This is a genomic window from Nitrosopumilus sp. b3 (genome assembly GCF_014078525.1).
In the GTDB taxonomy this organism is placed as follows: Archaea; Thermoproteota; Nitrososphaeria; order Nitrososphaerales; family Nitrosopumilaceae; genus Nitrosopumilus.
In genome coordinates this window covers 112,433-519,177 of sequence record NZ_MU078694.1, presented here as the reverse complement: position 1 = coordinate 519,177, position 406,745 = coordinate 112,433, and the positions used below count along the sequence as shown (strand labels likewise).

The 406,745-nt window shown below is 33.1% G+C and carries 531 protein-coding genes, 4 tRNA genes and 1 other RNA gene (1 of these 536 cut by a window edge); 245 read left to right on the top strand and 291 right to left on the bottom strand.

What is annotated here, in order from left to right:
• From C6990_RS05180 to C6990_RS05155, 6 genes are all read left to right on the top strand, one after another.
• Positions 1-1,656, top strand: a 1,656-nt coding sequence (locus C6990_RS05180; RefSeq protein ID WP_182129031.1) for a S8 family serine peptidase, incomplete at its 5' end; no start/stop codon positions are given.
• A 138-nt stretch (positions 1,657-1,794) separates the two neighbouring features.
• Positions 1,795-2,706 (top strand): DNRLRE domain-containing protein, encoded by a 912-nt coding sequence (locus tag C6990_RS05175; RefSeq protein ID WP_182129029.1) that lies wholly within the window; start codon positions 1,795-1,797, stop codon positions 2,704-2,706.
• Positions 2,707-2,835: 129 nt separating this feature from the next.
• Positions 2,836-2,912: transfer RNA gene (locus tag C6990_RS05170), tRNA-Pro, on the top strand.
• Between the two features lie 143 nt (positions 2,913-3,055).
• A complete protein-coding gene (locus C6990_RS05165) occupies positions 3,056-3,301 on the top strand; it encodes a hypothetical protein (RefSeq protein ID WP_255465225.1) in 246 nt (81 codons plus the stop codon).
• 137 nt (positions 3,302-3,438) lie between these two features.
• Positions 3,439-6,732: a lamin tail domain-containing protein gene (locus C6990_RS05160; RefSeq protein ID WP_182129027.1), complete on the top strand. Its 3,294-nt coding sequence runs from the start codon at positions 3,439-3,441 to the stop codon at positions 6,730-6,732.
• 34 nt (positions 6,733-6,766) lie between these two features.
• On the top strand, positions 6,767-7,258 hold the full coding sequence (locus tag C6990_RS05155) for a DUF367 family protein (protein ID WP_182129025.1): 492 nt from the start codon (positions 6,767-6,769) through the stop codon (positions 7,256-7,258).
• Here the strand turns inward: C6990_RS05155 and C6990_RS05150 are convergent.
• Positions 7,243-9,702, bottom strand: coding sequence for an ABC transporter substrate-binding protein (locus tag C6990_RS05150; RefSeq protein WP_182129023.1), 2,460 nt, complete (start codon positions 9,700-9,702; stop codon positions 7,243-7,245). The genes C6990_RS05155 and C6990_RS05150 overlap by 16 nt on opposite strands.
• Before the next feature lie 80 nt (positions 9,703-9,782).
• On the opposite strand from C6990_RS05150, the gene C6990_RS05145 reads away from it, so the two are divergent.
• Complete coding sequence (locus tag C6990_RS05145; RefSeq protein WP_182129021.1) at positions 9,783-10,436, top strand: hypothetical protein; 654 nt, start codon at positions 9,783-9,785, stop codon at positions 10,434-10,436.
• Here the strand turns inward: C6990_RS05145 and C6990_RS05140 are convergent.
• The 3 genes from C6990_RS05140 to C6990_RS05130 are packed head-to-tail and all read right to left on the bottom strand — an operon-like array spanning position 10,420 to position 12,710.
• Positions 10,420-12,168, bottom strand: coding sequence for a DUF2070 family protein (locus C6990_RS05140; protein ID WP_182129019.1), 1,749 nt, complete (start codon positions 12,166-12,168; stop codon positions 10,420-10,422). The two genes, C6990_RS05145 and C6990_RS05140, sit on opposite strands and share 17 nt — an antisense overlap.
• A 7-nt stretch (positions 12,169-12,175) precedes the next feature.
• A complete protein-coding gene (locus tag C6990_RS05135) occupies positions 12,176-12,343 on the bottom strand; it encodes a preprotein translocase subunit Sec61beta (RefSeq protein WP_082051996.1) in 168 nt (55 codons plus the stop codon).
• A 34-nt stretch (positions 12,344-12,377) separates the two neighbouring features.
• A complete protein-coding gene (locus C6990_RS05130) occupies positions 12,378-12,710 on the bottom strand; it encodes an Sjogren's syndrome/scleroderma autoantigen 1 family protein (protein WP_182129017.1) in 333 nt (110 codons plus the stop codon).
• A gap of 104 nt (positions 12,711-12,814) precedes the next feature.
• On the opposite strand from C6990_RS05130, the gene yciH reads away from it, so the two are divergent.
• Positions 12,815-13,123, top strand: a complete 309-nt coding sequence (gene yciH, locus C6990_RS05125) for a stress response translation initiation inhibitor YciH (protein WP_048116686.1) — start codon at positions 12,815-12,817, stop codon at positions 13,121-13,123.
• A 6-nt stretch (positions 13,124-13,129) separates the two neighbouring features.
• The gene (locus C6990_RS05120) at positions 13,130-14,119 is read left to right on the top strand and encodes a CPBP family intramembrane glutamic endopeptidase (RefSeq protein ID WP_182129015.1); all 990 of its coding nucleotides are present in this window, start codon (positions 13,130-13,132) and stop codon (positions 14,117-14,119) included.
• Here C6990_RS05120 and C6990_RS05115 read toward each other — a convergent pair.
• From C6990_RS05115 to cofD, 3 genes are all read right to left on the bottom strand, one after another.
• Positions 14,108-15,016: a transcription initiation factor IIB gene (locus tag C6990_RS05115; protein WP_182129013.1), complete on the bottom strand. Its 909-nt coding sequence runs from the start codon at positions 15,014-15,016 to the stop codon at positions 14,108-14,110. The genes C6990_RS05120 and C6990_RS05115 overlap by 12 nt on opposite strands.
• 112 nt (positions 15,017-15,128) lie before the next feature.
• On the bottom strand, positions 15,129-15,767 hold the full coding sequence (gene cofC, locus C6990_RS05110) for a 2-phospho-L-lactate guanylyltransferase (protein ID WP_182129011.1): 639 nt from the start codon (positions 15,765-15,767) through the stop codon (positions 15,129-15,131).
• A 1-nt stretch (position 15,768) separates the two neighbouring features.
• On the bottom strand, positions 15,769-16,689 hold the full coding sequence (gene cofD, locus C6990_RS05105; protein WP_182129009.1) for a 2-phospho-L-lactate transferase: 921 nt from the start codon (positions 16,687-16,689) through the stop codon (positions 15,769-15,771).
• A 116-nt stretch (positions 16,690-16,805) separates the two neighbouring features.
• Between cofD and C6990_RS05100 the strand changes: the two genes are divergently transcribed.
• Entirely contained in the window at positions 16,806-18,173 is a 1,368-nt protein-coding gene (locus C6990_RS05100; protein WP_182129007.1) for a hypothetical protein, read from the top strand.
• A 20-nt stretch (positions 18,174-18,193) separates the two neighbouring features.
• Here the strand turns inward: C6990_RS05100 and rnpB are convergent.
• An RNA gene (gene rnpB / locus C6990_RS05095) (RNase P RNA component) lies at positions 18,194-18,473 on the bottom strand.
• 33 nt (positions 18,474-18,506) lie between these two features.
• A complete protein-coding gene (locus C6990_RS05090) occupies positions 18,507-19,136 on the bottom strand; it encodes a class I SAM-dependent methyltransferase (protein ID WP_182129005.1) in 630 nt (209 codons plus the stop codon).
• Between the two features lie 402 nt (positions 19,137-19,538).
• Here C6990_RS05090 and C6990_RS05085 point away from each other — a divergent pair, with 402 nt between their 5' ends.
• The gene (locus tag C6990_RS05085; RefSeq protein ID WP_255465221.1) at positions 19,539-22,496 is read left to right on the top strand and encodes a hypothetical protein; all 2,958 of its coding nucleotides are present in this window, start codon (positions 19,539-19,541) and stop codon (positions 22,494-22,496) included.
• On the opposite strand, the gene C6990_RS05080 is transcribed toward C6990_RS05085, so the two are convergent.
• Positions 22,497-23,711, bottom strand: coding sequence for an NAD(P)/FAD-dependent oxidoreductase (locus C6990_RS05080; protein ID WP_182129003.1), 1,215 nt, complete (start codon positions 23,709-23,711; stop codon positions 22,497-22,499).
• A 52-nt stretch (positions 23,712-23,763) separates the two neighbouring features.
• The gene (locus C6990_RS05075; RefSeq protein ID WP_182129001.1) at positions 23,764-23,973 is read right to left on the bottom strand and encodes a hypothetical protein; all 210 of its coding nucleotides are present in this window, start codon (positions 23,971-23,973) and stop codon (positions 23,764-23,766) included.
• Positions 23,974-24,182: 209 nt separating this feature from the next.
• Between C6990_RS05075 and C6990_RS05070 the strand changes: the two genes are divergently transcribed.
• Positions 24,183-24,764 carry an endonuclease dU gene (locus C6990_RS05070; RefSeq protein ID WP_182128999.1) on the top strand — a complete coding sequence of 194 codons (582 nt, stop codon included), beginning with the start codon at positions 24,183-24,185 and terminating at the stop codon, positions 24,762-24,764.
• Here the strand turns inward: C6990_RS05070 and C6990_RS05065 are convergent.
• The 3 genes from C6990_RS05065 to C6990_RS05055 form a co-directional block, all read right to left on the bottom strand.
• Positions 24,753-25,514 (bottom strand): SDR family NAD(P)-dependent oxidoreductase, encoded by a 762-nt coding sequence (locus C6990_RS05065; RefSeq protein ID WP_182128997.1) that lies wholly within the window; start codon positions 25,512-25,514, stop codon positions 24,753-24,755. The two genes, C6990_RS05070 and C6990_RS05065, sit on opposite strands and share 12 nt — an antisense overlap.
• A 61-nt stretch (positions 25,515-25,575) precedes the next feature.
• Positions 25,576-26,454 (bottom strand): NAD(P)-dependent oxidoreductase, encoded by an 879-nt coding sequence (locus tag C6990_RS05060; RefSeq protein WP_182128995.1) that lies wholly within the window; start codon positions 26,452-26,454, stop codon positions 25,576-25,578.
• A 27-nt stretch (positions 26,455-26,481) separates the two neighbouring features.
• The gene (locus C6990_RS05055) at positions 26,482-26,868 is read right to left on the bottom strand and encodes a hypothetical protein (protein WP_182129116.1); all 387 of its coding nucleotides are present in this window, start codon (positions 26,866-26,868) and stop codon (positions 26,482-26,484) included.
• Between the two features lie 81 nt (positions 26,869-26,949).
• Here C6990_RS05055 and C6990_RS05050 point away from each other — a divergent pair, with 81 nt between their 5' ends.
• On the top strand, positions 26,950-27,318 hold the full coding sequence (locus C6990_RS05050) for a C2H2-type zinc finger protein (protein ID WP_182128993.1): 369 nt from the start codon (positions 26,950-26,952) through the stop codon (positions 27,316-27,318).
• On the opposite strand, the gene C6990_RS05045 is transcribed toward C6990_RS05050, so the two are convergent.
• Positions 27,309-27,608 carry a hypothetical protein gene (locus tag C6990_RS05045; protein ID WP_182128991.1) on the bottom strand — a complete coding sequence of 100 codons (300 nt, stop codon included), beginning with the start codon at positions 27,606-27,608 and terminating at the stop codon, positions 27,309-27,311. The genes C6990_RS05050 and C6990_RS05045 overlap by 10 nt on opposite strands.
• A gap of 50 nt (positions 27,609-27,658) precedes the next feature.
• Between C6990_RS05045 and C6990_RS05040 the strand changes: the two genes are divergently transcribed.
• From C6990_RS05040 to artG, 4 genes are all read left to right on the top strand, one after another.
• Complete coding sequence (locus C6990_RS05040) at positions 27,659-27,856, top strand: hypothetical protein (protein WP_182128989.1); 198 nt, start codon at positions 27,659-27,661, stop codon at positions 27,854-27,856.
• A gap of 32 nt (positions 27,857-27,888) precedes the next feature.
• Positions 27,889-28,551, top strand: coding sequence for a DsbA family protein (locus tag C6990_RS05035; RefSeq protein WP_182128987.1), 663 nt, complete (start codon positions 27,889-27,891; stop codon positions 28,549-28,551).
• Positions 28,552-29,037, top strand: coding sequence for a hypothetical protein (locus tag C6990_RS05030; protein WP_182128985.1), 486 nt, complete (start codon positions 28,552-28,554; stop codon positions 29,035-29,037). It abuts the gene before it with no gap.
• A 238-nt stretch (positions 29,038-29,275) separates the two neighbouring features.
• Positions 29,276-30,193, top strand: coding sequence for a thaumarchaeosortase (gene artG, locus C6990_RS05025; protein ID WP_182128983.1), 918 nt, complete (start codon positions 29,276-29,278; stop codon positions 30,191-30,193).
• Between the two features lie 9 nt (positions 30,194-30,202).
• On the opposite strand, the gene dinB is transcribed toward artG, so the two are convergent.
• Positions 30,203-31,297, bottom strand: a complete 1,095-nt coding sequence (dinB, locus tag C6990_RS05020; RefSeq protein WP_182128981.1) for a DNA polymerase IV — start codon at positions 31,295-31,297, stop codon at positions 30,203-30,205.
• 72 nt (positions 31,298-31,369) lie between these two features.
• Between dinB and C6990_RS05015 the strand changes: the two genes are divergently transcribed.
• The 4 genes from C6990_RS05015 (at position 31,370) to C6990_RS11000 (ending at position 32,392) form a co-directional block, all read left to right on the top strand.
• Complete coding sequence (locus C6990_RS05015; RefSeq protein ID WP_182128979.1) at positions 31,370-31,618, top strand: hypothetical protein; 249 nt, start codon at positions 31,370-31,372, stop codon at positions 31,616-31,618.
• Positions 31,619-31,658: 40 nt separating this feature from the next.
• Positions 31,659-31,805: a hypothetical protein gene (locus C6990_RS05010; RefSeq protein ID WP_182128977.1), complete on the top strand. Its 147-nt coding sequence runs from the start codon at positions 31,659-31,661 to the stop codon at positions 31,803-31,805.
• 133 nt (positions 31,806-31,938) lie between these two features.
• Entirely contained in the window at positions 31,939-32,172 is a 234-nt protein-coding gene (locus C6990_RS05005) for an AlbA family DNA/RNA-binding protein (RefSeq protein WP_182129112.1), read from the top strand.
• 88 nt (positions 32,173-32,260) lie between these two features.
• Entirely contained in the window at positions 32,261-32,392 is a 132-nt protein-coding gene (locus C6990_RS11000; protein WP_255465217.1) for a hypothetical protein, read from the top strand.
• On the opposite strand, the gene C6990_RS04995 is transcribed toward C6990_RS11000, so the two are convergent.
• The 3 genes from C6990_RS04995 to C6990_RS04985 are packed head-to-tail and all read right to left on the bottom strand — an operon-like array spanning position 32,389 to position 34,768.
• Positions 32,389-33,009 (bottom strand): LysE family transporter, encoded by a 621-nt coding sequence (locus C6990_RS04995; protein ID WP_182128975.1) that lies wholly within the window; start codon positions 33,007-33,009, stop codon positions 32,389-32,391. The two genes, C6990_RS11000 and C6990_RS04995, sit on opposite strands and share 4 nt — an antisense overlap.
• A 54-nt stretch (positions 33,010-33,063) precedes the next feature.
• Positions 33,064-33,777: a proteasome assembly chaperone family protein gene (locus C6990_RS04990; protein WP_182128973.1), complete on the bottom strand. Its 714-nt coding sequence runs from the start codon at positions 33,775-33,777 to the stop codon at positions 33,064-33,066.
• Positions 33,778-33,826: 49 nt separating this feature from the next.
• Positions 33,827-34,768: a deoxyhypusine synthase gene (locus tag C6990_RS04985; protein ID WP_182128971.1), complete on the bottom strand. Its 942-nt coding sequence runs from the start codon at positions 34,766-34,768 to the stop codon at positions 33,827-33,829.
• A 101-nt stretch (positions 34,769-34,869) separates the two neighbouring features.
• Here C6990_RS04985 and C6990_RS04980 point away from each other — a divergent pair, with 101 nt between their 5' ends.
• A complete protein-coding gene (locus C6990_RS04980) occupies positions 34,870-35,964 on the top strand; it encodes an inositol-3-phosphate synthase (RefSeq protein WP_182128969.1) in 1,095 nt (364 codons plus the stop codon).
• Here C6990_RS04980 and C6990_RS04975 read toward each other — a convergent pair whose 3' ends face one another.
• Positions 35,965-36,540: a carbon-nitrogen hydrolase family protein gene (locus C6990_RS04975; protein ID WP_255465216.1), complete on the bottom strand. Its 576-nt coding sequence runs from the start codon at positions 36,538-36,540 to the stop codon at positions 35,965-35,967.
• 30 nt (positions 36,541-36,570) lie between these two features.
• Complete coding sequence (locus tag C6990_RS10995; protein WP_255465214.1) at positions 36,571-36,699, bottom strand: hypothetical protein; 129 nt, start codon at positions 36,697-36,699, stop codon at positions 36,571-36,573.
• Positions 36,700-37,308: 609 nt separating this feature from the next.
• Between C6990_RS10995 and C6990_RS04970 the strand changes: the two genes are divergently transcribed.
• Positions 37,309-40,833, top strand: a complete 3,525-nt coding sequence (locus tag C6990_RS04970; protein ID WP_182128967.1) for a chromosome segregation SMC family protein — start codon at positions 37,309-37,311, stop codon at positions 40,831-40,833.
• Here C6990_RS04970 and C6990_RS04965 read toward each other — a convergent pair.
• Complete coding sequence (locus C6990_RS04965) at positions 40,830-41,795, bottom strand: ABC transporter ATP-binding protein (protein WP_182128965.1); 966 nt, start codon at positions 41,793-41,795, stop codon at positions 40,830-40,832. The two genes, C6990_RS04970 and C6990_RS04965, sit on opposite strands and share 4 nt — an antisense overlap.
• 95 nt (positions 41,796-41,890) lie before the next feature.
• On the opposite strand from C6990_RS04965, the gene egtD reads away from it, so the two are divergent.
• Positions 41,891-42,913 (top strand): L-histidine N(alpha)-methyltransferase, encoded by a 1,023-nt coding sequence (egtD, locus tag C6990_RS04960; protein WP_182128963.1) that lies wholly within the window; start codon positions 41,891-41,893, stop codon positions 42,911-42,913.
• Here egtD and egtB read toward each other — a convergent pair.
• From egtB to C6990_RS04945, 3 genes are all read right to left on the bottom strand, one after another.
• Complete coding sequence (egtB, locus tag C6990_RS04955) at positions 42,910-44,220, bottom strand: ergothioneine biosynthesis protein EgtB (RefSeq protein ID WP_182128961.1); 1,311 nt, start codon at positions 44,218-44,220, stop codon at positions 42,910-42,912. The two genes, egtD and egtB, sit on opposite strands and share 4 nt — an antisense overlap.
• Positions 44,221-44,270: 50 nt before the next feature.
• On the bottom strand, positions 44,271-45,713 hold the full coding sequence (proS, locus tag C6990_RS04950) for a proline--tRNA ligase (protein WP_182128959.1): 1,443 nt from the start codon (positions 45,711-45,713) through the stop codon (positions 44,271-44,273).
• A 75-nt stretch (positions 45,714-45,788) separates the two neighbouring features.
• Positions 45,789-46,073 (bottom strand): hypothetical protein, encoded by a 285-nt coding sequence (locus C6990_RS04945; RefSeq protein ID WP_182128957.1) that lies wholly within the window; start codon positions 46,071-46,073, stop codon positions 45,789-45,791.
• Positions 46,074-46,176: 103 nt separating this feature from the next.
• On the opposite strand from C6990_RS04945, the gene serB reads away from it, so the two are divergent.
• From serB to C6990_RS04920, 5 genes are all read left to right on the top strand, one after another.
• On the top strand, positions 46,177-46,827 hold the full coding sequence (serB, locus tag C6990_RS04940; protein ID WP_182128955.1) for a phosphoserine phosphatase SerB: 651 nt from the start codon (positions 46,177-46,179) through the stop codon (positions 46,825-46,827).
• 34 nt (positions 46,828-46,861) lie between these two features.
• Positions 46,862-47,587: a coenzyme F420-0:L-glutamate ligase gene (gene cofE, locus C6990_RS04935; RefSeq protein WP_182128953.1), complete on the top strand. Its 726-nt coding sequence runs from the start codon at positions 46,862-46,864 to the stop codon at positions 47,585-47,587.
• 51 nt (positions 47,588-47,638) lie between these two features.
• Positions 47,639-48,553, top strand: a complete 915-nt coding sequence (locus C6990_RS04930; protein WP_182128951.1) for a PHP-associated domain-containing protein — start codon at positions 47,639-47,641, stop codon at positions 48,551-48,553.
• Between the two features lie 70 nt (positions 48,554-48,623).
• A complete protein-coding gene (locus C6990_RS04925) occupies positions 48,624-48,860 on the top strand; it encodes a sulfurtransferase TusA family protein (RefSeq protein ID WP_182128949.1) in 237 nt (78 codons plus the stop codon).
• An 8-nt stretch (positions 48,861-48,868) separates the two neighbouring features.
• Positions 48,869-49,861, top strand: a complete 993-nt coding sequence (locus tag C6990_RS04920) for a cysteine synthase family protein (protein ID WP_182128947.1) — start codon at positions 48,869-48,871, stop codon at positions 49,859-49,861.
• Here C6990_RS04920 and C6990_RS04915 read toward each other — a convergent pair.
• The 4 genes from C6990_RS04915 to C6990_RS04900 are packed head-to-tail and all read right to left on the bottom strand — an operon-like array spanning position 49,858 to position 52,061.
• Positions 49,858-50,331: a hypothetical protein gene (locus C6990_RS04915; protein WP_182128945.1), complete on the bottom strand. Its 474-nt coding sequence runs from the start codon at positions 50,329-50,331 to the stop codon at positions 49,858-49,860. The two genes, C6990_RS04920 and C6990_RS04915, sit on opposite strands and share 4 nt — an antisense overlap.
• 27 nt (positions 50,332-50,358) lie before the next feature.
• A complete protein-coding gene (locus tag C6990_RS04910; RefSeq protein ID WP_182128943.1) occupies positions 50,359-50,574 on the bottom strand; it encodes a hypothetical protein in 216 nt (71 codons plus the stop codon).
• Positions 50,571-51,575, bottom strand: a complete 1,005-nt coding sequence (gene trxB, locus C6990_RS04905; RefSeq protein WP_182128941.1) for a thioredoxin-disulfide reductase — start codon at positions 51,573-51,575, stop codon at positions 50,571-50,573. The genes C6990_RS04910 and trxB overlap by 4 nt, the downstream gene beginning before the upstream one ends.
• 45 nt (positions 51,576-51,620) lie before the next feature.
• Complete coding sequence (locus tag C6990_RS04900; protein WP_182128939.1) at positions 51,621-52,061, bottom strand: CBS domain-containing protein; 441 nt, start codon at positions 52,059-52,061, stop codon at positions 51,621-51,623.
• A gap of 111 nt (positions 52,062-52,172) precedes the next feature.
• On the opposite strand from C6990_RS04900, the gene C6990_RS04895 reads away from it, so the two are divergent.
• Both C6990_RS04895 and C6990_RS04890 read left to right on the top strand, forming a co-directional pair.
• Positions 52,173-52,604 carry a universal stress protein gene (locus tag C6990_RS04895; RefSeq protein ID WP_182128937.1) on the top strand — a complete coding sequence of 144 codons (432 nt, stop codon included), beginning with the start codon at positions 52,173-52,175 and terminating at the stop codon, positions 52,602-52,604.
• Positions 52,601-53,023, top strand: a complete 423-nt coding sequence (locus tag C6990_RS04890; RefSeq protein WP_182128935.1) for a universal stress protein — start codon at positions 52,601-52,603, stop codon at positions 53,021-53,023. The genes C6990_RS04895 and C6990_RS04890 overlap by 4 nt, the downstream gene beginning before the upstream one ends.
• A gap of 15 nt (positions 53,024-53,038) precedes the next feature.
• Here the strand turns inward: C6990_RS04890 and C6990_RS04885 are convergent, their stop codons facing one another.
• Positions 53,039-53,893, bottom strand: coding sequence for a CBS domain-containing protein (locus C6990_RS04885; RefSeq protein WP_182128933.1), 855 nt, complete (start codon positions 53,891-53,893; stop codon positions 53,039-53,041).
• A gap of 109 nt (positions 53,894-54,002) precedes the next feature.
• Between C6990_RS04885 and C6990_RS04880 the strand changes: the two genes are divergently transcribed.
• From C6990_RS04880 to C6990_RS04870, 3 genes are read left to right on the top strand one after another with little or no spacing between them, the layout of a single operon-like run.
• Entirely contained in the window at positions 54,003-54,347 is a 345-nt protein-coding gene (locus C6990_RS04880) for a hypothetical protein (protein ID WP_182128925.1), read from the top strand.
• A gap of 1 nt (position 54,348) precedes the next feature.
• Positions 54,349-54,780, top strand: coding sequence for a universal stress protein (locus C6990_RS04875; RefSeq protein WP_182128923.1), 432 nt, complete (start codon positions 54,349-54,351; stop codon positions 54,778-54,780).
• 16 nt (positions 54,781-54,796) lie between these two features.
• The gene (locus tag C6990_RS04870; protein WP_182128921.1) at positions 54,797-55,699 is read left to right on the top strand and encodes a malate dehydrogenase; all 903 of its coding nucleotides are present in this window, start codon (positions 54,797-54,799) and stop codon (positions 55,697-55,699) included.
• Here the strand turns inward: C6990_RS04870 and C6990_RS04865 are convergent.
• Together C6990_RS04865 and C6990_RS04860 are read right to left on the bottom strand one after the other, a co-directional pair.
• On the bottom strand, positions 55,686-56,456 hold the full coding sequence (locus C6990_RS04865) for a DUF6775 family putative metallopeptidase (RefSeq protein WP_182128919.1): 771 nt from the start codon (positions 56,454-56,456) through the stop codon (positions 55,686-55,688). The two genes, C6990_RS04870 and C6990_RS04865, sit on opposite strands and share 14 nt — an antisense overlap.
• Before the next feature lie 23 nt (positions 56,457-56,479).
• Positions 56,480-57,298, bottom strand: a complete 819-nt coding sequence (locus C6990_RS04860) for a sulfide-dependent adenosine diphosphate thiazole synthase (protein WP_182128917.1) — start codon at positions 57,296-57,298, stop codon at positions 56,480-56,482.
• 176 nt (positions 57,299-57,474) lie between these two features.
• Here C6990_RS04860 and C6990_RS04855 point away from each other — a divergent pair, with 176 nt between their 5' ends.
• Together C6990_RS04855 and C6990_RS04850 are read left to right on the top strand one after the other, a co-directional pair.
• Positions 57,475-59,283, top strand: a complete 1,809-nt coding sequence (locus C6990_RS04855) for a nitrite/sulfite reductase (protein WP_182128915.1) — start codon at positions 57,475-57,477, stop codon at positions 59,281-59,283.
• Positions 59,280-60,077 (top strand): sulfurtransferase, encoded by a 798-nt coding sequence (locus C6990_RS04850; protein WP_182128913.1) that lies wholly within the window; start codon positions 59,280-59,282, stop codon positions 60,075-60,077. The genes C6990_RS04855 and C6990_RS04850 overlap by 4 nt, the downstream gene beginning before the upstream one ends.
• Here C6990_RS04850 and C6990_RS04845 read toward each other — a convergent pair.
• Entirely contained in the window at positions 60,053-61,195 is a 1,143-nt protein-coding gene (locus tag C6990_RS04845) for a tetratricopeptide repeat protein (protein WP_182128911.1), read from the bottom strand. The two genes, C6990_RS04850 and C6990_RS04845, sit on opposite strands and share 25 nt — an antisense overlap.
• Before the next feature lie 103 nt (positions 61,196-61,298).
• On the opposite strand from C6990_RS04845, the gene C6990_RS04840 reads away from it, so the two are divergent.
• The gene (locus C6990_RS04840) at positions 61,299-62,957 is read left to right on the top strand and encodes a collagen-like protein (protein ID WP_255465210.1); all 1,659 of its coding nucleotides are present in this window, start codon (positions 61,299-61,301) and stop codon (positions 62,955-62,957) included.
• A gap of 295 nt (positions 62,958-63,252) precedes the next feature.
• On the opposite strand, the gene C6990_RS04835 is transcribed toward C6990_RS04840, so the two are convergent.
• Together C6990_RS04835 and C6990_RS04830 are read right to left on the bottom strand one after the other, a co-directional pair.
• Positions 63,253-63,585 carry a hypothetical protein gene (locus C6990_RS04835; protein ID WP_182128909.1) on the bottom strand — a complete coding sequence of 111 codons (333 nt, stop codon included), beginning with the start codon at positions 63,583-63,585 and terminating at the stop codon, positions 63,253-63,255.
• A gap of 122 nt (positions 63,586-63,707) precedes the next feature.
• Positions 63,708-64,811, bottom strand: a complete 1,104-nt coding sequence (locus C6990_RS04830; RefSeq protein ID WP_182128907.1) for an OBG GTPase family GTP-binding protein — start codon at positions 64,809-64,811, stop codon at positions 63,708-63,710.
• A gap of 305 nt (positions 64,812-65,116) precedes the next feature.
• Here C6990_RS04830 and C6990_RS04825 point away from each other — a divergent pair, with 305 nt between their 5' ends.
• From C6990_RS04825 to argS, 4 genes are read left to right on the top strand one after another with little or no spacing between them, the layout of a single operon-like run.
• On the top strand, positions 65,117-65,698 hold the full coding sequence (locus tag C6990_RS04825) for a hypothetical protein (protein ID WP_182128905.1): 582 nt from the start codon (positions 65,117-65,119) through the stop codon (positions 65,696-65,698).
• Positions 65,699-65,723: 25 nt separating this feature from the next.
• Positions 65,724-66,809, top strand: a complete 1,086-nt coding sequence (locus C6990_RS04820) for a hypothetical protein (RefSeq protein ID WP_182128903.1) — start codon at positions 65,724-65,726, stop codon at positions 66,807-66,809.
• A 46-nt stretch (positions 66,810-66,855) separates the two neighbouring features.
• Positions 66,856-67,551: a phosphoglycolate phosphatase gene (locus tag C6990_RS04815; RefSeq protein WP_182128901.1), complete on the top strand. Its 696-nt coding sequence runs from the start codon at positions 66,856-66,858 to the stop codon at positions 67,549-67,551.
• A gap of 1 nt (position 67,552) precedes the next feature.
• Positions 67,553-69,442 carry an arginine--tRNA ligase gene (gene argS / locus C6990_RS04810; protein ID WP_182128899.1) on the top strand — a complete coding sequence of 630 codons (1,890 nt, stop codon included), beginning with the start codon at positions 67,553-67,555 and terminating at the stop codon, positions 69,440-69,442.
• Positions 69,443-69,591: 149 nt separating this feature from the next.
• Here the strand turns inward: argS and C6990_RS04805 are convergent, their stop codons facing one another.
• A complete protein-coding gene (locus tag C6990_RS04805; RefSeq protein ID WP_182128897.1) occupies positions 69,592-70,746 on the bottom strand; it encodes an NAD(P)-dependent malic enzyme in 1,155 nt (384 codons plus the stop codon).
• Positions 70,747-70,936: 190 nt separating this feature from the next.
• On the opposite strand from C6990_RS04805, the gene C6990_RS04800 reads away from it, so the two are divergent.
• Complete coding sequence (locus C6990_RS04800; protein WP_255465208.1) at positions 70,937-71,752, top strand: CBS domain-containing protein; 816 nt, start codon at positions 70,937-70,939, stop codon at positions 71,750-71,752.
• 38 nt (positions 71,753-71,790) lie between these two features.
• On the opposite strand, the gene C6990_RS04795 is transcribed toward C6990_RS04800, so the two are convergent.
• Entirely contained in the window at positions 71,791-72,504 is a 714-nt protein-coding gene (locus C6990_RS04795) for a proteasome assembly chaperone family protein (RefSeq protein WP_182128895.1), read from the bottom strand.
• 337 nt (positions 72,505-72,841) lie between these two features.
• On the opposite strand from C6990_RS04795, the gene C6990_RS04790 reads away from it, so the two are divergent.
• A complete protein-coding gene (locus C6990_RS04790; RefSeq protein WP_182128892.1) occupies positions 72,842-73,309 on the top strand; it encodes a pyridoxamine 5'-phosphate oxidase family protein in 468 nt (155 codons plus the stop codon).
• Positions 73,310-73,462: 153 nt separating this feature from the next.
• Positions 73,463-75,604, top strand: a complete 2,142-nt coding sequence (locus C6990_RS04785; RefSeq protein ID WP_182128890.1) for a methyl-accepting chemotaxis protein — start codon at positions 73,463-73,465, stop codon at positions 75,602-75,604.
• 315 nt (positions 75,605-75,919) lie between these two features.
• On the opposite strand, the gene C6990_RS04780 is transcribed toward C6990_RS04785, so the two are convergent.
• The 4 genes from C6990_RS04780 to C6990_RS04765 form a co-directional block, all read right to left on the bottom strand.
• The gene (locus C6990_RS04780; RefSeq protein ID WP_182128888.1) at positions 75,920-76,531 is read right to left on the bottom strand and encodes a hypothetical protein; all 612 of its coding nucleotides are present in this window, start codon (positions 76,529-76,531) and stop codon (positions 75,920-75,922) included.
• Between the two features lie 360 nt (positions 76,532-76,891).
• Positions 76,892-77,401, bottom strand: a complete 510-nt coding sequence (locus tag C6990_RS04775; RefSeq protein WP_182128886.1) for a hypothetical protein — start codon at positions 77,399-77,401, stop codon at positions 76,892-76,894.
• Positions 77,402-77,450: 49 nt separating this feature from the next.
• Positions 77,451-77,588, bottom strand: a complete 138-nt coding sequence (locus C6990_RS04770) for a hypothetical protein (protein WP_182128883.1) — start codon at positions 77,586-77,588, stop codon at positions 77,451-77,453.
• Between the two features lie 82 nt (positions 77,589-77,670).
• Positions 77,671-77,994 (bottom strand): hypothetical protein, encoded by a 324-nt coding sequence (locus tag C6990_RS04765; protein ID WP_182128881.1) that lies wholly within the window; start codon positions 77,992-77,994, stop codon positions 77,671-77,673.
• 455 nt (positions 77,995-78,449) lie between these two features.
• Here C6990_RS04765 and C6990_RS04760 point away from each other — a divergent pair, with 455 nt between their 5' ends.
• From C6990_RS04760 to C6990_RS04750, 3 genes are read left to right on the top strand one after another with little or no spacing between them, the layout of a single operon-like run.
• Positions 78,450-79,343 carry a tRNA (adenine-N1)-methyltransferase gene (locus tag C6990_RS04760; protein ID WP_182128879.1) on the top strand — a complete coding sequence of 298 codons (894 nt, stop codon included), beginning with the start codon at positions 78,450-78,452 and terminating at the stop codon, positions 79,341-79,343.
• Between the two features lie 54 nt (positions 79,344-79,397).
• The gene (locus tag C6990_RS04755) at positions 79,398-80,261 is read left to right on the top strand and encodes an NAD(P)H-hydrate dehydratase (RefSeq protein ID WP_182128877.1); all 864 of its coding nucleotides are present in this window, start codon (positions 79,398-79,400) and stop codon (positions 80,259-80,261) included.
• 5 nt (positions 80,262-80,266) lie between these two features.
• Positions 80,267-81,619 (top strand): M20/M25/M40 family metallo-hydrolase, encoded by a 1,353-nt coding sequence (locus C6990_RS04750; protein ID WP_182128875.1) that lies wholly within the window; start codon positions 80,267-80,269, stop codon positions 81,617-81,619.
• Here C6990_RS04750 and C6990_RS04745 read toward each other — a convergent pair.
• A complete protein-coding gene (locus tag C6990_RS04745) occupies positions 81,616-82,032 on the bottom strand; it encodes a DoxX family protein (protein ID WP_182128873.1) in 417 nt (138 codons plus the stop codon). The two genes, C6990_RS04750 and C6990_RS04745, sit on opposite strands and share 4 nt — an antisense overlap.
• A 95-nt stretch (positions 82,033-82,127) precedes the next feature.
• On the opposite strand from C6990_RS04745, the gene C6990_RS04740 reads away from it, so the two are divergent.
• Entirely contained in the window at positions 82,128-82,724 is a 597-nt protein-coding gene (locus C6990_RS04740; protein WP_237089225.1) for an Ntn hydrolase family protein, read from the top strand.
• Between the two features lie 26 nt (positions 82,725-82,750).
• Positions 82,751-83,212, top strand: coding sequence for a Mut7-C RNAse domain-containing protein (locus C6990_RS04735; protein ID WP_182128871.1), 462 nt, complete (start codon positions 82,751-82,753; stop codon positions 83,210-83,212).
• Positions 83,213-83,217: 5 nt separating this feature from the next.
• Here C6990_RS04735 and C6990_RS04730 read toward each other — a convergent pair whose 3' ends face one another.
• The 5 genes from C6990_RS04730 to C6990_RS04710 all read right to left on the bottom strand — a co-directional run bounded on the left by C6990_RS04730 (position 83,218) and on the right by C6990_RS04710 (position 87,467).
• The gene (locus tag C6990_RS04730) at positions 83,218-83,694 is read right to left on the bottom strand and encodes a PUA domain-containing protein (RefSeq protein WP_182128869.1); all 477 of its coding nucleotides are present in this window, start codon (positions 83,692-83,694) and stop codon (positions 83,218-83,220) included.
• Entirely contained in the window at positions 83,691-84,701 is a 1,011-nt protein-coding gene (locus C6990_RS04725) for a homoserine dehydrogenase (RefSeq protein WP_182128867.1), read from the bottom strand. The genes C6990_RS04730 and C6990_RS04725 overlap by 4 nt, the downstream gene beginning before the upstream one ends.
• Positions 84,702-85,083: 382 nt before the next feature.
• Positions 85,084-85,485: a peptide-methionine (R)-S-oxide reductase MsrB gene (gene msrB, locus C6990_RS04720; protein ID WP_182128865.1), complete on the bottom strand. Its 402-nt coding sequence runs from the start codon at positions 85,483-85,485 to the stop codon at positions 85,084-85,086.
• Positions 85,486-85,521: 36 nt separating this feature from the next.
• Positions 85,522-87,141, bottom strand: coding sequence for an FAD-dependent thymidylate synthase (locus C6990_RS04715; RefSeq protein ID WP_182128863.1), 1,620 nt, complete (start codon positions 87,139-87,141; stop codon positions 85,522-85,524).
• Positions 87,142-87,173: 32 nt separating this feature from the next.
• Positions 87,174-87,467, bottom strand: a complete 294-nt coding sequence (locus C6990_RS04710; protein ID WP_182128860.1) for a hypothetical protein — start codon at positions 87,465-87,467, stop codon at positions 87,174-87,176.
• A gap of 132 nt (positions 87,468-87,599) precedes the next feature.
• Here C6990_RS04710 and C6990_RS04705 point away from each other — a divergent pair, with 132 nt between their 5' ends.
• Both C6990_RS04705 and acs read left to right on the top strand, forming a co-directional pair.
• Positions 87,600-88,478, top strand: coding sequence for a CdvA-like protein (locus C6990_RS04705; protein ID WP_182128858.1), 879 nt, complete (start codon positions 87,600-87,602; stop codon positions 88,476-88,478).
• A 54-nt stretch (positions 88,479-88,532) separates the two neighbouring features.
• Positions 88,533-90,449 (top strand): acetate--CoA ligase, encoded by a 1,917-nt coding sequence (gene acs, locus C6990_RS04700; RefSeq protein WP_182128856.1) that lies wholly within the window; start codon positions 88,533-88,535, stop codon positions 90,447-90,449.
• Position 90,450: 1 nt separating this feature from the next.
• Here acs and C6990_RS04695 read toward each other — a convergent pair whose 3' ends face one another.
• Positions 90,451-90,978 (bottom strand): PAS domain-containing protein, encoded by a 528-nt coding sequence (locus C6990_RS04695; RefSeq protein WP_182128854.1) that lies wholly within the window; start codon positions 90,976-90,978, stop codon positions 90,451-90,453.
• A gap of 104 nt (positions 90,979-91,082) precedes the next feature.
• On the opposite strand from C6990_RS04695, the gene C6990_RS04690 reads away from it, so the two are divergent.
• Complete coding sequence (locus C6990_RS04690) at positions 91,083-92,132, top strand: ATP-binding protein (RefSeq protein WP_182128852.1); 1,050 nt, start codon at positions 91,083-91,085, stop codon at positions 92,130-92,132.
• A gap of 1 nt (position 92,133) precedes the next feature.
• Here C6990_RS04690 and fen read toward each other — a convergent pair whose 3' ends face one another.
• Positions 92,134-93,156 (bottom strand): flap endonuclease-1, encoded by a 1,023-nt coding sequence (gene fen / locus C6990_RS04685; RefSeq protein WP_182128850.1) that lies wholly within the window; start codon positions 93,154-93,156, stop codon positions 92,134-92,136.
• Between the two features lie 100 nt (positions 93,157-93,256).
• Here fen and C6990_RS04680 point away from each other — a divergent pair, with 100 nt between their 5' ends.
• The 4 genes from C6990_RS04680 (at position 93,257) to C6990_RS04665 (ending at position 94,824) form a co-directional block, all read left to right on the top strand.
• Positions 93,257-93,523, top strand: a complete 267-nt coding sequence (locus tag C6990_RS04680) for a hypothetical protein (RefSeq protein ID WP_182128848.1) — start codon at positions 93,257-93,259, stop codon at positions 93,521-93,523.
• 46 nt (positions 93,524-93,569) lie between these two features.
• Positions 93,570-93,651 (top strand) — tRNA-Ser (locus tag C6990_RS04675).
• A gap of 74 nt (positions 93,652-93,725) precedes the next feature.
• Positions 93,726-94,223, top strand: a complete 498-nt coding sequence (locus C6990_RS04670) for a winged helix-turn-helix transcriptional regulator (RefSeq protein ID WP_182128846.1) — start codon at positions 93,726-93,728, stop codon at positions 94,221-94,223.
• A 61-nt stretch (positions 94,224-94,284) separates the two neighbouring features.
• A complete protein-coding gene (locus C6990_RS04665; RefSeq protein ID WP_182128844.1) occupies positions 94,285-94,824 on the top strand; it encodes a DsrE family protein in 540 nt (179 codons plus the stop codon).
• Positions 94,825-95,061: 237 nt separating this feature from the next.
• Here C6990_RS04665 and C6990_RS04660 read toward each other — a convergent pair whose 3' ends face one another.
• Positions 95,062-95,526, bottom strand: a complete 465-nt coding sequence (locus tag C6990_RS04660) for a universal stress protein (RefSeq protein ID WP_182128842.1) — start codon at positions 95,524-95,526, stop codon at positions 95,062-95,064.
• 132 nt (positions 95,527-95,658) lie between these two features.
• On the opposite strand from C6990_RS04660, the gene C6990_RS04655 reads away from it, so the two are divergent.
• From C6990_RS04655 to C6990_RS04625, 7 genes are all read left to right on the top strand, one after another.
• Entirely contained in the window at positions 95,659-96,117 is a 459-nt protein-coding gene (locus C6990_RS04655) for a hypothetical protein (protein WP_182128840.1), read from the top strand.
• A gap of 228 nt (positions 96,118-96,345) precedes the next feature.
• Positions 96,346-96,855 (top strand): Dps family protein, encoded by a 510-nt coding sequence (locus C6990_RS04650; protein ID WP_182128838.1) that lies wholly within the window; start codon positions 96,346-96,348, stop codon positions 96,853-96,855.
• A gap of 77 nt (positions 96,856-96,932) precedes the next feature.
• Positions 96,933-97,118, top strand: a complete 186-nt coding sequence (locus tag C6990_RS04645; protein ID WP_182128836.1) for a hypothetical protein — start codon at positions 96,933-96,935, stop codon at positions 97,116-97,118.
• A gap of 62 nt (positions 97,119-97,180) precedes the next feature.
• Positions 97,181-97,828, top strand: coding sequence for a nitroreductase family protein (locus C6990_RS04640; RefSeq protein ID WP_182128834.1), 648 nt, complete (start codon positions 97,181-97,183; stop codon positions 97,826-97,828).
• A 51-nt stretch (positions 97,829-97,879) separates the two neighbouring features.
• Complete coding sequence (locus C6990_RS04635) at positions 97,880-98,113, top strand: Lrp/AsnC ligand binding domain-containing protein (protein ID WP_182128832.1); 234 nt, start codon at positions 97,880-97,882, stop codon at positions 98,111-98,113.
• Positions 98,114-98,168: 55 nt separating this feature from the next.
• A complete protein-coding gene (locus C6990_RS04630; protein ID WP_182128830.1) occupies positions 98,169-98,345 on the top strand; it encodes a hypothetical protein in 177 nt (58 codons plus the stop codon).
• A 65-nt stretch (positions 98,346-98,410) separates the two neighbouring features.
• Positions 98,411-98,788, top strand: coding sequence for a hypothetical protein (locus C6990_RS04625; RefSeq protein ID WP_182128828.1), 378 nt, complete (start codon positions 98,411-98,413; stop codon positions 98,786-98,788).
• A 195-nt stretch (positions 98,789-98,983) separates the two neighbouring features.
• Here C6990_RS04625 and C6990_RS04620 read toward each other — a convergent pair whose 3' ends face one another.
• Positions 98,984-99,310: a hypothetical protein gene (locus C6990_RS04620; protein WP_182129106.1), complete on the bottom strand. Its 327-nt coding sequence runs from the start codon at positions 99,308-99,310 to the stop codon at positions 98,984-98,986.
• 63 nt (positions 99,311-99,373) lie between these two features.
• A complete protein-coding gene (locus C6990_RS04615) occupies positions 99,374-99,835 on the bottom strand; it encodes an SRPBCC family protein (protein ID WP_182128826.1) in 462 nt (153 codons plus the stop codon).
• Between the two features lie 77 nt (positions 99,836-99,912).
• Here C6990_RS04615 and C6990_RS04610 point away from each other — a divergent pair, with 77 nt between their 5' ends.
• From C6990_RS04610 to C6990_RS04595, 4 genes are all read left to right on the top strand, one after another.
• Positions 99,913-101,193: an exonuclease SbcC gene (locus C6990_RS04610; protein WP_182128824.1), complete on the top strand. Its 1,281-nt coding sequence runs from the start codon at positions 99,913-99,915 to the stop codon at positions 101,191-101,193.
• 30 nt (positions 101,194-101,223) lie between these two features.
• Entirely contained in the window at positions 101,224-101,628 is a 405-nt protein-coding gene (locus tag C6990_RS04605; protein WP_182128822.1) for a Mov34/MPN/PAD-1 family protein, read from the top strand.
• A gap of 71 nt (positions 101,629-101,699) precedes the next feature.
• Positions 101,700-102,026, top strand: coding sequence for a hypothetical protein (locus C6990_RS04600; RefSeq protein ID WP_182128820.1), 327 nt, complete (start codon positions 101,700-101,702; stop codon positions 102,024-102,026).
• 13 nt (positions 102,027-102,039) lie between these two features.
• On the top strand, positions 102,040-102,357 hold the full coding sequence (locus C6990_RS04595) for a hypothetical protein (RefSeq protein WP_182128818.1): 318 nt from the start codon (positions 102,040-102,042) through the stop codon (positions 102,355-102,357).
• A 4-nt stretch (positions 102,358-102,361) separates the two neighbouring features.
• Here the strand turns inward: C6990_RS04595 and C6990_RS04590 are convergent, their stop codons facing one another.
• Both C6990_RS04590 and C6990_RS04585 read right to left on the bottom strand, forming a co-directional pair.
• Positions 102,362-103,729 (bottom strand): ABC transporter permease, encoded by a 1,368-nt coding sequence (locus C6990_RS04590; RefSeq protein ID WP_182128816.1) that lies wholly within the window; start codon positions 103,727-103,729, stop codon positions 102,362-102,364.
• Positions 103,726-104,775, bottom strand: a complete 1,050-nt coding sequence (locus C6990_RS04585; protein WP_220463372.1) for an ABC transporter permease — start codon at positions 104,773-104,775, stop codon at positions 103,726-103,728. Before C6990_RS04585 ends, C6990_RS04590 begins: the two co-directional genes overlap by 4 nt.
• A 93-nt stretch (positions 104,776-104,868) precedes the next feature.
• On the opposite strand from C6990_RS04585, the gene C6990_RS04580 reads away from it, so the two are divergent.
• From C6990_RS04580 to C6990_RS04565, 4 genes are all read left to right on the top strand, one after another.
• Positions 104,869-105,210: a CxxC-x17-CxxC domain-containing protein gene (locus C6990_RS04580; RefSeq protein ID WP_182128814.1), complete on the top strand. Its 342-nt coding sequence runs from the start codon at positions 104,869-104,871 to the stop codon at positions 105,208-105,210.
• An 82-nt stretch (positions 105,211-105,292) separates the two neighbouring features.
• A complete protein-coding gene (locus tag C6990_RS04575) occupies positions 105,293-105,469 on the top strand; it encodes a YwbE family protein (protein WP_182128812.1) in 177 nt (58 codons plus the stop codon).
• A gap of 180 nt (positions 105,470-105,649) precedes the next feature.
• Positions 105,650-105,943, top strand: coding sequence for a hypothetical protein (locus C6990_RS04570; RefSeq protein ID WP_182128810.1), 294 nt, complete (start codon positions 105,650-105,652; stop codon positions 105,941-105,943).
• A 19-nt stretch (positions 105,944-105,962) separates the two neighbouring features.
• Complete coding sequence (locus C6990_RS04565; protein WP_182128808.1) at positions 105,963-106,202, top strand: hypothetical protein; 240 nt, start codon at positions 105,963-105,965, stop codon at positions 106,200-106,202.
• A 1-nt stretch (position 106,203) separates the two neighbouring features.
• Here the strand turns inward: C6990_RS04565 and C6990_RS04560 are convergent, their stop codons facing one another.
• The 3 genes from C6990_RS04560 to C6990_RS04550 are packed head-to-tail and all read right to left on the bottom strand — an operon-like array spanning position 106,204 to position 107,737.
• Positions 106,204-106,539, bottom strand: a complete 336-nt coding sequence (locus C6990_RS04560) for an arsenate reductase family protein (RefSeq protein WP_182128806.1) — start codon at positions 106,537-106,539, stop codon at positions 106,204-106,206.
• A gap of 55 nt (positions 106,540-106,594) precedes the next feature.
• Positions 106,595-106,762, bottom strand: coding sequence for a hypothetical protein (locus C6990_RS04555; RefSeq protein WP_182128804.1), 168 nt, complete (start codon positions 106,760-106,762; stop codon positions 106,595-106,597).
• Between the two features lie 54 nt (positions 106,763-106,816).
• Positions 106,817-107,737 carry a carboxypeptidase regulatory-like domain-containing protein gene (locus tag C6990_RS04550; RefSeq protein WP_182128802.1) on the bottom strand — a complete coding sequence of 307 codons (921 nt, stop codon included), beginning with the start codon at positions 107,735-107,737 and terminating at the stop codon, positions 106,817-106,819.
• A gap of 150 nt (positions 107,738-107,887) precedes the next feature.
• Between C6990_RS04550 and C6990_RS04545 the strand changes: the two genes are divergently transcribed.
• Positions 107,888-108,547, top strand: coding sequence for a hypothetical protein (locus tag C6990_RS04545; RefSeq protein WP_182128800.1), 660 nt, complete (start codon positions 107,888-107,890; stop codon positions 108,545-108,547).
• Between the two features lie 182 nt (positions 108,548-108,729).
• On the opposite strand, the gene C6990_RS04540 is transcribed toward C6990_RS04545, so the two are convergent.
• Complete coding sequence (locus C6990_RS04540) at positions 108,730-109,410, bottom strand: PAC2 family protein (protein WP_182128798.1); 681 nt, start codon at positions 109,408-109,410, stop codon at positions 108,730-108,732.
• 342 nt (positions 109,411-109,752) lie between these two features.
• Between C6990_RS04540 and C6990_RS04535 the strand changes: the two genes are divergently transcribed.
• Positions 109,753-111,477 (top strand): DEAD/DEAH box helicase, encoded by a 1,725-nt coding sequence (locus C6990_RS04535; RefSeq protein WP_182128795.1) that lies wholly within the window; start codon positions 109,753-109,755, stop codon positions 111,475-111,477.
• On the opposite strand, the gene C6990_RS04530 is transcribed toward C6990_RS04535, so the two are convergent.
• Positions 111,478-112,089 (bottom strand): hypothetical protein, encoded by a 612-nt coding sequence (locus C6990_RS04530; protein ID WP_182128793.1) that lies wholly within the window; start codon positions 112,087-112,089, stop codon positions 111,478-111,480.
• Between the two features lie 81 nt (positions 112,090-112,170).
• Between C6990_RS04530 and C6990_RS04525 the strand changes: the two genes are divergently transcribed.
• The 6 genes from C6990_RS04525 (at position 112,171) to C6990_RS04500 (ending at position 116,409) form a co-directional block, all read left to right on the top strand.
• Positions 112,171-112,794: a superoxide dismutase gene (locus C6990_RS04525; protein ID WP_182129102.1), complete on the top strand. Its 624-nt coding sequence runs from the start codon at positions 112,171-112,173 to the stop codon at positions 112,792-112,794.
• 42 nt (positions 112,795-112,836) lie between these two features.
• Positions 112,837-114,147 carry a DUF7482 domain-containing protein gene (locus C6990_RS04520; RefSeq protein WP_182128791.1) on the top strand — a complete coding sequence of 437 codons (1,311 nt, stop codon included), beginning with the start codon at positions 112,837-112,839 and terminating at the stop codon, positions 114,145-114,147.
• Between the two features lie 115 nt (positions 114,148-114,262).
• Positions 114,263-114,637, top strand: a complete 375-nt coding sequence (locus tag C6990_RS04515; protein ID WP_182128789.1) for a hypothetical protein — start codon at positions 114,263-114,265, stop codon at positions 114,635-114,637.
• A gap of 243 nt (positions 114,638-114,880) precedes the next feature.
• On the top strand, positions 114,881-115,276 hold the full coding sequence (locus C6990_RS04510; protein ID WP_255465201.1) for a DUF6659 family protein: 396 nt from the start codon (positions 114,881-114,883) through the stop codon (positions 115,274-115,276).
• A gap of 55 nt (positions 115,277-115,331) precedes the next feature.
• Complete coding sequence (locus C6990_RS04505) at positions 115,332-115,697, top strand: response regulator (protein WP_182128785.1); 366 nt, start codon at positions 115,332-115,334, stop codon at positions 115,695-115,697.
• Between the two features lie 331 nt (positions 115,698-116,028).
• Positions 116,029-116,409, top strand: a complete 381-nt coding sequence (locus C6990_RS04500; RefSeq protein ID WP_182128783.1) for a response regulator — start codon at positions 116,029-116,031, stop codon at positions 116,407-116,409.
• A gap of 29 nt (positions 116,410-116,438) precedes the next feature.
• Here the strand turns inward: C6990_RS04500 and C6990_RS04495 are convergent, their stop codons facing one another.
• Positions 116,439-117,134, bottom strand: a complete 696-nt coding sequence (locus C6990_RS04495) for a zinc-ribbon domain-containing protein (RefSeq protein ID WP_182128781.1) — start codon at positions 117,132-117,134, stop codon at positions 116,439-116,441.
• A gap of 102 nt (positions 117,135-117,236) precedes the next feature.
• Between C6990_RS04495 and C6990_RS04490 the strand changes: the two genes are divergently transcribed.
• The gene (locus tag C6990_RS04490) at positions 117,237-117,488 is read left to right on the top strand and encodes a hypothetical protein (protein ID WP_182128779.1); all 252 of its coding nucleotides are present in this window, start codon (positions 117,237-117,239) and stop codon (positions 117,486-117,488) included.
• An 18-nt stretch (positions 117,489-117,506) separates the two neighbouring features.
• On the opposite strand, the gene C6990_RS04485 is transcribed toward C6990_RS04490, so the two are convergent.
• The 4 genes from C6990_RS04485 to C6990_RS04470 all read right to left on the bottom strand — a co-directional run bounded on the left by C6990_RS04485 (position 117,507) and on the right by C6990_RS04470 (position 121,112).
• Positions 117,507-117,650 (bottom strand): DUF5679 domain-containing protein, encoded by a 144-nt coding sequence (locus C6990_RS04485; RefSeq protein ID WP_179372675.1) that lies wholly within the window; start codon positions 117,648-117,650, stop codon positions 117,507-117,509.
• A 192-nt stretch (positions 117,651-117,842) separates the two neighbouring features.
• Positions 117,843-118,268 carry a hypothetical protein gene (locus C6990_RS04480; protein WP_255465198.1) on the bottom strand — a complete coding sequence of 142 codons (426 nt, stop codon included), beginning with the start codon at positions 118,266-118,268 and terminating at the stop codon, positions 117,843-117,845.
• A gap of 66 nt (positions 118,269-118,334) precedes the next feature.
• Entirely contained in the window at positions 118,335-119,786 is a 1,452-nt protein-coding gene (locus tag C6990_RS04475) for an FAD-binding oxidoreductase (protein WP_182128777.1), read from the bottom strand.
• A gap of 9 nt (positions 119,787-119,795) precedes the next feature.
• Entirely contained in the window at positions 119,796-121,112 is a 1,317-nt protein-coding gene (locus C6990_RS04470) for an HD domain-containing protein (protein WP_255465197.1), read from the bottom strand.
• Between the two features lie 159 nt (positions 121,113-121,271).
• On the opposite strand from C6990_RS04470, the gene C6990_RS04465 reads away from it, so the two are divergent.
• A complete protein-coding gene (locus tag C6990_RS04465) occupies positions 121,272-121,676 on the top strand; it encodes a hypothetical protein (protein WP_182128775.1) in 405 nt (134 codons plus the stop codon).
• Here C6990_RS04465 and C6990_RS04460 read toward each other — a convergent pair.
• Both C6990_RS04460 and C6990_RS04455 read right to left on the bottom strand, forming a co-directional pair.
• Positions 121,673-122,227 carry a DnaJ domain-containing protein gene (locus C6990_RS04460; protein WP_182128773.1) on the bottom strand — a complete coding sequence of 185 codons (555 nt, stop codon included), beginning with the start codon at positions 122,225-122,227 and terminating at the stop codon, positions 121,673-121,675. The two genes, C6990_RS04465 and C6990_RS04460, sit on opposite strands and share 4 nt — an antisense overlap.
• A gap of 4 nt (positions 122,228-122,231) precedes the next feature.
• Positions 122,232-122,675 (bottom strand): Lrp/AsnC family transcriptional regulator, encoded by a 444-nt coding sequence (locus C6990_RS04455; protein ID WP_182128771.1) that lies wholly within the window; start codon positions 122,673-122,675, stop codon positions 122,232-122,234.
• 124 nt (positions 122,676-122,799) lie between these two features.
• Here C6990_RS04455 and C6990_RS04450 point away from each other — a divergent pair, with 124 nt between their 5' ends.
• The gene (locus C6990_RS04450; RefSeq protein ID WP_182128769.1) at positions 122,800-123,027 is read left to right on the top strand and encodes a tetratricopeptide repeat protein; all 228 of its coding nucleotides are present in this window, start codon (positions 122,800-122,802) and stop codon (positions 123,025-123,027) included.
• 216 nt (positions 123,028-123,243) lie between these two features.
• Positions 123,244-123,738 (top strand): tetratricopeptide repeat protein, encoded by a 495-nt coding sequence (locus C6990_RS04445; protein ID WP_182128767.1) that lies wholly within the window; start codon positions 123,244-123,246, stop codon positions 123,736-123,738.
• On the opposite strand, the gene C6990_RS04440 is transcribed toward C6990_RS04445, so the two are convergent.
• Positions 123,725-123,895 (bottom strand): hypothetical protein, encoded by a 171-nt coding sequence (locus tag C6990_RS04440; RefSeq protein ID WP_182128765.1) that lies wholly within the window; start codon positions 123,893-123,895, stop codon positions 123,725-123,727. The two genes, C6990_RS04445 and C6990_RS04440, sit on opposite strands and share 14 nt — an antisense overlap.
• A 74-nt stretch (positions 123,896-123,969) precedes the next feature.
• Here C6990_RS04440 and C6990_RS04435 point away from each other — a divergent pair, with 74 nt between their 5' ends.
• Positions 123,970-125,067, top strand: coding sequence for a radical SAM protein (locus C6990_RS04435; RefSeq protein WP_182128763.1), 1,098 nt, complete (start codon positions 123,970-123,972; stop codon positions 125,065-125,067).
• Here C6990_RS04435 and C6990_RS04430 read toward each other — a convergent pair.
• From C6990_RS04430 to C6990_RS04420, 3 genes are all read right to left on the bottom strand, one after another.
• Positions 125,064-125,369 (bottom strand): MTH1187 family thiamine-binding protein, encoded by a 306-nt coding sequence (locus C6990_RS04430; RefSeq protein WP_182128761.1) that lies wholly within the window; start codon positions 125,367-125,369, stop codon positions 125,064-125,066. The two genes, C6990_RS04435 and C6990_RS04430, sit on opposite strands and share 4 nt — an antisense overlap.
• A 296-nt stretch (positions 125,370-125,665) precedes the next feature.
• The gene (locus C6990_RS04425) at positions 125,666-125,944 is read right to left on the bottom strand and encodes a hypothetical protein (RefSeq protein ID WP_182129096.1); all 279 of its coding nucleotides are present in this window, start codon (positions 125,942-125,944) and stop codon (positions 125,666-125,668) included.
• A gap of 232 nt (positions 125,945-126,176) precedes the next feature.
• Complete coding sequence (locus C6990_RS04420) at positions 126,177-126,395, bottom strand: hypothetical protein (RefSeq protein WP_182128759.1); 219 nt, start codon at positions 126,393-126,395, stop codon at positions 126,177-126,179.
• Between the two features lie 86 nt (positions 126,396-126,481).
• On the opposite strand from C6990_RS04420, the gene C6990_RS04415 reads away from it, so the two are divergent.
• A complete protein-coding gene (locus C6990_RS04415; RefSeq protein ID WP_182128757.1) occupies positions 126,482-126,664 on the top strand; it encodes a hypothetical protein in 183 nt (60 codons plus the stop codon).
• 254 nt (positions 126,665-126,918) lie between these two features.
• Here C6990_RS04415 and C6990_RS04410 read toward each other — a convergent pair whose 3' ends face one another.
• On the bottom strand, positions 126,919-127,209 hold the full coding sequence (locus tag C6990_RS04410) for a hypothetical protein (protein WP_182128755.1): 291 nt from the start codon (positions 127,207-127,209) through the stop codon (positions 126,919-126,921).
• Between the two features lie 26 nt (positions 127,210-127,235).
• The gene (locus tag C6990_RS04405) at positions 127,236-128,063 is read right to left on the bottom strand and encodes an MqnA/MqnD/SBP family protein (RefSeq protein WP_182128753.1); all 828 of its coding nucleotides are present in this window, start codon (positions 128,061-128,063) and stop codon (positions 127,236-127,238) included.
• A gap of 83 nt (positions 128,064-128,146) precedes the next feature.
• Between C6990_RS04405 and C6990_RS04400 the strand changes: the two genes are divergently transcribed.
• From C6990_RS04400 to C6990_RS04390, 3 genes are all read left to right on the top strand, one after another.
• A complete protein-coding gene (locus C6990_RS04400; protein WP_182128751.1) occupies positions 128,147-129,052 on the top strand; it encodes a sugar isomerase in 906 nt (301 codons plus the stop codon).
• 48 nt (positions 129,053-129,100) lie between these two features.
• The gene (locus C6990_RS04395; protein WP_182128749.1) at positions 129,101-131,293 is read left to right on the top strand and encodes an elongation factor EF-2; all 2,193 of its coding nucleotides are present in this window, start codon (positions 129,101-129,103) and stop codon (positions 131,291-131,293) included.
• A gap of 105 nt (positions 131,294-131,398) precedes the next feature.
• On the top strand, positions 131,399-131,896 hold the full coding sequence (locus C6990_RS04390) for a hydrolase (protein WP_182128747.1): 498 nt from the start codon (positions 131,399-131,401) through the stop codon (positions 131,894-131,896).
• Between the two features lie 246 nt (positions 131,897-132,142).
• Here C6990_RS04390 and C6990_RS04385 read toward each other — a convergent pair whose 3' ends face one another.
• Positions 132,143-132,538: a hypothetical protein gene (locus tag C6990_RS04385; protein WP_182128745.1), complete on the bottom strand. Its 396-nt coding sequence runs from the start codon at positions 132,536-132,538 to the stop codon at positions 132,143-132,145.
• Between the two features lie 87 nt (positions 132,539-132,625).
• Between C6990_RS04385 and C6990_RS04380 the strand changes: the two genes are divergently transcribed.
• Complete coding sequence (locus tag C6990_RS04380; protein ID WP_182128743.1) at positions 132,626-132,814, top strand: hypothetical protein; 189 nt, start codon at positions 132,626-132,628, stop codon at positions 132,812-132,814.
• Between the two features lie 204 nt (positions 132,815-133,018).
• Here the strand turns inward: C6990_RS04380 and C6990_RS04375 are convergent, their stop codons facing one another.
• The 5 genes from C6990_RS04375 to C6990_RS04355 are packed head-to-tail and all read right to left on the bottom strand — an operon-like array spanning position 133,019 to position 135,228.
• Positions 133,019-133,747, bottom strand: coding sequence for a 3D domain-containing protein (locus C6990_RS04375; RefSeq protein WP_182128741.1), 729 nt, complete (start codon positions 133,745-133,747; stop codon positions 133,019-133,021).
• Positions 133,744-133,914 carry a hypothetical protein gene (locus C6990_RS04370; protein WP_182128739.1) on the bottom strand — a complete coding sequence of 57 codons (171 nt, stop codon included), beginning with the start codon at positions 133,912-133,914 and terminating at the stop codon, positions 133,744-133,746. The genes C6990_RS04375 and C6990_RS04370 overlap by 4 nt, the downstream gene beginning before the upstream one ends.
• Positions 133,911-134,051, bottom strand: a complete 141-nt coding sequence (locus C6990_RS04365; RefSeq protein ID WP_182128737.1) for a hypothetical protein — start codon at positions 134,049-134,051, stop codon at positions 133,911-133,913. The genes C6990_RS04370 and C6990_RS04365 overlap by 4 nt, the downstream gene beginning before the upstream one ends.
• A complete protein-coding gene (locus C6990_RS04360; RefSeq protein ID WP_182129132.1) occupies positions 134,048-134,200 on the bottom strand; it encodes a hypothetical protein in 153 nt (50 codons plus the stop codon). Before C6990_RS04360 ends, C6990_RS04365 begins: the two co-directional genes overlap by 4 nt.
• A 32-nt stretch (positions 134,201-134,232) precedes the next feature.
• Positions 134,233-135,228, bottom strand: coding sequence for a TackOD1 domain-containing metal-binding protein (locus tag C6990_RS04355; protein WP_182128734.1), 996 nt, complete (start codon positions 135,226-135,228; stop codon positions 134,233-134,235).
• 228 nt (positions 135,229-135,456) lie between these two features.
• Here C6990_RS04355 and C6990_RS04350 point away from each other — a divergent pair, with 228 nt between their 5' ends.
• Genes C6990_RS04350 through C6990_RS04340 form a run of 3 tightly spaced genes read left to right on the top strand, consistent with a single transcriptional unit; the run spans position 135,457 to position 136,573 of the window.
• Positions 135,457-136,035: a hypothetical protein gene (locus C6990_RS04350; protein ID WP_182128732.1), complete on the top strand. Its 579-nt coding sequence runs from the start codon at positions 135,457-135,459 to the stop codon at positions 136,033-136,035.
• A 42-nt stretch (positions 136,036-136,077) separates the two neighbouring features.
• Positions 136,078-136,305 (top strand): hypothetical protein, encoded by a 228-nt coding sequence (locus C6990_RS04345; RefSeq protein WP_182128730.1) that lies wholly within the window; start codon positions 136,078-136,080, stop codon positions 136,303-136,305.
• A 37-nt stretch (positions 136,306-136,342) separates the two neighbouring features.
• Positions 136,343-136,573, top strand: coding sequence for a hypothetical protein (locus C6990_RS04340; protein ID WP_182128728.1), 231 nt, complete (start codon positions 136,343-136,345; stop codon positions 136,571-136,573).
• 2 nt (positions 136,574-136,575) lie between these two features.
• Here the strand turns inward: C6990_RS04340 and C6990_RS04335 are convergent, their stop codons facing one another.
• Together C6990_RS04335 and C6990_RS04330 are read right to left on the bottom strand one after the other, a co-directional pair.
• Entirely contained in the window at positions 136,576-137,001 is a 426-nt protein-coding gene (locus C6990_RS04335; protein WP_182128726.1) for a hypothetical protein, read from the bottom strand.
• Positions 137,002-137,092: 91 nt separating this feature from the next.
• Positions 137,093-137,317 (bottom strand): hypothetical protein, encoded by a 225-nt coding sequence (locus C6990_RS04330; RefSeq protein ID WP_182128724.1) that lies wholly within the window; start codon positions 137,315-137,317, stop codon positions 137,093-137,095.
• Between the two features lie 192 nt (positions 137,318-137,509).
• On the opposite strand from C6990_RS04330, the gene C6990_RS04325 reads away from it, so the two are divergent.
• On the top strand, positions 137,510-138,949 hold the full coding sequence (locus C6990_RS04325; RefSeq protein WP_182128722.1) for a coiled-coil domain-containing protein: 1,440 nt from the start codon (positions 137,510-137,512) through the stop codon (positions 138,947-138,949).
• Here C6990_RS04325 and C6990_RS04320 read toward each other — a convergent pair whose 3' ends face one another.
• Positions 138,950-139,567: an O-methyltransferase gene (locus tag C6990_RS04320; RefSeq protein WP_182128720.1), complete on the bottom strand. Its 618-nt coding sequence runs from the start codon at positions 139,565-139,567 to the stop codon at positions 138,950-138,952.
• A 99-nt stretch (positions 139,568-139,666) separates the two neighbouring features.
• Between C6990_RS04320 and C6990_RS04315 the strand changes: the two genes are divergently transcribed.
• Both C6990_RS04315 and C6990_RS04310 read left to right on the top strand, forming a co-directional pair.
• Positions 139,667-140,047, top strand: a complete 381-nt coding sequence (locus C6990_RS04315) for a DUF6659 family protein (protein ID WP_182128718.1) — start codon at positions 139,667-139,669, stop codon at positions 140,045-140,047.
• Between the two features lie 62 nt (positions 140,048-140,109).
• On the top strand, positions 140,110-140,424 hold the full coding sequence (locus C6990_RS04310) for a hypothetical protein (protein WP_255465193.1): 315 nt from the start codon (positions 140,110-140,112) through the stop codon (positions 140,422-140,424).
• Here C6990_RS04310 and C6990_RS04305 read toward each other — a convergent pair.
• Together C6990_RS04305 and C6990_RS04300 are read right to left on the bottom strand one after the other, a co-directional pair.
• Positions 140,421-140,627, bottom strand: coding sequence for a hypothetical protein (locus C6990_RS04305; RefSeq protein WP_182128714.1), 207 nt, complete (start codon positions 140,625-140,627; stop codon positions 140,421-140,423). The two genes, C6990_RS04310 and C6990_RS04305, sit on opposite strands and share 4 nt — an antisense overlap.
• On the bottom strand, positions 140,611-140,844 hold the full coding sequence (locus tag C6990_RS04300; RefSeq protein ID WP_182128712.1) for a hypothetical protein: 234 nt from the start codon (positions 140,842-140,844) through the stop codon (positions 140,611-140,613). The genes C6990_RS04305 and C6990_RS04300 overlap by 17 nt, the downstream gene beginning before the upstream one ends.
• A gap of 85 nt (positions 140,845-140,929) precedes the next feature.
• On the opposite strand from C6990_RS04300, the gene C6990_RS04295 reads away from it, so the two are divergent.
• Positions 140,930-141,205 carry a DUF5615 family PIN-like protein gene (locus C6990_RS04295; protein WP_182128710.1) on the top strand — a complete coding sequence of 92 codons (276 nt, stop codon included), beginning with the start codon at positions 140,930-140,932 and terminating at the stop codon, positions 141,203-141,205.
• On the opposite strand, the gene C6990_RS04290 is transcribed toward C6990_RS04295, so the two are convergent.
• A complete protein-coding gene (locus tag C6990_RS04290; protein WP_182128708.1) occupies positions 141,198-141,764 on the bottom strand; it encodes a hypothetical protein in 567 nt (188 codons plus the stop codon). The two genes, C6990_RS04295 and C6990_RS04290, sit on opposite strands and share 8 nt — an antisense overlap.
• A 14-nt stretch (positions 141,765-141,778) precedes the next feature.
• Entirely contained in the window at positions 141,779-142,087 is a 309-nt protein-coding gene (locus C6990_RS04285) for a hypothetical protein (protein ID WP_255465192.1), read from the bottom strand.
• A gap of 2 nt (positions 142,088-142,089) precedes the next feature.
• Between C6990_RS04285 and C6990_RS04280 the strand changes: the two genes are divergently transcribed.
• Positions 142,090-142,341: a hypothetical protein gene (locus C6990_RS04280; protein ID WP_182128706.1), complete on the top strand. Its 252-nt coding sequence runs from the start codon at positions 142,090-142,092 to the stop codon at positions 142,339-142,341.
• Here the strand turns inward: C6990_RS04280 and C6990_RS04275 are convergent.
• Positions 142,334-143,161 carry a hypothetical protein gene (locus C6990_RS04275; protein ID WP_182128704.1) on the bottom strand — a complete coding sequence of 276 codons (828 nt, stop codon included), beginning with the start codon at positions 143,159-143,161 and terminating at the stop codon, positions 142,334-142,336. The genes C6990_RS04280 and C6990_RS04275 overlap by 8 nt on opposite strands.
• 116 nt (positions 143,162-143,277) lie before the next feature.
• Entirely contained in the window at positions 143,278-145,092 is a 1,815-nt protein-coding gene (locus tag C6990_RS04270; RefSeq protein ID WP_182128702.1) for a CBS domain-containing protein, read from the bottom strand.
• Positions 145,093-145,243: 151 nt separating this feature from the next.
• Between C6990_RS04270 and C6990_RS04265 the strand changes: the two genes are divergently transcribed.
• Both C6990_RS04265 and C6990_RS04260 read left to right on the top strand, forming a co-directional pair.
• Complete coding sequence (locus C6990_RS04265; protein ID WP_182128700.1) at positions 145,244-145,669, top strand: bifunctional nuclease family protein; 426 nt, start codon at positions 145,244-145,246, stop codon at positions 145,667-145,669.
• Between the two features lie 57 nt (positions 145,670-145,726).
• On the top strand, positions 145,727-145,945 hold the full coding sequence (locus C6990_RS04260) for a hypothetical protein (RefSeq protein WP_182128698.1): 219 nt from the start codon (positions 145,727-145,729) through the stop codon (positions 145,943-145,945).
• Here the strand turns inward: C6990_RS04260 and C6990_RS04255 are convergent, their stop codons facing one another.
• Entirely contained in the window at positions 145,946-146,146 is a 201-nt protein-coding gene (locus C6990_RS04255) for a hypothetical protein (RefSeq protein ID WP_182128696.1), read from the bottom strand.
• 36 nt (positions 146,147-146,182) lie between these two features.
• On the opposite strand from C6990_RS04255, the gene C6990_RS04250 reads away from it, so the two are divergent.
• Both C6990_RS04250 and C6990_RS04245 read left to right on the top strand, forming a co-directional pair.
• A complete protein-coding gene (locus C6990_RS04250; RefSeq protein ID WP_182128694.1) occupies positions 146,183-146,575 on the top strand; it encodes a hypothetical protein in 393 nt (130 codons plus the stop codon).
• A 161-nt stretch (positions 146,576-146,736) separates the two neighbouring features.
• Complete coding sequence (locus tag C6990_RS04245) at positions 146,737-146,985, top strand: hypothetical protein (protein WP_182128692.1); 249 nt, start codon at positions 146,737-146,739, stop codon at positions 146,983-146,985.
• On the opposite strand, the gene C6990_RS04240 is transcribed toward C6990_RS04245, so the two are convergent.
• The 3 genes from C6990_RS04240 to C6990_RS04230 all read right to left on the bottom strand — a co-directional run bounded on the left by C6990_RS04240 (position 146,982) and on the right by C6990_RS04230 (position 149,039).
• Positions 146,982-147,242 carry a hypothetical protein gene (locus tag C6990_RS04240; RefSeq protein WP_182128690.1) on the bottom strand — a complete coding sequence of 87 codons (261 nt, stop codon included), beginning with the start codon at positions 147,240-147,242 and terminating at the stop codon, positions 146,982-146,984. The two genes, C6990_RS04245 and C6990_RS04240, sit on opposite strands and share 4 nt — an antisense overlap.
• Before the next feature lie 181 nt (positions 147,243-147,423).
• Positions 147,424-147,564: a hypothetical protein gene (locus C6990_RS04235; RefSeq protein ID WP_182128688.1), complete on the bottom strand. Its 141-nt coding sequence runs from the start codon at positions 147,562-147,564 to the stop codon at positions 147,424-147,426.
• A 383-nt stretch (positions 147,565-147,947) separates the two neighbouring features.
• Positions 147,948-149,039 (bottom strand): formate--phosphoribosylaminoimidazolecarboxamide ligase family protein, encoded by a 1,092-nt coding sequence (locus tag C6990_RS04230; RefSeq protein WP_182128686.1) that lies wholly within the window; start codon positions 149,037-149,039, stop codon positions 147,948-147,950.
• 291 nt (positions 149,040-149,330) lie between these two features.
• Here C6990_RS04230 and C6990_RS04225 point away from each other — a divergent pair, with 291 nt between their 5' ends.
• The gene (locus C6990_RS04225; RefSeq protein WP_182128684.1) at positions 149,331-149,888 is read left to right on the top strand and encodes a UbiX family flavin prenyltransferase; all 558 of its coding nucleotides are present in this window, start codon (positions 149,331-149,333) and stop codon (positions 149,886-149,888) included.
• Positions 149,889-149,895: 7 nt separating this feature from the next.
• Complete coding sequence (locus tag C6990_RS04220; protein WP_182128682.1) at positions 149,896-150,324, top strand: SRPBCC family protein; 429 nt, start codon at positions 149,896-149,898, stop codon at positions 150,322-150,324.
• Here the strand turns inward: C6990_RS04220 and C6990_RS04215 are convergent.
• The 3 genes from C6990_RS04215 to C6990_RS04205 are packed head-to-tail and all read right to left on the bottom strand — an operon-like array spanning position 150,321 to position 151,868.
• Positions 150,321-150,551: a Sec-independent protein translocase subunit TatA/TatB gene (locus C6990_RS04215; RefSeq protein ID WP_182128680.1), complete on the bottom strand. Its 231-nt coding sequence runs from the start codon at positions 150,549-150,551 to the stop codon at positions 150,321-150,323. The genes C6990_RS04220 and C6990_RS04215 overlap by 4 nt on opposite strands.
• A gap of 27 nt (positions 150,552-150,578) precedes the next feature.
• Positions 150,579-151,370: a twin-arginine translocase subunit TatC gene (gene tatC, locus C6990_RS04210; RefSeq protein ID WP_182128678.1), complete on the bottom strand. Its 792-nt coding sequence runs from the start codon at positions 151,368-151,370 to the stop codon at positions 150,579-150,581.
• A 30-nt stretch (positions 151,371-151,400) separates the two neighbouring features.
• A complete protein-coding gene (locus C6990_RS04205) occupies positions 151,401-151,868 on the bottom strand; it encodes a hypothetical protein (protein ID WP_182128676.1) in 468 nt (155 codons plus the stop codon).
• Positions 151,869-151,961: 93 nt separating this feature from the next.
• On the opposite strand from C6990_RS04205, the gene C6990_RS04200 reads away from it, so the two are divergent.
• From C6990_RS04200 to C6990_RS04145, 12 genes are all read left to right on the top strand, one after another.
• On the top strand, positions 151,962-152,117 hold the full coding sequence (locus tag C6990_RS04200; RefSeq protein ID WP_182128674.1) for a hypothetical protein: 156 nt from the start codon (positions 151,962-151,964) through the stop codon (positions 152,115-152,117).
• 44 nt (positions 152,118-152,161) lie between these two features.
• On the top strand, positions 152,162-152,551 hold the full coding sequence (locus C6990_RS04195) for a hypothetical protein (protein ID WP_182128672.1): 390 nt from the start codon (positions 152,162-152,164) through the stop codon (positions 152,549-152,551).
• A 136-nt stretch (positions 152,552-152,687) separates the two neighbouring features.
• Entirely contained in the window at positions 152,688-152,948 is a 261-nt protein-coding gene (purS, locus tag C6990_RS04190; RefSeq protein WP_182128669.1) for a phosphoribosylformylglycinamidine synthase subunit PurS, read from the top strand.
• Between the two features lie 267 nt (positions 152,949-153,215).
• Positions 153,216-153,896, top strand: a complete 681-nt coding sequence (purQ, locus tag C6990_RS04185; RefSeq protein WP_182128667.1) for a phosphoribosylformylglycinamidine synthase subunit PurQ — start codon at positions 153,216-153,218, stop codon at positions 153,894-153,896.
• Positions 153,893-156,058 carry a phosphoribosylformylglycinamidine synthase subunit PurL gene (purL, locus tag C6990_RS04180; protein ID WP_182128665.1) on the top strand — a complete coding sequence of 722 codons (2,166 nt, stop codon included), beginning with the start codon at positions 153,893-153,895 and terminating at the stop codon, positions 156,056-156,058. Before purQ ends, purL begins: the two co-directional genes overlap by 4 nt.
• On the top strand, positions 156,051-157,484 hold the full coding sequence (locus C6990_RS04175) for an amidophosphoribosyltransferase (protein ID WP_182128663.1): 1,434 nt from the start codon (positions 156,051-156,053) through the stop codon (positions 157,482-157,484). Before purL ends, C6990_RS04175 begins: the two co-directional genes overlap by 8 nt.
• Positions 157,485-157,521: 37 nt before the next feature.
• The gene (locus tag C6990_RS04170; RefSeq protein ID WP_182128661.1) at positions 157,522-157,800 is read left to right on the top strand and encodes a DUF427 domain-containing protein; all 279 of its coding nucleotides are present in this window, start codon (positions 157,522-157,524) and stop codon (positions 157,798-157,800) included.
• A gap of 389 nt (positions 157,801-158,189) precedes the next feature.
• Entirely contained in the window at positions 158,190-158,576 is a 387-nt protein-coding gene (locus C6990_RS04165; RefSeq protein ID WP_182128659.1) for a hypothetical protein, read from the top strand.
• A gap of 43 nt (positions 158,577-158,619) precedes the next feature.
• Entirely contained in the window at positions 158,620-159,444 is an 825-nt protein-coding gene (gene purC, locus C6990_RS04160) for a phosphoribosylaminoimidazolesuccinocarboxamide synthase (protein WP_182128657.1), read from the top strand.
• A 21-nt stretch (positions 159,445-159,465) separates the two neighbouring features.
• Positions 159,466-159,771 (top strand): hypothetical protein, encoded by a 306-nt coding sequence (locus tag C6990_RS04155; RefSeq protein ID WP_182128655.1) that lies wholly within the window; start codon positions 159,466-159,468, stop codon positions 159,769-159,771.
• 329 nt (positions 159,772-160,100) lie between these two features.
• Positions 160,101-160,601, top strand: a complete 501-nt coding sequence (locus C6990_RS04150; protein ID WP_182128653.1) for a winged helix-turn-helix domain-containing protein — start codon at positions 160,101-160,103, stop codon at positions 160,599-160,601.
• A gap of 152 nt (positions 160,602-160,753) precedes the next feature.
• Entirely contained in the window at positions 160,754-161,158 is a 405-nt protein-coding gene (locus C6990_RS04145; protein WP_182129092.1) for a PPOX class F420-dependent oxidoreductase, read from the top strand.
• A gap of 82 nt (positions 161,159-161,240) precedes the next feature.
• On the opposite strand, the gene C6990_RS04140 is transcribed toward C6990_RS04145, so the two are convergent.
• Complete coding sequence (locus C6990_RS04140; RefSeq protein WP_048116233.1) at positions 161,241-161,633, bottom strand: hypothetical protein; 393 nt, start codon at positions 161,631-161,633, stop codon at positions 161,241-161,243.
• Positions 161,634-161,725: 92 nt separating this feature from the next.
• Complete coding sequence (locus tag C6990_RS04135) at positions 161,726-162,211, bottom strand: DUF4352 domain-containing protein (RefSeq protein ID WP_182128651.1); 486 nt, start codon at positions 162,209-162,211, stop codon at positions 161,726-161,728.
• 180 nt (positions 162,212-162,391) lie between these two features.
• Here C6990_RS04135 and C6990_RS04130 point away from each other — a divergent pair, with 180 nt between their 5' ends.
• Positions 162,392-163,057 (top strand): hypothetical protein, encoded by a 666-nt coding sequence (locus C6990_RS04130; RefSeq protein ID WP_182128649.1) that lies wholly within the window; start codon positions 162,392-162,394, stop codon positions 163,055-163,057.
• Positions 163,058-163,295: 238 nt separating this feature from the next.
• Here C6990_RS04130 and C6990_RS04125 read toward each other — a convergent pair whose 3' ends face one another.
• From C6990_RS04125 to C6990_RS04005, 25 genes are all read right to left on the bottom strand, one after another.
• Positions 163,296-163,451, bottom strand: a complete 156-nt coding sequence (locus C6990_RS04125) for a hypothetical protein (protein ID WP_182128646.1) — start codon at positions 163,449-163,451, stop codon at positions 163,296-163,298.
• A 111-nt stretch (positions 163,452-163,562) separates the two neighbouring features.
• Positions 163,563-163,715 (bottom strand): hypothetical protein, encoded by a 153-nt coding sequence (locus C6990_RS04120; RefSeq protein WP_182128643.1) that lies wholly within the window; start codon positions 163,713-163,715, stop codon positions 163,563-163,565.
• 59 nt (positions 163,716-163,774) lie between these two features.
• Positions 163,775-164,224 (bottom strand): DUF2299 family protein, encoded by a 450-nt coding sequence (locus tag C6990_RS04115; RefSeq protein ID WP_182128641.1) that lies wholly within the window; start codon positions 164,222-164,224, stop codon positions 163,775-163,777.
• A 129-nt stretch (positions 164,225-164,353) separates the two neighbouring features.
• The gene (locus C6990_RS04110; protein ID WP_182128639.1) at positions 164,354-164,581 is read right to left on the bottom strand and encodes a hypothetical protein; all 228 of its coding nucleotides are present in this window, start codon (positions 164,579-164,581) and stop codon (positions 164,354-164,356) included.
• Between the two features lie 11 nt (positions 164,582-164,592).
• A complete protein-coding gene (locus C6990_RS04105) occupies positions 164,593-164,841 on the bottom strand; it encodes a hypothetical protein (RefSeq protein WP_182128637.1) in 249 nt (82 codons plus the stop codon).
• A 181-nt stretch (positions 164,842-165,022) separates the two neighbouring features.
• A tRNA-Asn gene (locus C6990_RS04100) sits at positions 165,023-165,096 on the bottom strand.
• 73 nt (positions 165,097-165,169) lie between these two features.
• On the bottom strand, positions 165,170-165,457 hold the full coding sequence (locus C6990_RS04095; protein ID WP_182128635.1) for a hypothetical protein: 288 nt from the start codon (positions 165,455-165,457) through the stop codon (positions 165,170-165,172).
• 17 nt (positions 165,458-165,474) lie between these two features.
• On the bottom strand, positions 165,475-166,032 hold the full coding sequence (rplF, locus tag C6990_RS04090) for a 50S ribosomal protein L6 (protein WP_182128633.1): 558 nt from the start codon (positions 166,030-166,032) through the stop codon (positions 165,475-165,477).
• Entirely contained in the window at positions 166,022-166,414 is a 393-nt protein-coding gene (locus C6990_RS04085) for a 30S ribosomal protein S8 (RefSeq protein WP_182128630.1), read from the bottom strand. Before C6990_RS04085 ends, rplF begins: the two co-directional genes overlap by 11 nt.
• Positions 166,415-166,420: 6 nt before the next feature.
• Positions 166,421-166,600, bottom strand: coding sequence for a 30S ribosomal protein S14 (locus tag C6990_RS04080; protein WP_008300270.1), 180 nt, complete (start codon positions 166,598-166,600; stop codon positions 166,421-166,423).
• On the bottom strand, positions 166,600-167,121 hold the full coding sequence (locus tag C6990_RS04075) for a 50S ribosomal protein L5 (protein WP_182128628.1): 522 nt from the start codon (positions 167,119-167,121) through the stop codon (positions 166,600-166,602). Before C6990_RS04075 ends, C6990_RS04080 begins: the two co-directional genes overlap by 1 nt.
• 4 nt (positions 167,122-167,125) lie before the next feature.
• Entirely contained in the window at positions 167,126-167,842 is a 717-nt protein-coding gene (locus tag C6990_RS04070; RefSeq protein WP_182128626.1) for a 30S ribosomal protein S4e, read from the bottom strand.
• On the bottom strand, positions 167,842-168,282 hold the full coding sequence (gene rplX, locus C6990_RS04065) for a 50S ribosomal protein L24 (protein ID WP_182128624.1): 441 nt from the start codon (positions 168,280-168,282) through the stop codon (positions 167,842-167,844). The genes C6990_RS04070 and rplX overlap by 1 nt, the downstream gene beginning before the upstream one ends.
• Positions 168,283-168,286: 4 nt before the next feature.
• Positions 168,287-168,709, bottom strand: a complete 423-nt coding sequence (locus C6990_RS04060) for a 50S ribosomal protein L14 (protein WP_182128622.1) — start codon at positions 168,707-168,709, stop codon at positions 168,287-168,289.
• A complete protein-coding gene (locus C6990_RS04055; RefSeq protein WP_182128620.1) occupies positions 168,709-169,032 on the bottom strand; it encodes a 30S ribosomal protein S17 in 324 nt (107 codons plus the stop codon). The genes C6990_RS04060 and C6990_RS04055 overlap by 1 nt, the downstream gene beginning before the upstream one ends.
• Entirely contained in the window at positions 169,029-169,295 is a 267-nt protein-coding gene (locus tag C6990_RS04050; protein WP_182128618.1) for a ribonuclease P protein component 1, read from the bottom strand. Before C6990_RS04050 ends, C6990_RS04055 begins: the two co-directional genes overlap by 4 nt.
• Positions 169,292-169,498 carry a 50S ribosomal protein L29 gene (gene rpmC / locus C6990_RS04045; RefSeq protein WP_048116219.1) on the bottom strand — a complete coding sequence of 69 codons (207 nt, stop codon included), beginning with the start codon at positions 169,496-169,498 and terminating at the stop codon, positions 169,292-169,294. Before rpmC ends, C6990_RS04050 begins: the two co-directional genes overlap by 4 nt.
• Entirely contained in the window at positions 169,495-170,250 is a 756-nt protein-coding gene (locus C6990_RS04040) for a 30S ribosomal protein S3 (protein ID WP_182128616.1), read from the bottom strand. Before C6990_RS04040 ends, rpmC begins: the two co-directional genes overlap by 4 nt.
• A gap of 2 nt (positions 170,251-170,252) precedes the next feature.
• Entirely contained in the window at positions 170,253-170,711 is a 459-nt protein-coding gene (locus tag C6990_RS04035) for a 50S ribosomal protein L22 (RefSeq protein WP_182128614.1), read from the bottom strand.
• A gap of 5 nt (positions 170,712-170,716) precedes the next feature.
• Positions 170,717-171,112, bottom strand: coding sequence for a 30S ribosomal protein S19 (locus C6990_RS04030; protein WP_182128612.1), 396 nt, complete (start codon positions 171,110-171,112; stop codon positions 170,717-170,719).
• A gap of 44 nt (positions 171,113-171,156) precedes the next feature.
• Entirely contained in the window at positions 171,157-171,423 is a 267-nt protein-coding gene (locus tag C6990_RS04025) for a 50S ribosomal protein L23 (protein ID WP_182128610.1), read from the bottom strand.
• Positions 171,420-172,232 carry a 50S ribosomal protein L4 gene (gene rplD, locus C6990_RS04020; RefSeq protein ID WP_182128608.1) on the bottom strand — a complete coding sequence of 271 codons (813 nt, stop codon included), beginning with the start codon at positions 172,230-172,232 and terminating at the stop codon, positions 171,420-171,422. The genes C6990_RS04025 and rplD overlap by 4 nt, the downstream gene beginning before the upstream one ends.
• The gene (locus C6990_RS04015; RefSeq protein WP_182128606.1) at positions 172,232-173,224 is read right to left on the bottom strand and encodes a 50S ribosomal protein L3; all 993 of its coding nucleotides are present in this window, start codon (positions 173,222-173,224) and stop codon (positions 172,232-172,234) included. Before C6990_RS04015 ends, rplD begins: the two co-directional genes overlap by 1 nt.
• Positions 173,225-173,428: 204 nt before the next feature.
• A complete protein-coding gene (locus tag C6990_RS04010) occupies positions 173,429-174,241 on the bottom strand; it encodes a putative RNA uridine N3 methyltransferase (protein WP_182128604.1) in 813 nt (270 codons plus the stop codon).
• A 31-nt stretch (positions 174,242-174,272) separates the two neighbouring features.
• Complete coding sequence (locus tag C6990_RS04005; protein ID WP_182128602.1) at positions 174,273-175,010, bottom strand: archaeal proteasome endopeptidase complex subunit alpha; 738 nt, start codon at positions 175,008-175,010, stop codon at positions 174,273-174,275.
• A gap of 196 nt (positions 175,011-175,206) precedes the next feature.
• Here C6990_RS04005 and C6990_RS04000 point away from each other — a divergent pair, with 196 nt between their 5' ends.
• The 3 genes from C6990_RS04000 to C6990_RS03990 all read left to right on the top strand — a co-directional run bounded on the left by C6990_RS04000 (position 175,207) and on the right by C6990_RS03990 (position 176,640).
• Positions 175,207-175,578 (top strand): hypothetical protein, encoded by a 372-nt coding sequence (locus C6990_RS04000; RefSeq protein WP_182128600.1) that lies wholly within the window; start codon positions 175,207-175,209, stop codon positions 175,576-175,578.
• 56 nt (positions 175,579-175,634) lie between these two features.
• Positions 175,635-176,051 carry a DUF371 domain-containing protein gene (locus C6990_RS03995; protein ID WP_182128598.1) on the top strand — a complete coding sequence of 139 codons (417 nt, stop codon included), beginning with the start codon at positions 175,635-175,637 and terminating at the stop codon, positions 176,049-176,051.
• 247 nt (positions 176,052-176,298) lie between these two features.
• Positions 176,299-176,640: a hypothetical protein gene (locus C6990_RS03990; protein WP_182128596.1), complete on the top strand. Its 342-nt coding sequence runs from the start codon at positions 176,299-176,301 to the stop codon at positions 176,638-176,640.
• 5 nt (positions 176,641-176,645) lie between these two features.
• Here C6990_RS03990 and C6990_RS03985 read toward each other — a convergent pair whose 3' ends face one another.
• From C6990_RS03985 to bioA, 6 genes are all read right to left on the bottom strand, one after another.
• Positions 176,646-177,296, bottom strand: a complete 651-nt coding sequence (locus tag C6990_RS03985) for a Snf7 family protein (RefSeq protein ID WP_182128594.1) — start codon at positions 177,294-177,296, stop codon at positions 176,646-176,648.
• 93 nt (positions 177,297-177,389) lie between these two features.
• On the bottom strand, positions 177,390-178,496 hold the full coding sequence (locus tag C6990_RS03980) for a redoxin family protein (protein ID WP_182128592.1): 1,107 nt from the start codon (positions 178,494-178,496) through the stop codon (positions 177,390-177,392).
• A gap of 4 nt (positions 178,497-178,500) precedes the next feature.
• Entirely contained in the window at positions 178,501-179,235 is a 735-nt protein-coding gene (locus C6990_RS03975) for a cytochrome c biogenesis CcdA family protein (protein ID WP_182128590.1), read from the bottom strand.
• Between the two features lie 199 nt (positions 179,236-179,434).
• Complete coding sequence (locus C6990_RS03970) at positions 179,435-180,565, bottom strand: aminotransferase class I/II-fold pyridoxal phosphate-dependent enzyme (protein WP_182128588.1); 1,131 nt, start codon at positions 180,563-180,565, stop codon at positions 179,435-179,437.
• Positions 180,549-181,526, bottom strand: a complete 978-nt coding sequence (gene bioB, locus C6990_RS03965; RefSeq protein WP_182128586.1) for a biotin synthase BioB — start codon at positions 181,524-181,526, stop codon at positions 180,549-180,551. The genes C6990_RS03970 and bioB overlap by 17 nt, the downstream gene beginning before the upstream one ends.
• Before the next feature lie 73 nt (positions 181,527-181,599).
• Entirely contained in the window at positions 181,600-182,919 is a 1,320-nt protein-coding gene (gene bioA / locus C6990_RS03960; RefSeq protein ID WP_255465184.1) for an adenosylmethionine--8-amino-7-oxononanoate transaminase, read from the bottom strand.
• 74 nt (positions 182,920-182,993) lie between these two features.
• On the opposite strand from bioA, the gene bioD reads away from it, so the two are divergent.
• Complete coding sequence (gene bioD, locus C6990_RS03955) at positions 182,994-183,680, top strand: dethiobiotin synthase (protein ID WP_182128584.1); 687 nt, start codon at positions 182,994-182,996, stop codon at positions 183,678-183,680.
• A gap of 4 nt (positions 183,681-183,684) precedes the next feature.
• Positions 183,685-184,968: a dicarboxylate/amino acid:cation symporter gene (locus C6990_RS03950; RefSeq protein WP_182128582.1), complete on the top strand. Its 1,284-nt coding sequence runs from the start codon at positions 183,685-183,687 to the stop codon at positions 184,966-184,968.
• 8 nt (positions 184,969-184,976) lie between these two features.
• Here C6990_RS03950 and C6990_RS03945 read toward each other — a convergent pair whose 3' ends face one another.
• Complete coding sequence (locus tag C6990_RS03945) at positions 184,977-185,525, bottom strand: hypothetical protein (RefSeq protein ID WP_182128580.1); 549 nt, start codon at positions 185,523-185,525, stop codon at positions 184,977-184,979.
• Between the two features lie 280 nt (positions 185,526-185,805).
• Between C6990_RS03945 and C6990_RS03940 the strand changes: the two genes are divergently transcribed.
• A complete protein-coding gene (locus C6990_RS03940) occupies positions 185,806-185,952 on the top strand; it encodes a hypothetical protein (RefSeq protein WP_182128578.1) in 147 nt (48 codons plus the stop codon).
• A gap of 103 nt (positions 185,953-186,055) precedes the next feature.
• Here C6990_RS03940 and C6990_RS03935 read toward each other — a convergent pair whose 3' ends face one another.
• From C6990_RS03935 to C6990_RS03925, 3 genes are all read right to left on the bottom strand, one after another.
• Positions 186,056-187,450: a hydroxymethylglutaryl-CoA synthase family protein gene (locus C6990_RS03935; protein ID WP_182128576.1), complete on the bottom strand. Its 1,395-nt coding sequence runs from the start codon at positions 187,448-187,450 to the stop codon at positions 186,056-186,058.
• Positions 187,451-187,554: 104 nt separating this feature from the next.
• The gene (locus C6990_RS03930; protein WP_182128574.1) at positions 187,555-188,265 is read right to left on the bottom strand and encodes a DsbA family protein; all 711 of its coding nucleotides are present in this window, start codon (positions 188,263-188,265) and stop codon (positions 187,555-187,557) included.
• Between the two features lie 47 nt (positions 188,266-188,312).
• A complete protein-coding gene (locus C6990_RS03925) occupies positions 188,313-189,035 on the bottom strand; it encodes a hypothetical protein (protein ID WP_255465183.1) in 723 nt (240 codons plus the stop codon).
• A gap of 67 nt (positions 189,036-189,102) precedes the next feature.
• Between C6990_RS03925 and C6990_RS03920 the strand changes: the two genes are divergently transcribed.
• A complete protein-coding gene (locus tag C6990_RS03920) occupies positions 189,103-190,059 on the top strand; it encodes a TackOD1 domain-containing metal-binding protein (protein ID WP_182128572.1) in 957 nt (318 codons plus the stop codon).
• Here C6990_RS03920 and C6990_RS10990 read toward each other — a convergent pair.
• Positions 190,049-192,811, bottom strand: a complete 2,763-nt coding sequence (locus C6990_RS10990) for a DUF2334 domain-containing protein (RefSeq protein ID WP_255465182.1) — start codon at positions 192,809-192,811, stop codon at positions 190,049-190,051. The genes C6990_RS03920 and C6990_RS10990 overlap by 11 nt on opposite strands.
• Positions 192,789-194,627, bottom strand: coding sequence for a glycosyltransferase family 2 protein (locus C6990_RS03910; RefSeq protein WP_182128570.1), 1,839 nt, complete (start codon positions 194,625-194,627; stop codon positions 192,789-192,791). The genes C6990_RS10990 and C6990_RS03910 overlap by 23 nt, the downstream gene beginning before the upstream one ends.
• 186 nt (positions 194,628-194,813) lie before the next feature.
• On the opposite strand from C6990_RS03910, the gene C6990_RS03905 reads away from it, so the two are divergent.
• Both C6990_RS03905 and C6990_RS03900 read left to right on the top strand, forming a co-directional pair.
• On the top strand, positions 194,814-195,113 hold the full coding sequence (locus tag C6990_RS03905; protein WP_182128568.1) for a hypothetical protein: 300 nt from the start codon (positions 194,814-194,816) through the stop codon (positions 195,111-195,113).
• A 53-nt stretch (positions 195,114-195,166) separates the two neighbouring features.
• Positions 195,167-196,216, top strand: a complete 1,050-nt coding sequence (locus C6990_RS03900) for a type II glyceraldehyde-3-phosphate dehydrogenase (protein WP_182128566.1) — start codon at positions 195,167-195,169, stop codon at positions 196,214-196,216.
• 1 nt (position 196,217) lies between these two features.
• Here C6990_RS03900 and C6990_RS03895 read toward each other — a convergent pair whose 3' ends face one another.
• Together C6990_RS03895 and C6990_RS03890 are read right to left on the bottom strand one after the other, a co-directional pair.
• Complete coding sequence (locus C6990_RS03895; protein ID WP_182128564.1) at positions 196,218-197,471, bottom strand: hemolysin family protein; 1,254 nt, start codon at positions 197,469-197,471, stop codon at positions 196,218-196,220.
• A 147-nt stretch (positions 197,472-197,618) separates the two neighbouring features.
• Entirely contained in the window at positions 197,619-198,956 is a 1,338-nt protein-coding gene (locus C6990_RS03890) for a threonine synthase (protein ID WP_182128561.1), read from the bottom strand.
• A gap of 105 nt (positions 198,957-199,061) precedes the next feature.
• Between C6990_RS03890 and C6990_RS03885 the strand changes: the two genes are divergently transcribed.
• Positions 199,062-199,436, top strand: coding sequence for a hypothetical protein (locus C6990_RS03885; protein WP_182128559.1), 375 nt, complete (start codon positions 199,062-199,064; stop codon positions 199,434-199,436).
• Positions 199,437-199,737: 301 nt separating this feature from the next.
• Here the strand turns inward: C6990_RS03885 and C6990_RS03880 are convergent, their stop codons facing one another.
• Complete coding sequence (locus C6990_RS03880) at positions 199,738-200,055, bottom strand: hypothetical protein (protein WP_182128558.1); 318 nt, start codon at positions 200,053-200,055, stop codon at positions 199,738-199,740.
• A 100-nt stretch (positions 200,056-200,155) separates the two neighbouring features.
• Here C6990_RS03880 and C6990_RS03875 point away from each other — a divergent pair, with 100 nt between their 5' ends.
• Complete coding sequence (locus C6990_RS03875; protein ID WP_182128556.1) at positions 200,156-200,899, top strand: hypothetical protein; 744 nt, start codon at positions 200,156-200,158, stop codon at positions 200,897-200,899.
• Positions 200,900-200,913: 14 nt separating this feature from the next.
• On the opposite strand, the gene C6990_RS03870 is transcribed toward C6990_RS03875, so the two are convergent.
• The 3 genes from C6990_RS03870 to C6990_RS03860 form a co-directional block, all read right to left on the bottom strand.
• Entirely contained in the window at positions 200,914-201,411 is a 498-nt protein-coding gene (locus C6990_RS03870) for a pentapeptide repeat-containing protein (RefSeq protein ID WP_182128554.1), read from the bottom strand.
• A gap of 61 nt (positions 201,412-201,472) precedes the next feature.
• Positions 201,473-201,922, bottom strand: a complete 450-nt coding sequence (locus C6990_RS03865; RefSeq protein ID WP_182128552.1) for a hypothetical protein — start codon at positions 201,920-201,922, stop codon at positions 201,473-201,475.
• A 50-nt stretch (positions 201,923-201,972) separates the two neighbouring features.
• Positions 201,973-202,539: a resolvase gene (locus tag C6990_RS03860; protein WP_182128550.1), complete on the bottom strand. Its 567-nt coding sequence runs from the start codon at positions 202,537-202,539 to the stop codon at positions 201,973-201,975.
• Positions 202,540-202,754: 215 nt separating this feature from the next.
• On the opposite strand from C6990_RS03860, the gene C6990_RS03855 reads away from it, so the two are divergent.
• Together C6990_RS03855 and C6990_RS03850 are read left to right on the top strand one after the other, a co-directional pair.
• On the top strand, positions 202,755-202,964 hold the full coding sequence (locus C6990_RS03855; protein ID WP_182128548.1) for a hypothetical protein: 210 nt from the start codon (positions 202,755-202,757) through the stop codon (positions 202,962-202,964).
• A gap of 30 nt (positions 202,965-202,994) precedes the next feature.
• Positions 202,995-203,822: a hypothetical protein gene (locus C6990_RS03850; RefSeq protein WP_182128546.1), complete on the top strand. Its 828-nt coding sequence runs from the start codon at positions 202,995-202,997 to the stop codon at positions 203,820-203,822.
• 297 nt (positions 203,823-204,119) lie between these two features.
• Here C6990_RS03850 and C6990_RS03845 read toward each other — a convergent pair whose 3' ends face one another.
• Both C6990_RS03845 and C6990_RS03840 read right to left on the bottom strand, forming a co-directional pair.
• On the bottom strand, positions 204,120-205,229 hold the full coding sequence (locus C6990_RS03845; protein ID WP_182129084.1) for a thiolase family protein: 1,110 nt from the start codon (positions 205,227-205,229) through the stop codon (positions 204,120-204,122).
• Between the two features lies 1 nt (position 205,230).
• Positions 205,231-206,196 (bottom strand): LLM class flavin-dependent oxidoreductase, encoded by a 966-nt coding sequence (locus tag C6990_RS03840; protein ID WP_182128544.1) that lies wholly within the window; start codon positions 206,194-206,196, stop codon positions 205,231-205,233.
• A gap of 13 nt (positions 206,197-206,209) precedes the next feature.
• Here C6990_RS03840 and C6990_RS03835 point away from each other — a divergent pair, with 13 nt between their 5' ends.
• Positions 206,210-206,443 (top strand): hypothetical protein, encoded by a 234-nt coding sequence (locus C6990_RS03835; protein ID WP_182129130.1) that lies wholly within the window; start codon positions 206,210-206,212, stop codon positions 206,441-206,443.
• Positions 206,444-206,453: 10 nt separating this feature from the next.
• On the opposite strand, the gene C6990_RS03830 is transcribed toward C6990_RS03835, so the two are convergent.
• The 4 genes from C6990_RS03830 to C6990_RS03815 form a co-directional block, all read right to left on the bottom strand.
• Positions 206,454-207,122, bottom strand: a complete 669-nt coding sequence (locus C6990_RS03830) for a nucleotidyltransferase family protein (RefSeq protein WP_182128542.1) — start codon at positions 207,120-207,122, stop codon at positions 206,454-206,456.
• A 36-nt stretch (positions 207,123-207,158) separates the two neighbouring features.
• A complete protein-coding gene (locus C6990_RS03825) occupies positions 207,159-207,407 on the bottom strand; it encodes a hypothetical protein (RefSeq protein WP_255465181.1) in 249 nt (82 codons plus the stop codon).
• A 129-nt stretch (positions 207,408-207,536) separates the two neighbouring features.
• Positions 207,537-207,926, bottom strand: coding sequence for a hypothetical protein (locus C6990_RS03820; protein ID WP_182128540.1), 390 nt, complete (start codon positions 207,924-207,926; stop codon positions 207,537-207,539).
• A 34-nt stretch (positions 207,927-207,960) separates the two neighbouring features.
• A complete protein-coding gene (locus C6990_RS03815; RefSeq protein WP_182128538.1) occupies positions 207,961-209,103 on the bottom strand; it encodes a 5-(carboxyamino)imidazole ribonucleotide synthase in 1,143 nt (380 codons plus the stop codon).
• Positions 209,104-209,211: 108 nt separating this feature from the next.
• Here C6990_RS03815 and purE point away from each other — a divergent pair, with 108 nt between their 5' ends.
• Positions 209,212-209,787, top strand: coding sequence for a 5-(carboxyamino)imidazole ribonucleotide mutase (purE, locus tag C6990_RS03810; RefSeq protein WP_182128536.1), 576 nt, complete (start codon positions 209,212-209,214; stop codon positions 209,785-209,787).
• Between the two features lie 2 nt (positions 209,788-209,789).
• Here purE and ilvA read toward each other — a convergent pair whose 3' ends face one another.
• Entirely contained in the window at positions 209,790-210,998 is a 1,209-nt protein-coding gene (gene ilvA, locus C6990_RS03805; protein WP_182128534.1) for a threonine ammonia-lyase, read from the bottom strand.
• A 178-nt stretch (positions 210,999-211,176) separates the two neighbouring features.
• Positions 211,177-212,013 carry a hypothetical protein gene (locus tag C6990_RS03800; protein WP_182128532.1) on the bottom strand — a complete coding sequence of 279 codons (837 nt, stop codon included), beginning with the start codon at positions 212,011-212,013 and terminating at the stop codon, positions 211,177-211,179.
• A gap of 71 nt (positions 212,014-212,084) precedes the next feature.
• On the opposite strand from C6990_RS03800, the gene C6990_RS10985 reads away from it, so the two are divergent.
• Positions 212,085-212,207 carry a hypothetical protein gene (locus C6990_RS10985; protein WP_255465179.1) on the top strand — a complete coding sequence of 41 codons (123 nt, stop codon included), beginning with the start codon at positions 212,085-212,087 and terminating at the stop codon, positions 212,205-212,207.
• An 8-nt stretch (positions 212,208-212,215) separates the two neighbouring features.
• Positions 212,216-213,016 (top strand): adenylate/guanylate cyclase domain-containing protein, encoded by an 801-nt coding sequence (locus C6990_RS03795; RefSeq protein WP_182128530.1) that lies wholly within the window; start codon positions 212,216-212,218, stop codon positions 213,014-213,016.
• Positions 213,017-213,030: 14 nt separating this feature from the next.
• Here the strand turns inward: C6990_RS03795 and C6990_RS03790 are convergent, their stop codons facing one another.
• Positions 213,031-213,177, bottom strand: a complete 147-nt coding sequence (locus C6990_RS03790) for a hypothetical protein (protein ID WP_182128528.1) — start codon at positions 213,175-213,177, stop codon at positions 213,031-213,033.
• 137 nt (positions 213,178-213,314) lie between these two features.
• On the opposite strand from C6990_RS03790, the gene C6990_RS03785 reads away from it, so the two are divergent.
• The 3 genes from C6990_RS03785 to C6990_RS03775 all read left to right on the top strand — a co-directional run bounded on the left by C6990_RS03785 (position 213,315) and on the right by C6990_RS03775 (position 214,496).
• Complete coding sequence (locus tag C6990_RS03785; RefSeq protein ID WP_182128526.1) at positions 213,315-213,692, top strand: hypothetical protein; 378 nt, start codon at positions 213,315-213,317, stop codon at positions 213,690-213,692.
• A gap of 62 nt (positions 213,693-213,754) precedes the next feature.
• The gene (locus tag C6990_RS03780) at positions 213,755-214,141 is read left to right on the top strand and encodes a hypothetical protein (RefSeq protein ID WP_182128524.1); all 387 of its coding nucleotides are present in this window, start codon (positions 213,755-213,757) and stop codon (positions 214,139-214,141) included.
• Positions 214,142-214,178: 37 nt separating this feature from the next.
• On the top strand, positions 214,179-214,496 hold the full coding sequence (locus C6990_RS03775) for a hypothetical protein (protein ID WP_182128522.1): 318 nt from the start codon (positions 214,179-214,181) through the stop codon (positions 214,494-214,496).
• A 76-nt stretch (positions 214,497-214,572) separates the two neighbouring features.
• Here C6990_RS03775 and C6990_RS03770 read toward each other — a convergent pair whose 3' ends face one another.
• The 6 genes from C6990_RS03770 to C6990_RS03745 form a co-directional block, all read right to left on the bottom strand.
• Positions 214,573-214,986 carry a VOC family protein gene (locus tag C6990_RS03770; protein WP_182128520.1) on the bottom strand — a complete coding sequence of 138 codons (414 nt, stop codon included), beginning with the start codon at positions 214,984-214,986 and terminating at the stop codon, positions 214,573-214,575.
• 34 nt (positions 214,987-215,020) lie between these two features.
• A complete protein-coding gene (locus C6990_RS03765) occupies positions 215,021-215,236 on the bottom strand; it encodes an Lrp/AsnC ligand binding domain-containing protein (protein WP_255465178.1) in 216 nt (71 codons plus the stop codon).
• Positions 215,233-215,472, bottom strand: a complete 240-nt coding sequence (locus C6990_RS03760; protein WP_182128516.1) for a hypothetical protein — start codon at positions 215,470-215,472, stop codon at positions 215,233-215,235. Before C6990_RS03760 ends, C6990_RS03765 begins: the two co-directional genes overlap by 4 nt.
• A gap of 34 nt (positions 215,473-215,506) precedes the next feature.
• The gene (locus C6990_RS03755) at positions 215,507-215,794 is read right to left on the bottom strand and encodes a hypothetical protein (RefSeq protein ID WP_182128514.1); all 288 of its coding nucleotides are present in this window, start codon (positions 215,792-215,794) and stop codon (positions 215,507-215,509) included.
• A gap of 145 nt (positions 215,795-215,939) precedes the next feature.
• Positions 215,940-216,013: transfer RNA gene (locus C6990_RS03750), tRNA-Phe, on the bottom strand.
• 43 nt (positions 216,014-216,056) lie between these two features.
• Positions 216,057-216,593, bottom strand: a complete 537-nt coding sequence (locus C6990_RS03745; protein WP_182128512.1) for a cob(I)yrinic acid a,c-diamide adenosyltransferase — start codon at positions 216,591-216,593, stop codon at positions 216,057-216,059.
• A gap of 27 nt (positions 216,594-216,620) precedes the next feature.
• Here C6990_RS03745 and C6990_RS03740 point away from each other — a divergent pair, with 27 nt between their 5' ends.
• Both C6990_RS03740 and C6990_RS03735 read left to right on the top strand, forming a co-directional pair.
• Entirely contained in the window at positions 216,621-217,208 is a 588-nt protein-coding gene (locus C6990_RS03740) for an HD domain-containing protein (RefSeq protein ID WP_342752460.1), read from the top strand.
• A 6-nt stretch (positions 217,209-217,214) separates the two neighbouring features.
• Positions 217,215-217,439, top strand: coding sequence for a hydrolase (locus tag C6990_RS03735; RefSeq protein ID WP_182128510.1), 225 nt, complete (start codon positions 217,215-217,217; stop codon positions 217,437-217,439).
• On the opposite strand, the gene C6990_RS03730 is transcribed toward C6990_RS03735, so the two are convergent.
• Positions 217,436-217,687 carry a hypothetical protein gene (locus tag C6990_RS03730; protein WP_255465177.1) on the bottom strand — a complete coding sequence of 84 codons (252 nt, stop codon included), beginning with the start codon at positions 217,685-217,687 and terminating at the stop codon, positions 217,436-217,438. The genes C6990_RS03735 and C6990_RS03730 overlap by 4 nt on opposite strands.
• Positions 217,688-217,812: 125 nt before the next feature.
• On the opposite strand from C6990_RS03730, the gene C6990_RS03725 reads away from it, so the two are divergent.
• Both C6990_RS03725 and C6990_RS03720 read left to right on the top strand, forming a co-directional pair.
• The gene (locus C6990_RS03725) at positions 217,813-218,160 is read left to right on the top strand and encodes a hypothetical protein (RefSeq protein WP_182128506.1); all 348 of its coding nucleotides are present in this window, start codon (positions 217,813-217,815) and stop codon (positions 218,158-218,160) included.
• Between the two features lie 56 nt (positions 218,161-218,216).
• Positions 218,217-219,449, top strand: a complete 1,233-nt coding sequence (locus C6990_RS03720) for an ornithine cyclodeaminase, nickel-pincer nucleotide-dependent (RefSeq protein WP_182128504.1) — start codon at positions 218,217-218,219, stop codon at positions 219,447-219,449.
• Here the strand turns inward: C6990_RS03720 and C6990_RS03715 are convergent.
• Positions 219,441-220,178: an RAD55 family ATPase gene (locus C6990_RS03715; protein ID WP_182128502.1), complete on the bottom strand. Its 738-nt coding sequence runs from the start codon at positions 220,176-220,178 to the stop codon at positions 219,441-219,443. The genes C6990_RS03720 and C6990_RS03715 overlap by 9 nt on opposite strands.
• A gap of 78 nt (positions 220,179-220,256) precedes the next feature.
• Positions 220,257-221,108, bottom strand: a complete 852-nt coding sequence (locus C6990_RS03710) for a TrmB family transcriptional regulator (protein WP_182128500.1) — start codon at positions 221,106-221,108, stop codon at positions 220,257-220,259.
• Between the two features lie 352 nt (positions 221,109-221,460).
• Here C6990_RS03710 and C6990_RS03705 point away from each other — a divergent pair, with 352 nt between their 5' ends.
• From C6990_RS03705 to C6990_RS10980, 3 genes are all read left to right on the top strand, one after another.
• Positions 221,461-222,153 carry an A24 family peptidase C-terminal domain-containing protein gene (locus C6990_RS03705; protein ID WP_182128498.1) on the top strand — a complete coding sequence of 231 codons (693 nt, stop codon included), beginning with the start codon at positions 221,461-221,463 and terminating at the stop codon, positions 222,151-222,153.
• 79 nt (positions 222,154-222,232) lie between these two features.
• Entirely contained in the window at positions 222,233-222,610 is a 378-nt protein-coding gene (locus C6990_RS03700; RefSeq protein ID WP_182128496.1) for a TrmB family transcriptional regulator, read from the top strand.
• Positions 222,611-222,703: 93 nt separating this feature from the next.
• Positions 222,704-223,846, top strand: coding sequence for an SHOCT domain-containing protein (locus C6990_RS10980; RefSeq protein WP_255465176.1), 1,143 nt, complete (start codon positions 222,704-222,706; stop codon positions 223,844-223,846).
• Here C6990_RS10980 and C6990_RS03690 read toward each other — a convergent pair.
• The 7 genes from C6990_RS03690 to aspS form a co-directional block, all read right to left on the bottom strand.
• Positions 223,843-225,201: a pyridoxal phosphate-dependent aminotransferase gene (locus tag C6990_RS03690; RefSeq protein ID WP_182128494.1), complete on the bottom strand. Its 1,359-nt coding sequence runs from the start codon at positions 225,199-225,201 to the stop codon at positions 223,843-223,845. The genes C6990_RS10980 and C6990_RS03690 overlap by 4 nt on opposite strands.
• 70 nt (positions 225,202-225,271) lie before the next feature.
• The gene (locus C6990_RS03685; protein ID WP_182128492.1) at positions 225,272-227,197 is read right to left on the bottom strand and encodes an AMP-binding protein; all 1,926 of its coding nucleotides are present in this window, start codon (positions 227,195-227,197) and stop codon (positions 225,272-225,274) included.
• 45 nt (positions 227,198-227,242) lie between these two features.
• Positions 227,243-227,506, bottom strand: a complete 264-nt coding sequence (locus C6990_RS03680; RefSeq protein ID WP_182128490.1) for a hypothetical protein — start codon at positions 227,504-227,506, stop codon at positions 227,243-227,245.
• A complete protein-coding gene (gene gatB / locus C6990_RS03675; RefSeq protein WP_182128489.1) occupies positions 227,503-228,912 on the bottom strand; it encodes an Asp-tRNA(Asn)/Glu-tRNA(Gln) amidotransferase subunit GatB in 1,410 nt (469 codons plus the stop codon). Before gatB ends, C6990_RS03680 begins: the two co-directional genes overlap by 4 nt.
• Entirely contained in the window at positions 228,909-230,354 is a 1,446-nt protein-coding gene (gene gatA / locus C6990_RS03670; RefSeq protein WP_182128487.1) for an Asp-tRNA(Asn)/Glu-tRNA(Gln) amidotransferase subunit GatA, read from the bottom strand. Before gatA ends, gatB begins: the two co-directional genes overlap by 4 nt.
• A complete protein-coding gene (locus C6990_RS03665; protein WP_182128485.1) occupies positions 230,351-230,620 on the bottom strand; it encodes an Asp-tRNA(Asn)/Glu-tRNA(Gln) amidotransferase subunit GatC in 270 nt (89 codons plus the stop codon). Before C6990_RS03665 ends, gatA begins: the two co-directional genes overlap by 4 nt.
• Positions 230,621-230,629: 9 nt before the next feature.
• Positions 230,630-231,940 carry an aspartate--tRNA(Asn) ligase gene (gene aspS / locus C6990_RS03660; RefSeq protein ID WP_182128483.1) on the bottom strand — a complete coding sequence of 437 codons (1,311 nt, stop codon included), beginning with the start codon at positions 231,938-231,940 and terminating at the stop codon, positions 230,630-230,632.
• Positions 231,941-232,054: 114 nt separating this feature from the next.
• Here aspS and C6990_RS03655 point away from each other — a divergent pair, with 114 nt between their 5' ends.
• From C6990_RS03655 to C6990_RS03645, 3 genes are read left to right on the top strand one after another with little or no spacing between them, the layout of a single operon-like run.
• On the top strand, positions 232,055-232,228 hold the full coding sequence (locus tag C6990_RS03655; RefSeq protein ID WP_255465173.1) for a hypothetical protein: 174 nt from the start codon (positions 232,055-232,057) through the stop codon (positions 232,226-232,228).
• A gap of 50 nt (positions 232,229-232,278) precedes the next feature.
• Entirely contained in the window at positions 232,279-232,488 is a 210-nt protein-coding gene (locus C6990_RS03650; RefSeq protein ID WP_182128479.1) for a hypothetical protein, read from the top strand.
• Between the two features lie 28 nt (positions 232,489-232,516).
• Positions 232,517-233,542 carry a formate--phosphoribosylaminoimidazolecarboxamide ligase gene (locus tag C6990_RS03645; RefSeq protein WP_182128477.1) on the top strand — a complete coding sequence of 342 codons (1,026 nt, stop codon included), beginning with the start codon at positions 232,517-232,519 and terminating at the stop codon, positions 233,540-233,542.
• Between the two features lie 19 nt (positions 233,543-233,561).
• Here C6990_RS03645 and phnE read toward each other — a convergent pair whose 3' ends face one another.
• From phnE to C6990_RS03610, 7 genes are all read right to left on the bottom strand, one after another.
• Positions 233,562-234,347 (bottom strand): phosphonate ABC transporter, permease protein PhnE, encoded by a 786-nt coding sequence (phnE, locus tag C6990_RS03640; RefSeq protein ID WP_182128475.1) that lies wholly within the window; start codon positions 234,345-234,347, stop codon positions 233,562-233,564.
• On the bottom strand, positions 234,331-235,161 hold the full coding sequence (locus C6990_RS03635) for a phosphonate ABC transporter ATP-binding protein (RefSeq protein WP_182128473.1): 831 nt from the start codon (positions 235,159-235,161) through the stop codon (positions 234,331-234,333). Before C6990_RS03635 ends, phnE begins: the two co-directional genes overlap by 17 nt.
• A gap of 17 nt (positions 235,162-235,178) precedes the next feature.
• On the bottom strand, positions 235,179-236,273 hold the full coding sequence (locus C6990_RS03630; RefSeq protein WP_182128471.1) for a phosphate/phosphite/phosphonate ABC transporter substrate-binding protein: 1,095 nt from the start codon (positions 236,271-236,273) through the stop codon (positions 235,179-235,181).
• Positions 236,274-236,369: 96 nt separating this feature from the next.
• Positions 236,370-236,720, bottom strand: coding sequence for a winged helix-turn-helix domain-containing protein (locus C6990_RS03625; protein ID WP_182128469.1), 351 nt, complete (start codon positions 236,718-236,720; stop codon positions 236,370-236,372).
• 9 nt (positions 236,721-236,729) lie between these two features.
• Positions 236,730-237,059, bottom strand: a complete 330-nt coding sequence (locus C6990_RS03620) for a helix-turn-helix domain-containing protein (RefSeq protein WP_182128467.1) — start codon at positions 237,057-237,059, stop codon at positions 236,730-236,732.
• Positions 237,060-237,130: 71 nt separating this feature from the next.
• On the bottom strand, positions 237,131-237,862 hold the full coding sequence (locus C6990_RS03615; protein WP_182128465.1) for a CbtA family protein: 732 nt from the start codon (positions 237,860-237,862) through the stop codon (positions 237,131-237,133).
• A gap of 12 nt (positions 237,863-237,874) precedes the next feature.
• Positions 237,875-238,090: a CbtB domain-containing protein gene (locus tag C6990_RS03610; protein WP_048119174.1), complete on the bottom strand. Its 216-nt coding sequence runs from the start codon at positions 238,088-238,090 to the stop codon at positions 237,875-237,877.
• Between the two features lie 90 nt (positions 238,091-238,180).
• On the opposite strand from C6990_RS03610, the gene C6990_RS03605 reads away from it, so the two are divergent.
• The 3 genes from C6990_RS03605 to prf1 all read left to right on the top strand — a co-directional run bounded on the left by C6990_RS03605 (position 238,181) and on the right by prf1 (position 240,833).
• Complete coding sequence (locus tag C6990_RS03605; protein WP_182129076.1) at positions 238,181-238,810, top strand: DUF4443 domain-containing protein; 630 nt, start codon at positions 238,181-238,183, stop codon at positions 238,808-238,810.
• 35 nt (positions 238,811-238,845) lie between these two features.
• Positions 238,846-239,490, top strand: coding sequence for a DsbA family protein (locus C6990_RS03600; protein WP_182128463.1), 645 nt, complete (start codon positions 238,846-238,848; stop codon positions 239,488-239,490).
• A gap of 65 nt (positions 239,491-239,555) precedes the next feature.
• Positions 239,556-240,833: a peptide chain release factor aRF-1 gene (prf1, locus tag C6990_RS03595; protein ID WP_182128461.1), complete on the top strand. Its 1,278-nt coding sequence runs from the start codon at positions 239,556-239,558 to the stop codon at positions 240,831-240,833.
• Here the strand turns inward: prf1 and C6990_RS03590 are convergent.
• On the bottom strand, positions 240,830-241,237 hold the full coding sequence (locus tag C6990_RS03590; RefSeq protein WP_182128459.1) for an HIT domain-containing protein: 408 nt from the start codon (positions 241,235-241,237) through the stop codon (positions 240,830-240,832). The two genes, prf1 and C6990_RS03590, sit on opposite strands and share 4 nt — an antisense overlap.
• 79 nt (positions 241,238-241,316) lie before the next feature.
• Between C6990_RS03590 and C6990_RS03585 the strand changes: the two genes are divergently transcribed.
• The gene (locus C6990_RS03585; protein WP_182128457.1) at positions 241,317-241,913 is read left to right on the top strand and encodes a protein-disulfide isomerase; all 597 of its coding nucleotides are present in this window, start codon (positions 241,317-241,319) and stop codon (positions 241,911-241,913) included.
• Here C6990_RS03585 and C6990_RS03580 read toward each other — a convergent pair.
• The gene (locus C6990_RS03580; RefSeq protein WP_182128455.1) at positions 241,906-242,115 is read right to left on the bottom strand and encodes a hypothetical protein; all 210 of its coding nucleotides are present in this window, start codon (positions 242,113-242,115) and stop codon (positions 241,906-241,908) included. The two genes, C6990_RS03585 and C6990_RS03580, sit on opposite strands and share 8 nt — an antisense overlap.
• A 98-nt stretch (positions 242,116-242,213) precedes the next feature.
• Here C6990_RS03580 and ilvD point away from each other — a divergent pair, with 98 nt between their 5' ends.
• Complete coding sequence (ilvD, locus tag C6990_RS03575) at positions 242,214-243,887, top strand: dihydroxy-acid dehydratase (RefSeq protein ID WP_182128453.1); 1,674 nt, start codon at positions 242,214-242,216, stop codon at positions 243,885-243,887.
• Positions 243,888-244,145: 258 nt separating this feature from the next.
• Here the strand turns inward: ilvD and C6990_RS03570 are convergent, their stop codons facing one another.
• From C6990_RS03570 to C6990_RS03560, 3 genes are all read right to left on the bottom strand, one after another.
• Positions 244,146-244,322: a hypothetical protein gene (locus C6990_RS03570; protein WP_182128451.1), complete on the bottom strand. Its 177-nt coding sequence runs from the start codon at positions 244,320-244,322 to the stop codon at positions 244,146-244,148.
• A 355-nt stretch (positions 244,323-244,677) separates the two neighbouring features.
• Positions 244,678-244,875, bottom strand: a complete 198-nt coding sequence (locus C6990_RS03565) for a hypothetical protein (protein ID WP_182128448.1) — start codon at positions 244,873-244,875, stop codon at positions 244,678-244,680.
• Between the two features lie 308 nt (positions 244,876-245,183).
• On the bottom strand, positions 245,184-246,869 hold the full coding sequence (locus C6990_RS03560) for a helicase C-terminal domain-containing protein (RefSeq protein WP_255465167.1): 1,686 nt from the start codon (positions 246,867-246,869) through the stop codon (positions 245,184-245,186).
• Positions 246,870-246,958: 89 nt separating this feature from the next.
• On the opposite strand from C6990_RS03560, the gene C6990_RS03555 reads away from it, so the two are divergent.
• The 3 genes from C6990_RS03555 (at position 246,959) to C6990_RS03545 (ending at position 247,860) form a co-directional block, all read left to right on the top strand.
• Positions 246,959-247,276 carry a GIY-YIG nuclease family protein gene (locus C6990_RS03555; RefSeq protein WP_182128445.1) on the top strand — a complete coding sequence of 106 codons (318 nt, stop codon included), beginning with the start codon at positions 246,959-246,961 and terminating at the stop codon, positions 247,274-247,276.
• A gap of 100 nt (positions 247,277-247,376) precedes the next feature.
• The gene (locus C6990_RS03550) at positions 247,377-247,541 is read left to right on the top strand and encodes a hypothetical protein (RefSeq protein WP_182128443.1); all 165 of its coding nucleotides are present in this window, start codon (positions 247,377-247,379) and stop codon (positions 247,539-247,541) included.
• A 55-nt stretch (positions 247,542-247,596) separates the two neighbouring features.
• Complete coding sequence (locus tag C6990_RS03545) at positions 247,597-247,860, top strand: hypothetical protein (RefSeq protein ID WP_182128441.1); 264 nt, start codon at positions 247,597-247,599, stop codon at positions 247,858-247,860.
• A 39-nt stretch (positions 247,861-247,899) separates the two neighbouring features.
• Here C6990_RS03545 and C6990_RS03540 read toward each other — a convergent pair whose 3' ends face one another.
• The 3 genes from C6990_RS03540 to C6990_RS03530 form a co-directional block, all read right to left on the bottom strand.
• Positions 247,900-248,433: a hypothetical protein gene (locus C6990_RS03540; RefSeq protein WP_182128439.1), complete on the bottom strand. Its 534-nt coding sequence runs from the start codon at positions 248,431-248,433 to the stop codon at positions 247,900-247,902.
• A gap of 84 nt (positions 248,434-248,517) precedes the next feature.
• Complete coding sequence (locus C6990_RS03535; protein WP_255465162.1) at positions 248,518-248,721, bottom strand: hypothetical protein; 204 nt, start codon at positions 248,719-248,721, stop codon at positions 248,518-248,520.
• Between the two features lie 562 nt (positions 248,722-249,283).
• Positions 249,284-249,424, bottom strand: a complete 141-nt coding sequence (locus C6990_RS03530; protein ID WP_182128437.1) for a hypothetical protein — start codon at positions 249,422-249,424, stop codon at positions 249,284-249,286.
• A 115-nt stretch (positions 249,425-249,539) separates the two neighbouring features.
• Here C6990_RS03530 and C6990_RS10975 point away from each other — a divergent pair, with 115 nt between their 5' ends.
• Entirely contained in the window at positions 249,540-249,668 is a 129-nt protein-coding gene (locus C6990_RS10975) for a hypothetical protein (RefSeq protein ID WP_255465160.1), read from the top strand.
• A gap of 135 nt (positions 249,669-249,803) precedes the next feature.
• The gene (locus C6990_RS03525; RefSeq protein WP_182128435.1) at positions 249,804-251,324 is read left to right on the top strand and encodes a 5'-nucleotidase C-terminal domain-containing protein; all 1,521 of its coding nucleotides are present in this window, start codon (positions 249,804-249,806) and stop codon (positions 251,322-251,324) included.
• Positions 251,325-251,449: 125 nt separating this feature from the next.
• Here the strand turns inward: C6990_RS03525 and C6990_RS03520 are convergent, their stop codons facing one another.
• On the bottom strand, positions 251,450-252,352 hold the full coding sequence (locus C6990_RS03520; RefSeq protein WP_182128433.1) for a matrixin family metalloprotease: 903 nt from the start codon (positions 252,350-252,352) through the stop codon (positions 251,450-251,452).
• Between the two features lie 209 nt (positions 252,353-252,561).
• Positions 252,562-252,816 (bottom strand): hypothetical protein, encoded by a 255-nt coding sequence (locus tag C6990_RS03515; protein WP_182128431.1) that lies wholly within the window; start codon positions 252,814-252,816, stop codon positions 252,562-252,564.
• 63 nt (positions 252,817-252,879) lie between these two features.
• Here C6990_RS03515 and C6990_RS03510 point away from each other — a divergent pair, with 63 nt between their 5' ends.
• The 7 genes from C6990_RS03510 (at position 252,880) to C6990_RS03485 (ending at position 256,322) form a co-directional block, all read left to right on the top strand.
• Entirely contained in the window at positions 252,880-253,083 is a 204-nt protein-coding gene (locus C6990_RS03510; protein WP_182128429.1) for a hypothetical protein, read from the top strand.
• 41 nt (positions 253,084-253,124) lie between these two features.
• Positions 253,125-253,715 (top strand): hypothetical protein, encoded by a 591-nt coding sequence (locus C6990_RS03505; protein ID WP_182128427.1) that lies wholly within the window; start codon positions 253,125-253,127, stop codon positions 253,713-253,715.
• Between the two features lie 33 nt (positions 253,716-253,748).
• Complete coding sequence (locus tag C6990_RS03500) at positions 253,749-254,087, top strand: hypothetical protein (RefSeq protein ID WP_182128425.1); 339 nt, start codon at positions 253,749-253,751, stop codon at positions 254,085-254,087.
• A gap of 132 nt (positions 254,088-254,219) precedes the next feature.
• Positions 254,220-254,366, top strand: a complete 147-nt coding sequence (locus C6990_RS03495; protein WP_182129128.1) for a hypothetical protein — start codon at positions 254,220-254,222, stop codon at positions 254,364-254,366.
• A gap of 213 nt (positions 254,367-254,579) precedes the next feature.
• Positions 254,580-254,705, top strand: a complete 126-nt coding sequence (locus tag C6990_RS10970; protein WP_255465159.1) for a hypothetical protein — start codon at positions 254,580-254,582, stop codon at positions 254,703-254,705.
• 125 nt (positions 254,706-254,830) lie between these two features.
• On the top strand, positions 254,831-255,064 hold the full coding sequence (locus tag C6990_RS03490; protein ID WP_182128423.1) for a hypothetical protein: 234 nt from the start codon (positions 254,831-254,833) through the stop codon (positions 255,062-255,064).
• Between the two features lie 142 nt (positions 255,065-255,206).
• Complete coding sequence (locus C6990_RS03485) at positions 255,207-256,322, top strand: tyrosine-type recombinase/integrase (protein WP_182128421.1); 1,116 nt, start codon at positions 255,207-255,209, stop codon at positions 256,320-256,322.
• Positions 256,323-256,439: 117 nt separating this feature from the next.
• Here the strand turns inward: C6990_RS03485 and C6990_RS03480 are convergent, their stop codons facing one another.
• Complete coding sequence (locus C6990_RS03480; protein ID WP_182128420.1) at positions 256,440-257,276, bottom strand: DUF5131 family protein; 837 nt, start codon at positions 257,274-257,276, stop codon at positions 256,440-256,442.
• A gap of 113 nt (positions 257,277-257,389) precedes the next feature.
• On the opposite strand from C6990_RS03480, the gene tcmP reads away from it, so the two are divergent.
• A complete protein-coding gene (gene tcmP, locus C6990_RS03475; protein ID WP_182128418.1) occupies positions 257,390-258,322 on the top strand; it encodes a three-Cys-motif partner protein TcmP in 933 nt (310 codons plus the stop codon).
• Positions 258,323-258,391: 69 nt separating this feature from the next.
• Here tcmP and C6990_RS03470 read toward each other — a convergent pair whose 3' ends face one another.
• On the bottom strand, positions 258,392-259,312 hold the full coding sequence (locus tag C6990_RS03470) for a hypothetical protein (RefSeq protein WP_182128415.1): 921 nt from the start codon (positions 259,310-259,312) through the stop codon (positions 258,392-258,394).
• A gap of 202 nt (positions 259,313-259,514) precedes the next feature.
• Between C6990_RS03470 and C6990_RS03465 the strand changes: the two genes are divergently transcribed.
• From C6990_RS03465 to C6990_RS03390, 16 genes are all read left to right on the top strand, one after another.
• Positions 259,515-259,712: a hypothetical protein gene (locus tag C6990_RS03465; RefSeq protein WP_182128413.1), complete on the top strand. Its 198-nt coding sequence runs from the start codon at positions 259,515-259,517 to the stop codon at positions 259,710-259,712.
• Positions 259,705-259,917: a hypothetical protein gene (locus C6990_RS03460; protein WP_182128411.1), complete on the top strand. Its 213-nt coding sequence runs from the start codon at positions 259,705-259,707 to the stop codon at positions 259,915-259,917. The genes C6990_RS03465 and C6990_RS03460 overlap by 8 nt, the downstream gene beginning before the upstream one ends.
• Positions 259,917-260,078 (top strand): hypothetical protein, encoded by a 162-nt coding sequence (locus tag C6990_RS03455; RefSeq protein WP_182128409.1) that lies wholly within the window; start codon positions 259,917-259,919, stop codon positions 260,076-260,078. Before C6990_RS03460 ends, C6990_RS03455 begins: the two co-directional genes overlap by 1 nt.
• 1 nt (position 260,079) lies before the next feature.
• On the top strand, positions 260,080-260,331 hold the full coding sequence (locus C6990_RS03450) for a hypothetical protein (RefSeq protein ID WP_182128406.1): 252 nt from the start codon (positions 260,080-260,082) through the stop codon (positions 260,329-260,331).
• The gene (locus C6990_RS03445; protein ID WP_182128404.1) at positions 260,328-260,672 is read left to right on the top strand and encodes a hypothetical protein; all 345 of its coding nucleotides are present in this window, start codon (positions 260,328-260,330) and stop codon (positions 260,670-260,672) included. Before C6990_RS03450 ends, C6990_RS03445 begins: the two co-directional genes overlap by 4 nt.
• Positions 260,673-260,674: 2 nt before the next feature.
• Positions 260,675-262,606, top strand: a complete 1,932-nt coding sequence (locus tag C6990_RS03440; RefSeq protein WP_182128402.1) for a hypothetical protein — start codon at positions 260,675-260,677, stop codon at positions 262,604-262,606.
• Complete coding sequence (locus C6990_RS03435) at positions 262,593-262,859, top strand: YozE family protein (RefSeq protein WP_182128400.1); 267 nt, start codon at positions 262,593-262,595, stop codon at positions 262,857-262,859. The genes C6990_RS03440 and C6990_RS03435 overlap by 14 nt, the downstream gene beginning before the upstream one ends.
• Before the next feature lie 435 nt (positions 262,860-263,294).
• The gene (locus C6990_RS03430; RefSeq protein WP_182128398.1) at positions 263,295-263,555 is read left to right on the top strand and encodes a hypothetical protein; all 261 of its coding nucleotides are present in this window, start codon (positions 263,295-263,297) and stop codon (positions 263,553-263,555) included.
• Between the two features lie 261 nt (positions 263,556-263,816).
• Entirely contained in the window at positions 263,817-264,404 is a 588-nt protein-coding gene (locus C6990_RS03425; RefSeq protein ID WP_182128396.1) for a hypothetical protein, read from the top strand.
• 3 nt (positions 264,405-264,407) lie between these two features.
• Positions 264,408-265,490 carry a hypothetical protein gene (locus C6990_RS03420; RefSeq protein WP_182128394.1) on the top strand — a complete coding sequence of 361 codons (1,083 nt, stop codon included), beginning with the start codon at positions 264,408-264,410 and terminating at the stop codon, positions 265,488-265,490.
• A 109-nt stretch (positions 265,491-265,599) separates the two neighbouring features.
• Positions 265,600-265,986: a hypothetical protein gene (locus C6990_RS03415; RefSeq protein ID WP_182128392.1), complete on the top strand. Its 387-nt coding sequence runs from the start codon at positions 265,600-265,602 to the stop codon at positions 265,984-265,986.
• Between the two features lie 39 nt (positions 265,987-266,025).
• A complete protein-coding gene (locus tag C6990_RS03410) occupies positions 266,026-266,430 on the top strand; it encodes an HNH endonuclease (protein WP_182128390.1) in 405 nt (134 codons plus the stop codon).
• A 116-nt stretch (positions 266,431-266,546) separates the two neighbouring features.
• Positions 266,547-267,014 (top strand): hypothetical protein, encoded by a 468-nt coding sequence (locus C6990_RS03405; protein WP_182128388.1) that lies wholly within the window; start codon positions 266,547-266,549, stop codon positions 267,012-267,014.
• 380 nt (positions 267,015-267,394) lie between these two features.
• Positions 267,395-268,435, top strand: coding sequence for a hypothetical protein (locus tag C6990_RS03400; RefSeq protein WP_182128386.1), 1,041 nt, complete (start codon positions 267,395-267,397; stop codon positions 268,433-268,435).
• Between the two features lie 36 nt (positions 268,436-268,471).
• Positions 268,472-268,627 carry a hypothetical protein gene (locus C6990_RS03395; RefSeq protein WP_182128384.1) on the top strand — a complete coding sequence of 52 codons (156 nt, stop codon included), beginning with the start codon at positions 268,472-268,474 and terminating at the stop codon, positions 268,625-268,627.
• Positions 268,628-268,670: 43 nt separating this feature from the next.
• Positions 268,671-269,063, top strand: a complete 393-nt coding sequence (locus C6990_RS03390) for a hypothetical protein (RefSeq protein ID WP_255465157.1) — start codon at positions 268,671-268,673, stop codon at positions 269,061-269,063.
• A gap of 135 nt (positions 269,064-269,198) precedes the next feature.
• Here C6990_RS03390 and C6990_RS03385 read toward each other — a convergent pair whose 3' ends face one another.
• Complete coding sequence (locus C6990_RS03385; RefSeq protein WP_182128382.1) at positions 269,199-269,435, bottom strand: hypothetical protein; 237 nt, start codon at positions 269,433-269,435, stop codon at positions 269,199-269,201.
• 69 nt (positions 269,436-269,504) lie between these two features.
• Here C6990_RS03385 and C6990_RS03380 point away from each other — a divergent pair, with 69 nt between their 5' ends.
• Both C6990_RS03380 and C6990_RS03375 read left to right on the top strand, forming a co-directional pair.
• On the top strand, positions 269,505-269,855 hold the full coding sequence (locus tag C6990_RS03380) for a hypothetical protein (RefSeq protein ID WP_182128380.1): 351 nt from the start codon (positions 269,505-269,507) through the stop codon (positions 269,853-269,855).
• Between the two features lie 54 nt (positions 269,856-269,909).
• A complete protein-coding gene (locus tag C6990_RS03375) occupies positions 269,910-270,047 on the top strand; it encodes a hypothetical protein (RefSeq protein WP_182128378.1) in 138 nt (45 codons plus the stop codon).
• A 10-nt stretch (positions 270,048-270,057) separates the two neighbouring features.
• Here the strand turns inward: C6990_RS03375 and C6990_RS03370 are convergent, their stop codons facing one another.
• The 4 genes from C6990_RS03370 to C6990_RS03355 all read right to left on the bottom strand — a co-directional run bounded on the left by C6990_RS03370 (position 270,058) and on the right by C6990_RS03355 (position 273,656).
• Positions 270,058-272,226 carry a M20/M25/M40 family metallo-hydrolase gene (locus C6990_RS03370; RefSeq protein WP_182128376.1) on the bottom strand — a complete coding sequence of 723 codons (2,169 nt, stop codon included), beginning with the start codon at positions 272,224-272,226 and terminating at the stop codon, positions 270,058-270,060.
• Positions 272,227-272,305: 79 nt separating this feature from the next.
• Positions 272,306-272,455, bottom strand: a complete 150-nt coding sequence (locus C6990_RS03365) for a hypothetical protein (protein ID WP_182128374.1) — start codon at positions 272,453-272,455, stop codon at positions 272,306-272,308.
• Positions 272,456-272,516: 61 nt separating this feature from the next.
• Positions 272,517-273,182, bottom strand: a complete 666-nt coding sequence (locus C6990_RS03360; protein WP_182128372.1) for a PD-(D/E)XK nuclease family protein — start codon at positions 273,180-273,182, stop codon at positions 272,517-272,519.
• Positions 273,183-273,221: 39 nt separating this feature from the next.
• Complete coding sequence (locus tag C6990_RS03355; RefSeq protein ID WP_182128370.1) at positions 273,222-273,656, bottom strand: hypothetical protein; 435 nt, start codon at positions 273,654-273,656, stop codon at positions 273,222-273,224.
• Between the two features lie 89 nt (positions 273,657-273,745).
• On the opposite strand from C6990_RS03355, the gene C6990_RS03350 reads away from it, so the two are divergent.
• Both C6990_RS03350 and C6990_RS03345 read left to right on the top strand, forming a co-directional pair.
• The gene (locus C6990_RS03350) at positions 273,746-274,171 is read left to right on the top strand and encodes a hypothetical protein (protein WP_182128368.1); all 426 of its coding nucleotides are present in this window, start codon (positions 273,746-273,748) and stop codon (positions 274,169-274,171) included.
• A gap of 46 nt (positions 274,172-274,217) precedes the next feature.
• Complete coding sequence (locus C6990_RS03345; RefSeq protein WP_182128366.1) at positions 274,218-274,418, top strand: hypothetical protein; 201 nt, start codon at positions 274,218-274,220, stop codon at positions 274,416-274,418.
• Positions 274,419-274,691: 273 nt separating this feature from the next.
• On the opposite strand, the gene C6990_RS03340 is transcribed toward C6990_RS03345, so the two are convergent.
• The 4 genes from C6990_RS03340 to C6990_RS03325 form a co-directional block, all read right to left on the bottom strand.
• Positions 274,692-275,123, bottom strand: coding sequence for a hypothetical protein (locus C6990_RS03340; protein WP_182128364.1), 432 nt, complete (start codon positions 275,121-275,123; stop codon positions 274,692-274,694).
• 66 nt (positions 275,124-275,189) lie between these two features.
• Positions 275,190-276,188 carry a hemolysin family protein gene (locus C6990_RS03335; protein ID WP_182128362.1) on the bottom strand — a complete coding sequence of 333 codons (999 nt, stop codon included), beginning with the start codon at positions 276,186-276,188 and terminating at the stop codon, positions 275,190-275,192.
• 99 nt (positions 276,189-276,287) lie between these two features.
• Complete coding sequence (locus tag C6990_RS03330) at positions 276,288-276,734, bottom strand: universal stress protein (RefSeq protein WP_182128360.1); 447 nt, start codon at positions 276,732-276,734, stop codon at positions 276,288-276,290.
• Between the two features lie 93 nt (positions 276,735-276,827).
• Entirely contained in the window at positions 276,828-277,262 is a 435-nt protein-coding gene (locus C6990_RS03325; RefSeq protein ID WP_182128358.1) for a potassium channel family protein, read from the bottom strand.
• A 98-nt stretch (positions 277,263-277,360) separates the two neighbouring features.
• Here C6990_RS03325 and C6990_RS03320 point away from each other — a divergent pair, with 98 nt between their 5' ends.
• Positions 277,361-278,677: a dicarboxylate/amino acid:cation symporter gene (locus C6990_RS03320; RefSeq protein ID WP_182128356.1), complete on the top strand. Its 1,317-nt coding sequence runs from the start codon at positions 277,361-277,363 to the stop codon at positions 278,675-278,677.
• A gap of 14 nt (positions 278,678-278,691) precedes the next feature.
• Here the strand turns inward: C6990_RS03320 and C6990_RS03315 are convergent, their stop codons facing one another.
• The 9 genes from C6990_RS03315 to ggt form a co-directional block, all read right to left on the bottom strand.
• A complete protein-coding gene (locus tag C6990_RS03315; protein WP_182128354.1) occupies positions 278,692-280,299 on the bottom strand; it encodes a cation:proton antiporter domain-containing protein in 1,608 nt (535 codons plus the stop codon).
• A gap of 114 nt (positions 280,300-280,413) precedes the next feature.
• A complete protein-coding gene (locus C6990_RS03310) occupies positions 280,414-280,629 on the bottom strand; it encodes a hypothetical protein (protein WP_182128351.1) in 216 nt (71 codons plus the stop codon).
• Positions 280,622-280,873, bottom strand: a complete 252-nt coding sequence (locus tag C6990_RS03305; protein WP_182128349.1) for an Lrp/AsnC ligand binding domain-containing protein — start codon at positions 280,871-280,873, stop codon at positions 280,622-280,624. Before C6990_RS03305 ends, C6990_RS03310 begins: the two co-directional genes overlap by 8 nt.
• Before the next feature lie 87 nt (positions 280,874-280,960).
• Positions 280,961-281,395 (bottom strand): PRC-barrel domain-containing protein, encoded by a 435-nt coding sequence (locus C6990_RS03300; protein ID WP_182128347.1) that lies wholly within the window; start codon positions 281,393-281,395, stop codon positions 280,961-280,963.
• A gap of 71 nt (positions 281,396-281,466) precedes the next feature.
• Complete coding sequence (locus tag C6990_RS03295) at positions 281,467-281,640, bottom strand: hypothetical protein (protein WP_182128345.1); 174 nt, start codon at positions 281,638-281,640, stop codon at positions 281,467-281,469.
• A gap of 2 nt (positions 281,641-281,642) precedes the next feature.
• Positions 281,643-282,107, bottom strand: coding sequence for an SHOCT domain-containing protein (locus C6990_RS03290; RefSeq protein WP_182128343.1), 465 nt, complete (start codon positions 282,105-282,107; stop codon positions 281,643-281,645).
• 90 nt (positions 282,108-282,197) lie between these two features.
• A complete protein-coding gene (locus C6990_RS03285; RefSeq protein ID WP_182128341.1) occupies positions 282,198-283,982 on the bottom strand; it encodes a cation:proton antiporter in 1,785 nt (594 codons plus the stop codon).
• A complete protein-coding gene (locus tag C6990_RS03280; protein ID WP_255465232.1) occupies positions 283,973-284,749 on the bottom strand; it encodes an N-formylglutamate amidohydrolase in 777 nt (258 codons plus the stop codon). Before C6990_RS03280 ends, C6990_RS03285 begins: the two co-directional genes overlap by 10 nt.
• 11 nt (positions 284,750-284,760) lie before the next feature.
• Entirely contained in the window at positions 284,761-286,392 is a 1,632-nt protein-coding gene (ggt, locus tag C6990_RS03275) for a gamma-glutamyltransferase (protein ID WP_182128339.1), read from the bottom strand.
• A gap of 219 nt (positions 286,393-286,611) precedes the next feature.
• Here ggt and C6990_RS03270 point away from each other — a divergent pair, with 219 nt between their 5' ends.
• Positions 286,612-286,893, top strand: coding sequence for a histone (locus C6990_RS03270; RefSeq protein WP_182128337.1), 282 nt, complete (start codon positions 286,612-286,614; stop codon positions 286,891-286,893).
• A 121-nt stretch (positions 286,894-287,014) separates the two neighbouring features.
• Here C6990_RS03270 and C6990_RS03265 read toward each other — a convergent pair whose 3' ends face one another.
• The 8 genes from C6990_RS03265 to C6990_RS03230 form a co-directional block, all read right to left on the bottom strand.
• Positions 287,015-287,194 (bottom strand): hypothetical protein, encoded by a 180-nt coding sequence (locus tag C6990_RS03265; RefSeq protein ID WP_182129126.1) that lies wholly within the window; start codon positions 287,192-287,194, stop codon positions 287,015-287,017.
• A gap of 124 nt (positions 287,195-287,318) precedes the next feature.
• Positions 287,319-288,119, bottom strand: coding sequence for an amidohydrolase family protein (locus C6990_RS03260; RefSeq protein ID WP_182128335.1), 801 nt, complete (start codon positions 288,117-288,119; stop codon positions 287,319-287,321).
• On the bottom strand, positions 288,116-288,769 hold the full coding sequence (locus C6990_RS03255; protein ID WP_255465155.1) for a GNAT family N-acetyltransferase: 654 nt from the start codon (positions 288,767-288,769) through the stop codon (positions 288,116-288,118). Before C6990_RS03255 ends, C6990_RS03260 begins: the two co-directional genes overlap by 4 nt.
• 96 nt (positions 288,770-288,865) lie before the next feature.
• The gene (locus C6990_RS03250; protein WP_182128333.1) at positions 288,866-289,015 is read right to left on the bottom strand and encodes a hypothetical protein; all 150 of its coding nucleotides are present in this window, start codon (positions 289,013-289,015) and stop codon (positions 288,866-288,868) included.
• Between the two features lie 8 nt (positions 289,016-289,023).
• Entirely contained in the window at positions 289,024-289,182 is a 159-nt protein-coding gene (locus tag C6990_RS03245) for a hypothetical protein (RefSeq protein ID WP_182128331.1), read from the bottom strand.
• 102 nt (positions 289,183-289,284) lie between these two features.
• Positions 289,285-290,010 (bottom strand): plastocyanin, encoded by a 726-nt coding sequence (locus C6990_RS03240; RefSeq protein ID WP_182128329.1) that lies wholly within the window; start codon positions 290,008-290,010, stop codon positions 289,285-289,287.
• A 43-nt stretch (positions 290,011-290,053) separates the two neighbouring features.
• Positions 290,054-291,190 (bottom strand): hypothetical protein, encoded by a 1,137-nt coding sequence (locus C6990_RS03235; RefSeq protein WP_255465154.1) that lies wholly within the window; start codon positions 291,188-291,190, stop codon positions 290,054-290,056.
• Between the two features lie 99 nt (positions 291,191-291,289).
• The gene (locus C6990_RS03230; protein WP_182128325.1) at positions 291,290-292,315 is read right to left on the bottom strand and encodes a hypothetical protein; all 1,026 of its coding nucleotides are present in this window, start codon (positions 292,313-292,315) and stop codon (positions 291,290-291,292) included.
• A gap of 256 nt (positions 292,316-292,571) precedes the next feature.
• Between C6990_RS03230 and C6990_RS03225 the strand changes: the two genes are divergently transcribed.
• Positions 292,572-293,423, top strand: a complete 852-nt coding sequence (locus C6990_RS03225) for a hypothetical protein (RefSeq protein WP_182128323.1) — start codon at positions 292,572-292,574, stop codon at positions 293,421-293,423.
• Positions 293,424-293,517: 94 nt separating this feature from the next.
• Here C6990_RS03225 and C6990_RS03220 read toward each other — a convergent pair whose 3' ends face one another.
• From C6990_RS03220 to C6990_RS03205, 4 genes are all read right to left on the bottom strand, one after another.
• The gene (locus C6990_RS03220; RefSeq protein WP_182128321.1) at positions 293,518-294,321 is read right to left on the bottom strand and encodes an ion transporter; all 804 of its coding nucleotides are present in this window, start codon (positions 294,319-294,321) and stop codon (positions 293,518-293,520) included.
• A 126-nt stretch (positions 294,322-294,447) separates the two neighbouring features.
• Positions 294,448-296,094: a magnesium/cobalt transporter CorA gene (gene corA / locus C6990_RS03215; protein WP_182128319.1), complete on the bottom strand. Its 1,647-nt coding sequence runs from the start codon at positions 296,092-296,094 to the stop codon at positions 294,448-294,450.
• Positions 296,095-296,178: 84 nt separating this feature from the next.
• Positions 296,179-297,489 carry a hypothetical protein gene (locus tag C6990_RS03210; protein ID WP_182128317.1) on the bottom strand — a complete coding sequence of 437 codons (1,311 nt, stop codon included), beginning with the start codon at positions 297,487-297,489 and terminating at the stop codon, positions 296,179-296,181.
• 61 nt (positions 297,490-297,550) lie between these two features.
• The gene (locus tag C6990_RS03205) at positions 297,551-298,858 is read right to left on the bottom strand and encodes a sigma-70 family RNA polymerase sigma factor (protein ID WP_182128315.1); all 1,308 of its coding nucleotides are present in this window, start codon (positions 298,856-298,858) and stop codon (positions 297,551-297,553) included.
• A 323-nt stretch (positions 298,859-299,181) separates the two neighbouring features.
• Between C6990_RS03205 and C6990_RS03200 the strand changes: the two genes are divergently transcribed.
• Positions 299,182-299,574, top strand: coding sequence for a DUF6659 family protein (locus C6990_RS03200; protein ID WP_182128314.1), 393 nt, complete (start codon positions 299,182-299,184; stop codon positions 299,572-299,574).
• A 175-nt stretch (positions 299,575-299,749) separates the two neighbouring features.
• Here C6990_RS03200 and C6990_RS03195 read toward each other — a convergent pair whose 3' ends face one another.
• Positions 299,750-299,974: a hypothetical protein gene (locus C6990_RS03195; protein ID WP_182129124.1), complete on the bottom strand. Its 225-nt coding sequence runs from the start codon at positions 299,972-299,974 to the stop codon at positions 299,750-299,752.
• Between C6990_RS03195 and C6990_RS03190 the strand changes: the two genes are divergently transcribed.
• Positions 299,973-300,836, top strand: coding sequence for a hypothetical protein (locus C6990_RS03190; protein ID WP_182128312.1), 864 nt, complete (start codon positions 299,973-299,975; stop codon positions 300,834-300,836). The two genes, C6990_RS03195 and C6990_RS03190, sit on opposite strands and share 2 nt — an antisense overlap.
• A 22-nt stretch (positions 300,837-300,858) precedes the next feature.
• On the opposite strand, the gene C6990_RS03185 is transcribed toward C6990_RS03190, so the two are convergent.
• A complete protein-coding gene (locus tag C6990_RS03185) occupies positions 300,859-301,224 on the bottom strand; it encodes a response regulator (RefSeq protein WP_182128310.1) in 366 nt (121 codons plus the stop codon).
• Positions 301,225-301,277: 53 nt separating this feature from the next.
• Positions 301,278-303,134, bottom strand: a complete 1,857-nt coding sequence (locus tag C6990_RS03180; RefSeq protein WP_255465153.1) for a sensor histidine kinase — start codon at positions 303,132-303,134, stop codon at positions 301,278-301,280.
• 249 nt (positions 303,135-303,383) lie between these two features.
• On the opposite strand from C6990_RS03180, the gene C6990_RS03175 reads away from it, so the two are divergent.
• Positions 303,384-303,932: a hypothetical protein gene (locus C6990_RS03175; RefSeq protein ID WP_182128308.1), complete on the top strand. Its 549-nt coding sequence runs from the start codon at positions 303,384-303,386 to the stop codon at positions 303,930-303,932.
• 205 nt (positions 303,933-304,137) lie between these two features.
• Here C6990_RS03175 and C6990_RS10965 read toward each other — a convergent pair whose 3' ends face one another.
• Entirely contained in the window at positions 304,138-304,269 is a 132-nt protein-coding gene (locus tag C6990_RS10965) for a hypothetical protein (RefSeq protein ID WP_255465152.1), read from the bottom strand.
• A gap of 99 nt (positions 304,270-304,368) precedes the next feature.
• Positions 304,369-304,551, bottom strand: a complete 183-nt coding sequence (locus C6990_RS03170; RefSeq protein WP_182128306.1) for a hypothetical protein — start codon at positions 304,549-304,551, stop codon at positions 304,369-304,371.
• 151 nt (positions 304,552-304,702) lie between these two features.
• Here C6990_RS03170 and C6990_RS03165 point away from each other — a divergent pair, with 151 nt between their 5' ends.
• The 7 genes from C6990_RS03165 to trpA are packed head-to-tail and all read left to right on the top strand — an operon-like array spanning position 304,703 to position 310,990.
• Complete coding sequence (locus C6990_RS03165; RefSeq protein ID WP_182128304.1) at positions 304,703-306,052, top strand: anthranilate synthase component I family protein; 1,350 nt, start codon at positions 304,703-304,705, stop codon at positions 306,050-306,052.
• The gene (locus C6990_RS03160) at positions 306,049-306,654 is read left to right on the top strand and encodes an anthranilate synthase component II (protein WP_182128302.1); all 606 of its coding nucleotides are present in this window, start codon (positions 306,049-306,051) and stop codon (positions 306,652-306,654) included. The genes C6990_RS03165 and C6990_RS03160 overlap by 4 nt, the downstream gene beginning before the upstream one ends.
• A gap of 15 nt (positions 306,655-306,669) precedes the next feature.
• Positions 306,670-307,197: a hypothetical protein gene (locus C6990_RS03155; protein ID WP_182128300.1), complete on the top strand. Its 528-nt coding sequence runs from the start codon at positions 306,670-306,672 to the stop codon at positions 307,195-307,197.
• Complete coding sequence (trpD, locus tag C6990_RS03150) at positions 307,194-308,234, top strand: anthranilate phosphoribosyltransferase (RefSeq protein WP_182128298.1); 1,041 nt, start codon at positions 307,194-307,196, stop codon at positions 308,232-308,234. Before C6990_RS03155 ends, trpD begins: the two co-directional genes overlap by 4 nt.
• The gene (locus tag C6990_RS03145) at positions 308,234-309,010 is read left to right on the top strand and encodes an indole-3-glycerol phosphate synthase TrpC (RefSeq protein WP_182128296.1); all 777 of its coding nucleotides are present in this window, start codon (positions 308,234-308,236) and stop codon (positions 309,008-309,010) included. Before trpD ends, C6990_RS03145 begins: the two co-directional genes overlap by 1 nt.
• Positions 309,007-310,197: a tryptophan synthase subunit beta gene (gene trpB, locus C6990_RS03140; protein ID WP_182128294.1), complete on the top strand. Its 1,191-nt coding sequence runs from the start codon at positions 309,007-309,009 to the stop codon at positions 310,195-310,197. The genes C6990_RS03145 and trpB overlap by 4 nt, the downstream gene beginning before the upstream one ends.
• Positions 310,184-310,990, top strand: coding sequence for a tryptophan synthase subunit alpha (trpA, locus tag C6990_RS03135; protein WP_182128293.1), 807 nt, complete (start codon positions 310,184-310,186; stop codon positions 310,988-310,990). Before trpB ends, trpA begins: the two co-directional genes overlap by 14 nt.
• Before the next feature lie 181 nt (positions 310,991-311,171).
• Here trpA and C6990_RS03130 read toward each other — a convergent pair whose 3' ends face one another.
• Positions 311,172-311,987, bottom strand: coding sequence for a cupredoxin domain-containing protein (locus C6990_RS03130; protein ID WP_182128292.1), 816 nt, complete (start codon positions 311,985-311,987; stop codon positions 311,172-311,174).
• Positions 311,988-312,065: 78 nt separating this feature from the next.
• On the opposite strand from C6990_RS03130, the gene pyrG reads away from it, so the two are divergent.
• A complete protein-coding gene (pyrG, locus tag C6990_RS03125) occupies positions 312,066-313,664 on the top strand; it encodes a glutamine hydrolyzing CTP synthase (protein ID WP_182128291.1) in 1,599 nt (532 codons plus the stop codon).
• Between the two features lie 78 nt (positions 313,665-313,742).
• Positions 313,743-313,898: a hypothetical protein gene (locus C6990_RS03120; RefSeq protein ID WP_182128290.1), complete on the top strand. Its 156-nt coding sequence runs from the start codon at positions 313,743-313,745 to the stop codon at positions 313,896-313,898.
• On the opposite strand, the gene C6990_RS03115 is transcribed toward C6990_RS03120, so the two are convergent.
• From C6990_RS03115 to C6990_RS03105, 3 genes are all read right to left on the bottom strand, one after another.
• Complete coding sequence (locus tag C6990_RS03115) at positions 313,899-314,897, bottom strand: NAD(+)/NADH kinase (RefSeq protein ID WP_182128289.1); 999 nt, start codon at positions 314,895-314,897, stop codon at positions 313,899-313,901.
• A 70-nt stretch (positions 314,898-314,967) separates the two neighbouring features.
• On the bottom strand, positions 314,968-315,156 hold the full coding sequence (locus C6990_RS03110; RefSeq protein WP_182128288.1) for a hypothetical protein: 189 nt from the start codon (positions 315,154-315,156) through the stop codon (positions 314,968-314,970).
• Positions 315,157-315,277: 121 nt separating this feature from the next.
• On the bottom strand, positions 315,278-315,478 hold the full coding sequence (locus C6990_RS03105; protein WP_182128286.1) for a hypothetical protein: 201 nt from the start codon (positions 315,476-315,478) through the stop codon (positions 315,278-315,280).
• Positions 315,479-315,604: 126 nt separating this feature from the next.
• Between C6990_RS03105 and C6990_RS03100 the strand changes: the two genes are divergently transcribed.
• Positions 315,605-315,814: a hypothetical protein gene (locus tag C6990_RS03100; protein WP_182128284.1), complete on the top strand. Its 210-nt coding sequence runs from the start codon at positions 315,605-315,607 to the stop codon at positions 315,812-315,814.
• Between the two features lie 38 nt (positions 315,815-315,852).
• Here C6990_RS03100 and C6990_RS03095 read toward each other — a convergent pair whose 3' ends face one another.
• Positions 315,853-316,722, bottom strand: a complete 870-nt coding sequence (locus tag C6990_RS03095; RefSeq protein ID WP_182129064.1) for a PfkB family carbohydrate kinase — start codon at positions 316,720-316,722, stop codon at positions 315,853-315,855.
• Between the two features lie 337 nt (positions 316,723-317,059).
• On the opposite strand from C6990_RS03095, the gene C6990_RS03090 reads away from it, so the two are divergent.
• The gene (locus C6990_RS03090; protein WP_182128282.1) at positions 317,060-317,503 is read left to right on the top strand and encodes a hypothetical protein; all 444 of its coding nucleotides are present in this window, start codon (positions 317,060-317,062) and stop codon (positions 317,501-317,503) included.
• A gap of 37 nt (positions 317,504-317,540) precedes the next feature.
• Here C6990_RS03090 and C6990_RS03085 read toward each other — a convergent pair whose 3' ends face one another.
• Positions 317,541-318,398, bottom strand: a complete 858-nt coding sequence (locus tag C6990_RS03085) for a TrmB family transcriptional regulator (protein WP_182128280.1) — start codon at positions 318,396-318,398, stop codon at positions 317,541-317,543.
• Positions 318,399-318,563: 165 nt separating this feature from the next.
• Between C6990_RS03085 and C6990_RS03080 the strand changes: the two genes are divergently transcribed.
• Positions 318,564-318,851: a 30S ribosomal protein S26e gene (locus C6990_RS03080; RefSeq protein ID WP_182128279.1), complete on the top strand. Its 288-nt coding sequence runs from the start codon at positions 318,564-318,566 to the stop codon at positions 318,849-318,851.
• A gap of 2 nt (positions 318,852-318,853) precedes the next feature.
• On the opposite strand, the gene C6990_RS03075 is transcribed toward C6990_RS03080, so the two are convergent.
• From C6990_RS03075 to C6990_RS10960, 6 genes are all read right to left on the bottom strand, one after another.
• Entirely contained in the window at positions 318,854-319,426 is a 573-nt protein-coding gene (locus C6990_RS03075) for a CDP-alcohol phosphatidyltransferase family protein (protein ID WP_182128278.1), read from the bottom strand.
• Between the two features lie 147 nt (positions 319,427-319,573).
• Positions 319,574-319,732, bottom strand: a complete 159-nt coding sequence (locus tag C6990_RS03070) for a hypothetical protein (protein ID WP_182128277.1) — start codon at positions 319,730-319,732, stop codon at positions 319,574-319,576.
• Between the two features lie 290 nt (positions 319,733-320,022).
• Entirely contained in the window at positions 320,023-320,898 is an 876-nt protein-coding gene (gene speB, locus C6990_RS03065; RefSeq protein WP_182128276.1) for an agmatinase, read from the bottom strand.
• 3 nt (positions 320,899-320,901) lie between these two features.
• Positions 320,902-322,764, bottom strand: a complete 1,863-nt coding sequence (locus C6990_RS03060) for a threonine--tRNA ligase (protein ID WP_182128275.1) — start codon at positions 322,762-322,764, stop codon at positions 320,902-320,904.
• Between the two features lie 113 nt (positions 322,765-322,877).
• Positions 322,878-323,393 carry a dihydrofolate reductase family protein gene (locus C6990_RS03055; protein WP_182128274.1) on the bottom strand — a complete coding sequence of 172 codons (516 nt, stop codon included), beginning with the start codon at positions 323,391-323,393 and terminating at the stop codon, positions 322,878-322,880.
• 78 nt (positions 323,394-323,471) lie between these two features.
• Positions 323,472-323,606: a hypothetical protein gene (locus C6990_RS10960; RefSeq protein ID WP_255465149.1), complete on the bottom strand. Its 135-nt coding sequence runs from the start codon at positions 323,604-323,606 to the stop codon at positions 323,472-323,474.
• 210 nt (positions 323,607-323,816) lie between these two features.
• On the opposite strand from C6990_RS10960, the gene C6990_RS03050 reads away from it, so the two are divergent.
• Together C6990_RS03050 and C6990_RS03045 are read left to right on the top strand one after the other, a co-directional pair.
• Positions 323,817-324,227 carry a hypothetical protein gene (locus C6990_RS03050; RefSeq protein WP_182128273.1) on the top strand — a complete coding sequence of 137 codons (411 nt, stop codon included), beginning with the start codon at positions 323,817-323,819 and terminating at the stop codon, positions 324,225-324,227.
• A 279-nt stretch (positions 324,228-324,506) separates the two neighbouring features.
• On the top strand, positions 324,507-324,683 hold the full coding sequence (locus C6990_RS03045) for a hypothetical protein (protein WP_182128272.1): 177 nt from the start codon (positions 324,507-324,509) through the stop codon (positions 324,681-324,683).
• Between the two features lie 33 nt (positions 324,684-324,716).
• On the opposite strand, the gene C6990_RS03040 is transcribed toward C6990_RS03045, so the two are convergent.
• Positions 324,717-325,346, bottom strand: coding sequence for a hypothetical protein (locus C6990_RS03040; protein WP_182128271.1), 630 nt, complete (start codon positions 325,344-325,346; stop codon positions 324,717-324,719).
• A gap of 76 nt (positions 325,347-325,422) precedes the next feature.
• On the bottom strand, positions 325,423-325,758 hold the full coding sequence (locus C6990_RS03035) for a hypothetical protein (protein WP_182128270.1): 336 nt from the start codon (positions 325,756-325,758) through the stop codon (positions 325,423-325,425).
• Between the two features lie 107 nt (positions 325,759-325,865).
• Here C6990_RS03035 and speY point away from each other — a divergent pair, with 107 nt between their 5' ends.
• The gene (gene speY, locus C6990_RS03030) at positions 325,866-326,933 is read left to right on the top strand and encodes a homospermidine biosynthesis protein (protein ID WP_182128269.1); all 1,068 of its coding nucleotides are present in this window, start codon (positions 325,866-325,868) and stop codon (positions 326,931-326,933) included.
• 5 nt (positions 326,934-326,938) lie between these two features.
• On the opposite strand, the gene C6990_RS03025 is transcribed toward speY, so the two are convergent.
• A complete protein-coding gene (locus C6990_RS03025) occupies positions 326,939-327,151 on the bottom strand; it encodes a hypothetical protein (RefSeq protein ID WP_182128268.1) in 213 nt (70 codons plus the stop codon).
• Positions 327,152-327,272: 121 nt separating this feature from the next.
• Here C6990_RS03025 and C6990_RS03020 point away from each other — a divergent pair, with 121 nt between their 5' ends.
• On the top strand, positions 327,273-327,584 hold the full coding sequence (locus C6990_RS03020; protein WP_182128267.1) for a MarR family transcriptional regulator: 312 nt from the start codon (positions 327,273-327,275) through the stop codon (positions 327,582-327,584).
• Here the strand turns inward: C6990_RS03020 and C6990_RS03015 are convergent.
• Complete coding sequence (locus C6990_RS03015; RefSeq protein WP_182128266.1) at positions 327,566-327,952, bottom strand: cyclophilin-like fold protein; 387 nt, start codon at positions 327,950-327,952, stop codon at positions 327,566-327,568. The genes C6990_RS03020 and C6990_RS03015 overlap by 19 nt on opposite strands.
• Before the next feature lie 13 nt (positions 327,953-327,965).
• Between C6990_RS03015 and C6990_RS03010 the strand changes: the two genes are divergently transcribed.
• Complete coding sequence (locus C6990_RS03010) at positions 327,966-328,508, top strand: DNA-directed RNA polymerase subunit K (RefSeq protein ID WP_182128265.1); 543 nt, start codon at positions 327,966-327,968, stop codon at positions 328,506-328,508.
• Between the two features lie 51 nt (positions 328,509-328,559).
• Complete coding sequence (locus C6990_RS03005; protein WP_182128264.1) at positions 328,560-328,874, top strand: DNA-binding protein; 315 nt, start codon at positions 328,560-328,562, stop codon at positions 328,872-328,874.
• On the opposite strand, the gene C6990_RS03000 is transcribed toward C6990_RS03005, so the two are convergent.
• Positions 328,871-329,287, bottom strand: a complete 417-nt coding sequence (locus C6990_RS03000) for a transcriptional regulator (protein ID WP_182128263.1) — start codon at positions 329,285-329,287, stop codon at positions 328,871-328,873. The genes C6990_RS03005 and C6990_RS03000 overlap by 4 nt on opposite strands.
• A gap of 105 nt (positions 329,288-329,392) precedes the next feature.
• On the opposite strand from C6990_RS03000, the gene C6990_RS02995 reads away from it, so the two are divergent.
• Complete coding sequence (locus C6990_RS02995; protein WP_255465147.1) at positions 329,393-330,337, top strand: asparagine synthase C-terminal domain-containing protein; 945 nt, start codon at positions 329,393-329,395, stop codon at positions 330,335-330,337.
• Here the strand turns inward: C6990_RS02995 and C6990_RS02990 are convergent.
• The 5 genes from C6990_RS02990 to C6990_RS02970 all read right to left on the bottom strand — a co-directional run bounded on the left by C6990_RS02990 (position 330,334) and on the right by C6990_RS02970 (position 333,289).
• A complete protein-coding gene (locus C6990_RS02990; RefSeq protein WP_182128262.1) occupies positions 330,334-330,480 on the bottom strand; it encodes a YHS domain-containing protein in 147 nt (48 codons plus the stop codon). The two genes, C6990_RS02995 and C6990_RS02990, sit on opposite strands and share 4 nt — an antisense overlap.
• 85 nt (positions 330,481-330,565) lie before the next feature.
• A complete protein-coding gene (locus tag C6990_RS02985; protein ID WP_182128261.1) occupies positions 330,566-330,766 on the bottom strand; it encodes a hypothetical protein in 201 nt (66 codons plus the stop codon).
• A 66-nt stretch (positions 330,767-330,832) separates the two neighbouring features.
• Entirely contained in the window at positions 330,833-331,198 is a 366-nt protein-coding gene (locus C6990_RS02980; RefSeq protein ID WP_182128260.1) for a DUF6659 family protein, read from the bottom strand.
• A gap of 67 nt (positions 331,199-331,265) precedes the next feature.
• The gene (locus C6990_RS02975; protein WP_182128259.1) at positions 331,266-332,366 is read right to left on the bottom strand and encodes an aldo/keto reductase; all 1,101 of its coding nucleotides are present in this window, start codon (positions 332,364-332,366) and stop codon (positions 331,266-331,268) included.
• Between the two features lie 38 nt (positions 332,367-332,404).
• A complete protein-coding gene (locus C6990_RS02970; protein WP_182128258.1) occupies positions 332,405-333,289 on the bottom strand; it encodes a prenyltransferase in 885 nt (294 codons plus the stop codon).
• An 86-nt stretch (positions 333,290-333,375) separates the two neighbouring features.
• On the opposite strand from C6990_RS02970, the gene C6990_RS02965 reads away from it, so the two are divergent.
• Positions 333,376-333,582 (top strand): hypothetical protein, encoded by a 207-nt coding sequence (locus C6990_RS02965; RefSeq protein WP_182128257.1) that lies wholly within the window; start codon positions 333,376-333,378, stop codon positions 333,580-333,582.
• 1 nt (position 333,583) lies between these two features.
• Here the strand turns inward: C6990_RS02965 and C6990_RS02960 are convergent, their stop codons facing one another.
• Complete coding sequence (locus C6990_RS02960) at positions 333,584-336,295, bottom strand: hypothetical protein (protein WP_182128256.1); 2,712 nt, start codon at positions 336,293-336,295, stop codon at positions 333,584-333,586.
• A gap of 63 nt (positions 336,296-336,358) precedes the next feature.
• The gene (locus C6990_RS02955) at positions 336,359-337,021 is read right to left on the bottom strand and encodes an archaellin/type IV pilin N-terminal domain-containing protein (protein ID WP_182128255.1); all 663 of its coding nucleotides are present in this window, start codon (positions 337,019-337,021) and stop codon (positions 336,359-336,361) included.
• A gap of 123 nt (positions 337,022-337,144) precedes the next feature.
• Here C6990_RS02955 and C6990_RS02950 point away from each other — a divergent pair, with 123 nt between their 5' ends.
• A complete protein-coding gene (locus C6990_RS02950; protein WP_182128254.1) occupies positions 337,145-338,536 on the top strand; it encodes a hypothetical protein in 1,392 nt (463 codons plus the stop codon).
• A gap of 63 nt (positions 338,537-338,599) precedes the next feature.
• On the opposite strand, the gene C6990_RS10955 is transcribed toward C6990_RS02950, so the two are convergent.
• The 4 genes from C6990_RS10955 to C6990_RS02930 form a co-directional block, all read right to left on the bottom strand.
• Positions 338,600-340,282 (bottom strand): hypothetical protein, encoded by a 1,683-nt coding sequence (locus tag C6990_RS10955; protein ID WP_255465145.1) that lies wholly within the window; start codon positions 340,280-340,282, stop codon positions 338,600-338,602.
• Between the two features lie 98 nt (positions 340,283-340,380).
• Positions 340,381-341,082, bottom strand: coding sequence for a hypothetical protein (locus C6990_RS02940; protein WP_182128253.1), 702 nt, complete (start codon positions 341,080-341,082; stop codon positions 340,381-340,383).
• Between the two features lie 3 nt (positions 341,083-341,085).
• Complete coding sequence (locus C6990_RS02935) at positions 341,086-341,616, bottom strand: hypothetical protein (RefSeq protein ID WP_255465143.1); 531 nt, start codon at positions 341,614-341,616, stop codon at positions 341,086-341,088.
• Positions 341,613-342,767: a TackOD1 domain-containing metal-binding protein gene (locus C6990_RS02930; RefSeq protein ID WP_182128252.1), complete on the bottom strand. Its 1,155-nt coding sequence runs from the start codon at positions 342,765-342,767 to the stop codon at positions 341,613-341,615. The genes C6990_RS02935 and C6990_RS02930 overlap by 4 nt, the downstream gene beginning before the upstream one ends.
• 135 nt (positions 342,768-342,902) lie before the next feature.
• Here C6990_RS02930 and C6990_RS02925 point away from each other — a divergent pair, with 135 nt between their 5' ends.
• The 4 genes from C6990_RS02925 to C6990_RS02910 all read left to right on the top strand — a co-directional run bounded on the left by C6990_RS02925 (position 342,903) and on the right by C6990_RS02910 (position 347,512).
• Positions 342,903-344,522, top strand: coding sequence for a type II/IV secretion system ATPase subunit (locus C6990_RS02925; protein WP_182128251.1), 1,620 nt, complete (start codon positions 342,903-342,905; stop codon positions 344,520-344,522).
• Positions 344,519-345,439, top strand: a complete 921-nt coding sequence (locus tag C6990_RS02920) for a type II secretion system F family protein (RefSeq protein WP_182128250.1) — start codon at positions 344,519-344,521, stop codon at positions 345,437-345,439. The genes C6990_RS02925 and C6990_RS02920 overlap by 4 nt, the downstream gene beginning before the upstream one ends.
• Positions 345,440-345,443: 4 nt before the next feature.
• Positions 345,444-346,367, top strand: coding sequence for a type II secretion system F family protein (locus C6990_RS02915; protein WP_182128249.1), 924 nt, complete (start codon positions 345,444-345,446; stop codon positions 346,365-346,367).
• A gap of 296 nt (positions 346,368-346,663) precedes the next feature.
• Positions 346,664-347,512, top strand: a complete 849-nt coding sequence (locus tag C6990_RS02910) for a TrmB family transcriptional regulator (RefSeq protein ID WP_182128248.1) — start codon at positions 346,664-346,666, stop codon at positions 347,510-347,512.
• Here C6990_RS02910 and C6990_RS02905 read toward each other — a convergent pair whose 3' ends face one another.
• A complete protein-coding gene (locus C6990_RS02905; protein ID WP_182128247.1) occupies positions 347,513-347,914 on the bottom strand; it encodes a DUF2203 domain-containing protein in 402 nt (133 codons plus the stop codon). It lies immediately after the preceding gene.
• Between the two features lie 72 nt (positions 347,915-347,986).
• Between C6990_RS02905 and C6990_RS02900 the strand changes: the two genes are divergently transcribed.
• Positions 347,987-348,265 carry a hypothetical protein gene (locus C6990_RS02900; RefSeq protein ID WP_182128246.1) on the top strand — a complete coding sequence of 93 codons (279 nt, stop codon included), beginning with the start codon at positions 347,987-347,989 and terminating at the stop codon, positions 348,263-348,265.
• Positions 348,262-348,660, top strand: coding sequence for a pyridoxamine 5'-phosphate oxidase family protein (locus C6990_RS02895; RefSeq protein ID WP_182128245.1), 399 nt, complete (start codon positions 348,262-348,264; stop codon positions 348,658-348,660). Before C6990_RS02900 ends, C6990_RS02895 begins: the two co-directional genes overlap by 4 nt.
• Positions 348,661-348,673: 13 nt before the next feature.
• On the opposite strand, the gene C6990_RS02890 is transcribed toward C6990_RS02895, so the two are convergent.
• The 3 genes from C6990_RS02890 to C6990_RS02880 all read right to left on the bottom strand — a co-directional run bounded on the left by C6990_RS02890 (position 348,674) and on the right by C6990_RS02880 (position 350,815).
• The gene (locus C6990_RS02890) at positions 348,674-349,063 is read right to left on the bottom strand and encodes a response regulator (protein ID WP_182128244.1); all 390 of its coding nucleotides are present in this window, start codon (positions 349,061-349,063) and stop codon (positions 348,674-348,676) included.
• A 108-nt stretch (positions 349,064-349,171) separates the two neighbouring features.
• Positions 349,172-350,149, bottom strand: a complete 978-nt coding sequence (locus C6990_RS02885; RefSeq protein WP_182128243.1) for a DMT family transporter — start codon at positions 350,147-350,149, stop codon at positions 349,172-349,174.
• 60 nt (positions 350,150-350,209) lie between these two features.
• Positions 350,210-350,815 carry a hypothetical protein gene (locus C6990_RS02880; protein WP_182128242.1) on the bottom strand — a complete coding sequence of 202 codons (606 nt, stop codon included), beginning with the start codon at positions 350,813-350,815 and terminating at the stop codon, positions 350,210-350,212.
• An 87-nt stretch (positions 350,816-350,902) separates the two neighbouring features.
• On the opposite strand from C6990_RS02880, the gene C6990_RS02875 reads away from it, so the two are divergent.
• Positions 350,903-351,400 (top strand): HEAT repeat domain-containing protein, encoded by a 498-nt coding sequence (locus C6990_RS02875; RefSeq protein WP_182128241.1) that lies wholly within the window; start codon positions 350,903-350,905, stop codon positions 351,398-351,400.
• An 87-nt stretch (positions 351,401-351,487) separates the two neighbouring features.
• The gene (locus C6990_RS02870; protein ID WP_255465141.1) at positions 351,488-352,264 is read left to right on the top strand and encodes a histidine kinase; all 777 of its coding nucleotides are present in this window, start codon (positions 351,488-351,490) and stop codon (positions 352,262-352,264) included.
• An 8-nt stretch (positions 352,265-352,272) separates the two neighbouring features.
• Here the strand turns inward: C6990_RS02870 and C6990_RS02865 are convergent, their stop codons facing one another.
• Together C6990_RS02865 and C6990_RS02860 are read right to left on the bottom strand one after the other, a co-directional pair.
• Positions 352,273-352,779 (bottom strand): YkgJ family cysteine cluster protein, encoded by a 507-nt coding sequence (locus C6990_RS02865; protein WP_182128240.1) that lies wholly within the window; start codon positions 352,777-352,779, stop codon positions 352,273-352,275.
• A gap of 51 nt (positions 352,780-352,830) precedes the next feature.
• Complete coding sequence (locus C6990_RS02860; RefSeq protein WP_182128239.1) at positions 352,831-353,070, bottom strand: hypothetical protein; 240 nt, start codon at positions 353,068-353,070, stop codon at positions 352,831-352,833.
• A gap of 126 nt (positions 353,071-353,196) precedes the next feature.
• Between C6990_RS02860 and C6990_RS02855 the strand changes: the two genes are divergently transcribed.
• Both C6990_RS02855 and C6990_RS02850 read left to right on the top strand, forming a co-directional pair.
• The gene (locus tag C6990_RS02855; RefSeq protein ID WP_182128238.1) at positions 353,197-353,475 is read left to right on the top strand and encodes a peptidylprolyl isomerase; all 279 of its coding nucleotides are present in this window, start codon (positions 353,197-353,199) and stop codon (positions 353,473-353,475) included.
• Between the two features lie 66 nt (positions 353,476-353,541).
• Complete coding sequence (locus C6990_RS02850) at positions 353,542-353,817, top strand: hypothetical protein (protein ID WP_182128237.1); 276 nt, start codon at positions 353,542-353,544, stop codon at positions 353,815-353,817.
• Here the strand turns inward: C6990_RS02850 and C6990_RS02845 are convergent.
• Together C6990_RS02845 and C6990_RS02840 are read right to left on the bottom strand one after the other, a co-directional pair.
• Positions 353,814-355,322, bottom strand: coding sequence for a DEAD/DEAH box helicase (locus C6990_RS02845; RefSeq protein ID WP_182128236.1), 1,509 nt, complete (start codon positions 355,320-355,322; stop codon positions 353,814-353,816). The two genes, C6990_RS02850 and C6990_RS02845, sit on opposite strands and share 4 nt — an antisense overlap.
• Before the next feature lie 264 nt (positions 355,323-355,586).
• Positions 355,587-355,775, bottom strand: a complete 189-nt coding sequence (locus C6990_RS02840; RefSeq protein ID WP_182128235.1) for a hypothetical protein — start codon at positions 355,773-355,775, stop codon at positions 355,587-355,589.
• A 173-nt stretch (positions 355,776-355,948) separates the two neighbouring features.
• On the opposite strand from C6990_RS02840, the gene C6990_RS02835 reads away from it, so the two are divergent.
• From C6990_RS02835 to C6990_RS02805, 7 genes are all read left to right on the top strand, one after another.
• Positions 355,949-356,434, top strand: a complete 486-nt coding sequence (locus tag C6990_RS02835) for a deoxycytidylate deaminase (RefSeq protein ID WP_342752459.1) — start codon at positions 355,949-355,951, stop codon at positions 356,432-356,434.
• Between the two features lie 4 nt (positions 356,435-356,438).
• Positions 356,439-358,997: a DNA-directed DNA polymerase I gene (locus C6990_RS02830; RefSeq protein ID WP_182128233.1), complete on the top strand. Its 2,559-nt coding sequence runs from the start codon at positions 356,439-356,441 to the stop codon at positions 358,995-358,997.
• An 8-nt stretch (positions 358,998-359,005) separates the two neighbouring features.
• Positions 359,006-359,290, top strand: a complete 285-nt coding sequence (locus C6990_RS02825) for a SemiSWEET family sugar transporter (protein ID WP_182128232.1) — start codon at positions 359,006-359,008, stop codon at positions 359,288-359,290.
• Positions 359,291-359,334: 44 nt separating this feature from the next.
• Positions 359,335-359,991, top strand: coding sequence for a triose-phosphate isomerase (gene tpiA, locus C6990_RS02820; protein WP_182128231.1), 657 nt, complete (start codon positions 359,335-359,337; stop codon positions 359,989-359,991).
• Positions 359,992-360,018: 27 nt separating this feature from the next.
• Positions 360,019-362,706 (top strand): pyruvate, phosphate dikinase, encoded by a 2,688-nt coding sequence (gene ppdK, locus C6990_RS02815; protein ID WP_182128230.1) that lies wholly within the window; start codon positions 360,019-360,021, stop codon positions 362,704-362,706.
• Between the two features lie 30 nt (positions 362,707-362,736).
• Complete coding sequence (locus C6990_RS02810) at positions 362,737-362,913, top strand: DUF1059 domain-containing protein (RefSeq protein WP_182128229.1); 177 nt, start codon at positions 362,737-362,739, stop codon at positions 362,911-362,913.
• 71 nt (positions 362,914-362,984) lie between these two features.
• Positions 362,985-363,542, top strand: coding sequence for a CBS domain-containing protein (locus C6990_RS02805; RefSeq protein ID WP_182128228.1), 558 nt, complete (start codon positions 362,985-362,987; stop codon positions 363,540-363,542).
• Positions 363,543-363,611: 69 nt separating this feature from the next.
• On the opposite strand, the gene mce is transcribed toward C6990_RS02805, so the two are convergent.
• From mce to C6990_RS02775, 6 genes are read right to left on the bottom strand one after another with little or no spacing between them, the layout of a single operon-like run.
• Complete coding sequence (gene mce, locus C6990_RS02800) at positions 363,612-364,010, bottom strand: methylmalonyl-CoA epimerase (RefSeq protein WP_182128227.1); 399 nt, start codon at positions 364,008-364,010, stop codon at positions 363,612-363,614.
• The gene (locus tag C6990_RS02795; RefSeq protein ID WP_182128226.1) at positions 364,011-365,612 is read right to left on the bottom strand and encodes an acyl-CoA mutase large subunit family protein; all 1,602 of its coding nucleotides are present in this window, start codon (positions 365,610-365,612) and stop codon (positions 364,011-364,013) included. It lies immediately after the preceding gene.
• 5 nt (positions 365,613-365,617) lie between these two features.
• Positions 365,618-366,535: a methylmalonyl Co-A mutase-associated GTPase MeaB gene (meaB, locus tag C6990_RS02790; protein WP_182128225.1), complete on the bottom strand. Its 918-nt coding sequence runs from the start codon at positions 366,533-366,535 to the stop codon at positions 365,618-365,620.
• 44 nt (positions 366,536-366,579) lie between these two features.
• On the bottom strand, positions 366,580-366,987 hold the full coding sequence (locus C6990_RS02785) for a hypothetical protein (RefSeq protein WP_182128224.1): 408 nt from the start codon (positions 366,985-366,987) through the stop codon (positions 366,580-366,582).
• Positions 366,980-369,481, bottom strand: coding sequence for a M1 family metallopeptidase (locus C6990_RS02780; protein ID WP_182128223.1), 2,502 nt, complete (start codon positions 369,479-369,481; stop codon positions 366,980-366,982). The genes C6990_RS02785 and C6990_RS02780 overlap by 8 nt, the downstream gene beginning before the upstream one ends.
• Positions 369,482-369,530: 49 nt before the next feature.
• Positions 369,531-369,692 carry a hypothetical protein gene (locus tag C6990_RS02775; protein WP_182129122.1) on the bottom strand — a complete coding sequence of 54 codons (162 nt, stop codon included), beginning with the start codon at positions 369,690-369,692 and terminating at the stop codon, positions 369,531-369,533.
• A 156-nt stretch (positions 369,693-369,848) separates the two neighbouring features.
• Here C6990_RS02775 and C6990_RS02770 point away from each other — a divergent pair, with 156 nt between their 5' ends.
• The gene (locus tag C6990_RS02770) at positions 369,849-370,433 is read left to right on the top strand and encodes a hypothetical protein (protein ID WP_182128222.1); all 585 of its coding nucleotides are present in this window, start codon (positions 369,849-369,851) and stop codon (positions 370,431-370,433) included.
• Positions 370,434-370,446: 13 nt separating this feature from the next.
• On the opposite strand, the gene C6990_RS02765 is transcribed toward C6990_RS02770, so the two are convergent.
• The 5 genes from C6990_RS02765 to C6990_RS02745 all read right to left on the bottom strand — a co-directional run bounded on the left by C6990_RS02765 (position 370,447) and on the right by C6990_RS02745 (position 372,684).
• Positions 370,447-370,776, bottom strand: a complete 330-nt coding sequence (locus tag C6990_RS02765; protein ID WP_182128221.1) for a helix-turn-helix domain-containing protein — start codon at positions 370,774-370,776, stop codon at positions 370,447-370,449.
• Between the two features lie 79 nt (positions 370,777-370,855).
• The gene (locus C6990_RS02760; protein ID WP_182128220.1) at positions 370,856-371,776 is read right to left on the bottom strand and encodes a transcription initiation factor IIB; all 921 of its coding nucleotides are present in this window, start codon (positions 371,774-371,776) and stop codon (positions 370,856-370,858) included.
• A gap of 11 nt (positions 371,777-371,787) precedes the next feature.
• On the bottom strand, positions 371,788-372,072 hold the full coding sequence (locus C6990_RS02755; protein ID WP_182128219.1) for an AlbA family DNA/RNA-binding protein: 285 nt from the start codon (positions 372,070-372,072) through the stop codon (positions 371,788-371,790).
• 142 nt (positions 372,073-372,214) lie between these two features.
• Positions 372,215-372,325 (bottom strand): CxxC-x17-CxxC domain-containing protein, encoded by a 111-nt coding sequence (locus C6990_RS02750; protein WP_255465231.1) that lies wholly within the window; start codon positions 372,323-372,325, stop codon positions 372,215-372,217.
• 95 nt (positions 372,326-372,420) lie between these two features.
• Complete coding sequence (locus tag C6990_RS02745) at positions 372,421-372,684, bottom strand: hypothetical protein (RefSeq protein WP_048116023.1); 264 nt, start codon at positions 372,682-372,684, stop codon at positions 372,421-372,423.
• 129 nt (positions 372,685-372,813) lie between these two features.
• Here C6990_RS02745 and C6990_RS02740 point away from each other — a divergent pair, with 129 nt between their 5' ends.
• On the top strand, positions 372,814-373,236 hold the full coding sequence (locus C6990_RS02740) for a cobalamin B12-binding domain-containing protein (RefSeq protein WP_182128217.1): 423 nt from the start codon (positions 372,814-372,816) through the stop codon (positions 373,234-373,236).
• Between the two features lie 10 nt (positions 373,237-373,246).
• Here the strand turns inward: C6990_RS02740 and ilvC are convergent, their stop codons facing one another.
• The 4 genes from ilvC to C6990_RS02720 form a co-directional block, all read right to left on the bottom strand.
• Complete coding sequence (gene ilvC / locus C6990_RS02735) at positions 373,247-374,269, bottom strand: ketol-acid reductoisomerase (protein ID WP_255465230.1); 1,023 nt, start codon at positions 374,267-374,269, stop codon at positions 373,247-373,249.
• Between the two features lie 133 nt (positions 374,270-374,402).
• Positions 374,403-374,933, bottom strand: coding sequence for a nicotinamide-nucleotide adenylyltransferase (locus C6990_RS02730; protein ID WP_182128215.1), 531 nt, complete (start codon positions 374,931-374,933; stop codon positions 374,403-374,405).
• A 120-nt stretch (positions 374,934-375,053) separates the two neighbouring features.
• Positions 375,054-376,394 (bottom strand): hypothetical protein, encoded by a 1,341-nt coding sequence (locus tag C6990_RS02725; protein WP_182128214.1) that lies wholly within the window; start codon positions 376,392-376,394, stop codon positions 375,054-375,056.
• The gene (locus tag C6990_RS02720) at positions 376,384-377,046 is read right to left on the bottom strand and encodes a hypothetical protein (RefSeq protein ID WP_182128213.1); all 663 of its coding nucleotides are present in this window, start codon (positions 377,044-377,046) and stop codon (positions 376,384-376,386) included. The genes C6990_RS02725 and C6990_RS02720 overlap by 11 nt, the downstream gene beginning before the upstream one ends.
• A gap of 404 nt (positions 377,047-377,450) precedes the next feature.
• Here C6990_RS02720 and C6990_RS02715 point away from each other — a divergent pair, with 404 nt between their 5' ends.
• On the top strand, positions 377,451-378,161 hold the full coding sequence (locus C6990_RS02715; protein WP_182128212.1) for an adenylate/guanylate cyclase domain-containing protein: 711 nt from the start codon (positions 377,451-377,453) through the stop codon (positions 378,159-378,161).
• 10 nt (positions 378,162-378,171) lie between these two features.
• Here C6990_RS02715 and C6990_RS02710 read toward each other — a convergent pair whose 3' ends face one another.
• Together C6990_RS02710 and C6990_RS10950 are read right to left on the bottom strand one after the other, a co-directional pair.
• The gene (locus tag C6990_RS02710) at positions 378,172-378,972 is read right to left on the bottom strand and encodes a helix-turn-helix transcriptional regulator (protein ID WP_182128211.1); all 801 of its coding nucleotides are present in this window, start codon (positions 378,970-378,972) and stop codon (positions 378,172-378,174) included.
• A 47-nt stretch (positions 378,973-379,019) separates the two neighbouring features.
• Positions 379,020-379,145 carry a hypothetical protein gene (locus C6990_RS10950; protein ID WP_255465135.1) on the bottom strand — a complete coding sequence of 42 codons (126 nt, stop codon included), beginning with the start codon at positions 379,143-379,145 and terminating at the stop codon, positions 379,020-379,022.
• Positions 379,146-379,276: 131 nt separating this feature from the next.
• Between C6990_RS10950 and C6990_RS02705 the strand changes: the two genes are divergently transcribed.
• Positions 379,277-380,458 carry an adenylate/guanylate cyclase domain-containing protein gene (locus C6990_RS02705; RefSeq protein ID WP_182128210.1) on the top strand — a complete coding sequence of 394 codons (1,182 nt, stop codon included), beginning with the start codon at positions 379,277-379,279 and terminating at the stop codon, positions 380,456-380,458.
• A 5-nt stretch (positions 380,459-380,463) separates the two neighbouring features.
• Here the strand turns inward: C6990_RS02705 and C6990_RS02700 are convergent, their stop codons facing one another.
• A complete protein-coding gene (locus C6990_RS02700; RefSeq protein WP_182128209.1) occupies positions 380,464-381,180 on the bottom strand; it encodes a tetratricopeptide repeat protein in 717 nt (238 codons plus the stop codon).
• Positions 381,181-381,252: 72 nt separating this feature from the next.
• On the opposite strand from C6990_RS02700, the gene C6990_RS02695 reads away from it, so the two are divergent.
• Complete coding sequence (locus C6990_RS02695; protein WP_182128208.1) at positions 381,253-382,023, top strand: hypothetical protein; 771 nt, start codon at positions 381,253-381,255, stop codon at positions 382,021-382,023.
• A 72-nt stretch (positions 382,024-382,095) separates the two neighbouring features.
• On the opposite strand, the gene C6990_RS02690 is transcribed toward C6990_RS02695, so the two are convergent.
• Both C6990_RS02690 and C6990_RS02685 read right to left on the bottom strand, forming a co-directional pair.
• On the bottom strand, positions 382,096-382,590 hold the full coding sequence (locus C6990_RS02690) for a HEAT repeat domain-containing protein (protein ID WP_182128207.1): 495 nt from the start codon (positions 382,588-382,590) through the stop codon (positions 382,096-382,098).
• 146 nt (positions 382,591-382,736) lie between these two features.
• Positions 382,737-383,657, bottom strand: a complete 921-nt coding sequence (locus C6990_RS02685) for an EF-Tu/IF-2/RF-3 family GTPase (protein WP_182128206.1) — start codon at positions 383,655-383,657, stop codon at positions 382,737-382,739.
• A gap of 272 nt (positions 383,658-383,929) precedes the next feature.
• Between C6990_RS02685 and C6990_RS02680 the strand changes: the two genes are divergently transcribed.
• Entirely contained in the window at positions 383,930-384,850 is a 921-nt protein-coding gene (locus C6990_RS02680) for a transcription initiation factor IIB (protein WP_082051987.1), read from the top strand.
• Between the two features lie 22 nt (positions 384,851-384,872).
• Entirely contained in the window at positions 384,873-385,433 is a 561-nt protein-coding gene (locus tag C6990_RS02675; protein ID WP_048116017.1) for a TATA-box-binding protein, read from the top strand.
• Between the two features lie 675 nt (positions 385,434-386,108).
• Here C6990_RS02675 and C6990_RS02670 read toward each other — a convergent pair.
• From C6990_RS02670 to C6990_RS02660, 3 genes are read right to left on the bottom strand one after another with little or no spacing between them, the layout of a single operon-like run.
• Positions 386,109-386,861: a DUF726 domain-containing protein gene (locus C6990_RS02670; RefSeq protein WP_182128205.1), complete on the bottom strand. Its 753-nt coding sequence runs from the start codon at positions 386,859-386,861 to the stop codon at positions 386,109-386,111.
• A complete protein-coding gene (gene metG, locus C6990_RS02665; RefSeq protein WP_182128204.1) occupies positions 386,858-388,516 on the bottom strand; it encodes a methionine--tRNA ligase in 1,659 nt (552 codons plus the stop codon). The genes C6990_RS02670 and metG overlap by 4 nt, the downstream gene beginning before the upstream one ends.
• Positions 388,517-388,553: 37 nt before the next feature.
• Positions 388,554-389,795 (bottom strand): adenosylhomocysteinase, encoded by a 1,242-nt coding sequence (locus tag C6990_RS02660; RefSeq protein ID WP_182128203.1) that lies wholly within the window; start codon positions 389,793-389,795, stop codon positions 388,554-388,556.
• A 75-nt stretch (positions 389,796-389,870) separates the two neighbouring features.
• Here C6990_RS02660 and C6990_RS02655 point away from each other — a divergent pair, with 75 nt between their 5' ends.
• The 4 genes from C6990_RS02655 to cysS all read left to right on the top strand — a co-directional run bounded on the left by C6990_RS02655 (position 389,871) and on the right by cysS (position 393,056).
• Positions 389,871-390,173 carry a Rieske (2Fe-2S) protein gene (locus tag C6990_RS02655; RefSeq protein WP_182128202.1) on the top strand — a complete coding sequence of 101 codons (303 nt, stop codon included), beginning with the start codon at positions 389,871-389,873 and terminating at the stop codon, positions 390,171-390,173.
• A gap of 132 nt (positions 390,174-390,305) precedes the next feature.
• A complete protein-coding gene (locus C6990_RS02650; RefSeq protein WP_182128201.1) occupies positions 390,306-390,692 on the top strand; it encodes a hypothetical protein in 387 nt (128 codons plus the stop codon).
• A 174-nt stretch (positions 390,693-390,866) separates the two neighbouring features.
• The gene (locus C6990_RS02645; protein WP_182128200.1) at positions 390,867-391,658 is read left to right on the top strand and encodes an NAD+ synthase; all 792 of its coding nucleotides are present in this window, start codon (positions 390,867-390,869) and stop codon (positions 391,656-391,658) included.
• Positions 391,659-391,661: 3 nt separating this feature from the next.
• Positions 391,662-393,056 (top strand): cysteine--tRNA ligase, encoded by a 1,395-nt coding sequence (cysS, locus tag C6990_RS02640; RefSeq protein WP_182128199.1) that lies wholly within the window; start codon positions 391,662-391,664, stop codon positions 393,054-393,056.
• Between the two features lie 5 nt (positions 393,057-393,061).
• Here cysS and C6990_RS02635 read toward each other — a convergent pair whose 3' ends face one another.
• Positions 393,062-393,376 carry a hypothetical protein gene (locus C6990_RS02635; protein WP_182128198.1) on the bottom strand — a complete coding sequence of 105 codons (315 nt, stop codon included), beginning with the start codon at positions 393,374-393,376 and terminating at the stop codon, positions 393,062-393,064.
• A 212-nt stretch (positions 393,377-393,588) separates the two neighbouring features.
• Complete coding sequence (locus tag C6990_RS02630; protein ID WP_182128197.1) at positions 393,589-394,023, bottom strand: pyridoxamine 5'-phosphate oxidase family protein; 435 nt, start codon at positions 394,021-394,023, stop codon at positions 393,589-393,591.
• Between the two features lie 220 nt (positions 394,024-394,243).
• Between C6990_RS02630 and C6990_RS02625 the strand changes: the two genes are divergently transcribed.
• Together C6990_RS02625 and C6990_RS02620 are read left to right on the top strand one after the other, a co-directional pair.
• Positions 394,244-394,936, top strand: coding sequence for a hypothetical protein (locus tag C6990_RS02625; protein WP_182128196.1), 693 nt, complete (start codon positions 394,244-394,246; stop codon positions 394,934-394,936).
• An 87-nt stretch (positions 394,937-395,023) separates the two neighbouring features.
• A complete protein-coding gene (locus C6990_RS02620; protein WP_182128195.1) occupies positions 395,024-395,308 on the top strand; it encodes a hypothetical protein in 285 nt (94 codons plus the stop codon).
• Between the two features lie 5 nt (positions 395,309-395,313).
• Here the strand turns inward: C6990_RS02620 and C6990_RS02615 are convergent, their stop codons facing one another.
• The 3 genes from C6990_RS02615 to C6990_RS02605 form a co-directional block, all read right to left on the bottom strand.
• A complete protein-coding gene (locus C6990_RS02615; RefSeq protein WP_182128194.1) occupies positions 395,314-396,138 on the bottom strand; it encodes a mechanosensitive ion channel family protein in 825 nt (274 codons plus the stop codon).
• The gene (locus C6990_RS02610) at positions 396,138-396,887 is read right to left on the bottom strand and encodes a DUF432 domain-containing protein (RefSeq protein WP_182128193.1); all 750 of its coding nucleotides are present in this window, start codon (positions 396,885-396,887) and stop codon (positions 396,138-396,140) included. The genes C6990_RS02615 and C6990_RS02610 overlap by 1 nt, the downstream gene beginning before the upstream one ends.
• A gap of 81 nt (positions 396,888-396,968) precedes the next feature.
• Positions 396,969-397,874 carry a peptidase gene (locus C6990_RS02605; RefSeq protein ID WP_182128192.1) on the bottom strand — a complete coding sequence of 302 codons (906 nt, stop codon included), beginning with the start codon at positions 397,872-397,874 and terminating at the stop codon, positions 396,969-396,971.
• A gap of 142 nt (positions 397,875-398,016) precedes the next feature.
• On the opposite strand from C6990_RS02605, the gene C6990_RS02600 reads away from it, so the two are divergent.
• A complete protein-coding gene (locus tag C6990_RS02600; protein ID WP_182128191.1) occupies positions 398,017-398,559 on the top strand; it encodes a DUF1722 domain-containing protein in 543 nt (180 codons plus the stop codon).
• 3 nt (positions 398,560-398,562) lie between these two features.
• Here the strand turns inward: C6990_RS02600 and C6990_RS02595 are convergent, their stop codons facing one another.
• On the bottom strand, positions 398,563-399,720 hold the full coding sequence (locus tag C6990_RS02595; RefSeq protein WP_182128190.1) for a hypothetical protein: 1,158 nt from the start codon (positions 399,718-399,720) through the stop codon (positions 398,563-398,565).
• A 68-nt stretch (positions 399,721-399,788) separates the two neighbouring features.
• Positions 399,789-399,890 carry a zinc-ribbon domain-containing protein gene (locus tag C6990_RS02590; RefSeq protein WP_182128189.1) on the bottom strand — a complete coding sequence of 34 codons (102 nt, stop codon included), beginning with the start codon at positions 399,888-399,890 and terminating at the stop codon, positions 399,789-399,791.
• A gap of 53 nt (positions 399,891-399,943) precedes the next feature.
• Between C6990_RS02590 and C6990_RS02585 the strand changes: the two genes are divergently transcribed.
• A complete protein-coding gene (locus C6990_RS02585; protein WP_255465133.1) occupies positions 399,944-400,870 on the top strand; it encodes a cobalamin-binding protein in 927 nt (308 codons plus the stop codon).
• Positions 400,871-400,950: 80 nt separating this feature from the next.
• Positions 400,951-401,286, top strand: coding sequence for an NADPH-dependent FMN reductase family protein (locus C6990_RS02580; RefSeq protein ID WP_182128188.1), 336 nt, complete (start codon positions 400,951-400,953; stop codon positions 401,284-401,286).
• Positions 401,287-401,349: 63 nt separating this feature from the next.
• Here C6990_RS02580 and C6990_RS02575 read toward each other — a convergent pair whose 3' ends face one another.
• The 6 genes from C6990_RS02575 to C6990_RS02550 form a co-directional block, all read right to left on the bottom strand.
• Complete coding sequence (locus C6990_RS02575) at positions 401,350-402,126, bottom strand: 2OG-Fe(II)-dependent halogenase WelO5 family protein (RefSeq protein WP_182128187.1); 777 nt, start codon at positions 402,124-402,126, stop codon at positions 401,350-401,352.
• Positions 402,126-402,437 carry a hypothetical protein gene (locus tag C6990_RS02570; protein ID WP_182128186.1) on the bottom strand — a complete coding sequence of 104 codons (312 nt, stop codon included), beginning with the start codon at positions 402,435-402,437 and terminating at the stop codon, positions 402,126-402,128. Before C6990_RS02570 ends, C6990_RS02575 begins: the two co-directional genes overlap by 1 nt.
• A 121-nt stretch (positions 402,438-402,558) precedes the next feature.
• Positions 402,559-403,113, bottom strand: coding sequence for a hypothetical protein (locus C6990_RS02565; RefSeq protein ID WP_182128185.1), 555 nt, complete (start codon positions 403,111-403,113; stop codon positions 402,559-402,561).
• Positions 403,114-403,229: 116 nt separating this feature from the next.
• Positions 403,230-404,609, bottom strand: coding sequence for an NAD(P)H-binding protein (locus tag C6990_RS02560; RefSeq protein ID WP_182128184.1), 1,380 nt, complete (start codon positions 404,607-404,609; stop codon positions 403,230-403,232).
• A 47-nt stretch (positions 404,610-404,656) separates the two neighbouring features.
• Positions 404,657-405,022: a hypothetical protein gene (locus C6990_RS02555; protein ID WP_182128183.1), complete on the bottom strand. Its 366-nt coding sequence runs from the start codon at positions 405,020-405,022 to the stop codon at positions 404,657-404,659.
• Positions 405,023-405,032: 10 nt separating this feature from the next.
• Positions 405,033-405,218 (bottom strand): hypothetical protein, encoded by a 186-nt coding sequence (locus C6990_RS02550; protein WP_048115994.1) that lies wholly within the window; start codon positions 405,216-405,218, stop codon positions 405,033-405,035.
• Between the two features lie 182 nt (positions 405,219-405,400).
• Here C6990_RS02550 and C6990_RS02545 point away from each other — a divergent pair, with 182 nt between their 5' ends.
• Positions 405,401-406,309, top strand: coding sequence for a transcription initiation factor IIB (locus C6990_RS02545; protein ID WP_182128182.1), 909 nt, complete (start codon positions 405,401-405,403; stop codon positions 406,307-406,309).
• Between the two features lie 77 nt (positions 406,310-406,386).
• Here C6990_RS02545 and C6990_RS02540 read toward each other — a convergent pair whose 3' ends face one another.
• Positions 406,387-406,745, bottom strand: the end of a protein-coding gene (locus C6990_RS02540; protein WP_182128181.1) for a cryptochrome/photolyase family protein. The gene runs 988 nt beyond the window's last position; only the last 359 of its 1,347 coding nucleotides appear in the window; its start codon lies beyond the right edge, outside the window; its stop codon occupies positions 406,387-406,389.

Genomic DNA, 406,745 nt, shown 5'->3' with positions numbered 1-406,745 from the left:
TCTGCCACTTCAGACTCTGCCACTTCAGACTCTGCCACTTCAGACTCTGCCACTTCAGACTCTACCACTTCAGACTCTACCACTTCAGACTCTACCACTTCAGACTCTACCACTTCAGACTCTACCACTTCAGACTCAAAGACTACATACACACGTACATCTGACTCAAAGACTACATACACACGTACTTCAGACTCTACCACTTCAAATACAAACTCATTTTCAGAAGACTCTGATTATACCCAAGTTACAAAAACAGAACGAGATGAAAAAAATTCTGACATTGTTCAACTAAGTAATGCAAGATCAAACGATTCATCAAATGACAAATCAGTAGTAAAAAGTTCATCAAACTCTGATTCTGCCAACGCAAACGATTCCCCTAATGACAAATCAATTATTCGCACATCCAACTCTGATAAATACCCCGTTTCAGAAGGAGTATTCTCAACTAATGTGGACATTGTTCACGGTTCTGGAATTACAGGTGAAGATGTAAAAGTTGCAGTACTTGATATTGTATTTGATACTGAAAATCCAAAAATCTCTGATAACATTGTAGATTTTAAATCATTTAGAAATTCCTTTGAAAACTCTATGGTTCTCCAATCTATTGAACAAGGCGAAAGTCAAAGTCACGGAACAGCAGTTGCTGAAATCATATCTGATGTTGCTCCAAACTCTGGACTTTATCTATATGAGATGAACACGGATGTTGAATTTGGACGTGCAATTGATGAGGCAATTGCAAATAATGTAGATGTAATTGCAATGGCAGCAGGATGGCCAAACTTGCCAACTGATGGTTCCAGTCATATAACTAAAAAAGTTGAAGAAGCAATTAATCATGGAATCTCTGTAATTGTACCATCAGGAAACTTTGCAGAAAAACACTGGGAAGGTTCTTTCTCTGATAGTGATCTAAATTCATGGCATGAGTTTGCAGAAAGTGATGAAGGGCTATCTCTATCAGTTTCTGAATCTCAAATTAACAATAAAGTCCCAATCATGATTTATCTAAACTGGAATGATGGAATGGGTGACTCATCTGACTTTGATTTGGTACTTGTAGATCCATTGGGTCAAATTGTAGATTATTCTGCAAACACTCAGACCTCAGACTCTGAAAAAACTGAAAGCGTATTCTTTATGCCACAAATGGCCGGATTGTATGCTTTGGGAATATCTTATGTGGGTGAACTAAAATCCCCATCAGACGTACCAAAACACTCCACTATGGAGTTATTTTCAGTTAACAACAGTATAGAATATCCTGTATCCTCAGGTAGTGTCGTAGTCCCAGCTGACGCTAAAGGTGTCATTGTAGTTGGAGCAGTAAACAGCATGGATGGAAAATTGGAATCATTTAGTTCCCATGGCCCTACAAATAATGGTAAATCAGTTCCAAGTGTTGTAGGTCCAAACGGTGTCACTACAATTGCATATGGTGGCAACTTGTTTTATGGAACATCGGCTACTACTCCACATGTTGCAGGAATTGTTGCACTTATGATTGACTCAAACTCTGAATTGTCTCCTGAGCAATTATTGAATGAAATTGAACAAAATGCAAGACCCAATTCATCACAAGGTAACAATCTAAATGAATATGGATATGGAATTGTTGATGCATCATTCATTGCATCTCAAAATTAATCTTTAATATTTTCATCAATTATTTTTGTATGTTCTCAAAACACATTCTGAATATCTTGGTTTTACAATACATTTGAAAAATGTGTGTAATCAGATTACAAACAAGTCTATACTAATACGATAGTATATCATAAAGTAATGAAAACGCTGACGACAACTGAGCATTCTGGAATTAAACTTCTAAGTGTGATGGTAATAGCTGGCGTGGTCTTTTCTGGCATGACTTTTTTTATGCTAGGTAATGGATTCACGTCGTCTTTGCTTTCTGATAAAAACTACGAAATGCTTTGCAACACTGGATTGTGTTTTGATCCTTCATCTGCATCATTCCCTACTGGAATATTTATTCAACAAAGCCAAGGTTTTGATTCACAAATGATGGGAACAAACACTGATAGCTTCTCGGCATTCCGAGCAGTAAAGACTTCTGTATCTGACATTCAATTCACTGAAAATTCTGCCATTCTCTTTTCATCAAAAGACAGCTTTGTTAGAGAAGGATTACAGCAATCAAATGAAGGAGCAAGCGAAGTCTTGCGTGTCATGGGTTCTGGTCCAACAAATAACAGAGTCCTAGTTGGTTTTGATGAAGCACAATTGGGAACTGCCCTAGGTGATAAAACACTGGACTCTGCAAAACTGAAAATTTTTGTAGTTGACAATGATGGACGATGGCAAGAAGGTCAATCAGTTACGGTTCGTAGTTTAACTGAACCATGGCAAGAAGGAGTCGGTTCTAATGCACCATTTGCAAATTTTGTTGGAACACAAAAGGGTGTAACATGGGATTGCTCTGATGAGAATGCATGTGAAAATTGGGATGGTGGTAGCTTTATGGCAACTGTTACTGATACGGTAGTTATCTCAAATGACATATCTGGAAAATGGATAGAGTTTGATGTTACTAAAGACATCATGGCTTATCTTGATGGTACTCCAAACTATGGTTGGGTAATCATGAAAAGTGATGAGGACTCTTCAGGTAGAATCAACATTGCAGCACGAGAAACTCAGGCAAACATTCCGCAATTGGAACTAACGTTCACATAAAACAAACCTCTTTTTTCTTATTTTTCTTTATTTCAAATCTGTTCCTGCATGATTTTTAGTTTGGGAATAATTTTTACCCTGAAACCTCATATCTGTGAAGCTTAAATTGGGCTACTTTGGAAATTCGCTGGGATCGTGGTCTAGCTTGGTATGATTCTGCGTTTGGGACGCAGAGGTCGCGAATTCAAATTTCGCCGATCCCACCAGAATCATTATCTTATTATCAAATCATTACCTTTACTCTTTGCCGAGCGATGAAGAAGAGTTAGAGAATTGACTTTGAAATGAAGTAAACTAATTGGCTCTGAGCTCCGGCATGTTTTTATGAATTCTTTGAGGTGTTTTTTTATTGAAATTTGAGCGCCGTGATATCCTGCTAATTGTAGGGCTTTTGCTATTTATGATAGGGCTTATTCCGTTTATGGCTCCAGTATATGCTGCAATTATTGTGATTCTCATGTATTTTGGAATCAAGGTGTATGTTGGGAAACGAAAGCAATCAATCCAAAAAGATGTGGGTGAGGGAATTTGTATGGAGTGTGGTTCTCAAGTTTTTAATAAAAAATGCCCTAATTGTGACTATTCCAAAGAATAATTCCTACGTTTGCCTTAATAGAGATAAATCCCAAAAAAATTCATGTTTTTAAGATATATGACTTTAACAACAAGCTCAACTTTTCCTCAATTTCATTCTAAAAAGAGTCCTATATTCAATCAAATTAGGAAACAACAATGATTCGTAATCTATCTCTAGTTTTATCATTGGTCTTACTTGCAGGAATTATTGTTCCGGTATATGCTCAAACAAATTCAGAGCATGTTGTGATTAATGAAGTGGATATCAATCCGCCTGGAAATGATGCAACATCAATCTCTGAATGGGTGGAAATTTACAATCCAACAAACTCTGATGTTGATTTGGGTGGTTGGAAAATTGCATCAACTACAGTTCTCAAAAAAACAATGACAATACCTGATGGAACCATAATTAAACCTGGCCAATTTTTAACATATTCTTATCAAAGTGTCTGGTTTACTGATTCAAATGAAATGGTGGAATTAAGAGACAAGAATGGAGTTGTAGTTGATAAGACTCCGCTAATTGCCGATATTCAAAATGACTTTAAATCTTGGCAGCGACTCTTTGATGGATATGATTTTGATAGTTCTGATGATTGGAAGTTTGCAACTTCCACTGCCGGTTCATCAAATGGAAAGATTTTAGAAACTAAAGCATCTGATGAAGTCACTGTAACTGCGTCCACTGACAAGTCATCATATTTGTTTGGCCAAACTGCTACAATAACTGGTAGTGTATCAAAAGAAGTTTTTATCGTAAAACCATTTTTCCAATCAGAACCAATTAAAGTAGAAATTTCAGGCCCAAATTATTTTCAATCTCTAAAACTATACCCTGATTTGAATCTCAAATACAAAACAACACTCAACTTACATCAAGTTCTGGGAATCAAAGAAGGTGAATACACTGTATCTGTTTTCTATGCTGGTGCAAGTGCCAAAACAAATTTTTCTGTGGGATATGAGTTATTGGAGCAAAAAACTAAAGATGATTCTTCTCTAAGTATTATTACTGATAAATCACAATACATTCCAGGACAACTTGTTTCAATAACTGGAGTTACTTCAGAAACAATTCCATTTGAAGGAATGAAATTAACTGTAAAAGATCCTCAGGGGAAAGTTGTTTCAAGTGGTAATCTATACCCTACAAAAGATAAATTTTCAACCAGTTTGTTTTTGACTACTGTAAACCCTGTCTATGGGACATATGAGGTGTATGCTGAATATTTTGATAAATCTGCCTTGATTTATTTTGATGTAAATAAGGATGTCAAAGAAAATGTGCCAATTTCACTATGGACTGACAAAGAAGTCTATGGACTTGGTGAAACTGTAAACATTACTGGAAGATTAAATGACAAATGGGTTGATTCATTTGATTTAGAAATTGTTCAGACCAAGAATCTTTCTTTGGGTGGATCTACTGGTGGGGGGTCTACACTGAAAATCCTCGATGTTGTAAGATTAGACGGTGATAGTAAATTCAAATATTCATTTAAAATTCCACAAAGCGACACACGATTGGGCGGCTACTCTATAAAGGTCAGTAAAGATATTGGCTCTGCAACAAAATTCATTCAGGTTGTAAAAGATCCATCCACATATGTAAAATCAAATGTCCCTCTTACAGTATTCACTGATAAAACTCTCTATGAATTTGGTTTAGATAAAAAAATCATAATCACAGGACAAATAGCAAATACTGTTTCTCGTGCAAGTTTTGAAACTGCACCTGTTAAAGTTACGATCTTGACAGAAGATGGCAAACCATTACAAATTATCGGTTCTTCTGACGCAGGAAAACTATCTACAAGTGGTGTTTCAATAGGGTATGATTTTACTGCAATTCCTGAATCCTCTGGAATTTTTACTGTTACAACTGAGTTGAGCAAACTCATTTTCTCTGAAGGAAAATATACTGTTCAAGCAAAGTATGAAGGTCTATCAGCTTCTACTAGTTTTGAAACTGCAAATTCCCTTGATTTGAAAGATGGTGCAATTCTCTCACTTGACAAAGAAGTCTATGGTTTGGGTGAAACAGTTCGTCTTACTGGAATTTTTCCTCCTCTTGCTGACAAGTTTCCAGTAATTTCAATTACAAAACCTGATGGTTCTAGAAGTGATTTTGGTGCAGTAATTGATGATCAAAGATTTTCATTTGACTGGAAAACTCCGATTGCAGAAAAAACTCAAAATCTAAAGATTGATGACAAGGAAAGAGATGTTAAAAAATCTAATTTTGGAATCTATAAAATTAAAGTATCCACAGCTTCTGAAAGTAAAGTTCTTTTCTTCAAAGTATCTCCTGATCCTGAAAATGACACACTGTCAAAAACCCCTATCTTTGTAACAACTGAAAAATCATTATACAAGGCTGGTGAAAAACTAAAAGTTGTTGGTAATATCATTAAACGTACTCAAGGTGATAGTGGACAAGGGCTTGTGGTTCCTGAGCGAGTCTCAATCAAGGTTGTTGATGGAAAATTCCCATATAAACAAATTCATGAATCATCTGTTTATCCATCCCAAGGTGGTGACTTTACAAGTCTTTTCGAACTCCCTGCAACAATATTTGCTGAAGGAAGTTATACTGTAAAAGCAACATATGCAAATACTAGAACTGAAACAACATTTTCAGTTGTAAATGATTTCACTTTTGGAGTTGATGCTCCATTATCCCTTTTACTATTCACTGGCAAATCTGAATATTATCCAGGCGATGTTGTAGAAATTTCTGGAAAACCAAACAAGCTAATTTATCTTGAGAAGTTTGAAGTGAGTGTTGCTAAGAAAACAGGAAGTGAAATAACATGTGGCTCTTTTATTTGTGGTAAAAGTCATGGCCCTGTAACTACAATACGCCCTAGTTCTTCTGGTACCTTTACATACCAATTCACTATTCCTTCATCTCCATCAGCAATTGGCTCATACGAAGCATTAGTTGATGCTGATTTTGAAGCAAAATCCATTAAATTCAATGTAGTTGAAAAACCAAAAACTCCAACATTAGATACGCTAATTGAGAAAGAAAATAGACTTTCTGAAGACGCAATTTCTATTTTCACTGCTGAAAAAACTGTAAATGACCAAACAGTTGCACCACGTGTTATTTCCGGTTCTTTGATTACCCCTACTAGAGGAGATGAATCAAATGTCAATCTCAAAGTTTCAAGTGAATCTGGAGTTTGCATAATTGGGACTGATGCTGATTGTCTTGTGAGTGAATCTACACGCAAACCTGGCCAAATCTATGATGTTGTTGAAGTTGATGGGATGTCTTTGAATGTAAGGTACAGCGGTCCTGATGTACGATTGGAAAAATTTAGCATCCTGCCTGAGTCTTCAGATGCATTTTTGTCTGATGCAAATTGGAATGTTGAGATTATCAAAGATGATCAAGCCTCTCGTTTCTATTACAAAATCACATACAAAACTCTAGAGTAAATTCAAAATACTCTCTACTGTATAACTGATTAAAGTGAAATTACAGGTGTTAATGTTTTATCAGGATGATCCAAAAAAATGCACAGCTGCTAAAATGGTCAAATTCGGTCTTGCTCAAAACATCAAAAAAATTGGTACTAAAGGGCTAGTCTTAGATCCGTTCTCAGAAAAGACACTTCTTCCCAAAGATAAATTCCTGATAAATTCTATAATTGGTATTGATTGTTCATGGAATCTTGCAGATCAAGCTTTTTCAAAAAAATTTAATGGAATAAAGAGAAAACTCCCTCCTTTGCTTGCAGGTAATCCAGTAAATTATTCAAAACTCAACAAGCTTACTACTGCTGAAGCATTATCTGCATCGTTAATAATTCTGGGAGAAAAAGAACAAGGTTTGGAACTACTTAACAAATTCAAATGGGGCCATACATTTTATGAATTAAATAAAAATCTCTTTGATGAGTACTCTAAACTTGAAAACGAATCTCAGATAGACTTGATCCTAAAGGATTATGGTTTGGCTTGATACCTCTTTTTTAAGAAAATTATACTTAGAAAAATAACTACTGGAATTATCCAAAACCAAACATTTGATTCATTTTCTACAAAAACTTTGTCACTAGGAATACTTGAAGGTAATCTCTCCCCTTTTTCTGTTACAATAAAACTTGATTCATAAAAATCAGGTTTTAACACCGAGTTTGAAATCGCAAATATTTTGATGTTGTTTGCACCCATTCCAAAATCTTTTGTAGTCTCTGAGGGAATTGTGATTGTGATGCTTTCATCATCTAGTTCAATTGTTTTTGATGATATCATTTCTCCATTACTATTTGTTAAAAAGTAAAGAATGCTGTCTGAATTTTCTGCTTTTATATCCACGTTAAGTTCTGCACTTTTTTGTAATGTGTTTTTAATATCTACTTTTTTGATTTTAGGAAACTTTGCATTTTCAAACTGCTCCCACTTTCCAATTTTAAATGGATATGATTCATCCTTGAATTCCCTCACTGTTATTGTTCTTGATTCTGGTGAATACGATTCAAGATAAAATGGACCGTTGCTAATCACTGCATGATTGTTGTTTTCAATCCATTTGATTGAATAATCATATCTGTTTTCAAAATATACTGTATCTCTATAATCTTTTAAAGCATTTGGAATGTGGTTCGTATTTTTGAATTCCTGCAAATAACTTTTGATAGTATTTGCATCGTTTGGAATAATTAATGATAGCCAGTTTACATTTTTACTTGTAGCGCCTGATCTTGAAAATGACGCTTTCCCATCCATTACTGCTTCTTCCATTGCAGCGTAAATCTCCCATGGCATTGAGCTCCATAATAATGCCCATTCTGCAATCTCTCCTTCATCAAAATGCCAATAATCTACGTAAATCTCAATTGTATCTTCATCAATCACATTTACTCCTTTGATAGTCTGAATACTCTGAGCAGCTCTTGGTGTAAACTCTGTATCAAATGTTCTGTCATTTTCATCTGTTTGTGTGCCCCATTCTATGGTAAAATATAATGAATGAAGAATATCATTCATGTCCATTTTTTGCCCATTGTGCCAATTGCTAAATTCAAAATCAAATATTATTTTGCTTATTGCCTGAGAATCTACTTTTACATTAGCCCATTGTTGCAAAACTGGATTCCATATTTTTGATTCAAATGGGATGTCTAATTTGTCATTAGGCCCTGCAGTTTCAACTCTCCACTCTGCTCTGACTGGAATTGTCTCGCCAGTAAATGGATGCTTGAATGTTCCAGGATCTGATATGATGCCCCAAATGTGTCTGCTATAGCTATCAGTTAAACCCATAACTGGATTCCACGCACCTTGATAGATTTGCTTGACTCCAATTACAAATTCATCACTGCTACTTTTAGCATTAATTGGTGTGAATCTACTTGGTACCCCTGCACCAAAGTCATTTACAATCCCTGAAACTTTCTCATTTGCAACGTATTGATCAACTTTGCTTGCCAAAAAAACTCTAACCGATTCATTAACCCCTTCGATAACTGCTTCTTGAATTAACTCTGATCTTTTCTCTGATGATTCAAAATCTCCCGTGTAAATTTTCTGAGTTAAAGAATCTAACTTGTCATTTTCATAATTCCAATATGATAAATCATTGAATCCTGGCATGTTTGAAAACCAAGGAGAGTACATCTGTCCTAATCCTACTGAATCATACCTTACAAATGCAGAGCGTGCCCATCCTTCAGTATACAAACTCCATTTCAAATCTGAAGGATTTGAGCCATACACTACAACAAATGCTTTATTCAAATCTCCAAAATCTTTTTTGACTGTAAATCCGATTTTTTCAAGTTCAACTGATAAAATTTCTCCGATTGATTTTCTAACTGGATCATCACTTCTAATAAAAATTGTAATTTCTATTGGCATGCTTGAAATTTGCCACTTTCCATCAATCTTTTCAGCCCCATTCTCTTCTAGAACATTGGTGATGATTTCATTTGCAAGAGTAGGATTGTATTTAAAATTAAATGACTCTAACTGCTTGATTATGGTAAGATATTCTGGATCTGATGGACTGTAATATGAAATAATTGGTGATCCGTACCCTCCCATCAATTCATTAACAATTAATTTCCTATCCATCAAATAATTCAATGCAAATCTAATGTCTCTATTTGAAAATGGATTAAATTTTTCAGATTCTGCAGGATTTACTAATATGCTATATGATCCGCCTGTGGAATCAAAAACCTGTAATCCTTCTCTTGATTGAAGATTTTCTAATCTGTCTGATGAAATTCTATAATAGTAAACATCAAGATTTCCGTTCCTTACTTCTTCTAATGCTGTATTTTCATCTAAATATTGAATGAATTTTACTGAATCAAAAAATGTATTTTTTTCTGCAAATACTTCATTATACATTAAAGTTGCAATTGAAAGAGCTAGCAGTATAACTAGCAATTTTTTCATGCTCTTATTTTCAAAGGCTTGTAATAAAATCTATATCATAATAACTTCCAGTTAATAGTTCTTAAAACCTATATCACTCCATGAATCAAAAAATAAAGTTGAAAATTTATCCTAAAATGGTACATGGATTAAGTGGAATTATTCAAGGTGGTGTATCTGTTGAAGATTTCTCAGCTGTTACAAAAATGAATCTTGCTGATTCTAAAACAATCCTTGAAGAATTTAGAAAAAATTACATTGGTACAAAAAAAGATGAAAATTATTATTTTGAAGATGGTGATAAATTAAAAATTGCAGTCAAGTTACTTGAAAAGGGATACCCTATAGATGAAATTTCTGCTGCGGTTGACTGGAAGGATTTTGAAGGTTTAACAGGGGAAATTCTATCGTCTAAAAATTTTGCAGTCATAAAAAATATGATTCTTACAAAACCACGTATGGAAATTGATGTAATTGGAATTAGATTGGGTATTGCAATTTTAATTGATTGCAAACATTGGAAGCGATATAGTTCTTCTGCATTACAAACTGCAGTCAAAAAACAAATTGAGAGAACAAAACACTATGTAGAAAAAACCCCTGGGTCGATGGCCGTTCCTGTAATTGTCACCTTATATCAGGATAAAATAAATTTCATTGAGAACGTTCCAATAGTTCCAATCTTTCAATTTTCTTCATTCATTGATGAATTTTATGGAAACATTGATCAGATGAAGACTATAGAAACAGACTAGTTATGAAAAACACTACTCCTCCAATGACAAATGCTTTGGTAATTTTCAATGAATTGTCTAGTGCTTTAGAATAATCTTCGTATATTCCCTGCCCCATAACTTTGACATTTGCCTCATTTTCTAAAATTTCAAATTTTGCAGTCGTTGTTTCTGATTCAGCACTCTTGGCAATCTGTAAAAACCACTTTGAAAGTTTGTCTGCACTCGTGATTAACCCTAGCTGATAGTACCCATTTCTGTTTCTAGCTTTTACTGGGGCATAGTGAGTGTCTGATGTACAAATTTCTAACAGGTTGTAGCCTCTTTTTGAAAAATTATCTATGACCTTCTCTCTGATGCCGTTTTCCATGTTATTTGCATCTGCCCATCCAAGAAAGAATTTTTTTTCATTTATTACCAGACATACAATTCCTAACCCTCCCATCCCTAAATCTTCTGTCCACACATCCATGTCATCAGAATTGGCATATCCGAATTCAATTGGGTGACTCTCTTTTGTAATAAGGGAATCCAAACAAGACTTTGCAGCTTTTAGCATGTCTTCACCATCTTCTTTTGAAATCTCTTGACCCATTGCATTATGGCAATCCACTATCATAGTTCTTGCATAATTTCTATTCTTTGCATATTGCTCAATTTCTGTTTTCATGTAGCTTGGGATGTCTTCCATACCGTGTGGTGATAAAGACAAAAACAATAACGGGTTGTTGCCAAAAAGTAATCCTATTACTCTTGCTTTGTTTATTTGTACTGTTACAGGCTCAGTGCAATGTAGTCCCTCTTCTTTGACTTTGCTGTCTTCTATTTTTTTTAAATAATTTTCCACTTCATTTCTTGATGGTAAATTCAATGAATGATCAGAAATGCTGTGCATGACCATTGCAGTTGATGATAAATTTTTGTAAATTAGATATGGGATGTTACTTCCTCCTACTGGATGATATGGTCCAGGATGAATTTCTGGCAACACCATTCTGAAATCTGTTTTTCCGTTAGGTGATGATAATCTTAATTGTGATGTGGTGACTTTGGCTTGACTTGAGCGCTGCTCCATTAATTTCTCGGCATCTTCAAAATCATTTCCCTGTGATGCAAGATATGCTTGAATTGTTTTATGTGTGCTCTCCATTCCTGGTCTTCCAGCTCTATCTGTAAGAACTGACCATACACTGGCAATTATCATAAATGATATTCCATAAGCTAATCCAATAGGTTCGTAAAGTATTGAGAACCACATGTCTTGTGGGATTAACACAAAATACATTGCTAATGGCTGTATGAAGCAAATTGCCCAAGCTTTTTTGAGACTTGCTCCAAGTGTTGTAGTGTAAATCCCTATTCTGAAACTTGCAAAAAGCAATACTCCGAAAACAATGAAGAATAATTCTATCTCTTTTGCTAAAACAACACTTGATAGTAGGCCCATCAGTATTGTTACTGTCCATAACATGTTTCCAAAAAGCGATGAATGCAGTGACTTTGAAAATTCTTTTTTCTTTGAGAATCTAGTGTCTAGTAACTGAGTTACAACTAAAACTCCTAGAACAATTGGTAGTCTGTACCAATTTTGTTCAAAACCTAACTCACTCAAGTAACCAAAATATGTTGCAAGAACCATTACTGAGGCTACTACTAATGAAACAACTAATGAAAAATAATGTGATGATGGATTAACTAGAGTAAGGGAAAACCTATTGTGTATATTTGAAACATCGTCTGATTCTTGTTCCATTGTTTTTTCACGGAGCTAGGAAAAGATCGATTACCCATGAAACTACAATTAAGCTAATTGGAATGGATACTACGATTCTTGGATCTATTTTGAAACCTTTTGTTTCATCTTCAAAGAATCTCATTAATCCGCCACTTGATGCTGGCAGTGGTGCTGATTTCTTGTTACTACTCATTATACCTCGACATCCGGATTTTTACATAAAAACTTTATTGTTTTCCTTTAATTTTTTCTAATGTTTCTAGCACTGAATTGAGTGATTTTAGAATTTCCTGCTCTTTTTCATGGTTTGTTTCTGCCTCGAGTTCTTTTGAGAGTATTTGCAACTTCCTTTCAAGAGTTTCTTCTAGTCCTGATTTTTCTTTCTGAGATGTTTTATCTGACATGATCTCTTTTTTTTCTGGCTCGCGTCCGCAATTGATGCATAATGCGTGTCCTTCTTTCATCACTCTGACTCCTTTACAATATGGACAAGGATCTCCAAGTAATGTCGCCCCATTTAACAGCATTTCAGCAGCTTTTTTTGTAAGATCTTTGGACATTACTATTCATTGATTTTCTATCTAAAAAATCCGTTTATTTTTAATTTGTATGATTAATTCAAACAAGGCTTAATAGTGCGTAATATTGAATTTATTTCGAACGAATGGCAGTAATTTGTAATACTTGTGGTCTACCAGAAGACTTGTGTGCATGCGGTGAACTTGCCAAAGATAGCACTAAAATCATTATCCGATTAGAAACTAGAAGATTTAAGAAAAAAGGTACTATGATTGAAGGACTAGATCCAAAACTAAATAATTTAGAAACTGTTGCCAAAGAACTCAAAAACAAATATGCTTGTGGGGGAACTGCCAAAGAGGGTTACATCTTTTTACAGGGTGATCATAGAGACAGTATCAAAGACACTTTGATTAATTTGGGATTTGCTGCAGATACTATAGAATTACATTAGAATACATTGGAACATCCCAATAGAATTCTTCAATTCCTTGGAATCCCGTTTACTGCATTACAATCAATCATTCTTGGTTTGTTACTTGTTTCATTCCCAATGGGAATCTATATTGTATTTGAAAGTAACATTGGTGATGATATTAATTTTGAATACCCTCTAACATATTTGGCTATTTTTGAAGGTACAGAATTTTATCAAGCACCCCTTGATGTAACCCTTGGAGATGCATTTGTTGTTTTATGGATTTTTTATGCTACGTTATTTACAATTGCAATTTTAGGTCCAAAACATGGATTTTTAAAATCACTTTCACCCATCATCTCTTTTGGAAAATTCAATACGACAACAAACTATATGATTGGAATTACAAAATGGTTCTCAATCTTAATCCTGATTTCTGCAGTAATTAATTACGTTCAGGAGGCATTCGGCATAGTAACTGTGCCTCCTCTAGATGACAATTATCTAATTCAGTTTTTTTATGTCTCACTTGCGCCTTTGATTGAAGAATTTGGGTTTCGCCTAATCTTGATTGGCATCCCGCTGTTTGCCTTATATTCTCACAAATCATCTCTCAGATATTTTATCAAATGTCTATGGAATCCAAACACACTTCGAATATACGATTACAAAAAAGCATTTTTGCTAATTGCATTTGTAGGCGTCTTTTTTGGATTTGCACATATTGCATTTGCAGAATCTTGGACTGAAGGAAAATTTGCACAAGCTGCTGCCAGTGGCGTTATACTAGGTTGGGTTTATCTAAGATATGGGTTTGTGGCATCTCTATTGATTCATTGGGCTATGAATTATTTTGTCTTCTCTTATGCAAATTTTATTTCACAATTAAACTTCATCACTATTGAGGATGCCTTTTCTTACCCACTAATGTCTTCATTAGAAATATTGTTACTGATATCTGGGATTATCTCAATTTCAATTTTATTTGTAAATCGTTTTTATTCTAAAAACGAATCTGCATTAAAGATTTAGTGCTACTTTCAAACCTTTGTATCTATTTCTGATTGTGACTTCGGTCACTCCTGCAGCTTCTGCAACATCTCTTTGTGTTTTGTTTTCCCCATTTGTGACACATGCTACATAAAGTGCAGCAGCAGCTAATCCCATTGGATCCTTTCCTGCAGAAATTTTGTTTTCTTCTGCTGTTTGCAAAATTTTAGTTGCCTTTCTTTTTGTTTTCTCTGACAGTCCTGCCTTACTTGCAATTCTTGAAATACATTTTATCGGATCTACTACTGGCATTTTTAAATTCAATTCTCTCAGTAATAGCCTATAACATCTTGCAATGTCTTTTCTTTTGATGTTACTTGCTTGACCGATGTCTTTTAGAGTTCGTGGGGTTTCTGTATCTCTGCATGCAGCATAAAGTGCTGATGCGATTAGCGCTGAAATTGAACGTCCTCTGACCAAGCCTTTCTCTAGAGCTTTTCTGTAAATGTATGCTGCTTTTTCAATTACTGCGTCTCCTACTGCAAGTTTGTCTTTTAATCTGTCTAATTCACTAAATGCCTGTCTGAAATTTCTATCAACTGGCTCGTGAACTTGACTTCTGCTATCCCAAGTTCTTAGTCTCTCGATAGTACTCTTCATCGAAGCAGTCAATGGCTTTCCTGTTGCATCACGGTTTTGTGGGTTGATTACAGTGGCTAATCCCATATCGTGCATTGCAAGTGATGTTGGAACTCCTGCCCTACTCTTGTTTTCACCTTCATTTGAAAATGATCTCCATTCTGGCCCTGACTCTTCAACTTTATCAGTAATTACAAATCCACATTTACCACAAAAATTCTCTCCTGTATTGGCATCAGTGACAACTGTTCCTTGCCCACATCTTGGGCATTTGTCTTTTGGATTTACATTTTTAACCATCTTTATATCTCACAAAACCTTTTATGATACTATTTAAGATTTTCTAAATTATAGTTTATAAGTTTGTTGGTGATCCCAATCTTGATTTTTTTGATCTTACTAAAACTGCAATTCAGTTGATTTCTAAAATTTTTTTAATTTTTTCAGTAATATGTGGCTTGTCTTTTTGTTCTAGTAAAAATCTCAAATCTTCCATATTGTCTACATCCCACATTATTCTTTTAACAAAAACCATTGCAACATTTAGGGTGTGCTCTTTTGCAGTATTCATATGAATTTTATAACTGTCCTCATCATAATGGGTTTCCATTAAATCGATAGGCATTCTTGCAAGGGCATTTGTCCCATCAAATCTTCTTGAGGGAATAATTATTGCAAAATTTGGAGGTGACTTGTAGTTTAGCATAAAATCAATGTCCTGTGTTTTGATGTATGGAATGTCTTGAGGAAAAACAATGGATGCATCAAAATTGTTTTCTAAAAGATATTTGTCTGCAATTGCTACTGCGTTATTTACACTCTCTTCTTTTTCATCAATCAAGACAACTGCCTTGAATTTTTTTCCAATCTCTATTGCTTTTTCTTCTTTTGTTACGATTACTGTTTTATCAATATGAGGTGAGATTGAAATTGTGTGCAGAATTTCTTCTAGCATAACCTCACACAAATTTTCAATTTTTTCTGGAGATAAATCTAAACGTGTCTTTGCTTTAGAGAAAGTTTTTACAGGAATTATTGCAGCTATTTTCAAATTAAACGTGGACTTGTTTTAAAATGAAATTTGCTAATGCGTCTTCAGCTAATTTATTTTTCATAGTTATTTTAGTTTCAAAAACTCTCATATCCAAACTTTGAATTTTCTTTGTAAGTAATCTGTCTTTCGTATCTAATATTATGTTGGAACATACATCTGAATACATTTTTGCTAATCCATAAGCATTTGATTCAATTCCTGCTGCTTGCATGTATTTTGCTGCAGGCCCACTAATTGCATTCTCCCCAATCAGAGGACTCACTGCAACAACTTTTTTCTTGATTTTTGATAATTCTTTTCTAATTCCTTTAATCTGTAGCATTGGACCAATCGATGTTAGTGGATTTCCTGGAGCCAAAATTACCATATCTGCATCATGGATGGCATTCACTGCTTCAGGGTTTGGACGTGCCTTATCGGCTCCGATATATTGAATTCCTAAAACTGGATCTTTACCTCTGTGCTTTACCCAATATTCTTGTAAGTGTAATTCTCCTTTGTCCGTTGTAATTCTTGTTTCAATACTGTTATCTGTAACTGGGATGATGTTGGCACTTACTGCAAATTTCTCACACATCCATTTTGTGATGTCGCTAAGATTTTTTCCATTTTTTAACATATTTGTTCTAATCAAATGTGTTGCAGCATCTCTGTCTCCCACTCTGAACCATGTCTCTTCTCCAAAAACTTCCATTTGACGCAAAAAGTTGAAAGTATCTTTCTTCATTCCCCAACCTCTTTCTTGATCAAGTAAATCTGCTAAACCGTAAACGATAGTGTCGATATCTGGGCAAACATAGAGACCATAAAGCCAATAATTATCTCCAACATTGCTAATCACATTGACTTTGGATTCTTGAGCAACTAGCCCTCTAACTAATTTGACTGAACCTGTTCCTCCTGCTAATACTGTGATCATTCCATTTTCCCCTAAAACTATCAAGATTTGTTATATTACCTCATATTACTTTTTCAAAAAAATGCGATCAGAAAATTTAGGATAGGTTTATTACTGTTATTTTGTGAATTTTACTCGTGTCTAGGGCTGTAATTTTAACAGTTTTACTTGTGGGTCTTGTTGTATTTGGAACTTCTAGTCCTGCATGGGCTGCACAATTAGATGCACGAATAAATCCAAATGCTGATGAATCTCCATTTTCAATGCATTATCTAAAAACTGTCTTTATTGAATATCCTAACGGTGGACAACTCTTTGATGAACTCCAAGGAAAAGAATGGACTGTTTCTGGAGTTGCAGATTCTTCAAACCCTGGAGTTCGAGAATTAATGAATAAATTAAATCAAAAATTATCTGATGATGGAAGTCATGCAAAAATTTCCGACTTGAATGTGGCCTATGAATTCTTTCTTAAAGGAAGAAATATCAACACATCAATAGATTACAAAGTCCTTCTTGAAGGAACTCTTTCTGGTTATGTGATTACCCAAGATTCTCAAAGATCATTGGTAGATTTAGGATGGAGAGGTATGACTGTAAATGACGAAATTAACATTGATGGTGTTGAAATCAATATCCCAATTAACATGCTAAGAGACCAAGAACCTGAAGTTTTTAATGTGATCTCTGGAACTGAAGCCGAAGAAGTTCTTCATAGACCTGTAATCAATGCTGACTTTATTTTAGAACAGCCAATTACTAATTGGCACTTTTTGTTTGATCCTACTGGTATCAATGTAGATGCTGGAACATTTGGATTGGATGAATCTATTTCGGGATTTGTCGTCTCTACTTGGACTATGGGTGAAAGTAGTATTAGAGAAGGAAGACAAGTAGAAAGAGTATTTACAGCAGAAATTAATGCTGATGAAAGATATGTTATTAGAAGTGTACAATCTTCAGACACAGCTAACTTATCTTTAATTGGATTTGGTGCTTTGGATGTTTTGGATGGTCTTGAAATTGCAGGTGTCACTCCAACAACCCCTGAAGGTTATGGTACAACATCTACTGGTGATTTTCCAATTTTCATAGTATATGGAATGGCAGGACTAGCTGCAGTTGCAGGAATTGCATTTTTCTTTGTAAGTAGTAGATCTCTTAAAAACGAAAAAGTTGGTCAACAAGGAATTGATCCTAGTAGATTAGTTGGTTATCAAACCAGTGCATCATCTGGAGGTTATCAAACCAATAGAGGTGAGGCCCAATTAAAAGATGAAACTGATTATCAACAAACTAGAAGTGTTTATGAAGACACAGCACCTCAAGAAACAACAACCCCTCCTCCAACATTGGCTAGTCGTGAAGAGGCAGCATGTGGCTGTGCTGCATCTGCTGAAATGGGCTCTGAATGTGATTGTGAGATGCAAGGCTCTTGTCTATGTGATGCATCATGTGGTTGTGCCGCAGAAATTTGTAAAGAGAATGCTCAATCTATGAGTTAGAATTTTAAAAATTAAAAAATGTGTGCTGGGAGTAACCCTCCTTCTGTTTTCACGATATTTCGCTTTGCAGCCTACCTGAACCTAGTACAGGAACTTTAAGTTCTGTTTGGCCTTGCTCCATGTGGGGCGGCTTGTTTCATTCCGTTTATGGAAACCTCAGGTTTTGCCATCATAGTGCGCCATATTGGATTTTTTTCTGCTCCGTTGCCAATCATCTCTGATTATCCATCTCCGGATCACATTTCCTGTATGGAGGGAGGAGTTTCCTCTGCCGTAGCAGCGTCTCGTGCTCCAGCTCACATGATATTATAACATCTTGATCGAATTTGAGTATTACCTTTGTGGCTTTGTCCCTATGATGAACAATGTGCCAAATTCACGTTTCCATTTTTTCCTACTTTTCAAATCTTTGATTTGCTTTGTTTTTGTTATGAATCCTGTATTTTTAAAAAACTCTTTCCATTCTTTTTTTGAATGCAAATGCATTTGTATTTTCATAATTTTTGCCCATTTTGCAGTAGCCTTGTTTTCAGAGTAAAAATCCGTCCCACAGAAAAAACTTCCTCCTGGTTTTAACATGCTAAATATTTTCTTAAGAGCAACATCAATTGAATCTGCATAGTAAATCGATTCCATTGAGAAAATAAAATCAAATTTTCCTTTGTATTTCATTGACTCAACATCTGTATGAATAAATTCTTCTTTATCACTATCCTTTTTTTGATTTGCCTGAATGATCATTTTCTTACTTTTGTCAATCCCTACTGCCTTTCTACAATTTTTCTCTTTTGAAATTTTTTTTACTACCCAACCATTTCCACAACCTACATCAAGAAATGTAAATGGTTTCTCAAAAGATATGGATTGTAAAAATTTTGAAACATTCTTTCCGTGCTCTGCCTCCATTAATTCTGCCCTCCCATTTTGAGCCCATTCATCAAAAGTCTTTCTTACTCCATCCATAACTGATGCTGATTTTTTATTTCATTTTAATTTTCGTTTCACTGATGATTGATATGAACGACTTATACGTGCTTCTTATATTTTATTTATAATTATTTTAGTTTGAAAAGAATTGCCTGATGAATCATGCAGAAACTGTGGTGGAAAATTATATGAGCATACTAAATGTTCACACTGCTTGAAGACCAATAGCATGATTTGTAAAAATTGTGCACTTTGCACAAGAGAGCAATTTCATTCAATTTGTATGTTGAAAAATACCAGCCATACCAACACTGTACCAAAAATCAAGTCTGGCAACTACAGTAATGTAGTTGTCATGGCTTGATTATATAGAATAGGATTTTCTACATATCATAGCTACTCAAGTTTTAAGTATGATTAATCTCGGTTTGTAACTTTATGGGGAAATTTCCAGTAGTTTTGAGCCTAATGGCCTTACTATTGATGCCTGTCTATGCGTCTGCTCAAAGCCCTGATAGGATTACTATTCTTGATGATTTTGGAAATTATGATGGCGGCGAACCTCTTTTCATTTATGGAAATATAGCAAGCATAACTGATGATTCTTTTTTGATAATGCAAATTTTTAATCCTGAAGGTGATTTGTGTCAAATCCAACAACTCATGCCTTTATCAAATGGAGTTTTCATTACTGATGTAATTCCACTGAAAGGTAGAATTTGTGGACTTCCAGGCGAATATGAAATCAAATTATTTTATGGTGATTACTCAAAATCAACAACATTTACTGTTTCATCATCAACTTTCTCTGAACCAAACAATGATGAAAAAATTTCTTTGGCACAAAAATTGGTAAATGATCAAGCGTTATCAATTAGTGGCTTGTTTGAAATTGCATCACCCATATCTAATCAAACATCAAATAATCTATCTGATCTAGAATCTACTTATGTTAATTTATGGACTGAATATTTTGTTGATGATTTAATTCTAGATGTTGATCCTTTAATTAGACCTGCAATATCTTCTTCACTAGATTCTGTTCAAAAATTATTAGATGATGATGAAATATCTTTTGAAATCGCAAAGTCCATTGATAAAGCAATCTACGCTGCAATATTTTACTATCAAATTGGTGATAAAACCACAGCCATAAATTTGTTAAGTGATGTCTTTGTGGATATTAGAAATGTAAATCCTGAAAAGATAAGCAATCAAAGAACGCCCACATTTGATGAGTTAGAAGAGACATTGCTCAACTTGATGAAAAAATCTGACACTGTAATGAGCAAACCTGTGAAAAATGAGGTGGGATTTATTTTTGCACGAGGAACTGCCCCTGTCTATTCTGATGAATTAGGGGAACTAATTGACATCCTTTCAAAATCAAGATACCTTGATGTTGTATCCAGAAAACAAAGTGATCTCTATAGACTGGTTCAAAACGATTGGGAGTCTCTTAAACCATCTTTGATGAGTAAAGAATCAATTGCTGAATTAATTGAATCAAAAACCCGTGTTTCAGAATTACACCAAGCTGCAATTTTACTACGAGAGCTAGATAGTGTTGAGAGATTCATTTCAAATGATTCTGAGGAAAACAGTGATCTGGCCAATCTGATCATGCCTGATTGGGATGATTTGGAAACTGATTTGGCTCTGGCAACTTCAGTTCAAAGCATTTTGGATTCAGAATCTGAAATCATGCAAATGGCTCAGATAATAGATATCTCCTCAAGGATTAACAAGAGTGTTGAGATTTCACAATCAAGTGGAATTGATTCTGCACTTGTAGCTGATTGGAAATTGCTCCTGGAAAGAGTAGAAAATGCTGAATCTGCAGATGAGATCTTAGAAATTGTATCTGAGTTTGATCAATCGATGACTGAATTAAGGGAAAAACGAAATCCGCTAGTCCTTTTAGAATTTCAATATAAAACCATGAAACAAAAGGCTGAGCTTCAAGCAGATTATGAAAATCTATTTTTGATTGACAATGCTCTGAGAATTTTAGAAACTGCCAAACAAATGGAATCTGGCAATCCTTCAATTATGCGAATTGACAGAATTGAAGTTTTATTGACTTGGGTAAGTGAGAAAGCTCCTCAAATAAAATCTGATTTGGATTCATATGATAAGGATGCATTCAAAGTGCGTGCAAGTGATATTCTACAGCGTGCAAAATCACTTGAAAATTTGGTCGAACTTAGTTTAACAAAGAATCGCTTCTTGCCAAATTATATTGAATTTACAGAAAAGTTTAATGAGAAAATAGATGATGTAAGAGATCTTGTAATAAAAAATGACCTTGATCAAGCTGATGCTTTGGTGAGGGAATTATTCGGGGAATGGACTGATGTATCACAGGCATATGCAAATGACCCCCTTGGTTCTGATGTTGGATATACTGCAGATGAAATAAAGCGTATTGAATTCCGTAAAAAACTTGATGCCTTCTCAAACATGGTGTCTACCTTTTACAACAGTGAATTTTCTGCATACATTGATGAATATAGCAAAATGATGGATGATGCTAATGAATTGATCAGTATTGCAAACTTTGTTGATGCAGAATCAAAAATCTCTGAGATTGGGGATTATCTTAGTGAGTACTTGGTTTTAGAAAACCCACGAATCATCTATGATATTTCATTTGATCCTGAAAAAGATATCTGGATTCTAAATGGTGCAACTGAAAAATCTGTTTTTGATAGACGTGAAAATCTATACGTGACTATTTTCAATATGGATGGAAGTACTCACAGCAGTTTGAAATTCACTGATACAAAACAAGGTAATTTTTACACTCAATGGATTGCTCCTACGGATCCTGGCCTCTATGTGGTAATGCTGCAGTATCAGGATTCAAAGGCAACTCAGATTGTTCATGTCGAAGAAGAATTTGACTTCCAATACAGTAACTCTGATTTGAACTTGGTTGAATTAGCTCGAGAATTTGAAGAACTAGAATCCTTTGCAGAAAAATTTGGTGGTGATGATTTTGCTAGTAATTCACGATTTTCGTCTATAATCACTGAAATAAAGGCTGGTTTTCTTGACAAAGATACTAAAAGTGTGGATGAAAATATTGACGAATTAAAGTTGATAATTGAGCGATATCTTCCAATTCGCTCCCGAACTGCAGTAATTGAAGCATCCTACGAAGATGATAAATTGATAGTGTCTGGAGCAGTTCAGAAAACAATTGCCTTTAGAGAGGATCTGTTTGTTGATATTTTTGATCAGAGAGGTAATCTGGTAGAGGAGATTTCACTAAAAGACAATTCTTCAGGATTGTTCTCTAAAGTAATATCTGAACCATTTGATCCTGGGCTTTATGTTATACAATTAGAATATCATGATGTTCGTGTAACTGACTTTTTTAATGTAAAGTGATTATTTTTTGCCTTTTACTAAATTGAAGAGCTGTCTTACTGCAAGTTTTGGATGATGTGTTGCCAACTTTACCATGTTTGATAATCCAAATTCTGCTTTAATAAAATCAATAAACTCTTCTGAATTCAATTCTTTGATAATGTCTAACTCTTTATCCCATTCTTTATCTGATAGTCCAATCCATCTATTTTGTACTTTACCTGCTGAATTGATTTTTGATTCAATTGCCTTTCTCCAATTTTCTTCATACGAATACAATGCATCTTTGTCTGTTTTTCCTGATTTGATTGCATCTGATGCTACTTTTCCGGCAACTCTTCCAAATTTTATGGCATATCTGATTCCTTCTAAAACTAATGGATTTGCTTGACCTGCCGAATCTCCTACTAAAATTAAATTATTGAAAACAGTATCTCTTGATAAACCATCATTAGGAATTAATCCGTAATGAAATTCAATTGGTGTTATCTTTCCTAGTTTTTGTATTGGGCCTATCTTTGAATCAATTAACTCTTTGAGTCTTTGAGTTGGGTCAACATTTGATTCTGGTTTTCCAACTCCTACACCAATTCTAACAATATTGTCTCCTAATGGAAAAATCCATGCATATCCTGCAGGTGAGTATTTCTGCCCTACCATTAACCACCATGTGTCTGATTCAACATTTTCTGCTTTTGCCTCGTACTCTGCTCCCGCACCGAATCTCTTCCATTGAGTAACAAATCCCATTGCCTTGGAAACTGTAGATGGAAATCCACTAGCATCAATTACTACTTTAGAATGAAATGTAACTTTCCCATTGGGACCAACTCCGCTTACTCCTACAATATCTCCTGCATTGTTTTTGATTACCTCGTTGACATTAATTTTCAAAAAGATGTCTGCCCCTGATTCTTTTGCTTGCCCAGCTAGCCATCTATACGATTTTCTAACATCTAAAACAGCAGCTCGTGGGACTGAATCGCTAATTGTTACTTCGTTGTTTGATGAACAAAATGAGAAATTTTTAATTGGATTAAAACAATCATCTGGAATACCGAACTCTTTGATATTTTTAATCCATGTGACTCCACTTGTTCTCACTGTTTCTGCAATAGAGTCTTCTTTTTCCAATAATGCAACTTTGACTCCATTTTTTGCAGCTGTAAATGCTGCTGATGAACCTGCTGGTCCTCCTCCGACAACAACTAAATCATAATGATATTCTTCTTTCAACTAAACTAAATCTAAAACAGCTAGGATATATTTTTGAGTAATCTCTTCAAGATTATTTCTTTAACACTGGAGTACCTGTTGAATCGTTTTCTCTTTCAGAATCAAAAGTTTCCATGTGTGCTGGGTCTCTATGCATGTAACTGTGTGTTTCCCCTTCACTTTTTCTGCAGAATTTTGAGTGTATTGTTTCCTGAACCTTTAGGGTTGTTTCATTTTCATGAAAAAGACGCTTTCCACAGTCAGCACATATGAATTCCGGCATATTTTTCGTCTACATCAAATCTATTTAGATGTTTCATGCCATATCGGAATACAATTTTTTCCTTGAACAGAAACTTTAGAAGGTTACAAATTTTTAATTATTTGTGGATGAATCTCAAATCTCATCTTTTGTAATGTGGTCTGTAATTACAGGAGTTGTAATGGTGATTACGGGATTGAGTTACCGTGCTTATTTGAGGGCAAAAAACAATGAGATCCCTCCATCTTGAAAAAAAAGGATTAAGGGGCCTTGCAATTGCTGAAAGCTTTTTACCTAATTCTTCAAACTCTATTTTTTCTGGAATCGTAATGAGACGTGATTTTGTTATTGATGATTTTGTCTTTGGAAATGCAACGTTGGGTGGTGATGATGCTACCAATAATATTCTAAAAATGTATGAGAAACTTGATAGGCCTGATGTAAGTTATGTTCTGATCTCTGGCTTGATAGTTTCAATGTATAATATTATTGACATCAAAAAATTATTTGATGTTCTAAAAATCCCCATCATTGGAGTTTCATATCATGACTCTCTTGGAATTGAAGATGCACTTAAACACCATTTCCCAAATTCATATGAATCCAAAATTCTTGAATATAAAAAATTAAGTAAAAGAGAAAAAATTACACTGCACACATCTCATGATATTTTTGTTAGAAGAGAAGGTTGCACATTAAATGATGTTAAACATCTTCTAAATGATTTAACAATACATGGCTCTGTTCCAGAACCTCTTCGAGTATCACAGCTACTTGCAAAAAAATTACTTGAAAAAGGATTATCCTTCTGAGGCTGTCTTGCCACCATCCACATTTAGAATGGTTCCAGTTACCCAATTTGCTTCATCTGATGCTAAATAGAGTGCTGCATTTGCTACATCTACTGGCTCTCCAACTCTTGCAAGAGGTAATCTTTCTTCAAGAACTTTCCTTGCCTGAGGGTCATCTAAGTATGGCTTGATCATTCCTGAATTGATTATTCCTGGATTCACACAATTGCATCTGATGTTTCTTCTTGCATATTCCACTGCAATTGATTTTGTAAACATGGAAATTGCTGCTTTGGTAGCTGAATAAACTGCCAAATGTACTCTTGGTATTGCTCTTTCACTTGATATGGAGCCAATGTTTACTATGGCGCCATTCTTCACATCTGACATTTTTGAAAGAACAGCCTTTGTCATGTGGAATACTCCTAGCAAATTCACATCAATGAGTTTTTTAATTTCCAAGTCTTTCATTTCATGAAAGTGCACTGGGTCATTAATTGCCCCCGCATTATTTACTAAAATGTCTATTTTACCATAGGTGTCCATTATTTGATTTACTGCTTGAAGGGTCTGTGACTCATCAGTCAAATCACATGTGACTGAAGCTGTCAAGTCTTCATTTCCAATCTCTTTTCTTGCTTTTTCCAATCCTTCTAGATTTCTTGCAACTAGAACGACTTTAGCTCCTTCTTCAGAAAACCTCTTTGCAATACCTTTGCCTATGTCACTAGATGCACCAGTAACTATGGCAACCTTATCACTTAATCTCATAATAACACCAAGAACTCGTAACTTATAGAATTTTTGTTTAATTTTATTCGTGATTTTGGTTTTATTTCGAATCGTTAATTTTTTTAATGTATTCGATTATTCCCGTGTAGTCTATGTTTCCTAGTCCTTCATTTAGGGCATCCCCATAAACTTCTTCAGCTTTTTCAATCATTGGCAACTTTATTCCTAAGGATTTGGCAGTTTCAGTGATTGTACTGATATCTTTTTTTAGATTTGCAAGAGTAAATGTGGCGTCATATTCACCATTTGTCATTTTGTATGCCTTTTTTTCACTCATTCCTGTTTTAAAATAAGTCGAGTTTAAAATCTCAAGAAATTTTTTGGGATCTACATTTGATTTTTTTACAAGTGTGATTCCTTCTGATAGGGCAAGTGCTAGCATAGTTATTTGAAGATTCATAGCCAATTTGACTGAATGGGCTACTCCGCTTTCACCTAAGAAAAATACTTTATTTGCAATGCTATCAAAAACATTTTTACAACTTTCAAACGCATTCTTATCTCCTGATGCCATCATAACTAAATCGCCTGTAATTGCAACATTTGGTCCTCCCATAACTGGAATGTCTAATTTTTTTATATTATACTCTAGAAATTTTTCTGAAATATTTTTTGATTCTGATGGGTTGATTGTACTCATATCTGCAACAATGATGTTTTCATTTTTACCTTCAACTATTCCGTCTTTTTGAAAAGATACCTGTTTTACTGCATCTGCATCTTTTACTACGATTATTACTATCTCTGCCTGCTCAGCAACTTCTTTAGGCGATGATGCAACTTTTGCCCCTTTCTCTTTGATTGGCAATGTTTTTTCTTTTGTTCTATTGTACACTGTTAAATCAAAACCTGAATCTAACAAATGTTGTGCTACTGCATTCCCTAACATTCCTAATCCGATAACCCCTATCTTTTTCATTCGTTACGCATCCTGTGTATTGTTCTCTTAATGACGTTCTTCATTTTGTATCTCCCATTGATTATTTCCAAACCTTGGTGCTACAAATTCTAATTGACCAATCGTCTTATCTCCTTTTTTGACTTTGGCAAAATCAAATTTTTTCAATCTAAGTAATTTCTCTTTTGGTTTGTATCCTCCTTCGATTACCCTTACCTTGAATCTTTTACTAGCTTTGATAATCATCTTTCTTGCAATTTGAACATCTCCCATCCATGAAAACATTTCAAAATCCCCAAAATTTTTTGTAGAGATCTCATATCCGTATAATCTTGCTTCAAGTTTTACTTCTTGCTTTTTGGCCTGACTATTCAGCCATGACACGATCTCTTCCCCATGACCTTTCTCAACTCCGAATGTCTCTGAATCTCCCATTCTATTCAAACTCACTATCAAACCATAATAATCATTTTCAATTATTGTTAGACTAAAATATTGATAAAATCTTCAAATTTTATGCTCACAATTGATTGCAAGGATATAGCATCAATAAAAAATGAATTACTGGTATATGTTGCAGATAAGGTCGAAGCAATTCCTACCCTAAAACAACATCAATTCACATTGTCTACTTTTGACGATGATGTTCCCATTGACACTGAATTAGTTATTTCATCCATCAAAGAATACTTGGACTCTATTGATGAAGGAAAAAATTTTGCAGTGATTTCAAACAATGAACGAATTAGTATTACATCAATTTCAGGTAGAGTAATAGAACGAGAGACTGTACAGCAATCTGACATGTTTTCTTGCACTCATTGTGGATTTGTTACAAAATATGAAGTTGAACTGAATGTTCACATGAGAATTCATTATCTTTGAATTTTCTTAAAAATTTTAAAAGCTGGATTTTTAATTATTGGAAAATCCTGACCAATTGAAAAACCATACCCTTCAAAATGTTCATGATATTCTGAAATGTAACTTTGAGTAACTTCTAAAGTTCTAAAACTGGTTCTTATGCCATTAATCTTAGTTTGCTTCCCAAAAACATCATGGACTACGATTGTGTAGTGACTCGGTTTAACTTGATACCTTGAACTACAATACCATAAAATACCAAATATCACAACAAAAAATCCTGTAACAAATTTATCTAGACTTTTTACCATACTTTGATTTTCAACAGGATCTTTATAAGCACTAGATACACAAAAAAATAGTGAACAAATCGTCAAGGAATAATATTAAAAAAGTCTACTGTGAAAAATGTGATCTAGTTTTAGAATCTAGAGAAAAGTTTGAAAAACATCTTGATGAGCATTCATCAAATATTGCATGTGAGATGTGTCCAATTGATGTGGCAATTGCAAAATTTGTAAATTTGTTTAAACGAAAATCATCTCGTAATTTGGAATAAGTTTTTTTAACCAATTAACTTTGTTTTAAACTATGAATAAAAAAGCTGTAATTCTAGGCGTGATTGTTATTGGAATTATAGCAGGAATTGCAGCATCTGTGTCAACATCCCCCTCAAAAACTGTTAATCTTGATATGGGTAGAACTCATGGAACAATTTCTACAGCTATGGGTTCTTCAATTTTAGGTGATCCTTCTGCTCCGATAACTATTGTTGAATTTGGTGATTATCAGTGTCATCAATGTTATAATTGGTTTCATAATACAAAACCTGCAATAACACGTGATTATATTGAAACTGGAAAAGCAAATCTTGTTTTTGTTGATATGGCATTTTTAGGAAAAGATTCTCCAAAAGCAGCTCAAGCATCATATTGTGCAGAAGATCAAGGAATGTATTGGGATTACCATGATTTGCTTTACATTTCACAAGAATCAAAAATTGATGGCGGATGGGCAAATCCTGAACGACTAAAAGCATTTGCATTTAGTCTGGGTCTTGACATGGAACTTTTTGAAAGCTGTCTTGATTCAGGAAAATATTCTAAACGTGTGCAGTATAATACACAGCAAGCAAGAGAAAATGGCGTACGTGGGACCCCTGGATTCTTTATAGTAGGATCAGATGGACAACAGCAACTTGGTGGCGCACAACCATTTTCAGTGTTCAAACAAATATTGGACACAATGGTCTAGATGGCATCTGTAACTAGTCTGGTGTTTTCAAATTTCAAATATCTTCTTCTAGCAATTATTATTTTTTCATCAATGACGGTTGGTTTGTTAATTTTATCTGAATACATCTTCTTGGAGCCTTATGTGGTTAGCCACATTCCTTCAGGTACTGAATTTGGATTTATTCTAATTTTGACAATCTCTTTTTTATCTGCTGTAGTGTTACCTATGAACATATTTAGAATAAATATTCTTAAAAAATCTAAACAAAAAATTAGTGGTGGGATATTTGGATCTGTCATTGGTGCCGCAGCAGGTGCATGTAGTTGTGGACCGATTGGATTTGCTGTCATCTCCACATTTGGTTCAGTGGGTGCCACTGCAACTGCATTTTTAACAAATTATGAAATTCCAATTAGAATAATTGCAATTGGCGTTTTGTCTATCACGTATTTTACAACCATAAAATCACTAAAAACTGAATGTAAGATTGATCCTTCATCTTAATGCATTAGAAATTACCAATTAGGCAAATAATTACAACCTTTGAATGTATGTTATAGTCATCAAAATAGATTTTATGACATTCATTTATGTTCCAATCCGCCCAAGTAGGAGAGATCCCGAGGCAGATGAAATAGAAGATGCCGAAGATTAGACGATCTTTTTCTTATTTCAATCTATGAATGAATTTTAAAAATTTACCAAGTTCAGCTATTTATTTGCCCTTTTTTAGGTTTAATTGATGCAGAATTGGAATCTTATTTTTGGAATTGCAATAATTGCTAGTCCAATTCTTTTTTCAATGATTGCTTATCCTGATTCTATAGCATGGAGCTGGAATGAAGGTAGGGGAGGATATTTCTTTGCACTTGTTTTCATAGTTGCTGAATTAATTGGTCTTAAAATTGTCATATCAAAAAAACGATTATTCACAGTAATTCCTATGGCTCTAGTAACTATTGGATACCTAATTTCGTTAGAATATGGTTTGAGGGAATACATAATTGAATCCGCTGAGCAGTTTGATGTACAATTAATTTACTCTTGGACATGGATGTGGGATTTTGTTGTCATGGCAATTTTTGTTGTAGCTGCACTAACAATTTTCTTTGGAAAGCGATGGATTAGAATTGCGCCAGCTGGACCAATTTTTCTAACGGGTACTGCAATAATTCTCTCCCTTGATGCCTTTTTCCCATATGATACTTTGGGTCCTTTACAGTACATTGTTCCCTATTTTGTTCAAGCAAATGTGTGGATTATCACAGTTCTTGATCTTGGAACCGCTGTAGCAAAAGACAATGTCATGTTCCTACGTGGAGATCATGGTTCTATGGCTCTTCAAGTATTTTGGCCTTCTGCAGGTGTTCACAGCATTATCATTTTTTCATTAGTAATTGGTGCATTTATGCTAAAACTGAATATTCCAAGACATCGAAAAATAATGTATTTTGTTTTGGGGATTATTGGCACAATCACCGTTAATCTGATTCGAATTTTTTCATTATCTTGGTATGCCCTTAAAGTAACAACAGATCCTGTAGCGTGGGAAGAATATCACAAAATTGCTGGTGAAATTATGTTTTTGCCATGGCTATTTGCATTTATTTTGGTCGTGATATTGATAGAATCAAGACGTATGAAAAAACTTGAGCAATAATTTTGTTGTTTAAAAATAATTTGTAATGCTACTTTGACCTTGAACTTCTGACAGCTCTGAAACTTTGACCCCTAATCTTCTTATTGTATCTGTTTGGTTTTCTAAAGCTTCTTTTAGTAATTGAACCGCATTTTTTTGTAATTCGTCTAGATTTGTTGTTGGGTTTTTGAGCATTCGTGATTTTGATTTTATTGATAAATCTGACTGTACAATATGAATTCCAACTGATTTGAACATTTTATTATTTTTAATTAATACCGAATGCACTTCTTTACATAATTCCACAATATTTTCATACAAAAATGGATAATCTTTTGAGTCTTTTTTTAACGTAGAAATTTTACTATATTGTATGCTTGCTTCTCTCTCTTTTACAGGATCATTATCAATTCCTCTTACTGCGTTATAGATGTGAGTTCCACTCTTTCTACCGAACTCTTTATTCAAAGTAAAAACATCTAATTTTTTTAAATCTTGTATGGTTTCTAATTTCATTTCAGAAAACCTCTCTTCAGTTTTTTTTCCAATGCCTGGAATTGATCTGATTTTTAATGGCTCTAAAAATTCATTCATTTTATCTGGAGTTACAACTGTAAGACCATCAGGCTTTCGATAATCTGATGCAATTTTAGAAATTAATTTGTTTGGGGAAATCCCAATTGAACATGTGAGTTTGATTTTTTCTCTAATCAAATTTTTAATTTGCTGTGCAAGATGACTTGCTTTTTTATAATCACCTTCCACCTTTTTTGTTACATCTAAATATGCTTCATCTCTTCCAACATATTCAAAAACATCTGCGTTAGATTTCATAATATCCATTGCTTTTTCAGATATCTCTGAATAGAAATCAAAATCTACTGGCAAAAATACTGCATCTTCTCTATCTTGTAATCTTTTTTTTGCAAAAGATATTGGAATTCCTGATTTAACGCCATATTTTCTTGCAGTATAGTTTGCAGTAGCAATTGCACCACTATCTCCTCCTCTATCTGAGAAAACACAAACACATACTGGCTTTGTTTTTAATTCGGGAGATCTTGTTTCCTCACACTGAGCATAAAAATAATCAAAATCTATGTGGAAAACTACTCTTGTTTCCAATATTTTTTCATATTGTTTTGATTATTACTATATTGTGTATTCATCTAAATACTGATACTACTTCATAATTTTATGGATTACCCAGTTTCTGCTGATGACAACGGAGTAAATATAAAACCAGAGAAAATGGAAAAAGAAAAACTCTATCATTGTATTTTTAAAAATAAAGCAATGCTTGTTTTCAAAGATTCCCAAGATGTCTTAAATTGTTATGAGATTGAACAAGAAGATTTGGTTGAGAAAATAAGAAAAGCCAGTAATGAGGATGATCTTGAAAAATTACTTGAAGACTACCTTGATGCTCAAAACCTGAAAAATTAATAAACGCCGGAGAAAGTTTTGTAATTACAGGAATTCAAAATTGAGCGACCCTAAAAAATCAAAAGATGCTGAAGATATTTTATCTGAATTTGACTCTAGAACTAAATCTACACCTGAACCAACACCAGAACCTGAACCAACACCAGAACCTGAACCAACACCAGAACCTGAACCCACCAGAACCTGAACCAACACCAGAACCTGAACCAACACCAGAACCTGAACCACAATCATCAACACCTGAATCAAAAAGTGATTCTACTGAAACTCATTCTTCTCCTGAAGAACGTGATGTGATCTTCGTTGGTACTAAACCTATTATGACATATGTTTCAGCAACTTTAACACAGCTTTCTACTAGGCCTACTGTTACGATAAAAGCTAGAGGTAAAAGAATTACACAAGCAGTTGATGTGTCTCAAATGATTGTAAAAAGAATGGATTCAGTGGGTTATGTGATTAGCGATGTAAGAATTTCATCTGATTCTCTTACTTCACAAGATGGGAAACAACGAAATGTTTCTACAATGGAAATTGATATTTCAAAAAATTAGTTTAAAAAATTTAATTCTACTTGCAGTACTGACTTCGATAATTCTCACACTTCTTAGTTTTACTGGAAATTCATGTGGTATTCAACATATGTTGATACTAAATGATATTTCCTCCTATGAAGAATCACTTGATCCTGAATTTTGTGAAATAATTGTTGAAAAAATTGATTCATTTAATGATTCATGTGAGCCTCAAATTGAAATTTTGGATTGTAGTTAGTATGTTACATCAGTTAAGAATACTATTCCAAAATATACTAATACTAAACTCAGAGAAACCATCAAAACTTTGTAGTTTTTGTTCGATAGTATCTTTGAACTTTTTGAAGCAAGAAACGAAATTATTCCCAACCAAGTAAAATCCATCCAAATATGTAACCCAAATAAAATAATAATTCCTGCAAATGCCCAAATTAACATTGCATCTGAAATTAATTTGAACCCAATTGTAAGCCACCATATTATGAAAAATGGATTTAATGCACTAAGCAAAATCCCTGTAATTAGCGGACCTTGTTTTGGTTTAATCTCTGAAATTTCTTTTCTTGAAAATACTGTTTTAATCTGAATGATTGCAAATATGAAAAGTGTGATTGCACCTAAAATAGAAATTATTGTTCTAAATTCCGGAAATATTTCTAAAGAAAAAACTCCTATTCCTAATAATATTATTAATGGAAATTCTACAATTGAATGGCCAAATGCCATCTTAATTCCTGATCTTGCACCATCTCTTAATCCATATGAAATGTTAGCTGCAAAAAGTGGACCTGGTGCCATTACTCCTGATGCTGAAATAGCTATTACTAATACTGCAAATTCTAAAAACTGTTCCATTATCTATTGATTACAAGAAATTGAATACTGAATTAAACATTAATTGAAAAAATTCTATGTATACATTGAATCTTTGATCTGGTTTGACTCTACTTGTGCTTCTTTTATCACTTCTTCAGCTTTTTCTGCCTCATTTTGTAATAATGATATGTTACATGAAGCTCCTGGAATTAATTTTGACATTGCCATACAAAGATTTGCACTTGATTTAAAATCCGGACCTTCACCCTTTGTATGAAAAACGATCACCACCACATCTTGTTTTATTATACTTCCTTCATTTAACAAAACTCCAGGTATGCCTGGAACTGTACCATGTTCTAATCCTTTTAATCCTGCATCTCTAATTTTTTCTCTAGCTGATTGGGTACTTCCAATCCCAATCATCTCTTCATCTCCATTAGGATCTTTTACTGCAACACTGCTGAGAATCAATTCAATTTTGTGTTTTTTAGCCCATTCTAACATTGTTCTAGCTGCAACTCTGTGCAAAGATTGTTCCAGAGTTAGATATGATAAAAAAATTCCTATCTTTAGATCTTCATTTACAAAAATCCTAATTGGAAAATTTGGTTTCCCATTTTTTACAACGCTTATTGGTGGAAAACCTTCTGAATCAATAATTCCTGCTATTTCAAAATTTGATGTGTGTACCATTGATTCTGTTGCAATCGCACTACTAAATCCCACTGATGGGAATCCATCAATAAGATATCCACCTTCCAAATTAATGGGTTTTAGTTCTTTAATTTTAATTTCAGAAGTCAATAGACTATCTTGGTAGTGATTAGATAATAGGCTTTTTCTAATTTTAAAACTATTTTTGTAATTTTCTGATTAATGCTGCATAAATAAATGGCAAGATAGTGGTTACTTCTGCATGTAGTGTTGACTGTTTAGCTTTTTGTGTGACTTTTCCCCATGAAATTGCTTCTCTAACTAATGCTCCACTAAGACTCCCATCAAATTCTTGTGCAGTTGTAATGTAAAATGCATAATCTAGTCCTTCTCTGTACTGATTCCACCATAATGTGTGATGCTTTGAAATTCCTCCACCAATCATAAATGCTCCAGATTTTTCAGCCTTGAAAATATATCCTGAAAGTAAATCTGCATCTCCCGTCAAGTTTAGTTTGAAATCGCTGTGTTTTTGTGCAAAAAGCCAAATTTGACTCCCTACAGCACCATCCATTATTCCTGGAACCACTACACTTACATTATTTTTTTGTGCCCAATAAAGAAATGAATCTTCCCCTAAATGTTTGCCAATCATTTTACAAATCTCTGCAGTAGTCATTTCTTTTACTCCTTTTTGATACTCTTCTTCTAAAAATGACTGCATCTTTTCTTCAATGAGTGGACCGTAACTATCCATTGGAACCAATACATTTCCTAATCTGTGAATATTTTGATTTGCTAATTCCATATCATCCATTGTAAATGAGCCTTCTTTGTAATGTGAAAAATGTCTTGCAATATCATGATCAAGTGCACCGCAAGTAGTAATTGCAACATCAAACCAATTATTTTTGATCATATTTTTAATAATCCCTCTTAGTCCCGTAGAAACAACAGCTCCTACAAATGATACAAATCTAAGACACTGTTTATCTGAAATCATCTCAGTCAAGATTTCTAAGCCATCAGAAAGATTTACTGATTCGAATCCTCCTGATTTTGATAATTCTTCAAAAATATTTTCAATCGTTGTATCAGAATCAATTTCAATATCCTTTACTGAATTGCCTGCTACTACCATATTTTATTCCTCGATGGCAAGTATAAAATTCTGCCTTTATCGTTTCAGTTTTTGTTTCTACTAAGAAAACTTTAAACCCGTCTAATATCACCAATTTTCAAATGGCTGATAGAATTAAAGTTGGATTGGTAGGGATTGGTAACTGTTTTGCTGGATTAATACAAGGAATAGAATATTATCGTAAAAACCCTTCTCAAGAAGTTACAGGAATTATTCATGATAAATTGGCCGGTTATGGTATTCATGATATTGATTTTGTTTGTGGATTTGATGTTGGTGAAAACAAAGTTGGGAAATTACTCAACGAAGCCATTTATGAATTTCCAAACATGGTAGATTGGATTCCTAAAGATGAAATGCCAAAAACTGATGCCAAAGTCTATGAAAGTCCAATTTTAGATGGTGTTGGAGTTTGGGTAGAAAATAGAATTAAGCCTATTGAAAGCAATAAAACCTCTGAACAAATTGCTGATGAGGTTAAAAAAGTCATAAAAGAATTAGGTGTTGAAATTATCGTCTCTTACTTGCCTGTAGGCTCAGACAAAGTTACTGAATTTTGGGCTCAAATTTGTCTTGACACTAACACTGCTTTTGTTAACTGTATCCCATCATTCATAGCATCTGATGAAAAATGGGCAAAAAAGTTTGAAGAAAAGAATATTCCATGTATTGGCGATGACATCAAGGGACAAGTTGGTGCAACTATTGTACATAGAACACTGGCAAAATTATGCAGTGACAGAGGAACTAAAATTGAAAAAACCTACCAAATCAATGTTGGTGGAAATACTGACTTTCTAAATATGAAAGAACAAGATAGACTAGCTTCCAAAAGAATTTCTAAAACAGAAAGTGTTCAAAGCCAACTTAGAGATAGATTAGATGATGATCAAATCTATGTTGGTCCGTCTGACTTTATCCCATTCTTAGGAAATACCAAGTTAATGTTTATGAGAATTGAAGGTCGTCAATGGGCAAATATTCCGTACAACATGGAAGTTCGTTTAGAAGTAGATGATAAAGCAAACTCTGCTGGAATTGTAATTGATGCAATTAGATTAGCTAGAATTGCACTTGATAGGGGTGTTGGTGGTCCAATAAAGCCTGCAAGTGCTTATTTGATGAAACATCCGATTGAACAAACCTCCGATGTTAAAGCAAAAGCTGAATGTGAAAAGTTTGTTGCAGGCAACTAACTATTGAAATGTTTTTGAATCTGAAAATCTAATTTTTCTACTTGATTCGTATTTATCTAGTGAAAATTCTTTAAATTTTTGACTTTCCCCTTTCAGCTTTGTCATTTTTGTTGTTATGACTTTGTTGTTCTCTGATAAATCCACAATTACACTACTTCCACCATATTTTCTATTCTCTACATTTGCAGCAAGAATAGGTATTCTATTCTCCAATGCCCTAACCTGAACATACATCTGCCAAGGAATGATTCCCCGTCGTACAATTCTGCTGGGTGAAAATAATACTTGAGCCCCTTTCTTTGTAAGTAGATTGGCAACATTAGGAAAAACCATGTCATAGCAGATAATTACTCCAAATTTGCATGAAGTATTGAATATTTTAGCCTCCTTTCCTGGCTTTACATAATCTCTTTCATAATCAAATGGATGAATCTTTTCCTGCCTGCCAATAAATTCCCCCTCAGGACCGATAATTGGCGAAATTATTGATGTATTTTTTTTGATTTCATAAAATGCCCCAGGTATAATTGTCATTGAAAAATCTCTGGCAATTCTCTTAAATTCTAAAAATTCCAAATCAAAATCTATGATTTCATTGTTCTTTAATCATTGTTCTGGAAGGCATACAATTTCTATCTCTTTTCTGCCTAGTTTTTTTAAGATCTCCGATATTTTTGAAATTCCTTTTTCGTTTGAATCATAAGACTTTGTTTGAATTAGCCCTAGTTTGACCATAAAATTAGGATTCATTATCGGTAATTATAGGTGGCTGTAAAATCAATAAATTAGAAGACTTGACGTCTATCTGCTTATTACATATGATGATCGTTTAATCCAAACAATCGATATTATTTATGATATTTTTATAAACTATTTTCGAATCCGATGAACTTCTCAAAAAATTTATTCCTATTTATGGCCGGATCTATTGTGGGATTTATCACAACTCCTTTGATATAATTTATTTCAAATAATATGTTTTAAGAGATCATATTCAACCTCAAAAATTTTCTGTCTGTCTTTAATACACACACAAGATGTTAAGACATTTTTTGTTATAGTTATTTTATCACCGTCCTATCGTTTGTGTGCTTCAGGTGTTCAAGGGAAAGCCCGATAAAGCCTGAAACCACTTTTTAATTTATTAAAAATAGGCTACGTCATGCCTAATTCTAATTTTAAATTCCCTGTGATAAAAGGCAAAAAACTATGCCATTGCGAATCAACTTGTTTTGGTGCCTAGCCGCTACGAAAAATATGATAACAAAACAAGAAAAATTACTCAATTATGTCAACTAAACTTGTTAACCATCGATTATCCTATCTAATGCAAAATTGTTGTCATTGGTTCATGTTAAAAAAGTAGAGATCTTTGGTTTCAAATCCTTTGGTTTTAAGAATACTACAGTTCAATTCGAACCCGGACTTGTTTCAATCTCTGGTCCAAATGGATCTGGTAAAAGTAACATTTTGGATGCCATAATTTTTGCAATGGGTGAAAATAAACCCAAAGTGATGAGAGTCGATAAACTTCGTTCATTAATTCATGATATTGAGGGTAATCGCCGTGGACCTAAAATGGCAAGATCTAGTGTTCATTTTGATAACTCTGATAGAAAAATTCCCGTGGATTCAGATCTTGTTGAAATTACAAGAGAAATGGATGAAAATGGTGAAAACTCTTACTATCTAAACAAAAAGAAAACCAACCGAAGTCATATTCTTGATTTGCTAGATATGGCTAATGCGGGACTTGGGCAGCTTAATGCAGTTCAACAAGGAACGGTGACTAGAATCTCTGAATTTACATCAGAGGAAAAAAGAAAGACCATTGAAGATTTAATCGGCTTATCTTATTTTGATGAGAAAAAGACAGAGTCAGTAAAACAACTTGACGAGGCAGATAGACGATTAGAAATAGCACTTGCAAAAATGGGTGAAATTAAAAAAAGAATTGATGAACTTGAAGAAGAACGAAACCAAAAATTACGACATGATATTTTAGAACGTGAATTAAATCGTTACAAAGCAATAGCTGCTGCAAATAAAATGAAAGTTATTTCAGAGCAAAAATCCTCAAAAGAATCTTCTTTACACACTCTAACTGCAGAGATTACAAAATATGACGAAGAAAGAACTTCACTACGGACTGAAATTGAATCTCTTGAAAAAGAAAAATCTCAATTAATGGCAGAAGCTAATGATTATAGTCAAGCAAAAGCTTCCCTTGATGCTGAAATAAGTTCTGCAATGGAACAATATGAAATTGATAATAGTGCAATTTCTGCATCAAAGAAAAGAATTCAACAGATTGAACTTCGAATCCCTGAAATTAAAAACGAACTTGAAGAAATTAACAATGTAAGAAGTGATATCAATTCCCAGATAAATAAAATCAACGAGTCAATTGAGGAAACAAATTCAAAGAAGACTAAAATCAATGCAGATTTGGAAATTATTGATTCACAACGAAATGATGTTCTTGATGCACAATCCAAAGCCGCAGCTAAAAAATCTGAAATTGATAACAAAATAAAGTCATTAACAAATGAGTTAAATCAATCCGAACTAAAATTATCTAAAATACAAAATGAAAAAGAAGAATCAACAATTAAAATAAAAACTAATTCTATAAAATTAACAGAATTAGAAGAAGACATAACAAAACTATCTCAATACAAATCCCAATTGGAATCGATGATTAATAATCACACCGCGACAATTTTTGAATTAAAATCTAGAATTTCAAAACTACGTGAAAGAAAATCTAAAATTAATACTGACATGGATGAATTGGGATTAATTTTAGAAAAATCTAGCAAGGCTGCAACTCAATACGAATCAAAAATTAAAACAGTAAAAGGATTCATGCATGAAGATTATACGGTTGCCAAATTAAAAGAAGATGCTGACAAACTTGGAATAGAAGGATTAGTGTATGAAATGATTTCTTGGGATAAGAAATACGAACGTTCTGTAATGGCTGTAAGCTCTGACTGGATTAAGGCAATTGTCGTAAAGGACTTTGCAACATTACTTGGAATTGCCGAAGTAGCTAGAAGTAAAAATTTGCCAAAACTGAAAATTATTCCACTTGAAGCAATTCCTAAATTTAATCTAAAATTACCTAAAAAATCTGGTGTGATTGGGGTTCTTGCAGATTATGTAACATGTGATACTGCATACTCTGCACTCAAAACATTCTTGTTTGGAAATATCGTCCTTACCGAATCCCGTGAATCAGGCTATAATGTGTCACAAATGGGTTACAAAGCAGTCACTTTGGATGGTGAATTCTTTGAGGCAAAAGGAGGCACTGTTGTGATTGATATTAATTCCAAAATTTCCAAACTCACAAAATTAATCTCAATGAGTAGCGATATTGATGGATTATTCCAATCTATTGGGTTGATCAAAAAATACATGCTAAAGAAAAAGCATTCTTTAAAGAAATTAGATGACTCAATTCAATCTTATTCTGACAGACTTTCGATATCTGAAAATTCACTAACATCTACAAATGAGAATTTTTCAAATCTAAAATCACGAATAACTTCTGCAATTACCATGAAAGAACAATTAACAAAAAGAATCTCTGAACTAACCTCAAGAAATGCAACTATTGAATCTGAAGTATCTACATCTGAATCACACGTGGAATCATTACGTCAGCGTATTGCCATTGTAGAGGAAAACTATGCCAGTGGGGAGCAAACTAGAATCGCTAATGAATTATCTAAAATCAACCTAAAGAAAGCAGAAATTGAAAAACTTTACACAACAATAATGAATGAATATCGTGATAAATCTTCTCAACAAACTACTTTACAAACTCAAGATAACCGTGAAAAATCCCAATCAGATCGTTTGTCTAATGAGGAGAGTTCTCTGAATTTAGAATACCAAGAATTAGAACAAAAAATCCTAGATTTGGAAAAACAAAAAGAATCAAAGAGCGAGGTTCTTATAAGATTAAGGGAAAAAGAACAAGAACTAATCTCTACCTCTGGCTCATCAATTGAGAATTTAAAAGAATATGATGACAAACTCAAAATTTTATCTGAAAAAGATAGAGAAATCACTAAACAAATGAACTCATTGGAACGTCAGACAGATTCGTTAAATAGGGATTTGCATGATTTAGTTGAAAATGAAGTAAAATTACAACAACTTCTGTCTGCATTTGGGTTTAACAAAGACATGGAAACCTTTGATGTGGAATCAATTGTTCAGGGACTTACTGCAGAACTAAATACTCTCAATGCACTAAATGCAAAGGCTCCTGAAACCTACCTTGAAGTCTCGTATGGATACCGTTCCATGTCTACAAGAAAGAATTCTCTAGAAGAGGAAAGAAATTCTATTGTTAAATTTATTGAGGATATTGAGAAAGATAAACGTCAAACATTCCTAGACGCATTTGATAAAGTCGATAAAGAAATTCGTTTAATTTTCAATAAAATGACTGAAGGTAATGCTTGGTTAGAATTACAAAATGAAGATGATATATTCAATTCTGGAATTTCTTATCTGATTCAATTCCCTAACAAACCAAAAAGAGAATCAACATCAATTAGTGGTGGTGAAAAAACATTGGCTGCTATTGTATTCGTTCTTGCATTGCAAAAACTAAAACCATCTCCGTTTTACTTATTTGATGAGGTTGATGCTCACCTTGATGCTCCAAACTCCGAAAGACTGGCAAAAATTTTAGAGGAAAGATCCAAAGAAAGTCAATTCATTATGGTTTCACTAAAAGATTCTGTAATACAGAAAGCAAAATTGATCTATGGTGTATTTCCTAAGAATGGTGTTTCAAATGTTGTTACATACAAAGATAAACGAATGCCCTCTGTACAAACTTCCTAGTCTAGTTTAATATGACATGCAGCAAATTGCCCATCACTAATCTCTAATAACTCTGGCTCTTCAATGCATTTTTCTATTACATATGGACATCTTGCTCTAAACCTACACCCGTGAAACGGATCTTCATTAGTTGCATCTTTAATTCTAATTTTTCTCTCTCTCTTTAGATTATCTGGATCTGGTTCTGATATTGCGTCAATTAATGCTTGAGTGTATGGGTGCTTTGGTTTCAGCAAAACTTGATTGATTGGACCTGTTTCTACAATTTTCCCACTGTACAAAATCGCAATTTTTTGTCCAAAATATCTGGCAGTTGCCAAATCATGCGTGATATAGATAAATGAAATACTATATTTTTTCTGTAATTCATGCATCAATTCAAGCATTTCAGCTCTAATTGAAACATCCAACATTGAAACTGGTTCATCAGCAATAATGATCTTTGGTTTTAATGATAATGCTCTTGCTAGAACTATTCTCTGCCTTTGCCCTCCTGATAACATATGAGGGTATTTCTTCATTATTTCCTCAGCAGGTTCTAGCTTTACTTCTTGTAAAACTTCGATTACTCTTTTTATTCTGTCTTTTTTATTTCCGATATTATGTATCTCCAAAGGCTCTGCAACAATGTCTGCAATTTTCATTCTAGGATTGATAGAATCGTATGGATCCTGATGAATCATTTGACAATTCATTCTGATTTTTTCTAAATTCTTTTTTTCATCATCTATCTCATATCCTTCAAAAAAGATTTTTCCTGAATCAGGCTCAATTGTTCTCAGAATTAGTTTAGCTATAGTTGACTTTCCAGAGCCAGACTCTCCTGCCAATACTAGAACTTCTCCTATTCCAAGTGAAAAAGAAACATCATCTGTAGCCCTTACTGTTGCTATTTTTCCGCCAAACATTCCTTTTTTAGTAAAATATTTTTTTAAATGCTCAACTTTTAGAATTTCTGTCAATGACTACTGTTTAATTTAGAAGTATATCAAGAAATATGATTTACGCGTAAAACATGGGATAACGCATTTATGTTAAATAATGTCTGAATTAATACTTGAGTAACACTTTACAAAAAAATCTAAATTATAAAAAATTCATAATTGATGAACGCCTGCAATATTTCAAACCTCATGCCAGTAAAATAGAAAAAACTTTTGCTGAAGAGATTTCATTTAGTTTGAATAGGAAGGGTAAATTTATCTCTCCAAAATTCTTTTATGATAAAAAAGGATCAGATCTATTTGAAAAAATTTGTACATTGCCTGAGTATTATCCTACTCGGACTGAAATTATGATTTTAAACAAACTCAAAGATGAACTCCCTTCATTTCTAGATAAAACATTCAGGGTCGTTGAATTAGGAAGTGGTGCATCTGTAAAGACAAGAATAATCCTTGATATTTTCTCAAAATTATGTGGGGATGTTGAATATTTCCCTATTGATATATCTGAGATTCTTGCAGAAAGTTCTGAGGAATTGTTGAAGGATTATGAAAATTTACACATTACTGGAATAATTGACACATATGAGGGTGGTTTAGAATTTCTAAAAAACTATGATGAAAAGAAAAATTTAATCCTATTTTTGGGTTCTAGCTTTGGAAATTTCCCGCCAAAGGACGGTCATGAGTTTCTGCAAAAAATAAACTCTACAATGAAAAAAGGAGATCTCTTTCTTATTGGACTTGATTTGGTTAAGGATAAGAATATTTTAGAATCTGCATATGATGATTCTCAAGGCATTACTTCAGAATTTAACTTGAATGTTCTTTCGAGAATAAATGATGAACTAGATGCCGATTTTAATTTAAATAATTTTTCACATCATTCTCTTTACAACGAAACTGATCAGCGAATTGAAATGTATCTGAAATCCCTAGTTGATCAATCTGTGGTGATCTCAAAATCCAATCTTTTATTGAACTTAGAAAAAGATGAATTGATTCACACTGAATATTCTCACAAGTTTAGGTTATCTCAAATTCAAAAACTTCTTGATGATGTAGGGTTTGAAATTAAACATACATGGTTAGATGATAAGTCTCATTTTTCACTAACACTGGTATCTAAAATTTAGATATCTTCTGCACATCTAAAACCTGAAAATAACCACCGTTCATCCAATCTGAAAAAATTTCTATATGACCCTCTAATTGACATTTCTGGTGTGGCAAAAGATCCTCCTCGTAAAACTTTTTGATTTGTAAACCATTTGTCATTGTATTCATCAAATCCTGATTTGAATCCTGGATATCCTGTAAATTCTGACGAGGTCCATTCCCAAACATCTCCAATCATTTGCTGACAACCATGTTGACTTGAACTATTTGGATACGTGCCAATTTCTGAACATCCCCAAAAATATGATTCAAGTAGATTGCATTTTTCATTTGTTGGTTTGTCATTTCCCCAAGGGTAGATTGTTTTTTCGTTTTTTTCCTCATTCCAACATGCAGCTTTTTCCCATTCTGCCTCAGTAGGAAGTCTCTTTCCCGCCCATTTACAATAAGCATCTGCTTCATAATAACTGACATGACATACAGGTTCATTGGGGTTGATTTTTCTAATTCCTAAAAAGTCTCGAACATTCCACTCGTCATTAATTTTTTCCCAGTACATTGGTGCTTTCCAATCATTCTCTTTTACTTTTTCCCATCCATCTGATAGCCAAAACTTGTATGTCTCATATCCTCCATCTTCTACAAATTTTAGATATTCTTGATTAGTGATTGGAAAAACATCCATCTTGAAATCATTTAGGTATGATTTGTGCTCTGGAAGTTCAATGTCATAGCAGAAATCATTTCCATTATATCCCATTGTGTAAAGACCCCCCTTGATTCTAACTGATTTTTTCTCTGGATTGATTTGTTTAGATATTTTGTTTTTCTTTACTGGATGATACTGTTCTGCTAAAAGATGTTGAAGGTCATATACTAGAAGTTCTTGATGTTGACACTCATGATGAAACCCCATAACTATTAGTCTTATTTCATCAGAACTGAGATTTTTTGATTCAATAAAACGCTCTACTCTTTGATTAATTGTATTAAAATATTGAAATATCTGATCAACTGTGGGTCTTGAGACTACACCTCTTAATCCCTTGTCATGTGGAACTCCAAATTGTTGATAGTATGAATTAAGATATTCTGAAAATTCTTTTGAGTAAAACTCGTAATTCTTTTCTAATTTACTCATTATTGCTTCGTAAATCCAACTTACGTGTCCTATATGCCACTTTGGTGGACTCATAAATGATGCAGTCTGAACTACAAAATCATCTTTTTCCAAAGTTTTTACAAGTTCTAGTGTTCTACTTCGTGTCTCCCTAAATTGCTCTAACAATGCATTTTTTTGATCTAATTCTTGATTTGAGGGCATTATTGGGAAATTATTTTTTTTCTATTATAATATTTGTGGCATTAGTTGGTCTAGTACCCTCTGGCAAAAACAGATGTTGATACACTTTGTTCTTTACAGTATATGCATCTCAAATTTTCATTTTCACTGCCAAATGGAATTACTCGAATATCTGCTCCTGTTTCTTCTTTAATTTTTTCTTCACATTCTAATTTTCCACACCAAGGAGCCTTGAAGAATCCACCTTTCTCAATTTTTGATTTAAACTCCGTATAGTCTGAAATCTCCATTGTGTTTTCTTTTGCCTGTTCTTTGGCTTTTTTTAGCATCTCGTTTTGAATTTCATTCAATATTGTGAATATTTTTTCAATTTCATCAAAATTCAAGGTTGATTTTTCTTTATTGTATCTTTTTGCAATTACAATGCTTCGCTTTTCAATATCTTTAGGACCTATCTCGATTCTTAATGGAATTCCTTTTAATTCCCAATCATTAAATTTGTAACCTGGAGATAATCCACTTCTATCATCTACATGTACTCTGATTTCTTTTGTTTCTAACGTGTTTTTAATTTCTTCAACCTTTGATAGAACTTTTTCTTTCCCCTCTTCATTTTTATAAATTGGAACAATTACAACTTGTGTTGGTGCTACATTGGGTGGTAGTACTAGACCTTTATCATCTCCGTGTGCCATGATCATAGCTCCGATCAATCTCCATGAAACACCCCAAGATGTCTGCCATGCAAAATGTTCTACATTATCTTTGTCTGCAAATTTAACTTCAAATGGTTTTGAAAAATTCTGCCCTAGAAAATGAGATGTCCCCATCTGTAACGCCTTTCCATCAGGCATAATTGATTCCATTGTAGTTGTATATACTGCACCTACAAACTTCTCTTTTTCACTTTTTTTTCCTATTGTTACTGGAATTGCCAATTCTTCTTCAACTGTATTTTTGTAAATCTCTAAAATCTTCATTACTTCTTTTTCAGCCTCTTCTTGAGTTGTGTGGACTGTGTGGCCTTCTTGCCACAAAAATTCTGAGGTTCTTAGAAATGGTTTTGTTGCTTTAATCTCTGCCCTTAATGCAGTATTCCAAAAATTGATTTTTAATGGCAAATCCCTCCAACTTTGAATCCATTTGGCATACATTGTATATGCCAATGTCTCTGATGTTGGTCTTAGAGCAAGTTTATCTCCAATTTCATTTGTACCTGAATGAGTTACCCAAAACACTTCTGGATTAAATCCTGCAAAATGCTTTTGTTCTTTTCCTAACAAAGATTCAGGAATTAATATTGGTAGAAATCCATTTCTTATTCCATTTTTTGCAAATTTTTTATCAAATGTACTTCTCAATGATTCCCAAATGGAATAACCATCTGGTCTTAGAACAATTAACCCTTTGACAGGTGCATAATCTGCTAATTTTGCTTTTAGAACAACCTGAGTATACCATTCACTAAAATCATCATTTTTTGAAACAGTGATTCCTACGTCTTCTTTACTCAAACTAAAAATCCAAGAATTAATTTAACTAATGAGCCTTTCGTGAGAATTTTGCTATCGTAAATTAATTTCAGTATTTTAAAGCGGGTCGCCTTTACAGAGAACTTTGCCCATTACTCTGCTTTGGAAATTTGGACACACAAAACACTGAATAAATTGAATTTCTTCTTTCAAAACTGGACAGTCTACATACTCTTGCTTCATTTTTTTGAGCATTTTTGGACTGACGCCTTTTAACTTTAATTTCCCTTTTTCATCCATCATACCTGATGCTTTTAATTCATCTTTAACTTCCTGAGGCAGTTTTTGTCTTCCTTCTCTCTCATTGATCTCTACTTCGTATTTACGTTCTAATTCTGCCATGTTTAACCATAAAACAAACGGTGATTTATTACTAGCGTTTTTTTGATCTCAAAAAAGTTTAAACTTTAATATAATTAGCATTTTTTTCCAATTCAGAAATCAATTGCTTGTAATTTTTGACGTTGAAGGTGTTTTATATGATGAAGAATATCTTCCAATTCTTGCAGAAAAATTAAACAAAGAAGATGAGATTTGGGAAATTACCAAACAAGGAATTCAAGGGAAAATTAACTGGGAAGAAGGTTTGAAAACAAGAGTTGCAGCACTTAGAGGTCTTGATGAAAAAACATGTCAGGAAGTTGCTGATGCATTGCCTATAATGACTGGTGCAAAAGAACTTTGTAGAGTACTAAAATCAGCTGGTTGGAAACTCATGGCAGTTTCTGGAGGGTTTACTTTAATGATGGCTAGATTACAAAAAGAACTAGATCTTGACTATGTTTATTCAAATGAGTTAAAATTTAAAGATGGAAAATTAGATGACGTAGTAATCCATGTTGATTCTGATAAATCAAAGTCTGCCAAAATAAAAATTGCTGAATGGGGTGAGAAAAAAGAAGATATTGTTTGTGTTGTTGATGGGGCAAACGATGTGAAATTATTTGACATTTGTGGATTGGGTATTGCATATAGAGCTCAGGACTTGGTAAAAGACTTGGCTACTGCTACTTTGGAAGAAAAGGACCTCTCAAAAGTTTTAGATATTATCAACAAACATTACAAAATGGAACTGGAAACAATCACTCCTGCCTAAACAATTTTTTAGTCCATATCTTTAGTACTTTTACTTGGAAATTATTCCTGTTCTTATTGAAAAAGAAATTGAACCCTCAGATGATATATCTGATTTGGTATTGAGCTCTTGCGACTTACATGATGGTGACATTTTAGTAATTGCACAAAAAATTATCTCAAAACAAGAAGGAAGAATTGTCAAATTATCTACTGTTGAACCTTCTTTACTATCTCAGGGAATTGGCTCTCAGTATCAAAAAGATCCTCGTCTAGTAGAATTAATTTTATCTGAAACAAAACGAATTATCCGAATGAAAAATGGCATATTAATTGTTGAAACAAAAAATGGATTTATCTGTGCAAATGCCGGCATTGATGAAAGTAATGTGCAAGAAGGGTATGCGACTTTATTACCAATTAATTCAGATGTTTCTGCTGAATCAATCCGCTACAATATTTTAAAACAAACTAACAAAAATGTGGCAGTAATAATTTCTGATACATTTGGACGTCCTTTTCGTATGGGCCAAACTAACTGTGCCATAGGCATTTCCGGATTAAATCCAATAATTGATTATGCTGGAATGCATGATTCATTTCAAAAGATTTTGCGTGTAACTGCAATTGCTGTAGCTGATGAACTGTCCTCTGCAGCGGAACTGGTAATGGGCAAATCATTAAAAATCCCAATTACTATAATTAGGAATTACTCATTCAAAATTGAAGACCATGTTATAGATGAATTAATTCGACCTGAGCATGAAGACCTTTTTAGATAACTCATTTTTTCAATAGGGTTAATAATTAAAAGCACTCTATATTATGTGAAAATGTCAATCACTACTGAACTTCACTGTCATAATTCATTTTCAAATTTTCATGTAGGTGAAGGTGAACCATCACATGATTGTAATGTTTCAATACGTGACCAACTTGAGCGTTCACTTAATTTAGGATTGGATGCAATTTTTGTAACAAATCACAATACACTTGATGGGTATCGTCAATTACTTGAATACAAAAATGATCATGAGAAATTCAAAAAAATCAATGTTTATCCTGCTGAAGAGATAACAATCGATAATGGGGCTCATGTCTTGGCCTATGGTATTCACGATGAAATTCCTGCTGGGATTTCTCTGGAAGAATTAATTGATAAAGTACGAGATCAGGGGGGCGTCTCATCTGCACCCCATCCATTTGGTCTAATTAACGCATTGCGTGAGGATGCAAAAAAATGTGATATGGTTGAAGTTTTCAATAGTAATAATGTAGATATTTTATCAAACGCTCGAGCCACTCAATTTGCACTGGATAATAACATTACACAAGTGGCTGGTAGTGATTCCCATGTTTTGTCAACTCTTGGGAGATGTGTTAATCAAATTGATTCAGAAAATACTCTTGATGATATTTTACATGCAATGAAATGTGGACACATTCATGTTTCTCAAACAGGTTATGTGTCACAATCAGAAACATTGGACCATCTAAAATACAAAATTAATAATTCTAAAGAATACATTGTTGATTATATTTCTGAACATTACCCAAACACAAAATGGCTTTTTACATTATTACTCAGACTATATGATTCAAATCAAAACAGTCCTATGTGGCCATTATTCTACAGAATTGCACTTTATTCGATGAGAAGGATATCACAAAAAATCAATTTTCAAAATCATGATCCTAGTTTTATGAAAGATAGAAATCTTACCACTATCTTGAAAATGACATTGTAAGATAAAGTAGGACAAGCTAAACTCAAATAGATTTTAATATGACAAAACGCTTTTGTTGAATTAGATACCTATGTCTGATTCTGCTGAAAAAAAATTAGATGCAACTGGATTATTTTGTCCCGAACCTGTATTTCGAACAAAAATTGAAATTGAAAGAATGCAAGTTGGTGAAACTCTAACTGTGTCTGCAGATGATCCTGCTGCTGAAGATGATATTTCAAGATGGGTTACAAGAAATGGTCATGAGCTATTAGATTTATCAAAAGATGGGAATGTAATTACATTTCAAATTAAAAAGGTGAAATAACCAGAATAATGACTACTGTTACTGATACAGATGTCTTGAGCAGAGTGGGAAACACTCCTCTCGTAAAATTAAATTCACTTTCTCATGATAATGTAGAATATTTTGCAAAATTAGAAGGTCATAACCCATTTGGTTCTGTAAAAGACAGAGCTGCATATTGGATGATTAAAGATGGTGAAGAGCGAGGAATTCTAACCAAAGGCAAAAGCATAATCATCGAACCTACTTCTGGTAATACTGGAATTGCGTTAACTGGTATTGCGAATGTATTGGGCTATAAAGTAGAAATTGTAATTCCTGAAAAAGCTAGTAATGAGACCAAAGATATCATTAGGAATCTTGGTGCTAAAGTATTTGAGACAAGTGATGATTTATGTCCTAAAGTTGGGGCAGGTACAGATCAAAGTATTGCATTAGCAACTTCTATTGCATCCTCAAGACCTGACACATATTACTCTCCAAATCAATACGCAAATGAGGCAAATTTCAAGGGTCATTATGTTGGAACTGGTCCTGAAATTTGGAAACAAACTGAAGGGAAAGTAACTCATTTCTTTACAGGTGTTGGCACTGGTGGAACAATTACTGGGATTGGTACTTTTCTTAAAGAAAAAAACCCTAATGTTAAGATAATTGGTTGCCAACCGCAACAAAACCATTTAATTCAAGGATGGCGAAACTTTGAAGAATCTGCAAAACCTGATTTATTTTTAAAACGTGAAAGTGTTGTTGATGATTGGGTTTCTGTAGACAATAAAGAAGCATTTGATGTTGTAAAAGACGTTTTTGAAAAAGATCAACTTTTAATCAGTCCTTCATCTGCAGCAGTTTACGCATGTATGAAAAAATACCATATTGATGGGGATGCTTGTGTAGTAGGCATTTTTGCTGATGATGGACGTAAGTTCAAGAGTGTTTATGCATCACAAAACGTTATGACAGAAGAAGAATTTGAAAATTCTTTGAAAAATGCAAGACACATGTCGGATTTGGCATACTAGGAATCTAAAATCTGCTTTAATTGATTTTGATAAAAATCTCGGAATGTTTTATTCATCTCTTTTTCATGATTTAGGCATTTGTTGCTTTGTTCGTTAAGATTATTTTTAATTTCTTTACTCCATTGACTTTGTTGCTTATCTTTGGGATCTGAGATTGATGGATTATCTTTGATTTTTTGCATGATTTCTAATAACTCCATTCCTATCTGTCGAAATTTACTTATGCGTAAAAGAAACATTTGTGACTCTTCTTTGTTAATTAAATTCATCATGGTATGAACTTGATTATAATATTCTAAAGATTTATCACTATAATTTCTGAATTCATTCAATCTTTTCTCCCAATAATCTTTGGATGGTTTCTCTTCCACCTTGTAACTGAACTTGATATCTGCTAATTCTGTTCCTAATTTTGCAAGTTTTCCACTAGTCTCCTTAATTGAATTCTTTAGATTTTCTGTATTGCTCATTCCATTTCCTATTTATTTGCAGAATTGTTAAACTTTTAATTTATCCCATTCGTCTTTGGATTTTTTAGAATGTTCTCTCATACAATTTTCACAGAAGGAATCCCATTCATTAATTCCTAACTTTTTAAAATATCCCAAAGACCAGCTGTATGTGGGAATTTTTCGATATTGAAATTGTTGAATTGTAAAGATTTCTTTATGCTCAAATTTTTTTAGACACTTTTTGCATTGTGCATTTTTCATTCTTTTTTATCTGCGCTTTCTGTTAAATATTTATCAACATCAATTGCTGCCATACACCCAAACCCTGCAGCAGTTATTGCTTGTCTGTAAGTTCTATCATGAACATCACCAGCTGCAAAAATACCTTCAATGTTAGTGTGGGTTTTATTTTTTAATACAACGTATCCTTTATCATCCAAATCTATTTGTCCTTTGAATAATTTTGTATTTGGTTCATGACCTATTGCAACAAAAAGACCTCCTGCATTAATTGTTGACTCTTCATTTGTTTTTAGATTTTTTATAATTACTTTTTGCATTTTTTGCTCCCCTTTGATTTCTGTTACAGCAGAGTCCCAATGAAACTTTATTTTTTCATTACTAAATGCACGTTCTTGCATTACTTTACTTGCACGCAATTCATCTCTACGATGAATAATGTGAACTATTGTGCCAAATTTTGTGAGGAATGTTGCTTCTTCAATGGCTGAATCCCCTCCTCCTACAACAACTATTTCCTGATTCCTAAAAAATGGTCCATCGCATGTTGCACAATATGAAACACCTTTTCCTGCAAATTCTTGCTCTCCAGGCAATCCCATCTTTCTTGGATTTGCACCAGTCGCAATAATTACTGCACGCCCTTCATACTCTTCTGAGGCTGTTAAAACTTTGAATGGGCTTCGTCTAAAATCTACATCAACTGCTTCATCATCAATAATTGTAGTTCCCATTCTTTGAGATTGCTTTCTCATATCTATCATTAAATCAGGACCCATTATCCCGTTTTCAAATCCTGGATAATTCTCTACTTCTGTTGTATTCACTAATTGACCTCCTGGAAGAATTCCTGACAAAATCAATGTGTCATACCCAGCTCTAGAACAATAAATCCCTGCAGTGTACCCTGATGGTCCCGCACCAATAATAATTACATCAAATTTTGTTTTTACCTTATCTGGTTTCATAGGATCGCTATCATTTGTTTCAAGTACTGTTGCACCATCGTCAGCTGCCATCATGATGTTTGATAACTTTGTAGCAATAATTTAAGTGTCTTTTTTTGATTATTCGTCTTTCATTCTCAAAATTATCTGATCACATATTCTACGCATTTCAGAGTCTGATCCAACACTAGAGATTTTTACAATATCTGTAGTGGTAACAATTCCTATTATCTGCTCATTTTCTTTGACAGGTAGTTTGTGGATTGATTTCTCTTTCATCATTTCTGAAGCTTCCCAAATTGTCTCTTCTGGATCTATCGTTATTAGTGGAGATGACATGACTTCTGAGATCTCTGTAAATAAGGGCCTTCCTTCAGCAGCAACTTTAGTAACGAAATCCCTTTCAGTGACAATGCCTATGGGTTTGGAATCCTCAGTTATGACCACACATCCTATTTTCAATTCTTTCATTTTTTGAGCGGCATCTTGAATTGATACGGATTTATCTGCAGTTAAAACGGTTTTAGACATTACCTGATTTACAAAAGTACTTCCTTCCATGAAAAATCTATGATCTTCAATTATATGATATGATTTCTAAATTATCATACTTGAAAATCATTGCGGGAAATCATTGAATGCTTTTAAGTTCGTAATTGAGATAAACCCTATATGGTAATTAAAACAAAAAAAATCCTAGTTCCTCTGGATGGTTCAAAAAACTCTTTTCGTGGATTGGATATGGCTATTCATATTGCAAGACAGTCTAATGGAACAATAACTGCCTTGGCAGTAAAATCAGTGCCTGGATTGTATGCACTTCATCCACTTGGTTTCTTAGATTTTAACTCGATGAAAGAAGTAAAAAAATTCCTTGAACAGGCAAAAGTTAGAGCCGCAAAAAAAGGAATACAATTAACTGGTAAAGCACTCGCAGGTGATCCTGGATATGATATTGCAAGGTTTGCAAATAATAGTAAAAATAGAATTGACTTGGTTGTAATTGGTGCAAGAGGAAGAGGTAGTGTAAAAGAAATGTTTTTGGGCAGTGTTTCAAATTATGTATTACACAAATCCAAAAAACCCGTTTTGGTTGTAAAATGAATAATTTCAAAAAAATCCTAGTTCCTCTGGATGGTTCAAAATATTCTAAAAAAGCTCTACAAAGGGCATGTGAAATGGTAAATGCATTTGATTCACAAATTATTTTAATTTATGTTGTTGAAAAATCAGTACCTGTAAATTTTTTAGATCGTAAAGAATATTTGCAACTTTTACGAAAATATGGCAAAAAAACTCTGAACGATGCAAATGAGATTCTTTCTAAAAATGGAATTACTGGAAAATCTTTGATAAGAGAAGGTAACATTGTAAATGAAATTGATAAAGTAATCAAGGAAGAAAAATGCAATCTGGTTGTTGTGGGTAACAAAGGTCTTGGAACTGTAGCCAGATTTTTACTTGGAAGTACTTCAAATAAGCTTGCTCAATCATCACCTTGCTCATTGATGATTGTGAAATAATTTAATTCGCTAAAATTATTTTGTTAGGGAATTTACAATATCTGATTTTGTAATTATGCCTACTAATTTTGATTTTTTGACTACTGGCAGTCCACTAATGTCATGCTTTATCATCAAAGTTACTGCATCCTTGACATCATCATTAATTCCTACGGTGATTGGCTTGGAGGACATGATATCTGTTGCATGAAATGGAAACAAGTAACTCATTTGATTGGAATGAATTTCTTCTAATCCTTTTTTGAATTTATATTCTTGAACTTCTTTTGGATCTGCTGACTCTGCAATCCATTGAGGAATTTTTGCAGGCACAAAGTCTCTGAATGTAACAACTCCTACAGGTGTTTGATTCCTTTTGATAATGACTCTTGATATCCTGTATTTTAACAGCAGACTTTCTATGTGTAATATTGGGTCACTTGGAAGTGCGGTAATAACATCTTTTTTCATAATCTCTGAAACTTTGAAAGGTGTTGACTCTTTTGTAAGAATTGCTTTTACAAGATCTGTCTCAGTTACGATTCCTTGTAATGTTTTGTCTTTATTTGTAATGATCACTAGACTGATCCGGTGTTTTTTCATCATCATTGCACATTCAGTTACAGTGTTGTCTTGAGTTAATGTGAATAATTTCTTAGGGATAAACTCCTTTGCTACTACTGCACTAATTGGTCTTGATCCTAACTCGTAGATTTTTTTTGCAATATCTTTTTCAGTAATTACTCCTAACGGTTTTTTCTTGTCTACGATAACTACCCGTTTGACTCTATTTTTCAATAGACTCTCTCTGGTTTTTAGCAGTGTTGTATTTGGCTTGACTGTAATTGGTTTTGAAATTAATTCTAATAATTTGATTTTTTTAACATCCAATGTCTATCTGTTTTTTATTTCTTAATTAAGGATTAATACATTCACCATTGAATTTCATGTTTGGTAATTACTGAGAAAGATATTTAGTTCTAGTTGACATTAATACTATATGGCAAATTCTGTTCCTTTGTATGTGGTTGGGTTATCTAAAGATGAACCTGCAAATGAGGTACTTTCATCCAAGTTTGGTTCTGCTTTAGAGAAAGTTCAAAAAGTATTATCAAATATAATTGAGGCAAAAATTACAGTAGAATCTCAAAATCCTGAAGGTTCAAGAACTCATTATGATGCAACTGCATCTGTTAAGACTTCGAAAAATACATTGGTTTACACTGCATCTGGTTGGGATATTCTTAAAATTGCTGATGAATTAAGCCGAAAATTGGAAGGAGAATACTCTGATCGTGAGAATAAGCGTCAAAGAGAAAGTATTCGTAAAAAGGAGGAATTCTGAAATGTTTCAAAACATTCTTGTTCCATTTGATTTATCTGACCAATCCACTAGGGCCTTTAAGGTTGCATTAGATGTTGCAAAAAAATATCAATCAAAAGTAACTCTTCTTACGTGTCTTGAGGGGGATGCTTGGCATCACAAATATTATGATGCAAGAGCCGATAAAGAATTAATTAAAAAACAGAGTAAGGTGACAAAAAAGCATGTTGAAAAACTAGAATCTTATGCTGAAAAAAATAACATTACTGTCAAAACTCAAATAATTACTTCAAAATCTGTTGTAAATGACATTGTAACTTTTGCAAAATCTAGAAAACATGATCTAATTGTAATTGGGTCTCATGGGAGAACTGGTTTTGATAAAGTTCTCTTAGGTAGTGTCGCAAATGGTGTGTCACAAAAAACTCGCTGTCCTGTTTTAATTGTAAAATAAACCGGTTGTGTTTTAATTGATTTCAATAATTGGAAGCGGCCGAGTTGGCGCGTCAATTGCATTTCTCTGTGTTGCAAATGCACTAGATGATGTCTTATTGATCAATCGTAGTAGAGATAAAGCAATTGGTGAATCATTGGATATTTCAAATGCAATCCCGGCAACTTCAAAATTTTCGATACATGGAACAGATGACTATGCTGAATTATCTGGTTCAGATATTGTAATAATTGCTGCAAGTACTGTTTCATACACGAAATCTAGGACCGAAAATAAAAATCCGCAAATAGATATGATAAAAGAGATTGCAAAAAAAATTAAACAGTACTGCCCTTCTGCAATAATTTTAATGGTTTCAAATCCTCCTGATGTTTTGACATATTTTTTTCAAAAAGAATCTGGTTTTTCTAGATTCAAAGTAATTGGCATTGCATCAAGCCTTGATTCAAGCAGATTTCGCTATTTTGTATCAGAAAAATTATCTGTGCCTCAATCCTCAATAAATGGTGCATTAGTTCTTGGGGAGCATGGTGATTCAATGGTTCCTATTTTTTCAAACGTAACTGTTGAAGGAAAATCTCTATCTTCTATGATAAATGATGTTGAAAAAAAATACATTACTTTTGATATTCGAAACTATTGGAAGACTCTGAGAAATTATAAGAGTCGATCTCAGTTTGGCATCGCAAAAAATGTCTACGATGTAATTAATACCATCATCAATGCCCAAGAACTATTTCTCACAGCATCTGTAGTTCTTGAGGGTGAATACGGTGAAAATGACGTGGCAATGGGCGTTCCTGTAAAAATTAATCAAAACGGCGTTTCTGAAATACAGACAATTCAACTTGACGAATCCGAATCATCACTGTTAACAGAATCCTCTAAAAAAATCCGTGATGACATTAATTCTGTCTAAATTGATTTAGAATTTCTTGGTGTTTTTCACACAATTTTTTGTTGTCTATCTGGGAATGGAGGAGATCTTTTTGCCAGTGGGAATTAAACAATCTGCAGTCTAAATTATCGCAAAACGCCTCTCCTGTTTCATAATACATGATGGCTTGTAATAGGTAGCCTTCTGCGATTTCTGATAAACGTGAATCATGATATTCTAAAAATTGGCCTTTGTATCTTTTTTTGATTTCGTCTACTGCATCTTTTGAAAAGTTTGTCATTAAATCCAGATAGTATTGTTTTGGTTTTGCGGGGGCCTCTATCATGCCTGTAGTTGAAATTATTACAGGATTAGAACTAATCAAAGATCTTGCATGATATCTATAATCACTTTCATCAAATGTGCATGTAATCTTATTTGTAAAAATCACATTTAGTATATCCATTCTATTTTCATTATCTGGAATTAATTCTGAAATAATTTTTTGTAATTCCACTCCATCATATAATGGGGGTTCTTTTTCTTGAGACATGTCTATGCTCTCTTTTTCTACTAAAACATCTTCATCTGAAGTAGAATATTTCTGAAATGGTTTCTTAATGTCTAAAATTCTAATACTTGCAATTTTTTTATATGTCCTATCATCTAAATTATTGAACAAATTCTTTCTTGTTTCAATTGTAATTTGAAATGTGTTTTCGAGGAACTTTCTTAATCTATCTAATTGAATTTCAGGAACTGTTGGTTCATTATATAGAATAATTTTAGAAATTTTCAATAAAAAAGATATTTCTTGATGACTTATCTTTCTAACTCTTTGATTTTTGCTGCAGTTATTTCAGCTGCCTTTTTTCCAGAGTATAACATGGAACCAAATGTTGGACCCATTCTTGCCAAGCCATGTGTTTCAGTTACTGACATGCCTGCAGCCACCAATCCTGGATAAACTTCTCCTGTTTTATGGACAACATGTTCTTCTCCATCATTGACATGCATTGGTTCCATTCCTTTCCATTTAGCTAATCCTCTATCTACTAATCTCTTTACTGCAACAGAATCATGGCCTGATGCATCGATTATTATTTTTGCTTCTAGTGCAACTGGATCTACACAAGTTATGTTTCGTGGTAAAGCTGAAACTGGCATCCAATTTACAACAATTCCTGCAACTCTTCCGTTTTTCAATACTAAATCATCAAATTTTGTTAACTGTAGGAATTTGACTCCTGCATCACATGCTGCTGCAATTAATTTTGATACTGCATGTGGGCCTGGAGTAAGATACAGTCCATCTGCAACTTTTTTGTATGGGACTCCCAACTCATCCCAAATTTTCTGTGCTGGTTCTCTAACTGTTACTGGATTCATCATGTATCCTCCTAACCAATAACCTCCGCCTAGGTAGTTATTTTGTTCAATTACGAGAACTTTGAAACCCATATTAGATAACTCTCTACTAGCTGTTAATCCTGCTGGACCAGCTCCAATAATTATGACATCTGAATCTGCTCTGTCAATCAATACGTCATGAAATTCATTTGCGATTGCACGTGTAATTTCGACTTCTTTTACATCTGTAAAAATTTTATTTGATTGCTCTGCTACTGTGGCCTCTTGCATGAGATGAATTCATTCTCTGAACAATTAATACTTTCCCACATTTCTTTAAAATTAGGTATGACTAATTCTATTAGGTTTTAAAAAAGTAGGAAAATTATGTATGACCTCAAAATTTTCTTTACTAAAACATCCCTATATCAAAAATTTATAACCAAACTAGATGGAATTTCTTTGTATTGACAATATCTGATCTTAAACAATCTTCTCCAGATTCTGCAAAGCCTAAAATTAATTGGGCTAGGATTGAGGAGGCAGATAATTTTGCTAAAACAGTAAAGATGTTCCGTCAAGGAAAATACGATGAGGATAGTTTTAGACGATTTAGACTTCAGCATGGTGCGTATGGCACCAGAATGACTGGTGATTATGCAATGGTTAGAATAAAACTTCCTGCCGGGGAAATTTACCCTCATCAATTTGAAAAAATATCTCAATTAAGTGAACAGTATTCTATTGGCAGTGCACATTTTTCTACTAGAGAAAATATTCAATTGCATTGGGTAATTCTTGAAGATGTATCTGAAATTTTTAGAGGTCTTGCTGAAGTTGGTCTGACATCTCGGGAAGCATGTGGTAACTCTGTTCGTAATGTTATGTGTAGCCCATTGTCTGGTGTATGTCCTGATGAAAAATTTGATTCAACTCCATATGCCCTGGCAACTGCTAGATTTTTTTTAAGAAATCCGATGGCACAAAATCTTCCACGCAAATTTAAATTCAATTTCACGTGTTGTGAGAAACATGGAATGGTAAGGATGGTTGATGTTGGATTAATTCCACAAATAAGGGAAATTGACGGTTCTTCTCAAAGAGGATTTAAAATATTCCTTGGCGGTGGATTGGGTAACAAATCATATGTTGGACATCAATTAGAAGAATTTACTCCTGAAGAAGATTTACTTTACACATCTATTGCTGTGATGAGGATATTTGATAGATTGGGTGATAGAAAAAATCTTGCAAGAAATAGAATGCGTTACCTAGTAAATGATATGGGTTGGGATAAATTTCAAAATCTTGTGTTCAAAGAAAGAGCAATTGTTAGAGCTACTCAATCTGTTGTGACTCAACTTGATGTTGATATAACACCTGATCAAATAAAGCGACCTATTAGAATTACCGATGAAAGTGGCAATTCTGTTCCTGATGGTTATGCTAGATGGCTAAAAACAAATACAGTAAAACAAAAACAATCTGATTATCGTTCTGTGTTTATTACTCTAGAAGCTGGTGATATAACCTCAAATCAGTTAAATGCACTAGGTGATATCATCCGTAACTTCTCCTCTGAAGGTAAGGCACGATGTGGATTTGTGCAAAATGTTGCATTACGATATGTACTAGAAGATGATTTGCCTCAATTGTATTCTAAATTGCTTGAGGTAGGACTTGCAAAGTCCGGTGCATTGACTATGACTGCACCTATTGGATGCTCTGGCACTACTTCATGTAATCTTGCTTTGACAAACTCACATAGATTGGCAAAAGAAATACAACGAAAATTCTTGGATCTAAAGTTGGATGAGGATGATGATCTAAGTGATTCCTCGATAAAGATAAGTGGATGTCCTAATTCTTGTGGGCAACATGGTATTGCAACAATTGGTTTCTTTGGAGGAGGTGGACGTGTTGGAAAAGACATGTATCCAAATTATCAAATGTCTTTGGGAGGCCGGTCAGATGGCGATACAATGCTAGGAGAAACTTGTGTTAGAGTTCCTGCAAAACGAGTGATACCTGTTATTCTAAAAATCATTGAACTGTTCAAAGAAAAAAAGAAATCTGATGATACTCTCAAATCATGGATTCATAGGGTTGTAAATGGTAATGAGGATTCAGATATCAAATCCATCAGCGATATTAAAAAAATTATTGAACCGATGATTGTTCCACCAACAATTCAGGAAGATCCTGATTTCTATCTTGATTATGGTAGCGATACAAGTTATCACACAAAAACTGGAAAGGGTGAGTGTGCTGCTTGACCGAATCTGGTAAAATAACAACCGATGTTGATTCTCTACGCTCTGAGATACGAGACAAAAGTGTTCGAGTAATTGATGTTAGACGTGAAGGTGACTACAAACAAGATCATATTCCTTCTGCCGTAAATTTACCTTTGGCAAATCTTTTGTCTGATGATAGCCCTGAACGTGTTTTAAAACTCATAAACTCTATGGGGATTGATGATGAAACCAATGTTGTAGTTTATGATGATACCTTTGGTGCCCTAGCATCAAGGGTTGCATGGACATTGGAATATCTTGGACATTCTAGTGTATCATTGCTTGAAACAACCTATAGCCATTGGAAATCACTTGGGCTAGAAAATGATTCTCAAACACCTGAAATACAAATCAAAGATCATTCGATGCATTTGCGACCTGAGATCTTAGCCACTTCTGATTATCTAGAGAGTGCAAAAAGTCGTGATGATGTTATACTTATTGATAATCGAGAACGATTAAATTTTCTAGAACAGCATATCCCTGGAGCGATTAGCCTTCCATATAGGACTCTTGCAAGCAATGATCATATTTTGCGTTCAAAAGAGGATATGAAACGATTGCTTGACAATAGAGGAATCACTGGTAATTCCGAAATTATCACTTATTGTGGGAGTGTGGGTACTCTTTCTGGTTTGGCATACTATGCCCTAAAATCTGCAGGTTTACCAAATGCAAAATTGTATGTGCGCTCATTTAAGGAATGGAAAAGTCTTCAAAAACCTACACAAAAACAAGAAGACGCAAATTATTGGGATTTGTCTGCTGAATAATTAATTTCGTTTCGAAGTTTTTTTGTAATTGTTACTTCGATGTTGTCAAAAAGAATTAGCATTTTTTCTTTATTTTCGATTAGATAGTCTTGCCCTCTGTCTTTTAGTCTAATTTTCCATAATCTTATTTCTCTATGTTCGTCAAAGAAATTCTCTATCATCTGTTCGCCTGATTTTGCTGGATTAATGAAAATATCAAATATCTCAATTGTCTTTTCAACATCTTCTTCTTCTATTGCTTCTCTAACTGATTGAATTGCATGACTTAGTTCTTTCAAATTCTTTACTGGTTTTGGTAAAGTTTTTCTTGTAATTCCGAACAATCCTTTCTTTTCTTTTCCCATTTTCTCTGCAATGTTTGGTGCAAGATCATAAATTGGAATTTTACTTAGACCATCACGTTTTTCATTTTGTACAATTAATCCTTTTTCTAATAATTTTCTTAAAGAAGACTCTGCATCAGCTTTGTCTAGAAATGTTGTCCATACAATAGAACCTAATGTATGATATCCTTGTCTTACTGATTCTAAAACTACTACTTCTTGAATTCTTTTAAACCCCTCTTCAATTCTAACATTTGCAAAATCTTTGTCTCGAATTGATCTTCTTGCATTTTTAACATCGATTTCAATTGAACGTTTCAGTGCTTCTAATGCTTCTGGCACTTGATTAAGTAATGATAAGAAACAAGCTTTGTTATACCATGCCATTGCATATGTTGGATCTGATTCGATTGCTTTATCTACCGAATCAAGGGCTTTTGAAAAATTCTTTTGTTCATAATGCACCAGCCCTTTAAGATTCCAGGCTTCTGGATTTGTAACATCTATTTCTAAAATCTTATCATATACTTTTAGTGCTTCTCCATGATCATCAATGTGAAATCTGGCATATCCTAATTTCATCAAAGTTTCAATGTTGTCTGGCTCAATTCGTAATGCTTGCTCAAATACTACTATGGCCTCTTCTAATTTTTCATCTGCCATCAAATTGATTCCTTTTTTGAATAATTTCTTACGATTATAGTCTGAATCCACTAGGCTAGTTTCTTCAACTTTGTCCTTCTTTGACGAGGATTCGTCAACCTCCTTTGATTTTTTTCCGAAAGGTTTCTTCACTAGCTCAAATTGGCATTTTATCTAGATAAATACCATCCTTAATTGGAAATGCTCTCATTTTTAATCAGTTTATTCTGATTCAAGCATCTAAATACAGAAATACTTGAAAAATACAGAAACGAATGTGTCATCTCAACCTAGATTAGAAGTTCAAGGCAAGTCCCCTTTTAAACAATCGGGTGTATATGAAGTTCAAATTTCAATTTCTGATAGTAGACCTTCTGATGAGGCTCTATTTACTAAAAAATTCCCTTCTTTGTGGAGGGGAAACTTTCATCTAAGAGTCAAGGATGGGATGTTTTCTGAAAAACTCGGCTCTCCTGAAAATCCACTTCCATCATCAATTGAAACCCTTGACACTGTTTGGATAATCGTTGTAGATCTATTCTCATCATTACATTCTGTATTTGATATTAAATTAAAACAAACTTCGACACCGCCATCTGAATCAAATGAACCTGAATCTGAACCCGAACCTAAACCTGTGGCATCTGAAAATAAAAAAGAACCATCAGAATCAAAATCCAATGTTCGTTCTGCAAGAACTTCTGGTTTAGCTGGAAATAAAGGACCTGACGGTCCACCTGGCCCAGTTGGTGATAAAGGTCCACCTGGTCCTCCAGGTCCACAAGGACCTGTTGGAAATAAAGGACCTGACGGTCCACCTGGCCCAGTTGGTGACAAAGGCGCAACTGGTGACAAAGGATCAACTGGGGAGAAGGGATTGTCTGGTGACAAAGGTGTTACTGGTGATAAGGGTTCTACTGGCGACAAAGGAGACAAAGGAGACAAAGGAATTGTTGGTCCTCCAGGTGATAAGGGGGATAAGGGTGCAACAGGACCTATTGGTGACAAAGGACCAACTGGATTAAAAGGTCCTACTGGTGACAAGGGTGAAACAGGACCAACTGGTTCTGCTGGTGATAAAGGACTTTCTGGATTACGAGGTGCTCCTGGAGAAAAAGGAGATAAGGGTCAACAAGGACCAACTGGCGATAAAGGATTAACTGGACCTACTGGACCTCCAGGTGAGAAAGGACCAACTGGATTATCTGGGGTTCAAGGAGAAAAAGGACTTCAAGGTCCTTCAGGTCCTATTGGAGAAAAAGGTCCGTCAGGACCACTTGGTGATAAAGGCCCCAATGGTCCACCCGGACCACTTGGCGATAAAGGATTAACTGGACCTACTGGCCCTGCTGGTGATAAAGGACCCATTGGTCCACCCGGCCCTATTGGAGAAAAAGGTAACAAAGGTGTTGAAGGTCCTATTGGAGAAAAAGGACCACAAGGACCACAAGGCCCTGCTGGTTCAAAAGGACTAACAGGAGTTCCAGGTCCACAAGGTGAAAAAGGAGAAAAAGGACCTACAGGACTAATTGGAGAAAAAGGACCTACAGGCCCAATTGGTGCAACTGGAGAAAAAGGACCACAAGGACCACAAGGTTCTCAAGGTGAACGAGGAACAACAGGTCCATCTGGAGAAAAAGGACCACAAGGACCACAAGGCATTCAAGGACCACAAGGTGAACGAGGCCCTACAGGCCCAATAGGTTCCATTGGCGAACAAGGTCCAGTAGGAGGTCAAGGCCCAGTAGGACCTCCAGGACCAAGAGGCCCACCAGGACCACCTGGAGAAAAAGGACCATCAGGGGGAATGTCTTCTGAACAAAAAGCATTGTTTAAAGATTTGTTAGAAATTTTAACAAACAAAAATGTAATTTCTACTGAAGAACAAATCAAATTGATGAGCTATCTTTATTGATTATTTTTAAAATAATTTTATTTGAGTACAAAAAAAGATAATTTCATAAACATCAAATTTGTTTTAGATCTTTTTCTCTATTTTTAATTTACACTGTATCTTGATTTAGATTGGAACTGCAAAATTATGTGATCACATAGATTCTTTGATTTTGTGGCATGTGTTTTTGATGTATGAATATTTTTTAAAATTATTCATCAAATTAATTCTGAAAAATTTAATTAAAGTTTCCACTAATAAATTCAGAAAAATGAAAACAATTCGTCTCTAAATGACGATTGTTAGTTTGACGATACTATCGTCTTTTTGCTGCTTTTCTCTTTGGAGCGGCTTTGCGTTTAGTTGCTGCCTTTCTCTTTGGAGCTGCTTTTTTAGCTGCAGTTCTTTTTGCTGCCTTTCTCTTTGGAGCGGCTTTGCGTTTAGTTGCTGCCTTTCTCTTTGGAGCTGCTTTTTTAGCTGCAGTTCTTTTTGCTGCTTTTCTCTTTGGAGCGGCTTTGCGTTTAGTTGCTGCCTTTCTCTTTGGAGCTGCTTTTTTAGCTGCAGTTCTTTTTGCTGCTTTTCTCTTTGGAGCGGCTTTGCGTTTAGTTGCTGCCTTTCTCTTTGGAGCTGCTTTTCGTTTAGCTGCCATACTGAATCGCCATTTTCATTGTTTTTCAGTGGTTAAACTAAAGAAATTTACACAATTTGATTACAATTTCTCAAGTAATTATATTGCATTTTTTATTGATCGTTTAATTTTCAAAAATTATTTTATCGTCTTTTGATAATTGTTAATACGTCTTCGTCAATCAAAATATGGTTTAATCCCACTCTTTGTCCTCCAAATTTTACACTCTTTCCCCATACAAGACCGTATCTGAATTCTCGTTTCAATCTACGATGTAATTTATTACAAATATCTTCTACCGTGTCTCCCTCTCTTGCAATTAATGGCTCTTTAAAATCCGTCTCCCCTCCTTTTGGCCTCATGTATATTCTGATGAATTTTAATTTCTCATAGATCTTTTCTTTTAGCAAATCGATATTGATATCGGCATTTGCTGACACTTCTATTACATCTGATTTTATTTTTGTCTTCAAATCTGACAGAAAGTCTTTATCAACCAAATCAATTTTGTTTAAAATCGTAAGTGCTTTTGAATAACTAATGTTTCCTGCAATATGATCTGCTAGTTGTTCTGAAGTTAGATCTTCTCGTACTACAACACGTGCACTAACTATTCCATAAAGATGCAGAATATCTTTAAGATGTTTTTCTGTAATTTTTGTTAATTTTACTTGCTGTGCAATCGCAATGCCTCCCATTGATGCTTTCTCAATTGTTATGTTTGGCGGTAATTGATTGAGCCTTATTCCTATGTTTCCCAATTCATTGGTAAGCACATCCTCGTGAAATGGTTGAAAAACATCTAACACCAATAAAACAAGATCTGCTGTTCGTGCTACAGATAAAATCCTCTTTCCTAATCCTTTTCCTGTGGATGCTCCTTTGATAATTCCTGGAAGATCTAATACTTGGATTTTTGCTCCTCTATATTCCATCATTCCTGGGACTACTGTTAGTGTTGTAAATTGAAAAGCTCCTACTGTTGATTTTGCCCCCGTCATTTTGTTGAGTAGTGTTGATTTCCCAACACTGGGTAATCCAATAAAGACCACCGTTGCATCTCCGCTTCTCCTAACGTCAAACCCATCTTGCTTCATTCCTGATTTTTTAGCGGTGTCTGCTTCTTGCTCTCTTTTCAGCTTTGCAATCTTTGCTTTTAGTAGACCTATATGATGTTCTGTAGCTTTGTTAATCTGGGTTTTTGCCATCTCATCTTGGATGGCTTTAATTTTTTCAGGTATTCCCAATACTACTCAACTCGTACTACAATCTTTTCAAATAAAATCCTATTACTCTTATGTGTGTTAATTTTATGAATAGATTGAAAATTATTTACTTGATTTAAAAAATTTGTAAATGACTCTTTTACACTATTGAAATTTCTAGAGTCTATATCTGATTCAGATTCATTTGTATGTGGATATTTATTGAATATTTTGCCAATTACTCTTTTAGTCATTATGTTATGATTTGATATCTTTTCTAATAAGATGTCTTTGATTTTTGATAATTTTTCTTATCATTTTTTAACAGTAATTGGTTTTCAGTTCATGTGAGAAAAAGTCTGATTTATCCGATAATTGGAATTTTCATAATTGCTTATTTTAGTTTGACAGTTTTCATCTTGCCTGAACAATATCTCTCCAATGAACAACTTGTTCCTCAACCCTATTTTGAAGCGGTTTTATCTGATTCAGATGTTTCCTTGGGTGATTCTTTTAGATTGAGTATAACTTCAGAAAATCGAGGTGACTATGGTGATATCCACATACTATCTACATCGTTTCCCACTATTTCTAAAACTGATGGTATAGTTGAGATTGCAACATATGATTTTACACAATCTTCAGTTCATGTTGAAGTTGGTGATGAAATAGGTGCAAACTATAGCGGTGGTTTGGAATCTACAACTGCAAAATACCCTTCAATTGAAGCGATGAATAGGCCAATTTTCCCTGGAGCGAAAAATCATCTGGACTTGATTATCACTCCTGAAAAAACAGGAATCTTTACCATTTATGTAAAATCTATTGATATCCCACATACCAGTAACGTGTCTCATTATCCCTATTCGGGGATTTTAGATCATCAGAATGAATATGTCTTAGATTATTCAGTAAATGTAAATCCCTAATATTTTATGGAATGATACGCTAGTCATGCCTCTCTCACAATCTGATCTTCCAAAGAAATTTTTACAAATTTATTCTGAAAAGATTTTTCTTTTTGGAAGTCTTTTTACGAGTTTTGGAATCTTGTTAGTGACAGTTGGTGGAAGCTGGGATATTACAAATCATCTGTTAAATCGACCTGAATCTTTTTTCTCTCCACCACATGCTTTGATGTATACTGGAGTTGCAATATCTTTGATTGGAGTTGTCCTTTCTTTTTTTGGTTGGCATAACTTACAGAATTCTAAAGACTACTATTTTTTATCCTTAAAAATTAAATTAATTGGAATAGGATTACTTGTTGGAGCTGGTCCTTTTGATTTTGTTTGGCATTCAAATTTTGGTTTGGATGGATTACTTAGTCCTCCCCACTTGACCTTGATACTTGGAATGTTTCTATGTAGTATTGGTGGGATGGTTGGTATTTCAAGATACTTGAAAATTAACAATTTAAAATCTGTATTTACTTTTCTACTAATCTTAGCTGTATTGCCTATCTGGCTATCTGGCTCTGGGATAATATCTTCATTGTCACTGCCTTTTTCTAACACTGATTATTTTCAATTAAATCCTGAACCCACATTTGCTTTTTTTGTTGCAAGTCTGGCATTCCCATTTCTTATTTCATTTTCAATGCTGTTGATTTTTCGATTATCAGATCATAGATTTGGAATGATGAGCCTGCTTGGAGGCCTATTTTTGTTAATTTACAGTTCTACTGCAATAGTTCCAAATTTTGCTTTGTATGATTCAATACAGTTTTACTCGCTAAACTTAATTCCTTTTGTAATCTCTGATATTATTTTAAAAGTCAATAAATCTAGAAAATCCTTGATATTTGTTGGTGGATTATTAGGCTCTGTGTTTTACATGATTTACTATCCTTATGTCATGTATACCTTCAATGAGAGCCTGCTGGGAAAATTGGTTTCACCAAGCTTGATCTATTTTGTATATTTTGAATTAATTGAACTTGTTTTAGCTTATACAATTTTACCTGCAATAATTATGGGCATAATTGCCATGTTTGCATCAGAGAAGTTCACAAAAAAGATTTTGATGATAAAACCCTAGATTCTACTTACGTAGCAAATATTATTCGGTTTAAAAAATGGATTTTGTGAAAAAGAAGACATTTGCAGTGGATATTGATGGAACAATCACTGAAAATGGTGGTGGTAGAATCCATTTGGATGCTCTTGATGCACTTAGACGATTGACCAACATGGGACACAATGTAATTTTTGTTACTGGCCGATCATCTGTTGAGGGATATTTGCTTTCAGTATTCGGCGGAACTACAAAAATTACTGTTGGTGAAAATGGTGGATGCCTTACTTTTGATTCAAATGATCATGTTCTTCTGGGAAATATTGAAGACTGCAAAACTGCATTAAAAGTAATACAAAATAATATCGATGGAGTTAAGGAAAAACTGGTTTTTCCTAGAATGACCGAAGTTGTTTTGGAGAGAACATTTGATCTCGATGCTGCAAAAAAACTACTTACTGAAAATAAAATTAACGTCGAGTTATCTGATAGTCAATATGCTTTTCACATAAATTCCCCCGGTATTGACAAGGGATTTGGATTTTCAAACATCATGGAAAAGTACTCTATCTTACGCGATGATGTAATTGCAATTGGTGATAGTGCAACAGACATTCCTTTATTCAGAGTGGCCAAAACTAGCATCGCACTTGGAAATGCTTCTGATCTTGTAAAATCTGAGGCTACTATAACTGTAAATTCTAATGCGGGAGATGGCGTTATTGAGGCATTAGATAAATTAGCACCTAAATTATCTGAGATATAACATGACTTTCAAATCAATTATTGATGAAATTGAAAATAATCTCAACAAAATACTTGATGACCTTTCAATATCTGATGTAAAATTTTCCGTGGAACCTGCAAAACCAGGATTTGGTGATGTGAGCTCAAATATTTCGTTTTTACTGGCAAAACCACTCAAAAAAAGCCCAAAAGACATTGCTCAAATGCTGTCTGAAAAGTTTCAGAATTGTATTAGCACACTAGTGTTGAAATCTGAGGCACATCCGTCTGGTTATTTGAATTTCTTTGCAGACTGGGAGAAATTAAACCAATTAATTTTGTCCGAATCACATCTTGAGGAATTTGGTGATGTAGATATTGGAAAAAACTCCCCAATTGTAGTTGAGCACACTAGTGTAAATCCTAACAAAGCTCTTCACATAGGACATATCAGAAATATTATAATTGGAGATACCGTGTCTAGAATTTTAAAAAAATCCAATTACAAAGTTAATGTGCTAAACTATATTGATGATTCTGGTCTGCAAGTAGCTGATATCATAGTTGGTTTCAAACATTTTGGATTTGATGAGAATTCTCCCAATGGAAAGAAATTTGATCATTATTGTGGTGATGATGTTTATGTTAAAACCACTGAAAGATATGAGGAAGATCCAAGTCTTGAAGAAATAAGAAAAAATGTTCTAAAAGAACTTGAGGATGGTGATTCTGAAACTGCAAAATTTGCAGATAAAATTACAAGAAAAGTTTTAGCAGGCCAGCTTGAAACCTGTTGGAATCTAGGTGTCTATTATGATTGCCTAAATTTTGAGTCTCAAATCATTCGTTCCGGATTGTGGAGTGAAATATTTGAAAAACTCAAAGAAATGTCTCTAATAGAATTTGAAAAAGAGGGTAAGAATGCTGGATGCTGGGTAATCAGAGGTGAAAATAAAGAAGAAGATGATAAGGTAATTGTTAGAAGTAATGGCACTGCTACATACATTGCCAAAGATATCCCATATGCTGCATGGAAACTCGGATTACTTGATGATCCATTTAATTATGAAAAGTATGAAAAGGTGCAGCCCGATTCTAAAGACCTTTGGCAAACTACTCTGAACAAAAATCAACCCATTTCCCAAAATTTTTCTGGAGACAAAGTAGTTACTGTAATTGATTCTCGCCAGGCAAGACTGCAAAAAATCATTACGTCTCTTATGGGCAAATTCAAGTCTGTTCCTGACGCATATGTTCATCTTGGATATGAGTCAGTAACTTTAAGCTCAGAAACTGCCAAGACGCTTGGATTGAACACTGAAGGAAAACAAGCTCAAATGTCTGGACGAAAGGGATTGTATGTAAATGCAGATTCTGTATATCACTTACTCCAAGAGAAGACAAAAGAAGAAACAAAAAAGCGACATCCTGAAATGAGTTCCTCAGAAATTGAAAAAATTGCTCACAGTGTATCTGTTGCAACTTTACGCTATGAGATGATAAAACAAGATTTGGATAAAATTATCACATTTGATTTGACAAAATCTCTTAGTTTGGAAGGTGATACTGCACCATACATCCAATATACTCATGCTCGTGCATCTAGAATTTTGGAGAAATCAAATCGTACCCCGACAATTGATGTTGATTTTTCTTTACTCAAAGAGAAATCTGAACTTGATTTGATTAAAAATATTGGTCTTTTTAATTTACAAGTACGTGATGCTGCAAAAAATTTGTCCCCTAAAGTAATCGCAAGATATTGTCATGACTTGGCAGTTTCATTCAATTCCTTTTATGAACATTGTAAGGTTTTGGAACTGGGAGATACAAATCTCGAAAATTCCCGTTTATGTTTAGTTAATTCATTTAAAATTACGCTTGAAAAAGCATTGAATCTTTTAGGAATTACTGCTCCTGATAGAATGTAATGTCCTAGAATGACAACAATGTTGCCACCCTAGGTTTTGTTGGCGTGCAAACCAATTGTTCATTAATTATTATCTTAAACCAATAAACCTTACTTTACAAAAATACGGTGCTATTTTTTTGAAATTTTGGTTGGAATTCATCTAATTACTTATTGTTTAATTTTTTCTAAAGTCTTGGTGATGCATTTTTGAAGTGTTTTTTCATCTATTGATGGGATGATAAATTTTTCTGAGAGTTTTCTCTCTGGAATTGTTCCTGCGATGGCAAAAGCGGTGGCATGCAATATCTTTAGAGTAATTTTCTTTATTTTCAAATCTAGAATGGCTCTCATCAAATACGGAAATACAATGGCGTTGTTTATTTTGTTTTCATATCTGAAACTTCCCGTTGCAATAATTCTTGCACCTGACTTTTTTGCGACAACCGGATCAATCTCTGGGTGAGGATTAGTAAGAGCAAACACTATGGCATTTTGATTCATCTCTTTGATCATTTCAGGTTTTAGAAGGTTTTTAATTCCTGATACTCCGATGAACACATCTGCATTTTTTATTGTCTCTGATAATTGTCCTTTTTCGTTTTTATTTGTAAATTTGGTTAATTCTTTCTTGTATTCATCCATGTTTATTTTTCTGTTCTTGTAGATTGCACCTTTAGAGTCAAGTATTATGATATTTTGGCATCCAGAATAATGAAGCAATTTTGCAATGCAGTATCCTGCTGAACCTGCTCCTGCAATTACTACTTTGATCTTTGATATTTTTTTCTCAACAATCTTTAATGAATTTAAAAGCCCTGCTAATGTTACAACTGCAGTTCCATGTCTATCATCGTGAAAAACTGGTATGGCTAATTTTTTTGCTATCTCTTTTGATATGTCTAATACTTTGGGCGATTCAATATCTTCAAGATTAATTGCTCCGAATACTGGCTCTATTGCCAATATTGTTTCAATAATTTTTTCTTTTTCTTTTGTTGCAAGACATATTGGAAATGCGTTAATTTTTCCATATTTTCTATATAGTACTGATTTTCCTTCCATTACAGGCAATGCCGCATCAGGGCCAATGTCTCCAAGCCCTAAAATTCTTGTACCATCAGTAATTATGGCAACATTGTTTGCTTTGCTTGTTAACTCGTATTTTGATTTTGGATGTTTGAAAATTTCAGTGCATACTTCTGCAACACCTGGAGTATAGATTAACTGGAGATTTTCATTTGTTATCTTTGGGATTTTACTTTCGATGAATATCTTTCCGTTTAGTTTTTTATGAAATGAAATTGCATCCTTCTTTGATACCATTCTGCTGGTTTGAACTCTGAATTTCACTGTATAATATGATATGTCTATGCTGAATTATGTTTGTTCTCTGGTTTGCTCTGTTTTCACATTACTCTCTAGATTGCTGAGTGAATTTGAATAAACTCAATTCCATTTTTGAGAATCATATGTTTGTCTAAATATTTAACTCGCTTTAAAATAATGATTATACTTGAGTATCACTAGTAAAACCCTGCAAGAACTTCTTCCTTTAACATTTACATCTACTCCTGCTGTTAGCATTAGAAAAGAAAATAAAATGTGGGTGGCAACAGGCATGCTTATCCATTATTTGGAATCCTTTACTGACTCTCTCGTAGTTACCGAAGGCGATGAAGTACCAATTGGAGTAATAGGGGGAAAAGAAATAATTGAAAATATCTATAAAAATCCAACTTCGAATTTCTTTGATAATACTACTGTTGAAGAAATTTTTGATAAGGATTTGGTAATTTTATCTGAGGCATCTACACTTGGTGAACTTCTCACTACTTGGAAGAGTACTCGACGCGCATTCTCTATAATTCCAAATCATTTGGGGGGCTATTCTGCAATATCTGGAAGGAAACTCTTAGAAATTGGTGCAAACTGTGTTTCAGATTTTACTATATCTGAATTTCCAACAAAAAACGTAGTTTCCTTTGAAAAAGACAACTCAATTAAAGAAATCATTGAATTAATGCTAAAAAATAACACTCGAAAATTATTGTTAAAAGATACGAATTACTTCATTAGTGATCGTCTATTAATTGAAAGCATTGCAAAGGATTTTGATTTTTTTAGAGATGTAAAATTTTTAGAAAGAAAATTTGAAGAATCATTCAAACTCGAAGAAACTGTAAAAGTTTCAAAAGATTTGAATTTGACAGAAATATCAAAGATGATGTATGTTATGCCTCATCCCTATGTAATTTTTCGAGACCAAGTAATCACCCCTTGGGACATTTGCATGATTTTGGAATCCGATAGAATAGAGTTTATGGGCTAGGTTGGAAAATTTGTTGGAAATTTGTTTTTTTCTAATGCTTAACCAATTCCTGGTGTTGGCATAGCAGCAGATCTTCCAGGCATGTTCTCATAATATTTTTTAGTATCTTCTATCATTTTCTGATTCGCCTTGTTGATTTTCTCCAGGCGTTCCTCGAACTTTTCAGTATCAACCTTGACTTTGATGATGTCTGATAACGTCTTAATTGATTTTATGATTGCATCATCATCGGGCATCATCATTCGGCAGGTAGTGTACAAAATAATTCCCGGCACATCTGATTTTTTTAACGCAGAAATTACACTTGCGTCAGGGCCAAATACTGTAGCTCCTGAAACAGGTGACAAACCAAATTCCTCTAGCAGTGATTTTGAATTCTTGTTGACTGCAAGTCCATATGTGACAGGACTTCCTATAAAATTTTTATCCACTTCTAGTCCTCTTGGAATGATTATTTTGGTAATGTTGTTGCTTTTTGCAAAATCTAATGATTTTTTAATTAACTCATATGTGGAGAGAAGATTTATGGGAATTCCTGCTAAAATTGCATAAATATTATCCTTATTATATATCCTGACAGGTCCATAGGCTTCTCCCTTCTCAATTACATACGATGGCGATATCTCTGAAATTTCTAATTCGCCAATGTCTTTCATTTCTAATTGAGCTGTAAGGTATGATATAGCAAACGCTCCTACCAACCCCACACTAGGAAAAGCTATGATTAGAAATTTCTCATCCTTTGAACTCATGTAAATCATAACTTGATGTCATAAATTAAAGTATGTTAGTTTGAATCTCATTTTTGACATTCATGAAATATTCTAAATTAAGATTAATTTATTTTCGTGAATAAAATCTCTAATTACTTTTCCAAAAATTTAACAAAGTTTTATCCTGAACGTATGTGGAAGTTTGTACAGCACTGACATCCTTTGGTTATACATTCTTTTTCTGCACCATGTCCACAAATACCGCATTCACAATGTATGCTCATGTAATGATTACTCCTTTTACAAATATAACGGATCTGTTTTTATTCATTGGAATTGCCGCTGTCTTTAATACAATAAAGATTTAAATTTTATCATGGTAAAAATCCCTGATTCTATCAGAGAATTTATTGATAATCAAGGTATTTTTGTAGTCGGGACTATTGGAGGAACTAAATTTGTAAATATGTCTCCGAGAATTTTCTTCAAAGTAGAAGAAGATGCAATATATTGGCTAGATTTTTTTGAACACAAATCATTCAAGAATATTCAAGTAAATCCATATGTGACAATCTCCGTTTTTAACAAAAGCGATTTGGAAGGATATCAGTTCAAAGGAACAGCTTCTTACATCACTGATGAACCTACAAAATCAGAAATCAAAAACTCAATAATTCAGAAAATCACAAAAGAAAACTCCTCTCCAAAGGCTAAATCATTGTCCGAAAAAAAATCCCATGTTGTTCAATTTGAACCCCAAGTCTGCTATTCTCTGAATCCTGAGAAATATTCTGACCTCTCAATTGGCTCTGATGTTGACTCTACATCATTATTTAGCAGCTAGCCTCTCAAAAAATCATATGTTTCTAATTTTTTTGTAATTTCATATATTTTCTTAATTTTTGTCCTAACTATTGGAATTTTTTTGAATCTTATGCAATGTTTGTTCATATTGGTTAAACTTGTAATTATGTTCATTCGATAATATCATCTCATTATGAGCACATCTCAAACAATCCCCACAGATGAAATTAAAGAGAAAAAAGATAATTTTTTCAAGCAAGTGGTGGATCAGACATCTGATATTGGAAATGAGATAAACCGAGCCCTGAAATCTACTAAAGAAATCACTAGGCAAACTAGTATGCTATCTACCACTGCAAAAATCGAGGCAAATCGTGCTGGTGATGCTGGAAGAAATTTTTTGGTAGTCTCCGAATCAATTGATGATTTGAGTAGAAAAACTGATGATGTAATTAACAAAATGGAACAAGAAACAATTCAAGAAATTGAAAATATTTCACAAGTAATAAAAACAAAGTCTATCAGCATACAGGGAAACAGACTGGCAAATTTTGCTTTAACTAATATCCGACTAGTTGACAGAAACTTGTTTGAACGTGCAGCAGATATTCGTTGGTGGGCGACTGATGATATTTTGATAAAATCTTTAATTGAAAGGAATGATTCTACTATTGCTGATGCAAAACATAGACTTGGCGTAATTTTAAAATCATACACAGTTTACCATGATCTAATTTTGTGTGATGTAAACGGGTTTTGCATTGTATCAGGAGATGATCAATTTCGTCTTACTGGTAGAAATTTCTCTGATAAACCATGGTTTACATCTGCAATGAATACTAAAAATGGGGAAGAGTATGGCTCTGATACAGTTCACAAGTCACCTGCAATTAATGATGATTTTACAATGGTTTTTTCTTGTAAACTTCATGAATCCGGAGATCCTGAGAAACGGGTAATTGGCGTACTCGGAGCCATTTTCAAATGGAAGGATTTTGCTCAACGAATAATGAACGACACCCCATTACTTCCTGATGAGATTGACAAAACAAGAGTTCTGATCTGTGATGATGACGGGAATGTGATATCTGATACTAAAGAACGTATTCTTGAACAAAACATGCAGTTTTCTGGAAGAGATGAACTATTCAAAAAAGAGAAAAGATTTGCAATTATTGAGAAAAACTTTCATAAAAAATTAGTATGCCATGCATTATCCCCTGGTTTTGAAGGATACAAATCTGAAAAATGGCATTCACTAATCATTCAGGACATGGATGATGATTCTCAAATTCATGATTTCTCTAATAGTAATAATGAATCACTCGAATCTGTAGTTGAATTAATTTCAAATCTCTCAGATGAAACAAAAAAGGCAATATTTGAAATTGAAAAAATTAACGATGATACTCACATATTGTCCCTTAATGCTGCTATTGAATCTGCTAAGGTTGGAGATGCCGGGAGAGGTTTTAGTGTGATATCGAAATTTATGGCTGATCTTTCTAAAACAACATCTGATATTACTTCTAATATGGATTCAAATACACAGAAAAAACTCTCCGAACTTTATTCATTTATCACTTCAAATTCTAAAGAAATCAGAGGTGCAAGATTAACTAATCTGTCATTTACAAATATTGATTTAGTTGATAGGGCATTATATGAAAGGACAGCAGATGTTCAGTGGTGGTCAACTGAATGCAGTATTGTAAAAGCATTAACTGAGAAAACAGACGAGAACATTGATTTCTTAAATTTGAGACTAGGTACAATATTGAAATTTTATACTGTCTATCAAGATATCGTTGTGTGTGATATGAATGGAAATATAATCTCAAATGGATCTTCTGAAAATACAGAAAAAACTGTCAAGGATTCACCCTGGTTTAAAAATATGTTAAAAAATTCTGAGCAGGAATATGGTTTTGACATCATTCACAAAACTTCAGAATCTGACACCGCGACTAAACTAATGTTTTCTTCAAAAATTCATAGGGATGGAAAAAAATCAAATGAGGTAATAGGAATTCTTGGAATTGTATTTGATTGGGAGCGATTCATAAAAACTATTTTTGATCAGACCCCTCTTCGTGAAAATGAATTAAATTCAACTAAATTACTAATACTGGATTCTGATAGAAAAAAATTATCTGAAAATACTATTCAGAAAAACTTTGCTTTTGAGAATTACTTAGAATCCTCATTTGATAAGAAAAAATGCTTTAAAATAATCCCAATTGATGATTCTGAAGCAATACTGGCTCATTCTAAATCTGCTGGATATGAGGGCTTCTCTACTGGATGGCATTCAATCATTTTGCAACCATTATAGAAAGAAATTCATCATATTTTATTCCTAGAAAAACACATTCAGGTTTGGCCTTCTATTTTTGATACCATTTTTTTTGAAAATTAATAATGATAAAAAAGAATTCTTTAGCATCCTAAAATGCATGGAACTCAGTTTTTTGGTTTAATTGAATCTGGATTTTTTACAGAATAGTGAAACATACACAATGAATCATTGGTGCATTGACATTTCATAATGCTGCAAAATAAAACTAGTATAAAAATTTTGTATATTGCCCATCAAGATTTTTCTCAATAATCCTGCTTTTGAGATCTAAACCCCTACTGATCCCAAACTTCAAAGTTTGAGAAACCCTGACTTTGGGACTCTTCCTGCAAAGCGTCTCTGAAGAACAATCATCTCGTTTGATTTTCGCTCTTTGATGATCTGCTCCTTTGTTTGATCAAGTGTTTCCATAATTTCTGAATGGCATTTTTTCAAGTTTCTTTTTAGACTCTCATCTTTACTTGTTTTGGAAACTAATTGTACTGCTGATCCAAGCTCTGCTAAATTTGAGAATGCACCCAGTAATTTGTCAAAATTTTCTTTGCTTTGTGGTGCAACCTTGAAGGAATTTAGATCCTTTGAGATGTCTACAAATATTTTTTTATATTCTAATTTTTTTAAAACCTCTTTAATTTTGGATTCATTGGTAAACATAAAATCATTAACAAATCCCACAAAATCATCAGAATTTGAATATGACAATTTATTATAATGAATGTCTGTGGATGAAATTTTGGTTCTTTTAATGAATCCTAGTCTTTCTAATTTTCTTAATGAGCTTGTAATTTCTTTTCTTCTGTACCTTTTTCCTTTCTCATCAAGACATGTTTTCCATAAATCATCTTCATAATTGTTCTCTTGATTCATACTTTTTAGTAGTGATTCTATCGAAATTTCTTTCATGATAATCTGCTTATTACTAACTATTTTATCGTTGGTAAGATAATACTCTGTTTTCTCAATAAAGCAAAAAAATTCTTTTTTACACTTTATGTTGAAAAGAACTTTTTAATTTTCTCAAAATTTGTTTGTCCATTCTGAAAACATTCTGACTTAATTCAAATTACTTGACATTATCTCTGATGGTTTTATTATGGATTGGTATCGCACTTGGGATTGTTTTATTCATAGTACTGTCGAGAAAATATACTGAAACATCAAAGTATGATTATGTCAAAATAAACCTCCATTGTGAATCCTGTGGTGATAAGACAAATGGATTCAAATGTCCTAAATGTGAGATTTTAAAAAAACAGTAGGGTTTTAGCCATACATTGATTTGTCTATTGTGTCATCAGTAGTGTTTGGTGTTGGAAAACCACTAAAATTTGCACGTAGTATTTTTTGTGCATGTCCTGAGACTCTGGCAACATTGTCCCAGGTACTGTGAAACGAAATTCTATCTAAAACCTGTTCATCTACATGTGAAAAAATTGCTAATCCTATGATGTCCTCTTTGTCTTTCATCCATTGATGTCCTACGCCACATGTTGTGCAAATTTCACTAATCTCCATTATTGCTTTTGAAAATGATGGGTTTTTCAAAACTAACAGCTTTGCATCTTCTGGAGGAAACCTCATGTTTACATTTACTTGAATTCTATCATCTCTGTTGGTGTTTTTGCTGACAATCACATTTGCTCCTATGTGGAATTGCCATTCTACAACCTTGCTTTTCTCTCTAACTTTTTCTGTTTGATCTTCGTATTTGATATTGGTAATTTTGATATAATCTTCTACTAGTCTTTTCATTTCTTCAGAAGTTTTTACCATGAATGAAATTCACTAATGTGCAATATATGCGTGTAATAGAAAAAAGGAATTAATGGCTGTGTCCACAACCACAGGAATCATGACCTTCATGTCCTTGGGATTCTTTACCTGAGCATCTGGAACATTTGTCTGAACCCGTTGGAGAAAAGAAGCCTATTCCACATGATACGCATTTTTGATTTGCCATGATGTTTCTAAAAAACTGCTTTATTTAATGAATACGCATTATTTAGGCTGTAAAAAATACGAAAAAATTTAGAATGATGTGGTTATTCTTCTTTTTTCTGAAATACTCTGTATTCGCCAATGATTGAATTGCATTTGTGACATGTGTATTGCCCTCTTTCAATCAATGTTAGTCCGTCTGCTACTGCCTCATTTGGTTTCTCTTCAATTTGAATCTGAGTTGGACCATCAAATTCAGAGTTGCATTGTTTACAAAAATATTTTAACATTTTTGTTGTGTCAAGTTTTTCAAGTGATGCCAAAAAATGCTTGTCTATGTTTGGAACGAGTTTTGATTTGGTAATTTGTTCATCTGTCAGATCTGCATTTACCCATCCACCTGAACCTGCTAATTGAACCTTAGTCATCTTCTCTGATGTCTTTGTTGGCATTAAAATACTGATTGATTTTTGATATTTCCTACGGAAAAAAAGTCAGTCTCCTTTACTTTGGAGACTCTGAAATGTATTAACTAGTTTATGTGAGCATTGGGCTCTTCCAGCTAACACCGCGAGATGTCTCTGACTCAATGATGATATTAGAATCCTGTTTTTGTTAAAAAATCGGGGCCAAAAATTATTACTTTTAGGTTAATTTTCTAAACGTAGGATCTAGATTGCATATTGGATCAAAACTGATTTTTTTGAAATGATGCTGTTGTATTAGTAAGAAATAGCTTCATAATTCGGCAATATTCATCAAATTTGAGGAAAATCAGAGAGAACCCGTTGAAATAATCATCAGCACAATTATTTGGTTTGTCAAGTAGATAAAACTTTGAAATAACCAGTAGATTCTTATCTAAAATTTTGAGGGAAAATTCATGGCAAAAATAAAGCAAAACTCGCCAGTTCTGTTTTACTATAATCATTCTAAAAAATGGCTTGCAAAAATTTCAAAAAAAGAATCATTTCACACTCACATTGGTGTAATAAAACATTCTGATGCAATTGGAAAAGAATATGGCTCCAGATTAATCACAAACAAAGACAAGTACGTCTACCTTCTGGAACCTACAATGTTTGATTACGTGATGAAAATTCAACATGGTACACAAATAGTATATCCAAAAGATTTGGGATACATAGTAGCAAGAGCTGGAATTGGTGATGGTCAAAAGATTTTAGAGATTGGGACTGGTAGTGGCTCACTTACTTCTTTTGTTGCAAACATTGTAAAGCCACGCGGACATGTTTACACCTTTGATGTTGATGAAAACTTTATGAAGATTGCAGAAAAAAATATCAAAAAAGCTGGAGTCTCAAAGTATGTAACACAACATAATCTAGATCTAAAAACTGCAAAAAAACTGCCACTAGAAGATATGGATGTTGCTTTAATTGATTTAGGTGATCCTTGGATTGTCATCCCTCAAGTCAGAAAGATGCTAAAAGGCAGTGGAAGTATTTTTGCAATTTGTCCTACAATGAACCAATTAGAGAAATTAACTATGGCACTTGTAGATAATGAATTTACTGATATAGAATCAACTGAACATATTTTACGTACTATTGAAGCAAGAGAGGGAAAAACTCGTCATTCTTTTCAGGGTATTGGACATACCACATACCTATGTTTTGCTAGAAAAGCATTTTTTGATAGGGAGTCAAGACAAATTCCTAAAAAAACTAGCTCTGTAAAAGTCGTCAAAAAAACTCAATCTGTAAAGAAATCTACAAAAAAACCTTCCAAGAAAACAAGTAAAAAATCATTCTAGCCGTTAATTTATTCAAAACAAGTTTTATTCATCTGTTTTTTATGGTATGTTGTAATGGTTACAAAAGCTCTCACATTATCAATAGTAAAAAAATTCATTCCAGCTAGAAAAGCAAAATCTCGTAAAGGTGACAATGGGATAGTTCTGGTAATTGGGGGTAGCTACATCTATCATGGTGCTCCAATACTTTCCTCAATTGCAGCACTCAGGTGTGGCACTGATTTAGTTTACACCTCTGTTCCAAACATCAATGTATCTCCAACTAGGTCTGTATCCCCAAATCTTATTGTAATTCCCTTAGTTGATCAAAAGTTAACTCGTGGTGCAGTTAACAAGCTGTTGGGGGCATTGCCTCGGAATCTTGATTCTGCTACAATTGGGATGGGTCTTGCAATACAAGAAAGAAACTCTTTACTGCATCTTGTAAAATCTCTTTTAGATCGTGATGTAAGGTTGTCTCTTGATGCCAGTGCTTTAATTCCTGAAGTATTGCCTTTACTTGCAAACAAAAATGTAGTAGTAACACCACATGCTGGTGAATTTAAGAGATTGTTTGGAGAAGCACCATCAAACTCAAAAAATGAGCGAATAAAACTTGTAGAGAAAAAAGCTAAAGAACATGGAATCGTTGTTTTACTAAAAGGTGCAACTGATGTCATATCAAATGGAACTACCACCTTTCTTTATACGAAAAAAATTCCTGCAATGACTGTGGGAGGAACAGGTGACGTTCTTTCGGGATTGGTTGCAGGTTTGCTCTCAAAGAATAGAAATCCTTTGGAATCTGCAGCAGCAGCTACTTTCATCAATGGCTTGGCAGGAAAGGCAGTTCAAAAGAAATTAGGATTGCATATGACTTCTATGGATCTACTAGATGAAATTCCTACTGCAATGAAGCCATTTGATAAAATTGTGTGACTAGTATGAATGCTCTAAAACATGTAGACTCCAATATGGAAAATTTGATATCTGATCTACAAATGATGATTAGACAGCCCAGTGTTTCTGCAAAAAATGAGGGTATTGAAGAATGTGCAATTCTTGTTTCAAAAATACTGAAAAAATCTGGAATAAATTCTGAAATCTTGAGATTGAAAAAAGGCGTTGCGCCACTAGTCTACGGAGAAATAAAGTCAAAACAAAACCCCTCGAAAACTTTGATGTTTTACAATCACTATGACGTTCAACCTGCTGAACCATTTGATTTATGGGATGATCCACCGTTCAGTGGAAAAAGAAAAGGAAACAAAATTTTTGGAAGGGGCGCAACTGATGACAAGGGTGAATTAATCACTAGAATCAAAGCAGTAGATGCCTGCTTGAAAACAACAGGGGATGTACCATGTAACATTAAATTTCTAATTGAAGGAGAAGAAGAGACAGGAAGTGCTCATATAGAAGAGTACTTGAAAAAATACAAAAAGAAATTTTCTTGCGATGGTGTGATTTGGGAATTTGGGTATGTGGATTCAAAAAATAGGCCAATCATTGGTCTTGGAATGAAAGGACTGCTATTTGTAGAATTATCTGTAACTGAATCAAACATAGATGCCCACTCTAGTTTAGCTGTTTTAATAAAAAATCCTGCATGGCAATTGATTGAAGCTGTCAAATCACTGCGTGATTCTGATGGGAAAATTCTCATTAAAGACTGGTACAAAGAAGTTGCAGCATTTTCAAAAAAAGACCTGGAAATTATTCGAAATGAACCATTTGATGAAAAAGTATTCAAAAATGAATTTGGAATAAAATCTTTCTTGGGAAATAAGACTGGTATGAATGCAAAAAAGGCTTTAGTTGGTGGCGCAACATGCAATATCGCAGGGTTTCTATCTGGCTATACTGGTGATGGTGCAAAAACAGTCCTTCCAGGAAATGCGTTAGTGAAAATTGATTTTAGATTGGTGCCTAAAATGGACCCTAAAAAACAGATTATGCGATTAAAAAATCATTTAAAATCAAAAGGTTTCTCTGATGTCAAAATGAAAATTTATCATGGTGAGGCAGCAGCTAGAACTGACTCGTCAAACCCTTTTGTATCTCAAGTAAAGGAAGCTGCAGACAAAGTCTTTGGCAAATCAATCCTCAATGTGTCAAATGCTGGAACCGGTCCGATGTTTCCATTTGTTGATATTTTAAAAGCTCCATGCATTTCCATTGGAAGCACATACATGTTTTCAAAGATTCATTCTCCAAATGAATTTGCTCGAGTAGATCTGCTAAAGAAGACTACAAAATGCATTTGTTTGATTATGCAAAATTTTGGAAAAACCTAGTGTATACATCTGGGTATTTTTTTAATTATATGTGCAATTGAAATTCTTCCAGGTCCTGCAATCATAATTACTAATGCTGATGCTAATAGAATGAGATCAATTTCTACTCCTTTATCTCCTGTAAGACTCTGAGCTCCCTTGACTAAGAATATTGCACCTAACATGATGATTGAAATCAGTGCTGAAGAAAATCTACTGAGAACTCCAAAAATTAGCAAGATTCCTGGAACCAATTCTGCAAGTGCTATTGGAATCTGCATCTCTACTGGAATTCCCAAACTTGTCAAAAAATTTGAAAATCCTGGATTGAATTTTCCTACTCCGTGAACAATAAAGATCACACCCAAGGCTGATCTTAGCCCCATGAAGACTACGTCATTTAGAAATTTATCATTAATTTCTGCTGTAGTCATAATGGCTATCTGTAATTTTTAGTATAATTACATTACTTATCTCTCACGCGTAAAATGTAGAAAGCCCTTTATTATGCGGCAAAATTATTTGAAATATGTCAATGTATATGCCCGGAGCAACTGCTGTTGGGATTACTTTTGATGGTGGCGTAGTTTTTGCAAGCGAAAAAAGGATTGCATTTGGTAATTTCCTAGTAAGCAAGTCAACCAAGAAAACTTTTCCTATAACAAATAAAGTTGGTGCAACATGTGCTGGACTTGTGGCAGATATGCAGATTCTGACACTGCAAATCGCAGCTCTTGCTAAAATAAGAAAAATGGAGCTAAAACGAGACATTCCACCAAACACAGTAGCAAAAATGATGTCAAATATGATGTATGAACGAAGATACTTCCCATTACTTACTCAGGTAATTGTTGGGGGTGTTGTGGATAAACCAATAATGTATACACTAGATCCACTCGGCTCTGTTCTTCCTGATGAATATGCAGCAGTTGGAACAGGTGCAGAAATGGCATTGGGTGTGTTAGATCCTCAATTCAAACCAAACATGACAAAAGATGAGGCAATAGATTTGGCAAAACGCGCAGTTCGTTCTGCAGCATTAAGAGATTCAGCAAGTGGTGACGGTCTAGATATTCTAGTAATCACAAAAGATGGTACTGAAGAATTCACAGAATCTATAAAATAAAATTAACTTTCTCATAATGTTTCTAAATGTTATTTTTTGTTGATGCGATGCTTGGCAATATTGCCAAAAAACTACGTATTTTAGGATTTGATTGTAAATATTACTCCGATATTGATGATGTCAAATTATTAGAAAAATCTAAAAATGAAAACAGAGTAATTATTTCAAAAGATCAGAATTTAATTAAGCGCGCAGACAAAATGGGACTTTTGTCTGTCTATATCTCAAAAGAAGATGAGATTGAACAATTTAAAGAGATTTTACAAAAAACAAATTTGGAATTTGGTGAAATTTCAGGGGATGGTGCAAGATGCCCTAAATGCAATTCCACAACATCCAAAATTAAAAAATCTGAAATCATAAATCAAGTTAAAGAAAAAACTCTGGAAGAACATGATGAATTTTGGAGATGTGATGGATGCGACCAAATCTATTGGGAGGGTATACACATTAAAAATTTGCAAGAGTTTGTTAGGAAAATAAAATGATAAATCTAATCGTAAATTGTTTTTCCTGTTTCCCAAAATTTATCTGAGATGTAGTGAATATTTTTTATGACTTCGCCTTTTTCCATTTTTTCCAATTCAGAACTGGGCACCATTGCCTTACCGACTGCTAAAAACTTGTGCTGTGATTCCTCGATAATGCAAACAAGCTGATCTTTTTCAAATTCTGTGAACTTTTTAATTCCTGGGCGCATCACATTGGCACCCTTACACATGAATTTTACAGCACCCATGTCAACCATTACACTTGGAAATCTTTCTAGCATTTTAGTTTCTGATAAAAATGGCAGATAATCTTCATTCACTTTGAGAATCTTTATTCCGTCACCTGTAATTATTTGGGCATCGTCTAAAATTTGATGCACTTTGAGATTTTTAATTTTGGGAAACTCCATATTCCATTTTTCAGATACTGTTTTTAGCAGTGATGCAGTTTCACTCTTTGAAATTAGGTTGGATTTCAATTCCTAGATATCTCTTGTCTGATGTCTAGTAAATCTCTTAGAATGGAACTGGCAGTCTCCATGCCACCTGCACCTCTGCCGATAATTGTTTGAGTACCTGAATGCTCTGATGTAAAAGCAATTGCGTTTAGCGTTCCGTTAACACATAGAGGATCCTCATTTGATATTTCCTTTGGTCCTACGACAAGCTTTTTGTTGCAAGATGCAATTAATTTAACTGAACAATTATTTTTTTCCGCCTTTTTAATATCGTCTGTTGTAACTTTACGTATTCCCGTACAATCAATGTCTGGAAGTGTTACTTTCATTCCCATTATCCAATTTGCAAGAATTACTAATTTTGCAGCAGCGTCTAATCCGTCCAAATCTAGTGATTCATCAGCTTCGACATACCCTTTATTTTTGGCATCCTTTAGGGCATCATCAAATGATAGACCTGTTGACATGTTTGATAAAATGTAATTTGTAGTTCCATTGAGAATTCCTGCAAATGATGTTATTCTTTCTCCACTCAAACTGTTTTTTGCATAATCTAAAATTGGAGTTCCGCCACCAACAGTACCGCTAAATTTGAACATCACTTGATTGTATGTTGCAAGCTCCATTAGGGATGGAAATGCCAATGCCAGCGGACCTTTATTTACCGAAATCACATGCATCCGTTTTTTCATTGCAGTAGTAATGTGAGTCATTCCTGGTTCTGCATCTTTGTAATTACTGGCAGTAGTCTCTATTAGAACATCGGCATCGATATTTTTTAGCATTTCAACTCCTGTCATTGAATTTTTTTTATCTGAATAGTTTTTCACTGTGCCAAATTTTTTCTTAACTTCGATGAGTTTGTTGAAATCTAATCCTGATGAATCAACTGTACTTCCTTTACTATCAAAAACCCCTACTACTCTTGGCTTTAACCCGTATTTTGAATAGAGATCATCTGATCTTGACTCAAATAATTTTACAAGACTTTGACCTACAACGCCAAATCCGCATAGGATTATTCTCAAATCAATTCATCCCTGAATGCCAAACTCATGTGGCCATTCGTATTTGAAATTATTTTTCTAACATTATGTGGTAAATCATTATTTTGAAAATGTCTATTTGTTAACATTTGTATCATAGACTGGATTGCTTTAGTGCTTTCATAAATATTCTTAGTCAAATCCTTTTTGTTTTTAATGAATTTTGAGGCTAGATGGATTTTTAATAAATTATACTCAAGAATGTTGATTTGTTATTTTATTGATGTCTGTGCCACAATGAATACAAAAATACGATCCATTCTGAGACCAATAATGATCACATTTTGTATTGCTCATATTTTTTCATGAGAAAATCCATTCATAATTTCTTGTTTGTTCAAAAAACACACTTTCTTAGTGTGGGTTATTCTTGGTCTTTTTCATGCTGCAATGAAATTGAGTTAATGCAGTATCTCTGATTAGTAGGCTTGGGACCATCATCGAAGACATGTCCTAGATGAGCACCGCACTTTTTACAATTTACTTCAGTTCTTATCATTCCATATGCAGTATCAGAAACATATTCTATTTTTTCTTCAGAAACTGGCTCCCAAAAACTTGGCCAACCAGAGCCTGAGTCAAACTTTGCATCTGACGAAAATAACTCCTCTCCACAGCAAACACACTTGAAATAACCTTCAAGTTTTGTGTTGTTGTATTTTCCAGAAAATGGAGGTTCCGTTCCATGATTGACACAAATTTCAAATTGATCTGGAGTCAATTTCTCTTTCCACTCTTGAGGATTTTCAGAAATCTTCTCTGTCATGATTTAATTAGAACTTTTCAATATTTGTAGATTGTCTTATTTTTTCATCTTCTTTCTTTTTTCCTCAGTCCTTTTTTCTGATTCAAATCTCTCCAAATCATACTCCTTTAAATCTACAAAATTCATAATTTTACTTAAAACTGGATGAACTCTGTTAATCTCATGAAACATTTGTTGTGCAACACGTCGGTAATCAATATGCCCTTGTGGTACCGTTCGTAATTCAATTAAATGACAAGCTTCACGAAGATTGAATTTCATATAATATTGATAGTTGTATGCAAAGTTTACAACATATTGTGCTTGTTCAGGATACGTTGTTCGAATTTTATCAAAAGTATTTTTTGTATTTTGCATGCAATCCTTGAAATCTTTTTCAATTCCAAGAATTTTAATTTCATTAGGAATGCTGTATCCGTGATCTGTGGTAAGAAGCTGCCTCTCAAGTGTTAAAGCTCTATGTCTGTGAAAATCTCGAAACATTCCAAAATTATTACACAAATCAAATGTGTAATATACCGATTCAAAGGCCCTCGATGGTCTGTGTCGCCTGTTTTTTCTTAATTTTGAAAAATCACTGATTATTTTATTTTTTTCTTGAATTGAAATTTTCTTTACTTGTGATAGTATGCTCTGATAGGACGTGCTTGGGGATTGCTCATAAATAATACTGGTGATAATTTTATCAATTGCATTTTTTTCTGGTTCATTATCAACAAGTTTTGTAAATGTTCCAACAGTGGGCTTTGATTTTATCTGTTTTTTCGTAATTACTTTTGATTTTATTTTGATGTCTTTGAGATATTTTTGAAATGCTTTTCCATATTTGTCATCTGCTCTTCTAACAAACGATTTGATTGTAGTGTCGAGTTCTTTTTTGATTTTTGAGGCTAAATCTTGCTCTTCTTTTAGTTCAGATGCACCTAATACTGTTAGCAGATATTCAAATGCACGTCCGTTTCCTGTGATACCAACATTTGTTAAAGTCGATGCAGGGAGCAGACCTCTTAGTATGTCTAGTGCTTTAGCTTTTGTAGAACCTTTGTAAATCATGTTGGCTGATTTTATGTCTGATTCGTTTTTTAATTTAGAAAATGTTTTTTCTTTTCCATCTGTTGAATCTTTAAAACTATATTTTTCTATTGGGTATTTTTCTCTTACATAATTTATCATCGGTTCTATGTTTTTTGAATACACGTCAAATGAAAAATTACATGTATCCTCATACATGTCTGCAAATTTTGATTTTGTAATTTCTGAATCTCTGTAAAATCTATACTTTCCTTTTTCTTTTTTGTTCCATGCAACATATCTTGAAGATTTTTCCAAGTATGACAATCCAATCCTTCTGTCTTCAATTTTTTTTACTGCGATGTTAGACAATCCTTCAATTGCAATTTGAGCTTCGCCTAATTCTGCAACAGAGTCATCACCATATTCTAAAAGTACTCTATTGTAGAATTCCTCACCTCTGTTTTTATTTTTTAAAAACTCATCAAGAAATATTCTTCTCATGCTTTTGTCAGTTCTACTGTATCGTGACATCAATGCTCCACGATCTACTTGTCTTGGAGTAATTATTGCAAAAACATTTCCTTCTGTGTTAGAAAAGTGATTCGATAAAATTTTTTTTTCACTATCTGAGAATTCTGACAATACCGACCTGTATGATTTCAATTATTAATAGTCTATTTCTTTTTACCAATTTGAATTAGATCGGGACCTTTGTCTCTGTTTTTATCTTGACCTTTTGCTTGCCATCTCAACAACACTTCTTTGAAAGATGCTGCATCAGCTTCGTTTTCAGTGTACATCAATGTTGTAACCCAGAATCCTTTTTTTGCTGTTTTTCCGCCAATTGAATTCATCCAGAAATCATTTGGGAGATTTTGCATTGCTTTACTGTTTGGATCTTTTGATGTTTCGATCCATCTGCTGGCAACAAAATTCAAAATTTGGTCAAGTTCCTCTTTTTGAATCATAAGACTATTTTTTGGCATCTAAATTTTAAAATTACTAAATTCTGCCCGAAAGAAGTTTGTGAATTTAATCTTACCAAAACCAAAAACATTACTTACACTTTGTCGGTTATACAAATCTCTAAACTATCTCACATGACCCACGACGATATCGAAATAATCGGTAAAAACGTCAAAGACATGTACGGAACATTCATGGGTAAAGTCGTAGGAACAATAACTGACATTGACGGAAGTATTCAATCCGTCGGCATTGACTGCGGTTCTCAAGGATTACAGCAAATCCAATATGAGCAACTTGTAGTGCAAGGCGATGTTGTTATTTTTATTCCAAAGTGGAGACTCGATTCTCAAAGACTCATTCGTGAAAAGCAACTAACAATACGTCGTCTAAAGGCATTGATAGATATCGTTTCTGAAAATGATGACATGAAAGTGGATGCAGAAATCATTCATGAAAAATACAAATCAAAACTTGCATCATTAGATGAAATGGAAAAAGAAATCAAAGCCAAACTTGAGGCAAGACTGACAGAGTTAGATGAACAAATGAAGTCTGCAAAAATGTTATCCTTTGATGCAAAAGTGCAATTCAAGAGTAATGAAATCTCTGATGCAACATTTGAGACAGTGAAAGCATGTACAACTGAAATAATTGAACATGTTACACACGAAACAGCTGAAATCTCAAATGTAAAGAGTAGAATTGCTGATCTTGAATTGGAAGTAACAGAGATATCTGCACCACCTACACCAGACATCCAAGAATCCGCCGTTTCATATCTGGAGACACCTGAACCACAACAAGTAGTTCAGACAATTCTTCCAGAAGCACCAACCGAATCAATAATCACGCATTCAGAACCTATTGAAGCAGGAGAAAGTAAAATCCCTGAACCTCCTACTGATTCTGAAACAACATTTGCATTTCCAGAACCACCCCAACAGGTGACAGCAGATACATCAAAAGACGATAATGATAACGATTGGCTTGCTAGAATGGAAGCACAATAATTTTTTTAATTATTTTTTTAACACTTAGAAAGATCCAAGTTCATAGACTTTTTGATGGAGAAAACATATGATATCGGTCTTGGAAATAATAATACTGATTTAAGAAAAAAGGCTGAATCTGATTTTGTATCTTTTTGGGATGATCAGGCAAAAAGCCTCTCGTGGTTCTCTCCTTGGGAGAAAACTCTGGATTGGCAACCCCCCTTTGCAAAATGGTTTGTTGGAGGCACAATTAATGCCTCATTTAACGCCCTAGATGTACACCAAAAAACCAAATCTGAAAAACCGGCTATTTTGTGGGAAGGAGAGAATGGTGATTCTCGAGAAATTACTTATGGTCAAATTCTCATACAAGTCAAAAAATTTGCAAATGTGCTAAAATCACTTGGTGTGAAAAAAGGCGATAGAGTTACTATCTACCTTCCCATGGTTCCTGAACTGCCAATAACAATGCTGGCATGTTCTAGGATTGGTGCAACTCATACTGTGATTTTTTCAGGATTTAGTGCAGCATCCATTAAAGACAGAGTAAATGACTCTCATTCCAAAGTCATAGTAACTGCGGACGGTGGGTATCGCCGAGGAAAAATTGTCAAACTAAAAGAAGTGATTGATGAGGCAATCAAAGATTCAGAGTTTGTAGAACATGTTGTAGTTTTGGAAAGGACCAAAAATGAAATTTCTCTATCATCTAAAGATAAACTCTGGAATGATCTCATGAATAATGTTACAGATGAGTGTGATGCAGAAAAACTAGACAGTGATCACCCTCTTTACATCCTGTATACTTCAGGCACTACTGGAAAACCAAAAGGAGTTTTGCATGGAACAGGTGGATACTTGACACATTTGTATTCTACATTCAAGTGGGCTTTTGACATCAAAGACTCTGATGTATTTTTTTGTACAGCTGATATTGGATGGGTTACCGGGCACAGCTATGTTGTATATGCTCCATTTTTACATGGTGCAACTCAGGTGATGTATGAGGGTGCACCTGACTTTCCTGATGCATCAAGAATGTGGGATATTTTACAAAAATACCGGGTAACAATTTTTTACACAACCCCCACTGCGTTGAGAATGTTTATGAAATTTGGTGATGACATTCCAAATTCATTTGATCTTTCATCATTGAGATTGCTTGGAACTGTGGGTGAACCGATAAACCCTGAAGTGTGGAAGTGGTATTTTAAAACAATTGGGAAGGAAAAATGTCCAATTATTGATACCTGGTGGCAGACGGAAACTGGAGGAATGCTGATTTCTCCACTTCCTGGATTGGAGACAATCCCCTTGAAACCGGGATCCGGTACACGAGCAATTCCTGGTGTGGATATTTCTGTGGTAGATGAAAATGGAGAAGAGGTTTCAGCAAACACCAAAGGTTATCTTGTAATTAAAAATCCGTGGCCCGGGATGCTTTTGACATTGTGGGGAGATGATCAAAAATACAAAACTGTTTACTGGTCAAAATATGAAAATTGCTATTATCCTGGCGACTATGCACTAAGAGATGATGATGGGTATCTTTGGTTGCTTGGACGTGCAGACGATGTTTTAAAAGTTGCAGGACATCGAATAGGCACTGCAGAACTTGAAAGCTGTATTGTATCTCATCATGATGTGGCAGAATCTGCAGTATGTGGAATCCCTGATGATGTTAAAGGTGAGGTAATTATTGCATTTGTTGTTTTAAAACAAGGCGTTTTTGATTCTAAAATTTTGGAAAAAGAGATTTCAGAAAAAATTAGAAATGATATTGGTGCAATTGCAACGCCAAAACAAATCTATTTTGTTTCCAAACTCCCAAAAACAAGAAGTGGGAAAATAATGCGGAGATTGCTAAAGGCAATTGCAAACAATGAAAAAATTGGTGATGTTAGTACACTGGAAGACGGTGCTGCTGTAACTGAAGTTCAAAGTGCGTTTGATGAAATTCAAAAATCAATCAAGAAATATTCTGGATAGATTATTTTAATTCAGAAAGATTGACTTGCAAAAGCATGTCAAACATTTTCTTTAATCCATCATACTCTGATTTTGAATTCTCATCTAGCTTATCATACTCTCTTTCCTTAATTTCATCAAGTTTGTTTTGAGCCTCTTTGAAAAATCTTTCATACTCTTTTATGTTATCATCATTCATTTGTGTAAGATCAAATATCACAGTATTACTGCCTAGGAGATTCTTGTTTTCATCATAAATGCTTGTGGCCTGAAGTAATCCTGGAAATGTGCTTCCATCTTGCCTTTTGAATGTAATTTTTCTATCTGTGACTTTGCCCGTCTCAAACCATGCCTTTAGAGACTCATTCATGGCCTCCCAGGAATCCTTGGATATATGCTCAAAGATAGGCTTGCCTAGAATCTCAGATTTAGCATATCCTAAATTTGATGCATATGTGGAATTACAATCCAAAATAATTCCTATTGAATTGATTCTTCTCCACATTACAGGGGCGTCTTTGAGTGTTTTTCTTGTTTCTGTCTGGGACATTTTTTTGATTAGATAAGACTACTAATTAAACTAAAAATCCTCTAATCTAATTTGTTCAATTTAGACACATAAGACATCATAATCTAATTTTTAATTTTACAAATATGAGAAAATATCTTCATCGTGAAAATTCAAATAATTCTGATGTCGATCCAATGAATGCCCCAACTAGAACAGTGTTTTTTACAAAAAATAAACCAACTCCTCAAGAATCTAAAGCATCTGCATCATCCTCAAAAAATAATTTAAAATCCTTACAAGAAATTGACAAACGCTTATCTGATATCTTTCCTGATTCTCTATCTGAATTTGCAGATCCTGAAAAGTTTAACAAAAAATTAAGAGAGCTAAAAAAAGACATTGATAAAGAAATAAAGATGTATGACGCTATTCATAAAAAATTAGTATCAAAATCTGAATCTGTAAAAAAATCCCGAGATTCTTTATTCAAAAGACAGCAGGAATTAACTACATACATTGAAAAAAAGTCAAACGATTTTGAAACTAAAAACCTGGAAATTATTGGAGAAATGTCTTCGAAAATGGCTCATGATATTCGAAATCCATTAACCGTATTGAAAAGTCAAGTTGATCTTATGAAAATTCGACACAAAAAACATGAGGATGAGTTAATGTCAACATCCCTAGTAAGAATGGAAAGTGCGATATTACACATTACTGATCAAATTAATGATGTCCTAGATTTTGTAAGAGATCCAAAACTTGATTTAAAATTATACAGTTTGAAAACACTTGTGGATGATTCTGTAAACGAAGTATCGTTTCCAGAAGATGTTGAACTTAATGTCTCATCAAAAAATTGCAAAGTAAGATGTGATGCCACAAAAATGAGGGTGATTCTAACTAATATCATTCATAATGCCGTGCAATCAATAGGCACAAAAGGAACAGTTACTTTGGCTGTAACTGATTCTAATTCTGATGCAACAATTTCAATAGAAGATTCTGGCCCTGGAATTCCTGAAGAAAATTTGGAAAAGATTTTCAGCCCACTTTTCACAACAAAAAAGGAAGGAACAGGTCTGGGACTTGCCTCTTGTAAACAAATCATTGAAATGCATGGTGGCACAATTGATGTGAAAAATAATCCTACAACATTTACAATTACGCTTCCAAAGAACCCATCTTCTTAAATTAAAACCACTGATCTAGATTCTGACTTTTCTTCTCTAATGCTTTTTTTAGTCTGTTAAGTGTTGATTGAACTCTATCTTCTGAAAAACTTCTTTCTTTTACCAGATAATTTGTCATTCCTTCATAATCTACTTCATTAAAAATTATCTCGTCTACGTCTGCAACTTCTGGATTTAAGAAAATCTTTCTTATCTGTTCAAAATCAATTTCTTGTAATTGCTCTTGGATTTGAGGAATATCTTCTAATCTTAAATGCTGTCTAATCATTTTTAGTGCAGTTTTTGGACCAATTCTCTCAAAACCATTTGGGTTAAAATCAGTACCTATTAAAATTCCTACATCAATTAACTGCTCTCTTGTCAACTCTAACGCTTTGAGTGTTTTTTCAGTTTCAATAATTTCTGGAACAATGTCGATGTAGGTGTTTCTATTGGGTATTTTTCTTCTTCCGCTGTTTGTAAAATTTCTAACTAATCTTTTTGCTCCACATAAAATAGAATCAAAGTCTTGACTTGCTGATGCAAAAGCTTGTCCTGTGTTTGTAAGATGTGCAGCAGTTGCTTCCCCCTCAGATGGTGCATCAATATATGGTATGCCAAAATATGTGAGGATTTGTTTTGATTCTTTTACCATTCCGTCTTTCATACTGGTTGTCTGCTGAGCATATTTTCTTGCATCTTCCATATTTCCAGCAGCTACTGCTTTTTCGTATTTTACTGTAGCATCTTTTTTAATCTGTTTTCTGCGCTCAATTTCCGCTGTTTTCAATGATGGTGGCTTTCCATCAAAAACATAGACTGGCTTTATTCCTAATGATAGAAAATTCACATTCCTGTATAACAATCCACTCAAATGGCTGGTTATCCTTCCTTCAGAATCTGATAATTGCAAACCATCTGGTCCTCTTATACTTGCTAGAAATTGGTAGATTGCATTGTATGCATCAATAGCAATTACTTTGGTTGAAAATGCATCTAGAGTTGTTTTCTCCCTGACTACTAAATCTTTAAGATTTAACCCCATTGAGAAACATTGGATTTTTGTTCTATTTTGTGTTTATCCTTTTGATTTGATCGTTTTTTTAAAATCATTTTTAATATGTCAGGGTTTTTAGCAAATTATTATGTCAAAGATGAATATTTCATCTGGATTAGAGGAAAAAATTTTTGATTTTAAAACAGACCATCATGGCGTTATCACAAAGATTGTTTCATACTTTCCGCTTTCTGAGAATCAAAGACAAGAAATTGTCTCTGCGATAGGATTTGATTTTAGTAATTTTACATCGATTTTTTCAGATACTGTATCTGAGGAAGAATGGAATAAAACTAAAGAGCAGATCAAAAAGAAATTTCATGATGAATTGTTTGATATTGATAAAATCAAGTAAGAAATTTTCTAATTTGCTTTATTATGGAGAAAATCCCAGACTAGATGCCGGGATAGCCAAGTGGTAAGGCGGCCGTCTCGAAAACGGCTACGCGCAAGCGTGCAGGGGTTCGAATCCCTTTCCCGGCGGCTTAACATCATATCGATTCTCAAAAGAAGAAATCGTTCACATAATTAAATTGCGCAATGATATTTTCATAACTATGGGTAGGAGAGAAGAAATTCTCAAAATGATTCAAAACTCTCCTGGAATACATGTTAGAGGCTTGATAAAGGAGACGGGATTTGAGAATGGTGTACTAGTCCATTATTTACAACAATTAGAAAAACAAGGCAAGATAAAGTCACAAAAGCGTCCAAAATATCTGAGATATTACCCAATGGATGTTTCAGATGATGAGTTTCCAATAATAAGAAATATGAGAAAACCTACCAAAAAACAGGTTCTTTTTGAAATTTTAGTTGAGGGTACGCCGAGCTTTCAAGACTTGACAATCAAAATAAACAAAGCGCCAGGGACTATCTCTTGGAATCTTTCTGCGTTAATTGATGAGGGTATAATTGAAAAATGTAAAATAAATGGAAAACAATGCTATAAAATAAAAGATAAAGCATTATTTAAAAAAACATTTCAGAAGGAATTTTCAAAACTCTTTGAAAAAAATGATGAACATGATGAAGATATTTTTTTGGCATTATAATTTTGGTACATTCGATGAAGTAACCAATTTTGTTTTTTAACATAATGTTGTACTTTAACCAATGAAATCAATTCTAAAATATTCCATAACCGGAACTGCACTTGCAACTCTTTTGGTTGTTGCAGCAATATCAGTTCAAGGTGTGGATTATGAAGCAGAAGCCTTGATTGGTGCTCAAAGCTCTTCTGAGTTAGGATTAGAGGGTGAAAGGGCTAAAATGGGATTGGGTACAGGCTATGATGACCGTCTATATGTAATTCATATAACTAGTGGAGATCCTAATAGCCAGCATCAAGTACATGCTTCGATGATGGGAATACAACATGCCAAAGCTTTTCAAAGTGCTGGAAAGGATGTCATAGTTTTCCTTGATGTTGATGGTGTCCGCATTGCAGATGAAGACAGACCTACGGCTCTTACGGTTCAGCATGAGGCCTTAAAGGAATTTCTGAATAATGGTGGTAGAGTTATTGCATGTGAGCATTGTATTGGTAGTTTTGATGTAGATAATCTTCTACGTGGTGTAGAGGTAGATCCTCATCCATACATGCCTAAAATTCAAAAAATCCTATCTGAAGTTGATGTTGTATTGGATTACTGACATCGATTTTTTTCTTTATTTTTTTTAATTTCACTCACCATAAATCTAATTTGAAATTATCTACTCTAAAAAATAAATATTCTATATCCCAACTAAAAGTGATTTTACAACTGAATGCTCATGATTTGGTTATACGTTTGCAAAATATAGAATAGCAACAATTGTTACAAATAATGCACCAAATGTCGCAATTACAAACGAATCAATTTTTTTCACATTTTTTAAAATTTTATACATCTATTTTCCACCCTCTATGAGTAAAACCGGACACGCAACTCTCTCTAAAACTTTTCGAGATACACTACCTAGCTTCAAAATTGATTTAATCCCTCGTAGTTTTCTTCGTTTTGCCATTACTACCAAATCAAATTCTTGGTCATTAGTAATGTGTGCAATTTCTTCTTCAGGATGCCCCTCTACTACTTTAACTGACGCGGCAACATTGTCTCTTTTTAACTCATCAACAAGTTTTTGCATGCTCACCTCCATCTCTTTTTTCATTTCCATTTTTGCTTTCTTGAGTTCATCTTTCCATTTACTCCTTCCATGATCAAACGTAAATGAAGAGGGTTCAGGAATTCTTTCAACAATGTGAAGAATTGTTAATTCTGCATTGTGAATTTTTGCTAGTTTCTTTGCATGAGATAATGCTTTGTTGCCTGCTTTTGTACCTGCATGAGGGACAAGAATTTTTTCATACATAATACTAATCCAATTTTTTGACATATAAGTAAAAACCTAAAAAAATTCTAGTGCTAAAATAGATCCTTTTATTAGGCACTAGTAGTTAAAAAATAATTTCTATAAATATTAAATTTTCATTTTTATTTCTAATTGACTCGTTTTGTAATAACTGATTCACTCAAAAAAAGACTCAGCTTTATAATATTCACATTAATCCTTGTTTTTCTATTTGGATTAGTTAACATTGAGCATACTTCACTAGGTATTCCGGAACCCCTTTTCCCAATTTCTGAAGAAACTGAGATTGTATTTGACATTGTATTTTGGATAGCTGTTGGACTTTTTGTAATTGAATTAACAATTGCCTACCTTGAAATAAGAAATCTCCAAATTTTTTTAAGAAAAAATTGGCTTGAAATAATTTTACTTTCACTGATGTTTGTATTTGGTGGATTTGAATTATTGAGAATTTCTTTACCTACTCTAGACCAGATCAAAATTTCTAAGACTTCATTTAAACTGTTGAAGATATCTGTTGCATTAATAGACCAGATCAAAATTTCTAAGATTGGCTTTAGGAATGTTCAAAAACCTAATTCTTATTCATAGTTGATGAAAACTATCGTAATCGCCACTAGTAAAACTCCTAGTCTGATGATCTGTCAATACTAGATAATTTGCATAATAACACCATTTTTGATGTCAGTGCGTCAAACTTTTTGTACCATTCACTTCCCCAGTGCGTTTAGCATCATAAAATAATATCATAAAAAAGTGCTTTTGGCACTAGAATGAAATCCCAGAAATACTAAATAGTAAAACAGCCTAAAGACTGCAATGGCACAAATAAACGACACAGCACTAGAGAAAAACATTGACATTGGAATTGCCCAACATGACAGAGAAGGAGTAGTCAGCTTACTGACTTCTTTACTTGCAGATGAATATGTACTGTATACGAAGACTAGGAATTATCATTGGAATGTAGTCAGTCCACATTTCAATGATTATCATAAATTCTTTGAAGGTCAATATGGTGAGCTTGAAGTAATCATTGATGATGTTGCAGAAAGAATCAGGCAACTAGGTGGCAAAGCAATTTCTACTCTTGAAGAGTTGAAATCACACACTAGACTCAAAGAGCATCCTGGTCAATACCCTGATGACAAAACAATGTTTTCAAATCTAGCAGAAGATCATGAATCAATTATTCGTGATTTAAGGGCTGATCTTGTAAAATCTGATCAGAGTTTTCATGATATGGGAACTAGTGATTTTCTGACAGGACTTATGGAACAACATGAAAAGATGTTGTGGATGATTCGAGCAACTGCTCCTACATCCTGATATTTTTTCAATAACTTCTTTTTTCCAAATGTTATTCTCTTCAAAATGTTTAAAGTTACATGAATTAACTGACAATCATGACTAGTGAGACTGAAACAAAAATCCGTGAATCAGGGATTTCTACTGCTGAACTGATTTCCCATTTTAGAGAAAAATGCAAAGTATGTGGACACCACAGAATTATGCACAATGACTTGGGTGCTTGTGAGGGAGTGATGAATAAACCATGCACTTCAGGGTGTGATGGTTTTGATCCTGAATGATCCTAGACTCAAAGTTTTTGCCCATTCTAATTCTTTAATAAGATATTTTCTGTAACCTAAACATGGATTCAGAAAAAAAAGAGGAGAAGATTTTTCCTTTAGGGTATGAACCATCAGACATCCCTGTTTCTGACAATCCAAACGTGAGAAATCAATTACTTGATTTTATTTTGCAATCTGGGCCTACAGAAGTTGTAGATACTGATTTGTTTGCTGTGATGGCAAAGAGACGCTCAACAAGAAAGTTCTCAGATAAACCCGTGGAAACTACAAAGATTGACAAAATCATTGCAGCAGCTGATACTGCCCCAACTGCTGGAAACTTTCAGGGATTTGAAATATTTTATGTAAAAAGTCCAGAAAAGAAAAAACTACTAGTTGAGGCATGCAATAAGCAACCATACGTTGATGCCCCTGTAGTTTTGGTTTTTTGCAAAAACCCTTCAAGAGTAAAATTCGACTTTCCTGATGAGATTCTTGCAAAATTTGCTATTCAGGATGCCACATTAGCTGCAGGCTACTCTCAGCTTGCCGCTCAAGCATTAGGATTAAGCTCGATTTGGATTGGAATGTTTGATGAGAAAAAAGTCATGGACGTAATTGGGACGGATCATATTCCATCATCTGTTTTGTGTATCGGATACCCAAAACAAACAAAGTTCCCAAAACCTAGAAGGAATCTAAAAGATCTGGTCCATGTTGTATGGTAGGACCGCCTAAAATTATTCATCTTTAAATAATCATAGTTATTTGTTAGATTCATGACTGATGCATATGTTATGCTAAATTGTGAATTGGGTTCTGAAGAACAAATCATTGAAGAACTAAAGCAGATTGAACAAGTTGTTGATGTCTTTGAAACTATTGGGACTCATGACATGTTAGTCAAACTGCAAGCTGAAAATTTCGAAAAAGTTCGTGAGATTGTTTCTTGGAATATTCAAAAGATGAAAAATGTTCGCTCCACTGCAACATTGATAAAAAAAGATAACTGACGATTATCTGTAATCCTTGAAAATTTAATTATGATAATCTCCATATCCAATTCATATGGTTGATGATAAAAATGAGATTGAAAAACTCATTGATAATATGATTACAAGTGGGGATGAGTTAGTTGATAATCTAAAGAGTGTTCTTCCTGACTCCTTGGCAGAGTCTATGGTGATGTTTCACGAGTCAAATGTCTCAAATTTAAAAAAAATACGTGAATTTCTAAACAAATAGACACTGCAAAACGATTCCTATGATTTCTACTATATCCTTTTTAACAATAAAGTAGTATTCTGGCTATGACTAGATCCAGAACTATCACCATCACTGTAAAAAAGAAGACCGGGGATGCCTTTGATGCAATTTTACAGGCTCCTCCCAAAATGATCCCTGATGCCAAAATTAACGATGATGGATGGTGGTCATTTACAGGCCCTCACGGAAAGGCTAAACTCAAATTTAATGAAAACAAGTCATTAGGAATTTTGGACCATCAATATGTTGATGAGGAATCAAAATGGGATGTTCCAATGAGAGTTGTTTCTAATGGTGATTTTTCAGACGTAGTTATTACTTTAAACAAGCCGGATGAATTAACCGACTCTCAATTTGATCAAAGAATGACTGAAATTGGTGATATGGTACTCTCTATGAAAAATATTATAGAATTAACATAATTCTAATTTTTCCAATTTTTAAAAAAATTACTCATGATTGGTCAAGTAGAAATCATTCCTTAAGGTTAAATGCAAATTTGGTTATACTATTCTGAGAGAAAAATGCCATATGAAGAAGTTTATTTTCAAAGAATGGAAGAAGACAATCCCGAGTATAATCAAAAACTAAAATCTAAAAAAAATAATTGATTGTTTTCAATCATCTTTAGACGAATCATCATTTTGAGTTCCCGGACCTACCATGTCTTCCGGATTCACTTTATTGTCCCAATCCCCCTTTAGACCTTTAACTAAGGAAATGATGCCAGCACCAATGAGAGCAAGAACTACTGAAAAGAATATTGTCTGATCAAGTATCTTAAATGAACAGTTAATTTCAACAGGTGGCCTGTCCTCAAAATATTCATAACATGTGCCAAATTCGTTTGATTCCAATGTCGCTGCCTGATAATTGTCCCCGAAGATACCTAAAACAAGAAATCCTGCAAAAACAAGTCCTATCCCAATTAAAATAAATCTCATATCACTCATAATGATTTTTCCTGATTTATCGTATTTACAGTTTGACCTAAAAATTATCTAGTATCATTTTTCAAGCAATGCTTTTAGATTTTCTAATGATGCCTCATAAAATGATCCCATAAATGCCAGGAATTGAAGGAATTGACCTTGAGACATTTTTTTACTGTTCAGATAAGACTGCCATGTCAATTCCACACTCTTGCTTGATTTAGCTTTGATGGATATTGTTGCAACATATGCCCGTAATGGTAATCCCTCAGTTGCAACATATGTGAAAGACTCTTTATCCTTCCAAGCCACAACATGCTCTTCAATCTTGTTTCCATCTGCAAATGTAATTAGCCTAACTGCTCCTACACCCTTCTTCTTTTTAGAAAGAATAACGGTCTTTTTTACATCAACGAGCCAAGATGGCAATCCGACAATGTTGCTAATTTTTCTCCAAACCTTCTCTTTTGATGCCTTTATGGTGATTGTTTTTTTGACTGAACCTGAATTATATGATTTTTTTACCGATTTTCTCATATGATTCTGTCAACTTTGTTGGATTTTAAATTTTAGTTGTACAACAATTTTTAATCCCCAGTGTACAATATTATCAAATGGTCTTTGGATGGGGTAAAAAAAAACAGGATCAAATACCTGTAGAAGATATTCCAAAAGATAAAAAAATCAGCCTTTCTAATGTACCACAAATTGTCACTGAACTCACTCAATTAAGAGAGTCGCAAGCTATTTCTGAAATTAAAATTCTAAGAAAAAACACTTCGCCCCTAATTGATGAGCTGACAAACATTGGACAAATGTTAGAAAAGGACAATCTAAGTGTTGATGATATTGATAAACATCTTGCAATAATTGTTGTTAGGGGTAAAAAACAAGTAATTGATATAATCAAAAAAGGAGTAACTAAAATCCCTGAGATATCCTCAATTGACGATGCTCAAAAATTAGATTCTACACTCAACCAAATTCTAAAAAAAGTGGGTGATGTCTTGGGACGACAAACCAGAGTTATCCATATTTTTGCAAAAAAATATGCTGCCCAATTAAAAAATAACCTGGAGGTGATGAACAAGAATCATTCTGAGATTCACCAGATTCTAAATAATTTTGAAAAAACACAATCTTCTTCTAATCAAATTCATTCTCTTTTAGAGCAAATTAAAACCCTGCAGGAGACTCGAATTAAAAATGAAAAAAAGATTCGTGAAACTAAGGATAACACAAATTCCCTTGAAGAAAAAATTTCATCAATTGAGAATTCAATTAAAGAAATCAAATCTTCTGAGAACTACAAGAAATATCTTGAATTAAAAAAATCGTTAAATGATTTTAGTAAACAGAGATTGAAAATTAAAAACGAAATAGATGCTCAATTTACAAAAATATCTCGTCCATTAAGTAGATATGAATATGCTTCATCATTGGATAAAGATCAACAGAGTATTCTATCTCAACTAAATGCTGATCCGTTCAAAATTCTTCTACCAAAAAATAAAGATTCTATTATTGTGATTTTAGAAAATGTTCGAAAAGCCGTATCTTCTGAATCAATATCTGTCAAAGATGTTGGAAAGACTTTGTCTCTGATTACTGAGACAGAAGAGGCACTTGATGTATTCCTAAAACAGGTTGATGAATATCATAAAAAATATGAATCCCTGGAAGGTGATTTGAAATCTCTAAAACCAAAAGATCTAGTTTCTTTTGAACAAGATTTGGAAAAAAACATCTCCTCCAAAGAAGATGCCTTGCACAGATTGAAAACTGCTGAAATTGATATCAAGGAAATTGATGCCAAGATTCCTCAGATAATTCGCCAAATTGAAGAAAAGCTGAAACAATTTTCTAGTGCTAGGTACATTATAGATCCGTCTTAAATTAAATTAGTTTGAAACTGGAGTGTTTTTGTGTTCTTTAAAAAGAAAAAATTTCAACGTCAAGTCTTGATTCAAAAAGATGTCCTTGACAGTATACTTTCTTTTTGCCAAATGAAACATCCTAATGAAGGGATTTTGATTCTCAAAGGAAAATCAAAAAATGGTGAAATCACAATTGATGGATTGGTGATTCCTCCCTTTAGTGAAACAGGTCCTACTTTTGCAGGATTTCCACATTCATTTTTGCCTTTTGATATGAGCTATATTGGAATCGTTCATTCACATCCTAGCGGTTCAGCTGAGCCATCGGTAACTGATCTGCACAATTTTTTTGGCTTGATTTCATTAATTGTAAAATCGCCTTACGATGATGATTCTATTTTTGCATGGGATAGTAATGGAAATAGTGTTCCTTTGGAAATTCTATCAAAATGAAAAATTCCTGTGGTGAAAACTGAAAATAACTGACAAAACTTTATAACCTTTTTCCAGGTACTTTTACTCATATGTTTAATTACAAAACTTACTTGCTTTTTCTAGGTGCATCTCTTGCCATTAGTATTGGCTTGCAAATGATTCTTCCATTCCCATATGGTTTAGCCGCAGCTCTTGGAATATTCATTGTATTTCCATTATTTTTAAGAAAACGATACATGAGCCGTATGCGCGGTTATGGTGGAAGTGATTCTGGAACAGGAGGCGGTGGATTCTTTGGAATGGGTTCCCAAGGCGGTTCAGGTGGAGTAAAGTACGTGTGTCTTGTTTGCAACAACAAACACAAAGGCGGAAGTTGTCCACGATGTGGCTCCAAGATGCAACGCGCCGATTTTTGATGGTAATAGAATTATGGCATTAGAGGAATTAAGACAAAAGGTTCTATATCAAAACTCTATTGAGATATGGATTGGAGCAAGTAAGGAAAAAAACATTGATTGGGTTGATACTGATAATTACCAAAAGTTCATTGCGTTTCTTTTAAAAAATAACCTAAATATGAAAAAAATGCCTATCTGCTTTGATGAGTCAGACAAAGCATCCGAAGGCGGTCACAGCAAAAAAGTCTTTGCAAACAAATTAGCAGCAATCAATGATGACAATTCTTCATGCTATTCAATAAAACTGAATGATGCTAATATCGAATTGATTCGAAAATTTGAACTCTGATTTACTATCTTTTTAACTTTGGATTAACTATTGCATCCAACGCATTTCCAATAAATACAAAAGCTAGTCCTGTTATTGCAATCATTACTCCTGGAGGCATTATCCACCACCACAGTCCTCTTGCAGCAGCACCAAATGTATTGGCATCATGTAAAATTTGACCCCATGTTGGAAATGAAGGATCCCCTAATCCTAGAAAACTCAACCCTGCTTCTGTGGTAATGGCAGCTGGAACTGAAATTGCAATGCTTGCAAATGCATATGGGAGTAATTGTGGCAAAATATGTTTTAAAATTATTTTAGAGTCTTTTTGACCCATCATATTTGCTGCATCTACATACCCTCTGGTCTTAATCTGAAGTGACATACTCCTTGCTACCTTTGCAATACCTACCCATCCAAAAATCATCAAAAACCCTATCATCAAAAATATGCTGTTGCTTATTGTCACTGATAGGATGATTAGGAATGGGAGAGCTGGGAGTGCATAGATTACATCGTTGAATCGCATCATAGTTTCATCAGTCTTTTTGCCTTTGAACCCTGCATAGACACCATATAGCAAACCAGCCACTACGGAAGCAATTGAAACAACTATTCCAATGAATAGCGCAAGTGGGGTTCCCCACAGTAGTCCTACTGCCAAATCTCGTCTCAATTCATCCGTTCCCATTATTCCAAAAGCTTTTCCTCCGATGATTAATTTTGATTCGTGAATTTGATTTTCAGCGTTAACTCCGTACAAATCTATAGAAAAAACATAGCTTCCCTTTAAGGGTTCATTTGATTGTATTTTTGAAAAAACAATATCTTCAGATGATAATCTTTCAAGAGGGAATTGAAATTTTTCTGATTGCAGAAACAGATTCTTCTTTATTACTACATCTGTTGAAAAAATTCTTTCACTGTGAATTGTATTTGAACTAGAATGAGGAAGTGAAGTTGATAATAATTCAAGTTTTACTCCATCTGGTCTAATCACTGACATTTTCAATAGTGGTGACCCTGAATATTCTGATGAGAATACATAGATGAAATCATTGGGGAAATGATCATAATCAAAATTTAATCCGAATTGATGTGATGTAAGAGATATCTCGTCTTGGAAAATATTTTGAATATTTGGTTCTTCTAAAATTTTATGCTCTGGAATTTTCTCAATCATAAATAAATTGACCCAAATTGGAATTGCTACCTTTGGATACAGTATCCAACTTCCGGGATTGTTCCATTCCTGAAACGTCTCAATTGGAATTACAATCATCGCAATAATTGATGTACATATCAAAATCGAGAGAATCGTAATTCCTGCAATGCCCATCTTGCTACTGAAAAATTCTCGTTTTATTTCCTGAGGTGTTATTCCGCTCATTGGCCTGTTCTCACTCTGGGATCAAAATAACCATATAACAAATCCGCAATGAATATGCTGATTAAAAAGAATACTGTAAGTAAATATGTCGCACCGATAATTACTGGAAGATCCATTACTGTAATTGCTTCAAAATACAATCTCCCCATTCCTGGCCAATCAAATACTGCTTCTGTGATAATTGCCCCGCCAAGAGATCCTGACAAACTAAGGGCCAAAATTGTAACAATTGGTGGTGCTGCATTTTTTAGTGCATGAGTGTAAATGATTTTTTTCTGTGAAATCCCAATTGTTTTTTTTGCCATGATGAAATCTTCTTGCATAATCCCAACCATGAAATTTCTCACCAAATAAGCCCAAGATCCAAAACCAATCATTACAATAGTGATCAATGGCAGTGCCATATGGTATAGCAAAGAGCCAATGTATCCAGGATCTGTGGATGGGATGTCTGGAGTTGCCCTTGCAGGAAATATTTGGTATGTGAATGCAAACAAGAATATCATCAACATTCCTATCCACCAAACAGGAAAGCTAGAACTGATTATTGCAAAACTAGATGTTATTCTGTCAATGATAGAACCGACTTTGCTACTTGATAAGGCTCCTAGGAAGATTCCGATAATTGAGATGATTATCGTTGCAGTAGTAAAAAGTAAAACTGTTCTTGGAAGCTTCTCAAAGAGTATGTCTTTTACATTCGATGATCCCTCATCACTTGTTAGAAATGTGGCATGCCCAAAATCAAGTAGTAATATTTTGTACATTGTTATTCCTATACGTTGAGGCGAATACCAAGGCTCATCTAACCCCAAAATCTTGGTTCTTTGATCAATTTGGGCTTGAACAAATGCCTCAAACTCATCTACGGATGAAAAACTCTCTGCAATGGCAGGGTTTTCAGTAATCTCGGACCTGACTTGAAAAACTATTCCCTGCTTTAGAATAGTATCCATATTGGAGCCTACTAGAGAAATTGTAATCAACAAAGTAATCATCAAAACCCCGAACATTGTAGCCATTCTCGTGGCAACATATCTTTTCAAACTCACTATTTTCAAGTTAGAGAATTAGTTTATAACATTAGATGTTTTTCCTACAGTTTAATTACGGTAGAATCTCATACCCATTAGAAAGACATGTCCTTTGATAGAGAAAGAGAAATGTTCACCGCGACATGCGGTGACTGTGGAAATGAATGTCAAGTTCCATTCAAGCCAAAAGACGACAGACCTGTTTATTGCAGAGAATGTTTCCAAAATCACAAACCAGCACCAAGACCTGGTGGAAGATTTGGTGGTAGATCCGGCGGCTATGGTGGTGACAGAGGTTCTAGATTTGGTAGAAGAGACAATAGACCACGAGAAATGTTTGACGCAAAATGCGGTGACTGTGGAAATGATTGTCAAGTTCCATTCAAGCCAAAAGACGACAGACCTGTTTATTGCAGAGAATGTTTCCAAAATCACAAACAAAGTTAAAAAAATCGTTTTGAGTAATTTTCAAAACTCCTTTATTTTCTAATACAAAGATTTAGAGTCTTCATATTCTGTAATTTTTTTATTGGTTGACGTCCCTCTTCGAGATAAAATATCCATTGGTGCTGCAGTTCAAATAATTCTTAAAAAAGATCAGAGTACCGGGAATTTGACTGATGGAACAGTAAAGAGGATTTTGACTTCGAGCAATTATCATCCACATGGGATTAAAGTTGAATTAAGTGACGGGAAGATAGGATGAGTCCAGAAAATCCACAAATGAAAATTGACGAGAGTGAAACGAATTCTAGGCGCTAATCAAGGCAGAAAAGCAGTCTCCCGTCTTTTATGGTTACGGCAACATTTGATATAAACATTTTATGAAAATATGAGAAAATTATGGTTTTTAAAATATTATAATTTAGTTTATCTTATTTTATTTATGACTAAAAAAAAGACATTTGATCCTGATACACTTGTTTTAACAAAACCTGAGATTTTGGAATTCTGTGACAGAGTTTTAAAAAAATGGGATAAGAATCCTGCCAAGAATGCAAATAATATTCTTGCAATGAATGCTGTGAAAACTAGCGTTATTTGGACAGATGATGAATCCCTCAAAGCAATTTGGAGCGAGATTTTGGCATGGACATTTGAACTTCTTTATGAGAACGCAATGTCTCACGATGATTTAGAATGGGCAAATGTGATGAAAAAATTAAAGAATAAAAAATGATGATGTATTTAGAAATATTATGAGTGCAAATACTATCAAAAAAGCAAAAAAACTTGTTGAAAGTGGCGGTGTTGTTCAAATTGAGGATGATCTGTTTCAGATAAAATCTTCGTCTGATCCTGAGAAATCATATTTTGTCACATCTGACACATGTGAATGCCCTGGATTCAAAAATTTCTATAAATTTCACCATGGAAAAGGGCTGAAGGCAAATTGCTCTCATTTGGAAGCTATTAGAATTTTCAAAAATGAATCATAGATTATTTTAGGTTCTTTGAATCAATTTTTCCTACAAATGCTTTATTTCCAGAAATAACTATTGGGCGCATAATCAGTCCCGGGTATTTCACCATTAATTTAATAATTTGAGAATCTGTTTTTTGAGCATTCCCCAAATCTAACTCTTTGAACATTTTGTCTCTTTTTCTGAGAAATTCTGCGGGTGTTTTACCTGACATTTTGATGATTTTTTTTAATTCTGTCTCTGAGAGCGGATCTTTGAAAAAGTCTCTTTTCTCAATATCTATCTTCATCCTTTGAATCTCAGTAATTGCTTTTTTACAGGTAATGCAAGTGGGCTTGTGTAGTATTTTCAAATTAATTTTTATATTAAATTTGGATTAAAAATTGTTTAGAAAAAGAAAAATGCTGTCATGCACAGCAGATGGATTTTTTGAACTCTTCTGAATTTCTCTCAAAGTTGCATTCTTTGCATACTTGCCAACTTCTTTTCTTGAGAATGGTAAATGATGATTCATAACTAACTGAATACATTTTTCCGCCACATGTTGGACAAGATAATGGGATATCTATTTTCATCAACTTTTATTTTGTAATTTTGAATATAAGGCCCGCGTAGAAGTTATCAATCGTTCATTGACTTTCAGAATTCTCTTCTGCAGTTAGATCCTCGTTTGAATCATTTTCTTGTTCAATTTTCTCTTGATTGAACTCTTCTAGGGTTTCTTTTGGAATTGATATTTTGTCTAAAAATGCTTGTCTTGCCTCTTCATATGTCCCCCCATTGGCTAGAATTTCATCTCTTAATTTCTGAGCTTCCTCAAAATTATTCTTTGTAAAGTTGAGTTGGCTAATTACCAAATCCTTTATTTCTGGATTTAGACTGTTAATGTAATCATCATATTGGAGTCCACCATATGTTCCTGCACCTGGTTTGTACTCTTCAATTGCTTGATTCCTTAGATTTTCTGCAATCAATCTTTGCTGCTCTATGAAAATTTTATCTTCTGAAGGCTTTTGGGCAATTTTTTGCTCTGAGATTAATTCGTCTAACAATTTATGGTAATACTTGAACAATGTCTGTCCAATCGGATTTTTTACAAAATCGCTTTCATTTGAGCTAAGATACTTTCTTGCTTCGTCTGTGGATAATTTTTGTTGCAGAGCTGACACTTGAGACACTTCTCCTTTAACTTGAAATTCTGTACTGGATAATCCTGTCATTCCATACCATGAACCAATGACGTTTACAATGTAGGTGCCTGGGATTCTTTCAAAGTCTTTAATTTCTCCTTTAAACACTCCCCATGGGTCAGTAAACGCTTTTGTGTTGTAAGAGCCTGCCTTGATGAAAACTTCTGCACCTCTGATTGGTTTGTATGCGTGGTCTACAACTTTGCCTGTAACAATTACTGAATCTCCTGAATAAATTGCAGCTTTTTCTACATTGACATCAATTACTAATTCCCACAACTCTGCATGGGAAGTAGAAACAACTGAAAATAACATTAAAAATGAAAATAAACCAATTACTCCAAGCCTACTTTTGTACACGTCTCATTCTTTGGATTTTCCTTGTTAAGACAAAGTATGAATAAAAATTAGCCATTTTTTAATTTTATTTGAGTAATTTTGACTCTTTTTTGGGCTAAACTTTTGATTCCCAACTACTCTTAAACTAGCAGATTTATCGTATCTTCAATCATGGACTTGGTAAAATTCCGAAACGATGTAAATCAAATGACTGAAAAATTATCCTTTGGTCTCAAAGAAAAGGATGTTTACAAACTCAAAAATGTCTCAAAACAATTAACTGAGATGTATCAAAAAAATCTAGTAAAAATCAATCATTCTATTTTGGAATTAATTTGTGCAAGTAATCTGATTTCTAGAGGATATTTAGTTAAAGTTGAAAAAGATGTTTCAGAGATCTTGGTATGTGATATTTATGCAAAAAAAGGAGATGGTGATACCATCATTGAAATTGAAACAGGATTCACCCCTCCTGATCATGCTATGGATACAGTAGATTATTTTGCTGCAAGAATAATTAGTAAAATTGCAAGATACAGCCAATATTGTTCAAAATTTTCATTGGCTACTCCTGCAGTTGGCATATTGCCTATTTCAAAGATATTTCTCTTGCCCCCAAATGCACGAAAAGAGCAAGACGTAAAAAAAGTTCAAGAATTATGTGATCGGTATTACAAAAACCCCCCAATCAAATATGATGAGATTCTTAATGCTCACCTCCATTCCATTTATCTGATAAATATAGACAAAGGTTTTGCAAAAGAAGTTGATCCGCAAGGATATGTAGAATTAACTGAGAATCTTCTTAGACGAAGTGAAGTAGAGTACTAATCTATAGAAAAAATTCAAATTCATCTATGTTTTATGATTTGTAAGATGATTTGCGCTGCATGTGAGACGAGGAAACATTTTGAGTGTATTGATTGTATGAATAATCATAAAACTCATCTATGCAGCTGTGATTGCCATGATGAAAATACTGAACCCCATCCTGTGGGAAGCTCGCACTGATCTCAATTTTTAAATTTTCTTTCAATCTCTTGAGCCATTATTTCTAATTGACTAGTATTCCCCAATTTTCTGTAAGTCAATTTTTCAATAGTTTTGATAATGCTTATTGCTGCTCTATATTGTGGAATTTCAGGCTCATTTAATTCCCCATACATCCCAATACCGTGAATTTGATTTTTTTTTGCAAATCCCAAAATCAACCCATTAAAGCCCGTAATTATTGATTTTTGGGGAGTTGTACTTACATCCAGCGTTTCCATCTGTTTTGTTAACTCTATTGATGTCGTAGTGATGTATGTTTTTGGGGTATTGTTTAGTGGCCTATTAGTGTGGAATCCTCCTAATGTGTAAATGAATTTTGCAGAATATTTTTTTGCAATATCCATTACGTCTTGACACAATGCATTCAATTCACTATTGCTTTGCGGCTGACCTTTTCCGCCTCCAAATACAATTAAATCCTCAGTGTATTTGTATTCCCAACTCTCATCTGGAAGATCAATGTATCCTCCATTATCAACTACATATGTTGGATATGGTGTTTTTGCAGTTCTGAATGTTTTTGTTTTTAATGAATCATTGATGAAATTTACTACTATACTTCCAACATTACCCATGTCTTGCATTGCAGCTATTATGATTGGTTTCTCAATATCTGGTTCTTCCTTTTGAATAAAATCCACAATGTCTCTGAAATCTAATGAATTTTAAAGATATGTTATAATCTATTTTTAAAAATCATGTTTTGATATTTTTTGTAAAATTAAGTATTCTGTATCTAACTTATTTTTTTCTGGTATATGTTGATAAATTTCCAAACATTGTGAAATTTAAAATCTGATTTAATCTGATAATCCTCATTTTGATTATGATCTTTTGTTTTTTTGAGCCTGAGCATCTAATGATTTATTCCATATATGTAAACATGTATCATATTTTAACTCTTTTAGTTCAGAGCCACTTTTTTCGATGATCGAGAAAAATATCAAGATTCATAAGGCAAAAAAACTTTCTATCGACAAATTATGGAAACATCCATGGAAAACATTGGTACCTTAGAGTACGTTCTTGACAAATATTCTAAAATCTGGTGTTGGAAAATTACTGGTGATCGTGCTGTAAACATGATTTCAAGGCTAGTTCCTGAAGCATGGTATGGTGAAAATGTTAATGAGGTAATAATTACTGATAACACCGAAAATGTAAAACAACTAAAACTCATTATGGATAGATATCCACTAGAAATTCTATCAAAAACTATCTGGCAACGAAAAATTGTAAAAACGTATGCTCCAAAGCCTGCACTGCCTCCAATTAAACACAAACTCAAGAAAGCAAAAGCTGGGGAACAATTTCGTGGAAAACTTTTGAATTTTCAAAAAGAAGGTTTGGATTTCTTACTAAAATCATCTGGTAATGCGTTATTAGCTGATGAAATGGGGTTGGGTAAAACTGTTCAAACTTTATCTTATGTCTCAACTGAAAAACAAACTTTTCCGGTACTCGTTGTTGCTCCATTAGTTACATTGAACAACTGGGAAAGAGAAATTGGAAAATTCTTAAAGAAAAAAAGCAGAAATGGTAGAATTTTAGAATCTGAATCACCTAGTGTTACAATTATACGAACTGGCAAGTCCAAGGAATTACCGCTAACAGATATCTACATTATCAATTATGAATTACTTTTAAAAAGATCCGAGGATCTGATGAAAGTTGGTTTACGTACCATAGTTTGTGATGAAGTTCATAATCTAAGATCAAAGACTACTCAAAAATACAAAGCAGTAAAAAAACTGGCAGCACTTCCATCAATATTGTATAGAATTGGTTTATCGGGTACTCCAATTTACAATAGGGGTTCTGAAATATGGCCCATTATTGATATTATCAAACCAGGGCTTCTTGGAAGCTTTAAAGAATTCTGTGAATACTTTTGTTATGTTAATGAAAAAGGGAAAGCGATTGTTTTGGAAAATAAACGTGCATCACTTAGAAATGAATTGCAAAAACACGTGATGCTTAGACGAAAGAAATCTGATGTGTTAAAAGAGCTAAAAGACAAAGTACGCTACAAGGAGGTAATTGCAGCTGATACTGATTATTATCTTGAAGAGCTTGACAAAATTTGGAAAAAACTTGAAGAAGAGCAGAAAGTTGCGGAAAATGAGTTTTCTAAATCTGCTTCATATCATAGGGCAATTCAAAGTGAAAGACAGATTGCGGGTCTTGCAAAACTCCCACACGTAATTAATTTCGTTAAAAATATCATGGAGATAGAAGAAAGCGTCGTTGTATTTTGTCATCACAAAGTAATCCATAAACTTCTAAATGAGAGTCTGGAGGAATTTTCCCCTGTTTCAATAATTGGTGGACAATCAGATTCGTTAAGACAGGATCAAATTGACAAATTCCAAAAAGGAGAATCAAAACTTATGATTGCAGGTATTCGTGCAGGTAATGTGGGAATTAATTTGACTAGAGCAAAATATGTAATTTTTGCCGAACTTGATTGGAGCCCTGCAATTCATAGACAAGCAGAAGATAGACTACATCGAATTGGTCAAAAAAATACTGTCTTTGCATATTATTTGATAGGTGCAGGAACACTTGATGATCATGTGGCAAATATCTTGGTCGATAAAAGTTATGAAATTGATGAAATAATGGATGATTCTACTGATAATTATGAAAATAAAGATAAAGCAGAATTAATCTTGGCGCAAATTCAGGATAAAATCAATTCAAAATAATTATACTTTTAATCTGTTTTTTAATTTTGATAATTTTTCATTAATATTGTTTTTTTCAGATTGTTCTAATTTAGAACTCTGTGTAATTGCTTGAATCTCATCAATTAAACTAGTTATCTCTATTTCTGGAGTTGGACCTGAAAATTTTGTCTTATCGAAACCATTTTCTTCTGTTTTATCAATCTCTTCTATTCCGTCAGGAAGTATTTCGTAAATTTTCACTACTTTTTCTTCTTGCCTTTGAGGAGACATCAGTACAAATTGACTTTTTCTTAATCTTTCCAAATTCTCTAAGATTTCTTCTTCATCTATTCTGAGAATGTCTATGATCTGTTTTAGACTACATGATTTTATTTGAAGAAGACGTAAAATTTTTGCCCATATTGGAATATTACTCCAAAGAATATCTTTTGCTAGTTCAGTAATTGAAAAGGAGCCATCATTATTTAGAGAAATAAATTTTCTATCTTTGAGTGATGCTAGAGAATCTAAAATTTTTCCAACACCTAATCTCTTTAATTCTGAATTCTCAAGATTGTTCTCATTAAAAGTCCCATTTACAGTCATTGCCAAATCTAAAATTTCCAAATCAATGGTGCCAAGTTTCCTCATGATATTTTATCTCCATCAAAATTTATCATCACTCCCTATTTTTGTCTTGAAGAATATATGTGGATAACAAAAATTTATTCTGTGGTAAGATATGAACTTCCAAGACTACCCTATGACTATGATGAACTAGAACCTTTCATTGATAAAGAAACAATGAAAATACATCATCTCAAACATCATCAGGCATATGTTGATGGGTTAAACAAATCTCTTGCAGAAATTGGTGGGGCTTCTCATCCAAAATATATCTCATCAATTTTATCTGAGATTTCATCTATTCCTGAATCTGGGAGAAACTCAATCAATTTTTTTGGTGGTGGATTTGAAAACCATAGATTGTTTTGGGAAACAATGACTCCTGATAGTGAAGGAAAGCCTAGTGGGAAAATTGAAGGGGCAATTGATGTATATTTTGATAGTTTTGAGAATTTCAAAAAAATATTTTCAGAAAAAGCAAATTCAATCCAGGGAAGTGGCTGGTGTTGGTTAGTCTTTAATCAAACTTATAATAAAATTGAAATCATCACAACTGAAAATCAAGATAGTCCTTGGACTGTTCAAAAAACACCCTTGTTGGGATTGGATGTGTGGGAGCATGCATACTATTTGAAGTATCAAAACAAAAGAGCGGATTATGTAAATGCATGGTGGAATGTTGTAAACTGGGATTATGTTGGAAATAGATTTTCTGAACTTCCTGTATGATTTGGATAAATTCTTTTAAGGAAAATACCTTGTTTTCTACTCATGAACAAGAGTCTAAGATACATTGCATTGCTTGCAATTTTACCCTTGTTTACAACAGGTTTGGGAACTGACTATTTTACAAATGCCGATGCCCTAAAAAGCAAAGGAACTGCAACCTCTCAATATGGTTCTAGTACCGGTATTTGTGGATTAGACCTATGTTCTAACTATCCAGGCGGAAGATCTGCTTGGGAATCTGATCAAGGTAGTAAAACCACTCCTGTAGCTCCAGTTGAAGAAAAACACATGGAAAAAGAAACCATGGAAGAAAAACACATGGAAAAAGAAACCATGGAAGAAAAACACATGGAAAAAGAAACCATGGAAGAAACTGAAGCTGACATGGGTTCTGTACTTAGATTATCTAGAACTAACGTTCCAGCAACAATACCTCTGCATCATGGATATTATAACGGTGAAAATGTTTACTTTATCATCACTGATTCAAGTGATCCAACTCATGCAGAAATCATTACAAAAAATCAAGGTTGGAAAGTCGAACTTGCTCCACTATTGAAAAACACTCCTGAAGAAGCTCTTTCAAAAACCTACATGTTTACAAACGGAATAGAAGGTAAGGGTGTGCATGGTTTTCAAAGTGAAGTTTTCACTAGTACCCCTGCACAAACAGATGTGTACAGTGCTCTAACTTCACATGTCCATGTTACATGGAATGATGGTGCAACTCCGAGAGTACTTGATTCAGATGCAATGATTATGAAAGCAGCTGATAACGATGAAATCACATTAACTCCGCTTAATGTGGTTTTGAATATGCCACAAATTGTTTGGCCGGAAGGTCAAATGATGGTTAAAGAGGATAAAACTTTGACTGATGAAACTCCCTATGGGGGTGGCCAAGTTCTTGATATCGATACAGAAGATATGACTGTGACTTTCATATCTCATCGTGGATGGGGCCCTGATGGTAGAACAATCTATTACATTGTAACTGATGCTACTCCTAGCGGCCCAGCTAAAATGATGGGTGTTGTAAGTACACCAACATCTGCAAGCTTGATTGCAAATTCAGCAGCAGTAGACTTGTATCAATTTAAAAATGGTTTAACTGGTACTGGCCCATTGGGATTCCAACCTGGAATTGCAGCTGGTGCCCCTGGTGATGCAAATTATTCTCCAATGTGGCGAATCTTTATGATTGGTTGGGAGGATGATAAAAATGCACAAATACTGGAAACTATTGATGATATAAACGCCTACAAAGAATTTGGATTGATCAACATTGGTATTGCACGTCCAATGGATAGTGACCACATTGTTAACTGTCCATTTATCGACCCATTCCAATAAGATCCCTTTTTTATTTTTTAAATTATTTACATTTGTTAAAATTTAGTGATTTTTTTTAACAAATTTTCAGAGAATCAACTATTGGATTTATCTCTTATGATGACAATAATGAATTATGAGTATTTCTGGAATGTACATGTTAAACACTTCACAATTTGAAGAAAAAAAGATAGAGGCAGCACTTGAAATGCTGTATGTTGATAGAAAAAATGAATTCCGTGAACTGTCTCATGTATTGCTGAGTGAAAAGGCGCTGAAATCCATGCTTAATTGGAAAGAATTTGTATTGAATTTTTCTTTGGATGTGGAAAGTGCTTTTAAATCGTGGTCTGGGCAAAGCCCTTTAACTGTGAGTTCTCCACAAAAAGCTCTGACTATACTAAGACAGTTGGGTCATGATAAAACATCCATGAATCAACTCACACATCTGTTAAACATATCATACAATCTGTCACTTGAATTCAAAGAAATATATCGTCGTTTAAAATAATTTTATTTCTTAAATGATTGTTAGATTTCAAAGTTTTTTTAAAAATAAATTTATTTTGTAAGTGCAGTTTGAACAAACTAGATCTGATATATGTTTCTGCACTATTTCGTTTATGGTATTCACTGTGCTAATTGCAAGCAAAATAAGAGAAGAACCAAATTCTGATTTAGATAATTTGACTAATAATGTCAAAGACTAAAAACGGTTTAAAAAAATATGGTTAATACTCGAATTCTCGGTATTGTGTCTGAAAAAAAATTAGATATTTCTGAGTATGAACAAAAATGTCAGGACATATTAGATGATGATGAAATTCGATATGCTGGTCTTCTAGATGAATTTGGAACATTGTTGGCAGGAGGTCATAAACCTGGAATGACTATAAGACTCAGCGAAGCACAATTGGAATCTGTTTCAAAAGAACTTGCTTCTAGAGTATCAAAAAGAAAAAAATTTGATGAGGAATTGGGACATGTGAAATATTCTGCATCCAGAAGAGAACATGTTGTAATAATGAGTTTTCCAATTTATGATAATGTAATAATGCTAGTTGCAGAATCCAATGTCAATATTGACCGATTGGCTTTCCGAGTAATTTCAAAACTTGGAAGACAGTGGGGAGAATTCGTTGGAGAATAATATCTCATTTTATTAAGACATTATCTTATATAGTGTGATGTTATGAATATACAAAATGGTTAGTTGTATAGTAGTAGATGACGATCCTGAAACAGTAAGCAGTTTCTGTGAGTTGTTAGATATGATAGGTCTTGATGTCTTGATTACTGGTAGTAATGGTCAGGATGCAGTTGATATGTATGAAAAACATCGCCCTGATTTGATTTTTATTAATTTGATCATGCCTGAATTTGATGGATTTTATGGAATCAAAAATATTTTAAAAAATTATCCTGATGCAAAAATTGTAGTCGTCACCGGTGATTTACTGGCAGGTGAATCATATCTAATGAACACTCTAAAGGTTACAGCAGTAATCTACAAACCATTTGATATGACAATAATTAAACGAATGTTAACTAGTCTATTTTTTACAAATTAAAATTTCACACCAATTTGTTTTACGTCTCAAAAAATAGATTTACCTTAGACTATTATGTGATCATTAAATCACTTGCTAATTTTCCAAGGTGTTTCGTATGTAATCATTCCTTCTACATTTTCAATTGTTTTTTCCCAGACTTGAGGCTCTGGATTTGATTCGAAGAAATAGACTTTTCTCATATTTTGTATAGTGATATAATTCATAAAACAAATTGTTTGTAATGTTTCACAAACAAACAGCATATAGAAAAAATCTAAAAAACTCTGCTCAAATTGAGCAGACCAAATCTTTAATTTAGTTAAACTTGATAATTATCAGATGTGCTGATATGATGGTAAATGAAGTAAAGAATACTTGTATTATAATTGATGATATGAAAAGTCACCAATTTCTATTATCACAAATGGTTGAAATATGTGGTCTTGAAGTGATTGGAGTTGGAGAAAATGGTAAAGAAGGAACTGAAATTTTTCAAAAATTAAAACCGGACATTGTTTTTCTGGATATGAGGATGCCAAAATATGATGGATTTTTTGCGATTGACGGAATTACAAAAATAGATAATTCCGCAAAAATTATTGCCGTAACTGCTGATACAACTTCTGAGACTTTTGGAAAATTGAACAGTCTTCACATTCCTATTCTTTCAAAACCCTACACCATGGAAACACTTCAAAAAATTATTGATAAAGAATTACTAAAAAACTGATAATCTGAAATCTTTTCCCTTTTTGGTTTCTACCCCTCTAATACACAAGAGTTTGATTCTGAATCAAAAATTGTACCTGGACCACATTTTGAATTAATTTTTTCAGAATCTACTCCGTCATCTAATACACAAGAGTTTGATTCTGAATCAAAAATTGTACCTGGACCACATTTCGAATCACTTGATGTGGGTGAATGACTTGTCTCTTTAGATTGCTCTACCTTTGAAGGAATTACTTTGGGCTCTGCTAAATTATCTTTTTCAACTACATTATCAAAATAACCTAAACCATATGTCCCTCCAATAATAACTAAAATTAATACTGGAATGCCTACGATCATTGGAATTTTCAATCCTATTCTTAATTGATTAATTGAACCAGATGTTTTTTCGTGCTGGGTATTATTTGTCCCAACTTCAAATAATGAGGAACCGCAAAGCATACAAAAGTTTGCTCCTAGTGGTGTTTTTTTCCCACATTTCCAGCAATGAATAGTTTCTTTGTTTTCAAATTCCTCTTCACCTTTTTCTTTACTTTCTGCTTGGTCTTCTGGTTTTTGTTTATTGAGATATTTCTCTTTCATTCTTTGCAAATAATTTTGATCAGTTACCCAGATAGTTTTGTTTTCAATATATGCCTGTTTGATATGTTCTAGTCTGTATGCATCTCCTACGCCAAGTTTTAGCAGGGCATTTACCTCATCAACTATGTCTGCTGGTTCCATAAGGTATGTGTATTGGAGCTATTCAAAATTGTTTCTTTCATTATTATGATGTCATAAAATATCACATAAAATGTAAATTGAACTGATAAATCTCTCTTAATTATGGATTTCATGCTTGAAGAGGAATTAATAGATTTGATGACTTTTTGTCTTCAAAATCCAGATTCTTCTGAAATTCCTGAAAAGCATAAAAGAATTACCGAAATTGGCCATGAACTTTATGCTGATGGTGGAATTGATGCTTTGGAGAATTTCTTTTTTGTATTAAAAAATAGAATTACTGAAGAAATAGAAAAAGATCCATCCCCAATGCGTTCCTTATGGAATGGTCTTACTGATGAATGGCAGTATTGAATTTCTCTATTGAGAAATTTATCCTCTACCGATTCTGAAAATGGTTGTACTGCATGTTGGGCATGTACCCTTTATTGCAGGTTTTCCATTTTTCATGGTGTATGGTTTGGCGCCATCGATATCTCGTTTATCTCGGCACTTTACACAATATCCTATTGTCATATCTGCATTAGGCTCAAGGTTATATTAGCAAGAACTAGTTGAACTTTTTTTACTAAGAGGCAAACCTCAGATCTTAATTATTCAGTTGCAAAACTATTTTTTTCGTAACAGGATATTTTTTGCCAAAATAGGAATAATTTATTCGCATTTTTTAAATACGTAGAACTTTGGCGAGATATTTCTGTTAAAATTTTAACTCACACTGATGTTTAATTTTGAATAATTAGACAATGCACTATGATTGACTAATCCCTCCCAAACAAAAATTTCTGCAATAAATTCCCCTGAATCTTTTGGAGTCCATGATAGTGATGGATTGAGTTTCTGATCTGGTGTTAACTGTCCACTAATCCATCCTACTGACACTACAAATCCTTGCTCATTTATTATTTGAACAAGATAGACAAAATTTTGAGATTTTTGCTGATTATTTGTAATGTCTGCTGAGATCTGAATTTGTTGATTTACATTTACATTATCTGTGATGGGTTGACCAAAAGCATTTTCCAATCTTGGAATCTCCATAGTTGCTCTTTCCAATTCACTTATTGCAAATGCCCAAGTGAAACCGACAATAAAAGATGCCATGATAAACACACTCAATATTTTTATTATCACGCGTTTTTGCACAATTTTAAGTTAATAAAGCGTTTCTACATCAATTTGATCGATTAATGTAAAATTCTAGAATTTTTCAAAATTCTTGATAATTGTACTTTTCTCTGTAATTATTTTTCCTGGATTCAGTATTCTTTTTGGGTCAAAATACAGTTTGATTTCTTTGAATATCTTGTAATTTTCATTTCCATATTGCTTTTTGACAAATTCTGAGCGTGCAAGCCCATCTCCGTGCTCAGCAGTAATTGTTCCTCCCAGTTGAATAATTTCATCAAAATACTCTTGTGCGATTTTTTTGATAATGGCTGTTTCTTTATTATTTGAAATTAGCCTAACGTGAATATTTCCATTACCAGCATGTCCATAAGCAATTGATTTTGTTTTGTATTTTTTATTTAATTTTTCTAGAATTCTAAAAATTTCTGATAGATTCTCTAAGGGAACTGCTGCATCTTCAATGATGTGTGGAATTCGCTCCTTCTTTTTTATGGATTTTAAACTATAATGTAATGATGAATCTCTATACCTCCACCAAGTATTAATTTCAAAGTCTTTTTTTAATCTCTTGACAATTTTACCTGTAACTATTGATGACAGTTTTTTTTCATTTGATTTGATATTTTCATCATACTCTACAAAAAGTAGGCATTTGGTTTTTGGAGAAAATTTATAATTAATTTGTTTTAATGTTGTTTTATCTACAAATTCAATAGCTGATGGTTTAGTTTCGTTTATTATCACACAATTCATAGATGCGTCTATTATTGATTTGTATTCAATTATGAACAGAACTCGTTTTTTTGGATTATCTTTAATTTTTAATTTAATTGACAGAACAATTCCTAATGTTCCCTCAGAACCAACAATTATTTTATGAGAATCGCCGATTGATTTAATTTTATCAATTCTGAATCCTGATGAATTTTTTGATACATTGGGAAATTTTTTAACATCAATTTTTTTTGAGAGTTCTAGGATTTTCTTTGAAACTTTGATGTTTTTTGGAAGTGTTATTTTGTTTCCATTTCCATCAATGAAGGTAATCTCTGCTACATTATCAATCACACTTCCATATTTTAAACTCCTACTTCCACTAGAATTATTTCCGATCATCCCTCCAACTGAACAAAAAGATCCAATAGATGGATTTGGTGGAAAAAATTTGTTATGCTCTTCTAATTTTTTATCTAGATTCCCTTTGACAACCCCTGGACCTACTATTACACAATTTTTTGTAATTTTTAATGAATCAAACTTTTTCAAGTCTAGTATGATTCCATTGTTTAGAGCACTTCCAACAAGTCCTGTGCCTGCACCCCTTACAGTAACAGATGAATTAAAATCTCTTGCAATCTGAATTGTTCTAATAATATCTTTTTCATCTTTTGGAACTACGATTACCTTTGGAATAATTTGATATGAACTAGAATCTACAGAATAAAAATCCCTTAATTCTTTTTGAGAATACACATCTCCTGATATTGATGATTCTAATGATTTTACTATTGATTTTTTCATAGATTGAATCTAAATTATGATTCTATAGTAATCCCATCTTTCGGGATCAAATAACGTTACAAATTCTGCTTGCTCTTTGTCCACCCTTGCTCTTATGACATCTCTTAATGCAAAACTTGATAGAAATTTGTATTTCATAGAGTGTGCTTGCATTATGAAGAGGTGCCTCATCTCGCTTCCTCCTTTAAGACCCCAATACCCCATCTTCAATGCAAGAGGTTCTAAAAATATCGTATTTCCTAAACCATAATTCTCATCTCTAATCTCTTCACGTAATTGATATTTTTCAAGTGGCCCTCCTTTTGAAAAACCTATGATCTCTCCATTTTTGTCATTTAATCTGAGAGTGTTGAGAACAATTTCTGGATCTTTAATTGTTTTTTCAAAATTTTCTTTTTGAAATTGAAGTGGTTTTGGTAACTGTAAAAATATACCATATAATGTCTCGATAAATTTTGGATCGTTTCTTGTAGACATTGATTCTATTGTTGGAATCAATTTGACATTTTCATAAGAGCAATCTGCTTGAATTGTAATTTCTTGTTGTCTTAATTTCATAAAAGCAAGTACTGTGTCAAAAAAATTCTTTCTCATATCTTTTGGGAGGATCTTCAGAATTGCTTTTGCCATCTCTGTTTCCTTATTCAGTAATTCCTCAAAATATGCTACTGAACTTCTTACTATTAATGATGGTCTCCAAGCAAGCGCATGAGCATTCATCTTTGCCATTTCCATCGCTTTTGAAAAGTCTCCTAATGCATAGCCACTAATTCTATCCACTACTGAGAGATACCTTCCCATTTCCATTATGTGTTCTTGATATGGGAGATTGTTTCTTGTCAAATCTGACTTTTCAAAACATTGTGTAATTTGCTCTTCTGCATTTTTTTTCAATTGTCCACTCCAGGGATATGTTGTTCTTAAAATTAAGACCTTGATTATTTCTAAATCTATTTTTGCAGTGTCTATTAATTGCTGAAGTTTTTTGTCCATGGAAATGAATTTTAAAACACTTTCTTCGTGAGGTTTATCCACACTTTTTTGAGGATCAAAATCATGAAACAATGCTGCAACATATAGATATTTTAAATCATCATCTGAGAATTTCACTTTATTTTGAATGGATGCTAAAAGCGAAAAATAGGTTACCTCTAATTCGTGGTTAATATTGTGATATCCATAATAATCCGTTCCAAGCCCCTGGCTTTCAAAGAGGTCAATGGTATAATCTAGCATCTCAACATAACAGTCATCCTGTATTCCTTTTTGCACCATTAGATTGAGAATTTCATTTCTCATTGAATGCGTATTTGCAAATTGCTGCAATACCAAAAGAAAACAATTCCTGTTTTTAAAGATGATCTATGTTGGTAAATAATACCCTATTTTTCATCATTTGGCAATTCTATCTGAAGATTTCTACATTCCAATAGAGTACAAAATTCCACGAAACACTCAATAGAATTATGAATTAATTGTTTTTAAATGTCTGTAAATCCTGATTTACTTGGAACACTAATGTCTCAAAATGAGAACAATTCGCTAAACTTTACTTTGACATTAAATGATCTTTCATTTCCACTAATTGATGTCTCTATAACCAATTCTCCTATTCCTGTAAATGAACCTACTACACGTGGTGGAGTATATTTTTCTGATACATTTGCCTACAAAATGAAAGGTACTGTGAAAGATCTATCTATTGTACCCTTGTTGACAAAAAAGATGCTTGGACCAAATACGGAATTTGGTGAATTAAAAATAACTACACAGATAGATTGTGAAGGAAAACCTATGACTATCGAATTATTTACAAATCTAACAAACAGTGTTCAAACTCCAAATTTGATTGAACTTAGTATGATAATTGTAAAACTAAATTCTAACTAGCCTACGTTTAGATATTTATCATACCTCTCTCTCCTGTCTTTATCTGAGAGCACTTCGTATGCTTTGTTTAATTTAATCATCTCTTCTTCTGAATCTTCTTTGGTCTTGTCTGGGTGTGTTTTTTTTGCAAGCTCTCTGAACTTTTGTTTAATTTCTTCTTTTGTTGCATCATTTGAAATTCCTAGAATTTCATAATAATTTGGGAGCTCATTATTTAATGCCGCATCTCGAAATTCTTTATCTTCTTTTGTATTCTTTCTTGTACCCAACTCTTCATAATCATCTCCCCAATCTGAATGATATTTTTCATAAGTTTTTTCACTTTTTGACTCATGTTCCTCTTTATCGTAAGATGTTTTTCTACGAAGTATGATGTCTCTTGCTAAAAAAAGAAAGATTCCAATTACTGCAATGGCAAACCCTGAAAAAAGAATTATTTTCTCTTCATCTGTCACTTCAAGTTCCATATCTAGATTGTTTGATTGAGCATCAGCTATCTGTGATGCTCCAAGAATAACAAATGAAATAAGAAAAATACTAAATCGCTTCATTTTACTAAGTCAATCTAAAATCTTCTTTTGCAGTATTTAGAACTACATGTGTGATTGTATTTTCCACATTTGTAATGGATGCAAGTCCCTTTACAAATTTGCTTAATTCATTTCTTTCCTTGAATTTTGCCACTACTATGGTGTCAGTTGAACCTGTAATATCATATACTCCGCACACATTTTCGAATTTTGATATTTCCTCTTCAATACCAACAATTTTGTCATTTTTGGCAACTATCTCTATTATTGCAGTAAGTGAATACCCTATTTTTTCATGATCAATAATTGCAGTATACCCTTTGATGATCTTCTCTTTTTCCAATTTTTTTATTCTTGATAATACAGTAACCGTGGACATTCCAAGTTTGAGTGCTAACTGTCTTGCTGATTGCCTCGCATCCATCATTAAATTTTTGAGAATCTTTTCATCTGTATCGTCTAGATTCATAACTTACTATGGTGAAAAATTTATTTAAATTTTGATTCAATGTTTGAAAATTTGTTTAGTTTTATTCATATAGTATAGATAAAAATTGTCTCAAATTTAATAGAATTAATGTTTCATGTAATTTGTGAGCCAAATTCAGGAACTTGTAAAAAAAGGAAAAATCCTATTGAATGATGGAAAATTCTATGACGCATTGGGTTGCTTTGAGCAAGCCCTTCTTTTGAATCAAAACGATCCTGATCTTTGGAATTACAAGGGAGTTGCACTCCGTAGCTTAGGGCGGTATGAGGAATCAATGGAATGTTTTAACAAATCCCTTGAAATTGATCCCCGAGATAAGCATGCATCATAATATTGTGTAGTTGAATAATTCATCTACTTTATATTCATGAATTTTAACCGAATCTTGCCGTTACAAGGTTTGTAGGCATAACCTAGTTGTTCAATCACATACGGAAAGAAAAACCTTCATTCAAATCACAAACAAAATTTGTTAATTGATAAAGTCTGAGGAATTTTTATTAACTTTTACTTAATCTATATTATAAACAAAATATTATCAGACATCATGAGTGATGAAATAGATAAGATGTTACAGCAGGCATTTGATTTTGCAGATGAAGAAAATTATGATGCTGCCATCAATCTATATAATTTAGCTTTGAAAAAAGACCCTGAAAACATAAACGCTCTGATAGACAAGGGTGTTACCCTACAAAATATGGGTAGGATTAAACAAGCCATTAGAGCATACGACAAGGCTCTTCTAATTTCCCCCAATTCCCTTGATGCTCTACTAAACAAAGGTGCAGCATTACATACTAATCAAAAATATTCAGATGCAATAGAGTGCTATGATGCCGCACTAAAGATTGATAAAAAATGTGCCATGGCACTTGCTTACAAAGGATTATCGTTAGGTGAGATGGGCAAATTATCAGATGCCTTGAAACTTTTCAAAAAAGCACTCTCAATCGACAAACATTTTGACTTGGCACATATCTCAAAACAGATTGCGCAAGATCTACTAAAATCCATCAAAGAAAAGTCTAAAACACAGTAACGTCGCCGGGAGCAGGTTCTCTTTTGAGGTCTTCGTGGGATTCAAGGGATTCTTTATGTTCTAATTTTTGATGATCCCTCAATTTCTCAATATTTTCAAATCCTTCGTGACACAAGTAGCATTTTGGTTTATTTTCATCTACTAATGGCAATACCATGCTTATGATTGTATTTTGGATTACTTATCTCTTGAGACTATAAGGAATATATCATGATGAACTCATGCTATAATATGTTAGAGCAACTAGTTAGAGATTCACAATCTTTAGATCGTGCAATTGCAGGGGAAGAACTCTCATACAAAGACGGTCTTGAATTAATGAATTATGAAAATCAACACATACTGGGAGCAGTAGCAGATAATGCTAGAAAGAAACTAGTTGGAGATACAGTCACTTTTGCAGCATCCTATTACATGAATTACACAAATGTTTGTGCTGCAAGTTGTCAAATGTGTGCTTTTTATCGAAAAGATGGTGCAGATGACGCATACACTCTGACACCTCAAGAAATTGAACAAAGAGTAGGAATAGCTGAACAGATGGGTGCCACTGAAGTTCATATCGTAGGAGGTTTTCATCCGACATTACCTTTAGAATATTATGAGGACATGATGAAAGTAATCAAACAAAAACATCCTCAACTAAACATCAAAGCACTTACAGCAGCTGAAATTTACTTTTTATCAAAACTAACAAAAAATTCTACCAAAGAAATCCTTTCTCGTCTAAAAACTGCAGGACTTGATTCGATGCCAGGTGGCGGAGCTGAATTATTTCATCCGGACATTCGCGATAAGATTGTAAGAGGAAAATGTACAGGTCAGCAGTGGCTTGATGTTATTGAGGAAGCCCATAATATGGGAATTCAGAGTAATGTCACAATGTTGTATGGCCATATAGAAAAACCTGAACATATAGTTGATCATCTAATAAAAATCCGTGAATTGCAAAAAAAGACAAACGGATTTCTTACATTAATTCCCTTAAAGTTTAGCTTGGATAATACTGAATTGGAGCAAGAGCATCTGGTGAACAATGAATGTTCATCATTATATGATTTGAGAATAATTGCACTTTCGAGATTGATGCTTGCAAATGTTGTAAACAATATTTCTGTTTACTGGGTTGCATATGGAAAGAAATTAGCACAAGTTGCACTATCTAATGGCGGAAGTGATTTGGTTGGAACTGCATTTTCTGAGGAAATTTATCGGGCAGCAGGAAAACCTACAGCATCATCTGTTGAGGAATTAGCCACTATGGTAAAAGAAATTGGGCGCTCCCCAGCTCAGAGAAATACACACTTTGGAATTTTAAAACATTTCTAACCCATCTGCTTTTTAATTGAATCTAGTTTTTCTTCCATCTTTACATGCTTGTCTCTTCTTGAATCAATTTTGATTACAACTTCGACTCTTTCAACTCCGAGATTGTGAACTACTTCCATCATGGTTTTTGTAGCATCATTGATTACATCGATACTATCTGATTCTAAAATTGTCCCCATAGGATTGATTTGATATCTTAAATTTTCCTTTTTTTGAATTGACTCAATTGCCTTTGCAATGTAAAAACTAGCACTGGTTGTCTTTGTAGCCATTGGATATATGGAAATTTCAGCATGAATCAAGATTACACTAGTAAAATCTATGGAATAATTATTCTTTTTTTGTTTGGCCTGATGTGTTTTACTCTATTATGGTCTTTTTGTAAGTAATTTTAAAATGATTAGTTACTTATACTCCTGCCATCTTTTATTGAAAAGATGAGTAAATCCTGCTGGGAACTAAAAACTGAAAATGATTAAAGAAAAATGTGATAGGTGTGGTTCCCCATTGGGAACTGAAAGCAGGAAAACCAAACAAAGATTTTGTGGTAACTGCAAAAAGAAATTTGAATTATATCGAAAATAAAATTTATCTCAAATTATTCAGCAGGCTTTTTTTCTTTTCTTTTAGCAGTGTCTCTTTTCCTTCTAGCTCCAAAACTGATCAAAACCAACAAAAACCCAATACCAATCAGCATTCCAGCCAATGTGTTGTAATCTTCATTTTCTTGTTGAGCAATCATTAAATCTATTACTTCCTCTTCAGTCATTCCTGATTGACCTGCAGGCATTGTTGCACTAATATTTACTACAAGTATAATTCCTACAATAATCATTGCAATGCCTCCTGCTAGAATTCTTTTATCGACTAGTACCATTTGCAACACTAATTACTGATTCACCATATATTAGGTATTTTCTTATTTTTTCTTCCTACTGTAATTTGAAATACATTTACTACAAAGATAAGCTGGATCGGTGAGAATATTGATGCTAGCTTGTAAGTCATCTTTTGATTTGCAACTCATACATAATTTTTCATTTATTACTTTCTTTTCTTTCATCATACACTCATAATATTTGTAAACTTGAGCATTTGAAGTTTATAATCTATGATTCCTTATCTTCTATCTTTTTGATTTCTTTTTCTATTTTTTGAATATTTTTATTCCAAATTCCAATATATTTTTCTATTTTTTCAATCTCCTTTGAATCTGAATTTGATTTTATCAAAGAATCTCTTTTTTCTAAATGTTGCTTCAATCTCTTTTTAGAATCATCTAACTTTTTGTATTGAAATTCCAGGACTTTTTTTGTGATAAAATTCATAGATATTCAACTATTGCTCTTTAAATTTGAATGTGAAACTTAAAGATTAGGTTAGAATTTTTAATGAGGGATGAATTCTAATAATTATGGAAAAGTCAGATCAAGACACTGGTAGATTTGAAACAATATCTATTGAATCAAAAATTAGAGAAGGGGTTTTTCATAAAGTTGTTAAAGACTTGGAAACCGGAAAAGCTGTTTCTTGTTCTTGTAAATGTTGGAGCAAGGGAAATAAGCCTTGTTTTGGCATGAAAAGTATTGGAATTTAGAATCCAGATTTTTTCACGTATGATTCCTTAGTCGAGGTTAAATACAAATTTTGTAATAATGAGTTATGTTTGAATTAAAAAATAAAAAAATCTTCAAAGCAATTCAGAACAAATGGAATCAATTAGAGAATCCTGATGACGAATGGTAATTCAGAATTATGTTAAAATACAATATTTTAAAATCCTTGAAAAAGAGATAACTTGCATTCTTTGAAAATCTCTCTCTGAATTAACTAGCGTGGGATAGGAAATATCTAAAAGCCTTCAGGGGGTCTTTGAACAAAAACATTACACACCAATACATCTGTTTTTGAATCCCTGTATTGCACATTACAAGATACAAATTTTCCTTTCAACGCACGTTCAAGATCCTCTTTTGTTGTTTCCCCGTATTGAGGTTGGTCAGGATCATCTACTTTCCCAATCATTACTTTTTCAACTTTACCATACTCTTCTTGATTGTCTTTTCGTGTGTGGCTAACGAGTAATTCAAAGACGTTGTTAGTTAGGATTCCAATCACAGCTCCACCAATTCCGTCGCCCATGTTTTCAAAATTTTTTTGTTCTATAATTACTTGGTGGCTATACTAAGTTCAAAGTCTGGAACTAACTTCTTCTCCTTGGCCATTTCAAAGAGTTTTCTGATTGATTCTTCACCTGGATCTCCCATGTTGACTGTTACTTGGTTGACATACATTTTGACAAATTTTTCAATCAAGTCTTGTGGTTTTCCTCTAGAATACTGCATTGCATAATCAATTGCATCCTTAAAATGCTCCAAGCCAAATTCTATTGATGATTGAAGGTATTTGTCAAACTTTACAATAGTCTCCATACCCAAGTCTGTTTTCATTACATTGATTCCAAGTGGAACTGGTAATCCATTTGTTGTTTTGTCCCACCATTCGCCAACATCTAAAATTTTTACATTCCCTTCTTGCTCATATGACAACTGTGTCTCATGTATTACTAAGCCTGCATCCACCTTTCCTGATTTCACAGCTTCTGGTATATCGCTAAAATTCATCTCCACATAGTCAAATTTACCAATCATTAATTGTAGGAGTAAAAATGCAGATGTCATTTTTCCGGGAATGGCAATTTTACAATTTTTTAATTCATCAATTGATTTTTGTTCCCTCGCTGTAACAATTGGACCATATCCAATTCCAAAACTTCCACCACTTCTCAAGATAGTATAACCTGGGATATATGCACATGCATGAACTGAAACTGCAGTTACATCAAGTTGTGGATCTGTGGCTTTGCGATTTAGTTTTTCAATATCTTCAATTACATGGTTTACTTGAAAATCTGGTGAAGGAACTTTACCCGTGAACATTCCATAAAACATGAATGCATCATCCGAATCTGGAGTGTGGCCTACAGAAATTTCCATATTTCTTTCCAAAATTATCGTAATAAATACCAAAACCTAGACTAAATCGTTTTTCTAATATATGTAGAAATTTACATGTACTTATGAATTCAATTGAAGCATATGAGAAAGATATTGAATTTCAATTGGATTTTTTGAAATCTTTCAAGAAACAAAAAACTATCTCTCAAACTCTTCAAAAAAATATTTTGTTTGCCGGTAGTGGTGATTCACTTGCATCTTCAATGCTAGCCGAATCCTTTTCTAATGGGATTGTAAAAGCAATGGATCCATTAGATTTGTACTCTAATAAGAAACTTGTAAAATCAAAACATGTCTATTTTGTATCAATATCTGGAAACACTATTTCAAACATTAAGGTTGCAAAGTCTGCAAAAAAAGCAACTGCAATAACATCTCAAATCAAGAGTAAACTGGCAAAAGCATCTGATGAAACAATTCTGCTTTCAGCCCCTAATAATTATGTGTTCACTGCTGGAAGCATATCATTTTTGGAAAGTGCATTAACCTGCATTTCTTTGGTTAAAAAAATAATCATTCCAAAAAATGATAAATTATTTTTTCAAGCAAAATCTGATGCTCAAAAAGCAAAAATTTCAAAAAGAATCTTCATCTTGGGAAATCTCTATACCTATCCATTGGCAATGTATTGCGCTGCAAAATTCTATGAACTTTTAGGCTATGATACACATTACTGTAGAATAGAGCAGTTCTCACACATGGAATTATTCTCTTCGAAAAAAGGAGACACCGTGATTATTTTTGAGGAAAAAAACTCTCACAATAAACAACTAGGAAAAAACCTTCAAAAAATTGGCATAAATTTAATCCATTTTGATGTTCCCTCTGAAAAGACATCCCAAATGATTTATTGCACATTTTTCTCCCAAATGCTTTCTCTAAACGAGGCAAAAAAGCAAAAAAAGAAAGAATGCCATTTTGTTACACAAGAAAAAATTCGGAATGTTTCAAACCAAATGATCTATTGATCTTTTGCAAGGCTAAGGTTTAATACCTGAATACTAGGGTCTGCGAATATGGTAAAATTCAAGTCAACAGGTGAAGTTCTAAAAATTATCAAGAACAAAGACCAAATTCGTAACTTTGGTGTTATTGCTCACGTTGACCATGGTAAAACTACAATGAGTGACAGCCTTTTGGCAAACTCTGGAATTATTGCACCATCTGCTGCTGGCAAAGCTTTGGCAATGGATTTTGACAAGGAAGAACAAGCAAGAGGAATTACAATTTATCAAGCTAACGTTACTTTACACTTTACAAAAAATGATAAAGAATATGTCATTAACATGATTGATACTCCTGGACACGTAGACTTTAGTGGAAGGGTTATTCGAAGTCTTAGAGCAATTGATGGGGCAGTTGTAGTATGTGATGCAGTTGAAGGTATAATGACTCAAACTGAAACTGTAACTAGAATGGCTCTGGAAGAACGTGTAAAACCAGTTTTGTTTATCAATAAAGTTGATAGACTAATCAAAGAACTAAGATTAACTCCTGAAAAAATGCAACAGCAATTAGCAGATGTTGTATCGAACTTTAACCAATTAATTGATACATACGCTGAACCTGAATACAAGGAAAAATGGAAAGTATCCATTCAGGATGCTAGTGTGACATTTGGTTCTGCAAAGGATAGGTGGGCAATTAACCTTGATTTGATGAAAGAGCGTGGAATTTCATTTAAAGATGTAATTGATGCATATGAAAATGAAAAAGTTGCTGAATTAGTTGAAAAAGCACCCCTAGCTGATGCTGTACTTGGAATGGTAGTAAAACATCATCCAGCACCCCATGAAGCAGTAAAGTATAGAATTCCACAAATTTGGAAGGGTGATTTAGATTCTGATGTTGGAAAAGCATTGCTTGCATGTAGCGATGAGGGCCCAACCATTATGATGATTGTAAACATGGTTTTAGATCCTGCAGCGGGACCTGTAGCGATTGGTAGATTATTTTCAGGCAAAGTCAAAGATGGCCAAACAATTAACATTATTGATGCAAAGAGAGAGGGACGTATACAATCTGTAAATTTCTTTATGGGCAACCAAAGAGAGCAAGTAGGAGAATTAGGAGCTGGAAACATTCCTGCATTACTTGGACTTACTGAAGCTAGAGCAGGAAATACTTTGTCTTCTGTTAAAGACATCCCAATGTTTGAAGGAGTACACTATGTTTCAGAACCTGTTGTTCAAATCGCAATAGAACCTAAACATCCTAAAGATTTACCTAAACTTGTTGAAATTCTCAAGCAACTAACAATTGAAGATCCTAATCTTATTGTAAAAATTGATGAGGAAAGTGGCGAAACGATTGTTGCAGGTATGGGAGTTTTACATCTTGATGTTGCTACACATAGAATCCAAGATGCAAAATGTGAAATTGTTACATCTGAACCTTTGATTAACTATAGAGAAACTGTAAAGGCTGGTTGCGAACCAATCATGGCAAAATCTCCAAATAGACACAATAAAATTTTCATGAAAGTAGAACCGCTAGAGCCTGAAATTGCACACATGTTAAGAACTGGTGAAATCAGTGACATGAAAGACAAGAAAGTGGTTGCAGAGCTATTGAAGAAAGCTGGATGGGACACTGATACAATTAAGAGAGTAATGAAATTTGATTCTCGAGGAAATGTTTTGATTAATGGAACAAAGGGTGTACAATTTGTACAAGAATCTACTGATTCAATTAATTCTGGATTTGAAGAAGTGATGAAAGAGGGACCTCTATGTAAAGAGCAGATGAGGGATTGCAAGTTTATCTTTACTCACTTTGTTCCTCACGAAGACACTGCACACAGAGGACTCTCTCAATTAGGTCCTGCTTCTCGTAGAGCATGTATGGGTGCATTGTTAACTGCAGGAACTGCAGTTTTAGAGCCAACTTTAGCTATTGAAGTTCGTGTACCAACTGATTTAGTTGGAAACGTAGCAACAGTTCTTTCTGGAAAGAGAGGTAAAGTACTTGACATGTCCCAAAAAGGTGCCTCCAGTATCATCACTGGTGAAATTCCAGCTTCTGAGACATTTACACTATCTGAAGAAATGAGAGGTCAGACGGCAGGACGTGCAACATGGAATACTTCGTTTAAGGAATGGACTGAAGTGCCAAAATCAATGTTAGGACCAGCAGTTGCTGATATTAGAAAGCGAAAAGGACTTGCACCAGAACCACCAAGTGTCAACGAATTTATCGACAAAGAGTAAAAGGATACGCACCCTCTTTGTGAGTAAAATTGTACTGTAACTAGAATTATGATATGAGGTTGTTTGTTGAATAGAATTTAAAACCAAAAATTCAGTAAAAATACAATGTGTGCTATTTGGTTTGTATTCGAAAAAAAAGATACAGACTACTTTGCAAATATCATCAATGATCTAAGTTCTAAATATAATGCTCATCCCTTCAAACCCCATATCACAGCTTATGGGTTAGTCAATATCGATCTTGATGAATTAGACAATATCGTCAGAAATAGTATTCAAGGTGAAAAACAGTTTATCATTGAAAAAAGCAGTGTGTCCTATTCTGATGTTTTTTGGAAGACGTTGTTTGTAGAATTTCATCCAAACAAACCATTGACAAGAATAAACAAAAAATTAACAGAATCTCTTGATTCTATTAGTAAATATGAGTTCATTCCACATGTGAGTTTGATTTACAAAAAAATGAACCCTGATGAGCAAGAAAAATTAGCATTTTCTATTTCCATCAAAAATAATTTCAAAGTAACAGGAATGTGGATTCAAAAATTTCATGAAGATATAGACAAATGGAGGATTGTTAAAAAGTATGAATTTATTCAATGAAAAAACCTCACAGTCAAAAATTATGTGGAATTACTAAAGATATGAAGTTAATTTTTTTGATATAAATAAATAATGAATTCGAAAAACAAAAAATACCTCATTTTGCCACGTTAATCAACTGCACAATTTTACTGTCATATTTTAAAAAATCTAGTTGGTTTACTGTGATTATATCATTATTGATTAAAAATGATAAAAAGTTTACAAATTCAATATCTGATATTTTTCCTTCATCCCATAACTCTATTACTTTTTTAACCCATAGAGGTATTTATTTTCAAACTGTTCAAATTTTTTTGTAAACATTTCATTTAGTGCATCTACTTTGGAGGTATACTCTGTTTTGATTTCTTTTTGCCTATCTAGAAATTCATGAAATGCATTTCTGAGCATTTGGTTGGTTTGTTCAACTGTCGATGTTGAGTCTGATTCACTTTTTTCATAGATCTCTTGTTTTTTCTCCTTAAACTGAATACTCGATTGTTTGAATTTTTCTTTAAATTCCTTTTCAAGATTCCATCTTTGCTCATCATAGATTCTTTTGAGTTGCAAATATTCTTCATCAGAGTCAGCCATTACAAATGAAATCAGCCCAATAAACAAAGTAACTGTCAATCCGAAAATCAGGAATGTATTTAGCAATAATATCAAATGGCATTTTTGCCATTAAAAGTAAAGCACATCTTTTAGGAATAAAAGATAAAAATATTCTATATTAAATAATATTCAATGAATTTCAACTGTGTTTTCACCTCTTGTAATTACAAACATAATGATATTGAAGAGGAAGAATTCTTGAAACATTTGAAAGAAGTACATCGTGATGAAATTCTCGAAATTTCAAATAAAGAGAATATGGAAATTGAAGCAGTTGAGATGATTACAGTATCAAATTCTAAAGTCTTCATAAATTCTTAGATTCTAAACTCATATACCAATAATCACATATTATCATATACTAAAACTCATTACAATCGGAGTAATGGGATTGGGCGTTTTCCTTGTAGTAATGATGATTATTTCTGGATTGAGATCTTGAATACATCTTCATGATAGTTTACTGGATTGATGTGGATTTTTTTAACTAAGAAAATTTTTACTCTCAAAAATATTACCAAAAAATTATTCATCTATAAAACATGCCGAATTATTGTAACTTGTTATTCTGAAGGTCTCCTTTTCAGCCTCTATACCTTCTCCTGTAAAAACATCAATGTGCTTGTTCTTTACTGATTCGCCAACATCATTGGCAGTAAAAATTATCTCATTCCATGGTTCAATAAGGGATGAAATGAATATTTTAGAGCCCAATTCATATGATAAAGGATCAATAGCAATGGTTCCAACTTTTAATGTATTCCCAAAATTATCCAAAGGAACTTCATTTAGATGAAATTCATTTGAATACCAACCTAAATAATTTCCATTATTTGTTTTCCCCCAACCTTCTCTCTTCACAGAATCTACAAAATCATAATCATATTCAAAGAACTGATCATCAATTTTAATTTCTATGGCATAACTAGAGTAATCTGATTCTACAGGTATGAAGTACCCTGTAACATACCATCCATCATTACAAGAATTTTCTTCGTATACAAAGTCGTTATGTAATATAGTCAATAAAAAATTTGATTTATAGTCATATTCCTTTTGTAGTACTAATGGTAAGATACTTTTTTCATTTAGAAATTTTACTGCATTAATTAATTCTGCATCCGAAATTTTCTTTTCTGCCCAAAAATCATAAACATCTAATATCCAATTTGGGATTTTTGACTCTTTTGCAAACGATTCTTCTATTCCAATTATTCCAATCAAAATCACTGCAATTATAATTCCTAGTTTCATTTTTTGGTTTTTCTTTGATTAAGAAGTGATGTTATTTTTTTTAATTCAGAAAGAATTAAAATCTGAATTTCTTTTTCATTTAATTTCAAAAGTTCTTGTGCTTGCTCGTCTGTAATTTCTAATTCTTCGTCTATTTCTGAGTAGACATCATTGGCATTTTCAGTCATTCTTTATCCTGAATTTTACTCTTATTGTCTTTTTCATTAAAGAGTAGGTCTGAATCTCCCTCTTTTTTCTTATATTTCTCATACTCTTCTTTTTGTCTAATCATCTTTTCTCGTATTTTATCTTCAAATGACGTCATTCTTTTCTCTCTAATTCTTGAATTCTCTCTTCTAGTTTTTTTACTTTGTTCCTTAATTCTATATTTTCATCTCTAAGCGAATCAATCTCTTTTTGATGCAATTCATTTAGGTCCATGGATTTTTTTAGAATTTCTCCAAACTTAAGCATATTGGACTGGGTCTATCTGTGGCAAAAAACATTTACTGACTTAAATTTGAAATAGTATTGATTATTTCCTGATTAGTTATTTCTTCATTCATATTCTTTGATTCTAATGGTTCTTTCATCCACATGAATGTTGGACTGTCAATCCATTTACCATCAAAAAATGTGAATTTATTTCCACATTTAATACAGTTCAGATCAATCTCTGGATTTGGAAATCTTTCTTCACAGTCTTTACAGATAAACAAATTTGACATTATCCTATAATCTACCCCTATCGCTTTGATCTCTTTTTGACATTGTGGACAAATATCATCTTTAAACATTTTATCTGGATGAACTGAGCCACAATCATAGTGCTCGATTAATCTCGTTTCAGAAAAATTTGAACTTGTGCATTTTGGACAAGAAAATATTGTTGATGTATTTACTGAATTGCAATTGGAACATAGTATTTCTCTAATTGGATTCATTTGCATAACATCTCCTTTTGATTTTAATTTTTGCAAATATGTCAAAACTTGTTTTGTTGGTAATCCGCAATTTTGTGAAATTCTAGTTATGGTTGTGCGATGAACTGCTTTCAAATGTTCTTTTATTCTATCTGATTCTGTTTCGACTCCAGACGTTTCATCAAGTTCAAATTCTTCTTTAATTGTACTGATCACCTCTTTCATATTTTCAAAACGTAATGGTTTTGGCATGTAATGTGAAATCCCTAATGAAAATAAACTTCGTACGGATTCTTCATGTCTGTCTTTTGATGTCTCTAGAATAATTTTTGTTATTGGCATTTTTGATAATATGTTTGGAATAATTTCAGCTGCACTCATGTCCGGCAAATGATATCCTACAAATACAATGGGTGTGATTTCAATTTCCACTAATTCATTAAATTTTTGAATTCCCTCTTGACCCGTTTCTGATTCGATAATTTTTGTGAATCCAATTTTTTTAATATATTGAGATAGCATAATTCGTACAGCTTTACTATCCTCTATGACCAAAATAGTTGAATTGTAAAATCCCATGATCTCCATGAGTTTTTGGGATAATATTCAGATGTTTGAATGGCTTGAACGCACAAAAATAATCTAAATTACTGTGGAATATTGATGATTTCTCATCAATTCCCACATGTGTTAGGTGATCTGTCTCTCAAAATTTGTATTTAATATCGATGGATAATTCCTCTGTGGAAAATCTAGACCGATATTGATTAATAGATGACCTGTATATTATAGGTCGACCTAAATAAAATGAGTCATTATGAGCCTAATCTGAAAACATATGAGCGTGAAAGGATAGTTCTTGAAACTATTAGAAAACACCCTGATTTGCATCATAATGCCTTGATGAAGTTAATTGTTCCAGAATATATGGCAAAAACAACATTTGAAAAAACACGCAATTTACTGATTGATAAAGAAATCATTGTTGTCATTACAAAAGCAAATAGGAAATTTTATGCCCCGTCAAATAACTATGAGACAAAATCTCAGCACTATGTTGAACGAAACACTACAAACTGTTTTCATGATATAAAATCACAGATTAATAGACTGGATACGGATTATTCACATAAAGATATTGATGAGAAAATAAACCTCGCTAATCTACTCCTTAGAAATCTGCTTCAAACTGATAATGGTTTTACGATATTGGATGCTGTTAAAAATCCAAAGAAGACATTGTATAAAGATGAGCATTTGGAGATTCAGCAATTAATCCATAAGATTTTTGAAATAATCCGAAATGATTCTCATTCTCAGATAATATTTCCAGCTATTGTCAGTTATTTGGGGTTTATGCTGCCTCAAAATCTATTGAATAAATAGAATCCTATCTAGTTATTTATTCGGGGTAATCTTTAGATCACTATGGGATTGTTATATACAAAATTCTATCTTGATTTTGATGAAAATGACTGGAAACAAATCTCTAACAATCCAATAGTGTTTCAAACCCTAAAAGACAATGTTGGCATAGATATTGAAGATTCATCACACAAGTTATACAAATTGAATTTTAAAAAAGGTGGAAAACTGCATATGTTTAGAGTTACTGGAAGATTCCGTATTACTTGGGATGATGAAGACGTTTTCTAGTTGAATCAAATAATAATGGGATTTTTAAAATAATCATATGACTCTAGAGGAGCAAGTAAATATGGTCATAGATGACTTTGAGAATACGACATCCACACAAATTCTTGAAATTCTAGAAAAAATAATGCCTGAATTTAAAAGCAATTTGACATCTGAATATCTTCAGGGAAAAATACAAAAAATAATAGACTTGGATAATGAATCTGAAAAAAAGAAACAGTGTAAGGCATTAAGACCATACTTGGATTGGTATTTGCAAGGATTGTAATATTATTCTGAAAATAGTTTTATTTTTCGTAATGCCATTTTTATGGTATTTAGATCGTCTCTTGCTTCAACCATATTGCCTATGAGTTTTACAAAATATTCGTGACCCGTATCCTGTGCTTTCTTTATGTCTGCATCATAACAGGATAATGCTTTCTCAATAAATGGAATATCTTCTTCTAATTTCTTTATTGAATCAATATCTGATAGACTGTTTTGAATTTTTAGTATTGTTTTGTCAATTACGGGAATTGTTTTTACAGCTTGCTGATTTAGAACTGATGAAAACATTGCTGCAGAATCTTTTAGCTCTGGACTTTTTCCTATAGTTTTTAGTCTGTTTCTATAATGCTTCAATGCTTTGATGATTATTTCGTAACCGCCTTCATCCTTCAAATAGATTGATCCGAGCCAAAATTTTTCTGACATTTCTTAATTATCTAAATTTTGAATATATAATTTAGTTTTGTACTACTCTATCTTGAATGTGTTTTGATAAGAAGGTGTTATTCGTTGATGATTAAACGTCATAATTTTCTTGTATAGGTTGCTGACTTTTACTAATCAAGTTAAGCAAAATCCCTGCCAAAGTCACGCCCATTCCTGCAAGACCAATAAATGTTCCAATATTTTTAATCAATCTCAAATTGTAATCTGTTTGACCTAGTTCTATAGAGTAAAACATTACAAGACCAGATACAAACATGACTGATCCTATGATTATTATCGGAAACCCTGTTTTCATACCCCAGGTATTATGTTCTAATTAATAAACGAGAATATTTAGAATGATAATTTTTCCAATGTAATCCTATATCTGGAATTAATTTAGATTCTAGTAGTGATTCAAAGCACCTAAAATTCATGTATGTGTAAATTTTTTTTAAACAGTAATCTTTACCAAATTATATCAAAAATAATCAAAAAGGACTGAAAATTGAACCAATTAAGCTTAACAGAAACCATTGAAAGAATAGAATCGCTAATTGATTCTGGTAATGGTGATGCCGGTAGACTGTACCATATTTTAGAATATGTAAAAAATAGAGAACCTCTTTATCACTCTGATCAAGTCTATCTAGAAAACAAACTAAATTCATCATTTTCTCTTGAAGATGATTCTAACAATGAGGAAAATGATTTACTGTATAAAATTAAAGAACTAATAGAATCTGGAAATGGAGATCCTGGAAGATTACAACACATACATGATACAATTCTAAATGATAGATATCTGTATCAATCTGACATTCGATACTTGGAATCTAAACTTCATTCATCTGTCAAATTACAAAATATGTCTAAAGAATTAACTCAAACATCCAACTCCTCATCAACTGTTAATGAAATACATGAAAACCAGGAATCAAAACATAATCTTCGTGGAAGTATGCCAAAAGGATGGAATTCAAATGATACATCAAAAGAACTTGTAGAAATTAGTAAGGATATTAAAAATGAAGAGCACAAAATAGAACAACAGGAAAAAATATCTGACGAACTTAGTCATCAGCGAACAAAATTGACACAACTAATTAATCATAGAAAAGAATACGATCAAAAAATAACTCAAGAAAAATCATCTCTGGAATTACAAATTAAAGAAGAGAGGGAAAGGATTGAATCTCAAACAAAACTCTCTGAAGAAATTATTGCCCAAAAAGAAGAATTAATCAAAGTAAAAAAAGAAAGAGAAAAAATTCTTAAAGAAATTGATTCTGAAAAAAATAAAATCACAAACGAACTTACCAAACAAAAAAAGCAATTGGTACAAGCTCAATTAGAGCAGGAAGATATTGAAAAACAGGTTAAAACTGAGCAAAAATTGTTGGCTAAAATGGTTGAAGAGCAAAAATTACGCCTAGGAGAACAGGCAAAAATTGCTTACGAGATCAAATTGAAACAAGATGAATTAGAAAAAAGTAAAAATGAATATGATGAAATTCTCTCTCAAGTAAATGAAGAAAAAGCAAAATTTGAGGAATCTGAGAAATTAAAAAAATTAATTAAAAAACAAGAAGAAGAATTAATCAAAGCAAAAGAAGATAGATTAGAATCAATCAATCAAATTTCTAAAGAAAAACAAATGATTACAAAAAAGACTCAGCAAGAAAAAGCAAAATTAAAATCTCAAATTAAATTGACTGCTCAAATTAAAAAAGAAGAAAAGATTTATGATTCACTCAAAAAGAAACATGAAAAAATTGACCGCCAAATTCAGAATAAAAATAAAAAATTAAAAAAACAACAAGAAAAAATAAAAAAACAAATAGACGCTAAAAGCAAAAAATTAAAATCACTTGAAAAAAAACCAAAATCCGATAAACCAAAAAATAAGAAATCTTTACCAAAAAAAATCAAGCAAGAGAAAAAATAATTATTTTAGTTTGATCGTAATTTCTTCACCATTACCAATTTCTGATGTGATAGTTATCAAATCAGGATTTGCCTTCAAATAATTTGAAAATTTCTTCATCTCTTCTCTATATTTTTCTGGATACAACATATTGTCTGTAACTATTACTCCTTGCAATGAGACCATTGGTAAAATTAAATCAAAGTATTCTATGATGCTTTCCTTATCTGCATCAATTAAAACAAAATCAAAAAAATTCTTGTATTTTTCTTGTCTACTTAACTCCTTTAGGATGTTCATTGCATTGCCTGTTTTGATAAATATTGAATCATTGACCTCCGCTTTTTGAAAATTTGCTTTTGCTCGCCTAATTTTGGATGGGTTTTGCTCAATTGATATGATATTACCTGATTGTTCAGCAATTGCTTCTGCACACCAAATGGTTGAATATCCTACTGACGTGCCTACCTCGAGCATATTTTTTGCCTTTTTTAGGCGTAAAATCATGTTTAGCAATTCGCCTGTTTCTTTAGTTATTGTCAGCATCCTGTCCTCCGGTGGGATATTTACTTTCCTAGATTTTTCAAGGGATGACTGCGCTTCTAATTCTTCGAGAACCTTTACGATTGATTCTTTCATAAATTAGCATACTCTCAAATGAATTTAACTATAATTCCACGCTTTTTATTTCTAAAACGTTTTGATAGCTTATATTTACCAAAAATATTTTTCAAACACATGGCATCAGCAAAAAAAATTGATCTTTTAGACATTGTTCAAAAAATCTTAAACTTGGATCCTAAAATGAGATTTGCGGCTATAATTGATCCAAAGGGTAACATTCGTGAAGCAATTATGAAAACGGGAAAAACCAACTTGAAAAATCAAAAAGAAGAAGAGCATTTCTGTCAGCAGGTTGCTCAAAGAAGATCAATGAGAAAAGAATTTGATCGCTCACTTGGAAAAGTTAGATATGTGCATGTGGAACGAGAAAGAGTTTCTCAAATGGTTATTTACACTAAAAGAAATATTGTATATTTTACTATGGAGCCTGAAATGCCAATTGATACTAAAATTAGATTGATTACCCGCATTAAGAAAATAACTGCTGACCTTTAGTCTTTATTTCATCTCTAATTCTTAATCTCATGATATTTCACAAATATCTTGGCGATTCTAAAATGTTTGAATATGACAAACATTTTCGAGAGTGTCAACAACTAAACAAACCTTTCATAAAGGCAAGGATGAACCCCAATAATGAAAATTATCATGTTGAAATTGATTTGATTACTTGTAATTACAATCTGACAAAAGAAGAACAAGAAGAAATTATAAAACTATTCCGGGAGGAGATAATTTTTACTAAATCTTCACTTGATACAAAAAAATTTAGTATGGATGAGGAATTGGCATGGTTTGATGGAATCCCTTCTGAGCACGTTGAAAATTTTTGTAATAATCTATATGACTTGACACAAAAATATCATGTTTAAAATCTAATCAGATTTTTTAAAATTTTATCCACAACTTGAACTTCTTTTCTTCTTTCTTTTATGATGGTCTCATTCCATTTTTTTGCAAATTCTGATTGTTTGTCTAGTTTTTCTAATTCTTCAATGTATTTTACCAAGTGAATTTTGTAGTCTTGAAGCAAGTCCAAGTGTTTATTGTGGTTTTTTTCAGTTGGTGTGGCCATCCCATTCCTCTTCTTTTATCTCTGGAAACATGTCTTTTATTCGCTTTCTGTCTTTTTCCATTGCATCAATTCTATTTTCTAGATGATCTTTAATGGCCTGCTCACTTTCCTCTTCTTTCTCTTTTTGAATATTTGAAATGATTTGGGATAATGATTTGTAATAAGCAATATGGTCAATTTTGGATCTTTTTGATTTGTCATCTTTTTTTACATCCATAAGAAATTGATAATTTGTTTTAAAATAAGTATTTGATGATTTACTTTATGTTTACACTAATATTGAATTTGAACTATACAAAATCATGAAAATTTTGGTTGATGAAAATTTAGATGGTATGGATGAGCGACTGAAAAAATTAGGTTATGATGCTCAAAGCGTACGAAAGCTTCAGTTAGAAGGTAAAAAACTAGGATCTGACTATTCTATAATTAATTATGCTCGTGAAAATGACATGATCATAGTAACCAAAGATACTGAATTTCGTAAGGCAAGTGAGGAAAATAACTTCCCCCTAATTCTTCTGGATGATGAAGAAATTCTTAAAGTAATTATAGAAAAACTAAAAAATTTTAATTAACATTGTTTGAATCCATTTGTGATATTCTTAAATTTGCAAGTATTTCATTTAAGAAATCCTCCTCTGGCTGATGTGCAATATCTTCCATGATAATTTCCCAGCAATCCTCAATTTTTCTATTAATCTGTGAAAACATTTTGTCTTTTTTAAATGCTGGATAATATGATAATAACTTCATTATCCCATCTGTTGATTGGACGATGTGTATCAAGTGAATGGTAGCTCTTAATCTTTCATGAAATGAGAATTTCTCTTCGCTACTTAATTTACTATAATTTTTTATTTCTTCATAGACCGTTTCAATTTCTTTGTGTAAATTTTTGAGTTGATTGTTTACTGATTCGTATAAATTTATCAATTCATATTCTATGTGCGACCTGCTTAGGACTTTCTTTTCAATCTCCCCTGATTCTACTAATGAACTGATTTCTCTATAAACTGTTTTTTCGTTTCCCATTTTTTTAATTACTCTTTTGGCCAGCTCAGTACCTCTGATTTTTCCATTTTCATTAAGAATTCGAATAATTTCAGTTCTGATAATCTGTGAATTTTTATCCATGATTTCTCCCTGAATTATTTTTGATATTTCCTCAGTACTGCTTTTTCACCATTTTCATTAATCTCTTTTACTAGTAATTCTAAAATTTCTATTCCTTTTTTGATTGGCTCTTTGTTGATATTTTTTAAACCCAAGTTTTTTTTGAGCACGTTTTTTTCATTATTAATAAAGCTCAACAAACTCACATTTTCTCCCATATTGAGATTTATGAAAAAATCAACATATTCTGTGGGTGACTTTATGCCCATGTTCTCTAATTTTGTGTCTTCTATTTGTTTGAACCCAGATAAACTAAGTTTATTTAGAATTTTTAGATTATTCATGCATGGATAGTTGTGATGGACGTGTTCGCGCATACAAAAATGGTAAAACATTTGATGAATGCAAAAAGATCGCAGAATCAATGAATCCTAACTTTAAAAAATTCATTGAGGAAAATGGAAAGGTTTTGTGGACTGAAATTTTAGAACAGGTAGATCATGATGAATTATTGTATAAACTTACACTAAAGTATCTTCGACGTGATGGCTATGATATTGGGAATCATAAAATCCCTGAAGTTAAAAAATTCACTTAGTATCTATTTTACAACTGCCATCTGAATTCCTTAATTTTTTTGCCATTACATATGGTGTTATTATTAAAACTGGAATTGAGATTGCAATGAAAAATGTCTGCATTTGAGCCAATGCAATTGATAGTGCAATTCCACTTGCAGTTCCAATAAAAATTGACAAAAATGTTCCTGCACATGTTGGACATGCAATGAATAATCCTGTTGCAGCCCCTATGGTGCTAATCCCTCTCCCCTTTTTTGATATGCTGTATGCACTAACAGCAATTGCAGCATTTAATCCTACTAGGTATGAGACAGTAATTTGTAATACTAAATTAATTGGAATGATTTGTAATCCTACATGTTCTGTTAGATACACGATGATTTTTGGCATGTAACCTGGCCCGTCACAGCATGGGGCAATAAACCCTGATGGGATTGTTGCACCATAATGAATTGCAAAATTTACTTCTGGTTGATACACCAAAGTCCCTGATATTAGTGAGAAAAATATTCCATATCCTATGAATGTGACAACAAAAATTTTACGTGATTTTGAATTCCATACTGTTAATGCAATTATTGTTGATAGATCTTTTTGTTTTCCAGCAACCTTACCTTTACAATACCGATACAATCCAATGGCAATTGTTCCAAATGATGCAACTAAAGTAATGTAAAACCCATAAGCTATTCTTTGAATTGAATCAATTGCGGCTGGAGTCAGTAATTCAGGATCTTGATATCTCGAATAGAGCAAAAACAGTATTGAAATTGTAACAAATCCTACTATGATTAACTTTTTACCTTTACTAACAATTTTTTCAAACTCTGCCTCCATAATCTCTACTTCTGTTTAATGAAATTAAATTCTATCCAATCTGATACTGGTTCTTAATTGATCTGGTATTGTATTGGTATGACTTAAAATCAAATTTTATGGTCAAAAATATTTTTTTAACTAAGTTTAGGCACAAATATGTAGATTATTGCAATTATTTCTAATCTGCCAAATATCATTAAAAATCCTAAGACGATTTTTGTTGCAGGATCTGTCTCCAAATCAATAACTCCTGCGGATAACCCTCCTGTAGTAATAACTCCTGCAGCTTCAAAGAATCCATCTTGAAATGAAACCTGCTCGGTTTCAGCAAGATGCAGTCCTGCAATTGCAGAAATTATTGGGAATAATGCTAATATAATTAAAGTTGAAATGATTTCTTTTTTTGTCTCCATTGATAATCCTGATCTTTTTGCTTTACTTAGAAAAGATCCAATGTGTCTCAAATGCATTAGTCTGAAAATCTTTAGACCTCCAGCTGTTGAAAATCCACATCCTCCAATTATCATTAAAATTATTAGAATTGCATGTGCCCCTCCACTTAAACCTGCAAGACTACTCATCTGCAATCCAGCTGTTGTACTTGCCGATACTGAATAAAAAGCGCTTTGTAATGGATCCAATCCACTAATTGATATGAATAATACTGTTGCACTACCTAATATTGCAAAATATGTCAATACCTCTTTTCCTAATTTTGGAGACAAGAATTTCTTTCTTACAAATGCATAGTGGAATGTAAATGGCAATGCTCCTAAAATCATTCCGCCCATCAATATCAAATGTTCTTGCCATACCAAATCATGTAGTATTGTAGATGTTGGAACGAATCCACCTGTTGCAAGGGTACTCATTGCTAATGCGAAATTGTCTATGATGTTATTTTCCCCAAAAACATACAATAAAGATGCAACAATGACAATGTAAATAGAAAATATGATTGTAATTGTTAGGAATAACTCTTTCATGTGTAATGTTCTGCCTGAAATAAAACCGCGCATTGATTGCAATTTTGACTCTGGATAAAATGCTGTAATTACCAAATAGATGAAACTCATTCCACCTACTAATTGTGTATAACTACGAAAAAACGTAAAACTCTGAGAGAGATTTTCTGGTTCTTGAAATAATGAGATTCCTCCAGTTGTAAATCCCGCAGCACTTGAAAAGAAGGCATTTGAAAATGCCTCGATACCTGTTTCATCACTTGGCAGCACATACAGATATGGGACTGTGCCAAATAGGGTTAGTAAAAATAAACTAGAAAATACTAGAATTGATGCTTGCTGAAGATTAAGACTTGATTTTTCCCCATAAGAGTTTAGAAAGAATCCTGTTACAAGTAATAGAACTGTTGTGAGATAAATTCCAGTAGCAATAACTGTATCTTCTAATATTGTTGCAAGAATAGCTGGAACCAGTAACAGTACTCCTGCAAACTGTAATACGAATCCCAAATTACCAAGAATAGCTTTTACAGGAGGGCTCAAAAGACGAGGTGGTGTACCTGTTGCATCCCGAATCACATTTGCAATTGTTGCTTGAAAAATCATTCCAATTACAAAATTTTTCTTTGATATTACTGGTAATTTTCTAATTCCATTATCTCGCATAATATGCAATGCGTCTTGCAGCGTTGATTTCTCATTAATTGTAATTAGTGGGGTTGTCATGATGTCTTTTAGTCTAGTTGCTTCTGCGTAAACTGTGACATCACTTACTTTTCTTAGAATGTCATCATCTGTAACGATTCCAACTGGAAGTTTATCTGCATCCGTAACAACGATGTCGTCAGTTTCATAGTGACGCAACATTCTAGCTGCCTCTCTGGTTTCAGTTTCCATACTCAATATCAAAACATCTTTGTCCATGTATTTTGTAACTGATTTACTCAGAACATATGATACTGCTCGCTCTGGATTTTCAGACATTAAGCTACCCACTGCTGTTGATTTTAAATAATTTGGGGTTACGCGTAGCCTCTGATCGAATAAAAATAGTTCACAAATTATCTCTTCAATTTTTGATCTGAAAAATTTGCTATCTTTATAAGCTTTAAACCGATAGTTTATGCGTAATATCATGGAAATTGATCAAGCACAAGAACCTGATTACGAATCTGTAAAAATTGATTATGTTGGATTTGTGGATCCGTATGCTGTAGAGGGAATGGTTGTCCTAAAAGCTGATAGTGGAAAAGAATTTCACATGAGAGCTTTTTCAGGTGAGGTTGCTAGACATATCTCCAGTTTTGGTGACACTGATGGGGAGTCTGCACCATCAATTTACAAAATGATAGAGGAGATTTGTGAAGAAAATGAATTGGTTTTAGTCAAAGTAAAAATCTATGAAAGCGGGGAGGTCTTACGTGCAAATTTGTATTTTACAGGCAAAAAAGATCTTGTATTGCGAAATTATCGAGCCTCAGATGCCATGGCTCTGGGGGCATTTTACAATATCCCTATTCTTGTTAGAAAAAATCTCCTAAAAGAAAGCATGGAGGCATAAATTTTGAAATTATTGTTGATTAGAATAGTTTTTTTCATAGTGTCTTTGTAGAATTATGTGAATGAGCAAGAACAGTTAATGGATAATTTACTTAATGTAGATCTTGAAATTATTGATGTTGTAAGAGAACTTAGTCAAACCAAATGGGATTCTGATTCATTAAAATCCCAAGTTGGAGATTTACTCAAAATTCGAGATGAAATGGTGCAAAAACTAATGTCTTCCAAAGGTGATGAAAATCAATGTGATTGTGGACATGATCATTCTCATGAATAGTTAAATCTCTTCAAAAAAATTCTCTGGGAACATTTTCTTTATTTTTGACATCTCTAATTGGTAATTTTTAATTTTTTGATCTATTTCAATGACTTCGTTTTGTAAAGAGTTTTCTTTTCTTTTTTTCAAAACTTTGATTTGATTAGACAGTGTTTTGTACATTATAGAATACTCTGGATATTTTTCAGGCAGCTCTCCCAATAGCTAGATTAAATATACATCCTATTAATACTGGTTATGAAATTTTTGCTTCTTTCATTTTTTCTTATGATGATTGGTGTGAGCACAGCATTTGCAGATCCAGTTAACACTGAAGTATCTTCTGAAATTAAAACCCATTTTGTCGATGAGCAAATCATGATCGTGGCCGATATTTCAAACAATCAGGACATCCAACAAAATTTTGCATACATTACCCAAGTAAGTAATGAGAATAATGTTGTGATATCATTATCTTGGCTAACTGGTTCTTTGTCTCCTAACCAATCTTTTTCTCCTGCACAATCATGGATTCCAAAGGAAACTGGCATATATCATATCCAAGTCTTTGTTTGGGAAAGTATTGATATTCCCTCAGCACTATCTCCACCATTATCTATGACTGTGGATGTTATTGATATGCAATCTTGATTATATTTCTAAAAATGCTTCATAATTCGGCAAACTCATCATCTATCAGTATAGCTTAGTTTGTTGATTAATCATCAGCATTTTCTCTGATGTTCTCTATCGTATAATATTATGCACTGAATAATCAGAACCTTTTTGATGTAATTCCATGTGTTAATCTTATGGTCAATTTTGAAAAAATATACCAAAATGTAGCATCACAAGTTATTCAAAGATGTCATGGAGCAATAAAAATTACCAAACATGGAAAAATCATCGAAGTTTATGATACTAAACGTCATATCTGGAGTCATGGTTTGGCCGGTCTTATAATTAAGGAAGAATGTAGAAATGCAAATCTCAAGGAATGGGAATTTGCAAATGTCAGAAATTATGTTATTCGGGAATTGCTTGGAAAATACAAAAACTAGTATCCTACCTTTCTAATCAAATGTGGCTCTTTTAGCATAATTATATCATCTTTAGTTGAAGATAATTCCACTTTTTTCAAATTGTGGTTTGTTATTACAATCAATGTCTCGCATCTTGTACACAAGATAGTTTTTCCATTTGATCTTTCTTCTCTTACTATGTTCTTCTCTAATCTGTCTTCTTTTTGGCATGTAAGACAAAGTCTTGGTTCATTTAAAATACTGACTATCTCTTTTATGAAAATAGTTTTCCCCATACTGTGTTGATCATAAATGACCACTAAAGAGTTTGTATTGTTAATTGGCATCAGCAATTCCATTTTGAATGTCAAACCGCTTTAATCATTCAAAATTAGAACGAATGGTATTCAGTATATTTCCAATCTAACCAATTAACAAAGTTGTAAAGTCTTTACTGAAAATATATTTTTGTACTTTTTAAAGACCTTTTTTTAAAATTTCATTCACTGCTTTTGAATAACTATATGATGCAGCCTGTTCTTTGATCTTTCGTGCTTGAATCGTACGGATTTTTTTATCTAGATCATCTGGTATCATAATTGTAACTCTTTTTCCCATGATCATATTTCTCAATTACCGTATTTTAGGGACATTTCAAATTACTAATAGTGCCAACTCTATTCATCAAATTTGATTGCTAATGCCTAACTAAAATTTATAATTATTTGTTATTTTTATTCAAAATAATCATACTAAATGTTAAATAGTTATTTGTCTTATACTAATTGATGTCGTTAGTTGAAAAATCTGGCGATTAGATTGCGCTGCCCCGCAGAACGAATAAAGGCAATCAAGCGTTTAGACGTTTGACCACGAGAGGGAATCTCTCATAGTTCTGCAGTTAGGGGTTTGCGCCTTTAATTTTTCTTTGTGGAACTTTCTATAATGAATTAACTGCTAGAATTTTGTAATTGACAATCTTAATTTAAGAAATAAAAAATCTATGTGACTATTTCATCTAGACGGCCTTCCTCTTGGGCTCGTTTTATCTCCATGGCAATTCTTCTTCCCACTCCAAATGTTGTACCATATTGATATTTTGTATATGGACTAGTTGTGGCAACTATTGGATTTCCTGGAACTCTTAATGAAACATCGTATACTATCAATTCCAAATCTTTTGTAATTACACTTTGAAGTGAAAATGGTCCGATAATTCCAGGTGCATATTCTCTTTTTACAGCTGCTACAAATTTGTCTCCCATCTTTATGACTTTTTCAAGAAGGGATTCTCTGATGCTTGCTGGGGTGTGGCCAACTTCAATATTTTGTAAATCCACATCAATGTCTAGTTGCTGCTTTGCTGGTAATGCATTATAATCATGAATGTTTGTTTGTAATCTTCGCTCAATTCCAATAAAATCTACCTGGTCTGAAATTGGTGTGTGGAAGAAATTAAAATTCATGTATGTTCCAATTGCCAATTCCTCAATACTTGATTTTTCAAGATCCTTTCTTGAGATTACACCTTGCTTGATTTTTGATTCTGATTTTTCTACAAAATCTTTGTATGATGAAACTGTGAAGAATGCTCTTTCTAGAGGCCTATTTTTTTCTTGAACTTTAACTATACATGGCTTGTTAATTTTTTTGGGGTCCTTGAATAATTTGGGGTATTTTATTCTGGCTTTTTCTAGCAAGTAATACTGTCCTTTTTTTGCAGTCCTTTCCTCTGCTTGGAACAATTTCCTATTTCCAAAAATAGGAACTTTGAATGAATTTTCAATTGTTTTGTAACCTAGATAAACTGTGAGTGATCTGTGTGGAACAATAATTGTATTTGAATCTCGTAATATTTTCTGATTTTTTGCAGAAGCCATATCTTTGAATTTGTCTAAAACAATAACCTCATCTGCAATCCTGTTAAATCTTTGATAAGGCCCTTCCCTTCCCTTTTGGCAGAAAACTTTGGTTTGAAAATCCTCATCTTTTGCACCATCCATAATTTCTAATGCTGAATGACTTCCTAGAACTCCAATTTTGACATCTGAGTAGTCATTAACTATTTTTTTAATCTCAGAACTTTTAATCACATTATGCCTAGATATGGGGAGCTAATATAGCTAATTTTCAAGATCGGCCAAAATCACAAGATTTTTCCCTTCACTGATACTATTTTAGATATGCTATATCATTTTGAACTCCAAATGGCTGGAGTAATTTTACTCACAGCCATGACTGTTGGTGGAATTTCATTATGGATAAAGCGTCGAAAAATGAAACAAGAATCAGAACTTGAAGAATCTGAAAACACCCAAAACATCTAGTGCCAATAATTCCTTCTTATCTATTAGATAAAATACTACACATCCGTAGAACAGTTATTGAAATTAGTTATTGGAATTACTGGTAGTACTGGTGTCCTCTATGGAATTAGGATGTTAGAAACCCTCAAGAAATTAGATATTGAATCGCATTTGATAATGTCTGAGTGGGCCCAAAAATGCATCTCTATGGAGACTGACTATACAATTGATTATGTAAAATCTCTTGCATCAACTATTTCTGATGAAAAAAATATGGCATCAAGTGTTTCTAGTGGAACACATAGAATTGATGGCATGATTATTGCTCCTTGCAGTATGAAGACATTGGCAGCAATTGCCAATGGCTATGATGACACATTAATTGCAAGGGCTGCCGGTGTCACGATAAAAGAGTCTAGAAAATTAATTTTAATGGTGAGGGAGACTCCATTATCTGCAATCCATTTAGAAAATATGTTAAAGCTTTCTAGATTGGGAATTGTGATTTTGCCTCCAGTAACTGAATTTTATACAAAACCCAAATCCATTGATGATATTGTAAATCATGGAGTTGGAAAATGTTTGGACCAATTTGACATAGAGCACAATTTATACCCTCGATGGGGTACCTTCTAAATCACTATTGCCAAAATTTTCTTTAGAACGAATTATTGACGCAAAAAGGGAATCCGTCTTTAAAATTTTTTCCGAGTACGAGAACTATCCAAAATTTTTCCCAAAACATTTCCCGTCAATTCGAGTTCGCTCTGTTCGAAATAATGTTTCAGTTGTAGAAGAATATTTGCGACTTGGTGATAAGGAATTTCTTATCATGGCAAAACATGTATCGGACTCTCCTGTATCTCATGAGGTTTTTGTTATTGGAGGGGATGCAAAGGGAAGTATCTTTAAGGAAAAATTCCTTGAACTTGAAACTGGGACCAAAGTTATGGTTGAAGTTGACTTTAAAATTAAAGGAAAACTAAAGATTTCAAGCTTATTTGGAAAAAATATCTTCGAGAATGACTATGCTAAAATTTTAGATGATTTTGTAAAAATTGCAGAAAATTAATCTGATTTAATTTCTTTATCTTTGGAGGCTTTGCTTACTCCCTCTTTGAATTCTTTTAGATCTTTATCTGCCTCGATCTTTCCTTTTTCAAATTCTCCCTTTGCTTTACCAAAAGTCTTTGCAAGTTCTGGGATCTTCTTTGCACCAAAAATGAACACTACTGCGATAATTATGATAAAAATCCACTCTTGCCCTGCAATGAAATTTGATAACTCCATCCCTAACATTGTAATATTATTTGATTAAATTTGGATTTAAGTGTTCAACTTTTTGCGCTCTTTACGCTCAATCACTGCCATGCCTATGCCATAAAGTGCAATCATTGGGCCCGCAATAAACCACATTGTAACACCGCTGCCATCTGGTGTGATGATTGCTCCAAAGATCACAATTATGACAATTGCATATCTGATATTTTTTCTCCAAAAATTAGAATCAACTATACCTGAAACAGAAATTGCATACATTACAAGTGGAAGCTGAAATGAAAAACCAAATGCCAGTAAAAATTGTAGAACAAATGTGACAAATTCTATAACGTTGAGAAAAGTTACAAGACCTGCCGATTCACCATATCTGTACAAAAAATCCAAAATATATGGAATTACTAAATTATATGAAAAGATACACCCTGCAACGAATAATCCTAAAGCAGGAAGTGTGATATTTCTACTAACATGAATTTCGTTTTCTTTTAATGCTGGTTTGATAAAACCTACCAATTCTTTTACAATTACTGGCATTCCTACTACGATTCCTACCAGTGCTGCAATGTACACTTGTGCAAAGAAAGCTTGTCCGGGGGCTGTCTGAATTAACTGGACGTCTTCTGGGACAAGATTAGTTTTCATATGATTTGTAATTTGAGCTGCAATGTTGTTTAGCGGTTCAGGCAAAGGATAGTAGATAGTAACCCCTGCTATTTCGATGGGCTCTGCATGAAAAGTCAAAATGAACGCAGTGATTATGCCGATAATTAATACAATGCGAAGTAATCTTTTTCTTAACTCTTCTAGGTGCTGATTTATGCCATCCAATTCAGACATTGGATAACTTTGCATTCTAAACTATATCAATTAAGTGGGGATTGGCAATAACTTTGCTTCAGGTAGTCCTGCCTCTTTGAGTTGCTCTGCAGTAATGCCTTCAAATTCCAAAGAAATAATGGCTTTGGTATTAAATTTAGATTCCATCTCTATTGCCAAATCGCTGATATCTTTAGCAGAATAGATTTCTTTTGAATCTTTGAGGAAAATTCTGTCTCCTTTTTCCATTTCTTTCCCATTGAATTTTCCTTGAAGAAAACTGGTGATGGATGGCAACTCTTTTCTGTCTATGTTGTTGTGAAAATAACAAATTCCTTTAACTGATTCATAGTCATATGCAGTACCATTTCTATACATGAAAACACCGATAAAGATAGCCTCATCTTCAGGCTCTCTTACACATTTAATCTCCCAATTTAACAAATTACTTTCATCATAAGAATAACCTCCCAACTCTTCTGAGGTGATCTTCCAATATCTCATTCTGCCTTTTGCCATTATGCATTATTGTAAATTATGCTGATATAAATTCCAATACAGTAAACTGGCAAAATCTTAGTTGTTTTTATAGGTGATTCGGGGATTATTCGCGTGAGCAACAGAATCACCGTTGTAATGGATCCCTCCAATATAGAAAAACTTCGAAACATTCAAGCAAAGATGATTAAGAACACGTCATCTTCAGTAAGTTTTTCACACGTACTTAATTTGGTTGTAACTGAAGGACTCAAGAAATACAAAACATAATTTAAAAAAATGATTATTAGCATGGATTGACTCTTTATATGAATATGGGATCTCAGAAAAAAAATCCTCTATATCCAATTTCAGTTGATGATTACCCAAAACTTTTTGATTATGTTTTAACTGCTGATGGTTTGATCTATTTTCACACTTTGAAAAGAAATTACATTATGGGAAAAGATTTGACTCTGGATGAATTCAATAAACTAAGATTGCTGTATGTATATTATGCAACAGCAAACAGAAATCCTAAAGAAGTTCATTCATGGCAAGACGTTTGCATTACACTAGATGAAAAAGGAATCATTGAAAAAGACATGTATCAATCAAAAGAGGATTTAAAAAATAAATCATTAATTGTAACTAACCCCCAATATCAGTCAGGACTCTACCGAAAATACACTGAATATGTTAAAGAAAATCTTGATTCAAAGTAACCGATTCTGGGCTGGTTATATCTGCAACAATACACGTCCTCAGAACCGGATACCTGACAAATATCTAAAAATAAGTATAAAAGCATAAATTTTTTCGGAAGATAGATTAACCTCAAATTTATTTTCCAAATTATTAATGGCAATTTTTAATGTTCATGTAACTATTGAAAATAAACCTGGGATAAGTGATCCTGAAGGAGATACAATTCTTAATGATTTGGTTCTCAAAGGACCCCAAAAATCTGTATCCAAAATAAAAACAGCAAAAATGTTGAAATTCACCATTGAGGAAAATGATAAAAAATCTGCTCAATCCAAGGTGAAAGCAATTTGTGATGAACTGCGGATTTACAATCCCATGGTTAGCAAAGTAACCCTTGATGTTTTCACCGCCTAAGATGAGATTCTATTTAAGATTCTTTTTATCGACTATCTCCAAATAATTTCGCTTCTTTACAAAGTGAAAATACTTCTGCTCTAATTTGCGATGATGGGGAAACGATCTGTTTTTTAAATGATTACAATGTTTATCTCAATTATATTCGTAATTGGTGGATTATTCATTCTTTATGTCTGAATGGGATAAATGCGATCAAGATGTCTTTTAAAGTAAAATTCTTCTTGTCTCAATTCAAATTAAATATCTCTGAATGTGAAAGCAAATGTGAAAGTTGGGGTTGTAGTTTTTCCAGGTAGTAATTGCGATCGAGATATGTTTCATGTTCTAACTGATGTGTTTAATCTTGATGCACAATATTATTGGCACGAAAATCCTCTTCCAAAGAATATTGATGCAGTAATTCTTCCAGGGGGATTTTCATATGGGGATAGACTTCGAGCAGGAGCAATTGCCGCTCATAGCCCAATAATTAATGATGTCAGAAAATTGGCCGAGAAAGGAATTCCAATTTTAGGTGTATGCAATGGGTTTCAAATTTTAGTAGAGTCTGGACTGTTACCTGGAGTTTTACTGAAAAATGATTCTCTTAATTTTATGTGTGAATGGACAAATCTTATTGTTGAAAATAATAAAACTCCATTTACAAATCAGTTTAAACTCCATCAAAAAATCCCAATCCCTATTGCAAATGGCGAAGGTCGCTATTATGCAGATGATGATGTTTTAAAACAATTAAAGAAAAAAAATCAGATTGTCTTTAGATATAGTAAAATTGTGAATGGTTCTACCGATAGAATTGCTGGAGTATGCAATGAAGATGGAAATGTTGTTGGAATGATGCCTCATCCTGAAAGAGCAGTAGAGTCTGAAATCAATCCTATAGATAACAAACCTGCTTCATTGATTTTTGAGTCACTTTTAGTAAAAACGGGTGTTAGTAATTGAGTTTAGAAACTCATGAGCTATCTGAATTAAAATCTAAAATTGGCAGGGACCCGACCTCAACTGAATTACAAATTGTAGCTGCTGAGTGGTCTGAGCATTGCTCTTACAAATCATCAAAGAAACATCTCAAAATGCTTCCAATGACTGGACCTCTAGTGATAAATGAGAAAGGATATGATTCGGGTGTCTTGGATGTAGGGGGTGGCTATGTTGTCACTGCACACATTGAAAGTCATAACCACCCATCAGCTGTTGAACCATTTGGTGGAGCTGCAACCGGTGTTGGGGGTGTAATTAGAGATATTCTGTCTGCTGGGACTAGACCCATTGCAATTTTTGATGGCTTGCGTTTTGGAAATATTGAAAAAGATCAGCAAGCTAGATGGCTTTTCAAAAATGCTGTAAGTGGTGTTGCCGCATATGGTAATTGTTTGGGTATTCCTACAATTGGTGGTGAAGTTGAATTTGATGATTGTTATCAAAACTATGCATTAGTTGATGTTGCAGCAATAGGATTTGGCAAAAAAGAGAATTTAATAAAAAACCATGCACAGAAAGGTGATCTTGTTGTTTTATTGGGAGGTTCCACTGGAAGGGATGGGATTGGAGGTTCTCAATTTGCCTCTGACTCACTAGAATCCGAAGATCGTTCTGCAGTTCAAATCCCAGATCCATTTATTGAGAAATTAATTATCGAGGCAATTTTGGAGGCTAGAAATGAGAAATTAATTCATGCCATGAAAGATCTAGGTGGTGGCGGTCTTTCTTGTGCAATTTCAGAGACTGCTGATGCTTTAGATATCGGAATAGAAATGGATGTTCAAAAAGTCCACACTCGTGAATCTGATATGCATCCAAATGAAATCATGGTATCTGAGTCTCAAGAAAGAATGTTAATTGTTACAGATAAAATAAAATTAAAAAAACTTGAGACAATTTGTAAGAAATTCCATATTGAATGCTCTGTAATTGGTCATGTCACATCTGATAATAACATGCATGTGAAAAAGGGCACAAAGACATTTGCAAATTTGCCCACTGATGTTGTTGCAAATGCAACATTGCTTGATTTACCATCAAAAAAACCTGAATACCTGAAAACAATTGAGAATGAAAAGAAACTAGAAGAAATTTCTGATTATTCAAAAACATTGATGAAATTACTTGCATCGCCAAACATTGCAAGTAAGATATGGGTTTATGGGCAATATGATCATGAAGTAGGAATTAGAACAGTTGTGAAACCTGGGGGGGATGCATCTGTTTTAAGATTGGACAATGGAAAATTCCTTTCAGCAAAAATTGACGGTAATCCAAAACAATGCTACATCAATCCTAGAGAAGGCGCAATAGGTTGTTTTGAAGAAGCATGTAGGAATGTTGTTTGTACTGGAGCAAAACCAATTGGTATGCTTGACCATCTTCAATTTGGAAATCCAAAAGATCCTGAAATTTTTTGGACATTTTTAGAATCATTAAAAGGATTGACTGCTTTTGCCAAAGACTTTGAAATTCCGTGTGTTGGTGGTAAGGTTAGTTTGTATAATGAAACTCCCGCAGGACCAATAAAACCAACTCCTGTTATTGGGGTTTTGGGATTAATTGAGAAAAAACCATTAATTCCTCAACAAATATCTGAAAATGATTGTCTTGTAATTATTGGGGACACTAAAGACGAGATGGGTGGCTCTGAATACTTTGAATATATTCACAACTTTATCGGAGGAAAATGCCCTGTAGTTACTTTTGCAGAATCAAAGAAAAATATGAAATCTGTTTTAGGTGTAATTGAAAATGGACTCTTAAAATCTGCTCATGATTGCTCCAAGGGAGGATTGGCAATTGCCGTGTCAGAATTATGCATGAAAAATATGATCGGATGCAAAATCTCTTTAGAAAAAGTACCTGGAGAAAAATTGGATGCTGATAGAATTCTTTTTTCTGAAAGCCATTCGCGATATCTGCTATCATTTGATAAGAAAAATCTGAAAAAATTAGAAGATTTACTAAAAAAGAACAAAGTTTCATTCAAAGTAATAGGTCAATTTGGAGGAGACAAAATTCAATTTGTACATGATACAAAATCCGTCATTGATCTAAGAGTTGATAAAGCACAAAAAACGTGGTTAAATTCGTTAGAGGACTTGGTACTTCATGGTTAAAGAAAATTGTGGCGTTGTTGGAATCTTTAGTCTTAGTGGAACTAATGTAGTTCCTATGGTAATTGATGCATTAAGGGCACTTCAGCATCGAGGGCAAGAGGCTTGGGGTCTTGCAATTCCAAATAAACCGCCACTAAAGAGATTGGGATTAGTTTCTGCAGCATCGTCTGAATTTAAAAAAATTACAGAGGAATATGCATCTCCTGCTGTAATTGGACATGTGAGATATTCTACAATGGGTAGAAGCTCATTAGAAAATGCACAACCGCTCAAAGTAAAAGATCTTTGTATTGCACATAATGGAACTATTGCAAATGTACAAGAATTATCTAATCTAGTTGGCGGATGCTCGTTTACCCCACAAAATGCAAGTGATACTCTTGTTGCTGCCCAAAGACTAGTTACATTAATTTCAGAGAACGGTCAAATGGGAAAAGCCCTTTCAATTCTCAAAAATGAGATGGTTGGTTCTTATTGTTTTACATTTATCTCTGATGATAATTCTGTTTATGCTGCTCGTGATCCAAAGGGATTCCGTCCTATGGTTCTAGGTCATAAAGAAGCCGATGATACTTACATTGTTGCATCTGAATCTTCTGCAGTATCTGCAGTTGGTGCTAAACTAGAGAGAAATGTGAATCCTGGCGAATTGATAAAATTAAGTAAAAACGGTTTGGAGACTGAACGTTTTTCTGATGATCCTGCACGAGCACATTGTTCTTTTGAATTTACTTACTTTGCACATCCTTCAAGCAACATGGAGGGTACAAACATCTATGTTGCAAGAAAGAATATTGGACGATTTTTGGCAAAGAAATTCCCAATTAATGATGCTGATTTAGTTATACCGGTACCTGATTCTGCAAGACCTGCTGCATTAGGATATGCACAAGAACTTGGTGTTTCATTTGATGAGGGCCTTTTAAAGGATAGATACAGCAAGAAGGGCCCATTACGAAGTTTCATTGAACCTCATCAATCAGACAGAATAGAAATTAATCGTTGGATTATTCCAATTAGAGAAATTATTGAAGGAAAGCATGTTGTTGTAATTGATGATAGTTTGGTTCGTGGTACTAGCTCCAAGGCAATTATCAAAGCACTGCGTAGAGCAGGAGCTAGAAAAATTAGCATGGTGATTACTTACCCTCCAATTAAATTCCCATGTTATGCTGGAATTGATTTTCCTTCCCAAGAAGAACTTGCAACATTTTCAAATGGAAAAGAAATGAATCAAGAACAAATCACGGAAATGGTACGCCAAAGTATCGGAGCTGACTTTTTGGGATACAACGATGCTGAAAATCTTGCAAATGCTGTCGGAATTCCAAAAGACTCTATGTGTTTTACTTGCTCGTCAGGAAATTATGAATCCCTTGGCATAACTCCTGAATTTAGAAGTAGAGAAGAAATGAAAGGGGAATAAGGTATTTTTTTAAATATAGTAAATTGGTAAGACTGTCATGCAAGCAATATGGAACGATGTAGTTATTGCTGAAAGTAATGATACTGTAGTTGTTGAAGGAAATCATTACTTTCCAATTGATTCCATAAAAAAAGAGTATTTTAAAAAGACTGATTTTACATCTTTTTGTGGATGGAAAGGAATGGCAAATTATTATTCCGTTTCAGTAAATGGTAAGACTAACAAAGATTGTGCATGGTATTATGAAGAACCAAACGATGCTGCCAAAAAAATTAAAGGAATGGTAGCATTTTGGAATGGTATTAAAGTACAGTAAAATGTGCCTAGAAATTATACGATTATTGTGATTTATTATGACAATTACATCTGCAAACTACATCGAAACAATAACTGCATCTATCTAACATACAATTGAAACTTAACTCTGCGATATTGGGTATTTTTCTAAAATCACTAGCATTCCAATCTTTTTCCAATTTTTCATAAATGCTTTCCTCGATATTCAAACTTATAATGTTTAAAGGAAAATTTGTATTTAATTATTAATTGCAATATTAACTAGTGGTAATCATGTTTTAAATAACAAATCATGTGTTTTTATTGTTTTATCTTACTATGACGAATTCCATTTTTGTTAAAAAGACATTCTATGGCTTTAGATTAAAATACAATATACTAAATTATTAGAAAATTAATCTATTATACATGAAACAGTATACTGCAGTTATTGGTTTAGGTATTGGTGCCATTGCAGTTATGGCTGTAATTTTTGGTATGGATATTTTGAAATTATCTGTATCCACTCAGGATCATGCTATTTTTGTGGATCCTCTATTAGACAAACAAAGTCTTTTTGTAATGGGACGTGTAACTATACAAAATACTGGTTCCCAACCTCTCACCAACGTCCATGTGAATTTTGGTGCAGGTGATACTTTGAAATTGGGAACTATTGATGCAGGTGAAAAAATTATTGTTTCACCTCCTTCGGATAATCCGATGGAATTTGTAATGATAAGTGCAGATAATGATATCTTTGTAAATAAAGCATATAGAGAAATGCCTAAAATGGTAGGAATGATGGGCTCTTAGTTATCCCTAGCAGTTAAATTCGATATAATTCAGTGATGATTGTTTGAAGTTTCTAACTAGTGGAAAAGTAAAGGATCTATATGATGTGGATGAAAATACACTGCTTTTCAAGTTCTCTGATAGAGTTTCAGCATATGATGTAAAATTCAAACAAGATATTCCTAAAAAAGGAGAGGTATTGTGCAAATTTGCTGAATTTTGGTTCAATGAATTGCCTGTAGCAAATCATTTTGTCAGAAGAGAATCTGATACTGAAATTATTGTCAAAAAAATGAAGATGCTTCCAATAGAATGTGTTGTGAGAGGCTATTTTTATGGGAGCTTAGTCGGTAGATGGAAAAAAGGTGAGATTACAGTACCTGAAGGAACAGACTCAACCTTGGCTGCAAAACTACCGGAACCACTTTTTGATCCTACAACAAAATCAGAACATGACATTCCAATTAACAAAGAAAAAGCATTAGAGATGAATTTGGTTACTGAGGAACAGTATATCTGGTTGGAGAGAACATCTATTGAAATTTACAAAAAAATGGCCACCATTGCAGATCATGCTGGATTTATTTTGGCTGATTTGAAATTAGAGTTTGGGATATTGGATGGAAAAATTACCTTAGGCGATTCTATAGGTCCTGATGAATATCGTTTATGGCCAAAAGATTCCTATAAAGTTGGAGAAATACAGGAAGCATATGATAAACAACTTTTACGCGATTGGTTAACGGATAAAGGATATCAAAAACAATTTGATGATGAACGTGATGCAGGACGGGAGCCTGTTGCCCCTGAAATCCCAAATGAGATAATTAAGAAAATGACTGAGCGCTATGTGATAGCATTTAAAAAACTAACAGGAAATACTCTTTAACCCTTGATGAATTGATAGACTATGGATGGGATAGAAGATAAAAAAGAAATTGAAACATTGCTGAACATTGTAATTAATCAAATCCCTTCTTACACCAACATGGTAAACTCTGAACATTGGGATGTCGATCTGGATGATTGTATTTTTGGAATGGTGTATCACTCTTTTGTTGCAAAAGCAACTGATTATCTCAATAACAAACGTACTGATACTGAGCAAGAAAATAATGCTGAATCAACTTTTAAAATGATGAGTTTGATTTCTGAAGTATTCAATGAACGATTGCCAGATATTAAACAAGAGATTGTATCTTCACTGAACTCTTAATCTACGCATAATATCTTTCCTTCAACTCGAATTGCATTTTTAGTAATTCACAAAATTATGTCTTGATGGCTATTTTCCTACATTGTTTTCCAGATTTTTATTTTTTTAATATTTTTTTAAAATTTTAAAACCATTACAATAATCATTCGACCGACACTATAATGGTAGTAATGATACCATTATTTTATACTGCATTATATAAAATATTGTAGTGGTAGTGCTATTTTTGATAGCATTACAATATTGATTAAAGTAAACAAAAATTAATGCTATTAGACAAAAAAATCTGATACAAGGATCTTTTAGATCAGATTTGAAGGTAATTTTGTATGTCAACGTTACTAGAAAAGCAAATCAAAGTTAATCGTATTGTTACGACAAGTATTGGACACGCACGTGCAATTGAAGACCCTGCACGAGCAAAAATTGTAGAAATTTTGTATCATCAAGCACTATCTGCAGACCAAATTTCAACTGCTCTGAAAAAGACAGGATACAAAAAAGCCTTGACCACCGTGCGTCATCATTTGGAAATTCTAAAAGAATCTGGATTAATTGAAATTGCACGAATTGAGGAATCTCGTGGTGCAATAACAAAATACTACAGCACGTCAACTAAACTGTTGGATTTTCAAACGCCTGATGATTTTGACTCTACATACTCAAAAGTCATTGACAACACATCGACAAAAATTGAAAAAATTCTCAAAAGTCTAACTCCAAAAACAAAATCAAAAGGAAAAAAATCTGAAGACTATTCACAGTATCTTGTAATGGAAATTATGAATAGAGCGATGACAAATGTACTTGAAAAATCCAACAAAAAATAATGTGCAATTGATTTTTCATCTACCTGAATCCCCAAATACGATCAAAAATGTATTTGCTGATTTTGATAAATTTCATGAAAAATCAATAAAAAACACAACAAATTGTGGCTGTTACAAAAACTACTTTGGATTTATGGTGAAATGAAAAAATGATTGATGAAAAAGTTGTACAGTTGTTTTCTGAGAAAAATCTTGTTTTCATTGCAACTGTAATGAAGGACGGTTCTCCTCAAGTCTCTCCTGTGTGGGCAAATTTTGAAAATGGGTATGTCCTTGTAAATACTGCAGAGGGCAGAATAAAACACAAAAATGTATTACGTGATCCGCGAGTTGCAGTCTCTGTTGTATCAAAAGATAACCCACTAGACATGACAACAATTCGTGGAACAGTTGAGGAATTAATTCCAGACTATGAATACAAACATGCAGACAAACTTACCAAACAATACATGGGGCGGGACCGCTATCCATTCAAACGTGATGATGAAAAAAGAGTCATCCTCAAAATTAAACCAAACAAAGTTTTTGTTTTGCCTGAATTAAAGATGAATGAGTAGCAATTTCAAATATTTCTAAATTCGAGTTTAGAAATATTATTAATTAAACATGTAAAATAAGAAAAAAGATAGTATAGACAGCTTAACGTCGACGTTTAGCTGCCTTTCTCTTTGGAGCGGCTCTGCGTTTAGGTGCAGCTTTTCTTTTTGGTGCTGCTTTCCTCTTTGCTGCCTTTCTCTTTGGAGCTGCTTTTTTAGCTGCAGTTTTTCTCTTTGGAGCTGCTCTGCGTTTTGCTGCCTTTCTCTTTGGAGCTGCTTTTTTAGCTGCAGTTTTTCTCTTTGGAGCTGCTCTGCGTTTTGCTGCCTTTCTTTTAGGAGCTGCTTTGCCAGCGTTCTTCCTTCGAGTTGCTGCTGCCTTTCTCTTACGAGCTGCTGCTGCTTTTAGTGCCTCTGCTGCTTTTTTAGCTGCATTCCTCTTTCGAGTTCTTGCTGCTTTTTTAGCTGCTTCGGCTCTTTTGGCTTTGGATACTGCCATAACTTTTTGCAAAAATCATATGTGTTATATGGTAAAAGTCATACATTACTACCCTGACTATAGAAAAATTTGACACAATTCTTGCTCTCCGATCAACAATTTGTTATGCAAACAACAGCTGTATCAACTGTTGATTGATCTTTTTGTGGTCGAATAATTATCTTATATTTTTTTTCTTCATCATATGGAATGTCAAACTGTGTTGTTCTCTCTATTGGTTTGTTTGGCTCTAGTGTTTCTAGAAACAAATCTTTTGATGAAAATTCTCCAAACACTGCTTCATGTTTTTGTTCTTTTTCATCAACAATGTAAAATTGTCCACCTGAAATGATTGTTTTTTCATTACTGATATTTTTTGCAGTGATTCCTATTGTTACAAAAGTGTTTTCTGGTGCAACTTCTTTACTTCCCTCATGTGTTCCCTCAAATGTTATGGTATATTCTACTGGTCCAACGATGATTGGCTTTCCTGATACTGCCTCGATGTAGTTTGTGGTATATTGCGCATACATGTAATTTGCAACAACCATTGAAGCTATGATGGCTCCAATAACGATCACTACACCCAATCCTGCCATGAATTTGCTGATTTTTTTTGGTATATAGTTGAAACGCCTATTTTTTGGCATGATTTGATCGGAAAACCTAGGGGTTTTGAGTAAAACTTTGTGATTTTGTTTTGGATTTTTCACAAAAAGAGCATAATTTCATACTATTCTCAGTTAATTTTTTATTTATCTTGTTTGGGGTTTGTACCAATGACAAAAACAACCCTGTTGGGAGTCTCTATAGCAACTATTTTTGCAATATCTTTGATATTTGCACAAAATGTTACTGCTGATGAAGACAAACCTGATTATCTCAAAATTGATGAAACAAAAGTAACTTACCACACTGATGATGATGGTACATTCCTTAAAGCAGAAATTAAAACTGAAGGAAAAATTAAAGAAAAAGGGGCATATGGATATGGATTTTTGACTGACGGAGTCAACAATGTGTTAGCATTAACTACACACATTTGTGCTTCAGATAGTCCTTTCCAAGGTGATGCTTCTGACAAAAAATGTCCAAATCCAGTTGGATTACTTGATGAAGAGTTCACAAGGGATAATGATGGTAAAAAATTCCATGCACATATTCTTGATTTAATGCCATACACTGATGCATGTAAAACTGCAACCGGTTTAACTGAAGGATTGGAAGTAGATGTTGCAAGCTCAGTTGCCACTAATGGTGGTGTACCTGGTGTTTCTCCAGATTATCCAGTAAAAGAATCTGGTAAGAAAATTCGTGTTGGAAATGTACCTACTGATGTATTGGGCGATGGAACAATTGTGCCAACAATTGTATCATTTGAAATCGTACCAGTTGCTTCTGGCAGTACATTAGAAAATCTCTGTTTGATAAATGTAGGAAATTAATTCCTCATTTTTTCTTTATTTTTTCATAAATTTTAGGGGGTTTAGCTTTTACGCACAACATCAATAGTTTGGATATGTTTAGCTGGGAGAGCTTGGTGGTTTTATGGTTGCATTTTGTATTTAGGCACAAGTGTTACACCCCCCTTCTAAATGCCTGTTTTTGGAAAAATCATCTTGTGAGTAAATACACAATTTTTTTGGGGGGGTTTAACATTTAGGCATATTTTCATTAATTTGCCTATTTTACAAAATTTTGAAACATCGGAGTCACAATATCCATTATTTGAAAAAATAAACTTGATGAGAATATTCTAAACTCTTCAAAAATATTATTTGTGGAATCAAATGAATCTTTTATTGTATCTTCCCCAATCTGCAAAACAATTTCTTTCACATACTATATTCAATAATTCTAATTTTATTCTCTATGGATGCACTTTTGAACACACATTTTTTGTAAAAAAAGGGGGATGTTTTACCCCTACATAAGACAAAAACCTGGAATTTACACTCTTTCTACTCTGATTGTGATTTTTCCTTTTTTGGCAGTATTGACAACTTTGAGTGCTTTACTCATTACCCCCATGCCAAATCTTGACAGCTCAGCAGCAGATAGTGTTACTTCTCTTGGTTTTGATTTTGAAGTTTTACTTTTCATATTATAGAATATTGATTTTTTGTTATAAGGTACTCGTAGAATTGATAAATCGTCCATTTTTAGAATGTTTTTAACAAAAATCTGGATGTTTTTTCATGTTTTTCCGATACGCTTTCTATTGCATCAAAAACTGTTTGTTGGTTGATATTTTCTTTATCGTCAAGTACAACATATACTCCAATCTTCTGTTTTCCATCTTCTGTAATGTTTTTGTTTATTGCTTGAATTGAGTAGCAATAGTCTGAAACTTTTTTTTCAAAATTTTCTTTTTCTTGTTGATTAAATCCCAAATACCTTACAATTTGATTATTTTTCATTACAACTTTGGCCCCTATTACTAGAATGCCTGGTTGCCCTTTTGGTTCAAATATCTCTATTGGAATGCCCGTCTGACCTGCATGCTTTACTAAAATCTGAAAAGTATTTTCTGGATTTTTTACATCTTCAAAGGAAAGCCCTTCATGTATTAACCATCTTTCAACACTATCTCTTAGTCTTGATGCACTCATGTAAAAACAATCAGGACTAGTTCTATATGATTCTAAATCCTGTTGATCACGTCTCTAAATTATTGATATTTCTAAATTCGAGTTTTGAAATATTAAAAACTTGTACTTGTAAAACAAGAAAAATTCAGACTAGACATTTACATTAAAGCCTGAATCTAAGCCTGGAATTGACGATGCCACCAAAATATTGAATATAATTCCAATAATCATTAAAACAACACCTAGATACAAACAGTTTCTTGCTTTACGAGGATCATCTTGCCGTAAAATAAAGAATGCAATTATTCCACCAATTATCCCCAAAAATACGGGTAACAAAAACCAAGCATTACTTCTGGGTTTTTCTGTATGCTCCATATTTTTTCAAATTATTTTGACACTATTGATTTTTTCTGTATCTGTGTGATCTCTATCTCGACTGTTTCTAGGGGATCTTCTACCTGATTACGTCTGATTGAAAACATTTTGGGCTTTTCAAAATCATCAGTACAATCAGGACATGCATAAACTAGAACTCTGTGTTCATTTGGCGCTTTTGGATTAGATAGTCTTGGATAATACACTAGTCTAGCGCCACAATCAACACAATATCTGTTGGCCCTTCTAGTTCTGACCAATGTAAACCCCCTGCATTATTCTAGATATGCGATCATCTATTAGATCTATGTTGTCTAATTGTCTAAACCAATTACTATCAACCGATCCATATTTCTAAATTCGAATTTAGAAATATGCCTATTTTAATTTTTAGGGGTATGAATAATGATGTTTCAAAACTCGAGTTTAGAAATAATGAAGCGCCTCCCACCAGACTTGAACTGGTGACCAACCGGTTAACAGCCGGTTGCTCTACCACGCTGAGCTAGGGAGGCACAAGTTTAGACCTTGGCAAAAGTGATTTAATCTTTCCGACTATGAATATTGGAGTAAAAACTGTTAGAAAACTTAATTGAATTTGGAAAAAAATTCTTTGATTTCTTTTGCGTGACTTTCAACTAATTCAATAATTTCTAGATGCTCATCTGGTGTTGGTTCTCTTTGATGGACAATTTGAAATGCACTGAGTGCAGAACCTACCATCTCACCTACAAAAAACCCACACAAAAAATCACCTATATTTTCACAATCCCATGTCTCTCCAACTCTGGGAGATGCACCTGCAGCTTTGTATAATTCAAGAGTCTGGGTTATCAAATCAGTTGTTTGCTTAAGAAATTCTGGATCAAGGGTCATTAGAAAAACTTAGGATTTTATTTTTCTATGCCTTTCTTTTTCTCAAATGCGTATATGCCATCTAGAAAAACTCTGTGGTCTTTATTTTTTACTTTACTTTTAAGCTCAATATTTGCTGCTGTTTGAGTAATGTCAGTCCACACTTCTCCTGTTAAAATTACATCTTCGCCTTTAGGAATTACTTTGGTGTTTCCAACACTTTTTGTAACTCTTGGTGCTCTTTCTCCTTGAAAATTCTCAATTAAGATTTTTTTCCCTTCTACTTTTACTGTAATTGGAAAGTGTGAATAAACAATTTTCATTTTGATGGTGTATCCTTCTACCAAACCTTCGCAAATATTTCTAATGATAGATCTTGCTGTGTGTAAAATTGCATAATCTTTTTTTCTATTTCCTATAGCATTTAGAATAACTTTATTCTCGGCAATCTCTATGTTTATTGGAATTGTTCTGAAACTCTTGTGGGTTTTACCTAGTGGTCCAACAAAGGATAGCATGTGTTTGTTTAGTGAAAGTTTGACTCCTTCTGGGATGATAACCTCATCCTGTAATTTCTCTATTTGCTTAGTAGACATATCCTATCAAAAATCCTCCAATTCCTTTCTCTGATGCATCATGATGTGACATTACTCCTTGGTTTGTTGTAACTAACAACATTCCCCTATCATATGCTGGTAAATATTGCTGCTCCCAATTATTATATTCGTCATTTTTCACTTTGAATCTTGGCGAGATTGCACCACATTTTGTAATTTTTGCTAATAATTTAATTTTGAATTTACCTCCTCTTTTATCGTCAATGTGCTCAAATTCTCCAATATATCCATCTTTTTGGAGTGTTTTGAGGACCTCAATTCCCAATTTTGATGTTGGGAGGATCACACAGTCTCCTTTTCTTCTTGTTTCATTGTTGTAAAGTGTAACGAATAGATTTGCTAAAATGTTAGTTGCTGGCATATTATATCACTTATTTTTCCTGAACCCTAAAGATGTTGCGACTTCTCTGAAGCATCGTCTGCATAACATTAAATCATATTTTTGAATAACAGCTGTATAATCTCCACATCTTTTACACCAACGTGAACCTCTTCCAAAATCGTGTTTTTTTCTTCCAGTTGCTTCGTATGATCTATCTTTTGCCATTATGCTACTGACACTCCAAATTCTTTTACTAGATAATCCTTTGCTTCTTGATTACTGATAATGTGTTTTTTTCCTACACTTGCTTTGTGTTTACTTCTGTTTCTAATTCCGTATCCTGGTCTTGTTAGTGTGATTGAAATTCCTAATCCTAAAATTCCTATTTGTGGATCATACTTTACACCTGGAATGTCGATGTGCTCTTTAATTCCAAATGAATAATTTCCGAAATTATCAAATGACTTTCCATTAACAACATTGCCTTTTGCTTCTAACAATCTTTTTAGTAATTCTTTTGCATCATTACCTCGAATTGTTACTGCTACCCCTATTGGTTCTCCCTTTCTAACTCCCCAATCTCTTTGAGTTTCTTTTGCAGCTCTTGATGATGATTTTTTTCCTGATATTTGATCAAGTGCTTTTTTAGCAATATTGATTGCATCTCCTGATTTTCCAACTCCCATGTTAAGGACTACTTTCTCCAAAGAGATTTTTTTCATTACTGGCTCTGTTGTTTGAGACATGTGATCACTTTATTTGAATAACTGGCTCTCCTTTACCAATTGACATAATAATGTCTGCAGGAATCTCGATTTTTCTGTTTTCTAGTGATAGGATGACTCTTTTTGGAAGGATGAATGTTCCTTCTTCTATTGTTTCAATTTTTCCTACTTTACCTGTGTTATTTCCACGTGTTACTAATCCATGACTTCCTACTTCTAATTTTATAATTTCAAGAATTTTTACTTCTGGAATTTGAATTAAACATGTATCTCCAATGTTCACTTTACTATCTGAAATAATTGAACGTCCGTCATGGAATCCTATCTGTGTTTTTCCTTTATTGATTGTAGTTTTACTTGTTACTCTTACTAGTTTTTTTGATTTCTCAGATTCATTAATTTTTATTGGTTGTAACAATCGTTCTTCGGTTGGAACCAGACGATAAATCTCTGAAACATTTTCTAATTCTACTACATCCATTAATCCTATTGCATGATGAAGTGATTTTCTAACAACTCCGTCTACTTTGATCTTTCCAGAATAAATTGAACTTTTTGCTTCTCTAAGACTAGTGACAATATTTAGCATATCTCTTAGAAATACTGCTGATGGTACAGAATGACTTTTTTTATGCGCACCTGGTTTGACAGTAATTACAAATCGCTTATTTTTTCTGTTAATTCCCCAGAATTGTGGGGCCATTTGTCGTTTGAGTTTTTTACTACCTGCTATACTTACCATTAACTCTCATCTTCCTTTTTTTCAATTTTTTCTTCTACTTTTGTTTCTTTAGGATCTTCTTTGGTTGGTGCTACTTTAGGTTGTTTACTTGGATTCTTGCCCTCAAGTTTTGAAATTCTCCACTTGTCATCTGTACTAAGTGAAGTTACTAACAGATTAGATGTGTGAATGTAAACATCAAATTTATCCCCTTTTGTTTTTTCTTTCTTTACACCTTCAATTGCAACACTACTTTTTTGAGTAGATACTTTGGCTATTTTTCCTTCCACACCTTTGAACTCTCCTCTGAGTATAGTCACATTGTCGCCTTCAATTGCACGAACACTTCTCTTACCGTATTTTTTACGAAGATCTTTTGATAATGTGCTTCCAAGTTGTTTACTTTTAGTTTGGAATGTTGCACGAAAAATCATATTGTTGCGCATTTTTGTTGGTTTCATTTTGTTATACCACCATTGATGCCAAGTTAGCTACTCTTGGCCATTTTTCTGAAGCTTCTGCTGCTACTGGTCCTTTGATGTCAGTTCCTTTTGTTTCGCCTTCAGGTGTAATTAGCACTGCTGCATTGTCCTCAAAACAAACCCTTACTCCATTTAATCTACGTACTGCATATTTTTGTCTAACAATAACTGCTCCATAAACTTGCTTTCTTAATTCTGCTGGACCTTTCTTAACCACAACATTGCAAAAATCTCCAACTGCTGCAGATGGAAGTCTTGACACTCTTGTTTTATGTCTTGGAACATTGATAATCTCTAAAATTTTAGCACCGGAATTATCAGCACATACAATGTTTGCACCTACTGGAATTGAACGAGTGACATATGGGCGGAATTCCTCTACTCCTTTACCTGCTTGTTTTGCCATTATACTTTAACCTCCACGACAACATATGATACTGATTTTGAGATAGGTCTACATTCTGCAGTCAAAACATGATTTCCTGTTTCAACATCAATACATTCTGGAACATGTGCATGAATTGTGCTTGTTCCTCGTGCATATCTCTTGAACTTGCTAAAGTAAATTGGTGCATCTTTTTGTAATGTGATAGTTTGTTTTGCTTTACTTCCAGTAACTTTGCCATCAAAAAGCTTTCCTCTGATTGATAGATTACCGTGGAATGGACAATGCTTGTCTGTACATTGTTCTTTTGGTTCTTTTACTTTTAATCCTATATCTCGTGTCATATTTTAGCTCCTAATCTGTCAAATGGTCTTTTTGTGATTTTGGATCCGTCAATAACTATTTCGTTACTATCAATTGAAAATTTCCAACTGTTTGTTGACTTTGCAATTGATTTAGATCCGTTTTCTGTATTTATTGTAAACATTGATTTTGTTTCATTTATGATTGTTCCATTTAATCCTATTATTTGTGGATTGGTGGATTTTACAATCTCTGTACTTAATCCAATGAATTCATGTGATGAAATATTTTCTGCAGTGATCATTTTTCTCTCTTCATCTCGTTTATTCTTGTTAGCATTCTTGCAATATCATGTCGTAGTGGTTTTAGTTTGCCACTCTCTTTTCTTAGCGTACCTTTAGAGGCATCAACTCTAAGTTTTGCAAGTTCACTGCGTGTTTCTTGAATCTTACTCTTAAGATCTTTCTCATTTAATTGCTTTATTGTTTTCATACTTATTCTGGTCATTTCAATTGTGCCTCCTCTTCTTCTAATGTTTCAAGCTCCTTCATTTTTTCTTCCTCTAGTGCAATTTGTTCTGACTCTGTTCTAGCTTTTGCTTCAGCTGCGGTTTCATCTCGCATTTTTCCTGTTCCCTCGTCTTTGACTTGTTTTGTTTTCATTGCTTTTTCAGTTTTCATTTCAAATTCTGGAACGAGTTTAGCTTTATTTGCAATTCTGATTCTTATGCCAATTAACCCCATGGCTGTTTTAACATGAGCAATGTCTTCTGCAACAATAACCTCTGCGTGATGACCTGCTCTTGGCAATATTCCTGCTGTATGTTTCTCAAACGCAGAACGATCCCCTCTAAGTTTACCTGAAATTGTAATTTGAACTCCCATTGCACCATTTTCCATGATTTGTTTTAAAGTCCACATGGTTGCTCTTCTAAAGGCAGTACCTCTTTCAAGATGTGCTGCCATTCTATTACACATTACACTAGGTGCTAATTCTGGTTTTTCAATTTCTACTACTGAAATTTGTGGATTTTTTAATCCAAAATCTGATGCTAGTTTGTCTGTTAGTGCTCTGATTCCAGAACCTTTTCTTCCAATGACGATTCCTGGTCTAGTAACATGTAATGCAACCCTTGTACCAACTGGTGTTTTTGATATCTCTGCATGTGAAAATCCTGCATCTTTAATTGCCTCTCTAAGATAATCTTTGAGAAGCATCATGTTGTAGTTATCTTTGATTACATTTTTGACTGCTGACATATCTAAATCTCCTGTGCCACCAATTCTACGTGGGTCAATACATTGTTTTTGGGAGTTGCCCTTCCCATAGCTCTTGGAATAAATCTTTTAACAATAACTCCTTTGTGAACGGTAGCATTCACGATTCTTAATCTATCTAAATCCATTCCTTTGTATTCTGCATTTGATTCTAAATTATCTAAAACTTTGATGAATTCTTTTGCAGTTTTTTGTGGATATCGTCCTGACATCATACCAGGATCTGCTTTGTGGCCAACTTGATTTTTATATCTTCTAAATGCAACTGCTCTTTTTTTGTTAATTACTGCAATAAGGTAGTCTCTTGCTTTTTCAATTGATAGCCCTTTGATAGAAACTGCTACTTCACGTGCATGTTTGTGTGAGATGTCTTTTTCTCTTAATGATGAACGCACATGTCTTGTTGCATCATAATTTTGGAAAGCGTAATCGAATCTACCCATAATAATCACTTTAGTGGTACGTAGAGACTGGATCTTGATGCACCTACACCTGGTGCTCCGTGTGAAACTCTCTTGTTTGTTATTACATATTCTCCTAAATAATGCCCGATCATCTCTGTTGTGATGTTAACTGGACGGAATTCTTTTCCTGAAAATACATTTACTGTGACGCCTACCATGTATGGTAAAATAATCAAATCTCTGACATGGGTTTTGATAGGGTTTTTTACTTTGCCTGCTTTTGCAGATTTAATTTCTTCAATCAATTTTCTTTTTCCATCGGTGATTCCTCTTGTAAGAGATCTTCTTTGTCTGGAATTGAATAGTAAGAATAATTTTTCTAAGGACAAACTATCAAGCTCCTCTTTTGGAATGCCTCTGTATAGAAATTCTTTAACCAACCTTCTTCTCCTCTGTTAATGTACTTCGAGTTTTGTGGTCCATATTATAGCATTCCTATCTTGGTTGCCAAATCTCTGGCTTTTTCGGTATTTTCAAATTGAACAAATGCTTTTTTGCCATAAATTGTTCTTGCAGTATTGACATTAGTGACATTTTGATTGTAAAGTGATTTTACAGCTTCGGCAATTTCTGGCTTGCTTGCAGATCTTTCTACAATGAAACAAATTTTACTTTCATTTTCTACCATGGCAAATGTTTTTTCAGTTATGTATGGTTTTAAAATAATTTTATTTGCTTGATCTACATTCATTGTGTTTTCACCATAACCTCTAGATGTGTTGATTTTATCTTTCCAATTTCCTCAATTGCAGATTTGGAATATACAGTTAGCCTAATTGGATCAGAACCTGGTGCTAAATCTAATACACTTAAGTCTTTGACACTTCTTGCTTCTACTCCTGGTAATGCTCCAATTGCTTTTTTGATATTTGAATCGTCTTTGGTAACAAACAAAACACTCTTTCCAACTTTTTTACTTCTTCCTCTGAGTCTTGATTGACCAGAACGTGATTTTCTTGATTCTAATCTTTCTACATCCTGTGTGAGTTTTAATGCATCCAATACTTTGGTCATCTCATTAGTTTTTGAAATTGCTTCAATATCATCTGATACGATAATTGGAAATGATTCAATGCCTTCTATTTTGTGGCCTCGTTGACCTACAAGTTCTTTTGATGCTGTAGCAGCAATTGCAGAACATAATGCCAATTTGTTTTCTTTTTTGTTTAATTTTTTGTAAATTACTTTGGCTACAATTGGCGGATGTGCTTGTCTTCCTCCTCTAGTGGATGCTACTTCTGCACCTTGACCTTGTCGACCACCGCCACCACCTGTACTTCTTGCAACACGAGAAACCCCTTGACCTGTTGGTGGATCATTGGAATCTGCAACTACATCTTGACCTGCAGATGGATGTCTTCCCTGTGGTTGGAATTTGTGGGATGTTAAATTAGTGAAAGCTTTGTGAATTAATTCTCTTCTAAATGGTGTGGAAAATACAAGTGGTAATTCTACTTCTCCATCTTTTGTTCCAGTTGTAGTGTGGATGGCTGTTTTCATTAGATGACTACCTCCAAAATATTTGGCTTTGTGACTTTAGCTGGTACATTTCTGATTTGACTTCTCAGTTTGATTAATCTTCTATATGTTCCTGGAACTGATCCTTTTAGAATAATGAAATCCCCTTTAACAAGTCCAAAGTGCTTGAATCCTCCGTCTGGATTGATTTTAATTTGTTCGTCATTGGCATTACCCATAATCATTATTCGTTTATCGTATTCTATTCGTTGATGGAATCCCATCTGTCCTGCTCTTGGTACTGTATACATGACACTTTGTGGAGAAATTGGGCCAAGTGAACCAACTTCTCTAACTGTCTTTCTTGATTTGTGTTGTTTCTTTTTTACACCCCATCTTTGAATTACACCTTGCCATCCTTTACCTTTAGTAATTGCTGCAACATCTACAGTTGCACCCGTCTCAAATATTTGATCAATCTTAATTTCTTTTCCAAGTAACTCTTTTACATGTGTAAACTGCTTTTGTATGTCTCCGCCACTTACTGATGCTTCAAAAATGTAAGGCTTCTTTTGTTCTAGTCCTGCTGCTCTAGGTGATACTGCTACTATTGCAAAAATTTCTTTAATTTTTCGAAGAGATTTTTCTGCATTGTCTAGTGCCCCTTCTTTGTTTTTTACTGTAATTTCTTTTGATATGTATTTTGGAATGTCATCTGCATATACGTCAAATTCTGCATGCATTCCATCATGATCTTTTGAATATCCTCTAATTCCTAAAATTAGTACTGGTGGTGTTACTAGAACTGTTCCAAGACTGACGAGTTGTTTTCCTGCATTTGGAACTTTTTCCCTATCGTCTATACTTACTATCTGGACACATCCAGCTTTGAATCCACAGTGAGCTAATATTTTTGGCTCTTCTGAATTTAATTTTGGCCATGCTCTAATACGTGCCTCCATACTTTTTGCACGTGCTCTTGGTGAATACGCAAGACTTCCTCTACGTGGTTGATGGTTTTTTCTAGCGCCCATGGATAAATCGCATCTTGAAATCCCTCTATTAAACCATGTGAGATGTCGTTAACCATAAAAAAAATTCGAGTTAACGATAAGTGCCTAAATTTTTATGGATTTAACAAATCTAATGCCATGTTCCAAATTGTTATTCCACCAATAATAATACCTGCAACTCCCACTGTAATGGCAAATAATAGAAAATTTTTTCTTTCTGGCATTTTATGAGGTACTCTGTGCATTAATTATTGCCAATGTTCCAAGTAACGCCTCCTCTAGACGCACAGTTTCTGTAGCTTGATTGGGAAAAAAATTCAATGATTTTGCATTTTGAACATTTTTCATTTTTCCGCCAAGTATTTCATGAATGCCTTTTTCGGGAGATCCAAAAACTACGAGTGTAGGTTGATCTGATTTTACATATTTGGAAATTTGCTCTTTAGTTGCAGTTTTACCTTTTCTTGATGTAATGATTATGTTTCCTTTCCATTCTGACAAAATTGAAAATAAGTTTGCTCTCTCTTTTACAGAATATCCCCAATAGAATGGAACCTCTCTTTTGTCTATCTCTTTTACTGATAATTTTGGATAACCTTCTTTGAATTGCACTGTTACTCTTTTACCTATGGATGTTTTTCCAAAAAATGGTATTAATTGATTAATCCCAACATCAACAAATCGTTTACCTTTCACACTGATTACAATACCTTCTCTGATATCACCGGGACTTATTTTTTTAGAATTAACTGGAGTAATATGACTCGGGATTTTAAGTGGCTGCAACACTCCTGCAAATTTTAAATCATTCATCTTTGGAAATAACCTTCTTCTCAAAAATTGAGGTGTCTCTAAATATTTTAAAATCATTACCAATAGACTTCCATCATTTCTATTGTTTCCTTCTTGGTAGACAAATATCGTATCAATTTTAAAAATTGCACATGCTCTTGCTAGAACTGAAATTTTTCTTGTTTTGTCTATCTTGAGTGATTCATCAGATAACGCAGACTCTGGAATGGCAACCGATAATTTCATTTAATTTGTTCTCCTAGGACCACGTGTATGATTATTTTTGGTCGTGTGGGTATTTTTCTTTGGCAGTTGTTGCGTAATTTGCAATCTGCTCATCTGAAACTAATTCGTATAAACCGGTTTCTGTTTTTATATGTGCCATTCTGATGTGGCTTGTGCTTTCTTTATCTTCACTTGACAGATAAATTCCAGCAGCAGCTAATATGGCAGCATCATCTAATGAAAGATCATCCTTGTATGTTTTTTCCAAAAAGTCTGTCACTTGATCAGAACCTGAACCAATTGCAATTGCATCATAAGAAATGTATGTTCCACTAGGATCTGTTAGATACAACTGTGGTGTGTTATTTACTACTCCTCCAAGAATCAATGCAACACCATATGGTCTTACACCTGCATATTGGGTATATTGTTGACATTGATCTGCTAAGTGTTTTGCAATAGTTTCAACTTCTACTGCTTCATCGTAAATCATTTTGTTACTTTGAGAAAAGAATCGTGCATTGTCTACTTGGCTTCTTGCATCTGGGATATACCCTGCTGCTGCAACTCCAACATGATCATCTATTTGAAAAATCTTTTGAGCGGTATTTGAAATTTGTAATTTTCTTGGTTTTTCTTCAACTGCAATAATGATTCCGTCTTTGCATTTTACGCCAACAGCTATTGTTCCTCTTCTTACTGTCTCTATTGCGTATTCTACTTGGTATAGTCTGCCATCCGGAGAAAATACTGTAATTGCTCTATCGTAACCTTGTTGTGCAGGAAGCATTTGATTTCAGTGCTTTAAATGTACAATTTAAACCGTACTCTCTCTGAGAAAGATTTTATCATGTTGCATAGGCTCAACAAAATACCGATCGAATGTTAAATTTTTGTAAAATTTACTTTTACATATAATGTCCTGTTTATCAAAATAGAATATCCTGTATTTTATTAGAATTATTGTGATATTATAGATCTAGAAAATGAATCCAATGTTTGGTTTTACTATTGGCGGTTTGATGATGATAGCAGTAATTATGGTTATAGCATTTTCTATAATTGGTTCATTTACTTCTGTATCTTCTGAAAAATCTTTAGTTAAAGAAGTGAATTCTGCATTGCGAATGGATGAGCCTGACATGTGTATGAAATTTGATAATCCTCAAGAATGCATTAGTAATTTTGCTTACATGAAAAGAAGCCCTCAGACATGTATATCGTATATTGACGATGAAGAAAATCAATATGAATGTCTAAGTAATTTCTTTAGAAAATTTGAAGATAGAGTTTGCAATTATGTGTCTGATGATTTTTATGACAAATGCATTATCGAAGCACAAAAATGGAAACAATGAATTAATCTATCTCAATACTTGTAAAGTTTAATTTGCGTTTTTAATTAATAATGACTGTGAAATTTGAAATAGAATTTTCAGGACATGAGAATATTAGATCAAATCATCAAAAAACAATAGAGATTACTAAAGAATCTCATTTAACACCTCAGGGTGACTGTATTATTGGTGTTAATGCAACTTGTAGTTGTGCGGATCTACCTTTGGAGTTAAAAACTCAGTTAAAAGATCCTGATTTAAAAATTAAATTTTCTATTCGTGTTGCGGATAAAGAATTTGTTTTTGAAGGAAAAGGCCATCCTGAATTAATTCTTTCTCATACAGAAGATATTGTAATTCGAAAAAGTGATTTTATTTGTCCTAGAACTTTGGCAATAAAATGTGATAAGGCATCTGACTTGTTGCCTAGGGATATGGTGACATTGTTACAAGATCCAAAAACAAAAGGAACATTTACTATCAGTGTTGATTAAAACTGTCACAATTTTATAGCCATTTGTTTGATTATTGGTGTGGGTCTTAAAACTAAAATTTTCATTTTGATTCCTTTGGCTGCTGTCGCTGCAATTATTTTTGGATTCGGAATATACAACACATTATGTAAAAATGCCAATATCCCTCTGAATTGTTAAGATAATGTCAAAAGAATTCTAATATTCCCCATTTTAGTTAATTCTGATTTAGCATGATTCTCTTAAAGCATTAGATAACAGATTATGTATGATTAAAACGACTATTGAGTTACCGATTTCTAAAAAACCATCTGATATAGAATTAAAAAAATTAAAAGAATATTTCAAAGAAATGCCCGTAAGTGAGATTCTTACTGGATTAAAATTTGCAAAAAATAGGTGGTCTGCAAAAGATGCAGGGACTCTAAAGGTAGGCAGAAAAAGCATTATCCAAAAAGAAGTTCATTCAGTAACTACGGAGCAAGCCCAATGGAGATTAAAAAACTGGAAGATGATGATAGCTAATTATCGTAGAAGAGGATACAGTTATCCTACAATTTCTAGAATAAAGAAAATTTTAGTTCAGAAAAGTAAAAAGAAATCAAAATAAAAATTCTAAATGAAAATATCTGATTTTCTCTCAACAATTTGTTTTTTGAGATTTTCAGGAACATCTGGAATGGATGATTTTGTCTGTCCTGCAATTACATTGTGAGCTTCTTCAAGAATTGCAAGTGTGTCTGCATTTGTCTCAACTCCTGCACTCATTGTATCTCCCATACTCACTGAAGATCCCGACATTACATCTCCGAGTATCTGAGATAAATCTTGCATAGAGGCATTTGCTTCTGGCATGATTCCACTAAGTGATGGACTAAGACCTTTGATGATTGACATGCATGGACTAAGAGTTACTACAACATCTCCTAATTCTGAAACAGTATCTAGTCTAAGCTTAACTTGTTCCATTGAGAGTTTTGCCCCGCTTACCATATTTTTCATTTTTCTTACTTGAGTTAATTCCCCGGCATATGCTTGGGCATAACTTGGCTTGTTGTTTCTTTGTGCATTTACGATCTTTTCAAATATGACATCATGTTTTTTCTGTAATTTTTCATTTATTGATTCTAATTTTGAAATTTGAAATTGTAATTTTTTTTGTGCAAAATCAATTTTGTTCTTTAATGGCTCATCAGGTTTTACCCTTCCCATAACTTTTTGAGAGATACTTTCTCCTTCTGCTTTATTCCAAGAATTACTTATCAAATCTTAATTTCCTAATCTGGGTGAAAATATTTCTTTTAAAGAGATTTGTCACCGTAGCCAGAGTAACTGGAGTGACACCATACTTTGGTTACATTATCCGAATGTGAATGTAAATATCTGAAAACCCTTTCCCTTTACCTTGATTTCAAGGATATGTGAAGCACTATTTTCACTACTTATGACATTGTATAATCCTGCCTCAGATACTCTCAGTATGTTATCTTCATTGATTTCTTTTCCTGCATATTCATTTGGAAGTGGTTCATCATCTAGAAATATTTCCAATTCTGCATAATTTTCTGTAACAATGTTTACTTCTTTTGCATTATACAATAGTTTGATAGATCCATTTTCTGATTCTAGTTTCATACTGTCTTCAAGGTTTTCCCATTCTCCTATTGGGTAAAACTTGTGCAAATCAATTTTGCCAGGTTCTGAGTACTTTACTATTTTCTCAGGTTGGAATCCCTCGCTACTTCCTAACTGGTTTCTATTTTGAGCAAAATAGTATCCAAAATACAATTCGGGTGTTCTAAAAGTTGTATGCTCGAATTCTTCTATCTCAACAAGGGATTTCTCTTCTGATACTTCAATTCCAAGCGATGAAGCTCTTTCTTGTAATAGTTGTTGAATAATTTTCTCTGTTTCCTGATAACCGCCTTCACCAATATGATCATATCTGATATATCCTTCATGATCTGCAATGTATTTTCTAGGCCAGTATCTATTTTCAAAAGCCTTCCATGTTTCCATTTCGTTATCCATTACAACAGGATAGTCTATACCATGTTTGTCTACAGCCATTTTGACATTATCTAGATCTTTTTCAAATTCGAATTCAGGAGAATGAACTCCGATTATTAACAATCCCTGCTCTTCATATTTGTCATCCCATGCTGTAATGTATGGTAGTGTTCTTACACAATTGATACAACTGTATGTCCAAATATCATAAAGTACCACCTTGTCTTTGATTTGTTCTTTAAGTTCTCCAGGTGAAGTGTTGAGATAATACGAAATTCCTACTAGATCTGGCGCAATTTTAAATCCTGATTTATCAATTGTTGTTTTTGAGTTTACATCTTGAATGGTAATTGTTTTTGATTCTTTATCTAGAGTAGACAGTGTAATACTTGTAATGCCCAGACCTATTGCAATTACAATTCCTAAGATTAATGCAGTTTTTATTTCAGTTTTCATTTATTCACCCTAAAAAAATTAATTCGTTAAGAAGTGGAAAATTTGCAATATATGCCAATTGATTTGTGAATACTAGAATTCCTAAAATTACAATAAATCCACCTAATACCATGTTGTAATATTTTAGATGCTTACTCATTGAGCGGATAACTCTATTTACTCTAGAATAAAATATGCCAATAACAATGAATGGAATCCCTAAACCTAGTGAGTATACAAGTAGTAAATTAAAAGCAACAGACGGAGTAGTAGATGCAAGAGTAAGAATTGTTCCCAATATTGGTCCAACACATGGTGTCCATCCAACTGCAAATGCAAGTCCAAAAACAAATGACATTGGATAACTGGCCTTATTCATTTTAGGAAAGAACTTCTTTTCCATGTTTAGCTTGTTGATCTTTGTAGATAAGAGTAGGAAAACTCCAAAACCTACGATGATAATTCCTCCAACCTGATTTAAAATGTCTACAAATTCTCCAACTGCAGAGCCTAGAACGCTGTTAATTATTACTCCTAATATTGAAAATACTGCAGAAAACCCTAGAACAAAAAATATTGAATTTAATACAATGTTGGTTCTGTTTACTGCGATTGTTTTGGAATTCCCCTTTTGATTTAATTCAGTTAGTGTGGTTCCAGAAATATATGCTAGAAATGCTGGGATCATTGGTAAAATACATGGAGCTACAAATGAACCTAATCCTGCAAGTGCTGCCACTGCAAGTGTGATTTCAGTCATGAATTAATTTAGTAATTTTTCCTTTAAAGCATTCTTCCACATCTTTTCCAAAAGTTTACAATCCGTTTTTATCTGGGATTCTGTTAGTTTTAGTATGAATAAGCGATTCATTATAGTGGGAATTGCATTAGGAATAGTTATCACCATTGCCGTGATTGTAGGATCTCCTGCACTTGGTGGATTTGATGCTGTGCGCTAGTCATCTGAATTTTTTATGGGCCTTTTCAAAAATTTCAAGTGCTTTTTTAATATCCGTATATGATAGCCATGCTGTGACTGAGATTCTTAATCTAGCCTGATCTTTTGGAACCGTTGGATATCTGATTGGCTGAGCAAATACGCCATTATCAAACAAGAATTTGCCAAATTTCATTGCATTCTTTTCATTTCCAATAATTATTGGGATTATGTGAGTTTTTGAATTAATTTCAAATCCAATCTGTTTTAGTCCTTTGATTAGATGTTTTGTATTCTCTTCAAGTTTTTTCTTTTGTTTTTCTCTATTTGATTCAAATCTTTTAATTGAATAATCAATCAAAAATGAAGGAAGTGCGGATGTATAGATAAATGATTTTGATTTATTGATACATAAATCAATTACATTATTCTGTGATGCCACATATCCTCCAAATGATCCTAAACCTTTACTTAAACTACTAATGTACAAATCAATTTTTTTTGTAACATTGAAATGATTTGGTGTGCCTTTTCCATCTTTTCCAATTACAAAGTCCCCGTGTGCATCATCTACAATAGTGATTACTTTTTGTTTTTCAGCTAATTCTGTAATTTGTTTTAGCGAAGAAAAATCTCCATCCATGCTGAACACTCCTTCAGTAACTACAAACTTGTTTTTTCCTTTGATTTTCATTTTCTTTTCTAAATCCTCCATATCATTGTGTTTGTAAATCACTATTTTGGCATCTGATAATTTGCATGACTCGATTATGCTTGCATGATTTAATTCATCACTGAAAATTATATCTCCTTTTTTTGCAATTGCAGTGATTGCACCCAAATTTGCCATGTATCCTGTAGGGTAAACAAGACTACTTCCTTGTGATTTGTGATTTGCAAGAATTTTTTCTAATTTGTTAAATGATTTATCGTTTCCAGAAACAAGTCTGGAACTTGATTGTAATTGATTTATTTGGATTTTTGTATTTGGAATTCCTAGGTAATCATTAGAGCATAAATTTAGTAATTTTTTATTATTAATGGCAATTTGTGAACCAGTAGCTGTACTGTATCTTAATTTTCTATAGAGGTTGGCTTGTTTTAGATTTTGTAGTTCTGAATCTATAAAATTTAGTTTATGCTTGGAGGCCAATTTTTTCTATTAATTCTCTATCTTTTTTAGCCTCATTTCCACCCATCGTAAGATATCCTGCAGTGATTATTCCATTTGCACCACTTTGTAAAAGCTCTTCACCTGAATCATCTAGTTTCGATTCTCTTCCTCCTGAAATCTTGATTACTGATTCTGGTAATAGGAATCGAATCACTGAAAACATTCTCACTATTTCTGAATTGGGAAGATCAGTTTGTAATTCAAGTGGAGTTCCTGGCATTGGGACTAGAATGTTAATTGTTACTTCTTCAGGATATAGTCTTCCTAATTCTATTGCCAACTCTAATCTTTGCTCTCTTGTTTCTCCAAGTCCAATAATTCCACCAGTACATAATTCAAGTCCTGCGTCTCTAGCAATACCCAATGTCTTTAATCTGTCTTCATAGGTATGCGTGGTACAGATTTCTGAAAATTTTGATTTGGCAGTCTCTAGATTATGGTTGTATCTTTTCACATTGAGTTCTTTTAGTTTTTGTGCTTGTTCTGGTGTAAGAAATCCTAGGCTGCATTCTACACTGATTCCAACTTTATTATTAATTTGAGATATGATATTGCAAACTTTTTCAAAATCTTTTGCAGATGGCTCTCTCCATGCCGCTACAAGACAATATGATTCTGCACCTTCATTTTTTGCTTTTTGCGCTTTACTTACAACCTCCTCTGGTGATGGAAGTTGATATGTTTCTATTCCAGTATCGAAAAATGCTGACTGTCCGCAAAAAGTGCAATCTTCACTACATGCATTTTTTTTAATGTTGTTTAGTTGCTCCACATCAACTTTCTTACCATTAAAGTCGCGGGTAATTTCATTTGCACACCTTGCTAATTCTTTTAAATTTTCATCTGGTGTATTCAATAATTTTTCTGCGTCATCAGGTGAAATCCCTATTCCAGAAAATACTTTCTCTTGACACTCTTTGATAAATTCCCGAGTACTCATACTACCATTATCAAATATTCTATTTATAACAATAATGGAAATGTTAACCTATCATAAGTTAGGGGGTTAACAGTCAAATTACTTGCTTCTTTGCAGCCTGAATTGTCTTTATTGCCCTGCAAAGTAGTAATTCTAACTCTTTTTCGGAGATTGCCAAGGGTGGAACAAGCATGACAATATTTCCTAGTGTACGTAGGTAGATTCCTTGCTTTCTTCCCTCTTCGAAGAATATCTTGTTTATTGATTTTTTAGGATGAATTGGGGTCTTTTTCTCCTTATCTGTAACTAGTTCAATTCCCATGAGCATTCCCTTATGTCTAATATCGCCAACAATATCAATCTCTGATATTTCCTGATAAAATTTCTCAAATACTTTTGATGTTTTTTGAATTTTTTTAATTAGTTTTTTCTTTTGATACATTTTGAGATTTTGATCTGCAACTGCTGCAGAAATTGGATTACCCGTATAGGTATGTCCGTGGAATAGATGCTTCCAATCATTAAATTCTCCTAAAAATGAATCATAGATTTTTTTACTTGATAATGTTGCAGCCATTGTCAGGTATCCTCCGGTTAGCATCTTTCCATATGCAACAATATTGGGAATACTTTTTTGTTCTTCATATTGCAGCATAGAACCTAATCTGCCAAATCCTGTTGCAATCTCATCTAGCACAAATAGTACATCATATTTTTTACATAATTGACTGATCTTTTTTTGAAATCCTTTGGGATAAATAATTACGCCTCCAGCTACTTGTGCACCACTTTCCATGATGAATGCTGCAATGTCATTATCTCTTGAGAATCTCTTTTCAATTTTTTCTAAACAATGATTTTGATAATCTGAAACTGAGAATCCTTTGGGAATTCTGTATTTATTTGGTACAGGAAATTGTAATGTGGTAAATAGTTGTTTTTTAAATTTACCAAAAAATTCTGGAACATAACCTACTGACATTGCACCGAATGTATCTCCATGATATCCATTTTCTACGGTTGCAATCTTTGTTTTCTTTTTGTCTCCAATGTTTTTCCAATACTGTAATGCAATTTTGATTGCAATCTCCATTGCAGATGATCCATTATCTGAATAAAACACCTTGTGCATTCCAGGTGATATTTTTACCACGTTTTTTGCTAGGCTTTCTGCAGGCTCATTTGTAAGATTAAACATGGATGAATGCTGTAGTTTCTTACTTTGATTTATGATGGTTTTAACTAATTCTGAGTTTGAATGACCCCAAACATTGCACCACATTGATGCTACTGCATCTATTATTTTCTTTCCTTTAGAATCAGTTAGCCAAACCCCTTTAGCACTTTTAATCTCTTCAAATGAATCCCATTCTTTCATCTGGGTATTTGGATGCCAAACAAAACTAGTATTCAATTAGATATTCTAATCCAGATGTTCTTAATAATCAAACGATAAGATTAATCAGTCATATCTACTGATGTCTTCCATTGAAGTCATTATTTATCACAGGAACAGACACTGATGTTGGTAAAACATACATCACTGCTGGATTAGCAGTAACTCTTCGAAAAATGGGCATTGATGTTGGAATAATGAAACCCTTTGCTGCAGGCTCTGCTCAAAAAAAGGGTTTCAAATCTGAAGATGTTGAGATTTTATCTAAAGCTGCACAAGTAAATGATCCTGAAAATTTGGTAAATCCACAATTCTTTCCAATGCCTGCATCTCCTTATACTGCATGGAAAACCATGAAGATCAAACCAAAGATTGACTCTGTAATCTCTAGTTTCAAAAAATTATCAAAACTTCATCAAATACTGCTAGTAGAAGGAATGGGAGGTATAATGACTCCTATTCTTAAAGATTACTTTGTTACTGATTTGATAAAAGAGATGAAAATTTCATCTGTCCTTGTAACTAGAACTAAAGTTGGAACTGTAAATCATACAATAATGACAGTAAAGATGTGTGAAAAATATGGGATTCCTATCAAAGGAATCATTGTTAATGATTTTGATTCTGATGGTTACAAAACAAAAGAATTGATACGTGATTTGAAAAGTCTTACCGGCGTGCCTATTTTAGGAATAATTCCTTTTATCGAAGACATGGGTGATTCATCCATGTACAAAATTTTTAAGAAAAATCTTAACATGAAATTAATTTTAAAGTGATGAAATGGAATTAAAAAATTATATTTTTAAAAATTTGTGGCTACAAGTTGTATTTTCTTTACTCGTTGGACTAGGAGTAGGCTTGATTTTGGGAGGAGATCTGGGCATGGCAATGGACGATGATACTTTAGATTCTCTAATATCTTATTTGAAAATTCCAGCCAATATATTTTTGAGTGTAATTCAAATGATTATTGTTCCGTTAATTTTCGCCTCAATTGTTGTGGCTATTACTAATTTGGGCGCAAAGGATAAACTAAAAACTCTGGGATTGGGTGTTGGAACCTATTTTGTGATTACTACAACAATTGCAATACTTGTGGCAGTATTTCTTGCATCAGTTATATCTCCGGGAAGTATTCTTGATCTTACTTCTCTCCAAGAATCTCATGATCTTTCAGATGATGATCTGCAAATCAAAGATGGCTTTTCATTAGATGACATTCCAAATGCAGTGTCTAACATAATCCCAAGAAATCCCATCTCTTCATATCTTGAAGGACAGATGTTTAGCATCTTGGTAATGGCACTTATTGTAGGACTATCAATGGCAGTTCTTCCAAAAGAATCAGTTAAACCATTGTTAGATATACTAGAAGCAATTCAAAAGATAACATTACACATTCTATTAATTTCTATGAAGATTGTACCGTTTGCAGTTTTTGGATTGATAGTTGGAATGGTTGCAACAGTCGGAATAGGTACAATGGTTGGATTGGGAGTATACATGGGAACTGTTGTTCTGGGTCTTGGAATAATGCTGCTGGTGTACACACTGTTCTTAAAGTTTGTAGCAAAAAGATCAATATCTTCTACATTTTCAAAATTCCGTAATCCTCAAACTTTGGCATTTTCAACTGCCAGTTCAATGGCTACGATGCCAGTTACATTAAAGACTGCTGAAGATGATCTGAACATAGATAACCGTGTCTCAAAATTTGTAATTCCACTAGGGACTACTATCAATATGGATGGAACTGCATTGTATCAGGTAATAGCTGTTTTCTTTTTGGCACAGCTTTTTGCAATTGAATTGAGTATGATCTCCATCCTAGTAATTATCATAACCTCACTTTTGGCTTCTATTGGAACCCCTGCTGTACCTGGAGCTGGTGTGATTGTGTTGTCTACGATACTAATCACTGTTGGAATTCCACCAGTTGGAATCTTGTTGTTACTTTCTGTAGATAGAATTTTGGATATGATTAGAACTATGGTCAATGTCACAGGAGATCTTACAGCAAGCTGTGTATTTGATAAAATTACACGAAACAAAATGTCTGAATAAACTGTATTCTATACTCGCAAAATTTTGAATTTATTTGTGCCGCCAACATTGCTAAATTGAGAAATCTCAAAAATTATTTTAGAAAATGTGTTGTTTTCTTTAGATAACACAAACAGTTTTTTCTTCACAGGAATATTTTCTGATAATACTACCCAGATGTTTTCCTTTTCTTGCTGAATTTTCTCTAACTGTGCTATTTTTTTGTTAATTACATTAATGTCTGAAGATTTCGGTATGCAAATTACTAGTGATTTTTTTTGATCTTTTTCTAATGTTTTGATATCAGGTATTACGATGTCTAACTCTATTCCTTGATAATTTATTTTTCTTTGACTTGTGATTAGTGCATTTGTTAATAAATAATGCAGTATTCCTGTTGCTAAAATCCCTACTGCCTCATCTTTTTCTGCCATTGAAATTACTTTATCATAGCAATTGTTGATAATATCTTCAATTATCAGATCAAACTTTTTCTCAGAAATTAACTTTGGAATTAATTCAGATTTTTGTATGTATTCAAATATGTGATCTTTAATTGGGTTTGATTCCTCTGACATTGTAATGGGTTTACTTATAATTCACTTGTATTTGGATTTACCCTGAAATCAGTTCTATTTTTCCTATAGGGTGCTTTGAAAGATCATTGTGGATTGTGGCACTTGGTTTTTCTTTAAAAGTTAAATCACATCTGTAACATTTCCATGCAACTGAATTCATGAATAAACTACTACTTTTGCTATAATAAGCAGGTGTGTGTACAATAAAACAAATAGCATTTTGAAATTATTTTTTAAATCAATGATAGCCTTAATTTTAGACCCAGAACATACTTGACTATTGACCAAAATTGAGGGTAAAAGGCACCGTGAACTTTTAAAACAAAAAGAGCATCTAGAAAAAAATCGCCCTCATGATATCGATGCTATGCGTGCATGGAAGCATTCTATGAATAAAATCCTCCAAGAGTTAGAATTATTCAAGTAACAACCACCCGAGCCACCTTTCTTTCTATGATTATTCTGTTTTTCAAAAATACACTGTTCTTTGAAAACAAGCAATATACAATTTAAAATTATTTTTATGAAATTTATTCATTAAAGATGTAGCGTCTTTCGCCTCTAGATTCTTTATCCGTATTCACATTAACTAGTACGAACTCTTTCTTTGAATGAACCATTGATTCTTCGGGAAGCAGTTTGTTTTCATGTAGTTCTTCATATTCTTCCCATGTCAATTTTCTTCTATCTCCAATCTCTGCTTCTAAATTCATATCTTTCACAATCTCTTTGTATTCTGGCTGTATGACTCCGCTGAATACCATTGCACTACTTCCACTTCCATAAGATCCAAATCCTACTCTTTTTGATTCTAACTCTATTCCTTTTTGGAATTCATACTCTAAACTACTTCTAAATCCTAAATACAACGACGCAGTATACAAATTCCCAATCATACTTGATGCAATTAATGAACTTGATAATTTTGATTCATACACTTCTTGATATTCACGAGTTTTTGTAAATAGTTTGGTAAATTCATGGTCTTTTGCCATAAACTCCTCATCAGCTAAGACCGATTCGATTGTGCCCCGTGGATCTTTTGGTCTGGGTTCTTCTACGCCAATCTCTTGTAGGATTCTTTTCCATCTTGGAAGTTGACGCCATTCATGTCTAACTAAATATGCTAATGCTTTCTTTCCCATATTGCTATATGGTAAATGCATATGGATGTAATCCATATGATCCAAAATTGTTTCACCTGGCTCTATTTTGATTAATCCTGTAGAAATAACTTTTTTCTTGTATGCCTCTAATGCTTTTCTAACTTGAATCATGTAAAGCAAATTAGAATATTGTCCGTGTACAATTGGTGTTTCTTTTCCAAATGGTCTGTAAAAATCATATTCGTCTTTAATCGATGTTGCTGTAACTTTAGGATCAAATGCTAACAATCGCGGATTATCATTAAGTAACATTACTACTGCTCCTGCACCCTGAGTCATTTCTCCACTAGAACCCATATCGTATTTTGCAATATCTGATACTACAACTAGGGCATGTTTTCCCTCAGATTCTCCTGCTCTAATCCAATTCGTATTGTCATACAGTGCATATGACCCACTAACACATGCAAATTTAGTTTCAACTCCTCCACAGTGTTCAAAAGCACCTTGACCATAAACTTGCTCAAGCATTCCGATAACATATGAGTTCATTGCTTTTGATTCGTCAAATGCTGATTCTGTTGAAACATATAATCTGCCAATGTCCTCTGGAGATAGTTTGTTTTTTTGCATAATTCTCAAACATGCATTTGCTGCCAAACATGCAGGGTCTTGATTTGCATCTACGATTGCCATTTGAGATACCCCTAGACCTTTTTGTAATTTTACCGGGTCAAGACCTCTAGCTTTTGCAAAATCTGCTGCATCAATATACAATCTTGGGATGTATATTGCAATGTCGTCAATACCAGCTGCCATAAGCTTCGCTCCGATATTTCATTAATAAGGTTATTGTGTAAATTCTAACTTACTAGGAAGGAAATTTTCCTAATATTATAAATTATTTATAAATAATTTGATCGCTATTTTGATTTTTCTAGTTCTGTTTCAAAAATATTTTTAAAAACTTCAAAAGGCTGAGCTCCGAAAATACGGGTGGTTTTACCATCAGGACCAATCACAAAAAATGCCGGAGTCCCTGTTAATTCCAGATCTCTTGCATCTTCATTACTTGCTAGAATTATTTGTGAATGCTTTTGACTATTCATACATTCAGACCATTCATTCATATCCAATCCTATTTCTTGTGCAAACTTTGCAAGATTGTCTGATGATGCCCATCCATTATTCTCCCCAGTCCAGTTTGAATATAATATATCGTGATATTCCCAAAATGATTTTTGATCATCGGCACAATGTGCACCATGAGATGCTGTAACTGAATCTGGACCAATAATGTTGTAATCTTTGAAAATCATTCGTACTTTGCCTGTATCTACATAATTTTTCAAAATATCATCCTCAGTTGTATGAAAAAACACATTACAGAAATGACATTGATAATCTCCAAATTCTACTAGTGTTACTGGAGCATTTGGATTGCCAAGAATTGGTGATCCATTTGACAAAAAGGTATTCATTGTAATTTTTGCTGGACCTGATTCTTGGATTTGTGGAGTTGACTCTATTGTTAATTCTGTTTGATCAGTAATTCCCTGAAATCCTAAAAATACAACAATTATTACTGCTGATGCGATTGCTGCACCTATTCCAAGTGATGGACCATGTATCAATAAAAAAATAAAATCTCTGACACATTTAGTCTTTTGTGCTATCTAAACTATGATGATTTTCCATCATCTGATGGTTCTCCTAAACTAAATACCTGTAATAATTTAGATGATTTTGAATTTTCATTTTCTGCAGTAATACTTACTGTTAGTGTCTCTCTTTTTGAATTCTCTGGAATAAAATATTCTGTTTGAAACAGACCGTTTTCATTTGTAATTCCGTTGGAAGAGAAAATTTCCTGATTGTCTTCATTTACTATGGTGACTTCGATGTTTGTGTTTAGAATATGTCCATAATTCTGGTAAAAATCATTTAATTTGTTTTGTTGTTTATCGTAAATTTTGATATCTAACTTTACAAATTTTTCTGAATAAACCCTTTGAGTATATTGAACTAAAATTGCAAGATCCTCCTGTTTTTCAACAGTGTTTTGAGTTTCCATGGTTTTTTCTATGAAACTTAGACTCACAAATTTACCATTAATGAAAATAATCCCTTTAGTGTTTATCTCTTCATCTATTATTCTAGAGTATGTGATGTATGGGAATCCTTCAATCGTTAGACCAGATACTCTGATTATGTTTCCCCCAAAAAATTCTCTAATCTCCACATCACTGCTTATTTGAAATTGATTTTCATCAGTACTGAACTCCCCTGTCTGTAAAAATAGGATGTCACTTAGAAGATCCACTTCTGCGTAGACATAATTCATTGAAATTGTAGCACCTATCAAAATCATTAGAATTACAGATGTTGTAAAAAAATTGATCATTATGCCAAAACTAAAGGATCATTATTTTATAAACAATTATTATCATTATTATTAATCGGAGTTTATTATGCAAGCTAAAAGTCATGTTGTAATTGTAGAGGATAGTCCAGCTATTGGCTTTCTTTTAAAAAACTATCTTGAAAAATTAGGCTATCATCATATTCATACTTGTGATACTGGTGCAGTTGCCATGGCTACAATTAGTGATTTGATTAATCAAAAACAAGCTCCTATAGTATTACTTGATTATATGTTACCTGATATGGATGCACATTCCTTACTTACTCAAATTTTGGAAAAGCAGCCCGACATTAGAGTAATTTTAGAAACGGCTACTGAAAAAAGCGATGAAGGGATCAAAGATCTAATTCGTCTTGGAGTATGTCATTATATTGAAAAACCAATTAGGTTTGAGAATTTAAAATCTGTTATTGCTACCATAGAAAAAGAAAACTCATTTTTCTCAAACGATTCTGAAATTTCTGCTGAATCTAAAACTAATGATGATGAATCTTCATTAACACTTGAAGAAAAAATTGAACGCGCATTAAATTTGGTAAAACAGGCAAGTGTGAGTAAAATTGAAGATATGGTGGATCGAAATGATTCTACCGTAAAAAAACATCTTGAAAAATTAGAAAATGATGGAAAAATTATACCTGTAGATGAAATAAAAGAAATTGCATGTAATAGCTGTAATTCCACAGATACTGAACAGAGATTTTTTTGCCCTTCTTGTAAAAGCTCAGACTTCAAACTAGGGAAATTAATTGAACATTATGATTGTGGAAATATATCTGATGAAAATTCTTATGAAAAAGATCTTTGCCCCAGTTGTAAAAAAGAAATTAAAGCATTAGGAGTTGATCACAGAGTAATGCAAAATCATTACATTTGTAATGAATGTAATGAGTTTCATTCAGAATTGTCTATGGAATATGTTTGTCTAAAATGTGATAGTAAATTTCCTCTTGAAAAATGTAAATGGAAAACAAGCAAAATCTACAAAGTTGTTAATATGTGATGATTCCCTGTTTTACTAAATATTCAATTCCTTGAACAAATGTCTTATCATCTATAGTTCCATCTGCCCACCATCCGGCATTATTTTTTATCCATTCAGGTACATTTTTCGTATCTTTCTGTGATTGAGATTTTTCTGAAACTTTGATGATTCCCTGTTTTACTAAATATTCAATTCCTTGAACAAATGTCTTATCATCTATAGTTCCATCTGCCCACCATCCGGCATTATTTTTTATCCATTCAGGTACAAGAACTATCAAATTTGAATTTATATTTCCAATTTTTACTATTTTGTATCCCTTATCTTTGAATTCCATGATTAATTTTTCTAATTCATTAATTTCCACTTGGTTAACTAAATTGACATATGTTGAATTTGTTATTGTTGAAAATTCTTGTGGGTGAATGGAAATTACTGCAAATCCATAATTGCTGATACTTTGTTCCGATTCTGCAATGATAATGTCGTTTGAAATTCTTTCAAAAATATTTGATGATGGATTATACTTTCCAGTTGATGTAGTTTGTGGAAATCTGTAAAATTCTTCATTTTTAAATTCAAATGGAGGTTCATCCCCGTTGGTTAAACTAGAACTGATGTGTGTGATACTGTTTTCTTTTAAAATGTTGAGTGTATCTTCATTAAATTTATTATTTGGTGGTAGGAATACTTGGGGCCTAATATCTAAAATTGATTCAATAATATCGAGGGATTCTTTAATATTTTCACTTTGTTGTGTTTTATCATAATTTGTAAATGATGTTAAACCAATTCCTCTAGTTCCTACTTCTAAATATTGTTCTTTATTTTTAGTGGCATTATCAATAAATCCAGAAATTTTTTGATCATTGCCAAATGCATTTGCAATAATTCCAATTGTCAATGGAGTTTTATTTTCAATAAATGTCTCCATGATGTTTATTTGAATATCATTTAACCAATAATCTTGCACATCGTCTAGTCTAAATGCAACACAGTTACATGAGTCTATTTCTTCCTTTATGGCTACTTCTTCTATGACTCCTTCGTCAATATCTATCTCAATACTTTCTATTTGTTCAGATGTTTGGTTTTGATTAATTTTAACATTTTTAGGAATCACTTCTGATAATTTCACTAGTTTAGCGTCCAATTTGGATACTTCATCCAATAGTGCTCCTAATTCATCTAGTGATTTTTGATTTGGGATGCTGTACTCACCTTCTTCATTTAGGGAAAATTCTTGTGGATGCATCATAATTATTGCATACCCTTTATCATCTACGTTTTGCATAATTTCTTGTTTAATGTGTTCTTTTTCTTGTAATTTCCAATTTACACCATCTAGTAGAACACCCGTTTCTGTAATTGCTGGAACATTAAAAAAAATATCATCTATATTTTGTGTTTTACTATCTCTATCAATATGTGAAACTAAATGTGTGAATCCATTTCTTTTTAAAATATTTACAGTGTTTTCATTATACAGATTTTGTGGGGGTATGAAGGCTTTAGGGGTAACTCCAAATATATCAAATATTTTGTTATTTGTCATAACTATATTATCCTCTTGAATCTTTTCATCAAAATTTGTTAGTGCATCATTATTCCAACTATGATTTACAATCTCTATGTTGTTATTTTCTAAATTTTCTTTTAATACGGTAACAATTTTTTCATCACCCCCGATTAAATTACCTATTACTCCTACTGATAATGGAATATTTTTTTCAGAAAACAGATTGATTATTTCTATTTGAGCATCTGCTAACCAATAATCTTGCACATCATCAAGTCTAAACGATATGCAATTACATGAATAGAACGGTTTTTCCTTCTTGAGGACTAGTTCAGAATTTTTATAAATACTAAACTTGTTTGAATCCCCAATTATTTGAATACTCTTTTCTGGCCATAACTTATCATCCATTTTTTTATCTGAATTTATTTTAAGGGTATAGACTCCAGTTTTAAGATTTGAAAATTGTGCATCCCCTCTAAAACTCAAACTAGATGAAGCTACTTGTTCTCCATTTTTATCTAACATTATTATCTTATAATCCCCATCTTTTGAAGTCATTTTTTTAGAACCATCAAAGAGATTGACTGTGATTAACTCCTCAACTATTTCTGAAATGTCGGTAACTATTTTCTGATCTGTTGCTAATCCTGCTTGCACTTGAATTGGAAAATATGATGTAAGAAATATTTCATCTAAATATACATCGGCAATGTAATGATCACCCTCTTTGGTAGTTGATTGAATCCAATACCTTGTTGTTTCACCTAGATCATTGGTTAAGCCCCGTCCTATTTCTGAACCGTCTATAGATTTTAGAATTACAGTAGCTCCATTTATTGGAATTTCTCCATTTTTATAAAATACTTCGAATTGAATTCCTCCAGAAATTGGAATTGATATGTCTACTTTTTTAGAAGTTTTTTCAAGTTGCACATACTCGACATCTCCAAAAATTCCATTTGCATAAACTTCAATTTTATACCGATGATTTTCTGGAACTGTCATGAAATCTGGATTACTTAACATGTTTTTTTCTAAAAGCGGCTCTTTACTGAAGTCTTGATATACTACTAACTTCATTCCATTAAAATCTGCTCTGTCTCCATTGGTATATTTTATTTCAACTTCAATTGTTTCTGATTCTTGAGCAAAAATACTATCTGTATAATTTACAAATAGCAAAACTGAAAAAATTATGCTGAAAATAATTACCTTGCCCATCAAATCAAATTCCAACTCTTTTTGCACTTGTCCATGTTGCTTTTTTGTTTCGTAATTGCTCTATTATTGCTTTTAGTAGTAATGCATCGATAATCTGTTTAAACCCAAATACCAGAAATCCCGCATGCCATAACAACTTTGGATCCTCGTTATCAATTCTAATTGCTAATGCTGTCATTAAATAATGCACCACTGTAAAAATTAATGATATTTGAAGAACGTATAACCAATCACCTAAAACAACTCCTAAAATTGCATTAATAGCTGAAGTAAAGCCAATAATTGGTGTAATTACCATCCCCAAAAATAAATACGGTAGAGATAATCTTTGCAAATATCCGAATCTTGGATTTGTCAAAGCATCTGCATGTCGTTTTAAGACTTGCATGTTACCACGATACCATCTTTTTCTTTGTGCAAAAAAATCTTTGAATGTGTTTGGTGCTTCAGTATATGCAGTAGCTTTTGAGCTGCCTTGCGTAATTAGACCTGCTTTCAATAATTTTATTGTTTGATCAAAGTCTTCCACAATCGTGTCTTTTCCATAGGCCCCTGCTTCTGTCAAGTATGATTTCTTAAAAGCTCCTAGTGCTCCAGGTACTATTGTGATTGATCCAAACACATCAAATGCTCTTCTAACTATTTGAATTCCGGTGATATACTCTAGTGCCTGGCATTTTGTTAACCAATTTACCTTGTTTCTGACTTTGATATTTCCTGCAACAGCTGCAACATGCTCATTAACTTGGAATCCTTTTACAATTTCTTTTAGTGAGTGACGCCCAATTATTGTATCTGCATCAACAATTACAATGATTTCTCCAGTAGAGTAAACTATTCCGTAATTAAGTGCAGATGCTTTTCCGCCATTTTCTTTATGTAAAACTTTGATTTTATCTTTGAATTGATTTACAATAGTTAGTGTCTTATCTGTACTTCCGTCATCAACAAAAATTATTTCTTTTTTAGGGTATTTTGTCTCAATCATAGCTTCAATAGTATGTTGAATCACTTTTTCTTCATTATATGCAGGAATTATTATGCTGATTTTAGGATAGGACTTGATTTCTTCTTGGGTATCTTCACGATATTTACTCAATACAGCCATCGGCACAAATAACATTGTAGACCAAAATGTAATCGTCATTGCCCAAAGTAGGATTATTCTTACTGGGGACTCAAGTAAGGAATACCCTTCATATGCAATCATCGTGGCAATTAAAAATGGTGATCCTAACAAAAATAATAAAAATACAGACGGTGTCTTACTTGCGTAAACATTTTTAGAAAATAATTTCCCACTTGCACCAATCATATGATATACCGTTATTGCTCCTCCCAACCCCATGGCTATCATGCTTATGGGTCCTAACAGGAAAAATACTGAACCGATTAATACTGCAAAAATTGTTCCAGTTAAAAGTATCGAGATATGATCAATTCGTTTTTTAGGTTTCCCACTTGTTTCATATTCTTTTGAATTACGTCTCTCTGACTTTTCAAATTCTAATATTGACTGAATACAATTTGCATGATGCCATTTTTTTTTATATCTAATTGATTTTTCAATAAATTTAATTTCTTTATCACATGTTGTGCATTTTATTAAATTTGGATTTAGAAAAACTGTCTTATCTTTTTTAGGCATTTTTTTAGCGGGTTTTGAATCTTTAATTTTTCCTGAAATAGTAATTCCCAAATAATTTTTAAGATAATCTTTATCTGAATTTGAAATATCTTTATTTTTGTTCACTAATCTGATCAGGTATCTGTTTCTTTCAGAATCGCCTTTTGATGATTTTATGGCTTCTACTAGTTTTTTGATTAATAAAATTTTGTCCAATGTTGATTGTAGTTAATCCTTGAATTATGATTATATGTGATTTAGTCATCAAAACTTTCCTTTCAGTCTACTTTTTTACCATGCCTGATTGTTTCTCAGAATACATCAAATCCTAACATTTCAGATTCTTATTTTTTAATCATAACTGTAATGAATATACACTAGTGAATTTCACCATTCATTACAATGATTTCTTTTGAGCATAGAATTCTTAGTGAATTTAAAATTAAAAAAGCAAAAATTGATACTTTGTCAAATTATATTCTTAATCACAAAGATCAAAAAGGTATTGAGGCAAAGGAGACTTCAGAATTTCTTGATGTTTTAGTTGATGAGATAGATAAATTCTATGTATTGCACAGTGAGATCCTGTCAAAAAATGGAAAAAAACCCCATCATCTTTCACATTTACCTGATAACAAAAAATGGAATGAAAATATAGAGATTTTTTATGAAAAAAATCCTCGTAGACGCCCTAGAAAATAAATTCAGAATTCTGTTGAACTAATCTAAATAAATGGGTCAGATATAGCGGAATTATGAAGAAAGTCTTTGTTAATGGATATGGATCCATTGGTAGTAGAATTACTTCATTTCTAAAGGATGATCCCGAAATAACTGTTATCGGAGTAGGCAAATACTCTCCTGATGAAAAGGTGAATGTTGCAATTTCTAAAGGGCTTGACGTATACGTTCCAGCCAACAAGATTCCATCTTTTTCAAATTATAAAATTGCCGGTACTATTGAATCAGCACTTGATAGTTGTGATTTGGTAATTGATGCTGCCCCTGGAGGATATGGTTATAAAAATAAAATTAATCTCTATGAGCCCAAAAATATTCCTGCAATCTATCAAGGTGGTGAAACCGTTGTTGGGGATGAATCTGTTTCTGACTTGTTGTTTAATTCTAGAGTAAATTATGATCAGGCAATAGATAAACAACATGTAATGCAAGGAAGTTGCAATGTAACTGGAATGGGCAGAATTTTAGAACCACTACGTGCAAAATTTGGAGATAAGTTAATTCGGTTTGATGTGACTTTGATAAGAAGATGGGCCGATATTGAGCAAACAGAAAAAGATGTGACCGATACAATAGAAATGACTGAAACACCTCATCACGGCGATGATGTAAAAATGTATTTTGGAAAAGATGCACCACTTTATGTTAGAGCAATCAAAGTACCAACTAGACAAATGCATTTACACATTATGGATGTTAGATTCAAGGATATTGCTCCTAAACCCTCTGAAATCCATGAACTTTTTACAAATGAATTTGGCGTTGCAACTGTTTGGACTGCAAAAGGAACTAAAGATATTCGAGATTTTGCACAAAATATGGGTTTTAATTTTACTGACACAAACATGATTCATATTCATGCAAACATGACTGCATCTATTGGCGATACCGTTCAAATTATGTATTCTGATGATCAAACAGGTATAGTTATTCCTGAAAATCATATGCTTTTACAAGCAATGTTGTTTGGAAAATCTTATGAGGACTCCTTTTCCCATACAGAATCAATTTTTCATATGAAAGAAAAAAAGCAGAAATTGCAAGAGCGCTTTACTAAAGAATAAATTATTTTTTAATACGCTCTATTCTTATTTTTTCCGGAAGATTCTTTACAACTTTCTCAACAATTATGCGCACATTTCCTAACTCCAGTTTATCTCCCTCCTGAGGAATATCCTGTAATTTCTCATGTAATAACCCGTTTAGTGTACTATAATCATCCCCTTCGGGTAATTCTGATTTGAAAAGTTCATTAATTTTTTCAATCTCAATTTCACCTGTTGTGATTATTGTATCCCTGTCTATGGAATGAAAATGAATTTTCTCAGGTGAATCTGTTTCATCTTCAATATCTCCAAGAATTTCTTCGATGAGATCTTCTAGTGTTACTAATCCTTCAACTCCTCCATGTTCATCTATTACTATTGCCATGTGTGTTTTTCTACCTTTCATCTCTCTTAACAATGAAGTAACCATTTTTTCTTGTGAAACAAAAACAGGCTTTCTTGATATTTGTTCTAATGTTTTCATCTTATTGTCTGATTCCAGTTCTCTTAACACATCTCTTACATGAATAAATCCCACAATATCATCATGCGTTTCTCCATAAATTGGAATTCTGGAGTGAGAATTTTGATTGATTATTGGAAGAGCTTCAAATAGCAGCATTTTTGCAGGAAGTGACTGCATTTTCATTCTAGGGGTCATAACTGCACGAATTACAGTATCATCAAATTCTAATGCTCTATGAACTAAATCCCTTTCATGTGATTCTAAAGCTTCATCTCGATGGCCTTGATCAATAATCCCTTTAATTTCATTTTCAGTTAATGCAGGCGGGTGATAATCACTCCCAGTAATTCTGATCATTACACGTGTAATTCTCTCTAATATCCAGACTATTGGATATGTAACATAACTAAAAAATAATAGAATTCCACTTGAACGAAGTGCAACTTTGGTTGCGTTAGCATTACAATATGTTTTTGGAGTAACTTCGCCAAAAATAATAATCAAAAATGTCATAATTCCAACTGCAATCCCAAGTCCACTATCTCCGAACAATTTAATGGCAACCACTGTCGCTAATGCAGATGAACCGATATTGACTAAATTATTTCCAAGATTTACAGCTGACATCATCCATCCTGGATTTGATTTGAGTTTTTGAAGTGCCTTGGCACCACGTCGTTTTTCTTTTACTACTTGTTCTACCGTGGCCTGTGTTGTACCTACAAGTGCTACTTCTAAACCACTAAAAAATCCTGATAAGCCAATTAATCCTGCTAATGCACCAAGCTCCACCCAAAGTTCTACCATAATATCATCCTCACGAATATTTTAGAAATACACGAATTACTCATTTAGTTATTTTGCACCATCTTTTGGTTGTTTTAAATCTACAAAGCATGGATTTAACTCTTGAGATATCGAAATCTAAATGAATATTTGAGCCTAGATGTAGGCTTAATTTTTTGGGGGTTTTGCAAAAATGTTATTTGGATTTTGATGATACTCTACTGGAAGCATAGCATCTTTCTGTCTACCTGTTAGAATGCCCACTACAACATCATCTTTTTTGATAATTTCTTCACCAATAAGCTTCTTAACTCCAACCACTGATGCTCCAGATGCCATTTCACAATCAAATCCGTTTAACCCCACTACAGACATTCCATCAAGCATCTCTGAATCAGATACGGTGGTCACTACACCATTTGTAAATTCTAATGCACGTAAACCTTTCAAAATATTTGCGGGTCTTCCAATTTGAATTGCAGTTGCTTTAGTTTTTGGTCTTATACCCTCTTTGTCTAAATGTTCATAATACCTGGAAATTAACTCTGTATTGGGTTTTCCTTTATTCCATCTAAGCTCTTCGTTTTCAAATTTCCCATTATACAAATCTGATAATGTACTTGCTCCGTCTGAATTAATTACTGCAATTCTTGGGATTTTTTTTATCCAACCCCACTCATATAATTCCATTAATGCCTTTCCACAACTTGAAGTATTTCCTAAAGCTCCTCCGGGATAAACAATCCAATCCGGAGATTCCCAATTGAGATATTCTAATGCTCTAAATGGAATTGTTTTCTGACCTTCAATCCTAAATGGATTGATCGAGTTTACAGTATAACCCTCATGATTTTGAGCATCTTCTAATGATTGCTTTAATGCATCATCAAAATTGCCATCTACCTGTAAAATTTGGGCACCAAATTGATATGCTTGACTAAGCTTTCCTGGTGCAATTTGTCCTGATGGAATATAAACATCACAATCAATCCCTTCATTTGCAGCAAACATGCCTGCCGATGCAGAAGTATTTCCAGTTGATGCACAGACTATTTTCTTTGCTCCTACCATCTTTGCATGTGTAACTGCTGTTACCATCCCATTATCTTTGAATGATCCACTTGGATTGTAACCTTCTGGCTGTAACCATAAATTTTTAGTTGAAATTCCTATGAATTCTGCAGCTTTTGACATTTGATATGGTTTTGATTGTCTTCCTTCTGCACCATCTAATGAAACCAAATATTTTGAGCATTCTTCAATATTTTCAGTGTCTATTTGACAAAAATTTAGTAATTCCCTAAATCTCCAGACTCCACTTTCATTAAAAATACTGCCTTCTGAATTACGTCTTTGGTAAAATACTTCTTTCAAATCTGTTGAAGGTTTATTTTTGTATTTTACGTCTAATAGATGACCCTCTGCACATTGTACATTAGTACTATCTATTGTATACTCTAAACCACATTGGGGGTCAATACATTTTAGATACGCATCTCCCTGCATTGTCATATCAAATAATTTGTGATAATTTAAAGCAAATGTGTAACTTTTAGACCTAGTAAAGCTATTTTTCCTAAACTTTAGATTAGATACAACTTACAACTATTTGTGGTAACATATAACGATCATCTGAAAAGTATCCTGACTCAGACACTTGAATCTTACAATCGCCTCAAAGAAATTCAGGATAAGCCAGGAGATCTTGACTATCTCAAAAAAGAAATGTTGAAAATAAATGGATTCCTTAAAGTAATTACAAATAAAATAGATGCTGAAAAGATTCCATCATCTGATTTTAGACCCTTAAAAACTAAATTTCAGCAATATTTGCAAAATTATTCTTTTGAGCAGGAAATTGAAACTATGGTACCTCTATATTCTGATGATGTCCATAGAATAAAAAACATGAGATTAAAAATACTGGAGGCACTTGAAGATAAAAAAATGATTGACGATATAGATAGTTTAATGGAGAAAATATGATGGATGAAAAAAAATGTGTCTTGTGTGGATGCAAAGATCATAAATTATTTGGATGTTCAAGACACGTTTCAAAAAAATGTAGTTGCTATAAAGAACATGATTAATGTTAACATATTTTATTTTCTTTTTGGGCCAGATCTTTCATGAAAATTCAAACAACATTTGCATTCTTTTTCACGACATTCGGATTCACTATGATGACCACAAATACCGCATTCGCAACTTTTTGACATAGTTGGAATTATCCGATTTAGAATATATTTTATCTCCCAAATTTTTATGAGTTTATAGTCAAATGAGACTATTTTTTGGATTTTGATTTTTTGGCAGGTTTTTCTTTTGCTTCTAACTCTTTTTTAATTTCCTCGGCTTTGTTATCTACAGCTTTAATTATTTCTTGAATAAGTCCGTCTAGATCACTGTCTTCTGCAGGTGGTTCAACAGTACTTGCTATTTCGTTAATAGTGCTTGAAATCTCCGAACTCACATCTTCAAAACTTTCCGGATCTTCATATGCTGCATTATATAGTGATTTGAGGTTATTTACATGACCAATCACCTGCTCTGTTAACACTATTTTGTAATCTGTTCCGTTCACGTCGAATTCTTTTGAACTCATAATGTTTTTCAAATTCTTTTGTTTATAATGTTTTTCAGATGTTTGAAACTAAAACAATGAATATCTAGGAAATTTATAGAATTAAAATTATTATAAATAATTGACCAATAATTCTGAGAAAATTCTTCCAAATGATGTTGATTCTGATTATAGCTTACCTGGTCGTCTGGAAGAAAGCAATTCGAATATTTTTGTTTATGAAGAAAATAAACCAAATTCAAATGGCAGATCATATTTTTTAATTTTCATAGTTTTTATTGTTATTTCGTCTGGTTTTTACTTGTTTTATTTTGTGAATCAGGAGGACATAGATTCGCAAATTATTGAAAGTACCCTAAATTTGACCCCTGAGCAAATATTGGTAAATCAATATGATGTTGGAGAATATGGTAGTGAACATGCACATGCAGCAATAGCAGTAATTGTAGGTGATACTAAACTAAACTTTGGCCTTTCACAATTCCAACTAACAAGTAAATACATTCACTTTGAAAATGAAAATCCCTACCTCATTCATAAGCATGCAGTTAACGTTCCTCTTGCAATGCTTTTCACATCATTTGGGATGGAATTTACTTCAGATTGTATAATTTTAAAAAATAATGAATCCGTAAAAAATAAAAAATTTTGTACTGAGGAAGGAGATTCGTTGATTTTTTATGTAAATGGTAAACAATTTACTTCTGACATTACACAATACGTGTTTCATCATAATGATCGAATTTTAATATCCTTAGGAAGTGAAGAATCAATATCAAAACATCTAAAACATTTAGAGTCTCTTGAAATATTTGATATTCCTAATAGAGTTCCTGAATATCCTGAAAATTCTATAACAATATAATCTAGATTATTTGTTTACCAGAACTTACCACTCTTTTTTAATGCTATTTTTGCATTGCCTGAAATTGTATCTAGTGTGTGCTTATCATAATTTGTATTTGTAAAATCTGCTGAAGTAAATATTGCCCCTTCAAAGTTTGTATGCCTAAGATTAACTCCGCTCAAATCTGCATTACTCAAATCTGCGTTTCTCAGATCCGAATAAAATAAATCTGCACCATTAAGGTCTGCATCCCCAAGATTTACGCCATACATTTCTGTATCCCATAGTTTTGCATTTGAAAGATTTACACCTCTCATGTCTGCCCCTCTTAATTTCACATAAAACAAAATGGTGTTACTTAGGTCTGCCTCTCTCAAATCAGTACAACTCATATCTGCACTATGGATATCTCTATTTTTTAGATTTACTCCCATCATGTTAGAATCTGAAAAATTTCTTCCAATCAAATCTTCATATTCAAAATTTACTTTAGTGAGATTTCTTTTACGAAAAACATCTGGGGATTTCATTATGATTTAAAAATAAAAACAACACATTTGAATTTTACAACAAACTATTTTCTACTTTTGATTAAAAAACGATGTAATCTAATGCTGCTGCATCGCTGATTAATCTAGTATGTTTTGATCCTACTACATAACCATTTTTTACATCACTTGCAGGAATCCATCTGTTAGTAGATGTGTAGTGTCTTTTTTCAGCTAATTCTCTTTCGATGGCCTCGATATCGAATTCCCCTTCCTCTACTTGTTGAGTTGTCAAATGTTTTATAGTTACAAGAATTTTCGTTACTTTAACACGATCACCAAATTTCCATTTTGATGGAGGATTTTCATCAGATACTTCAAGCACTTTAATTTTCATTTGTTTATTTCCAAATGCATCATGACTGATCAATATCCTTTCATCTGTAAATTCTTCAAAACTAATGCGTGAATTTACTTCTGCGTCTGACACAGTTTCAAGCAACGCATCAGAGCTTATTTCGTTAGATTCTATTTTGGGTTTTTCTTCAGACAATATTTCTGATAACCCCTTATCCTTAAAAAACGATTTGTAAAAATATGAAATTAGGCACTAGTTCTTTGTTTTGTCTTAAAAGGCATAATACATTCTTTTAGAAATAGTTCTTTTCTTTTACCATCTATTTTTGCAAAAAATTTGCCATCATATGAGCATACACAGTCTGTTATCTCTAGGGATTCGTCCCAAATCTTGAAAAACTCTCTTAATTCTCGGGATTCATATTTTCCTATATCAATTCTTTTTTTTGATAGAAATTTGAACGCTAAAATCACATTTCTTTTTTTGTAAATATCAAAAGTCTTAATCCATGACAGACATCTTTCAATTTGATCTGCAGGAACAGGGAGGGAGGTACTAGTTCCAGATTTTGCCTCTATTGTAAAAATTGTACTGCTATCCGTATTTACAGCTAATACATCAGGCAATGCAATACTTGGGGAACCTAAACGAAATGCTTTCCATTCGTTAATGCTGTTGAATCTTTTAACAATTGTATCTTCCCACTGATATCCTCTTTGTCTTCTGGTTCTAGCAGCTTTTTGATTTTTTGTTGCTGTTTCCCGAGTAGTTTTTTGCCTAGTAATTGTAAATGACACTGCTTTTCTCCTCATACCTTATTCTTCTGGATATAGATATAGAAAAGAAGGTAATTACATAATAACTCAATAAAATATCAGATTAAGGTCATTTTCAAATCATCATTTTTATAATATGTGACATTATCAGTGTTGATTCAGAAATGAATTTCGGTGGCTATTGTTTTACAATGATTCTGAAGTCATCGAACAATCTAATTCATAAATACATCTAATTTTTAGATTTATTGTTGACTGAGATTATCATTGAAAAATTATTTGAGCAGCGTGATTTTTATCTAAATACTATCAAGCATTTAGAATTTCAACTAATAATGGAACCTACCGATGATGAAATAAAACAAAATGAACAATTAAAAAATATAACTATAAATGAAATCAAAAAAGTGGAAGAACAAATTAGTTTAATTTTATCAAAAAATAACTCTAAGTCACAATGAATTTATCTACATGTTGAATTTTGATAAACAATGTTAAGTGAAATTGTATCAAATTTGATTAAAATTAAACAAGAATTTGCAAAAAATTATACTGGCAGTGCTCACATTCAAGAGATAATCCCTTCTTTACCTTCTAATGAATTTCCACTTGATGAATATCATTTGAAATCACTACACGATTTTGCTCAGAAAAATCCCATCTACTTTAATTCATTTGAACAAGAAATTGCCGGAGTTCTTTGTATGATCTATGAAGGGGATATTAACGAATATTGGTTAAATAGCATTAAACATGGAACTAGCTGTCAACCCTTCTACCCTACATGGATAATGTCTGCATATATTATGTCATATTTTGCAAAACATTTTGGGTATGTTGAATTAGTTGATATTGGATCAGGTGATGGGAGAATTGCTTTTTGTGGTAGATTGTTAGGATTGGTTTCACATAGCATTGAAATTGATGATGTGCTGGCAGAATTACAAGAAAAAATTTGTAAACTAACAAATCAAAATTTTGATCCAAAATGTGCAGATGCGTTAGAATTTGATTACTCTCAATTAGATTTAACTCGCCCCATATTTTTCATTGGTGGCTTGCCCCAAATGGGTGGTGATGTTTTAGCTACGAATATCATTGAAAAGATTAATTCTATTTCTGATCTAAAATACAATACAGGTCTGGTTTTTGCTGGAACACATTCTAAAAGACAACTATCTGGGAATTTGGAAAATGGTGGATGGAGTTCACTAATTGAAAAACACCATCTTGATGTAATAAATACTGTTTCACTTCCAACCGTTTGGACCTTTGATCAAAAAATTGATACCCCTTACATTTACACAAAATTCAAGTAACTTCAAAAAAATAATTCCCTTTAATAATTCCGGATTTTACTAATTTCACTATTTGCCCAATCTTGGGACTATTTGACATTTTAGCCATCACCCTAATTTGATTTTCAAATTCAACAAGGCAAAAATACTCTTCATTTTTATGTGAAAATTCAATTATTCTACCCTCGACTATTTTTTTCTTAAATATAATTTCTCCAAAACAATGATTACAAAATTCTGATGGAGGCCAAATAATTTTTGAGCATCTCATGCATTCTGGAATGTAAAAATTACCTTGAGATAGCTCTGTTTCAAAATTCATTTTTCCAAAACCAGCACTGTTGAGGATGTGGCAGCTGCTGACATGTTGTGAATTAATCCTACATTAACATTATCAACTTGGCGTTTATTTGCTTTTGACTGTAATTGTTGTGTGATTTCTATAGTTTGAGCAATGCCTGTTGCTCCAAGTGGGTGTCCTGAACCAATAAGTCCTCCTCTAGGATTAATTTTGAAATTATTTGTATCGTGTAGATCTTTGATGGTGTTGAGACCTTTTCCTGCTTTTGCAAAACCTAGAGATTCCAGTGCCATTGGTTCGCAAACAGAGAATGCGTCATGAATTTCTGCAGTATCAATATCTGTAATTGTTTTGTTTGCCATTTTTAACGCAGTATTGCATGCCAGTTTAGTTGACTCCATTGAACTCAATGACATGTTTTTAGTAAAACCTGCAGAAATTGTTTTTTGACCAATTCCTGTAATCCACACAGGCTGTTCTGTATTTTTTTTAATAAGATCCTCTGAAGCAAGGATTATTGAGGCACTACCTGTGCAAGGTCTTGAACAATCTAATAATCTGAGATCATCTGTTAATTTTTTAGAATTAACCACGTCATTAACGGAATATGTTTTGTCTGACATGGCATTTGGATTTTCTTTTGCCTGCTTGTGATTTTTAACTGGCACAACTGCTAAATCTTCCTCTGAAATCGAGAATTCTCGTTTGTATGATTTTGTAAAAATTGATGCCCAATAAATTGGATGTTTGTATTCTCCTCTTGAGTTATCCCATTCTAATATTTGTCCGGGGCTATCATATCTTTCTGCACCTGAGATGAGAACCATTTCTGCCAAACCTGAGGAAATATAAGAATATGCAGAAACAATTGAATTCGTGCCCGAATTACACAAACTTTCAATTGAATGTGCAATTTTTGGCTGAACGCCAATCATTTCTGATAAAACAGGGGAGAGATATTTTGCGTTATTATTTGTAGATACTAAAACTGCATCCACATCATTTCGGTTAATGTCAGAATTATTTTCAAAAAGATTTTTTGCAGATTTGAGTAAGATAGATTCTATTTTTTCATCCTCTTTTGAAAAAGGTGTCAACCCATATGCTAAAATTCCTACTTTTTTCATATCACTCATCTAGAAATGTTTTTTTGAATAACCTAAATGATTCTGATACATTACCGATAGGATTGAATTGCATTATTGGTAAATTAATTCCTGAATTTCTAAAGTTTGTTAATTGTTTTTTACATTCTTCTGATGTTCCAGCTATTACTAATGATTGTAGCATCGAATCTGAAATTAATTCATGATTTGTTTTGAGACCTGATTTTTTATATTCTTCATATATTGACTCTGTTTCGTTTTTGAATCCATTTTTTGCCAAAAAATCTCGATATATTTTTCCCACAGACACATAAAATGCTAATGTCTTTTTTGCTCGTTTAATAGCATCATCAGAATCTTCCGAAACACTTGTGATTATCTGACATGTAACATCTATTTTTTTCTTTGATTGCATTTTAGAAATTGTATTTTTCATTTCATTAATTGGTCTTAAATAAAAAATTACACCATCACCAATATCCCATGCTAAATTCACCATTTTTTGATTTATTGCAGCTAAATAGATTGGAATTGATAATCTCTTAGGTTTTATTAATAATGTAAAATTTTTCAAATTGAAAATACTTCCTTTGTAATTTACTGTTTTTCCAGATACGGCCAATCTAATAATTTCAACATATTCTTTCATTCGCTGTATTGGTGTGTCGAATTTACTTCCGTGAAAATATTCTACTATTGGAACACTACTAGTTCCGAGTCCAAGGATCAATCTTTCATTAGATAAAATATCGACAGTTGCAGCACCCATTGCAATTGTTGAAGGACTTCTTGAGTAGATGTTGATGATTGACGAACCAATTTTTTGATTTTTTGTTTTATTTGAAACTGCGCCTAACATCGAAAAATTTTCCATTCCCCATGTTTCAGGCACCCAAATAGAATCAACATTAGTTTTTGAGAGTACCTCTGAGCATTCTAAAACATTGTTAATGGATAGTAATGAGCCTAGGCTGCACCCAATACGCATGAAAATACTCTACATGGCGGATATTCTAGTGTATCTGTTTACAAATGAGTTAATTTTCATTGAGGTCGAGTATTATGAGAACAGATGTTCAGTCAAAATATTGACTGAACAATCATTTGTTGAAGAACTCCCTAAAGTTCCATCATTTTGGAATAATGCCACAAAATACGCATCCATAAGCAAAGATGAGTCTTTTGTTGAAGAGGTAGCATACATGATGGTTACGCTTCACAGAACTGGCGCATAAAAATTATTTTTTATTTTATTATTTTTTCTATCTCTAAAGAACATTCTTCCATATCTTTGAATGAATCTATAGAGTACCATTTAACATTTTTAAATTTAACCGTGTTTAGTTTGCCTTTTTTAGCATAATCTGGAAATACTGTTTTTTCTATATCTCCTTTAGAGGGTAAGTCTTTTAGAATTTCTTTTTCCAGATAATATATCCCTGCATTCATCCATGAATCTGTAATTTCTTTTTTCTCTCTAAATTTTATAATTTTATCATCATTTGTTTCTAATATGCCAAAATTTGTTCGCAGTTCAATTGATGCAATTGCATTTGATTTATTTTTCAATTTATTCAAATCTATGTTTGTTATAGTGTCTCCATTAATTACAAAAAAAGATTTTTCATTAATCATTTTACCTGCTTTTTTAATAGCTCCTCCAGTACCTAGTGGTGTTTTTTCAACTGAAAATTTAATTTTAATCCCTATTTTTTTTACATTAAGGTGATTTTCAATTGTTTCTTGTTTGTAGCCAGTACAGATGATTATTTCATCTATCCCAAATTTTTTCAGATATTTAATTTGCCATTCAATTATAGGGATATTTTTTAATGGAACCAGGGGTTTTGGCACATAATCAGTTATTGGTCGTAATCTTTTGCCACGTCCACCTGCTAAAATTATTGCTTTCAATATACTTGGCTTATTTTTAGAGTATATGAAAATTCTCTATTTTGTTTTTTTAACTTCATCTTTTTTTACAACCTCTTCCATTTTCATTGCAAATTCATTGTAAATTTTTTCAAGATCTTTTAGAGGCATATCTATTCCAAGCATTTTGATTGTTTTCTTCCATGATTCAATGTATTTTTCATCATCTAATCCTTTTCCAAGTGTTTCAGCAATGGAGTGTACTCCTTCTGTTTTCCCTAATGCATAAATTGCAATTTCTCTGTCTGTTGGCATTATTTTAGTCATTTTCTGTTAGATAGTAATGTAGTTCAGTATAACATTCTACGCAATATTCTTGAAAATCTGTATGATCACAATCATATACTTTTTTGACATCATTTTCACATTTTGCACATGTAGGCATGGTATTTTCAATTAGGATTTTGAGATTTTGATGGCGCCTAAAGCTAATTGAATTGCTGCTGGAATAAACATCATTACCATCGATGAAATTGGATCTCTGTCTGAAGATTCAGCTGCAGGTGCTGGGTTTACTAAAACTACTATTCCACCAATAACGATTAAGATGCCTGAGATAATTATCATGACTCCCAATCCCTTTGATGGTTCTTTTCTAGAAATGAAAAATGCAATTATTGGCAATATTAGTGCAGGCCCTCCAAGACCCATTCCCCTTTGCATGTGATCTAAGGGTAAAAATCCATGATCACTATCTGATGACATTGCAACTGCTACATCTGCAGCATAAAGTACAAGCAATCCTATTGCAATTCCAGTAAGGATTAATGAAATAGTTAGTGCCATATAGGATTTTTTTCTTCACAATTAATAAACTTAATCAGATTGATTGCACTACTGCCCTATCTTTGAGAGTCTCAAGTTTTTTAATTAATTCATCAATAGATTCACCTTTACTTCCAACCAGATTTAAATGACCTAGTTTTCTTAGCGGTTTTGAAATTTTCTTGCCATACATTTTCAAAAACAAATTGTCCTCTGAAATTTTAAGTGGTTTGTATTCTCCTTGAAATTCTTTAGATCCTAGAATATTGTACATGATGGTGTTATGAAGTAATTTGGTGCTGCCTAACTCCAATCCTAAAATTGCCCTAAGATGCTGTTCAAATTGCGATGTTTCACTAGATTGTAAAGTATGGTGTCCTGAATTATGAACTCGTGGAGCTATTTCATTAATTATGACATCATCATTTGTTGTAACAAACATTTCAATACCAAATGTTCCTGCACCTTTTAGTACAGCCATTGTTTTTTCTGCTATTTGTTCTGCTTTTTTTGAAATATTTTCTGAAACTCTAGCAGGAGCAATCGTTTCTCTCAAAATACTTGTTTCATGTATGTTTTCTACTAATGGGTATGTCTTAATTTGACCTTTAGTGTTTCTTGATGCAATTACTGAAACTTCCATTTTAAATGATACAAATTTTTCCAAGAGTAATGATTGTCCTTTGAAATAATCATATGCTGCTTGTATTTCCTCTTCTGAATTAATTTTATAATTGCCTCTGCCATCATAGGCATCCCGACGTGCTTTTAGCATTGCAGGATATCCAAATTTTTTCAATCCTTCTTTCACATCATCAATATTATTTATTTCAAGAAAATCGGGGACTGGAATATTGTTTTTTAATAAAAATGATTTTTGTAAGAATTTGTCTTGGATAATTTTTAATGTTTCAGGTGATGGGTTTATTTCAGCTTTATTTTCAACAGACTTTAAGACGTCACTATCTCCTGATTCAATTTCATAAGTTATGATATCTGATTTATTGGCTAAATCAATTATGGCATTTTTATCTTTAAAGTCAGATATGATCTGCTCTGCACCTACTTGTGATGCAGGACAGTTCTTTGTAGGATCTAAGACAATAATTTTTGATATATGTTCTGGCATTTTTTTTGCTGCCTCAGTGATCATCATTCCAAGTTGTCCCCCACCAATAATGCCTAGAACTTTTGCCATTACAACCACATCAAATATCGATTAAAAATAGGTAATGTTGATTTGAACAACTTTGTCGGATTTTTTCTAATAGTTATAGATAATTAGTCTCATGTTTTTTCTATTATTATGACATATTCCAAAAAACCATTAGTTGGAATAATCATGGGTTCTAGTTCAGATAGTAGAGTCATGCAAGGCGCATCTGAAATATTAGATCAATTTAAAATCAAACATGAAGATCAAATTGTTTCGGCCCATCGTACACCTTCCAGATTAGCAGAATATGCACAACATGCAGAAAAAATGGGATTTAGTGTAATTATTGCAGGAGCTGGTGGCGCTGCACATTTACCTGGAATGATTGCGTCACATACTGTAATCCCAGTAATTGGTGTTCCCATACTAGTCTATAATGACAAACATCCAAAAAAAAATGACGCATCAAAATTTTCAGCATTTGGTGGGTTGGATTCATTGTTATCAATCACTGAAATGCCATCAGGTTCTCCAGTTGTGGCTGTTGGAATAAACAAAGCAGGAAATGCTGGAATTTATGCAATGAAAATTCTTGCAAATCAATTTCCAGAGCTAAAAAAGAAGCTAAAACTGCACAAATCTACACAGCATAATTCTGTAATTAAAGAATCTGAACAATTAAAGAAAGAAGGCCTTTCTAAATTTGCCAAAAAGAAATTCAAATAATATCAAGTCATTAATTTGAATTGAATATTTTTCTTCTTTAGAGATTCAATTAATAGATCAGCTTGTGCCTGACCCTGTGTTTCTAGACTTAGAGTTACACCAGCAGAACCTGCATTGATATGTGAACTAAGTCTGTCATGGACAACCTCTACAATATTTGCATTTGCAAGTGTTATCTCATCTACAATTTCTTTGAATGCTCCAGGTCTATCTGGAAGTAGTATTGATAATTTCAACAATCTGCCCATTGCTGCAAGACCTTTGTCTACAATTTGGCCTAAAAGATACATGTCAACATTACCTCCTGCCAAAACAGCTACAACTTTTTTTCCAGGTGACGGTTTTTTTGAAATAAGATATGCCAAGCTTACTGCTCCAGCAGGCTCTACTACAAATTTCATGCGTTCCATCAATAGAAACATTGCTTTTGTAATTTCAGTGTCATCTACTAGAACAATTTCATCAATCAACTCTTTGATTATTCCAAATGTTAATTGCCCAGGAACTTTTACTGAAATACCATCAGCAATAGTACGTGCCCCTCCACTTGATGTGATAGAACCCTGTTTTAACGAATCATACATTGAAGGAAATGATCTTGATTGAACGCCTACAACTTTAATGTCTGGATTTTTTTCTTTTATTGCAATTAGAGTTCCCGCTGCTAATCCACCACCACCTATCGGTACATACACTTCATCTGCATCAGGTAAATCTTCAAGAATTTCTAATCCTATCACTCCTTGTGCTGCAATTATTTGAGGATCATCAAAAGCATGAATCATAGTTGCTTTAGTCTCATTAGCAATCTCATGGGCTTTAGCTGAAGATTCATCATAGTTTATTCCTTCAAGGATTACTTTTGCACCATATCCTTTAGTTGCTGCTACTTTTGCAGGAGATGCATTTTTTGGCATTACTATGGTGCAAGGTATTTTTTCCAATGATGATGCAAACGCAACACCTTGTGCATGGTTTCCTGCTGATGCTGCAACAACACCGTATTTTTTTTCTTCATCTGAAAGTGATTGGATTTTGTAATATGCTCCACGAATTTTAAATGAACCTGTTTTTTGTCTAAATTCTGCTTTTAGATATACATCTGATTCAGTTAATTCACTAAATGTGCTGGAATGTATTAACGGGGTCTTCCTAATTTCATTACCTCGTAATGAATTTGCCTTTACAATTTCATCATATGATGGATTCATTGGAAATGTTGCTATTGATAAGCCGTATTTGACTTCTTCTATAGAAAAATTACAATTTTAGTCAAATTTTGTGCTGAAATTTGCAGGAATGCCTAAATAGTTCTAAATTTGTGTTCAAATCATATCAAGGGATCGGAACTCCCCTTTGAGAAAATTCTCATTTTCCGGTTCCTTGATCTTAATTCAAAACACGTTCTAATTCATCTAAACGTTTCAGAATACTTTCTTTAACCGAGCTTGACATTTTTCTAGCATCAAACAATCCCTCTTTCATTTCGTTTTTGACAAATTCTAAATCAATTGTACATAAACAACCTTCCTCACCCGATACTAATCTGGAGTCGTCAATCATTACAGGACTTGTTTGGTATGTTTCAACTAAGAGAGAGTCTAATTCGTTAAACAGCAAAGATTTTTTTTCAGATAATTTTTTAAAATCTACTCCCGCATCTTTTTCAATTTCTGCATACACTTTTTCTCTAAACTCATCATTTTCGTAAAATACTTCGAATAATTTTTGATGATCAAAATCTTTGTATCCCATTTCTTTTAGTTTATTCAACACAAATTGATCGCTGTTATCTGAAAGTTCTTGTTCTTTATTTTTAGTCAAATCTACAATCTGGGCTAATTCCTTTTGAGTGTCAATTACCCTTTGATCTGGTTTGTAATATAATAAAACATGAAACTGTAATGATATGTGGCCTGAGATCAAATAACTCCCTTCCATAATCTCAAATTTTGTAAAAATTCTCCTCAAATCTTCATTATTTGAAATCGACACATCATGCACAGACCAATCTTTAAGAGAGTCATTAATTTTTTGAAAGTAATCTGTAATTAGTTTAGGATCAAATGTTTTTTGTTCAGTAATTGTTGAATCACCTAACATTACTTTTATGTCTATCATTTGTGTAAGTTGGGAGATCTTTTCTAGGCATTTTTTTTGTATGACTTCGTTTTTTTGATTCAGCAATTGTATGAAATCATTGGGGGATCGTGTTCCTAATCGCACAAAAATAAACAAAATATTGCTCTCCTTAAACCTTCATCAATCTCTAAATATTCAAAATGGGTATTTCAGGCATGGCTAAAATCCCTATTCAATGCATTCATTGTAATGAAGAAATTTCTGAATATTATGATGAGACCTATAAGGGGGTAAGAGGAAAATGCATTTTCTGTGAGGTAGATTTTCCATTAGAATGAGGATATAGATGACTGAAAAAAATGATAAAAACCAAGAATTTGACAAGTCATCTCACAATAGTGATGTAGTAGATATGCTTCTAAGCAAAAATGAAGATAGCGTAGTTGATTTTGAAACAATGATTCTAGAAACCCAAAAACGTGTTTGGGGATCTCTCAAAAAAGGCTATGAGTATTCTGGAATGGCAGATGAATCAGAGAAATTTCTAAGAAAAAATGTCTTTTTAAAATTAGATATGGTTGTTTTGTATGTAGATTTGGTTGGTTCAACTACGATGACATTGGAAATGCCTGCTGAAAAAATTGCCATTATTGTTAGTTCGTTTTCCCAAGAGATGGCGTCAGTCATTAGACAGCATCAAGGTTATGTGTTGAAATTTGTAGGTGATGCTGTAATTGGGTATTTTGTTGCTGAAGGTAATTCGTTATTGGCAGCTGACAATGCTGTAAATTGTGCAAAATCAATGATTTCTGTAATTCAAAAAGGAATTAATCCTATTCTAAATCAATATGATTACCCAGATTTGATGGTTAAGATTGGAATCGATTTTGGTCAAAACATTGTTGTAAGGTATGGGGCTGATGCTGAAAACTCACATGTGGATTTAATGGGGCCTGCTATGAACATTGCAGCTAAAATTCAAGGAATGGCAAAACCTAATCAGATTTTAATTGGTAGTGATGTCTATCAAAAACTACATCCTACAACTCAAAAAAAATTCCTTGAAATCATTTGGAAAAATAATGAATGGCGATTTAGATCCAGAGTAACTGGAGAAATTTACAAAGTATACGAGTTAAAAGGATAATTTTTTAAAAAATCTTACACAGTGAATTTATCTGGACATTCAACATGTTCATAGTGATGTTCTGTAAATTTTTCTTGAACTACATAAATTACAATTTTGTGAAGATCTTTTTCTTTGATGTCTTTTTTGCATTTTAGACATGTCTTTTTCAAATCAATCATGCGTAATAGCGATCAAAATACCGAATCTATAAGGATCAGCGATCAGCTCAATTTGAGCAAAAACGCCTGAGGTTTTACAAAACAGTATATCAAACGCCTAAAGTAATGCAGAAATATGGCAAATTCAATGAATTTGTGTGGATGATATAGCAATAAAGCACTTACAAGACCTTTACGGATTAAATCCAAATATTCCGCATATGGCATTTTTATTCCCAAGACTACCTCCTGGTCTTACAAACCCTATGTTCAAAATTTATCAAAATCCTATGAAAGAGCAATTTCTAAAGAACGCAGGGACAATAAACCAAAAACTTCAAGGATTCCAACAAATGTATCAACAACATGCTGCAGGATTGCTTACCATGAATTCTGGAATAGTTCCGCCAGGTCACCCACTATATACAAGACAAAATTCTGTAGAAACACTTCAAAATGAAAATGACAAATTATTAAAAGAAAATTTGGAATTAAAGAAAAAATTAGATAAAGAATCAAAACCCAAAAATCATTGAATAAATTTTCAATTCAAAACTTGAGTGAGAATCCTTATTAGTTTCATAAATCAAATCGCTTTATGGTAAAAACTCCAGCTGACAAATGGAAAGATACCATAGTGAAATATAGAAAACAATGTCAAAGTATTCTAAAAATATCTAAAAATATCCGATATGCAGGGGTTGTTAATGCGTATGGTAGAACGCTAACTGGAATGGTTAAACCTAATCTTAAACCTTTACTAAAATCTGAACAAGTGAAGAATGAATTCTTCATCATTTCAACACTAATGTCATTAAGAAAAGAGACTGTTAGTACTGTTGGAAAACTAGAGCATGTGATTTTGCAGCATCAAAAAGTTACAATTGTAATATTGCAAAAAAATAATGTGACATTTTATGTTTCTATTGATAGAAAAGAAAAAGGATTGGATAAAATTCTGTCATCCATTAAAAAAGTAATCTAGTAGTTGTATTTTAATAAGAATCAAATTCTGTATAATTATGAATAAATCTTTAGGGGATTACAACGTAGCAAAGTCATCCTCAATAAATGTGAGAAATATTGTGTGGACAACAAAAAATTTACAAGAACCTGAAAAATTTAAAAGTAAAAAAAGTAGTTTAAGTAAAAAATCTTTGCCTACCAACATCATTTATGGTGAGAAACCACAACAAAATTTGAAAGTGGAAAAAGTTTTCAAAATTAATCAAGAGAATGTAGAGAAATTAAAATGTGAAAATAGTTTGAATAAAAAATTTCAAAAATCATCTGCAAATAATTGTAAAATCAAACAAGGTTTTAAAAGACCTGGACGCTAATATCATAAAATAAATTTAATCAAAAAGGATTTGAAAAATAAGAGATTCAGATTAATCTTTATCTAAAAAAGATAATCTAAGACGGTGTAAATCCATGGTATCCGCCAGTTTGTTGCTCCTTATCTGCAAAGTTTGGTTCAAACAATGAGATTAGATAGTCATCAGGATCTAAAATTACTGCATTTTTTCCTGCTTCGCGTTCAACAATATCGCGATGAATTCTAACCCCTTTTTCTTTTAATTCTTCAACTGCGGACTGAACATCGCCTACAAGGAATCCTATTGTAATCCCATTATCAATGGAACTTCCAACATGCTGTGCAGTCAATGATGCTGGATGTAAACTCAACATGGCTCCAGAAGTACCTAGGTCAACCCAAGATCTTCTTTGATTTTTGATTGGTAGTCCTATTAATTCGTGATAGAATTGTATAGACTTGTCTATGTCTTTTACAGCCAATATGACATTTCCAACTTTTTTGATATTCACAAATAGTCTACCTCAAAGTTGTTTAAATCCATTGTCATTGAACTTCTACCATGGTTTCAGTCCTCTCGACCCCACTGATTTTTTGAATAATTGTGGCAACTTCCTTAATCTGACTCAGTTCTTTGACATCAACTATTGCAACTGCGTCAAATTGTCCGCTTGTTGGAAATGAATCGGATATAGAAGATATTTTTCTGAGTCTTGCAGCTATGAGTTTTTTTGGTGATTTTACCAAAATTATTGCTCTCACCAACCAAGATTCACCTCCACCTCAATTAGAGTCTCAGTAGTTACAATATCTTTTATTTTTTTAAAATCAATCACCATCCCATTAATTTCATCAATATTTCCCTGTAAAATTACACTGATGTCTGCCCTACCTGTGACCACCATGATTTGCTTAACAATCTTCCTTTTTTTCTTTAATATTTCAACAACAGAATCTACCTTCCCAGGTTTCACTGTAATCAGACATAATGCACGCATACAAAGTATATGTTAAAGGATCGGATAAAGATTCCTAGTCAAAGGCTTCTTGAGATCTTGCTTCTTCAAGATATGCGCGTCTTTCCTCATTTACCTTTTCTTGATCAATTTCTATATCATCATCAACTATTACAATCCCCATGTCACCAATTGGCTCTTCTTTTGCTTTTTTACCCTTTGATTTTGTAGTTTTTGCTTTTGATTTAGAAGTTTTTCCAGTCTTGCTAGTTTTTGCTTTTGATTTTGTAGTTTTTGCTTTAGTCGTTTTTTTCTTAGCCGATGCTTTTTTTACATCTTTTTTTACTGCCTTTTTTTCAGCCATGAATGTCGAAAAACAAGAGTTTGCCTTGTTTTTAAAGATTTTGCATGATTAAACTTATTTCAAAAATTTACCTAAAGTCATTTTTATGATTTTTCGTAATTTCCATTTTCAATCTAATGAAAATTTTCCTATGATTTTGAAAAGATGCCAGGGGCGGGATTTGAACGCGCGACAGCCCGGTCTTCAGCCGAGTGCTCTCCCAGGCTGAGCTACCCTGGCACTTAGAAAAATGCAATCAGTTGAGGAATTAAAGTTTGTCTTTTTAGATCTTCCATAGAATGTCATCTTTGTTTTTTCTCTTATTGATTAAGCGGCTAACTACAAAAAGCAAATCAGATAATCTATTTAGGTAGATAATGCAATTTGAATTAATTTCATTTTTTTCAGTCAAATGAACTACGTGTGTTTCTGCTCTTCTAACAATTGTTCGCACATAGTGCAATTGGGCTGCTGCAATATCTCCTCCAGGTAAGATAAAATTAGTCAATGGTGGTAATTCTGATTCAAATTTGTCAATAGTAGATTCCAAGTTTTGAATCATTTTCAATGAAACTCTATTTTTAATATCATTTAGATTTGGATTTGAAAGATCAGCCCCTACCAAAAATAACTCATTTTGTAAAAGTGTCAAAAGATTAGTAATATCTTCATCTAATGAATTTGTCAAAACAACACCTAATGCTGCGTTAGCTTCATCCACTGTTCCATATGCAATAATTCGAGGGTGAGATTTGGATATTCGTAAATTTCCCTGAACTCCAGTGTTTCCGTCATCGCCTGTTTTTGTATATATTTTCAACAACCTTTCATGTCCGAATTAACTATTATGTTATTCGAAAAATATGAAAATTCATTAGTAGAATCACAATATTTTAAATCAATGATATTGAATTTTTTTAAAAATGTGGCAAATCTAAAAAATGTAGTAAGGCAAGGATGGGTTGACAAACTTTCCATAGATGACCCTGAATCCGTTGCAGATCATTCGTATTCTATGGCACTTATTGGTATGGTGATTTCTGATATGAATAATTATAATTCGGAAAAAATTCTCAAGATGATATTACTTCATGATTTGGCTGAATCTGAAATTGGTGATTTTACACCAAATCAATTAGATAAAGAAAAAAAGAAACAATTAGAAAATAATGCATTTACTAAAATAATTCAAGATTTGCCTGATAATTTACAAATAAAATACTCTGAAATTTGGAACGAGTATCAAGAACATATTTCACCCGAATCAAAACTGGTTCATCAATTTGATAGATTAGAGATGATACTGCAGGCTAAAATATATCAAAAGGCAGGTCATCCAAAAGAAAAGTTACAATCATTTTTTGAATCTGCAGAAAAAGACATTGTTGATAAAAGATTAAAAGAATTATTTATGCAGATTATTGATGACAAATAATTAAAAATGTCTGAAAGAAGTAAAGATGATCTAATTGATGCGCAGAAGCAAGTCATAGGTGTATTATTTGAAGTAATTAAAAGATTACAGGCAAACAATGATCTTGATGAAGAATATTTTAAAATAATTTCCGAGGATATCAAAAATGAAACTCGTCTTAATGAAATTATTAATGAGAGAACCGAAAACGCAAAAATTGCCGGAAGATTATTGGAGCAGTTGGAAGTTTAATTTCCACAACTACAATCATCATCAGAAATTATTCTCAAATGGGCTGTTTGCTGATACTTGTCTTGAACATAGTTTGAAAGATTAACTATTCTGATTCTAGAGTCCCTGCTAGACCAACTACCTTCGTTTTCAAACCAAAATTCAATCTCATCAACATCATACCGTTCATTATTTTCAACAAGTTTCTGAAAAATTGATTTAATCTCATCAACGTCAGATTCAGTTAATTTTGATTTGTCTTCTACCATGGTTGTGATCTCATTTAATTTAATGATCACATTATTGGTCAAAGGCATACTGTCAAAAAAGACAGGATTCTATAACTATCTTTTGAAGAGATATTGTTTTTATAACAAATCAATAACTTGAGAACATGCAATATTTTCAGGCTCTAAAATTAGGACAAAAACGAGTTGCTGAAGCAAGAGAGTATCTTAACAAATTAACTGATGGTAGAGCCATGCCTGCATTGGCATTATCCGATACAAAATCAAATGTATGGCAACCTGTAGGAGAGGAAAATTTGTATGCCTTTGTAGACGAATCAGCAGGATTTGTATTGACTGATAATAGCGGATACATACTAGCACTAGTGGATAAAACCGGGGCATCGAAAACTATTGTGCAAGGAGTAACACAACAACAAAAAGAAATCTTAGAAAAAACATTCAAAGAAGACAACATTTCAAAGTTCGAGGGCAAAGTAATTCTCCCCGTATGATCATAGCCTTAAAGAAAAACGTAACCTTTAGTTATCATAATGCAGAGTGAAATAAAATGAGTAAATTTTCACAAGAAATACAAGTTAGCGGTCATTTAATTGATTCGTCCATTCTGACTAAGATCTTTGATAAAATTATGGATCTACATGGAGAATTCCAAGTGGAGGAGATCAATATTGGTAAACGAAAAAAAGATCAGTCTTTTGCAAGGCTGCTTGTAAAGGGGAAAAATCAGAAGCATCTAGACGAGATTTTAGAAACTGTGTATAGAGAGGGAGCAGTATCAAAAATACAGCAAGAAATAACATTAAAAAAATCTCCAAAAAATTGCGTTATGCCAGATAATTTTTACAGTACAACAAACAATCACACTCAAGTTTTCTATAAAGAACAATGGATACAGGTTGAAAATATGATGATGGACAAGTGTATCGTCGTAAAGCAAAACAGAGCGTTTTGCGTACCTGTTAGAGATATTAAAAAAGGAGACATGATAATTGTTGGAGAAAAAGGAATTAAAATCACACCCCCTGAGCGTCCAAGAGAAGGAGTTAATGTATTTGAGTTTATGGGAAGTTCAAGTTCTAGTGAACGTCCAACACAACATATTGCAAAACAAGTTGCAGACGACATATACAATACCAAAAAGAATGGCGGTAAGATTGTCATCGTTGGAGGTCCTGCAATTGTACATACTGGTGCAGATGATGCAGTATCAGAATTAATTAGAGCAGGGTATATCGATGGAGTCCTAGCTGGAAATGCACTTGCAGTCCACGATATAGAATATGCTACTCTGGGAACATCACTGGGAATGAATGTTCATGATGCAACTCTTGCATATCACGGTCATAGAAATCACATGGATACGATTAATGCAGTATTCAAAGCAGGTTCCATTGCAAACATGGTAAAAACCAAGAAACTCAAAAAAGGAATAATGTATGAGTGTATAAAAAATAAAGTTCCATTTGTGTTGGCAGGATCTATTAGAGACGATGGTCCACTACCTGATGTCATTACAGATGTAGCTCAAGCACAAAGGGAGTATAAAAAAATTTTAAAAGATGCTAGCATGGTAATTATGATTTCAACAATGCTTCATTCCATTGCAACAGGCAATATGCTACCTGCAAATGTCAAAGTTATAGTAGTGGATATCAATCAACCAACGGTTACAAAACTTATGGATCGTGGGACCTGGCAAGCTTTGGGAATTGTTTCAGATGTGGGAGCATTTTTACCATTAGTTGTAGCTCAACTCAGAAAAAAGAAATCATCAAGGTAAAAGTCTAGGATGCAGTAAATGCATACCATCTGAATCAAATTCAACAGGATGTATTTGCTCACTATGTTTGACTCCTCGCATTTTAGTAACCTGAATTGTTCTCTCCATAGTATCACCTGTTCTATTATGTCGAAGTTGAACAATCCCAGAAGTCACAAACCATTCTAAAGGCATTTCATCATTTTTAGAATCTTCAGATAAGATTAAACTGGTTACCCCAAAATTTTCCAAAGCTTGAACCATTGCTTGCAATCCCTGTCTCATACTGAATTTATCTGAATATTGTAAAGATAAAATTGTGACAGAATCAATTACAACTCTTTTGGCTTCTATTCTTTTTATGCTGCTGAGAATTAATTTAGTTAAATGCTCAAATGGTAAATTTTCTCCTCTGTAAAGAGAATCATCTTTTCCAATTAATTCATCCTGTATCTTAAATGGTCTTGCGTCAACCATCAAAATCTTATCATCAGATATCAAATTATCAAAATCCCATCCGTATGAAATGCAGTCGTTTTTGATCTCCTGGATGTTTTGAGACATTGTTACATAAACACCGGGTTCATCAAAATCTTTGGCACCTGCGTAGAGATATTGTAACCCAAAAGTAGTCTTTCCACTTCCAGGCGGTCCTGAAACTGTAACAGAACGCCCTGCTTTCATTCCTCCTGAAATAACCGTATCCAATCCGGGTATTCCTGTCTTCACTTTAGAATATGTAGATTCCATATCTATAACAAGGATAAGGTAAATTTTCTATATAAAGAGGGGTACTAGTTTGAATCTGACAAAAATATTTCCATAAGATTACAGATGAATATTCTTTGAATTAGTCCACATTGATTCAAATAATAATTTCATTGCATACACCATTGAATTTGAATTTGTCCACATTGCATAAGGTTCATCTAGAGATACGGCATTTTTAGTAAAAAACAGCATCTCGCTATTATCTTTTAAAATAAAACACAGATGATTTTCTACATCAGTATGTAGTTTTTTAATATTTTTTCTTTCTAAATCATCAAAGATGTATGTTGTTTTATCAGTACATCCACTTAACAATCTGAATTTTTGTTTTGATTTTACAAAAGATTCGAGGAAATCTCCATGATATAGTTTAAGATAATCTTTTTCAGAACCTAGAATTAAAAATTCATCATTATGACTGTCAGTCATTTCAGTTATTTTTGAATGAATTTGATTCGAACCTTGTAGCATCTGGAATTTTTCTTCAACTTCTGGATGCATAGAATCAAATGTTGGGATATTGTCCCATAACTTTGATAACCCTTGTTCCATTCTTTCAAGAGATTTTACACGTTCTTTTTCAGAATTTACTAATATCCAAATAGCTTTCTCTAAAGGTAATGCTATAAACTGTATTGGGTGTTGAAATGTAGCAGATACAATTCCTTTATTTTGTAATGCAGACAATAAATGATAGGTTTCAGTACGGGGTAATTTCAATGATTTGCAAACTTCGGGAGCAGTCTTTGAGCCATATTTTCCAAGATAAATGAATACCTTGCTTTGATTTGATGTTAATCCAAATTCCGATAATTTCGTTTGAACTTTTTCCACTGAAAGTTTGTACTCATACATTTTCGAATCAGGTGATGAGTCAAATACTGATTCTTGGGCGTTTTCTTTTGGCATCTTTATTCAGGATCATCATTAAGAAATCACTGAACTATATTGTAGTAAAGCTAAATTTGTTAGATCGACTTGATCGTTTTTATCCATTTTACCGATAAAAATGGATCAAATTAGGCGTAAATATGCCAATTATTCCTAAATTTTAATTTTTTTTGACCAAAATGATGGTTTTTCTATGATCCACACTCAACAGAATTTGCAAATACTGTTGTTTCATTTTGGATGATCATACCTAGTAAAACATCGACCCCTCATTTTTGTACAAGTTAGATGAATAATTAAAAAATATGACTAAAAGAAAAGTCTTTTTCATTTCATTTCAAATATAGTTCGATAAAACAGAAACTACTAGATGGAATTATTTCTAGATCATCACATTATTGGAATAGGCTTGGCATTAGTTATGCTAGGAGTTGCGTCAGTAATCGATGTATGGAAAAGAGAAATTCATGATTATTTTTGGATTGTATTTGGAGTAATCGGATTTTTATTGATATTTTTAAGCCCTGATCTAATTTCTGATTTATTCACTTTAGGATTTTCATTAATTATTGTACCAATTGTGATTATTATGTGGAGAATAGGGTTTTTTGGGGGGGCAGATGCCTTTGCACTTATTGCATTAGCAGTTATTGCACCTATGGCTACATTTAGTGAAACTCCAATAACACCATTTACAACATTGTCTAATGCCGTGATACTATTTGTAATTCCATTTATTGTAAATGTATTAAGAAATGTGATAGCACAGATTAAAGGCGAAAACATCTTTGAGGGTTTTGAAGAGACTACTGGAAGAAAAATAATTGCAATATTAATGGGATATAGAGCTAAAAACCCAAAATTTGGTTTCTCTATAGAAAAAACTAAGAAAGGAAAAAAGAAATTAAATTTGAAATTACATCATGCTGAAAATCAAGACTTTTGTACAAAACCCGATACTTGGATTACTCCTGGAATTCCATATCTTTTACTAATTACAGGTGGTTTTTTGATTCAATTAGTTTATGGTGATATTCTCTTAGGTCAGTTTCTAGGATTGTAGCTAAATAGAATGAAAAAATACGATGTAATATTGAATTACATACATCTGTTAATGTAAAAATTAAATTCATACTTTCTTAATGGATGGGGATAATCACGAAAAAACGTTTACTGAAACAGTAGAAAATACAATTAGTAAACTAAATCTTATGATAATAGATTACTATTTTTCTACAGATGAAACAAAAATCTATCTATTTTTAAACAAAAACAGTGTTGAGACTGCCTCAGAAATATCAAAAGCCATGAATATTCCAAGAACCGAAACATATCGATTATTATCATCATTACAACGAAAAGGAGTAGTTTTTTCATCATTTGGTAAACCTACAAAATTTAGTGCAGTTGGCATTGATGAAGTGTTAGAGATTTTATCAAATAAAATTAGAACAAAAATCAGTCAACTGGAAGCAGAAACCAGAAAGAATCATTTGACAATAAACAACAGATGGGAATAGCGGAAAAATTATTTTGTGCATTTAACTATTACTTAGAAAAAAACTGAATGAATTATACGCTCATTTTAAATCAAAAAGTGAGATATTTTTTGTATGATGAGAAAAAAACTTTCTCAGTATACAATTGCATTGTTCTCTTTACTAATCATAATCAATTCAACTCCTGTGTTTGGAGAGGTTACAGATCTTCAAGTTAATTCCGATTCATTTTACAAAGGTGATCAAATAGAATTTTCAGGTTTAGTTGAGAAAGATTCTGTAGGTTTAGTAACTATAGTCATCAGGGATCACAAAAATGAATTTGTCCAATTGACACAAGCAATAATCAATCATGATGAATCATTTAAAAAAATTGTTAAAATCAACGATGATTTTTCGGAACATGGTGTGTATAATGCAACAGGATTTATTCTAAATATGACTGAAGGTGTAACAACAAGTTTCGGAGTTTCATTAAATGGGATTCCAGTTAATTTAGAAATTTCAGATGGGAGCAAAAAGGGAAAACAAGATAATGAAAAAGTGAACAATGTTCAGACAATAGAAGAAAAACCAATCTCCACATCTGTTGATTTTGTTGACCCAAACAAAGATCCTCAATACTATATTGATAGATACTATAATGAGGTAGCATACAAGTCATGGTTTGACAGGAACTATCCAGGATTAACTATAGAGGAAGCAGTAAATTATGAGAATAATTCGATACAAAATTTAACCCATGAGGAACCTGTGGATGAATGGAATGGACACTCAAAACCTGCTGATTTTGTTGACCCAAACAAAGATCCTCAATACTATATTGATAGATACTATAATGAGGTAGCATACAAGTCATGGTTTGACAGGAACTATCCAGGATTAACTATAGAGGAAGCAGTAAATCACAATGATAACATCAATACTGTGGTCCACGAATTAATTGACAAAGAAATCATTCCTGAAGCCGAAGCATCATCTATCGCTGAAGAAAAGAAAATAACTGAAAGTAATTCCGAGATTGCAGAGATATCTCTTGCTATTGCAGGCATAGGGATATTGTTTGGCGCAGTGATTGGAATAAAGAAAAAAGTTGATACAAATTCAAAACAAATTTCAATTAACAAAGAGGTGATCAGAAAAAAATTAATTCAGCCAATTATTAGAAGCAATCCAAAAGAAATTATACAAATAAGATTGGCCAAAGGGGAAATTAATTTAGAAGAATATGATGAATTAAAATCAAAATTAGATTAGTTGGTATTAATCAGGGAATTCTTTTGATTAAGCGAATTATTCAAAGATGTTTTTTTGATAGTTTCAAAAAATTTGGTGATCATATCTATTCCTGCAACAACTTTTGGAGCATTATTTTTTACAAATTCTTCTTTTTCAGAATCTGTTTCAGGTTTCTTATCTAGATAATTTTGATAAACCTTGGCACCGTCATAGTCTACATAAGCAATTCTTGCACTGAAGTCAGTTCGTTCTAAAACCAAGCTATCCCCACCTACAATTGCAGTGTGATATGGATGAACTATTAGTGATTCAGATAATTTCTGAGATGTGAAAATTTTAGCTTTTTGCAAATCTGTAGCATAATAATTAAAATCAGCCAAAAGGTAAAATGTAGCATCAGGCTTCGTGGCAACTACACCTTCAATTGAGGATAATGCCTTGTATGTATAATCACCCATAATTTGATGAATGTTTCTGGTAATTTGGAAATATTCATCCATATCTTTACTGATTTCAAACCCAGCTACTGCTGCATGTTGAATTGGAGTTGAAACTGCAGTATATTCAGTTGCCAAAATTTTTTTGAATTGTGTTTTCAGATCTATAGCATGTTGTGGAAAAACTACATAGCCTAAACGATATCCGCCTGCTGCATGTGATTTTGATAAACCGTTTGTTACAAATGTGCCTTCAGGGTAAATTTTACCCATACTGACAAATTTTGAAAAATCATATGTTGTCTGGGCATAAATTTCATCTGAAATAACTGTGATATTTTGTTCTCTACATACATCAGATATTTCTTCTAACTCTAATTTGTCATAAAGTAGCCCCGTAGGGTTATTCGGATTGTTAAGGATCAGTATTTTTTGTCTATCGTGTAATCGCAACGCAAGTCTTCTTAAATTATTTGGAGATATTTTTTTGTTTGATCTAGTTGGCAGCATATGATAATTTTTCTTTAAAAATCTAATTTGAGGAAGATATCCTAACCAAGCAGGGGTTGGTAAAATCACCGTCCCATGTAAAATTTCTAAAAGATTAAAAATCAACTCTTTGGTTCCAGGACCAACATGGATTCTTTCAGGTGGAACATCCATTCCAAAATAATGTTTATTGTATTTGGATATGGCATTTCGTAGTTCTGGAATTCCAGAAATCGGTGCATAAGCCCCCTTGTCAGCATTTTTTACTAATGCCTCTTGGATTGCTTTTGGAACTGGAAAAGGGGATTGGCCAAATGCAAAGCCATAAAATCCAAAACCACATTCAGGATGAGGGCAATCTGAATGAAATTCCTGCAAAAAGGTGTTTAATTTGAGATTTTCAGGCATCTCAATGTCTTCTACTTGCTGATCAACTACAAATTTCAATAATTTATCTACTAGGAATTAGATTTAGATACCAAGCGTGAAATAGTGAATATCAAACAGTGAGATTTTATCAACCTATTTTTGTAATTTCGTCTAAAACCTTTGTATTTTCCAGAGATGATAAATCACCCATATCCATTCCCAATAATTTTGATTTTAATACACGACGCATTATTTTTCCAGTTCTAGTTTTTGGTAAATCAGTCATTTGAAAAACAAATTTAGGTTTTGCAACCTTCCCAATTTTTTCAGACACGTAATTTGATATCTCTGTTTCTAAACCTGTATCGGATTTATCATCTGTAACAAAAAAGATCACAATTGCTTCACCAGTTATATCATCAGGAATTGAAATAGATGCGGCATCAGAAATTTTTTCATGAGAAATAACAGTTTGTTCAATTTCAGCAGTACTCATTCTATGTCCAGATATGTTGATTACATCATCTGCCCTACCACGCATATACCATAAGTTATCTTTATCAACAAAGACATAGTCGCCATGAAACCAAACATTTTCAAATCTTGACCAATAAGTTTCAATATACCGTGTATCATTATTTAACAATCCACGAGTCATTGCAGGCCATGGGGATTTTATAACTAAATACCCATTTTCATTTCTTACTGGATTACCATCATCATCAAAGACATCTAGATTCATTCCTGGAACAGGAATCCCCACACATGATGGTTTTAATTTCATTCCAGGAAAAACTGACAACATTGCACCACCAATTTCAGTTCCACCTGATAAATTCATTATAGGAATTTTTTTGTTACCAACTTTATCAAACAACCACCACCAAGAATCCTCATCAAGAGGTTCGCCAGTTGTAGGGATGTTTTTTATTTTATCTAATGAGAATAATTTTCTAGGTTCTGCATTATTTTTTTTGAATAACCGTACTGCCGTAGGAGATATGCCAAAAATTGTTGCATCATACTCTGACAGCATTTGCCAGATTCTATTAGGTGTCGGATAATCAATAGCACCATCATAAATTACTGCACTAGCCCCCATAATCAAAAGACCATAAACATTCCAAACTTGGCCTGTAATCCAACCAATATCTGCAGGCCAGAATAAGATGTCATTTTCATTCATATCTATGAGGTATGCAGATTGATGTCCTGCAAAAACGGAAAATCCTCCATGACTATGAATTACTCCCTTGGGGTTACCCGTAGTTCCTGAAGTATATAAAATAAACAAAGGATCCTCGGAATCCATTATTTCAGTAACACAAGAATCATCATGGAAGGACATGATTTTTTCAAATGGGATTATATCTTTAGATTCTGAAAAAGTGTCGATTCCTTTGTATGATACAAGTATTGTTTTTTCAATATTGGTATTTTTTATCGCAGTTTCCATAATCTCTTTTTGAGAGACAGGTTTTCCTTTACGATAAAACCCATCAGAAATGAATAGAATCTTTGCCTTACAATCTTGCAGTCTAACATGCAATGATTGTGAGCTATACCCTGAAAAAATTGTAGTTTGAATTGCGCCAATCTTAGCTGCAGCAAGAATTGCCAAAATTGCCTGTTCAATCATCGGAAGATAGATTGCAATCACATCTCCTTTTTTAACACCAAGAGATTTGAGGGCATTTGCAAGTTTTGTAACTTTGGAATTTAATTCAGAGTATGATATTTTAGATGTAGAGCCATCTTCAGATACAAAATAATACGCAATTTTTTGGGGGTTTATTTTTGCAAATTTTTCTACAGAAGACTTGTAAATGTTTGTCTTGCCATCGATAAACCATTTTGACCATGCAATGCCTTTTGAAACATCCAATGTTTTTGTATATGGCTTATCCCAAACTATTCCTATATCTTTATCAACGGATTCCCAAAACCATTCTAAATCTGTTTTTGCCTTTTGGGACAACTCTTCTAGTGTAGACACACCATGTTTATTCATAAATTGAAAGATGTTGGATTCTTTGATTTGTTTTTCATTTGGAATGAATTCAAAATTCGACAAGATTCAATCTTTAGAAACCTAAAGAGTGTAAAAAGATTTTTAGATTTATGATATGTCTATTCCCAAACGTCTGGCACAAGCAATTGCTGATTTTCCATCATCTTCACTAATTCCTGCTTTAAGAAATATCTCATTCCAATGGGTTTGGGTATCCATAGTGTTTTCGTGGTAATATTCTCTTAAAATCACGCCTACTTGTCGTTCTAATCTTAGTCTTGTGGCATCATTCATGCCTTGCTGAAGAATAGATGCATCGGAATTGGCAAGAATCTTGATAAATTCTATATCTTCTAACGATAGTTTAGTCATTGGATTCCGATTGCTTTTTTTAGCAAATTCAAAGTTAGTGCAGGATCTGCCTTTCCTTTTGTTTTTTGCATAACTTTGCCTACCAAATAGTTGATTGTTCGAGGATTGCTTTTTGCCTGTTCCACAGCTTGAGACTCTTCAGAAATCAATTGCTGGATGATACCTGATAGTTCTGAAGCATCCGAAACATTTCCCAAATCTAATTCAGAAATAATTACAGATAGATCTTTTCCAGTTTTGACAATTTCATACAATGCATTTTTAGAAGAATTTTTAGAAATCTGTCCTGATTGAATTGATTCTGCTAATTCCTTTAAATGGTTTGCAGTAAGTTTTGATGAATCACGTTTTTCTCTTGTATCAACTAGCCCCATTAGATCTGTTGTGATGATATTTGCGATTTCTTTTGCGGTCTTTTCTGTATGTGACTGTTCAAATAAATCAGAATAAAATTTGTCAGAAGATAACACATCAGCAACTTGAGGTGGTATGTTGTATTTTGAAACATATCTCTCTTTTTTGGAGCTTATGCTTTCAGGCATTTCTGATTTTAATTGTTGCTGAATTTGAGGATCAATCGTTATCCACGGAATGTCCCCTTCCAAGAAATAACGATAATCAAGTTCTTCTTCTTTAGAACGTGAAGATACAGTTATCTTTCGTTTATCGTCCCAATGACGTGTTTCTTGGATTATTGGAATATCGCGAGAACTCAAGCTCTCTTGTCGGGTAATTTCAAAATGGACAGCTTTTTCTAAATCATGGAAAGAGCCAATATTTTTTATTTCAACTTTTTTGCCACCTTTGATAGAAACATTTGCATCTGCTCGCATTGCCCCCTCTAGACTAGGATCTGCAACACCCAAGTTTTCCAATAAATCAGACAAAATATTTAAAAAATCTCTTACTTCCTTTGGAGTCTCAAAATCAGGCTCGGTAACAATTTCAACTAGGGGAGTTCCTGCTCTATTATAATCTACAAGTGTGATTTGATTTTTTGATGAACTTCCCTCGTAAATTAGCCTCCCAGGGTCTTCCTCTAACTGTATCCTGGTAATTCTAATTTTTTTATCACCAACCATAATGGAACCAGTTCCTCCAACACTTGTATCGCCATAAATGTTGAGCTGAGTAATTTGGAAGTTTTTTGGAAGATCAGGATAAAAATAATTTTTTCTAAAAAAAGCAATTTTTTCTGGAGTAGAGCAATTTAATGCCATGGCAATAATCGTTGCTTTTTTCACTGCTTCTTTGTTTAATCTAGGCAAACTTCCTGGGAGCCCCATACAAATAGGACAAATGTTTTCATTGATTTCAAATTCCCTATAGTTTGCTTTACATGAACAAAATAATTTACTTTGTAAATTCGTTAATTGACAGTGAATTTCTAAACCTATCATGGTCATATTGGAACCTCTGGTAGAGTAACAGTTTGTTCTAGTGCATAGGCAGCTTGAAGTAATAGTTTGTCATGATTTGAATCAGCAAACAATTGAATACCGATTGGCAATCCATTTGAATGTGCGAAAGGTATTGAGATCGCAGGTTTTCCTGTAAGATTTGCAGTTACAGTGTTAATGTCAACTAGAAATAGAGATATCGGATCATCAATTTTTTCACCAATTTTAAATGGAAGAACTGGGACAGTAGGTGAAATTAAAAGATCAAATTTCTTAAATGCCTCATTAACTTCCTTTGTAAGTTTATTCTTTACTTTTAATGCCTTGAGGAAATATTTTCCTGCATGACCTGCTGATGGAACAAATCCTCCAAGGATCATTCTTCTTGTAACTTCAGGACCGAATTTTCTTCTTGCTTTTGAAATGTAAGAATTAAATTCATAACCTTCGACTGGAAAATCATAACCATATCTGAGATTATCATATCTTGCAAGATTACTTCCAGCTTCTGTTGCAGTAATTGTATAATATGCAGCTACAGAATATTTTACCATATCAAGTGATACTTCTTCACATATTGCCCCTAACTTCTCAAGTTTTGATATTGCCTCTTTGGTTGCATTCAAAACTGCAGGATCTATCCCTTCCCCTATCATCTCTTTGATGATCCCAATTTTCTTCCCCTCTATACCCGAATCTATGTCTGAAAGGTAATCCTCATTTTGGTTATCTATTGTTGTGTTATCATTAGGATCTATTCCAGAAATTAGATTTAGGAGAAACGCTGTATCTTTTACGGTTCTAGTGAGCGGACCAATTTGCTCGATACTGTTAGCATAGGAAATTAAACCAAATCTGCTAATCAGTCCGTATGTTGGTTTGTATCCAACTGTAGAACAAAAACTTGCAGGATTTCTAACAGACCCTCCTGTATCAGAACCAATAGATGCCATACATTCAAAAGCACTAACTGATACTGCACTACCACCTGATGAACCCCCTGGAACATAATCTATATTCCATGGATTTTTACTAGGACCAAACGCACTAAATTCTGTTGTAAGACCCATGGCAAATTCATCCATGTTTACTTTTCCAATAAATATTGCATCTTGCTGTTTTAATTTTGTAATAACTGTGGCATCATAGGGCGCAACAAAATTTTCCAACATTTTAGATGCACATGTAGTTTTACTTCCCTTGATGCACAAATTATCTTTAATTGATATTGGCATTCCAAAACAATCCCCAACATTTTCACCGGATTTTATTTTTTTATCAATATTTTGTGCTTGTTGAACTGCATCATCATTAACAGATAAGAATGCATGTACTTTGTCATCAATTTTTTTAATTTGATCAATAGTACTAGCAACAAAATCTTCTGCAGAGATATTTCCATTTTTTACTTCTTGAACATATTCAAGAGCAGAAATTTTTAGATTCATGAAGACATCTTTGGTGCTCGAACGTATGTTCCTTTATAGTGGTTTAATTTTTCAATTAGTTTTTCAGGAAATGGAATGTATTCATCATCACGTAAATTTGAAATGGACATTTCTTGGGTTGAAATTTCTTCAGATTCAACACCTGCAGAATCTAAAATGTCAAAATAATTAATCATTGCATGTACTTTGTCGACATATTCTCTATGATCATCGATAGAAATTTTCATTAATTTTGAAACATGTTCTATTTCTTCTTCTGTAACCATTCAATACACCTACGGTGTTAATCTGTCAACATCTCTTGGATAAAATGTTACATCTCGAATATTTTCTGTGCCTGTGAGTGCCATAATTAGGCGTTCAAGACCAATTCCACAACCTGCGTGGGGAGGAACGCCATAATCAAACGCACCTAAATGGTATTCAAATGCATCTGTTTTCATACCTTTATTTTTCATTCTCTCAGAAAGCTCATCTCGTTTTTCAATTCTTGTACTTCCAGATGATAATTCCAAATCACCATACATTAAATCAAAAGATTCAGAAACTTTGGGATTTGATTTACTATCCTTTACATAGAATGGTTTTGGTGCAAGAGGCCAGTCTTTAATGAAATAGAACCCTTCAAGTCCAATTTTTTTTAGATTGGATGGATAAAGATCATCACCCCATTCTGTTTTTGCTCCGGCTTTTTGCATTTTATCAACTAGATCATCATATGAATATCTCGGAATGGTTTCAGGAATTTCAGGAACTGAGAATTCAGCATTTGGATTATTTTTAACATAGCCATTTACAGTCTGTATTGAAATTTTTATTATCTCTTCAATTCTATTCATGATATCATTGTAATCAACAAACGCTTCTTCCAAGTCAATGGATATAGCTTCTGCAAGATGTCGATTTGTCCTTGATGGTTCTGCCCTAAAAATTGGGGCAATCTCAAAAACTTTTTCAAAACTCATCGTTAACTGTTCCTTATACAATTGGGGACTCTGAGCTAAAAATGCTTCTTTGTTGTAATAAAATATTGGAAATAATGCAGCCCCGCCTTCAGTAGCAGTCGCAATCATTTTTGGGGTATTGATTTCAATAAACTTTTGATTTGAAAAATAATCTCTAATACTTTCTAAAACTAAACTCCTTGTTTTGAAAATGTGTTGTAATATTGTTCGTCTAAGATCAATTGGTCTTACTTCTAACCTAGTATCAATATTTTTGACCGTTTTTGCTGTTGGCTCAAATGGAGGGATTTTCTCAACATTTGAAAATACTCTCAACTCTGAAGGGATGATCTCAAATCCGCTAGGTGCTTTTTCTGAAGATTTTACCTTTCCAGTTACAGCAATGGATGAATGTGATTTTAGTGATGAGATAGTTTCACGTATATCATCAGGACAATCTCCTTTTTTCGCTACGACTGAAATCTCCCCATTTTTATCACGAATTGTTGCAAAACTGATATTTCCATGCCCACGTATAGTTAAAACCCATCCCATAACGGTGACCTGCTCACCATCCATTGATGGAGTAATCTCATCAGAGTAATGAGATCTACGCAAATTTCCCAATTCAGTTTCAACCATAATTTACTTTAATGCATTTTGTTGGTATAATTAATTTTTACACGAAAAAATGAATAATTTTCATAATGCTTATAGCCAGCAGGAATTCCACATCAAAATAAGATGAATATCCTAATGGGGCTTGTTATTGCAATGTTTATCATTACAGCAGTATATGTCGGATATCACGCAATGCAGCATCCTGAAGAAGAGGGAGACGGGCATAATATCGAAATAGGATTACTAAATGAGAATACAGGAATAATTCAATCACTCCATAACACTATGTTATTCAAAGCAGTCATTTGATTTTTTCAAAATTTATTTACATTAAATTACCATGGTATTCCTAGAATTTTATGCCATTGAACGATAAGGAAAAAATGATTGCAATTATTTCAAATGGAATAGCGGTATTTTCACTTTTGCAAGAAAGAGACGAATTACCAAAAAATACTACAATGTATGATTTTATCCTAAAAGTAGTCCCAGAAGATATCAAATCAGAACTGAATGTGGATTTGATTGACGAGATATTTCAATACGTAATATCCACACATAGTTCATAAGGTACAAAATCTAAACAAAAACATCATAATGGTAGCCATAGCAACACTGGGATCTCATTGTGCATTGCAAGTGCTAAAAGGTGCAAAAGATGAAGGCCTCAAAACTATACTAGTTTGTGAAAAGAAACGTGAAAAACTTTATCGAAGATTTCCATTTATTGACGAATTAATTCTAGTAGACTCTTTTAAAGAAATTTTAGAAGAAAAATGTCAATCAATATTAAAAGAAAATCAAGCTGTTCTAATCCCACATGGTACATTAATTGCTCAAATGAGTTCCGAGGAGATTGAATCCATCAAAATTCCAGTATTTGGTAACAAATGGATTCTGAGATGGGAGTCAGATAGAGAGATGAAAGAAAAACTGATGAGAGAGGCAAAACTCCCAATGCCAAAACCAGTCACAGAGCCTAAAGACATTAAGAAATTAGTTATTGTCAAAAGACAAGGAGCTGCAGGAGGTAAAGGGTACTTTATGGCAGCAAATGAAGAAGATTACAATACAAAAAGAAATCAATTGATTGCAGATGGAATAATCTCAAAAGATGAGACCCTTTACATTCAAGAATATGCAGCAGGTGTGCTGGCATATTTACAATTCTTTTATTCGCCACTAAAAGATGAATTAGAATTTTTTGGTGTTGATCAAAGACATGAATCAGATATAGAAGGTCTTGCAAGAATTCCTTCAGAACAACAACTCAAATCAACCAAAGTTCCATCCTTCAATGTAATTGGAAACAGTCCACTTGTTTTAAGAGAATCCCTCCTACAGGATGTTTATGACATGGGAGAAAATTTTGTGGAAGCATCAAGGAGAATGGTATCGCCGGGAATGAATGGTCCCTTTTGCATAGAAGGAGTATATGATGAAAATGCAAAATTCACATCGTTTGAGTTTTCAGCAAGGATTGTTGCAGGAACAAACATCTACATGGACGGTTCTCCATACTATTCACTTTTGTTTAACGAATCAATGAGTATGGGTAAAAGAATTGCAAGAGAGGTAAAGATGGCAGTTGAAGTAAATCAACTAGATAAAATCACCACATAAAAAATATTTTTTATAAAAATTATTTTGTAGACACTTCCATCCCATGTTGGGATTTGATGATGTACTTGTCTCGGATCTTCACACTAACCCAATCAATGATTAATACTGTAACCAATACAACAAGCATAAAGACAGCAGCTTTGCCATATTCGAAAAATTTGATATAATTAATAATGTAGAATCCTATACCGCCTGCTCCAACAAGTCCCAAAATGCTTGTTTGACGAACGTTGTAATCAAACATGTATAGCATTTGACCAAGAAGATGGGATGCAGATTCAGGTATTACAACATAGCGAATTAATTGGAATTTTGAGACTCCTATAGAATTGATTGCATCCATTGGATCAGAATCGATGGTCTCAATTACCTCATACTGTAATTTTGCAATAAATCCAATGGTATACATGATAATAGCTAAAACACCTGCAAACGGACCTAATCCAACCATTATTACAAACAAAAGTGCCCAAAGTATTGATGGGAATGTTCTAGTGGCAGCTAGTAATGCGCGTGTTGGGGCATAGACATACTTACTGTTTAGATTTCGTGATGCCAACAAGCTAAGAGGCAAAGCAATTGCAACACCAATGATAGTTCCGATAAAAGCCATCTGAATTGTTTCGAACATTGCCCAAAGTGCAGTTGGAATGTATTTCGGCTCAACTTGAAGCATTTCATCAACAACTATTGCAAGATTTGGCAATCCCTCTACAAACTCAATTGGATTTGCATCTACATTGTATGATGCGATAACTACCAGTGCAATGATTATTCCAATGATAATGTTATTTTTTGGAGTCATCTGCATACATCTCCATAATTTCATCGTTATTCATATCACCAGATTGAAAATCAACTATGGTGTCCCCCTCCACACCAATCTCTAGAATTTTTTGTCCTTCTTTGATAACTGCTACTCTATTTGCATATTCTAAAGCAAGTTGTATATCGTGATGAACCATAATTGCAGTAAGATTCATTCTTTTTTGTGCTTCTGCAATCAAATCCATTATTTCACGCGAAGTGACATGATCTAATTCTGAAACAATCTCATCAGCCAACAAAATAGTTGGTTTTTGCATCAGTGCTCTGGCAATTGCTACTCGTCTTTTTTCACCCCCACTTAACATGTATGCCTTACGGTTTTCTTTTCCTGATAATCCAACTTGAGCAATAATTCTCATTGCTTCTTTAATTTCATGCTCAGGGAATTTATTGAATAATGATTGTATTTTGTTTAATCGTGGAAGTGCTCCAAGTAAAATATTTTCAAGGACAGTACTATTTTTCACCAATCCTAGACTCTGAGGAATATACCCTATAGTATGCATCATTTTTTTGAATTTTTTGTTATTGATGTTAGGAGACACATAATCAATTTTGATAGTACCCTTACTTGGAATCATCATTCCATTCATTAGTTTGAGCAATGTGGATTTTCCAGAACCGGATTGGCCAACAATTGAATAATTTGTACCCCTATCAATTGAGAGATTGATTTTTTCAAGTGCAAAATTTTTAGAATCATAAGACGTGGAGACATCATTCATTTGAATGATTTTTTTTGTAGAAATTAATGAAAAAGAAGGGTTTTTGGTCATCTGAATTTGTTTCATTTCAAGATTTCCAGTTTTTATTTGCTCTTGTCATAATTAGATTTATCTAGAATGAGTTGATCAAGACCTGTCAATGAATCAATATATGTACCAAATTCACCAATATGCATAGTAGTGGTGGTTGGAACTAATGCTTCAGCACCGTACAAGTCCTTCAAAATATAGTTATTCTCATCATAATTGAGTTCAACTAGTGCATCAACGAGTGCATCTTTGGTGGATTCTGACATATCAGCACTCACCATAAAGACATGTGATGGGACCGGTCCAATTGTGGTAACTGGTCGCAATTTCATTTGATCTTCTAATTCAAGATATTTTTGCGGAGCAATATCTGATCCAAATGCAACATCCACATTTTCATTTAAGAGTAATTGTAAAGCAGCTTTGTATCCTCCGGCAAAGGTATAACTTTCAAAGTTATTTGCAAGAGCAGATTCCAATGCGACTATATCATCACCCTCAATGGCAATATGGCCGTCAGTGACGAGAGTTCCCATAGGTCTAACGAAACCAGATGAGCCAGTAATACTGGTAAACGCTACACGTTTACCTACTGTATCTTCTATTGAATTAATAGAGTCATTATCAGCTAAAGCCCATACTGTTGCTTGATAATTTACTTTTCCTGCAACAAGCTCTGCCAATACTGCTTCAGCACCAGTTCTTTGATGTGTAATCCATCCAGGTCCTGTATCCATAAAGGCAGCATCAATATGACCAAATCTCATTCCCTCAATAATGGTTTCATAATTTGTTGGAACTACTACTTCGACATCAATACCAAGTTCAGCCTCTAAAAATTTTTCCAGGGCTTGTGCTTTTGGTGTTAGTTCATCAGCTTTTTCAACTGGAATAAAACCAATAGTCAAGGTATCCACGTCAATCCCATTTGATTCAGATGAAACGTTGATGACATCATTTTCCAAAAGGAATTTTATTCCATTCAGAAAAGTTGCATCATCTACAGTACCATCAGCCCACCAACCAGCGTTTGTTTTAATCCAATCTGGGACTAAACTTTCAGCCTGAACGTTTTGGGCCAAGGGAACAGTTGCAACACCAATCACTGCAATTGCAGCAATCAATGTCAATAGTATTTGTCGTTTCATGATTTACAAAAATCTTAGGAAGAGCTAAGTTATTTAAAGTAGGTTTTCATTCCAGATTTTCATTCCAAATCTATAGAATGAGAATGTTAATTTGTTTTAAGAATTAGATTTTGGGTTTTCAGTATTGGGATATAAATTCAAACTTGGCTCTAAATTATCCAATGTGATTTCTACTTTGCCAATTCTGCTACGGTATAATTTTATTTTTTTACCCTCTGGAGAAATAACATATTTGTCTACTTCAGCTAGTGCAAGATCCTCTAATACCGATAATGTTTTGTAAACTGTAGAAAGGGATATTTTTAATTCATCTGCGATTTGTGTTGCATCTTTTGATTTGCTTTTTACGGAAAATAAAACTGCACGAGTACATACATTTGTTAGAGATTCAATAATTTTTTGAGTAATATCAAACTCTGATAATTGGATGATGTTGGATTTTGACATTAAAACTCCTCAATTTGCTACTAGTGTAAGAGTGGGTTCTGGTTTTCTAATGGAAATATCTGCCTTGCTGATTCTACTACGATATACCTTGTATTTTCTTCCCTTGTCCGATAGTAACCATTTTTCAACTTCAATTAGTGTTAGTTCTTCAAGATCTCCTAATTTTTTGTATACTGAACTGAGAGGAATTTTTAGTTTAACTGAAAGTTCAGCAGCTGTATTGCCCTTTTTAATTATTGAGAATAAAATTGCCCGTGATTCCGAATCAGCTAATGCCTCTATTACTTTTTGAGTTATATCGTATTTTTTTAGTTGTGGCAAAGTAATTCTTCGTGACATGTAAATTCCCAAAAATACTTTGGGATATTTAAACGAGATGATATTATTCTGATTCTAAAGAATTAGAACAATTAATTGTAATGGGGAGTCGTCTCTTTATGAGATTCAAATCTATTCCAAAATAATCCAAGAATTAACCCCATTGACACCCAAAATGATGTAACACCAAGTACAGACATTATTCTAAACTCATTAACCAGATTCATCGGGGCTGTAATTTCATCAGGGTTTTCTGGCATGACAAGAAATACTACAGAAATGAAAATTGCATAACCTAGTAAAGATACAAGTTTTTTCTTGTTTTGGAATTTCTTTGACAATTTGTAAAAAGCAATAGCGCCCAATCCAGAAATTGCAATAAATGAAAGATACAGAATTGTTCTTAACACCACAGTTTCACCATCACCCACAGTGGGAGGATTTGCAGGATATTTCAGGAATGGAATTATGTAAAGAGTTACCCACATTATTCCAGATAAAATAATAGATTTTTTTACAATGTTATTCCCAGGTAATGCATTTTTAGAAAAAGCAAACACAATACCAAACAATGAACCAACTGACATTCCAAGGATTACCCCAGCTAGTATCTGTCCACTTTTTTGCCATACTCGATACCCCTCATACTCTACCCAAAATTCAGGAGTATCTTCTTCCTCACCAGAGGCAAATAGATTTTGATTCTCAATTCCTATTGCCTGATCAAGATATGGTTCTACAAATGCAAAATTCACAGTACCATGAATGAATCCTGCAAACGCCCCTGAGACTAGGACTATTATAATAAAAATAGATGTTTTCATGAAAAAGAACTCCTAGTGACAGGGAAAGCCTGCTGCATGTCTCATATCATGAGTGAGTTCATGGATGTAAAGATCAGTAAATGCTTGTTCTCCATAAACTAAACTAAAGATATGTCCTTGATCAAATCCTACAACAAATAATCCTGCTGCAAAGATTATAGCTAGTGCAACTATTGCTAGTTTTGAAACACCAGTCTTAGACACATTAATTTGTCTTAATTCAGACATAACTGAAGGCAATATCTGAATATATTTAAGCACTTGGATAATTTGTCCAATTTATAAAAGATTTAGAACTACAATTCATTCAGAAAAGATCTGAAAAAAACTATTCAAATTTTACAAAATATTGTATCAAGGAAAGGATCCAGTAAAGTCCTAACATTTAGCATACCTCATGTTTTCAAGGCCCTCCAATTATTGTCAAAAGAAAAATTTGTCAGCAGGGCAACATTTGGAAAAGAGATCCAGTTAGGAGAAGGGGCTGTAAAAACACTGATCTCTCACCTTAAAGAAGCAAAGATGATTGAGACGACAAAATCAGGAAGTTTCCTTACAGAAAAAGGAGAAAAGATTTCAAAACAAATTCAGCAGATTATCCCAAATGAGTGTAAAATTAAAAAATGTGCCGTAGTTACTGGAAAAAATAATTTTGCAATTATTTTAAAAAATTATAGTTCTGCAATAAAGTCAGGATTAGAGCAAAGGGATTATGCTATTTTGTATGGATCATCAGGATGTACCACTATTTTGTACAAAGATAACAAATTTGTTTTTCCTGGAGATACTAAAGATTGTTTTAAAGAAGACAAAAAAACAAAAAAATACATTTTAGAAAATTTATCTCCTAAAGAAGGAGACGTGATAATAATTTCATCATCAGATGATCCTTTTGTTGCAGAAATTTCAGCAAAGAATTCTGCATTGTGGACTTTGGCTACAAATTAGCGAAGATATTTAGTTGTAATAATTTTTCTAAAAATATGACAAAACTATACCTTTTAGCTGTTCCCGTAATTATTGGAATTATCACAGGAATGTTCATGGTATTTTTTCCTGAAACTGAAAATGATTCAAAATTACTCACAACTACAAAATTAATCAAAAATGGCTCACCAATCATGGGAGAATCAAATGCGCCAATAACAATTTTAGAATGGGGAGATTACCAATGTACTTTTTGTTACAAATTTCATCAAAATACTCTAGATATCATTTATGAAGATTTTATCAAAACAGGAAAAGTAAAACTTGTTTTCAAAGATTTTCCACTGAATGGTCCAGACTCATTATTAGCTGCTGAGGCAGCATATTGTGCAAATGATCAAGAAAAATATTGGGAATACCACGATGAAATATACAAAAATTGGGGCGGTGAGCGAACAGGCTGGATTACGAGAGAATCCCTTGAGAAATTTGCAGTTTCAACTAATTTAGACATTAATAATTTCAACAAATGTCTAGATGATAAAAAATACCAAGACAAAGTAATCACACTACATGAATTTGGCAAAGAGATTGGAATCGATGCGACACCGTCATTTTTGGTCTTCAATGATCAAAAGATTATCAAAATTAGAGGGAATCAGCCACTCGAAGTGTTTCTAAAAACATTTGATGAATTATAATCTTGGAAAAAGATCATAATGGATTCAATCAAAATTAATATTCGCATGATCTGGAGTAAGCACAAATGAAGAAAATAGATGTAGAAAAGCAAGATTCAGTTAAACTCTATAAAATAAGAAAGACATTAGAAGAATTATCAAAAAAATCTGGACGCGGAACTGAACTAATTACAGTATACATTCCCAAAGGAAAGCAACTTCATGAAATTATCGGTTCCCTACAACAAGAGCAAGGAACTGCAGATAACATCAAATCAGATCTAACTAGATCACACGTAGTAGATTCACTAGGTAAAGTCGTTCAGAGATTAAAAATGTACAAAAAAACACCAGACAAAGGACTAGTAGTTTTTTGCGGGGCATTACCACCAGAAGGAGGAGGCCCACTAGGAAGTGAAGTTGTAACTGTCTGGGAGATTGAACCACCAAAAGATCTAAATCAGTATTTGTATAGATGTGATGACCATTTTCATGTAGACATTCTAAAAGACATGCTAAAAGATGACAATCTCATCGGATTTTTAGCAATTGATGCAAAGGATGCAGGATGGGGATTGTTGCACGGAGACAAAATAGAAGTTTTAGCTCAAACAGGCTCGGGTGTTGCAGGAAAACATAGGCAAGGAGGACAGTCAGCAAAAAGATTTCAAAAACTCAGAGAAATGGAGTTGACATATTATTTTAATAGAGTTGCAGAAACCACCAGAGAGTATTTTATTGATATCTATCCAATCAAAGGATTAGTAATTTCGGGACCGGGTCCAACTAAAGAGGATTTCATTAATGGTAACTATCTTGAATACAGATTACAAAACATGATCATCAATACAATTGATGCTTCATATTCCGGAGCAGAAGGTATCAGAGAAGCTTTTGCAAAATCAGCTGATATTCTAGGAGACTTTAGGATGGTCGAAGAGAAAAAATTAGTTGAAGACTTGTTCAGAGAAGTAAACACAAATTCAGGAAAAGGATCATATGGATTACAAGAGGTAATAGAATTTTTAAAAAATAATGTTGTCAAAGTTCTACTAATTACAGATAATACAAATTTGCATAGAGTAGAAGGCAAATGTAAAAGGTGTAACCACCTTCAGGAAGAAATTGTAGAAAGACCTCAAGTCATTCCTAAAAAAACAGAATTTGCAAACAACCCTTGCCCAGAATGCAAATCTATGGAAGTCGAAGTAAATGAACAAGATATTGTAGATTATCTGGAATTGTTAGCTGCTAAAACGGGTTCTCAATTAGAAGTAATTTCTGGTAGTGCCGAACATGGGAATATGCTTGCAAGCTTAGGAAAAATTGGTGCTATTTTGAGATACAATCCAGGGCACGGCTAAACAATAAAACTGCGAATATTTTTTGATAGCTCAACAAGTTCATCCTCTGTTGAAATTTGTCGTTTAGTCCAGATTGTTCCCTTGCTATTGTATCTTGGAATAATGTGTATGTGAACATGTGGAATGATTTGTTTTGCAGCTCTCCCGTTATTTTGGCCGAGACTAAATGCATCAGCACCAGTTGCCTTTAAAATCGCACTAGCAATTTTTGGTACCAGTGAAAAAATTTTTCCAACATCTTCTGAATCCATATCTGTGATTCTTTCATGGTGTTCTCTAGGAATAATTAGACTATGACCCACATCAATTGGATATTTATCTAAAAATGAAATATGAGATTTATCTTCATATAACAAATGCCCGTCTCTTTTTCCATCTAAAATTTCACAAAAAATACAACCCATATTGATCAGCGTTTTCTGATTTTATTTATTGTTTTTATCGAATGGTTAATTAGGGCAAATTTCAAACGCAGAACATCCTATGGGTCGAAAAGAAAGAAGAGAGCGTGAACAAAAACGTGATAATTACGCTACAAGACATTCAGCAGAAAAAAGAAAACAGACTCTTATTGCCGTAGGAGTATTAGCTGTAATTGCAGTAATTGTGGGATATGCAGGATGGATATTTGTCAACATGACAGATAATGTTCCTGGAGGTCCTGAGAATGCAGGTGCTTTGGGTAGTGAACACGCACACGCAGGAATTCTAGTTTCAATTTTTGGTGATGAATTTGATTTTTCAGCACCTGCCTACCAAATTAAATCAAGTTGGATTCATTTTGAAGGAAGAGATGGCACGACAATTCACAAGCATGCAACAGGTGTAACTCTAGGATATCTCTTTGAAACATTATCTTTGGGATTAGATGATCAATGCTTTGTTTTCCAAGATGGAAGAAGTTTCTGTACTAATGAGGATTACAAACTATCATTTTATGTGAACGGAGAGCAGTTGCCTGATATCAGAGAACTAGAAATCCAAGAAGATGATAAAATTCTAATCGTATATGGTGGAGAAACTCCTGAAGAGATTGATGCATTATTGTTAAAATTAGAAAGCAGGGAATTAATCAAGTAGAACTTTCTGATTCGTCCTTTGTTGTAAATTGAGCCATTTTGTCAAAGAACATGTAATATCCACATTTTGTACATCGCAAAACAGTTAGTTCGGTTGTAAGGAATTCTTTGTCTTCAAATCTTCCGCTAAGCTTCACATTTTCTCCCGCAATTGTTGCTTTGTTACTTTTGCAAACAGGGCATTCTAGAGCTTTTTGTTCCACAATTTTCTCAAAGCCATTTACAATTTAAACTCAATGAAAATTTTTCAAATGATATTTTCAATAAAGTCTAAATTATAGCGATTTAGAATTCAAATATCATGGAGATTTCTAGCAAAAATGTGGTAGAAGGGACATCACGTGCTCCACAAAGAGCAATGTACAAAGCTATGGGACTAAATGATGATGATTTATCTAAACAATTTATCGGCGTCTGCCATACTGGCAATGAAGCAACGCCATGTAACATTCATCTTCCAAGATTAGCTCTCAAAGCTAAGGAGGGAGTATCAGATACTGGTGCAACTCCTAGAGAGTTTTCAACCATTGCAGTAAGTGATGGAATTGCAATGGGCCATGAAGGTATGAAATCATCATTAATTTCTCGTGAAGTCATTGCAGACTCAATTGAACTAATGGTCAGAGCACATCAGTATGATGCCCTTGTAGGCATAGCAGGGTGTGACAAAAGTTTACCTGGCACCATGATGGCGATGGCCAGACTAAACATTCCATCAGTATTTGTCTATGGCGGAACAATCATGCCAGGTATGCTAGATGGGCAAGAGCTAACAATAGTTGATGTGTATGAGGCTGTAGGAGCATATGATTCTGGGCAACTATCACTAGAGTCTTTAAAAAATATTGAAAACACAGCGTGTCCTAATTCGGGTTCTTGTGGCGGAATGTTTACTGCAAACACAATGGCCTCAATTTCAGAAGCCATAGGTCTTGCACTGCCAGGAAGCGCCAGCCCACCAGCAGAAGACGACAGACGAGACAAGATGGTATATGACACAGGAGTTGCATGTGCAAAATTATTAGAGATGAATATTAGACCAAAAGAAATTTTGAGTTTTGAAGCATTTGAAAATGCAATCACCATGCTAAACTCTGTTGGAGGATCAACTAATGGGATTTTACATTTACTTGCACTTGCAAATGAGGTTAGTATTGATTTGACATATGATGATTTTGAAAGAATTCGAAAGAAAACACCGCATTTAGCGGATATGAAACCAGGAGGAAATTATGTGATGAATTCCCTAGATAAAATTGGCGGAATTCCTTTTGTGTTAAAAAAACTTCTTGACAAAGGATTACTAAATGAAAACTGTGTCACAGTAACAGGAAAAACAATCAAGGAAAATCTCAATGCAATAAAGATACCAGATACAGAGCAGCACATAGTAAGATCCGTTGAAAATCCAATTCATCAAGTTGGCACTGCAGTAATTCTCAAAGGGAGTCTCGCTCCCGAAGGAGCAGTAATCAAAACTGCAGGAGTAGAGATGACTAAATTTACCGGAAAGGCACGTGTATTTGATAGAGAAGAATATGCATTTGATGCAGTCTCAAAAGGAGAAATAGACGAGGGACATGTAGTGGTAATCAGATATGAAGGTCCAAAAGGAGGTCCAGGGATGAGAGAGATGTTAGCAACAACTGCAGCATTAGTTGGACAGGGATTAGGCAAAAAGGTTGCAATGGTAACCGATGGCAGATTTTCAGGAGGAACTCGAGGATTCATGGTAGGACATGTTGCACCAGAAGCATATGTAGGCGGCCCAATAGCTCTTGTAAAAGACGATGATGAAATCACAATAGACACTGAAACTAACATAATTGATCTTCATGTGTCAGAAGAAGAGATGGAAGATAGAAGAAAACAGTGGTCAAAACCTGCACCAAACTATACACATGGTGCACTAGCAAAGTATGCAACACTTGTAGGCTCAGCAGCTCAGGGTGCAATTACTACAGCAAATCCCTAGATGAACAATTTATCCACAAGCTTTATAGATCGCGAACATGGATTATTTTTAGAGATAACAGGAAAGAAAAATAACATTTTGCTATAAAATTACTGTTGTCTACTACAGGCTGATGAACTCAAGTTTGTCGCCACATGTCAATAATTTACTTTCATAGCAATAACATGTTATCAATCCAACCAGACTAGGCCGAAAAGTAGGGTCTAGAAAAATCCAACTCATCGGAGATTTGGCAACCGTTTTGAGAATGTAAACGGATTATTCTGTAAACAGTTGCTTTTTGAGATCACGAACCAAGATTGACATTTTACAACTTTTACATCCAAGCCAATCCTTGTTTTTGGATTTTACTGTTGTCACTAATACAAGCGATGGTCTTCTGCAATTAGGACAATCTGCGACCAGTTCTTTTTTGGCTATGTACTGTAAATTCATATCAATTATTCCTCAAAATGTTATATAACTAGTGATAAGATTTCTAACTAGTGCTAAAATTTAATTTTTCAGTACGACTGTATATCTAAACAAGGATAGTTAATTATGATGAAGTTTAAAGTTGCAAACAAGTGCATAACTTGTAAAAAAGAATTTCATGATAGGCATAGCCAATATTGTTCAATTAAATGTGAGATGTTAGATGTATCATGTAAGATTTATCATTACACTATCTGATAATTTTTTAACTCTATATGACAAATTTATTTTGTTCTCTAGGAATCCAAAAATCTATCCGTGCTAAATTAGCATGACAATAAATCGCACAGATATAAACCATTTTTAAAAATCCTTCTTATTCCAATCCTTTTTCTAATTTTATTTTTCGAATAACTTCTTGAACTAGTTCTTCGTCTTTTACAACCAAATCATAAAGTTTTTTCTTATACTCCTCATTGCCCCATTTTTTTAGTGCAAACATCTCTTTTACTAATTTTACAATCTCAGACTTGTTTCTCTGATGGTCACGTTTTGCTATATCAGCCCCTTCCATGAATTATTTTAATGAATAATTAATTTAAGAATGTTCTAAAATACGTCTATTTTTTGTCTTTGAGAATTTTTCAACATTCATCCATAGATAAGAGACAAAATCTTGGTTCCAGTCAAACTATATAGATTATAGAATTATCATAATTTATTGTCCATGTAGATAATAGCATTAACTATAAAATAACATCATGAAATTAAGTGATCTTGATTTTGACATCATTGAAGGTTATGATGATAGTGCAGATTATGACTTTGATGACAAGATAAAATAGAATATAGTTTTTTTAATCTAAAAAATATCATCATCTATTATTGGTTTTCAATACCCAAGACATCATAGTATGCCTTTGGAATCATTTGTTGACCCTTGAAAAGTACATTGTTTACAGCAGTGTCCAAAACATATGTCTTTGCCCAGTCATCATCACTACGAATAGAACGACCAAATCCTTGCAAAATTTTAGTCAGTGTTTGGGCAGTGTACCATAACGGAAATTTATTCATCTTTGCACGGGTTCTCTTTTCAGTATAATTCGGGTATGGAACTTTAGCAATTATTTGAAATCGTGATAGTTCATCCTTCAGGTCAACACCCTCCCATAAAGATGAAGACAATAAAACACCATTTGGATCAGATGCGTGTTCGGAAATTACATCATCTTGTGATTTTCCATCCTTGTTTCTACTATGACAAATTCTAATTCGAGATGCATTTTTTGGAGAAAGGGATTGAAGAATTTTTTGGCATCTAGGAATGGATGATGTTAGAATTAATCCTCGTTCATCTGAATGCTCATCTAAAATTCTATCAATAGTTTTGATGACTTCAAGCTCATCTTCATTTGTAGAGCCATAACTTAGTCTTCTGACATTTAGTAGATCTATTGTTCTATTTTCAATTGGGAATGGTGATTTTTCTGTATCAACAAATGCAACATCATCTTTTTCTAAGCCCATGTTTTCACAAAAACTTGATTTATCAATTGTTGCAGACATGAATAATTGATAATCGGTTTCAAAAAATTCATTAGCAAATTTTGAAACATCAATAGGCCTTACAGAGATGGTTCTGAAATTCCCATTGAAATCTTTAACAGGGTCATTTACAACAAAATTTTCTTTATCTGTCATAATATCAATTTTAGCCTGTGCAGAGCGATTATACCTTCTTTCAAGACCACTAATCAACTCATAATCAGGTTCTTTTTGAAATGCAGAATTTTCTTTGATATCTTTAATTTTTTTCGCATAAGAATATGCCATGTCATCAGTTAATTTTATGACAGAATCTAAATCAGTAAAATCATATTTTTCAGAATTTAAATTACATTCGTCTACCTGACCACTGAAAATATCAAATCCAACAAACTGTATAATTTGATCCTCAATTTTATGTGCCTCATCAAATACAGTTACCTTTCTATCAAGATAATCTTCAAAAAGTTTTTTGTTAAATTTCATTATTGTGAAAAATGCGTGGTAATTCCAAAGAGAGTGATTTGACGTCAGTGCATCATATTTTTGTAAATAATAGTGACAGGATTGAGAATCCTGAGTTTTTTCCTCCACCTGCTTTATTGTTGGCTTAAATTTACAGACCTCAACTACTTCTTTTCCGTTTTTACTTATTCTCTCTTGACATACACCTTTATCACATGTCAGGCCCCATCGCATTGCTCGTCTATCATTCTCTACTTTTTCTGTCTCCATTAATTTCATACATGGAAAGTTTTGTTTACCCTTAACAGGTTTTAAAAACGGAATATCTTTGATGTATTGATCTTGCAAATGCTTTGATGCCGTAACGGTAAAAGAACTATCAAAATAACTTGAAACTGTGGCTCCTACAAGTGATTTTCCAACTCCTGTTGGTGCACACAAGATAATTTTTTTAAAACCAGATTTTAGATTCTCCTCAATTTTTGAAATGATCTCTTTTTGAATTTGACGTGGGTTAAATTGAGTAGGGAATTTTTCTAAAAGAGACAGGATCAAATCTAATTTTTCTCAATATTAAAAGCATGAAGGTTCTACTGATATCATACAATAATCTACTTTAATATCTAGTACAGCTAACTCATATCATGGAATTATTAGATGACAAAATGAGAGTTTGGCTTGAAAGTGCAAAATTTGTAAAACCAAATCCAGGGGTGTATGTTCTCTATAATAGAAGTAAAGACCCAATATACATCGGACAGACAGATAATCTTGAGAAAACATTTACAAAATATGTAGACACTGATTTTGATGGAAATGAATGTAAACAAAAAACGCAATCATATCAAAGAGTATTTACAGAAAATCCCAAAGAATTCCAATTAAAGTTAATTGAAGACTTCAAAAATGAGACAGGTAAATTCCCTTCATGTAATTCTGAAATTCAAGTAGAAACACCATAAAGAGAATTTCAACATATCAATTGGTCTCAAATATGAAAAAATATCATCTATGAGGGGCAATTAGAGTAAATTATTAATTTAAGATCGGCATAATATGGAGATGCACCAGTGTTATTATTGTGAACAATTATTTGAATCAAAAGAACAGCTTTACGAGCACGTAGAGGTTCATTCAGATATTGAGCGAAATAAGGAAATTATGAATAGAAAAAAGAAGGCAAATCAAAATGAATCAGTCAAGCCTAAAGTAAAAAAAGTAGAGTAAAGGTTAGAATTTATCCAATTTAGGAGCAGATATAATAATTTTATTTTTAATTACTATGGATTGGGTTGAAAGGATACTTCAGAAATCATGCGACCGAACATTGACAAAAAAAGAAGTTCTGCATAGTCTATTTCATATGATTGAAGTAAATGAGAACACATTAAACCACATTCAGAAAGATACGAGGGATTTCGGTCCAGAACTTGAAGAGTTAAAGCAAACAGAAATCAGGGACTTGGATTTTCATTTAAAATATTATAGAAGTTTGGTAAATTACATTAATTCTGTCCCTGAAAATAAAATTCTTGAGCAGTCATAAAATACATGTCAAAATAGAGAACATTTAGTTTACAAAATGTTATCTTAATTTTTCAAATATTGAATTGTATTCTGATTGTTTTGCAATATTTTGTCCAAACTCTGTTTCAGAGTCATACTCTTCACGCCGTTTATCTAAAATATGCTCTAACTCTTCAACTTTTTCTGCAATTATTCTTCCTGAATCTTCTTTTGCAAATTGTTTTTGCTGCTCCTCGTTTTGACCTCTAGTAGGAAATCGTTTACCATAAAACGCATTTTGTAAACTTTGCAGATTTTCACGTTTTACCAGTTCAGCTAGATCAAAATGACCCTGCTCGTGTTTTAATAAATCATCAGTATCTTGTGAAATCCTAAACCATGACAAATGTGGAAAAAATTCTACAGACAGAAGAATATTCTCAATTATAAAAAAAATATCATTGCCTATTTTTTCAGAATTTACCGTCCAGGTAAATCGATATTTTATCACGCTATGAGAATCCTCAAATGTTGCAGGATTTGATTCTGCCTTAAAATCAGACCATTTAAGAAATGTCTGCTTTGTCCAAACTATTACTTCATTTTCACTCATATCATACTGCATTTTTGGGAGGATAAAATTATTGAGATTCACACAGATTATACAGTCATCGTTGAAATTACATCACAATTAATATCAAAAACGCTTCCCATCACGTCCACTGAATTTTCCAAATGGTTGAGATGCGTCAAATCCAAGCCAATTGTAGTCATTATTTTCTAATGATTTGTGGAATTTTTGATGTTCGATTAGTTCTGAATCCCCCCAATTTCCCGCGTGAATAAACTCACAATTTTCAGATTTTTGATGAATTATGGCACCCTTACATTTAATGATCAACAGATAATAGGTTAGTTTCCATCACAGAAAAATTTATTGTAAAAGAAAAATGTTTGACGGCAAACGAATTCTAGGGGTATGGTCGGTTAAGGCAAACGTAGGAATACCGTCAAACGGATGACTCAATATACAATATGTGTAGATGTCTAAAAGAAACTGTGTGTGCAGTTTGAACATCCTAAAACTAGGCTCAATTTGTCAAAAAATTGGAATTGGATCGTTTTTTCAACCCATTTTGATCAAAATTCAAGACATGTTTTATTTTAAGAATTTTTGAATATTCAAATCAATAGAAATAATGAAAGCAAGATGATTGCTTGTTTGAAATCCAACCGTAACTCCCAAAGAGCCGATGCAAAAGGAGTTCAAACATGCTTGCTTTCATCTTCTAAACTAAAAAATTCAGGCATTAATTTTATTGTAAATTTAACTCAAATTTCCAATTAATTAAAGAGAATGGATGCCAAAATCTAAGGTAAGAATGTTCCAATTAAAACTAGAAAACTTACAAGCAATGTAAGAGCAATAAATCTGATCAGTATAGAGTTCAACATTTTAGAATCTAATCAATTTCGTATTCTGCGTGATCACATTTTGGGCAATAGCATTCAGTTGGAATGTTCTGGGTTTCATTTCCTCGCCTTTTGATTTTCTGAGATGTAATTTCCATTTCAACATCACATTTTTTACAAATCTTAGTCATTAGTTTTCTGTAATATATACGAGTTTTAGAGTATTAAAGTTTAGAATTTACAAAGTCATTACCACTAGCCATTTTTTGAGAATTAATTGATATACCACATCTATAAAAAATAATCATGGTAATGAAACTTGATGAAAAGAAAACATTGATAGCAGGATTCTTGATTACACTTGCAATTACAATACTTGGAGGATTTATCCTTACTACATTTCTAATGCCTGATTGCAAGAATGTAATTTGTTAATTCTACAGCATTATTGATGAGTATAATTTACAAACGTCATTTTAATCCTAAAACATCAAATTCATAATCATTCTCAATCAGAACAATCCTTTAAAAATTCATTGACACTAAATAGAACTATTTGAGAACAAAGATGTGGATAGAATTCTAAAAAAAATCACATCAAAATCAAAAAATAGTCTGGTTATTGTTCATATTACTGATACATATTTTCTAAAAGAATCAAAAATTGGAAATAAAATTGATTTGCCTGGATTTGCAAGGATTTATGGAGTTTTAGAACTATTGTCTAAAAAATTTGGAGAAGAAAACATCCTATTTTTGCACGGAGGTGACTTTCTTTTTCCATCTTTTCTAAGCAATCACTATAAAGGAAAACAGATGATAGACATTCTAAATCAGTGCCGATTGGACTACTGCACATTAGGAAATCATGACTATGATGGAGGATCAATGATTTTAGAAAAGAGAATCCATGAATCAAAATTCAAGTATTTAATAACCAATTTAATTCCCCCAAAAAATATCTCAAAAAAAATTTTGCAGTATGATGTATGGCCAAAGAAAAATCCACAGATTGCAATAGTTGGGATTTCAGGTAAAATGACTGCAACCAAGGCTGCTGAAAATGGATTTAAAATAAAGGACATGAAAAAATCACTTCACAGCACATTAAATGAAATCAAAAAGAAATTCCCAGAAATTAATTTACTTGCAGTCTTATCTCATATGGGAGATTCTGAAGATGTTGATCTAAAGAAAAATCTCAATAATATGTGGTCGGGAAACTCCATAGTATTTGGAGGTCATGATCATAGCCAAATAATTTCATACCGCCCAAAATCAGACAAGTGTATGATAGTAAAAGGACAGTCAAATGCCAGAACAATTCAGATGATGGTTTTTGATGAAACTCCAATTTCAAAGAAAAAACAAAATTTGAAAAAGAAATTATATGTTTTACACTCAAAGCAATATCAAGAAATTCCAGCATCAAGAAATATAGAAAATAATATTGAATCTTTGTATAGTAAATTAAAAAAACAAAATAAGCTTCCATCAAATAAAATAATTAAAAAATTTCCGCACAAGGTAATTTTAGATGGTACAGAACTATCACTGAGAAAGGGAACAACAAATCTAGGTAATTTCATAACCGATTGTCTAAAGTATCATACCAATGCAGATATTGCGCTGATAAATTCGGGACACTTTCGAGGAGACAGATTATTTTTAGAAAAATTAAGAATGTCTGATTTGTATCATACATTTGTAATGACGGATGCTGGAAAAATTATAGTTACAAATCTTAGTAAAAAAGAGTGCATTCTTTTATTAAAACATGCATATCGTCAGACAGGAAAGGGAAAGATTTTACAGTTCTCAAAAAATACTTTGCAAATTCTGAAAAAGTCAAAAAACGAAGAAGGGTTCAGAGTGGCACTAATACAAGATATGTTATTTACAAACGAAGACGGATTTGCAAGCATTATAGCTAAAAACAGAAAAACGAATATCCAGGATTTACGAAAAAAATTGAAAAAAGATATTTTAAAAAATACAAATTTGGTAGAGGGAATAGTAAAAACGGCTTCTCAGGTAAAGTATGATCCAAAAATGAGGCTAAAAGTTAAGCCGAAAATAAGTTGGAAGTAGAATAACAATAGTGAATCTATTAATTTTGGAAGAATTTAGCATAATCTATGAACACTAGATTCTACATTACCATGGGAATATCAGTAGCAGCATTGGCAGTAGGATTTATTTTATTATTCGGATAATTATTGTAAAATTTCAAAGTTAGGGTTACAACCCAATTGGTTAACGATTTCATTAATTTTGTCAATCAGAATATTTTGTTTTTGAATAATTTGATTAATTTTCTCAGTTTTATCTTTTAGATTATTAAATAACTCAGTAGCATCACGGTATTCATCTGATGATAAAGATCGGTCTTCATAATACTGATAATCTTTGAGAAGTTTATCATAAAGTAATTTCTCATCGGATAATTTTTTTTCCAGTGATTCAATTTCTTTCTTTATCTCTTTTTGCTCTTCAACTAAGATTTTCTGACCAACATACAATTCATCGAATCTTTGAGGTACTACATATCCCAAATTATCAAATGATTCTTGAGGAGATTCATGAGAATACATCAAGTGACCGGTTTCATTGGTATGACCAAGTTTTAATGCATGACCAATTTCATGCATCAAAATATTTGTAACCATATTCTCATCATTCTGAATAAAATTTTCATTACAATCAAGAGATCCAACTGAGATATTCAATACGCAGTGACTTAGTATTCCAAATAAAACTGAATTACATGTTGCAAGTCCTGTATGTGTAGGAGTTGAAAATTCCTGCCACTTTATCTCGATGTTAGGATTTTTTGATTCAACAAATTTCAATTGAGGATTGTTGTATTCCCAAGTGGCAATTGCCTTTTCCAAAGCAGATACTGGAATTTCCTTGTTTGGGATTTCAGGAGGGTCTTCGTATGAATAATAAATTATTTGTTCTTCTTGTGAAACTAAGACATTTGATATTTGTTGGATATTTTCAATTGAAGGGGTTAGTTTTACAGAATTATTTTCAGTTCCAAATGGAAGCAAATCTGCATACCATGCATATCCAATTATGCCAATAATTAAAAAAATTACAAAAAATCCTTTCAATACCTAGGCAAGAATCACATCAATACCTAAAACTTTCTATGGAAAAATCAGTAAATCCAATGATTGAATAATTTGACGGTATGAATCAATATTTGCATACTTTTTTTATTTTAAAGATATTATCAAAAATAAGGTATTGCCATAGATAAGCTGGGATGTTGGTGATCCGATACGACATTGATTACCAATTCATCTGTGGCCAAAAGATTTCAATTAGGATGAGAGTTTGAAAGATAGTTTTCAAGCTCAACTTTTGAATATAATCCAGTGTTAATATTTGCTAATTTTCTCACATCTTGAAATGCAGGACATTGATTGTCTATGCAAAAAAGTTCCTCACAAATTGGACATTGGATTACCACATGATTTCCCCAGTCACATTCAATTTCATCAATCATTTCAAAAGAGACAACATCATTGCAAGTACATCTCAATTTATTTTTGAATTTATCATTCAGATTCATGTAGAATGTATTAAAAAATTCAAATATAATTTATTAATAATCAATTAAAGATAAAATTTACAATTGACTGAATGCCCAACATGCAAACTCTTAATGGAATCTCACTCCACATCAGAATTGATGGAATGCTGTATGAAACAAGTTGGAGAAGAATTTGAAGAAGAGCAATCAGGAAAATGCCCTAATTGTAAACATGACATAAAAAAGCACAACGACAAGGAACTTGCTGAATGTACTCTAGAATATCTCAAATCAGGAATTAACTAGAATAAGATAGGATTAAACATTGGAATGATGAAAAATTTGTATTGGATCAGAGTACAAGGAAATTAATTGATAAATTTTCACCAATGTGGACCAATAAACAAATTTGGGAATTTGAACAAATTAATGAAGAACTGAGATTCGATATCGTTTATGCCAAACCAGGAGAATATAACAAGCAGTCATGGAAATCAAAATTGGCATTTACTGATTCCGAAATTAGAGATGTGACTGTAAGAACTTTTGATAATCTCATAGACGGAAATGAATTGTGGATAGCATCCAAAGGACAAGATAAACTTGACAACCAACACATACCATACCTCATGGCTGTAATGGCAGATATAATGATCGAGGAGGAAATTTGCCTCAATTTTAGATTAGAAGAGGGCTATTTGGCAGTGGCAATTGATTCCAATGCAGACGTTATAGATTGCAAAGAATTCTTTGAGGGGTTTTATCATTTAGCAACAGGTTTCAATTATGATACAGACACAGGAATTCCAGATGATGAAACAGAGGCAGAAATCTACCTAACACGACTGCAAGAGGAATTTGATGAAAAAATGAAAGAACGGTTAGGCGATAAATATTTGCCAGGAAATAATGATCCTGACACCATTAGTGCCAAATGATTACTAAAATACTAGGAAATACCGGGAAAAATATTGTCTGAGAGAAGGTCATTTAGAAGATTCAAAAAAGAACCTTCGTTAACAACTGAGCAAAAAATAGAACAATTCATTTTAAGAAATTCAAAAAACGGCTATTTTACCAAAGTCTCAACCATTCATTACAAATTTGAGATTTCAGAAGATACCGCATGGAACATTGTGGGTCAATTACTATCAAGTGGAACCATAGAATCAATTCATGATGAATTTACAGGTGAAATGAAATTATGTGAAACTGGGAAAACATACATGATCATGGATTTAGAAAAAAAACGTAAAAGAGAAAAATACAATTCAGGAAAAAGGAAAAAACCTATTTCAAAAAAAAAGTAACAATAAACGGCATCACATCCAAACTCTTAATTTTATTCATATAGAAACATAATACCATGGACAACGATGAAAATCTTCCTGCACAATGTCACCCATTAGTCAAATCAAAAAAGAAGAAAATTGAGATTAAAGATGAAGCAGTGTAAACTATGTGGAACCCCCCTGGGAAAAGAACCCACTACCGAAGAATTATCCAATCATTGGAAGAAACATCATAACTGGCATTGGGAAGCCAATAAAGAGAAATCACCCGAAAACGCATTACTGAAAAAACGATAGAGATGACGTCTTGGAATAGTGATCGTTTATAGCATGCCTAAACCACTACACGAAGGCGTCAGTATGATTACAGGCTCAAGATATAAAAGAAATTTGAGTTAGTTAGCTAACATGTGTTTAATTAAAAGCAAAAAAAGAAACTAATTTTCACAAATCTAATAGAGTCATTTATCAATTTAAAAAACAATAATTTATCATGGGAGGTCGATTATTTTGAGAGAGGATTTTGCAGAATACACAAATTGTCCAACATGCAATCAAGCCTTGATTTTTTGTGATTGTAATTGTCCTTTTTGTGGAAAGCGTGAAGAATGTGAGTGCGAGATAAAGACATTATAACTCACATCCAATATTATTTTAAAAATTTTGAGTTAACATCATGCTTAACTGAATACGGATTTTAAACTAAAAACTGTGAAAAATTTTACTCTAAATCTGTAATAGGCATTATTGCAGTATGGAGCATGTCAATAATAGAGGCATATGATATCAAGGCACGAAAAAAAGTGTCAATGAAAAACCCACAACCATATCTAATGAAGAATGGCTCATGGGCACTCAAAGGAACTAGCGCAGAGACTGGAATCAACCTATTCAAAATTGTCGGAAAAAAGAAACCAACAGTAGGCCAGTCAAAGTATCAGGCATTCAAAAATTTGTTTACTAGCAGACAATGTGAATGTGAAAAAATGTGCTAGTTGGATTTTTTTTAATATTTCAGTCAACCACAATCAAATTTTAGTACAAATATTTTTCTCAGGTTAGAATTAGAAAGCACCATTTGACCAACATTGTCATATTAACACCCCGTTTTATTAAATTAAAATGGGCACAAATGACATGAGTTTATCCGTTTTTGAAGATGAAGATTGGCTAGACAGAATGTATAGGAAATCAGAATCAGATAACACTAGAACTTGTGCAAAAACTTCTTTGACCATGTTTGAGTATTTCTGCACAACAAAAAAGACTACAAAAATCAAAATGATACAATACTATCAAGAATTATTCAACCAAAATAAGCCTGATATTAGAAGAATTTGCCTGTCTTTAGACAATTTCATACAATTTCTAAATGAAGATCATGATGAAATAATCCTAAACAAGATTGGTCAAAAACTATTCAAGAAAAAAAGTCCTAAGACGATTAAAACCTATTTTTCGTTTTTGAAGTCATATCTAAGACAATGTCATGGAATTAGAATTACAACAGATGATGTTAAAGATTACATTCAATTTCCAAAACAAAGACGAGAACAGAGAAGGCCACTTGAACTAAAAACTGTCAAAAAAATCATGAATTATGCTAGTCCAGCAAGAAAAGCATTGTATTATACACTAATTTCTAGTGGTATGAGGATAGGGGAATGTCTAGCATTAAGGAAAAAAGACTTTCATCTAAATGAAAACCCTGTAAGAATCACACTAGAAGCAGAAATTACCAAGACTAAAGAAAGTCGTGAAACCTACATCTCAAATGAAGCATTAGAGAAATTAAAGTCAATTCTTGAAAAAAAGCAAGATAATGATCTAGTATTTTCAAACACAGAAATTCCTAGACAGGCAATTAATACAGAAGAAGCCTACTTTCTTCATCTTAGAGAAAAACTAGGATTAACAGAAAAATATCCAAACAGCACTAGGTTTATTGTAAATATTCATGCCTTTAGAGCATATTTCCACACTAAAGCAAGCCAAAAGCATGGTTCAGATTATGCAAATGCACTAGATGGTCATAGTGGTTATCTAAAACAGTATTATAGATTATCAGAAGAAGACAGAGCCAAAAAATACAAGGAATTAGAATCCGAGTTATTTGTAGAATCAATACAATTAGAATCAGAAAAGAAGAAAGACAAAATCATAGAGGATCTGCAAAAAGAGATGTCCAAAATGCAAGATGCCATGATCAGAGCAAATATTCTAAATGAATCTGGAAATGTCAAACAGGATTGAAGTAGCACAATAACTTTATTTTTTATTTTCGAAATCAACTAAAACCTTAGCATCATTTGATACTAAGGAAAATAATGGTAAAAGGATTATAGAGTAACAATCCAATAGAATTTATGATTAAATATTCACAAGATGAGATTTTTGTTTTGATTTAATTTTTAAATGACAAAACTTTGCAAATTCTTTTTCATCATATTCAACTTCTTTCAAAATATTTTCAACGTCTATTATCTTAGGATATTGATCATAAGTTCTACCATTTAGTGTTCTGCCACCAGATTTAGGTCTAAATCCACCCCATTGTTTGAAGAAAACAGCAACTTTTTGTTTTTTACATTGTTTGATAATATCTACAATCCATTCCTTCTTGACAGGTCTAAACTTAGCACCACTCTCACCACCAACAATCACCCAATCAATATCAGTTAAATCTAATTTACCCATTGAACCTAACAGAGGTTCTATACTTAGAAATCTAGTATGACATCTTACCTGTCTTAACGCATCTATTCGCCATTTAGAATCTCCATTTTCAACACTTGTGCCCATCCAAATATGAGAAGGAATAACATCGCCAAAATAATTTTCAAAGAATTTAGAAAATTCACTCATAGTATCAGGACGTTTTGTTAGAACTTGATACACATGATGATTTCCCTTCAACATTACATTAAAACAACTACCTATGTATTCCATTCTTGCATCTTCATGAAAAAGATCAGACATACTATTGACAAAGACTTTTTTTGATTTCTTCCATGTTAAAGGAAGTTCTAAATCTTGAGGTTGCTCAGTAAATTTAAAATTATTTTTGTATTTTTTGACACCCATTAAGTTTAATCGATTTGATAATTTTTCTGCATAACAATTTTTACATCCAGTAGAAATTTTTGTACAACCTGTTGTAGGATTCCATGTTGCTTCTGTCCATTCGATTGAAGATGAATTAGACAATACAATTTATTATCACGGCTACCCATAAACCTTCCTAGGTAATGAATTGTTTACAAAGGATTAACTTTTTTACAATTTCTTTAATATAATAGAATCTTAAATTATGAACAATAATGAGTTCTAAAGGATTTGACCCTTATGAATGGGCAAAAGAAAGACTTGAAAAATTAATTTCTAAAATTGAAACCATAAAAAAAGATGGTCTAAAAACATCACCGGGTGATGTTTGGTCTATCAAGAAATTTTTTGTGATTGATTATTGTATTGGTGGATTTGTTCCTATTTTCAAGAAATGGTTTAGACAATTTTATTATGTAGATACACATTGTGGTTCAGGAATTATCAAATTTAAGGAACGAGAATTAGAAGATGAACGTTTTCCCGGAAGTGCATTAGTGAGTCTTTTCAAACCAGATGAAAAATCATTTACAAAATATTTCTTGTTTGATGATGAAGAAGAATCAATTAATGCACTTACAAAAAGAATTTCAACACTTTCTGATTCAATAGGATCAAAATCCATTATTGCAGAAAAGAAAGAATTTTCAGATTCTATTACTAAAATACAAGAATTGAACAATCGTGGAATCGCATTTTTAGTAGTTGTAGATCCTATAGGGTTTAGAGAAATCAAATGGAATTTAATGGAACAATTATTGAATGTAGATACTGCTGATGTTATCTTTACTTTTATGACTCATGTAATTGCTAGACATCGTTCAAACTGTACATTAGATAATAGTTATGGGAAATCATTAACAGAATTTTATGGAGATGAAAGTTGGGAAGAATCTACAAAAGGAGAAGAATTAATGAAGATTTATCGAAATAAAATTCAGACCATCAAGAAACATGTTTACGATATACCTGTTTTTCAATCTGGGAACCAGATTGCATACCACATAATTATTGCAACAAATAGTGATGGTGCACGAAATATAGTTGAATCTGCAAGAAAAATTACTCAGGTGCAAACAAAAATGATCGATGGTGGGTTAAAGGTAGTTACAAACAAACGAACTGAAATTACTGATTTCTTTGAATAAAATAGTATATTCATGCCCATATTACCAGATTTTAACCGATAGGATCGATTGATCCTATCGATATGTAATCTAAATTGTTAAAATACTCTCTATTTCTTTTACTGATTCACGCCTATAATCAAGTATTTTGTTCTTCCACAATTCAAACCATTCTGTAAGATTTGTTCGTTCAAAGAACTTACTCCATTCATAATTTTGAAATGATATTATTAATTCTACATAAAATAAAAATGAAACATAATCTGCATAATTTTCTTCTATATTATTTATATCAGAATTAAATTCATAATTTTCAATCTCATTTATGATGAAAAATTCTTTATTTAATCCATGCTTAATTTGTTTGATATTGATATTTTCATCTATTTCTTTTCCTATGTTATACAATTTGTAATATTTTTCATGATGTCTTTTTTCTAATGATTTTAGATCATTTAAAATTCTAATTAATTGATATTCGCCAGCATATGTTTCGGTTTCATATTGTCCTATAAATCCCTCAATAGCATTAGTTAAACAACTACACAATCTATTTTTATCAAAATCTTTTGATAGACTATTCCATTTTATTTTTGAAAATAGTTTCTTATGGTTTTCAAGAAAGTTTTTACAATCTTCCGGACTTGAATCTCCTACTTCATTATACCATACTAAAAAAGGCGTATCCCAATCATCAGTTAAATCATATAAAATTAATTTTTTATCAATTCCCAAAACTTCTATGTATTTGCTCAATACAGATTCAAAGGATAATGTTGTTTTGATTTTGTTTTCTTTATTGAAATAAAAAAGCACTAGTTTCCAAAAATTTTCTATTGATAAATTTTCATTATCACATATTATTGGAATTTTTATATCATTATCATCACCTTTTCCAATTACTGTGTAAATTCCCTCATCTGTAAAAATGTAGAATGTTTCTTGTATTCCACTCTTTTTTTCTTTCTTGAACTTTCTATTGTATTCTTGAATAATTCCATAACCAATCAATGATTTGATAGCATTGTGAATATCGGCCTTGTTTTGACTAATCCCATTTTTTAAAATCATTGGTCTAGAAACATATCCGGTTGTAATCAATAGATCCAAAATTTTGAATTGTAATTCTGGTGTTTTACCATCCCAGTAATGTATAGGCATTCTTAATATTTACTACACTTTCCCTATATATTAAGTTGTAATATAACGTATTATGCGACAAAATATCTCAATTTCATTAGACATACAGACACTTGAATCAATAGAAAAAAACCGTCGTCTGATTACAGTTTCACGCTTTATCGAAGAATGTGTATTAGAATTTTTAGATAAAAAAGGAGAGGGATTTTCCCACCCAAAAGGAAAGAATCCCACAACCACCCGAATTAAGAGAGGTTCTAACAATGCTTAGGAATCCTGATTTTAAAAGACGGGTGCAAAACAAGCATACTCCTAATGATGCAGTATATTTGAAAATTCCAGAAACAGGTAAAAAATTTACTTGCCCCTTCTGTTCCAATTCGGGAAGGCCAAAAGGATTTCGTCATCTTTGGAGTCTTTATAATCACATTTGTTACAACCACAATCAAAAATCTTTGTTAGGAGATGATTGTTAATGGCAGATTTACGTAAGTGTTGTAATCAACCTTCAAAATTTTCAATCGTATATGATGCAGGAAACCAACAAAAACAGGAATTGTTAATCTGTGATTTTCATTACAACTGTGATGAAGTATTTAGAAAAAACATTTTGAAAATAGAAGAGGTGTTAGATTAATTTGCCATTCAGATGTCTTGATCCTAATTGTTGGAAAAGTGAAGTAATAGAACGTAATGTTTCACGAAGTGAAGCATATATTCACGTAAAGAAAAAACAAAAAGAAAAACTAATTGAAATTTTACAGTTATATTATATTGTGCCAAACTTGAACCTGTTTTCAAAATGGACAATTTACAATATGTTTACCGATTTATGCTTTATTGACGTTCAAGAAAAGTTACTTCAAAATTTAATGAGAAATAAAGAATGAAATTTATTTTCAAACCATACAATCATTTTATCATTAGAGAAATTGCAAATCTTTCAAAAGAGAACTTTACAAAACTATTCTTAAATTTAGAAGAACATTTCGTTATATGGTCAAATGGTGTATTGTTACATCTTACTGAATTTGAAGGTTCTAAGAAAGATAAAACAAAATATTTTGAGTTTGTACATTATGCTGAATGTCCAAAACTACCTGAATTTCTAGAGCATAACGGATTCAAATTAGAAGTAATTGATGTATCAGAATCAAGATTTCATAGAGATTTTGTGGAATGGCTCAAACATACTGAATTTTGGAAAAAATCACAAGGTGATGAATTATAAAAATGAAATCAGGTGATCATACAGAAAGTAGAATATGTGATTTATTCAAAGACTTTTTCAATTCATTCAAAGTGGATAATGTGTACAAATATGTAGTTTTGATAGATGGTATTAGGGCAAGTGATACACCTGTTGAGATTGATTACAATGATTTCAATGATGAACTCAAAAAAATATTTTCAGTTTATAGAAAAGATAATGTACATAGAAATCTGTACAGGGCAATCAAAGAAGTATTACAAGTTAGTATTGGTTCATCTGTTGATGGGTTAGTTCATGAAAATCGAATTAAATTTACAATAGTAAATCATGATAGGTTTTCAGGCGTATTTGAAAAACCACAGACATTAAACGAATCACCTATCATCAAACTTGATAAAGATAAAGACGAGAAAATACCATCAACTGTCAAAGTATTCAATGTTGGAAAAACTCTGATCAGAAAACAGGTAAAATCAGAAAACGATACTGAACAAATAGTTATCAAAGTAGAATTAAATGAAAAGCCACATTGGATTGATATTTTTTCACCTACCTTTCAACAACTGATTAGAGTAAAAACACAAAACATCTATGAAGAAATCTATGCAGAAAGTACATACAAAGCAGGAATTACAAACTTACATGCTTATGCGTTATTGAATGGTACAAAAACAAAACCTGTTTTTAGTAGAAGTGCATTTGTTGATGATTGTTTGTATTATGATTTACAAAATCAAAACGGTGATGTGTACAGGGTTTCAAAAAATGAAATCACTAAAACCCAAAATGATGATGACGGTTCACCAATATTTCTAAAGTCACCAAGTGCCAAAACTATTCAAAGCATGCAGCAAGAACCAACATTTGACAATCAAAATGTATTGGATGATTTTGTTAAATTATGTAGGATTCAAGAACAAGATAAAATTGTATTTGTTTCACATCTTATTGCATTTTTTTTAAAGGGTTTTCCAATACCGATACAGGTTTTACATGGGGAACAAGGAAGTGCCAAAACTTCTGTATCTGGTGCAATCAAAAGTATTGTTGATCCAGAGGGTGAAAATGCCTTATCATTACCTGAAAAGATTGATGATTTGGCAGTAGCATTATCAAAACGTGATTTGTCAAACTTTGATAATACTGATAATTTCACAAAAGAGATTTCACAATTTCTATGTAGAGTAGTAACAGGTACGCTCTATCCTAAAAGAAAACATTACACAAATGCAGATGAATTTAGTCTTACTTTGATGTCTAAGATTATCCTAAATGGAATTGATCCAAGTATCAATCAACCTGATTTACTTGAGCGTTCAATCTTCTATGAATTACCAAAAATTGAAAAAACTGAAAGAATGACAGATGAAAAATTTAGTAGAAAAATTGATGAGTTAAGACCTGATCTACTTGGTTTTATATTCAGTACAATTCAAAAGGCAATGGGAATAGTTGATAAAGTCGAAAAAGAATTAGATGGTTCATCATTACCGAGAATGGCCACATTTGCTATTTGGGGTGAATCAATCTCAAGGGCTTTAGGAAATCAAGATAATAAATTCATTAATCGATATTGGGAAAAGATTGATGATAGTAACCTAAACCTGAATGAAGAATATCCCCTAATCCCATTATTGTTAGATATGATGAGAAAAAACTGTAAACTTGATGAAAATAAGAAACCTGTCATACAAGTAAAACAAACAAGCCTTACCTTGATGTTTAATGATCTATGTTTAGATGAACATGGTAATATCAAAAAGAATAGTGGATTACCTGAGAATGTCAAAGAATTGGGTAAACAAATGAAACAACTAACACCATTGCTTAGAGGATTTGGTTTTGAAATAACAGTTAGTAGATATGATAAAAGAGATGGTGATTTTACAAGAGGATCTAAGATAGTGACAATAACACCAATTTCTGATGTAGGTCTTGATGGGTTTGAATAGATACAGTAATGTTAAGTCATTCAAGCAATGGTTGGTGCAGTTCATAGATGAACAAACAAGATATGGTGACTTGGCAAGAGATGTAAAAGATGATTATGATTTCCCATCAACTGATGTAAGATATGATATTGAATGGTATTTGACAATCAAATGCAATGCTTGTAATGATGCAGTAACAACTTTTCAAGATGCGTTTGATGATTATGAAAATTATGTCAAACTATCACAAATTTTGGAAAATAACGAGAAATAACAAAAACTAGCATATTTCTTTTATATACTACAAATCAGACATTTTTATTTTTTTTTTGACAACATTGACAACAAGAAATGAAAATTGATGTTGTCAGTATTTTATGCCTAGAGTATTTAATGACAACATTGACAAGCATGACAACATCATTTTTATGAAAAGTTTTTTGGAAAAAAATAGGTTGTGTGAATTTCTCATCAAATATGGGTTGTCAATGTTGTCATGTTGTCACCACGCCTAGCCCACGCCTAGAAAATTGACAACATTGAAATTAATTTGATGTTGTCAAATGGCATTTGATGTTGTCAAATCTTTAATGAGATTTTAAAAATGTCTGATCTGATTTCCATTATTTAGAAATTAACCATCATCCGTTAGGTTCATTTGATCCTAACGATAACCCGTTTTAAAAAATTACAACTTCTTTTCAAACCAATGAGAAAACGAGGTTTTATCGGAATAGTTCACAAAGGTAGTAAATCAAATGCTAGATGTGACAGATGCGACATACCATTAACTCATAGTAAATGGAATGGTGTTTCTGTATGTTATTCTGTTAGTAAATCATCTCTTGATGGTTTTATCTGCATACAATGTGCACTAGGTTATAGAAAAACAACAAAGCCTAAAACAACATCCCAAGAAGTAGATGCTTTTACCAAACATCTAAAGAAAGAACCGGTACTATTGGCATAATAATAGGCTAAATCACACTCTTTTTCTTTTGTTTATGACAATAAAACAATTAATTCAAAGTTTTTTCATAAGTAACAGCATATCAAATTAGCATTGACTAATTTGCATGAATTAGGCACAAACAGTTATCCAATAAAATAAAAAAATAATTATTTTTATGAGTAAGTACCCGTCTTATCTATATCGATTTCAATACATTTCGTATGGATATTCCTATACTAGGTAATTGTAAGAAACGCCATAAACGGGGTGTGTTGTAGTTTGGGAAAATCAGGTTATCTTCCAGATATTTCTTCGGGTTTTACATTTTGGCGTTCATACGCGGTAAATTGTTTAAAAGATAAAGATTACAACGGTGCAACTTCTGGACTTCATAACATCAATGCATTATTAACAGAAGATTACATCGTATCAGTAGATACAGAAGCATACAACAAACAAACAGAAGAAAACATATTCTATGAATGTGGATTCTGTAAGAAAGAAACAGCAGTATCAAATATTCAAGTTTGTCAGATATTGTTATCTCCAACAGATTCAATTATTTCAAAACAAAAAACAACGAACAAATGGAGATGTCCAGAATGTGAAAAATGGGTATCACAACAGAGAACCAACATAATCAAAGATAAACTAGAATCACCATATTACAGGCGAGTTGTTCCAGAATGTCCAACACATTCAATCGGTTTAGGAGATAGGCTCAACTTTTCATCAAAATTCGATAAATGGTTTTACAACTTTTTAGAGGAATTACAACACGCATTAGCACTTTACAGAATTGAGTATATTGCACAAAACGGTGAAGACATGGCAGATCTAGGATTCAAGGAGAATAGAAATTCCTAGAAAATGCCTGTAATCACTAGACAGATCAAAAGAAAAGAATCCAGAGTCAGCAAAACAGGCAAGCCGGTTGTTATAAAATGGCAAGATGCCGAGATGATAAGATCACAATCAATCAATGCATGTGTCAATGAGATTCACGAATCAAGCAAAAGCATGGGTTTTTTGAAAATTAATTTGATTGGTGCTTCAAGTTCTGGAAAATCTACACTTGCCGGTGTTTTGGCTCATCAATTACATACTCTAGATCCTACCTTTGAAGTTCATTTTTTTGAGGATAAGGACTTGATAGATTTTACAGCGACAATCCAAAAACTCTCAAAATCTAATCAGATATTGGTATTTGATGATCTTAGTGGATTAGTTTCAAAATTTGGAAAAACAGCACTTGACAGACTAAAAGCAGAAATTACAACAGTTAGACACATTGGTAAAACCAACGAAGACAGAAAAATAATTATGATTTTGAACTTTCATGCACAGAAAGTTCTAGACAAATTCATACGAATTTCAAACTTTACATTTTACACAGATTGCCAAAAAGAAGAAATCAGATATTTGGAAGAATTACTTGGGAAGAATCAACAACAAAAAATAAATCAATTTGCAAGACTAAGAGCACAATCAAGAATGTATCACAAGTTTTCTTTTCCATTGGGAAATAGGGGGGATTACTTTACTTACAAGGATGGTGAACCATTCAGAGTTTTGTTATACAACAATGGAATCACAACACGTTTTGTTGTATCTCCACAAGTTTCATGGATTCTTAAAGACAAACTTTGTCAAGTATGTAATCCGGCTGAAAAGACAGAAGAAACTAAAATGAATCTTGAGCACTTTGTATATGATTTTTCAAAGAGATTTGGAAAAGGAATTTGCAAACGTGCAATAGAATTAAAATTATTACGACAGGGAATCAACACTCAACCAAAAAGAGTACAACAGGCCGAAAGATACATTGAACAATACTTTGATGCAAAACACATCAATCTCGAAGAACTTGCAGAAAAATACGGATTAAAAGAACAAAGAACCATTCTTTTGCCATGCAAACAGCCAAACTTTAACGAGGGAATATCAAATTGATGAATTATCATAAATGTCCATACTGTCCTAGGGCTTCGTTTCATATCGAAGTAATTCAAGAGCATATCCAAAAAAGACATGGACAAATGTTACGACAAGGGGATATCCAATGATAAAAAATACCATTGAACTTTCTCGTAGTGAATATACTGACTATGTTGAGAAGATGATAACGTTTGATTTGATGAAAAGAGGAACAGATGATCAATTTATTCTCACTAGGAGAGTTCTGAAAGGCATTAAATCACTTCATGATGAGAAATTGGCCAAAACAATTAGAGAAGAATGTGGTGACACTACATTGGCAGAAATTTTTATGATTACTGCATGCGTGATAGCATCTAATAGAAATATGGCACAGATCGACTTGTTTCATATTACCAACATAATAGCCAAAAAAATTGATAAACCTATGCTAACAAAAGATCATTTTGATAATTTTATAGGATGGGTAGAATATCTTTTTCATTTTTACAATCCTGAAAATAAATTCTAAATGCTTAAGTCCATACATAATACAAAAAATTGTATCTGAATGAAACTTCCACCTAAATTTAAAAAAAATCCCAGAATACTCTTATTCATTATCGTTGCAGGCGTTATGCTTCCACTTATTGCAATTATGGGATATCTTGAAGAATTAGAAAATACAAAAACTCACCCTTCTGCCATCCTACTAATCGTAATGGTGTTTGCGTTGATGGGGATTGCCAAATTTAGAATTAAAAAAAGAGGTTATAGTGGAAAAAGACGTGGTTGGAATGAACAAGAAAAGCGACAAGTACGAAGAAGACAAAATGGTAAATGTGCAAAATGTGGTGATGTTCCACCTAGATGGGAATATCATCATAAAGATGGCCATAGAAGTAATAATTCAATATGGAATTGTCAAGGATTATGTCCTAATTGTCATTCTGTAACTACGCATGATGAACCCTAAAACATACTCTTTAGTCCTAATTTGATTAATCTGTTGATCATAACAACATCATGTAACTAATGTGATAAAATTGACAAGTTAGAAAGCATTAATTTGATAATTTTTAGATGTAAAACATGTCTTTTGATATTGATTGGCACACAAATTTTTATGGGATTTCATGGGCATATGAAAAAGACAGACTAGTAGTGTCAACAGTATTTGAAGATAAAAAAGAAGCCATTTTGATTGCCAAAGAAGTAGAAGATTGGAGTGACAAATTTACCAGATTAACAATTATTGAAAAAGATGATGATGAATTTGCCATTTGCTGCTATGAGGATCCCCAAATTTCAAAAAGCAGTACCCATGTAGGACTTTTCAGAACAGGGATGAGGCAAAGTGGAGGGTATGAGCAAGCAAAGCCCATGATTGAAGAAAAATCACCACTACTTCAAATAGCATATGCAGCAGATGTACGAGACATGAAAACCTATGAGCAAATATCAAGACTAGTCCCCATGAGGAAATGCAGAATAATATCAGAAAAAGAATTGAAAAAGCAAGAATATTTTTATGAAAAAACTGCCAGTTTACAAAATTAAATGGTGAGATTCAAAACTTTATCGAAATGAATTTCTCACCATTTATGGTCGGGTACAAAAAATAATCTATTTTAGATATAAAGAATCACTACTAATTTGTACATAGTATTGATACTGATAAATCATTCATCTGTGTTAAATAGAAAATTTCCATACTTACAGTATGCAAGATAACAATAACCAATCATCATGGGAAGAGGCAATTGGAATCTCTTGGCTCATTTCAGACGACTGAAATGTCAGGATTAAATTTCACATGCAGTTCTAACTGTTGGTGCAAACAAAAATCAGAAAACTCTGATGAAGGACTTTAGAACATCTAAAGCCTAATTTTTTCATTCATAAAATTCATAAAGTAATTTTTTAAGAAAATTGTTGATTTGTCATATAATCTAATCATAGTTATTCTAATTATTGCATTATTTGGGACGATTTTACAGACATGGGGCGGAAGTTGGGACATTACTAGCCATCAACTAGGAGAGCCAGAATCATTTTTCACTCCACCCCACGGAGTACTCTATTCAGGAGTAGGAATAGGATTGATTTCAGCAATCATTGCAGTATATTCATTGTTAAAAAATAAAGAAATTCGAAAAGAATCCTTTGCACTGGGATTAAAGCTATTGATTATCGGAGGGTTATTTCAGATAATTGCAGGTCCCGGAGATTTTTACTGGCATGAAATGTTTGGAACAGACGGATTACTTAGCCCCACGCATTTGACATTGATTACTGGAATTTTAATTCAATCAGTTGGAACAGTCATAGGATTAGCAAGATTAGTACCATTTAATTTCAAAGTTGTGAAACCGGCATTAATTTTTGCATATGGAGTTTTATGGTTCATTACAATTGGATTTATCTTTCAATTTACACTACCAATATCAACAGGAGACACACTAGATTTAGATCCTGACCCATATGTAGCAATAATAATTGCTGCAAGTACAATGCCGTTTTTTAGCACATTAATTTTCTGGACTTCTGCTAAATCAGTGAGAAAGTTTGGAGGTGCAACTTTAGTTACTGCAGTGTTCATCACTCTAAATGTAACATCAAATATTATTCCAGCAGAATTTCTTTGGGGGTATCTTCCATGGTTTGTATTGCCGATGATTTTTGCCATAATTGCAGATGCAATTATTTGCAAAAAAATTAAAATCAAAAAATATGGTGAAAATATTGCAGGTGCGCTTGTTGGTTCTGTTTTTCTTATTTTCAGTATGCCATTAATCGGCATGGCATTTATCCAGTTTTACGTATTCAGCGGTGTTTCAGGTTATGATTTACTTCCAGAGTTTTCTGAGACATTAGGTATAATTTTAGGAGTGATGAGCATTCCTGGAGCCATAGTTGGATGGCTTTCAGTCAAAATTGCAAAAAAGAAAATTTCAATTCCAGTAGAATCAGTCATTTAGAGACACCAATAAATTCGAGATTAGGGTTAATCCAATATGCATTGTGATGATAAAAGAACATTATACGTTTTGAAAAAAGAGATAGAAAAATCATGGGATGAATTAAAAGAATCAGGATTTAAAGAGGAGAAATTACTAAAAAATCTCAATGATGCCTTTGTTGATTATTTTGAATATAAAAATCAGGAATAATGTTTTGAGAATTACTTAAGTAATATTTTGCATTATAGTTGGCATGAATTTTGAAAATCTCTTAAAGAGAATAATGGATTCAGATACAAACATCAGACATAGCATAGTTACAGATAATGAAGGAAACATACTTGCTACAAATCACAGGGAGGGAATAACAAATTATCTTTCTCAAGAAGAGACAGAATCTTCATTGAAAAGAGCGGCATCTGCTTGGAAGGGAAGAAAAGCATTGAGTCCAAAAATTGGTAATGGACTATATGCTGTTGCAGCATTTGAAAAGATTACCAGAATGACTTTTCCATTAGGTGATGAGAATCTGATTTTTGTCAGTATGGGTTCAGATTCAGTAAGAACTGATACTCAACAGGGAGGACAAAAACAGATTGTAGAGCACGTCCTAAACATTCTAAGCCGTGATCCTACTAAAGCATAGTCTAAAGGATTCCAAATAATGTCGATGATAGAGCATACCAAAGAATGCAAATACAGAAACGAACATGATATGCCACATACAAATTGCTATTGTCAATGCCACAAAATCATCATGGCAGAATCAGACAAAATGGATTCAAGAACTTTTTGATTCTTTTTGAGGGTCAAAATTATCAATTATTTCAGTTACAGATGAAATGATTTTTTCTTTGATTTCCATCTTTGTCATGCCAGACGTATGCATTAGTTTCATTTGATCCAGTAGGGCAAAATGCACACGACCCTGAAGATAATCCACAATTCCAAAATTTTTTTTTGGGAACTCTGTTACAAATAGATCATGTTCAGGTAAATCTTCTGATTTTTCATCCATGATCATATTAAAGAAAAACTAGTTATAAAATTTCCAAATACTCATTAGCCTCTATCAAAGAGAATTTTCATGACAGAGTTTGTGCATAAACCATACGACAGAATTTACGTTCGAGACATGATCAAACTAAATCTTGATGATTTGATTGGAATGATGTCATCACTAGAGGCTGCTAATGCATATTGGGTTGATGGTGTTTTGTTTGCAAGTTTTGCCATGACAGAATCCGAGGAATTAGCTAAAAAAGAGATGCAAAATGAGATGTTTCTAGATAAGATAATTTTTGCAGTTTATGAAAAGTATACAAAAACAGTCAAATCATCAACTAATTTAGAAATTGGAGTTCTAAACATGCAAAAAAGTAAACTGTATAAAGATTTGATTGCTTGGCTCAAGACTCAATCTATTTGGAATGAATAAATCCCAAAATAGACAATAACGCCGGTACAAATAGAAGTAAAAAGAGTAGGAATTATGTCATTATTTTGTAAAACATGTAAAGGTAGAAGACTTCCAAAATGGATGAAGGATGAAAAATCAACATATTGGCTGTGTGAGACTTGCAAGAATTTTGTAGATGGTGAAAATACGTTTATTCGTGAAGTGAATTAAGAATTAAAAATTATTTCTCAGCGCATTTGAACAATACTGAAGATAACAATGCAGCCCTCTCCACAATGCTGTCATGAACAATATACTCTTTTGTTGAACGATAGTTATGGCCAACTGGTCCAAATCCATCCAATGCTGGAAGTTTAGATGGTACATTGCTAATATCTGAAGAGATTAGTTGAGAATGTTTTTTAATTTTAATTTCATGTTTTTTTGCAAGATCTTCTACTAACTCATAAAATTGTGTATCAGAAGATTCTTCTATTACTGGTGGTCTTGTTTGAATTTTATTTATTGAAACATCTAATTTTGGAGAGCCTGTTTCTCTTTTTTTCATTATAGTTTGGATTTTTGTATCCAATAATTCACCAAACTTTGTTGTTTTGTAACTACATATCAGAGTTAATGTGGCAAAATTAGGAGTTTGCCCATGAGATCCTTTAGAAATAACAGATGTTGTTCTTAAACGATAATCTTTTTCATCTTTTGAAAGCTTTTCAATTGCAGTTAGTTTTTTTGCTAAAACAGGTATTATCCCATGAATATCAGAACCTGATTGCTCAGCAGTGCTAGTAAATCTTATTTGATAATCACTTCTCCCATAACAAGTCGTAATTATTCCACCATCTTTACTTGCAGATTTTAATCCAAGGACATATCTTGATTTTTTAGAGTATTCCTTAACAAACCTCTTACTGTACCGTCCTCCTAAACTATCATCAGTTGTAAGTAACACAGCACATCTGATTTTTTTGAGTTTTTTTGCAAATCTTAATGCATGTAATGCCCCCAACATCACAGTCAATCCACCTTTACTTTCAGCTATCCCGGAACCAACAATTTTATCATTTTCTTCATGGAAACTGATTAAATCATCTGGACCATAGTGTGTATCTAGATGGGATACTAATAAAACATCATTTTCAGGTTCAGAGTGATTTTTAAAATAATAAAAATTACCCACGTCATGCTGCCTGTGTATATGTTCACTAAATCCAAGATGTTTTAATCGCTTTGAGATGGTAGTTCCCAAATGATTGATATTTTCAATGTTGTAAACATGGGTATTTAGATTCACAAAGCCACGTAATGTTTCCTTGAGACTTTGTAAATGACCCCTCAGATAAGTTCTAGCCACAACACGCAATGGTTGTGTTAAATCAACATCAGCAGTATGCTGTTGTATTGAGGAACCAAAATATCGAATGACTGCAACATCTAAAATTTTATTGATTAAGGAATCATATGTGTATCCAGCAGTCTTTGCAGCATAATAAAAAGACCCACCTTGTCCAAGACTAGCCATCGAGTTTAGTTCAAGAATGTAAAGATTCTCATCCTTATCCATTCTAAAATCAACTCTACTGTAATCATTTAGACCCAAACAGCTAAATGCCCTTTTGCACATTTGTCTCATCTCCTCTGCCTTTTCCTTTGACAAGTTTGCAGGACATGTTTTTTCAACTCCTCCCTTTTTCTTTTTATCAGAAATTGTTTGTATTTGATCTGGATCATCGAGATTAATTTCGACGATTGGAAGAACATCGATGTTAGGGCTATTACCTAACATACCAACTGCAAATTCTCTACCTGAAATGAATTGTTCAACCAGTATATCTTGTTCAAATTTCTCAATCTGTACTTTTACAGCTGCACGAAGGTCATCCCAATTATCTACAACTTCCATTCCCATCGAGGTAGATTCTAGTTTTGGTTTAACAATTACAGGAAAAACTAAATCATCATAAGTGTCCTCAGGTGTTCGAAAAACCCAGAATCCAGGGGTGGAGATATTATTTTTTTGTAAAACAATCTTTGTCATCACTTTGTCTTGAACAATTGCATGTCCTGCAGGACCTGAACCAATGTATGGGATACCAAGCATTTCCATCATTGCAGGAACGTGTGTGTATCTGTTCTGACCTTGTATACCATATGCCATGTTGAAAACCATTCCAGGGTTTTCACCTGCAACTACCTTGGGCATGAATTCTTTTAATTCATCAGCTAGATGGATGTCGCCTTGAACTACCTTAACTGTATGCCCCCCTCGTTCTAATGATCTTGCAACTCGTTCTACAGCTTTTGAGCTGTAATGCTCTTTTGTGGTCATTCCAAAAACATTGATTACATCATTTGGATCAATGATATTTTCATTATAGATTAGTGCAACTTTCATAGAAACTAAATAATTTTTTAAATTGTGCTACATAAAGGTAATTCTATTTGACTGCAGTTAAAATGAAATCAAATAGGATCTATTCTAAAACTTCAAAGGAGTTCTTGTAACAATTAGGATTTGCTTTAAGCTGAGATTCCACAATTGTTTTTGAAAAATTGTGAACTTTCATCATATGTGTAGGAATATCATCACATTTTTTCTTGCAGGTTCTGCAGAGGTATTTCATTTCTCTTTTTTACATTTTTGACACTATAGAAGCCTTTGTTTTACGATCTTGACAAATATGGTCAATTAAGACTATTCAGATAGTATTTTTCAATCCTTTCATTTACTGGTTCAATATAGTCATCACATGATTTTATGAATTCTTGACGTGTGTTTTTTTCACTACTAACTAGAATGACCACTTGATTGATTTTCTGACCTGTTACTTCATGAAACATTTGAGCATAACAGGTAGTTTGTAAATAATACTCATACATGTATTCGTCCATCTGAGGTTTTCTTTTTGTCTTATAGTCAATTATGGATATTTCACCATTGTATTTTGCAATTAAATCACTAGTCCCAGCCACCTTTAATTTATCAGAATACATTCTTTGTTCAATAGATACAACATCAGAAATGTTTTCTAAATATGGTTTTAAATTATTAAAATGCGCAATTGGAAGTAAGTCAAATTCTTCTAATGATAAAACATTACCCAGATAGTCTTCAATTATCTTGTGTGATTGTGTTCCAATATCTTGTGCTTGAGCAGTGATATATTCATGTGCAGGCTCATTTTCTCGCCAAGATTTCAAACTATTTTGCTTGTCATCTGAAGATGTTGCAGACAAAATAGTACTGATGGATGGATAGATTTTATCAAATTTTGTCTTGTACCAATGACCATCTTCACGATCTAGTAATTCAGGCTCTCGAATCTTTAACATTTGTGAAAAATTTGACATAAGAAAAATTACAATATCTGTTTATTGAATATTTTGAAATTATGAATTCTCAGGATTTTTAGGAATCAATTTTTGAAACTTGTCAAATTCTGTTTTAGTTTTGATGAATTGATCGGTTATAATTTTTCTTAAAGAAAAAAGGTTTTCTAATTTATCATTAATGATAAAAATAGATTCATCAAAAATCACTGTATCAATAAACTCCTCCGTGGGGTATACAGTGTATTCAAAAAAATCATTATCTGTCTTAATCTTTAATTTGAATCCCATTAACAGACCTAAATCATCATGTTTGTTTAGAAATCCAATCAAGCTTGCCTGTAATGCATCATTTTTAGAGATTTCATGAAAACGTGATTTAGCATCTGGAACATTATCAATAATGCATGCAACAGGTTTTCCTTTAACATGTAAAATAGTAGATTTATGAGAAGGCATGTATTGCTCAGTATCGGGAATTTTATCTAGAGGCATGTTGAGAGAAAGGTAATTTCATTAATAATTATTTAATTTCATTTTAGAGTTATTAATAGACAATTTTAGAAATACATTAGGTTGAACTTATGGGTGAAAAAATAATAAAAGATCTAAAGGATTTGGAGAAAAAAATTAGCAGGCAAAGAAAAGAGAAATCAGAACAAATTATCAAAGAGAAACTGGATAAGAAAAAATTAGATTATGACACAATAGAGTTAATAATTGAAATTTTTGAAAAATCAAAATTCAAGTGGCATAAAGAACATTTTGAAGTGTTTGATTCAAAATCAAATAATTTCAGAGGTAAAGAATTACCAGATAATAACAGAGAATGTGTAATGCTAGGACTAAGGCTGGGAACAATTAGAAATAAAATAATTTACAATCTTAGAGACAGGCAGTTAACAGAAGAGGAAAGACAATCCATTGATGATCTGGCATGGAATTTTGTATGGTATCAATGGAAGGAAGCAAGAATGTTATACGATTATTCAGTAAATGGCAAACAGTAGACTAAATTTGAATTGAGAATAAATACGGGATAATTCAAATTATAACATGAGCAATCTAGACGAATCCATTGGAAAGATACTCTTAGAACTTCAAAGAGATGATCCAGACGTATTTAAGAAATTAATGGAGCGTGCGCAAAAAGAAAATCCCGAATTATTCGAAGGTAGTATAGATGAAGAAAATATAGAGATAGAGAAATACAATCTAAAAGTGGATGAATACAATAAAAAAATAGATGAAAACTAGTAATTCTATTTACTTTCAACATACATAAGGAACTAATTTGTGACTAGTGTAATGGGATTTCTCAAAAGTCTAAGTAAATTTTGCATTCTCAAAAAGGTAAGAGACAAAGCTAACGAGCCTGAAGAAAAATAAAACAGGAATTTTTTTAGTATAGATTTCATATTGAAAAACTTTATTTTGTTTTTGTTATTTCAGAACGGCCACAAAAAACTCATGATACCATAAAATATGCAACTGAGAGTATTATAACTATTACACCAATGGAGGGTTTTTTTATTTTTGAGTATCTGATTTTGTAATGAATGGGGATAGCCAATTATGCATGAGTTTTCGATTCAAATCAACAAAGACATTTGCATTGTCATTCCATGTTTTAACATTTTTTGTGACAGACTCTATTGATGAAATTGCAATTTTTATAGACGCGAGACGATATTTTACAATCTCCTCACCGACACTATCAATTATTTTCTGAGTTATTTTTGGGATTGTGAAATTAAAACCTGATTTTCCTAAAAGTTCTTTCTGCAATGCAACATTTGCATTAATAGCATTCTTCCAATTCTTGTAGCACTCATTTTGTAAATCAAATAATGTTTGCTGAAAATGTGGGACTGAATGTTCTATTTCTGCAAAATATCTTTGGTTAACTTTTTCAAATACTTCAAAATCATCATTTTTTTCTTTTTGAGTATTTTCAGCCATTATTGGACTTCTTAATTTGAGGAATTTAAGTAATTGTGTATTAAATCAATTAATTCAAAAATAAATTTATTGTTTTTTTGCCTCGCCTACAATGTCGCCTACAATTTCTTCCAACAAATCTTCAACGGTTATGATTCCAACCAGTTGATCTTGCTCATTTAGAACTATTGCCATATGCATATCTTGTTTCTTAAGTTCAATCAAAAGATGACTAATTCGTTCACTGGAATAAATAAAGAAAGGCTTTCTGGACAAAGTGCTTATTTTAGTAGTGGAGAATTTTTTTTCAGTCAGTCTTGCGATATCCCAAATATGCAATACCCCAACAACATTATCTAATGTTTTTTCATAAACTGGAATTCGTGAAAATCCCTTATCTTTAATTTTTGAGATACTTTTTGATAATGTCAATGCTCCATCCAATGAAAAAACGTTTTCTTTTGGAGTCATAACATCTTTAATTGGTTTATCATCAAACTCTAATGCATTATACACAAGATCACGTTCTTCTTTTTCAAGGGCTTTATCGGCATAGCCTAAATCTATTACTTCCTTGATTTCTTCTTCAGTGATTGGTCTGGGTCTTTGGGAATAACCGCCAAAAAGATTCAAGATGAAGCGGGTGATGTATTCTAAGAGTTTAACAAAAGGATACATCAAATAAGTGAATGCTAATAAAATCCCACTTAGTTTTAAAGATGCTTTTTCAGGATTAACATTACAAAATGTCTTAGGCAATATTTCTCCAAAAATCAAAATTACAAATGTCATTATTCCAATAATTATCCCAACTCCTTGACTTCCAAGTAGTTTTATTGCAACATCAGCTGCCAGAACAGAAGATGCAACATTAACCAAGGTATTTCCCAAATTAACACCAGAGGTCATCATTGCGGGGTTCATTTTTAATTTGTAGAGAGGTGATGAACCAGGAATGTTTTTTCTATACATACGAATAACTTTAGAACGTCTGACCCCAACAATTGCAATTTCAAGCCCACTAAAAAGAGCATAAAAGCATATCAAAATTCCAATTACAATAATTTCAATAACAACAAAATCCATTCAAATTAGAGTGATTTTTTAGAAAGTTAAAGGATATTCAGAATCTCATTCTTGAAAATAAAGAAAGCAGTTCATTCAATCAATAAATTTTCTTTTAGTCTATCTTACTACCAAAACAGGAATTTTAGACCTTTGAACAACACCATTTGCAATGCTGCCCAGTATTAATTTGTCAATCCCAGATCTTCCATGTGAGCCCATGACAATCATATCAGCTTTGTTGGATTTTGTAAATGAAAGTATTTGATCAACTATTGAATCAGTTACAAAGATTTTTGTTGCCGTAGTGATTTTCTTCTTTTTAGAAATCAATTCTAATTTTGATGTTTCTTTAAGGATTTTTTCTCGATATTTTTTTACATCTTTTTGATACAAATGTGAAAATTCTTTCCCATACCAACTTCCGTTTATCTTTTCAATACATGTGAGTAGAATTAATTTTGAGTTATATTTTTGTGCCAAATTCAGTGCCATGTCAAATGCATGTTTTGAACATATGGAACCATCAAATGGAATAACAATTTTTTTGATTTTTTTGGTTATCATGATTAGGAGAATATTTTGTTACATAAAGGATTTGTTAAAGGATGATTGTTAAAATAAAATTTAAACTGAGATGAAATAAGAATAAACTTCATTTCAATTTTTTTGACGATTATCTTTTGCTTCATCATGCAAGTCTTTTACCATTGAGATTAACAATTCAACCTCATGTTTCTCCAAATTCTCAATATCGCCAATTTTCTTAATTATCAATGACTTTGTTGAAGATTCAACAGTCTCATGCTTCTTTAATCTAGATCCAATAAGTAATGCACCTAGTGCAGAAATAAAAGTACCAATAATTGCTATTCCTACAAACATCAAAACAATTCCCATTACCCTTCCAAGTTCTGTAACAGGAACCACATCTCCATATCCCACTGTTGTAACAGTAGCTGATGCCCACCAAAATGCATCAAGCAAATTTGTAATTTGAGCATCCTCATAAGGCGACTCTATTAAAAAAATCCCTATACCACTAATGCCCACTACGGCAGCAGATATCACAAAAAGCGAGATTAGAAGTTTCAATACCAATAATTGAATACCATACTACTAAAAAGGAAAATAAGATTTTCAAGTTCGAGAACATACCTCTTTTTATTATTATAGAGAATCCTTCAAAAAACATGGCAATCAAGTCTTTCAATTATCCTATTCCTCAAATTACGTATTTAGTTAAGAAAAAACTCTGGGCACAGGTACTCTTTGCATTATTTTTAGGGCTAATTGCAGGAATAATTCTAGGTCCAGAAATGGGTCTCGTTGAAAAAAATACTGCAGAGCTAATTACAGACTGGTTATCTATTCCTGCAAATTTATTTCTAAAAATTATTCAGATGATCATTATTCCTTTAATTTTTGCATCAATAATTCGAGGAATTACATCTTCTGGAAGTATGGAGCAGTTACAAAAACTTGGATTAGGAGCATCAGTGTATTTTGTATTAACAACCATCATTGCATTAACAATAGGAATTCTTATTGTATCTGCAATAGAACCAGGAAATTTTATTGATAGTTCATTGATTAGAGAAAGTTTTGGTATTGAAGATATGGAGCCTGTTGAAAAAACAGAATTCAACATACATGACATTCCACAGAGTATTGTTGGCTTAATTCCAAGTAATCCATTATCGTCTTTTATGTCCGGTGAAATGTTAAGCATAATTATTTTTGCATTAATTGTAGGAGTCTCGATGATTGCATTACCTAAAAAAAGTTCTCAGCCAATTCTTGACTTGTTAGAATCCATACAAAAACTCACCATGAAAGTAGTTTCATGGGCAATGCGTCTTGCACCATTTGCAGCATTTGGATTAATTGCAGGAATCACATCCAAAGTCGGTCTTTCAGCACTTGCAGTTCTTGGAGCATACATGACAACAGTGGTGATTGGTCTTTTTATTATGATATTGGCATATATGCTAATCATCAAATTTGTTGCAAAGAGACCATTATCAACCACATTTGCAATGATGAAGGATGCACAGTTATTGGCATTCTCAACTTCCAGTTCTGCAGCAGTAATGCCATTATCAATTAAGACAGCAGAAGAGAAAATGAAAGTAAAACCAAAGGTGTCTCAATTCATTATTCCGTTGGGTGCAACAATTAACATGGATGGCACTGCACTATACCAAATTGTAGCAGTATTTTTCCTAGCACAATTATTCAGTATTGATTTAGGATTTACTACAATATTGCTAATCACATTAACAGCGCTTGCAGCATCAATTGGAGCACCTTCAGCTCCTGGAACAGGTATTGTAATACTTTCAACAATTCTGATAACAGCAGGCATCCCACCTGTTGCAGTAGTGCTTTTGTTGGGGGTCGATAGGATTTTAGATATGACAAGAACGATGGTAAATGTTACAGGAGATCTTACTGCATGTCTGGTTTTTGATAAGAGAATAAACACTGACAATATACCTGAAGATTAATTTAAAAAAATTAACTATGGTTTTTTTGGTTCCACCAATAAATTCATTATATCATGATTTGAAATTATTCCAACTACTTTTTTCAAATCTTCAGGATCAACTACAGGTATCATATCAAAGGGGTAAGAATTCATCTTCTGAATTACAGAATAAAGATATTCACTAGGCAATACTGTTGGAACCTTTTCATACATTACATCACCAACAGTTGTAATATCACGAGTTTTTTTGTGGGATTTTTCTATTTCACGTTTTGAGACAACTCCGACCAGGATTTCATTTTCATCAAAAACCAAGAAAGGCATTTTGCCTAATGTATTATTTTCAAGAAAGTCTTTGATTGTAACATCCTTTGTTGTCTTTAGATATGCAGTATTGATTACCATCATCGCAGTAACATCTGAAACTACCCTTCTAAAATAACCTGGAACCAATCCCATTTCAATAGTCCCAACTTTGAAATGAATGATTTTCTTTAGTTTACGCTGAAGTTCAACACTAGAGATTATCATAGTCATTAGAGTTCCTAGCACCAATAATGAGAACAAACTGTTATTCAAAATATTGACTTGTAACAGAGACAGCATTAATGCCAAGTCAACTGCTCCTTTTGACATGACACCATATGCAACAGTTGTTGCAGGTCGCATCTGTGCAATACGTACTGCAATGTAAGAGCCAAGGAATTTTACACCAATCATTATTACAAGGAATCCGGCTATTACCCATAATTCTAAATCAAGAAATGCGGTACTGAAGTGAAGTCCGATTCCTGCAAAGAATATAGGAATAAAAATACCGTAACCTACTGCATGTACATTTTTTGAAATTTCGGTATAATCCTCTCTACTCATTCTAGATACAGCAATCCCCAAAAGCAGTGCACCAATTGCACCATGAACTCCACTAATTTCTGCAAAATATGCAACTAGCAGGATTACTCCAATTACGACACCAAAATAAATTTGTGTTACCTGTAGGTGTTTTTTTATGTAACGGAAAAAACGGGGTAAAATAAATACAGATACAAGTCCTGCAACTGCAAAGAATATGATCATTTTTACAAATAGCCAGATAAACTCTGAAAAGACAGGTGTTTGACTAGTACTGATTTGAATCATAATACTTGTCACAATAATTGCAATGAATTCAACAATTGCAGCTACAGTAAAAATTTCAAGACCGATTGTAGATTTTAATTTTCCAAGATCACTTAGAACTTTGGCTGTAACTCCCAAGCTAGAGGCAGCTATTACACTTGCAATCGCAAATGATTTTATAAAATCCATATCCAAAGCCATTCCAAAAATTCCAGCCACTATGAAAGGGATTAAAAATGCAGCTGCAGAGCCTGCAAATATTCTACCTCTAATTACACGGAAGAGTCCTGCAAGATCAATTTCTTCAAGACCAATTAAGAAAAATAAGAAAAAGACACCAATTGATATGAAAAGTTCAATTTCTTCAATAGGTTGGACGAGAGCAAAAAGCGCAGGTCCAACAATTATTCCTGCAAGAACATTACCCAAAATAGTAGGCTGGTTAATCCTATGCATAATTTCACCAAATAGTTTAGCAGCTAGGAGTAAGATTCCAATATACAAAATAGGCTCAAATGACAATTCTCAAACAGTTCTCCAGATTAATTTGAATATTAATGATAAATTCCCTTACAAGTAGTTATGTTCAGGTATTTCAAGAAATCTAAGAATTATGTTGCATAAATTGCAAAAAAATTAAAAATTCAAGAGTTTTTTCTCATGAGCTTCTTTCAGTATTTTGAACAATTCCTCAACAGTGCATGTTCTAAATGATTCAGGAATATCATTTAGGTTAAATTTTTCAATTTTCTTGGCTTTTCTTTTTACCACAAATTTAACTGGCCCTGGTATTTGTTCACGATACACGACATTGATAAAGTCAATTATTTCACATGTGGATTTTTCATTCATTATCTATTGTCCCACCCTGACCATAAAGAACATGCATGGTATAGGTATCAGTTACATCAGGATGATTTCTTAGTCGCTTCACTATCTGTTCAACACCGTTTGGATCAGTTGTGGAGACTTTAAGAAAAATATCATACTTTCCCCAGACACCATTAATTTCAATTATTTCAATTAATTGTTTCAGTTCAGAAATAATTGTAGATTCTTTACCGGTATTACAATTTATTAGAATGTATGCTTCCATACAGTAAATCATGTTTAGAGTAATTAAAGATAATGAAAAATCTATTTAAAAATTGTAAATTCTGGATTAATTTGTAAAGATCTTTCTTTAGAATAATTTTATTTTGATTTTATCCCCAACGGCAATAATTCGTTCAGATGGAATGATTACAGATTTGAATTTTGATTTTATCTCAAGGGACTCAAGTTTATTGGTATCAGAATTTAGATTTATTTGAACTACACGACCAATATTCTTTCCATCAACATCTGCAACTTTGTCTCCAGGTTTTATTGGAATCGAGTTCAAAGTAAGCCCAGATTCAGCGAATTCCTCAAAATAATCCTGTGATAAAAAATATTCTTTTGAAAATCTTTTTTTGACCAAAATGCCAGACACTGAAAATTTTTGCCTATCAATCAAAATAGATTTTATTTTACCACAATTCTGACCTTTACTATCAAAAACAGTTTTCCCAATAAAGTCTTCAAGATAACAATTCTTTGTTAATTGCGTTTTTTGTTCAGTAATTTTTAAACTCATAAAAAGAACTAGAAATTTTTGCTAATCAAAACGAAAATCAAAGAAAATTGACATAAAACATACCGTAAGATTCATTTTCTAATTTTAAGATAAATCAAAATGCCCTCTACAGAAGAGCCAACAGCAACAACACCCAATCCAATTAACCATTCTTGAGAAAACCAACTATAATTAGTCATAATTAAAATTCCTACAAGAATAGCTATTACTATCACTAATGAAGAAATTATTAGATTTTTACTCATTATCAGATTCTCTCTAAGAGTTTTTTCTTTTTCCTGTTGAATTCTTCTTTTGTAATTATTCCAAGCTCATTTAGTTTTGCCAGTCTTTCTAGGATCTCAAGACTGGGCGCACCATATTGAGTACCAAGTTTTATTCGTCCTACAATTGTCTCAAAGAAATTAAAAAACGCATTACTAATTTTCTTGTAAAATTTAGGACTATTTTTTTTAAATTCCAGACCGTGTTCAGAAGTTTTTTCTTTGATTTTTTGAGACCCACTTTTCAAAGATTCCCAATAAGGTTTTGATTTTATGAATTTGGTCCCACTAGAACTAACCTCATTAATTTTTTCAAAAGAGTCTTTTCCAAAATTCTTTGTATGCTCTAGTGCATCCGTATAGTTTTTTTCCAGAGTATTTACAAATTTTTCTTGTTTTTTCTCGATAACTTTTTCATCAGTTTCAGATTTCTTGTTTTCAGTTTCCATATATTCTCAATATCTACAATAACCGTGCAAATCGATTATTTTAACATCTTGATTCTTAGGAGATACTAATTTGTCAAGGATATCTTCAGATTATTCAGGCTCAAAAGTTTCATCTTCTTTCATCAAACTTTCCATAATATGGCCATGAGATAGCTTTTGGAATACAAATACAGAATCAGCTATCAAAATTATTGCTATGGTAAGCCCTATTCCAGATATGATAAAGGGGAGAAATGGAAGTTCCACAATATCTGCAATGTAAGGTTGCATGATAGCTATAAGTATCAAAATAAAACCAATAAAGAAAATATTTCTCATTAATCTATGGAGTGGCTTCTCTTCAAGTCGTTGTGTATCTGCTGGAATTAGTTTGGTGGATAAAATATCTGAGATACTTGTAACTAAATTTTCAATTTTACCAAGCATCGCAATTACAGGATAGATGATTAGCAATATGCTAATAATTGTCAAAAGTATTTCAGGTTCAATTGGGAGTGGAATACCAAGTGTAGAAATAATTGTCACTATATCATCATTAAAGTAATCAATGATTGCAAGGATTGCTATTACAACCATCAGATTAATAAAAAATTTTATTCCATGCTTTTTCAAAAGTATATTGAATTGGCTGTTATCATCAGGAGTATTCATCAAATTATTAAAAAATTTTCCAACAATATGAATCGGGTTTAAAATATTCATTGGAATATGACTTGTTTTATCTGCAAGTGTTGGTAATATTTTCAGCAGTAATGGCATGCAAAGCATCGTAGCAAGAGTCACCAACATGGTAACTGGATATAGAGTATCTCTAACTGAACCACTATCAACAGCCTGCTTTGCCATGATAAAGGAAAACTCACCTCTAGGTACCATTACAGAACCTATAGTTGAAGAACTAACAATACCATGACCACCAATTGAAGATCCAAAGAAATTTCCAATGAATTTTCCAACAACAGCCAAAATGATTATGGGCATGGATATCAAGGCAACCTCAGGTATTGCCATAATGTTTACCAGCATTCCAATAGATACGAAAAATATTACGCCAAAAAAGTCTCTTAATGGAAGAATTTTTTTTGTGATGCTTTCAGAATGTTTTGATGATGCAATGATCATTCCCATGATAAATGCTCCAATAGCTGAACTTTGACCAAGAAAATGCGCCAAAACTGCCAACCCAAACCCCAAAGCAAGCGCTGTGATGAACGGGCCTTCGGGAATATCCAATCCATGTATCTTCTCCAAAAGTTTTGGAATTAATTTAATTCCAAGAGCTAGTGCAATAACAAAAAACGTCAAGCTTTGTAAAATCAAAATTCCAACACCCGTTAAATCAAGTGTAGCTCCTTCAGAGGCATTACCTAAAATAACTAAGAGTAAAACTGCTGCAAGATCCTCAACAATTAAAATTGTAATAATAGTATCAAATTCTTTTGTTTTTACTAGCTTAAGATCTCTCATTATTCGTAAAGAGATGGCAGTGCTGCTGATTGACAAAATTCCTGCCAGATAAAGGGATTCTAAATGGGACCATCCAAATGAAAAAGCTCCAATGTACGCCAGAAAAAACATTATTGATAATTCTGTCATTCCAACTGTGATTGCTTTCATTCCAGCCTTTCGTAATTTTTGAAGACTGAATTCTAATCCCACTACAAATAGCAGAATAATTATTCCCAATTCTGCTAAAAGATTGATTAATTCAACATCATCAACAATTCCAAGTCCATATGGTCCTGAAATCATTCCAATTAAGATAAAACCAATAATGGTTGGAAACTTTATTTTTTTCATTATTCCTGCTCCAATCATCCCGCCACCTAGTAGCAATGCTAGCAGTGCAAGGAATTCGGTTACCTCTACTGCCAAGAATCTACTCCATCAAATTTTTTAAAAAAAAGATTCAATGTATTTTCAAATTGCTTATTTAATTTCTTCAGGTGTGTTGGATCTACCGTTAGATTTTCTTGATCAAACCAAGGCTCTGTCAGATACAAATCTCTATTCATTTCAACCTGAATCCAAGGTACAGGTTTGTTTCCATATGTTCTTGTAATATGCCCACCATGAAAGGGATCATTTATTGAAATTTCATTCCTATCAATATCATATGATTCAGAAATACATGAGGCTAACAAATCCATCATTTCTTGAGATGCAGTCTGTCCATCATTATTAGATAAGCAGAATTTTGGTCGTTTATTGTTCTTGGCATCAGGTGAAATTCCAGGGGCAATCGTTGCCATAGAATGACAGTCAAGACATAATTGGAGTTCTAATTCATCTAGACTCTTTTGTATAGAATTGTGATAAGGGAAATAATACAACTCAAGTAACATTGTTCTAAGAGAGTCATCAGGTTCTTTTCTCTCATGATAAATTGGTTTTTTGTAACATGTTGAACTTTTAATTACTCCATCAGGGTTATTTGGGGGCAAATCATCGGGTGCACGATTAAGGTCTACAAATGCTCTTGCAATTTTGGATTTAACTACACGCTGTACTTTATCATTCAAATCATACATTTCAATCACAAAAGGATCAGAATCATCAAAAAGATCTTTATTTGTAATGCAGAGATGTCCGTCAAGTTCAACAGGTTTTCGTATTCCACCATGTGGAATGGATAATAGAATAGGTAATTTTGTTAATTTAATCCCTCGGCTGTCCCATCACGTCGAACTTCTGCAACTCCTTGAAATCCTTCTTGTGTTTGTAGTTTCATCGTAGCGTGAATTGCTCCATGGTAAAAAGAATATCTTTCTTTAATAGAAATCTCATATCCCATTTCTTTGAGAAAGTTAATAATTTCAGTTCTAAATCCCCCGTCTTCTATGCTGATAGTACCTCCAATAGAACAATGAAATCGTGGACGTATAATTGCCTCATCCATTGGTAAATTACCATCAATGATTCGTGAAAGAAATTGTGTGATGGTCGAATAAATTCTTTGACTACCGGGACTTCCCACAACCATCCAGAGTTTTGAATTATTAAAAATCAATGCAGGAGATACTGAAGTCCAAGGAATGGCGTTAGGCCGAATATAGTAAGGATGATTTGGAGTCGTAAACTCAAATGCAGACATATAGTTGTTATACAGAAATCCCATATCCGCTGCTGCAGTTTTGGATCCATATGCTAATTCAACAGATTGTGTTATTCCCACAGCATTTCCGTCATTATCCATAGTTGAAAGATGTGTAGTATCTTCCCCACCAAAATCCGGATCAATCATGGGCAACGTTGCATCCATAGAATTATGGATGGAGTCAGCCATCTGTTTTGCAAAGCTTCTTTGCAAATGCAATTTATCTTGAATTTGATCATATGTATGTCTATTAAATGGACGTTGCACTCTATGCAAGAATGCTTTCCTAAATGTTTCGGCAACAAAATGATACGAGCTAGGCTTTGAGCTACGAAGAAATTTGGAGGGCAAGTGATTGAGCATCATCAATGTTAGAAGTAATGTCCGTCCAGCTGCTGGCGGAGGTAAAGTAGATACTGTAAGATGACGGTATTTCCGGCTAATTGGTTTTCTAATTAGTGGTTCTGGGACGTATGCTAAATCCTCTTCTCGAATTAATCCGTGATTTTTTTTCATATCTTCATCAATTTTTTTAGCAATATTACCCTGGTAGAAAACACGGTATCCGTATTCAGAAATGGCATCAAGAGTTTGAGCAAGATCATCTTGAACAAATCTATCACCGACATCATAGGGAACCAAACCATCTTTTAGGAAATATTTTGCACCAGACTTTGATTTAATTGAAAGAAAGTTTTTCAATTCTCTTTCTTGTAAAGAGTGTTGTAATTGAGTAATTCTGTATCCTTTTTTAGCAATGTGAATTGAAGGTGCAATGATTTTTTGCCATTCCAAAGTACCATAACGCTCATGCAAAAATCCAATCAAAGCAAGAGTGCTAGGTACAGTGGTTGCTTTGTATCCCAGTAGTCTTGTTTTCTTTTTTGTAAAAATTGATGAATGTGCCATGGAAGGGGAACGGCTAGAGCCATCGATCGCAAATGATTTTCCATTAAAATGAATAATTGCCATCGATTGCCCGCCAAGGCCAGATGCCTGAGGCTCACATACACCTAGTGCAATTGCTGTGGCACATGCAGCATCAATTGCATTACCGCCCTTCTTGAGCATTTCAACTCCTGCTTTTGTCGCATCAGGAAATGCTGAAGAAACCATGCCCTTTTTTGCAAAAGAAGATTTTTTGTCTGAAGTTGGTTTAAATGAATTTTCTATTTTTTCTAGTTTCAATTTTGGGTCTCTTCCTTAGATAAAGTGGAAATCAAATTATTCAATTATTTAAGATCTAAAACATGACCATACCTATAAATCTAATTTCGAAAGATCATGTGAATTCAAAAAAATTCAATTTTGAATTTGAATAATCTATCTTTGATGAAAATGGGTATTTTTGGCTAAAAATATTTCACTTCTCCACTATAAGACATAGTAAATCTGAAAAAATCCATCATGGCACAAACAAAAGCACAAAGAAGTGCAGCAGCTGTAAAAGCAGCAAGAACTAGAAAAAGAAATGCAAAGCTAAAAGCAGAAGGTATAGCTAAAACAGCTTCGAAAAGAAGGCGAACTGTAGCAGCAAAGAAAAAACCTACTGCTGCACCAAAAAAACGTAGTGCACCAAAGAGAAAAACTGCAGCTAAAAAAGCAGCTCCAAAGAGAAAAGTAGCAGCTAAACGCAGAGCAGCTCCAAAAAGAAAGACCACTACAAAATCCAAAGGAAGAAAACGATAATCAAACATCAATTCTGTTCTAGATTAATCAAAACTAGAATAGGACTTTAACATGGAATCTTTTTTCCATTTTTCCTTTTTTTAAATCACTGTGAAAGAAAATGAAGAAAGCCGACTTTAGATTATTGTGTATTTGTGGCTTTTTTCTGTGACCACTCTTGCTCGTTTATTCCATGGCATTTACAGTCAGCAGATTTTCCTTTACAATTTTTTTGGTGGAGTGGTTTATCACATTTATTACAATCAGGATCCCTCCAGCTTGCTTGATTTCCACAGTTTGCACATCTCATTTTATTTATCAAGGTAGTTTTTTCTTAACGTTCTATTAAACAAATCTCCATATGACTAAATTTAAGACGAAATCAAATAAATTTTAAAAACCATAGTATCATTACAACTAAATCAAATTAGATAATTGAAAAAAGGTTATGAAATTTTAAACAGATCTTTAGCATTTTTATACATGAAATTATCTCGAAATGGTTTTTTGATGTTAAGTTTTGCCACAAAATTCAGATACGAATCCATTGTACTGATTGGCCAGTCTGTACCATATAGGAGATATCTTGGCTCACCTGCATAGTTGATTAACTCTGCAACTTTATCCTTCATCATTTTTTCAAAGAAATGATCAAAAGAGCCAACAACCAATCCCGAAACATCTGCATAGACATTTTTATTTTTATATATTACTTCTTGAGCATCCTGTATCCAAGGATTACCCAAATGACACATCACCATCTTTAGTTCAGGGTTATCAACTGCAACATCATCTAAATTTAGTGGTCTGGAATATCTCAATTTTCCTTTTTCAGAATATGTGTCTCCTGTGTGGAACATTACTGGAATGCCAAACTCTATGCATGTGTCATAGACTTTTTGATATCTTTCATCATATGGGTAATAGTGTTCATAGCCTGAGTAAATTTTCATGGCTTTTATTTTCCCATCTTTAATCAATTTCTTGTATTTTCTAAGATCATCATCAGTGTGATTATCAATGGTAAAACCAGCCGCTACGCCCAAGTTGTCATATTTTTTTATTGCTTCAATTATTTGTTCAGTAGATGGTCTTTGGGCATTAACCTTGTATGATGAAAGTATGATTGCATAATCTACATTGTTACTTGTCATTTCAGTTTGAAGCATTTCCAATCTGTCTTCTAATAATGAAATGTTTTGAGTTAGTTCGTATTGGTTTACATGAACATGACAATCAATTATCATAATTTTTCGTTAAAATTAGGATTTTTCCATTCAATAAAAGTTGCATAGTTTAGTGAAAGGGGATCATTCATGTAATTTGGCAAAATTTTGATGAATCTGAATTTATTTCTAATCTGAAACAACAGTACAGGTTCTTTAATTTCATGTTTTTTTACTTTTTGCACGTATTCTATAGGAGACATTTGTTTTGCATATTTACTGTAATTTGTCAATCTTCCCCCCGCTACAATTCTTCTCAAATTTAGTTTGATTGCCAGTTGTTTTCGTGCATCATATAATTTCGTGGCCACCCCCAATCTTCTATAATCAGGATGAGAAGATACATCTGCACCATACAATGTATCCCCTTTTGGATCATGGTTTTTGAAAAAACTATCACCGCATGCAGATTTCCATGTATGCTCTTTATACTCAGGAGTCAGAGTAATTATTAGACTACTGCAAGAACCAATAATTTTATTTTTGTATTCAGCTATAAACTGCCCCTCTGGAAAAACTTTGATGTGGGATTTCAATTGTGTGGGTTTCCAATAAACTCCTTCTGAAGCCATGACTGGAAAAGAAGCTTTTTGCAATTCAACCACTTCGGGAATATCACTCAAAACCATATTTCTAATTACAACACTACTGCGTTTTGATGGAATTGACATTTTACATTTACTTCCTTTTTTCAATTAATACATTACTGAATTCAATTTTCTAAAAAATAATTTTTTGCAAATACCCAACGTGTTTTTTCTATTCATTTAATCACAGAACGCAGGTTTCATCTTTTTCTTTTTTCTTTGATCTTTTTCTTTAAATGAAGTTTTTAACGAATCATAATATTCTGGATATAGATGTTCAAAACGTTGTTCTACCCCATCTTGTTGTGCATCATAGTTTGAAAATTCCATATTCATCACTAGACATCACTATGCCAAACAGAGTCTTTGATTTTACAAGTCTCTGAACAATATTCTGAGATTTTTTCTAATTTGCCACCACAGTAATTACAATGGATTGATGCATCATAGATTTTTTTATCTTCTTTTGGTTCTTGATAGTGTAACATTTGAGACATTTATGGAATTATTGTTTAAAAAACAATATAGAGTTGATTTCATTTTAAATGAAGTCAACTCTTAAGATGAATATTAGTTCTAATTTTTGGATAAGACTTATTCTATTCTAGAACTTGTTCAAGAATTGTAATTTGGATATTTGCAACATTATTTGCATGAAGCTGTGTCACATATGTCCTACACACATTTTCAGGAATGTCTTTGTTAGTTCCTACTTGGATAGATTCTATTGCAGATTTGACTAGGACTTTGGCTTTGTCTATTTTTTTATCACCTGCACACACATTAAATTTTACATCATACTTTCCTTCACCTATTTTTGTAGTAGATAGAATCTTTACGCTAGGCTCATAGGATAGTTTGGGCTTTGATTGAATCGCATTGTTTTCAAATTCAATAAATTTTGCATTTAATTGTTCAATTCTATCCCCACCCTGATAATTCCAGATAGGATCTTGGTAGAGTTTAACACATATGCTAATGTAATTTACATGCTGATATTTTGCAACAAATTGTGCTTTTCCGATGTTTTTGTATGATTGGTACAATGTTGAGCATTGATTAATTCGAGGTTTTGTTACACTGATTTCATTTGAAGTAATTGTAGGATCAAGAACATTATTTTTTTCTTGCTCATCTAAAAATAAAATTTTGTTATTAATTAAATATCTAAGCGATTCCAAATATTCTTTTTCAGAAATCTTGTCTTGACCATACCATAGAGCAGTATTTTTAATCCATCCAGGAACAAGTGATTCAGCAAAAGTAAAAGACACTCCCAGAGTTAAGAGTATCAATAAAGGAATTGTAAGTAATAATTTTTTCATCATAATTTTAATGATTCAAAGTTAAATAAACATAATCCAAGAATTATTGTCCTGTCGCAACAGAATAGGTTACGGTGAATGGTGTTTCATTCATGGTATGAAGTGCCAAAGCATTTGCAGTAACCTGCCAAGTTCCCATCGAAGTATCCCTATCAATAAAGCTCAACGCATAGATAGTCTTTCCATCAGGGGACCATGTAGCTTGTCCACTAGTTTTTACTCCTGGCTGTAAGGGGCCATGAAGTGCAACCAGTTGAACATTTTCAGATGCTGAGAAGCCCACAGTTCCAAAGTATGCTGGAATACGTGGAGGTAAAATTATTGATAACTGGTGACCTTCATGTCCAATACCAGGATCTTGTGATGAGGTAATGGTTTCACTTTTTACAGTATCAGAAAGTGTTCGTTCTCGATATGCTACAGTGTAAGATATTGAAAATGGATCTTCATTCATTGTATGCACAGCTAATGCATTTCCTGCAAAGTGCCAAGTGCCTGCCATGTTATTTACTGGAACAAAAGTCAAAGCATATTTTGTTTCACCATCAGGAGTCCAAATTGCTTGTCCTCTATCTTCTCCAGGCTTTAGTGGTCCGTGAAGAACAACTAACTGTACATCTTCAGATGCAGAATATGTCAACATTCCACGATAAACTTTCTCAGAAGGAGGTAGAATTATAGCAAGTTGATGACCTTCATGTCCAATACCAGGATCTTGTGATGAGGTAACAGTTCCAGTCTTTATTGTTCTTGGAGGCAATGTTAATTCCTCATATCTTGATTTTTCAGCCATTGCTTTGTCTGCAAGCTTCTGTTTTTCAGATTCTTTTTTTTCTGTTTTAACTTGTTCTTTCTTTACTTCAGGTGTTGTTTCTTTCTTTACTGGTTCTTTCTTTACTTCTTTCTTTACTTCTTTCTTTACTTCTTTCTTTACTTCTTTCTTTACTTCTTTCTTTACTTCTTTCTTTTCTTCTTTCTGTTTTGCTTCTTCTTTAACTTCAGAACATAATTTATCACCACATACAATTCCCTTAGTAGCAGAGCCATATTGCGAAGTTGGAACTCCTTGTCCCTTTAATGCTTCAGATGATTGAACTAAATTCAAAGGTCCTGCCATTGCACCAAGTAATAATACTGAAATAGTGAAAAATGCAGTAAAAGATAATTTATTATTCAACACATAATTTCTCCTCATAATATTATTTAAAGGATTTAAGAAAATATATCACCGATTTAATACTCGTAATTTTTAATGCGTCTTTGATAAAAAAAGAAAAAATTATTTTGTAAGTACTAAAGAGTAGCTTACAGTGAATGGTGTTTCATTCATGGTATGAAGTGCCAAAGCATTACCTGAAAACATTGTTGAACCAGCTGCATTAGATGGAACTAATACCAATCCATAGTATGTTTCACCATCAGGAGTCCAATAAGGCATAGTAGTTAGGTCACTTTTGCTCATTGGTCCAATCAGGGTTACAATTTGCACAGGCTCTGAGGCATCATATGTTAGATGACCAGAGAATGTTTTGCCATTACTTGGTCCCAATATTACTGCAAGCTGGTGGGTCTCGTGTCCAATACCCGGATCCTGTTGTGATGTTAGAGTTCCTCTAATTACTTTTTCACTTGCTGGATTTTCAGTATATGTAACAGAGTATGTCACAGTGAATGGTTCAGAATTTTTTGTGTGAAGTGCTACTGCATTTCCTGTAAACTGCCAAACACCTGAAGAAGTTTCTTTGTCAATAAAGGTCAAACCGAACATTTTTTTTCCATCCATGGTCCATGTTGGTTGTCCCTTTGCCATTCCAGCTTTTAGTGGACCGTGTAATGCTACAAGCTGAACATTTTCAGATGCAGTATAGGTTAGATGTCCACGATAAGTTTTTTCGCTGGGTGGAAGAATAATTGCAAGCTGGTGTCCTTCATGACCTTGACCTGGATCTTGGACTGATGTGATAACACCTGTAACTGTTTTTGGAACTTTGAGTGAAGCTGTTTCTTTAGCTTTCTCCATTGTTTCAGCTTTTGCGTCTTTCTTTGGTACTTCTTTAGCTTTTTCAGCAGATTCTGTTTTCTTTTCAGATTTTACCTCTTCTTTCTTTTTTGCCTCAGTTTTTACTTCTGGAGCAGGTTCAGAACAGAGTCTATCACCACAAACCTTCTTTGAGTTAATTGCACTAGCTGAAGTTCCTTTACTTTTTAGAGCATCAGCAGATTCAATTAATCCCATCGGGGTGGCAATTGTACCTGTAAGTAAAACAGCAACTGTGAAAATTGCTAACAGCATTGTTTTAGTCATTAGAATAAATTTTTTTGTTGAGTATTATAAGTATGATCATAATGACTTGAGCTATAATTGAATCAAGTAGACTTTATTTTATCAATCATTGCGATATCAAATTTTCAAGAGAAGCATGGAATTTTTCAAATTGTATAAAAACTATTTACATCTTGAGGAATAAATTAGATTGATCATATTGAAGATGCCTAGTATCATACTTCTGTTATTTTTTATTACATTTATTCCCCCAGTTTTTGGATTTTCAGAAAACTACATGGGTCTTTCAACAAGTTTAGTTACAATTGGTGGGATTACAATTGATGATAATCTAATTGCACCATTCATAGATATTGAAAATATTACCAGTCAGTTTGGAATTGAAGTATCATTTACAGAATTAATTACATATTCAATTGGAATGGTAGTTTATGGTATTTTCATTTGGAATTTCTATAGATTTTTGGCAAGACGTGAAATGATTCCACTAGGTCTTAAAAAATATCAAACAGACGGTAAAAAAGCAACATCAATTATTGCTTATATTTTCAAATATGTCATAGTTTTTCCCCTAGTTGTTTTAGTTTGGTTTGTTGTTTATTCCACATTTTTGTTCTTCATGGCACCAGATATTCCAAAAGAACAGGTTTTTCTAATTGTGATATCGCTTGTAGTAACAGTAAGAATTTCAGCTTATTACAAAGAAGATCTTGCAAAAGATTTTGCAAAATTAATCCCATTTGCATTATTAGGTATTTTTCTTACAAGTAACATTTTCTTCACACCAAAGGACATAATAGAAAGAGCATACGACTTTATTCCATTTTTGGGCAAAATTATAGGATTTGTAATATATGCAATATTAGTTGAAGCGATATTACGAATCTTATTCTTAATAAAAAGAAAAATCATGCCATCAGTTGATGAAAAGCTAGAAGAAAAAATTGAAGAGCAAATTAATGAAAAAATCAAAGTACATGTAGAAAAAATTGAAGAAAAGCACGAGGATCTTGAAAAGAAGATAGAGAAAGAGACAGACGATATTGAAAAGAAGATAGAGAAAGAGACAGACGATATTGAAAAGAAGATAGAGAAGGAAAATAGTTCAAGTAAAGAAGAAGAAAAGTAATTTTGGAAGGAGGTTTTACCAAATCAGCATATGACCAAAATTTTTGTAGAGAAGAACAATAAATTTCAATACAGTTTTTAGGATCAATTATTTTTTATGAATACGAGATATCCTTTCCACAGTGAGGGCAAGTATTGCTTTTTGCTTCTCTTTTATTTCTTAATTCTTCTGTAAAGGCTGAAGCCATTATTCCAGTTGGAATAGCATAAACAGCAATACCAATTACTGCAACACCAGCTGCAATTAATTTACCCGGTATAGTAACAGGATAGACATCACCGTAACCAATTGTGGTAAGTGTCACAATACCCCACCACATGGATGCAGGAATACTAGAAAAGACATCAGGTTGCGCTGCATGCTCTGCATGATACATCAAACTTGATGCAAAAATCAACACAATGAAGAGAATAAAAAATGCCACTGCCAAATCACCTGCTTTGGATTTAAATACTGTACCAAGAGTTTGCATGGGTCCAGAGTACCTAGATAGTTTGAATAACCTAAACAGTCTCAATAGTCTAATTATTCTAATGAATCTAGTATCTACAACAATAAATGGCAAGAAGAATGGTAATATCGCAGCTAAATCAACTAGCATCATAGGAGAGACAAGCATTCTGGCCAACCCATACTTGGAATTATTATATTTAGGATTTAATTTGTAAACAACTATTCTTCCAATATATTCAACAGTAAAAACAATTACAGAGAAGATCTCAAAAGGAGTGAACAGATACCCGTATTCATCTAATACAGATTCTTCTGTTTCAACAATTACAACCAGGACATTTACTGCAATTAAAGTGATAATGAAAATTTGAAAACACTTTGTAAGTTTATCATTATTTGTTCCCTCTAAAATTTCATATGTTCGTTGAATTATTGTATTAGCCACGTAGCATTCATTCTTTAAATTGTCTAGTTTAAAACAATTCTATCTAATTTTTAAAAATCATTTAAAACCATAATTAAATTCTAATATTATGATAGAGTTACCAATAATGTATTTAAAATAAGGGACTTAGAGCCATTTTTTTCGTTTGAACCACAGCAGCATTATTCCAGTAATAATACCCATAGCAGTTAACATTGCAAAATAACTGTACTCCCATTGTAATTCTGGAACATAAACAAAATTTGTACCATAGATTCCAGCTATGAATGTAATTGGTATGAAAATAGCTGCAATGATTGTTAATGTCTTCATTACTTCATTCATGCGGTTACTAACACTTGAGAGATATGTATCAAGCATACCTCCTATCACATCGCGAAGTCCTTCTATAGTATCCATTACCTGAATAACGTGATTGTAGACATCACGCAAATAAGTTCGAGTATTATCTGAAATGAGAGTTGTAGAATCACGTCCTAGAAAATCAATAATTTCACGAGCAGGCCAAATTGATTTTCTCAAAGATATCATTCGTCGCTTTAATGTTTGAATCGTCTGCATAGTTTCAGCTGTAGGATTATGCATTAATTCATCTTCTAATTCTTCTGTAATATCGCCAATTTTTTCTATAACCAGGAAGTAACTATCAATTATGGCATCAATAATTGCATAGGCAAGATAGTCACTTTTTTGATTCCTAATTGTGCCTGTTTTGTTTCGGATTCGCTTTCTAATTTGATCAAAAAAATCAGCCTCAATTTCTTGAAAAGTTACCACATGATCTTTTGCAATAATTATGGAAATTTGTTCTAATTCAAGTTTTCCTGTTTCATCAATGTAATGAGGCATCTTTAACATCACCATGATGTAGTTATCTGAAACTTCAATTGAAGGTCTCAATTCAGTATTCATAATGTTTGCTTGGTGAAGAGGATGGATTTCAAAACTATTTCCAAATGCTTCAATAATTTTTGGATCATGTATTCCAATAACATTAATCCATGAAACATTTGGTTTGTCCTTGGACTCTAAACAATCTTCAATTTTTACATCATTTTTTTCAATAATTTCCTGACTATCATATTCCATCATATCTATTCTAACATTTTCTACTCTTTGCTCACCAACATGGATTAATGCCCCAGGACTTTGTCCAATGGTATCAACTAATGATACTTTTTGAGTTTTAGTTTTGTTAAGTATGTGGGATATTTTGGTAATATCTTGCAATCCAAAATCTTTTGTTATTTCTTTAACTTTGGATGTTTTACTTGCAACTCCAACAACTATGAATCCAGCAACTATTGAAAAGATTATGCTGATTCCCAATGGAACAAAATTACCCACTACTGCAGCTTCATAGATTGCTTGCACATCAGTTGCAGTTCCTGCTTTTGCTACTAACCCAATAGCCGAATCAAGTAGGAAAAACAAAAATGAAATCAATGCACCAATAATGATTGCAGTCACTACAGTAATTTTTGGGGGAACCTCAATGTTCTGTTCTCCTTTATATGGTGAGATGTATTTTTTGTATCGAATTATCATTAATGCCATAACAGTAATGATGATTGTAGAAATTATCCACCAAGCTACAAGCCATGGCCCTTCTTGAGAATCAATTAACTCCACTCCAGAAATAAGATCTTGAATATTTCCTGTCAAAGGTAATGAAAGAAGGGATGTTGCTATTCCAATTACAATCTGATACAAAAAGGCAAACGTAAAACCATAGACAAGTCGATTAACTATAATCCCAATCTTTTCTCTCATTTTCTGCCCACTAATTTGATTAAAGATCAGTATATTCTAATTGATGTTGGTTTATTTTTTATGACCTCTTTATTTTGATAATAATTAAAGGCCCAACATCATACCGTAGAGTTTTGTTCTAGTCTCCAACAGTTCCTTTCGCAAATCGCTGATATCCAATGCTAATTGTGCTGCCTCCTCTTCACCTGCTGAATCAAGTTGCTTTGAGACTAATACTCCTAAGCTTTTTCTTTTTTCACCTAATTGAAGTTGTAGTTCATCAACGTGTTTCTCAAGAGAAGAAATTTGTGTTGAAATACTTGCATTTTCACTAATACTGACAATTATGGTTTCTGAATCTACTGCATTTATTTTTCCAATGCCAACCTGACATGATTCTGGAATAATTCTATCAATTAGTTTTACATCTACTGAATCAGAATCAGAGTCCATTGTAATTACTGGAACTCGTATAGATTCCATACCTGAACAAGCTTCAAAGACCACGTTGAATCTTTTCAAATCAAGATTACTGGAAACTGGTACTACAACAGATTCAGATACGGATATTAGATTAGTTGTCATTCCAGTAAGGGGTTGTCCAGTTATAGATTTAGGAAAATCAATTTTGGATACTTTAACATTTGGAGGAACATACAAAGCTACTAAATATCTTCTTAATTGATCTTGAACATCATTGAGTTCTTTTTTAAGTGAGATGATGTTGTTAATTGTTTCAGGGTTTGGGTTTTCTTCTGTTTTTGGAAGAGTTTGTTTTAGAGTTTTTATTTGAGATTTCAAATCAGCAACTTGAGATTCTAGGGATGAAATTTTTTCAGAGATTCCACCTTTATTCAATAATTTTGCAGTGATAGATTCAGGATTTGCAGCTTTGATTAGAACAGATGTAGTATAACAAGAGTTTGCATTAATCATACTTCCAAGTTTTACTTGTTTAGTTTCACTATCAGATGTCACATAAATTTCAGGTGTGCGAATTACTTTATCATTAGCACATGCATCAAAAATAAAAGCATATCCAGAAATGCTAGTTGAAGCAGCAGATGTTTTAGAAGGAGACAACTGTTTTACAGTAAATAGTTTGTTTATTGTTCCAGCAGCCTGGCCTTTTGCGACTTTTTTTGTTTTAATTTCTTCTAGATTTTGGTCTGTGAGTTTTTTAGCCCATCCCATTTGAGATAATTTCTCAGCAGATTCAGGTTTTACACAAGATACATTTCCTGAAGATGCTTTTGTTATCTTTACTAATCCTTCAGCACAGATTATTTGTTCAGCAGTAAAATCTAGTTTCATTTGTTGTTTTGGAGGAATGACATCAGCAAAGGATTGAGATGCTAAAGGACTTGAAAACAATATAACAACTATTGAGAATACTAGCAAATTTGAAAATTTCATAAACTCCCTAAGACTTTCTAGTATATAATACCAATAATTTTTGAACTGATACTAAAGGAAATCAATTAGAATTTTTAGGATCAATTCCCAGATATTTTAGGAATTTATTAGCTTCTGATAGAGAGTGTTTTTTTATTTTTACACGGTCTTCTTTGCTGATTGATTTGGATACTAAGTGAAGCATCTCATCCATAAGCCTAATTCCACCTTGCGCACCTTTTCTTAATCCTAATTGATACAATATAGGAAGATTTGCCATATTGGATGGTACTTTGAGGTTGATTTCAGGAAGATTTGGGTTTTTTTTATCAGGAAATTCAATGTCAATGAATTTGTCAACTACTTTTGAAAGAACACCATCAAGATTCTCGCTTAAATTACGCTCTAGTTTTGTATTCTTTTCTTTTCTTGCCATCATGATAATTCGCTTAATTTTTAGAAGGGCTTGATTAGATTCTACTGAATCAAAATCCTTGATTGTAAGATCCACACCATAATCTTTCATAAATGCAGAAATGATAAAAGATAATGTCTCTTTTCTACATGAAGATTTTGTGGTTCCAAATGGACAATTATCACAATTTGTAGTAAAGTATCTAATTCCACGTTGACCAAAACTAGATAAAACAATTTTTTCCTGATCACGTAATTTAGAAATTATTCTCGATACAAGACCTTCATCAATCATTAAAGCTTGAGAAATTTCCTGATTAGAATATGATCCCTCATCAATCAATGCAAGAATTTCTTTCTCCAATTCACCTGGAGAACGTCTTGATGCTTCTTCAATGGCATCAGCTAAATAATGAGATACAAGTTTATCGCCAAGTTGATGTTTTATTGCAAATACAGTTCCATCAAATTCTGCATCTAATCCAGATAGTGTTTCAGTTTTTAATATTTTAATTAAAATCTTTTTTAAATTTTTAATTTTAAATTCTTTTAGAAGTTTTGATAAGGAGTCAATTGTAATTTTAGTATTCCCAGTTACAAATTGATTGTATAATGCCCATCTAACTTTTCTTTCATCACCACGCTCAATCAAACGAAGTAAACTACAAAAATCATCTATTTCATCCCATTTAATTTCTGAAATTTCATCATCAGAATTTTTAATCATAAGTGTCTTATCAAGATTCTTTAAGAATTCTTCAAAAAGTTTTTTTGTTTGGGTTTTTGTTGTTTTAGTTTGCTTAATTTTGATGCTCTTAGGAATTGCGTCAAATAGAATGTCTTTTGAAAGGGATGAATCAGTTCGAAATGGTTTTGTTTCATATTTTAAAAATTCAAAAAACTCTAACGTCTTATTTGTGATAGAAATTGGCTGAAAAATTTTTAATCCCAAAAGTACTGAATTTGAAAGCCCCACACTATCGTAAAATTATTTGATTATTTATGCTTATGAAGTCAACTACATGACTAATTCTTAAAGGAAAATAGCTAGATCAAGATCACCTAAATAATATCAAAAATTGACTTCTTTAATAGAAAATCAAAATAAATTATCTTATAGCAAAAAATCAATTTTCAAATCACTGTATTCAGAATTGTAAGATAGTATTTGATTGGTTCAGGAAAAATTTTGAAAATCCAAAAAGAGTATGGGGCAATGGTTCGTAAGAAAAGGAGGAAACTCTTCAATGGTGACGATGATGAATAATCCTAAAATTAGAGTAGGAAATGCATATCATTATGGCATTATTATCACCTGAGGACATCAAAAAATTAGATAACGCATGTGATGAGTTATCAAAGGATGAAAATGTAAGACATGTGGGAGTCATTAATGAGCTTGGAAGATTAGTAGCAGGTGGATTCAAAAAAGGAAAAACTCCACTCATAGAAGAAGAAAAAATTTCCATGACATACATGCAGATGCAATTGGATTTTAAAATGAGAAAAGAGTTAGATGATGTACTAGGGCCAATTGACTATATCGCATCTAGAAGAACAAAGCAACTAATCATTAGTGTTCCAATAGGAGATAATTTAGTACTAATATCAGCAGAACCAAATGCAGATGACAAAAAAATTATCAAAAGAGCTGAAGAATTATTTGATGACATCACAATTACTACAATTTGAGACGGATATTTTTATTACTATAGACACAACTTGATAATAAAGAGAAAATCTTTTTGATATTAAGAGTTATGAAATAGTCACATCATTTACTTGAATGATTCCAGTATTTCCGAATCAAATTTAATCGAATTATCTTTTTTCATATTTTTCGAAATGGCAGAAATCAGTTCTCGGATCAACTATAGTCATCCTCTACAAATATCCATGATAATCCCATCACATCCATTGCAGATGTGTTTTGCAGGGACAATATTTCAGGTCGAATTTTTTCTCTTTCTTTTACTGGTGTTTCTACCAGACTTGTTATAGGCTCAGATTGCCCGGGTTTCAAAGTTAGACTTTGCATGTTAAATGATTTGAGAATAGTTATTATTTGACTATGCCCAACAACTTGTGGCATGCCTTCTAATGAACAGGGAACAATCTATGGCAATCTACATGCATACAAAATGTACACTAGACCTACGGCCCAAAGATTGTTTGGAGCTTACTCTTTTAGAAAAAAGCAGGGCACAAAGCATCATGAAAATGTACAAAGAATGTTAGAAATACTTGGACTAAATGGCACACTTACAACATGGGGGATAGCAAAAACACATCTGGATGATTCAAGTGGAATCAGAACAAAGGAAAAAGAATACAGGAGACTTCTTCTTGGAAGAATGGCAAGAGGAAAACACACAATCGGATTATTAGAATCAGGTTTAGTAGTAAAAGACGGAAAGAGTCATGTCAAGGCACCGGCAGATCAATACAGATTATCTCTACACGGAATTTTATATTGTTTAGATGTTTTAGATTTGACAGACAAGCAAATTGATAAAATTGCTGAAAAATATTCAGATGTTCTTCCAATGGTTTTTGGTAAATGGGAATATCTAAAATCAAACATAGGTAACGAGGTTTACAGACTAAAGAATTTGGCTGCAGGGTTATTTATGGACAATATCCAAATTGCAAAGATTTCAAATTTTCCTGTTTATGAATTAATGACATACTTGAATGTAAAATATCAAAATAATTTTGAACAGATAGATGAAGAGGACTTGGCAAACCAAATATCATTTTGGTTTTACACTAATTTGCTTGTACCTGCTAGATTTAGAGCATCATCAAAGCATTCATCACTGGAGATAAAGCAATGGAAGAAAATTATTCAGGAAGATAAAAACATAGCAAAATGGTATTACGAGTTTGTCAATGAAGCCATTAAATTCTATAATACCAGATTTAGCAGATTAAAAAAATTAGAAAAAGTCTAATGCTAAAAATAGAGTCCATTAATTATGTATATTTGAGAACAATTTCTTCAAGCTGCTCAAACGAATATGGCTTATGGATTGTTCCCAGTAGAGACATGCTTTTTGCCTTCAAGTGTTTTTTTTCATCCATAGAAAAGGCAGTGATTAATACAACGTTTGCATTAGAATCAAACTGTTTTATTTTAAAAAATGCATCAAAACCATCCATTTTAGGCATCTTTATGTCCATAATAGTCAAGTTTGGAGAAATGTCTTTGTATTTTGATACTGCATCAAGACCATCTTCAGCCGTGACGACATCATACCCCATACTCTTTACCATGTAGGATGTATTTTCTAACAGATCAATATCATCATCTACAAGCAGTATGGTTTTTTTCTGAGACACATATCAGACTTAAAAATCAGCATGATAAAACTTTCGGAAAAATCATTCATAGATTAATTCGAGGATAAGGGAAGTGTAATGATAAAGCAGGTTGGATTGTTTTGAACAGTAATAGTACCCTTATGCTGCTCAATGATGTTTTTACATGTGGATAAACCCAAACCAGTTCCCTTTTGCTTTGAGGTAACAAGAGGCTGAAATATGTGAGACAAGACATCTTCAGGAATATCAGGTCCAGAATTTTGAATTTTAATAATAGCAGTTGAATTTTTTTGTTCGACAGTACAGGATATACTGCCAGGATCTTTTCCTATAGCCTGAATTGCATTTAAGAATATGTTGATTAAAACAATCTCTAATTTTTCAACATCAGCGTTTATTTTAAGATCTGATTGCGAAATCTCAAATGAAATATTTTCAGGAATCTCAATAGAATTTTTTGCAGATTGCATCAATTCAGTGATTGAGATTAATTTTACATCTAATGGAGTAACTCGCACATAGTTTAGGACATCATTAATTTGATGCGATATAGTATCAATTGAGCGGTTCATTCGTTCAATGACACCATTTAATTCATCATCATGCTCGGAGTTTTTTTGTAAAATTTCAGCTGAACTTTTAACAGTTGCCAACGGGTTTTTTATGTTATGGGCCATACTTGCTGAAACTTCTCCAATTGCTGCCAGTCTCTCATTTTTTATTCGGACATTTGCTTCGGCCAACTCTTTTTCAGTTTTAATTAATTTTTGTAAATTTTTTGCCATGTCATCAAATGATTTTCCAATGGTGTTGATTTCATCAATTTTCGAAGATTTGGTTTTAATTTTAAAATCACCTTTTGAAATAGAGTCAGCAATAATTGCCAGTTGCTTTAAAGGAGAGGAGACATTGCTTGATATTAAAAATCCACCAATAATTGATGCAATCATGCCTAAAATTGATACGCCAATTATGGAATTGCGTAATCCTACAAATTCATTTACAATTGATGAGCTGTTTTGCTCAATTACAACAAACCAGCCAAATCCCTCAAAAGTTCTATACCCAGTTGATTGTGCATAAGAGATCAAACGAAAGTCATCTATCTCGTCATCTAATTCAAAAAATCCAACATCATTTCCCTTTTGTATGGTTGGGAAAAAGAACACAGGAGAGTTATTCAATGAGATTTCTTGATTTGCAAAAATTTGTGTGCCGTCATTATTTAATAGCAAAACATCCCTGCCAGAAATTGTGAGAAGATCAGTTTCTTGAACAAAATCATTTAGCAATACATCAAGTGTCACTAAAAGTTTTAAAATTCCAATGAAATTTTCATCATCATCAAATATACTGTATGCAAATTCTATGGAATAATTTTGATAGTTTTCATCAAACTTAATTTCCCCGACATATTTTCCTGTCTCTTTTGTTTGCTGCCACCATTCTTCATCACTTTGAGAGTAATCTGATGTCCCAGTTGCTAGTGCAACATTTGCCCCATATGCATTTGTAACAAATAGTTCTTCTACAACCTCATAACCATATTCATCTTGATAGAATTCAATAGTTTCTAAGAGATCTCTTGTCAATGCGACATCGGAAATGCCTCCAATGAAAGGATTATTTTCCGTAAACTCTATTTCTTGCTCCTTTAGTTGCAAGTATGCTTTGATATTTTCAATTCTTTCAAATTCTTTATTTGATTCAGTCAGAGTGGTTCGAATTAATTCAGTCTTTGTTAATTCCTGAAAATCTATTAGCCTGTTTTCTATGTGTCTGTCTAAATTTTGAATTAGATTAAATGCAAATCCTTCATTTCTTGAACCCAACAATTCCTTGCTTTCCTGTACTGTTAAATCAAATGAAACCATTCCCGTTATTGTGAAAGTAAGCGATATTGCAAACATTACTGCAATTATTAGCAAGGAGATTTTCAAGAGATTAACTAGCCAGGATCAATTTGATATTAATTTAAACATCACTAATTTATTCAAAAAAAGGCACGCCACAGTAATTCCGCTATAGACAAATAGATTTTTGACTTTACTAATACATGGAAAAATAAATAGTTCAAATTAGGGCCGCATCCAAGTATGATTACCAAACTGGTGGATCTAGGCACGCCACAGTCCAAAATCTTTGGATAAATAACAATAATTTTGCAGGTTTTTGGGTTGGCTTGTTTGAAGGGTAAAGGCATTGTTTTAGGATTAATGTTAATTTCATCTATCATCATGCCAAATCTTTTGGCTGAAGCATTTGGGGAAAAGCCCACCATTACTGAAATTAGATGCAAAAATCATCTGTCCAACTATATCAAACTTGGAGAAGTTATGTACAAAGAGAGGTACAAAAATAACAGAATTGTAGATAGTTGCATACAATTATTCAAAGATTCAAATTCTGAACTTTACTTTAATCCATCAATCATCAAAGTTTCTCAAAACAATAACATGTCGTTTGAACTGACATATAACAAGGCAATTGGGGAAAAATACCATCTTTTAAAATATCATGTTTGCAATGATGAGGAAAAATCAAAAAATAAAATATTGTTCCAATCAAATTCTGAAAAATCTTTAATCGTATTGCCAAAAAAACTATTATCAAAACAATGCGCTGACTTTTGGACAGAAATTTCATCGGGAAATGTTGATTCAATAAAATTATCTTGGGATAGTGGAAAGGAAAAATCACTCAAAGTCAGAAAAACATTCCAATGATACCATTCCAATATCGGAAACCAATGTTATATAGTATATGGCATGCCACAACACGAAGGTAATTGTCATATAACAAAATTTACCAAACAAATACATGCGTTCTTTGAGAGAAACAAGTGTTATCAAAAATCGTTACAGGGATGAGAAACCCATCCCCAACATTTCTCAGTACCAGTCCATAAATTCAAAGGATGACGTTATTCTCTCAAAGAGCATTTTTTATGCTTGCAACAGGTGTGATGGAGCGCTTGTTCCAATATCGGTATGCATCTTTTGTAGAAGACCATCCTTGCGCAGTTGCACAAATTGTAATATGATCATCGATACAAGATACCACGAATCATGTAAGATATTGATAACATTTGGAAATATGGTTTCCAAAAAAAGTGTTGATTAAATTTTTGAAAAAATAGAACATAAAATAAATTACTGTCGCCTACTGTAAAGAATAGTGAACATCACAAAATAGAACTGTTCCATTAGGCAACGTCTTGGCAGTAATGCAATGACCATCTTCTAATCCCTTACCACATACATAACACTCTATTTTAGAGACAGATGTTTGTGATTTTGATAGACTTTGCACATTTTGCATCATAGTCTGATTTACCCCCTGCATGGTAATTTTGATACGATCAAATATGATATAAAGGTACCGTACCATACGGTAATGTAATCATGCCTGAGAAATGAATAATTTTAAACAAAAATTACGACATCAAAACCCACTCATCAATTTAAATAATAAAGAACTGAGATTTTGTTTATGGGTGGACACCTTTGGAAATGCTCAAGCAAAAGTAATACCCCTAGATTTATCTGAAAACCAATTTCAAATTTACAATAAAATTTCAAGAAACTATTCACATTCATTTCTCTTTGAGTCATTGACAGGGCCAGAAGTTTTAGCTGAAACATCAGTGATGGGATTTGATCCTAAAATTATCCTCAAAGGGTATTCAGACAAGGTAGAAATAACTTCAGATGACAATACCAAAACCATTAAGACTACGGATCCATTCTCAGAGCTAAAAAAACTCTTAGGAAAATCAGATGATCAAAGTTATCGTTATTTAGGCGGAGCAGTAGGGGTGGTAAACTATGATGCAATAAGATTAGTGGAAGACATTGCAGATTCACACAACTCAAAACAACCACTAATGGAGTTTGGAATTTATGATGATGGTATACTCTATGATAATGTACACAAGAAATTATTCTATTTTTATCATGATGAAAACAGATTTGATAAATTAATTATGAATGATGATACGTTTGGTGAATTTCATTCAAGTGAAGTTACACCCAATATGGACAAGGCAAAGTTTTCAGAGATTGTCAACAAGGCAAAAAAATACATTCATGATGGGGACATATTTCAGGTAGTTCTATCTAGGAAATTTGCATTTAAGAATAAAGGAGACAATTTAACACTATACAAAACTTTACGAAATCTAAATCCTTCACCATACATGTATCATTTAAAACAAGGAACAAAAACAATAATTGGCGCATCACCTGAAATGTTAGTTCGAATTACAAATGATAAAGTAGAAACGTTCCCAATAGCAGGAACAAGAAAAATTACTGATGATGATGAAGAAAACAAACGATTAGCAGAAGAATTGATTCATGATGAAAAAGAATTGGCAGAGCATACCATGCTAGTTGATTTAGGTAGAAATGATATAGGCAGAGTTTGCAAGTATGGAAGTGTTCATCCAGAATCATTAATGCAAATAAAACGATTCAGTCATGTACAGCACATTGTAAGTCACGTAGTTGGGAATTTAGCGCCTGAAAACGACATGTTTGATGCGTTTCAGGCAGTTTTTCCTGCAGGGACAGTGTCAGGAGCTCCCAAGGTTCGTGCAATGCAGATTATTGATGAATTAGAGACAGAAGCCAGAGGACCATATGCTGGTGCTATAGGATATTTCTCATACAATGGCTGCTGTGATTTTGCAATTGCAATTAGAAGCATATTCATTGACGATGATGACGGATTCGTCCAATCTGGTGCAGGGATTGTTTCAGATTCAATTGCAGAAAATGAATTCAAAGAAACAGAACACAAAGCTGGAGCGATGCTGCAAGCGTTAAAGGAGGCATCTAAATGAAATTTCTAATTATTGACAATTATGATTCATTTGTGTACAATATTGCACAGTACCTAGGAGAGTTGGGAGTAGAAAGCACTGTAATTAGAAACGACAAAATTACTTTGGAGCAGATAAAACAAAACAACTATGATGGAATAATAATTTCTCCAGGGCCTGGAACTCCTGAGGATAAAAAATATTTTGGAATTTGCTCAGATGTAATCAAAGAGATTGGACCTACAACACCAATTCTAGGAGTATGTCTAGGACACCAAGGAATTATTCATGCTTTTGGGGGCAAAGTAACTAATGCAGGATGTGTTCGACATGGAAAGACAAGTCCGGTAAAGCATACAAATTCAGAGTTATTCCAAAATGTAAAGAATCCATTTAGAGCAACAAGATATCATAGTTTAGTTGGAGATAAAACAATAATTCCAGATACTTTACAAGTTACAGCAACAGCTAATGATGATGGAGAAGTGATGGGAATCAGCCATAAAAAATATCTCATTCAAGGCGTCCAATTTCATCCCGAATCCATAATGACTGAGGATGGAAAAAAGATCCTGGAGAATTTCATAAATCAGGTAAAGGAGAGAAAGTCAGGCTCAAAATGAGCCAGGAGGAATATCATGACAGAATTACTTTCTGACAGAGAAAAACTTGTTTCAGTGTATGGATTTACAAAATACTATTCAGATGAAAACATCCCAGATGATTTTATTCATATGCTAGTAGAGCAGTGCGTTAAAAAAAATACAAAGTTAGATTCATTTGAATTAAAAAAAGAGGTTGAGGGACTAGATAATTTTTTGACATTTACAATAGAGTCTACAATGCAAAATATTGAAAAAACAATTCTATACAAAAGGGTAATTTCTGATAATCCAAAGCCTTACACTGTCGGTGAATATCTAAAAGAAAATCCTAAAGAAGCTTTGATCTTTGTTTATTCTGTTGGAAAGGGAATAGAGGACTCCTCCAAAGAAAACAACATCCCATTTGATTTTGAAAATTATATGAAAAAGTTTGATGACTGGGTATTTTATGAAAGCTTTTCAGAAAAAGAGTTTGAAAATATTCCCAAAGACACACAAGATTTCTTAGATACAGTTATTGAAGAAATAAAGAGAAAGCCAAAATCAGGAGAAAGGAAATGATCTCAGAGATTATAGCAAAACTGCAGCAAAAGACAGATCTGAATTATGAGGAAATGAACACAATCATGACGGAAATACTATCAGGAAAAACAAATGATGAGCAGAACATGGACTTTCTATCAAATCTTGCACAAAAAGGAGAGACTGATGATGAGTTATTAGCTATGTTAGACAAAATGCAAGAGTACTCACTCAAAGTAGATACAAAAAACAAAGGAACCATTATTGATATGTGCGGAACTGGAGGAGACAAGCTTCAAACATTCAATGTCTCAACTACAGCGTCATTTGTAGTAGCAGCTGCAGGTGGAATTGTTGCAAAGCATGGGAATCGTTCAAGTTCAGGAGTTTCAGGCAGTGCAGATATTTTTGAGTATTTTGGGTATGATTTGAGTCTAGAGCCTGCACAAATTTCAGAGATTTTGCTAAAGCATAACATCTGCTTTATGTTTGCACAAAAATTTCACCCTGCAATGAAACATGTCTCAAATGCAAGAAAACAGTTAGGAAAAAGAACCGCATTTAATTTGCTAGGTCCACTCTCAAATCCGGCTGGAGTAAAAAATCAACTCGTAGGAGTTTTTTCAACAGAGTTTCTTGATAGATTACCTGTAATTCTAAAAAGAAAAGGTGCTGAAAACATTATGACAGTACGCTCAGATGATGGGATGGATGAATTTTCCACAAGTGCAGTAAATCGCGTATGCATTTTGAGGGATGACAAAGTGCTGATGAATGCAATTGATCCTGAAGTGATAGGACTGCATAAATCAAAACTGAAAGATATTCAAATTAAAACTAGAGGTGATGCATTAAAATCATTTGTAGGAGTTCTAAATAATACTGCAAATCAAGCCATGATTGAGACAACAGCACTTAATGCTGCAGGAGGATTAATTGTTGCAAACATTGCAGATAATTTTGAGGAAGGAGTAGAGATTGCATTAAACACAATTAAAGATGGGAAAGCATTTTCACTATTAGAGAAATTTGTTAAAGATACAGGAGATATTTCAAAATTAAAGGAGATGATATAATGGCAGAAAATATTCTCAGAAAACTTGTAAACAATTCACAAATGGCAATAGATGATGGAACGTATGATATTGATGCAGATTTGCAAAAATCAAATAAAGACTTTGTACAAATAATTAAGACAAATCAGCATGCGACACTTTTAACAGAGATAAAATTTGCATCGCCCTCACTTGGGAAGATTAGGACAACATCAGATCCTGTAAGCATTGCAAATAAAATGATTGCAGGAGGTGCAAAGGCATTATCAATTTTGACACAGCCACATCTGTTTAATGGGTCACCGGAATTTTTTATGAAGGTAAGGCAAACAGTGGATGTCCCGCTATTGATGAAAGATATCATGATTGACAAGGTTCAGATTGATGCGGCAAAGAAGATAGGGGCGGACTATATGCTTGTAATTCAGTCTCTATTTGATCAAAAATTCCTCAAAGACATTGATGATTTTATCAGTTACGGGCACAAACAAGGACTGGAAATTCTACTGGAGGTTCACACAAAAGAGGAATTTGAAAATGCCCTAAATACAGAGGCAGATATCATTGGAATCAATAACAGGAATCTAGATACACTGGAAATTGATCTGAAAACAACTGAAAGAGTACTAGAAGGGCATGATAAATCAAGAATAATTCTATCAGAGAGCGGAATTGAGACTCCAGATGATATCAATTATCTAAGAAAAATTGGTGCAGATGCATTTCTGATTGGCTCTAGCATAATGAAAAGCGATAACATTCAAGAACAGGTAAAAAAATTGGTGAATGCATATTGAAATATCCTAAAAATGGCAGATTTGGAGAGTTTGGTGGAAAATACATTCCCGAAACACTTGTTCCTGCCATTGAAGAATTAGAAGAGAACTATCTAAAGTTCAAAAATGATAAAAATTTCAAAAAAGAATTAGACTATTATCTTAAAGTGTATGCAGGACGACCTACCCCATTATACTATGCAAAGAATTTATCAGAGAAACTAGGTGGTGCTAAAATCTATCTAAAGCGAGAAGACCTACTACATGGAGGAGCCCACAAAATCAACAATACATTGGGACAAGCATTATTGGCAAAAAAAATGAACAAAAAAAGAATCATTGCAGAAACAGGGGCAGGACAACACGGAGTTGCAACAGCAATGGCATGCGCAGCTCTTGGTATGAAAGCCGAAGTCTACATGGGATACAAAGATACGATTAGGCAAAAGCTAAATGTCTTTAGAATGGATTTACTTGGGGCAAAGGTGCATCCTGTAAAGTCAGGTTCAAAGACACTCAAGGATGCAATTAATGAGGCAATTAGAGATTGGATTACAAATGTAGAGACGACATACTATCTTCTTGGCTCAGCTGTTGGCCCACATCCTTATCCGGTTATGGTAAGGGATTTTCAAAGTGTGATAGGGGAAGAGATCAAAGTACAAATGAAAAAAATAAACAACAAAGCACCAGATAGTGTAATTGCGTGTGTTGGAGGAGGCTCTAATGCAATAGGCACATTTTATCCACTAGTGGACACTAATGCAGAAATTATCGGAGTAGAGGCTGCAGGTCAAGGATTAAAATCAAAGATGCATTCTGCAACACTTTCTGCGGGATCCAAAGGAGTTCTACATGGGATGATGACATATCTTCTTCAAGATGACGAAGGACAAATTACTGAAACACACAGTATTTCAGCAGGGTTAGACTATCCAGGTGTTGGTCCTGAGCATTCATACTATAAGGATTCAAAGAGAGTGAAATATCATTCAGCAACAGATGTTGAAGTTATTGATGCATTCCTAATGCTTACAAGAACAGAGGGCATCATTCCGGCCCTTGAATCAGCTCATGCAATTGCAGAGGCAATCAAAGTAGCAAGGAAAGGAAAGAAATCAGAATCAATTGTAGTAACACTTTCTGGAAGAGGAGACAAAGACGTAGAAGAAGTACAAAATTATCTGAATAAAAATGTCAAAGATTAAAGAAAAATTTGCAGAGTTAGAGAGGAAAAATCAAAAAGCCATGATTTCATACATTATGGCAGGATTTCCAAATGAAAAGGCCACGATTTCAACTGTTAGAGGCCTAGTCAAAGGTGGTGTGGATATTATTGAGTTAGGATTTCCATTTTCAGACCCATTAGCTGATGGCCCCGTAATTCAGAATGCAAGTACCATATCATTAGACAAAGGAACAAAGATTAACAAGTTTTTTTCCCTAGTTAAAAAAATCAGAAAAGAGACAGACATTCCACTAGTATTAATGACATATACGAATATTTTGTATCACAAAGGATACTCAAAATTTATCAAAGATGCAAAAAATGCAGGAATTGATGGATTCATCCTTCCAGATATGTCAGTTGAGGAATCAAAAGAGTATATCGATGCTGCAAAAAATAATGCAGATACAATATTTTTAATCTCTCCAAATACCTCAAAGAAAAGAATAGAAAAGATCTCCAAAGTTTCAACAGGATTTTTGTATCTAGTAGCAGTATTTGGCACCACAGGAATCAAGACAGGAATTAAAAATTATACATTAAAAGCAATAAAGGATGTCAAAAAACAAACAAAGGGAAGAATCCCCATAGGAGTAGGATTCGGGGTTTCAACACCGGAGGACGTAAAAAAATACATCAGTGCAGGGGCAGATGCAGTAATTGTTGGCAGCGCATATCTACAATTGATAGAGAAAACACCTCAAAACAAATTAGAATCAAAGATTGCATCTTTTACAAAAAATCTAAAAAAGAATACCATTCTAAAAAAATAACGATTCCGTCAAAGATATGGTGGTCAAGTTCTCAAACTTTACGGAGGGGGAACTCTATTTCAGTTATGACCACCAAACTAGATAGTCATCAATAATGTATGTCTTAGGAAAAATAAAAAACAACCGTTAAAAATTTCTTAAAGTCGTTTAAAAAATGAATAATTTTTGTACGATTGTATAATTATCTGATAAACGAAAATTTTGATCGTACAATGAACAGAGTTGAGAACAGTCCAACACACAAAACAGCCATTGCCAAAAATCCAAATTCAGGAATAACATAAGATCCCATTACTTTGATTTCTTTGGAATTTGGCTTAATCGGGATAATTAATTTTGAGCCAGAAGATGTCTCTTCTATTTCGACTTCGACCATCTCACCATCCACCCAAGCAGTGTTTGGATTTTCAATTAGTTCAGGTGGCAAAATAAGTGAAATTTGTTCATTTTTTGTCTCTCCAGGAATAGTAAATGTTAGAGAACTTCCTTCAGGATCAATATGAACTGCTTTTGCAAGAGGAGTATCTAAAATGTATTTTACTTCAAAGCCCAAGCCATCATCACTATATCCAGAGGCAACACGTGAAATGGATTGAACACTTCCAGGATTCTTTACCACATGAACGACACCGTTCATCCAAGGGTGAAGGCTACAGTAATAATAAAAATCGCCTAGTTCATCAAATTGTCTTGTGTATGAATCACCTGCTGTGAAAAAACCACTATCAAACAGACCATTTTCTTCCCCGGATTGAGAAACAGACGTTACAGTATGAAATGCAGTGTCAGCATTTTTCCAAGTTACAGAATCACCTGGATAAATTGTGATTATTCCAGTGGTCTCACCAGTTGTTTTTTCAGACCAGAAGAACGGTGCACCAGGATCAGATGCACCTGAAGGAATCTTGATTTCATAGTTAGTCTCCGCAAATGCAAGCGTGCTAGAACTTAGAATAAACACAGACAAAATAGACAAGGCAAAAAATGCGAGTTTCATAATTGAGATACATCAATCTATTATTTCAATCATTATGATCGTCAAAACATACAAAAACCAGATGCTCGTTTCATTAATGTGCAGACAAAGTTTATTTTTGTTACAGGTGGTGTGATGTCTGGTCTTGGAAAAGGCGTTACTACCTCATCTATTGCAAAATTATTACAGTTAGCTGACCAAAAAGTTTCTTGCATAAAGATAGATCCTTATCTGAATTATGATGCAGGTACAATGAATCCAGTAGCTCACGGCGAAGTCTTTGTCACAGAGGATGGAGGAGAATGTGATATGGATATTGGAAATTATGAAAGATTTCTAAATCAAGACATACCAAAAAGTCACAACATTACAACTGCTCAAGTTTATTCATCAGTAATTGAGGCAGAAAGAAAAGGAGAATACCTGGGTGCATGTGTTCAAATCATACCACATGTTACAGATGAGATAAAAAACAGAATCAGAAAGATTGCAGAGGATGAGAAACTAGACTTTTTGATTGTAGAGTGTGGCGGCACAGTAGGAGATATTGAATCATTGCCATTTTTAGAGGCACTCAGACAACTAAGAGTTGAAGAGGGACCACAAGGAGTAATTTTTGCTCATGTCACATTAGCTCCATCATTAGATGTAGTTGGAGAGCAAAAAACAAAACCCACACAACATAGTGTGCAAGAACTGAGAAGAATAGGTATTCAGCCTGACTTTCTAGCAGTTAGATGCACATTACCTCTAGAAGAAAAAACAAAAAAGAAGATTGCGATGTTCACAAATGTAACACCAAAAGATGTTCTATCTTGTCATGATGCAAACTCAATTTTTGAGGTTCCACAGATATTGTATGACCAAGGAATAATGGATTCAATATTTACAAAATTTGGAAAGGTTGGTATGGTCAATGCATCTGCAAATTGGGACAAGTGGAATGAGATTGCTCAAAGCATGGTAAACCACGAAGATCAAAAGGTAAAGATTGCAATGGTTGGAAAGTATGTAACACTTGCAGATAGTTATGTGAGTGTAAATCACGCACTAAAACATGCAGGTGCAAAAATAGGAAAGTCAGTAGACATCAAGTGGATAGACTCTGAATCAATATCTGATTATAGTATTTTGTCTAATTTTGATGGTATTTTAGTTCCGGGAGGATTCGGCACAAGAGGCTCAGAAGGGATAATCAAAACAGCAGACTATGCACGTGAAAAAAATATCCCATATCTAGGAATATGTTTCGGATTTCAGTTAGCAGCAATTGCATTTGGAAGAAATGTACTGAAATTAGAAGATAGTAATTCTACGGAAATCAAACCAGATGCAAAAAACCCAATCGTAGATTTACTTCCAGAACAAAAAGATGTTGCAGATATGGGAGGTTCCCTAAGACTAGGGGCAAATGAAGTAAAAATTAAAGAAAATACAAATGCACATAAAATTTACAATGCAAATTCTATCAACAAGCGTCACAGACACAGATACGAAATTAATAGTAAATACATACCAGAATTTGAAAAAAATGGATTGATATTTTCAGCTGATAGTGATGGCGGGAAAAGAATGGAGATTTTAGAAATACCTTCCCACAAGTTCTATCTAGGGGTTCAATTCCATCCAGAATTCAATAGTAGACCAGGATATCCTGAAGAGTCTTTTTCAGCATTTCTTAAAGCAGCTTCTCAATAATAGATTATTTTAGGCAATTCCAATATTGGGAATTTTGCGTTTTTACTAAATATAGAGTAAAAAAAGCCAACTCAATTCATGAAAAAATGTAAGAACTGTGCCAAAGATTACGAAGTTGGAATCAAAGATTTTTGCTCTGATGAGTGTTTCAAAGAAGACATTGAAAAAAGAGTCAAGGTTGCAACAGAAAATGACGTATCACATACAAGAAAAATATCCAGAGATTATCCGTAGTTATTCTATTTTTGAAATTTCATAAATTTTTTGTCTTGCATCTCGAATTGAGACCTTCTTTTTGACATACCCTTTTTTCAATAAATGGCTTAATGCTAATCGAACAGTTCTGTCTGGTAATAATGTCTTATTTGCAAGATCCTTTTGTGTTAATGCACCCTCATATTCCAATGTCTTTAAGAGTAATTTTGAGCTTGGAGGCATGCTAAGTAGTTCTTCAGCCAAATGAACTTTTTTTGCCAATGCAGAAATTGCAGTGGAATCTTTTTTTAGTCGAATGATTTTTGCAGGTGGAAAAAACTGTGTGCACTCTACTGTTTTGTTCACTTTGAATCTGTCAAGACCATCAAGTACAGCTTCACAGTGTAATCTTGCAGACACATCATCAATTTCAATCAAGCTTTCATTTGATACGATAATGGGCCTTCTAGTTACATCAAGAGAGTTTACTGAGATTATTTCAAATACTTTAGAGTCTTGAAACAAAACTGGGCCTCCAGCAGACATGGAATATGCAGAAGACCCAATAGGAGTGGAAACAATTATGCCATCACTATTGTCGTGCCAAACTTCTTCACCATTGACTCGTAATGTGTGCTCCATAAGCATAGCACTCTTTGATGAAAATACAGCAACGTCATTTAATACAGGATAGACATTTTTTCCATCAATCTTCACACCTAGACGCGGTACTTCTTCAACTGTGTAATTTTGTTTTTTTAAAATTCCAACATATGATGAAAATTCTCTTAGTTCAATTTGTGCCAAAAATCCACTTGCTTCTCCTTCACTAATTCCCAATACGGGCGATGTGGAATCAAAAGTTCTATGAAAATAATTTCGTACTCCCTTGTCACCACCCAATACAATAACACAGTCAGTGGTTTTTCCTTTTGATTTTGTGATTGGAAATGATTTAATTCCGTTCTCATCCAAAATTTTTCTGATTATCTTTGCTGCATTTTCTGCAGTTCCAGAACCATAGATTCCTATTTGCACAGAAGAAACAATCAATTCAGTAGAATAAAAGAATAATGTCTACTCTGGTCACTCAATAACCATGATTTTTTTACGGATTAAAATATCCCAGTCGCCATTGCTGCTTTTGTTCATCAGTGCCAAATGCATTGATAGATTTTTCAAAACATTCAATCCTATCTAACCCAGCATCAAATAACCGCTTACAGTCATTTATTGAGAGCTGTAAATGGTTCTGATCTCGAATGGATGTGACATCTTGATAATTAGAATTACCCATTATCCCAATAATTATTGCAATGATTATCACAATAATTATGATAATGAAATTATTCAGTGGATTTCACCAATTTTCTGGAAACATGTCGAACTTAAGCATGTTGAAATTTAATAATTAAAAATCAAAAACCATCTCTAGTGCATCCACATTTTACATAAACTACCTTGAATTCTCCATCAGATTTCACATTATGAGACATTGGTTTTCTACAGTGTTGACACTCTACGAATCCATGATACTCTTCAACTTTAATCATCTTGTATTTCCAAGATTTTGTTTCTTCATCCCAATATACGGAATTAATTTCAGAGGGATTTTCCATAATTCTGATATAGTTATTTTTCAATATTTGTCTTTGTTGGTTTTCAAAAATTCAAGACGATAGAATAACACAATTGAGAGACTGTAAAACAATAGGCTTAAGTTTAAAAATTTGCTGAGCAAGCATATGGATATTTCTTCAAAAAAATTACCAATAATTTTAATCATAGTTCTTTTAGGAGTTTTGATGTTTCAGATTGTTACAAATAATGCAGATAGAAAGTACATCGATGCAGAAACATGTGAAATTTGGGTTGAAGACTCTTTAACTAAAAAACCAAGATACCTAAATGAGTTTGATCAAAAATGCCTTGATTTTAAAAATTTGAATCCATAAAAATTTTTAACAAAATACAGAGATATTTAGGAAAAAAATTATAGATTTCGGAATTTTATCAAGTTGTAAAAATACACCGCATTGTTTTGAATAATGCCTTTTGAAGGTATTTTTTGCAATCCAATATTTTTCGAATCAAGTGCAGCTTGAGCAGCACCGCCTGCAAATGAGAGTGCCCACAAGAAATCCTTTTCCTTAAGAAGTGTACAAGCAAAGGTAGCACAAAAAATATCTCCAATTCCGGTAGTATCATGAATATTTTTGTTTGGAAGGGTAATAGAGTAGATTTTGTCTTTTACTAAAAGAGATACATCAGTCTTATTGGTCAAGAGTACGTGTTCAATTCCTTTTTTTTGCAGTGCCAACATCATTTCATCATGAGTTCCGTTGACAAGACATTTTCCTTCTTCAGGATTTATCTTGATGGCATTGACTCCAGATAAATCAAGATCAGTATTTTTTAAAATAATGTTGTTTTGAGCATCTTTTTCTCTCAAAAATCCTTGAGGATCAATAAAGAGAAAATTTGAGTCATTTTTAATTTTGTTAAAAACATCATTTGTTATTTCATGATATATCGGACTTACAAGATGACCATCGGCATCCACAGATGAATAATCTATAGCATCACACTCATTTTCAAGTTTGAGGGTTCTGTCTGAACCAGAAATACTGATTGAGAATTTCGTAGTGTTTTTTTCTGATTCTGAATTTATAAAATTTATTTTATTTTCAGTGAGATATTGTTTTGGGAAATCAGAACCAAATTTGGTAAACAAATCGACATCAAATTTGAACTGTTTTGCAGTTATACCACAATAACAAGCTGAGCCCCCAATTTGTTCATAGTTTGACCCATCTAAAGAAATAGTATCAATTGCACAATGTGCAAATACTGCCAATTTCATTTTTTTATTTTTAGAGATATGAGATTTAGTTTTTTGCATTTTTTTTGTTATGGCATTCTTTGCAAATAATCAAACCCTTTTCTACAACTAATTCAACGCCTGACCTAAAGCAGTTATGACAAAGCCCATGCATCACTATCATTAGAAATAACGCGATCTAGAATTAAAACATGGATCAATTTTGTACATAATTTGGGATATTTTCAAGAGTTTTTGATTGTAAAATATTACAAACATTCTCTTAATTGAAAATATCCCCTAGATCTAGAATTGTCTATGAAGAAAGAATCAGATTTTCAAATTAAACAAAATAAAGAATACAATAGGAGTAGGGGATTTGGGTAGCATTATAATTTATTTTATTGTAGGAATGGTAATTTTGACAACATCATCTTTGGCTTTCGGAGCAAGCATCTCAACACCTCTTTCATTCAATTTGATTGGTGCAAGCGATAATGTAGAAGTACCAGCTCCAAGTGTAAACATCACATCAATTGATTTCATTCAAGAGGTTGCAGAAAATGGAGTTATTGAAACAGACGCAATAAATTTTTCAATAGGTAATGAAGATACTGTAAATTCTCATTCGTATGAAGTTTGTCTAGTTATGGAAGGCCCAATTGGTGTCTTCAATCCATCATCAGGAAGTACTCCTGCATGCACGACAACATCATCCATTCCAGCAAACAGTATTGTCACCAATCAGCTAATCTCAACAACAAATGCAACTACAATCAATGATCTGCTCAACATTAGTGTGTCAGTTGAAGAATTGTCATAAATTAAAAATCTAGAAATGGTTTTATAAAAATAAATTATTATTTTAGGTTTATTGGAGTTGACACTTCCCACAAAAATTGACAAAGCTTTGAAATGTTATGTGTCATTTCTGTTGCGTCAGTGCATAGTGAAATATCAGAACTTTCATCCATAAAGTCATGGGCGTTTGTAGAATCAGACATGAACATTTGTTTATTTTCAAAAGCTAAAATTCTCCCATTTGATGGCAGTTTTCCAATCTTTACTTCGGTAGCATTTAGCCGTTTAATGTATGGAATCATTTTTTTCTCATCAGAATTTGTTATTACAAATACCTTACCGCCATTTTGTATTGATAGTTTAATTTTTTCAGGGATATCACTATGATACATTCGAATGATATCTTTGATAGATGTAACAATATAGACAACGCCTTTGGAATGTTCTATCGACATGCCGATACTAGAATAGACATTGTTTAATCCCTGAATCACACGAAATGTTGGAATTGATGTTCCCAAAGGTGCAGCTACCACACTTTCAATTTTTTCTATGATCTCTTTTTTAGATTTATTTATTTTGTCTATCTCTTTTTTCTTTTTATGCAGGACTAGTTCAATAGCATTTTGAGGCTCCGTTGCGATACATAGTTTTGGGCTGGACAGGGTCATTGAAACAAATCCTGAATTTACTAAATCATCAATAATTCTGTAGATTTTGTTTCGGTCAATTTTCATCTCTTTTGCCAATGCACCAGTAGTAGTTGGCCCCACTCTCAGCAAATTCATGTAAATCTGTCCTGCCTGAAAATCCAATCCAAGCATAGAAGAGAATTCCAAGCTCACATCGTTGATATGCTCAATCATTCCCAGTTCATCCTTTTTGAAATTTTTGGGATTTAGATCCTGCTTCTGCATTGATTTTACTAGGGATTTTGTATTAATACCAATCAAGGTGATCAAAATGATCAATCGTGAGCATCTATTCTCAATGTTTAGTAATTCTCAGAATTATCAATCAATTCCCCAATCAGGCATTATTTTTGTCCACAAGAATATAAGTAGGCAAAATTGTTTATTTTCATGCCACTTAAGCGTGCAAGTAGGGGACGTACTAAAGGAGGAAAAGGATCATCGGGTACAGTTCAATGTACAAACTGTGGTCAAACAGTTCCAAAAGACAAAGCAAAAAAAGTTACATCCAAATTAAATTTGGTAGAACATACATTAGCAAAAGAACTACGTGCGCAAGGTGCATACATCGCTTCCCCAACAGTTCTGAAATGGTATTGTATTTCATGTGCAATTCACTTTAAAATTCTAAAAATTAGATCAGAAGACAACAGAAGAAAACGTGGAAAACTTCGTTAGAATTATTCTGAAATATTTTTTGCAGTAAAAATCATTCTTTGAATTAGAGTAACCCCTGCAATGATTACAACAATTGCAATTGCAATATCCATAAAACCAATTATTCCAACAATGGCAATTACCAATAATCTTTCAGCTCTTTCACCAATACCGATTCCTTGAAGCTTTATTCCTATTGCATCAGATTTTGCTCGAGCATAACTTACCAATAATGATAACGTAATTGCAAGTAATACAAGGTAAGGTTCTGCGTAACCACCAACTAAAATTCCTAAAAATATTGCAACTTCGGCAATTTTATCAAACATTGAATCAAGATATGAGCCTTTTTTTGAAGTTTTTCCAGTAACTCTAGCAACCTGACCGTCAACCATATCAAAGAATCCTGAAACAAGTAACAGCAGACCTCCAATTATTAATCCAAATTCAATTCCAAGACCATAAACTATTGCTGAAATTAATGCAATTACCAGACCAACAACAGTCCAAAAATTTGGAGACAAGCCTGTTGATGCAAATCCTTTACCAATTTTTTCAAGTGTTGGTCGAAGTGTTTCTCTTAGATTATTTAGCACGGTATAATCCGGCAAACCTCACTGTTATTAACAGTACGATTTCTAATGAACTATTAATCGAGCGTGAATTATTGACAAAGAAGTACTTTCTTAATTTTCAATATGCTCATATGAGAAAATTTCTAACCCACATACCCGATATCCAGGTTATGGGAATCTACCTTCGTTGATCAATTCTTTGTATATTGCGGATTCAAGACGGGTTTGTTCTGAACCACATTTACTACACATACTTGTTTCATCAGGATCTTCTTTCATTTTCTTCTCACATTCTACACATTTGTGGATACCTTTTTTGAATCCCATATCCAAATTTTTTCTAATCTAGATAATAACTATAGCTGAAACTCTTGATTTTTGAGGAATTTCAAAAAAATGGAATCACTTTATTCCAAAAATAAATGGTTATTCGGCTAATTTCTTAATTTCTTTTTTTAGTTCTTCCATCATGGATTCATCAAATGAGTCCATTACTTGACTGAATAATTCATGCATGAACTACATTGAAATTAATTTACTCATAAGAGAGAGTTTGTTCAGATTAGACAGGACAATACAGTGCTTTTCTCAATATCATAACCAAATAAAATAAAACATTATTGATTTGGGGAAAGATTCATGGCAATCAATGTGGAAATTATTTTTGCTGCAAGTGATGCAGTAGAACCATTGTCATGATAGGGATTCAATTCTACAATGTCTGCTCCAATCACCTTTGTTTCTTGGAGGGAATGAATCATGTCAAACAATTCCCTGGAGGTAATTCCCACTGCCTCAGGATTGCCAACTCCTGGAGCAAAAGCAGGATCAAGAACATCAAGATCAAAACTAGAATAAATTACATCAAAAGTAGATACATAGTCTTTTACCAGTTGCGGTCCTTTTCCATCCCTAATTTCCCTGTCAGAGATTGTTTTGATATTATTTTCTTTAAGAAATTCCAATTCTTCTTTAACAAATGCTCTGGCACCAACATGTAAAATATTATCAGGTCCTCTCTCTTCTACAATACGCCTAAGGTAGGATGCATGACTTAGTTTGATATCAGCAAATTCATCTCGCAAATCATAATGAGCATCAAATACGATGTAGCCTGTTTCTTTTGGAAAACTTGTGTATGTACCAAAAGTAATAGAGTGCTCACCACCTAAAACGAAGAGCTGACGTTGTTTTGCAACAAGTTCAGTCGTAATTTTCTTTACCATATCAATCATTTCAGATGCAACAACAGTGTGTCGAGTATTTCCAAGATCCTCAATGTTCACAGTCTCTAAATTCACTTGAAGATCAGGATGAAATATCTCAATGTTGTTAAATGAATCACGAATTGCATCAGGCCCAAATCTACAACCAGGTTTGTAAGAATGAGTGGAATCAAAAGGAACGCCAAAGATAGTAGCTACAGGTTCAGTGTCGTCATCAGAAGAGGTGATGAGTGGATTCCTGTTCATGTATAAATCAAAAAAACTCATTTTTTACACCATTAGTTGAGGTCTCTTTGAGAGGTATTTTGGCAAATTCAAACCAGTGAAAGGCTTTCCTTTTGTTTGTTCATTTATTTCATTTAGAAAATCATCAAAAGATATTTCGCGTACGTCACCTGTTTTTCTATCACGGATGCTAAGGTTTTGGGAATTTGCTTCTTTTTGACCAATTACCAAAATGTATCGAATCCATTCTTTTTCTGCTTCACGAATTCTTTTACCAATACTTTCATTTCTATCATCAATATCCACACGAATATTATTTACAGCCAATTTTTCACATAATTTTTTACAAAACTCATCGAATTCAGTATTAAGTGGAATGATTCTCACTTGTGTAGGAGCCAGCCATAATGGAAATTGAGGTTTTCTCCCTTCCTTGGAGTCTTTTGCAGCCTTTTCAAGTAGTGCATAAATGATTCGCTCAATTGCACCACTAGGGGAATTGTGTAAAATTATGGGGTGTTGTGGTGAATTTTTCTCATCAATGAATTCAATTCCATATCTATTTCCATTTTCCACATCAATCTGATCTGTAGAGAGCGCAGATGCTTTTCCTAGCCCATCAACAAAATTAAATTCCCATTTTAAAACAAAATAAAAGAATTTTTCTGTCCACATTTCAACTAAGACTGGCTTTCCATGCTTCTTGACTAATTCTTCAACTGCAGTTTTGTTTTCATTGTAAAAATCTTCGGTGAATCTAATTGCCATATCATAATCATTTTCATCAATTCCGAGATTAGTTAATACACTTTGAGACAAATCAAACCTTACCTTAATTTCCTCAACTGCTTGCTCCATATCTTTACAAAAGGCATGGCAATCAGGCATGGTAAATGCTCTAAGACGTCTTAATCCAACAAGCTCGCCGGATTGTTCTCGTCTAAAACTATATCTTGTAAGTTCATACAATTTGTAAGGCAGATTCTTGTAAGACATCTGATATTGATTAGCCATTAGGAATTGTCCAAAACAAGCTGCAAATCTTAAAAATAATTTTTTACCTTCTGAATCAATGTTGTATTGTCGTGCAGGAAATCGATTAAAGTAACTAACCATACTTGGATGCTCAGAATCATACATGATTGGTGTTTCAACTTCATATCCACCATATTCTTTTACTCTATCAGTTACATAACGTTCAATCAGAGATTTTATCAATCGTCCATTAGGATAGAATCGCATGTTACCAGAATCAGAAGCTGGCTCATAATCTGCAATTCCCATTTTTTTCATTAATGCAACATGTGGAGGAGGTTCATCGACATGACGTTGTTTTGCTGATTCATATTTTGCTAATGATTCTAGTTTTTTGTGATTAGTAAAATCAAAATCTCCAATGTTTGACAGTGTTCCATCAGGAGACATTATCTTCCAGATAGATCTGATTTTTGATTCACCCTTTAATGCATCTGAAGTTAGTTCTTCAGTTTGTGTAGATGAATCTTTTGTTACTATTTTGGAGCTCTCAGCCAACGGGTGTCCCTTTACTTGAAGTTTGTAGGATTTAGTCCATCCAAATGGAGAATGAGAAACTTCAAGTTCAGATGCAGATAATTCCATCTCTTTTAGTAAAGAAATTGCAGTAGATGGTTTTGCAAGATTTGAACTAAGATGGGCATAGGGGTATAGCAATAGTTTTTTACAGCCAATTTTTTCCATAGAATTTTTTATTTGAGATATTGCATCTTGGGCTACAGAAGAGTCATCCCCTTCTTCTATTGCAACAAACACAACTACCAGTTCTTCTAATCTTTGAGTTTTAGGATTTTCAATGTCTTCAGCAGATTTGATCTCTTTTTTTGTTGGGGTGTACTCTATGCTGTCACAATGAAGTTGCAATATTCGCATATCTTTAAACGCTAAAGTTTAAGTTTAAAATTCTTGGGGTTTTAGGTTTACGAGGATTCAGCCACCAAATTTAGGAGTAATTTAGACGATATTAGAATACCTAGAGGTTTGAATCATTGAGGTTTTTTCAAAACTTTGTAGTGTAAATCAACTAATTGGTCATACTTTTCTGTTTTAACTAATTCGAGTTCCATCTTGTTTTTAATATTCTCGAACAAAGGAATTCCCTTGCCTAAAATTACAGGAATAGTAGTTGTGATTATTTCATCTACAACACCTAGATTAAGAAACGATGTGATGATTTTGGAACCTCCAACAAGCCAGATATTTTCTCCTGTTCCAGGGAAACCGTCTTTGACAAATTTTTCAAAATCAGACACAAATTGTACATCTTCATTGTTATTCTTACTAGTTCTAGTGAAAACAAATGATTTTTTGTTCTTGTAGGGGTATTCCCCAAACATCAATATTTGATCATACGTAGTTTTTCCCATAATCACAGTATCAATAGACTTGTAAAATGCATCATAACTTGATTCAGAAGATTCTGGAAGCCAATCAACATCACCATCTTCTCTGGCAATATATCCGTCTAAGCTTGATGCAATGTATAACAGAATTTTTGTCATAAGATTATCTAGAGTTTGTGCGTTATAATCGTAGATTCGATTTAGTAAAAACTCGAACTATTTTTTGAGAGAAAGACTCTATTTCTTAGTTTTTTGTGGTTTTGAATGTGCTTTAACCATATGTCTAATTGTTCTATCAGGATTAGTAAACTCCATATCACATATTCTGCAAACTAGGCCAGGTGTTTCAGGCTTTTTTTTGAATATATTCATGAAAACACGATAATCTGTGTCAATATTAACTATGATGTAATCAAAAGAGGGTCTTTTCGTGAAATCAGTATTACAAATGTAATCCTGAAAGACTTGATCTTTTTTGTGGAAAAGTTTGAGAAAAATGTGGAATTAGTATTGACTTGGCGTCATAGAATCATAAAAGATACAACTCATTTAGAATTAGCACCCTAACAAAGTGAATCACAAATGAATGAAACGACACAAACTCAAATCAATTTGGGTGATTACAACAAGCCACAGGAACAAACCAAAGCAGTAGGAATAGGGAAGATTTTAGGTAAAATCATCAACATCAAAGACTTTAGAACCAATAGAGGTAAGCCATCTCCATACACTCCAAAAGAGTCCATAGGAGATGATGGGTTGACAGATTACAATGTCATAGATACTGTAGAAACATTTGATGTGAATAATCAAATGGTGAGTTCATTTTTTGTAACACCTGCAATAGTTAAGCAAATTCAAAGAGTTCCAAACTACCAGTCAGAATTATCTTCTGGAAAGGTATTCGGACCATGTAAGATTGGGCAAAAAAAATCTGCAAAGACTAACGCAAATTATTGGTGTCTTCTTTTCCCAGGAGAAGAGGGCTACTAGTCTTTTTTATTTAAAATTAAAGATCATCCATGTCTAAATATTCAGATATTCATGAATGCCTGAAGTTAAAGGGATTTTTGGTAAAGAACAATCATACAGTATCTTTAATACATTAATCGGCATTAGTCAGTATTGACAAATCAATTATACTGTAATGTATGCCATAAGCTAAAATACCCCAGATTTGAAAAGCAACAAAAATGTGAATGTAAAAATGCCTAAAAATTTATTTCAAAATGCAATTCTTTAAGTTACCTAAAAAATATCAGAATCATAATAATGGCAGGATACCTTGGAAACAAATCAGACATGATAGTCCATGATTTAGCAAATATGATTCCAGATTGCCAAATCTACTATGTAAAAAAAGAGGATAAGACATACTTTGTTCCAGATAGTTTGGAAATAGCAATAAAAGAAAAATTTTCCCCTTGTCAACATTGCATAAAGCGTTAAACAGAATATTTTCTAATAAATAAAAAAAGAGGATTACTCCTCAATACTTATTTCACTTTCTAAAGAATCTAATTCCTCAACAGACATTACTGGTTCTACATGAACTACACCGTCTTGTGTTAATGGAATTCTAAATCCATTTTGCATGTTTTGTATTTTAGCCATTGACCAGTCAAGGACGAAATCTCCGGGTTGATCATAGATTGGGGCATAGTGACCTCTTAGAATTATTCTAAATGGCTCTCCACCATCCAAGGTTCCAGTTCCATGTAGTCTAAGTTTTCCGTCAACTGCCTTTCCTTTCAATTCTAAGGTAGCATGTCTGTTTTCTACAGCAATGTCAGCTATGGATTTTACTTTCCAAACTCCATTACCTTGATGAACAGCTTTTCCGGTAATGCCGATTTTTGAATCATATGCTTGTCCGCCTATGATTGCCCATCCATCAGTACCTCCTCTGAATTGAACTACAGCTTTGTCTACCGGGGATTCAGATGACACATCTAAAAATGCATCAGTCTTTTCAAGTGAAACTATATCTGGAACAATTCCAAAACTTGCATCTTCTGCAAACGCATTGGAAGTTCCAATTGTTCCAAAAACAAGTGCTGCAAGCACTGGTAGTGCTAATAGCAATGAATGTTTTTTGGTATTTTGTTTCATATGTGCAAAAAACAAAATTTTCTACTTAAGGAACAAGCAGAAATTATCAGTAAGAATACTCAGTAAAAATTTGAAATCAATCTAATTTTTCACGCAGACAAATTATTGAGCGTAAAACTAAAGCAGATATACCTAAATTAGAAATTAAAAAATCCTTAGTTCTTTTCAATGGATCATCCCCACGAAATCCCTCATCAAAAATCATTTCGACTGAACCCTTATCAGTCTCTACAAAAGAAGTAATTAGTGAAAAAGCACCTAATTTGTCATCATTCCGTTCTTTGTATAGACGTAATTCCACCTTAGAAATTACAAACTCGTCTTGAACAAAACTTCCTGAGGACATTAGTATTTCTACATCATCAGGAGATTTGTTGACTCTTTCAGGATTATACAGATCAATTATTTTCATTAGTATTATTTCAGATCATTCCTAATTAAGTAATGTTTGAATTAGAAGACAATTCAAAACGCAGCCTTTCCGCAAGTATTAATTAGAATAGAAAATTATTTTTCAAAGTGGACTCACATGAATTTCATGGTAAAGATATTCCTCACATTAAACTAGATCCAAATATGACCATAGAGGATTTAGTAGACGTCTTTGCAAGTACAGGATATAACGGAAGACAACTTGGAGATGCAGCTAAACTATATGCTCAGATGATTGAGGAAGATGCTACAATTTGCCTTACAGTTTCAGGAGCAATGACACCTGTTGGGTTTGGTGGAATAATCAAGACACTTATAGAAAGAGGTTTTGTGGACTGGATAATTACAACTGGTGCAAATGTATATCACGAAGATCATTTTGCATGGGGATTACCAGTAAAACAAGGAAGTTTTGATGTAGATGATATGAAATTGTATGAAAATGAAATCGTGAGAATTAGAGATGTCTATATTAAATTTAATGAAACTTTAGAGGCAGAAGATAAGCTAATTCAAAATATGTTTGGGGATGATTTCCCAGACAAGCCATTTACAACTGCAGAATTTTGTAATTTGATGGGGAAGATAAGTAAGGAAAAATCAAAATACCCTGAAAAAAGTTTTGTCACATCAGCGTACGAATATGATGTTCCAGTTTACATATCTACAATAAAGGATTCATCACTGGCCTTGAATTTAGCAGTTCATAGACTAAAAGACAAAATTTACAATTTAGATTTTGTAAGGGAGATTATAGAGCAGGCAGCCATTCTTTATGATTCAAAAAAATCAGGAATTTTAGAGCTGGGCGGAGGAGTTCCAAAAAATACTGCTCAGCAAACAGGCCCATTACTTGATCAAATTCTTAAAAGAAACGATGGTGGCCAAGATTACATTATTCAAATTACTGATGCTCGTCCTGATACTGGGGGATTGTCAGGTGCAACACTACAAGAAGGAAAAAGTTGGGGCAAAGTTCAGGACGCACATAACGGAATGGTTACAGTATATGCAGATGCAACAATTGCATTTCCCATTCTTGCATTGTATGTATTAAGTAACCAGAAAAAAAGAGAGCCAAAAAGACTCTATAAGAAATTAGACAAATTATATGAAAAACTCAAAGAGGATTATTCTAAAAGTCCTTCAAATTAACAAAGCTAAAATTTATCAAATCTTGCACGTTCAAGATCACGATCGTCTTTAGATTCTTTTTTCCACTCTTTATAGTGTTCTTTGCAAAGCACTGTTTTTTTACCTGGTGAGTTTACTCTAAGACCAGCATTTTCCACCTTTGTAGTGTTTAAAGAACGAGCACCGTCTTGATCACATCCTTCAACATTGCATTTAGCACCTTTAGATACAATACCCATAGTTAATGAAAGACAAGATGTTATTTATACTTGAAATAAATTTAGATTTTTTCAAATTAATTAGAATTCCACTCAGTAAAATTCTTCATCGTTTATAAGAGGAATATTTTTTTCTAGATTTATGGGTGGAGCAAAAAAGCCAACAGCTGCAAGTAAAGACAAATCAGCAGGAAGTAAGGATACTAAAAAGAGCAAAAAAGACAAAGGCGAAAGTGGCCCAAAGAAAGCAGAGATTACAGTTAAGGTTAACGAACAGCAAGCCATGAAAATTATTCAAAATTCCAAAGTGGTTACAGTTCAAGATCTTGCAAGACAAACAGGTGTCAAAATTTCTGCAGCAAATGCATTTCTAAAAAATTCTGCAATTAAAGGAACTGTGAAAAGAGTTGGCGGTTATTCAGGACATCATTTGTATCAAGCAGTTTCCTCATAGATACACAGTATATCTCCAGATTTAACATTCTTTAGCACATCAATATCGTCACGTAATTTTCCAATAGGAGTCATAGTTTTTCCAGAAACAACATCGTTTAGGAAAAAGCAAACACTCCCTGAAGATGATAAGAATGCCACATCACCTTTTTTGAATTCGGATCTTGCCCTCTCTGTTCCAGAGTCAACATTAGTTTCAAAATACAAAATACTTTTTCCCAAAAAATGAGCATTTCCTTCCAATGGCAAAGATCTCATTATTGTCCCAACAGTGCGCGGAGACAAATGACGTTTTAGATCACACGAGATTTTTGCCTTTCCACGAACTTCTAAAATTAGTTGTTTTCTGGAAACAGAAGATGCGCTCAATTCGTACTTTAAAATGATTAGATTATATAACGTTTTAAGAAAATTTTGTTACTTGTCTGATGTTAAAGAAGCCCCATTGTTAGATGTGCCTCAAACTGAAGAAGTTGTAGAAACACCAGAAGATACAACAGAATCAAATGCTGGACTGAACAAAGCATTAGATACTTATCGAAAATTAATTGAGAAGAAAGGAGGTCTAGAACCACTAAGTGAAAAAGATCAAGAAAGTCTTGAAAAAAGAATCAAAGAGATTGAGAGCAGAGAAGTTGTTGAAAAAGTTGAAGAACATGAAGCAGCAGAAATTCCTTGTGAGAAAGGAAAAATCACAATCGGTCCTCCAACACTTACTAGATTTGAAAAAGCAAGGATTATGGGTGCAAGAGCTTTGCAACTATCATTAGGAGCTCCACCATTTATTCCAATTCCAAAAACTGCAAGAATCTCATTAGATATTGCAATGGAGGAACTAGAACAAAGAGTCATACCAATTACAATTAGAAGGGTTCTTCCAAACGGAGATTTCCAAAATATTCCAATTGATTACTTTGAAAAATGAATCATTGGTCGATAAAACTTAAAAGAACAAAAAATTGCTGATTGTTGAATAATGCTCATGGAAGAGACAACTGAACCGTATGGTCAAGAGCAGACCGAAAAGTCTGAGGGTACCATCATAAACATTGGAAATGATCCTGTAATGCAATCAGCTATTGATGTATTATCAACATTAGGTAGCAAGCATCAAGTCATTTTAAAATCAAAGGGGAATTCAATTCCAAATGCAGTTGCAGTTGCAAACATCATCACTGAAAAAATGCTAAAAGGCAATTCCAAAATTCAAAAAATTATTCTAGATACAGCAGAAGCTCCTGGGATTGGAAGTATGACATCAACAATTGAAATTATTTTAAATAAAATCTAGTAAACGCTTCCAGGACCTTTGAGAAGCATGTTTTCACATTCTTTGCAAACTTGTTCATCAATGTCAGATTCAAGATTGTGGTGTATCTCACAAATTAGTAGACTAGATTTAATATAATTACAAAGGCCAATGAATTTCGAAAGACTGGACGGAGTATATGCCATATCTGATGAAAGACTATCACTGAGTTCATTAATCATAATTGCAACTTGTTTTTCTGCCAATAGTTTGGCAATTAAAGATGGGTCACCTCTTGTTCCACGAATATAATTACTAATAGCTGCTTGAGTAACTCCGAGCATTTTTGATATTTCATCTTCTCTAATATTATGATCTTCTGCAAGCTTTTTTGCAAGTATTGCACGTAATGCTGGAATTAGAGTTTTAGATTCAATTTCAGCAGGAAGAAGCATCAATTCCCAAAAATCTTATAACATATTTTAAGTTTGCAATGAATCTATGTTTAGCCGGAGAATTTGATCAGGCATAGATATTTTAATTTCAGAGGAAACTGAGTAATGTTGGATAATGCTTCCAAGGAACTCTACAAAGTTTTAGAAGATTCATGCAACTCATGCAAATCTAATTTGATAGCATTATCAGGAGGATTGGATAGCTCCATCATAGCATATTTTTTAAAAAGCAGAAAACCAAAAGCGATAGCAATTATTGCTGAAGATTTTGTTTCAACAGACCTCACATATTGTCAAAGAATAGCAAAGGAATTTGGTTTGCATCTTACGATTTATCAGGTTAAAACTGCCAAAATTCTCGAAGCAGTTGAGGAGACAATTAAGATTTTAAAAAATTTCAACGATATTGAAATTAGAAATAATGTTGTAATGTATCTTGCAATAAAATGGGCAAAAGATAATGGAGAAAAATCAATCATTACTGGGGATGGTGCAGATGAATTGTTTGCAGGGTATAGTTTCCTTGTAAACAAACCTGAAAATGAATTAGAAGCAGAGATTACTCGGGTTTGCTCTGTAATGCATTTTCCCACTCAAAAGATTGGCAAGGAAATTGGAATTGAGATAGAATCGCCTTTTCTAAATGACAAAGTAGTAGAACTGGCAAAAAAAATTCCAGCAAACTTGAAAGTTAAAAATGAAAATGAGCAAAGACACGGAAAATGGATTCTTCGCAAGACGTTTGAGGAGTTTTTGCCTAAGCAAATAACATGGAGAGAGAAATCACCAATGCAAGACGGTTCAGGGACTGCTGGACTAACAAATTTGTTTGAATCCATAATAAATGAGGAAAAATATGTCGAAAAGAAACTAACAACAGAAAAAGAAGACGGAGTAGTCATTAGAAGTAGAGAGTCGATGCATTACTATGAAATTTTCAAGAGATTGTTTGGAGTTCCTGAAAAAAGCTCAGAGAATCCATGCCCATATTGTAAACATGAAGTTAAAAATTCTAAATTCTGCAGAATGTGCGGTGCTTTTCCAATCTAAACATTATTTTTATACTTACGAGGTTTTTTGATAAAGATTCGTCTGCAACCATTACAGCAAAAATGGAATTTTTTTCCACCGTATTCATGAAGTAATGCAAGATCTTCATCAAGTTCAATTCCGCATACAGGATCTACTGGCACAAAATTTGTCTTTTTAATTTCTATTTATAGATACAGTTAGAAACCCAGTGTTGTGATAGAAGTAATTTTTTATGGCTCAGATGTATCAAGGTTTTACGGTTAATTCTTTGAGTTGTGGTCGAATTTTAGATGCAACATCAGATGTGATTCTCAAAATATGCTCTACATCAGATGAAGACAATTTTTTATTTCCACCATCAAAAGATCTTCGAACAATTGAATTGATTTCAGATGTTAATTCTGTGATTGCCAAATAATTTGTATCTAATTTATCATGTGCTGCCATGTTAGTAACAATGAATTTTGATTGCTAATTAATAAGATCATAAATTCCCAAAAATGGAAATGAATTCTACGAATGAACTATCTCGAGAATTTTCTTAGGCAGTACACCATAATCAGAATCAGGTTCTGATACGACATAAAGAATATCATCATTAATCAATACACTAATGGCCAAAGCACGTTCTCTTGAAGCCATTGCAAAATTTACAGGGCCTAATTGCTTATCAAATTCTTTTCTCATTTTTACACGTAAGGCCAATTCCATGAAAATCATTTCATCATCTTTTTCACTTTCTAGGGGTTCAACATTTTCTCTCATTCCGCCAGCAACCAATCTACCTCTTTCATTTATCACACCAGCAAATCGAATTTTAGGATCAATCAATAAGACAGATTCACATATTTTTGTATAATCATAAATCTTAGCAGACATGCATTCTATTTCCGAGTATTGGCTCATTTATTATTTTTCCATATGAATTTTTTAAAAATAGAGTCAATCAGGAAGTAAGTTTTTTGACCAAGGCTAGAAATTCATCTTCAGGGATTGGAGGAATTTTCATAATTTCAAGATTTTCTGACACATGCTGTGATGATTTCTGCCCAACCAGAGGAGCCAAAATTCCAGGAGATGAGCGAATAAATTGCAAAGCACGAAGGGAGGATTTTAACTCATTGAATTCAGGCATAACGCCCGGAGCAAGTAATCGTCCCTGCATAAATGGAACACTGGTAAACACACCAATTCCCAATGATGAGGATGCCTCTAAAATTGAAACTTGTTTGTCATTAATCATCTGAGTTTTTCCAAGTAATGCTTGATCATAATGCATATTGAATGGTAATTGAATAAATCTAAACCCATGATTATCTCCACCAATTTTTTTAGCTAAATTTACAGTATCTTCAAGAGAAAGGTATTGGGGATTATCTTGTGCAACTCTAAAGCATTCCCATGTTGCCATTCCGTAAAATTTTATTTTTCCCTCATCACGTTTTTGTTCATATAATTCAAAAACGGATTTTAAATTTTCCAAAAATTGTTCTTTTGATACATCTTTTATTTGTCCCTCAACTGCATTGTGCAAATACATCAAATCAACACAATCCATATTCAGATTCTTCAAACTTCGGTCTAGTTGATCAGAAAGATATGGAGGAGTCATACAATGATATCCAGATGTGACGTCACCTTCTTTGATTACTCCTTTTTGCGAATATTCTTCTTTCACATATTCCCAAAAACCTAATTGAACATCTGCATCATTTGTGACATAGCCATTTTTAGTACTTACAAACAACTGATCCCGAGAGATTTTTCCTTCCTGAATTAATTCAGATATTGCTTTTCCAACAGAACGCTCTGCTTTTTGAGCACGATAATTAATTGCAGTATCTACAACATTAACTCCGGATAAGATTGATTGTTTTACGGCATTTGTAACTAATTCATCAGTTTTTGAATCGGGATCACCAAGATATGTGCCTATTCCGACATTTGAAAGAGTGAGATTTACAAAATCTTTGAAATTAGCTTGATTTACACCTGAATTTTGAGCAAATTTTTTGGTTCCCTCTTTTGTAGCAAATCCTGAAATCATGTTAATTGTAAAGAATTACTAAATTTATGTCTAAAGCGTCAAATGTCAATTAAGAAACTAATTACAAATAGGGCACCTGTAATTCTACCAAATAATAGAGTAGAGGACATAAATGGTACTAGTCCATCTACAGCATCATAGTTTTTTTGCAATCCAAGACCAGATTTTATCATTAATGGCATACTAAGAAGGCTAATCAAAGAGAGTACAGGGAATAGACTTACAGATACTCCACCAATTATTGCACCATATGATATTAATGGAAAAATCCAAAACAATTGAGATGCTTTCTTCTTTCCAACTGCTATAACCAAAGTCTTTCTACCTTTTGACTTGTCTGCATCATGATCAGGAAATGATGCAATGAATAGCACTAATGCAGACAAAGAGCCAACAACAATGCCACCAAGTATTGACTCCATGTTAATTTGTCCTGATTGAATAAAGAATGTGCCAATTACAATCATTGAGCCCTTTACTGCGACAAAAAATTCACCTAATCCAGAATCAACAATTTTTGTGGAATAAAAATAAATTGAAAGTATTGCAAATCCCAAAATTATTGCAATTAGTATTCCATCTGTAAATACAAAATATCCTCCAATCAAAGAACCAATAATTAAAAATGCAATTCCTGCACGATAAACAGAGGTCGGTTTTAGTAGCCCTTCAGGCAATACTCCAGTACCTCCACTCATTTTGGTTCGTTTAGTTTTAGTATCAATTCCTCGTTTAAAATCCCAAAAATCATTTAGTAAATCAACACTTGCATGAAGTGCCATTACTCCTGCAAAAGTCAATAACATATCAAGAAAGTCTATTGAAGAATTTTGCCACCAATTAAGTGCCAAACCTACAGAAACTGCAATGACTGATGCAAGAAGAAATCTAACTCGAATTACACGAAACCAAACAGATAGCATAAGAATAGTCACAATTTTTCGGTATAATATTCATGAGGTTTGAGGTTAAACATTGTTTATATGAAATATAGTCATTAGATGAATTCATGATAATTGGTAGAGTGTTAGAAAATGAAAAAAGAGTAAAATTCAACATTGAGATTTATTGTAACAATTGTGGAGTAAAGGTTCCAGGAGGACTACAAACAGGAGAATCTTATTTTGAAACGAATGAATTTAAAAATGAATTACAAGAGTTAAAGAAAAATTACCTCTGTGGAATCTGCAGAGACAAGAAAAGAGTTGAAAAATAAATCATATCTCTTCTTCCTCTTCCCAATCTTCTTCCAAATCAGCCTTTGATTTCTTTAAGAACACAAAGACCACAACGCCAATCATTAGAATTCCTCCAATTACAAGATACACAATCCATTCAGGTAATTCCAGTTCAATTCCATTGAAAGTTTTATCTGGCGAATCAACATTCACAGTAAACGAATCTTTTCCTTCAGCATATCCTTCAGCTGTTGCAATTATGTCAAATGAAATGTTTGGACCTTCAAATGCAGTTAAACTTACAATAGCACTGCCATCAGAGCTTGTCCTTACAACTTCAGGAGAAATTACTGCATCACCCTTTGTAATAATTTTAATCGAAGCTCCAGGTACAGATTCTGCATTTTCATCATCTACAAATAATTTAAATTCTATCGGATCATCTACTTTTACCACATCAACTAACCCACCAGTAAAAATTTGTAGTTGCATTTGTGATGATGCGGCATTAATTATTGACGAAGTTCCATTAACACCCTTAGCACTTGCAGAAATGGTTGCAGTTCCGACAGAACCGGTTGTTTTAATTGGAAAAGTTGCATACGATGATCCTGCTGGAATTATTGAATCATCAATTATTTGGACAACAGAATTTTCAGAAGAGGTAATTTTTGATTTTACATTAAATTTTGGAATTACAGGATACCCTTGCAAGTCCACTAGTTGTATTACACCTAAATTTTCTTGATGATTTGAATTAATTTTTGCAAGTGGCAATGAAATTTGAATTTGTGATGAAGGTTGAGTGGTAAATGCCTTATTTCCTTCTAATTTTAAATCAGCATTTTCACCAATAGGCTCAATAGTAAGAAGAATGTTGGATTTTCCTACAGATATATCAAATGAATCACTTCTAAGTTGTGCAAAAGTAAAAGTTGTTCCCTTAGCAATTTCTACAAGACCGTTAGTAGGAGTAATCAAATATTTACCAGATTCCTTCATAACTTTAGGTCGTTCTTTTCCATCAAGTGCAATTAGGAATAGATCAAAATATCCATCACGATCAAAAATTAAGCTATTCTCCCCAGTAGGAGAAAATATACGCACTTCTTTTTGCTCCAAAGTATTCACCACATTTGAGGTAAAAGAGCCAGTTCCAACACCATTGATCGATGTGGAAATGGTTACCGGTCCTGTTTTTTGACCAGTAGATATTTCTGCAGTTCCAAAAGAATAAGAGCTGAGAATTTTCCCGCCATCAATTATTTGAGCAAGTTTGTCATCACTGGAGATAACATTTACTTTTTTAATGAATCCATCAGCGTAAAGAGTCTCAGTGGCCTGCATAGGATATAGTTCTTCATCCTCTAAACAATCTATAGAATAAAGAATTATTTCTTCAGGAGACAGTTCAGTATTATGAGTTACATCATCTGAAGAACCAGTATCCTCATCAGATTGTTCCGCACATTCGGGATTAATTTCAATTTCAGTCCCATCAGGTCTTATCCCATCATCATCTTCATCATCTTCAATCATAGATAGTTGATAAGTAAAGAATGCAGTTGCATTGCTTGGGATAAAATCTAAACCAAAAACTTTTACAGTATTCCCATAGTCTTTGACATTAAATCCAAAACTAAAAACATTTTGGAGAGTTCGTTTTAATTTATTCCCCTCTTCGATAGATTCACCCACAGTGCGAAAAGTATCAGTTGCAGTACCATACCCTTCAGAGCTTACTCCAATCAAAATATCATTTTTAAGTAAATTTTGTAAGCTAAATTTTTCTTGAAGTAAATATCCAAATTCTCCTTTTTTAATTATAGGAGTCTCATCTTTGGATATTTTATCTAAAACATCTCCAATAGGGAATTGCTCATTTGAAAAAAATTCCAACTCAATATCTTCATGAGTCTTTGTCGGATTACCATCAGAATCAACAACTGTAACGAAAATATCCAAAGTCCTATCATATTCTGCCGGGATCAATTTAGGAAATACAGATAATTTCAAGCCTGTAGGTAAAGTAGATGAAATTTCAATGCTCTTTGCCACATCAAGACCAGATTCTTCATGAATTGCACGCACAAATGTATTACCAATTTTTTCATGAGAAGATAAAATTCCCCAAGCATAGTAATCGCCTTTCTTAATTTTCAATAAATTGGAATCAGGTGAAGCTAAAAGTTCATCATATTCAAGAATAATTTCAACATCATTTGGTGCACGGATAATAGTTCCATCAGCGTTCTTTAAAAAAACTGAAAAAGGCATTTGTGAGTTTACATGCATTTCATTTGTCGGTAAATTTAATTCTAAAATTAGATCATCTGGAAGATATGTTTCATCAGTCCCTACTTGGATTTTTTGAAAAGTTGTTTTTCCATTTAGAGATGCATTGATTGTTGTTTTTCCAGATTTTTCAGTTGTAATTATAGGAAATGATACAAATTCTTCATTAGCCTTTAGAATGGTTTTGGCAGGCACCGAAGCAATTGTTGGGTCGTCAGAACTCAAACTTACTGGTACATCATAAGAAGAAGTGATAGGGACACCATGTTTACTTAGAACATATAGATATCCAACTGGATGTTCTGCAGTTCCACTTTCCAGATGATCTGGAGAAATGGCAAGTTTTATCGAATATTCTGCTAATGCTTCTAGATTTTGAGCAGAGGATAATTGTAAGTTTCCGGATAACAGTAGAGTAGTTACAAGTAAAAATACCAAAGGTGTTTTATTTTTCATCGTTTTTCTCCTTTTTTCATTTTTTGCCTCCATAGTTTTTCATAAAAATGAAAAAATGTGGAGTTATCCACTTTGTTGTCCTGCTACAACAGTTCCTACAAATACCGCACCTTGTGCAGTAGTTAGTTTGAATTGCATGTCTCTACCAAATTGAACATCTTGTTCTAATTCGAGTAGAATTGTAGCTTGTTGACCTGGTTCAATTATTGCTGTTGGATTTATAGATACTTCAGCAACACCAGCAGTACCTCTAGTGATAATTGCAAATTCTTGGGATGCACCCAACAAAGTATCTGCTGCAAAGTCATCTAGATCTGTAACAGCAGTACCTGGCTGATATGTGTATACAGCACCACCAAATCTCACTTCAGTTAATGCGGCTTGAGATACACCTTGATTCACCACATAGACTGCTATTCGTTCACCGGTTTGTAGACCATTATTCTGAACGCCATCAGCTATTGTAGCAGGAGGTCCTGTATTATCAGTTAGACCCCCATCATGAATTTGTAGATTCGCTACGTCACTAGCATCATACCCTACAATTTGAAGAGACTCAATTTGTGGGGCTCCACTGATTTGTGCGGAACTAAAGAATCCTTGTGAAAACACAAAGACAATACTTCCACCTACTACGGCAATTGCTACCAAAAGAAGTGTTGCTATAACTGGAGCAACGGCTCTTCTTGAAGTCAACTTGTTTTGTTTTGACTGTAGTTTTGTCATTCTGAAATTATTAAAATCAAAAGAGATGTTAAAGCAATTTGTGTTCAAACAACACAGCATCTTCAAATGTTGTTCAAACATTACAACATTGCTCATTTGTAGTCATCAAAACATGTCAAGACAATGACAAAATTAAAGACGACTTTGACAATATCAGCAATCGCATCGATTTTAATAATCGGAGGATTTGCTACAGCAACTCCAAATGCATTTTCAACATATGGTGGTCATCATGATGACGATGACGATGATTGTAGTTACGGATATCACGGATATAATCATGATGACGATGACGATGATTGTGATCAAGATAGTCCTAAAGATCCATGTGATTGTGAGAAGCCTGACACGCTAAAGTTCAAATTTTCTACACCAAGTGAAGAGATAGACAGTGAATTTAGAATTGAGATTTACAAAAAAATCAATTACATAGGTAATGATGACAAAAAATTAACAAGTATTGCAGATGTGACCAATATGGGAGATTATCAAATTGAATCATCCAGTTTTGGTAAAGGAAAATTAAATTCTAACACAGTCTTTGTTATTTACAAAATAGTAGAAAATGATGACGATGATCTAGTTTCATCAATTGAAATACACACATCTTGTTCGCAGGATCTATACATCGGACAAACAGAAAGTGATAACGGGTATTCTTTAGAAATCACAGATGGTTTGAAAGATGGAGAAACGTCAATTTCAGCATCAAACCCACTTACATGCGGAGATGAGCCAGAACCAGAAAAAACAGGCATGATTGTGATTAGAAATGCACTCACAAAAGACAATGGTGGAGAAGCCATGCTAAAGGACTTCTCATACAAAGTAACTGATGAATTAGGTGCTACATTTGATTTAGTTCAAGATACACTTGATCCATCCGTACATGTTGCAGAAGTTCCAAAAGGAGCATACACATTAAGTCAAATAATTACACCAGCAGTCACGGAATCATATACCGAAGTTCTCATTACAGGAGACAAAAAATGTCCAGCAACAACCAATGAATCATTTATGATTAATAAAGACAAAACGATCTCATGCACAATCTATAATGATGATAATGGAGACGGTTCAGGCGGACCTGGTGGCATAGTTTTCCAAAATAATTCAATGGAGATTGAAATTGACGGAAATGGTCTTGGTCTGGCAACAAAAGACAGTTGTGATCATTACGTTGATGGAATCAAAACAGAACCATGTATAGAAATTATGGGAACTGAAGGAAACATCGGAATTGTTGATTCTGAATTAAGTTCAACTACTACAATTGTCTTATTCAGTGTAGTAGAAGAAACTCTTGATCCACTGATAGGGGCTGAGAATGCTGAATGCACACTAGAGAGAATAATACCACACAATAGCGAATCAGAATTCCTTTTTGATGATGATGATATGCCACCAGAAGATCCAACAGATAATCTAATGGTATTTCTTGGATGTGCAGAACTTAACGCTGACAAAGTCTACAAAATCAATTATGTTATGATTGATCCAACTATGGGTCAATAACACCATTTTTTCTTTTTTATTAGAATAAAAACAAAGTAATTTTAAAAGTCACTTTAAAAAATATCACGGAATTACTTGTAATACTATTTCAGCTAATGGGCCAATAGCTACATCGCCACTACTAATTCCATCTGCTAGAACATACATGACATACAGTTGTGTAGAAGTTACAGTAGGAGCAGTTACTTGAAATTCTATAGTTTGGGTATCTGCAGTGCTAGCAATATCAGAATTTAGAACTCCAACAATTTGCGAAGAGCCATCTGCAAATGTTTCAATTGGATCCATTGTAAATCCAGGGGCATTAATTATAGAAGGAGAGGTCCAACCTTTAGGGATATTAATAATTAATCTGGAATCCGTTGCCTGAATAACATGACTAAGATTATCATCAAAGTCAGTTAGAGTAGCATTTAGTTTAATGACACTTCCACTTGATATTCCTTGAATACTTGAAAGAATGTTTGCGTTACTAGAAGATCCAGGCACATCTGTCAGATAGACATTTGGCAATGTCGTAGACCCTTCATTATATGATGTACCATATCCAGATTTTCCAAATTGCCCTAATGTAGTATAGACACTTACATCAACAGGGACGGTTTCAAGGAAATCACCACTGCTTCCAATAAATCCAGGTTCAACTAAAGCTAAAAACGGAACATTTGACAAACCAGGAACAGAAACAGGGCTACTGAGACTTTTCCACATTAATTGATTCGGCATAGGACAACTCCATGTTCCACCTAAGCTTAAATCAACGTGTTCGGCCTCACAAGCATTACCGTTATTATCTGTAAAAATTTCATCTCCGCCAGTATATCTTGTAGATGTCGCAGTAATCACAATTTTGCTGACCTCAAGATCTTTTTCAATTGGATTAACAACATTAATTCCCCAAACACCCTGTTGCCCAGATTCACCAAATGGTGCAGGCATTACTATGAACAGCTCAGGCTTTGCCAAAAGATCTTGTGTAAGGACAATTAATTCCTCAGAACTTGTTGAATTTGCACTATCTCGTAAAACAGTTTTATCTGATGCAATATTACTCTGAATTAAATTATTATTTACATCCAATCCTGTTGCAAAATTTGAAAAGTCAATACTTGTATCTGCAGTTCCATCAATAGTGTAATCCCACAAAAACAAAAAGGATTCACCAGGAATCAAATCAACTGAAGAAAGATTAGGGCCAGAAGATCCAACAACAACACCAGGTGGATTAACGGATATGGTTGAAGGAGTGACATCATTAATTTTTAATTGGCCAGTATTAGTCACAACCATTCCAATTGTTACATTTTGTCCAAGAATTACATCAGGAGGATCAGTTACAAGTACAGAACGTAAATCATTAACTGAAGAACCACCAGGCCCTACAACTAATTCTGCAATTTCAATAGTACCTAATGAAGAGATTACCTTGATATCATAAGAGTCAGGCACCATGAAAAGTGATTGAGAAGAAAGTATGGATGAAGGAATACCACCCGTAACAAAAGAGTCATCATAGTTTACAGAATAACGAGTAGCAGGTTGAGTAGATAGAGTCTTGTTTATTATCCAAAAACTAGAGATTTCAACTGGATTTTGACCAAAATTAGTCACAGAAATATCTAATTTGTTAGTTGAATCAGTGGACACTGCAATTCCAAATCTTTCTTGTTGTTTTTTTAGCTCAACATCAGAAACTATTCTCTGAGTAGTAACAATATCAGTTTGAGCATCCAATGCCAAACTCAATACTGAAAATCCTGCAACCATCAGTACGGTGAAGAATAATGCACCAACAACAGAAGAAAGACCTCGTCTATTTTTTGCAAAATTCTTTGATTGAGATTTTATTGTGCACCACCACTTTCAAGTAAAAATTCCACGGGTTGAATTTGTCCAGAATTTAAAAGCAATCGAATTCCCTTATTCAATTGTATGTCAGAGCCAACAGAATCTAATTTTATAAGAAGGTTAACTGTTTGGCCACTTTGGATTTCAGTATTTTCTTTTTGAATAATTGTCCCCACTGTAACAGGTAATATTGAAAACATTCCATCAGCAGGGTATTTCCCATTGGTTAATGGGACAGTAGTGTCTAACGTAACACCAGAAGTAGAAATATCCCAAGAATAGCGCTCACCATTAATTGATAGATGTTCTAGAAAAATTGAATTAAGATTATTGTTTTGAATTTGAATTACAATAAATTCTGTACCGCCATTATTAGGAATATTATTCTGGTTACTACTGCAGCTGTTACGGCACAAAAGAGAATCATATTTGTTATCCACATCAGTCAGTGTAAGTAATCCTGAAGAATCACGTGTATCATATGCTAAAAGAAGAATGTTCAAAGATGATGCTTCAAGTGTTGAGGTAGTACCCAAATTTCCAGAAAGAAATGCATCATTCATAAAATAAGTCAATGTGCTAGCTCCAGTAACAGTTACAGCCATCAACATCATGGTACTGATAATATCTGTAATTCCCCGCCTATTTTTTAAACGAGAATTTTTTTTCTTAATACCAGAGAAACAGTTTGATGACATTTTTTATGTATTAAATGGACTAGCTACAGTTGTGAAGAAGTTTCCCCTAGTAGTTGTTAATGATATTCTATATTCAGAATTGACATATGCAGGATCATTCCATGTTCCAGTTCCCTGAACCAATAAAATTTGAGTATCATCGATTAGATCCAAAATAATTTGCTGATTATCTTTTAGTTGAATGGTTTGATCAACATCTACCCAATTTGTGATAATTTCCTGATTGTCGATATTTATGATAGTGATACTGGATATAGTAGATTCAACAGAGCCTATATTTGCCAAATCAATCTCTAAATTATCAGTATTAGGCTCAAATCGGACATGCTCAAATACCAAATCCTCTCTATGAATTTGATTTTTTGAGGCCTCATGAAAAGAGAGGTCATATGTAAATGCGCTAATACTGTTCATACCATTAAACAGAATTACAGATCCAACTGAGCTGACAATTCCCAAAATCACCACACTTCCCATTACTTGACTTACAGCTCGACGATTTTTTAAAAAACGATTTGAAAAGACATTTTTCAATTTTTGCCACCACTCTCAGAATACCAATCAGAAACAAATTTTTCTACCCGTGAAATAATTTGAGAGAAGTCAGATTCTGCAATCAAATGAATCCTATAATGCTTTGCAAGATTTTCAACACCATCATTAATTCCAGATACGGTTAACAGTAATGTTTTGGTAGGATCAATGTCTAATTTGGGAACTAGTATAGAATTCATATCTGACTGATTAATTCCGTCGGGCTGATTTTTTATAAAGATCAGTATCGATTCATCAGTGATTCTACTTTTTCCATAAATTGGAATTTCATGAATATTGTTACTCTTACCCTTTATCTGAATATTGAGATTTGCATCAAAGTTGAATCCCTGTAATAATTTTAGTAAATCATCTTTAATTTGATTCGTATCAGAATTGATGGAGGATTCAGAATTTTTTAATTTATAGCAATATGTTGGAACAAATTGTCCAGAATTGGTATCAAAATCATGTTCATATTTTCTACAATGTAATTTGATTACAGCATTATCAAATTTTTCAACACAGTCAATGCATTGATACCACATTGCAGGAACACGTATTTCTTTTTCAAAATTTTTAATGGATTTCTTACAAGAAGGGCATCGAGAGTTTTCAGGATCTGTGAAATCAAAGTTCGTGTTTTCTGTAATATACCCACATATCTTATGCTCAAATAGATTTAGTTTTTCAACATTCAGTGAATGGCATTTTGGACAATAAAGACGAACACTAGATGAGTGAGTATCAGGATGGATTGGACAAACAATTAATTTTTCATAAATTTTTTTCTCTAAAATTCCATCTGAGACCAAATCATCAAGACATGAAATGTTGTCCTGAACTTCACCAATTTTAGATAGAATTGGGTAAAAAATTAAGCCTTCATTGTAATCAACAAAGGGGGTAATTGTCCTATCCTTGAGTTTTTGAACTTCCTGAATCAGTTTTACTGCCTTACTGGTAGAAGGTTTTGGTGAATCAGAGTCATCAAAATGAATAGATTCTTCAGATATCTTCTCTATTTTAGGCTCAATTTTGGTCTCATTTGAGGCTCCTTTGAAAATTGAAGATATGTTATTCAGACCCACTAATTTATGACCAGAATTTGATTCGAGTTTAGAATTATCATTTGTTTTTTTTCTAAACAATTTTTTTCACCTCATAAAGTATGAACATATCAATCATCCCAGTTGTTTTCTTAAGCAAATGAACAGTAAAAGGAAAATGCTGTTCATATGAACGAACATGCGTTAAAACGCATTAGAGATGTATTAAACCTGAAATTGAGGCTAAAAATATTCAAAGAAAAGATATCAGGATTGCAAAAATTGCAGGTAGAATCAAAAGAAATAATCAAAGAAGATAAAATTAAAAAAGAAAAAGATTTGAAAAATGAAGAAAAGGATACAAAAATTCCTCAATTCATGACCTTATCAAAGTTAGAATGGGACAACAACGAGATACATGCAGGAATTATTAAAGACCCAACAGCAAAAGGCGGCTTAAGGTATCAAGTAATTGAGCCGATACTGTCTGAAAGAGACCAGAAGGCATTTGAAATTATTAAAAAATTATTAATGACAGAGCTTACTGTATCACTTCAAGACATAAAATCAAAAAAAGATGCAGAAAGAAGATTAAAAAAGAAAATTTCATCGATGGTTAAAAAATACAGATTAAATATTCCAAAAAAAAATATTTCCAAAATTAATTATTATGCGATTAGGGATTTTGTTCATTTAGGGAAAATAGAACCGTTGATGAGAGACCACATGATTGAAGAAATCAGTTGTGATGGAACCAATATTCCAATCTACATATGGCACAGAGAACATGAATCCATGCCAACCAACATCATCTTTGAAAAAGATGCAGAGCTAAATAATTTTTCAAGAAAGATGGCATACATTTGTGGAAAACATGTCTCGATGGCAGACCCAATCATTGATGCATCACTTCCAAATGGAAGTAGAATTAATCTCACACTAGGTCATGAAATTACCAAGAGAGGCAGTACATTTACCATTAGAAGATTCAGAGCAGATCCAATAACAATTATTGATTTGATAAAATTTGGAACAATTTCAATTGATATTGCAGCATTCATGTGGTATTTGGCTGAGAAAAAATCAACAATGCTCATTGCCGGAGGAACTGCTAGCGGTAAGACTACAGCTCTAAACGCCCTAGCCTCATTTATCAAGCCTGGAGAGAAAGTGGTCAGCATAGAGGACACCCAAGAACTAAATCTGCCTCATGAGAACTGGATTCCAGCCGTATCACGTCAAAACTTTACAGATACTCAAATTGGGGAAATTAATCAATTCGATCTTCTAAGAGCTGCCCTAAGACAAAGACCTGACATTATCATTGTAGGAGAGACCAGGGGAAGAGAAGCATATACACTATTTCAGGCAATGGCTACAGGGCACGGGGGATTTTCATCAATTCACGCAGATTCTGTTGATGCGACACTTACCAGATTAACATCATCCCCAATGGATGTCCCAAAAGCACTAATTGCAAACAGTCTTGATCTAATCACACTTCAATTAAAAATTAGAGTAGGAAACAAATCAGCTAGAAGGATTATCCAGGTTTCAGAAATTGACGGAATTCATGAAACTACAGGGGAAATTAGAACACATGAAATTTTCAAATGGAATCCAAAAACAGATACCCATGACTATATGGGCAACAGTGTAATTTTTAGAAAACTCAAAGAAAGAGATGGAGACAGTGACGAAAAAATCAATTATGAATTGACAAAAAGACGATTAGCATTAGAATGGATGGTAAAAAATGATATTCGTGATCATAAAGAAGTAACTGCCAATGTAATGGAGTATTATGCTGATCCAGAAAGATTCTACGAAAGAAAAAGACTAGAGGTAAAATCATGAATCTAATTGGAAAGAAACAAAAAAAGAATGACGAAGAATCAGTTGGACAAATTCATGTGTATAGCTACAAATTACTAAATGAGCATGTAAAATTTTTACATCCAAAATTAAAATCACTAGACAAATCAATCAAGCAGGCAATGATGCCAATCCCATTTGAAGTGTATGTTTCAAGCATGATTTTTTTTAGTTTGATTGCAGGTATTTGCGGAGCAGTTTTAGCATTAATTGTAGCTCAATTCATCAATATTCAACCAGCAAGTCTGAGTTTTTTACTGCCAGTATTAGCAGGATTCATGCTATTTGGAATAACATTTGGAATACTGCAGATGATTCCCAAAGTTAGAGTTACAAATAGATCTTCAAAACTAGTTGAGGAAATACCTCATTTTATTGGATACATGTCAACATTAGCGACAAGCGGCCTTACACTAGAAGGTATTTTCAAAGCGATTGCAAAGGAGGAGACAGAGGAAGATATCGTAAAAGATGCTAGATACATTGTAAGAAATATCGATATTTTAGGCATGGATTTGATTAGTGCAATTAAAGATTTGATACATCGAACTCCAACTGGACCATATTCTGAATTACTAGAAGGCGCAGTAGTAACCGTTCAATCAGGAGGAGATCTTAAAGAATACTTTAATGCAACAGCAAAAGTCCAGCTTGAAGAAAAAAAGATGCTAATGCAAAAAACTACCGAATCATTAGGTAGTGTTGCAGAAATTTATACAATTTTGTTAATTGTATTCCCATTACTTGCGGTAATCATGTTATCAATTATGGGAATAATGAGTCCAAGTCTTGCAGGATTTGATTTGATCACATTAATGAATATTCTAACATTTGCAGTTATTCCTCTTAGTGGAGTTTTGATGTTAGTCATGATGGACACAATGGTACCAAAGAGGTAGAAAGATGGAAAGAGTGCAAAGCAAACAAAAAAGAAAAATAAGAAGAAGGGTAGCAAAACTCGAGCCAAAACAATCAATATTAAAAAATGAGATTCTAAAGACTGTAACATTTTCCATTATTGCATCCATCAGTGTAATTTCAATGAGTTTCTATTTTTCAGAATATTCTGATTCAACAACAATTAGGGATGTAGGATTAATTTTCGGAATACTAGTAGGAATCATTCCCTTAACTATACATCAGCTAAAAGAAGTGCAAAGAAGAGATAGTATAGACAGAAATCTACCAGTTTTTTTGCTTGCACTGTTAAGCTCTGTGCAAAGTGGAGCAAATTTGATCAAAGCAATAGAGCAAGCAGGTGAACGGAATCTAGGAGCACTAACTCCTGAATTAAAAAATCTGAGAGCAAACATCAGTTGGGGAACACCAATTGAGGATGCGTTTGAGAATTTTGCAGAAAGAACAGGGACTAGGGTTGCACGACGTGTTACAGTCTTACTTGAGATGGCAATGAAAATTGGAGGGGATGTGTCAGAAAATCTGGAAATGATTCAAAAGCACGTCTCAGATATGCAAAATATTGAAAAGAGTAGAAAATCAGCTCTTCAGCCATACACATATACAATTTACATTTCATTTGCAGTGTTTTTGGCAGTAGCAGTTTTGTTAACAACTAGTTTTTTTACAGAAATTGAAAAAGTTCAGGAAGGATTATTAGCATCAGGAAGTGGAACGCAGGGATTATTTGGCTCACTTGCAAGCATGGAGATTGAAAAACTAGAATCGGCATTGTTCAATATGGCAATTATCGAAGCAGTATTTGGAGGACTTGCTGCAGGCAAGATTGGCTCAGGCTCTTACGTAGCTGGAACAAAGCACGTAGTAGTGATGATTGTAATCTCAGTTATTGCATTTAATGTATTCTAGTTTTCACTTTGGACATTTTTTTAAAAAAGTGTCAGATTTGAAATATAAAAAAATCATAGAATTGAAAAAAATGTTCATAAAATTGAACATCAAAAGAAATTGTTGTAATAAAAAAACAACACATTTTCATTTTTGTGTGTACTATCGCACAAACAGAGCCTTTAGTTCTATTATGATCTAAATTTTTTATCGATGATGAGGGGAAAATATTTTGTAAAGCATAGTAGTTCTGCGAAAATACTAAATGCAATTACACAAAACGAGTCTAGGTTATTAGAGATGGGAGAAAAAAAGAGATGTCTTACCAAGATCAAGTAAGTAGAATTGCAACAGAGCTTGAAGAGATTTTAGATCTCGACGACTTGGAGGCCAAGGTTTACCTGAATTTACTCAGAGCAGGGCCAATCACTGCAAGTGCTTTAGCAAAAGAGCTAGACATTGACAGAGCAAGAATGTATAGAACAGTGGATAGACTTGTTAGCAGAAATATTATTTCAACAACACTATCTAGTCCCAAGTTATGTATAGCATCAGATCCCCACGATGCATTAAAAATTGCATTAAGCAAAAAAGAAGACGAAGTAAATAAAATTAAAAAGCTAGGAGAGGCAATTATTGATAAAATTAACGATGAAATTACATCAAACCAAATCAATACGGTTCCTACATTCAGAGTTGTTCAAGGTAGGCAGAACATCTATGCAGATATTGCACAATTAATTGAAAATTCTACAGATACAATTTACATTGCAACGACGTTGGATGATGTCTCAAGAATGTATCACAGTACAATTCCAGAAAAAATTAGCATATGTGAAAAGAATGGTGGAACGGTAAGATTATTGGTAGACATGAATGATCCTAAATTGGCACCTTTTGTTAAAAGATTTAATGCAACTGAAACAAAGATTGGCAAACTACCATCAAAGGGACGAATTGTAGTTCAAAAAGATAAAAAAATGATAATGTCTGATCATGCAGCATCATCACAGCACTCGGGGTCAGATTCAGACTTTTCATTGTGTACAAATTCTAATGAGATGGTAGACAACATATTCACATTATGTTCATTCTTGTGGGATTCATCAAAGCCACTCAAGACAATTGATGTCAAAAATTTCATAAAAAAGACAAGTGAAGACTAGTCAGACTAGGGACTCGTCGTTTACTTCAATTGGCTTTCTACCCATAAAACCAGAGTCTTTCTCGTGCCAGAATTTTATTTCTGTCTCACCGTATTTCCAGCAAAGCCAAACTTCCTCATCAAATCGTTTTGAGGGGAAATCAAGCAGTCCCTGTTCAATACTTTTGACTGATACTCCAGTGTTTTCCAGGATTTCTACAGCTTCATAGAATTTTGTAACTGCAGAATTTAATTTCTGCTTTAATGTGATAAACTCTTCAAATGAATTGGTCGTAGAAAGACTCATCTGAATTTGCTGTTCTAATTTTGATACTTCGTTCTTTTTAGAAAGTGCATATTCAAATTTTTTAATCACGTCAGGAAGTGCTGTATTTGCCTCATTCGTTGTAAATAGAGAGAACATGTTCTTTTTCAGGAAGGCTGGATTAAAAATCTTAGGCACAAATTTATTAAGAATTCCACAACAAACTGCAGCATGAGCGAAGAGCAATTTGAAGAGATAATTATTCAAGTAATTAACGGTGCAGTATCTACAATTCCAGCTTATCTTGAAGATATTAAGGAAAACAAAGATACTCTCAAAGTTGAAAACCCCCAAGAATTCGTGTATGGGATTGTAATGGGTATGGCACTTGGGATGGGAGGAGCAATACTGAGTGCACAAAAAGAAGTTCCAACTGCAGAGGATCAGATGAAAATCAGAGACATCGTATACAAACACATACCAGAGATAAGAGAAAGAATATTCAATTGATAGAATTTAATCAAAAAGAGACAGATTTTCTAGAATCACTAGAAGAGGCAAGGATAGCAACATCACATGATGATATTCCGCATGTAAAGCCAGTATCGTTTATTCTTCATGAAAACAATATTTTAGTTGCTACAGATTACAACACTCGCACATTTTCAAACATCAAAGACAATCCAAAAACAGGAATTGTTATCGACATCTACAAATCGGGAAATCACAAAGCAATCTGCATTCAGGGGAAAGTAGAAATTGTTGAAAAGGGATCAGAATTTAAAAAATATTATGAGATTTTTCATAAAAAATTTGAATGGGTTAGAAAAGATCCATGGGCTGAAAATGAGGCTCCATTTTTGAAAATTATCCCAAACAACAAAACATCATGGGGGCTAAAATAAAAGAAGAGTTTGGTTATGGATACATTGAAACGGTGTTGTTAAGAGAATCAATTATTTTGCTGATTTTATTAATATCGAAAGGTTTGTGAACAATTTCTAAAACACCATTTTCTTCTAGTTGTTTTTCAATATTACTTGAAGTACTTCCAGTAACAACAATCACATTAGCAGATGAATCAATTTTTTTGATGTTTTTTAGTGCCTCAATTCCATTTAATTTTGGCATCTCAACATCTAAGAAAAGAACATCAGGCTTGTGTTTTTCATAAAGTTTTATCGCATCCAACCCATCATAACCAGCGGCTAAAACATCTAATCCTTGCATAGTCATCAATTCAGAAAATAGTTCAGTGATTTGAACATCATCATCTACAATAATACAAGTTTTAATCATTAATCCCATATTTGGTATTGATAAACTAAGTAATAAGATATTCTTTTATTACTTATAAGAAAAAGGGTATTTAATTTAAGTATAAAATAAAAAAAGGAGAATTAGAATTGAATATTGTTATTTATTAAATTGCAAGTATTTTTCAGTATTTTTTTTCACAGAGTGACTTTCAGAATCAGCATCTGCCAATTTATTTCTTAAAAAGAATATTCCAGTTAATGTTATTACAAGAGAAACAATGTCAATGGAAGTAATTTCTTCAGACAAGAAAAGTCCTGCAAAAATAATTCCAAAAACAGAGGTAGTAGAATACAGGAGAACAGTTCTAACGGCACCAATTAATTTCAATCCAGCTAAAAAGAACAAGGTAGACACTCCAGTTCCCAGAATACCAATGATTACAATGCTTGGAAGAGACATCAATTCAAAGTCCATAGGAATTTCAAGTATAACTAAAAATGACAATGCAATTATTGCACAAAAAATTGAAGTTATCTGTGTTACTCTTCTTGCATCATATTTATCTCCAACATATTTACATATTGTAATATCAATCCCATATAACAGACCAGAAAGAAGGATCAGCAGATCACCAGATGCAATTTGTTCAAAATTCATTCCATCCAAATATAGATTGTTAGCAATGGGAATAAACACCATTCCAATAATAATCATAGAAAATGGAATGTATTCCTTAATTTTGAGTCGCTCTTTGAAAAATACCATCGCTATGATAAGAGAAAAAATCATTTCTCCATTTATGAAAAGAGATGCATTTACAGCAGTCGAATTATTTAATCCAAAAAAATATGCTGCAAGTGCGGATACTTCAGCCAAACCAATCATAATCATAAAGAATATGTCTTTTTGAGAAAAATTAGAAAATGAATCAGTTTTGCGTGCTATAGGCGTAAAAAATATACTACATACCAGATAAATAATAAACGTCATAAAAATTGGATTTATTTCAATTTGATTAGGACCTATTTCCATCATTGGTTTTGATAGAACGTGTAAAAGTGCAGAAAGTGCAGCAGATGCAATAATTAAATAATATCCAAACCTTGATTTTTTTCCATAGAGTTTAATTTGCAATTAATCCCATATTTGGGATCAGTGTGCTACCTTAATAGTATGATCGTAATAGTAAATAAATCAGTTCAGAATAATCTGAAATATCGAACTTTTCGCAATGTCGGATTCGCTTAATTGGACATCAACAGTCAATTTATTTTTTTCAATATTTATTTTTAAATTAGTAAATGCACAAGCATATTTGTTAATTTTTTTATTATCAACAATAATTTGATCTGACTGATAGATTAAACCATCATCAATTAGACTATTGATTTTACGATATCCAGATGTTCTAGGCAATTGACAATCCTTTAAAATATCATTAATGATTTTAGGAGATTCTGAGACAGATTCAATTATTTTCTTTTTTTCCATATCACCATATGCCTGTAAAATAATCTCATTTACGTAGGAGTCGGAAAGCGTGTACCAAGGATCTTTTGATTTTTTGGATTTTGTTTGAAAAATATTTTCAAATATCTTTTTCTCAATTCCATCTGCACCTTTTCCAAAAAATTCCCTTAAAACAAGATCAAGTTTATCAAATTCTTCAATTGATTGAATAAGAGAAATTCCAAATTTTTCAAAAAGCCTATCGTCAATTTTCTTAACTGTTTTTGAGCCAAGATTTTTTTCAATAATTTCAGTAAGAGATATTACCAATAAACGGTCGAATCCAGACATGTGATATCATTACATGTTCTAGTTTATTAGTTTTTTTTATGGGAATTATAGGTATTTTTAATAAATAGTAATTCCCAAATTTGGGTATTGGCCATACAATTGTTTGATGAGAACGACATAAGGAAATTGTCTGATGAAGAGAGATTCAACTATTGCGAAGAAGTGTTAAAAAATAATGATGATGAGTCAAGACGATGGGATGCAGTTTGGCTTGCAGGAGAATTGGCTGAAAATATGAATCAAAATGACAAAATGCGTCAAAAAGTTGCAGACCTTATGGAATGGGTTTTAAAAAATGATTCAAATGGTGTTGTAAAACATGAAGCAAGTTTTCAGATAGCAGCAAGAAACTTTAGAGAAAAAATTCCAATATTAATGGAAATTTCATTAAATGATGACAGCATACTTTCAAAACATGAAGCTATAGAAGCATTAGGATTGATGCGAGCTTTTGAAGTAGAAGATCAGATTCGAACTTTAGAAAAGGATCAAAGTCGAGACGTTAGAGAAACAGCTGGATTTGTTTTAAAGAGATTCCAAAGATTGAAAGATTGTGGAGAATACACCCCATCAAACATTTTATAATTTGTAAATATTTTGACAATCCGTTTATTCACATACAAAAGACACTATTTGATATATACCTGATAAATAATCAAAATGTGAATTAAATTGTCTAAACCCAATACAGTACCCGAAAAATTAGACACCAACATAAATATCAAAATTATTGCAGGGATTATTTTTTCAGTATTTATTTTCCACACCTATGTGAACAATTTTTCAAGTACTGAAAATGCAGAGGTAATAATTTCAATTTTTTCTTTTCTGAATCCATTGGTAGTCACAATTGCTGCATTCATAGTTGCAATAAAATACATGGATGCAGGGATTTATCGAAAATCATATATTTTTTTAGGTTTTGCATATCTGGGAATATTTTTAGGCGAAGTAACTTATCTAGTCTATGACATAGTTTTACAATTAGACCCATATCCTTCAATTGCAGACATATTCTTTTTCATGCAATACCCACTAGCAATAGCATATCTTATTCTCAACATCAGATTTTTTGCTAGTTTTTCAAATAAATACAAGATGTGGATCATTTTACTTCCATTATTAATTCTGATTAGTTATTCAAGTTCAGCACTGACTGAATTGGGAGAAGCTGGATTTGATTTCTTTTATGGATTGGTTTTCGTTACATCTGCAGGAGTGCTTTTAGCATTTGCAGTTTTAGGTTCAACAATATTCCGAGAAGGGCTGATAGGAAAGGCATGGATGATATTGGTCATAGGAATTTTATCATTGACAATAGGGGATACATGGTATTACTATCTAGAACTTTCAGGAGAGTTTGAACTTTCCCATCCAGTTAATCTTTTTTGGTATGCGGGATATTGGATAATCATTTATGCTTTATACAAACACAAAAAAACCATTTAGTTTTAGAATTATAGAACATCACCATCATTCCAATTAATTTTTCGTAAAATAATAAAAGGTGTTTTTTTAGATTCTTCCGGTAAAATCATTTTTGTATGTGCAGTAAAAATATCAATATTTTTCATTAATTCACGAAATCCTTCATCTGATTCAAAAAACTCCAAATATTTTTCACTCCACTTCCAATCACTATTTTCATTACATGAATATACAATCCAATGATAGGAATTATTCAAATACATAATATCAAATGGGTATAACCTACAATCTATTGGCCTAGATTCATAAATACTACAACCAGATGTTTCTGCATTCCAAAAAACACATTCTATAGAATTATCCTTCTTTTTGAGTGTATCAATATTTTTGCCATTGATTTTTTTTGTTTGGATGTATTTTTCAGGAACAGGCTCAGTTTTCATTATTTTTTGTAAATCATTTGAAAACACTAATGGAACTGCAGAGTCGGTGCAACAGTTTTTATGATTACAGTTACCACACAAATTTTCAAACATAAGCATATGAAGAAGTTATAGAATTAATCATTTTTGTTCACCTAGCAAATGTCACTCAGACAATGTCTGAGTATGCGATTTTGACAATGATGCGATTTTTTTATTGATAGCCGCAACATCCCTTTTTGATAAGGTAGGTTTTTCGTTCTTAACTATCTTGCATTCTTTCGTAATAGGTAGATCTTTGATGTTAGAGTATTGCTCAAAAGTCAATAATGCAATTTCAGATTTTTTCTCATCAATAAATCTAAATTTGACAAGCAATGAAGGAACAATGGAGTCGTTCATCATATTATCATATATGACTAAGATAATAAATCGTTCTAGGTATTTATCGTGAGCATCAAGATCAGGTAAAATAGAATTAAAAAGAGATGATAGAAAACAATTAAGAATTAGTAAATTTTCCAACCAGTAATGGCTGCCAAAATAAAATGCTCTCATATCTTAGTAGAAAAACAAGGTGAATCACTTGCTATTTTAGAGAGAATCAAAAAGGGCGAAAAATTTGGCAAATTAGCAAAAGAATTGTCAATTGATTCAGGCAGTGCAAAAAAGGACGGGAGTTTGGGCTATTTTACAAAAGGCATGATGGTAAAACCATTTGAAGAAGCAGCATTCAAGCTACAAATTGGCGAGATTTCACAGCCAATTAAAACAGAGTTTGGATATCACATCATCAAAAGATTCGAGTAAAATAATTTCATTTCCTTAGACCAAACAATACATAACATTTTTTGGGACATTTAAGCAAAATTATTTGTGGTTTTATTAAATGAAAAAACATTAGAAGAAATTCTAGCACATCTGGAAAAATCAATTTCTAATCTTGCAAAAGAATCATTTGAGAATATAGAAATCGAAGGTGGTTTTTATGGAATTATGAATTTTCTTGAAAATCAGTTCGAAGTAAGACTAGAAAATTTACTAGCAGCAAAAGACAGCAGCATCCATCATTTAGAATCAGGAATGAAAAACAAAGTCATTCAAAGAAAGCAGAAAATCATCAAATTAATTTCTGAACAATATAAAATCTAGAGAAATGCATCGAGTCCTGTTTTCTGAGATTCAATTTCCTGATTTTTTTCCAGCACCTTTGTCATTTTATCCCCCATAGATTTTGCTGCACTCATCTTTCTTTTTCCAATCCAGTAATATGTCTCATCAATTGTATTTTTTGCTATCAGTACAACCAGTTTACCGGTATCTTTTCTTCCAGTTCTTCCTCTTCTTTGGATAAACCTAATTGAGCTTGGGACATTATCGTAAAAAATCACCTGATTTACTTCAGCAATATCAAGACCCTCCTCACCAACTCGTGTTGCAACTAGTACCTGAAAAATCCCATCTCGGAATTTCTGTACGGTTTCAATCTGTTTTTTTTGTTTTAAGCCAGCATCACCTGCTTTGCCAATCAAAATTCCAGCAGAAATTCCCATCTCAGTTAGTTTATTGAAAATTAAATCCACAGAATCACGATAGCTGGTAAATATCAAGGCCTTACCAGGAACAGATTCAAGGATTTCCTTTAATTTTGGAATTTTAGAGTGTTCTATTCCTCGCGATTGTGCTTCTTTTGCAAGATGAATTGCCCTTGTAAAATTAGGATCCATTTCAAAAAGTTCCTTGATTCCTACGCCTTTTTTTGCCTGAGCACGCTCACAGAATTTTAGAAAAGGCGTAATTCCATGAGCCTCTAGAATGTTCAGAGCATAATGAATTCTAATGCCAGTGAAAAGAGGTTTTGCCGAACGTCTATTTTGATTTAATACAAATTGCCGTATTCTCAATAAAGCAGAAAGAGATTGTTGTTCTGCCATTCGAATTCCGTTTTTTCTTAATGCAGAATATTGTTCATCTAATGCTAATTTCAGCAACGTTTGGATTGTTTTAAGTTCTGGAGGAAGCTCTACGTTAATCCACTCAGTATGAGTTTCTTGAGTGTAAGGCTTTACATCTGGACTATCCTCTCTTCTTTCAGCAACACTTGAAATTCGAAGTTTTGTCAAAATCTCTGTTGCCTTTTCTTTTTCACTTGGAAGAGTAGCTGTCATTCCAAGAATTCTAGCAGAAGAATTTTCAAAACTTTCTGCAATTCCAGAATATGCATAATCCCCAGCTGTTCTGTGAACTTCATCAAATACTACAAGACTAAATTGATCAGGGGAAATAATTCCTCTATTCAAATCATTTCTAGCAATTTCAGGAGTTGCGCAGATTACACTATTATTCCAGAGTTTGGTTCGTTTCTGAATTGTGTCCTCTCCAGTTATCAATGAAATATCATCTAACGTCAGGTTTTCTTTTAAGAATTCATAATGTTGATTTGCCAATACCCTTGTAGGAGCTAAAAACAATATCCCACCAGATCCTTTTGACAAATATTCGGCAATTACCTGTAATGCGATGGCAGTTTTTCCCAACCCTGTAGGCAAAACAACTATACAATTCTCTTTGATTGCCTGATTTGCAAGATTTACCTGATAATCACGTTTTTCTATAGAGTTTTTTTGAACATATTTTTTCTCTAGATACTGATCCAAGATATTTTATTAATCACAATTTATTGATTTTATGCTTTCGTGTAGCAAAATACTATCCATTACTCAAAAATGAGCAGATATTTTATCATGAAAATTCCTGATTAACCAATTAATAGAGAAATTGTGAATTAAAGGGGAATTTGAGCCTGAAAATAGGATTAATATCAAGTATATCTTCGAAATCATTCTCAACAAGTGAATCCAGATTCAGACTAGGGAAAGATTTAGGAGAAAATGAAAAATAAAAATTGAAAAAACTAAATTTTATTCTAGTTTTTTCTTTGCTTTGTTTATCATCAAAGTCTCTTCGCGAAGATGTTTTTTCAATAAGGCTTCATGATCTTTTTTGTGAACACTGTATGCTTTGTTTAGAGCCTGTTTTGTTTTTGCTCTTTTAACAGCATTTTCAAATTTTTTGTGAATAACATTCACTTGCGCAGAATAACTTGCCATTAAAACAAAAGGCCACATGATACTAAAGAAGTTTATGTATTTCAAATCCTATTTTCAAATTGCTGAAAATTGATCGCATTGAAAACAAGGATTAGCGTGATCCATATATTGAGCAGGTAAAGACAATCTGTGTGAGTGATTCTTTTGACAGACCAGATTGGGATGAATACTTTATGCTTCAAGCGGAACTGGCAAAGCTTCGCTCAAACTGCATGACAAGACAAGTAGGTGCAGTAATTGTTAGAAATCATAGACAGCTTGCAACAGGTTATAATGGAACACCACCCGGAATTAAAAATTGTTTTGAAGGTGGATGCAAGAGATGCCAACTTAGAATGGAAGGTAAAATAAAATCAGGGGCATCATTGGATAGATGTCTTTGTAATCACGCAGAGGCAAATGCCATTATGCATTGTGCAATTTTAGGGATTGAAGCTGGAATAAAGGGGGCAGTATTGTATACAACATTTGTACCATGTTTGGAATGCACAAAAATGGCAATTACAATTGGAATTAAAAAATTTGTATGTCTTGACTCTTATCCGGAAACAGATTATGATTTACTAAAGGAGGCAGGAGTTGAAGTAATTCAACTGGACAAAAATGAGATTTCAAAATGGGCAAGCAAGCTGGTAAGCAAATACGAGAATTCTGTGTAAGAAAATGCAAGTAAATCTTACAAATACCGAGCAGGTTGAATCAATGCCCCCATCAATGCTCGTATCTGCCACATATGACAATAATTCAAAATCCGCAGTTTTAAAATTCTACAATCCTGAATCTCAAAAACTAATTCTATGGAAAGATGAAACAGGTCACAAACCTTATTGTTACTCAAGATTATCACCAGATGAATTAGATTTTCTTCAAGAAAGAGAAGATGTTTTTGAAATCAAAACTGTTCAGAGATTTGATCTTATTACTGATAAAGAAATTGACATGTCAAAAATCACAGTAGCAGATCCTTTGGCAATTGGCGGGACATCAGGAGACAAAAGTATCAGAAACGTAATTGAAACATGGGAGTCTGACATAAAATATTATGAAAACTATCTATATGATAGAAAATTAATTGTTGGGAAATATTATGAAATAGTTGACAAAAAACTAAAGCCACATGATTTGGAAATTTCTGATGAAGTTAAAATCGCACTGAAAAGTTTGCTGTGGGATAAAGTAGATAGTGAAAGCATGGTAGATTCTGAAGAATTTAAAAAATACATTACAGAGTGGGCAGATTTACTAAATCAGCCAATTCCAAAAATAAAAAGACTTAGTGTAGACATTGAAGTCGAAGCAGAGATAGGAAGAATTCCAGATCCAAAAATTGCCGAAAAAAAAGTCACTGCAATTGGAATGAAAGGCTCAGATGGATTTAATCAGATTTTTGTTCTCAAAACAGAAGGAACTGAAGAAGGAATTAATGAACTAGAGAAAGATATCAAAATCACATTTTATGAATTAGACAAAGAAAAAGAGATGATTCATGATGCATTTAAAATCATTAAAGAATTTCCATTTGTAGTAACATATAACGGAGATGAATTTGACTTGCCCTATCTTTACAATAGGGCAGAGAGATTGGGAATAAAAAATTCTGAAAATCCATTTTACATGATGAGAGATTCTGCAACATTAAAGGAAGGAGTTCATCTTGATTTGTATAGAACACTATCTAATCGCTCATTTCAGATTTATGCTTTCAGCCAAAAGTACACTAATTTTTCACTAAACAGTGTCTCTAAAGCTCTACTGGGCAAAGAAAAGATAGACTATGGTTTAGATTTTGACCAATTATCGCTATATCAAACTGCAAATTATTGCTACAACGATGCCCTACTAACATTTGAGCTTACAAGCTTCAACAAAGATTTACTGATGAATCTTCTAGTCATCATTGCAAGAATCGGCAGAATGCCAATTGACGATATTGCAAGAATGGGAGTATCCCAATGGATTAGAAGTCTACTATATTATGAGCATAGACGAAGAAATTGCTTAATTCCAAAAAGAGAAGAGCTGCAAAGAAGATCAGAGGGAGTATTATCAGATGCAGTGATTAAAGATAAGAAATATCGCGGAGGTTTGGTAGTTGAGCCAAAAGAAGGAATTCATTTTGACGTAGTGGTCATGGATTTTGCTAGCCTGTATCCTAGTATCATCAAAGTTAGAAATCTTTCATATGAAACAGTAAGATGCTCTCATGAAGAATGCAAAAAAAATATTATTGAGCAGACAAATCATTGGACATGCTCTAAAAGAAACGGACTAACATCAATGATTATTGGATCACTAAGAGATTTGAGGGTAAACTATTACAAGAGCTTATCAAAAAAAGAGACCCTTACAGATGAACAAAGACAGCAATACACAGTAGTCAGTCAAGCGCTTAAGGTTATTCTAAATGCAAGTTATGGTGTAATGGGTGCAGAGATATTTCCACTATATTTTCTACCCGTGGCAGAGGCCACAACAGCCATAGGGAGACACACAATTTTAGAGACAATTAAAAAATGTGAGGCAGCTGAAATCGAGGTATTATACGGAGATACGGATTCATTATTCATTAAAAAGCCAACAAAAGAACAGATCCAGACAGTAATCGAACAAGCAAAAAAGGATCACGGTGTAGATTTAGAGATTGATAAAACATACAGATACTGTGTGCTAAGTAATAGAAAGAAAAATTATCTTGGAGTAACAAAAGATGGAAGTGTTGATGTCAAAGGGCTTACAGGAAAGAAATCACATACACCGCCATTTATCAAAAAATTATTTTATGAATTGCTAGATGTACTATCAAAAGTTCAAACAGTAGAGGATTTCGTAAAAGCAAAACAGCAGATTTCAGAAAAGATTGCAACGTGCGGTAAAAAAGTAGAAGCAAAAGAAATTCCACTTGAGGATTTAACATTTAATGTGATGCTCAGCAAAGCCCCATCAGAATACACAAAAACAATTCCTCAGCACATCAGGGCTGCAAAACAATTAGAAACAATTAGAGAGATAAAGAAAGGGGACAGAATTTCATTTATCAAAATTTTAAACAAGCCAGGTGTGAAACCTGTAGAAATGGCAAAAAAAGAAGAGATTGATTCAAAAAAATACATGGAATTTATGGAATCAACACTTGAGCAAATCACATCATCGATGGATTTGGACTTTGACACCATTTTAGGAAAGCCAAAACAGACAGGATTAGATGAATTTTTTTGGAGTTAGAATAGACAATGGAAGTAGACGGAACGCTTCTGACATTATTAGGAATTACTGCAGGAGTTTTAATTTTAATGGGATGGGTGGAGCAAATCTACAAAGGATACAAGACCAAACGACTCAAAGACATTTCAAAATTTCTAATGATTTTCATTGCAGCTGGTTCAATTTTATGGCTAGTATATGGCATAATAATATCAGATGTATTCATTATTGGAACTAACATGTCAGGATTGATTCTGATGATTATTGTATTAGGAATGAAAAAAAGATACGACATTAGAGCAAATTCAAATTAAACATAATGAAGGATTAAATACGATACAAAAAATTTCAAAGAAAGATGTTTGTAATAAATTGTAAAAATTATGAAGAGATTTCAGGTGACAAAATAATCAAATTTGTCAAAACTGCTGAAAAGATATCAAAAAAATATAAAGTAAAGATTGCAATTTCTCCACCTCAGCATTTGGTTGGAGTAGTTGCAAATAGTTCGATTCCAATTTTTTCCCAGCATGTTGATGATTCAAAAGTTGGTAGTACTACGGGGTTTATCATCCCAGAGTTGTTAAAGAAATCCAAAGTCAAAGGTTCTTTAATTAATCACAGTGAGCATAGAATTTCAAGAAAAGAGATTGAAAGACTAGTATTAAAATTAAGAGAATTAAAAATGATTTCAATTCTTTGCGTAAAAGATCTTGCAGAAGTAAAAAAATATGTTAAATTAAATCCAGATTATATTGCAATAGAGCCTCCAGAATTGATTGGATCAGGTAAAGCAGTATCTAAAGAACAACCAGAATTGATTTCAAAAGCAGCTAGTATAATAAATAATTCAAAAAACAAAACAAAACTTCTTTGTGGTGCAGGTATTGTATCGGGTGAAGATGTAGCAAAGGCAATAGAATTAGGATCAAAAGGCATCTTAGTTGCCAGTGGAATTATCAAGGCAAAAGATTGGAATAAAATAATTTCTGAATTTGCCAAGGCATTAGTTTAAAAAGCCAAAAAATTTACGCAATTTTGCATGGTAAAAACAAAGCCAGTATATGCATTTGAAGAGGCAGATAGTAAAAATAGAATGCTTCTAGGTGGAAAAGGAGCAGGGCTCAGCGAGATGACCCGTCTAAAGCTTCCAGTACCTCCAGGATTTACGATCACAACTGAAGTTTGTAACAAGTATTACGATAACAATAGAAAACTTCCCAAAGATGTCATGCCTGCAGTAATGAAAAATATTGCAAAAATGGAAAAAAAGACAGGTAAAAAATGGAATTCCACTAAAAATCCATTACTAGTTTCAGTTCGTTCCGGTGCTGCAATATCAATGCCAGGAATGATGGATACGATTTTGAATTTAGGGCTAAATGAGAAAACAGTAGAAGGTTTTGCAGAGCAAACAAAAAATCCACGTTTTTCATGGGATTCGTATAGGAGATTTATTCAATTATTTGGCAAGGTAGTATTTGGAGTATGTGATACAAAGTTTGATCATGTACTAGACTCTGTAAAAGAAAAACAAGGAGTCACAGATGACAGTAAACTAAGTGTAGAGTCATTAAAAAATATTGTATCAGAATACAAAAAAATCTGTGAAGAGCATACAAAAAGAAAATTCCCAGACACCCCAGATGAGCAATTAGTGTTATCCATTGAGGCTGTTTTTAAAAGTTGGATGGGAGAAAGGGCAATAGTTTATCGTGAAAAAAATAACATTACAAAAGATATTGCAAATGGGACTGCAGTAAATGTCGTTGCGATGGTGTTTGGAAACATGGGAGATGATAGTGCAACAGGAGTGGTATTTACAAGAAACGGGAATAACGGTAAAAAAGAGTTAGAAGGAGAATATCTAATCAATGCTCAAGGCGAAGACGTTGTTGCAGGAGTAAGGACAGGGAAAAACATTGAATTTCTAAAAAAAGACATGCCAAAATCACATAGGGAGTTAAGCAAGGCATGTGCAAAATTAGAAAAACATTTCAGAGAACCGCAAGATATTGAATTTACTATCGAGCAAGGAAAGTTCTACTTGTTGCAAACAAGAACTGCAAAGATGAGTGCAAGTGCACTTGTAAAAACATCAGTAGACATGGTAAAAGAAAAACTAATTGGTAAAAACAGGGCACTTGCAAGAATTCCTGCTCAGCAATTAGAAGCATTACTTCACAGAACTATGGATGAATCAAAAATTAAAAATTATAAACAATTAGCCAAAGGAATTGCAGCATCACCAGGAGCTGCAAGCGGAATTGTAGTATTTGATGTAAAAAAAGCAATAGAATTAGGAGATACAGGAAATAAAGTTATTCTAGTAAGAAAAGAAACAAAGCCCGAAGATGTTCCAGCATTCTTTTCATCAGAAGGTATTTTGACTAGTTTGGGAGGAAAGTCATCCCATGCAGCAATTGTATCAAGAGGAATGGGAAAGCCATGCATTGTAGGATGCCCAGAATTAAAAATCAATTACGATAACAACACATGTACTGCAAACGGAATAACTATCAAAGAAAAAGATACAATCACCATTGACGGAAGTGCAGGAACTGTCTTTATCGGTGAAGTCCCAACAGTAGAGCCTAAAATGACAAAAGACTTTGAGCAAATCTTAGATTGGGCACAAAAAACCAAAACACTCGGAATTAGAGCAAATGCAGATACTCCAGAAGGAGCGAAACTTGCAAGAGAATTTGGAGGCCAAGGAATCGGATTATGCAGAACAGAAAGAATGTTCAATGGCAGTGACAGAATTAATTTATTTGTAGAAATGATTATGGCAGAAAATATTGAGGAGCGAAACAAAATTTTAAGCAAATTAGGCCAACTACAAAAAAGTGATTTTATTGAAATTTTACAAGCAATGGAAGGGTATGAGGTAACTATCAGATTACTAGATCCTCCACTTCATGAATTCTTACCCAATCCAGAAGAATTGTCAGAAAGAATTCAGAAACTCAAAACAAGTGGAGATGCAGAAGGGGTAAGAAAAACAGAAATTATTTTAAAAAGAGCAAGAGAGCTTGCAGAAATCAATCCAATGATGGGACATAGGGGTGTCAGAGTAGGTATTACATATCCCGAAATTTATGAGATGCAAATTCGTGCAGTATTTGATGCACTAGTTGAGCTAACAAAGAGAAAAGTAAAGGCCCACCCACAAATAATGATCCCACAAATAAGCAGCATTGCAGAATTAAACCACATAAAGAAAATCTATGACAGAATCAAAAAAGAGACAGAGACAAAACACAAGATGAAATTAAAGATCAACTTTGGTACCATGATCGAGGTTGTAAGAGCAGCACTTACTGCAAATGAACTTGCAACAACTGCGGAATTCTTTAGTTTTGGAACCAACGATTTGACACAAGGTACATTTAGCTTTAGCAGGGAAGACGTAGAAGGGAAATTCCTTCCAGAATATATGGAAAAAGAACTTCTTGAGAGAAATCCATTCCAATCAATTGATGTTAACGGCGTAGGAAGTTTGATCAAAATAGGCGTAACTGCAGGACGTGAATTGCGACCAAACATGGAGATTGGAATATGTGGAGAACATGGAGGAGATCCAAACTCCATTAAATTCTGTCACAGTATTGGTCTGAGTTATGTTAGTGCATCACCGCATAGAATTCCTATTGCCATTATTGCAGCAGCACAAGCTGCAATTGAGCAACCAAAAAAAGCAAAGAAAAAGAAAAAGTCCAAGAAATAATAAATAATTCCAAATCAAAGTATTTTCATAATGACAAAAAGTATTAGATGTTCAGATGCAGGAAAAGATTGTAGTTGGTCCACTACTGCACAAACAGAAGAAGAACTCATGGGAAAAGTAACTCAACATGTGATAGAAAAACACAAAGAAATTGAACTAAACGCCGAAACAATTTCCAGCATAAAATCACTCATCAAAGAAGTTTAACCTCATACAGGCAGCAAAATCATTTCATCAAACTATAGATTTTAAAACTAACTAGGATAATTCAAAATGAATTGTTACCACGTATTGATTCTATAAAGCAAATAAGGCAAAAGATAGGCATTACACAGAAAAAATTAGCCACAATGACAGGAGTTAGTACTTCGATGATTAATCAAATTGAATCAGGAAGAAGTCAGCCAAGCTATGAAACTGCAAAGAGAATTTTTGACAGTCTTGCAAAACTAGAAGGGGAATCATCATCTCATACAGCAGGTGATTTTTGCAGTAAAGATATTGTAAAACTAAAACCCACCAACACTCTACATGATGCAATCAAAAAAATGCATCAGTTATCAATTAGTCAGATTCCTGTTTTTAGTAACTCAGAAGTTGTGGGAGTTGTGTCAGAAGATGGAATAGTAAAACATCTAGCAGATGTAGGAGAGTCAGAGCTAAAAAAGGCAAAGCTTGCAGACACAATGGATCCTGTTCCACCAATTGTGGACTTTGACACTCCAGCAAATGTACTTGTTCCATTAATTAGATATTCAAAATGTATTCTTGTTACAAAAAAATCAAAAATTGTTGGGATCATTACAGCTTCTGATACTTTGAAAATGATGGAGTAAGTATGAATAATTTTAAAAAATAAATTCCTAATTTTGATTAATCATTTTCCATTTTTTAGGAATAAAATATTACTCTTTGGGATGAGAGCAAAGTTCTGCAAGAACACCATGAAGGGATTTTGGATGAATGAAAGTAACCTTAGTTCCTGCAGAGCCAGGTCTAATTTTTCCTAAGAATTGAATTCCACATCCTTCCATTCTTTGCACTTCACCTTCAATGTTGTCAGTTTCTAATGCCATGTGATGTAATCCTGGTCCTTTTTTGTCAAGAAATTTTTTGATGGGACTAGAATCATTAGTTGGCTGCATTAATTCAACACGACCATTTTCTAAATGAATAATTGCAACTTTAACACCTTCAGTTTCTACCGTTTCAAATTCTACACTATCTACCCCTAAGGCTTGTTGATACACTTTGGCAGATTCTTCTACATCATTTACAGCAATCGCAATATGATCAATTTTCATCTAAAAGACCTCTTTTGGACGATATTCACCAAATACCTCTCGGAATGTATTACTGATTTCACCAGTTGTTGCAAATGCCTTGGCAGCAGTAATTATGTAAGGCATTAGATTTTCGTCAGTGTCAGCAGCACTTTTCATTGCAGAGAGTGCTTTTTCCCATTTGTTTTTGTCTCTAGAGTCACGTAACTTTTTGAGTGCCTTTTTCTGTTGAATTTCGACATCACCGCCAATACGTAGCAAGTCAGGTTGCTCTTCTTCTTCGGCATATTTGTTCATTCCAACAATAATTCGTTCACCGTCATCGATTTCTTTCTTTAGACGATATGCATTAGCTCGGATTTCAGATTGGAAAAAGCCTTTCTCAATTGCCTTAACAGACCCACCCATCTTTTGGATTTTTTTAAGATATTTCCATACGCCGTCTTCAATTTGATCACATAATTCTTCAAGATAGTATGAACCTGCAAGAGGATCAGCAGTTTTTGTAATTCCACTTTCATGTGCAACAATTTGTTGTGTTCGAAGTGCAATTTTTGCAGACTCTTGAGTTGGAAGAGCAAGGGCCTCATCTCTAGAATTAGTGTGAAGTGATTGAGTACCACCTGCAACAGCTGCCATTGTTTGAATTGCAACTCGAATGATGTTATTGTCAGGTTGCTGCGCAGTTAGGGATTCTCCACTAGTTTGAGTATGGAATTTTAGCTGTAGTGAACGAGGGTTTTTTGCATGAAACATTTCTTTTAAAATTTTGGCATAAACTTTTCTTGCCACCCTAAACTTTGCTACTTCCTCAAAGAATTCAATAGTGCAACAAAAGAAGAATGAAAGACGTGGGGCAAAGTCATCGATTTTCAAACCTGCATCCAAACAAGTTTGAATGTATGCGATTGCATTTGCCAATGTGAATGCAACCTCTTGTGTTGCAGTACAGCCAGCTTCTCTCATATGATATCCAGAGATTGAAACGGGATACCACGATGGAACTTTTTCTGCACAGTATCCAATCATGTCACCAATTAATCGCATCGAGGGTTGAGGAGGATAGATGTATGTATTTCTTGCAATATACTCTTTTAAAATATCATTCTGAGTTGTTCCACGTAGTTCATGGCTTTTGAATCCCTGTGCTTCTCCAACTGCAATGTAATATGCCAATAGTGTTGAGGCTGTGGAATTGATTGTCATTGAAGAACTGACTTTACCTAAAGGAATACCATCAAATGCAGTCATCATATCTTTAATGGATGTTATTGATACGCCAACTTTTCCCACTTCACCCTCTGCTTGGGGAGAATCAGAATCATAGCCAATCTGAGTTGGCAAGTCAAAGGCCATACTAAGCCCGGTTTGGCCTTTTTCAAGCATGAATTTGAATCGCTCGTTTGTAAGTTTTGCATCACCAAATCCAGAATACTGTCGCATTGTCCAAAATCTTTCACGAAACATTCCTGGATGAATGCCTCTAGTGAAGGGATATTTTCCGGCATCCTCTACAGGTCTTTTTTTGTTTGATTTTTGGTAAATACGTTTTACAGGAAAAGACGAATCAGTGAAAATTTTCTTTTCAGGACTTTTTGATTTTGTTGATTTTTTTGTAGCCATTTTTATCACTTTAGCAAAGATTTTGTAATTTTATCTCCTGCATCAAATGGATCTATTGTTTTAGTCTGTAATTTTTTGAGGTAATTTGAGAATGATTTATCAGAATCTAACATATGATCCATCTTTTCTTTGATGTTATTTAAAACAATATCTTTTAGTTCTGCTTCAAGTCGTTTTTGGTCTTTTTCCTTCTTGACTTTCTTTTTAGATATCATCAGTTCTTTGAGAGTTTTTGCAAATAGTGTAATTCCAGAATTCTTTTTTACAGATGTCTTAAGGATAGTAGGATTTCTAACTGAATCTCCAATAAAGTCTCTAACTGCATCAAATAGTTGATTTGTTCCAGCAAGATCACTTTTGTTAACAAGATAAACATCACCAATTTCAGTCAACCCAGCTTTGATAGTTTGAATGCTATCACCAGTATTGGGATTAAAAACAACAACGGTAATATCTGCAATATTAGAAATCTCAACTTCTGTTTGACCAGCCCCAACACTTTCAATTATTATTGGATTGAATCCTGCAAATTCTAAAATTCGAATACTATTACGTAATGAACGAGACACTGCACCTGTTGCCCCACGAGAAGCGATACTTCTGATGTATGTTCCAGAATCTGTGGATTCAGTCATCCTAACTCTATCGCCAAGTATGGCACCGCCAGTGACATGACTAGTAGGATCAATTGCAAGAACAGCGGGTTTTGTGCCTAATTTTTTCATCTCTACTGCTGTTTTGTTAATCAGTGAGCTTTTTCCAGCACCAGCAGGCCCAGTGATTCCAATAATGATGGATTTACCAGTATCTTTGAAAATTTTCTTTATTATTTTTTTAGCTTCTTTTTGATCATTTTCCATAATTGTTATGGCTTTGGCAATGGCACCTCGTTTTCCTTTCTTCAAATCTGCCAACAGGTCCATCACACAAATAGAATTCAGAGGTGCAATAAAATCTTGTATCTGATCTAAGGTTTGGAATAGATTACAGGAGGTGTAGGATCACCAAGTGTATGAATCTCAGTTTTTAATTGTACATGTCCAAATTCCTTATGGTCAATTTCCAAAACTACAGGATGTATTTCCCAGCCATATTTTGGTACATCTTGAAATGGCACAATTTCAATAAATTGTGATTCAGAGAAAGTTTTTTGAAAGGATTCATCCATTCCAAGTATTTCCATTACAACCGTAGTTGTCTTATCGGATTTATCAAGGAATGAAATTTCCACGTGTCCAGTATCATAGTATACTGCATCTACTTGAAAAGTTTGACGCAGTTCATCTTTATCATCAGTTGCTCCCCCTGTGAGAAAAACTAATGCCAAAATAGTGAAAACTCCAAGAAATATTGGAGGGCCAAGTTTTTTAGCCATCTTTGAATTCTTTTCTCATTCGTCTTAGGAGTTTTGAGTTGATTCTAATTCTTTCCAGTGTTTGTGTTTGTGTTCTTTCAGTTCCAGGAGTAGGATTTTTTTTGAAGAATGTTTTAATTTCTTTTTCCATCGAGTCATCAGCTACTGAAGAGATGCTTGCTACAATTCTATTAAACAAAGGATTTCCATGTCCAACTTTTTTGTTTAATTTTTTCCAATTTTTCTTCAACCATGGCCATAAAACCTGATCACCGTATGGATTAGCTGCTACTTTCATGATAGGTAATTGCATGTTTTGTGAACGAACATGTGGAGTTTGAGAAAAGTCAAGTGATTTTAGTAATAGTTTTTTGTCTTTGAAACTACACATGGCACCTAGAAATCGAAGTTTTTCTTCCATGGTTTTTGCATTCTTGTATAGTTTGGTCAATTCCGCATGAGTTTTTAAATTTCCATTCCATGCAGCAATAGAGCAAATAGGCTCGACCAAATCGGGTGTGATCGAACTCGGAGATTTTAAGAATTTTTTGTATCTTCTAATTGCCTCTTCTGTTACCTCATCATCATTCATTTTTCCCAATGCCGAAATTACAAAAGAGCGTAAAAGGGCATCAGTGTGCTTGTCTGATTTTTTTGGCTCCCATCCTAAATTAAATAAAATTTTTCTAAAATAATTTATGGCATAATTTCTAATCTCTTCGACAAACTTTTCATCAAATGCTCTAAAGTATAACGATGCCAGATTGTGTGCAACATTAACTGATGCAAGATAACTATCTTCATCAAAATAAGCATCAGAAAAGTCAAGATAATTTCGAATTTGTTCATTTCCAGAAACACAAAGTGAGAATAAATCATTTTGAATAGCCCATCTATCAATTGCAGGGATTCGTTTTTCATCTACCAGCATTTTCAAATCAAGAAGAATTCCTTCATCATATTTTACACGATAGAATCCTTTTCTTCCATAGTTTGCAACAAAGCCTATTGTGTTTTTAGGGAGTTTCATTGACAAGGATTTTTTTGTAAATAGTTTTTTGGAAATTTCGCCATCCAATCCCAAAGATAGTGGGATGGACCACAAGCCCTTGCTGAATTTTTTATCTGGTTCTAGCAAATACCTCTTCTGTTTTAGCTTGAGTGTGTTTCCATCTTGATTTACTTCAACTAATGGAAATCCAGGTTGTTTTAGCCACGTATGGACCATAGAGGAAACAGGCATGCCAGATGCCTTTCCAATGGCATTCCACAAATCTTGTCCTTCAGCATTTTTGTATTTGAAATTTGACAAATATTTTTTTAGGCCCTTTTGGAAATTTGGCTCTCCAACATAATTCTCAAGCATTCTCAAAATACATCCGCCTTTATCATAAGAAATCGCATCAAAGATTTCTCGAATTTCAGCAGGTGAATTTACCTTAACATCAATTGGGTGTGTTGTTTTAAGGGAATCAAGGCCCATTGCAACATTCATCGCATCCTCAATGAATTGATTCCACAAATCCCATTCTGGATAAAATTTGTCTACAAACTTTGTAGCCATAAATGTTGCAAAGCTTTCATTTAGCCACAAATCATTCCACCATTTCATAGTAACTAAATTTCCAAACCACTGATGGGCAATTTCATGGGAGATTACTTCGGCAATGAATTGTTTGGTTCTAGTTGATGATGTTTTAGTATCATAAAGTAGAATTGTTTCTCTAAATGTAATTGCACCCCAGTTCTCCATTGCACCTGCTGCAAAATCAGGAACTGCGATTAAATCAAGTTTGGGAAGAGGATATTTTATTCCAAAATATTTTTCATAGGATGTCAAAAGTTTTTTTCCTAGTTCCAAGGAAAACTTTCCTTTTGATTTATTTCCCTTTGTTGTAACTACTCGGATCTGAATCTTTCCAACTTTTCCTGTTAGATACTCAAACTCACCAACACCAAGATAAATCAAATATGTTGAAACAACAGGGGTCTTTCCAAAATTGTAAATTGTTTTGGCACCAATTTTTTTCTTTGATTTAATTGGCATATTAGATATTGCTGAGAATTTATTGTCAGCAATTATTGAGATTTCAAATGTAGCCTTTGCTTCAGGTTTATCCCAACATGGAAATGCACGTCTGGCATCTGCTGCCTCAAACTGGGTCGTTGCAAGATATTTTGTTTTACCGTTTTGCTGGTATTGACTTCGATAAAATCCAAGTAGTCTGTCATTTAATATGCCTTGGAATTCAATAGAGATGATAACTTTGCCCTTGATTTTTTCAGATAATTTAATTTGTAATTCTTCTTTTTTTGAATCTAGTATTGGGGTTGATTTAACAATATTTCCTCCCGATTTCACATTACAGGATAGTATTTTTAATTCAGCACAATCCATAGAGATTGTATTTGTGGATTTTTTACAATCAGCGGTAATAATTTCAGTACCAGAAAATGTGAATTTTTTAAGATCCGGCTCAAAAGTTAATTCATAATTAATCGGAATGATGTCCACGACTGAGGTACTTTGTTTAGGCTTTAAGTAGATTTTCCATTTTCAGGGATCATGTCCAAGGATCTGATCTTTCATCCCAAGAAATTGCATTAAAGCTATTGTCAGATATAGAAATACTATCACTAAGACCTGACAATAAACACTCATCTGAGCAATGAGTCAATTCTGAAATTTTCATGTATTTTCCACAGTTTTTACAATATTTTCCCATTTCTCATCTCACCAGATTATCACTCAGCATAGTTTTAAGAAATAAGGGTATAAAATAATCCACAATTATCATTTCTGAGAACAAATATCATTTATGATAATGCTATCTCAAAAATGGATCCAACTTATATTCTCATTTTACTTTGGATTTTGTTAGTTGGATTCAAAAACAAAGTCACAGCAACATCCACCAAAAAAAGAAAAAACACGAAGTGTAACTTATCGCTTACCAGTGAAATTAATTGAGGAGATTGAAGCTGAAGCAAGCAATCACAACATCTCACATAATGTAATGGCAAGACAAATTTTAGAAAAATATGTCCAATGGGATAGGTACACAGAAAAAATGGGAATCATTCCAATACCAAAGAAAATTTTAGATATTTTTGGGGCAGAAATGAGTTCAGAAGATATTAATGAGATTATCAACGTAATAAAGCCCGTAATTAAAGACACAGTATTATTTATCAAAGGAGGGTATGATTTGAAAAGATGTATTGAGATATTAGAAGACTATATGCGAGCATCAGGAATGAAGTCAGATCACAGAATAGAAGGAAACATACACCATTTTGTAATTCAGCATGAGCTTGGAAGTAATTGGTCAATATTCACAGAACAACTATTACAAGAGATATTTCATGAATTCTTACCAGATACAAAAATGAAATCACAGACAACAGAATCCACTGTTGTAGCATCTATTGCACTGGGCAATGATTTTAGTGAACACGATTATTAAAAATTAAAGAAGATTAGTTTGTGTTGAAAACTACATCAACAGTAATCTTTCCATCACAGAATCGTGTATTGACTTCTTTAATTTTACTCTTATACAAAAAGAGTCTTTTTCCTTCTTCAGTGATTACCCCCGAAGTACGAACCATGTGTGAGTCATGAAGTTGTTGTATTCTCCTATATACGGTGCTCAGAGGAATATTTTTTTCTCGGGATATTTCAATTGCAGATTTTGAAGAATTCATTACGGATTCCAATATCAATCTACAATACTTGTCAGATAAGATTTCAAGAAAAACTTCTTTTCTTTCTGGCTCTTCGATTTTTAATTGATTTAGAATTTGCATGTTATTACTAGGTGATTTTGAGTTATAATGAGTGAGAAGGCAATAAAGTGCACTGCAAGACAAATGCAGAATTATGAAATTAGATATCTAATTTGTTACTTTGATCTGCTTTGAGCCCTTTGTATCGATTTCTAATGGTAACTTCAGTTACACCTGCTGCTTCTGCTAGATCTCGTTGAGTGATAGATACTCCATTGTGAACGCATGAGAGGTATAATGCAGTAGCTGCCAATCCCATAGGATCTTTTCCTGCAGATTCTTTGCGTTCTTGTGCCTCTTTTAGAACTTTAACGGCATAACGTTTAGTCTTCTCAGAAATATCTAATTTACTTGAAATTCTTGCAATACATTGGATGGAATCCACAACAGGCATTTTTAATTCCAATTCATGGTGCAGTAATCTATAACATCTTGCAATATCTTTTCGCTTTACATTTGCAGCATCTGCAATATCTTTTAGAGTTCGAGGTGTTTCTGTATCTCTGCATGCAGCATAAAGGGATGCTGCAATCATTGCTGTAATAGAGCGTCCACGAACAAGTTTTTTCTCCAATGCTTTTCTGTAAATGTATGATGCTTTTTCAAGAACATTTGCAGGAATTGCAATCTTGTCTTTTAATTTATTCAAATCACCTAGTGCTTGTCGTAGATTTCTATCAACAGGTTCATGAACTTGGCTTCTGCTATCCCAGGTCCTTAGTCTCTCAATTGTACTTTTCATTGATGTAGTAAGTGGTTTTCCTGATGCATCCTTGTTTAATGGATTAATTACAGTAGATAATCCCATGTCATGAATCATCAATGATGATGGAGCTCCTGTTCTTGCAGGATCTGTCCCACCTTCTTTTGAAAATGATCTCCACTCTGGTCCTGAATCTTGAGAGGTTTCAGAAATTACAAACCCGCATTTACCACAGAATCTTTCTCCTGTAACATCATCTGTAAGCAAAGAATTTTTTCCACAACGTAAACAAAGAGAGTTTTGATTTGTAGTTACCATCTAAACTAACCTTATTCTTGTGCTCTTTTTAGAGAAATCTCAATTGAGGAAACATCTCGATTTCTTCCATCTTGAGAAACTAATGATTCAGAACCGATTTTAACATCGCCAATTACAAATGCGGGCTTTGTTTTCTGCAGCACTATTTGAGCAACATCTACTGCATGAGCAATTGTCATTCCTCTGGCTTTAATTGTGATTAAAGGCATTGTAGCTAGTTGGATAATTGCAGATGTGACATAAGTCATCAATGGTTTTTTTCCGATGAAAATTGTATCTTTAGAATTGTTTGACATATTGCAATCGTATTAACGTATAATTTAAACTGAGTATATGTGGCTAGTCGCAAAATATCTAAAACAAAAAAAGAAAAAGACTTTTGACATACTTGGAAATAATTTAGTTCAAAATTAATTAAACAAAACTAGTCTAAATTCATCAATTACGATGTTTTGGTAAACATTCTCGGCAATAGACTGGTCTTCCCTCTTTTGGCTCAAAAGGAACTTCAGATTCTTTGCCGCAGTCAGAACATGTACATTTGTACATTTTTCTATCTTCGGACATAGTTAGCTTGACTTTCTCAACTATAAGAACGGTAGGTATTTTTAGAAAAAATCGTAAACCATTAAGATTAGTAGAATTTATGCTATTACAGAAATTTCAGGACTGGACATTCCTCCATAGCCAGGATCAATTTTTTGTTTAGGATTTAGTGAAGTGTCATGGTGACATGCCTTGTTGCAAACAGGACAGAATTTTCTATCAAGTACAATACATTGGCAAATATGATTTTTTACATATGCTTGAGCTGCATTATTCCACTCTCCTGTACCATTACAATACACACACGTATTTGGACCAGAGGAGCCAACTCCTTTACAAAAATCACATACGTCTTCTGTCATACCTGCTTTTACCAATACAATCTAATTTTTGAATCAATATATTTGAAGAGATTAAAGTATTACACCTAAAAAAATAGATTGACGAAAATCAAATAAACCCTTTAAAACCAAGAAAATATAGAAATTATTATGAAGCAAAAAACTGCATCACGAAGCATCAAAATATTAGTTGCCAAGTTAGGCCTTGACGGTCACGATAGAGGAGCTCTAGTGTTATGTAGAGCATTCAGAGATGCGGGAATGGAGGTAATCTATTCAGGATTATTTGCAACACCAGAAAGAATTGCACAGATTGCCGAAGATGAGGATGTGGATGCTGTTGCAATGAGTTTGCTTAACGGTGCACATGGGACGCTTTTCCCAAGAGTAGTAAAGGCATTAAAAAAGAAAGGAATCAATGACGTCCTAATAGTTGGCGGAGGAGTAATTCCAGACATTGATCACAAAGATTTGATAAAGTCAGGAGTCGATCATGTATTTGGTCCTGGAACACCATTGCCAACAATAATTGATCACATTACAACAGGCGTTTCAAAATTAAGAAAAATATAAGAAAAAAAGATTATTCTGTGGAATCAGGCCACATCATTTTACGCATTTCTTTACCAACTTTTTCAATTTGGTGTTCGTCATATTCTTTCATGTATTTGTCAAATGCATCTTTGCCGTTTTTCTGATATTCAGAAATCCACTCACTGTTGAATGTACCATCTTGAATCATGGTAAGAACTTTTTTCATGTTTTCTTTATTTGCAGAATCCATTACCATTGGGCCACGTGTTAGACCACCATATCTTGCAGTTTCACTTACACGTCTCCACATACCATTAATTCCATATCTCTGAATCATATCTACGATGAGTTTTAGTTCATGTAAAACCTCAAAGTATGCAATCTCAGGCTGATATCCTGCTTCAACAAGAGTCTCAAATGCATTTGTCACCATAGAAGCTGCACCACCACAAAGGTCTGCTTGTTCACCAAACCAATCAGTCTCTACCTCCTCTTTGAAAGCAGTTTTGATCAAGCCGGCTCTTGCACTTCCAATTGCTTTTGCAATTCCTAATGTTCTATCCCAAGCTTTTCCTGTAAAATCTTGTTCAACTGCAACAATTGCAGGAGTTCCAAAATTATCAAGGTATGTTTCTCTAACTTTTGAGCCAGGTCCTTTTGGAGCAACCATGATCAGGTCAACATTACTTGGAGCTTCAATCCATTTCCAATAGATAGCAGCTGCATGAGAAAATGACAATGCTTTTCCTTCAGAAAGATTTGGTCCGATTTCATCCTTGTATACTTGTCCTTGAATCATATCTGGAATCAAAATGTGTATAATGTCTCCTTGTTTTGTTGCATCTGCAACTGACATTACTTTGTGACCGTCAGATTCTGCCTTTTTCCAGCTGTTACCGCCTTCTTTAAGACCAATTATTACATTCAGACCAGAGTCTTTCATGTTGTTTGCCTGTGCATCACCTTGGATTCCATAACCGATTACAGCGACTGTTTGATCCTTTATAGGATCAAGGCTGATTTCATTATCCTTCCATGTTTTTGCCATGAATTTTTCAAGAATGCTGCAAATATTAACTATGAAATTTAGATTTCAATTATTTTTTCACATGAACGACATTTTACTGTGACTTTTTCTCCATGTAGCCGGACAAATCTCTTTGAGCCACATTTTGGACAAATTGGGCAGGCTCTAATAGGCTCCATCAGTATTTTGTAGGATTGGTATCAGATTTAGAAATTACGGAAAGTCTGTTTTTTGCATTAATTTTTGTCAGCAAATCATAAACGGCATTTGGAATAAAGTCTTTCCAGTTTTCATCAGAGATAATCATTGAGCGAATTCTTGTTGCATTGAATTGAGTTCTATCCAAAAATTTTGGCGTTACCACCTCAATATCAGAATCAGCAAGCAACATTGAAACATAGTCATTCCCACTATACACTTTATCAAAATTAGGTAATGCGGATTTTAGATATGATGCCCAAGTGGCCACATTGAATTGATTCTCAATTGAGACAACAAAGCACCTAGTCAAATCCAAAGAAGATTCCTTTAGAGAATTATGAATCATCGCCATTCTTTCACCTGCTGTAAAGGGATCTTTTTCTAAATAATTAAACTGAGCACTAGTAACTGCAATTATAACCTCATCACATTCATCGAGAATTTGTTTTGTCAAATCTAAATGCCCTAAATGAAAAGGTTGAAACCTCCCCATCATCAATCCACGCATGTTGGATATTGGAAGAGGAATTAATTAAGTCATTATTTTGACAATTAGTTCACAGTATTCTTTACAAAATTTTTCAGTATTCTCATTTCTGTAATCTAAATGCAATGCTAAATATTTTAACTACAAATTGTCATACTCATGTAATTTACTATCAAATTCAATTTTATCTTCAGGATATTCCAGAGAAGATTTTTTATCAAATAAATCAATTGGGAGAAAATCATAATAAAGCATGGATGCTGGAAGGACAAACCTAATGTTAAAGGATTTGATGGGTTTTGGATTATTTTCATCATCTTCAAAATTCTCACAATATTTCAAAAATTCACTCCATCTATTTTCCTGACCTTCGGCTCCAAATACCTTGTAGTCATACCAACTTTTCAAAGTCAACCCATATGCAAAATTATTTTCAAAATATGTTGGAACATCAGTGGTGAGAGCTTTATTATTAAAAAGATATGCAATTTGTTCAAGGATATCCAGATACTGCTCAACATACACTGAACAGTCAATTTGAGTCTTCAATTTTGTTTCTTTGTCAGATAATTCAGTTAATTGTACACTGTATTCACGCATAATCTCCAAAACTTTGTCAGGATTAATTCCTTCTTCTGGAGGCAAATAATTATATTCATACATAGAATCTGGAAGTGTGATAAATTTATCATTAACGCAATCATGAAAAGATTCAATTACTTTTTTTCTTGATTCCCCCCCTCTACAAAACCATTTAAAATTTACCCATCGGCTATCAATATTATTTGTTTCAAATTCTAATTCAGATGAAGAAATTTTTACTTTAGGATCAAAAGTTACAAAATCGTCATTGCCATTATATTTTTTTTCTAATACAAATTTGAAATACCAATTTATTAAATTAATACCATAAGCAAAATTATTCTTAAAATAATCTATTACTTTTTGAGGGATTAATCTTTTACGATGTAATGATGCAACTTCTTCAAGAGTATCTAAATATTGTTCAGCATAAAGAGAACAATCTAACTGGGAGTTTAATTTTCGCTCTAAATTTTTGATATTATTAATTCTCAAACCATATTCTTGAATTATTTGGAGTAATTCAAACTTCGACAATCCATTTTCATCAGGAATATTATAATAATCATCAGTCATTATGTCAGGAAGAATTCGATATGTTGAATTTTCACCATAGCGAGCAATGTATTCCATAGGATCATCATCTTTAAACTTCAAATCTTCAAAAATTTTCCTTATGTCATCATCTTTAAGTTTCGAATGTTCATTAAAATGTGCAGATAATGCTTGCAAAATTTTTAAATGATGTTTTTTGTTAGAATCTTTATCAATTTCTTTGTTTAAAAGGGATATATTTTTTTCAAGAGTCTCTTTAGGACTTAATTCTTCAAAGAAATCTATTTTCACATCATCATTCTTTTTATTAATTCCCAAAAATGATAAAATTTTTTTATTTGTCATTTTTTAACTCCTTTTTGCGCCCATCACATACCCATCTAAAATAATACCATCTATCATTTTGATATTTTTTTTTCTCTTCTAAAGTAAGGTTAGATAAATGTCCAGGAAGTCCCCTTACAAAATAATTTTCCAAAAGATCATCAGCTACATTTTCTACATTTTTTTTATACCAAAACCACAAATGTTTTCCATAGCTAAAATGATTTTGAAAATAATCCACCACATCATCCCTAAGCATTGTTTTATCATATAATGTAGCAACTTGCTCTATTGTGTCAAGATATCTTTCAGCATATAATGTACAATCCAATTTTGTAGATAGATGTCTTTCAGATTCAACTATTTCAGATAATTTATTCCCATAATTATGTATTAACTCTAGATCTTCTTTTTTGATTTCTTCTCGTCTTGTTTTTTCTGTTCTGTAAATTCCATAAAGAGTAGCTAAAATTCCTAATCCAATACCCACACCGATTGTCTCAATTTCACCAACCGCAAATGGAAAAAGTGAATTAAGAGGTTCACATTTACCATTGATTAATTTTGTCCCATCACCACATGCTGGAACACATTGTCCTGTAGAGTTATCACGCAAAGAAGCGCCAGAACATTCTACAGCATCAACAATATTCAAGGGCAAAGAAAATAACATGCTTGAAAAAATTATGGAATATAAAATAATTTTAAAACTCACAATTTAACAAACATAATTATTACTATTTGAATATGATCTTCAAATATTATTTTAATATTAAAGTATTTTACACATAAATTATTTCAATTTTTTTAAATAATTTATCAAAATATTATAATGATCTTAATTTTACTATTTACGAATCATTTATCTACTAAAATAAAACCCAATAACCATGATGGATTCATTTGTTTGTCACGAGTGTGGTGAACACATGAAGGTACAAAATATTGAAAAGCATGTAAAAGAAATACATTTTTGGAACAAATTTTAATTATTTATCATACAAATTAGCTAAATTTGAAAAACATTAGTTAGTTAGCTAATGAATCTATTTGATTCATTTATGATAATATTATTTCATGATTGACAAGATAGTGGAATTTAATAATCTCATAAACTCAAGTGATTTTTTTAGTTATGACAGTTTTGCAGGAACGGCTCAAGAATTATCCATTATAGATAATGGAAAAAAAATAGAAAAACCACAAATATCAACCACGGATTATTTAGTAGCTTTCTCAACTCAATCTAAAAAATTCTGTGTTGGTTATGTAGATATTGTAAATTCAACAAAGATTTCAGCTAGACTCTCCTCAGAACAATTATCAAAATATTATGAGATCTTTCTAAATTCAATGTCTAAGATAATTGGAATGCATGGAGGCAAAGTCATCAAAAATATCGGGGATTGCCTATTGTTTTATTTTCCAGATTCAACATTAGAGGGTATGAAAAATTGTTTGGATTGTGGTATCGCAATGATCAATTCTCAACAATTTATTTCAGAGGAAATAAAGTCAAAAAAACTACCTAGCCTTAATTTTCGTGTGAGTGCAGACTATGGGGCAGTAATTATGATGAATACCAATATTTCAAAGGACATAGATTTAATTGGACCTCCAGTTAATATGTGCGCAAAAATAAATCATTGTGCTGGGCATAATGAATTTGTAATAGGAAATGATTTTCAACAATACGTAAAGAAATTAGAGATGCATGAGTTTCAAGAAGTAAAAAGTTGTAATATTGGGTTTAAACAATCATATCCGGTTTATCTTGTCCAATCTTAAAATTTGAAAATCACTCTTTTAATTTTCCTTCTTGGAAGGTAGTTGAATTCTTCCATGCATTTTCAAAATAATCTAAACACCAATCTCTAAATTCTTTTTCAGTACTTGAAAACATTTCACTAAGATCGACATCCCCTTCTTTATTATGAAAAAATATTGCTGCTTCTTTATCGGTTAAAAATAATCCAATAAGATTAACTGAGGACATTCGTCTTTCAAGAATGCCTTTTGTAACATATTTTTGAAATTGTCTTTTTTCAAATATCTTTCGTCTATCTTCTGGAATTATGACATTTTTTAGAAATATAGATTTTATTGGAATTTCCTTTTCAAGTTTATTTGAAATAATATCAATTATTTCATTAGAATATGGGACTTCGGATAAAATATTATAGATAAATTTTTCAGAATTTTCATGTATTTTTTTCCATTTTTCTAATACTTTAACATACCCTTTAATCTGTTTTTTACTTTGAAGAGAGCCAATTCTTTGAAGAAATTTTGTTTCAATATTTTCAAGTGAATGTTTATTAAAAAATAATTTATTTTCAGAAACAAAATTAAATGAAGGGATTAATTTTAAAACTAGAACACCAAATGTTGTTAATTCATAATTTCCATCAGGAGATTTAATTATAAGTTCATTCTTTGCTAAGCGTCCAATATTTCTATGAATCTCAGAATTGGTTGCCCCAAGCAATTTCGCTAATTTTGATATATTGAGATTATTTTCAAATAAATTTTTTAAAATATTCAATCTTTGTTCACTAGATATTTCTAAAAAATCACTTGCGATCTTCTCCGAATCCATAACACAAAAAACACTGTCTAATACTATCTAAATATTCTGGAAAAAATTTAGGATTCAGGCCAATTTCCACCACAATTGGAACAAAAACCTCTTAGACCATTGTATTTTTTTACTTCAATGATTCTTGCATTTGAATTACATACAATACAGGTTACAATAGAACTGAAACTCATATTCACTATAATGTATTCAAAGATATTAAGTCAGATTCAAAATTAAGCTAATTTCTTTACAAATCAGCTAATCAAACAATATTTGATAGGTTAGTAAAATGATATAAATGAATTTTCGATACAAAACATGCTTGACTTCGGATGTTCCAAATGATCTAATTTATGCTTCGTTTTTTTTTATAGATATTGTAGGACTATCAAATCCAATAATTTCAACTGAAACACAACGAACAAAAATTAAAGTGTTAAATGAATTAATTTATGATTGTAAAACGTTCAATGAATTTTCAAAAGATAATCTTTTGATATTACCAACTGGGGACGGTATGTTAATAGGATTCAAAAAGGGGTCAGATGAGCCCCTAAAACTTTCAATAGAATTGCATAAAAAATTGGCAGATTATAACAATAATGCAACTAATGTTGAAAAAATTGAAGTAAGAATTGGCTGTCATATTGGCCATGTTTTTGTAGTAAATGACATTTATGGAAATGTAAATTTGTGGGGACCAGGGGCTATTATTGCTAGAAGAGTTATGGATATGGGAGATTCCAGTCACATATTATTAAGTAATGAAATTGTTGAAGATATTTTTGAAATTTCTGACGAATATAAAAAATCAATTCACCTTCTACATAATTTTGGAATAAAACATGGAGACGACTTACTAATCTATTCAGCTCATGGAGAAGATTTTGGAAATTCCGCCATCCCTAATGAAAAAATTAAAATTAACAATCAAGTTTCAGATGTTGAAAAAAAATCTATTTGTGATAAAATTGTATTTGACGTGATTTTAAAAGATACCCCCGGAATTGGAAGATTTGTAAGAACATATTATTTTTCAAATCAACATACAGAGCCAATATACGAGCTTATTGTAAACATGATAACCAACTCCAAAGTAGAGATTAATGAACTTAATTTTAAGATATATGATGAAAATAAAAAGGAGTTAAAAATTTCTAAAATATTATCAGTTACACCTTACTCTAAAAAAATCATAATTAAATTATCAAAGCCAGTCTTTAAAGGAGAGGATGGAAGAAGTGTGAAAATTATGTACGATGAGAAATTGGCAAAAAATAATTTTGAAAATATTTTTACAACAGACACACAACTGTTTGAATTTAATTTTAAACATTATGCAAATATGGAGTTTAATCCAGTTCTATATTTTCTAAATTCAGAAAATGGAAGTAAAGAGATTTTAGAAATTTCTTCAAATAGTAGAAAAGGCATATTCAAGGAAATCATGTGGGAAAAAGATCACGGAATCAATATAAAAGATGGAATTCGTCTAGAATGGTAATTATATTAAAAGTTGAAGGGTCCAACAATTAGTCTAAATTCTTTCTCATTAATTACAGATTCAAAATCATTATCTAGTCGTAATTTTTCTTTATTATGTGGATCATCAATACATAACCTTTCCAAAATTTTAAATGATTTTGTTTTATTCCCCGCATGCAATTCAGCCTTTGCCAATGAATAATACACGTCAAGATAATCTGACTTTATTCCCAATGCTGATTCAAAACAGGGTATTGATTCGGCGAATTTTTTTAATTTAAATAAAACCATTCCTCGCAGATGCCAATATTTGTGATCTAAAGTACTCACTTGATTTATTTTATCATGATATAGTACTGCCTCTTCAAATTTATGAACATTTTTCATCTGATCAATTTTTTGACTATTTTTCAAAAGTTTTCTGTTATGTTCTTCAGACATCCTATTCAAATATTCTAATGATTCTTCATAGTTTTTTAATTCAAAGAAAATTTTTGCTAATAGAAAAAATGTTTCAAAGTTTTTTTGATTAATTTTTAAATTTTTGAACAAGGAAACTTTGGCATCATCATACTCCCCAATTTCATATAGATGCAAGGCTTTTTCGTACCAATAATTCGGAGATCTTTCCGATTTTTGAATATCATGGACTTTGTCTATAACTTCAATTGCTTCTTCAAATCTTCGTTCATTTTTTAGCTCAGATACCTTTGATTCCCAATGATTTTTTGGGTCTATCATACATGTATTACTCACTTTTATTAAAAAAGTCTTTTTGAAGATGTTATTAAGAAGTACTTAAAATACTCAATTATGAAACAATCTTCACTTGGATTCACTAAAAATATTCTAGGAATAAAGGGGATAATAATCATAATTGCATTAAGCATCAGTTATCAAATTTATATAGATAATTTTGTTGATCAAGAAGAATTTTCATTTGCAGATGTCTCATATGGAATCACATCTTTTGTAGTTGGAATTGTTTCGTTAATTGTAGCAAAACGATACAAAGGATCACCAGTTTTTGGAAAATCATATTTTGCACTAGGAATTGGATTCATCACAATATTTGTAGGAGATTTAATTTATAATTATTATTCCTTGGTTCTAGAAGAAGACCCCTATCCATCCATAGCAGACGCATTTTTCTTAGGATTTTATGTTTTTGCAGGATATCATCTTGTTAAAAACATTAAATATTTTAAGAAAAATTTGAGTGTGACTTCAAAATTAGGAGTTCCAATAATTGCATCATTATTAATTGGGGGGTTTGGTTTATTTACTATTGAAACTTTGAATGATGACCCCACAGTATATTTCATGGGAATTCTTTATGTTTCAGCTTCTGCTACAATATTATCTCTCGCAATTTTTGGGGCAACAATTTTCCGAAACAGTGTGTTGGGAATGGCATGGTTTATGTTAGTAATAGGGATTTTCATATATTCATTTACAGATGTGTGGTATTATTATATTGAAGAACTTGGAGAGTATACAACAATCCACCCAGTTAACACATTATGGTTGATAGCATATATGTTTATGATATATGCATTATACAGACACAAGAAAATCATCTAGCAAAAAACATCCCGTATTTAATAAAAATTTCAGTTTTGTTCCATTATGACAAAATAAAATAATCAGAATAAATCAAAAAGAATTTTCCATTCGATCATAACCTTTATTTTTTCTTCTCTCCATTCTTTTTAATACAAATTGTGCAGTTTCTTTAACTATCTTTTCCGGATCATGTAATAATTTTTCAATGTGGGGTTTAGAATCAACTGCATTGATGATTGCCAGGCATTCGCAGGATTCATGACGAACCAGAGGACTTTCATCGTGAATTGCCGATTCAACCATATCAGGGATATGTTTGTGATAACCACGACCAGCTAACTGATAACTGACTTCATGTCGTACAATACTGTTTTCATCATTTTTTAACATCCAAGCAAGTAACTTTCCAGCTTTTTCGAAGGCAGGACCTTTAAGATTAGTCTCTTCAGCAAGTTCCCCAAGCATCCACACTACATCCCATCTTGCAGATTCATCAGGATCATTTTTTGCGATTTCTTCTAAGCGTATAAGCCGCTCTTCATGCGGAAGTTTTCTTATATCCTTATCATCCCAAGACACAGTCATTATTTAGTAATTTTTAGTACATGATTATAAGCATTATTTTTCATAATATATTTATTAATTAAATTCATCACATTATATTTTGATTAATATCATTTTTTTAATCAAATATTCATAGATTATTTTGGGAGGTTATTATAAAAATCAGCCTATTGAATTACACCGCTTCCAAGAATTCTAATTGTGGATGACTCAGGTTTTAGAATTACTGCGATTTGACCTTTCTTGCATGCAATGGGTTTTTCAAATGTTAGTTTTAGTGGAGAGAGGGATGTGAATTTTGCAGCTTTAATTTGCAATCCAATATTCACTAGACACCCCTGATTTTCTGAAATTTCACTTTTGTAAAAGGGACTCTTTTTAAAATCAAGTTCAATCTCAGTTTTTACATCTACTGCACCTTCTTGGGAAATTATATCTCCACGTCCCACTTCATCAGGCTTTGCACCCTTTACTGCAAGTCCAACTCTAGCAGGACAAACAGATTCATCTACAGGATCATCATGCATTTGGATGGATTTTATCAAGACATCAATTCCCGCAGGATATAGCTTCAAGTTATCATATTGTTTTATTTTTCCATGGGTCACTTTACCTAAAATTACAGTTCCAACTCCCTTGACATCAAAACAATGATCAATTACCATCTCAGAAGGATCATCATTTGATTGCGGTTCCAGTTTATCCATTGCTTCTTTAATTTTATCATGATCAACTTTGGTATAATTTTCAACCACAGTTCCTTTGATCATAGCATCTAATTTTGATTCATCAACATCAAAGGTATGAGACAAAATGCCTTTGTCTTTTTTTAGAGAGTCTAACGCAATAATCTGCTCTCCTGTGAATTTATCTAATTTATCCACTAAAAAAATGACATATTCTGCTAAATTGATTGCTTGAAATAATGGCTGAATTTTTTCTGGAAAACCTGTTGGAGTAACCCATGTTTTGATTACATCAGACTCTTTTCTGTCATAAAGTGAAAGATCAGTTACTGTTCCTTTTTTTCCAAATTCAGCTGCAATATCTTGCTTGCCTAAAACTACAAAATTTACAGATAGTACCATTAGTTTTGAATTAAAAATTTGGGTTAATGTAGTTTTTTGTAAAGATTATAGGACATCAGCAGTTCAGAGAGAATATGAAATTAGGTATGAAGATTGTCATTGTTGGAATAATAGCAATTCTTGCCCAAGCATTAGGCGTTTTTCTTTTGTAAGAAAATGATTTTATTTTAAGCATTAAACGTGCCTAAAAAATAAAAATAGGGATTTTTGAGTAAATTCACAAAATAAGTCAGTTATTATAGGAAATAAAATAAACAATAGTGGTAATATTTTTGGTTTTAGAAACTGTTAATGCAGATAGTGTTTGTAGACGTTGTGGACAAAAATCCATGTTAACAGATAATGTTACAGGAGAAAGATTTTGTTCTAAATGTGGGTTTGTGATTTCTGAGACATTACAAGATTCAGGACCAGAGTGGAGATCATTTTCAAAAGAAGGCGGTGCAGATCCTACAAGAACAGGAGCCCCAACATCACTTGCTATGCACGACAGAGGACTTGCAACAATTATCAGTCCTATGAATAAAGATGCATCAGGAAAGCCACTCTCATCATCTATGAAGAGTACAATTGAGCGACTAAGGACTTGGGATAGTCGAAGTAAAGTCAACGCATCTGCAGATAAAAATCTACGACAAGCCCTGAGTCAGTTATCAACATTAAAAGACAAATTATCACTTTCAGATTCTGTTATTGAAAAAGCATCATACATTTACAGAAAAGCATTGGAGAAAGGTCTAGTTAGAGGTCGCTCCATTTCTGCACTAATTGCTGCTGCATTATATGCAGCATGCAGAGATACAGAAACCCCTAGAACTCTAAAAGATGTCGCAGATGCTGGAAACATAAAGAAAAAAGACATCTCACGATGTTATCGAATTTTGCATCAAGAACTAGAACTAAAAATGCCAGTGGTTAATCCAGTTCAATGCATTGCAAGAATTTCAAGTAAATTAGATATTTCTGAGAAGACTAAACGCTATGCTGCCAAAGTTCTGCAGATTGCTCAAGATCATGAGGAATCAGCAGGAAAAGATCCTATGGGATTAGCAGCTGCTGCATTATACCTCTCATGTGTGAAAAACGGAGAAGATAGAACACAAAGAGACATTGCAGAAGCCTCAAATGTGACTGAAGTGACCATTAGAAATAGATACAAAGGCCTCAGATTAGACCAAGATACGGAGATATAGTCGAGAAATAACCAAAAAAGATATGACAGAAACAAAACCAGTAATAGCAATCGTCAACGTAGTTGCATCTGCGACAATTGAGCAGAAATTAGATCTTGTAGATATAACAAAAAAATTTCCCGACGTAGAGTATCATCCAGAGCAATTTCCAGGTGCAGTATTTAGACTGAAAACCCCACGAACTGCCACACTACTTTTTGGTTCAGGAAAAATGGTATGTACAGGTGCAAAATCAGAAGAGATGGCAATCAAAGCAGTAAACATTGTTGTTCAAAACTTAAGAAAAGGCAAAATCAAAATTAAAAACGAGCCCATAGTTACAATTCAAAATATCGTCTCATCAATTAATCTTGGAGGCAAAGTGAATTTGGAACAAGCAGCTAGAACACTTCCAAGAAGCATGTATGAACCAGAACAATTCCCAGGATTGATACACAGAATGCTTGATCCAAAAACAGTAATTCTAATTTTTGCCTCAGGCAAACTCGTATGTGTTGGCGCAAGAATTGAAAAAGACATTCATCGCTCTGTCAATCAAATTCACAGTTTGCTTGAAGAGAAAAATCTAATGGTTTACGATTAGTGTTTTAAAAAATAAAGAAATTAGAATTGTTTATTTTGATTTTTTAAAACATTCACAATCACAATCAAACATTCCAGCTTTTCCCATACACTGATCATGATGGTTGTTGTAGCATTTGTTACAAGTAAGCATTATGCTGAAACCTTTTTTGTGTGAGTCTTTTCATGAATTAACACTTTGGAAAACGTATCAGAATTTCCTTCCCAATGAAAATTACAGATTCTGCATTGATATTTCATTTTAGTTTGGCCTCTTTCTTTTTTTCAGCTTCTGTGAAAGCATTTACATCATGTGAAGATTTTGTCTTGGATGTACCAATTTTTAATTTTTCAAATATTTTTTTAAACATACTCTAACTAGTTTACCCTAGATATATACCGGCTTTATTTCGGAATTCTGTGCCTAGTTACATACACAATTCTTGTAAATTTTATAGATTTAGTCATATTTTTACATAGAATAAAAATTATCTATGCATATTATTCAAAATTGTTTCTAACAGGGGTATTCAAAAAGGTCACAAGAGTCATCATATGTCTCATCAAGAATATGCAAATGATATAAAATAGATTTATTTCTTTCAGGGTAAAGACAGGTTTCCATAATATGTTATGAATTCCATTTTTCTATTAAAGAGTAACGTACGAATGATACTACACATAGATGTATTGAAAATTAAGGAAAGGATTTTAGCACTGCAGCGTAACTTGCGAATCTATGATTTTTCGGTTTTACTAACTTTTGATGATATTTGCTGATTGTTTTTCCAATCGCACCATTAAGACCCAACGGACCCTTGACATATTTTTCATCGTCTGCCCAACCAAGTACTTCATCAGAAGGTGCGTAATGGTTTACAATTTTTTTATTTACAATGTTTTGGAGAATTTTTCCATATTTTTTTGATGAGGGTACATTCTCAGTTATTGATGCTCCAAAAAAATAAACACCTTCAACCAATCCAAGATTTTGTTTCTTTTTTGAAAGATATTCCAGAGTACTCAGTATTACCTGTGATCCTAATGAATGACCCATCAATCTAATTTTTGTGTTGGGACTTGACTTCTTGAAATCTTCAATAAACAGACCAAGATTTCGTCCATTTTTCTTTGCAATTATTTGCCCAACTGCTAGGGCATGTTTTGCATGCTTAACCAAATGAGCACCTATTGTGTTAGAATCATAACTAAACCCAATTACAGGATATCTATACCCCAGTTTTCGCAACCTATTTTTTGCCAGGATTACTTTGGCTACAGCACCTGCATTATCGTTTCTTAATCCATGAATCATTATTGTGATTTCTTTAGAATTGATTAATTTCTTAAAATCAGGCTTTGGATAAAAATAATATGAATTATTTTTGAGAGTTTTTCCACTTGATAGATCATAGTATCCCCTGGTTGAAATTCTTGGAATAGGCCTCATTTCTCAAATGATCCTAATTGCTGCTTGTGTTTTTCAATGTCAGATTCTTCGACTTTGACAAACAGAGGAGAAGCATCACCCAGAACATGACCTGCAGGTACAGCAAATTCAGAAATTTTACTCCATGATGAATCAATAATATTTCCAGAAAGTCCTAGCTGTTTCCAGATTTTTTGTGCAGATTCAGGCAGAAATGGAAAGAGTGCAATGGCAATACTATGAGCTGCATTAACTGAAAGATACACACAGTTTGAAGTTCCTGGTCCTTTTTTCCAAGGTTCCTTGTGTTGGAAATAGGTGTTAAAAAACGACGAAAATTCCATTATTTTCTTCAAAGCCCTATCAAGATGATTTTCTTCCAAGAGAGAGCCAAGTTCTAAAGCAAGATTTTTTATTTTTTCTTCTGCCTCAGAATCTTTTTCATCAAAGGATTCTATCTCAGGTACTTTACCATCAAATGCTTTTTTGGTGAATCCCAATGCACGGTTTACAAAGTTTCCAAGATTTCCAATCAATTCAGAATTTATTCTAGTTGTAAAATCATCCCAATCAAAATTCAAGTCATCCTGAGAATAAGGATTGATTGATACAAGATAGTACCTAAGATAATCTGCAGGGTAAAATTCTAAAAAGTCCTTTAATCCGATATACCAATTTCTGCTTTTAGAGATTTTCTTTCCTTGTAGTGTAAGATGCCCTCTTGTTGGAATGAAATCAGGTAGCTTGTATTCTTTATTTATGCCCAATCGCATTGCAGGTAAGAAGAGATAATGATGGTACACAATATCTTTTCCAATAAAGTGATAGATATCAGCAGAGTTCCAAAATTCTTTTCCGTCAATTCCTTTATCATTTAGAAATTTTAATGCAGTTGAAATGTATGCAAGGTGATTGTCAAACCAACCATAGAAGACTTTGTCTTTTGCATCATCTAGTGGGACTGGAACTCCCCAAGTTATATCACGTGTGATATCCCAATCAATTAATCCAGATTTTATCCAGTTTTGAACATATTTTTTCACATCTTTTTGAAGATGTTCATTTTCATCTAGCCATTTAGTTAAAGAGTCACCAAAGTTTTTGAGTTTGAAAAAATAATGTGTGGTTTTCTCTTTTGTTGGGACTTGTCCACAGAGAGAACATTTAGGATTAGTAATCTCTTCAGGTACACGGCCACAACTCTCACAAAGATCAGAGTATTGGTCTTCTGCTTTACAATGAGGGCATGTTCCTTTTACATATCTGTCAGGGAGGAATTTTTTATCATTATTACAATAGAATTGAATTATTTCTTGTTCATAGATATGTCCAGCATCATTAAGCTTTTTGAAAACATCTTGAACAAATGCAATATTTTCAGGTGAGCTAGTCTTGTAAAAATAATCAAATTCAATGTTAAATGCTGAAAAATCATCATAATCACGTTTATTCCAATGGGCAACATATTCTGCAGGAGTCTTTCCTTCTTTCTCAGACTGGATTAAGATAGGTGTACCAAAATCATCAGATGCGCAAACATAGTAAGCCTCTACGCCATTTAGTTTTAGAAATCTAGTTGTAACATCGGCAGGAAGATAAGTTGATGCAACATGGCCCAAATGGATTTCACCATTTGCATAGGGTAATGCACTTGTAATGATGGCTTTGTCATTCATGAATACTTGAGAAGAACGGTATTGAGGTTAAGAAGTTTTACCAGCTGTTTGCATATTTTACTTGCTCAGGAGTAAGTTTATCTATTTTTACTCCCATTGCAGCAAGTGCATCTACTGCTACTTGTCTATCAATTTCTTCAGGAACATTGATAATTTTGTTTTCCATTTTTTTATGGTTTTTAAGAATATACAAAACAGACAAAATTTGATTCGAAAATGACTGCGCCATAACTTCTGGCGGATGTCCTTCTGCAGCTACCAAGTTTGCTAGTCTGCCCTCACCAATTAGATAGACCACTTTACCATTTTTCAAAGTGCATTCATCAAGACTTGGTCTTACCTGTTTTACAGATTTTGATTGTTTTAACAAGAATTTACTATCAATTTCAACATCAAAGTGGCCCACGTTGCCCATAATTGCGCCATTCTTCATTTGAAGAATATGTTCTTTTCTAATTACGCTAGTCATTCCAGTACATGTGACAAACATATCACCAATCTTTGCAGCTTGGGACATTGGCATTACTTCAAATCCATCCATGTGAGCTTCAAGTGCTTTTACAGGATCAATCTCAGTAACTATGACTTTGGACCCCATTCCTTGGAATCTTGATGCAACACCACGGCCTACCCAACCATATCCGATTACAACAACACGTTTTGAAGCCATGAGTAAGTTCATAGCTCTTAGATAACCATCTATGGTACTTTGTCCAGTTCCATATCTATTATCAAACATGTGTTTTGTATATGCCTCATTTACCAAGATTACAGGATAACGTAGTTTACCTTGATTTTCTACAGCTCTGATTCTAGTAACACCTGCAGTGGTTTCTTCAGTGGCACCTAGAATCTCCATTGTGTTGAATCTTTTATCGAAATGAGCTTTGATGTTCATGTCTGCACCATCATCAGTCAAAATTGTAGGCTTGTGCTTCAATACCTGATCAATGCACCAATCATAGTCCTTTACTGATTGGCCATGCCATGCATAAACATGAATTCCCTGAGAGGCTAAAAATGATGCAATATCATCTTGAGTAGTTAGCGGATTACCACCACAGCAAGCAACAGTTGCACCAAGTTCTTTTGCACCCATTAGTAAGACAGATGTTTCTTTTGTAATATGCAAACAAAATCCAAGGGTTACGCCCTTTAGTGGTTTTGATTTTTTAAATCTGTTAATAGTATTATCAAGAATTTGCATGTGGGATCTAGCCCATTCGTAAGATAGTTTTCCCTCTTTGATCAATTTAGAACTAGACTTTACTTTACTCAATAATCAAAACCCTAGGGCACACTATAAAATTCTATCATGCGAATCTAAATAAATGACAAAAATGTCAGAATATCATTGACTTGGAAAAAGATTGCTGAAAAAGGCGAAGTCGCATCTGGAAAAGGAAAAGCCTTCAAAATAGAAGGAAAGCAAATTGCAATCTTTAATCAAGACGGATATCATGCAATTGATGATCTATGTGTTCATCAGGATGGCTCTATTGCACCAGGAAAACTAGAGGGAGATATTGTAGAATGCCCATTGCATTTCTGGCATTATAATATCAAAACAGGAGAGCTAACTGACTATCTAAAAGATGTCAAACTAGAAACATACAAAGTTGAGGCCAGAGATGACGGCATCTATGTGGATGTCTAAAAAAATAGCACCATATTACAAATTTTAAAAAAACAGCATAGTTTTGAAAGATCATAAAAAAATTCCATTATGGAACCAAATTTTTCCCATTAATTCCCTCAGGGTTTAATGTCAATAATTAATAGAATAGTATTGAGTAGCAAAGTAATCCTTCCAGTATTGTTAGGTCTTGTAGCAGTTGGATTAATGCAATTTTCATTTGCAGAGGAATTAGAAGATGAGACATTCATTGCAGTAGATGAAGAGAAATTCAAGCAGCCTCAATCAAAACACAATTATCAGCAATTGATTATCTCAGGATTCATCGAGGATTATAGTAGAGGATCACTAATCACAGTCGTAATTATTTCACCAACTGAAACTCAAACGGAGATCAGCACATATGCTGCAAGAAATGGCGAAATACACATGCCATATCATATCACAAATGATTCAGAAATAGGAGTTCATCAATTAATTCTGATTTATCATGAAGAGGAAATAGCTTCAACATCATTTGAAATTTTAGATAATCAATAAAGAGAAGGGACAAATTTCCCTTCCCTAGTGTTAGGTATGGGTTTTGTAGGGCACAGATTTTTCTGTAATTTCTCATCAATAGTTTACTATAAGGAATAATGTATGTTCAAAATGAACTGTTTTTACTTCAAATTAAGGAGAATTTTTATCCTCAAGAATAATCAAAAATAATTATTGAATCAAGACATCATTAATGAAATAAAAAATCAGGATTATACTTCAATTACACAAACATTTGAAAAGTTTCTATCAGATGAAATAGAAAAAAATCATGCAAACGGGGTTATTCTAGGTCTAAGTGGCGGAATTGATTCTGCAGTTTTAGCTTATCTTTGTAAAAGACAGTTAAAAGAAAAAACTGTTGCATTGATAATGCCTGATACTTCAATGACTCCAAAGTCTGAAACGGATGATGCCCTCAAAATGATTTCCCTTACAGGAATCGAATACAAGTTAATTGACATCAAACCAATTGTAAATGAATATTCTATGTATCTAGAACCAAATGGCTGGGCAAAGGGAAATCTACGTGCAAGAATTCGAACAAATATTTTGTACTACTATGCAAATGCCAAAAACTATCTTGTTTTAGGATCAAGTGATAAAAGTGAGTACCTTATGGGATATTTTACAAAATATGGTGATGGTGCATCAGACATTACTCCCATTATTTCACTCTACAAGCTACAGGTAAGAGAGATTGCAAAATATCTCGGAGTTCCAGAAAATGTTATTTCAAAAAAGAGTAGTCCGCATTTGTGGAAAGACCATGTTGCAGAAGAAGAGTTGGGGGCAACATATGAAGAAATTGATTCCATCTTGTATTGCTTATTTGAAAAGAAAAAAACTGTTGATGAAACTTCAGAATTAACCCAAATTGATAAGTCACTTGTAGAAAAGATTTACCAACTAAACATAAACAGTGAGCACAAAAGATTGCCGGCACGAAAACCAAACAGGGATTAGAAAATGAAAATCCAAGATACTTTGCTTAATTCAGAACAGGAGTTAGATATTTCTAAAAAGATCAAAATTTACTTGTGTGGAGTTACTGTTTATGATGAGTCACACATCGGTCATGCAAGAACCGTCATAGTTTTTGACGTGCTAAGAAGATATTTGGAAAGCAAGAATGTCGAAATAGAATTCATTCAAAATTTCACAGATGTAGATGATAAAATAATTAATCGTGCGGATTCGGAGAACACTACAGCTGAGAAAATCAGTACAAAATACATTGAAAATTATTTTAAAGATTTTGATGGCTTAAATGTAAAGCATGCAACAAACTATCCAAAGGCAACAGAGCATATTGGAGATATAATAGAATTTATTGAAAAACTAATTGAAAAAGAAATCGCATACATTACTAAAAATGGAGTATATTTTGCAGTATCAAAATTTCCAGAATATGGAAAGCTATCAAAGAAAAAAATAGATGAGCTTCAATCAGGTGCAAGAATAGAAGTCGATGAAGCTAAAAATGATCCACTAGATTTTGCAGTATGGAAATTCTCAGAGAAAGAGCCTCTTTGGGATAGTCCATGGGGCAAAGGACGTCCTGGATGGCACATAGAATGCTCTGCTATGAGCATAAAGTACCTAGGTGAGAATTTTGATATTCATGGAGGCGGAAGGGATTTAATTTTTCCACATCATGAAAACGAAATAGCTCAATCCGAATCATGTACCGGTACACAATTTGCAAAGATATGGATGCATGTTGGAATGGTGACAATAAATGGCGAGAAAATGTCAAAATCACTTGGAAATATCAAATCAATCAAGCATGTACTTGAGAACTGGGGGCCAAATATTATCAGATTATTTTGTCTGTCAGGGCACTATTCAAAACCAATTGACTACTCTGAAGAATTACTAAAAGAGAATTTGATCAAATGGAGACAAGTAGAAACGTGCTACTATGAGTTGATTCATGCAAATAGTGAAAACAATATAGAGGTAAATTCAATAATTGACAAGGCAAACAAAGACTTTGATAATGCATTAGATAGTGATCTCAATACACATCTAGCCTTATCTGCATTTTTTCAACTCGTAAAAGAGACCAATAGACTGGCTGCTGAGGAGAAACTAGGCAAAGAAGATGCACACACCATCAAAAAAGAACTTAAAAGAATGCTTGAAATTTTAGGATTGAAAATTCCTGAAATGACTGAAAAAAATAAACATGAAATCGACAATCTAATTTTATCAAGGGAGACATTTAGAAAAGAAAAGCAATTTGACGAGGCAGATAAAATTAGAGATAAATTAAATGAGATGAATGTAGAATTAATCGATCATAAAGAAAAAACCATTTGGATGAAAAAAGAGAATATCAAAGCAGAAAATAAAAAATAAAGAGATTAAGGATTTACCATTTCTAGCTTGTCCTCAATTCTATCATAGAATCCGTTTTGTTCCATTGCAGGCACATAAAATGTTGCAGACACTATATCTCCAACTGCTGCATCACAATTAGAAACAACAACGGAATGCCCTAAGATGGACTCTCCAACACAACCGTAGTCAGTTACAGCAATTACTGTGACATCTTCAGTTACTAGAGTTGGAATTATGTTCCAAGGAGTAATTGTCAAAACTAGTATCACTGAAGTGGCAACAGCAAAGATTGCTAGAAACTTTAGCTGTGGTGTTTTTTTGTTTGTTGTTTGTTGCATTTCTCCTCACTGGTATATGGTGTTTCTAAAATATAATCTAGAGGTAATTTTTTGACTAGTGCTAACCAGGCTTATTTACTCATGAATACCAAAATTTTTTGCAGTTATTGCATTGATTCTTCACAATTTGTGTCCCATCAGAATTTTTTTCAGAGTCATTGGATTCGAAATTTTTAGAACCACATGTAGGACATCTATCTTCATTGATCAATTTAAGCATCCTTCATCCTTTTTGAGTAATCATAATTGAATAATTTGTCAGGAGTAATTTCAATTGCCACTTCAGATTTTGAATTTTCCCGTAAAAATTTTGAGAGAGTAGATTCTTTATCTCCCAAATATTTCTTTATTAGAACCTCAAGTGTTTCAGAAGCATTTTCCTCAATAATTTTTACAGAGCCACTTCCCCGAACTCCCCGGTAGGGAGGTTTATCAGCTGCAATTTCAAATCCACATTTAGGATTATTCTTCAAATATGAAACTATTTTTGCAGATTTCTGTGTAGCACAGTAAATTTTTTCATTCTCTACCATATACCACAAAGAAATTACATTTGGAGTACCATCAGGTTTGATAAAAGCAATTCTTATTGGTATTTTTTTGTCATAAATCATACTATCCAATGGATTAGGAGATAATTTCTGCATGTAATCATTTCACCGTCGTTATTAATACAGATTTTGTGTAGCAATAGTCGCATGACCAATCCTGATATTGTTTGCCACATTTACGACATATTTGCATAGTTTCAAAGTTCATGATATCTTTAGACACTTTTGATATATGAATAGTGCTCAAAAATATCTACTAGTGCTAACATGAATTTTTCTTAATCTTCTTAAAATACTAATTTTGAATAGAGTGCTTATGAAAAAAATTATTATTTCTCTACTTTTCCTCATTGTTGTTTCATCTAGTCCAGCTTACGGACACAAATTAATTTCACATGATGATTCCCATAGAGATTTTGATTCAGCTTTAGATATTCCTGATCATAAAATTTCATGGGCAATTTATGAGAATTTAGGCACAAATGAAGCAAAGTTTTACTCTTTTGATGCAAAAAAGGGTGATTCATTTTATGCCAGCATTGTTATACCAAAAATTTCTGGATTAGAGAAATATTCTCCAACATTATTTTTTGTTACCCCAAAAACGACACAAACTGAAAGTCCCCAATTAGAATCACAAATAACAGAAAAATTTTTCTACGAAGGTGATTTTCCTGGAAGTGAATTTTATGAACCATTTGGTCAGGTAACCTATTGGGAAAGACAAGAGATCACTAAAGAGATAGCAGAGGATGGGAACTATTTCGTCGTAGTTTCTGATGAAAAAAATCAGGCTGGCAAATATAGTTTGGCCATTGGAACAATTGAAGATTTTTCAGGTGAAAACATGTTTGTAATTTTGCCAAAATCATGGTTTGAAACAAAATTATTTTTTAATGATTACACATCAATTACAATTTCAATTTTAATTTTAATTGGATTGATATTATTTCCATCAATACTTGTTATCAAAAAAATAAAAAGAAAAAAGCTTAAGCTAATTTCATAAAAATTTGTGCGTAAAAATATTAGTCCGGTCTAATTAGTTTCATCTAATTTTCACATTGTTTATTATGATTAAAAACAAATTCAATTCATGAATGCATGGAACAAATTTTGGAATTGGTATGAAAATAAAATACTAGGAAGTGTAATCTTAATTGCTATAATTCAGTTTATTCAAGTTCCCCACATGATATGGAATGCAGATATTATGTTAGAGGCAGGAATTGTGTCAAGAGTACATCCAGTAATTGATTGGTTCTTATATGGTGTGGATTTGATTGAGATAATTTCCATCATCAATGTTGGAATGATAATGTATTCCCTAATGAAGAAACGAAGGGCAAAGAGAAATCAGTTAGATATTATTGAAAAATAAATTTCTCATTGCTTTGCTTGCCATATTACACGTTGTGGGAAAGGAATCTCAATTCCAGCATCGTCTAGAGCTTTTTTTGCTACTTTAAGTAATTGAGGACCCACCTGATCCCAGTCATCCCTAGGATGCCAAACCAGAACTTCAATATTTACACTCGAGTCAGCTAACTCTTTAATTCTAAATTCAGGTGCTGGCAGTGTCAAAACAAAGGGCATGGACTTTCTAATTTGTTTCTCCATTACTGAAACTGCCCCATCAATGTCTTCTTTGTAAGCAATTCCAATTATTGCCTCAGATCTTCTAACGGGAGTCGATGAAAGAGAACGAATGTTCGATGTAAAAAATACCTCATTTGGAACTCTAATAATAGTACCATCAAATCGCCGTACACGAACTGAAAATGTACTGATGTCCAGCAATGTTCCAGACACATCAACTCCCGGAATCTCAATTTTGTCACCTTGTTTTACAGGTTTTTCTATCATCAAGAAGATACCTGAAATTAAATTTGAAACAACAGACTGTGTTGCAAATCCAATTACAATTCCAAAGATTCCACCTGCAACAAGCAATCCAGAGAAATCAACACCGGTAGTTGATGTAAAAACTAAAAATGCCAGTATTATTATTCCAAAATAGATTAATTTGCCCAGATTTTTTGCAGAGTCCTGTGCAAGTTTAGGTGCATAGTATTTTGTAAATAATAATCTAAAAGTTCGTGCAATTATTATTCCAACGCCCATAATTATTCCTCCAATGAGAAGTGAAAGAACGGTTAAGCCACCAGCGATTTCTATTGCCTCTAGATTTTGTAAAAATTCAAAAGGCATTATTCAATACCCATATCCACGCGTTTAATGCTTTCAACTTTTTCAAATGTTGGGGATTTTATCCAATCTGTTTCAATTGGTTGAGTTGTAACATCAAGAATTTCAAGAGTGAGTTTTTTCTTTAACACAACTTTTAGGGAATCAAACATTGCTTTTGAGTTTTTATAATATACAGAGACATCATTGGCGGCAAAGACAATTTTAGAAATCGTCAATCCTTTTTCTAAATCATTTTTAAGATCAACTTTTAAAATCCCATCGGTAAACGGAGTAGAATCATCATATGAATCGACTATTTCTGATGGAGCATATTTACAAAGAGTTCCAGATTCAGGAGAACCATATAGACAAAAACGGGAATTGAATGGTTTACAATCAACCCAATCTAGTGAATCCTTGTGTCCATCATGAACTAGAAAGATACCAATTTCAACAGGACATCTAACAAAAACGCTTGCTGCAGAGCCTTCTGATAAAAAAATAGGGGTTTCAAAATCCAGATACACATGTGCGGCTCGTTTAGCAGGATAATTCAGTGGTCTTATTGGAGATATTTCAATAGTTAGTTCAGATGATGTGACAGGAATAACTTTTTTAAGAAGATTATCTTCAGTGTCTTTTCTATAATATGAATAAACATGTTCGCCAATTTTCTCAATTTTTATTGTAACTCCAATAAATGAAAACTCTGCTTTTTCTTTAATTGTGTAAAGCCCATAAGTAGAAAAAACATTTTCAGAATCACCCATAGTCAGTAATTATTAAAATCCTGCATTTAATCTCTATCATCAAGACAGTACTCAACAGTAATTTGAATGAATTTGATAGGATTACTTTAATTCTAAGGGAATGTCAACACTTCCAAAATTTTCATTAATTCTAAAATAATATGTCTTTGATGGATCATACTCAAACTCAGTACCACCATATCCAATATTTGGTCCAAAGAGAATGTTAAACTCTCTTGAATCACCAGGATTCAATACAATTTCACCACTCGTAAAATCCATTCCAGAGTATTTGAAGGCTTTAGTTCCATCCCAAACATCATAGCTGCATATCGAAGGACTAGTACAGTGCATTGCTGTAATTTCAGAACTAGTATTTTCAGCTAGCATTCGAATTGATAAAATAGGTTGACCAGTAGGAGTAATCTCAAATTCATTTCCCTCGGAACCAATTCCATACCAATAATATGTAATTGGACCAATCTCAAATTTTTCTGCATTGGTTTGATGTTCGTAAAGAGTGATTGCTTTTTTCAGTGGTTTTTGGCAATCAATTCTTTTGTAACCTACTTTAATTTCAGAGCATTTTTCTAATTCAGATTCTAGTGCGGCTAACTTAGAATCATCACTTTTTGGTTTTTCAGATGCCATTTGCGGAGTTTCAGTATTTGAGGAGACAGAGATTAGTCCAGTCTTTATCAAATGCTGAATGCCATTTACAAATTCACCATCAGAAATAGTGCCATCTGCCCACCAACCAGCACTGTTCTTTACCCAAGCAGGAACGCCCTCAGCGGATTCAGAAGATACAGTTGTTGGAGGAACTACAATAATTCCATCCTTGATGAGGAATTCTATGGCTGAAATAAATTCAGACTCGGCTATAGTGCCATCTGCCCACCAACCAGCATTGTTCTTTACCCAAGCAGGAACGCCCTCAGCATAAGTCAAAGATGCAGTCGAAGCAACAAGTAAGATAGCTGCGATTGCAGTTATTGCGATTTTCATTAATAATTTAATTGTAAAATAGTATTTAAACTGGTGCTAAAATATTCTCTAGTGGTAATTTATTCATAAAAATGAAAAATCATAGTGGTAATTCAGAATTCGAAGATTCCGTCTTATATACAAAGTAAAAAGATAATTAAAAATGAGTAAAAAATTAGAGATTAGGGATTCAGCAATTCACAATATCCCCGAAAAGGATCTTAAAGAATTTGTGTTTAAAAAATTTGAAGATGTAAAAAAATCAAACAAAATAAAAGAACTAATCTCATTTCATACTGCCAACAAATTCATGATAATGTCACATGATCAAGAAAAATTAAAAAAACTGGGACATGTTGTTGCAGATTATAAAAAAGGACAATTATTAGAGGCAGTCATAGAATATGAAAAACATCTAAGGGATGCATTAGAAAAAGAGCCCACAATCAAAACACATTGTAATGTCATAATGCATATTTTTGGATATTTTTCCCAAAATTTCAACAAGTCTGAAAAAGAATTATTTTTTGATTTACTAAAACAATTTCAGGAAGAAAAAATTACGCTTGGAAGATTGTTATCAGAGATCAATCCCATAATATTCAGATTCAATTCAACATATCTTGCTAGTCAGACATATTTCTTACTGTATTCAGAACAAGAAGAAGGTAATTTGTTTAAAATTTTAGCAAAAGACAATATCTAAAAATTAAAAATAATCAGATAAGGTTTTCTGCTTCAGTAATTTTGAAATGTTTCCATGCGATAACCATTCATTTTTGCTAATGCTCATTTTCTTTGATGCAGTATCTAAAGCATTTTCAAAAGTTTCTGAAATGATAGGATTTTGCATCATTGCTGCTCGTATTCCTTCTCGAACTTGCCATACACCAACTGGGATTGCATATTCTGGCCGTATTTCTCTTAAGATAATAACTCCAGATTGAATTTGATTTTTTACTAGATACTCCAATACGCCAAGTTTGGCTGCAAAATATGCACCAGCTATTGCCGGAGGGTGATCTATTCCTCTTGCATCCTCAAAATCAGAACCAAATCCCAAGATTCCATTTGAATACCACGCCTCAATCATTTCATAAATCCATCTATGTGGAAATAAAATAACAGTGAAAGCATTTCCCAAGTGCTCAAAGAAGAAAATTCTGTAGGAATCAATAACATCATAATTTAAAATTTCATCAACAAGTGATTTTGAGACAATATCGTCAGTTGCAGTAATACTCCATTTAGTTGGAACCAGTTTTCTTTTTTGGCCTAACATGCCAATACTAAAACACTTTTGAATTTTTGAAAGTTCAATTCCTGAATTGTATAAATTCAATACAGCGTCTTGTGCTTTCAAATCTTTATCATAGAAAGTTTTTTCAATTGATTTTTCAGAAGTTGTTCCAGAGAATTTTGCAGAATGGACAACTCCTACAGGGCCAAAAGGTGCACTTTCACCATCAAGGGAAATATTTGAAGAGACATATTTTTCAAATTTCAAATCAGTGTCAATGGGTTTTGATGACATTGCCACCTCTTGAAGGTTTTCAATGTATTTCCCTTCTGTTTTTTCAATCGAGATTTTTTGTATCCCACGAACTAAATTTAATCGAAAATTTACAATATCTTCCAATGATTTTCCTCTCCATTTTTCAGGACTATCAAGTAGACTAGTATCACCATGGATTGGTGGGACCATGGGGCCAACAAAGACCTTGGGATAATTATAGGAACCAACAAAGACTGAGGGAGGGCTAGATCCACTTATTGAATCAGATGAGAAAAGATTTCCATGTTTTGAAAGGGTCTCATGCCATTTAGCTAAAATTGCACGTCTAATATCTTGAGAATTTGATGACAATGGGAATTTTATTCAAAATGAGTCTATTAACTTGCCTTATTCAAATATCTGACTAGATGTTAATGAAATTATTCAGGATCTTCTTGTTCCCGTTCACGTCCACAATGTGGACATATGGTCTGATTTTGCCATAATTCCTTTCCGCAATTTCTGCAAGACTGAGGTTTCATAATATAGATATCATATGATGTGATTTAAGAACTTCCAAATTGTTGTAACAGTATTGCCAAAAAGAATAGTTTCATTTTTACCCAGTGCAACGGAATTACTATATGCATTTGGGGTCCAGGATGACCTGTATGGGGTAACACATGAATGCAAATTTCCTCAAGACGCATTAACAAAACCAATAATTATCAATTCAGTGATTAACTCAGACGAATTAACAAGCAGTGAAATTGATACCATGACATGCCAATTACTAAAGGGCGGAAAAGATATTTTTACAATTAATGAAAACAATCTAAAAAAAGCAAATCCAGATCTAATTATAACACAAGAAACATGTGAGGTTTGTGCAGCACATACAAATCAAGTAAGTAAAGCACTGGAAATTCTTCATACAAAACCAATGTTGCATTCGATGGATCCTCACAACATGGATGAGATTTTGCAATCAGTAATGGAATTGGGCAAAATACTATCTAAAGAAACAAAGGCAAAAGAGATTACAGAATCACTTGAAAAACGAATTATACATATCAAAAAAATGCAACATGGTAAAAAACCAAAAGTTCTTGCAATAGAATGGATTAAACCATTTTTTACAGCAGGGCATTGGATTCCTGAAATGATAGAGATTGCTGGGGGAATCAACCTGATTAGTAAAAAAGGAGAGCAATCAAGACGTCTAGACATTCAAGAAGTGATTGATTCTGAACCTGATATCATAATCATGATGCCATGTGGATTTGACACAAAGCGGACAGTGGAAGAATACAACCGCATTCTAAAAGGAGATAAAACATGGGATTCTCTTAAAGCTGTAAAAGAAAATCAAATTTTTGCAGTTGATGCAAATTCATTTTTTAGCAAACCAAGCATAAGAACGGTAGATGGATTAGAAATATTGGCTAAAATAATTAATCCAAAAAAATTTACAAATCTCAAAATAAACAATGAATCATTTTTAAATATCAAAAGAAATTAAGTCCAAAAATACAAACGAAAATTAATTTTTAAATCTTAAGAAGAGAATGCTTTCGGTTTTTACCAACAAGATTTGGAAATATGGCACACGAGATGAAAAAAATGTGGGACATCAGCACAGATCTTTGGTTCAAGGGAGAATGGATTGGAAAGGTGGGAGGAGTATTTACAGGGGCATCCAGTGTCCATGGAGGTCAGGAAACAACTGCAGTATCCATGATGTTTCCAATGTTACATCATGGAATGATTTTGGTAGGTCCATCATATGATACTAAGGAATTACATGAAAGTGGAAGTCCCTACGGACCTAGTACAATTGTGGGCGCTAAGAGTGATCAAATTAAAGAAGTCGATTTAATTGTAGCAAAATCTCTTGGAACTAAAATTGCCAAATTGTCATCGAAGATTTCCCAATGAATTAAAAAATAAAATAGATTTTAAAAAATAATCTCACGAATAATTTATTCTAAACTGATGAAGTTATGCCCAGGTAACAATTTTTTGCGCACCTTCAAAGATGCCCAAAAACATGCCCAGAGTAATTCTAGGGTTTTTTCCAGTGATTTTTGTCACCTTATGATAATAATTGGGATTGATTATCACTAAATCTCCAGAAGTAATATTGGGAATTTCGCAAGATGCTACAGAACTTATCAATTTTGATGAATATCCAAAATCAATATTTCTAAACACCTCATTTTCTTTATTCCATTGTTTATTGTATATGACTAAATTTCCACCATATTCAGATTCTTGTAAATGAAGTACGCATGATAGTTGATGATCAATTTTAGAAATTTCATACTCAATTCCTTCATACTTTACATTATCCTTGTGAATTGGGATTGATTTTCCTTTTTCATGTATTCTAACAATAAATGGAGAGTATTTACTATGGAATTCTCTAGCTTGTGAAATATCAAAATGAGGCATTACAGAATTAATGAATTCATGAATTTTTAATGCGGGGTTTTTTATTTTTGAAAAAATACTATTGAGTGCATATTCATATTTTTTCACATCCTCAAAGTATAGTTCTTTTTGGGTTGCATAAGCCATCAAAAAAGTTCCAATATGCATCGAGTGACCATTCAAAAAATAATTTTTTTTACAGTTTTCTATTCTAGTAACAATTTTCCGGCACAAATCTTTTTTATAAAAATTTTTTACTACTATTGCAGGAATTCCTCCACTCAATAATGAATCAATATCAACAGTACGTACTTTTGAATAATCTACTATCTGAGGTTCCCACATCAATATCCCCCAACACCAGAATGGGAAACCTTACCAAGAATCATTCCAGAATTATCTTTTTCTTCAATTTCACATTTAAGAAACGTCCCAATCAGGTTTTTTTTCAACAAATCCTCGCTCCAGTCATTTTGACTAACAGGCAATCCAGGAATATCTGCGGAAGTGATTTGAATTTTTTCAGAGTCATCATAATTTATTTTGTTTCCATTTTTTCTATGTGTAACATTCAAAACAAAAGAATTTGAACTTAATATTTCAGAGCCGTTTCCCCAGATAATATCAACCATGAGAAGTAATGATTCTTTTGACATTTATTTAATTTGTTACAAAAAGCATTTTACCACTAGTATCATATTGTACCAATTTATGAAATACATTTTTTATAGTCAGTAATCTAATTTGTAAAGAATTAGTATCAATCTTCAAAAAATATTATGATAAATCAACGGAAATCCTCAGTGATTTTGATATATTTTCCACTACTTTTTTCATTAGAGGAGGGCTAATTGAGAAAAAACCACGATATTGACCATCACCAATATTTTCAGCAACAAGACCAAATGGTCCCATTGAATTCTTTGTAATGACTATCCACATATCGGAAATGTTTGTTCCATCACAACTAATCACTTCTGAATTTTTTGGAGGTTGTTGAGCTAGGAAAGGATTATTGAAATTTCCAATTATCCAGGCCTTTGGAATTTTTTCAAGAATTTCAAGGTATCTGTCTTCAACATACTTGTATCTTTTTTCAGTCTCAAATGTTGCAAACAGTGCAACGTTATTTTTTACTGCAAAATTTTCAAGTAAAATACTTAGTCGATATAGTTCTTTTCTGCCTGTTTTAAAATTAACGTATCCAGCCTTAATGTATTCATCAAGAGTCCATAGGATATTATGATCAGTGATATCAGTTATTTCTTTTTCAGATAGACCAGGAAACTCACTCCATAATTCTTCTAGGAAGCTGTCATATTCTGAAGTCATAATTGCATTGAATTTTGTTAGTATTTAAAATAATTGTATGTTTTTTCGATGAAAGATTAGAAGACTTTTTTAAATAAATTTTAACATCAAAATATTTGAAAACAGAAAAAGAATTCTCAGATAGGTTTACCTTTGAATTGGTAATCTATTATTTTGTGAAAAGTATTATGCGATGCAAATACTGCAACTGCGGATAGGGCAACCCAGACAATATTTCTAATTGTTATCACTTCATTTGGCTGTGTAATAATCAATGACGTATTAAATAATAAGTAAAAATCATCAAATAGCCAAAACGCAAGAGTTATCCAAGACAAAATTCCACCAATAAGATATCCCAGCCTTGTCTTATTTTTGACAAAGAATATTGCAGTAATGATTGCAACATACCATATGATTCCAGCAAAAATCCAAATTGGTTCAGAGAGCTCAGCTCGATCATCAAGCCAATAAAAGGTAGTACCTACAAGTGCCATTGCAATCAATGAGGCCATCAAAAGTTTTTGATTTATTTTAAATCCAGTGCGTTCTTCTTTTAGAGGCATTTTAGGAGGATTTTCTCTAATTTCTTTTGTTGCAATATCAATTGATTCAACTACAGATTTTAGCGAGCCAGGAATAATTTTTGTTATAGAGTCGTCAGTTACAACAGTATCATGAACTAGACTGTCAATTAGAGGTCGAGCCAAAGATGCTTTAACAGGAGTAATTAGATCTACCCAATATGATGATAGACGTGTAGTAAGAAAGGGAATTTGTAATACCAGTAATTTCTTTCCCAAATATTTTGCATAAATTCGCATTAATTGCTCATAAGTGACTTTTTCAGGTCCACCTATCTCAAAAATTCTACCTGTAGTTTCAGGCTTCTCCAAACATCCTCTTAGATATAGAATTACATCATCAACTGCAATTGGTTGTGCAAGTGATTTAACCCAAGAAGGGCAAACCATGACAGGCAATCTTTCCACAAGATATCGTAGCATTGCATAAGATCCACCTTGAGCTCCAATAATCAAGGAAGCCCGTAATTCAGTAACTGGGATAGTCCCCGATGCAAGAATTTCACCGACATCCTTTCTGCTTTTCATATGGGGTGATAGTGAAATACTATCATTTACCAATCCTCCCAGATAGATGATTCTTTTGACACCAGATTTGGTGGCAGCATTTAAAAAATTTTGAGCCTGTGTTTTCTCACGATTAGCAAATTCCTTCCATTCTTCTTTATTCCCTTCCATAGAATGAAGCAGATAAAATGCGATTTCAACTCCAGATAAGGCATCCTCTAATTCTGATGGTTCAAAAACATCAGCCTGCACATATTTAATATTTCCAGTTGAAGGAATTTTTCTTCTAGACATTCCATTAACAGAATAGCCATTTGCTGTTAGATCAAATATCAATCTGGAACCAATAAAACCAGTTGCACCAGTTACCAAAATACTAAAGGGTTTTTCTTTATAATGCATTTCTGTTGTTATTTTTTGAGACATCTTATATTACAAATTTTTGGAGAGATTCATTGTTTGAAATCATATTATTAGAATACATCGCTCAGTTTTTTTAGAATTTTCAAATCAGATATTTCAATATCATTACTTAATGTAACAATTTTTGCAAGTTTGGGATTTGCATCTCTTCCTAATTTTAGCGCAGTTTTACCTTGATATCGGATTTCAAGTGTAATTCCTTTATCTTTAAGATTTTTTGCAAGATCTTTTCCTTCTGATAATTGTTTTATCAAGCCAGGTTTTTTGTCAAGTTTAATTGGAACATCAAGAACATCTATAATTCTAGAATCACCATCAATGAAAAAATTTATTGATGTGTTTTCATCACATTTTATTTTAAGAGATCCATTATCCAGATAGGATAAAAAATATGCAGGGAGTTGAAAATCTTTCATTTCAATCACCTCATTTTGCAGTTATAGTCAGTTTACCAGTTAAGGCAACTGTACCTGTGGGGATTACTTTGCCATCTTTTTCTACTCTCCCATTCATTGCAAGATCCTCAAAGTCATATGTGATTGAGGCATGTTTTTGAGTGAGTTTTTCAAAAATTTCTGCTAGCAAATTAGCCCATTCTTGTTCTTCAGCCATAACTGAGTTGTGCAATCATAGCATATAACCTAGTGTTAAAATAATTACTAGTGCTAACATTATTTATCCAATATGCTGTATATCAGATATAAACAAAGTGATTTGAAATATTTTTGAATCATAATTTAGCACTATTTTTAATATTCAATGTGGTTAAAATGCAATAAAAACACATAGCAAATATGGAGCAAAGGGAATTAGAGGAAGCTTGCCAACATTATTTTAAAATCACTGATGCTGTTACAGGAGAAATAGCTTGTGAAAATTGTGCACAGGTGCTGTCTGAAAAAATTATTGATTTTGGTCCAGAAAATCAAAATCAAGCCATGGAAGACTATCAAAATAATTCTAGAACTGGACAAAAAATATCATTAAAAATGGCAGATATGGGACTATCCACATCAATTCAATCTCAAAACAAAGATGCTTCAGGGAGAATTTTATCTACTAAAAACAAACAATCATTTCACCGTCTAAGAATGTGGGATAGAAACAGTAAATCTTCAATTACTAAACAGTCATATGTCAAAGCATTTACTTTTCTTGATGGTATCAGATCAAAGATAGCCTTACCTGAATATGTTGTTGAAAAATCAGCATACTTGTTTAGAAAAGCTGAACAAAAAAAATTACTTGCAGGTCGTTCAAATCATTCCATTCTTTGTGCAGTAGTATACATGGCATGTAGAATGACAGATACACCAAGAACATTGGATGATATTGCAAATGCATCAGGAATTAAAAAGAAAGTAATTCAGAGAACATATCGTCTTCTTTGTAGAAATCTTGAAGTCCATTCTGTGTCTTACAACCCATCAGAATTCATATCACGTATATCAAGTGAGGCCCAGATTTCTGAAAAAACTATGCGTGATGCAAGAAAGATTTTGGAATTTAGTCAAAAGGCAGGCATAAATTACGGAAAACATCCAATGTCAATGGCAGCAGCTGCAGTATACCTAGCGGTAAAGAAAAATGATGAAAGAATTTCACAAACTCGACTTTCTCAAATATCAGGCATTAGTGCTGTCACCATTCGCAATAGGGTTAAAGAGGTTCAAGTGGCCCAAAGAAAAAGAATTAGACACTAGCAGTATATTTTACCACTAGTAAAAGATTATTTTATTGGAAAAACATTTCCAAAACGCAACTAATTTTTTAATTTAATTTATTTTTGTGATTTAAAAATAGATTTAGCTTTTTCAGATTCAATTTTGTGTGTTACCATTGGATGTACATAATCCAGATCTTCTGGAAAAGATTTCCAAAGATTATGAATGATTTTTGGAGGCAAGTTATCTAATTCAGGAACCCATTTTTTAATATACAAACATTCAGAATCGAATTTTTCTTGTTGCAACCAAGGATTAAAAATTCGAAAGTATGGAACAGAGTCACACCCCGTTGATGCAGCCCATTGCCAATTTCCAACGTTTACTCCAGGATCATAATCGACTAATTTTTTAGCAAAATATCTCTCCCCTAATCTCCAGTCAATATGAAGATCTTTCGTCAAAAAGGAAGCTA

Bases quoted from the DNA above. Each gene is read 5' to 3' on its own strand.
- C6990_RS03615 (WP_182128465.1), bottom strand. From the start codon at position 237,862: ATGAAAACATCTATTTTTATTATAATAGTCCTAGTCTCAGGGGCGTTT.
- C6990_RS04355 (WP_182128734.1), bottom strand. From the start codon at position 135,228: ATGGGATTTTACAATTCAACTATTTTGGTCATAGAGGATAGTAAAGCT.
- C6990_RS02900 (WP_182128246.1), top strand. From the start codon at position 347,987: ATGAGCGAAGAGCAATTTGAAGAGATAATTATTCAAGTAATTAACGGT.
- C6990_RS03570 (WP_182128451.1), bottom strand. From the start codon at position 244,322: ATGAATTTACAGTACATAGCCAAAAAAGAACTGGTCGCAGATTGTCCT.
- C6990_RS04490 (WP_182128779.1), top strand. From the start codon at position 117,237: ATGGATTTCATGCTTGAAGAGGAATTAATAGATTTGATGACTTTTTGT.
- C6990_RS03300 (WP_182128347.1), bottom strand. From the start codon at position 281,395: ATGAGTTTAAAAATTACTGAACAAAAAACGCAATTAACAAAGAATTGT.
- C6990_RS03305 (WP_182128349.1), bottom strand. From the start codon at position 280,873: ATGGAAGCATACATTCTAATAAATTGTAATACCGGTAAAGAATCTACA.
- C6990_RS04555 (WP_182128804.1), bottom strand. From the start codon at position 106,762: ATGAAAATAGATATCCCATTATCTTGTCCAACATGTGGCGGAAAAATG.
- C6990_RS02745 (WP_048116023.1), bottom strand. From the start codon at position 372,684: ATGACAGAAGACGTATGTGATTTTTGTAAAGGAGTTGGCTCCTCTGGT.
- C6990_RS04290 (WP_182128708.1), bottom strand. From the start codon at position 141,764: ATGGATAAAAATTCACAGATTATCAGAACTGAAATTATTCGAATTCTT.
- C6990_RS03775 (WP_182128522.1), top strand. From the start codon at position 214,179: ATGAATAAATCTTTAGGGGATTACAACGTAGCAAAGTCATCCTCAATA.
- C6990_RS02675 (WP_048116017.1), top strand. From the start codon at position 384,873: ATGACAGAAACAAAACCAGTAATAGCAATCGTCAACGTAGTTGCATCT.
- C6990_RS03130 (WP_182128292.1), bottom strand. From the start codon at position 311,987: ATGAAACTCGCATTTTTTGCCTTGTCTATTTTGTCTGTGTTTATTCTA.
- C6990_RS03840 (WP_182128544.1), bottom strand. From the start codon at position 206,196: ATGCGTATTGGGTGCAGCCTAGGCTCATTACTATCCATTAACAATGTT.
- C6990_RS02975 (WP_182128259.1), bottom strand. From the start codon at position 332,366: ATGATTTCAGGATTTGCTACAAAAGAGGGAACCAAAAAATTTGCTCAA.
- C6990_RS02715 (WP_182128212.1), top strand. From the start codon at position 377,451: ATGATTGACAAGATAGTGGAATTTAATAATCTCATAAACTCAAGTGAT.
- C6990_RS03190 (WP_182128312.1), top strand. From the start codon at position 299,973: ATGCCTTCTAATGAACAGGGAACAATCTATGGCAATCTACATGCATAC.
- C6990_RS04760 (WP_182128879.1), top strand. From the start codon at position 78,450: ATGGCAAAAATAAAGCAAAACTCGCCAGTTCTGTTTTACTATAATCAT.
- C6990_RS04995 (WP_182128975.1), bottom strand. From the start codon at position 33,009: ATGGAACAGTTTTTAGAATTTGCAGTATTAGTAATAGCTATTTCAGCA.
- C6990_RS03250 (WP_182128333.1), bottom strand. From the start codon at position 289,015: ATGGAATTTTCAAACTATGATGCACAACAAGATGGGGTAGAACAACGT.
- C6990_RS03435 (WP_182128400.1), top strand. From the start codon at position 262,593: ATGGGTTTGAATAGATACAGTAATGTTAAGTCATTCAAGCAATGGTTG.
- C6990_RS04295 (WP_182128710.1), top strand. From the start codon at position 140,930: ATGAAAATTTTGGTTGATGAAAATTTAGATGGTATGGATGAGCGACTG.
- C6990_RS03980 (WP_182128592.1), bottom strand. From the start codon at position 178,496: ATGAAAACTGAAATAAAAACTGCATTAATCTTAGGAATTGTAATTGCA.
- C6990_RS04400 (WP_182128751.1), top strand. From the start codon at position 128,147: ATGAATTCAATTGAAGCATATGAGAAAGATATTGAATTTCAATTGGAT.
- C6990_RS03455 (WP_182128409.1), top strand. From the start codon at position 259,917: ATGGCAGATTTACGTAAGTGTTGTAATCAACCTTCAAAATTTTCAATC.
- C6990_RS02825 (WP_182128232.1), top strand. From the start codon at position 359,006: ATGGAAGTAGACGGAACGCTTCTGACATTATTAGGAATTACTGCAGGA.
- C6990_RS03625 (WP_182128469.1), bottom strand. From the start codon at position 236,720: ATGTCAAAATCCAACATCATCCAATTATCAGAGTTTGATATTACTCAA.
- C6990_RS03650 (WP_182128479.1), top strand. From the start codon at position 232,279: ATGCCATTGAACGATAAGGAAAAAATGATTGCAATTATTTCAAATGGA.
- C6990_RS02565 (WP_182128185.1), bottom strand. From the start codon at position 403,113: ATGACTTCAGAATATGACAGCTTCCTAGAAGAATTATGGAGTGAGTTT.
- C6990_RS05115 (WP_182129013.1), bottom strand. From the start codon at position 15,016: ATGGTTAAAAATGTAAATCCAAAAGACAAATGCCCAAGATGTGGGCAA.
- C6990_RS04115 (WP_182128641.1), bottom strand. From the start codon at position 164,224: ATGAGTGCATCAAGACTAAGAGATAGTGTTGAAAGATGGTTAATACAT.
- C6990_RS04635 (WP_182128832.1), top strand. From the start codon at position 97,880: ATGACTGATGCATATGTTATGCTAAATTGTGAATTGGGTTCTGAAGAA.
- C6990_RS03440 (WP_182128402.1), top strand. From the start codon at position 260,675: ATGAAATCAGGTGATCATACAGAAAGTAGAATATGTGATTTATTCAAA.
- C6990_RS04680 (WP_182128848.1), top strand. From the start codon at position 93,257: ATGTCAAAGATGAATATTTCATCTGGATTAGAGGAAAAAATTTTTGAT.
- C6990_RS02785 (WP_182128224.1), bottom strand. From the start codon at position 366,987: ATGGCTAAAAAACTTGGCCCTCCAATATTTCTTGGAGTTTTCACTATT.
- C6990_RS02980 (WP_182128260.1), bottom strand. From the start codon at position 331,198: ATGTCTGCTAAGATTTATGATTATACAAAAATATGTGAATCTGTCTTA.
- C6990_RS03550 (WP_182128443.1), top strand. From the start codon at position 247,377: ATGCACCAGTGTTATTATTGTGAACAATTATTTGAATCAAAAGAACAG.
- rplF (WP_182128633.1), bottom strand. From the start codon at position 166,032: ATGTCTACTAAGCAAATAGAGAAATTACAGGATGAGGTTATCATCCCA.
- C6990_RS03260 (WP_182128335.1), bottom strand. From the start codon at position 288,119: ATGATAATTGATTGTCATGTTCATGTAAACCAATACGAACTAACTCAA.
- C6990_RS03000 (WP_182128263.1), bottom strand. From the start codon at position 329,287: ATGCTTCTTCCTGCTGAAATTGAATCTAAAACTCTAATTCCAGCATTA.
- C6990_RS04340 (WP_182128728.1), top strand. From the start codon at position 136,343: ATGACTCTAGAGGAGCAAGTAAATATGGTCATAGATGACTTTGAGAAT.
- C6990_RS04335 (WP_182128726.1), bottom strand. From the start codon at position 137,001: ATGTCAGAAAAATTTTGGCTCGGATCAATCTATTTGAAGGATGAAGGC.
- C6990_RS03945 (WP_182128580.1), bottom strand. From the start codon at position 185,525: ATGTCAGAGGAATCAAACCCAATTAAAGATCACATATTTGAATACATA.
- C6990_RS05015 (WP_182128979.1), top strand. From the start codon at position 31,370: ATGGATTACCCAGTTTCTGCTGATGACAACGGAGTAAATATAAAACCA.
- C6990_RS03100 (WP_182128284.1), top strand. From the start codon at position 315,605: ATGGATATTTCTTCAAAAAAATTACCAATAATTTTAATCATAGTTCTT.
- C6990_RS03860 (WP_182128550.1), bottom strand. From the start codon at position 202,539: ATGAGGAGAAAAGCAGTGTCATTTACAATTACTAGGCAAAAAACTACT.
- C6990_RS02710 (WP_182128211.1), bottom strand. From the start codon at position 378,972: ATGGATTCGGAGAAGATCGCAAGTGATTTTTTAGAAATATCTAGTGAA.
- C6990_RS03040 (WP_182128271.1), bottom strand. From the start codon at position 325,346: ATGAAACAAAATACCAAAAAACATTCATTGCTATTAGCACTACCAGTG.
- C6990_RS04925 (WP_182128949.1), top strand. From the start codon at position 48,624: ATGTCTGATTCTGCTGAAAAAAAATTAGATGCAACTGGATTATTTTGT.
- C6990_RS04610 (WP_182128824.1), top strand. From the start codon at position 99,913: ATGGTCTTTGGATGGGGTAAAAAAAAACAGGATCAAATACCTGTAGAA.
- C6990_RS03925 (WP_255465183.1), bottom strand. From the start codon at position 189,035: ATGATCAATTTTTTTACAACATCTGTAATTCTAATGATTTTGATAGGT.
- C6990_RS04250 (WP_182128694.1), top strand. From the start codon at position 146,183: ATGAAATTTTTGCTTCTTTCATTTTTTCTTATGATGATTGGTGTGAGC.
- C6990_RS03790 (WP_182128528.1), bottom strand. From the start codon at position 213,177: ATGATTGATTTGAAAAAGACATGTCTAAAATGCAAAAAAGACATCAAA.
- C6990_RS04770 (WP_182128883.1), bottom strand. From the start codon at position 77,588: ATGGCAAATCAAAAATGCGTATCATGTGGAATAGGCTTCTTTTCTCCA.
- C6990_RS04645 (WP_182128836.1), top strand. From the start codon at position 96,933: ATGACTAGTGAGACTGAAACAAAAATCCGTGAATCAGGGATTTCTACT.
- C6990_RS03845 (WP_182129084.1), bottom strand. From the start codon at position 205,229: ATGAAAAAAGTAGGAATTTTAGCATATGGGTTGACACCTTTTTCAAAA.
- C6990_RS05140 (WP_182129019.1), bottom strand. From the start codon at position 12,168: ATGGAACAAGAATCAGACGATGTTTCAAATATACACAATAGGTTTTCC.
- trpD (WP_182128298.1), top strand. From the start codon at position 307,194: ATGATCTCAGAGATTATAGCAAAACTGCAGCAAAAGACAGATCTGAAT.
- C6990_RS03110 (WP_182128288.1), bottom strand. From the start codon at position 315,156: ATGGGTAATTCTAATTATCAAGATGTCACATCCATTCGAGATCAGAAC.
- C6990_RS03880 (WP_182128558.1), bottom strand. From the start codon at position 200,055: ATGAGTTCAAAAGAATTCGACGTGAACGGAACAGATTACAAAATAGTG.
- C6990_RS04130 (WP_182128649.1), top strand. From the start codon at position 162,392: ATGACAAAAACAACCCTGTTGGGAGTCTCTATAGCAACTATTTTTGCA.
- C6990_RS04465 (WP_182128775.1), top strand. From the start codon at position 121,272: ATGTCTGTAAATCCTGATTTACTTGGAACACTAATGTCTCAAAATGAG.
- C6990_RS04380 (WP_182128743.1), top strand. From the start codon at position 132,626: ATGAATTTCAACTGTGTTTTCACCTCTTGTAATTACAAACATAATGAT.
- C6990_RS03195 (WP_182129124.1), bottom strand. From the start codon at position 299,974: ATGCCACAAGTTGTTGGGCATAGTCAAATAATAACTATTCTCAAATCA.
- C6990_RS03290 (WP_182128343.1), bottom strand. From the start codon at position 282,107: ATGGAAACTGAAAACAAGAAATCTGAAACTGATGAAAAAGTTATCGAG.
- C6990_RS03340 (WP_182128364.1), bottom strand. From the start codon at position 275,123: ATGGCTGAAAATACTCAAAAAGAAAAAAATGATGATTTTGAAGTATTT.
- C6990_RS02920 (WP_182128250.1), top strand. From the start codon at position 344,519: ATGAATCTAATTGGAAAGAAACAAAAAAAGAATGACGAAGAATCAGTT.
- C6990_RS03410 (WP_182128390.1), top strand. From the start codon at position 266,026: ATGAAACTTCCACCTAAATTTAAAAAAAATCCCAGAATACTCTTATTC.
- C6990_RS10950 (WP_255465135.1), bottom strand. From the start codon at position 379,145: ATGAGTTTCAGTTCTATTGTAACCTGTATTGTATGTAATTCAAATGCA.
- C6990_RS04745 (WP_182128873.1), bottom strand. From the start codon at position 82,032: ATGACTACAGCAGAAATTAATGATAAATTTCTAAATGACGTAGTCTTC.
- msrB (WP_182128865.1), bottom strand. From the start codon at position 85,485: ATGACAGAGAAGATTTCTGAAAATCCTCAAGAGTGGAAAGAGAAATTG.
- C6990_RS05145 (WP_182129021.1), top strand. From the start codon at position 9,783: ATGAATCAAAAAATAAAGTTGAAAATTTATCCTAAAATGGTACATGGA.
- C6990_RS03490 (WP_182128423.1), top strand. From the start codon at position 254,831: ATGTCAATAATAGAGGCATATGATATCAAGGCACGAAAAAAAGTGTCA.
- C6990_RS03610 (WP_048119174.1), bottom strand. From the start codon at position 238,090: ATGTCTGAATTAAGACAAATTAATGTGTCTAAGACTGGTGTTTCAAAA.
- C6990_RS05175 (WP_182129029.1), top strand. From the start codon at position 1,795: ATGAAAACGCTGACGACAACTGAGCATTCTGGAATTAAACTTCTAAGT.
- C6990_RS03760 (WP_182128516.1), bottom strand. From the start codon at position 215,472: ATGCGTGCATTATGTCTGATTACAGTGAAACCTGGGAAGGTAGATTCT.
- bioB (WP_182128586.1), bottom strand. From the start codon at position 181,526: ATGAGTACTCGGGAATTTATCAAAGAGTGTCAAGAGAAAGTATTTTCT.
- aspS (WP_182128483.1), bottom strand. From the start codon at position 231,940: ATGGTTGAAACTGAATTGGGAAATTTGCGTAGATCTCATTACTCTGAT.
- C6990_RS05005 (WP_182129112.1), top strand. From the start codon at position 31,939: ATGACATATGTTTCAGCAACTTTAACACAGCTTTCTACTAGGCCTACT.
- C6990_RS03735 (WP_182128510.1), top strand. From the start codon at position 217,215: ATGTCTGAAAGAAGTAAAGATGATCTAATTGATGCGCAGAAGCAAGTC.
- C6990_RS04595 (WP_182128818.1), top strand. From the start codon at position 102,040: ATGGCATTAGAGGAATTAAGACAAAAGGTTCTATATCAAAACTCTATT.
- C6990_RS04640 (WP_182128834.1), top strand. From the start codon at position 97,181: ATGGATTCAGAAAAAAAAGAGGAGAAGATTTTTCCTTTAGGGTATGAA.
- rplX (WP_182128624.1), bottom strand. From the start codon at position 168,282: ATGAAACCAACAAAAATGCGCAACAATATGATTTTTCGTGCAACATTC.
- C6990_RS03365 (WP_182128374.1), bottom strand. From the start codon at position 272,455: ATGAAATACCTCTGCAGAACCTGCAAGAAAAAATGTGATGATATTCCT.
- C6990_RS03820 (WP_182128540.1), bottom strand. From the start codon at position 207,926: ATGGCACTAACTATTTCATTAATCCTTACTGGAATTGCAATAGGATTG.
- yciH (WP_048116686.1), top strand. From the start codon at position 12,815: ATGGCAGTAATTTGTAATACTTGTGGTCTACCAGAAGACTTGTGTGCA.
- C6990_RS02610 (WP_182128193.1), bottom strand. From the start codon at position 396,887: ATGGGTGATTCTGAAAATGTTTTTTCTACTTATGGGCTTTACACAATT.
- C6990_RS04390 (WP_182128747.1), top strand. From the start codon at position 131,399: ATGTGTGCTATTTGGTTTGTATTCGAAAAAAAAGATACAGACTACTTT.
- C6990_RS03715 (WP_182128502.1), bottom strand. From the start codon at position 220,178: ATGGAATCTACATATTCTAAAGTGAAGACAGGAATACCCGGATTGGAT.
- trxB (WP_182128941.1), bottom strand. From the start codon at position 51,575: ATGATGGCAGCTGACGATGGTGCAACAGTACTTGAAACAAATGATAGC.
- C6990_RS04215 (WP_182128680.1), bottom strand. From the start codon at position 150,551: ATGTTAGGGATGGAGTTATCAAATTTCATTGCAGGGCAAGAGTGGATT.
- C6990_RS03755 (WP_182128514.1), bottom strand. From the start codon at position 215,794: ATGGCTGAAAAAAAGGCAGTAAAAAAAGATGTAAAAAAAGCATCGGCT.
- C6990_RS02950 (WP_182128254.1), top strand. From the start codon at position 337,145: ATGACAAAATTAAAGACGACTTTGACAATATCAGCAATCGCATCGATT.
- C6990_RS04625 (WP_182128828.1), top strand. From the start codon at position 98,411: ATGACTAGATCCAGAACTATCACCATCACTGTAAAAAAGAAGACCGGG.
- C6990_RS04240 (WP_182128690.1), bottom strand. From the start codon at position 147,242: ATGGGGAAAACTATTTTCATAAAAGAGATAGTCAGTATTTTAAATGAA.
- C6990_RS04280 (WP_182128706.1), top strand. From the start codon at position 142,090: ATGGATAGTTGTGATGGACGTGTTCGCGCATACAAAAATGGTAAAACA.
- artG (WP_182128983.1), top strand. From the start codon at position 29,276: ATGCAGAATTGGAATCTTATTTTTGGAATTGCAATAATTGCTAGTCCA.
- C6990_RS02725 (WP_182128214.1), bottom strand. From the start codon at position 376,394: ATGACAAATAAAAAAATTTTATCATTTTTGGGAATTAATAAAAAGAAT.
- C6990_RS03825 (WP_255465181.1), bottom strand. From the start codon at position 207,407: ATGACTAAAATAATGCCAACAGACAGAGAAATTGCAATTTATGCATTA.
- acs (WP_182128856.1), top strand. From the start codon at position 88,533: ATGGAGAAAACATATGATATCGGTCTTGGAAATAATAATACTGATTTA.
- C6990_RS04795 (WP_182128895.1), bottom strand. From the start codon at position 72,504: ATGAGTTCAAAGGATGAGAAATTTCTAATCATAGCTTTTCCTAGTGTG.
- C6990_RS02560 (WP_182128184.1), bottom strand. From the start codon at position 404,609: ATGTCTCAAAAAATAACAACAGAAATGCATTATAAAGAAAAACCCTTT.
- C6990_RS04980 (WP_182128969.1), top strand. From the start codon at position 34,870: ATGGCTGATAGAATTAAAGTTGGATTGGTAGGGATTGGTAACTGTTTT.
- C6990_RS03705 (WP_182128498.1), top strand. From the start codon at position 221,461: ATGGAATTATTTCTAGATCATCACATTATTGGAATAGGCTTGGCATTA.
- C6990_RS04880 (WP_182128925.1), top strand. From the start codon at position 54,003: ATGGCAAATTCTGTTCCTTTGTATGTGGTTGGGTTATCTAAAGATGAA.
- C6990_RS02570 (WP_182128186.1), bottom strand. From the start codon at position 402,437: ATGTCAAAAGAATCATTACTTCTCATGGTTGATATTATCTGGGGAAAC.
- tpiA (WP_182128231.1), top strand. From the start codon at position 359,335: ATGTTTGTAATAAATTGTAAAAATTATGAAGAGATTTCAGGTGACAAA.
- C6990_RS04155 (WP_182128655.1), top strand. From the start codon at position 159,466: ATGGATGGGATAGAAGATAAAAAAGAAATTGAAACATTGCTGAACATT.
- egtB (WP_182128961.1), bottom strand. From the start codon at position 44,220: ATGCCCTCAAATCAAGAATTAGATCAAAAAAATGCATTGTTAGAGCAA.
- C6990_RS04320 (WP_182128720.1), bottom strand. From the start codon at position 139,567: ATGAAAGAATCAATCGTAAAGGTTCTCGAAGAATTAGAAGCGCAGTCA.
- C6990_RS03160 (WP_182128302.1), top strand. From the start codon at position 306,049: ATGAAATTTCTAATTATTGACAATTATGATTCATTTGTGTACAATATT.
- C6990_RS04235 (WP_182128688.1), bottom strand. From the start codon at position 147,564: ATGGGAAAAAGAGTTACAATTATGATACCAGATGATCTAGATAAAAAA.
- C6990_RS03725 (WP_182128506.1), top strand. From the start codon at position 217,813: ATGCAATATTTTCAGGCTCTAAAATTAGGACAAAAACGAGTTGCTGAA.
- C6990_RS03780 (WP_182128524.1), top strand. From the start codon at position 213,755: ATGGTAAAAACTCCAGCTGACAAATGGAAAGATACCATAGTGAAATAT.
- C6990_RS03055 (WP_182128274.1), bottom strand. From the start codon at position 323,393: ATGACAAAAATTCTGTTATACATTGCATCAAGCTTAGACGGATATATT.
- C6990_RS03680 (WP_182128490.1), bottom strand. From the start codon at position 227,506: ATGACTAAACTATCGTTAGAAGATATAGAATTTATCAAGATTCTTGCC.
- C6990_RS03950 (WP_182128582.1), top strand. From the start codon at position 183,685: ATGGAATTAAAAAATTATATTTTTAAAAATTTGTGGCTACAAGTTGTA.
- C6990_RS04395 (WP_182128749.1), top strand. From the start codon at position 129,101: ATGGTAAAATTCAAGTCAACAGGTGAAGTTCTAAAAATTATCAAGAAC.
- C6990_RS03345 (WP_182128366.1), top strand. From the start codon at position 274,218: ATGAGCAATCTAGACGAATCCATTGGAAAGATACTCTTAGAACTTCAA.
- C6990_RS03990 (WP_182128596.1), top strand. From the start codon at position 176,299: ATGATTAAAACGACTATTGAGTTACCGATTTCTAAAAAACCATCTGAT.
- cofD (WP_182129009.1), bottom strand. From the start codon at position 16,689: ATGATCACAGTATTAGCAGGAGGAACAGGTTCAGTCAAATTAGTTAGA.
- C6990_RS02605 (WP_182128192.1), bottom strand. From the start codon at position 397,874: ATGAAAATCGCAATAACTGCAATCGCAGCTATCTTACTTGTTGCTTCG.
- C6990_RS03415 (WP_182128392.1), top strand. From the start codon at position 265,600: ATGATAAAAAATACCATTGAACTTTCTCGTAGTGAATATACTGACTAT.
- C6990_RS05135 (WP_082051996.1), bottom strand. From the start codon at position 12,343: ATGAGTAGTAACAAGAAATCAGCACCACTGCCAGCATCAAGTGGCGGA.
- C6990_RS03975 (WP_182128590.1), bottom strand. From the start codon at position 179,235: ATGACTGAAATCACACTTGCAGTGGCAGCACTTGCAGGATTAGGTTCA.
- C6990_RS03515 (WP_182128431.1), bottom strand. From the start codon at position 252,816: ATGAATCTGAATGATAAATTCAAAAATAAATTGAGATGTACTTGCAAT.
- prf1 (WP_182128461.1), top strand. From the start codon at position 239,556: ATGAAGAAAATAGATGTAGAAAAGCAAGATTCAGTTAAACTCTATAAA.
- C6990_RS04085 (WP_182128630.1), bottom strand. From the start codon at position 166,414: ATGCCAGCAACTAACATTTTAGCAAATCTATTCGTTACACTTTACAAC.
- C6990_RS04150 (WP_182128653.1), top strand. From the start codon at position 160,101: ATGTCAACGTTACTAGAAAAGCAAATCAAAGTTAATCGTATTGTTACG.
- C6990_RS02970 (WP_182128258.1), bottom strand. From the start codon at position 333,289: ATGCTATCTGTTTGGTTTCGTGTAATTCGAGTTAGATTTCTTCTTGCA.
- C6990_RS03330 (WP_182128360.1), bottom strand. From the start codon at position 276,734: ATGATAACCAAAAAAATCAAAAAAATTGTTATTCCATTTGATGGTTCC.
- C6990_RS05160 (WP_182129027.1), top strand. From the start codon at position 3,439: ATGATTCGTAATCTATCTCTAGTTTTATCATTGGTCTTACTTGCAGGA.
- C6990_RS03390 (WP_255465157.1), top strand. From the start codon at position 268,671: ATGAATTTTGAAAATCTCTTAAAGAGAATAATGGATTCAGATACAAAC.
- C6990_RS04835 (WP_182128909.1), bottom strand. From the start codon at position 63,585: ATGGCAGCTAAACGAAAAGCAGCTCCAAAGAGAAAGGCAGCAACTAAA.
- C6990_RS03585 (WP_182128457.1), top strand. From the start codon at position 241,317: ATGGGTCGAAAAGAAAGAAGAGAGCGTGAACAAAAACGTGATAATTAC.
- C6990_RS02615 (WP_182128194.1), bottom strand. From the start codon at position 396,138: ATGCCTTTTGAATTTTTACAAAATCTAGAGGCAATAGAAATCGCTGGT.
- tcmP (WP_182128418.1), top strand. From the start codon at position 257,390: ATGAGTTCTAAAGGATTTGACCCTTATGAATGGGCAAAAGAAAGACTT.
- C6990_RS05055 (WP_182129116.1), bottom strand. From the start codon at position 26,868: ATGGGAGATTCAGAGACATTCGGAGTTGAGAAAGGTCATGGGGAAGAG.
- C6990_RS04000 (WP_182128600.1), top strand. From the start codon at position 175,207: ATGAATCCAATGTTTGGTTTTACTATTGGCGGTTTGATGATGATAGCA.
- C6990_RS02700 (WP_182128209.1), bottom strand. From the start codon at position 381,180: ATGATAGACCCAAAAAATCATTGGGAATCAAAGGTATCTGAGCTAAAA.
- C6990_RS10960 (WP_255465149.1), bottom strand. From the start codon at position 323,606: ATGAATATATTCAAAAAAAAGCCTGAAACACCTGGCCTAGTTTGCAGA.
- C6990_RS04910 (WP_182128943.1), bottom strand. From the start codon at position 50,574: ATGAAAAATGCACAATGCAAAAAGTGTCTAAAAAAATTTGAGCATAAA.
- C6990_RS04420 (WP_182128759.1), bottom strand. From the start codon at position 126,395: ATGAATTTTATCACAAAAAAAGTCCTGGAATTTCAATACAAAAAGTTA.
- C6990_RS03360 (WP_182128372.1), bottom strand. From the start codon at position 273,182: ATGTCAAATTTTTCACAAATGTTAAAGATTCGAGAGCCTGAATTACTA.
- C6990_RS03590 (WP_182128459.1), bottom strand. From the start codon at position 241,237: ATGGGTTGTATTTTTTGTGAAATTTTAGATGGAAAAAGAGACGGGCAT.
- C6990_RS03370 (WP_182128376.1), bottom strand. From the start codon at position 272,226: ATGAAAGTTGCACTAATCTATAATGAAAATATCATTGATCCAAATGAT.
- C6990_RS04460 (WP_182128773.1), bottom strand. From the start codon at position 122,227: ATGAAGCGATTTAGTATTTTTCTTATTTCATTTGTTATTCTTGGAGCA.
- C6990_RS04915 (WP_182128945.1), bottom strand. From the start codon at position 50,331: ATGAGCAATACAGAAAATCTAAAGAATTCAATTAAGGAGACTAGTGGA.
- C6990_RS02630 (WP_182128197.1), bottom strand. From the start codon at position 394,023: ATGCAGAAATTATCTCCTAATCCATTGGATAGTATGATTTATGACAAA.
- C6990_RS03710 (WP_182128500.1), bottom strand. From the start codon at position 221,108: ATGCCAAAAGAAAACGCCCAAGAATCAGTATTTGACTCATCACCTGAT.
- C6990_RS03025 (WP_182128268.1), bottom strand. From the start codon at position 327,151: ATGGGTATTGTATCTAAAGGTGCTAAATGCAATGTTGAAGGATGTGAT.
- corA (WP_182128319.1), bottom strand. From the start codon at position 296,094: ATGAGAGAAAAGATTGGGATTATAGTTAATCGACTTGTCTATGGTTTT.
- C6990_RS05085 (WP_255465221.1), top strand. From the start codon at position 19,539: ATGGGGAAATTTCCAGTAGTTTTGAGCCTAATGGCCTTACTATTGATG.
- C6990_RS03700 (WP_182128496.1), top strand. From the start codon at position 222,233: ATGGATGGGGATAATCACGAAAAAACGTTTACTGAAACAGTAGAAAAT.
- C6990_RS02620 (WP_182128195.1), top strand. From the start codon at position 395,024: ATGAATGCATGGAACAAATTTTGGAATTGGTATGAAAATAAAATACTA.
- C6990_RS03485 (WP_182128421.1), top strand. From the start codon at position 255,207: ATGAGTTTATCCGTTTTTGAAGATGAAGATTGGCTAGACAGAATGTAT.
- C6990_RS04440 (WP_182128765.1), bottom strand. From the start codon at position 123,895: ATGGTATTGCCATTAGTAGATGAAAATAAACCAAAATGCTACTTGTGT.
- C6990_RS03630 (WP_182128471.1), bottom strand. From the start codon at position 236,273: ATGAAACGACAAATACTATTGACATTGATTGCTGCAATTGCAGTGATT.
- C6990_RS04035 (WP_182128614.1), bottom strand. From the start codon at position 170,711: ATGGGTAGATTCGATTACGCTTTCCAAAATTATGATGCAACAAGACAT.
- C6990_RS04110 (WP_182128639.1), bottom strand. From the start codon at position 164,581: ATGGAGCATACAGAAAAACCCAGAAGTAATGCTTGGTTTTTGTTACCC.
- C6990_RS03730 (WP_255465177.1), bottom strand. From the start codon at position 217,687: ATGGTAGAAGACAAATCAAAATTAACTGAATCTGACGTTGATGAGATT.
- C6990_RS02865 (WP_182128240.1), bottom strand. From the start codon at position 352,779: ATGTTTGAAAATTTGTGTGGTAACTGTAATCATAAAAACTGTTGCACC.
- C6990_RS02580 (WP_182128188.1), top strand. From the start codon at position 400,951: ATGGCACACGAGATGAAAAAAATGTGGGACATCAGCACAGATCTTTGG.
- C6990_RS04875 (WP_182128923.1), top strand. From the start codon at position 54,349: ATGTTTCAAAACATTCTTGTTCCATTTGATTTATCTGACCAATCCACT.
- C6990_RS03850 (WP_182128546.1), top strand. From the start codon at position 202,995: ATGTTAAGTGAAATTGTATCAAATTTGATTAAAATTAAACAAGAATTT.
- C6990_RS03255 (WP_255465155.1), bottom strand. From the start codon at position 288,769: ATGTCAATTCCATCAAAACGCAGTAGTGTTGTAATTAGAAATATGGTT.
- C6990_RS04530 (WP_182128793.1), bottom strand. From the start codon at position 112,089: ATGAGGAAACTTGGCACCATTGATTTGGAAATTTTAGATTTGGCAATG.
- metG (WP_182128204.1), bottom strand. From the start codon at position 388,516: ATGAATGACAAAGCCATCATTACAAGTGCATTACCCTATGCAAATGGT.
- C6990_RS04315 (WP_182128718.1), top strand. From the start codon at position 139,667: ATGGCATCAGCAAAAAAAATTGATCTTTTAGACATTGTTCAAAAAATC.
- tatC (WP_182128678.1), bottom strand. From the start codon at position 151,370: ATGTCTGAATTGGATGGCATAAATCAGCACCTAGAAGAGTTAAGAAAA.
- gatA (WP_182128487.1), bottom strand. From the start codon at position 230,354: ATGAATCTAAAAATTTCTGCTCTTGAATATGTTCAAGAAGTAAAAAAT.
- C6990_RS03935 (WP_182128576.1), bottom strand. From the start codon at position 187,450: ATGGCAGCTGGTATTGACGACATTGCAATATACATCCCAAGATTGTAT.
- C6990_RS02740 (WP_182128217.1), top strand. From the start codon at position 372,814: ATGAAGCAAAAAACTGCATCACGAAGCATCAAAATATTAGTTGCCAAG.
- C6990_RS04900 (WP_182128939.1), bottom strand. From the start codon at position 52,061: ATGGAAGGAAGTACTTTTGTAAATCAGGTAATGTCTAAAACCGTTTTA.
- C6990_RS04545 (WP_182128800.1), top strand. From the start codon at position 107,888: ATGGACTTGGTAAAATTCCGAAACGATGTAAATCAAATGACTGAAAAA.
- C6990_RS04275 (WP_182128704.1), bottom strand. From the start codon at position 143,161: ATGGAGGCAGAGTTTGAAAAAATTGTTAGTAAAGGTAAAAAGTTAATC.
- C6990_RS03105 (WP_182128286.1), bottom strand. From the start codon at position 315,478: ATGGAAAATCCCTCTGAAATTAATTCCGTATATTGGGATGAAGAAACA.
- C6990_RS04140 (WP_048116233.1), bottom strand. From the start codon at position 161,633: ATGGCAGTATCCAAAGCCAAAAGAGCCGAAGCAGCTAAAAAAGCAGCA.
- meaB (WP_182128225.1), bottom strand. From the start codon at position 366,535: ATGGACCTGTTGGCAGATTTGAAGAAAGGAAAACGAGGTGCCATTGCC.
- C6990_RS04175 (WP_182128663.1), top strand. From the start codon at position 156,051: ATGGTTAAAGAAAATTGTGGCGTTGTTGGAATCTTTAGTCTTAGTGGA.
- C6990_RS04135 (WP_182128651.1), bottom strand. From the start codon at position 162,211: ATGGCAGGATTGGGTGTAGTGATCGTTATTGGAGCCATCATAGCTTCA.
- C6990_RS04750 (WP_182128875.1), top strand. From the start codon at position 80,267: ATGAATGCTCTAAAACATGTAGACTCCAATATGGAAAATTTGATATCT.
- C6990_RS04095 (WP_182128635.1), bottom strand. From the start codon at position 165,457: ATGACCCTTGATCCAGAATTTCTTAAGCAAACAACTGATTTGATAACC.
- C6990_RS05130 (WP_182129017.1), bottom strand. From the start codon at position 12,710: ATGTCCAAAGATCTTACAAAAAAAGCTGCTGAAATGCTGTTAAATGGG.
- C6990_RS03270 (WP_182128337.1), top strand. From the start codon at position 286,612: ATGGCACAAACAAAAGCACAAAGAAGTGCAGCAGCTGTAAAAGCAGCA.
- C6990_RS04015 (WP_182128606.1), bottom strand. From the start codon at position 173,224: ATGGGCGCTAGAAAAAACCATCAACCACGTAGAGGAAGTCTTGCGTAT.
- C6990_RS03795 (WP_182128530.1), top strand. From the start codon at position 212,216: ATGACTGAAAAAAATGATAAAAACCAAGAATTTGACAAGTCATCTCAC.
- speB (WP_182128276.1), bottom strand. From the start codon at position 320,898: ATGAGTTTTTTTGATTTATACATGAACAGGAATCCACTCATCACCTCT.
- C6990_RS04705 (WP_182128858.1), top strand. From the start codon at position 87,600: ATGACCCACGACGATATCGAAATAATCGGTAAAAACGTCAAAGACATG.
- ilvA (WP_182128534.1), bottom strand. From the start codon at position 210,998: ATGAATCCATCATATGATGAAATTGTAAAGGCAAATTCATTACGAGGT.
- C6990_RS03155 (WP_182128300.1), top strand. From the start codon at position 306,670: ATGACAGAATTACTTTCTGACAGAGAAAAACTTGTTTCAGTGTATGGA.
- C6990_RS03445 (WP_182128404.1), top strand. From the start codon at position 260,328: ATGAAATTTATTTTCAAACCATACAATCATTTTATCATTAGAGAAATT.
- C6990_RS03565 (WP_182128448.1), bottom strand. From the start codon at position 244,875: ATGGAAGGGGCTGATATAGCAAAACGTGACCATCAGAGAAACAAGTCT.
- C6990_RS04075 (WP_182128628.1), bottom strand. From the start codon at position 167,121: ATGTCTCAAACAACAGAGCCAGTAATGAAAAAAATCTCTTTGGAGAAA.
- C6990_RS02635 (WP_182128198.1), bottom strand. From the start codon at position 393,376: ATGCAACAAACAACAAACAAAAAAACACCACAGCTAAAGTTTCTAGCA.
- C6990_RS04710 (WP_182128860.1), bottom strand. From the start codon at position 87,467: ATGATTCAAAAAGAGGAACTTGACCAAATTTTGAATTTTGTTGCCAGC.
- C6990_RS02690 (WP_182128207.1), bottom strand. From the start codon at position 382,590: ATGACTGTGTCTTGGGATGATAAGGATATAAGAAAACTTCCGCATGAA.
- C6990_RS03380 (WP_182128380.1), top strand. From the start codon at position 269,505: ATGACAGAGTTTGTGCATAAACCATACGACAGAATTTACGTTCGAGAC.
- C6990_RS03430 (WP_182128398.1), top strand. From the start codon at position 263,295: ATGAGAAAACGAGGTTTTATCGGAATAGTTCACAAAGGTAGTAAATCA.
- C6990_RS02835 (WP_342752459.1), top strand. From the start codon at position 355,949: ATGCTTCAAGCGGAACTGGCAAAGCTTCGCTCAAACTGCATGACAAGA.
- C6990_RS04040 (WP_182128616.1), bottom strand. From the start codon at position 170,250: ATGTCAGCAGTCAAAAATGTAATCAAAGATAACTACAACATGATGCTT.
- C6990_RS03600 (WP_182128463.1), top strand. From the start codon at position 238,846: ATGACAAAACTATACCTTTTAGCTGTTCCCGTAATTATTGGAATTATC.
- C6990_RS04820 (WP_182128903.1), top strand. From the start codon at position 65,724: ATGCCTCTCTCACAATCTGATCTTCCAAAGAAATTTTTACAAATTTAT.
- C6990_RS03225 (WP_182128323.1), top strand. From the start codon at position 292,572: ATGGGTCTTTCAACAAGTTTAGTTACAATTGGTGGGATTACAATTGAT.
- C6990_RS03530 (WP_182128437.1), bottom strand. From the start codon at position 249,424: ATGACTAAGATTTGTAAAAAATGTGATGTTGAAATGGAAATTACATCT.
- C6990_RS03355 (WP_182128370.1), bottom strand. From the start codon at position 273,656: ATGCCTCTAGATAAAATTCCCGATACTGAGCAATACATGCCTTCTCAT.
- purE (WP_182128536.1), top strand. From the start codon at position 209,212: ATGACATATTCCAAAAAACCATTAGTTGGAATAATCATGGGTTCTAGT.
- C6990_RS04475 (WP_182128777.1), bottom strand. From the start codon at position 119,786: ATGAAAAAATCAATAGTAAAATCATTAGAATCATCAATATCAGGAGAT.
- C6990_RS02765 (WP_182128221.1), bottom strand. From the start codon at position 370,776: ATGCAAATTCTAAATCAATTAAAAATCGAAGAGCCAGAAAGAAAAGAA.
- C6990_RS03635 (WP_182128473.1), bottom strand. From the start codon at position 235,161: ATGAAACAAATTCAGATGACCAAAAACCCTTCTTTTTCATTAATTTCT.
- C6990_RS04690 (WP_182128852.1), top strand. From the start codon at position 91,083: ATGAGAAAATATCTTCATCGTGAAAATTCAAATAATTCTGATGTCGAT.
- C6990_RS03655 (WP_255465173.1), top strand. From the start codon at position 232,055: ATGGGGCTTGTTATTGCAATGTTTATCATTACAGCAGTATATGTCGGA.
- C6990_RS02880 (WP_182128242.1), bottom strand. From the start codon at position 350,815: ATGTCTGGATTCGACCGTTTATTGGTAATATCTCTTACTGAAATTATT.
- C6990_RS02600 (WP_182128191.1), top strand. From the start codon at position 398,017: ATGAGTAAAAAATTAGAGATTAGGGATTCAGCAATTCACAATATCCCC.
- C6990_RS03740 (WP_342752460.1), top strand. From the start codon at position 216,621: ATGTTATTCGAAAAATATGAAAATTCATTAGTAGAATCACAATATTTT.
- C6990_RS02545 (WP_182128182.1), top strand. From the start codon at position 405,401: ATGGAGCAAAGGGAATTAGAGGAAGCTTGCCAACATTATTTTAAAATC.
- C6990_RS04780 (WP_182128888.1), bottom strand. From the start codon at position 76,531: ATGAAAGAAATTTCGATAGAATCACTACTAAAAAGTATGAATCAAGAG.
- cysS (WP_182128199.1), top strand. From the start codon at position 391,662: ATGAAAATCCAAGATACTTTGCTTAATTCAGAACAGGAGTTAGATATT.
- C6990_RS10980 (WP_255465176.1), top strand. From the start codon at position 222,704: ATGATGAGAAAAAAACTTTCTCAGTATACAATTGCATTGTTCTCTTTA.
- C6990_RS05030 (WP_182128985.1), top strand. From the start codon at position 28,552: ATGGCATCTGTAACTAGTCTGGTGTTTTCAAATTTCAAATATCTTCTT.
- C6990_RS02555 (WP_182128183.1), bottom strand. From the start codon at position 405,022: ATGAAAGATTTTCAACTCCCTGCATATTTTTTATCCTATCTGGATAAT.
- phnE (WP_182128475.1), bottom strand. From the start codon at position 234,347: ATGACTCCAAAAAATAACATTATCATTGGAATAATCATTGCACTGGTA.
- C6990_RS04515 (WP_182128789.1), top strand. From the start codon at position 114,263: ATGAGTATTTCTGGAATGTACATGTTAAACACTTCACAATTTGAAGAA.
- C6990_RS05075 (WP_182129001.1), bottom strand. From the start codon at position 23,973: ATGCCGGAATTCATATGTGCTGACTGTGGAAAGCGTCTTTTTCATGAA.
- C6990_RS02775 (WP_182129122.1), bottom strand. From the start codon at position 369,692: ATGGGAAAATATTGTAAAAACTGTGGAAAATACATGAAAATTTCAGAA.
- C6990_RS03620 (WP_182128467.1), bottom strand. From the start codon at position 237,059: ATGTCACGAAGAATTACTTTGCCACAACTAAAAAAATACGATATAACT.
- C6990_RS04120 (WP_182128643.1), bottom strand. From the start codon at position 163,715: ATGAAAAGTAAAACTTCAAAATCAAAACCAAGAGAAGTAACACTATCT.
- C6990_RS03405 (WP_182128388.1), top strand. From the start codon at position 266,547: ATGTCTTTTGATATTGATTGGCACACAAATTTTTATGGGATTTCATGG.
- C6990_RS02590 (WP_182128189.1), bottom strand. From the start codon at position 399,890: ATGAAACCTCAGTCTTGCAGAAATTGCGGAAAGGAATTATGGCAAAAT.
- C6990_RS05060 (WP_182128995.1), bottom strand. From the start codon at position 26,454: ATGAAAAAGATAGGGGTTATCGGATTAGGAATGTTAGGGAATGCAGTA.
- C6990_RS04270 (WP_182128702.1), bottom strand. From the start codon at position 145,092: ATGTCTGAAAATCCAGAGCGAGCAGTATCATATGTTCTGAGTAAATCA.
- C6990_RS04740 (WP_237089225.1), top strand. From the start codon at position 82,128: ATGTCAATGTATATGCCCGGAGCAACTGCTGTTGGGATTACTTTTGAT.
- C6990_RS04425 (WP_182129096.1), bottom strand. From the start codon at position 125,944: ATGGTACTAGTCGATAAAAGAATTCTAGCAGGAGGCATTGCAATGATT.
- C6990_RS02940 (WP_182128253.1), bottom strand. From the start codon at position 341,082: ATGTCATCAAACTGTTTCTCTGGTATTAAGAAAAAAAATTCTCGTTTA.
- C6990_RS03035 (WP_182128270.1), bottom strand. From the start codon at position 325,758: ATGAAAATAATTGATCTGTATAATCCTGAAAGAGTCAACAAATCTCCT.
- C6990_RS04495 (WP_182128781.1), bottom strand. From the start codon at position 117,134: ATGGAACCAGCAGACATAGTTGATGAGGTAAATGCCCTGCTAAAACTT.
- C6990_RS02955 (WP_182128255.1), bottom strand. From the start codon at position 337,021: ATGACAAAACTACAGTCAAAACAAAACAAGTTGACTTCAAGAAGAGCC.
- C6990_RS04360 (WP_182129132.1), bottom strand. From the start codon at position 134,200: ATGCTTAAGTTTGGAGAAATTCTAAAAAAATCCATGGACCTAAATGAA.
- C6990_RS04505 (WP_182128785.1), top strand. From the start codon at position 115,332: ATGGTTAGTTGTATAGTAGTAGATGACGATCCTGAAACAGTAAGCAGT.
- C6990_RS03815 (WP_182128538.1), bottom strand. From the start codon at position 209,103: ATGGCAAAAGTTCTAGGCATTATTGGTGGGGGACAACTTGGAATGATG.
- C6990_RS03920 (WP_182128572.1), top strand. From the start codon at position 189,103: ATGCAAGCTAAAAGTCATGTTGTAATTGTAGAGGATAGTCCAGCTATT.
- C6990_RS02670 (WP_182128205.1), bottom strand. From the start codon at position 386,861: ATGAGGCCTATTCCAAGAATTTCAACCAGGGGATACTATGATCTATCA.
- C6990_RS02695 (WP_182128208.1), top strand. From the start codon at position 381,253: ATGAAACAATCTTCACTTGGATTCACTAAAAATATTCTAGGAATAAAG.
- C6990_RS04330 (WP_182128724.1), bottom strand. From the start codon at position 137,317: ATGAAAACAGGGTTTCCGATAATAATCATAGGATCAGTCATGTTTGTA.
- gatB (WP_182128489.1), bottom strand. From the start codon at position 228,912: ATGACCATGATAGGTTTAGAAATTCACTGTCAATTAACGAATTTACAA.
- C6990_RS02840 (WP_182128235.1), bottom strand. From the start codon at position 355,775: ATGGCAAGTTATTCTGCGCAAGTGAATGTTATTCACAAAAAATTTGAA.
- C6990_RS02965 (WP_182128257.1), top strand. From the start codon at position 333,376: ATGATAATTGGTAGAGTGTTAGAAAATGAAAAAAGAGTAAAATTCAAC.
- C6990_RS04205 (WP_182128676.1), bottom strand. From the start codon at position 151,868: ATGGCAAAAGGCAGAATGAGATATTGGAAGATCACCTCAGAAGAGTTG.
- C6990_RS03060 (WP_182128275.1), bottom strand. From the start codon at position 322,764: ATGCGAATATTGCAACTTCATTGTGACAGCATAGAGTACACCCCAACA.
- C6990_RS04665 (WP_182128844.1), top strand. From the start codon at position 94,285: ATGAAATCAATTCTAAAATATTCCATAACCGGAACTGCACTTGCAACT.
- C6990_RS03540 (WP_182128439.1), bottom strand. From the start codon at position 248,433: ATGAGTGAAAATGAAGTAATAGTTTGGACAAAGCAGACATTTCTTAAA.
- C6990_RS03080 (WP_182128279.1), top strand. From the start codon at position 318,564: ATGCCACTTAAGCGTGCAAGTAGGGGACGTACTAAAGGAGGAAAAGGA.
- C6990_RS03895 (WP_182128564.1), bottom strand. From the start codon at position 197,471: ATGGTAGAACTTTGGGTGGAGCTTGGTGCATTAGCAGGATTAATTGGC.
- C6990_RS04345 (WP_182128730.1), top strand. From the start codon at position 136,078: ATGGGATTGTTATATACAAAATTCTATCTTGATTTTGATGAAAATGAC.
- C6990_RS03350 (WP_182128368.1), top strand. From the start codon at position 273,746: ATGGGTGAAAAAATAATAAAAGATCTAAAGGATTTGGAGAAAAAAATT.
- C6990_RS02760 (WP_182128220.1), bottom strand. From the start codon at position 371,776: ATGGTAACTACAAATCAAAACTCTCTTTGTTTACGTTGTGGAAAAAAT.
- C6990_RS05045 (WP_182128991.1), bottom strand. From the start codon at position 27,608: ATGGTAAAAAGTCTAGATAAATTTGTTACAGGATTTTTTGTTGTGATA.
- trpA (WP_182128293.1), top strand. From the start codon at position 310,184: ATGTCAAAGATTAAAGAAAAATTTGCAGAGTTAGAGAGGAAAAATCAA.
- C6990_RS04070 (WP_182128626.1), bottom strand. From the start codon at position 167,842: ATGGTAAGTATAGCAGGTAGTAAAAAACTCAAACGACAAATGGCCCCA.
- C6990_RS03545 (WP_182128441.1), top strand. From the start codon at position 247,597: ATGGATTGGGTTGAAAGGATACTTCAGAAATCATGCGACCGAACATTG.
- C6990_RS03835 (WP_182129130.1), top strand. From the start codon at position 206,210: ATGGCGGATATTCTAGTGTATCTGTTTACAAATGAGTTAATTTTCATT.
- C6990_RS03890 (WP_182128561.1), bottom strand. From the start codon at position 198,956: ATGCAGGGAGATGCGTATCTAAAATGTATTGACCCCCAATGTGGTTTA.
- C6990_RS02960 (WP_182128256.1), bottom strand. From the start codon at position 336,295: ATGAAAAATAAAACACCTTTGGTATTTTTACTTGTAACTACTCTACTG.
- C6990_RS03905 (WP_182128568.1), top strand. From the start codon at position 194,814: ATGATTTCTTTTGAGCATAGAATTCTTAGTGAATTTAAAATTAAAAAA.
- C6990_RS04785 (WP_182128890.1), top strand. From the start codon at position 73,463: ATGAGCACATCTCAAACAATCCCCACAGATGAAATTAAAGAGAAAAAA.
- C6990_RS02890 (WP_182128244.1), bottom strand. From the start codon at position 349,063: ATGGGATTAATGATTAAAACTTGTATTATTGTAGATGATGATGTTCAA.
- C6990_RS02860 (WP_182128239.1), bottom strand. From the start codon at position 353,070: ATGATGAACGACTCCATTGTTCCTTCATTGCTTGTCAAATTTAGATTT.
- C6990_RS04365 (WP_182128737.1), bottom strand. From the start codon at position 134,051: ATGACGTCATTTGAAGATAAAATACGAGAAAAGATGATTAGACAAAAA.
- C6990_RS04695 (WP_182128854.1), bottom strand. From the start codon at position 90,978: ATGTCCCAGACAGAAACAAGAAAAACACTCAAAGACGCCCCTGTAATG.
- C6990_RS03720 (WP_182128504.1), top strand. From the start codon at position 218,217: ATGAGTAAATTTTCACAAGAAATACAAGTTAGCGGTCATTTAATTGAT.
- C6990_RS02625 (WP_182128196.1), top strand. From the start codon at position 394,244: ATGAAAAAAATTATTATTTCTCTACTTTTCCTCATTGTTGTTTCATCT.
- C6990_RS03335 (WP_182128362.1), bottom strand. From the start codon at position 276,188: ATGGATTTTGTTGTTATTGAAATTATTGTAATTGGAATTTTGATATGC.
- C6990_RS04310 (WP_255465193.1), top strand. From the start codon at position 140,110: ATGTTTGAATATGACAAACATTTTCGAGAGTGTCAACAACTAAACAAA.
- C6990_RS04370 (WP_182128739.1), bottom strand. From the start codon at position 133,914: ATGACTGAAAATGCCAATGATGTCTACTCAGAAATAGACGAAGAATTA.
- C6990_RS04245 (WP_182128692.1), top strand. From the start codon at position 146,737: ATGGTCAATTTTGAAAAAATATACCAAAATGTAGCATCACAAGTTATT.
- C6990_RS03245 (WP_182128331.1), bottom strand. From the start codon at position 289,182: ATGTCTCAAATGTTACACTATCAAGAACCAAAAGAAGATAAAAAAATC.
- C6990_RS04300 (WP_182128712.1), bottom strand. From the start codon at position 140,844: ATGGATGTAAAAAAAGATGACAAATCAAAAAGATCCAAAATTGACCAT.
- C6990_RS03395 (WP_182128384.1), top strand. From the start codon at position 268,472: ATGCATTGTGATGATAAAAGAACATTATACGTTTTGAAAAAAGAGATA.
- C6990_RS02910 (WP_182128248.1), top strand. From the start codon at position 346,664: ATGTCTTACCAAGATCAAGTAAGTAGAATTGCAACAGAGCTTGAAGAG.
- C6990_RS02905 (WP_182128247.1), bottom strand. From the start codon at position 347,914: ATGTTCTCTCTATTTACAACGAATGAGGCAAATACAGCACTTCCTGAC.
- C6990_RS03050 (WP_182128273.1), top strand. From the start codon at position 323,817: ATGAATGAAACGACACAAACTCAAATCAATTTGGGTGATTACAACAAG.
- C6990_RS10985 (WP_255465179.1), top strand. From the start codon at position 212,085: ATGGCTAAAATCCCTATTCAATGCATTCATTGTAATGAAGAAATTTCT.
- C6990_RS04670 (WP_182128846.1), top strand. From the start codon at position 93,726: ATGGGTAGGAGAGAAGAAATTCTCAAAATGATTCAAAACTCTCCTGGA.
- C6990_RS05035 (WP_182128987.1), top strand. From the start codon at position 27,889: ATGAATAAAAAAGCTGTAATTCTAGGCGTGATTGTTATTGGAATTATA.
- C6990_RS02575 (WP_182128187.1), bottom strand. From the start codon at position 402,126: ATGTGGGAACCTCAGATAGTAGATTATTCAAAAGTACGTACTGTTGAT.
- C6990_RS04500 (WP_182128783.1), top strand. From the start codon at position 116,029: ATGATGGTAAATGAAGTAAAGAATACTTGTATTATAATTGATGATATG.
- C6990_RS04535 (WP_182128795.1), top strand. From the start codon at position 109,753: ATGGAAACATCCATGGAAAACATTGGTACCTTAGAGTACGTTCTTGAC.
- C6990_RS04765 (WP_182128881.1), bottom strand. From the start codon at position 77,994: ATGACTAAGGTTCAATTAGCAGGTTCAGGTGGATGGGTAAATGCAGAT.
- C6990_RS04590 (WP_182128816.1), bottom strand. From the start codon at position 103,729: ATGAGCGGAATAACACCTCAGGAAATAAAACGAGAATTTTTCAGTAGC.
- C6990_RS04415 (WP_182128757.1), top strand. From the start codon at position 126,482: ATGGAAAAGTCAGATCAAGACACTGGTAGATTTGAAACAATATCTATT.
- C6990_RS03010 (WP_182128265.1), top strand. From the start codon at position 327,966: ATGATTAGATTATATAACGTTTTAAGAAAATTTTGTTACTTGTCTGAT.
- rpmC (WP_048116219.1), bottom strand. From the start codon at position 169,498: ATGACCAGAATAAGTATGAAAACAATAAAGCAATTAAATGAGAAAGAT.
- C6990_RS02550 (WP_048115994.1), bottom strand. From the start codon at position 405,218: ATGGCTGAAGAACAAGAATGGGCTAATTTGCTAGCAGAAATTTTTGAA.
- C6990_RS03375 (WP_182128378.1), top strand. From the start codon at position 269,910: ATGTCATTATTTTGTAAAACATGTAAAGGTAGAAGACTTCCAAAATGG.
- C6990_RS04285 (WP_255465192.1), bottom strand. From the start codon at position 142,087: ATGAATAATCTAAAAATTCTAAATAAACTTAGTTTATCTGGGTTCAAA.
- C6990_RS03095 (WP_182129064.1), bottom strand. From the start codon at position 316,722: ATGAAATTGGCAGTATTTGCACATTGTGCAATTGATACTATTTCTTTA.
- C6990_RS03005 (WP_182128264.1), top strand. From the start codon at position 328,560: ATGCTCATGGAAGAGACAACTGAACCGTATGGTCAAGAGCAGACCGAA.
- C6990_RS03495 (WP_182129128.1), top strand. From the start codon at position 254,220: ATGAAGCAGTGTAAACTATGTGGAACCCCCCTGGGAAAAGAACCCACT.
- C6990_RS04805 (WP_182128897.1), bottom strand. From the start codon at position 70,746: ATGGTATCAAAGAAGGATGCAATTTCATTTCATAAAAAACTAAACGGA.
- C6990_RS03085 (WP_182128280.1), bottom strand. From the start codon at position 318,398: ATGCAGAAGCAGGATCTAAATCCCAAAAATTTCAAAAAGGATGAACTG.
- C6990_RS04630 (WP_182128830.1), top strand. From the start codon at position 98,169: ATGGTTGATGATAAAAATGAGATTGAAAAACTCATTGATAATATGATT.
- C6990_RS03310 (WP_182128351.1), bottom strand. From the start codon at position 280,629: ATGAATGAAAAATCCACATGTGAAATAATTGACTTTATCAATGTCGTG.
- C6990_RS02995 (WP_255465147.1), top strand. From the start codon at position 329,393: ATGTTGGATAATGCTTCCAAGGAACTCTACAAAGTTTTAGAAGATTCA.
- ppdK (WP_182128230.1), top strand. From the start codon at position 360,019: ATGGTAAAAACAAAGCCAGTATATGCATTTGAAGAGGCAGATAGTAAA.
- C6990_RS03210 (WP_182128317.1), bottom strand. From the start codon at position 297,489: ATGAAATTTTCAAATTTGCTAGTATTCTCAATAGTTGTTATATTGTTT.
- C6990_RS02915 (WP_182128249.1), top strand. From the start codon at position 345,444: ATGGAAAGAGTGCAAAGCAAACAAAAAAGAAAAATAAGAAGAAGGGTA.
- C6990_RS04985 (WP_182128971.1), bottom strand. From the start codon at position 34,768: ATGGTAGTAGCAGGCAATTCAGTAAAGGATATTGAAATTGATTCTGAT.
- C6990_RS03870 (WP_182128554.1), bottom strand. From the start codon at position 201,411: ATGAAATCCCCAGATGTTTTTCGTAAAAGAAATCTCACTAAAGTAAAT.
- C6990_RS03020 (WP_182128267.1), top strand. From the start codon at position 327,273: ATGGGTGGAGCAAAAAAGCCAACAGCTGCAAGTAAAGACAAATCAGCA.
- C6990_RS05090 (WP_182129005.1), bottom strand. From the start codon at position 19,136: ATGGATGGAGTAAGAAAGACTTTTGATGAATGGGCTCAAAATGGGAGG.
- C6990_RS04455 (WP_182128771.1), bottom strand. From the start codon at position 122,675: ATGAATCTAGACGATACAGATGAAAAGATTCTCAAAAATTTAATGATG.
- C6990_RS05050 (WP_182128993.1), top strand. From the start codon at position 26,950: ATGCTCACAATTGATTGCAAGGATATAGCATCAATAAAAAATGAATTA.
- C6990_RS04350 (WP_182128732.1), top strand. From the start codon at position 135,457: ATGAGTCATTATGAGCCTAATCTGAAAACATATGAGCGTGAAAGGATA.
- C6990_RS03120 (WP_182128290.1), top strand. From the start codon at position 313,743: ATGAAAAAATGTAAGAACTGTGCCAAAGATTACGAAGTTGGAATCAAA.
- argS (WP_182128899.1), top strand. From the start codon at position 67,553: ATGACTTTCAAATCAATTATTGATGAAATTGAAAATAATCTCAACAAA.
- purS (WP_182128669.1), top strand. From the start codon at position 152,688: ATGGCAATTTTTAATGTTCATGTAACTATTGAAAATAAACCTGGGATA.
- rplD (WP_182128608.1), bottom strand. From the start codon at position 172,232: ATGAAAACAGCCATCCACACTACAACTGGAACAAAAGATGGAGAAGTA.
- mce (WP_182128227.1), bottom strand. From the start codon at position 364,010: ATGAAAATTGATCATATTGCGATTGCTGTAAATGATGTAGAAGAATCT.
- fen (WP_182128850.1), bottom strand. From the start codon at position 93,156: ATGGGGTTAAATCTTAAAGATTTAGTAGTCAGGGAGAAAACAACTCTA.
- C6990_RS05150 (WP_182129023.1), bottom strand. From the start codon at position 9,702: ATGAAAAAATTGCTAGTTATACTGCTAGCTCTTTCAATTGCAACTTTA.
- C6990_RS05070 (WP_182128999.1), top strand. From the start codon at position 24,183: ATGAGATCCCTCCATCTTGAAAAAAAAGGATTAAGGGGCCTTGCAATT.
- C6990_RS03170 (WP_182128306.1), bottom strand. From the start codon at position 304,551: ATGCAGGGGGTAAATCAGACTATGATGCAAAATGTGCAAAGTCTATCA.
- C6990_RS04050 (WP_182128618.1), bottom strand. From the start codon at position 169,295: ATGATCACTGCAGAAAATATTTCATCACATGAATTCATTGGATTAAGT.
- C6990_RS02810 (WP_182128229.1), top strand. From the start codon at position 362,737: ATGACAAAAAGTATTAGATGTTCAGATGCAGGAAAAGATTGTAGTTGG.
- C6990_RS02855 (WP_182128238.1), top strand. From the start codon at position 353,197: ATGGCTGCCAAAATAAAATGCTCTCATATCTTAGTAGAAAAACAAGGT.
- C6990_RS05065 (WP_182128997.1), bottom strand. From the start codon at position 25,514: ATGAGATTAAGTGATAAGGTTGCCATAGTTACTGGTGCATCTAGTGAC.
- C6990_RS04790 (WP_182128892.1), top strand. From the start codon at position 72,842: ATGGTAAAAATCCCTGATTCTATCAGAGAATTTATTGATAATCAAGGT.
- C6990_RS03385 (WP_182128382.1), bottom strand. From the start codon at position 269,435: ATGGATGAAAAATCAGAAGATTTACCTGAACATGATCTATTTGTAACA.
- C6990_RS02730 (WP_182128215.1), bottom strand. From the start codon at position 374,933: ATGCGTGGATTGATGATGGGGAGGTTTCAACCTTTTCATTTAGGGCAT.
- C6990_RS03240 (WP_182128329.1), bottom strand. From the start codon at position 290,010: ATGAAAAAATTATTACTTACAATTCCTTTATTGATACTCTTAACTCTG.
- C6990_RS04920 (WP_182128947.1), top strand. From the start codon at position 48,869: ATGACTACTGTTACTGATACAGATGTCTTGAGCAGAGTGGGAAACACT.
- C6990_RS04410 (WP_182128755.1), bottom strand. From the start codon at position 127,209: ATGGGCGACGGAATTGGTGGAGCTGTGATTGGAATCCTAACTAACAAC.
- C6990_RS04165 (WP_182128659.1), top strand. From the start codon at position 158,190: ATGAAACAGTATACTGCAGTTATTGGTTTAGGTATTGGTGCCATTGCA.
- C6990_RS03645 (WP_182128477.1), top strand. From the start codon at position 232,517: ATGGTAGCCATAGCAACACTGGGATCTCATTGTGCATTGCAAGTGCTA.
- C6990_RS04565 (WP_182128808.1), top strand. From the start codon at position 105,963: ATGAGTGCAAATACTATCAAAAAAGCAAAAAAACTTGTTGAAAGTGGC.
- C6990_RS04945 (WP_182128957.1), bottom strand. From the start codon at position 46,073: ATGGCAGAATTAGAACGTAAATACGAAGTAGAGATCAATGAGAGAGAA.
- C6990_RS03145 (WP_182128296.1), top strand. From the start codon at position 308,234: ATGGCAGAAAATATTCTCAGAAAACTTGTAAACAATTCACAAATGGCA.
- C6990_RS10995 (WP_255465214.1), bottom strand. From the start codon at position 36,699: ATGGTCAAACTAGGGCTAATTCAAACAAAGTCTTATGATTCAAACGAA.
- C6990_RS04435 (WP_182128763.1), top strand. From the start codon at position 123,970: ATGTTAGAGCAACTAGTTAGAGATTCACAATCTTTAGATCGTGCAATT.
- C6990_RS03230 (WP_182128325.1), bottom strand. From the start codon at position 292,315: ATGACTAAAACAATGCTGTTAGCAATTTTCACAGTTGCTGTTTTACTT.
- C6990_RS04660 (WP_182128842.1), bottom strand. From the start codon at position 95,526: ATGTATGAAAAAATTCTTGTCCCTCATGCAGGTACAAAAGCAGGCAAC.
- C6990_RS02685 (WP_182128206.1), bottom strand. From the start codon at position 383,657: ATGGTACTATCTGTAAATTTTGTAGTTTTAGGCAAGCAAGATATTGCA.
- C6990_RS02755 (WP_182128219.1), bottom strand. From the start codon at position 372,072: ATGTCAAACAATTCTAAAGATACAATTTTCATCGGAAAAAAACCATTG.
- C6990_RS04055 (WP_182128620.1), bottom strand. From the start codon at position 169,032: ATGACACGAGATATAGGATTAAAAGTAAAAGAACCAAAAGAACAATGT.
- ilvD (WP_182128453.1), top strand. From the start codon at position 242,214: ATGGAGATTTCTAGCAAAAATGTGGTAGAAGGGACATCACGTGCTCCA.
- C6990_RS04930 (WP_182128951.1), top strand. From the start codon at position 47,639: ATGTCAATCACTACTGAACTTCACTGTCATAATTCATTTTCAAATTTT.
- C6990_RS02795 (WP_182128226.1), bottom strand. From the start codon at position 365,612: ATGGCTACAAAAAAATCAACAAAATCAAAAAGTCCTGAAAAGAAAATT.
- C6990_RS04010 (WP_182128604.1), bottom strand. From the start codon at position 174,241: ATGAAATTATCGGTTGCCATTCCAGAGTCTGCGTTATCTGATGAATCA.
- C6990_RS02750 (WP_255465231.1), bottom strand. From the start codon at position 372,325: ATGTACAAATGTACATGTTCTGACTGCGGCAAAGAATCTGAAGTTCCT.
- C6990_RS04060 (WP_182128622.1), bottom strand. From the start codon at position 168,709: ATGGCAAAACAAGCAGGTAAAGGAGTAGAGGAATTCCGCCCATATGTC.
- C6990_RS04600 (WP_182128820.1), top strand. From the start codon at position 101,700: ATGTTTAATTACAAAACTTACTTGCTTTTTCTAGGTGCATCTCTTGCC.
- C6990_RS04265 (WP_182128700.1), top strand. From the start codon at position 145,244: ATGGAAATTGATCAAGCACAAGAACCTGATTACGAATCTGTAAAAATT.
- C6990_RS04895 (WP_182128937.1), top strand. From the start codon at position 52,173: ATGGTAATTAAAACAAAAAAAATCCTAGTTCCTCTGGATGGTTCAAAA.
- C6990_RS03555 (WP_182128445.1), top strand. From the start codon at position 246,959: ATGGAATTATTAGATGACAAAATGAGAGTTTGGCTTGAAAGTGCAAAA.
- C6990_RS04860 (WP_182128917.1), bottom strand. From the start codon at position 57,298: ATGCAAGAGGCCACAGTAGCAGAGCAATCAAATAAAATTTTTACAGAT.
- C6990_RS04890 (WP_182128935.1), top strand. From the start codon at position 52,601: ATGAATAATTTCAAAAAAATCCTAGTTCCTCTGGATGGTTCAAAATAT.
- C6990_RS04735 (WP_182128871.1), top strand. From the start codon at position 82,751: ATGTTATTTTTTGTTGATGCGATGCTTGGCAATATTGCCAAAAAACTA.
- C6990_RS04615 (WP_182128826.1), bottom strand. From the start codon at position 99,835: ATGAGAAAATCGGTAAAAAAATCATATAATTCAGGTTCAGTCAAAAAA.
- C6990_RS03900 (WP_182128566.1), top strand. From the start codon at position 195,167: ATGAAGAAAGTCTTTGTTAATGGATATGGATCCATTGGTAGTAGAATT.
- C6990_RS04755 (WP_182128877.1), top strand. From the start codon at position 79,398: ATGGTTACAAAAGCTCTCACATTATCAATAGTAAAAAAATTCATTCCA.
- C6990_RS04650 (WP_182128838.1), top strand. From the start codon at position 96,346: ATGGCACAAATAAACGACACAGCACTAGAGAAAAACATTGACATTGGA.
- C6990_RS03420 (WP_182128394.1), top strand. From the start codon at position 264,408: ATGCCTGTAATCACTAGACAGATCAAAAGAAAAGAATCCAGAGTCAGC.
- C6990_RS04570 (WP_182128810.1), top strand. From the start codon at position 105,650: ATGACTAAAAAAAAGACATTTGATCCTGATACACTTGTTTTAACAAAA.
- C6990_RS04485 (WP_179372675.1), bottom strand. From the start codon at position 117,650: ATGACAATAGGATATTGTGTAAAGTGCCGAGATAAACGAGATATCGAT.
- C6990_RS03070 (WP_182128277.1), bottom strand. From the start codon at position 319,732: ATGGGATTCAAAAAAGGTATCCACAAATGTGTAGAATGTGAGAAGAAA.
- C6990_RS03665 (WP_182128485.1), bottom strand. From the start codon at position 230,620: ATGGTTACAGAAGAAGAAATAGAACATGTTTCAAAATTAATGAAAATT.
- C6990_RS02830 (WP_182128233.1), top strand. From the start codon at position 356,439: ATGCAAGTAAATCTTACAAATACCGAGCAGGTTGAATCAATGCCCCCA.
- C6990_RS03295 (WP_182128345.1), bottom strand. From the start codon at position 281,640: ATGAGTAAAAATCTAATAATTTCTTCATTAGTGATAGTAATAGCTATT.
- C6990_RS04375 (WP_182128741.1), bottom strand. From the start codon at position 133,747: ATGAAACTAGGAATTATAATTGCAGTGATTTTGATTGGAATAATTGGA.
- C6990_RS04170 (WP_182128661.1), top strand. From the start codon at position 157,522: ATGCAAGCAATATGGAACGATGTAGTTATTGCTGAAAGTAATGATACT.
- C6990_RS04080 (WP_008300270.1), bottom strand. From the start codon at position 166,600: ATGGCAAAAGATAGATCATACGAAGCAACTGGAAGAAAAAAACACGAT.
- C6990_RS11000 (WP_255465217.1), top strand. From the start codon at position 32,261: ATGTTGATACTAAATGATATTTCCTCCTATGAAGAATCACTTGATCCT.
- C6990_RS03045 (WP_182128272.1), top strand. From the start codon at position 324,507: ATGGCAGGATACCTTGGAAACAAATCAGACATGATAGTCCATGATTTA.
- C6990_RS03465 (WP_182128413.1), top strand. From the start codon at position 259,515: ATGCGACAAAATATCTCAATTTCATTAGACATACAGACACTTGAATCA.
- C6990_RS04405 (WP_182128753.1), bottom strand. From the start codon at position 128,063: ATGGAAATTTCTGTAGGCCACACTCCAGATTCGGATGATGCATTCATG.
- C6990_RS03460 (WP_182128411.1), top strand. From the start codon at position 259,705: ATGCTTAGGAATCCTGATTTTAAAAGACGGGTGCAAAACAAGCATACT.
- C6990_RS04005 (WP_182128602.1), bottom strand. From the start codon at position 175,010: ATGCTTCCTGCACAACAAGGTTACGATAGAGCAATTACAGTATTTTCT.
- C6990_RS02720 (WP_182128213.1), bottom strand. From the start codon at position 377,046: ATGTTATTTTCTTTGCCCTTGAATATTGTTGATGCTGTAGAATGTTCT.
- C6990_RS04025 (WP_182128610.1), bottom strand. From the start codon at position 171,423: ATGAATGTAGATCAAGCAAATAAAATTATTTTAAAACCATACATAACT.
- C6990_RS04620 (WP_182129106.1), bottom strand. From the start codon at position 99,310: ATGAGATTTATTTTAATTGGGATAGGACTTGTTTTTGCAGGATTTCTT.
- C6990_RS03200 (WP_182128314.1), top strand. From the start codon at position 299,182: ATGGCATTATTATCACCTGAGGACATCAAAAAATTAGATAACGCATGT.
- C6990_RS03320 (WP_182128356.1), top strand. From the start codon at position 277,361: ATGGCAATCAAGTCTTTCAATTATCCTATTCCTCAAATTACGTATTTA.
- C6990_RS04580 (WP_182128814.1), top strand. From the start codon at position 104,869: ATGTCCTTTGATAGAGAAAGAGAAATGTTCACCGCGACATGCGGTGAC.
- C6990_RS02985 (WP_182128261.1), bottom strand. From the start codon at position 330,766: ATGGCAGCACATGATAAATTAGATACAAATTATTTGGCAATCACAGAA.
- C6990_RS10975 (WP_255465160.1), top strand. From the start codon at position 249,540: ATGGTAATGAAACTTGATGAAAAGAAAACATTGATAGCAGGATTCTTG.
- C6990_RS04305 (WP_182128714.1), bottom strand. From the start codon at position 140,627: ATGGCCACACCAACTGAAAAAAACCACAATAAACACTTGGACTTGCTT.
- C6990_RS04775 (WP_182128886.1), bottom strand. From the start codon at position 77,401: ATGGTAAAAACTTCTGAAGAAATGAAAAGACTAGTAGAAGATTATATC.
- C6990_RS04445 (WP_182128767.1), top strand. From the start codon at position 123,244: ATGAGTGATGAAATAGATAAGATGTTACAGCAGGCATTTGATTTTGCA.
- C6990_RS04195 (WP_182128672.1), top strand. From the start codon at position 152,162: ATGGGATCTCAGAAAAAAAATCCTCTATATCCAATTTCAGTTGATGAT.
- C6990_RS04520 (WP_182128791.1), top strand. From the start codon at position 112,837: ATGAACAAGAGTCTAAGATACATTGCATTGCTTGCAATTTTACCCTTG.